The 453,056-nt window shown below is 63.9% G+C and carries 427 protein-coding genes and 11 tRNA genes (2 of these 438 only partly in view); 194 read left to right on the top strand and 244 right to left on the bottom strand.

What is annotated here, in order from left to right:
- On the bottom strand, nt 1–852 hold the 5' portion of the coding sequence (locus tag B5D62_RS07235; RefSeq protein ID WP_085933562.1) for a multidrug effflux MFS transporter. 363 nt of this gene lie to the left of the window's left edge; the window shows 852 of its 1,215 coding nt (coding positions 1–852); its start codon is at nt 850–852; its stop codon lies beyond the left edge, outside the window.
- Nucleotides 853–1,065: 213 nt separating this feature from the next.
- Here B5D62_RS07235 and B5D62_RS07230 point away from each other — a divergent pair, with 213 nt between their 5' ends.
- The gene (locus B5D62_RS07230; protein ID WP_170920814.1) at nt 1,066–2,028 is read left to right on the top strand and encodes an arginine deiminase family protein; all 963 of its coding nucleotides are present in this window, start codon (nt 1,066–1,068) and stop codon (nt 2,026–2,028) included.
- A 25-nt stretch (nt 2,029–2,053) separates the two neighbouring features.
- On the opposite strand, the gene B5D62_RS07225 is transcribed toward B5D62_RS07230, so the two are convergent.
- A complete protein-coding gene (locus B5D62_RS07225; RefSeq protein ID WP_085933085.1) occupies nt 2,054–2,848 on the bottom strand; it encodes an enoyl-CoA hydratase in 795 nt (264 codons plus the stop codon).
- 33 nt (nt 2,849–2,881) lie between these two features.
- On the opposite strand from B5D62_RS07225, the gene B5D62_RS07220 reads away from it, so the two are divergent.
- The 6 genes from B5D62_RS07220 (at nt 2,882) to B5D62_RS07195 (ending at nt 6,032) form a co-directional block, all read left to right on the top strand.
- A complete protein-coding gene (locus B5D62_RS07220; protein ID WP_085933084.1) occupies nt 2,882–3,298 on the top strand; it encodes a PaaI family thioesterase in 417 nt (138 codons plus the stop codon).
- Between the two features lie 148 nt (nt 3,299–3,446).
- Nucleotides 3,447–3,926, top strand: a complete 480-nt coding sequence (gene rplM, locus B5D62_RS07215; RefSeq protein ID WP_139373748.1) for a 50S ribosomal protein L13 — start codon at nt 3,447–3,449, stop codon at nt 3,924–3,926.
- A 2-nt stretch (nt 3,927–3,928) separates the two neighbouring features.
- Nucleotides 3,929–4,405, top strand: a complete 477-nt coding sequence (rpsI, locus tag B5D62_RS07210; RefSeq protein WP_085933082.1) for a 30S ribosomal protein S9 — start codon at nt 3,929–3,931, stop codon at nt 4,403–4,405.
- A gap of 75 nt (nt 4,406–4,480) precedes the next feature.
- Entirely contained in the window at nt 4,481–5,020 is a 540-nt protein-coding gene (locus B5D62_RS07205; protein WP_085933081.1) for a gamma carbonic anhydrase family protein, read from the top strand.
- A gap of 15 nt (nt 5,021–5,035) precedes the next feature.
- Nucleotides 5,036–5,668, top strand: a complete 633-nt coding sequence (queE, locus tag B5D62_RS07200) for a 7-carboxy-7-deazaguanine synthase (RefSeq protein WP_085933080.1) — start codon at nt 5,036–5,038, stop codon at nt 5,666–5,668.
- Nucleotide 5,669: 1 nt separating this feature from the next.
- Nucleotides 5,670–6,032: a 6-pyruvoyl trahydropterin synthase family protein gene (locus B5D62_RS07195; protein ID WP_085933079.1), complete on the top strand. Its 363-nt coding sequence runs from the start codon at nt 5,670–5,672 to the stop codon at nt 6,030–6,032.
- A gap of 24 nt (nt 6,033–6,056) precedes the next feature.
- Here the strand turns inward: B5D62_RS07195 and B5D62_RS07190 are convergent, their stop codons facing one another.
- Nucleotides 6,057–7,799, bottom strand: a complete 1,743-nt coding sequence (locus B5D62_RS07190; RefSeq protein ID WP_231714733.1) for a PHA/PHB synthase family protein — start codon at nt 7,797–7,799, stop codon at nt 6,057–6,059.
- Between the two features lie 302 nt (nt 7,800–8,101).
- Between B5D62_RS07190 and B5D62_RS07185 the strand changes: the two genes are divergently transcribed.
- From B5D62_RS07185 to B5D62_RS07155, 7 genes are all read left to right on the top strand, one after another.
- Nucleotides 8,102–8,614 carry a hypothetical protein gene (locus B5D62_RS07185; protein WP_085933077.1) on the top strand — a complete coding sequence of 171 codons (513 nt, stop codon included), beginning with the start codon at nt 8,102–8,104 and terminating at the stop codon, nt 8,612–8,614.
- A 75-nt stretch (nt 8,615–8,689) separates the two neighbouring features.
- Nucleotides 8,690–9,946, top strand: coding sequence for an LL-diaminopimelate aminotransferase (locus B5D62_RS07180; protein WP_085933076.1), 1,257 nt, complete (start codon nt 8,690–8,692; stop codon nt 9,944–9,946).
- Between the two features lie 25 nt (nt 9,947–9,971).
- Nucleotides 9,972–11,264 carry a homoserine dehydrogenase gene (locus B5D62_RS07175; RefSeq protein ID WP_085933075.1) on the top strand — a complete coding sequence of 431 codons (1,293 nt, stop codon included), beginning with the start codon at nt 9,972–9,974 and terminating at the stop codon, nt 11,262–11,264.
- A gap of 31 nt (nt 11,265–11,295) precedes the next feature.
- Nucleotides 11,296–12,282: a class II fructose-bisphosphatase gene (gene glpX / locus B5D62_RS07170; RefSeq protein WP_231714732.1), complete on the top strand. Its 987-nt coding sequence runs from the start codon at nt 11,296–11,298 to the stop codon at nt 12,280–12,282.
- Nucleotides 12,283–12,345: 63 nt separating this feature from the next.
- The gene (locus B5D62_RS07165) at nt 12,346–12,858 is read left to right on the top strand and encodes a hypothetical protein (protein ID WP_085933074.1); all 513 of its coding nucleotides are present in this window, start codon (nt 12,346–12,348) and stop codon (nt 12,856–12,858) included.
- A 66-nt stretch (nt 12,859–12,924) separates the two neighbouring features.
- Nucleotides 12,925–14,745: a single-stranded-DNA-specific exonuclease RecJ gene (gene recJ, locus B5D62_RS07160; RefSeq protein ID WP_085933073.1), complete on the top strand. Its 1,821-nt coding sequence runs from the start codon at nt 12,925–12,927 to the stop codon at nt 14,743–14,745.
- Between the two features lie 80 nt (nt 14,746–14,825).
- Nucleotides 14,826–14,901, top strand: a tRNA-Glu gene (locus B5D62_RS07155).
- Nucleotides 14,902–15,012: 111 nt separating this feature from the next.
- Here the strand turns inward: B5D62_RS07155 and B5D62_RS07150 are convergent.
- Nucleotides 15,013–16,290, bottom strand: coding sequence for a DUF2254 domain-containing protein (locus tag B5D62_RS07150; protein WP_085933072.1), 1,278 nt, complete (start codon nt 16,288–16,290; stop codon nt 15,013–15,015).
- On the bottom strand, nt 16,287–17,198 hold the full coding sequence (locus B5D62_RS07145; protein WP_085933071.1) for a bile acid:sodium symporter family protein: 912 nt from the start codon (nt 17,196–17,198) through the stop codon (nt 16,287–16,289). The genes B5D62_RS07150 and B5D62_RS07145 overlap by 4 nt, the downstream gene beginning before the upstream one ends.
- 208 nt (nt 17,199–17,406) lie before the next feature.
- Between B5D62_RS07145 and B5D62_RS07140 the strand changes: the two genes are divergently transcribed.
- From B5D62_RS07140 to B5D62_RS07120, 4 genes are all read left to right on the top strand, one after another.
- Complete coding sequence (locus B5D62_RS07140) at nt 17,407–18,819, top strand: DUF2252 domain-containing protein (protein WP_085933070.1); 1,413 nt, start codon at nt 17,407–17,409, stop codon at nt 18,817–18,819.
- A 34-nt stretch (nt 18,820–18,853) separates the two neighbouring features.
- Entirely contained in the window at nt 18,854–19,978 is a 1,125-nt protein-coding gene (locus B5D62_RS07135; RefSeq protein ID WP_139373747.1) for a hypothetical protein, read from the top strand.
- Between the two features lie 250 nt (nt 19,979–20,228).
- Entirely contained in the window at nt 20,229–21,728 is a 1,500-nt protein-coding gene (locus B5D62_RS07125; protein WP_085933067.1) for a glycosyltransferase family 39 protein, read from the top strand.
- A gap of 173 nt (nt 21,729–21,901) precedes the next feature.
- Complete coding sequence (locus B5D62_RS07120) at nt 21,902–24,328, top strand: mechanosensitive ion channel family protein (protein WP_085933066.1); 2,427 nt, start codon at nt 21,902–21,904, stop codon at nt 24,326–24,328.
- 54 nt (nt 24,329–24,382) lie between these two features.
- On the opposite strand, the gene B5D62_RS07115 is transcribed toward B5D62_RS07120, so the two are convergent.
- Together B5D62_RS07115 and B5D62_RS07110 are read right to left on the bottom strand one after the other, a co-directional pair.
- A complete protein-coding gene (locus tag B5D62_RS07115) occupies nt 24,383–25,981 on the bottom strand; it encodes a FecR family protein (protein ID WP_170920813.1) in 1,599 nt (532 codons plus the stop codon).
- 11 nt (nt 25,982–25,992) lie between these two features.
- A complete protein-coding gene (locus tag B5D62_RS07110; RefSeq protein WP_231714772.1) occupies nt 25,993–26,433 on the bottom strand; it encodes a tetratricopeptide repeat protein in 441 nt (146 codons plus the stop codon).
- Nucleotides 26,434–26,678: 245 nt separating this feature from the next.
- On the opposite strand from B5D62_RS07110, the gene B5D62_RS07105 reads away from it, so the two are divergent.
- Nucleotides 26,679–27,023, top strand: a complete 345-nt coding sequence (locus B5D62_RS07105) for a hypothetical protein (protein WP_085933063.1) — start codon at nt 26,679–26,681, stop codon at nt 27,021–27,023.
- 11 nt (nt 27,024–27,034) lie between these two features.
- Here B5D62_RS07105 and B5D62_RS07100 read toward each other — a convergent pair whose 3' ends face one another.
- On the bottom strand, nt 27,035–28,330 hold the full coding sequence (locus B5D62_RS07100) for an MFS transporter (protein ID WP_085933062.1): 1,296 nt from the start codon (nt 28,328–28,330) through the stop codon (nt 27,035–27,037).
- A gap of 155 nt (nt 28,331–28,485) precedes the next feature.
- Here B5D62_RS07100 and B5D62_RS07095 point away from each other — a divergent pair, with 155 nt between their 5' ends.
- Nucleotides 28,486–29,424 (top strand): LLM class flavin-dependent oxidoreductase, encoded by a 939-nt coding sequence (locus tag B5D62_RS07095; RefSeq protein WP_170920811.1) that lies wholly within the window; start codon nt 28,486–28,488, stop codon nt 29,422–29,424.
- A gap of 263 nt (nt 29,425–29,687) precedes the next feature.
- On the opposite strand, the gene B5D62_RS07090 is transcribed toward B5D62_RS07095, so the two are convergent.
- Nucleotides 29,688–29,873, bottom strand: coding sequence for a hypothetical protein (locus tag B5D62_RS07090; RefSeq protein ID WP_085933060.1), 186 nt, complete (start codon nt 29,871–29,873; stop codon nt 29,688–29,690).
- Nucleotides 29,874–30,081: 208 nt separating this feature from the next.
- Here B5D62_RS07090 and B5D62_RS07085 point away from each other — a divergent pair, with 208 nt between their 5' ends.
- Together B5D62_RS07085 and B5D62_RS07080 are read left to right on the top strand one after the other, a co-directional pair.
- Nucleotides 30,082–31,305, top strand: coding sequence for an ABC transporter substrate-binding protein (locus tag B5D62_RS07085; RefSeq protein ID WP_085933059.1), 1,224 nt, complete (start codon nt 30,082–30,084; stop codon nt 31,303–31,305).
- A 111-nt stretch (nt 31,306–31,416) separates the two neighbouring features.
- Entirely contained in the window at nt 31,417–33,639 is a 2,223-nt protein-coding gene (locus tag B5D62_RS07080) for an adenylate/guanylate cyclase domain-containing protein (protein WP_139373745.1), read from the top strand.
- A gap of 3 nt (nt 33,640–33,642) precedes the next feature.
- On the opposite strand, the gene B5D62_RS07075 is transcribed toward B5D62_RS07080, so the two are convergent.
- Together B5D62_RS07075 and B5D62_RS07070 are read right to left on the bottom strand one after the other, a co-directional pair.
- Nucleotides 33,643–34,482, bottom strand: coding sequence for an MBL fold metallo-hydrolase (locus B5D62_RS07075; protein WP_085933057.1), 840 nt, complete (start codon nt 34,480–34,482; stop codon nt 33,643–33,645).
- Nucleotides 34,483–34,487: 5 nt separating this feature from the next.
- On the bottom strand, nt 34,488–35,792 hold the full coding sequence (locus B5D62_RS07070; protein WP_085933056.1) for an MFS transporter: 1,305 nt from the start codon (nt 35,790–35,792) through the stop codon (nt 34,488–34,490).
- Nucleotides 35,793–35,944: 152 nt separating this feature from the next.
- Between B5D62_RS07070 and B5D62_RS07065 the strand changes: the two genes are divergently transcribed.
- Together B5D62_RS07065 and B5D62_RS07060 are read left to right on the top strand one after the other, a co-directional pair.
- Entirely contained in the window at nt 35,945–36,574 is a 630-nt protein-coding gene (locus tag B5D62_RS07065) for a DJ-1/PfpI family protein (protein ID WP_085933055.1), read from the top strand.
- Nucleotides 36,523–37,206 carry a helix-turn-helix domain-containing protein gene (locus B5D62_RS07060; protein WP_085933054.1) on the top strand — a complete coding sequence of 228 codons (684 nt, stop codon included), beginning with the start codon at nt 36,523–36,525 and terminating at the stop codon, nt 37,204–37,206. The genes B5D62_RS07065 and B5D62_RS07060 overlap by 52 nt, the downstream gene beginning before the upstream one ends.
- 7 nt (nt 37,207–37,213) lie before the next feature.
- On the opposite strand, the gene B5D62_RS07055 is transcribed toward B5D62_RS07060, so the two are convergent.
- Together B5D62_RS07055 and B5D62_RS07050 are read right to left on the bottom strand one after the other, a co-directional pair.
- Nucleotides 37,214–38,266, bottom strand: a complete 1,053-nt coding sequence (locus tag B5D62_RS07055; RefSeq protein ID WP_085933053.1) for a WD40/YVTN/BNR-like repeat-containing protein — start codon at nt 38,264–38,266, stop codon at nt 37,214–37,216.
- Between the two features lie 27 nt (nt 38,267–38,293).
- Nucleotides 38,294–39,508 (bottom strand): ABC transporter substrate-binding protein, encoded by a 1,215-nt coding sequence (locus B5D62_RS07050; RefSeq protein WP_085933052.1) that lies wholly within the window; start codon nt 39,506–39,508, stop codon nt 38,294–38,296.
- Nucleotides 39,509–39,584: 76 nt separating this feature from the next.
- On the opposite strand from B5D62_RS07050, the gene B5D62_RS07045 reads away from it, so the two are divergent.
- Complete coding sequence (locus B5D62_RS07045; RefSeq protein WP_085933051.1) at nt 39,585–40,325, top strand: dienelactone hydrolase family protein; 741 nt, start codon at nt 39,585–39,587, stop codon at nt 40,323–40,325.
- Nucleotides 40,326–40,343: 18 nt separating this feature from the next.
- On the opposite strand, the gene B5D62_RS07040 is transcribed toward B5D62_RS07045, so the two are convergent.
- The 10 genes from B5D62_RS07040 to B5D62_RS06995 are packed head-to-tail and all read right to left on the bottom strand — an operon-like array spanning nt 40,344 to nt 50,028.
- Complete coding sequence (locus B5D62_RS07040) at nt 40,344–40,841, bottom strand: VOC family protein (protein WP_085933050.1); 498 nt, start codon at nt 40,839–40,841, stop codon at nt 40,344–40,346.
- 14 nt (nt 40,842–40,855) lie between these two features.
- Nucleotides 40,856–42,439: an ABC transporter substrate-binding protein gene (locus B5D62_RS07035; protein ID WP_085933049.1), complete on the bottom strand. Its 1,584-nt coding sequence runs from the start codon at nt 42,437–42,439 to the stop codon at nt 40,856–40,858.
- 18 nt (nt 42,440–42,457) lie between these two features.
- Nucleotides 42,458–43,639 (bottom strand): MFS transporter, encoded by a 1,182-nt coding sequence (locus B5D62_RS07030; RefSeq protein ID WP_085933048.1) that lies wholly within the window; start codon nt 43,637–43,639, stop codon nt 42,458–42,460.
- A 19-nt stretch (nt 43,640–43,658) separates the two neighbouring features.
- Entirely contained in the window at nt 43,659–44,576 is a 918-nt protein-coding gene (locus tag B5D62_RS07025; protein WP_085933047.1) for an HpcH/HpaI aldolase/citrate lyase family protein, read from the bottom strand.
- Between the two features lie 9 nt (nt 44,577–44,585).
- Entirely contained in the window at nt 44,586–45,812 is a 1,227-nt protein-coding gene (locus tag B5D62_RS07020; protein WP_085933046.1) for a CaiB/BaiF CoA transferase family protein, read from the bottom strand.
- A 28-nt stretch (nt 45,813–45,840) separates the two neighbouring features.
- Entirely contained in the window at nt 45,841–46,320 is a 480-nt protein-coding gene (locus B5D62_RS07015) for a MaoC family dehydratase (protein ID WP_085933045.1), read from the bottom strand.
- Entirely contained in the window at nt 46,320–47,480 is a 1,161-nt protein-coding gene (locus tag B5D62_RS07010; protein ID WP_085933044.1) for an acyl-CoA dehydrogenase family protein, read from the bottom strand. Before B5D62_RS07010 ends, B5D62_RS07015 begins: the two co-directional genes overlap by 1 nt.
- Nucleotides 47,480–47,968 (bottom strand): MaoC family dehydratase, encoded by a 489-nt coding sequence (locus B5D62_RS07005; RefSeq protein ID WP_085933043.1) that lies wholly within the window; start codon nt 47,966–47,968, stop codon nt 47,480–47,482. Before B5D62_RS07005 ends, B5D62_RS07010 begins: the two co-directional genes overlap by 1 nt.
- A 17-nt stretch (nt 47,969–47,985) precedes the next feature.
- Nucleotides 47,986–49,359: an MmgE/PrpD family protein gene (locus B5D62_RS07000; protein ID WP_085933042.1), complete on the bottom strand. Its 1,374-nt coding sequence runs from the start codon at nt 49,357–49,359 to the stop codon at nt 47,986–47,988.
- 57 nt (nt 49,360–49,416) lie between these two features.
- Entirely contained in the window at nt 49,417–50,028 is a 612-nt protein-coding gene (locus tag B5D62_RS06995) for a class I SAM-dependent methyltransferase (RefSeq protein ID WP_085933041.1), read from the bottom strand.
- 59 nt (nt 50,029–50,087) lie between these two features.
- On the opposite strand from B5D62_RS06995, the gene B5D62_RS06990 reads away from it, so the two are divergent.
- The 10 genes from B5D62_RS06990 to eda are packed head-to-tail and all read left to right on the top strand — an operon-like array spanning nt 50,088 to nt 59,877.
- Nucleotides 50,088–51,107 (top strand): ABC transporter substrate-binding protein, encoded by a 1,020-nt coding sequence (locus B5D62_RS06990; RefSeq protein WP_085933040.1) that lies wholly within the window; start codon nt 50,088–50,090, stop codon nt 51,105–51,107.
- 1 nt (nt 51,108) lies between these two features.
- Nucleotides 51,109–52,842, top strand: coding sequence for an ABC transporter permease (locus B5D62_RS06985; protein WP_231714731.1), 1,734 nt, complete (start codon nt 51,109–51,111; stop codon nt 52,840–52,842).
- Nucleotides 52,839–53,900, top strand: a complete 1,062-nt coding sequence (locus B5D62_RS06980) for an ABC transporter ATP-binding protein (protein WP_085933039.1) — start codon at nt 52,839–52,841, stop codon at nt 53,898–53,900. Before B5D62_RS06985 ends, B5D62_RS06980 begins: the two co-directional genes overlap by 4 nt.
- A 21-nt stretch (nt 53,901–53,921) precedes the next feature.
- Nucleotides 53,922–55,100, top strand: coding sequence for a CaiB/BaiF CoA transferase family protein (locus B5D62_RS06975; protein ID WP_085933038.1), 1,179 nt, complete (start codon nt 53,922–53,924; stop codon nt 55,098–55,100).
- Nucleotides 55,101–55,113: 13 nt separating this feature from the next.
- The gene (locus B5D62_RS06970; protein WP_085933559.1) at nt 55,114–55,905 is read left to right on the top strand and encodes an enoyl-CoA hydratase; all 792 of its coding nucleotides are present in this window, start codon (nt 55,114–55,116) and stop codon (nt 55,903–55,905) included.
- Nucleotides 55,906–55,909: 4 nt separating this feature from the next.
- Nucleotides 55,910–56,740: a hypothetical protein gene (locus B5D62_RS06965; protein ID WP_085933037.1), complete on the top strand. Its 831-nt coding sequence runs from the start codon at nt 55,910–55,912 to the stop codon at nt 56,738–56,740.
- A gap of 4 nt (nt 56,741–56,744) precedes the next feature.
- Nucleotides 56,745–57,491, top strand: coding sequence for an SIR2 family NAD-dependent protein deacylase (locus B5D62_RS06960; RefSeq protein ID WP_085933036.1), 747 nt, complete (start codon nt 56,745–56,747; stop codon nt 57,489–57,491).
- Nucleotides 57,492–57,507: 16 nt separating this feature from the next.
- Complete coding sequence (locus tag B5D62_RS06955; RefSeq protein ID WP_085933035.1) at nt 57,508–58,506, top strand: TAXI family TRAP transporter solute-binding subunit; 999 nt, start codon at nt 57,508–57,510, stop codon at nt 58,504–58,506.
- 13 nt (nt 58,507–58,519) lie between these two features.
- Nucleotides 58,520–59,254, top strand: a complete 735-nt coding sequence (locus tag B5D62_RS06950) for an SDR family oxidoreductase (RefSeq protein WP_085933034.1) — start codon at nt 58,520–58,522, stop codon at nt 59,252–59,254.
- A 2-nt stretch (nt 59,255–59,256) separates the two neighbouring features.
- The gene (gene eda, locus B5D62_RS06945; protein ID WP_231714730.1) at nt 59,257–59,877 is read left to right on the top strand and encodes a bifunctional 4-hydroxy-2-oxoglutarate aldolase/2-dehydro-3-deoxy-phosphogluconate aldolase; all 621 of its coding nucleotides are present in this window, start codon (nt 59,257–59,259) and stop codon (nt 59,875–59,877) included.
- Between the two features lie 37 nt (nt 59,878–59,914).
- Here eda and B5D62_RS06940 read toward each other — a convergent pair whose 3' ends face one another.
- On the bottom strand, nt 59,915–63,091 hold the full coding sequence (locus tag B5D62_RS06940) for a bifunctional cytochrome P450/NADPH--P450 reductase (RefSeq protein WP_085933032.1): 3,177 nt from the start codon (nt 63,089–63,091) through the stop codon (nt 59,915–59,917).
- A 76-nt stretch (nt 63,092–63,167) separates the two neighbouring features.
- Here B5D62_RS06940 and B5D62_RS06935 point away from each other — a divergent pair, with 76 nt between their 5' ends.
- Complete coding sequence (locus B5D62_RS06935; protein ID WP_139373744.1) at nt 63,168–63,806, top strand: TetR/AcrR family transcriptional regulator; 639 nt, start codon at nt 63,168–63,170, stop codon at nt 63,804–63,806.
- Nucleotides 63,807–63,836: 30 nt separating this feature from the next.
- On the opposite strand, the gene B5D62_RS06930 is transcribed toward B5D62_RS06935, so the two are convergent.
- Nucleotides 63,837–64,766 carry a sugar kinase gene (locus tag B5D62_RS06930; protein ID WP_336470151.1) on the bottom strand — a complete coding sequence of 310 codons (930 nt, stop codon included), beginning with the start codon at nt 64,764–64,766 and terminating at the stop codon, nt 63,837–63,839.
- A gap of 96 nt (nt 64,767–64,862) precedes the next feature.
- On the opposite strand from B5D62_RS06930, the gene B5D62_RS06925 reads away from it, so the two are divergent.
- Nucleotides 64,863–66,659: an IlvD/Edd family dehydratase gene (locus tag B5D62_RS06925; RefSeq protein ID WP_085933030.1), complete on the top strand. Its 1,797-nt coding sequence runs from the start codon at nt 64,863–64,865 to the stop codon at nt 66,657–66,659.
- Nucleotides 66,660–66,681: 22 nt separating this feature from the next.
- Here the strand turns inward: B5D62_RS06925 and B5D62_RS06920 are convergent, their stop codons facing one another.
- Both B5D62_RS06920 and B5D62_RS06915 read right to left on the bottom strand, forming a co-directional pair.
- Nucleotides 66,682–67,218: a protease complex subunit PrcB family protein gene (locus B5D62_RS06920; RefSeq protein ID WP_139373743.1), complete on the bottom strand. Its 537-nt coding sequence runs from the start codon at nt 67,216–67,218 to the stop codon at nt 66,682–66,684.
- Between the two features lie 249 nt (nt 67,219–67,467).
- Nucleotides 67,468–68,346 (bottom strand): SDR family oxidoreductase, encoded by an 879-nt coding sequence (locus tag B5D62_RS06915; RefSeq protein WP_085933028.1) that lies wholly within the window; start codon nt 68,344–68,346, stop codon nt 67,468–67,470.
- Nucleotides 68,347–68,465: 119 nt separating this feature from the next.
- On the opposite strand from B5D62_RS06915, the gene B5D62_RS06910 reads away from it, so the two are divergent.
- Nucleotides 68,466–68,984, top strand: a complete 519-nt coding sequence (locus B5D62_RS06910) for a cold-shock protein (protein ID WP_085933027.1) — start codon at nt 68,466–68,468, stop codon at nt 68,982–68,984.
- 32 nt (nt 68,985–69,016) lie between these two features.
- Nucleotides 69,017–69,508, top strand: a complete 492-nt coding sequence (locus B5D62_RS06905) for a DUF192 domain-containing protein (RefSeq protein ID WP_085933026.1) — start codon at nt 69,017–69,019, stop codon at nt 69,506–69,508.
- Between the two features lie 6 nt (nt 69,509–69,514).
- Here B5D62_RS06905 and B5D62_RS06900 read toward each other — a convergent pair whose 3' ends face one another.
- Nucleotides 69,515–69,991, bottom strand: coding sequence for a thiol-disulfide oxidoreductase DCC family protein (locus B5D62_RS06900; RefSeq protein ID WP_085933025.1), 477 nt, complete (start codon nt 69,989–69,991; stop codon nt 69,515–69,517).
- A gap of 7 nt (nt 69,992–69,998) precedes the next feature.
- On the bottom strand, nt 69,999–70,658 hold the full coding sequence (locus B5D62_RS06895) for an O-methyltransferase (RefSeq protein ID WP_085933024.1): 660 nt from the start codon (nt 70,656–70,658) through the stop codon (nt 69,999–70,001).
- Between the two features lie 64 nt (nt 70,659–70,722).
- Between B5D62_RS06895 and B5D62_RS06890 the strand changes: the two genes are divergently transcribed.
- Nucleotides 70,723–72,390: a formate--tetrahydrofolate ligase gene (locus B5D62_RS06890; RefSeq protein ID WP_085933023.1), complete on the top strand. Its 1,668-nt coding sequence runs from the start codon at nt 70,723–70,725 to the stop codon at nt 72,388–72,390.
- Nucleotides 72,391–72,591: 201 nt separating this feature from the next.
- Nucleotides 72,592–72,957 carry a hypothetical protein gene (locus tag B5D62_RS06885; protein ID WP_085933022.1) on the top strand — a complete coding sequence of 122 codons (366 nt, stop codon included), beginning with the start codon at nt 72,592–72,594 and terminating at the stop codon, nt 72,955–72,957.
- Here B5D62_RS06885 and B5D62_RS06880 read toward each other — a convergent pair.
- Complete coding sequence (locus B5D62_RS06880) at nt 72,944–73,351, bottom strand: DUF2237 family protein (RefSeq protein WP_170920810.1); 408 nt, start codon at nt 73,349–73,351, stop codon at nt 72,944–72,946. The genes B5D62_RS06885 and B5D62_RS06880 overlap by 14 nt on opposite strands.
- Before the next feature lie 78 nt (nt 73,352–73,429).
- Between B5D62_RS06880 and B5D62_RS06875 the strand changes: the two genes are divergently transcribed.
- The 10 genes from B5D62_RS06875 to B5D62_RS06830 all read left to right on the top strand — a co-directional run bounded on the left by B5D62_RS06875 (nt 73,430) and on the right by B5D62_RS06830 (nt 80,759).
- Nucleotides 73,430–73,506: transfer RNA gene (locus tag B5D62_RS06875), tRNA-Pro, on the top strand.
- A 36-nt stretch (nt 73,507–73,542) separates the two neighbouring features.
- Entirely contained in the window at nt 73,543–73,845 is a 303-nt protein-coding gene (locus tag B5D62_RS06870; protein ID WP_085933020.1) for an ETC complex I subunit, read from the top strand.
- A gap of 60 nt (nt 73,846–73,905) precedes the next feature.
- Nucleotides 73,906–73,982: transfer RNA gene (locus B5D62_RS06865), tRNA-Arg, on the top strand.
- Between the two features lie 21 nt (nt 73,983–74,003).
- On the top strand, nt 74,004–75,011 hold the full coding sequence (locus B5D62_RS06860) for a hypothetical protein (RefSeq protein WP_085933019.1): 1,008 nt from the start codon (nt 74,004–74,006) through the stop codon (nt 75,009–75,011).
- A 105-nt stretch (nt 75,012–75,116) separates the two neighbouring features.
- Nucleotides 75,117–77,375, top strand: a complete 2,259-nt coding sequence (locus B5D62_RS06855; RefSeq protein ID WP_218190962.1) for a TonB-dependent receptor — start codon at nt 75,117–75,119, stop codon at nt 77,373–77,375.
- 16 nt (nt 77,376–77,391) lie between these two features.
- Nucleotides 77,392–78,078, top strand: a complete 687-nt coding sequence (locus B5D62_RS06850) for a Fe2+-dependent dioxygenase (protein WP_085933018.1) — start codon at nt 77,392–77,394, stop codon at nt 78,076–78,078.
- Nucleotides 78,075–78,770 (top strand): PepSY-associated TM helix domain-containing protein, encoded by a 696-nt coding sequence (locus B5D62_RS06845; RefSeq protein ID WP_170920809.1) that lies wholly within the window; start codon nt 78,075–78,077, stop codon nt 78,768–78,770. Before B5D62_RS06850 ends, B5D62_RS06845 begins: the two co-directional genes overlap by 4 nt.
- 210 nt (nt 78,771–78,980) lie before the next feature.
- Nucleotides 78,981–79,574, top strand: a complete 594-nt coding sequence (locus B5D62_RS06840; RefSeq protein ID WP_139373742.1) for an energy transducer TonB — start codon at nt 78,981–78,983, stop codon at nt 79,572–79,574.
- 11 nt (nt 79,575–79,585) lie between these two features.
- Nucleotides 79,586–80,332, top strand: coding sequence for a MotA/TolQ/ExbB proton channel family protein (locus B5D62_RS06835; RefSeq protein WP_085933015.1), 747 nt, complete (start codon nt 79,586–79,588; stop codon nt 80,330–80,332).
- 10 nt (nt 80,333–80,342) lie between these two features.
- Nucleotides 80,343–80,759 carry an ExbD/TolR family protein gene (locus B5D62_RS06830; protein WP_085933014.1) on the top strand — a complete coding sequence of 139 codons (417 nt, stop codon included), beginning with the start codon at nt 80,343–80,345 and terminating at the stop codon, nt 80,757–80,759.
- Between the two features lie 37 nt (nt 80,760–80,796).
- Here the strand turns inward: B5D62_RS06830 and B5D62_RS06825 are convergent, their stop codons facing one another.
- The gene (locus tag B5D62_RS06825; RefSeq protein WP_085933556.1) at nt 80,797–82,002 is read right to left on the bottom strand and encodes an acyl-CoA dehydrogenase family protein; all 1,206 of its coding nucleotides are present in this window, start codon (nt 82,000–82,002) and stop codon (nt 80,797–80,799) included.
- Between the two features lie 81 nt (nt 82,003–82,083).
- Here B5D62_RS06825 and B5D62_RS06820 point away from each other — a divergent pair, with 81 nt between their 5' ends.
- On the top strand, nt 82,084–83,019 hold the full coding sequence (locus tag B5D62_RS06820) for a LysR family transcriptional regulator (RefSeq protein ID WP_218190961.1): 936 nt from the start codon (nt 82,084–82,086) through the stop codon (nt 83,017–83,019).
- On the opposite strand, the gene B5D62_RS06815 is transcribed toward B5D62_RS06820, so the two are convergent.
- Nucleotides 82,994–83,620, bottom strand: a complete 627-nt coding sequence (locus B5D62_RS06815) for a LysE family translocator (protein ID WP_085933013.1) — start codon at nt 83,618–83,620, stop codon at nt 82,994–82,996. The genes B5D62_RS06820 and B5D62_RS06815 overlap by 26 nt on opposite strands.
- Before the next feature lie 51 nt (nt 83,621–83,671).
- Complete coding sequence (locus B5D62_RS06810) at nt 83,672–84,610, bottom strand: SDR family NAD(P)-dependent oxidoreductase (RefSeq protein WP_085933012.1); 939 nt, start codon at nt 84,608–84,610, stop codon at nt 83,672–83,674.
- Between the two features lie 107 nt (nt 84,611–84,717).
- Here B5D62_RS06810 and B5D62_RS06805 point away from each other — a divergent pair, with 107 nt between their 5' ends.
- Nucleotides 84,718–85,341: a TetR/AcrR family transcriptional regulator gene (locus B5D62_RS06805; RefSeq protein WP_085933011.1), complete on the top strand. Its 624-nt coding sequence runs from the start codon at nt 84,718–84,720 to the stop codon at nt 85,339–85,341.
- Between the two features lie 10 nt (nt 85,342–85,351).
- On the opposite strand, the gene B5D62_RS06800 is transcribed toward B5D62_RS06805, so the two are convergent.
- Complete coding sequence (locus B5D62_RS06800; RefSeq protein ID WP_085933010.1) at nt 85,352–85,903, bottom strand: GNAT family N-acetyltransferase; 552 nt, start codon at nt 85,901–85,903, stop codon at nt 85,352–85,354.
- Between the two features lie 24 nt (nt 85,904–85,927).
- Between B5D62_RS06800 and B5D62_RS06795 the strand changes: the two genes are divergently transcribed.
- The 3 genes from B5D62_RS06795 to B5D62_RS06785 are packed head-to-tail and all read left to right on the top strand — an operon-like array spanning nt 85,928 to nt 87,829.
- Entirely contained in the window at nt 85,928–86,551 is a 624-nt protein-coding gene (locus tag B5D62_RS06795) for an HAD family hydrolase (protein WP_085933009.1), read from the top strand.
- 55 nt (nt 86,552–86,606) lie between these two features.
- The gene (locus B5D62_RS06790) at nt 86,607–86,936 is read left to right on the top strand and encodes a DHCW motif cupin fold protein (RefSeq protein ID WP_085933008.1); all 330 of its coding nucleotides are present in this window, start codon (nt 86,607–86,609) and stop codon (nt 86,934–86,936) included.
- A 2-nt stretch (nt 86,937–86,938) separates the two neighbouring features.
- Complete coding sequence (locus tag B5D62_RS06785) at nt 86,939–87,829, top strand: NAD(P)-dependent oxidoreductase (RefSeq protein ID WP_085933007.1); 891 nt, start codon at nt 86,939–86,941, stop codon at nt 87,827–87,829.
- A 3-nt stretch (nt 87,830–87,832) separates the two neighbouring features.
- Here the strand turns inward: B5D62_RS06785 and B5D62_RS06780 are convergent, their stop codons facing one another.
- Complete coding sequence (locus B5D62_RS06780) at nt 87,833–88,213, bottom strand: hypothetical protein (protein WP_085933006.1); 381 nt, start codon at nt 88,211–88,213, stop codon at nt 87,833–87,835.
- A 45-nt stretch (nt 88,214–88,258) separates the two neighbouring features.
- Between B5D62_RS06780 and B5D62_RS06775 the strand changes: the two genes are divergently transcribed.
- A complete protein-coding gene (locus B5D62_RS06775; RefSeq protein WP_085933005.1) occupies nt 88,259–89,797 on the top strand; it encodes a M81 family metallopeptidase in 1,539 nt (512 codons plus the stop codon).
- Nucleotides 89,798–89,813: 16 nt separating this feature from the next.
- On the opposite strand, the gene B5D62_RS06770 is transcribed toward B5D62_RS06775, so the two are convergent.
- Together B5D62_RS06770 and hisI are read right to left on the bottom strand one after the other, a co-directional pair.
- Nucleotides 89,814–90,317, bottom strand: coding sequence for a hypothetical protein (locus B5D62_RS06770; protein WP_085933004.1), 504 nt, complete (start codon nt 90,315–90,317; stop codon nt 89,814–89,816).
- A 1-nt stretch (nt 90,318) separates the two neighbouring features.
- On the bottom strand, nt 90,319–90,729 hold the full coding sequence (gene hisI / locus B5D62_RS06765) for a phosphoribosyl-AMP cyclohydrolase (protein WP_085933003.1): 411 nt from the start codon (nt 90,727–90,729) through the stop codon (nt 90,319–90,321).
- 54 nt (nt 90,730–90,783) lie between these two features.
- On the opposite strand from hisI, the gene B5D62_RS06760 reads away from it, so the two are divergent.
- Entirely contained in the window at nt 90,784–91,290 is a 507-nt protein-coding gene (locus B5D62_RS06760) for a Fur family transcriptional regulator (RefSeq protein WP_231714729.1), read from the top strand.
- 5 nt (nt 91,291–91,295) lie between these two features.
- On the opposite strand, the gene B5D62_RS06755 is transcribed toward B5D62_RS06760, so the two are convergent.
- The 9 genes from B5D62_RS06755 to B5D62_RS06715 form a co-directional block, all read right to left on the bottom strand.
- The gene (locus B5D62_RS06755; RefSeq protein ID WP_085933001.1) at nt 91,296–92,423 is read right to left on the bottom strand and encodes an enolase C-terminal domain-like protein; all 1,128 of its coding nucleotides are present in this window, start codon (nt 92,421–92,423) and stop codon (nt 91,296–91,298) included.
- Between the two features lie 13 nt (nt 92,424–92,436).
- On the bottom strand, nt 92,437–93,630 hold the full coding sequence (metC, locus tag B5D62_RS06750; protein WP_085933554.1) for a cystathionine beta-lyase: 1,194 nt from the start codon (nt 93,628–93,630) through the stop codon (nt 92,437–92,439).
- Between the two features lie 123 nt (nt 93,631–93,753).
- The gene (sseA, locus tag B5D62_RS06745; protein WP_085933000.1) at nt 93,754–94,611 is read right to left on the bottom strand and encodes a 3-mercaptopyruvate sulfurtransferase; all 858 of its coding nucleotides are present in this window, start codon (nt 94,609–94,611) and stop codon (nt 93,754–93,756) included.
- 62 nt (nt 94,612–94,673) lie between these two features.
- Nucleotides 94,674–95,375, bottom strand: a complete 702-nt coding sequence (locus tag B5D62_RS06740) for an alanyl-tRNA editing protein (RefSeq protein WP_085932999.1) — start codon at nt 95,373–95,375, stop codon at nt 94,674–94,676.
- Between the two features lie 9 nt (nt 95,376–95,384).
- A complete protein-coding gene (locus B5D62_RS06735) occupies nt 95,385–96,299 on the bottom strand; it encodes a ribokinase (protein WP_085932998.1) in 915 nt (304 codons plus the stop codon).
- A gap of 8 nt (nt 96,300–96,307) precedes the next feature.
- Nucleotides 96,308–97,309 (bottom strand): cysteine synthase A, encoded by a 1,002-nt coding sequence (locus B5D62_RS06730; protein ID WP_085932997.1) that lies wholly within the window; start codon nt 97,307–97,309, stop codon nt 96,308–96,310.
- Nucleotides 97,310–97,384: 75 nt separating this feature from the next.
- Nucleotides 97,385–97,999 (bottom strand): NUDIX domain-containing protein, encoded by a 615-nt coding sequence (locus tag B5D62_RS06725; RefSeq protein ID WP_085932996.1) that lies wholly within the window; start codon nt 97,997–97,999, stop codon nt 97,385–97,387.
- 179 nt (nt 98,000–98,178) lie between these two features.
- Nucleotides 98,179–98,253, bottom strand: a tRNA-Asn gene (locus B5D62_RS06720).
- 95 nt (nt 98,254–98,348) lie between these two features.
- Nucleotides 98,349–98,422, bottom strand: a tRNA-Cys gene (locus tag B5D62_RS06715).
- A gap of 127 nt (nt 98,423–98,549) precedes the next feature.
- Here B5D62_RS06715 and B5D62_RS06710 point away from each other — a divergent pair.
- From B5D62_RS06710 to B5D62_RS06695, 4 genes are all read left to right on the top strand, one after another.
- Nucleotides 98,550–99,209 (top strand): protein-L-isoaspartate O-methyltransferase family protein, encoded by a 660-nt coding sequence (locus B5D62_RS06710; RefSeq protein WP_085932995.1) that lies wholly within the window; start codon nt 98,550–98,552, stop codon nt 99,207–99,209.
- Between the two features lie 84 nt (nt 99,210–99,293).
- Nucleotides 99,294–100,697, top strand: a complete 1,404-nt coding sequence (locus B5D62_RS06705; RefSeq protein ID WP_170920808.1) for a TolC family outer membrane protein — start codon at nt 99,294–99,296, stop codon at nt 100,695–100,697.
- Nucleotides 100,694–101,242 carry a DUF2497 domain-containing protein gene (locus tag B5D62_RS06700; protein WP_085932993.1) on the top strand — a complete coding sequence of 183 codons (549 nt, stop codon included), beginning with the start codon at nt 100,694–100,696 and terminating at the stop codon, nt 101,240–101,242. Before B5D62_RS06705 ends, B5D62_RS06700 begins: the two co-directional genes overlap by 4 nt.
- Before the next feature lie 67 nt (nt 101,243–101,309).
- A complete protein-coding gene (locus B5D62_RS06695) occupies nt 101,310–103,991 on the top strand; it encodes a valine--tRNA ligase (protein ID WP_085932992.1) in 2,682 nt (893 codons plus the stop codon).
- Between the two features lie 246 nt (nt 103,992–104,237).
- On the opposite strand, the gene B5D62_RS06690 is transcribed toward B5D62_RS06695, so the two are convergent.
- The 5 genes from B5D62_RS06690 to B5D62_RS06670 form a co-directional block, all read right to left on the bottom strand.
- The gene (locus tag B5D62_RS06690) at nt 104,238–105,071 is read right to left on the bottom strand and encodes a phytanoyl-CoA dioxygenase family protein (protein WP_085932991.1); all 834 of its coding nucleotides are present in this window, start codon (nt 105,069–105,071) and stop codon (nt 104,238–104,240) included.
- 156 nt (nt 105,072–105,227) lie between these two features.
- Entirely contained in the window at nt 105,228–105,521 is a 294-nt protein-coding gene (locus tag B5D62_RS06685) for a hypothetical protein (protein ID WP_085932990.1), read from the bottom strand.
- 126 nt (nt 105,522–105,647) lie between these two features.
- Nucleotides 105,648–107,192, bottom strand: a complete 1,545-nt coding sequence (locus tag B5D62_RS06680; protein WP_085932989.1) for an acetyl-CoA acetyltransferase — start codon at nt 107,190–107,192, stop codon at nt 105,648–105,650.
- Nucleotides 107,189–108,370 (bottom strand): CaiB/BaiF CoA transferase family protein, encoded by a 1,182-nt coding sequence (locus tag B5D62_RS06675; RefSeq protein WP_085932988.1) that lies wholly within the window; start codon nt 108,368–108,370, stop codon nt 107,189–107,191. Before B5D62_RS06675 ends, B5D62_RS06680 begins: the two co-directional genes overlap by 4 nt.
- The gene (locus tag B5D62_RS06670) at nt 108,370–109,275 is read right to left on the bottom strand and encodes a DMT family transporter (protein ID WP_170920807.1); all 906 of its coding nucleotides are present in this window, start codon (nt 109,273–109,275) and stop codon (nt 108,370–108,372) included. The genes B5D62_RS06675 and B5D62_RS06670 overlap by 1 nt, the downstream gene beginning before the upstream one ends.
- 201 nt (nt 109,276–109,476) lie before the next feature.
- On the opposite strand from B5D62_RS06670, the gene ilvD reads away from it, so the two are divergent.
- Complete coding sequence (gene ilvD, locus B5D62_RS06665) at nt 109,477–111,228, top strand: dihydroxy-acid dehydratase (protein WP_085932986.1); 1,752 nt, start codon at nt 109,477–109,479, stop codon at nt 111,226–111,228.
- A 63-nt stretch (nt 111,229–111,291) separates the two neighbouring features.
- Here ilvD and B5D62_RS06660 read toward each other — a convergent pair whose 3' ends face one another.
- The 4 genes from B5D62_RS06660 to parE form a co-directional block, all read right to left on the bottom strand.
- Nucleotides 111,292–111,903 (bottom strand): LysE family translocator, encoded by a 612-nt coding sequence (locus B5D62_RS06660; protein WP_085932985.1) that lies wholly within the window; start codon nt 111,901–111,903, stop codon nt 111,292–111,294.
- 9 nt (nt 111,904–111,912) lie between these two features.
- On the bottom strand, nt 111,913–112,956 hold the full coding sequence (locus B5D62_RS06655) for a quinone-dependent dihydroorotate dehydrogenase (protein WP_085932984.1): 1,044 nt from the start codon (nt 112,954–112,956) through the stop codon (nt 111,913–111,915).
- A 36-nt stretch (nt 112,957–112,992) separates the two neighbouring features.
- Nucleotides 112,993–113,562 carry a hypothetical protein gene (locus B5D62_RS06650; RefSeq protein ID WP_085932983.1) on the bottom strand — a complete coding sequence of 190 codons (570 nt, stop codon included), beginning with the start codon at nt 113,560–113,562 and terminating at the stop codon, nt 112,993–112,995.
- Between the two features lie 99 nt (nt 113,563–113,661).
- Nucleotides 113,662–115,680: a DNA topoisomerase IV subunit B gene (gene parE / locus B5D62_RS06645; RefSeq protein WP_085932982.1), complete on the bottom strand. Its 2,019-nt coding sequence runs from the start codon at nt 115,678–115,680 to the stop codon at nt 113,662–113,664.
- Nucleotides 115,681–115,787: 107 nt separating this feature from the next.
- Here parE and B5D62_RS06640 point away from each other — a divergent pair, with 107 nt between their 5' ends.
- From B5D62_RS06640 to prpB, 4 genes are read left to right on the top strand one after another with little or no spacing between them, the layout of a single operon-like run.
- Nucleotides 115,788–116,162 carry an acyl-CoA thioesterase gene (locus B5D62_RS06640; protein WP_085932981.1) on the top strand — a complete coding sequence of 125 codons (375 nt, stop codon included), beginning with the start codon at nt 115,788–115,790 and terminating at the stop codon, nt 116,160–116,162.
- Nucleotides 116,159–116,815: a DUF1007 family protein gene (locus B5D62_RS06635; RefSeq protein WP_085932980.1), complete on the top strand. Its 657-nt coding sequence runs from the start codon at nt 116,159–116,161 to the stop codon at nt 116,813–116,815. The genes B5D62_RS06640 and B5D62_RS06635 overlap by 4 nt, the downstream gene beginning before the upstream one ends.
- Before the next feature lie 3 nt (nt 116,816–116,818).
- On the top strand, nt 116,819–117,709 hold the full coding sequence (locus B5D62_RS06630; protein ID WP_085932979.1) for a DMT family transporter: 891 nt from the start codon (nt 116,819–116,821) through the stop codon (nt 117,707–117,709).
- A 16-nt stretch (nt 117,710–117,725) separates the two neighbouring features.
- Complete coding sequence (gene prpB / locus B5D62_RS06625) at nt 117,726–118,646, top strand: methylisocitrate lyase (protein ID WP_085932978.1); 921 nt, start codon at nt 117,726–117,728, stop codon at nt 118,644–118,646.
- 60 nt (nt 118,647–118,706) lie between these two features.
- Here prpB and B5D62_RS06620 read toward each other — a convergent pair whose 3' ends face one another.
- Entirely contained in the window at nt 118,707–120,116 is a 1,410-nt protein-coding gene (locus tag B5D62_RS06620) for an amidase (RefSeq protein ID WP_085932977.1), read from the bottom strand.
- Entirely contained in the window at nt 120,116–120,859 is a 744-nt protein-coding gene (locus B5D62_RS06615; protein ID WP_085932976.1) for an SDR family NAD(P)-dependent oxidoreductase, read from the bottom strand. Before B5D62_RS06615 ends, B5D62_RS06620 begins: the two co-directional genes overlap by 1 nt.
- Nucleotides 120,860–120,969: 110 nt before the next feature.
- On the opposite strand from B5D62_RS06615, the gene B5D62_RS06610 reads away from it, so the two are divergent.
- The 8 genes from B5D62_RS06610 (at nt 120,970) to B5D62_RS06575 (ending at nt 129,550) form a co-directional block, all read left to right on the top strand.
- Nucleotides 120,970–121,881 (top strand): AAA family ATPase, encoded by a 912-nt coding sequence (locus B5D62_RS06610; RefSeq protein WP_231714728.1) that lies wholly within the window; start codon nt 120,970–120,972, stop codon nt 121,879–121,881.
- Nucleotides 121,882–121,891: 10 nt separating this feature from the next.
- Nucleotides 121,892–123,151: a vWA domain-containing protein gene (locus B5D62_RS06605; RefSeq protein ID WP_085932974.1), complete on the top strand. Its 1,260-nt coding sequence runs from the start codon at nt 121,892–121,894 to the stop codon at nt 123,149–123,151.
- Nucleotides 123,152–123,154: 3 nt separating this feature from the next.
- Nucleotides 123,155–123,475: an XdhC family protein gene (locus tag B5D62_RS06600; RefSeq protein ID WP_085932973.1), complete on the top strand. Its 321-nt coding sequence runs from the start codon at nt 123,155–123,157 to the stop codon at nt 123,473–123,475.
- 4 nt (nt 123,476–123,479) lie between these two features.
- Nucleotides 123,480–124,208 (top strand): XdhC family protein, encoded by a 729-nt coding sequence (locus tag B5D62_RS06595; protein WP_085932972.1) that lies wholly within the window; start codon nt 123,480–123,482, stop codon nt 124,206–124,208.
- Nucleotides 124,205–125,857, top strand: coding sequence for an NTP transferase domain-containing protein (locus tag B5D62_RS06590; RefSeq protein WP_085932971.1), 1,653 nt, complete (start codon nt 124,205–124,207; stop codon nt 125,855–125,857). The genes B5D62_RS06595 and B5D62_RS06590 overlap by 4 nt, the downstream gene beginning before the upstream one ends.
- Complete coding sequence (locus B5D62_RS06585; protein ID WP_085932970.1) at nt 125,854–127,074, top strand: aminotransferase class V-fold PLP-dependent enzyme; 1,221 nt, start codon at nt 125,854–125,856, stop codon at nt 127,072–127,074. Before B5D62_RS06590 ends, B5D62_RS06585 begins: the two co-directional genes overlap by 4 nt.
- Nucleotides 127,071–127,478 carry an iron-sulfur cluster assembly scaffold protein gene (locus B5D62_RS06580; RefSeq protein ID WP_085932969.1) on the top strand — a complete coding sequence of 136 codons (408 nt, stop codon included), beginning with the start codon at nt 127,071–127,073 and terminating at the stop codon, nt 127,476–127,478. Before B5D62_RS06585 ends, B5D62_RS06580 begins: the two co-directional genes overlap by 4 nt.
- A 74-nt stretch (nt 127,479–127,552) precedes the next feature.
- A complete protein-coding gene (locus tag B5D62_RS06575) occupies nt 127,553–129,550 on the top strand; it encodes a DUF4139 domain-containing protein (protein WP_085932968.1) in 1,998 nt (665 codons plus the stop codon).
- 3 nt (nt 129,551–129,553) lie between these two features.
- Here the strand turns inward: B5D62_RS06575 and recG are convergent, their stop codons facing one another.
- Nucleotides 129,554–131,635: an ATP-dependent DNA helicase RecG gene (gene recG, locus B5D62_RS06570; RefSeq protein WP_085932967.1), complete on the bottom strand. Its 2,082-nt coding sequence runs from the start codon at nt 131,633–131,635 to the stop codon at nt 129,554–129,556.
- 84 nt (nt 131,636–131,719) lie between these two features.
- On the opposite strand from recG, the gene B5D62_RS06565 reads away from it, so the two are divergent.
- Together B5D62_RS06565 and mfd are read left to right on the top strand one after the other, a co-directional pair.
- On the top strand, nt 131,720–131,989 hold the full coding sequence (locus B5D62_RS06565; protein WP_085932966.1) for an FAD assembly factor SdhE: 270 nt from the start codon (nt 131,720–131,722) through the stop codon (nt 131,987–131,989).
- A complete protein-coding gene (gene mfd / locus B5D62_RS06560; protein WP_085932965.1) occupies nt 131,990–135,484 on the top strand; it encodes a transcription-repair coupling factor in 3,495 nt (1,164 codons plus the stop codon).
- Here mfd and B5D62_RS06555 read toward each other — a convergent pair.
- From B5D62_RS06555 to B5D62_RS06540, 4 genes are all read right to left on the bottom strand, one after another.
- Nucleotides 135,378–136,016 carry a TetR/AcrR family transcriptional regulator gene (locus B5D62_RS06555; protein WP_085932964.1) on the bottom strand — a complete coding sequence of 213 codons (639 nt, stop codon included), beginning with the start codon at nt 136,014–136,016 and terminating at the stop codon, nt 135,378–135,380. The two genes, mfd and B5D62_RS06555, sit on opposite strands and share 107 nt — an antisense overlap.
- A 127-nt stretch (nt 136,017–136,143) precedes the next feature.
- Nucleotides 136,144–136,803 carry a DsbA family oxidoreductase gene (locus B5D62_RS06550; protein ID WP_218190959.1) on the bottom strand — a complete coding sequence of 220 codons (660 nt, stop codon included), beginning with the start codon at nt 136,801–136,803 and terminating at the stop codon, nt 136,144–136,146.
- Entirely contained in the window at nt 136,800–137,957 is a 1,158-nt protein-coding gene (locus B5D62_RS06545; protein WP_139373740.1) for an MFS transporter, read from the bottom strand. The genes B5D62_RS06550 and B5D62_RS06545 overlap by 4 nt, the downstream gene beginning before the upstream one ends.
- A 41-nt stretch (nt 137,958–137,998) precedes the next feature.
- The gene (locus tag B5D62_RS06540) at nt 137,999–138,763 is read right to left on the bottom strand and encodes an SDR family NAD(P)-dependent oxidoreductase (RefSeq protein ID WP_085932962.1); all 765 of its coding nucleotides are present in this window, start codon (nt 138,761–138,763) and stop codon (nt 137,999–138,001) included.
- Between the two features lie 59 nt (nt 138,764–138,822).
- Between B5D62_RS06540 and B5D62_RS06535 the strand changes: the two genes are divergently transcribed.
- The gene (locus tag B5D62_RS06535; RefSeq protein ID WP_085932961.1) at nt 138,823–139,578 is read left to right on the top strand and encodes a glucose 1-dehydrogenase; all 756 of its coding nucleotides are present in this window, start codon (nt 138,823–138,825) and stop codon (nt 139,576–139,578) included.
- Here the strand turns inward: B5D62_RS06535 and B5D62_RS06530 are convergent, their stop codons facing one another.
- Complete coding sequence (locus B5D62_RS06530) at nt 139,579–140,718, bottom strand: alanine racemase (RefSeq protein WP_085932960.1); 1,140 nt, start codon at nt 140,716–140,718, stop codon at nt 139,579–139,581. It lies immediately after the preceding gene.
- A 62-nt stretch (nt 140,719–140,780) separates the two neighbouring features.
- Here B5D62_RS06530 and B5D62_RS06525 point away from each other — a divergent pair, with 62 nt between their 5' ends.
- Nucleotides 140,781–141,320: a CYTH domain-containing protein gene (locus tag B5D62_RS06525; RefSeq protein WP_085932959.1), complete on the top strand. Its 540-nt coding sequence runs from the start codon at nt 140,781–140,783 to the stop codon at nt 141,318–141,320.
- Between the two features lie 5 nt (nt 141,321–141,325).
- Here the strand turns inward: B5D62_RS06525 and B5D62_RS06520 are convergent, their stop codons facing one another.
- Entirely contained in the window at nt 141,326–142,963 is a 1,638-nt protein-coding gene (locus B5D62_RS06520; protein ID WP_085932958.1) for a thiamine pyrophosphate-dependent enzyme, read from the bottom strand.
- 254 nt (nt 142,964–143,217) lie between these two features.
- Between B5D62_RS06520 and B5D62_RS06515 the strand changes: the two genes are divergently transcribed.
- Nucleotides 143,218–145,743, top strand: coding sequence for a tetratricopeptide repeat protein (locus B5D62_RS06515; protein ID WP_170920806.1), 2,526 nt, complete (start codon nt 143,218–143,220; stop codon nt 145,741–145,743).
- On the opposite strand, the gene B5D62_RS06510 is transcribed toward B5D62_RS06515, so the two are convergent.
- Both B5D62_RS06510 and B5D62_RS06505 read right to left on the bottom strand, forming a co-directional pair.
- Nucleotides 145,736–146,293 carry an AAA family ATPase gene (locus B5D62_RS06510; RefSeq protein WP_085932956.1) on the bottom strand — a complete coding sequence of 186 codons (558 nt, stop codon included), beginning with the start codon at nt 146,291–146,293 and terminating at the stop codon, nt 145,736–145,738. The genes B5D62_RS06515 and B5D62_RS06510 overlap by 8 nt on opposite strands.
- Nucleotides 146,294–146,376: 83 nt before the next feature.
- Nucleotides 146,377–146,466, bottom strand: a tRNA-Ser gene (locus B5D62_RS06505).
- 165 nt (nt 146,467–146,631) lie between these two features.
- On the opposite strand from B5D62_RS06505, the gene B5D62_RS06500 reads away from it, so the two are divergent.
- The 10 genes from B5D62_RS06500 to mazG all read left to right on the top strand — a co-directional run bounded on the left by B5D62_RS06500 (nt 146,632) and on the right by mazG (nt 156,373).
- Nucleotides 146,632–147,516 carry a lytic murein transglycosylase gene (locus B5D62_RS06500; protein WP_085932955.1) on the top strand — a complete coding sequence of 295 codons (885 nt, stop codon included), beginning with the start codon at nt 146,632–146,634 and terminating at the stop codon, nt 147,514–147,516.
- Nucleotides 147,517–147,529: 13 nt separating this feature from the next.
- A complete protein-coding gene (locus tag B5D62_RS06495) occupies nt 147,530–148,540 on the top strand; it encodes a septal ring lytic transglycosylase RlpA family protein (protein WP_085932954.1) in 1,011 nt (336 codons plus the stop codon).
- A complete protein-coding gene (locus tag B5D62_RS06490) occupies nt 148,524–149,831 on the top strand; it encodes a D-alanyl-D-alanine carboxypeptidase family protein (protein WP_231714727.1) in 1,308 nt (435 codons plus the stop codon). Before B5D62_RS06495 ends, B5D62_RS06490 begins: the two co-directional genes overlap by 17 nt.
- Nucleotides 149,828–150,469, top strand: coding sequence for a dTMP kinase (gene tmk, locus B5D62_RS06485; RefSeq protein ID WP_085932953.1), 642 nt, complete (start codon nt 149,828–149,830; stop codon nt 150,467–150,469). The genes B5D62_RS06490 and tmk overlap by 4 nt, the downstream gene beginning before the upstream one ends.
- Nucleotides 150,470–150,472: 3 nt before the next feature.
- On the top strand, nt 150,473–151,600 hold the full coding sequence (locus B5D62_RS06480; RefSeq protein WP_085932952.1) for a DNA polymerase III subunit delta': 1,128 nt from the start codon (nt 150,473–150,475) through the stop codon (nt 151,598–151,600).
- A 55-nt stretch (nt 151,601–151,655) separates the two neighbouring features.
- Entirely contained in the window at nt 151,656–153,209 is a 1,554-nt protein-coding gene (gene metG / locus B5D62_RS06475) for a methionine--tRNA ligase (RefSeq protein ID WP_085932951.1), read from the top strand.
- Between the two features lies 1 nt (nt 153,210).
- Nucleotides 153,211–153,999 carry a TatD family hydrolase gene (locus tag B5D62_RS06470; RefSeq protein WP_085932950.1) on the top strand — a complete coding sequence of 263 codons (789 nt, stop codon included), beginning with the start codon at nt 153,211–153,213 and terminating at the stop codon, nt 153,997–153,999.
- Nucleotides 153,990–154,760: an MBL fold metallo-hydrolase gene (locus B5D62_RS06465; protein ID WP_085932949.1), complete on the top strand. Its 771-nt coding sequence runs from the start codon at nt 153,990–153,992 to the stop codon at nt 154,758–154,760. The genes B5D62_RS06470 and B5D62_RS06465 overlap by 10 nt, the downstream gene beginning before the upstream one ends.
- A complete protein-coding gene (locus B5D62_RS06460) occupies nt 154,753–155,481 on the top strand; it encodes a hypothetical protein (RefSeq protein WP_139373739.1) in 729 nt (242 codons plus the stop codon). Before B5D62_RS06465 ends, B5D62_RS06460 begins: the two co-directional genes overlap by 8 nt.
- Nucleotides 155,482–155,545: 64 nt before the next feature.
- Nucleotides 155,546–156,373: a nucleoside triphosphate pyrophosphohydrolase gene (gene mazG, locus B5D62_RS06455; RefSeq protein ID WP_085932947.1), complete on the top strand. Its 828-nt coding sequence runs from the start codon at nt 155,546–155,548 to the stop codon at nt 156,371–156,373.
- A gap of 3 nt (nt 156,374–156,376) precedes the next feature.
- Here the strand turns inward: mazG and B5D62_RS06450 are convergent, their stop codons facing one another.
- The 11 genes from B5D62_RS06450 to dusB all read right to left on the bottom strand — a co-directional run bounded on the left by B5D62_RS06450 (nt 156,377) and on the right by dusB (nt 168,069).
- On the bottom strand, nt 156,377–157,210 hold the full coding sequence (locus B5D62_RS06450) for an inositol monophosphatase family protein (RefSeq protein WP_085932946.1): 834 nt from the start codon (nt 157,208–157,210) through the stop codon (nt 156,377–156,379).
- 5 nt (nt 157,211–157,215) lie between these two features.
- The gene (locus tag B5D62_RS06445; RefSeq protein WP_085932945.1) at nt 157,216–157,503 is read right to left on the bottom strand and encodes a co-chaperone GroES; all 288 of its coding nucleotides are present in this window, start codon (nt 157,501–157,503) and stop codon (nt 157,216–157,218) included.
- A gap of 56 nt (nt 157,504–157,559) precedes the next feature.
- Nucleotides 157,560–158,909, bottom strand: coding sequence for a GTPase HflX (gene hflX, locus B5D62_RS06440; protein WP_231714726.1), 1,350 nt, complete (start codon nt 158,907–158,909; stop codon nt 157,560–157,562).
- A 1-nt stretch (nt 158,910) separates the two neighbouring features.
- Nucleotides 158,911–159,153 (bottom strand): RNA chaperone Hfq, encoded by a 243-nt coding sequence (gene hfq / locus B5D62_RS06435; RefSeq protein WP_085932944.1) that lies wholly within the window; start codon nt 159,151–159,153, stop codon nt 158,911–158,913.
- A 105-nt stretch (nt 159,154–159,258) separates the two neighbouring features.
- Nucleotides 159,259–159,912: an HAD family hydrolase gene (locus B5D62_RS06430; protein WP_085932943.1), complete on the bottom strand. Its 654-nt coding sequence runs from the start codon at nt 159,910–159,912 to the stop codon at nt 159,259–159,261.
- Nucleotides 159,909–160,772 carry a D-amino-acid transaminase gene (locus B5D62_RS06425; RefSeq protein WP_085932942.1) on the bottom strand — a complete coding sequence of 288 codons (864 nt, stop codon included), beginning with the start codon at nt 160,770–160,772 and terminating at the stop codon, nt 159,909–159,911. The genes B5D62_RS06430 and B5D62_RS06425 overlap by 4 nt, the downstream gene beginning before the upstream one ends.
- Before the next feature lie 16 nt (nt 160,773–160,788).
- Complete coding sequence (gene ntrX, locus B5D62_RS06420; RefSeq protein ID WP_085932941.1) at nt 160,789–162,201, bottom strand: nitrogen assimilation response regulator NtrX; 1,413 nt, start codon at nt 162,199–162,201, stop codon at nt 160,789–160,791.
- Nucleotides 162,202–162,234: 33 nt separating this feature from the next.
- Nucleotides 162,235–164,427: a sensor histidine kinase gene (locus B5D62_RS06415; protein WP_085932940.1), complete on the bottom strand. Its 2,193-nt coding sequence runs from the start codon at nt 164,425–164,427 to the stop codon at nt 162,235–162,237.
- Between the two features lie 44 nt (nt 164,428–164,471).
- Complete coding sequence (ntrC, locus tag B5D62_RS06410) at nt 164,472–165,950, bottom strand: nitrogen regulation protein NR(I) (protein ID WP_085932939.1); 1,479 nt, start codon at nt 165,948–165,950, stop codon at nt 164,472–164,474.
- On the bottom strand, nt 165,947–167,059 hold the full coding sequence (locus B5D62_RS06405; RefSeq protein ID WP_139373803.1) for a two-component system sensor histidine kinase NtrB: 1,113 nt from the start codon (nt 167,057–167,059) through the stop codon (nt 165,947–165,949). The genes ntrC and B5D62_RS06405 overlap by 4 nt, the downstream gene beginning before the upstream one ends.
- Nucleotides 167,060–167,061: 2 nt before the next feature.
- Nucleotides 167,062–168,069, bottom strand: coding sequence for a tRNA dihydrouridine synthase DusB (dusB, locus tag B5D62_RS06400; RefSeq protein ID WP_085932937.1), 1,008 nt, complete (start codon nt 168,067–168,069; stop codon nt 167,062–167,064).
- A 123-nt stretch (nt 168,070–168,192) separates the two neighbouring features.
- Between dusB and B5D62_RS06395 the strand changes: the two genes are divergently transcribed.
- Together B5D62_RS06395 and B5D62_RS06390 are read left to right on the top strand one after the other, a co-directional pair.
- Nucleotides 168,193–169,359: a bifunctional 2-C-methyl-D-erythritol 4-phosphate cytidylyltransferase/2-C-methyl-D-erythritol 2,4-cyclodiphosphate synthase gene (locus tag B5D62_RS06395; protein ID WP_085932936.1), complete on the top strand. Its 1,167-nt coding sequence runs from the start codon at nt 168,193–168,195 to the stop codon at nt 169,357–169,359.
- Between the two features lie 2 nt (nt 169,360–169,361).
- The gene (locus B5D62_RS06390) at nt 169,362–169,853 is read left to right on the top strand and encodes a CinA family protein (RefSeq protein ID WP_085932935.1); all 492 of its coding nucleotides are present in this window, start codon (nt 169,362–169,364) and stop codon (nt 169,851–169,853) included.
- On the opposite strand, the gene B5D62_RS06385 is transcribed toward B5D62_RS06390, so the two are convergent.
- The 9 genes from B5D62_RS06385 to B5D62_RS06345 form a co-directional block, all read right to left on the bottom strand.
- Nucleotides 169,813–170,271, bottom strand: a complete 459-nt coding sequence (locus tag B5D62_RS06385; RefSeq protein WP_231714725.1) for a type II toxin-antitoxin system RatA family toxin — start codon at nt 170,269–170,271, stop codon at nt 169,813–169,815. The two genes, B5D62_RS06390 and B5D62_RS06385, sit on opposite strands and share 41 nt — an antisense overlap.
- Nucleotides 170,272–170,310: 39 nt before the next feature.
- Nucleotides 170,311–171,270 (bottom strand): lipoyl synthase, encoded by a 960-nt coding sequence (gene lipA / locus B5D62_RS06380; protein WP_085932933.1) that lies wholly within the window; start codon nt 171,268–171,270, stop codon nt 170,311–170,313.
- A gap of 7 nt (nt 171,271–171,277) precedes the next feature.
- Entirely contained in the window at nt 171,278–172,693 is a 1,416-nt protein-coding gene (gene lpdA / locus B5D62_RS06375) for a dihydrolipoyl dehydrogenase (RefSeq protein ID WP_085932932.1), read from the bottom strand.
- A gap of 10 nt (nt 172,694–172,703) precedes the next feature.
- Nucleotides 172,704–173,993 carry a pyruvate dehydrogenase complex dihydrolipoamide acetyltransferase gene (locus B5D62_RS06370; protein WP_085932931.1) on the bottom strand — a complete coding sequence of 430 codons (1,290 nt, stop codon included), beginning with the start codon at nt 173,991–173,993 and terminating at the stop codon, nt 172,704–172,706.
- Between the two features lie 14 nt (nt 173,994–174,007).
- Nucleotides 174,008–175,393, bottom strand: coding sequence for a pyruvate dehydrogenase complex E1 component subunit beta (locus B5D62_RS06365; RefSeq protein WP_085932930.1), 1,386 nt, complete (start codon nt 175,391–175,393; stop codon nt 174,008–174,010).
- Between the two features lie 3 nt (nt 175,394–175,396).
- Nucleotides 175,397–176,449: a pyruvate dehydrogenase (acetyl-transferring) E1 component subunit alpha gene (pdhA, locus tag B5D62_RS06360; protein ID WP_085932929.1), complete on the bottom strand. Its 1,053-nt coding sequence runs from the start codon at nt 176,447–176,449 to the stop codon at nt 175,397–175,399.
- 174 nt (nt 176,450–176,623) lie between these two features.
- Nucleotides 176,624–176,923, bottom strand: coding sequence for an FtsB family cell division protein (locus tag B5D62_RS06355; protein ID WP_085932928.1), 300 nt, complete (start codon nt 176,921–176,923; stop codon nt 176,624–176,626).
- Nucleotides 176,924–176,974: 51 nt separating this feature from the next.
- On the bottom strand, nt 176,975–177,688 hold the full coding sequence (locus B5D62_RS06350) for an alanyl-tRNA editing protein (RefSeq protein ID WP_085932927.1): 714 nt from the start codon (nt 177,686–177,688) through the stop codon (nt 176,975–176,977).
- A gap of 46 nt (nt 177,689–177,734) precedes the next feature.
- Nucleotides 177,735–178,592: an AraC family transcriptional regulator gene (locus B5D62_RS06345; protein WP_231714769.1), complete on the bottom strand. Its 858-nt coding sequence runs from the start codon at nt 178,590–178,592 to the stop codon at nt 177,735–177,737.
- 59 nt (nt 178,593–178,651) lie between these two features.
- Between B5D62_RS06345 and B5D62_RS06340 the strand changes: the two genes are divergently transcribed.
- Nucleotides 178,652–178,957: a hypothetical protein gene (locus B5D62_RS06340; protein ID WP_085932926.1), complete on the top strand. Its 306-nt coding sequence runs from the start codon at nt 178,652–178,654 to the stop codon at nt 178,955–178,957.
- Here the strand turns inward: B5D62_RS06340 and eno are convergent.
- From eno to tpiA, 6 genes are all read right to left on the bottom strand, one after another.
- Entirely contained in the window at nt 178,954–180,228 is a 1,275-nt protein-coding gene (gene eno, locus B5D62_RS06335) for a phosphopyruvate hydratase (protein ID WP_085932925.1), read from the bottom strand. The genes B5D62_RS06340 and eno overlap by 4 nt on opposite strands.
- A 149-nt stretch (nt 180,229–180,377) precedes the next feature.
- Nucleotides 180,378–181,223: a peptidoglycan-binding domain-containing protein gene (locus B5D62_RS06330; protein WP_139373738.1), complete on the bottom strand. Its 846-nt coding sequence runs from the start codon at nt 181,221–181,223 to the stop codon at nt 180,378–180,380.
- 45 nt (nt 181,224–181,268) lie between these two features.
- Complete coding sequence (locus tag B5D62_RS06325) at nt 181,269–182,033, bottom strand: hypothetical protein (RefSeq protein WP_085932923.1); 765 nt, start codon at nt 182,031–182,033, stop codon at nt 181,269–181,271.
- A 52-nt stretch (nt 182,034–182,085) separates the two neighbouring features.
- Entirely contained in the window at nt 182,086–183,717 is a 1,632-nt protein-coding gene (locus B5D62_RS06320; RefSeq protein ID WP_085932922.1) for a CTP synthase, read from the bottom strand.
- A gap of 99 nt (nt 183,718–183,816) precedes the next feature.
- Nucleotides 183,817–184,221, bottom strand: a complete 405-nt coding sequence (secG, locus tag B5D62_RS06315) for a preprotein translocase subunit SecG (protein ID WP_085932921.1) — start codon at nt 184,219–184,221, stop codon at nt 183,817–183,819.
- Between the two features lie 52 nt (nt 184,222–184,273).
- Nucleotides 184,274–185,029, bottom strand: coding sequence for a triose-phosphate isomerase (gene tpiA, locus B5D62_RS06310; RefSeq protein ID WP_085932920.1), 756 nt, complete (start codon nt 185,027–185,029; stop codon nt 184,274–184,276).
- 143 nt (nt 185,030–185,172) lie between these two features.
- Here tpiA and B5D62_RS06305 point away from each other — a divergent pair, with 143 nt between their 5' ends.
- From B5D62_RS06305 to B5D62_RS06285, 5 genes are all read left to right on the top strand, one after another.
- Nucleotides 185,173–187,107 (top strand): peptidylprolyl isomerase, encoded by a 1,935-nt coding sequence (locus B5D62_RS06305; protein ID WP_085932919.1) that lies wholly within the window; start codon nt 185,173–185,175, stop codon nt 187,105–187,107.
- Between the two features lie 4 nt (nt 187,108–187,111).
- Nucleotides 187,112–188,644 carry an anthranilate synthase component I gene (gene trpE, locus B5D62_RS06300; protein ID WP_085932918.1) on the top strand — a complete coding sequence of 511 codons (1,533 nt, stop codon included), beginning with the start codon at nt 187,112–187,114 and terminating at the stop codon, nt 188,642–188,644.
- 412 nt (nt 188,645–189,056) lie between these two features.
- Nucleotides 189,057–189,869, top strand: coding sequence for an enoyl-CoA hydratase/isomerase family protein (locus B5D62_RS06295; RefSeq protein WP_085932917.1), 813 nt, complete (start codon nt 189,057–189,059; stop codon nt 189,867–189,869).
- 10 nt (nt 189,870–189,879) lie between these two features.
- Nucleotides 189,880–190,632, top strand: a complete 753-nt coding sequence (locus B5D62_RS06290; RefSeq protein ID WP_085932916.1) for an SDR family oxidoreductase — start codon at nt 189,880–189,882, stop codon at nt 190,630–190,632.
- A 26-nt stretch (nt 190,633–190,658) separates the two neighbouring features.
- Nucleotides 190,659–191,540, top strand: a complete 882-nt coding sequence (locus B5D62_RS06285; protein ID WP_085932915.1) for a TauD/TfdA dioxygenase family protein — start codon at nt 190,659–190,661, stop codon at nt 191,538–191,540.
- Nucleotides 191,541–191,597: 57 nt separating this feature from the next.
- Here the strand turns inward: B5D62_RS06285 and B5D62_RS06280 are convergent, their stop codons facing one another.
- The 4 genes from B5D62_RS06280 to B5D62_RS06265 form a co-directional block, all read right to left on the bottom strand.
- Nucleotides 191,598–192,617, bottom strand: coding sequence for an aldo/keto reductase (locus B5D62_RS06280; RefSeq protein ID WP_085932914.1), 1,020 nt, complete (start codon nt 192,615–192,617; stop codon nt 191,598–191,600).
- A gap of 113 nt (nt 192,618–192,730) precedes the next feature.
- Nucleotides 192,731–193,945, bottom strand: coding sequence for an acyl-CoA dehydrogenase family protein (locus B5D62_RS06275; protein WP_085932913.1), 1,215 nt, complete (start codon nt 193,943–193,945; stop codon nt 192,731–192,733).
- 138 nt (nt 193,946–194,083) lie between these two features.
- Complete coding sequence (locus tag B5D62_RS06270; protein WP_085932912.1) at nt 194,084–195,295, bottom strand: acyl-CoA dehydrogenase family protein; 1,212 nt, start codon at nt 195,293–195,295, stop codon at nt 194,084–194,086.
- Between the two features lie 112 nt (nt 195,296–195,407).
- On the bottom strand, nt 195,408–196,250 hold the full coding sequence (locus B5D62_RS06265) for an alpha/beta fold hydrolase (protein WP_085932911.1): 843 nt from the start codon (nt 196,248–196,250) through the stop codon (nt 195,408–195,410).
- A 53-nt stretch (nt 196,251–196,303) separates the two neighbouring features.
- Here B5D62_RS06265 and B5D62_RS06260 point away from each other — a divergent pair, with 53 nt between their 5' ends.
- Entirely contained in the window at nt 196,304–197,632 is a 1,329-nt protein-coding gene (locus B5D62_RS06260; protein ID WP_085933549.1) for an NAD(P)/FAD-dependent oxidoreductase, read from the top strand.
- 16 nt (nt 197,633–197,648) lie between these two features.
- Here the strand turns inward: B5D62_RS06260 and B5D62_RS06255 are convergent, their stop codons facing one another.
- Entirely contained in the window at nt 197,649–198,392 is a 744-nt protein-coding gene (locus B5D62_RS06255; protein WP_085933548.1) for a pyridoxamine 5'-phosphate oxidase family protein, read from the bottom strand.
- Between the two features lie 98 nt (nt 198,393–198,490).
- Between B5D62_RS06255 and pdxR the strand changes: the two genes are divergently transcribed.
- The 4 genes from pdxR to B5D62_RS33705 are packed head-to-tail and all read left to right on the top strand — an operon-like array spanning nt 198,491 to nt 202,633.
- A complete protein-coding gene (pdxR, locus tag B5D62_RS06250) occupies nt 198,491–200,023 on the top strand; it encodes a MocR-like pyridoxine biosynthesis transcription factor PdxR (RefSeq protein WP_085932910.1) in 1,533 nt (510 codons plus the stop codon).
- Between the two features lie 24 nt (nt 200,024–200,047).
- Nucleotides 200,048–200,929 carry an aldolase/citrate lyase family protein gene (locus tag B5D62_RS06245; protein ID WP_085932909.1) on the top strand — a complete coding sequence of 294 codons (882 nt, stop codon included), beginning with the start codon at nt 200,048–200,050 and terminating at the stop codon, nt 200,927–200,929.
- Nucleotides 200,930–200,963: 34 nt separating this feature from the next.
- A complete protein-coding gene (locus B5D62_RS06240; protein ID WP_218190956.1) occupies nt 200,964–202,313 on the top strand; it encodes an amidase family protein in 1,350 nt (449 codons plus the stop codon).
- A gap of 20 nt (nt 202,314–202,333) precedes the next feature.
- On the top strand, nt 202,334–202,633 hold the full coding sequence (locus B5D62_RS33705) for a hypothetical protein (RefSeq protein WP_218190955.1): 300 nt from the start codon (nt 202,334–202,336) through the stop codon (nt 202,631–202,633).
- Here B5D62_RS33705 and ggt read toward each other — a convergent pair.
- The 5 genes from ggt to B5D62_RS06215 form a co-directional block, all read right to left on the bottom strand.
- Nucleotides 202,630–204,225, bottom strand: a complete 1,596-nt coding sequence (gene ggt / locus B5D62_RS06235; RefSeq protein WP_085933547.1) for a gamma-glutamyltransferase — start codon at nt 204,223–204,225, stop codon at nt 202,630–202,632. The genes B5D62_RS33705 and ggt overlap by 4 nt on opposite strands.
- A 52-nt stretch (nt 204,226–204,277) precedes the next feature.
- The gene (locus tag B5D62_RS06230) at nt 204,278–205,345 is read right to left on the bottom strand and encodes a divergent polysaccharide deacetylase family protein (protein ID WP_231714723.1); all 1,068 of its coding nucleotides are present in this window, start codon (nt 205,343–205,345) and stop codon (nt 204,278–204,280) included.
- A 156-nt stretch (nt 205,346–205,501) separates the two neighbouring features.
- Nucleotides 205,502–208,171: a bifunctional acetate--CoA ligase family protein/GNAT family N-acetyltransferase gene (locus B5D62_RS06225; RefSeq protein ID WP_085932908.1), complete on the bottom strand. Its 2,670-nt coding sequence runs from the start codon at nt 208,169–208,171 to the stop codon at nt 205,502–205,504.
- Nucleotides 208,172–208,265: 94 nt separating this feature from the next.
- Nucleotides 208,266–208,991 carry a hypothetical protein gene (locus B5D62_RS06220; protein ID WP_139373736.1) on the bottom strand — a complete coding sequence of 242 codons (726 nt, stop codon included), beginning with the start codon at nt 208,989–208,991 and terminating at the stop codon, nt 208,266–208,268.
- A gap of 46 nt (nt 208,992–209,037) precedes the next feature.
- Nucleotides 209,038–210,891, bottom strand: a complete 1,854-nt coding sequence (locus B5D62_RS06215; RefSeq protein WP_085932906.1) for a chloride channel protein — start codon at nt 210,889–210,891, stop codon at nt 209,038–209,040.
- Nucleotides 210,892–210,953: 62 nt separating this feature from the next.
- Here B5D62_RS06215 and B5D62_RS06210 point away from each other — a divergent pair, with 62 nt between their 5' ends.
- Entirely contained in the window at nt 210,954–211,556 is a 603-nt protein-coding gene (locus B5D62_RS06210; protein WP_085932905.1) for an anthranilate synthase component II, read from the top strand.
- Between the two features lie 51 nt (nt 211,557–211,607).
- Here the strand turns inward: B5D62_RS06210 and B5D62_RS06205 are convergent, their stop codons facing one another.
- Entirely contained in the window at nt 211,608–211,811 is a 204-nt protein-coding gene (locus B5D62_RS06205; protein ID WP_085932904.1) for a heavy-metal-associated domain-containing protein, read from the bottom strand.
- 85 nt (nt 211,812–211,896) lie between these two features.
- On the opposite strand from B5D62_RS06205, the gene trpD reads away from it, so the two are divergent.
- Genes trpD through B5D62_RS06185 form a run of 4 tightly spaced genes read left to right on the top strand, consistent with a single transcriptional unit; the run spans nt 211,897 to nt 215,416 of the window.
- Nucleotides 211,897–212,910 carry an anthranilate phosphoribosyltransferase gene (gene trpD / locus B5D62_RS06200; RefSeq protein WP_085933545.1) on the top strand — a complete coding sequence of 338 codons (1,014 nt, stop codon included), beginning with the start codon at nt 211,897–211,899 and terminating at the stop codon, nt 212,908–212,910.
- Nucleotides 212,907–213,704 carry an indole-3-glycerol phosphate synthase TrpC gene (trpC, locus tag B5D62_RS06195; RefSeq protein WP_085932903.1) on the top strand — a complete coding sequence of 266 codons (798 nt, stop codon included), beginning with the start codon at nt 212,907–212,909 and terminating at the stop codon, nt 213,702–213,704. Before trpD ends, trpC begins: the two co-directional genes overlap by 4 nt.
- Entirely contained in the window at nt 213,701–214,192 is a 492-nt protein-coding gene (gene moaC, locus B5D62_RS06190; RefSeq protein WP_085932902.1) for a cyclic pyranopterin monophosphate synthase MoaC, read from the top strand. The genes trpC and moaC overlap by 4 nt, the downstream gene beginning before the upstream one ends.
- Before the next feature lie 12 nt (nt 214,193–214,204).
- On the top strand, nt 214,205–215,416 hold the full coding sequence (locus tag B5D62_RS06185) for a molybdopterin molybdotransferase MoeA (RefSeq protein WP_085932901.1): 1,212 nt from the start codon (nt 214,205–214,207) through the stop codon (nt 215,414–215,416).
- Nucleotides 215,417–215,422: 6 nt separating this feature from the next.
- Here B5D62_RS06185 and B5D62_RS06180 read toward each other — a convergent pair whose 3' ends face one another.
- Nucleotides 215,423–216,046 (bottom strand): class I SAM-dependent methyltransferase, encoded by a 624-nt coding sequence (locus B5D62_RS06180; protein ID WP_139373735.1) that lies wholly within the window; start codon nt 216,044–216,046, stop codon nt 215,423–215,425.
- Between the two features lie 137 nt (nt 216,047–216,183).
- Here B5D62_RS06180 and lexA point away from each other — a divergent pair, with 137 nt between their 5' ends.
- Both lexA and B5D62_RS06170 read left to right on the top strand, forming a co-directional pair.
- On the top strand, nt 216,184–216,933 hold the full coding sequence (gene lexA / locus B5D62_RS06175) for a transcriptional repressor LexA (protein WP_085932899.1): 750 nt from the start codon (nt 216,184–216,186) through the stop codon (nt 216,931–216,933).
- A gap of 86 nt (nt 216,934–217,019) precedes the next feature.
- Nucleotides 217,020–217,991: a LysR family transcriptional regulator gene (locus tag B5D62_RS06170; protein ID WP_085932898.1), complete on the top strand. Its 972-nt coding sequence runs from the start codon at nt 217,020–217,022 to the stop codon at nt 217,989–217,991.
- Here B5D62_RS06170 and B5D62_RS06165 read toward each other — a convergent pair.
- From B5D62_RS06165 to B5D62_RS06155, 3 genes are all read right to left on the bottom strand, one after another.
- Nucleotides 217,924–219,030, bottom strand: a complete 1,107-nt coding sequence (locus tag B5D62_RS06165; RefSeq protein ID WP_085932897.1) for a YeiH family protein — start codon at nt 219,028–219,030, stop codon at nt 217,924–217,926. The genes B5D62_RS06170 and B5D62_RS06165 overlap by 68 nt on opposite strands.
- A gap of 146 nt (nt 219,031–219,176) precedes the next feature.
- A complete protein-coding gene (locus B5D62_RS06160; RefSeq protein ID WP_218190953.1) occupies nt 219,177–220,733 on the bottom strand; it encodes an ABC transporter substrate-binding protein in 1,557 nt (518 codons plus the stop codon).
- Nucleotides 220,734–220,873: 140 nt separating this feature from the next.
- The gene (locus B5D62_RS06155; RefSeq protein ID WP_085932895.1) at nt 220,874–223,000 is read right to left on the bottom strand and encodes a ComEC/Rec2 family competence protein; all 2,127 of its coding nucleotides are present in this window, start codon (nt 222,998–223,000) and stop codon (nt 220,874–220,876) included.
- 124 nt (nt 223,001–223,124) lie between these two features.
- Between B5D62_RS06155 and gltX the strand changes: the two genes are divergently transcribed.
- The 4 genes from gltX (at nt 223,125) to B5D62_RS06135 (ending at nt 227,081) form a co-directional block, all read left to right on the top strand.
- The gene (gene gltX / locus B5D62_RS06150; RefSeq protein ID WP_085932894.1) at nt 223,125–224,528 is read left to right on the top strand and encodes a glutamate--tRNA ligase; all 1,404 of its coding nucleotides are present in this window, start codon (nt 223,125–223,127) and stop codon (nt 224,526–224,528) included.
- Between the two features lie 32 nt (nt 224,529–224,560).
- Nucleotides 224,561–225,463 carry a DMT family transporter gene (locus B5D62_RS06145; protein WP_085932893.1) on the top strand — a complete coding sequence of 301 codons (903 nt, stop codon included), beginning with the start codon at nt 224,561–224,563 and terminating at the stop codon, nt 225,461–225,463.
- 84 nt (nt 225,464–225,547) lie between these two features.
- Nucleotides 225,548–226,846 carry a citrate synthase gene (gene gltA / locus B5D62_RS06140; RefSeq protein WP_085932892.1) on the top strand — a complete coding sequence of 433 codons (1,299 nt, stop codon included), beginning with the start codon at nt 225,548–225,550 and terminating at the stop codon, nt 226,844–226,846.
- Between the two features lie 34 nt (nt 226,847–226,880).
- Nucleotides 226,881–227,081: a hypothetical protein gene (locus B5D62_RS06135; protein WP_085932891.1), complete on the top strand. Its 201-nt coding sequence runs from the start codon at nt 226,881–226,883 to the stop codon at nt 227,079–227,081.
- Between the two features lie 45 nt (nt 227,082–227,126).
- Here the strand turns inward: B5D62_RS06135 and gloA are convergent, their stop codons facing one another.
- From gloA to proS, 17 genes are all read right to left on the bottom strand, one after another.
- Nucleotides 227,127–227,534: a lactoylglutathione lyase gene (gloA, locus tag B5D62_RS06130; RefSeq protein WP_085932890.1), complete on the bottom strand. Its 408-nt coding sequence runs from the start codon at nt 227,532–227,534 to the stop codon at nt 227,127–227,129.
- 11 nt (nt 227,535–227,545) lie between these two features.
- On the bottom strand, nt 227,546–228,028 hold the full coding sequence (fabZ, locus tag B5D62_RS06125) for a 3-hydroxyacyl-ACP dehydratase FabZ (RefSeq protein WP_085932889.1): 483 nt from the start codon (nt 228,026–228,028) through the stop codon (nt 227,546–227,548).
- A 19-nt stretch (nt 228,029–228,047) separates the two neighbouring features.
- A complete protein-coding gene (bamA, locus tag B5D62_RS06120) occupies nt 228,048–230,252 on the bottom strand; it encodes an outer membrane protein assembly factor BamA (RefSeq protein WP_085933544.1) in 2,205 nt (734 codons plus the stop codon).
- A gap of 189 nt (nt 230,253–230,441) precedes the next feature.
- The gene (rseP, locus tag B5D62_RS06115; RefSeq protein WP_085932888.1) at nt 230,442–231,821 is read right to left on the bottom strand and encodes an RIP metalloprotease RseP; all 1,380 of its coding nucleotides are present in this window, start codon (nt 231,819–231,821) and stop codon (nt 230,442–230,444) included.
- A gap of 30 nt (nt 231,822–231,851) precedes the next feature.
- Nucleotides 231,852–233,060: a 1-deoxy-D-xylulose-5-phosphate reductoisomerase gene (gene dxr, locus B5D62_RS06110; protein WP_085932887.1), complete on the bottom strand. Its 1,209-nt coding sequence runs from the start codon at nt 233,058–233,060 to the stop codon at nt 231,852–231,854.
- Nucleotides 233,051–233,743 carry a phosphatidate cytidylyltransferase gene (locus B5D62_RS06105; RefSeq protein ID WP_085932886.1) on the bottom strand — a complete coding sequence of 231 codons (693 nt, stop codon included), beginning with the start codon at nt 233,741–233,743 and terminating at the stop codon, nt 233,051–233,053. The genes dxr and B5D62_RS06105 overlap by 10 nt, the downstream gene beginning before the upstream one ends.
- Entirely contained in the window at nt 233,724–234,464 is a 741-nt protein-coding gene (locus tag B5D62_RS06100) for an isoprenyl transferase (protein WP_085932885.1), read from the bottom strand. Before B5D62_RS06100 ends, B5D62_RS06105 begins: the two co-directional genes overlap by 20 nt.
- Entirely contained in the window at nt 234,464–235,018 is a 555-nt protein-coding gene (gene frr, locus B5D62_RS06095) for a ribosome recycling factor (RefSeq protein ID WP_085932884.1), read from the bottom strand. The genes B5D62_RS06100 and frr overlap by 1 nt, the downstream gene beginning before the upstream one ends.
- Nucleotides 235,019–235,020: 2 nt before the next feature.
- A complete protein-coding gene (gene pyrH / locus B5D62_RS06090) occupies nt 235,021–235,749 on the bottom strand; it encodes a UMP kinase (RefSeq protein ID WP_473213614.1) in 729 nt (242 codons plus the stop codon).
- 63 nt (nt 235,750–235,812) lie between these two features.
- Entirely contained in the window at nt 235,813–236,739 is a 927-nt protein-coding gene (tsf, locus tag B5D62_RS06085; protein ID WP_085932882.1) for a translation elongation factor Ts, read from the bottom strand.
- Between the two features lie 71 nt (nt 236,740–236,810).
- A complete protein-coding gene (gene rpsB, locus B5D62_RS06080; RefSeq protein WP_085932881.1) occupies nt 236,811–237,602 on the bottom strand; it encodes a 30S ribosomal protein S2 in 792 nt (263 codons plus the stop codon).
- A 221-nt stretch (nt 237,603–237,823) separates the two neighbouring features.
- The gene (locus B5D62_RS06075; RefSeq protein WP_085932880.1) at nt 237,824–238,879 is read right to left on the bottom strand and encodes a DUF72 domain-containing protein; all 1,056 of its coding nucleotides are present in this window, start codon (nt 238,877–238,879) and stop codon (nt 237,824–237,826) included.
- Nucleotides 238,876–242,322, bottom strand: coding sequence for a DNA polymerase III subunit alpha (gene dnaE / locus B5D62_RS06070; RefSeq protein WP_085932879.1), 3,447 nt, complete (start codon nt 242,320–242,322; stop codon nt 238,876–238,878). Before dnaE ends, B5D62_RS06075 begins: the two co-directional genes overlap by 4 nt.
- Before the next feature lie 74 nt (nt 242,323–242,396).
- Nucleotides 242,397–243,077: an ABC transporter ATP-binding protein gene (locus B5D62_RS06065; RefSeq protein ID WP_085932878.1), complete on the bottom strand. Its 681-nt coding sequence runs from the start codon at nt 243,075–243,077 to the stop codon at nt 242,397–242,399.
- A complete protein-coding gene (locus B5D62_RS06060; RefSeq protein ID WP_170920803.1) occupies nt 243,070–244,344 on the bottom strand; it encodes an ABC transporter permease in 1,275 nt (424 codons plus the stop codon). The genes B5D62_RS06065 and B5D62_RS06060 overlap by 8 nt, the downstream gene beginning before the upstream one ends.
- The gene (locus tag B5D62_RS06055; protein ID WP_085932876.1) at nt 244,337–245,650 is read right to left on the bottom strand and encodes an ABC transporter permease; all 1,314 of its coding nucleotides are present in this window, start codon (nt 245,648–245,650) and stop codon (nt 244,337–244,339) included. The genes B5D62_RS06060 and B5D62_RS06055 overlap by 8 nt, the downstream gene beginning before the upstream one ends.
- A gap of 19 nt (nt 245,651–245,669) precedes the next feature.
- A complete protein-coding gene (gene proS / locus B5D62_RS06050; RefSeq protein ID WP_085932875.1) occupies nt 245,670–246,995 on the bottom strand; it encodes a proline--tRNA ligase in 1,326 nt (441 codons plus the stop codon).
- A gap of 143 nt (nt 246,996–247,138) precedes the next feature.
- Between proS and B5D62_RS06045 the strand changes: the two genes are divergently transcribed.
- Nucleotides 247,139–248,431 (top strand): NCS2 family permease, encoded by a 1,293-nt coding sequence (locus tag B5D62_RS06045; RefSeq protein WP_085932874.1) that lies wholly within the window; start codon nt 247,139–247,141, stop codon nt 248,429–248,431.
- Between the two features lie 264 nt (nt 248,432–248,695).
- Here B5D62_RS06045 and B5D62_RS06040 read toward each other — a convergent pair whose 3' ends face one another.
- From B5D62_RS06040 to B5D62_RS05885, 32 genes are all read right to left on the bottom strand, one after another.
- Entirely contained in the window at nt 248,696–248,944 is a 249-nt protein-coding gene (locus B5D62_RS06040; RefSeq protein ID WP_085932873.1) for a DUF1467 family protein, read from the bottom strand.
- 7 nt (nt 248,945–248,951) lie between these two features.
- Nucleotides 248,952–249,356 (bottom strand): methylmalonyl-CoA epimerase, encoded by a 405-nt coding sequence (gene mce / locus B5D62_RS06035; protein ID WP_085932872.1) that lies wholly within the window; start codon nt 249,354–249,356, stop codon nt 248,952–248,954.
- A gap of 26 nt (nt 249,357–249,382) precedes the next feature.
- Nucleotides 249,383–251,035, bottom strand: coding sequence for a ribonuclease J (locus tag B5D62_RS06030; protein WP_085932871.1), 1,653 nt, complete (start codon nt 251,033–251,035; stop codon nt 249,383–249,385).
- A complete protein-coding gene (locus tag B5D62_RS06025) occupies nt 251,032–251,796 on the bottom strand; it encodes a type III pantothenate kinase (RefSeq protein ID WP_085932870.1) in 765 nt (254 codons plus the stop codon). Before B5D62_RS06025 ends, B5D62_RS06030 begins: the two co-directional genes overlap by 4 nt.
- Nucleotides 251,797–251,808: 12 nt before the next feature.
- Entirely contained in the window at nt 251,809–252,540 is a 732-nt protein-coding gene (locus tag B5D62_RS06020; protein WP_085932869.1) for a biotin--[acetyl-CoA-carboxylase] ligase, read from the bottom strand.
- A complete protein-coding gene (gene nuoN / locus B5D62_RS06015) occupies nt 252,540–253,982 on the bottom strand; it encodes an NADH-quinone oxidoreductase subunit NuoN (RefSeq protein WP_085932868.1) in 1,443 nt (480 codons plus the stop codon). The genes B5D62_RS06020 and nuoN overlap by 1 nt, the downstream gene beginning before the upstream one ends.
- A gap of 19 nt (nt 253,983–254,001) precedes the next feature.
- The gene (locus B5D62_RS06010) at nt 254,002–255,516 is read right to left on the bottom strand and encodes an NADH-quinone oxidoreductase subunit M (RefSeq protein WP_085932867.1); all 1,515 of its coding nucleotides are present in this window, start codon (nt 255,514–255,516) and stop codon (nt 254,002–254,004) included.
- A gap of 5 nt (nt 255,517–255,521) precedes the next feature.
- Nucleotides 255,522–257,492: an NADH-quinone oxidoreductase subunit L gene (gene nuoL, locus B5D62_RS06005; RefSeq protein WP_085932866.1), complete on the bottom strand. Its 1,971-nt coding sequence runs from the start codon at nt 257,490–257,492 to the stop codon at nt 255,522–255,524.
- Between the two features lie 16 nt (nt 257,493–257,508).
- A complete protein-coding gene (gene nuoK / locus B5D62_RS06000; RefSeq protein ID WP_085932865.1) occupies nt 257,509–257,817 on the bottom strand; it encodes an NADH-quinone oxidoreductase subunit NuoK in 309 nt (102 codons plus the stop codon).
- Nucleotides 257,814–258,431 carry an NADH-quinone oxidoreductase subunit J gene (locus B5D62_RS05995; RefSeq protein ID WP_085932864.1) on the bottom strand — a complete coding sequence of 206 codons (618 nt, stop codon included), beginning with the start codon at nt 258,429–258,431 and terminating at the stop codon, nt 257,814–257,816. The genes nuoK and B5D62_RS05995 overlap by 4 nt, the downstream gene beginning before the upstream one ends.
- Nucleotides 258,432–258,455: 24 nt before the next feature.
- Nucleotides 258,456–258,944, bottom strand: a complete 489-nt coding sequence (gene nuoI, locus B5D62_RS05990) for an NADH-quinone oxidoreductase subunit NuoI (protein WP_085932863.1) — start codon at nt 258,942–258,944, stop codon at nt 258,456–258,458.
- An 11-nt stretch (nt 258,945–258,955) separates the two neighbouring features.
- Nucleotides 258,956–259,981: an NADH-quinone oxidoreductase subunit NuoH gene (gene nuoH, locus B5D62_RS05985; protein ID WP_231714766.1), complete on the bottom strand. Its 1,026-nt coding sequence runs from the start codon at nt 259,979–259,981 to the stop codon at nt 258,956–258,958.
- 15 nt (nt 259,982–259,996) lie between these two features.
- Nucleotides 259,997–262,045 carry an NADH-quinone oxidoreductase subunit NuoG gene (gene nuoG / locus B5D62_RS05980; RefSeq protein ID WP_085932861.1) on the bottom strand — a complete coding sequence of 683 codons (2,049 nt, stop codon included), beginning with the start codon at nt 262,043–262,045 and terminating at the stop codon, nt 259,997–259,999.
- Nucleotides 262,046–262,060: 15 nt separating this feature from the next.
- Nucleotides 262,061–263,344 carry an NADH-quinone oxidoreductase subunit NuoF gene (gene nuoF / locus B5D62_RS05975; RefSeq protein ID WP_085932860.1) on the bottom strand — a complete coding sequence of 428 codons (1,284 nt, stop codon included), beginning with the start codon at nt 263,342–263,344 and terminating at the stop codon, nt 262,061–262,063.
- Nucleotides 263,345–263,347: 3 nt separating this feature from the next.
- Nucleotides 263,348–263,929 (bottom strand): complex I 24 kDa subunit family protein, encoded by a 582-nt coding sequence (locus tag B5D62_RS05970; RefSeq protein WP_085932859.1) that lies wholly within the window; start codon nt 263,927–263,929, stop codon nt 263,348–263,350.
- A gap of 11 nt (nt 263,930–263,940) precedes the next feature.
- Nucleotides 263,941–265,125, bottom strand: coding sequence for an NADH-quinone oxidoreductase subunit D (locus B5D62_RS05965; RefSeq protein WP_085932858.1), 1,185 nt, complete (start codon nt 265,123–265,125; stop codon nt 263,941–263,943).
- A gap of 1 nt (nt 265,126) precedes the next feature.
- Nucleotides 265,127–265,732: an NADH-quinone oxidoreductase subunit C gene (locus tag B5D62_RS05960; RefSeq protein ID WP_139373734.1), complete on the bottom strand. Its 606-nt coding sequence runs from the start codon at nt 265,730–265,732 to the stop codon at nt 265,127–265,129.
- Nucleotides 265,732–266,274, bottom strand: a complete 543-nt coding sequence (locus B5D62_RS05955; RefSeq protein WP_085932857.1) for a NuoB/complex I 20 kDa subunit family protein — start codon at nt 266,272–266,274, stop codon at nt 265,732–265,734. Before B5D62_RS05955 ends, B5D62_RS05960 begins: the two co-directional genes overlap by 1 nt.
- Nucleotides 266,265–266,630 carry an NADH-quinone oxidoreductase subunit A gene (locus tag B5D62_RS05950; RefSeq protein WP_085932856.1) on the bottom strand — a complete coding sequence of 122 codons (366 nt, stop codon included), beginning with the start codon at nt 266,628–266,630 and terminating at the stop codon, nt 266,265–266,267. The genes B5D62_RS05955 and B5D62_RS05950 overlap by 10 nt, the downstream gene beginning before the upstream one ends.
- A 55-nt stretch (nt 266,631–266,685) precedes the next feature.
- Nucleotides 266,686–266,762, bottom strand: a tRNA-Asp gene (locus B5D62_RS05945).
- Nucleotides 266,763–266,905: 143 nt separating this feature from the next.
- Nucleotides 266,906–266,981 (bottom strand) — tRNA-Val (locus B5D62_RS05940).
- A 72-nt stretch (nt 266,982–267,053) separates the two neighbouring features.
- Nucleotides 267,054–267,326 (bottom strand): HU family DNA-binding protein, encoded by a 273-nt coding sequence (locus B5D62_RS05935; RefSeq protein ID WP_085932855.1) that lies wholly within the window; start codon nt 267,324–267,326, stop codon nt 267,054–267,056.
- Nucleotides 267,327–267,509: 183 nt separating this feature from the next.
- Entirely contained in the window at nt 267,510–269,912 is a 2,403-nt protein-coding gene (lon, locus tag B5D62_RS05930) for an endopeptidase La (protein WP_085932854.1), read from the bottom strand.
- A 177-nt stretch (nt 269,913–270,089) separates the two neighbouring features.
- Entirely contained in the window at nt 270,090–271,361 is a 1,272-nt protein-coding gene (gene clpX, locus B5D62_RS05925) for an ATP-dependent Clp protease ATP-binding subunit ClpX (protein ID WP_085932853.1), read from the bottom strand.
- Nucleotides 271,362–271,501: 140 nt separating this feature from the next.
- A complete protein-coding gene (locus B5D62_RS05920; RefSeq protein ID WP_085932852.1) occupies nt 271,502–272,149 on the bottom strand; it encodes an ATP-dependent Clp protease proteolytic subunit in 648 nt (215 codons plus the stop codon).
- A gap of 75 nt (nt 272,150–272,224) precedes the next feature.
- On the bottom strand, nt 272,225–273,577 hold the full coding sequence (gene tig / locus B5D62_RS05915; RefSeq protein WP_085932851.1) for a trigger factor: 1,353 nt from the start codon (nt 273,575–273,577) through the stop codon (nt 272,225–272,227).
- A gap of 25 nt (nt 273,578–273,602) precedes the next feature.
- Nucleotides 273,603–273,687: transfer RNA gene (locus tag B5D62_RS05910), tRNA-Leu, on the bottom strand.
- A gap of 89 nt (nt 273,688–273,776) precedes the next feature.
- Nucleotides 273,777–275,282 carry an NAD(P)H-hydrate dehydratase gene (locus tag B5D62_RS05905; RefSeq protein WP_085932850.1) on the bottom strand — a complete coding sequence of 502 codons (1,506 nt, stop codon included), beginning with the start codon at nt 275,280–275,282 and terminating at the stop codon, nt 273,777–273,779.
- Nucleotides 275,283–275,315: 33 nt separating this feature from the next.
- Nucleotides 275,316–275,392, bottom strand: a tRNA-His gene (locus B5D62_RS05900).
- 56 nt (nt 275,393–275,448) lie between these two features.
- Nucleotides 275,449–276,048 (bottom strand): TetR/AcrR family transcriptional regulator, encoded by a 600-nt coding sequence (locus B5D62_RS05895; protein WP_085932849.1) that lies wholly within the window; start codon nt 276,046–276,048, stop codon nt 275,449–275,451.
- A gap of 89 nt (nt 276,049–276,137) precedes the next feature.
- A complete protein-coding gene (locus B5D62_RS05890) occupies nt 276,138–276,800 on the bottom strand; it encodes a TetR/AcrR family transcriptional regulator (protein WP_139373733.1) in 663 nt (220 codons plus the stop codon).
- Nucleotides 276,801–276,911: 111 nt separating this feature from the next.
- Nucleotides 276,912–278,078: an aminotransferase gene (locus tag B5D62_RS05885; RefSeq protein WP_085932847.1), complete on the bottom strand. Its 1,167-nt coding sequence runs from the start codon at nt 278,076–278,078 to the stop codon at nt 276,912–276,914.
- A 192-nt stretch (nt 278,079–278,270) separates the two neighbouring features.
- Here B5D62_RS05885 and B5D62_RS05880 point away from each other — a divergent pair, with 192 nt between their 5' ends.
- The 5 genes from B5D62_RS05880 (at nt 278,271) to B5D62_RS05860 (ending at nt 283,361) form a co-directional block, all read left to right on the top strand.
- The gene (locus B5D62_RS05880; RefSeq protein WP_085932846.1) at nt 278,271–278,609 is read left to right on the top strand and encodes a P-II family nitrogen regulator; all 339 of its coding nucleotides are present in this window, start codon (nt 278,271–278,273) and stop codon (nt 278,607–278,609) included.
- Nucleotides 278,610–278,662: 53 nt separating this feature from the next.
- Nucleotides 278,663–280,069 (top strand): type I glutamate--ammonia ligase, encoded by a 1,407-nt coding sequence (gene glnA, locus B5D62_RS05875; protein WP_085932845.1) that lies wholly within the window; start codon nt 278,663–278,665, stop codon nt 280,067–280,069.
- A 196-nt stretch (nt 280,070–280,265) separates the two neighbouring features.
- Nucleotides 280,266–281,111 carry an alpha/beta fold hydrolase gene (locus tag B5D62_RS05870; protein WP_085932844.1) on the top strand — a complete coding sequence of 282 codons (846 nt, stop codon included), beginning with the start codon at nt 280,266–280,268 and terminating at the stop codon, nt 281,109–281,111.
- Nucleotides 281,112–281,277: 166 nt separating this feature from the next.
- On the top strand, nt 281,278–282,144 hold the full coding sequence (locus B5D62_RS05865; RefSeq protein WP_085933542.1) for an HTD2 family dehydratase: 867 nt from the start codon (nt 281,278–281,280) through the stop codon (nt 282,142–282,144).
- On the top strand, nt 282,141–283,361 hold the full coding sequence (locus B5D62_RS05860; RefSeq protein WP_085932843.1) for a CaiB/BaiF CoA transferase family protein: 1,221 nt from the start codon (nt 282,141–282,143) through the stop codon (nt 283,359–283,361). The genes B5D62_RS05865 and B5D62_RS05860 overlap by 4 nt, the downstream gene beginning before the upstream one ends.
- Before the next feature lie 17 nt (nt 283,362–283,378).
- Here the strand turns inward: B5D62_RS05860 and B5D62_RS05855 are convergent, their stop codons facing one another.
- From B5D62_RS05855 to B5D62_RS05850, 3 genes are all read right to left on the bottom strand, one after another.
- Nucleotides 283,379–284,224, bottom strand: a complete 846-nt coding sequence (locus B5D62_RS05855; protein ID WP_170920802.1) for a TauD/TfdA dioxygenase family protein — start codon at nt 284,222–284,224, stop codon at nt 283,379–283,381.
- Nucleotides 284,197–284,766: a hypothetical protein gene (locus B5D62_RS33290; protein ID WP_170920801.1), complete on the bottom strand. Its 570-nt coding sequence runs from the start codon at nt 284,764–284,766 to the stop codon at nt 284,197–284,199. The genes B5D62_RS05855 and B5D62_RS33290 overlap by 28 nt, the downstream gene beginning before the upstream one ends.
- A 106-nt stretch (nt 284,767–284,872) precedes the next feature.
- Nucleotides 284,873–285,940, bottom strand: coding sequence for a tartrate dehydrogenase (locus tag B5D62_RS05850; protein ID WP_085932841.1), 1,068 nt, complete (start codon nt 285,938–285,940; stop codon nt 284,873–284,875).
- 123 nt (nt 285,941–286,063) lie between these two features.
- On the opposite strand from B5D62_RS05850, the gene B5D62_RS05845 reads away from it, so the two are divergent.
- Both B5D62_RS05845 and B5D62_RS05840 read left to right on the top strand, forming a co-directional pair.
- Nucleotides 286,064–287,749, top strand: a complete 1,686-nt coding sequence (locus B5D62_RS05845) for an N-acyl-D-amino-acid deacylase family protein (RefSeq protein WP_085932840.1) — start codon at nt 286,064–286,066, stop codon at nt 287,747–287,749.
- Between the two features lie 22 nt (nt 287,750–287,771).
- Entirely contained in the window at nt 287,772–288,080 is a 309-nt protein-coding gene (locus B5D62_RS05840; protein ID WP_085932839.1) for a putative quinol monooxygenase, read from the top strand.
- A 164-nt stretch (nt 288,081–288,244) separates the two neighbouring features.
- Here B5D62_RS05840 and B5D62_RS05835 read toward each other — a convergent pair whose 3' ends face one another.
- Entirely contained in the window at nt 288,245–288,841 is a 597-nt protein-coding gene (locus B5D62_RS05835; protein WP_170920800.1) for a TetR/AcrR family transcriptional regulator, read from the bottom strand.
- A gap of 178 nt (nt 288,842–289,019) precedes the next feature.
- Between B5D62_RS05835 and B5D62_RS05830 the strand changes: the two genes are divergently transcribed.
- On the top strand, nt 289,020–290,153 hold the full coding sequence (locus B5D62_RS05830) for an efflux RND transporter periplasmic adaptor subunit (RefSeq protein ID WP_085932837.1): 1,134 nt from the start codon (nt 289,020–289,022) through the stop codon (nt 290,151–290,153).
- Between the two features lie 25 nt (nt 290,154–290,178).
- A complete protein-coding gene (locus tag B5D62_RS05825; RefSeq protein ID WP_085932836.1) occupies nt 290,179–293,280 on the top strand; it encodes an efflux RND transporter permease subunit in 3,102 nt (1,033 codons plus the stop codon).
- 9 nt (nt 293,281–293,289) lie between these two features.
- On the opposite strand, the gene pcp is transcribed toward B5D62_RS05825, so the two are convergent.
- The 9 genes from pcp to B5D62_RS05780 all read right to left on the bottom strand — a co-directional run bounded on the left by pcp (nt 293,290) and on the right by B5D62_RS05780 (nt 303,325).
- Nucleotides 293,290–293,937, bottom strand: a complete 648-nt coding sequence (pcp, locus tag B5D62_RS05820) for a pyroglutamyl-peptidase I (protein WP_218190952.1) — start codon at nt 293,935–293,937, stop codon at nt 293,290–293,292.
- A 77-nt stretch (nt 293,938–294,014) separates the two neighbouring features.
- Nucleotides 294,015–294,812, bottom strand: coding sequence for an FAD binding domain-containing protein (locus tag B5D62_RS05815; RefSeq protein ID WP_085932835.1), 798 nt, complete (start codon nt 294,810–294,812; stop codon nt 294,015–294,017).
- Nucleotides 294,813–294,825: 13 nt separating this feature from the next.
- Nucleotides 294,826–297,210, bottom strand: a complete 2,385-nt coding sequence (locus tag B5D62_RS05810) for a xanthine dehydrogenase family protein molybdopterin-binding subunit (RefSeq protein ID WP_085932834.1) — start codon at nt 297,208–297,210, stop codon at nt 294,826–294,828.
- 2 nt (nt 297,211–297,212) lie between these two features.
- Nucleotides 297,213–297,698, bottom strand: a complete 486-nt coding sequence (locus tag B5D62_RS05805) for a (2Fe-2S)-binding protein (RefSeq protein WP_085932833.1) — start codon at nt 297,696–297,698, stop codon at nt 297,213–297,215.
- Nucleotides 297,699–297,953: 255 nt separating this feature from the next.
- On the bottom strand, nt 297,954–298,418 hold the full coding sequence (locus tag B5D62_RS05800; protein WP_139373732.1) for an SRPBCC family protein: 465 nt from the start codon (nt 298,416–298,418) through the stop codon (nt 297,954–297,956).
- A 28-nt stretch (nt 298,419–298,446) separates the two neighbouring features.
- Nucleotides 298,447–300,369, bottom strand: coding sequence for a glycoside hydrolase family 17 protein (locus tag B5D62_RS05795; protein ID WP_139373731.1), 1,923 nt, complete (start codon nt 300,367–300,369; stop codon nt 298,447–298,449).
- A 105-nt stretch (nt 300,370–300,474) separates the two neighbouring features.
- Nucleotides 300,475–301,572, bottom strand: a complete 1,098-nt coding sequence (locus tag B5D62_RS05790; protein ID WP_085932831.1) for a M14 family metallopeptidase — start codon at nt 301,570–301,572, stop codon at nt 300,475–300,477.
- Nucleotides 301,573–301,585: 13 nt separating this feature from the next.
- The gene (locus B5D62_RS05785) at nt 301,586–302,341 is read right to left on the bottom strand and encodes an SDR family NAD(P)-dependent oxidoreductase (RefSeq protein WP_085932830.1); all 756 of its coding nucleotides are present in this window, start codon (nt 302,339–302,341) and stop codon (nt 301,586–301,588) included.
- A gap of 6 nt (nt 302,342–302,347) precedes the next feature.
- The gene (locus B5D62_RS05780; RefSeq protein WP_085932829.1) at nt 302,348–303,325 is read right to left on the bottom strand and encodes an NADPH:quinone oxidoreductase family protein; all 978 of its coding nucleotides are present in this window, start codon (nt 303,323–303,325) and stop codon (nt 302,348–302,350) included.
- A gap of 105 nt (nt 303,326–303,430) precedes the next feature.
- Between B5D62_RS05780 and B5D62_RS05775 the strand changes: the two genes are divergently transcribed.
- The 4 genes from B5D62_RS05775 to blaOXA are packed head-to-tail and all read left to right on the top strand — an operon-like array spanning nt 303,431 to nt 306,197.
- Nucleotides 303,431–303,883 carry a MaoC family dehydratase gene (locus B5D62_RS05775; protein ID WP_085932828.1) on the top strand — a complete coding sequence of 151 codons (453 nt, stop codon included), beginning with the start codon at nt 303,431–303,433 and terminating at the stop codon, nt 303,881–303,883.
- A gap of 13 nt (nt 303,884–303,896) precedes the next feature.
- Nucleotides 303,897–304,760, top strand: coding sequence for an HpcH/HpaI aldolase/citrate lyase family protein (locus B5D62_RS05770; protein WP_085932827.1), 864 nt, complete (start codon nt 303,897–303,899; stop codon nt 304,758–304,760).
- Complete coding sequence (locus B5D62_RS05765) at nt 304,757–305,368, top strand: exopolysaccharide biosynthesis protein (RefSeq protein ID WP_085932826.1); 612 nt, start codon at nt 304,757–304,759, stop codon at nt 305,366–305,368. The genes B5D62_RS05770 and B5D62_RS05765 overlap by 4 nt, the downstream gene beginning before the upstream one ends.
- Nucleotides 305,369–305,387: 19 nt before the next feature.
- Nucleotides 305,388–306,197 (top strand): class D beta-lactamase, encoded by an 810-nt coding sequence (gene blaOXA / locus B5D62_RS05760; protein WP_085932825.1) that lies wholly within the window; start codon nt 305,388–305,390, stop codon nt 306,195–306,197.
- Nucleotides 306,198–306,211: 14 nt separating this feature from the next.
- Here blaOXA and B5D62_RS05755 read toward each other — a convergent pair whose 3' ends face one another.
- Genes B5D62_RS05755 through B5D62_RS05745 form a run of 3 tightly spaced genes read right to left on the bottom strand, consistent with a single transcriptional unit; the run spans nt 306,212 to nt 310,555 of the window.
- On the bottom strand, nt 306,212–307,378 hold the full coding sequence (locus B5D62_RS05755; RefSeq protein ID WP_085932824.1) for an acyl-CoA dehydrogenase family protein: 1,167 nt from the start codon (nt 307,376–307,378) through the stop codon (nt 306,212–306,214).
- A gap of 23 nt (nt 307,379–307,401) precedes the next feature.
- The gene (locus tag B5D62_RS05750) at nt 307,402–308,298 is read right to left on the bottom strand and encodes a glutamate cyclase domain-containing protein (RefSeq protein WP_170920799.1); all 897 of its coding nucleotides are present in this window, start codon (nt 308,296–308,298) and stop codon (nt 307,402–307,404) included.
- Nucleotides 308,279–310,555: a CHASE2 domain-containing protein gene (locus tag B5D62_RS05745; RefSeq protein WP_170920798.1), complete on the bottom strand. Its 2,277-nt coding sequence runs from the start codon at nt 310,553–310,555 to the stop codon at nt 308,279–308,281. The genes B5D62_RS05750 and B5D62_RS05745 overlap by 20 nt, the downstream gene beginning before the upstream one ends.
- A gap of 238 nt (nt 310,556–310,793) precedes the next feature.
- On the opposite strand from B5D62_RS05745, the gene erpA reads away from it, so the two are divergent.
- Together erpA and xth are read left to right on the top strand one after the other, a co-directional pair.
- Nucleotides 310,794–311,129 (top strand): iron-sulfur cluster insertion protein ErpA, encoded by a 336-nt coding sequence (gene erpA, locus B5D62_RS05740; protein ID WP_085932821.1) that lies wholly within the window; start codon nt 310,794–310,796, stop codon nt 311,127–311,129.
- A 10-nt stretch (nt 311,130–311,139) separates the two neighbouring features.
- On the top strand, nt 311,140–311,922 hold the full coding sequence (gene xth, locus B5D62_RS05735) for an exodeoxyribonuclease III (RefSeq protein WP_085932820.1): 783 nt from the start codon (nt 311,140–311,142) through the stop codon (nt 311,920–311,922).
- A gap of 4 nt (nt 311,923–311,926) precedes the next feature.
- Here the strand turns inward: xth and B5D62_RS05730 are convergent, their stop codons facing one another.
- The 5 genes from B5D62_RS05730 to B5D62_RS05710 are packed head-to-tail and all read right to left on the bottom strand — an operon-like array spanning nt 311,927 to nt 316,948.
- Entirely contained in the window at nt 311,927–312,697 is a 771-nt protein-coding gene (locus B5D62_RS05730) for an SDR family NAD(P)-dependent oxidoreductase (protein ID WP_085932819.1), read from the bottom strand.
- A gap of 43 nt (nt 312,698–312,740) precedes the next feature.
- Nucleotides 312,741–313,997, bottom strand: coding sequence for a class I SAM-dependent RNA methyltransferase (locus B5D62_RS05725; protein WP_085932818.1), 1,257 nt, complete (start codon nt 313,995–313,997; stop codon nt 312,741–312,743).
- A gap of 6 nt (nt 313,998–314,003) precedes the next feature.
- Nucleotides 314,004–315,005 carry an asparaginase gene (locus B5D62_RS05720; protein ID WP_085932817.1) on the bottom strand — a complete coding sequence of 334 codons (1,002 nt, stop codon included), beginning with the start codon at nt 315,003–315,005 and terminating at the stop codon, nt 314,004–314,006.
- A complete protein-coding gene (locus B5D62_RS05715; protein WP_085932816.1) occupies nt 315,002–315,709 on the bottom strand; it encodes a PP2C family protein-serine/threonine phosphatase in 708 nt (235 codons plus the stop codon). The genes B5D62_RS05720 and B5D62_RS05715 overlap by 4 nt, the downstream gene beginning before the upstream one ends.
- 3 nt (nt 315,710–315,712) lie before the next feature.
- Nucleotides 315,713–316,948, bottom strand: a complete 1,236-nt coding sequence (locus B5D62_RS05710; protein ID WP_085932815.1) for a cytochrome P450 — start codon at nt 316,946–316,948, stop codon at nt 315,713–315,715.
- A 61-nt stretch (nt 316,949–317,009) separates the two neighbouring features.
- Here B5D62_RS05710 and B5D62_RS05705 point away from each other — a divergent pair, with 61 nt between their 5' ends.
- Together B5D62_RS05705 and B5D62_RS05700 are read left to right on the top strand one after the other, a co-directional pair.
- Entirely contained in the window at nt 317,010–317,927 is a 918-nt protein-coding gene (locus B5D62_RS05705; protein ID WP_085932814.1) for an AMP-binding protein, read from the top strand.
- A gap of 3 nt (nt 317,928–317,930) precedes the next feature.
- Nucleotides 317,931–319,481: an acyl-CoA synthetase gene (locus B5D62_RS05700; protein WP_085932813.1), complete on the top strand. Its 1,551-nt coding sequence runs from the start codon at nt 317,931–317,933 to the stop codon at nt 319,479–319,481.
- A 25-nt stretch (nt 319,482–319,506) separates the two neighbouring features.
- Here B5D62_RS05700 and B5D62_RS05695 read toward each other — a convergent pair whose 3' ends face one another.
- Nucleotides 319,507–319,860 carry a cupin domain-containing protein gene (locus B5D62_RS05695; RefSeq protein ID WP_139373730.1) on the bottom strand — a complete coding sequence of 118 codons (354 nt, stop codon included), beginning with the start codon at nt 319,858–319,860 and terminating at the stop codon, nt 319,507–319,509.
- A gap of 101 nt (nt 319,861–319,961) precedes the next feature.
- On the opposite strand from B5D62_RS05695, the gene B5D62_RS05690 reads away from it, so the two are divergent.
- Together B5D62_RS05690 and B5D62_RS05685 are read left to right on the top strand one after the other, a co-directional pair.
- Entirely contained in the window at nt 319,962–320,618 is a 657-nt protein-coding gene (locus tag B5D62_RS05690; protein WP_085932812.1) for a glutathione S-transferase family protein, read from the top strand.
- 20 nt (nt 320,619–320,638) lie between these two features.
- Nucleotides 320,639–321,109, top strand: coding sequence for a hypothetical protein (locus B5D62_RS05685; protein ID WP_085932811.1), 471 nt, complete (start codon nt 320,639–320,641; stop codon nt 321,107–321,109).
- 2 nt (nt 321,110–321,111) lie between these two features.
- Here B5D62_RS05685 and B5D62_RS05680 read toward each other — a convergent pair whose 3' ends face one another.
- On the bottom strand, nt 321,112–321,576 hold the full coding sequence (locus B5D62_RS05680; protein WP_085932810.1) for a GNAT family N-acetyltransferase: 465 nt from the start codon (nt 321,574–321,576) through the stop codon (nt 321,112–321,114).
- A gap of 215 nt (nt 321,577–321,791) precedes the next feature.
- Between B5D62_RS05680 and murA the strand changes: the two genes are divergently transcribed.
- Nucleotides 321,792–323,114 carry a UDP-N-acetylglucosamine 1-carboxyvinyltransferase gene (murA, locus tag B5D62_RS05675; protein ID WP_085933539.1) on the top strand — a complete coding sequence of 441 codons (1,323 nt, stop codon included), beginning with the start codon at nt 321,792–321,794 and terminating at the stop codon, nt 323,112–323,114.
- A 1-nt stretch (nt 323,115) separates the two neighbouring features.
- Here the strand turns inward: murA and B5D62_RS05670 are convergent, their stop codons facing one another.
- A complete protein-coding gene (locus B5D62_RS05670; protein WP_085932809.1) occupies nt 323,116–324,057 on the bottom strand; it encodes a dihydrodipicolinate synthase family protein in 942 nt (313 codons plus the stop codon).
- Between the two features lie 86 nt (nt 324,058–324,143).
- Between B5D62_RS05670 and B5D62_RS05665 the strand changes: the two genes are divergently transcribed.
- From B5D62_RS05665 to B5D62_RS05655, 3 genes are read left to right on the top strand one after another with little or no spacing between them, the layout of a single operon-like run.
- Nucleotides 324,144–325,268, top strand: coding sequence for a fumarylacetoacetate hydrolase family protein (locus tag B5D62_RS05665; protein ID WP_085933538.1), 1,125 nt, complete (start codon nt 324,144–324,146; stop codon nt 325,266–325,268).
- Entirely contained in the window at nt 325,265–326,689 is a 1,425-nt protein-coding gene (locus tag B5D62_RS05660) for an amidase (protein WP_085932808.1), read from the top strand. Before B5D62_RS05665 ends, B5D62_RS05660 begins: the two co-directional genes overlap by 4 nt.
- Nucleotides 326,674–327,417 carry an RluA family pseudouridine synthase gene (locus B5D62_RS05655; protein WP_085932807.1) on the top strand — a complete coding sequence of 248 codons (744 nt, stop codon included), beginning with the start codon at nt 326,674–326,676 and terminating at the stop codon, nt 327,415–327,417. Before B5D62_RS05660 ends, B5D62_RS05655 begins: the two co-directional genes overlap by 16 nt.
- 173 nt (nt 327,418–327,590) lie before the next feature.
- Here the strand turns inward: B5D62_RS05655 and B5D62_RS05650 are convergent, their stop codons facing one another.
- The 8 genes from B5D62_RS05650 to B5D62_RS05615 all read right to left on the bottom strand — a co-directional run bounded on the left by B5D62_RS05650 (nt 327,591) and on the right by B5D62_RS05615 (nt 334,758).
- Entirely contained in the window at nt 327,591–328,202 is a 612-nt protein-coding gene (locus B5D62_RS05650) for a hypothetical protein (protein ID WP_139373729.1), read from the bottom strand.
- Between the two features lie 83 nt (nt 328,203–328,285).
- Complete coding sequence (locus B5D62_RS05645) at nt 328,286–329,257, bottom strand: ABC transporter permease (protein ID WP_085932805.1); 972 nt, start codon at nt 329,255–329,257, stop codon at nt 328,286–328,288.
- Nucleotides 329,247–330,185 (bottom strand): ABC transporter ATP-binding protein, encoded by a 939-nt coding sequence (locus tag B5D62_RS05640; protein WP_085933537.1) that lies wholly within the window; start codon nt 330,183–330,185, stop codon nt 329,247–329,249. Before B5D62_RS05640 ends, B5D62_RS05645 begins: the two co-directional genes overlap by 11 nt.
- A 10-nt stretch (nt 330,186–330,195) precedes the next feature.
- Nucleotides 330,196–331,401 (bottom strand): COG1470 family protein, encoded by a 1,206-nt coding sequence (locus tag B5D62_RS05635; RefSeq protein ID WP_085932804.1) that lies wholly within the window; start codon nt 331,399–331,401, stop codon nt 330,196–330,198.
- A 97-nt stretch (nt 331,402–331,498) separates the two neighbouring features.
- Entirely contained in the window at nt 331,499–332,113 is a 615-nt protein-coding gene (locus tag B5D62_RS05630; RefSeq protein ID WP_085932803.1) for a glutathione S-transferase family protein, read from the bottom strand.
- Between the two features lie 112 nt (nt 332,114–332,225).
- Nucleotides 332,226–333,245: a zinc-binding dehydrogenase gene (locus B5D62_RS05625; RefSeq protein WP_085932802.1), complete on the bottom strand. Its 1,020-nt coding sequence runs from the start codon at nt 333,243–333,245 to the stop codon at nt 332,226–332,228.
- Nucleotides 333,242–333,832, bottom strand: coding sequence for a uracil-DNA glycosylase family protein (locus B5D62_RS05620; protein WP_085932801.1), 591 nt, complete (start codon nt 333,830–333,832; stop codon nt 333,242–333,244). Before B5D62_RS05620 ends, B5D62_RS05625 begins: the two co-directional genes overlap by 4 nt.
- A gap of 41 nt (nt 333,833–333,873) precedes the next feature.
- The gene (locus tag B5D62_RS05615) at nt 333,874–334,758 is read right to left on the bottom strand and encodes an alpha/beta fold hydrolase (RefSeq protein WP_085933536.1); all 885 of its coding nucleotides are present in this window, start codon (nt 334,756–334,758) and stop codon (nt 333,874–333,876) included.
- A 40-nt stretch (nt 334,759–334,798) separates the two neighbouring features.
- On the opposite strand from B5D62_RS05615, the gene B5D62_RS05610 reads away from it, so the two are divergent.
- Genes B5D62_RS05610 through cutA form a run of 4 tightly spaced genes read left to right on the top strand, consistent with a single transcriptional unit; the run spans nt 334,799 to nt 338,366 of the window.
- Nucleotides 334,799–335,221, top strand: a complete 423-nt coding sequence (locus B5D62_RS05610) for a GFA family protein (protein WP_218190950.1) — start codon at nt 334,799–334,801, stop codon at nt 335,219–335,221.
- 31 nt (nt 335,222–335,252) lie between these two features.
- Nucleotides 335,253–336,584: an aromatic ring-hydroxylating dioxygenase subunit alpha gene (locus B5D62_RS05605; RefSeq protein WP_085932800.1), complete on the top strand. Its 1,332-nt coding sequence runs from the start codon at nt 335,253–335,255 to the stop codon at nt 336,582–336,584.
- Between the two features lie 30 nt (nt 336,585–336,614).
- Entirely contained in the window at nt 336,615–338,045 is a 1,431-nt protein-coding gene (locus tag B5D62_RS05600; protein ID WP_085932799.1) for a glutamine synthetase family protein, read from the top strand.
- A gap of 9 nt (nt 338,046–338,054) precedes the next feature.
- Nucleotides 338,055–338,366 (top strand): divalent-cation tolerance protein CutA, encoded by a 312-nt coding sequence (gene cutA / locus B5D62_RS05595; RefSeq protein ID WP_085932798.1) that lies wholly within the window; start codon nt 338,055–338,057, stop codon nt 338,364–338,366.
- Here cutA and B5D62_RS05590 read toward each other — a convergent pair.
- Nucleotides 338,363–339,439 carry an NAD(P)H-dependent flavin oxidoreductase gene (locus B5D62_RS05590; protein WP_085932797.1) on the bottom strand — a complete coding sequence of 359 codons (1,077 nt, stop codon included), beginning with the start codon at nt 339,437–339,439 and terminating at the stop codon, nt 338,363–338,365. The genes cutA and B5D62_RS05590 overlap by 4 nt on opposite strands.
- 93 nt (nt 339,440–339,532) lie before the next feature.
- Here B5D62_RS05590 and B5D62_RS05585 point away from each other — a divergent pair, with 93 nt between their 5' ends.
- Entirely contained in the window at nt 339,533–340,402 is an 870-nt protein-coding gene (locus B5D62_RS05585; RefSeq protein WP_085932796.1) for a LysR family transcriptional regulator, read from the top strand.
- An 86-nt stretch (nt 340,403–340,488) separates the two neighbouring features.
- Nucleotides 340,489–341,895, top strand: coding sequence for an amidase (locus B5D62_RS05580; RefSeq protein ID WP_085932795.1), 1,407 nt, complete (start codon nt 340,489–340,491; stop codon nt 341,893–341,895).
- A gap of 15 nt (nt 341,896–341,910) precedes the next feature.
- On the opposite strand, the gene B5D62_RS05575 is transcribed toward B5D62_RS05580, so the two are convergent.
- On the bottom strand, nt 341,911–343,728 hold the full coding sequence (locus tag B5D62_RS05575; RefSeq protein ID WP_085932794.1) for a phospholipase D-like domain-containing protein: 1,818 nt from the start codon (nt 343,726–343,728) through the stop codon (nt 341,911–341,913).
- Between the two features lie 71 nt (nt 343,729–343,799).
- Here B5D62_RS05575 and B5D62_RS05570 point away from each other — a divergent pair, with 71 nt between their 5' ends.
- The gene (locus B5D62_RS05570) at nt 343,800–344,729 is read left to right on the top strand and encodes an NAD(P)-dependent oxidoreductase (protein WP_085932793.1); all 930 of its coding nucleotides are present in this window, start codon (nt 343,800–343,802) and stop codon (nt 344,727–344,729) included.
- A 64-nt stretch (nt 344,730–344,793) separates the two neighbouring features.
- Nucleotides 344,794–345,828 carry a 5-methyltetrahydropteroyltriglutamate--homocysteine methyltransferase gene (locus B5D62_RS05565; RefSeq protein ID WP_085932792.1) on the top strand — a complete coding sequence of 345 codons (1,035 nt, stop codon included), beginning with the start codon at nt 344,794–344,796 and terminating at the stop codon, nt 345,826–345,828.
- 14 nt (nt 345,829–345,842) lie between these two features.
- Here the strand turns inward: B5D62_RS05565 and B5D62_RS32810 are convergent, their stop codons facing one another.
- Both B5D62_RS32810 and B5D62_RS05560 read right to left on the bottom strand, forming a co-directional pair.
- The gene (locus B5D62_RS32810; RefSeq protein WP_139373728.1) at nt 345,843–346,106 is read right to left on the bottom strand and encodes a hypothetical protein; all 264 of its coding nucleotides are present in this window, start codon (nt 346,104–346,106) and stop codon (nt 345,843–345,845) included.
- Nucleotides 346,107–346,235: 129 nt separating this feature from the next.
- On the bottom strand, nt 346,236–346,700 hold the full coding sequence (locus tag B5D62_RS05560) for a hypothetical protein (protein WP_085932791.1): 465 nt from the start codon (nt 346,698–346,700) through the stop codon (nt 346,236–346,238).
- A 129-nt stretch (nt 346,701–346,829) separates the two neighbouring features.
- Between B5D62_RS05560 and B5D62_RS05555 the strand changes: the two genes are divergently transcribed.
- The 3 genes from B5D62_RS05555 (at nt 346,830) to B5D62_RS05545 (ending at nt 350,597) form a co-directional block, all read left to right on the top strand.
- On the top strand, nt 346,830–348,539 hold the full coding sequence (locus B5D62_RS05555) for a GMC family oxidoreductase (protein WP_085932790.1): 1,710 nt from the start codon (nt 346,830–346,832) through the stop codon (nt 348,537–348,539).
- Between the two features lie 32 nt (nt 348,540–348,571).
- Nucleotides 348,572–349,531 (top strand): 2-hydroxyacid dehydrogenase, encoded by a 960-nt coding sequence (locus B5D62_RS05550; protein WP_085932789.1) that lies wholly within the window; start codon nt 348,572–348,574, stop codon nt 349,529–349,531.
- A 181-nt stretch (nt 349,532–349,712) separates the two neighbouring features.
- Entirely contained in the window at nt 349,713–350,597 is an 885-nt protein-coding gene (locus tag B5D62_RS05545) for a DUF2189 domain-containing protein (protein WP_085932788.1), read from the top strand.
- Here B5D62_RS05545 and B5D62_RS05540 read toward each other — a convergent pair.
- Nucleotides 350,594–351,172 (bottom strand): OmpA family protein, encoded by a 579-nt coding sequence (locus B5D62_RS05540; protein ID WP_170920797.1) that lies wholly within the window; start codon nt 351,170–351,172, stop codon nt 350,594–350,596. The two genes, B5D62_RS05545 and B5D62_RS05540, sit on opposite strands and share 4 nt — an antisense overlap.
- Before the next feature lie 165 nt (nt 351,173–351,337).
- On the opposite strand from B5D62_RS05540, the gene B5D62_RS05535 reads away from it, so the two are divergent.
- Together B5D62_RS05535 and B5D62_RS05530 are read left to right on the top strand one after the other, a co-directional pair.
- A complete protein-coding gene (locus B5D62_RS05535) occupies nt 351,338–351,805 on the top strand; it encodes a MarR family winged helix-turn-helix transcriptional regulator (protein WP_085932786.1) in 468 nt (155 codons plus the stop codon).
- Nucleotides 351,802–353,739 (top strand): FUSC family protein, encoded by a 1,938-nt coding sequence (locus tag B5D62_RS05530; RefSeq protein WP_085932785.1) that lies wholly within the window; start codon nt 351,802–351,804, stop codon nt 353,737–353,739. Before B5D62_RS05535 ends, B5D62_RS05530 begins: the two co-directional genes overlap by 4 nt.
- Here B5D62_RS05530 and B5D62_RS05525 read toward each other — a convergent pair.
- The 3 genes from B5D62_RS05525 to B5D62_RS05515 all read right to left on the bottom strand — a co-directional run bounded on the left by B5D62_RS05525 (nt 353,709) and on the right by B5D62_RS05515 (nt 356,856).
- Entirely contained in the window at nt 353,709–354,311 is a 603-nt protein-coding gene (locus tag B5D62_RS05525) for a class I SAM-dependent methyltransferase (protein ID WP_085932784.1), read from the bottom strand. The two genes, B5D62_RS05530 and B5D62_RS05525, sit on opposite strands and share 31 nt — an antisense overlap.
- A 48-nt stretch (nt 354,312–354,359) precedes the next feature.
- Complete coding sequence (locus B5D62_RS05520; RefSeq protein ID WP_170920796.1) at nt 354,360–355,205, bottom strand: L,D-transpeptidase family protein; 846 nt, start codon at nt 355,203–355,205, stop codon at nt 354,360–354,362.
- A gap of 79 nt (nt 355,206–355,284) precedes the next feature.
- Nucleotides 355,285–356,856 (bottom strand): winged helix-turn-helix domain-containing tetratricopeptide repeat protein, encoded by a 1,572-nt coding sequence (locus tag B5D62_RS05515; RefSeq protein ID WP_085933534.1) that lies wholly within the window; start codon nt 356,854–356,856, stop codon nt 355,285–355,287.
- A 166-nt stretch (nt 356,857–357,022) separates the two neighbouring features.
- Here B5D62_RS05515 and B5D62_RS05510 point away from each other — a divergent pair, with 166 nt between their 5' ends.
- Together B5D62_RS05510 and B5D62_RS05505 are read left to right on the top strand one after the other, a co-directional pair.
- Nucleotides 357,023–358,045, top strand: a complete 1,023-nt coding sequence (locus tag B5D62_RS05510; protein ID WP_085932782.1) for an alpha/beta fold hydrolase — start codon at nt 357,023–357,025, stop codon at nt 358,043–358,045.
- Nucleotides 358,046–358,075: 30 nt separating this feature from the next.
- A complete protein-coding gene (locus B5D62_RS05505) occupies nt 358,076–358,600 on the top strand; it encodes a cytochrome P460 family protein (RefSeq protein ID WP_085932781.1) in 525 nt (174 codons plus the stop codon).
- Nucleotides 358,601–358,736: 136 nt separating this feature from the next.
- On the opposite strand, the gene B5D62_RS05500 is transcribed toward B5D62_RS05505, so the two are convergent.
- A tRNA-Ser gene (locus B5D62_RS05500) sits at nt 358,737–358,829 on the bottom strand.
- 148 nt (nt 358,830–358,977) lie between these two features.
- Here B5D62_RS05500 and argE point away from each other — a divergent pair.
- A complete protein-coding gene (argE, locus tag B5D62_RS05495; RefSeq protein ID WP_085932780.1) occupies nt 358,978–360,144 on the top strand; it encodes an acetylornithine deacetylase in 1,167 nt (388 codons plus the stop codon).
- 78 nt (nt 360,145–360,222) lie between these two features.
- On the opposite strand, the gene B5D62_RS05490 is transcribed toward argE, so the two are convergent.
- From B5D62_RS05490 to B5D62_RS05475, 4 genes are all read right to left on the bottom strand, one after another.
- A complete protein-coding gene (locus B5D62_RS05490) occupies nt 360,223–360,741 on the bottom strand; it encodes a Dps family protein (RefSeq protein WP_085932779.1) in 519 nt (172 codons plus the stop codon).
- Between the two features lie 100 nt (nt 360,742–360,841).
- Nucleotides 360,842–361,471 carry a glutathione binding-like protein gene (locus tag B5D62_RS05485; RefSeq protein WP_269435081.1) on the bottom strand — a complete coding sequence of 210 codons (630 nt, stop codon included), beginning with the start codon at nt 361,469–361,471 and terminating at the stop codon, nt 360,842–360,844.
- A 34-nt stretch (nt 361,472–361,505) separates the two neighbouring features.
- The gene (locus B5D62_RS05480) at nt 361,506–362,153 is read right to left on the bottom strand and encodes a DUF2076 domain-containing protein (protein WP_085932777.1); all 648 of its coding nucleotides are present in this window, start codon (nt 362,151–362,153) and stop codon (nt 361,506–361,508) included.
- Between the two features lie 114 nt (nt 362,154–362,267).
- The gene (locus B5D62_RS05475) at nt 362,268–362,750 is read right to left on the bottom strand and encodes a hypothetical protein (protein ID WP_085932776.1); all 483 of its coding nucleotides are present in this window, start codon (nt 362,748–362,750) and stop codon (nt 362,268–362,270) included.
- A 79-nt stretch (nt 362,751–362,829) separates the two neighbouring features.
- Between B5D62_RS05475 and B5D62_RS05470 the strand changes: the two genes are divergently transcribed.
- On the top strand, nt 362,830–363,792 hold the full coding sequence (locus tag B5D62_RS05470) for a helix-turn-helix transcriptional regulator (RefSeq protein ID WP_085932775.1): 963 nt from the start codon (nt 362,830–362,832) through the stop codon (nt 363,790–363,792).
- Between the two features lie 5 nt (nt 363,793–363,797).
- Here the strand turns inward: B5D62_RS05470 and B5D62_RS05465 are convergent, their stop codons facing one another.
- Nucleotides 363,798–364,514 carry a glutathione S-transferase N-terminal domain-containing protein gene (locus B5D62_RS05465; RefSeq protein WP_085932774.1) on the bottom strand — a complete coding sequence of 239 codons (717 nt, stop codon included), beginning with the start codon at nt 364,512–364,514 and terminating at the stop codon, nt 363,798–363,800.
- Between the two features lie 180 nt (nt 364,515–364,694).
- On the opposite strand from B5D62_RS05465, the gene B5D62_RS05460 reads away from it, so the two are divergent.
- Together B5D62_RS05460 and B5D62_RS05455 are read left to right on the top strand one after the other, a co-directional pair.
- Entirely contained in the window at nt 364,695–365,552 is an 858-nt protein-coding gene (locus tag B5D62_RS05460) for a polysaccharide deacetylase family protein (protein ID WP_085932773.1), read from the top strand.
- Between the two features lie 40 nt (nt 365,553–365,592).
- Complete coding sequence (locus B5D62_RS05455) at nt 365,593–366,054, top strand: PH domain-containing protein (RefSeq protein ID WP_170920795.1); 462 nt, start codon at nt 365,593–365,595, stop codon at nt 366,052–366,054.
- Here the strand turns inward: B5D62_RS05455 and B5D62_RS05450 are convergent, their stop codons facing one another.
- From B5D62_RS05450 to B5D62_RS05420, 7 genes are all read right to left on the bottom strand, one after another.
- Nucleotides 366,055–366,801: an ABC transporter ATP-binding protein gene (locus B5D62_RS05450; protein ID WP_218190949.1), complete on the bottom strand. Its 747-nt coding sequence runs from the start codon at nt 366,799–366,801 to the stop codon at nt 366,055–366,057.
- Nucleotides 366,782–368,548, bottom strand: coding sequence for a branched-chain amino acid ABC transporter ATP-binding protein/permease (locus B5D62_RS05445; protein ID WP_085932770.1), 1,767 nt, complete (start codon nt 368,546–368,548; stop codon nt 366,782–366,784). The genes B5D62_RS05450 and B5D62_RS05445 overlap by 20 nt, the downstream gene beginning before the upstream one ends.
- Before the next feature lie 35 nt (nt 368,549–368,583).
- The gene (locus B5D62_RS05440) at nt 368,584–369,441 is read right to left on the bottom strand and encodes a branched-chain amino acid ABC transporter permease (RefSeq protein ID WP_085932769.1); all 858 of its coding nucleotides are present in this window, start codon (nt 369,439–369,441) and stop codon (nt 368,584–368,586) included.
- Nucleotides 369,442–369,444: 3 nt separating this feature from the next.
- Entirely contained in the window at nt 369,445–370,641 is a 1,197-nt protein-coding gene (locus B5D62_RS05435) for an ABC transporter substrate-binding protein (protein WP_085932768.1), read from the bottom strand.
- Between the two features lie 165 nt (nt 370,642–370,806).
- Nucleotides 370,807–373,170 carry an endopeptidase La gene (gene lon / locus B5D62_RS05430; protein WP_085932767.1) on the bottom strand — a complete coding sequence of 788 codons (2,364 nt, stop codon included), beginning with the start codon at nt 373,168–373,170 and terminating at the stop codon, nt 370,807–370,809.
- Nucleotides 373,167–373,592, bottom strand: coding sequence for an Hsp20/alpha crystallin family protein (locus B5D62_RS05425; protein ID WP_085932766.1), 426 nt, complete (start codon nt 373,590–373,592; stop codon nt 373,167–373,169). Before B5D62_RS05425 ends, lon (B5D62_RS05430) begins: the two co-directional genes overlap by 4 nt.
- Nucleotides 373,593–373,674: 82 nt before the next feature.
- Entirely contained in the window at nt 373,675–374,967 is a 1,293-nt protein-coding gene (locus B5D62_RS05420; protein ID WP_085932765.1) for a serine hydrolase domain-containing protein, read from the bottom strand.
- Nucleotides 374,968–375,155: 188 nt separating this feature from the next.
- On the opposite strand from B5D62_RS05420, the gene B5D62_RS05415 reads away from it, so the two are divergent.
- Nucleotides 375,156–375,551, top strand: coding sequence for an SRPBCC family protein (locus B5D62_RS05415; RefSeq protein ID WP_085932764.1), 396 nt, complete (start codon nt 375,156–375,158; stop codon nt 375,549–375,551).
- Nucleotide 375,552: 1 nt separating this feature from the next.
- On the opposite strand, the gene B5D62_RS05410 is transcribed toward B5D62_RS05415, so the two are convergent.
- A complete protein-coding gene (locus B5D62_RS05410; protein ID WP_085932763.1) occupies nt 375,553–376,179 on the bottom strand; it encodes a glutathione S-transferase family protein in 627 nt (208 codons plus the stop codon).
- Nucleotides 376,180–376,257: 78 nt separating this feature from the next.
- Between B5D62_RS05410 and B5D62_RS05405 the strand changes: the two genes are divergently transcribed.
- Nucleotides 376,258–377,007, top strand: a complete 750-nt coding sequence (locus B5D62_RS05405) for a VOC family protein (protein ID WP_085932762.1) — start codon at nt 376,258–376,260, stop codon at nt 377,005–377,007.
- On the opposite strand, the gene B5D62_RS05400 is transcribed toward B5D62_RS05405, so the two are convergent.
- Nucleotides 376,991–377,572 (bottom strand): GDSL-type esterase/lipase family protein, encoded by a 582-nt coding sequence (locus tag B5D62_RS05400; RefSeq protein ID WP_085932761.1) that lies wholly within the window; start codon nt 377,570–377,572, stop codon nt 376,991–376,993. The genes B5D62_RS05405 and B5D62_RS05400 overlap by 17 nt on opposite strands.
- Entirely contained in the window at nt 377,572–378,339 is a 768-nt protein-coding gene (locus tag B5D62_RS05395; RefSeq protein ID WP_085932760.1) for an N-acyl homoserine lactonase family protein, read from the bottom strand. Before B5D62_RS05395 ends, B5D62_RS05400 begins: the two co-directional genes overlap by 1 nt.
- Nucleotides 378,340–378,421: 82 nt before the next feature.
- Here B5D62_RS05395 and B5D62_RS05390 point away from each other — a divergent pair, with 82 nt between their 5' ends.
- Both B5D62_RS05390 and B5D62_RS05385 read left to right on the top strand, forming a co-directional pair.
- A complete protein-coding gene (locus B5D62_RS05390) occupies nt 378,422–379,477 on the top strand; it encodes a glucose 1-dehydrogenase (protein WP_218190948.1) in 1,056 nt (351 codons plus the stop codon).
- The gene (locus B5D62_RS05385; protein WP_085932758.1) at nt 379,474–381,360 is read left to right on the top strand and encodes a glycoside hydrolase family 15 protein; all 1,887 of its coding nucleotides are present in this window, start codon (nt 379,474–379,476) and stop codon (nt 381,358–381,360) included. Before B5D62_RS05390 ends, B5D62_RS05385 begins: the two co-directional genes overlap by 4 nt.
- Here the strand turns inward: B5D62_RS05385 and gatB are convergent.
- Complete coding sequence (gene gatB / locus B5D62_RS05380) at nt 381,326–382,774, bottom strand: Asp-tRNA(Asn)/Glu-tRNA(Gln) amidotransferase subunit GatB (protein WP_085932757.1); 1,449 nt, start codon at nt 382,772–382,774, stop codon at nt 381,326–381,328. The genes B5D62_RS05385 and gatB overlap by 35 nt on opposite strands.
- Nucleotides 382,775–383,046: 272 nt before the next feature.
- Between gatB and B5D62_RS05375 the strand changes: the two genes are divergently transcribed.
- Together B5D62_RS05375 and B5D62_RS05370 are read left to right on the top strand one after the other, a co-directional pair.
- On the top strand, nt 383,047–384,024 hold the full coding sequence (locus B5D62_RS05375; RefSeq protein ID WP_085932756.1) for a Bug family tripartite tricarboxylate transporter substrate binding protein: 978 nt from the start codon (nt 383,047–383,049) through the stop codon (nt 384,022–384,024).
- 489 nt (nt 384,025–384,513) lie between these two features.
- Nucleotides 384,514–384,852, top strand: a complete 339-nt coding sequence (locus tag B5D62_RS05370) for a cupin domain-containing protein (protein WP_085932755.1) — start codon at nt 384,514–384,516, stop codon at nt 384,850–384,852.
- Between the two features lie 78 nt (nt 384,853–384,930).
- On the opposite strand, the gene B5D62_RS05365 is transcribed toward B5D62_RS05370, so the two are convergent.
- From B5D62_RS05365 to B5D62_RS05335, 6 genes are all read right to left on the bottom strand, one after another.
- Nucleotides 384,931–386,373 (bottom strand): L-lactate permease, encoded by a 1,443-nt coding sequence (locus B5D62_RS05365; protein WP_139373727.1) that lies wholly within the window; start codon nt 386,371–386,373, stop codon nt 384,931–384,933.
- 118 nt (nt 386,374–386,491) lie between these two features.
- Nucleotides 386,492–387,487 carry a LysR family transcriptional regulator gene (locus B5D62_RS05360; RefSeq protein WP_085932753.1) on the bottom strand — a complete coding sequence of 332 codons (996 nt, stop codon included), beginning with the start codon at nt 387,485–387,487 and terminating at the stop codon, nt 386,492–386,494.
- 102 nt (nt 387,488–387,589) lie between these two features.
- Nucleotides 387,590–389,314, bottom strand: a complete 1,725-nt coding sequence (locus tag B5D62_RS05355; RefSeq protein WP_085932752.1) for an N-acyl-D-amino-acid deacylase family protein — start codon at nt 389,312–389,314, stop codon at nt 387,590–387,592.
- Between the two features lie 128 nt (nt 389,315–389,442).
- Nucleotides 389,443–389,730 carry a hypothetical protein gene (locus tag B5D62_RS05350; RefSeq protein WP_085932751.1) on the bottom strand — a complete coding sequence of 96 codons (288 nt, stop codon included), beginning with the start codon at nt 389,728–389,730 and terminating at the stop codon, nt 389,443–389,445.
- 339 nt (nt 389,731–390,069) lie between these two features.
- Complete coding sequence (locus B5D62_RS05340) at nt 390,070–391,188, bottom strand: PepSY-associated TM helix domain-containing protein (protein ID WP_139373726.1); 1,119 nt, start codon at nt 391,186–391,188, stop codon at nt 390,070–390,072.
- A gap of 100 nt (nt 391,189–391,288) precedes the next feature.
- The gene (locus B5D62_RS05335) at nt 391,289–393,424 is read right to left on the bottom strand and encodes a TonB-dependent siderophore receptor (RefSeq protein WP_170920794.1); all 2,136 of its coding nucleotides are present in this window, start codon (nt 393,422–393,424) and stop codon (nt 391,289–391,291) included.
- A 159-nt stretch (nt 393,425–393,583) separates the two neighbouring features.
- On the opposite strand from B5D62_RS05335, the gene B5D62_RS05330 reads away from it, so the two are divergent.
- The gene (locus tag B5D62_RS05330) at nt 393,584–394,420 is read left to right on the top strand and encodes a helix-turn-helix domain-containing protein (protein WP_085932747.1); all 837 of its coding nucleotides are present in this window, start codon (nt 393,584–393,586) and stop codon (nt 394,418–394,420) included.
- Here the strand turns inward: B5D62_RS05330 and gatA are convergent.
- The 3 genes from gatA to B5D62_RS05315 all read right to left on the bottom strand — a co-directional run bounded on the left by gatA (nt 394,414) and on the right by B5D62_RS05315 (nt 398,783).
- On the bottom strand, nt 394,414–395,886 hold the full coding sequence (gene gatA, locus B5D62_RS05325; protein WP_085932746.1) for an Asp-tRNA(Asn)/Glu-tRNA(Gln) amidotransferase subunit GatA: 1,473 nt from the start codon (nt 395,884–395,886) through the stop codon (nt 394,414–394,416). The two genes, B5D62_RS05330 and gatA, sit on opposite strands and share 7 nt — an antisense overlap.
- Before the next feature lie 3 nt (nt 395,887–395,889).
- On the bottom strand, nt 395,890–396,207 hold the full coding sequence (gatC, locus tag B5D62_RS05320) for an Asp-tRNA(Asn)/Glu-tRNA(Gln) amidotransferase subunit GatC (RefSeq protein ID WP_085932745.1): 318 nt from the start codon (nt 396,205–396,207) through the stop codon (nt 395,890–395,892).
- A gap of 65 nt (nt 396,208–396,272) precedes the next feature.
- Nucleotides 396,273–398,783, bottom strand: coding sequence for a cation:proton antiporter (locus B5D62_RS05315; protein ID WP_085932744.1), 2,511 nt, complete (start codon nt 398,781–398,783; stop codon nt 396,273–396,275).
- A gap of 81 nt (nt 398,784–398,864) precedes the next feature.
- Between B5D62_RS05315 and ruvX the strand changes: the two genes are divergently transcribed.
- Nucleotides 398,865–399,341, top strand: coding sequence for a Holliday junction resolvase RuvX (ruvX, locus tag B5D62_RS05310; RefSeq protein WP_085932743.1), 477 nt, complete (start codon nt 398,865–398,867; stop codon nt 399,339–399,341).
- On the opposite strand, the gene B5D62_RS05305 is transcribed toward ruvX, so the two are convergent.
- Nucleotides 399,342–399,752 (bottom strand): hypothetical protein, encoded by a 411-nt coding sequence (locus tag B5D62_RS05305; protein WP_085932742.1) that lies wholly within the window; start codon nt 399,750–399,752, stop codon nt 399,342–399,344. It abuts the gene before it with no gap.
- A gap of 15 nt (nt 399,753–399,767) precedes the next feature.
- Nucleotides 399,768–400,433, bottom strand: coding sequence for a TIGR02466 family protein (locus B5D62_RS05300; protein WP_085932741.1), 666 nt, complete (start codon nt 400,431–400,433; stop codon nt 399,768–399,770).
- A gap of 45 nt (nt 400,434–400,478) precedes the next feature.
- Between B5D62_RS05300 and B5D62_RS05295 the strand changes: the two genes are divergently transcribed.
- Complete coding sequence (locus tag B5D62_RS05295; protein WP_139373725.1) at nt 400,479–401,087, top strand: YceI family protein; 609 nt, start codon at nt 400,479–400,481, stop codon at nt 401,085–401,087.
- 7 nt (nt 401,088–401,094) lie between these two features.
- Nucleotides 401,095–401,631 carry a cytochrome b gene (locus tag B5D62_RS05290; protein WP_218190947.1) on the top strand — a complete coding sequence of 179 codons (537 nt, stop codon included), beginning with the start codon at nt 401,095–401,097 and terminating at the stop codon, nt 401,629–401,631.
- On the opposite strand, the gene B5D62_RS05285 is transcribed toward B5D62_RS05290, so the two are convergent.
- The gene (locus B5D62_RS05285; protein ID WP_085932738.1) at nt 401,620–402,714 is read right to left on the bottom strand and encodes a citrate synthase/methylcitrate synthase; all 1,095 of its coding nucleotides are present in this window, start codon (nt 402,712–402,714) and stop codon (nt 401,620–401,622) included. The genes B5D62_RS05290 and B5D62_RS05285 overlap by 12 nt on opposite strands.
- Before the next feature lie 86 nt (nt 402,715–402,800).
- Between B5D62_RS05285 and B5D62_RS05280 the strand changes: the two genes are divergently transcribed.
- Genes B5D62_RS05280 through pyrC form a run of 3 tightly spaced genes read left to right on the top strand, consistent with a single transcriptional unit; the run spans nt 402,801 to nt 406,375 of the window.
- Complete coding sequence (locus B5D62_RS05280; protein ID WP_085932737.1) at nt 402,801–404,006, top strand: citrate/2-methylcitrate synthase; 1,206 nt, start codon at nt 402,801–402,803, stop codon at nt 404,004–404,006.
- 60 nt (nt 404,007–404,066) lie between these two features.
- Nucleotides 404,067–405,032, top strand: coding sequence for an aspartate carbamoyltransferase catalytic subunit (locus B5D62_RS05275; RefSeq protein ID WP_085932736.1), 966 nt, complete (start codon nt 404,067–404,069; stop codon nt 405,030–405,032).
- Nucleotides 405,029–406,375, top strand: coding sequence for a dihydroorotase (gene pyrC / locus B5D62_RS05270; protein WP_085932735.1), 1,347 nt, complete (start codon nt 405,029–405,031; stop codon nt 406,373–406,375). Before B5D62_RS05275 ends, pyrC begins: the two co-directional genes overlap by 4 nt.
- 4 nt (nt 406,376–406,379) lie before the next feature.
- Here the strand turns inward: pyrC and B5D62_RS05265 are convergent, their stop codons facing one another.
- Nucleotides 406,380–407,294 (bottom strand): LysR family transcriptional regulator, encoded by a 915-nt coding sequence (locus tag B5D62_RS05265; protein ID WP_085932734.1) that lies wholly within the window; start codon nt 407,292–407,294, stop codon nt 406,380–406,382.
- Nucleotides 407,295–407,442: 148 nt separating this feature from the next.
- On the opposite strand from B5D62_RS05265, the gene B5D62_RS05260 reads away from it, so the two are divergent.
- The 15 genes from B5D62_RS05260 (at nt 407,443) to rpmG (ending at nt 424,006) form a co-directional block, all read left to right on the top strand.
- Nucleotides 407,443–408,663, top strand: coding sequence for an amino acid ABC transporter substrate-binding protein (locus B5D62_RS05260; protein WP_085932733.1), 1,221 nt, complete (start codon nt 407,443–407,445; stop codon nt 408,661–408,663).
- A gap of 17 nt (nt 408,664–408,680) precedes the next feature.
- Nucleotides 408,681–409,547: a branched-chain amino acid ABC transporter permease gene (locus tag B5D62_RS05255; protein ID WP_085932732.1), complete on the top strand. Its 867-nt coding sequence runs from the start codon at nt 408,681–408,683 to the stop codon at nt 409,545–409,547.
- Complete coding sequence (locus tag B5D62_RS05250; RefSeq protein ID WP_085932731.1) at nt 409,544–410,479, top strand: branched-chain amino acid ABC transporter permease; 936 nt, start codon at nt 409,544–409,546, stop codon at nt 410,477–410,479. Before B5D62_RS05255 ends, B5D62_RS05250 begins: the two co-directional genes overlap by 4 nt.
- Nucleotides 410,472–411,221: an ABC transporter ATP-binding protein gene (locus B5D62_RS05245; RefSeq protein ID WP_085932730.1), complete on the top strand. Its 750-nt coding sequence runs from the start codon at nt 410,472–410,474 to the stop codon at nt 411,219–411,221. Before B5D62_RS05250 ends, B5D62_RS05245 begins: the two co-directional genes overlap by 8 nt.
- The gene (locus B5D62_RS05240) at nt 411,214–411,945 is read left to right on the top strand and encodes an ABC transporter ATP-binding protein (RefSeq protein ID WP_085932729.1); all 732 of its coding nucleotides are present in this window, start codon (nt 411,214–411,216) and stop codon (nt 411,943–411,945) included. The genes B5D62_RS05245 and B5D62_RS05240 overlap by 8 nt, the downstream gene beginning before the upstream one ends.
- 36 nt (nt 411,946–411,981) lie before the next feature.
- On the top strand, nt 411,982–412,743 hold the full coding sequence (gene cnbZ / locus B5D62_RS05235) for a 2-amino-5-chloromuconate deaminase CnbZ (protein WP_085932728.1): 762 nt from the start codon (nt 411,982–411,984) through the stop codon (nt 412,741–412,743).
- Between the two features lie 133 nt (nt 412,744–412,876).
- Nucleotides 412,877–413,677 carry a hypothetical protein gene (locus B5D62_RS05230; protein ID WP_085932727.1) on the top strand — a complete coding sequence of 267 codons (801 nt, stop codon included), beginning with the start codon at nt 412,877–412,879 and terminating at the stop codon, nt 413,675–413,677.
- A gap of 8 nt (nt 413,678–413,685) precedes the next feature.
- Nucleotides 413,686–414,306 carry a glycerol-3-phosphate 1-O-acyltransferase PlsY gene (gene plsY, locus B5D62_RS05225; RefSeq protein WP_085932726.1) on the top strand — a complete coding sequence of 207 codons (621 nt, stop codon included), beginning with the start codon at nt 413,686–413,688 and terminating at the stop codon, nt 414,304–414,306.
- A gap of 68 nt (nt 414,307–414,374) precedes the next feature.
- Complete coding sequence (locus tag B5D62_RS05220) at nt 414,375–415,568, top strand: MFS transporter (RefSeq protein ID WP_085932725.1); 1,194 nt, start codon at nt 414,375–414,377, stop codon at nt 415,566–415,568.
- Nucleotides 415,569–415,607: 39 nt separating this feature from the next.
- On the top strand, nt 415,608–416,663 hold the full coding sequence (dprA, locus tag B5D62_RS05215; RefSeq protein ID WP_085932724.1) for a DNA-processing protein DprA: 1,056 nt from the start codon (nt 415,608–415,610) through the stop codon (nt 416,661–416,663).
- 51 nt (nt 416,664–416,714) lie between these two features.
- On the top strand, nt 416,715–419,408 hold the full coding sequence (gene topA, locus B5D62_RS05210) for a type I DNA topoisomerase (protein WP_085932723.1): 2,694 nt from the start codon (nt 416,715–416,717) through the stop codon (nt 419,406–419,408).
- Nucleotides 419,401–421,677 carry a ribonuclease R gene (rnr, locus tag B5D62_RS05205; protein WP_085932722.1) on the top strand — a complete coding sequence of 759 codons (2,277 nt, stop codon included), beginning with the start codon at nt 419,401–419,403 and terminating at the stop codon, nt 421,675–421,677. The genes topA and rnr overlap by 8 nt, the downstream gene beginning before the upstream one ends.
- Before the next feature lie 23 nt (nt 421,678–421,700).
- Nucleotides 421,701–422,105: a DUF983 domain-containing protein gene (locus B5D62_RS05200; protein WP_085932721.1), complete on the top strand. Its 405-nt coding sequence runs from the start codon at nt 421,701–421,703 to the stop codon at nt 422,103–422,105.
- Between the two features lie 49 nt (nt 422,106–422,154).
- Nucleotides 422,155–423,735 carry a S41 family peptidase gene (locus tag B5D62_RS05195; RefSeq protein ID WP_139373724.1) on the top strand — a complete coding sequence of 527 codons (1,581 nt, stop codon included), beginning with the start codon at nt 422,155–422,157 and terminating at the stop codon, nt 423,733–423,735.
- Nucleotides 423,736–423,838: 103 nt separating this feature from the next.
- A complete protein-coding gene (gene rpmG / locus B5D62_RS05190; protein ID WP_085932719.1) occupies nt 423,839–424,006 on the top strand; it encodes a 50S ribosomal protein L33 in 168 nt (55 codons plus the stop codon).
- Nucleotides 424,007–424,091: 85 nt separating this feature from the next.
- Here rpmG and B5D62_RS05185 read toward each other — a convergent pair whose 3' ends face one another.
- The 3 genes from B5D62_RS05185 to B5D62_RS05175 all read right to left on the bottom strand — a co-directional run bounded on the left by B5D62_RS05185 (nt 424,092) and on the right by B5D62_RS05175 (nt 427,473).
- The gene (locus B5D62_RS05185) at nt 424,092–425,543 is read right to left on the bottom strand and encodes an aldehyde dehydrogenase family protein (RefSeq protein WP_085932718.1); all 1,452 of its coding nucleotides are present in this window, start codon (nt 425,541–425,543) and stop codon (nt 424,092–424,094) included.
- A gap of 111 nt (nt 425,544–425,654) precedes the next feature.
- Nucleotides 425,655–426,869, bottom strand: coding sequence for an acyltransferase family protein (locus B5D62_RS05180; protein WP_170920792.1), 1,215 nt, complete (start codon nt 426,867–426,869; stop codon nt 425,655–425,657).
- Nucleotides 426,870–426,924: 55 nt separating this feature from the next.
- Nucleotides 426,925–427,473 carry a cysteine hydrolase family protein gene (locus B5D62_RS05175; RefSeq protein ID WP_085932716.1) on the bottom strand — a complete coding sequence of 183 codons (549 nt, stop codon included), beginning with the start codon at nt 427,471–427,473 and terminating at the stop codon, nt 426,925–426,927.
- 68 nt (nt 427,474–427,541) lie between these two features.
- Here B5D62_RS05175 and B5D62_RS05170 point away from each other — a divergent pair, with 68 nt between their 5' ends.
- A complete protein-coding gene (locus B5D62_RS05170) occupies nt 427,542–428,651 on the top strand; it encodes an LLM class flavin-dependent oxidoreductase (RefSeq protein WP_085932715.1) in 1,110 nt (369 codons plus the stop codon).
- A gap of 258 nt (nt 428,652–428,909) precedes the next feature.
- Here the strand turns inward: B5D62_RS05170 and B5D62_RS05165 are convergent, their stop codons facing one another.
- Nucleotides 428,910–430,187: an MFS transporter gene (locus tag B5D62_RS05165; RefSeq protein ID WP_085932714.1), complete on the bottom strand. Its 1,278-nt coding sequence runs from the start codon at nt 430,185–430,187 to the stop codon at nt 428,910–428,912.
- Between the two features lie 42 nt (nt 430,188–430,229).
- On the opposite strand from B5D62_RS05165, the gene B5D62_RS05160 reads away from it, so the two are divergent.
- Both B5D62_RS05160 and B5D62_RS05155 read left to right on the top strand, forming a co-directional pair.
- Nucleotides 430,230–431,255, top strand: coding sequence for a patatin-like phospholipase family protein (locus B5D62_RS05160; protein WP_085932713.1), 1,026 nt, complete (start codon nt 430,230–430,232; stop codon nt 431,253–431,255).
- 9 nt (nt 431,256–431,264) lie between these two features.
- Entirely contained in the window at nt 431,265–432,179 is a 915-nt protein-coding gene (locus B5D62_RS05155) for an ROK family protein (protein WP_085932712.1), read from the top strand.
- 10 nt (nt 432,180–432,189) lie between these two features.
- Here B5D62_RS05155 and B5D62_RS05150 read toward each other — a convergent pair whose 3' ends face one another.
- Together B5D62_RS05150 and B5D62_RS05145 are read right to left on the bottom strand one after the other, a co-directional pair.
- Nucleotides 432,190–433,008 carry an EipB family protein gene (locus B5D62_RS05150; protein WP_085932711.1) on the bottom strand — a complete coding sequence of 273 codons (819 nt, stop codon included), beginning with the start codon at nt 433,006–433,008 and terminating at the stop codon, nt 432,190–432,192.
- Nucleotides 433,002–433,814, bottom strand: coding sequence for an EipB family protein (locus B5D62_RS05145; RefSeq protein ID WP_139373723.1), 813 nt, complete (start codon nt 433,812–433,814; stop codon nt 433,002–433,004). The genes B5D62_RS05150 and B5D62_RS05145 overlap by 7 nt, the downstream gene beginning before the upstream one ends.
- A gap of 254 nt (nt 433,815–434,068) precedes the next feature.
- On the opposite strand from B5D62_RS05145, the gene B5D62_RS05140 reads away from it, so the two are divergent.
- Entirely contained in the window at nt 434,069–435,049 is a 981-nt protein-coding gene (locus tag B5D62_RS05140) for a 2-hydroxyacid dehydrogenase (protein ID WP_085932709.1), read from the top strand.
- On the opposite strand, the gene B5D62_RS05135 is transcribed toward B5D62_RS05140, so the two are convergent.
- From B5D62_RS05135 to aspS, 5 genes are all read right to left on the bottom strand, one after another.
- The gene (locus tag B5D62_RS05135; protein WP_085932708.1) at nt 435,006–435,587 is read right to left on the bottom strand and encodes a hypothetical protein; all 582 of its coding nucleotides are present in this window, start codon (nt 435,585–435,587) and stop codon (nt 435,006–435,008) included. The two genes, B5D62_RS05140 and B5D62_RS05135, sit on opposite strands and share 44 nt — an antisense overlap.
- 103 nt (nt 435,588–435,690) lie before the next feature.
- Nucleotides 435,691–436,728, bottom strand: coding sequence for an ABC transporter permease (locus B5D62_RS05130; protein WP_085932707.1), 1,038 nt, complete (start codon nt 436,726–436,728; stop codon nt 435,691–435,693).
- Nucleotides 436,729–436,741: 13 nt separating this feature from the next.
- Nucleotides 436,742–438,262: a sugar ABC transporter ATP-binding protein gene (locus B5D62_RS05125; RefSeq protein ID WP_218190946.1), complete on the bottom strand. Its 1,521-nt coding sequence runs from the start codon at nt 438,260–438,262 to the stop codon at nt 436,742–436,744.
- Nucleotides 438,263–438,267: 5 nt separating this feature from the next.
- A complete protein-coding gene (locus tag B5D62_RS05120) occupies nt 438,268–439,287 on the bottom strand; it encodes a sugar ABC transporter substrate-binding protein (protein ID WP_085932706.1) in 1,020 nt (339 codons plus the stop codon).
- A gap of 102 nt (nt 439,288–439,389) precedes the next feature.
- On the bottom strand, nt 439,390–441,198 hold the full coding sequence (aspS, locus tag B5D62_RS05115) for an aspartate--tRNA ligase (RefSeq protein WP_085932705.1): 1,809 nt from the start codon (nt 441,196–441,198) through the stop codon (nt 439,390–439,392).
- Nucleotides 441,199–441,323: 125 nt separating this feature from the next.
- On the opposite strand from aspS, the gene rnd reads away from it, so the two are divergent.
- Nucleotides 441,324–442,487: a ribonuclease D gene (gene rnd / locus B5D62_RS05110; RefSeq protein ID WP_085932704.1), complete on the top strand. Its 1,164-nt coding sequence runs from the start codon at nt 441,324–441,326 to the stop codon at nt 442,485–442,487.
- Nucleotides 442,488–442,489: 2 nt separating this feature from the next.
- Here the strand turns inward: rnd and B5D62_RS05105 are convergent, their stop codons facing one another.
- Nucleotides 442,490–443,995, bottom strand: coding sequence for a Ppx/GppA family phosphatase (locus tag B5D62_RS05105; protein ID WP_085932703.1), 1,506 nt, complete (start codon nt 443,993–443,995; stop codon nt 442,490–442,492).
- Nucleotides 443,996–444,091: 96 nt separating this feature from the next.
- The gene (locus B5D62_RS05100) at nt 444,092–446,251 is read right to left on the bottom strand and encodes an RNA degradosome polyphosphate kinase (protein WP_085932702.1); all 2,160 of its coding nucleotides are present in this window, start codon (nt 446,249–446,251) and stop codon (nt 444,092–444,094) included.
- Nucleotides 446,252–446,373: 122 nt separating this feature from the next.
- Between B5D62_RS05100 and B5D62_RS05095 the strand changes: the two genes are divergently transcribed.
- Nucleotides 446,374–446,895 carry a SixA phosphatase family protein gene (locus B5D62_RS05095; protein WP_170920791.1) on the top strand — a complete coding sequence of 174 codons (522 nt, stop codon included), beginning with the start codon at nt 446,374–446,376 and terminating at the stop codon, nt 446,893–446,895.
- 8 nt (nt 446,896–446,903) lie between these two features.
- Here B5D62_RS05095 and B5D62_RS05090 read toward each other — a convergent pair whose 3' ends face one another.
- From B5D62_RS05090 to B5D62_RS05070, 5 genes are read right to left on the bottom strand one after another with little or no spacing between them, the layout of a single operon-like run.
- Complete coding sequence (locus B5D62_RS05090; RefSeq protein WP_085932700.1) at nt 446,904–447,683, bottom strand: SDR family oxidoreductase; 780 nt, start codon at nt 447,681–447,683, stop codon at nt 446,904–446,906.
- A 12-nt stretch (nt 447,684–447,695) separates the two neighbouring features.
- Nucleotides 447,696–448,160: a DUF2147 domain-containing protein gene (locus B5D62_RS05085; RefSeq protein WP_085932699.1), complete on the bottom strand. Its 465-nt coding sequence runs from the start codon at nt 448,158–448,160 to the stop codon at nt 447,696–447,698.
- Nucleotides 448,157–448,864 (bottom strand): P-loop NTPase family protein, encoded by a 708-nt coding sequence (locus B5D62_RS05080; RefSeq protein ID WP_085932698.1) that lies wholly within the window; start codon nt 448,862–448,864, stop codon nt 448,157–448,159. The genes B5D62_RS05085 and B5D62_RS05080 overlap by 4 nt, the downstream gene beginning before the upstream one ends.
- Nucleotides 448,865–448,870: 6 nt before the next feature.
- On the bottom strand, nt 448,871–449,953 hold the full coding sequence (locus B5D62_RS05075; RefSeq protein WP_085932697.1) for an AI-2E family transporter: 1,083 nt from the start codon (nt 449,951–449,953) through the stop codon (nt 448,871–448,873).
- A gap of 22 nt (nt 449,954–449,975) precedes the next feature.
- Nucleotides 449,976–451,055, bottom strand: a complete 1,080-nt coding sequence (locus B5D62_RS05070) for a DUF2066 domain-containing protein (protein WP_085932696.1) — start codon at nt 451,053–451,055, stop codon at nt 449,976–449,978.
- Between the two features lie 59 nt (nt 451,056–451,114).
- Here B5D62_RS05070 and purM point away from each other — a divergent pair, with 59 nt between their 5' ends.
- The 3 genes in view from purM to B5D62_RS05055 are tightly spaced (at most 42 nt apart) and all read left to right on the top strand, a layout consistent with a single transcriptional unit that may run on beyond the window.
- Nucleotides 451,115–452,206, top strand: a complete 1,092-nt coding sequence (purM, locus tag B5D62_RS05065) for a phosphoribosylformylglycinamidine cyclo-ligase (protein ID WP_085932695.1) — start codon at nt 451,115–451,117, stop codon at nt 452,204–452,206.
- On the top strand, nt 452,194–452,844 hold the full coding sequence (gene purN, locus B5D62_RS05060) for a phosphoribosylglycinamide formyltransferase (RefSeq protein ID WP_085932694.1): 651 nt from the start codon (nt 452,194–452,196) through the stop codon (nt 452,842–452,844). Before purM ends, purN begins: the two co-directional genes overlap by 13 nt.
- A gap of 42 nt (nt 452,845–452,886) precedes the next feature.
- Nucleotides 452,887–453,056 carry the 5' portion of an aa3-type cytochrome c oxidase subunit IV gene (locus tag B5D62_RS05055; protein WP_085932693.1) on the top strand. It continues 37 nt past the right edge of the window, so 170 of the gene's 207 nt are visible here — the first part of the coding sequence; the start codon lies at nt 452,887–452,889; its stop codon lies beyond the right edge, outside the window.

Below are 453,056 nucleotides of genomic sequence, written 5' to 3'. Positions count from 1 at the left end.
AAGTCGATCGATCGGAACGCGCGAAATGAGACGCGCGGCCGTCATGCTGCCCAGCCAGATACCGACGAACTGTACGGCGAGGTACATGCCGACTTCGTAGTCGGGCCGCCCCAGTTGATGCGTGAAGATGAAGGGCGATGCGGCGACGAAGCCGTACATCGCAGTCGTGGCGCATCCGCCGCCCAGCGCATAGCCCAGGAAGGTCGGGGATTTGAGCAGGCGACCATAGTCGCGGGCCAGGGCGAGAAGGTGCGTGGTTCTCCCGCGTGGCCGCGTTTCCGGCAGCAGCGTCCAGGTGAAGGCGAAGTTGACGACTCCGAGCCCCGACAGAAGGAAGAAGAGGGCGCGCCAGCCGACCGTCGTCGTCACGGCACTGCCGATCAGCGGTGCAATCCCCGGTCCGATGACGACCATGAGATTCATCAATGCCAACCGGCGACCGGCATCCTTGTCCACCGCTGTGTCGCGCACCATGGCGCGTCCGATCACCATGCCGGAGCATCCGCCCAGCGCCTGCAGGAGACGCAACACGATCAGCGTGTTCACATTCGGCGCAAAGGCCGCCCACAATCCAGTGCAGGCATAGATGACGAGGCCGACCATCAGCACAGGACGGCGGCCGAAATGATCGGAGATCGGTCCATAGACCAGCTGTCCCGCCGCGAGACCGAGGATGTAGACGCTCATGGTGAGCTGCATGGCGCCGACGCTGGCGCCGAGATCGCGCGCCGCGTCGGGCAAGGCCGGCACGAAGATGTGCATGGCCAAGGTGCCGCTGAAGGTGATGAGGGCCAGGAGCCAGAGGGGGGCGTGGCGGGCGGAAGGATTATTGTCGGGTACGCTACTCGTCATGTCCCTGCTGTAAAGCAACGTGCAGGCCATGAGGCGTGCGTTCAGGGAATGGCTTGTGCAGCGCAACAGGGAAGCAGCGGTCTTCTGCACACTGATCTCCGGCAAGCGCAGAGGATAAGGCCTCCGCGCTCTGCGGGCCGGAAATCGAATTTGGCCACTGCGCGGGCGGAGAATGGTCTAAACCCGGACGCGGTTCGGAACCGGGGAGGGAACATGGGCTTCGGCGTCCATCACGAATGGGGCAGGTTGCGCGAGGTGGTGATCGGCATTTCACCGGCCGAGGACTTCGTGGTGTTCCACGAGAAATCGATGCGCTGGCAGACTCCCGCCGAAGCCGAGTTCAGCCGCAAGCATGTCGGGCGCCCCTTGATCGAGGTCGAGCCCGAGTGGGCGCGGCGCATCGAACAGCAGGTCGATGCCCTGGCCGAATTCGTGGCGCGCCAGGGCGTGGTCGTGCACCGGCCCGACCGGCTGGCCGGGCTTGAGCGCACGTTCCTCGCGGCCCATGGCGATGGAACCCAGCTCTTTCCGCGCGACCCCATGATCGTCGTCGGCGAGCATGTGATCGAGAGCTCGCTGCGCATCATCTGCCGCCAACGCGAACGCTTCGGGCTGCGCGCGATCATCCAGCAGGCGGTACAGAAGCACGGCGCCCGGTGGTCGAGCGTGCCGCTGGGATGGCTCGAAGGCGTCGACGGGCCGTTCCTCGAAGGCGGCGACACACTGCTGAACGGCTACGAAGTCTATGTGGGCATGTCGGGTTGCGCTTCCGACATGGCGGGAATCGACTGGCTGCAGGCGCTTCTCGGGCCGTCTTACAGGGTAATTCCCGTGGCCCTGAAATCGAACGTCCTGCATCTCGATTGCGCCTTGGCGCTGGTGAAGCCAGGCCTCGTGGTCTACTGCCCCGACAAGCTCATCGACGGCCTGCCGATGTCGCTGCGGAGCTGGGACGCGATCACCGTATCGGTGGAGGAGGCCACACGGCTGGCCATCAACGGCCTGATCCTGGAAGAAGGCCGCATGATCGTCGACGCCGACAACAAGCGTGTGATCGAGGAACTACGCAAGCGGCGGGTGGACGTCGTCCCGCTGCCGTTCGATGGCCCGGTCCGTGTCGGTGGCGGCATGCGGTGTGCGCATCATCCGCTGTGGCGCGAGAGCGTTCTCGCGTAGGCGAGGGGCCTTTCCGGCGCGGCGTCTATTTTCCCTTCCATTCCGGCTTCGGTTTCTTGTTCACGAAGGCATCGATGCCGGCCTGGGCATCCTCACTCTGCAGGGCGCCGGCCATGAAGTCCGTGGCGAGCGCATAGGCCTGGTCGATCGTCATCTCCATGTGGCGATGGAACATCGCCTTGCCGGAGGCGATCTGTCGCGGCGGCTGGGCCGCGATCTGGTTGGCCAGGGCCATCGTTTCGCGGTCGAGCTGGTCGGGGGCGACGACACGGCTCACCAGTCCGTCCCGCAGCGCGGCCTCCGCATCGATGAACTGACCGGTGAAGAGCATGTCGAGGGCGCGCTTCTTTCCGACATTGCGGCCGACCGGAACCGAGGGCGTTCCGCAAAACAGACCGTTGGTGATCCCCGATGTGGCGAAGGTCGCCACGGTCGACGCCACGGCAAGGTCGCAGGCAGCAACGAGCTGGCAGCCCGCCGCAGTCGCGATCGCCTGGACCTTGGCAATGACCGGCTGCGGCAAGCGCTGGATCGACAGCATCATCGCCGAGCAGCGCGTCAGCAGGTCGTGATGAAAGGCGTAGTCCTTGCGCGACGCCACCTCGCGGAGATCGTGGCCGGTCGAGAAGGCGCGACCCTGCGCTTCGATCACCACGCAGCGGATCTCCCGATCCGCGGCCAGCCGGTCGAATTCCGCCTGCAGCGCGTCTATAAGCTCGCCGGAGAGCGCATTCATGGCGCGCGGACGATTGAGGGTGAGGATGGCGACGCGGCCTTCGTCGCGGCGTAGCAGGACGGGCTCGTTGGGGGCAGCGGACATGAGGATATTCTACGGTCTGAGAGGCGGAGCGCCATGCCGGTGATGACACCAGCCGAACTGCTCACCTTCCTGGACGAGCATTTTCCGCAGGCCGGGCATCTCGGCCTGGCGATCGAGCATCTCGACGACAAGACGATCCGCCTGCGCCTGCCGATACACGATCGCCATTTGCGTCCGGGTGGCACGATATCGGGGCCAACGCTGATGTGGCTCGTGGATTGCGGCTTCTATCTACTGATCCTGGCGCAGCTCGGACCGGTGGCCCTCGCGGTCACCACGAACCTCAACATCAACTTCATGCGCAAGCCCGAGCCGGCCGATCTGATCGGCGAAGGACGCCTGATGAAGCTCGGCAAATCGCTGGCCGTCGGCGATTTCACCATCTGGAGTGCCGGCAAAAGCGAGCCCGTGGCGCACGCGACGGTGACTTATTCGATTCCGCTTCGTTGAGGCCGAGATTTTCGTCGAAGATTCAATCGGTTGATCTGCGGTAATATAGCACCGCGACATTAAACCATTGATTTTATGGATGATTATGTCTCGGTTTGACAAAGGCCAGCCAAGCCATCATAAGCGCCGCCTCACGGAAGAAAGAACCATGCACACCCTTAGCAACCGAACCGCCAGTCTCAAGACTGCCGACGTGCAGAAGAAGTGGGTGCTGATCGACGCCGATGGGCTGGTCCTGGGCCGGCTCGCCTCGATCATCGCCATGCGCCTGCGCGGCAAGCACAAGCCGACCTTCACGCCGCACATCGATTGCGGCGACAACATCATCGTCGTCAATGCCGAGAAGGTGCGCCTCACCGGTCGCAAGGCCGAGAAGGAGTACTTCTACTATCACACCGGCCATCCGGGCGGCATCAAGGGCGAGACCCTGGGCAAGCGCCTCGAAGGTCGCTTCCCCGAGCGCGTCATCGTCAAGGCCGTCGAGCGCATGATCACCCGTGGTCCGCTCGGCCGTGCGCAGATGAAGAACCTGCGCGTCTACAAGGGCCCCAAGCACGAGCACGAGGCACAGCAGCCCGAGAAGCTGGACGTCGCCGCGCTGAACCGTAAGAACTCGAGGATCGGCTGACCATGGCTACCGAACTTTCGTCCTTTGCCGAGTTGAAGAAGGCGCCGGTCACGGCCGCTTCCGCCATGCCGCGTGAGAAGGAGGTCGATGCCCAGGGCCGCGCCTACGCCACCGGCCGCCGCAAGAACGCCGTCGCTCGCGTGTGGGTGAAGCCCGGCACCGGGAAGATCACCATCAACGGCCGCGACCAGAAGGTCTACTTCGCGCGTCCGACGCAGCAGATGGTCATCCAGCAGCCGTTCGACGTCTCACAGCGCGGCGGCCAGTTCGATGTCGTCGCCACCGTTTCCGGCGGCGGTCTGTCCGGCCAGGCCGGTGCGGTTCGCCATGGCATTGCGCAGGCGCTCGCCAAGTTCGAACCCGGGCTGCGTGGCGCCATGAAGACCAGCGGCTTCCTGACCCGCGACAGCCGCGTGGTCGAGCGTAAGAAGTACGGCCGCGCCGGTGCGCGTCGCCGCTTCCAGTTCTCGAAGCGCTAAACGGCGCCCGGAGAACGATCGTCTCTGGTCGAAGGGCGCCCCAGCGGCGCCCTTCGTTTTTGTGGAGGAAAGGACATGTCGGGCCTCATCGTTCCGTTCAACGGCTTCGTTCCCAAGATCGACAGCACCGCCTTCATCGCACCCAATGCGACCCTGATCGGCGAGGTCGAGATCGGCGCGCATTGCGGCATCTGGTTCGGTGCCGTGCTGCGGGGAGATGGTCCGGGCATCAAGATCGGCGACAACTCCAACATCCAAGATGGCACGGTCATCCATGTCACGGCTCGCGGTCGCGGTACCGTGGTCGGCCGGAATGTCACGGTCGGGCATCTGGCCCTGCTGCATGCCTGCGAGGTGCAGGACGACGCCTTCATCGGCATGCATTCCACGGTTCTGGACAATGCGGTGGTGGAATCGGGCGCCATGGTGGCCGCCGGTGCGGTCGTTCCGCCGCGCAAGGTCGTGCGCAGGGGCGAGTTGTGGGCCGGCAACCCGGCGGTGAAAATGCGCGATCTCACGGAACAGGACATCGAAGGTTTCAAACGCGCTGCCGCGCACTATGTGACGTTGGCCAACGCCTATCGTGACGGCGGCAAGCTGAAGGCGGCGGAGTAGCCACCAAGACGAGCCATGAGTTACGCGATCAAGGAGATCTTCAAGACGCTGCAGGGCGAGGGCGCCCAGGCTGGCCGGGCGGCGGTGTTCTGCCGCTTTTCCGGCTGCAACCTGTGGTCTGGCCGCGAGGAAGATCGTGCCGAAGCCCAGTGCCGGTTCTGCGACACGGATTTCGTCGGCATGGACGGCACGCTGGGCGGCCGCTACGCCACGGCCGATGCCCTGGCCGATGCGATCGAGCAGGCCTGGGGTGGGGAACGGCCGCATCGGTTCGTGGTCCTGACTGGCGGCGAGCCGCTGCTCCAGGTCGACGCGCCGCTGATCGAAGCACTCCATGCGCGCGGATTCGAGATCGCCGTCGAGACCAATGGGACGGTGGAACCGCCGGACGGTATCGATTGGGTCTGTGTCAGCCCCAAGACCACGGAGGCGCTGAAGGTGACGAGCGGACACGAACTGAAGCTCGTCTATCCGCAGGCGCACCTCGGGCCTGAAACCTTCGCCAGCCTCGACTTCCGTCGCTTCTCCCTGCAGCCGATGGATGGTCCGGAGGTGGCGGCGAACACCGCTCGGGCCATCGCCTATTGCCTTGCCCATCCGCAATGGCAGCTCAGCACGCAGACGCACAAGCATCTTGGCATTCGTTGACATGTGGGAACTCACCAAGTCCTTCCGTTTCGACGCTGCGCACACGCTCAAGCGCAGCATCGACGCCGAGTCGAGCAAGCGCATTCACGGCCATTCGTACCGGGCGGAAGTGACGCTGCGCGGCGAACCGGATCCCGAGACCGGCATGGTGGTCGATTTCGGGTTGCTCGAACGCACGCTTGCCCAGGCCCGGGACGGCCTCGACCATCACATGCTGGACGATGTTCCCGATCTCGGACCGGCGACGATGGAAAATCTTGCCGCCTGGATCTGGCGCCGACTCGCCCCGGCGACAAAGGGCCTGGTGAAGGTCACCGTCTATCGCGACAGCAACGACGAGTCGGTGACCTATCGCGGCCCATAGCAGGGCGGTGTCACGCGAGGCCGCTCAGTCGATCAGACGCACCTTCACATAGGAACCCGGCGCATCCTCGATCGCGGGCAGGCCGCCGGCGCCGGGAATTCGAGCGGGCACCTTGGCGCCGGACTTCTCCGACAGCCACTTGTCCCAGTCGTTCCACCACGAGCCTGGATATTCCGTCGCGCCGGCCCGCCATTCCTCGAGGGTCGGAGGGTTCTTCGCGGTCTCGTTCAGCCAGTGCTGGTACTTCTTGGCGTGCGGCGGGTTCACGACGCCCGCAATATGACCCGAGCCAGCCAGCATGAAGCGCACCGGACCGGAATAGAGCTGGGTTGCCTTGTAGACCGACTTGGCTGGCGCGATATGGTCCTCCTTGCCGGCCTGGAGGTAGATCGGGATCGAGACCTTGCGCAGGTCGATCGGCACGTTGTCGATGATCAGGCCTCCGGGCTTCGCCAGCAGGTTGTTCTGATACATGTTGCGCAGGTAGTAGCTGTGCACCGCCGCCGGCATGCGCGTGGCGTCGGTGTTCCAGAACAGCAGATCGAACGGGAAGGGATCCTTGCCCATCAGATAGTTGTTCACGACGAACGACCAGATGAGATCGTTGGCGCGCAACATGTTGAAGGTTGTCGCCATCTCGGTGCCGTCGAGATAGCCCTTCTTGCCCATGATCTCCTCGACGCCGGCGAGCTGATCCTCGTCGATGAAGACGCCGAGCTCGCCGGGCTCCGTGAAATCGACTTGCGCGGTGAAGAAGGTGCAGGCAGCGATGCGGTTGTCGCCGCGCGCCGCCATATAGGCCAGCGTGGCGGCCATCAGGGTGCCGCCGATGCAATAGCCGATCGCCGAGACCTGGCGCTCGCCGGTGGCCTTCTCGATCGCCTCGAGGGCGGCGAGCGGCCCGAGCTTCATGTAATCCTCGAAGCCGAGCTTGCTCAGCTCCTCGTCGGGATTGACCCAGGAAATGACGAACACCGTGTAGCCGTGCTCAGTCGCCCATTTGATGAACGAGTTCTCGGGCTTGAGATCGAGGATGTAGAACTTGTTGATCCAGGGCGGCACGATCAGCAGCGGCATCGCGTAGACCTCTTCGGTCCGCGGTGCGTACTGGATCAGCTGCATCAGCTTGTTCTGGAAGACGACCTTGCCGGGGGAGGTGGCGACATTCCCGCCGACCCGGAACGCCTTCATGTCGGTCTGACGGATGGCCAGCCTGCCCTTGCCGCGTTCCAGGTCGGTCAGCAGATTCTGCAGGCCCTTGATGAGATTCTCGCCCTTGCTGTTGATCGTGGCGGTCACGACCTGGGGATTGGTCAGGGCAAAATTGCTCGGCGACATCGCGTCGATGAACTGGCGCGTGTAGAAATCGACCTTCTGCGCCGTCTTCTCGTCGATGCCTTCAACTTCCTTGACCGTGCCCTGAAGCCAGCGGGCCGTCAGCAGGTATGACTGCTTGATGTAGTCGAAGACCACAGCGTCCTTCCAGGCCGGGTCGTTGAACCGCCGGTCGCCTTTCGCCGGCTCGGCCATCGGCTGGACCGGCTGGCCCATCATGCGCTGGGCGGTGATCTGCCAGAGCTGCATATACTGCTGCCACAGCTCGATCTGGGCCTGCACGAGCTTGTTGGGATCAGCCAGCATCTTGGCTGTAAAATCCATGAAAGTCTGGGTCAGCCGTAACGGGTCGGCCGGCTGCGGGCCTTCGGCCGCGTAGCGGTCCACGAAGTCCTTCAGCAGCTTCTGGCTGCGTTCGGCTATGTCCTTCAAAGCAGCCTGCAATTTCTCGGATTCGGCCGCGGATAGACCCGCGGGGGCGCTGGCAGGAGCGGTTGACGCCGAGCTGTCAGACATGCGCGTTTCCTCTTCTAGATCATCGCCTTTGTAGCGTTTCTTGCGATAGTCGTGCCATCCCGATACTATAACTTGTGCGGGCTCGCCCGGGCTGCCAAGACCATCTTTCAGCCAGTAGGTAGGCTGCGACAACTCACGGGTCAAACTTTGGCGCGACCTTCGGTAAACAGCGCGGGCAGGTTCAGCAGGTGAGGACAATGCGGATTTCGAGGAACAGGATGGGTCGTGGCTGCCTTTATGCCGTCGTGGGCATGGCGTCGCTCGCTCTCCTGTCGGGCTGCGATTGGTTCGGCAGCAGCACCCCTGCGGACATGATGAAGCTGCGGCCGGGAGCGGAAAAAGACGTGCCGGTCAGTTCGACCTTGCCGCCGCCGCCGACCAACCAGCAGTACGGCCCACCTGTCGTGCCGGTCGACGAGACCCGCGAGACCAGGCAGATCGGCTCGGTCGTGGCGGCCACCGGGGGCCAGAAGGCCCAGAAGGAGAAGCTGGACAAGGAGGAACGGGCTCGCGACGAGCAGGATCGCGCGGCCAGCGAGCGCGCGGCCAGCGAGCGCGCGGCCCAAGACCGGGCGAAGTCGGCCAATACGTCGGGCGACAAGCCTGGCGAGCCACCGACGCAGCCGGTCGCGCCGCCTCGCGGCTCGGTCACCGGGACTCCGATGGCGCCGCCTGCCGGCGACAATGCGCCCGCGGGTCCGCCTGCTGACGCCAAGCCGGCCGGTACCTGAGTTTGCTAAAATCGGTGCGGGACGACGCTCTAGACGCACCGGCTGCCGGCCATCGAGGCCCAAGGGAAGAAGCACATGGACGATTCGGAATTCCATCGACTCAAGCGCCTACCGCCCTACGTATTCGCGGAAGTGAATGCGATGAAGGCGCGCGCCCGAGCCGCCGGACAGGACGTGATCGACCTTGGCATGGGCAATCCGGATCTCCCCACCGCGCCGCACATCGTCGCCAAGCTGGCCGAGGCCGCCGCCAATCCGCGCGCTCACGGCTACTCGGCCTCGCGCGGCATTCCTGGCCTCCGCAAGGCGCAGGCGGCCTATTACCAGCGCCGCTTCAATGTCGATCTCGACCCCGAGAGCGAGATCATCGTCACGCTCGGCTCGAAGGAGGGGCTGGCCAACCTCGCCCAGGCGATCACTTCACCGGGCGACATCGTGCTGGTGCCGAATCCCAGCTATCCCATCCATCCCTACGGCTTCATCATTGCCGGCGGGTCGGTGCGGCACATCCCGGTTCCCGGAAGCACTTCACTCGAAGAGTTCTTGCCGGCGCTCGAGCGCGCTGTCCGCCACACGGTGCCCAAGCCGATCGCGCTGGTGCTGAATTATCCGTCCAACCCCACGGCACAGGTCGTCGATCTCGATTTCTATGCGGCGATCGTCGATTTCTGCAAACGCCAGAACATCTGGATCCTGTCCGATCTCGCCTATGCGGAGATCTACTTCGAGGGCGTGCCGCCGCCGTCGGTGCTGCAGGTGCCGGGTGCACGAGATATCGCGGTCGAATTCACCTCCATGAGCAAGACCTACTCGATGGCGGGCTGGCGCATCGGTTTCGCGGCCGGCAACAAGACGCTCATCCATGCGCTCACGCGCATCAAGTCGTACCTCGATTACGGTGCCTTCACACCGATCCAGGTGGCGGCCACGGCCGCCCTGAATGGCCCGCAGGATTGCATCGTTGAGGCGCGCAACACCTACAAGGAGCGGCGCGACGTCATGATCGAGGGGCTGAGGACGGCCGGATGGGACCTGCCGTCGCCGTCCGCCAGCATGTTCGCCTGGGCGCCGATTCCCAAGCCCTTCGCCGAGCTGGGCTCGCTGGCCTTCTCGAAGCTGATGCTGACACAGGCCAATGTCGCGGTGTCACCCGGTATCGGCTTCGGCGAGCATGGCGACGCACACGTGCGCATCGCCCTGGTCGAGAACAAGCATCGGATCCGGCAGGCAATACGCAACATTCGGCAGGTAATGGCCGATCCGTCCCGGGCGATCGATCTCTATCTGCGCGGTGTTGGGGACAATATCACGCCGTTGAAGGCTCGCGCCTGATCTCCTCCTGTCGTATCAGGCAGCTATGAAACCACCCCTCAGAATCGGCATCGCCGGCCTCGGCACAGTGGGCGCAGGCGTCGTCAAGTTGCTGGCCGAGCATGGCCGGCTTTTATCCCTGCGCGGCGGTCGGCCGCTCAAGCTCGTGGCCGTCAGCGCGCGCAGCAAGGCCAAGAAGCGCGATATCGACCTGCGCGGCGTGCGCTGGGAGAAGGATCCGCTGGCGCTGGCGGAAGCCTCGGACCTCGATGTCGTGATCGAGCTTATCGGCGGCTCCGGCGGTATTGCGCGGCAGCTGGTGCGCAAGGCGCTGGCATCGGGCAAGCACGTCGTCACCGCCAACAAGGCGTTGCTGGCCATGCACGGCACCGAGCTCGCGGAACTGTCGGAGAAGAAGGGCCGCATTCTCGCCTTCGAGGCCGCGGTCGCCGGCGGCATTCCCATTATCAAGGCGCTGCGGGAAGGCCTGGTCGGCAACAAGGTCAGCCGCCTGTACGGCATCCTGAACGGCACGTGTAACTATATCCTTACGACCATGCGCGAGACCGGACGCGACTTCGATGTTGTGCTGGCCGAGGCGCAGGCGGCGGGCTACGCCGAGGCCGATCCCAGCTTCGACGTCGACGGTATCGACGCGGCGCACAAGCTCGCGGTCCTGACCGGCGCCGCCTTCGGCTGCCAGGTCAACTTCGAAGGCGTCCATGTCGAGGGCATCCGGCGCGTCACCTCGATGGATATCCAGTTCGCCGAGGAGCTGGGCTATCGCATCAAGCTCCTGGGCCTGGCGCGCGAGACGCGGTACGGCATCGAACAGCGCGTCCATCCCTGCATGGTGCCGCTCGAAGCGCCGATCGCCCACATCGAAGGCGTGTTCAATGCCGTGGTGGTCGAGGGCGATTTCGTCGGTACCACGATGTTCCAGGGACGCGGCGCCGGGCAGGGACCGACCGCCTCGGCCGTGGTCGCTGACCTGGTCGATGTGGCGCGCGGGCGCGACATGCCGGCCTTCGTCGTGCCGGCGGCCCAGTTGGCGGCGAAGAAGGTGGCCCCGATCGGCCGCCATGTCGGAGCCTACTATATGCGCCTGATGGTGCAGGATCGGCCAGGCGTGATCGCGGCGATCTCGGGTGTGCTGGCCAAGGAGCGCATCTCGGTGGAATCGATGTTGCAACGCGGCCGGTCGCAATCGGGCGAGGTACCCGTCGTGCTGACCACGCACGAGACGGAAGAGGCGGCGATGCAGCGTGCGGTGGCGCGCATCGCCAAGTTGCGGGCGGTGGCGGCAGAGCCCTGCCTGATCAGGATCGAAACGTTCTAGGTGGCGTTCCGGGAAACCGACGGAGGAAACGATGGCGGATATTGGCAAGATGGACCGCAACCTGGCCTTGGAGGCAGTGCGTGTGACGGAAGCGGCGGCGCTCGCGGCGTCCAAGCTCATGGGCCGCGGCGACGAGAAGAAGGCCGACCAGGCGGCCGTGGACGCCATGCGCACGACTCTGAACTCGTTGAACATCGACGGCACGGTCGTGATCGGCGAAGGCGAACGCGACGAAGCGCCGATGCTCTATATCGGCGAAAAGGTCGGCACGGGTAGCGGTCCCAAGATCGACATCGCGCTGGATCCACTGGAAGGTACGACCATCACGGCCAAGGGACTGCCCAATGCGCTGGCGGTCATGGCGATGGCCGAGCATGGCGGCTTCCTCAACGCTCCTGACGTCTACATGGACAAGATCGCCGTCGGCGGCGGCCTGCCCGAAGGCATCGTCGACCTGGACAAGACACCGGAACAGAATCTCAAGGATCTCGCCAAGGCCAAGAAGGTGGAGATCGACGATCTCGTCGTCTGCATCCTCGATCGCCCGCGCCATGCCGAACTGATCGCCAAGGTCCGCGAGGCGGGTGCCCGCATCATGCTGATCGGCGATGGCGACGTTTCCGGCGTGATCGCGACGTCGACGGGTGATTCGGGCATCGATATCTACATCGGCTCCGGCGGCGCACCGGAAGGCGTACTGGCGGCGGCGGCGCTGCGCTGCATCGGCGGCCAGATCCAGGGTCGGCTCCTCTTCCGCAACGACGACGAGAAGGCGCGTGCCCGCAAGTGGGGCATCACCGATCTCAACCGCAAGTACTCGATGACCGACATGGCCAAGGGCGACGTCATGTTCGCGGCCACTGGCGTGACATCCGGCTCGATGCTGAAGGGCGTCCGCCGCTTCGGCAACGGCGCGGAGACCCATTCGATCGTCATGCGCTCCAAGACCGGAACCGTGCGGTGGGTGTCGGCGCATCACAATTTCTCGATCAAGACTGGCCTGCCGAGCTGGGCTTAGCCATTCTTGATCGGTGGCGGCACGGAGCCGCCTGAGAGGCGGGTCGTGAGGTCCGCGCGTCGAATGGGAAAGAAGGGAGCGGCTTTCCTCCTTGCGGCTGTCCTGTCGCTGACGGCATTGCCGGCGGCGGCGCAGGATGCGTGCGGGCTGGTGCCATGGGCGGTGGCGCGCGCGCCCGACCCGTTCTCGGCCTATATTCCCGTTGTCGATAGTGCCCAGTCGCTGCCGAAGGAAGGCGTCTTCGGCCTGCGCCTGCGGCCGGTTTCCGACGTCATCTACCTCGCGGCTCCGGAGCGTGGGAGCGACGGTGGCCAGGGCGGCATCGTCACGTTGGAGAATATCCCCGCTGGCCGCTATCGCATCGTCCTGTCGGAAGAAGCCTGGATCGACGCGGTCCAGGACGGCAAGCGCTTGCCGATACTCGCGGCAGATCGCGCCACGGACTGCCCCGGGACCCGCTTGAGCGTGCAGGTCGAGGTCAAGAGCGAGCCGTTGACGCTGCAGATTGGCGGTGTCGCCGCTACGCGCATCAATGTGGCGGTGCTGCGGCTGTGGCCGTTCGAATGGAAATGGTAAACGCCGCCGGACTGCACGAGACGCTGCAATTCCCCCGTCCCCAGGGAAATCCGATATAGAGAGCGAATGTCTTCCGATATCCGCGTGGCCCGGGCGGCGTTTCTCGGTGTCGAACGCTCCCTGACGGGGCGCCGCTGGGCGGAGCGTCTCGCCGACGAACGGCTCGCCCTCGCGATGGCGCAACGTCACGGCCTGCCCGACGCGGTCTGTCGTTTGTTGGCCGCTCGTTCTGTCGATCTGGAGGGAGTTCCCGACTTTCTCGAGCCGACGCTGCGCAAGTTCCTGCCCGACCCGCTGCATCTCAAGGACATGGATGCTGCCGTGGCGCGCCTGGTCCGGGCCGTGCGCACCGGCGAGCGCGTCGTCGTGTTCGGCGACTACGATGTCGACGGCGCGACCTCGTCGGCGCTTCTGCTTCGCTTCTTCCGCGCGGTCGGCGCCAACATCGGCTTCTACATTCCCGATCGCGTGCGGGAAGGGTATGGCCCCAACAGTGCGGCCCTGACCAAGCTCAAGGAGGCCGGCGCCGCCGTGGTCGTCACCGTCGATTGCGGCGTCACGGCCCATGATCCGCTGGCCGAGGCGAAGCGCCTGGGCCTCGACATGATCGTGATCGATCATCATCAGGCCGAGATCGCGTTGCCGCCCGCCGTCGCCGTGGTGGACCCAAATCGAATCGACGAGCAAAGTCCCCACAAGCAACTCGCAGCGGTAGGAGTCGCCTTTCTTCTGGCCGTCGGCGTGAACCGGGCCCTGCGCGAGGCAGGCTGGTATGGCGCCGACCGCCCGGAGCCCGATTTGCGCCAATGGCTTGACCTTGTGGCCCTCGGAACGGTGGCCGATGTGGTGCCGTTGACGGGACTGAACCGCGCCCTGGTGCGGCAGGGCCTGCGGGTCATGGCGGACCGAAGCAATGCGGGCTTGGCTGCGCTCGCCGACGTGGCCCGTCTGCGCGAACCTCCGGGCGCCTATCATCTTGGGTTCATGCTGGGACCGCGCGTCAATGCCGGTGGTCGCGTGGGACAGGCCGATCTCGGAGCGCGGCTGCTGTCGAGCGACGATCCGCACGAGGTGGCGGCCCTGGCGCTGCGGTTGGATGAACTGAATGCCGAGCGGCGGGCCATCGAGCGCCAGGTGCTGGACCAGGCTATCGAGCGGATCGAAGGCACTTACGGCCCCGATCGCCAGGGGCTGCCGTCCGCTCTGCTGGTCGAGAGCGAGGGGTGGCATGTCGGCGTGATCGGCATCGTCGCCAGCCGCCTGGTCGAGCGTTACGGACGACCAGCCTTCGTCATCGGCATGGATGGCGACCTCGGGAAGGGCTCGGGTCGCTCGGTGCGCGGCGTCGACCTCGGCGCGGCGGTGATTGCTGCCCGGCAGCACGGGCTGCTGATCAACGGCGGCGGACACGCCATGGCGGCGGGCCTGACAGTGGCCCGCGACCAGTTGACGGCCCTGGCCAAGTTCCTCGACGAGCGGGTCGGCCCCCAACTTGGCGCAGCGCCACCCATGCGGGAGCTGGGGATCGACGCGGCCCTGGCGCCGGCGGCAGCCACCCAGGACCTCGTCGCCATGATCGAACGGGCCGGTCCCTTCGGTGCCGGTAATGCGCTCCCGCGCTTCGCCCTGACGGGCGTCCGTGTCGATTACGCCCAGCCGGTCGGGGAAGCGCATATACGCTGCACCTTGGTCGGCCAGGATCGGAGCCGGATCGAGGCGATCGCCTTTCGTGCCGGCCAGACGCCGCTGGGTGCCGCTTTGCTGGACCGCACCAAGCCCATCCTGCATGTGGCCGGCGCCCTGCGGGTCGACCGCTATAACGGCAGGGCGAGCGTGCGTCTCCAGATCGATGACGCCGCTTCGGCCTCCGGGTCGGTCCACCTCTAGGGGCAGGCCAGGGAGACGGCCCCATTTCTCCTGCTTGATTTGCCGACCGTGGACCGTTACATGCACCGCTCTTGCGCCTCGTCCCCATCGTCTAGAGGCCTAGGACATCGCCCTTTCACGGCGGTAACAGGGGTTCGAATCCCCTTGGGGACGCCATTCTCTGCTCGTGAATGACCAGCCCTCTCCACTTGGAGCCTATTGGTGTCCAAGGCGGGATGAATTGCGACACCTGGATAGGGCCTGAATCGCGGCAAGCCGGCACAAGCGTCAGGTACGGAGTGCGGCGCCCAGCCCCTGCAAATCGGCCGTGCGCGCCAGGGCGAGGTCCTGCGGCAGCATGGCCAACCGGTCCAGCGCCTGGTCGAGCAGTTCCAGTTCCTCGCGCAAGGCCGGAAGCCGGGCCTCGGGCAGGGTGCGCAGGAGGTTCTCCAGCATCGCTCTCAGCCGGCGAGCGACCTGAAAGTTCGAGACGCCATAGAGGCGGATCTCGCGGCAGGATAGAGCCACGAAATCCTCCCAGTTCGGCGTCCTGAAAACGACGCGCGTCTTTCCGTCGGCACTCCGTATGATATCGTCATGAAGATGACGCCGACCCACGGCTCGCAGCAATCGGTGCAACTGGTCAATCGACAGGACAGCCGTCGTTGGATCGTTGATCGCGCTCGATAGGGCTTTGACGGCAATATCGACAATGACGCGAAAGGCGAACGTCGCATCCTGTTCGATGGTTCGTTCGGGACCAAATGCGACAGCGGACCGAAGCAGGCGATCGTCGGCGGCAATGGCTCCCCCGTGCATCAGAAACAGGGGTTCGTCCGTGGCGACGAAGTCGCCGACGCGATGGGCGAATTCGATCACGCCGTCGGTGCGCTCGGCTTCCTTTCTGACGGTATCGAGATCGACCGCCAGAACGATCGCCGACTTTCCTTGATGGGCGATTTCCCTGTCTGCCGGACCCAGCCGGGGCATTGGTGGCGAGGGATGATGCGCTCCCTCGATTCGGACGGGATAGACATCCTGCAGAACGGATAGGCCATCCTCACCGAGGCGCCACACGATACTGACGGGACGCAGCAGCCGGGCTGCGTAGTCTATCAGGTAGAGAAAGGCGGCCACTGACGCGCCGCTCAGCACGAACGCGATGGTGAACAGCAGATAGGGAATCTTCATCTGCGTTCGAGCAAGAACGCCAAGGTTGAACGCCAGGGTCAGGACGAAAAGCGCCACGACAAAGCGGATCGTGTTGTCGCGCAACAAGGTGGTGGCAATGATTCGCGGCGTCAGCTGGGCGCTGGCGACCTGGATCGCCACCAACAACGAACTGAACGTAAAAACGATGAACGACAACATCGCGGCGATGAAGACTTCCAGAGCCGACTGCGCGGCCGGAATTTCCAGCACCCAGTTCCAGGACCAGTCGAGCCAGTCGTCGACACGTCCGAGCACACGTATCAGTGCAAGCGAGACGACGTACGCGGCCAGGGGCACAAGCCACATCGATGAGCGGAGATAGCTTCTCAGCGCGTACTGCTTGTTCCAGTTCAAGGCACTTCCTTCCCATTGTTCGTTGGTCTCGCCATCGTGTTGCGCCGGGCAAGCCAGCGCGCGGCGACGAATGTGACGATAAGGTTGATGGGGACACCCAGGGCGACCATCACGGTGGTTCGGGGATCGGTAGCCACTGCGAGGAGGGGAGCAAGCGCCGCGCCCAGATTTCTGGTGCAAACACCCAGGCAGACGACGCTGCGTTGCTCAGGAGCGAGGCCTCCACTCATCAGGTAGGAGCCGACAGTCACGATGATCGCGAACAGGAACTGCGTCCCGATAGCCAGGCTGCCGATGGCCTGGACGAAGCCACCGAAGTGGAGAATGCAGATGACGACCAGCAGACCAAGCGTGGCAATGTCGGCCACCCGTTTGACATAGACCTGAAGACGCTTCGCCAGGATCGAGTGCAAGGCTCTGATCGAAAGACCGGCAAGTAGAGGCAGGAGAATGAGCGCAATCAGCGGTCGAGCTACTGGCCATATTCCGACTTTCAGGCCCGGCGCGACCAACGGCAGCGCCAGTGGCATGAAGAGAACCGTGCCGAGGGCGGCGATGAGCATGAACGCCGCGGTATAGGCGAGATCTCCATTGGCTCTACGCACCATCATCGGGAGAAACGGCGCGGCAGGTGCAAGGCCGATAAGTTCTAGCCCCAAGGCATAGGGGCGCATCATTGGGACGATCTCGGCCAAGAGCCATGCAACACCCGGACACAGGATCCAGTCCCATGCTAGCACAATGGCCACAAATCGTCGGTTGCGCAGGGGTGCCAGGGCACGCTTGAAGTCGAGTTCAAGGCCTATCGCTGCGAGGTTTCCCGCCATGAAGACCAGGACGATGGCCGGCAGAGCCGCGGCGGCATATTCCCGCAATTGATCCAAGGAGCCTCCGGGAACGGCAATCATTGAGCCGTCCCTGAATCATCTATCGGGTCCTACGCCTCTGCGACTTGACGGAAATCAACGGTCAGCTGCTCCAGATGGCGTCCGGAGCGCCAACATCTGTCTCGCTGGCCTGCCGAGCGCATCTCGTTGACCTGTATCAAGGTATGCACCCCCAATCTTCGGTCTGATGATTTCAAGGTCGCTCAATGCCGACCGAAGGGGAACAGAGATGAACCAAGTGGCGACGGACCGCGACAGCAGCAATGCGGGGACAGCGACCGAGCCTCAGTATCGGACCGCGGATGAGCGGCGGGCGGAAGGTAAGGCCCTTCGGGAAGCTGCGCCGCGTGAGGCACATGGTCATTGGAAGGCGACCAAGGACCGTCGCGATCCCATCGAAATTCTCGAAGAATCCAATCTGCACCGCCTGCCGGATCTCGTTCCGATCCGGTTTGGCCGCATGATGCAGTCGCCCTTCGCGTTCTATCGCGGATCGGCGGCGGTCATGGCGGCCGATCTGGCGACGACGCCGGTTTCGGGAATCCGGGTGCAAGCCTGTGGCGACGCGCATCTTTCGAATTTCGGCGGCTTCGCCACGCCCGAACGGCGCGTGATCTTCGACATCAACGATTTCGACGAGACTCTGCCGGGCCCCTGGGAGTGGGATCTCAAACGTCTGGTGGCGAGTATCGTGCTGGCCGGACGGCACATTCGTCTCCCCGAAAGCGATACGGCACGTGCGGTGGTGGCGACGGCATGTTCCTACCGCGAGCACATGGCCGACTATGCGGCGATGCGGGCTCTCGACGTCTGGTACGACGCCATCGACGTCGATCGATTTCTGAAAGAAATCGAAACGGACGAGACCCGGCAGCGCGTGGAAGAGCGCCTCAAAAAGGTGCGCGCGAAGAACACGCCGGAGTTCCTGTTCCCCAAATTCGTCGAACATCACGGGACGGCGCCGACGATTGCAGACGATCCGCCGCTGATCTTCCATCCAACTGCGGACATTGCGCCGGGGCTCAACACCAAATACCGGGAAGGATTCGCAAGCTATCGGGACTCGTTGGCCGAGCACGTTCGAACGCTTTTCGACCGCTTCCACTTCTGCGATCTCGCCATGAAGGTCGTGGGCGTCGGCAGTGTCGGCACGCAGTGCGCGATCGCGCTGTTCATGGCGTCCGAGGACGACCCGATCTTTCTGCAGGTCAAGGAGGCTAACGCGTCTGTGCTGGAGCCCTATGTCGGCAAGAGCGAACATTCCCATCATGGTCAGCGGGTCGTGGTCGGCCAACGCTTGATGCAATCGGCAAGCGATCTGTTCCTTGGTTGGGGCCGTGGCGCCAATGGTCGTGACTACTATGTGCGCCAGATGCGGGACATGAAGACCAGCGCGATCATCGAGGATTTCGATGCCGGTGATCTGAGGGCCTACGGCCGGGTCTGCGGCTGGGCATTGGCCAGGGCGCATGCGCGCTCGGGCGATGCAGCCCAGATCGCCGGGTACATGGGCTCGAGCGAGATCTTCGACGATGCGATGGGTGACTTCGCGACCGAATATGCCGACCAGGCGCAACGTGATCACCGCGCCTTCGTCAAGGCGATCAGGCAAGGGCGGATCAACGCCATCATCGAGACCTGATGAGCATGTCGTAGAGGTGGACGGCGTGGACCGGATGAGCGCCAGACTGATGCCTGGAAAGCAACGACGCCGCGCTGCTGTCGTTCTTGCTGCTGTTCTCTGCTCCTTGGCCGTCGAAAGCTGCAGCAGCATCGGGCCCGGAACTGTCACCCGCGACCGCTATGACTACGGCGCTGCCATTGGCGATTCCTGGAAACAGCAGACATTGCTCAATATCGTGAAGCTGCGGTACGCGGATTTTCCGGTTTTTCTCGAGGTCGGGCAGGTCATCGCCGGCTACCAGCTCCAGACTACGGTCGGCGCGGGCATTTCAGCCCAGAACTACATCTCGAATTCGGTCGGAGGGCCGCCCGCCATTGGCGGAAGCGCTGCTGCAGCAGCGACGTACATCGATCGGCCGACGATAATGTATGCCCCGCTGACCGGAACCGACTTCATCAAGAAGCTGATGGCTCCGATCCCGCCGAGCGCTGTGCTGTTCCTGCTTCAGTCGGGCTATTCGGCGAGCCTGGTCCTGGATATCGCCATCGACTCCATCAACGGCCTGGCGAACGAGTCGCGGCGCGTCGCCATGCCCCGGACCGCCGATCCGCAGTTTGCCCAGCTCGGGCGGCTTCTCTACGAGCTACAGCTGGCCAACGCCCTGCAGGTCCGCATCGAGCGGGCGAAGGACAACTCCGAGGCGGCCATCGTGACTTTCCCGCCAGCGCATCAGACGCCCGACATTGCCGCCAAGATCGCCGAGGTACGTCGTATTCTGCGTCTGTCCGGCGGCCCAAGCTATAGCGTTCACTATGGCGGCTATTCCGGAAGAGGGGACGATATATCGATAACGACGCGCTCGATGCTGCAGATCATGCTGGAACTCGGCGTTCTCGCGCAGGTGCCGGCTGATGACATCGCCGCCGGACGGGCGGCCCCAGGCGCCAGCAGCGACAAGCCGGCGGTCGTCAGCGGACGTCCCTTGGTGACCATCCTGAGCGGCACCGCGCCTGCCGCCGACGCCTATGTGGCCGTGCAATACAAGGGCCACTGGTTCTGGATCGCCGATGGCGACTTTCGCTCGAAATCGGTGTTCGGTGCCGTAATGCTGCTTTTCTCGATCTCCGACGTCGGCGTCCGCTCGGCTCCGCCCGTGGTCACCGTGCCCGCCAATTGATCGCGCGGGTTCCCCCCCCAACTTGCCTGCCGCGCCCGGCAATCGCGCAATGTTGTCACGGAGGCCGAAGTTGCTCGTTCGGGATGAGCGGGAAACGAGGCGACAGCAGACCGGAACAGCCGTCGTTCGGCCGGCCTTCGACACGGTCTTCTTCGGCAAATACATGATAGTGGTGAAGCACGCGCGTGGCCTATCCTTGGGCGACGCCAACGACTCGATGGCGCCGGCATAGCTCGTTCAGGATCTGGATATGGGGGAAGCAGTAGGGAAGTCTGGCTCACCGTCGTGGGCACGATTCTTCGGCCCGGTGGTGATGCTGGCATTCCTTGTGGCGCAGAGCTTCGACATCCAGTCCTACCCGCTGGTCAATTACGATGCCGTCTTCCTGAACGATGCCGGCCTCCAGCTTGTCGCTAAGGGGGAATTTCGCGCCGACGTTCTGAGTCAGAATCCGGGTTTCGAGCACCATTATCTTTGGCAGCCACCCGCTCTGGCCCTGTCGTCGGCGGCGTCCTACTGGCTGTTCGGCTTCGGCATCTGGCAGACACGGCTGGCCAGCATCCTGTTCGGAGGCATGGCTCTCTGGGCACTTTTTCAGCTGGTCCGAAGCATACAGCCTGGGAGCATCGGTGCCGCCGTTGCAGCGCTTTCACTGTTCGTCATGCCGCCGTGGGTGGTGACTGCGAAAGATGCCCGCATGGATACGGGGGCAGTGCTTCTCCTGTTTCTGGGCACCGCCGCGTTCCTCAGGACGCTCGACGAGAACTGCTTCCGTAAAGCCTGGACGAGCTTCGCCGCGGGGCTTTGTGTCGGTGGCGCAGCCCTCTTTCACACCGCGGTAGTGACATGGGCGTTCGGCCTTTTCATCGTCATCGCCATATTCCACCGACGAAATCTCGGTCTGCTCCTGGCCTATGCCCTCGGCGCCGCTTTGCCGGTAGCTCTATGGCTGCTCTATTGCCTGCAGTATCCCAATGACTTCCTGCAGCAATATGCGGCGCTGCTGTCGGACCGCGTCAGCCATCAAAGCGTGTGGCAACGCTTGCTGGGCGAGGGGCAGCGTTATGCTGCCACTTTTAAAAGAGCGCCGACCTTCCTCCTGCTTGTGCTTGCCGGCACCTATGGCTTGTTGGCGCATTCGCTGTGGAGAAGCGCGAAGGTTCTGGCGCTGATCGTTCTGACCGGATCGGTTGCCCTTCTTAATGCGCTTGTCGTTGGCGGGTCGTTCAGCGGCTACTATATCCTTTACCCGCTGGCGCTTGTGCTTTGCCTGGCGGGGATAGGCATCGATCCCTGTCTTTCCCGCCATGTGTCGGGGCGCGTCATGCGGGCTGTAGCGGCCTCATGTGTTGCCTTGTTTCTCGTCAATGGGGCTGCGATCTCCCTGGGACCACGCCTGCTGGCCTATGCCTATCAGGGGCCGGAGCGCGACTATGGGCGCCAGTTTGCGGCGTTGTCGCAGATCCTGAAGCCGGGAGACCAGGTGTGGGGAGCGGCACCGACCTGGTATGCCGTGGTCAAGAGCGGGGCACGCCTGGATGCATTCGAGCCGATCCCACCCTGGCAGAAGACACAGCCCGACCCGAGAAAGCACAAGTACGTCGTCGTGGATCACGGCGCGTCATTCGACGGCATGACGGACTACGTCAAGGTTCGGGACTTCGGAGCGGACTTGCCGAAGGTTCTGGGGGCACCCTTGACGAACAAGGGCTACCGGTTCGATTTGTGGCAATCGAAGCTGATGCCCTGAGGCCGTTCTCGGGTAGCTCCGTTCCCGGCTCTCGAGCCCAAGTGGACACTGGGCCGGCCTATAGGATTGTCGAGTCGACCTTGAAGTAGCCCTTCATTCCGGTCTCGGCCTCTGGCATTACCGTTTCTAGCCTTTCGGATGAAAGAATATCCCAGAGGCATGGGGAGCAGGGGATGATCAACAATTTGGCGTCGCGTCTGATCGCGACGGGCTCGAAGCGCACGCTCGCGGTCAGGGCGCTCGGTGGCGATCTGCTGCCCGCCTCTGGCTTGATGCACGTCAAGGAACATGCTGCGGCCGGTCGAATAATGACCATCATGCCCTTCGTTCGCCTCCTCGCGTTGATGATATCGCTGTTCGCTCTGGCACCGGGCCTGGCGCAGGCCCAGACGCCTCCTGCGGCGCCAGCCGGCATGACCCAGGATCAGTTCGATGCCCTGGTGGATGCGATCAGCAAATCCGTGGCCGAGAAGCTGAAGGCTGAAGGCGCCGCTACCCCGGCGGCTCAGTCTGCCCCAGAGCACGCCGTTCAAGCGGCCCCGCCGCCAGCTGCAAAGCCGGCCGCGAAGCCGGGCAAGGGGGCGACCGCACCCAAGCCGCAAGTGGTCAAGACTCCCCTCAAGGAAGGCCCCAGCGAGATCTCGCTCTTTCTGCACAGCGCCGGGACCGTGCTATCTGCCTTTCCGATACTGGGCGAATACCTTGCAAAGGTTCCGAAGATCCTGAACCAGCAGTTGCCGGATGGCCGCGGGCCGTTCGACTTCCTGCTGTTGCTGGGGATCATCGGCCTGGTCGCCGTCGCCGCTGAAAGCATTCTACGTGGGCTGTTGCGTCGCCCGCGCACTCACCTCGCGGCGGCTACTGCTCCCGAACGAGGCCTAGTATCGCTGATCAGTCTTGGCTCGCTGGCGGCGCTCGACGGGCTCGGCGTGCTTGCTGTCTGGCTGATCAGCGAAGCGGCGGTGGCGACGTGGTTCGAAGGTAGCGCACCTCAGGACCGCCTCGCCCAAGCCGTGCTGCACGGCATTTTCGGATGGCGCCTGTACGTGCTGCTGTTCCGCATCGTCCTGCAGCCGGACATGCCGACGGCCCGGCTTTGTGCGGTCGAGGGTGCCGGGGCGCGGTCGATGTACCTGCGCATCTCGGCGGTGATGTTCGTGATCATCCTCGGCCGGATCGTGGCCCAGCTTCTGATCGCCATGACGACACCCACAGAGGCGTTCGCCGCCTATCAGGTCCTCGTCGTACCGATCTATCTTGCGTGCTTCTTCTGGCTGGTTTTTCGCTCTAAGGAAGCCGCCCAGCAATGGTTCTCCGGCCTGGCTCTGGCGGCGCCACTTGCCGGCACAGTTGCCCGGCACTGGATCGGCGTCGCGAGTACGTTCTTCGCCATTATGGGCGTGACGCAGCTATACAGCGCGCTGTCGGGGCAGGTGAAGGTCGGGGGCGCGATGGTGCTCACCCTCAACCTCGTGATTGGCCTGGTGATCTTCGAAACGCTGATGCAAGCCTTTGTGCGGCGGCTCGATTCACAGCTGGTTGGCCATACCCCGGCCAGCAATGCGCCCAAGCTGCCGGATGTCGTGGCCCGTTGCGTGCGCGTGGCGGTCATCATCGGTGTCGGCGTGACGATCGCGGAGACCTGGGTGGTCAAGGTGCTGGGGCTTGCAAGCCCCGATCAATGGGACCAGATCACGCGCGCATCACAAACAGCAGCGGTCACGCTGTTCCTGGCCTTCGTGCTGTGGGAACTGTTCAAGTACTTCACCGATCCCTACATGGCGCGCAAGCCGAAGGATGCCGCGCAGGCGATCGCGGATGGCGATGCATCGGCGGCGCCGACCACGCGCATCAGCACCGTCATGCCGCTGTTGCGGATGGCCGTCGCCATTGCGATTGTGCTCCTAGCGGTCATGATCGCTCTCGAGGATTTCGGCATCGATGTCACGCCGTTGATCGCCGGTGCCTCGATCTTTGGCATTGCGATTTCCTTCGGCAGCCAGACGCTGGTGAAGGATATCGTCTCGGGCATCTTCTACCTGACGGACGATGCCTTCCGGGTCGGCGAATACATCGATTGCGGGAAGGCCAAGGGCACGGTCGAGGGGTTCACGCTGCGCTCGATCAAGCTGCGGCACCAGAACGGCCAGGTCCATACCATCCCATTCGGCCAGCTCGGGCAGATCACCAATTTCAGCCGCGACTGGATCACGGTGAAATTCAACCTGCGCTTCGCCCGCGATACCGACATCGAGAAGCTGCGCAAGGCGGCCAAGAAGATCGGTCAGGAGATGATGGAGGTGCCAGAGATCAAATCGGAGATCCTGGCGCCATTCAAGATGCAGGGCGTCGCCGATATCGTGGAGAATGCCCTGCTGATTCGCTTCAAGTTCACGGCCCGGCCCGGCAATCCCGCCATGATTCAGCGCGAGGCGGTGAAGCGGATGTTCAATACCTTGCCGGCACTCGGCATCGAGTTCGCCAAGGAAGGGGCAACCGTGATTCTGCATACGGGGGCGAGTGCCGACGCTGCTTCCTCGCCTGCACCCGCACCGACAGCGCCGGAGACTCAGGCTCCCGCGTCGGTGGCGGCAAGCTGATTCCTGGGCGCATCGGCAGGCCGGCCGACTTGTCTCGCCGGCCTCGAAAGCGGCTCAGTTGCAGCTCGGCGTCGTACAGACGTTGACGTAGTTGTTGATTGGGGTCGGCGCCGGTGCCGCAGGCGGAATGAGCGAGGGTGCCAGGTCGGACGAGGCCAGCTGCGGCAATGTCGGTGAGATCGGGGCGGAAGGAGAAGAGGCCGCCGCGGTATCCGTTCCGGTGTTCGATTGCGTGGTCGACGTCGATGAAGACGACGAGTCCTGCGCCGATGTCGGCCCGATCGGAACGAGCGGCGTCGTCGGCGTTGCCGTCACCGTGCTGGCCGGCAGCGAAGCCAGCTGGATCGGCGACGGACCGGTATTCGGGCTTTGCGGCACGACCATGATCGGCGGGATCGTCGACAGGGCATCGTTGGCGATCAGGGGCGCGGCCCCTTGGAGGGGCGCGGCTCCCAGAAGCGGTCCGGTGCCCTGAAGAGGACCTTCGCCCAACAAGGGACCCGCGCCAAGCAGTGCACCGGCGCCCGGGAGAGGGCCGGCCGTTTGCAGGGGACCGCCTCCCTGCAACGGGCTGGCGCCTTCCACCGGCGCTCCTCCCAAGAGCGGCCCCGCACCCTGCAGTGGACTTGCTCCCTGCAGAGGGCTTTGCCCGTTGAGCGGGCCAGCCACATTGCTTGTCGGCTGCTGGTTCGACGGATCACCGGCACTTGCCTGCTGGACCGGAGCGTCTGTGCCTGCCGGTGGAGCGGGGGCCGTCAGAATGGTGGCGATCTGCTGTGCTGTCGGCGTCGAGGCGCTGGCCGTCTTCGGGTCCAGCGCCGAATTCACCTGGCTCAATCCGGCATTGCCGAGCGCCGCGCGAATGGCCGCGCCCGGCCTCGCATTTGGGGTCGATCCATTATTGGACGGGCCTGGAATGGCCGAGCGTCCCACCGGGCCGCGCGACGGGTCATTGCCGGTGGGGGCTGCACCGTTTGTCGAGCCAGGACCCGATCCCTGTTCGAACATGGCGATATTGTTTGTCAGCGAGCCTGGAGGGATGGGAGCAGGCGGTGTCGGGGGCTGGCCCGGCGTGACCGACATTTCCGTGCCGGGCTGCGTCGTGGTCTGCGTGACGCCTTGGCTGGTAATGGAGAAGGACGCCCCGAACAGAAAGGCGGCGACCGTTCCCCCGCCAGGTGCAACGTCAATGGTCGCAATAGCACCGCGAATGCCCATGCTCGCCGATGGCGTGGCGATCTTGACCTCGGCATTCTTGCTGATGACGCCGCCGACGAAGCGCATCGTTCCGCGTGACAGCTTGAGGCTCATCTCGCCGGTCTTGTTGGCCGGATCGTAGACGTATTTGTCGATCACGATCACGCTGCTCGGACCGATCGTCAGTGACGTGCCGTCGTTGAAGACGAGGTGCGCCCGATCGGAGGCCCCGGTCGTGACCTTCTCGTCGGCACTCATGTCGATGCCCACACGCAGGATTCGCTCCGCAGCCGCCGGCGGCTGCCCCTTGGGCTCGCCTTCCACGACGGAGGCGACGCCGACGCGGGCGAAGGCCGGCATGTCGGCGAACGTCAGCGCGGCTGCCATCGACAGCAGCGAGGCACCGCAGCGCCGGGCCTGGCGCTGATATCGACCGCGATCCGCGAGGAAGGCCATGCCCATGGCTCTCACCGGCTTGCCATGGCTTTGAGGAAGGCGTCGGCGCGGTCCTTGACCTCATTCGACGCTTGCGATGATGACCGCGCTGCCTGGAGGTAGGTTCGCGCCGCCTCCGTGGAGCCCAATCTGAAGTACAAGACGCCAAGCTCGAGCTTCACATCGGGAAGATCGCCCTCGACCAGAAGCAGGCGTTCGAGAGCCGAGATCGCGCCCTCGATGTCTCCCAGTTGTACGGCGAGCTTTGCAAATCTGGTCAGCACCTCGGCATCGGCCGGCTTGAGCAGGGTTTCCTGAAACGCGGCGTCATAGGCCTGGCGGAGCGCCGGGGCGGGAGCGGGCGCCGGTGCCGGCGGACGCGCCGGTAATGCCAGGCCCTGCGGTTGGCTTTGCGTCGAACTGGGCGCGGCCTGAGTCGTTATCGCCATCCCTGAAACGAGGGGGAGCGACATCGCGACCAATCGCAAAGAAAGCCAAGAACTTGGCATGAGCGTTCCCATCCGAGGCTGGCCCTGAGAGTTCAACGCCGCGCTACCCTGTATTTAGTATTCCGGTTGGTCCTTTAACGCAACGTGCGCGCAAGTTATTTGTAAATAACCCGCAAGGTTGTCCCATTATCTGACAGATCAGTCATTTTTCGGAAAATCACTGCAAATTCCGTAAGATATCGAAAAGCAAAATACGGAGATCCAAATCGATGAAGAGCGTTCTGTCTTTCTTGGCCATCTGGGGCGCTCTGTTCTGTGTCGGCGCCTGCGCTAGCAAGGGCACGCTCAACAATTCAACTGTCGAGACCGTTCGAGTCGATGAGCGGCTTTACGAGGTGAGGATCGCCCCCACAGATATCGAGAATGAATATCGAATGCTGATCGTGCGGGCGACCCTGGTCATCTACCCCGATCCCGAGCGCGAATATACCCGGGACTGGAATGTGGCGCGGCGATACATGGCGCGGACCTGCCGCGGGCAGGCCTACAAGGTTCTTGAGGATCGCCTCGAGGATAAGGTGAACCTCTATACGCGCTTCCACTGCGGCGCATAGACCAGCGCAGCCTAATCGGCTGCGCTATGAACCATCAGGCTGGCTGTAAGCTGCTGACCCTTGGTTTCCGGTCCCATCAGGACGGCAAGTGCCACGACCGCCAGGAATCCCATCGTGCTGACCATCATGGGAAGGGCGAAGCCCATATTCATGTCGATCGCGAAGTAAGTAAGGATGGGCGCCGTCAATCCACCCCAGATGGCGCCCTGATGATAGACGAAGCCGGACGCGGTCGCCCGCACCTCGGTCGGGAAGCGCTCGCACAGGTAACTGGGATTCTGTCCGTAGATCGATCCGCCGACCACGCCCTGCAGGATGAAGCCCAGCATAATGATCAGGGGATCGTGACTGAGAAGGTAGATCGGCGTCACCAGGATCGCGAGCAGGGCGGGCACGATGATGGCGGCACGTCGCCCCCATTTGTCGGCGACACTGCCCCAGACGGCGCTGCCCAGCAGGACGACGACATTTGCCCAGAAGATCGGCGCCGCGACCATTCCCGGGGTCCATTTCAGTTCCTTTTGCAGATAGGTCGAGAACAGCGCGTAGATGGAATAGTAGACGCAAAACGCGGATCCCATCCAAAGGCAGGCGGTCAGCGTGTTGAAGAGATACTTGCGCTTGAAGATGGCGAATAGCGGCAGTCTGACCTCGGCGTTCTTCTCCGCCTGAAGGCGCTTGTTCTCGGCCCAGACTGGCGGCTCTTTGACGTAGAAGCGTATCCAGACCACAGCCAGGGCCGGCAGGATGCCGAGCCAGAGCAGGCCGCGCCAACCGATATGGTCGTAGAGCAGGCCATAGGCTGCCGCAGACAGGGCGAAGCCCAGTCCCCACGACCCCTGCAGGATACCGCTCATGAATCCACGGGAGCGGGTGGGCCAGGACTCCATGGCGAGGGCGGCGCCGGCGGGCCACTCGGCCCCCATGCCGATACCCAGCAACGCTCTGAAGAAGAACAGGAACGCGAAGCTGGGCGAGAAGCCGGCAATGAAGTTGCAGATCGAATACCAGAGGATGGAGATCATCAATGGCGCCTTGCGGCCCATGCGATCGGCCATCCAGCCGGCGGCGGTTGCCCCTGCGAGACGCAGCCAGAGGGTGATGGTGAAGACGGCGGCAACGGCCGCCAGGGGAACGCCGAACTCCTGGCTGATCGGCAGCATGATCAGCAGGAAGATGGTGAAGTCGAACGCATCGAGCGTCCAACCAAGCCAGGCGGCGATGTAGGCGATCCATTGGTCCTTGGTTGGTTCCTTCCACCATGGGATCGCAGGCGATGCAGGATTGGAAGCGACAGACGCGGACATCGGCTAAACCTCCCTGTTGTCAGTAGGTTTACGCGGAGCGACTCCGAACGCTGGGCTGATATGGATGATTGTCAGACGGCTGGCCGGTCGTGGCAACGGCAGTTCGATCGAATATGGTTAACAATCGCAAACTGCCTTTGACGAAGGGAATGCCGATGCTGCGTCTGGGCTACCTGCTGCCGACCCGGGAACGGATCATGTCGGGCCAGCACGAGACCGGCTCGTTGCTGGCCCTGGCCGAACGAGCGGAAGCACTGGGATTCGACTCCGTCTGGGTAGGCGACTCCCTGCTGGCGCGGCCGCGGCATGATCCTTTGACCCTGCTGGCGGCCGTCGCGGCCCGGACACGGCATATCGAGATGGGCACGGCTGTCCTGCTTCCGGCACTGCGCAACCCTGTCGTGTTGGCGCAACAGGTGGCGACGCTCGATCGGATCGCCGAAGGTCGCCTGATCCTCGGCGTCGGGATCGGGACAGATGTTCCCAACATCCGCTCGGAGTTCGAGGCGGCCGGCGTTCCTTTCGAAAAGCGTGTCGGAAGACTGACCGAGGGCATGGCACTGTGTCGTGCCTTGTGGCAGGGCAAACCAGTGGACTGGCAGGGGCGCTGGCACATGGCTCAGGCCACTTTGGCGCCGACGCCGCATCGACCGGGTGGTCCTCCGATCTGGGTTGGAGGCTCCGTGGCGCCGGCGCGGGAGCGAGCAGGGCGGCTGTTCGACGGCTGGTTTCCAAACGCTCCGACGGCTGCCGAATATCGAGAACAGTGGGCCGACGTGACGGCCGCTGCAACAAAGGCCGGCCGAGATCCCGCCAACCTTGCCGCTGCCATGTATCTCACCTTGGCGATCGATGACGATGCGTCACGCGCCGAAGAGCGGATCGATCGGTATCTCCAGGGCTATTATGGGGTTCGCTCCGATGTGACACGCAAGAGGCAGAGATGTTTCGCCGGGCCGGTCGATGGTGCGGTCGCCTGGATCAAGGAGTATGTTGCAGCTGGTGCGACCCACCTCGTCCTGCGGTTTGCCGGCGACCCTGAAGGACAGATGGAGGCCATCGCGCGGGCTCGGCCGCTCCTCGAAGGCAGATGATGTGCAACTAGGCCTTTCGTGGCCGCTCTTCACTCAGAAGCTTGCCCGTCACGGGATTGACGATATGGACTTGGCCGCAAGCGGGACAGGGAATGGCCCGATAGGATGCTTCGCCAACCTTCGTCGTAGCACTGTTCGGGTCAGATTCAGTTTGTCCCTGAACCTGCTGCTTCGTGACGGGGCAACGGAAGACGAATGTCTTCATGAAGACGCTTATGCCCTGATCCGGAACGCAACACGTTGATCCAGGTCAGGCGAAGCACTCAGCTTTGCGGTCCGGATTCGTCGCGGAGGAGTTTGCCGTTCGAGGGATTCACGATGTGAATGCCGCCACAGGCCAGGCAATTCACGATGTGATGGTCCTTGCCGACGTCAGGGGGCTTGTCCCGCTTGATGGAGCCTTGAACGTTGAGGCCGACGATGGGGCAACGATAGAGGAAGTTACGCATATCTGTCGCAACTAGAACTCCCAAGAGGTGGCGACAGTTTGATCTAGATCAAAGCCCACGAGTTTTATGTGGAAATATGCAGGGGTTGTGTCGCGAAGAACGGCGTTCGCCGGAATTGCACAAGCTCTGTCATGCGCCTGTTTCTTTGCGATGCCGGGGTGTACGCTCATTTCATAGGAACCGACAGAGTTCCTGACAGGGAGGAACAATGGGCAACATCTATCGACGCACATTCGTGGGCGCCGCGTCGGCGGCGGCTGTCATCGGCGCCACGAAGGTCTCGCGCGCGGGAAAGAAATACGACGACGGGGCATCGGACACCGAGATCAAGCTCGGACACACCTGTCCATATAGCGGGCCCGCCTCCGCCTATGGCGTCAACGGCAAGGCGATCGTGGCCTATTGGGACATGATCAACGACACCGGCGGTATCAACGGCCGGAAGATCAAGTTCATTACCTTGGACGACGGCTACTCTCCGCCCAAGACAGTGGAATGCATCCGCCAGCTAGTTGAGCAGGAGAAGGTCCTGTGTACCCACAACACCCTCGGCACCGCCACGAACACTGCCATCCACAAATACATGAATCAGAAGAAGGTGCCGCAGCTGTACGTCGCCACGGGAGCTTCCAAGTGGGGTGATCCGGCACGCTTTCCATGGACCATGGGATTCCAGCCGGATTATCACACCGAGGGCTCGATCTACGCGAAGCACGTTCTTGCGACGGTGACGGACCCTCGCATCGGTGTGCTGATGCAGAACGACGACTATGGAAAGGACTACTGGGAGGGTTTCAGGGAAGGGCTCGGCAAGGAGGCCGGCAGGGTCGTCAAGCATGTGACGTACGAGATCAATGAACCGACGGTCGATTCGCAGATCATCCAGCTGAAAGCGGCCGACGCCAACGTGTTCTTCAATATCGCGACGCCGAAGTTTGCCGCCCAAGCGATGCGCAAGGTAGCGGATCTCAACTGGAAGCCGGTCCAGTACGTCAACAATGTCGCCGCGAGCGTGGGAACGGTCATGAAGCCGGCCGGATTCGACAATGTTCAGGGCATCATCACCGCGGCCTATCTGATGGATCCAACAGATCCCAACTGGGCCGATCACCCGGATATGAAGGCATTCAAGGCGTGGATGGCAAAATACCATCCGACAGCGCACCTGGCGGACCTCGGCAACGTCAACGGTTACACGGTGTCCTACCTCATGGCCGAGACGCTGCGCCGGTGCGGTGACGAGCTGACGCGGGTGAATGTGATGAAGCAGGCGACGAGCTTCCAGAAGTTCCGTGTGCCCATGCTCCTGCCTGGTATCACGGTCTCCACCAGTCCGAGCGACTATTTCCCGATCCAGGCCGTTCAACTGCAGCGCTTCAAAGGGCAAAGCTGGGAATTGTTCGGCGACGTGCTGGACGCGGAAAGCACCTGACGGATTTGGCCAGTCGCCGACCGGGCTAACCTGGCCGGCAAAATCGCCACTGCGCGAGACGCGCTCGGCGCGCTAGACTGCCGCCGAGTGACAGCGACGAGTAATCCTGAGTTGCCAAGGCCTTCAGCGCCGAGCGGGCCGACGCCCGAGACGGAACAGCCGGCCACGGAGATGCGGCTGGAAGCCGTAGCGCCCGAGCAATCTCGTTCGGGCGGTCCCGATGTCAAGCTGCGGGCACGGCGCCCTCGGTTCACCGTGCGCTTCAGCGTCAGCATGTTGATCCTGATGGCGCTCATCCTGCTGCCCTTGTCGTCCACCTTGCTATGGCTCGGCTGGCGCGCCGTCGATGCGCAGGAGCAGCGCAGCGTCGATCTGCGCATGAATACGTTGTACAATGCAATCTCGGATTTCATCGGCGACGGCGTGCGGGTGGACATTGCGGCGGCCGAGGCGCTGGCGGAAACGTCCGATTTCAGCATGTCGTCCGGAGGCGCGCGCGACGAGGTCCGTCGGCGCACGCTCATGGCGCTGCTTACACGACACAGCAATCTCGCCGCGGCTTTTGCCGGCTATCCCGATGGCCACCTCGTCTATGTCGGTCGGGTCTCCTTTCTGTCGAATCGGGAACGACAGGTGTTCGGCGCGCCGAAGGATGCGGTGTTTCTGTTTCGCGTCGTCGAAGGCCAAGGCACTGATCGAAGACAAAGCTGGTGGTTCGACGCCGTTCAGATGCCACGCGATGGAGTCCAGACGCGCCCCACGGATTTCGATCCACGGCAAAGACCCTGGTACATCGAGGCCATGCGGCGCCAGGGCGCCGCGCTAACCGATCCTTATCGCTTCGCCTGGTCTGCCGGTGGTTTAGGGGTGTCGGCGGGCGTTCCCATCGACGGCGGCGGAGTCATTGGCTTCGACTTCAACCTGGGCACGCTCTCTCAGCTCCTGAACGAATACAAGATCACGCCGAATTCGATCATAGGCCTGGCGACCGACGTGGCCGATCTCGTGATCGAGTCGACGCCTTGTCAGCCCGAAAGCCCCGGATGTCTTTCCAATGACGGGGACGTGCGGCAAGTCCTCAGGACGATGGCGCAGCAGGCCACAGGAGATCACTATCGGGCCGAACGTACGCTTGAGATGAACGGCCACGATTACCGCTTCATCGTCCAGGCTGCGTCGCCGGTCTACGGCAAATCGATGATGGTCGCGGCGGCAGTGCCGTTGGCCGAACTCTCCGCCGCATCGCGTATCCTCCTCGTCCGGGCGGCAATCGCCGCGGCCGTCACAGTCATTGTCGCCATCGTGGCCGTGCTGGGCGTATCGCTTTTCCTGGCGCGTTCGATGGCCCGGCTCGCGGCAAAGACGGAACGCATCAGGGAGCTGGATTTCTCAGATCGTATCCCGGTCGAAAGCCGCATCACCGAGATCTCCCGGTTGTCGCAAGCCGTGGAGCGTATGCGGTCGGGCCTCGAGGTGTTCGGACTCTACGTGTCGAAGCAGCTGGTCGGGGAGATCATGCGCTCGCCCGGCAGCACCGGGCTGGGCGGCACGCGCCGGCAACTGACCGTCATGTTCACGGATATCGAAGGCTTCTCGCGAATCAGCGAGAGCATCGAGCCGGAACTGCTGACCAGCCGGCTGTCACGCTATTTCGACACGTTGGGAGGGGCTATAGCCGCCAATCATGGCATGATCGACAAGTACATCGGCGATGGCGTGATGGCCTTCTGGAATGCGCCTCAACCGGATTCGGATCACGTTGTCCATGCCTGCGCGGCCGCCCTTGAGGTGGCGCGTTCGAGCCGCAGACTGGCCCAGAAATGGCGAAAGCTCGGTCGACCGCCGTTCAATACTCGGGTCGGCCTGCACACGGGGCAGGCAGTGGTGGGCAATGTCGGGGCACGCCAGCGCATCAACTACACGTTGGTCGGCGCCGTTGCCAATCAGGCCTCTCGTCTGGAAAACCTGAACAAGGCGTACGGGACCGAGATCCTGGCCAGCGGCGATGTCGCCACGGCAGCAGCGACACAGTTTGTATGGCGGCCGGTCGACCGCATCGTTGCGGCCGGCACGACCGAGGTCTTGGACATCCACGAGCTGGTGGCCGACATCGGCCAAGCAAAGCGATTCGCACCATTCCTGGAGAAATGGCGCGTGGCACGGGACGCCTATATCGCCGGTCGTTTCGCCGACGCCAAGCGGGACTTCGAGAGCGCCCTGGCCCTCAAGGAAGGCGACGGTCCGTGTATCGCCTTCATCTCGCGGTGCGGCCAGCTCAGCGACGCGGGCCCGTTGGTCGGCTGGGATGGCGTGTGGCGCTTCGAGCAAAAATAGGGGTCAAGCCGCCTTCGGTGAGGTGAGCAAGGCATGTCCGTCGAGCGACAGTTCGAAGCCTGGCTCGGCGATATGAACCTCGATGCCGGGGAAGCGAGAGCGGACGGCATCCGCAAAGCGGGACCAGGGTTCCGATACCGCCCCCATCATCGCATGGAACTTCTCGTGCGGCGGATAAAGCACGACGATCTTGGGTTTCAGGGCTGCGACACCGCGTACCACATCGGCCATGAAGTTCAGTTGCATGCCTGCCAGCAGGATATCGGTGCGATAGCGGCGGCCCAGATCGGCAATCTCACCGTCGGTCATCTTGCTGTTGAAGCCCTCGTTGTAGTTCAGGACGGTCACGCCGTCGGGCAGTTCGACATGGAAGCCGGTATAGGGGGAATAGAACGGCGCATTGGTCGCGCTGCTCCAAGCCCAGGAGAGCTGGGTCGTGTTGCCTTGGAAAAGCGCACGAGTCAGGGCCTTGGGAAGGTTGATGTCACGATGCTTCCAGAGAAATGCCGAGATCCTGAAGCCTGGCACATTTACCGTCTCGAAGCGCTTGGGATCGATCGCCTTCAGTTGCGTATCCGGAATACCGCGCCGGCTCTTCAGGAAAGAGCACACCGAGGGGGCGCCGATGACAGTAGCGCCGGTCGCCTTGGCAACCACCGGCACGTCGAGGAAGTGCTCTTCATGGCCATGCGTCACGCAGATATATTTGGCGTGCTCGAAGTCCTCGAGGTGAAACCATTCGGCGCCGCAATAAGGCCTGAAGAACGGATCGAAGAAGAGGGCGCCGGCGGCCGTTTCAATCGAAAGCGCGGACCAGCCGAAGTACCGTATCTTGGTTGCCATGGGCGTTACTCCAACAATGAGACGTCTTTGGTTTCACGGGCGAACAAGGTCGCGACGAAGGTAAGGGCCGCCAGCAGGATCAGCATGATGGAGACTCCGGCGGTCCCACCCATGTAGGCGGCCAGCCAGGTGGCGATGATGGGGGCGAAGCCGCCGCCGATCGCCGCGGAGGCCTGGAAGCCGAACGAGGCACCGGTGAAGCGGACCCGGGCCCCGAACAGTTCGGGAAAGTAGGCCGACTCGGGCGCGAACATCAGGCCGTGGCCGAGATTGAGGCCGACGATGATGGCGAGCATGACGATCGCCGGATCCTTGGTGTCCAGCATCCAGAACAACGGGAAGGCGAACAGCACGGTGAAGAGCACGCCGAGGAAATAGAAGGGCCGCCGGCCGATCCGGTCGGACAGCCAGCCGAAGAGGGGGATGGTTACGACCTCGACCAGAGCCGCCCAGAAGATGGCATCGAGCAGAAGCTTGCGTGGCAGGGCCAGTTTGCTCGTGGCGTAACCGACCACGAACACCGTGAGCATGTAGACCCAGGAAACCTCGGAAAGCTTCAGTCCCAGGGCGACGAGGAAGGATCGCGGGTTCTTGAATACGGCTTCGACGAAGGGGTTGGTGGAGATGTCGTTTCGTGCCTTGAGATCCTCGAAAACCGGCGTCTCCGGGACGCGGGCGCGGATGAAGGCGCCCAGCAGCACCAACACGATGCTGACCAGGAAGGGCAGGCGCCAGCCCCAGGCCAGGAAGGAAGACTCGGGCATCGCCGTCGCCAAGGCGAAGACGCCGGACGAAGTGACAAGGCCGAGCGAGAAACCAACCTGGACCAGGCTGCCGTAAAAGCCGCGCTTTCCGGCAGGGGCATGTTCAAGCACCATCAACGAGGCGCCGCCCCATTCGCCCCCCATGGCGAGGCCTTGGACGAAACGCAGCAGGACGAGCAGGGCCGGCGCGAAAATTCCGATCTGGTCATAGGTCGGCAGCAGTCCCACCAGGAAGGTCCCCAGTCCCATAATGGCCATGGTGAGCATCAGCATCGACTTGCGGCCAATGCGGTCGCCGAAGTGCCCGAACAGGGCGCCGCCGACGGGACGGGCGACAAAACCGACGGCATAGGTGGCGAGGGCGGCCAGCGTACCCGTGAGCGGGTCGACAGTGGGAAAGAACAACTTGTTGAATACGAGCGCCGCGGCCGTGCCGTAGATCAGGAAGTCGTACCATTCGATGATCGTACCGAATGTGCCGGCAAAGGCGATGATGCCCATGTTCTTGGGAGAAGCCGAGGAGCCGATGACAGCAGTCGAGGTCATGCAGTGTTCCCTTCCGCAGCAGTCGATGCCAGTGAGGCGGTGGTCTGCCTGGATTGGCGCCACGGATGGCGTTTCCGGACAGTATATAGGAATTTCCTGCATGTTTCATGCCATTCAACTAATATGGCGCAGAAGTTGCCTGAGAGTCGATCATGAAGTTCGGAATTTTCATCTATGACGGCGTCGAGCCGATCGATCTCGCGACCTTCGGCGTCTTGTCGATGGCGCGCCGTATTCGCCCCGAGATCGAGATCCACACCGTCGGCCCCGTCGCGGGACCGGTGAGGCTGTCGAACGGGCTCGTCGTGCTGGCCGACTATGCGCTTGCGGATGCGCCATCGTTCGATGTGCTGATCGTTACCGGAGGCCCGGGTTGGGTCGAGGAAAGTCGGCGCGCCGAGACGCTCGACCTGCTGCGCGAGCGGTCACAAGGCACTTTGCTGGTTTCCGTCTGCACCGGCGCCATGATCCTGGGCGCGAGCGGCGTTCTGGAGGGGTTGAGAGCAACGACGAAGCGGGAGGTCGTGCCTCCGGAGTTTCCTCCGATCCGGCAGATGACCGACCTTTATCCCGGCATCGACGTAGTGGAAGCGAGCCTGGTGGACGAGGGGCACGTGATCACCGGCGGTGGGGTGTCATTGTGCATCGATGCCACCCTCCACCTGTTGGATCGCCTGTTCGGCGGCAATGTGGCTGCTGAAACGGCCCGCATCATCGAATATCAACGCGCATGGTCCGCAAATCTCGAGCAGTTTCCGCCTCTCGTCCGTCGTCCCGTCTGAAGACTGCCTCGAAAACAGGCGGAAAGGCGACGGACGTCGAGCTTCAGCTGGGCAAGCGCATCGCCGCCTTGCGCGCGGCGGTCGGATTCACGCTCGACCGGCTGGCGGCGGACGCCGGGTTTACCAAGGGGTACCTGTCCAAGATCGAGAACTCGAAGGTGATCCCGCCGATCGGAACCCTGGTCAAGATTGCGCAGGTTCTGAACACCGATCTCGCGGCACTGTTCGGCAACAACATGCCCGATGCTGCCAACGACGAGGCGATATGCGTCGTGCGCTCGTGGGAGCGGGAAACCGCGATCCGAGGCGGCAGCTCCTTCGGCTACGACTATGTGGCGCTCGCCCACAAGCGGCACCACAAGCAGATGGAGCCGTTCATCATGGTTTTCCCGTCGGAGGTCGATAAGGACATTCGCTTCGAGCACGAAGGCGAGGAGTTCATGTTCATCCTGGCCGGCAAGGTCGAGTTCGAGGCGGAGATCGGCGGTCGTACGAAGACCTGGATTCTCTCCGCAGGCGACAGTGCCTATTTCGATGCGGAGATTCCCCATCGGGGCCGCAGCCTGCGTGGCGAATCGCAGGCGCTTGTCGTGATCTATCGAAGCAGAAGCGACGAGACCGCTACCGATTGAGAGGATCTCAGCCGCAGGCCACGGCGTAGATGTGCTGCACGTCGCTGGGCAGGGGCATCGCCTGCCAGCTTTTGCCGCCGTCCTGTGTGCCGAACACCTCTCCCTCGTAGCGGGCGCCGATATAGACCTGATCGGGATCGCGCTGGTGCAGACCGATCGACATGATGGTGCCATGCACCTGGACCTTGTCGAAGCGTTGCCAGCTCTGGCCGCCATCCTGGCTGCGATAGAGGGCCCCATCGTGACTGGCCGCCGCAACGGACAGAGCGGCATAGAGTGTGTTGGGATCGGTCGGTGAGACCTTCACATCCCGCCCGTAGGTGATGGGCGAGAACCGCCGCATCTCCATGTCCTGCCAGGTTTTGCCATGGTCGAGCGTCCGGAACAGGCCCATGCGCAGCGCGACAATGGCGGAATCCGGAGTCGCCGGACTGATCGTCACCGCGTGGCCATCGAGCATGCCTTCCGCGGTGGTATCGCTCACGATCTTGCTCTTGAGGTGCGGCTGCTCCGCGAGCTTGATCAGACCGTCGCTGCAGTCGACCCAGGTTTCGCCGCCGTCGGAACTGCGCATCACGCCATTGATTTCGAGTGCCGCATAGATCTCGTCGGGATTCTTCGGATTCTGCGCCAGACGCATGACCCGCGAGGCGAAGGGGCCGGTGCAATGTGTGACGATGACAGGCGTGGACAGCTTGCGCCAGGTCACGCCTCCATCGTCGCTGCGGTAGATATCGATCGGCGAGGCCCCGGCGAGCATCCTTTTCGGATCGCGTCTGTCGACCAGGAAACTCCAGATCTCCTTGCCAGTATCGGGAAAGCCTGCCCGGCTGAAGGTGGCACCGCGGTCCGTGCTGCGCCACACACCGTCGCTGGTTCCGGCGAACACGATCTCCGGGTTGTCCGGATGCACGAAGACCGTGAATGCCTGAACGTTTCCGAGGACGTGTTTCCAGTCGCCGCCTTTGGCGGCGCGCTGGAACACGCCCACTTTTCCGGTCTGGTCGGGTTTGCCGAAGTAGCCAGCGACGCCAACGTAGATGTTCGATGCCTCAGCCATGACAAACCCTCCAGTTACCGGTCCGTGTCAGTTCTTGGCCACGAGCGGGCAATCACCCTTGTCCAGAGGCCGGAAGGCTTCTTCGCCCGGGATCGTGGCGAGAAGCTTGTAATAGTCCCAAGGTCCCTTGGACTCCGACGGCGATTTCACCTCGAAGAGATACATGGCGTGCATGTTGCGGCCATCCGGGCGAATGTAGCTCGGGCCGAAGACCGGATCGTCCCACTTGCCGCTCTTCATGTTCGCCATGACCTTGTCGGCATCGTCGGTGCCAGTCGCCTTGATCGCTTCGAGATAGCGTCGCGTGGCAGAGTAGAATCCGGCCTGCACCATGGTCGGCATCTTGCCGTTGAACTTGGCCGCGAAGCGCTTGGAGAAGTCCCGGGTCTTGTCGTTCAGGTCCCAGTAGAAGGCTTCTGTCAGGCGCAGGCCCTGGGCGCGTTCCAGTCCCAGAGAATGCACGTCGGAGATGAACACCAGCAGGCCAGCCAGCTTCTGGCCACCCTTGACGATGCCGAACTCGGCGGCCTGCTTGATCGAGTTGATGGTGTCGCCGCCGGCATTGGCGAGACCGATGATCTGCGCCTTCGATCCTTGCGCCTGCAACAGGAAGGAGGAGAAGTCGCTGGTGTTGATCGGCGCCCGCACGCTGCCCAGCACGGTGCCGCCGGCCTTCTTCACGACTTCGCTGACGTCGCGCTCCAGGGCGTACCCGAAGGCGTAGTCGGCGGTGAGGAAGAACCAGGTCTTGCCGCCGGACTTGACGACCGCGGCGCCCGTGCCGTTGGCGAGGGCCGTCGTGTCATAAACCCAGTGCACCGTGTAAGCATTGCAGAGCTTGCCCGTGATGTCGGACGAGGCGGGGTCCGGCGCGAGGAATATCTTCTTCTTCTCGCCCGCGACCCGCTCCAGGGCGATCGATGAAGCCGATCCCCCGGCTCCGAGGATCATGTCGACTTTCTCGCTGTCGTACCACCGGCCACCGAGCGTCGCGGCAACATCGGCCTTGTTCTGAATGTCGCCGGTGACGAGTTCGATCTTCTTGCCGAGAATCGAGCCACCGAACTCGTCGATCGCCATCTGGGTGGCCACGACGGCACCCGGGCCGTTGATATCGGCATAGAGGCTGGCCATGTCGGTCGCCACGCCGATCTTGACCACATCATCGCTGACCTGCGCAAAGCCCGGCCCGGCGGAAGCCGCCAAGGCAAGGGCGGCCATGCCTATCAGTCCACGTCTCATCGTTTCGCTCCCTTAGGCTTTCTTGTTATTGAAGCCTGCGAGAATGCTGCCACAGGCCTGGAGCAGGGGAAAGCCGATGATCGAAACTATTCAGGATATCGTCACTCCCGACGGCAGGATGGAAACCTTCATCTGCCATCCCGAGCGAGGCGGCCCATATCCTCCGGTGCTGTTCCTGATGGATGCGCCAGGCATCCGCGAGGAGCTCTACGACATGGCCCGGAGGCTGGGGACGGTGGGCTATTTCGTGCTGTTGCCCAACCTCTATTATCGCGCCGGCAGGGACACCAAGTACGGCCCCGACGTCCTTCAGCATGGCAGTGCCGAGCATCAGCGTATGCGTGCGGTGCGAACCAAGATGACGATTCCCCCCGTCATGAGCGACGTTGCCGCCCTGATCGGGTTCGCCGACGGGCAGATCGCGGCGAAGAAGGGACCGGTTGGCGTCCACGGCTATTGCATGAGCGGTCCCTATGCTCTTGCGGCTGCGGCCCGTTACCCGGAGCGCATCGCCGCTGCGGCGTCCTTCTACGGCACGTGGATCGTGAGCGATGCGGTCGAAAGTCCGCACCTCACCCTCGGCAAGGCCAAGGGCGAACTCTACATCTCCTGCGCCGAGCACGATGAGCTCGCACCGCTCGACATGGTCAAGGAACTCCAGGCCCTGTTCGACAAGTCAGGCAATCCCGGCGAGCTCGAGATCAATGCCGGAGTCCATCATGGCTTCGCCTTCCCGCAACGCTGGTGCTACGACAAACCGGCCGCGGAGCGCCATTGGGAGCGGCTGATCGCGCTGTATCGCCGCCGCCTCGGCTAGGCGAGGACTGGTCTCTCGTCAGGCGGCCTTGGTGGATGTGGCCTTGCGGGCCTGCCACTTGTCCAGGATCTCGCGCGCATGATTGCTCGCCGGATCCATGGCGCTTTCGTGTCCCGGAACCTTGGCTGTAAGTTCGATGACGTAGCCGTTCGGATCACGGAAGTAGATGGACCGGATGAAACGGTGATCGGAGATGCCGCGGACCTCGCGACCCTCCGACTTCGCCTTGGCTAACATTGCTTCCAGCGTCGCAGGCTCGACTTCGAGGGCGATGTGCAGGTCGAAGTCGTGCTGGTCCTTGAAGTCGAAAGGCCGGTCAGGCGCCTCGAAGAATGCGAGACACGATCCGTCATCGAGCTGGAAGAAGGTGTGCAGCACCGATGTCTGCCGACCGGTCTTGGTCTCCTCGATGTGCAAGGTATGGACCAGCGGCAATCCGAGGAAATCCTCGTAGAACCGCCGCGTCTCCTCGGAGTCGCGGCAGCGGTAGGCGTTGTGGTGCAGCCCCTTGATCATGTGACGCTCCCTGGTCAGCGATCGAGCCAGACATCCTCGAACCGCCAATGATTGTAGATCGTGTTGACGGCCAGGTTTAGTCCCTTGACCTCGGGCCGCCAGCAGGTCGCCGCCCAATCGTGCTCGATCACCGGCCGGGCGCCGTCTTCCTGCAGCTTCTTGTCGATCTCCCACACCAGCTTCTTGCGCGCCTCGCGGTCGGTCATCTGCGATTGCTTGTCGAACAGCTTCTCGACCTCGGGGTTGCAATAGTTGGTGTAGTTGCGGTCGGACTTGCAGGCGAAGGTCTCGTACAGCACGACGTCGGGATCGTCGATGCCGACGCCCTGGACATTGAGGGCGACGGTATAGTCCTTGCGCGCCAGGCGATTGTACCAAACCGCCGTCTCGATCGGTTCGAGTTCGCCCTCGATATAGACATTCTTGAGGTGATCGATGAGCAACACGGCCTGATCCCGGTAGGTGGCGATATCACGAGTGGAGACCTTGATCTTGAGCGGCTTCTCGGCACTGTAGCCGAGGGCGCTCATGAGTTTGCGGCCTTCCGCACGGCTCTTTTCGTGATCGGCGCCGTAACCTGCGACCGTGGCGAGGAATTCCGGCGGCATGCCCCAGAGCCCTTCCGGCGGCGGCAGCATGGCGCCGCCCAGCCGGTTTCCGCCCTGGCCGATGATGGTGTTGAAGGCCGATCTGTCGATCGCCAGTACCATGGCCTTGCGGATATCGGCGTTGTCGAACGGAGGCTTATCGCGGTTCACCAGCAGGTTGGCCTGGGTGTTGGTCGGCAGCATCTCGCACTGCGCCCACGGAGCCTGCTTCTTGATGTCGGCCAATACGGGCGCCGTGATCTCACCCGTGAAGGTGAGGTCGAACTTGCCGGCGATGAAGGCGAGCGTCGCCGTCGCTCGATTCGGGATGATCGTGTATTCGATCCCGTCCAGATAGGGGCGACCCTTCTTCCAGTAGTCCGGATTCTTCGCCAGCTTGATCGACTGGTTGCGCGTGAACTCGACGAACTTGAACGGGCCGGTGCCGATGGGCTTGGTCCGCATCTGGGCCGGCGGAACGTGACACGGATAGACCGGGGAGAATCCCCCGGCGAGCATGGTGAGCAGCGACGGCTGTGGACGCTCGAGGTGGAAGGTGACCTCGCGGTCACCGTTGGTCGTGATTTCCTTGAGATTGAAGTACCAGGGTTTCCGTGGATTCTTGCGCAGCTTCGATTCGTCGGAGATCAGCATGTCCCATGTGCACTTCACATCCGCGCTCGTGAAAGGCTTGCCGTCGTGCCATTTCACGCCGTCGCGCAGTTGGAAGGTGAGGTTCTTGCCGTCATCGCTCCATTTCCACGACGTCGCCAGATCGGGAACGATATGATCGGGATCGTTCTGCTTCGTCGCCGGATCGAAGACCACCAGGTTGTTGTAGAGCGCCATGAACGGCATGTCGGTGGAGATGGTCGCCTCTTCGTGGATCGACGCGCTCGGCGGATTGTCGCGGTGATAGACGCGCAGGATGCCGCCGGCCTTCTGGGCCGAAGCGTTGTACGATGGCATGAGCAGCAGCGCAGCCAACGCCGCGGCCAGCAGACGATTCATCTTTGATCCCCTCCCAAATCAGGCGGGGACGATAACACGCCTGCCGACGATGATTTGCCAAATACCTGCCGCGAGAACGCATGCGGCCACTGCAAAAAATGCCATGCGATAACTGATCTGCGATGCGATCAACGCGAAGAGCGGCGGACCGAAGACGGCGCCCGAGAAGGCCAGCGCCGTTTGCACGGCGGCGACGGCTGCCGCTTCGCCTGGCGGAGAGAGATGGGCGAACTCCGCCTGTGAGGTGCCGTTCCAGCTGATGACGACCGAGCCATAGCCGATGACGGCGAGCGCAATCAGCCAGAAAGGCGTCGTTTCGGACAGCAGACCGACAGCGATGCTGCCCGCGGTCATGCCGATGCCGGTCCAGCCGAGCAGCAGAATGCGGGGGAAGCGATCGCCCATGCCGCCGCTGACCAATCGCACGCCGGTCCCGAACAATTGGGAGAAGGAAAGCAGCGCGCCAGCTTTGGCGATCGACAGGCCGCAATGCTCGTACAGATAGGTGACGAGGTAGAACGTGAAAGTGTGCTGGGCCACCACATAGACGAACGCCGAGCAACCGAGAACGCGTAGCTGGTCATGCGCCATCACGAAACGGATCGAGCGCCAGATCCCGCTCGGCGAGCGCGTGCCAGCACTGACCACATCGAGGCGCGGCCGCAACGGCTCGACGAGCAGGGCTGCCAGCACGGCCGCGCCGGCCGCGGTCAGGCTGGCGCCGCGCCAGCCGATCCAGCCCAGCAGCCACGGGAAGACAAGACCGGCCAGGGCAAAGCCGATCGGCACGCCGGTCTGCTTCAGCGAGAACACCATGCCGAAATATTCCCGCGGCACGCGCTGGGCGAGGATATGGGCCGAAGCGGGATTGATGGGGCCTTGAGCGGCGCCGATGCATGCCACCGCGAGGACAGTGGCGCCGACCAGGGCAATCGCATTGAAGGCGAGGCCGATCGCCGCCATCAGCAGGGCCGCCTGGCAAACCCTGACGGCACCCAGCCGAAGAATCGGCCCCGCTGCGGCGAGGGCCATAACGGCGGCGACGGCATAGATGATCGCCGTGAAGATCCCGACCAGCTTGGGATCGATGGCGAGATCCTTGGCGACCGCCGGCATCATCACGCTGAGCGACAGGACGCTCAGCGAAATCATGACCTGGATCGCCAGCATGGAGGCGACCGGAATGAACGCGCGTTTCATGCCGGGCGCCTCCAATCCCTCACAGCTTGTAGAGGTCGGCCTTGTTGAGGATCGTGTTGCGCAGGATGCGGATCGACGCCACGTCGACCATCACGCCGTCGACATTGATGGCACCCAGGCCCTGGGCCTCCGCCTCGGCATAGGCTTTTTCGAGCTTGCGGGCCCGGGCCACGTCCTCCGGCTTCGGCGAGTAGACATCGAGCGCAATGTCGATCTGCGACGGATGGATGGCCCACTTGCCGACGCAGCCCAGGATCATCGAGCGGCGGCATTCCTCGCGATAGGCGTCGGGATTGCGGAAGTCGGCGAACGGACCATCCACCGGATCGATTCCGGCGGCGCGGCAGGCCATCACCAGGCGGAAACGCGCGTAATGCCAGATGTCTCCGGGATAGCCGTCGCTTTCGCCGACATTCCTGTTGGTGACGCCCATCGAGGCCGAGAAATCGCCCATGCCGAACACCAGGCATTCGAGGCGTGGGGTGCACTTGGCGATGGCATCGACGTTCTGCAGGCCCTCGACTTCCTCGATCAACGCCTCGAGCCCGATCCGACGCTTGAGCTTCAGTTTCTTCTCGAGCTGATGGAGGAGCTTGTCGGCAAACAGCACGTCGGCCGGGGTGAGCACCTTGGTCATCATGATGGTGTCGAGGTGCTCGCCGGCGCCCTCGACCACCTCGATGATGTCCTCGAAGGCGTATTCGGTCGTCAGGTCGTTGATGCGCACGCAGCGGGTCTTGCCGGTCCAGTCGAGGCTCTTGAGGCCTTCGATGATCTTCTTGCGGGCCTCGCGCTTCTGGCTGGGTGCAACCGCATCCTCGAGATCGAGGAAGACATGGTCGGCCTTCGACATGGCCGCCTTCTGGATCATCTTCTCGCTGGAACCCGGCGTCGAAAGCTGGACTCGGCGGGCGCGGCGCGGCGGTCGGTCGGTCATTCTCGTCTCCTAAGCAACTATTTTGTCGGCACGCAGGCGAGCAATCTCACCCGCATCGCAGCCGATGGATTGCAGATACTCGTCCGTATGCTCCCCGAGCAAGGGCGCTCGGTGGCGCACGCGGCCGGGCGTTTCAGTCATCTTGATCGCGACACCGGCGATGGCGGTCGGCTCCTCCAGACCCGGATGGGGCACCCGCACGACCATATCACGCACCGCGAAATGCGGATCGGCAAAGACGTCCCGCACGTCATTGACCGGGCCGAACGGGACCTGGCCACCGAAATGCTTCAGGAGCTCCTGCTTGGTATGGCGGCGCGTGAAATCCGACACCGCCTCGATGATCTCGTCCTGGTTGGCGCGGCGGTCCTGCACGGTGCCAAGTCTGGGATCCGTCCCCATTTCCGGCCGGCCGATCAGGCGGCACAGGATCGGCCAGTGGGCATCGGCGTGGGCGGCAATGGTGACGAAACCGTCCTTGGCCGGAAACATGCCAAAGGGGCAGAGCAGGGGGTGATGGTTGCCCTCGGGCGCCGGTACACCGCCAGTATAGGCATGCTGGTGGACGATGCGCTCGCACATCGACAGGATCGCGTCGACCATACTGACATCGACGAACTGGCCTTGCCCGGTCTTATGGGCGCGGAAGATGGCGCTCAGGATGCCGACGGCGCACATCGTCGCCGGCATGAGATCACCGATGCCGGGGCCGACCTTCATCGGCGTGTCCTTGTCGGGGCCGGTGATGGCCATCACGCCGCCAAAGGCCTGCGCCACCACGTCGTAGGCCGGCCAGTCGCTATACGGACTGGCACCGGTGCGCCGGTCGCCGAAACCGCGGATGGTGGCATAGACCAGGCGCGGGTTCTCCTGGCGCAGGATTTCGTAACTCAGTCCCAGCCGCTCCATCACGCCGCCGCGATAGTTCTCAACGACAGCGTCGGCGTCCTTGCACAGGCGCTTCACGAGATCGCGCCCTTCGGGACGCTTGAGGTCGATCGCGATGGACTTCTTGTTGCGGTTGACCGAGGCGAAGTAGCCGCCGAAGGCCTTGAGCCGGTCCTCAGGATGGTACGGCCCGACGATGCGCGTATGGTCGCCGTCGAGCGGTTCGACCTTCACGACTTCCGCCCCTTGGTCCGCCAGCAGCATCGTGCAGAACGGCCCCGCCAGCATCTGCGTCAGGTCGACGATGCGCACGCCGTCGAGCGCACCGGGCGATGGACGGGCACTCATGCGGACCGCAAATCCGCGACAGGGTCGCTCACTTGTCTCCCCAGTGGCTGCGGCGCTTGATCAGCACAGTCCGCTCGCCTTCGAAGACATGCTTGTCGTGCTGGTTCACGCCATAGTGCTTGAAGCGCACGATGCCGGCGTCAGGCTGGTCCGCGTCCTTCTTTTCCAGGACCTCGGAGTAGCAATAGAGGGTGTCGCCGTGGTGGACCGGCCCCTTGAGTCGGATCTTGTCCATGCCGAGCTCCATCAGGGCGTTCTCGGCCGTGTCTTCTGCGGCGAGCCCAATGCACATGGAAATGGTGACGCCGCCGAAGCCGAGGCGCTGTCCCCAGTTGCTGGACTTCATCAGATGTTCGTTGAAGTGACCTTCGGCCGTGTTCATGGTCACGTTCGTGATCCAGACCTGCTCGAGCGGTTCCACCGTCTTGCCGCGGGCATGTTTCATCACGTCGCCGACGACGAAGTCCTCGAAGTAGTTGTCCTTGCCGGTAAGAGCTGAAACCTTCATCAGTTCCTCCCGCGGCCGAGCAGGCGATCGGAGATGATGCGCTTCTGGATCTCCGACGTTCCCTCGAAGATCTTGGTGAGTCGCGCATCGCGCCAGTAGCGCTCGATCGCGTGCAACGTCGTGTAGCCGGCGCCACCGTGGATCTGCAGGCCTTCGCTGCAAACGCGCTCGGCCATCTCGGAGGCGAAGAGCTTAGCCATCGAGGCTTCCTTGTCGCAGCGCTGGCCATTGTCGATCTGCTCGCAGACGAAATAGTTCAACTGCCGCGCCGCCTCGATCTGGGTGGCCATGTCGGCGAGCTTGAAGCGGATCGCCTGGAAATCCGAGATCGAATGGCCGAACTGCTTGCGGTCGTTGGCATAGACGATCGAATCGTCGAGCGCCCCTTGGGCAAGGCCGATCGCACGCGCGGCTGTGTGGGCACGGGCGGTCTCGAGGCCGGAGGTGGCGTAATAGAAAGCCTTGCCTTCCTCGCCGATCATGTCGGTCGCCTCGACGCGGAAGTTGTCGAAGGCGAGCTCCCAGGTCTTCCAGCCGAAATAACCAATCTTGGGAATCGGCGCGCCGTTGCAGCCCTTCGGCAGTTCGCCACGCTTCTTCTCGACAAAGAACATGGACAGGCCGAGATGGCGCTTGCCCGGCGGCGCATCGGAAGTACGGGCGATGATGATCAGGAAGTCGGCACCGTCGGCGAAGGTGCACCAATACTTGTTGCCGCTGATCAGGTAGCCGCTGCCGTCTTTCTTGGCCCGGCAGGAGATGTTGGAGATGTCGGAGCCCGCGTTTGGTTCCGACATGGAGAAGGCGCCGAGGAACTCGCCCTTGGCCATGCGCGGCAGGTAGAGCGAGCGCTGCTCCTCGCTCATCATCTGGGAGCCGATCAGCAGGTTGCCGCGTGCGATGATGGAGGCGACGCTCATCCAGCCGCGCGACAGTTCCTCGGTCACGAGGCAATACTCGAAGCACCCGAGTCCCAGACCGCCATACTGCTCGGGGATCAGAATGCCGAAATAGCCCAGCTCCGCCATCTTCTCGCGCAGGCTCATCGGGATGTCGCCCTTCTCGGGATCGAGCTTGTTGGCGACGGGCAGGACTTCGTTCAGCGTGAACTCGCGCGCCTGCTCCTGGATCATGCGGCGCTCTTCCGTGATGTACGGCATTACTGGGAAACCCTCTGACGAACGAGATTGGTACGCTTGAAATCGATCACGAGCTCTTCGCGCTGATTGAAGCCCTTGGTGTGCCAGGTGACGATGCCGAAGCCCTTATGGGAGTCCGAGACGCGGCCATCGAGAACGACCGACTCCGCACGCAGCGAATCACCCGGATAGACCGGCTGATGGTAGGCGAGCTCGTTCACCCCCAGGAACGGACCGCCGCCTTCGCTCAGATCCTCGACGGTCATGCCGAAGACGGTCGTGAAAACGAGGAGCGGATTGGCGACCAGTCCGGGATGCCCGTGCGCGCGGGCATAGGCGGCATTGAAGTAATGCGGATTGAAATGCAGCGTCAGCGTCGAGAAGAGGGTGCTCTCCGACTCGGTGATGGTCCGTCCCCAATGGTGCTTGAACACCCGGCCGGGTTCGAAATCCTCATAGCGGTTGCCTTTCGGCACCGGCCTGGCGCGGGCCCTGAAATCCTCCGACATTGCTTCTCCATTACTCGTTACATTGCGGAAGCGCGGACCAGTTCGCCGATATCGGCCAGGCGGTCGACGCGATCGATGGTATCGCGGAGGCGTTTGGCGGCTGCCGAGCCCAGGACCGGCGTGACCAGACTGTCGAACTTGGCTTCGAGAGCCTGCCGTTGCCGGGCGAGATCGGGCCAGGGGATTCCGGAATCATGCGAGGCCTCGAGCGTGCTGCCATCGTCGAGCTGGATCGCCATTTCGGCCAGGGAATGTGCCCAGTTGGGTTGGAATTCGATCGCCATCTTGTCGCGCAACTTCTTGATGCGCGGTTCCTCCGTGATGGCGGCGGTATAGGAGTTGAGGTTCGCGGTGTCGACACCCGTCAGCGCCATTGCCACCGTCTGGCGCAACGAGAATTTCGCTTCGAGGCCGGATGTCGGATGCGGGATGTTGCAGACCCGGTCGGCGCCCGAGTCGATCCGGAGCAGGATCTTCTGGACGCGCTCGGGTGGAAAGTTGCTCTTCAGCCGGATTTCCTTGGCGCATTCGATGGGTGCGTGCGTGAGGTAACAGGCGGCGTGGTACTTGAAGAGGTTGTTGCGCAGATGCCAGCCCGACGGCGGCTCACCAAGGGCGGCATCGGCGGCGAAATGATCGCTCTGCGATGCGGCGAAGCCCTGGTCGCACTCCAGTGAGTCCGGCCGCGCGGTGAATCCTTTCGCGGCGAGCCGAGCGGCGCGCAGCCCCTGTTCGGAGGCCGTGCCGGCATGGAGCGGTTTGCACATGGTGCCGAAGTTGGACTTCAGTCCCGAGGCCTGCGTGGCCGCGATTCCGAAAGCGGTCGCGAGTTGCCTGTCATCGAGGCCGAGCATCCGGCCTGCGGCGGCGGTGGCGGAGAAGGTGCCGACCGTTCCGGTAACGTGAAATCCCTTCTGGTAATGGCTGGGCGCCACGAGCCGGCCGACCCTGCCACTCGTCTCGTATCCGGCGACGAAGCTTTCGATGAAAAGGCGCCCGGAAGCCTTGATCTGCTCGCCGAGCGCCAGGAGGGCGGGGACGACGGTGACCGTGGGATGGCCGCCCATGGCGAAATTCACGTCGTCGTAGTCGAGCGCGTGACTGGCGGCGCCATTGATCAGCGCAGCCACGGAGGGCAGCGTCTTCTCGGAGCGCGCGACCAGCGTTGCCGACCCTGTCGCGCCATCCTCGATGGCCTCCTGGACGAGGATGTCGGTGAGGTCGTCCTGCGCGCCGGCGACGGTAACAGCGAACCAGTCGAGCAGGCATTGCTTGGTGCGTTCGATCAGATCGTCGGGCAGGTCCTGCCAGGCGAGCTGTGTGGCGCGCTTGGCGATTTCGGCCGTGACGGGAACGTCACGTGACGCGACGGAGGATTGCGCGGTCGCCATGGTGTCTCCGGAAATTGAGGACCGGCGAAGTGTCGGCAAAGCGCGCGCGCTTGTCCACTAGCGTGGTTTTCGCGCCACGATATGAAAGATATGCCAATGCTTCGCGTTTCCGCGCGGCGTGACGCCGTCGGCTTCCTCTTCGTCGAACATCTCGACATCGAGTCCATCGAGCAGCGCTTGTGCCGCCGCGCGCTCGAGAAACGTGATGCCGGGCCGTCCGTTCCATGAGTCGCGAACGCCATACCATTGGCCGCTGAAGCGACCTCCGGGCGGCAGGGCGTCTCTTATGCGCTGCCATAGAGTGTGGAATTTCGCCGGCTCGCAGAGTGGCATGGCGAAGCTCGAATTCACGAGCAGGACACCGAGCGGTAAAGGCACGTCCTCGAAACGGGCCAGAACCGGTGTAATTCTTTCCGCGCCCGGCAGGCCGCGTTCGGCCAGCTGCCGTAACGCCTCGGGCTCGGCATCGACAGCCACCACATTCCAGCCCCGCCGCAGCATTTCGATCACGTCGCGGCCATTGCCGCAGCCGAGATCGACCGCAATCGCCCCAGCTGGAGGCGGTCCAAAACGGTCGAGTGCTGTGACGAGGGTACGCCGGGGAGGGCGATCCTTGAGTTTCTCGTAGTAGGCGCCCCAATCCCTGGCGCTATCCGGTGCTTGTGACATTGCGTTCGGTGTGATTCTATCCCGGCAACGATAACAACGTCTCGTTCCGGGAGGAACACATGAAAGGCCTGATCGGGCTCGTCTGCGCTGCTGCGTTTGCGTTCGTTCCCCTTGCCGCCCATGCCGACATCAAGGCTCTGGAAGAGGCCGCGAAGAAGGAAGGGGAGATCACCTGGTACACCGCGCACTACACGTCGGAAGCGGCAGAGGAACTCGGAGCCACCTTCACCCAGCGATACGGCATCAAGGTCAACGTGGTGCGCACGACCGCGCAGGTCGCCTATCAGCGTCTCACCCAGGACATCAAGAACGGCCAGACCAATTGCGATGTCTTTTCGTCGACGGATATCGGGCACTATGTGCGGCTGAAGAAGGAAGGACAGCTCGAGAAGTACATCCCGGAGGACAGTTCCAAGATCTCGGAAGCCTTCCGCAATCTCGATCCCGACGGCTATTTCCACACCACGTCGGCCGGCTTCGTGCTGATCAGCTACAACACGTCCAAAGTGAAGCCGGAGGAAGCGCCCCAGAAGTGGACCGACCTGCTCGATCCCAAATGGAAGGGCAAGATCTCGACCGGGCATCCGGCCTTTTCCGGCTATGTCGGAACCTGGGTGCTTCAGATGAAGCTTCTGTATGGCTGGGACTATTTCAAGAAGCTCGAGAAGAACAAGCCGCAGATCGGCCGCTCCATCAACGACACGGTCACGGCGCTCAATGCCGGCGAGCGACAGGTGGCGGCGGGGGCCGATGGTTCGACGCTGTTCAGTGCCGCCCGCGGCAATCCTCTTGCCATCGTCTATCCGTCGGACGGCGCAGTCCTGATCATTGCGCCGTCGGCGATCGTGAAGGGAACGAAGCACCCGAACGCCGCCCGGCTGTTCATGGAATATCTCTATTCGATCGAAGCCTCCAAGGTGGACGTGAAGCACTTCACGGTGCCGATGCGTCCGGAGGTGCCGGTTGCCGCCGGGGAGAAACCGGTGAACGAAGTGAAGGCGATCCATCCGACCGTCGAGCAGATCGACAAGGGCATTCCGGAAGCCATCGAGGATTGGCGCGACACGTTCGGTAACTGACGTGGCCATCTCTTCGCCTGCCCTGCCGACGACAGCGGCCTCGTCTCCCCGGACGAGGGCATGGGACTCGGCCTGGCTGATCTGGATCGCCATCATCGCGATCCTGTTCTTCCTGGTGGTGAGCCCGTTCGTTCAGCTGATCGCGACCAGCTTCCGCTCGGCCGACAGCGGCGCGTTCACCTTGACCAATTACGCCGCCGCTTATGGCCGCGAGCGCTATGTCGAGGCGCTGTTCAACTCCCTGGAACTGGGGGCAGCGGCGGCGCTGCTGGCCGGCGTGTTCGCCGTGCCGCTCGCCTGGGCGGTGTCGCGCACCAACATGCCCTGCCGCGGTCTGGTCCGCATGCTGGTCCTGGCGACCTTCATCACGCCGCCCTACACGGGCGCCGTCGCCTGGATCCTGTTGGCCGGTCCCAATGCGGGATGGCTCAACAAGCTCTATGCGTTCGTCATGGGAGCGGATACCGGCCCGTTCAACATCTACAGCTTTCCGGGATTGGTCTTCGTCATTGCGCTCTATTCCTATCCCTATGTCTTCATCTTCACGAGCGCGGCGCTGGAGCTCGTATCGTCGGAAATGGAGGACGCCGCCAACATTCTGGGAGCTGGCGCCTGGCGCACGATGCGTCGGGTCACCCTGCCGCTCGCCCTGCCGGCGATCCTGGGCGGCCTGATCATCTGCTTCCTGGAGGCGATCGCGCTGTTCGCCTCGCCCGCCATGATCGCGATCCCGGCGCGCTTCAATGTCGTGACGACCCAGCTTTTCCAGTTCTTCGGCAATCCGGTCCGGGTCGAGGTGGCAGCGGCCTATGCCATGCCGCTGCTCGTCGTCACCATCCTCCTGGTCGTCATCCAGCGGCTGCTGACGCGGCGCAAGGGGTTCGTGGCGCTGACCGGCAAGGGCGGCGAGCGCCGGCCCATCGCGCTCGGGCGCTGGCGGTGGGTGGCACTGGGCTATGCCCTGTTCGTGGCCAGCCTGTCGGTGTTCCTGCCGTACCTGTTCCTCCTGCAGGCCGCGTTCGCGAAGGCGTGGGGCAGGGGATTCTCCCTCGACAATCTCTCGCTGAAGAACTTCAGGTTCGTGCTGTTCGAGCATGCCACGGCGGCCCATTCCGTGCTCAACAGCTTCCTGTTCGGCGGCACGGCGGCCACGCTCGGTGTCTTCGTCGCCCTTGGCGTGGCCTACATCGTCGCCCGGCGGATCGTGCCGTTCGCGGGCCTGCTGGGCTTCCTGTGTGTGGCGCCGTTCGTCATTCCGGGCGTTGTGCTGGCGATCGGTTTCTATTCGGCCTACGCGCCGCCGCCGCTGGCCCTCTACGGCACGGCCTGGATCATGATCCTGGCCTTCACCACGCGCTTCCTGCCGATCGGCTACGTGAATGCCAATGCCGCCATTCGCAGTCTCAATCCCGAAATGGAGGAGGCGGTGCGGGTCCTGGGCGGCAGCCGGTTGACGGCGGTCCGTCGCGTCGTCGCGCCGCTGCTCAAGCGCAGTCTGCTCGGTGCGTGGCTGCTGATGTTCATTCCGGCAACCCGTGAATTGTCGTCAGCGATCTTCCTCTACGGTCCGAATACGAAGGTGGTTTCGGTGATGATTTTCGACATGAGCGAGGAGGGCAACTTCGAATACCTCGCGGCGCTGGCGCTCATCCTGCAGGCGCTGACATTGCCACTGCTGTGGATCGGCCAGCGCGCCATCGGCCGCGACTTCATGCTGAGGCGTAGCGCGGCATGAGCAAGCTCGTTCTGAGAAACATCGCCCGGCGCTATGGACCGGTCGAGGCCGTTGGCGACTTCTCTTTGGAGCTGGCCAAGGGCGAGTTCGTGTCGCTGCTGGGTCCGTCGGGCTGTGGCAAGACCACCACCCTGCGCATGATCGCGGGCTTCGTGCCGCCCAGTGCCGGCACGATCGAGATGGATGGGCTGCCGATCTCGAGTGCGGAGTCCGTGGTGCCGCCGGAAAGGCGGCGCATGTCGATGATCTTCCAGAGCTATGCGATCTGGCCGAACATGACGGTGGGCGAGAATGTCGGCTTCGGTCTTCAGGTCCGCAAGTTTCCGCGGGCGGAGATCGAGCGAAAGGTCGACAGGATCCTTGAGGTCGTCCAGCTGGGTGCCCTGAAGGGACGGTATCCCGCCGAGCTGTCGGGCGGGCAGCAGCAGCGCGTGGCGTTGGCGCGGGCCATCGTCGTCGAGCCGGAAGTGTTGTTGCTCGACGAGCCGCTGTCGAACCTCGATGCCAATCTGCGCGAGGAGATGCGCTTCGAGATCCGGCGGCTGCACGACGAGTTCAAGATCACGACAGTCTATGTCACGCACGACCAGTCCGAGGCCATGGTCACGTCCGACCGCATCGTGGTGATGAACAAGGGCCGCATCGAGCAGGTCGATGCGCCTCAGGTCCTTTATGCCCGACCCAGGAGTCGCTTCGTCGCTGGCTTCATCGGACGCACCAATTTCCTCGAGGGCACACGGGACGGGGGCGATGTCCGGTTCGACGGCTTCTCGGCGCCGGCAGCGGCCGTCGAGGGCGCGAACGGGACGGGCACATTGCTCTATTCCCTGCGGCCGCAGGCCATCCGGCTTACCCGCGAGAAGCGCCAGGGGCCGGCGCTTGCGATCGAGGCCACGATCGCAGGACGTTCGTACCTCGGCGAATATTGGGATTATCAGGCCCGGCCGCTGGGCGGTTCGAAGGCTTTGCGGGTCTCGACCAGCCCGAATACGGTATTCGAGCCGGACAGCCGGGTATGGCTGGAGATCGATCCGGCCGCCATGGTACGTGTCGAATAGTAACCATCAAGAGTTGGGACAATGACAGCAGGACCGCTTGCCCGTTTCACCGTGCTGGATCTGACGCGCGTCCGCGCCGGCCCGACGGCGGTGCGCTATCTGGCCGACTGGGGTGCCAATTGCATCAAGATCGAAATGCCACCCGCCGCCGGCGACATGGATATGGGCGGGCCGCGCCATGGTCCCGATTTCCAGAACCTGCACCGCAACAAGCGGTCGATCACCCTCAATCTCAAGGAGCCCGACGGTAAGGCCGTCTTCATGAAGCTGGTCGAGAAGGCGGATGTGGTGGTGGAAAACTACCGCGCCGACGTGAAGTTCCGCCTCGGCATCGACTATGAGAGCCTGAAGAAGGTCAATCCGCGCATCATCCTGGGCTCGATCTCGGGTTTCGGCCAGGACGGCCCCTACGCCAAGCGGGCCGGCTTCGACCAGATCGCGCAGGGCATGGGCGGATTGATGTGGATCACCGGCATGCCGGGCCAGGGACCAGTCCGGGCTGGCATCGCCGTGGCTGACGTCGGCGCCGGCCTGCATTGCGCCATCGGCATCCTGATCGCCCTGCTGGAGCGGGAGAGCTCGGGCCAGGGACAATGGATATCGACCTCGCTGCTGCAGGCGATGATCTCGATGTGCGACTTCCAGGCGGCGCGGTGGACGATCGCCAAGGATGTGCCGGGCCAGGCTGGCAACAATCATCCGACGTCGATTCCTACCGGTGTCTTCAAGACCAAGGATGGCTACATCAACATCGCCGCCTCCGGAGGCCACATCTACAAGCGCTTCTGCGAGGCCATCAAGGCGCCCGAGCTCGTCACGGAGGCCCGTTTCGCGACCGACAAGTCCCGAGCCGAGAACCGCGATGCGTTGAACGAGGAGATCAACAAGCGGGTCGAGAAATACGGCAGCGCCGAGCTAGTGAAGCTGCTGAACGATGCCGGCGTGCCGGCCGGTCCGATCTACAAGATGGACGAGATGTTCGCCGATCCGCAGGTCAAGCACCTGAAGATGGCGCATCCCGTCACGTCGCCGAAGCTCGGTGACATCGAGGTGATCGGCCAGGCCATCAACATGAGCCGCACCCCCTTCGAGATGCGCTCGGCCACACCTGAGCAGGGCGAGCATACGGAGGAGGTGCTCAAGGAATTCGGCTACGACGCTTCGGCGATCGCCGATTTCCGCAAACGCGGCGTGGTCTGAGGAGGCCCAGATGATCAGTCCCACATCCCGGATGATCGCGGAAAAGGATGGTTCGATCGGTCGGATCATCTTCAATAAACCGGAACGGCACAATGCGACGTCATCGGACATGTGGGAGGCCATCCCGGTCATCCTCGAGGATTTCGAGCAGGACCCGGCCATCCGGGTGATCATCGTCACCGGCGCCGGCGACAAGGCCTTCGTCTCGGGCGCCGACATCTCGGAGTTCGAGAAGGCCCGTGCGACGCCGGAGCAGATCGCGCATTACGACAAGATCGGCGAGGTCGCGAACTCGCGCCTCGTCAAATGTTCCAAGCCGACGATCGCCCGCATCCGCGGCTATTGTGTCGGGGGCGGTGTCGCCATCGCACTCACCTGCGACATCCGGATCGCCTCCGACAATGCCCGCTTTGCCGTTCCCGCGGCCAAGCTCGGCCTGGGCTATTGGGCGGCCGGCGTGCAGGCGCTGATGAACGTGGTCGGCCCTTCCTTCACCAAGGAGATATTCTATACGGGCCGGCTGTTCAGCGCCCAGGAAGCCTTGGCCATGGGGCTGGTGAACCGCGTCGTTCCGGACGCGGAACTCGACGCCTATGTCGACGATTATTGCCGGCATATCGGCGAGAACGCGCCACTGACCATGCTGGCGGTCAAGCGCACCGTCGAGGAGCTGACTCGCCTGGACGGCAAGCCCGACTTCCATCATGTGGCCCATCTCGTGGGAGAATGTTTCGGGTCGGAGGACTATATCGAGGGCCGCCGCGCCTTCATGGAAAAGCGCAAGCCTGTCTTCAAGGGTCGCTGACCGCGTGAGAGATCTGTTTCCCGCCGTTGCCGAAACGGCGGCGACGGGCGCGACGGCTGAACTCTTCGCCGACATCCGCGAGACGGTCGGCGTCCGGGTCGTCAATCTGGTATGGCGTCATCTCGCCACCATCGAAGGTGCCCTGCCGTCGGCGTGGTCGGCGGTGAAGCCGCTCTATGTTCAAGGAATGGTCGACCGCGCCGCTGTCCGCTTCCGGGAGGAAATGGTCCTGCCCACGCTCGACGCATTGGCGGGTGACGAGCCCGCGAGCGTCGATGCGGTGCTGGCGAGCTACGACCACTCGAACACCATCAACCTGCTCGCGCTCGGCGCGCTGACGGCCTGCCTGCATGGCGATGTGGCCGCGGTGGGCGTGCCGGAGCGGGGGCCGCGCCTGCCGGCGCCGGATGTGACGCTGCCTAAGCTCGCCTCCGCCGAAGACGTCTCGCCCGCCACCTGGGCTACGGTCCTGCGCCTCAACTGCTTCGGAGATCGGGAACAGGTCATCCTGGCCAGCATGTATCGGCACCTCGCTCATGCACCGGCCTTTCTCGTGCGCCTCGAGATGGCCCTGAGGCCCGCGGAGGAGGATGGCTCACTCCTCCGTGCCATCGCCGCCAACAAGCGAGCGGCATACGAGCGATCGAGGGTGCTGGCGCGAGCCATCTCGACGGCGCCAAGGTCACGGGGAGCCGAGATCGAAGCGGCCGTCTCGCTCTTCGTCGATCATGCGATTGGCAAGATGGTGACGATTTGCCGGGCGATCCGCATCGCCAGGAATGCCGTTTCGAGGCACAATGGCGAAGGTTCGATGCCATGGTCGGAGGGACGGTAGGACGATGAGCGATGTCGATCGACTGCACGAGATGATCGCTGCAGCCAGGCGCATCGTGGCCTTCACGGGCGCCGGCATCTCCACGGAGTCCGGCATTCCCGATTTCCGGTCTCTCGGCGGCATCTGGACGAAGTACCAGCCGATCTACTTCGACGACTTCATCGCCTCCGAGGAGATGCGGCGAGAATCCTGGCGGCGCAAATTCGCCACCGACGAGGTAATGCTGAAGGCGGAGCCCAATGCGGGCCATCGCGCCCTGGCGAAGCTGGTGGAGCAGGGCCGCATGAGCGCCATAATCACCCAGAATATAGATGGCCTGCATCAGCGCTCCGGCGTTCCTGAGTCCCGGGTGATCGAGCTGCATGGCAACGGAACCTATGCGACCTGTCTCGACTGCGGACAACGCTACGAGCTGGAACCGATCAAGAAGGCGTTCCTGGAGCATGATCAGGTGCCGATCTGCAGCAAGTGCGATGGTCTGGTGAAGACGGCGACCATTTCCTTCGGTCAGGCCATGCCCGAAATCGCAATGGCGCGAGCCCAGCACGAGACAATGGCGTGCGACCTGTTCATCGTCCTGGGCAGTTCGCTCGTCGTCTACCCGGCAGCCGCCTTTCCGCAGGCAGCCAAGCGTAACGGCGCGGGCCTGGTCATCATCAATCGCGATCCCACGGACCAGGACGACAGCGCCGATCTCGTGATCCACTCGGAGATCGGCTCCGTCATGAGTCGCGTTGTCGGCGTGAACTGAGTGTCTTGGAGCTGAGATGATAACACGCAGGGCGGTGTTGGCTGGCGCTGTTGTCGCCGCCGGAACACGGGCTGCCAGAGCCGATGACCCAGCCTTTTTCCGCATCCTGACGGGCGCGACCAGCGGCATCTACTTCCCGATCGGCGGCCTGATTGCCAGCGCTATTTCCGGCCCGGTGGGAGACCAGCCCTGCCGCAAGGGCGGCCCTTGTGGCGTGGCAGGGCTCATGGGCCTGCCCGAAGTATCGACGGGCTCGGTGGCCAATGTCGCCGCTCTTGCCGCCGGCAAGGCCGAATCGGCATTCGTACAATCCGATGTCGCCTACTGGTCTTATACCGGTACCGGGATATTCAAAGGGCAGTCCAAGGTGGAGACGCTTCGCGCCATCGCGAACCTCTATACGGAGACCATTCATCTCGTCGCCCACAAGGGTGCAGGTATCCGTTCGGTTCGGGATCTGCGCGGCAAGCGGGTGTCTCTCGACGAAGCCGGATCCGGCACGTTGCCGGATGCCCGCCTTGTGCTGGCGGCCTATGGCCTGTCCGAAAAGGATCTGCAGGCCGAATATCTTCCGTTCCAGCGTGCCGCCGACAAGTTCAGAGATCGATCGATCGATGCGTTCTTCCGGGTGAGCGGTTGGCCCGAGAGTGTCATTGCCGATCTCGCCTCGACCATGGGGATCGAGCTAGTGCCCATAGCAGGGGCCGAGGCCGCGAAGCTGGTCGGGAGCTCGGTGTATCTAGTGGCCAACAACGTTCCTGCCGGCATCTATCAGGGGGTGCCGGAGGTAGCGACCATTGGCGTCGAGGCGCTCTGGATCACGACGCAGGCCCAGCCTGACGACCTGATCTACAAGATCACCACCGCGCTCTGGGATCCGGCGGCGCGACGGCTGCTCGATTCGGGGCCGGCCAAAGGCCGCGAGATCCGGCTTCCATCCGCCTTGATGGGAGTCGGCATTCCGCTCCATCCCGGGGCCGAAAGGTTCTACAAGGAGAAGGGGCTGATCAAATGAGGCGAGGGACGGCATGCGACTGAAGGGCAAGACATGTGTCGTGACCGCGGCAGGACAGGGGATCGGCGCCGCGACGGCCCGGGCCTTCGCCCGTGAAGGAGCGTCCGTGTGGGCGACCGATGTCGATGCGGAGAAGCTGCGCCCTCTCTCCGAGGTGAACGGTGTCCGGACACGCAAGCTGGACGTCATGGACAAGCAGGCGATCAATGCCTTGGCAAGGGAGTCGGGCGCAGTCGACGTTCTGTTCAACTGCGCCGGATTTGTGCATCACGGCACGGTGCTCGATGCAACCGACGACCAGTGGCAGTTCGCCTTCAATCTCAATGTGCGAAGCATGTTCTGGACCATTCAGGCTTTCCTGCCCGGCATGTTGGAGAAGGGCAGCGGGTCGATCGTGAACATGTCGTCTGCCGCCTCGTCGGTGAAGGGTGCGGCGCTGCGATTCATCTATGGCACGACCAAGGCCGCGGTGATCGGACTGACCAAGTCCGTGGCGGTCGACTATGTCGGCAAGGGTATCCGCTGCAATGCGATCTGCCCCGGAACAGTCCAGACGCCATCGCTGGATGAACGCATTGCCACTCTCGGCGGCGGCGCGGAAGCCAAGCAGTTCTTCATGCAGCGGCAACCAACCGGCCGGTTCGGATCGTCGGAGGAAATCGCGGCGCTGGCCGTGTATCTGGCCAGCGACGAGTCGGCCTTCACGACCGGAACGGTGAACGTGATCGACGGCGGATGGAGCGTGTAGAGATGGACATCGCCGCCATCGTGGCGCGGGCGCCGGTCGTTCCAGTTCTCACCGTCGAGACGGTGGCTCAGGCGGTGCCTCTGGCGCGGGCGCTGGTTCGCGGTGGATTACCGGTTCTGGAGATCACCCTGCGGACCGACACGGCGCTCGAGTCGCTGGCGGCGATCGCGCGCGAGGTGCCTGAAGCGGTCGTGGGCGCCGGCACGATCCTGAATCCGCATCAGCTCGGTCAAGCCCGCGAGGCAGGGGCTCGCTTTGGAGTCAGCCCCGGCTGCAGCAAGGAACTGGCTACGGCGGTGCGTGCGGCGGACTTTCCGTTCCTGCCGGGTGTCCAGACCGTATCCGAGGCGATGACGCTCTCGACGCAGGGGTTCCGGTTGTTGAAGTTCTTTCCCGCCGAGCAGGCGGGTGGCATCGGCTGGCTGAAAGCGGTCGGCGCGCCGTTGGCCGGCCTGCGCTTCTGTCCCACCGGTGGCGTCAGCGCGGAGACCGCGCCCGCCTATCTTGCCTTGCCGAATGTCGCGTGCGTCGGTGGGTCCTGGGTCGCCCCCGGAAAGGCGGTCGCGAGCGGCGATTGGTCGACGATCGAACGGCTGGCGTCAGCCGCCGCCGCCCTCAAGTAGCGCGCCGGCTCCCCCGATCGCGCTCGCGGCCTGGCCACTACGCAAACACATCCGCGACGTAGCGACCGTGTTCGCGTTCGACGACATCGGCCCATTGTTGAGCTTCTGAGTCGCTGGCGTTCGTGGCCTCGCAATAGATCTTGATGAGGGTGGCGCGGACAGCGGGAGCCATATTCCGTCCGTCGCCGCAGACGAACACCGTTGCGCCTTGCCGGAAAAGGTCTGCGATGCGCCGACGCTCTGCCCACACCCGGTGCTGCACGAACAAGACCTCGCCGTCCGGCCGGTCGGAGAACGCGGGCAGGGTCGTGACGATCCCATCGCGCTCCCATTGCGCTAGCTCATCGCGATAGAGGTAGTCGACGTCCGGGTGGTTGGTGCCGAAGAAGAGCAGCGCTGGCCCGACCTCCTGACCGCCGGCTTTCTGCGCCCCGCGATCCTGCAGGAACCCGCGGAACGGAGCGATGCCCGATCCGGCGCAGATCATGATCATCGGGACCTTGGGGTCGGCCGGCGGATGGAACCGGGCATTGGAGGGACGGACGGCAATAGGGACGCGGTCGCCTGGGCGCAGATGCGCCAGATACGACGAGGCCACGCCCTTGTACTGGCCGATGCCTGAAAGAGCGGGCGCCTCCACGACGGCGACCGTCAGCGTCGCATGGTCCGGCCGCCAGAGCGGCGAAGAGGAGATCGAATACTGCCGCGCACGCATCGGCGGCAGCATGTCGAGATACGGACCGAAGCTCAGTTCGCAGGCATGAAAGCGGTCGAGCAGGTCGATCACGCTGCAGCGGTTCTCGAGGACGCGCTTGTCGTAGTCGGCTGCCATCGCCTCCAGTTCGGCCCTTTCCGGCGGGCAGCGTGTGGACGCGGCGAGAAGCGCGACCTGGGCCCGCGTCGCCGGCTGGGACAGTTCGACATAGTTCGACAGCAGCTCGCCGCAGCTGACGGGGTGGCCGGTTGGCAGGCCGGTGCTGGCGGAAGTCCGGCTCAGGATGACGAGTGTATCGGAAACGAGGCCGAACCGGCGCAGCACGCGGTGAACCACCTCGTCGGGATTGCGCGCCAGCACGGTGAGATAGTCACCCGCCCGGTAGGTCATGCCGTCGGGCAGGGCGAGTTCGATATGCCGCTTCGACCGCGCTGTGGGGCCGGTCATGTCCACGAGTTCGCGGTTCTCGACGACGATGCCTTGCTGCAGATCGCCAAGGCGCAAGGCGCTCTCGCGGCCGGCCTTCACGAACTCGACCTGGATGCCGGTGGAACCCTCGGCCGTAGAGGCTTCCTTGCCGAATGCCTTGGCCATGCGGGGCCAGAACTCGGCCGACCATTCGTCGAAAGCGCCGAAGAAGTCGCCGCCGGAATCGGCTTCACCGCGTTCCGCGATCCGCGTCGCTCCCGCCTTCGCCAGCGCTGCATCGACACGCTTGGGGATCGCCTGATAGGTCCGGGCCCATTGCCGATTACCGCATCCGAACACCGCGAAGCGCGCCCGGTCGAGGGCGCCTTGAGGCAATCCTTCGACATAGGAGATGAATTGGCGGGCGTTGTCCGGAGGCTGGCCTTCATAGGACGCCGTCACCACGATGACGGCTGCATCGCGGGGAAGGTTGCCGGCGACGTCGTCCATGGCGGCAACGGTTGGTGCAAAGCCGAAGGACGGTGCCTCGCTAGCGATGCGATTGGCGAAGGCCTCTGCCGAGCCCGTGTTGCTGCCGAAGAGCACGAGCAGCCTGCTGGTATCGAGGTTGGCCGCGGGCCTGGCCGTGGAAGGAGGCGTCAGCGGTTTCGCGGGCCGGGTCAGGGCCACGCTTCGCGCGAACGACCCGGATGAACGACGTGCCCGTGCCCGGATGCGCAGATTCTCGGGCTTGATGGTGAGGGTCTCGTGCACCTTGAGCGTATAGGCCGGATCGTCCAACACGAACTCGAACCGCTGCAGCATCATCGAAAGGACGAGTTGGGCTTCCTGCATGGCGAAGGGCCGGCCGATACAGGCGCGCGCACCGTTGCCGAAAGGCTTCCACGCGTTCGGCGGCAATTTCTCCGCGTTCTCCAGAGCGAACCGTTCCGGCCGAAAGGCCTCCGCATCCTCACCCCACACCTTGGGGTCACGATGGAGCATGGGCTCCAGGATCATGACCGTGTCTCTCGTCGTCAGCGGATATTTGCCGGCGAGGATCGTGTCCTCGAGCGGCTTGACAGCGAATATGGCGGCCGTCGGCCAGATCCGCAGGCTCTCCATCAGGATTTGTTCGATGTAGCGCAACTGCGCCAGATGCTCGATGCGCGGCGTCTCGTTGCCCAGCACCTCGTCGACGATGGTGCGCGCTTTGTGAAGAACCTCCGGATTCTTGAGCAGGAGATAGGTGGCGAAGGAGAGCAGGCCGCTGGTCGTCTCGTGGCCGGCGATCAGGAACGTGATCATCTGATAGCCGATGTTCTCGTCGCTCAGCTTCTCTCCGGTGACGGGGTCGACGCCGTTCAGCATCAGGTTCAGGAGGTCGGTCTTCTCCAGTCCATTCGGATCCCGACGTCGCTCGGCGATCAGTTGCCGGGCGACAGACTGCATGAGTTCGACATTGGTCTGGAACTCGCGGGCCTTGGACAGCATCAGGCTGGTGACGAGTTTCGGCCGCCGGCTGCGCTGTCCCGCCTCGAGGAGGGCGCCGACCATGGCGCCCACGAACGGATGCATCTCGTCCTGGTAGAAACTGTTGAAGCGGTAATCGAACGCGCACAGGGCGATCGTGTCGAGCGTGAGCCGGGTCATGTTATCGGCGACATCGATCACGGCATTGGGGCCGAATCGTTCCCAACGCAGGAACATCTGCTCGGCGATATCGAGCATCTTGTCGAACATGCCGCGGATGCCGATGGGGCCGAACGCCGGCATCAGGATGCGGTGCGCCTTGGCCCAGTTCGGCTCGTCGCTATGCGCCGTAAAGAGGCCGTCTCCGGCGAAGCTGCGGATCTCGGTGAGCGACTTGTGTACGCGCTTGCCGAAGCGGCTTTCGTCGCACAGTTCGTTGACCAGCTCCTGGGAGCTTGCGAAGTAGACCTCGCGGTCCAGGATTCGGAGCTTGAAGAACGGGCCGTATGTCCGAGCCAGTCGCATGAAGCTCTGGACAGGGCAGGCGCCGTCGACCTCGGCCAGGTTGCCGATGATCGGTTTCACAGGAGGCTGGGGGATGGAGACGTTAGCCGCCATGGAGCAATACCTCGGATGTGCCGCCCGAGCTTGACCGCCGGGCTCTCGCTGTGTAATTTACAAATGTAAAATAATGATGACGACTGCGAATGTAAAGAGGTCGCGTTCCGGCGCGAGCACGAAGGACAAGTCCGCCGACCCACGCTTCCAGCGCAGCCTCGAAACGCTGATCGAGGCAGTGACCCAGCTTGTCGACCGTCGGCCGCTGCACGAGATTTCCATCACGCTGGTCGTCGAAAAGGCGGCGGTCACACGGCCGACCTTTTACCAGCATTTCGCGGACGTTCCGGCGGCGGCCCAGCAGGCGGCCCTTGCGAGGCTGGCAACGGCTTTTCCTTTGCCGGATCCGGCGGAGGATCGTGTCGGGCTTTCACCCCAGGAGATCGAGGAACGTGTCGAGCGCCACGCCAGACCGGTGCTCGACCATCTTCACGCCCATCGGACATTCTACCGCCATGTCCTGGAGGAAGCGGTCAGCGCGGCCTTCTTCGAGAAGCTCGTCGCATTCGTCTCGGCACGACTTCTTCCGGAGGTGCTCGAGCGAGCGGCGCAACGGCGTGGTGCATCGAAGACCGACATCACGACCGTTGTTGCCGGCGGCATGACGTGGCTCGTCATCCACTGGCTCCAGGCGGAAGGCGAGGCAGAGAGCGCGAAGGCAATGTCACGGCGGATCGCGCGAGTCGCCGCCACGATCATGGCATCGGGCGTCTAACCCGGGTAGGCATCCGAGAACCCGCCTCGATCAGGCACCCAGGACGGCCAGCACATCCTTCCGATGCGGGATTGGCGTGACGGCGCCGTATCCGGTGGTCGAGAGCGCGGCGGCGACATTGGCGTAGCGACCGGCGGCTTCGAGATCGTCTCCGGCCAGCAAGCGCGCGAGAAATGCCCCGTCGAACGTATCGCCGGCGCCCGTGGCATCGACCGGCGTGACCCGATGGCCGGGCAGGTGGATGCGCTGGTTCGCGGTCACGATGAGGCAACCCTCACTCGACATCTTCAGGGCGACAAGCGGCGCCCCGAGCTTCAGATAGAAGTCCGCGATCGCCTCGGCATCCCGCAGACCGGTGAGGAGCTGCGAATCGTCCAGGCTGGGAAGCAGCACGTTGCAGCGGGCGCAGGTGGCGTGGATCACCTCGCGCGCCTGATCGAGATCCCAGAGGCGCAGACGCAGGTTGGTGTCGTAGGAGACCTTCACGCCGGCAGCCTGCGCCATGTCCATCGCCGCAGCGATCGCCTCGCGCGCACTGATGCTGATTGCCTGGCCGATGGCCGAGACATGGAGGTATTTCGCGCCCGTGACATAGTCTTTGGGCATGTCGCCGGGCTGCATCAACGACGCCGCCGAGTTCTTGCGCAGATAGTCGAACTTGTGGCCCGCATCCGTGTGCGTGACGAAGCTCACACCGGTCGGCGCGGTCGGATGCCGGGTCACGTGCGAGGCGTCGACGCCCTCGGCTTTCCAGAGCTCAAGAAAGGCATCGCCCATCCAGTCCTGGCCAAGGCTGGTGAGATAGCCGGCGGAAGCGCCCTGCCGCGCTGCAGCAATCGCCACGTTCTGCGAATCGCCACCGAACCCCTGTAGCCACGTCCGGCCGTCGCCATCGCGCGGCCGGTTGAATTCGATCAGCGGTTCGCCAATGCAGACGATATCGGGAGAGACGGTCATCATTTCCCATTTCTCACGCCGCGACGCTTGGCTCAAGCGAAGCGCTGGACTTCCCCGGCGCCATCTCGCAGGCTGGCGCAAACGAATTGGAGGAATGCGATGGCCGCTGACAAGAAGGGCAATGGCAAACGTCGCCTGCGCAGCCGCGAATGGTTCGATGCGCCGGGCGATCCGACGATGGCTGCGCTCTATCTCGAGCGGTACATGAATTTCGGTCTGACGCTGGCCGAACTGCATAGCGGCCGTCCGATCATCGGCATCGCCCAGACCGGCAGCGATCTTTCTCCCTGCAACCGCCATCATATCCAACTGGCCGAGCGGGTGCGGGACGGTATCCGCGATGCCGGCGGGATACCGATCGAATTTCCGGTGCATCCCATCCAGGAAACCGGCAAGCGGCCGACCGCGGCGCTCGATCGCAATCTTGCCTATCTGGGCCTGGTCGAATGCCTCTACGGCTATTTCTTCGACGGCGTCGTTCTCACCACGGGATGCGACAAGACCACGCCGGCGATGATCATGGGCGCGGCGACGGTGAATATTCCTGCGATCGTGCTGTCAGGCGGTCCGATGCTGGATGGCCATTTTGCCGGCGGCCTCGCCGGCTCGGGCACGATCGTCTGGTATGCCCGCCAGGAACTGGCGGCCGGGCGCATCGATCTGCAGAAGTTCCTGGAGTGGGTGGCCTCGAGCGCGCCGAGCGTCGGGCATTGCAACACCATGGGGACGGCGCTGTCGATGAACAGCATGGCCGAAGCGCTCGGCATGTCTCTACCGGGCTGCGCCGCCATCCCCGGACCCTATCGCGAGCGCGGACAGATCGCTTACGAAACCGGCAAGCGCATCGTCGACATGGTGTGGGAAGACCTGAAGCCGTCGGACATCCTCACGCGCAAGGCATTCGAGAACGCCATCGTCGCCGCCAGCGCGCTCGGTGCTTCGACGAACTGCCCGCCGCACGTCAATGCCATCGCACGGCACATCGGCGTCAAGCTCGACAATCAGGACTGGGACCACATCGGCTACGACATCCCGCTGCTGGTGAACTGCATGCCGGCCGGGAAGTATCTCGGCGAGGCGTTTCACCGCGCCGGCGGCGTTCCGTCGGTGATGGCCGAGTTGCTGCGCCACAAGAAGATTCACGGTGATGCGCTTACGGTCACCGGCAAGACGATGGCGGAGAATGTGAAGAATGCCGCGCCGGCCGACGGCGACGTCATCAAGGCCTACGACAAGCCGATGCTCAATCAGGCAGGCTTTGCTGTCCTGTCAGGCAATTTGTTCGACTCGGCAATCATGAAGACCTCCGTGATCTCGCCGGAGTTCCGCAAGAAATATCTCGAGCGGCCTGGCGACAAGGACGCCTTCGAGGGCACCGCGATCGTCTTCGAGGGGCCGGAAGACTACCATCACCGAATCAACGATCCGAAGCTGCCGATCGACGAGAACAGCATCCTGTTCATCCGCAATACCGGGCCGGTTGGCTATCCGGGTGCGGCCGAAGTGGTGAACATGCTGCCGCCGGATCGGCTGGTGAAGGGCGGGGTGCTCCTGCTGCCGTGTGTCGGCGATGGCCGGCAGAGCGGGACATCAGCCAGCCCGTCGATCCTGAACGCGTCACCGGAAGCGGCCGTGGGCGGCGGTCTTGCCTTGCTCAAGACCGGCGACCGGGTCCGCGTCGACATCGGCAAGCGCACCGCGAACATCATGATCGGCGACGCCGAACTCGAGAAGCGGCGGGCTGCCTGGAAGCCGGATATCAAGGAAAGCCAGACGCCCTGGCAGGAACTCCAGCGCAAGTTCGTCGGTCAGCTGGCGACTGGCGCGTGCCTCGACTTCGCGGTCGACTTTCAGCGCGTCGCGGAGACGAAGGGAATCCCCCGGCACTCGCATTGAGTGCCGGTCGGCGAGGCGACAGCTAGCGGAACAGCCGCTGTTCGACCGTTATCGGCAGGTCGACACGGTTAATCAGCACGATGGCCCAAGGCGAGGTCGGCGGACCGGACGGCCGGGGCGGAACGACAGGCGTGGTCAAACTGCTTCCCGGCGCGAAGGCGCTCGCGCCGCCGGCGGCAAAAGCAGGACCGGTCGCTACCGGCCGCGGCGAGGGAGGCGGCGGCGCCGGCATGCGCTCTGCCATCATCACTTCGTCCGGTGCCCGCTCCTCGAACACGACCATGATGCGGTCGCGACGGCGACTGGCTGAAAGAATATTCACGGAATAGCCCGGACCGGAGCGCAATCCGAGGAATATGCCAACGGCACTCATCCGGCCTGGTTCGAACATGTCAGGGGCCGCCATTCCAACCCGGCTCCACAGGCTTCGCCATTCGGCCATGGTGGAGGCGAGCACCTGCTCGGGCTGGCGGGTCATGGCAGTGGTGCCCGACCACTGACGGACCGTCTGCGCCGACGCGGCCGTGGCGAAGGTCACGAGCATCGCGACCATCAACATGCCAAGACGGCTCGGCCGGCGCGTCACGGAGCGCCGAAAGATTTGCGGGAACGACTTGGCACTGGAATACACGAGTGGGGCTCGTCTCGAACCTTGGCGACCAACTGGATGCTCAATCCACCATCACAGTTTGGCTCAATTGAGGCGTGACCGAGCAGTCTAGTTGGGACGTTGGCCCGATTCCGCAGAACTGATGCCGAAAAGCCACAGTTCATATCGTTTGTTCCAAATTCGCCGCAATGAGCCAGGCTAACTCCGATTGGCCTTGTCAGCTGCATTGGTCGACTGAATCTGTTCGCGGATGCGGCGCCAGTCGTCTTCGCCATAGGCCATCATGTTCGAGAAGGTGCCGTTGCCCATGATGCCCATGCCACCATCGATGGCGATGATCTCGCCGTTGATATAGGCAACCTCGTCGCTCATCAGGAAGGCCGCCATGTTGGCGAGTTCATCGGGACGTCCGACGCGCCCCATGGGATTGCGAGCCTTGTACCGGGTGTCGTCCTCTTCCTTGAGAGGATTGAGCCGCGCCCAGGCGCCTTCCGTCGGGAAGGGGCCAGGAGCAATGGCATTCAGCCGGATGCCGTAGCGTCCCCATTCGACGGCTAGGCTCTGGGTCATGACGGCGACGCCCGCCTTGGACATGGCCGACGGCACGACGAACGGGCTGCCGGTACGGACCCATGTCGTCAGGATGCTGATGACGCTCGCGCTGCGCTTGTCGGCAATCCAGCGTTTGCCGCACGCGTTGGTCGTATAGAAGGTGCCGTGCAGCACGATGTTCGCAATTGCGTCAAAGGCGCGGGGGCTGAGGTCCTTGGTCTGGGCAATGAAGTTGCCGGCGGCATTGTTGACCAGCCCGTCCAGCGGCCCGATCGACCAGATCCGATCGACCATCTCCTCGACCGCGGCTGCCACCCGGATATCGACGACGTGGGTTTCGACGCGGCGCCCCGGATGCCGTGCCATGACCTCCTTGGCGGTCTGCTCGAGAACGGTCCCGCGCCGGCCACAGATCACGCAATCGGCGCCGAGCTCGACAAAGCGCTCCATCATGATCCGTCCCAGGCCGGTACCGCCTCCGGTCACCAGGAACCGCTTCCCTTGGAATAGGTCTGACCTGAACATCGTCCACTCCCCGTTTCATTCGCTCTGTCCTCTAACTTGGGTAGCGGGAAGTCCACAAGGATTGTTGCACGGTTCGCCCGGGCTGCTAGGATTTCGTCATAACAACACGGGATCGTTGAATGACGACCCATCAGGGAGAACTAGGCGGGGACGTCGGTACGGTTGAGCTGCGTGGTCGAGTAAAGTGGTTCAACGCCGTCAAGGGTTATGGTTTCCTGGCCCTCGAAGGCGACAATAGCGACGCGTTCCTGCATGTGACGACACTGCGTCAGTCTGGGCATGAAGACCTAAAGCCCGGGGCGACGGTAGTTTGCGCCGGCGTGCGTGGCCCGAAAGGCTGGCAGGTCATGAAGGTGCTCGACGTCGATTCGTCGACGGCGGCCCCCGTGACGCCGAAACCTCCTCCGGTGCCGGAGGGCGTGGCCATCGGCGATTACATCACCGCTCTGGTCAAGTGGTACAACAACGAGCGCGGCTACGGCTTCGTCACGCGCGAGGCCGAGGACGGGGATATCTTCGTCCACGCTGCGGTCCTGCGTCGCCATGGCATGGATTCGCTGGCACCCGGTCAGAAGGTGATGGTGCGGATCGCCGAGGGGCAGAAGGGATTGCAGGTGATCGAGATCAGGGCGTCTTGACCGAAGCGGGCATTGGCGCGCACTAAGGCGCCATGGCGTTTCAGTTCGGTTCGCACCGGCTCGGCCGGCGCTTCATTCTGGGTGTTCCTCTTGTCCTGGCAGCCTCTGCGGCCCGCGGCCAGGACAGCGAGATCAAATACGATCGTTCGTCGCTGGTGATCGTCACCGGCGCGCGTGACATAAAATTCGACGTCGAGCTGGCTCTCACGGAGGCCCAGCGCGAGCACGGCCTGATGTTCCGGAAACAGCTCGGACCCTACGAAGGGATGCTGTTCGACTTCTACACGGAGCAGGCGGTGAGCTTCTGGATGAAGAACACCCTGATCCCGCTCGACATGGTGTTCATCGCCGGCGATGGCACGATCAAGCACATCCACGCCAACGCCGTTCCATTGTCGACCGATGCCATTCCCAGCGAGTATCCCGTGCGTGCTGTCCTTGAGATCAATGGCGGCAGTGCCCGGCTGCTCGGCATCAAGCCGGGCGACAAGGTCAGGCACCCGATTTTCCACAATGTTAGCTGAGGCCGGTCAGTTCAGGAACCGCTCGGCCTCCGACGGTGTCGGCAGATAACAGGCATCGCGGCTGCCAAACCAGCGCAGCCGATTTCGGGCCACGATCGCATACAGCCGATCGAGGAGCCAGACGGGCAGAAGGCGGCCGACCGCCATCAATGACCACGGCAGGCCCAGCCGTTCGAACACGCGCAGCGAACTCTCGGAGTTCGTGTGGGCCAGCCCGTTCTCGATCAGCAGGTTGGTCTCGTAATCTCTCGTCGCCAACCCGTAATGCGCGTAGAGAGCCGTGCCGAGCGGACTTTGGGCCGCGGCGAAGCGGAATTGCCCTCGACGATCATGGCGCATGATGAACTGGACGAAGCCCGAGCAGAGGACGCATTTCCCATCGAAGACGAACAGGGGACGATCGTCCGGAAACGATGGGACGTTCGGGTCGTCCCTATAGCTGTAGGCCTTGCTGGCGAGATCTGCGGAAGTAGCCGGTCGCATGCGATGGTCAGCGTTTCAGTGCGCACGTCATCCCGTCACCGACGACGGTGAGTGCAAGGTCGATCCGATTGTCCGCTCGAAGTTTCGCATTGAGGGCGCGGATCGCTTGCGTATCGGCATCCTTGTCTGCGGGATCGGCGACGGAACCGCCCCAAAGCACATTGTCGATCAGGATAATGCCGCCCGGCCGCACCAGTTCGAGGCAGCGCTCGTAGTAGGCATCATAGTCGCTCTTGTTGGCATCGATGAAGGCGAGGTCGAGCCGCCCGGCAAGGCCTTGGGACAGGAGGCCGTCCAGAGTCCGCAGGGCCGGCGCGATCGTAAGGGCGATGCGATCCTCAACGCCGGCTTCGGCCCAGTATCGACGGGCGATCGCGGTCCAGTCTTCGCTCACGTCGCAACACCAAAGCTTGCCGTCGGCCGGCAGGGCCTCGGCGATGCAGATCGAGGAATAGCCCGTGAAGGTTCCGACCTCGACGGCCCGCCGTGCCCCGATGGCACGCGCCAGCAATCCGATCTGCTGGCCCTGATGGGCGGAAATTTGCATGCCAGCCCCTGGCATTCGCGCTGTCTCCTGGCGTAGGCGCTGCTTCAAGGGGCTTTCGCGCAGCCAATTCCGGTCGATGTAAGTGGCCAGCGCTCCATCGACATTTGTCCAGGTCTTCATTGCGTCTCCTGTTGGCTGGTCGAGCAGGTGTCGCTAGGGTCGTCCCCCGAACACGAGGAGCGGAATGTCGGATATCGAGATCGCACGCCAGGCAATCAAGAAGCCAATCGCACAAGTCGCGCAGCGGCTGGACATACCGGAAGATGCTCTCGAACCTTATGGTCGCGACAAGGCCAAGCTCGATGCCGACTTCATCAAGTCCCTCGGTGGCCGAAAGCCCGGCAAGCTCATCCTCGTCACCGCCATCAATCCGACCAAGGCCGGGGAGGGCAAGACCACCACGACCATCGGCCTGGGCGATGCGCTCAATCGGCTGGGAAAGAAAACGGCGATCGCCTTGCGCGAGCCCAGCCTCGGTCCGTGCTTCGGGCAAAAGGGCGGCGCGACCGGCGGTGGCAAGGCCCAGGTCGTGCCGATGGCCGACATCAACCTGCACTTCACCGGTGACTTCCACGCGATAACGACGGCGCACAATCTGCTCGCCGCCATGTTGGACAATCACATCTACTGGGGCAATGCGCTGGGCATCGACAGCCGGCGCGTCTTCTGGCCTCGCGTGCTGGACATGAACGATCGCGCCCTGCGCGACACGGTGGTGAGCCTAGGCGGCGTCGCCAATGGTTTTCCACGCCAGGGTCGCTTCGACATCACCACCGCTTCGGAAGTGATGGCGATCCTGTGCCTGGCACGCGATCTCGACGATCTCGAAAAGCGCCTGGCCCGCATCGTCGTGGCCGAGACCCGCGACGGCACGGCGGTTACCGCCGGCGATCTCAAGGCGGCGTCGGCCATGGCCGCGGTGCTCAAGGACGCGATCAAGCCGAACCTCGTCCAGACGCTGGAGAACAATCCGGTCCTGATCCATGGCGGGCCGTTCGCCAATATCGCCCATGGCTGCAACTCCGTGATCGCCACGCGCACGGCTCTGGCGCTGGCGGACTATGTCGTCACCGAGGCGGGATTCGGCGCCGATCTCGGCGCGGAGAAGTTTCTGGACATCAAGTGTCGTCAGGCCGGCTTGACGCCTGGACTCGCCGTCGTGGTCGCGACCGTTCGGGCACTGAAACTGCACGGCGGCGCGGACGACAAGACGCTCGACAAGGAAGACGTCGCCGCGCTGCTCCGCGGCCTGCCGAACCTCCTGCGCCATGTCGAGAATCTCGGCAAGTACGGGCTGCCGGTGCTCGTGGCCATCAACAGGTTCCAGACTGATAGCGAAGCCGAACTGAAGGCGATCGAGGACAAGTGCACAGCCGCCGGTGCGAAGGCCTACCTTTGCGAGCACTGGGCCAAGGGCGGGGCGGGAGCCGAAGCGCTCGCCAAGGCAGTGGTCGAGACGCTCGACAAGGGGCAGTCTCATTTCAAGCCGATCTATGCCGACGATCTGCCGCTCACGGCGAAGATCGAGACGATCGCCAAGGAAATCTATCGTGCCGGCAACGTTGCCTTCGCCGAACCCGCGAAGCGGCGGCTCAAGGCCCTGGAAGCGGCGGGGCATGGAAGCCTGCCCGTCTGCATCGCCAAGACGCAGTACAGCTTCGCGGCGGACCCATCGATGCGTGGCGCTCCCACGGGACATACCCTGCCGATCCGTGAGGTTCGGCTATCGGCCGGCGCCGGCTTCGTGGTGGCGATGGCCGGCGAGATCCTCAGCATGCCCGGCCTGCCACGGGTACCGGCGGCCGAGCGCATCGGGCTGACCGCCGACGGGGAAGTCGACGGAATATTTTAGGCATTGGCGCTGGCTGTCCCCGTGCGTCCCACCGGGCGGGGACGGCCTTGATGTCGATGCTGCCTGGGTTTCAGGCCTGTTGTCCCGCCTGTCCCCGGTGTCCCGGCCGTCCCAGATATCCGGCCGCAATTATCTTGGACGTCATCGCCAAGGGGCCTCGATAGCCGCACGTCTCCGCGCACAACGTTTGGGAGAAGTGCCATGCACGACATCGATGCCTTCGTGCGCCGCTATATCACTATCTGGAACGAGCCCGACGCCCATATCCGTCGGCAGGCCGTTCTCGCCTTGTGGCAAGACGATGCGCGCCATGTCGCCCGCACCATCGAGGCGGTGGGTCATGCCGGGATCGAGAGCCGCGTGGCCAACACCTACGAGAAGTGGGTGCGGGAAAAGGGCAATGTCTTCCGCCTCCGGGACGGCGTGGACGGCCACCACGATACCGTCAAGCTGCGCTGGGAAATGCTGCCAGCCTCCGGCGGCGAGGTGATTTCGGTCGGCTTCGACTTCCTCGTCCTGGGCGGGGACGGCCGTATCCGGACAGGCTATCAGTTCATCGAGGCGTGACGGCGTATTTCTTCAGGTCGTCGAGGGAGACGATTTGCAATGTCACCGCGTGGGTCGCCTCGAGGACGACTTGCGGCGCGTGGCCCGCGTCGAACGCCTCCTTCCAGCGCATGGCGCACAGACACCACCGGTCTCCGGGCCGGAGACCGGCGAAGCCGTATTCCGGAAGAGGCGTGCTGAGATCGTTTCCCCGCGCCTTGGAGAAGGCCAGAAATTCCGCCGTCATGACCGCGCAAACGGTGTGCACGCCGGCATCCTCGCGGCCCGTGTTGCAGCAGCCGTCGCGGTAGAAGCCGGTCAGTGGAGCGGCCGAGCAGGGCGTCAGGGGCCCACCCAGGACATTGAGGGAGGGGGCCCGTCCATGCCCGCCATCTTCGGGTGTTTGATCGAACATGACGCACTCTACCATCCGGAAATTGGGCTTTCGAGCCGGGCTGACCACTGGTAGATAACGCCCGTCAAATGCTTGCGGCGGGGCGTAGCGCAGTCTGGTAGCGCGTCTGCCTTGGGCGCAGAAGGTCGTCGGTTCGAATCCGGCCGCCCCGACCACCCTGCTGCAGGTAAATGGCCAGGAGAACGGAGTCCATGAAGGTTCGCATTTTGAAGCCGGCCAAGTCGGCCATGCAGTCGGGATTGGCGAACACGAAGGAATGGCTGCTGGAGAGCGAGCCATCCCCCAAGCAGATGGACCTGCTGATGGGGTGGACAGGCTCCCGAGACACCATGCAGCAGATTCAGCTCTGGTTTCCGACCCTGGAAGAGGCAAAGGCGCACGCGGAGCGCAACGGCTGGCAGTATACGGTGGAACAGCCGAACGCGCGCCAGGTTCGACCCAAGGCCTATGCCGATAATTTTGCCTACACCCGCGTCGGCCGTTGGACGCACTGAGCCTGCACGGGTTCCGTCGGCCGGGGCCTATAGGGGCTGTCTCGTGTATTCTGATCGCACGACCCCGTAGCTCAACTGGATAGAGCACCTGCCTTCTAAGCAGGATGTTGCGTGTTCGAGTCACGCCGGGGTCGCCATTCATTACAGGGAGCAATGGCATGAAGATGCGAGCGGCCAGGCTCCGCAATCTATTCCTGCTCATCGCCATTTTTGCGTCGATCGCGGCTCTCGGCAGCTGGCAGAATGCGCAGAATATGCGCCGGGTCCTCACCGACGGATACCGTGCCGTCGTCCAGGTGACCGGTGCGCAGTATCAACGGCTATCGCCGATCGCCATCGAGGGCTGGAGACCGCGCTTCGTCGAGCAGAGCCTGTCGGTCAATCTCAAATGGGACGGGAAGGACGGCAAGAGCCACGAATACCGCAACGTTCCCATAACCGAGGCTTTTGCCGGGACGATCGTTTCCGGCAACGAGGTCAAGCTCGCGATCCTGCCGGCGAAGGTTCTCGACGACGAGCTCGCCGTTCCGGTGATCGAAGGCGATGCCCGTGCTCGATTCTCTTCCCTGCAGGACTGGTTGCGGGGCTCGATCTACGTGGCCTTTGCGTCGTGGCTGGCATTCGGGGCGATGACGGTTTGGCTTGCGCAGACGCGCCGAACAATGGCGGGAGGCGCTTCCGCTGCAGGAAAGACAGCGGAATTCCCGACGCGCCTGGTGTTGCCGGGCCTCGCCGCTCTTCTTGTCGGGGCAGTTCTCACGATCCAGGCATGGGCTGTCGTGGACGAGGCCGGTCAGACGCCGGAAGCGGGCAATGAGATAGTTGCCGAAATAACCAACGCGACAACGTTGTCCTCTGGCCCGGGAGCGGGGAAGCATGTCGTGCAGCTCTCCTGGAAGGATGCGAGGGGCGGGGTCCATCATTTTGGGCCGGTGACGGTCAGTGACGCCTTCTGGAACAAGATCACCGAAAACGGCCAGCTGACGACGCGCCAGACGCGCATTCGGTCCGAAGGAGAGGGCATCGATGCGCGCCCCATCATCGTTGATGACGTTCAGGGACCCGGCTGGCAAGGCAAGGTCGTCCTTGGCATTGGCCTGCTGTTGATGGCGGCCGGGGCCGTTTGCCTCGCGTGGGCCGTTCGAATCATTCGCAGAGCAGCTTGATCTCATAAATTGTGAAAAAGAAGATGCGAATCATTCTCACTCATAGTATTGGGATGAGAGTGAGACGCAATTGCGTCCATTGGAACTTCTTTTTCGGGGTCAAGAGTGAAGCGTCACATTTCCGCCAAAACCGCCCTTGTCGGCCTCCTGGTTGCACCTGTTGCTCTTCCTCAGGAGGCAAGCGCTCAACAGACACCGGCGCCTGGCAATCCGCCACCGCCCCCCAATGCCGACAACAAGCCGGCCGACCCCAATAACGCGCCGGCAGCGACCATGAGCCCCGTCACGGTGGTGGCGCCGCGGCCCAGTCAGGACTTCACGCCGCCACCGGTTTCCCTCGGCCGAGTAGGCGACAACGTCCAGGACATCCCGCAGTCGATCGTCATCATCAACAAGGCGCTGATGCAATCGCAGGGCGCCACTTCGCTGCAGAGCGCGATCAAGAACGTGCCCGGCGTCACCATCGGTGCCGCGGAGGGCGGAAGCATTGGCAACAACTTCAACCTGAACGGCTTCTCGGCCCGCACGGACCTGTACCTGGACGGCATGCGCGATCCCGCGCAGTACTACCGCGACACCTTCGACCTCGAACAGATCGAGATCCTGATGGGGCCGGCGTCGATGCTGTTCGGTCGCGGCTCGACCGGCGGTGTCATCAATCAGGTGCTCAAGAAGCCGTCGATGCGCAAGTTCACGGATCTGAGCCAGTCCGTCACGTCGAACGGCCTCGTCCGCAGCACGGCCGACATCAACCTGCCGGTCGGCGAGGATGCGGCGGTGCGCGTGCCCTTCATGTTCCAGGTCGGCAAGACGAGCACCCGGAACCAGACCGAAGTCCTCGATTTCGGCTTTGCACCTTCCTACAAGTTCGGCATCGGCACGCCGACCGAAGTGACCCTGTATTCCCTGTTGCAGCGGAACCACGATCACGTCGATTACGGCGTGCCGCCGCTGAACGGCTGGCCGGCCAACGTCAGTCCGAACAACGCCTACGGCTATTCCAGCGACTACACCGACTCGAACATCGCCATGGTGGGGGCGACGGTCGAGCACAAGTTCAACAAGGACGTGAGGATCCGCAACCAGACGCAGGTCAATTATGTCTCGACCTACGTGGTCGAGACGGCGCCGAACGCCATCGGCACGATCAACTCGGCGGGGGTGTTCACTCAGGTCACCTATTATCCGGGCGCGGCGCAGAATCTGTGGGTCCGGCAACAGAGCCACGATCGCAATATCATCGATCTCACGATCGACAATCAGACCGAGTTCCAGGCGAAGTTCGATACCGGGCCGGTCAAACACGATTTCCTCGCTGGCATGGAAATCGGCTACGAGAGCTACCGGAACCAGAACTACACCAGAACCGGAACCTGCGGCAGCACGACATTCACGGCCAGCTATACCGGCTGTACGTCGCTGCTTTATCCGTCGGGCGGCAATTCATATCTGCCGGAAGTGGCCACCAATCTCGCGACCTCCCAGGCCAACTGGGTCGGAATCTACGGCAACGACAACATACAGTTGCTGCCATGGTTCAAGCTGGTCGGCGGCGTGCGCCAGGACATCTACACCGCGCAGATCGGCAACTCCGTCAACAGTGCGAATACGGCCGGCAACACCACCGTTCCCTATCAGCAGCAGACGGTGACATTTACGAGCGTCAGAACCGGTCCGATCATCGAGCCGACCCCTGAACAGAGCTACTATTTCTCCTACAGCACCTCGTTCAACCCGTCGCTCGAACAGCTGACATCGACCACCGGTTCCTCGATCCTTCCGCCCACTACGAACGAGGCTTTCGAAGTTGGCGCCAAGTATGACCTTCTGAAGAAGAACCTGTCGCTGACTGGCGCGCTGTTCCAGATCACGCAATACAATGCACGGTCGCCGAACGGTGACGGCACCTATTCGGCAACCGGCAACATCCGCGTCAAGGGAGCCCGGATCGGCGTGGCCGGCCGCATCACGGAAGACTGGCAGGTGTTCGGTGGCTACACCTACCTTGATGGCCGCATCATCAACGGCATCGGCTCAGGCACCGCCGGCAACGTTCCCCTGAACACGCCGCGCGACTCGGCAACGCTGTGGTCCACCTACACCTTCGCCAAGAAGTACGAGATCGGCGGTGGTCCTACCTATATCGGGCAGCGATATGCCAACAACACCAACACCGTCACCGTGCCCGGCTTCGTGCGCTGGGATGCGACCGCAGCCTACAAGCTGGAGAAGTACGACGTCCGACTGAACGTCTTCAATATCGGCAACGTGCTCTACTACGATCAGGTGATCGCGTCCGACGGCGGCCGTGCCGTCCCGGGCTCCGGCCTGACGGCGATGCTGACGTTCAACGTTCATCTGTAAGTGCGGACGAACATCGATGCTTGTCTGCATTCAAAACGTCCTGGACGCCGCGCAGCTCGTCAGCCTGCGGGAACGTCTCGACAGGGCCGACGCTGCCTGGGTGGATGGACGCGTGACCGCCGGCTATCAGGGGGCTCCAGTCAAGTTCAACGAGCAGATCGACGAACAATCGGAAGTCGCGCTGGCCTGCCAGCGGATCGTCGTCTCGGCGCTGGAGCGCAATCCGCTGTTCATCAGCGCGGTGCTTCCGAACGTCATCTATCCGCCGATGTTCAACCGGTACGGTGTCGGGATGAAGTTCGGGGCCCATGTCGATGGCAGCGTGCGCCTTCATCCCCACAACGGCCGCAAGATCAGGACCGACGTCTCGACCACGCTGTTCCTGACCAATCCCGACGATTACGACGGCGGCGAGCTGCAGATCGAGGATACTTATGGCCGGCACAGCGTGAAGCTGGCCGCCGGCGACATGGTCGTCTATCCGGCGACGAGCCTTCACCAGGTCGCGCCCATCAGCCGCGGAACGCGCGTCTCGTGCTTCTTCTGGACCCAGAGTCTGATCCGGGACGATAGCCGACGCACAACACTCTACGAGATGGATGGCGCGATCCAGCGTCTCAACCAGACCGGAGCGGACGAAGCGGCACGCCGGACACTGATCGGCTGCTATCACAACCTTGTGCGCGAATGGAGCGAGACGTGACGGTGCAGGTTTCGGCGGCGGTTCCGGGTATGCGCAGGACCAATCGTCGCGCCGTGTTCGTGCGTTGGGTGCGACGCACGCACGGCTGGTTCGGGCTGTGGGGCGCTCTGCTCGGACTGGTATTCGGCTTGAGCGGTGTCTGGCTGAACCACCGCGCGGTGCTGAAGCTGGACTTGCCGGCGCAGAAGGTCTCCAACGCGCAGATCCAGCTGCCGGTCGCCACGCCTGAAAATGTCGATGCCCTGGTCGAGTGGCTTGCCGAGCGGCTGAAGATGGATGCTGCCGCCAAGAACATTCGCATCGAGAAAGCGCGTCCGGTCCCGTGGAGCGGGAAGAAGGGCGACAGGGACGGCGATGGCGCACCGTTGATGCAGCCGGAGCGCTGGAGCTTTGCGCTGGGCGGCCCCAACCATCTCGTGCAGGTCGAGTACTGGGTCGGAAACAAGTCGGTCAACGTGCGGACGATGGAGAACGGCTTCATCGCCACCCTGACCAACCTCCACAAAGGCGTGGCAATGCCGATTCCCTGGATCCTTCTGGTCGATACGCTCGCCGGCAGCCTGATTTTCCTGTCGCTGAGCGGTGTGATCCTGTGGTGGGAGACAAATCGTCGCCGTCATCTCGGCATTGCCATTTTCGGGGTGTCTGTGGTTGTTACCGTCGGGGTGGCCCTGTGGCCGCTCCACGTCTGACCGAGTCCGATGACCACCATACACGAGCCATCTGTTACGTTATCGTGTTACGATGACGAACTACCCTACCAGCGCGAACCGCTCTCGCCGGCGGCTCGTAGCGGGTTGCTGGCGCTTGTGGTTTTCTTTCATGTCGGTTGTGGGTGGGCGCTGACGGAGATCCCCACGCCAAAGTTGATGGCAGGGGAGGCGTCTCCGATGGAGGTGCGCATGGTTGCCGATGAGTCGGCCGCGCCCGATACGCAGGTGAGCGTCGCACCGCCGGACGACACGCCGCCGCCGGACATGCAACCGGAGATGAACTCCATCATCCAGCCGCCGCCGCCCGATCTGCCGCCGCCGGTCTTCCCGGTGCAGGCGCCGCCACCGCCGCCGCCGCAACCCAAGCCGAAGCCGCCGACGCCCGCTCCCAAGCCGGCACCGGTGCATCCGAGCCCCAAGCCCGCGCAGCCTGCGCAGGAGGCGAGTGCGCCGGCGGCCAGCCAGAGCCAGCCGGGACCGGCGACCGCCGCGGCCGCCCCTAAGACGGTGGGCGTATCGCAGGTGGCGTTTCTCGTGAGACCCGCACCGGTCTATCCGAGGCGGTCGGTCCGCGACAACGAACAAGGCACGGTGATGATCCGCGTCCTGATCGATCCGGCCGGTCGGCCCGGCCAGGTGTCGTTGCAGACGTCCTCCGGCTTTCCGGCGCTCGACGAGTCGGCCATCAGTGCGGTTCGCGCGGCGCAGTTTCGTCCCTACAGCGAGGGCGGCGTGCCGCAGGCGGTGTGGGTTCTGGTTCCCGTCACATTCTCGTTGAAGTAGCAGAGGTCCGCATGGGTGACACACAAGCCTTGGGCTTTGCCCACTTCCTGGCCGATTCGGATCTGGTCATCCGCTGCCTGTTGGTGATCCTGGTCCTGATGTCGGCGATATCCTGGTACCTGATCATCATGAAGGGGATCAGCCAGAGCATCCGGTCGAGCCGCAGCCGGCGCTTCCTGAATTTCTTCTGGAGCGCCAGTTCCCTCGAAGCGGTGCAGAACGAGCTGACCACGCACGGCGTGCACGAGCCCTTCGGCCATCTCACGGCACATTCCCTTCATGCGCAGGCCCACCATGAGAAGTTCGGCGGGGCTAAGTTGGAGGAGGCGGGCAGTCAGCAGGAGTTCCTGACCCGGACCATCAAGAAGGTGCTCGACGAGGAGACGACCTCGCTCGAGAACGGGCTCACGGTGCTGGCGACTATTGGCGCCACCGCGCCCTTCGTCGGCCTGTTCGGCACGGTGTGGGGCGTCTACCACGCCCTGGTGGCGATCGGACTGACTGGATCCGGTTCCCTCGACAAGGTTGCGGGCCCGGTCGGCGAAGCCCTGATCATGACAGGCATCGGCCTTGCCGTGGCGCTGCCCGCCGTCATGGGCTTCAACTGGCTGACGCGCTCCAATCGCGTGCTGTCGGCGAAGCTCGACGCCTTTGCCTTCGAACTGCTGACCTTCCTGCTGATGGGGCGGGCGCTGCAGGCCTCGTCGCAGGGCCGCGCCGTCAAGCCCGGCAACGTTTCGCTGACCGCGGTCCAGTAGGAGAGACGCCATGGCCTTCGGCAGCCTCGACCGCAAATCCTCCTCGCAACCCATGGCCGAGATCAACATGGTGCCGTTGATCGACGTCGTCCTGGTGCTGCTGGTGATCTTCATCGTCACGGCACCGTTGCTGACGCACGCGGTGCCGCTCGACCTTCCCAAGGCGACGTCAAACCCCGAAGTGCAGAAGCCGGACAAGGTGGAGTTCGCGATCGACGCCAACGGCAGCCTGTTCTGGAACGGCGAACGGCTGACGCGCGAGGATGCCGCCACGCGCTTCACGCAGGAAGGGCAGAAGCGGCCGCAGCCGGAAATCTTCCTGCGCGCCGACCAGAACGTACCTTACCGCTATGTCGCCGAGATGCTGGCCGACGCCGCCAAGGCCGGTCTCAGCAAGGTCGCCTTCGTTTCGGAACCGGCAAAGTAGAAGTTGCCGGGCGGCCGCGCGGCCGCCCGACTTTCCTTCAGTTGTACTTCTTGAGCTCGAGGCGCGCGATTTGCGCCCGATGGACCTCATCGGGACCGTCAGCGAAGCGCAGCGACCGTGCCCCGGCATAGACCTTCGCCAGGCCGAAATCGTCCGACATGCCAGCCGCCCCGTGCAGCTGCATCGACATGTCGACAACGCGGGTCAGCATGTTGGGCACCGCCACCTTGATCATGGCGATCTCGGCGCGCGCCACCTTGTTGCCCACGGTATCCATCATGTAGGCGGCCTTGAAGACCAGGAGGCGGGCCTGCTCGATCGCGATACGCGCCTCGGCGATGCGCTCGAGCGTCACGCCCTGCTCGGACAGCGGCTTGCCGAAGGCAACGCGGCTCTTGGCGCGGCGGCACATGTCCTCCAGGGCCCGTTCGGCCATGCCGATCGACCGCATGCAGTGGTGGATGCGGCCCGGTCCCAATCGGCCCTGCGCGATCTCGAACCCGCGGCCTTCACCGAGCAGGATATTCGAGCGGGGCACGCGGACGTTGTCGAACAGCACCTCGGCGTGGCCGTTCGGCGCATCGTCGTAGCCGAACACGGTGAGCGGTCGAACGACCTTGACGCCCGGCGTCTCCATCGGAACCAGCACCATCGACTGCTGGCGATAGCGATCTGGATGGCGCGGATCGGTCTTGCCCATGAAGATCGCGATCTTGCAGCGCGGGTCGGGGGCGCCGGTCGTCCACCACTTGCGGCCGTTGATCACATAGTCATCGCCATCGCGCACGATGCTGCTCTCGATGTTGGTGGCATCCGAGGAGGCGACCGCCGGTTCGGTCATGGCGAAGCAGGAGCGGATACGGCCCTCGAGCAGGGGCTTCAGCCATTGCGCCTTCTGCTCCTCCGTCCCGTACTGGTCGATGGTCTCCATGTTGCCGGTATCGGGCGCGGCGCAGTTGAACGCTTCGGGGGCGATGGGCGAGCGGCCCATGATCTCGCAAAGCGGGGCATATTCGAGGTTGGTCAGCCCCGGACCGTTCTTGGAGTGGGCGAGGAATAGGTTCCACAGCCCTTGCTCACGCGCCTTGGCTTTCAATTCTTCCATGACAACCGACGGCTTCCAGCGATCGCCGGACTCCACCTCGGCCGCATAGCGCGCTTCGTTGGGATAGATATGGCGATCCATGAAGGCCTGCAGCTTCTCCTGCAGGGCGGCGACCTTGGCGTTGGGGGCGAAATACATGGCGAACTCCTGTGCTCCGCCATTCCATATGCCCATCGAGTACATTGGAAAATTGAATGATATGCATGATAATTCATCGACATGATCAATCTATCGCGCATCGACCTCAATCTGCTGGTGGTGCTGGACACCATCATCGCCGAAGGCGGCGTCGGGCATGCCGCCCGCAAGCTCAACCTTACGCAGCCCACCATCAGCCATGCCCTGGCGCGGCTGAGGGATCTGTTCGGTGATCCGCTGTTCGTGCGGCGGGGCCGGACGCTGGTGCCGACCGCCCTGACGCGCAGCCTGGGCGGACCACTGCGGACCGCTCTCAATACGGTGTCCGGGGTGCTGGCCGTTGGAGGTCGTTTCGATCCTCGGCAGACGGCGGCGACGTTCACGGTCGCCATGCGCGATCCCATGGAACTGGTCGTTCTGCCGAAACTGGCGCGCCGGCTCGAGAGCACGGCGCCGCACGTCGAGGTTCGTTCGATTCAGGCCCGCCGCCGGAACCTGGAAGAGGCCCTGGCCGATGGAACGCTCGACGTCGCGATCGACGTACCGCTGCCGCTCTCCGATCGCGTCCGCCGCCAGAAGGTCGGATCCGACGGCTTTGTCGTCGTCGCGCGCCGAGGACATCCGGCCGTCGGCAAGCGGTTGACGCTTGCGCGTTACCTCGACCTGCAGCACGTCATGGTGACATCACGCCGGCAAGGGCCGGCGCCCGAAGATCTGGCCTTGGGGCAGCTCGGCAAACACCGCCGCGTGCGGTTGCGCTGCCGAAGCTATGCCGCTGCCTTCCGGGTCGTCGAACAGAGCGACCTGGTGCTCACCATGCCCGAACGCCACGCCGGACTGCTCAGTACGGCCACCAAGACGCGACTCCATCCCATGCCGATCGCGATGCCGACGCTCGACGTCTATCTGTATTGGCACGAGACCATGGACGCCGATCCGGCCAATCTCTGGCTGCGTGGGGAAATGCTGCTGGCGCTGCGCCGCAAACTCCTCAGCTCCGCGAACCGGCCAAAGTGATCGTCGCCACGCCCGCTCCGACGAGCAGGGTGCCGCCGGTCTTGTTGACGATGCCGATGGCGCGCGGATTGGCGACGAAGCGCCGGGCCTTGCTGGCGACCAGCGCATAGGAAAAGGCGTTGGCGAAAGCCAGGAACAGGAACGTCGCCTCGAAGATCAGCATCTGCGTCAGGAAATCGGCCTCGGCATCGAGGAAGGCGGGCAGGAAGGCGACAAAGAAGGTGATGCTCTTGGGATTCAGGGCAGTGACCAGCCAGGCGTGGCCCAGCATCTTGGCGCCCGACGCCGCATCCGAGCGGGGCGTGGCATTCAGGGCACCACCGGCCCGCCAAAGCTTGATGCCGAGCCACACGAGATAGGCGCCGCCGATCCATTTAAGGATCGTGAACAACGTCGCCGATGCGGCCAGCAGGGCACCGAGACCCAGCATCGACAAGGTCATTGCGGTGAAATCGCCGAGGGCGACACCGATCGCCATGGGAAGCGCCGTCCGCCAGCCCTGGCCCAGCGCATAGGAAACGACCAGGAGCACCGTCGGCCCCGGGATGAGGACCAGGATCGTGGAAGCCGCCGCGAAGGCCAGCCAAGTCTCGAACGCCATCTCTTTCCTCCCGACTGAGGAGGAGGATCAAGCCACAACGGGCGCGACGGGTCAGCCCGATTTTGCCGTCTTGCCGCCGTCGAGCACCATCTGGGCGCCGGTCATGAACGGATGTTCGTCCGATGCGAGGGTGAGCGCGAAGGCGGCGACTTCCTCCGGCGTCGCCAGGCGACCGATCCCCGGAACGTTGCTGCGGACCCACTGGTTGAGGCCGACCCGCCAGACGGCGTCCGGAACGTCCTCCATGCCGGCGGCCTTGCGCAGGAAGTCTGTGTCGGTGGTCCCCGGGATCAGCGCATTGATGCGGATGCCCTGCTGCGCATAGTCCAGTGCGGCGGACTGTACCAGCCCGACCAGGCCGCGCTTGCTCGCGGTATAGGCGGAGCGCTTCGCCTGCGTCGAGATGGCGTTCGAGGACGAGGTGACCACGATCGTGCCGCCGCCCGCGGCCAGCAGGTGGGGGATCTCGTATTTCATGGCGAGGAACACACCGCGCAGGTTGGTGTTGTTGACGCGGTCCCATTCCTCCGAACTGTATTCGTGCAGCGGCTTCTCGACGGTGACGCCGGCATTGTTGAAGGCGACGTTGAGGGCGCCGTAGGCGGCCACCGTCTTGTCGATGAAGGCCTTGACCTCGTCCTCGATGAGGACATCCGCCTTGATATACAGCGCCTCGCCGCCAGCCTCTTTGATCGAGCGCTCGACCTCGGCACCGAGTTCGGTGCGTCGACCACAGAAGGCGACCTTGCCGCCCTCGGCGGCAAAGGCGATGGCCGCGGCCCGCCCGATGCCGGATGTTGCGCCGGTGATCGCAACGACCTTGCGCTCGAAGCGGCGCAGGCCGGGCCGGGGTGGAAGCGGGGGTGACTTGGGCGGTAAGGCGAGGCTGACACCGGCCGCGAGACCGACGGCGAGCCCGGCCGTGGCGCTGACGGTGGCCGATCCCAGGATGCGACGGCGACCCGGATTTCGAGGAGATGCTTCCGACATGGCGACCTCCAATTTTGACAATGACTAGATTTGATAGCATAAACTAGACGCTGGCAAGTTACATTTGCAGACCTTGACAGCCACACGGCCCCGTGGCCGATGGCCTCATGGTTCGGCCACAATCGTCGAAGCCTTATCACCACGGCGAACTGCGCGAGGCGCTGGTATCAGCCGGTCGCCGGTTGCTCGAGGAACGGGGCATACGCGGTTTCACGCTGCGCGAGTGTGCCCGTCGGGCGTCGGTCTCCCATGCCGCCCCGGCCCATCATTTCGCGTCGCTGGACGATCTCCTGGCCGAGATCGCGACTCGCGGCTACCAGGAACTCACGGCCGCGATGGAGTCGGAAGCCCAAAGGGTCGCCGACAATGCGGCCGCTCGTCTGGTGGCGCATGGCGTCGGCTACATGGCCTTTGCCGCCGCCAACCCGGTGCTGTTCCAGCTCATGTTCAGCCGCGAGGCCAACCGCTTCGAGACACCGAACCTGTTCGCCGCGGCCAAGGCCGCCTACCATCTCGTCGTGGCAGCCGTCGGCGCCGTCATTCCCAAAGCGCCGGCCGAGGTCAAGCAGCGCATGGTCGACTTCACCTGGGCCTCGATCCACGGCTTCATCACCCTCGTGCTCGAGGGCCAGATCGGCGAGGGCGACACACCCCGCGCGCTGAAGTCGCGTGGCATGGCGATGCTGGCGGCCGTGGTCGAAACCGTGGTGCGGACGGGCGGCGATCCCTAGGCGAGGGGCCCTAGGCGAGGGGGATGCGAAAGCGCAACTCGTCCTTGCCGTAAGCGGCCGAGCTGAAGCGCTCGACGAACACGCCACCATTGGCCTGGATGACCTTCTGCGACGGATCGTTGTCGGGATCGGTCGTGAGTTCGACATAGGGCAGGCCTTCGCGCCTCGCTTCGTCCAGCATCAGGGCGAGCGCCCGCGTGGCGTAACCACGCTGCCGCTTCCACGGCACCACTGCATAGCCGATATGGCCCAGAACATGGGACGGCAGGGCAGCGGTGCCAGGTTGCCAACGGAAGCCGATCGAGCCGCAGAACTCGCCATCCCACATCCAGCGCCGGATACCGGGCAGACGTGGCGCCTTGGAGCCGTCCGGCAGGGAAATGGGATCGCCCTTGGCCTCGCGGTTGTCGAGCAAAGCGACGAAAGCGTCAGGATCGGCGGTGATCGCAGCCAGTTCCTCGCGGGCCGCCGTTTCGAGGCGCACATTGTCGGCCGACCAGCCGCGCTGCAGCGCAGCGACATAGCCGTCGAGATATTCCAGGGAAGGGACTACCAGCTCCATCTGGTTGCTGTAGCATCGGGGCGCATGTCCGCGAACCCCGTTCTCGTGCTCGACATCGATGGTGTCGTTTCACTCGCCCAGCCAGGATCGCCGCGGCCCTGGTATGCGACGCTGCAAGAAGACTGGGGGCTCAGCCACGACGACGAACTCGCGCCCGAGTTCTTCCTGAAGCCCGAATTCCTCGAGGTTCTGCGTGGCCGGCTCGATCTCTATGTCGCCCTGCACGGGTATTTCGAGTCGAAGGGACTGGCCGACCGGCTGGAGGAGTTCGTGGCCTACTGGTTCGAGAAGGACGCGGTGATCGACCGGCAGGTGCTGGAGATGGCCGATGCCTGGCGCGAGCGGACAGGCGGCCGATGTTTCATTGCCTCCAACCAGGAACACCATCGCATCGCCTACCTGCGCGATGCGGCCGGCCTTGGGGCGCATTTCGACGAGATCATCTATTCGGCCGCGCTGGGCGTCTGCAAGCCGGACCGCGTCTTCTTCACCAACGCCCAGGCTCGCATGGGCGTGACCGTCGCGCAGTCGATCCTGTTCGTCGACGACCGGGCCGCCAATGTCGATGCGGCCCGCATGTGCGGCTGGCGGGCGATGCTCTATCGCGGCCCGGACAGTCTCGGCCGGGCACTTGCCGACTGGCGCTGATCGACCTGCGCCATGCCGCATATCGCCCGGTGCAAATTGTGCTAGAAGCAGCGTCATGCTGATGTTCGATATTCCCTTCGGGACGACTAACTGGGACGATGTGGAGCGCACGGAACATGCCGGAGAGACCGGCAAGGCCTACTGGCGCACCCGCAATTTCAACAACATCCGGGTCCGGATCGTCGAGTACACGCCGGGCTACCTGGCCGACCACTGGTGCCAGAAAGGCCATGTGCTGCTGGTGCTGGAAGGCGAGCTTAGGACCGAACTGGCGGACGGGCGGACGGTCGTGCTGAAGCAGGGGCAAAGCTATCAAGTGGCCGACAATACGCTCGGCCATCGTTCGCGGACGGATGTCGGCGCCAAGCTCTTCATCGTGGATTGACCATGACGGACCAGATCGGATTCATCGGCGTCGGCACGATGGGAGAGCCGATGTGCCGCAACCTGGCTCGCAAGAGCGGCCTGCCGGTACTGGCGGCGGACCGCGACACGGCTCCGCTGGAGCGGCTCGCCGCCGATGGCGTGAAGAGCGCTTCAGTCGACGAGATCGCCGAAACCTGCCGGACCATCTTTCTGTCACTGCCCGGCGGCAAGGAAGTCGAGCAGGTCTGTCTCGGTCCGAACGGACTGGTGTCGAAGGTCAAGCTGGGCTGGACCGTGATCGATCTCAGCACGGCGCCGGTCTCGCTGGCGCGCCGTCTCTATGCCGAGTTCGAGGGCCGGGCGACCGCCTTCGCCGATGCACCCGTGGCGCGCACGCGACAGGCCGCGATCGACGGCACCTTGTCGATCATGGTCGGTGCAACGCCGGAGACCTTCGCGCGCATCGAGCCGTTGCTGCGTCATATGGCAAGCGAGGTGACGCACTGCGGCGAGGCGGGCGCGGGTCAGGCGGTCAAGATCCTGAACAACATGATCCTGTTCCAGACCGGGGTCGCTCTGGCGGAAGCGCTGAGCATCGCGCGTGCCCATGGTGTCGATGGCAAGGTCCTGTTCGAGACCTTGACCAAGGGCTCGGCCGATTCCTTTGCGCTGCGCAACCACGGCATGAAGGCCATGTTGCCGGGTGTCTTTCCCGAGCGTGCCTTCTCGACGGTCTATGCTCTCAAGGACTTGAGCTACGCGATCGAGATGGCCGAGGAAAAGGGCGTGCCGGCACTGGGCGCCGACGTGGCGCGGGAATTGATGGAGCGCGCCAGGGACCTTGGCTACGACGCCGAATACTGGCCGGTGCTGATCAAGGCGATCGAAGACGCGACCGGCAAGAAGAGCTGACGTTCATTTGTCCGTCGTTTGAGGCGCCGCAGGTGGCGTCGCTGCTCTCGTCTGGGGCGGCGCGATGGTGACGAGCTGGTAGCCTTTGTTGCGCATGCAGAAATCGGTCAGCCTGTTCTCCGTGTAGAACCGGCTGCTGTCGTACTGACCCCAGTACGGAAATCCCCAGGGCGATCCCCAGCCCCATGACGGGAATCCCCAGTAGGGCGGTCCATAAGTGAAGAAGGGCCAGGCCTGAAAGGCTTCCTGCCGCGCTGCCCGCCGACAATCCGCCAGATCGTTCGCTGTCGCCTTCTCGTCTGCGCCCGGCTTCTCCCAGCGCGTTTCGGGCAACGAGCAGGCCGAGGCGAACGCCAGGAGCAGGAGAGGCGGGACTCTGCGCATGGCGATGATATGGTGCCATCATAAGCGTAGGAGAAGGGGAGTTTTATGGCGCGTATCGCCGTCGCGGGATTCCAGCACGAGACCAATACCTTTGCGCCGCAGCAAGCGACGTGGGCCGACTTCGAGCGGGCCGATGCCTGGCCGCCCCTGCTGCGCGGGCCCGAACTGATCGGCGGCGTCGAAGGTTTCAATATCCCGATCGCCGGCGCGGTCCAGCGCCTGACTGAGCTCGGGCATGAGCTGGTGCCGTTGGCCTGGGCCGCCGCACCGCCCGCGTCCTACGTCACTGAAGACGCCTACGAGCGCATGTGGACCCTGCTCGAGGCCGGGTTGCGCGCGCAGGGACCGTTTGACGCGATCTATCTCGATCTGCACGGGGCCATGGTGGCCGAACACACGCAGGACGGCGAGGGGGAGCTCTTGCGCCGCATACGCGCCATAGTCGGCAAGGATCTGCCGATCGTGGCGAGCCTCGACTATCACGCCAATTTGACGTCCGACATGGCGACGCTGGCGACAGCACTCGTGGGCTACCGCACCTATCCGCATATCGACATGGCCGCGACCGGAACGCGCGCGGCGGACCTGCTCGACAAGCTCCTGAGAGAAAAGCGGCCCGTGCACTGCGCGTATCGCCAGGTCGACTTCCTGATTCCGCTGGTCTGGCAGTGCACGTTCATCGAGCCGGCGAAGAGCATTTTCGATCTCGTCGGCGAACTCGAGGCGGGCGAGAAGAGTCATAACCAGGGTATCGTCAGCGTGACGCACACGCCGGGGTTCCCACCGTCCGACATCGCCCAGTGCGGACCGGCCCTCGTCGTCTATGGCCATGACCGGGAGGCGGTGGAGGCCGCCGCCGACAAGCTTGTCCAGGCCGTCAAGGCGCAGGAGGCAGCCTTCGCCGGCGAGATGCTCGATCCCGACGCGGCAGCGTTGCGGGCGCTCGACCTCGCGAAGAACGCCACCAAGCCGATCGTGCTGGCCGATGTGCAGGACAATCCCGGCGCCGGCGGCACGTCCGATACGGTCGGTCTTCTGGCCGCCTTGATGCGGCACAAGGCAAAGGGCGCCGTGATCGGCATGATCGTCGATGAAGGCGCCGCGCGCGCCGCCCTCGAGACAGGGGAGGGCAACGTCATGCGGCGGGGCATCGGCGCGGCCGTCGGTTATGCCGGCGAGAAGCCCATTGTAGCGGAATGGCGCGTGGTGAGGACCGCCGATGGCGTCTTTAGCGGCACCGGCCCGTTCTATGGCGGCGCCAAGTTCCAGATCGGGCCAATGGCGCTCGTGACCGACGAAGCCAGCGGCGTTTCAGTGGTGCTCGCCTCCCGGCGCATTCAGGCGGCCGATCAGGAGATGTTCCGGCATGTCGGCATCGAACCCTCGAAGGTGCCGATCCTTGGCCTGAAATCGACGGTGCACTTCCGCGCCGACTTCCAGCCCATTGCCGAGACGATTCTGGTCGTGCGTTCTCCAGGCGCGCACATCACCGATCCGGTCGAGATGCCCTACAAGCATTTGCGCAAGGGTATCCGACTGAATCCAATGGGTCCGGTTTGGGAAGGCGCCGCTGGCGACGATTGATCCGCCGGCGGCGCGTCTATCGCGCTGGCATGCGCGCGAACCAGAAGGCGAGCTGCTCCTGGAAGTCGGCTTCGGCGACGCTCGTATCGGTGATGACGGTCGGCTTGCCGTCGCGCGGAAAGCGGACCGACATTTCGCGCCTGAATGCCGTATCGCACTGGTGAATGATCAGAAGATCACCGCGTCGTCGATGCAGGACGAACTCGTGGATCTTGCGGATGTTGACGAGGCTGATGACATAACGCCCGTCGGGTCCGTCCTCGGCGAGCTGCTTCACAGGGATGTAGCGTCCGCCATTCTCGAGCCCCATCAGCGAAAGCGCGTCAGGCGCCAGCATGGCTTCCTTGCCGCTGTAGTACAGCCACCGCACCATGCGGTCGCCCCGCTCGGACAAGGTGAAAGGCTTGTACGGCATCAGGGCCGACAGCGGATTGTTCCAGCTCGACTTCGAGCAGGCGCCGACGGGAAGGATGAACGCCGCGCCGAGAAACGCACGGCGCGCAAGACGACGCTGGGTCAAGTCAGTCCTTTCCCGTCATCTCGATCTCGACTGGCGCGATGACCTCGAGTTCGCCGTTTCGGATCGCCCGGAAGAAGCAGTTATGTCGGCCTGTGTGGCAGGCAACGCCAGTCTGATCGACTTCGACCAGCAACGTGTCGCCATCGCAGTCGACGCGCAGATCGATCAGGGTCTGGATGTGACCGGAGGTATCGCCCTTGCGCCAGGGCGCCTTGCGCGACCGCGACCAATAGCAGACGCGGCCGGTCCGCATCGTTTCGATCACGGCATTGCGGTCCATCCAGGCCATCATCAGGATTTCGCCTGTGCCGTGCTGCTGCGCGATGGCTGGAACCAGCCCCTGAGCATCGAACTGGATGACGGCCAGTACCTTGTCGATCGCGGCCTGCGGATAGGTGGTCGGCTGGGACATATCGGGTACCTTGGCCTCGAAGAGGAATGGGGCGTATAATCTCCGCATTCTCGCTTGGCAAATCGGGACTGCGTGAAGAAGCCGGCCAAAGCCCCCGCCAACAATGGCCACGATCATCGTCACTGCGTCGAGGATGCTCTCTCGGCAGCGGAGAGGCTGTGCGCGCAGAAGGGGCTGCGCTTCACTCCCTTGCGGCGCCGCGTGCTGGAACTGGTCTGGTCGAGCCACAAGCCGGTCGGCGCCTATGCTCTGCTCGATGAATTGCGCAGCGAGGACCTCGGCTCGGCACCGCCGACAATCTACCGTGCCCTCGATTTCCTGATCGAGAACGGGCTGATCCACCGGATCGAGAAGATGAATGCCTTCGTGGGATGCAGCCACCCGGGCGAGACCCATCGCGGGTTCTTCCTGATCTGCAATCAATGCGGCAATGCCGAAGAACTCGACAGCGACAGCGTTGCCGAAGCGATCACAAGCAGCGCCAGCCGTCGGGGCTTTGTCCCGCGGGACATGACGCTGGAAGTCACGGGTCTCTGCGGCGAGTGCCGCCGCCAGAACTGAAACCTCTACAGGCGTCGGAACAGGTCGAAGAGAGGCGGGCGGCTTTCGAAGCCGATGCCGGGAGCGTCAGGCGGTACGGCACTGCCTGCCTCAAGGACGGCATTGTCGTCGAGGCCGCCGAAAGGCTGAAAGCTCGATGGATTGACTTCGGTACCGCCGAGACCGAGCGCGCTTGCCAGATGAAGGCTGAACAGGTGACCGCCGTGCGGCCAGAAGGCCGACCGGCTCCAGCCACGGCCTTCCATCGCCTCGATGATCCGCAGATATCCGGGCACTCCGTAGCAATGGACAGGATCGAACAAGAGAATGTCACGATCCCGGCGAAGGCCGCCATGACGATCCAGCAGCTTGGCCTCGGCGTCCGAAAATAGCGCTTCGCCGGACGCGACCGGTTCGGCGTACACCGCCGTCACCGCCGCCTGGCTCTCGAAGTCGAGTGGATCGCAGGGATCCTCGAACCACATCAATCGGTACGGCAGAAGCGCATGGGCCGTGGCAAGCGCTGCGGACCGGTCATAGACGTTCATCGCATCGACGGCGAGGGTGTGACGGTCCGGGAATAGCCCGACGGCGATGTCGATTCGTTTGAGGTCCTGGTCGAGGCTCGTCGCACCGATCTTGATTTTGGCGCGCCGATAGCCGCGATCCTTAAAGGCCTGCAGTTCGTCCTTCAGTCTGGTCAGATCGTTCTCGGGATAGAGGTAGCCGCCGCTGGCGTAAACGGGGACGGCGAGAGGATCGGCGCGATCGCCGAAGGTCTGCCGCAAGAAGGCATGGAGCGGCAGGTCCGCGATCTTTGCCGCCGCGTCCCACAGAGCCATGTCGAGCGTGCCGACGGCGACGCAGCGTTCACCGTGTCCGCCGGCTTTCTCGCCTTTCATCATCGCACTCCAGGCCTGGAGTGGATCGACGTCGCCGGCGGCCAGGAGGCGGGGCGCGAAGCGTTCCCCGATCAGGCCGCCTTGCCCGAATCGTCCGATCGAGGAGAAGCCGAAGCCCACGACTGGCCTGCCGTTCCTCACGACGTCGGTCGTCATGGCGACGATGCTGGTCGTGAGGCCGCCGGATGGAATGCTCGGATCGGCGTAGCGCGAGATGTCGATCGTCCGTTCCCGAATCGAGACGATCCGCATGCGCGCCTTTCCGCTAGGCGTTGTGCGCCCGGTTCAGCCTCTCGAAGCCCTCGGCCAGGTCCGCCTTCAGGTCCTCGACGTCCTCGAGGCCGATATGGACACGCACTAGGTGCTTGCCAGCCGGCCAGGGAACCGCGGTCCGGTACTGGTCCGGATGGGCCGGGATCATCAGGCTCTCATAGCCGCCCCAGCTGGCGCCCATGCCGAAGATGTCCATGCCGTCCATCATCGCCGCCAGCGCATTGCGGCTATAACCGTCGCGCAGCGTGAAGGAGAACAAGCCGGAGGCACCCGTGAACAACCGCTTCCAGTTGTCGTGACCGGGACAGTCGGGCAGGGCGGGATGCAGCACCTTGTCAATCTCGGGACGGCCTTTCAGCCAGTTGGCGATGTGCAGGCCGCTCTTCTCGTGATGCCGCAGCCGGACCGCCATGGTGCGCAGGCCGCGCAGGGCCAGATAGGAGTCGTCCGGCGCCGCATGGAAGCCGAAGCTCTGACAGGCCGTCTTGGCGATCTCGAACATCTGCCGGGTCGCGCAGGAAATAATGCCCATCATCGCGTCCGAGTGGCCGACGATGTACTTCGTGCCGGCGTGGACGGAGATGTCGCAGCCGTGCTCGAACGGCTTGAAGTAGAGCGGAGTCGCCCAGGTGTTGTCGATGATGACCGCGGCGCCATGCTTCTTGGCGACGGCGGCGATCCCGGTGACGTCCTGCACCTCGAAGGTCTGCGAGCCGGGAGCCTCGAGATAGACCACCTTCGTGTTGGGTCGGATCAGCGTCTCGATGCCGGTACCGATCATGGGATCGAAGAAGGTCGTCTCGACACCGAAGCCCTTCAGCGTCGTATTGGCGAACCGACGCGCCGGGCCGTAGGCATTGTCGGTCATCAGCATGTGGTCGCCAGCCTTCAGGAAGCCGACGATGGCTCCCGTGACGGCAGCGAGACCCGACTGGACGGCGATGGCGCGATGGGCACCTTCGATCGCTCCGACGGCATCCTCGAGCGCCTTCTGAGTCGGCGTGCCGTTGCGGCCGTAACCGAAGCCCTCGAAGGGGATTCGGTTCTCGAACTTGTCCATCGTCGGAGAGAGGATGGTCGAGGCGTGATAGACGGGCGGATTGACGATGCCGAAATTGTTGTCGGGATCGCGGCCGGCGACGGCCAAAAGGGTGTCGGGGTTGGTATAAGTTTTCTTCGCGGTCATGATCTGCACTATGGCATAGGCCTCAAGCCGGCGGCCAGCGATAGAGCTGCGGCCAGTGCTTGCCGCTCCTGCAGCTCTTTCGCTTCGCGGTGGACGACGTGGCTCGGCAGGTGACCGAAAAGCTCAGGCACCGGTGACAATCGGCGTGTCTTCGCGGCCACCCCATTCGGTCCACGACCCGTCGTAGACAGCGGCTTCGGGGGCTCCGGTCAGGTACAGGCCAAGTGCCACGACGCAGGCGGTCACGCCCGAACCGCAACTCGCCGTCACTTTCCGGGCCGGATCGATGCCGGCCGCCGCGATGCGCTCGGACAGCTGCGCAGCGGGCAGCATGGTGCCGGTCTTGGGATCGATCAGCTCGACATAGGGGAGGTTGAGCGCCCCTGGCATGTGGCCGCTGCGCAAGCCGGCCCGCGGCTCTGGTACTTCGCCGCGAAAGCGGTTGGCGGCGCGGGCATCGACGATCTGCTCGCGCTTGTTGTTGATCAACTCGCGCACGTCGTCGATCGAGCGGACCAGAGTATTGTCGAGACGCGCGGTGAAATGGCGATCGCGCGGCGGCGTGGGGTCGTCCGTCACCGGGCGTCCCTCGGCCATCCATTTCGGCAGGCCGCCGTCGAGGATGGCGACATCCTTGTGCCCCATGGCCCGGAACATCCACCAGACGCGGGCCGCGCCCGTCATCGGTGTCGTATCGTAGACGACGATCTTGTTGCCATCGCCCAGGCCTAGCTTGCGGACCCGCGACGAGAACTTCTCCGGTGGGGGCAGCATGTGCGGCAAGGAGCTCGACGTATCGGCGATTTCATCGATATCGAAGAAGACGGCGCCCGGAATGTGCTGGGCTGCGAACTCCGCCTTCGGGTCGCGCTTCTGCGCCGGAAGATAGAACGACCCATCGACGATGCGCACATCTGGCGCATCGAGATGGGTGGCAAGCCACTCGGTGCTGACGAGAGCGTCGGGGCGTGTGTACGGCATCGGCTTCTTTCCTCTTGGTGCACGGCGCAAGGCCGGCGCGGATATTGGGTAGCGGGCGCTCCCTACGGCAGCGAGATGATGAAGCGCCGGTTCATCTTCCCCTTGTTCTCGACCTTCACGCATTCCACGCGGCCGATTTCGGCTGTGCGAGCGACATGTGTGCCACCGCAGGCCTGAAGATCCACACCCTCGATCGACAGCAACCGGACCTTTCCGGCTCCAACCGGCGGCCGCACGCTCATCGTCTTCACGAGCTCCGGCCGGGCATTGAGTTCTTCGTCGGTGATCCACTGCGCCGTGACCGGGCGATCGGCGGCGAGAAGCTTGTTGATCTCTTCAGTCACCCATTCCTTGGTCGGGACCTCGCCCTCGAGATTGAAGTCGAGACGACTCTTGTCGGCTCCGACCTGGCCACCGGTCACGTTGCCCTTGATGACGGCCGACATGACGTGGAGCGCCGTATGCATGCGCATATGGCGATGGCGGCGATCCCAGTCGAGTTCGGCATGAACGGCGGTTCCGACAGCGGGCCTTGCCGAATCCGGAGCGAGCACGTGCAGGATATCGCCGCCGTCGGCCTTGACGGTATCGACGACGCGGGCCTCACCTCCATCCCACTTAAGCACGCCGGTATCGCCCGGCTGGCCGCCGCCGGTCGGATAGAAGATCGAGCGATCGAGTCGCACGCCGCGCTCTTCCAGCGCGGTTACGACTGCATCCGCTTCCCTGAGATAAGCATCTTGACGAAAGAGTTCTTCAACCATGGCTTTGCTTTAAGCGCTCGCCAATCGGGCTGCAACTTCCTCGGCGGTCGGCATGGATGGCGCTGCTCCCAGCCGCTGAACGGAACAGGCGGCCGCCGCATTTCCATAGCGCGCCGCCTCGAACGGCGTCGCGCCGTCGGCAAGGCGTGCGGCGAGGGCGCCGACAAAGCAATCGCCGGCGCCGGTCGTATCCACTACGGGTACCCTATAGCCCGGGATCTGTACGGCTCCGTCGCTCGTGACGACGACAACGCCGCGCGGACCCAACGTCGCCACCACCGCGCGAGGTCCCTGGGCGCGCAGCATCTGACAGGCTTCGATGACCGCACTTTCGGCGCTTGCCGAATCGAGGGCCACGCCGACGGCCTGTGACAGTTCGATCTCGTTCAGCACTGCGATGTCGATCGATTGTAGAAGCTCTGGCGGCGGGGCCAGGAAGGGCGCGAGATTGAGAACCGTGCGCGCCTGCGCCTGCCGAGCCTGCCTCATGGTGGCATCCGTGGCTGCAAGAGGCGTCTCGAATTGAGCCATCCAGACTTCATCGCGTTGCGGCGTCGCATGGACCATTGCCGCGCTGAAATGATGATTGGCGCCGGACGCCACGGTAATCGCGTTGTCGCCCTCGGCGACCTGGATGAGGGCGAGGCCGGAAGCCTGGCCGGCGACGACGCCAAGCCCGAGCGTGTCGACATTGTTGTCGGCAAGGAAACTGCGCAGCGCCTTGCCGAAGGAATCATCGCCCACGGCGCCGATCAGCGACGTCGGCGCCCCCAACCGCGCACTGGCCACGGCCTGGTTCAGGCCCTTGCCGCCGGGAAGGAAAGCGACCTCCGCTCCCAACAAGGTCTCGCCCGCCGCCGGTCGCCGCGCACTCTGCACGACGACATCCATGTTGAGGCTCCCGCAGACGATGACCCGGCTCATGGCGAGCGCTACTTCATCCACGGTGGGACAGGCAGATGTTTCTCGCGAAGGAAAGCCGGATTGAAGAGCTTCGACTGATAGCGCTGCCCGCCGTCACAGAGGATCGTGACGATGATCTTGCCCGGTCCGAGTTCGCGGGCCAGGCGCATGGCCCCGACGATGTTGATCGCGGTCGACCCGCCCAGCACCAGCCCCTCGTGCTGCACCAGGTCGAACAGGACGGGCAGGGCCTCTTCGTCGGTGATCTGGTAGGCCGTGTCGATGGGCGTGCCTTCGAGATTGGCCGTGACGCGTCCGTTGGCGATGCCTTCGGTGATCGAAGTGCCTTCCGACTTGAGTTCACCGCTTTTCACCCAGCTGTAAAGCGCCGAGCCCATCGGATCGCTAAGGGCAATCCTGATATTGGGATTGCGTTCCTTCAACGCCCGCGCCACGCCGCCCAACGTGCCACCGCTGCCGACCGAGCAGGTGAAGCCGTCGACCCGGCCGTCGGTTTGCTCCCAGATTTCGGGACCGGTCGTGCGATAGTGTCCCTCTCGATTGGCAACATTGTCGAACTGGTTGGCCCATACCGCGCCGTTGGGTTCCACGGCCGCCATCTCATCCGCCAGTCGGCCGGAGTAGCGCACATAATTGTCAGGGTTGGAGTAGGGGACGGCGGGCACGAGGCGCAGGTCCGCCCCGCACAGCCGCAGCATGTCCTTCTTCTCCTGGCTTTGCGTCTCCGGCATCACGATCACGGAGCGATAGCCGCGGGCGTTGGCGACCAGGCTGATGCCGATGCCGGTGTTTCCGGCCGTGCCCTCGACAATGACTCCGCCCGGTCGCAGCTTCCCGCGCTTCTCGGCATCCTCGATGATCGCGAGCGCCGCGCGGTCCTTGACCGAGCCGCCGGGGTTCAGGAACTCCGCCTTGCCATAGATCTGGCAGCCCGTCGCCTCGGATGCCGCTCGGAGCTTGATCAGCGGCGTGTTGCCGATGCTATCGATGAAACCAGACCGGACTTTCATGATGAATGCTCGCTTTGTGACCCTGCGTTCGCTCCCGGCCGGACCGTAGACAGGGTCGGGGCCGTCGCGCAACCGTCAGGACCAACGCTCGCGCACTTCCTCGCGATGAAGGGCGAGCCACAGCAGAGCAACGACGCTGACGGCGTTGTCGACCTCGTTTCTCTCGACCATGGCAAGCGCTTCGGAGAAGGGCAGAACTTTGACAAAGATGTTCTCGTCCTCGGTCTCCAAACCGAAAATTCCACCGGCGTTGGTCGTGTCGGCCCGGCCGAGGAAGAGGCGGCATGCTTCCGAGCATGCGCCAGGAGTCAGCATCATGTTCTGGATCGGCCATACGTCCGTGATGGCGAGATCGGCTTCCTCGACTGCCTCGCGGCGAACCATGGCCTCCGCCGTTTCGCCATCCTCCAGCATTCCCGCCACGGTTTCCCAGGTGAACGGATGGTGGCCGGCGACAAAGGCGCCTGCCCGGAACTGGCGGATCAGCACCACTTCATCGCGTTTGGGATCGTAGGGAAGGACAGCACCAGCCTGACCGCGTTCGAAGACTTCTCGGCTGATGACCTTGCTTTGACCGCCCTGATGCAGCCCGTGGCGGAAGAAATACCGTATGACCTTGAAATAGCCCTGGAAGGCAACTTCCTTGCGGACCACTTCCACGGTTTCGTTCGGCAATTCGGACTGGTTCATGGCGACTCCGCTGGGCGCGTGGGGACGCCGGTCGATAACCCAAGATCGCGACCGTGGCGAGGCGACCTGCTAGGTAGCGGCGTTGCACACGGCAGTAACGATCGGATGGTATCGGCGGATGGTATGGGCGCCCCACCAAGAGCTACGGCGCGTCCCTTTCGGGACGCGCCGTAGCGGTCTGGCTCCGGAGGCAGGGTTCGAACCTGCGACCCGGCGATTAACAGTCGCCTGCTCTACCGCTGAGCTACTCCGGAAAATTCGTCGCGACCGGCGGTATGCGGCTGCGAAGGCGCGGTCTTTTGGCAGAGCGTTCCTTCCCATGCAAGGGGGAACGTTTGCACATGCCGCGTGGAGGCCTGGGCCGGAATCGAACCGGCATTGACGGATTTGCAGTCCGCTACATAGCCACTCTGCCACCAGGCCGGCCGCAGAACCGGGGCTGCTATACGCGTCGGCTGCGGGAGCGGTCAAGCTGGACCGCGACTTCGCACCCTTTGACGGTCTCCCGCGCCCCCGCCTATAAGCGACACAACATTTTGGGGTCCAGCCAATGACGGATTTCTCGGTCGCGCGTCGCAACATGATCGACGGACAGCTCAGGCCAAATCGTGTCACGAACGACCTGCTGCTATCGGTCATCGCCGACCTGCCGCGCGAACGGTTCCTGCCGGATGCCGTGAAGTCGGTGGCTTATGCCGACGACGACGTGCCGCTGGGAGGCGGGCGCTATCTGATGGAGCCCATGGTTCTGGCCCGTCTGATCCAGACCCTCCAGCCGAGCGCCACCGACAAGGCCCTGGTCGTGGCCTCGGGCCCCGGCTACGGCGCCGCCCTGCTGGCGCGGCTGGTAAAGAGCGTGACGGCGGTCGAAGGCGATCCCACCTTGGCTGGTTCGGCCGAGCAGACCATCAAGCAATTGGGCATCGACAACATCCAGATCGTCACGGGGAAGATGGAGCAGGGCGCACCGACTTCGGCCCCCTACGACGTCATCCTGATCGAGGGCGCGGTTCGCGAGATTCCCAAGGCGATCCTGGATCAACTGGCCGAAGGCGGCCGTCTGGGCACGGTCATTGCGAGCGCGTCGGCTGCACATGGTGTGGCTCACCTCGTTGTGAAAGAGGGCGGCGTCACTTCCGGTCGCCCCTTGTTCGATGCGGGCACGCCCCTTCTGCCGGGCTTCGCTCCGCCGCCGCGCTTTGCCTTCTGAGCGCAGCGCCGCATCGACGGACGCCGGAGGACTATTGATGTCCGTCCGACCGGTGTTAGGGTTGCTTGGAAGATGGGGTACTCGATGCGTAAGCGGCTGGCTTTGAAGCACACAAGCGTCGCGGCGGTGTGCGCGCTGATGGTCGGTTGCCTCGCGGGCACTCCGGGCGCGTCGGCGCAAAGCCTGATCGAGGCGCTTTCCAGCACCTACAACAGCAATCCGGACCTGTTGGCGGGACGGGCCTTGCTGCGGCAGACCGATGAAGGCTTGGCCCAGGCCGTGGCCAACTGGCGTCCCAAGGTCACGCTCGCCTATGAGCAGAACAAGATCGAATACGACTTCCAGCAAACGCCGCAGAGCGCCTGGGCGCTGCGGCCGCTGAACGGTCGCTTCACGACCCTGACGGCCACGCAGCCTCTGTTCCGCGGCGGCAGGACAGTGGCCGATACCAAGGCAGCCCAGGCCAATATCCAGGCACAACGCGCGGCGCTCGCGGATACCGAAGAGAGCGCCATGCTGGCCTCGGTCCAGTCCTATGCCGATCTGCTGCAGGACATCGGCATCGTCGATGCCCGGCGCAACAATGTGCGTGTGCTGGTGGAGCAGCTCGATGCCACGCGCGAGCGCTTCCGCGTCGGCGAGCTGACCATCACCGACGTCTCGCAGGCCGAGGCCCGACTCGAACAGGCCAAGGCCGATCTGGTGCAGGCGCAGGCGCAGGTCCGCATCGACGAGGCGGCGTTCCAGCACTACATCGGGCTGAAGCCCGGTAAGATCGCCGATCTCCCGTTGATCGGTGCGCTGCCGGCGAGCGAGGACGAGTGCGTGGCGCTGGCCATGGATTACGCGCCACGCTCTGTCACCGCACAGCATCGCATCACGGCGGCCCGCTACGGCGTCAACAGCGCGGTCGGCAACCTGCTGCCCCAGGTCAATCTCGTCGGCTTCATCCAGCAGCAGTTCGATTACCTGTATCCGGGCGACCGCTACTATCAATACGGCGTCCGGCTGCAGGCCACGGTGCCGATCTACCAGAACGGCAGTGAATGGTCGCAGGTACGCCAGGCCAAGCAGCTGGTCGGCCAGCGCCGCAACGAGCTCGACAGCGCTCGCCGCACGGCGGCTGAAAATGTGATCCGCGCCTGGCGCAACCTCGATTCCGCCCGGTCCCGCGTGGTTTCCTTCGAGGCGCAGGTGCGCGCCAACGAAGTCGCCTTGAACGGCGTGCGGCAGGAAGCCCTGGTCGGCTCGCGTACGACCCTGGACGTCCTGAACGCCGAACAGGAATTGCTGAATTCCCAGGTGAACCTGCTTCAGGCGCGCCATGATACGCAGATCAGCTTCTATGGTGTGCTGGCCGGCATCGGCCGCCTGACCGCCCGTACCCTGGGATTGCCCGTCGAATATTACGACGAGGAGAAGTACTATGACGAAGTCGGTTCCCGTTGGATCGGCTTGGGCACCAGTGATTCTGGAACGAAGAAATGAGCGAAGGGCGAAACGCCAATAACGACCCGTCGATGGACGATATTCTTGCATCCATCCGCAAGATCATCTCCGACGACGAGGCCCGAGCGCAGGTCGGCGAGCCACCGAGCCAGCCGGCCGGCGATCTTCCGCCGGCACCGGCCGGTGCCGGGCAGGAGGACGTGCTTATCCTGACCCAGCTTGTCGGGGAGCCGCCGGCCTCGCCTGCAGCCCAACCGATCCCCATTCCTGTCCCTCCCACCGAGTCCGTGAGCGCGTCGACCATGTCGCAGACAAATCCCGAGCCTTCCGAACCCCTGATCGGCTCCTCCGTGGCCGGTGCCACGTCCTCGGCCTTCGATCGCCTGAACCAGGCGGTCCAGGACAGCGTTCCCCCGCCGATGGCAGCCAGTCCGGGACCGGCGCTGGGCGATGGTGGCAAGACCATCGAGGAGATGGTGAAGGAAATGCTGCGCCCCATGCTCAAGGATTGGCTCGATCAGAACCTGCCGCCGATCGTCGAACGGTACGTCGAGCGCGAGATCGTGCGCCTGACGCGCCGCTGATCCCGAGGCCCAATTCCCATCGAACGCCACGGGGCCTTCCGTGGCGTTTTTCGTTATAAGGCAAGCGATGCTGGACAAGACTTACGACCCCAAGGAAATCGAGGCGCGCCGCTACCCCGAGTGGGAGCAGTCCGGCGCCTTCAAGGCGCATCCGGAATCGGCCAAGCCGCCCTATTGCATCGTCATCCCGCCGCCGAACGTGACCGGCAGCCTGCATATGGGCCATGCGCTCGACAATACGCTGCAGGACATCCTGATCCGGTGGCGCCGCATGAAGGGCGACGACGTGCTGTGGCAGCCGGGGACGGACCACGCCGGTATCGCCACCCAGATGGTCGTCGTGCGCAACCTCGAGCAGGAAGGGATCGGGCTTGCCATCGAAGGCGCAGACCGAGGCGACGGCAACCGCAAGCTCCTCAACCGCGAGGAATTCCTGGCCAAGGTCTGGGAGTGGAAGGCGTATTCCGGCGGCACGATCACCAGCCAGTTGAGGCGTCTCGGTGCTTCCTGCGACTGGAGCCGGGAACGCTTCACGATGGACGAGGGGCTTTCGCGGGCGGTCGTCAAGGTGTTCGTCGACCTTTACCGCCAAGGCTTGATCTACAAGGACAACCGGCTGGTCAATTGGGACCCCAAGATGCTGACCGCGATTTCCGACCTCGAGGTCGAATCGCGCGAGGTGAAGGGGCATCTCTGGTATTTCAAGTATCCGATCGAGAACAGCGACGAGCACATCGTCGTCGCCACGACCCGTCCCGAAACGATGCTCGGCGACACGGCCGTGGCCGTCCATCCCGACGATCCGAAGTGGAAACACCTGATCGGCAAGCACGTGATCCTGCCGCTCGTTGGCCGTCGCATCCCGATCGTCGGCGACGAGTATTCCGACCCGGAGAAGGGCTCGGGCGCGGTGAAGATCACGCCGGCGCACGATTTCAACGACTTCGAAGTGGGCCGCCGGCACAAGCTCGAAGCCATCTCGGTGCTCGACAAGTTCGCGCGCCTGAACGAGAACGCACCCGAGAAGTATCGTGGCCTCGATCGCTTCGAGGCGCGCAAGAAGATCGTCGCCGACATGGAGGAGCAGGGGCTTCTCGAGAAGATCGAGCCGCACACGCATGCCGTGCCCTATGGCGACCGCGGCGGCGTGCCTGTCGAGCCATTCCTGACCGAGCAATGGTATGCCGACGCGAAGAAGCTGGCCGAGGCGCCGATCGCTGCTGCCCGCGACGGGCGGGTGACGTTCGTGCCGGAGCGCGGGCGCGACGACTTCTTCCGCTGGATGGAGAACATCGAGCCCTGGTGCGTCTCGCGCCAGCTGTGGTGGGGCCACCAGATCCCGGCCTGGTACGGACCGGACCGCAAGGTCTTCGTTGCCGCGTCGGAAGGCGAGGCGAGGGCCGAGGCCCGCCAGCACTACGGCAAGGATGTGCCGCTGGAGCGCGATCCCGACGTCCTCGATACGTGGTTCAGCTCGGCGCTGTGGCCCTTCTCGACGCTGGGCTGGCCCGACGAGACCGAGGCGCTGAAGAAGTACTATCCGACATCGGTTCTGGTGACGGGGTGGGACATCCTGTTCTTCTGGGTGGCCCGCATGATGATGATGGGCATGCACTTCATGGGCGACGTGCCGTTCCGCACCGTCTACCTGCACGGCCTCGTCACCGACGAGAAGGGCCAGAAGATGTCGAAGTCCAAGGGGAACGTCATCGATCCCCTGGAACTGATCGACAAGTATGGCGCCGACGCACTGCGCTTCACCATGGCGTCGCTGGCCTCTTCGGCCGCCGGCCGTCTGCGCCTGGCAACGGCACGCGTCGAGGGATCGCGCAATTTCGCGACCAAGCTGTGGAACGCGACGCGCTTCGCCGAGATGAACGGCGCCGCATTGCCGGACGATTTCGATCTGCCTTCGGCAACGCTCACGGTGAACAAGTGGATGCTGGGCGAACTGGCGCGCGCCAACATCGCGGTCGACAAGGCGCTCGCGGATTTCCGGCTGAACGAAGCGGCCAACACGCTCTACGAGTTCATCTGGGGCGTGGTCTGCGACTGGTATGTCGAACTCACCAAGCCGGTCCTCCAGGGACCGGACGGCGCGGAAAAGGATGAGACCCGCGCCGTGACCGCCTACGTCCTGCGCGAAACGATCAAGCTCCTGCATCCGGTGATGCCCTTCATCACCGAGGAACTGTGGGACAAGCTCGGTCATCGAGAGAAACACGGCATGCTGATCGGCCAAGCCTGGCCGGCACCGACGGCGATCGATGCGGCCGCCGACGGCGAGATCAGCTGGCTGGTGAAACTGATTTCCGACATTCGCTCGGCGCGCGCGGAGCTGAACGTGCCGGCTGGCGCCAAGCTCAAGCTACTGGTGGTCGGCGCCGACGGCACGACCAAGCAGCGCTTGCAGGTCCACCAGGCCGCGATCGAGCGCCTGGCACGGGTCGACGGCATCGACGCGGCAGCGGAGGCCGCTCCCAAGGCCGCCCTGCAGATCGTGGTGGGCGAGGCGACCTATGCCTTGCCGGTCGGCGAGGTGATCGACCTCAAGGCCGAAAGCGTCCGCCTGCAGAAGGAAATCAAGAAGCTGGCCGACGAGGTCGGTAAGATCGACGCCAAGCTCGCCAATGCGGCCTTCGTGTCGCGTGCCCCTGAGGAGGTGGTCGAGGAACAGCGCGAGCGGCGCAGCCAGGCCGAGCAGACCCGGATCCGGTTGAGCGCCGCCCTCGAACGGCTGGCGACGTGAGAGAGGCGGTCCGTTTAATAAACGGAAATTAAACGGCGCGCTGAGAGCGGTTTCCATCTGGATCAACCGCTTAAGGCCATCTCCTGAACCACGAAAACGGCAACGGCCGAACGTCGAAATAAAGTATTGTTGGCCAAGGCATTAGAGGGCTTTGTTCACACATCGAGGAGGCTCCCTGCTGACGAGCCTCATTCTATGTCCTCCGGGCCGAGAGCCCGATTCCGGTCGCTTACGGCGGTCGGCGGTTCAGGACGCCTTGCGGAGATCGGGAACGTAGGGCCGGGATGTGAAGTGCTCCTCGTTATCGCCGCGCGCAAAGCGCAGTCCAGCCTCCCGGATCGCACCGTCGTCGACCTTGTCGAGCGGCACGAAATAGCGGTCGTCGGTCTTGAAGACCGTGTCGTTGTCGGTGCGGTTGTAACAGACCAGCAGGGTCCAGCGCCGCTTGGCGGAGCGATTGGCATCCGAGCGATGGATGGCATTGCAGTGGAAGATCAAGGCGTCGCCGGGCTCGAGCTCACCGTATTCGATCGGGCACCGCTCGAGAATGTACGGCATACGGCTGGGATCGACTTCGTTCTGAGTCGGCGAAAGGGGCGTGTGGTCGATGCGGCCAAGCTTGTGCGAGCCGGTCGCGATCTGCAGGCACCCGTTCTCGCGGGTCGTCCTGTCCAGCGCGATCATGACCGACAGCATGTCCGGTCGGAGGCAACCGTTGTAATACCAGTAGCCATAATCCTGGTGCCATTCCCAAGCCCCGCCGACCTCCGGTTCCTTGGCCGTCAGCTTGGACTGAAAGTGATAGACCGGACCGCCCAGCAAAGCCTCGGTCGTATCGACCATCCGGGCGCATCGCGCGGCCAGCCCGTAAACGCTGTCGCCAGCACGGTTCCAGAGTGCGATGCGGGTGGACCGGCCTTCGCTGTCGCGGCGATCGAGGATGGCACTGCGAACGGCCGGATCCTTCTCCATGGCCTCGGTCAGCAGCTTCACCTCATCCGGCGCGAACAGCCCTCGCGCATAGGTGAAGCCCTTGCTCTCGAATTCGGCCGCTTGCGCCGCACTTAGCATGTTCGCCATGCTTCCTCCCGTTCCTTTCGAGGAAGCTTGATCGGGGTGCGACACTTCGTAAAGCGCCAACGCCGCCGGCGCTCGATATTCGAAATTCAGCGTCGGCCGGCCGGCCGGCCCGCAAAGGCCGCCGGCAGACCTCACGCCTTTCCCTATCGGGGGACCTTATCGCTGGATCGCCCGAGCGCCTGGAGGCGTGACAGGCGGAGCGATCACGCAACCCTGGCCGTTCAGCCGGTCGCCCATGCTGTCGTACTTGAAGCCGTACTCGTCGGTGATGGCCACCGAATGCCCGCACGGCCCGCGCTCCATAGTGTCGCTGCCGTAGGCCTGCTGCTGGTAATTGGGGCCGACGCTCGAACCCATCGAGGAGGCCCCCATCGAGGTCCCCATGGTTTGGGCCTGGGCCACGCCCGCCATTCCGATCAATGCCGCAGTGCAAAGAAGCAAGCGTTTCATCGTGTCCTCCTGCTGAAACCTTCTTGCGCGCCAACGCGCTCGGCAGGCTCTAGTTGCCGGGTTCGCCAAACATCGCTTTTCAAGCACAAGATCGCCGGCTTGCTGTCAGCAGGCTGACAACGATTCCTATGCGGAACGAAAGACGTTCCGTCCATTCTCTTCCGCAACGATCACAGGCCGCCCCAGTTGCTCATGTGCGACCATGTCCGCCAGCACGCCCGGATCGTCAGGAGCCATCGCCACGAAGCGTTCATTGGTGCGGTCGAGGCGGCCGAATATGTAACCGCGTTCCGGGGCGTCCTTGCCGTAAGTGACGCAATAGGTCTCGATCACCGCGGCGCCCCTTGGCGTTGTGTCGACATGCTGCTTCGGGGCCTGATCCAGTTCTCCCTGGAATATCTTCGGATCTTGCCGTCGCCATGGACCTTCGACCGGGACAGTGGAGTAGAGGCCGGCCGAATGCTTGGTGAGGTACATCCCGTTCGCCGTCACCATGCCGAATGCCCCCGGCTTTCGGCGCACGACATTCATCATTTCGGCGATCGAGTGCGTGACGTAATTGTTGCCCGGCCCGCCGAAGAAGGGGAGGCCGCCCGTGACGCTGATCGGCCGTGGATCGTCGTCGTCGATACCGATCTCCTTCATGGCGACCTCGACCGCTGAGGGAAAGCAGCTATAGAGATCGAAGGCGGCAACGTCCGAGAGCTTCTTGCCGGCCATGTCGAGCGCAATGCGGGCACAGCCGCGAATGGCTGGCGAGGCATCGAGACGATCGCGTTCCGATACGACCCAGGTATCGGTGCCATCGGCGCAACCGTGCAAGTATACCCACTTCTCCTGCGGGATGCCCCATTCGCGCGCCTTCCCGACCGATGTCATCAGGACCGCCGCGGCCTGGTCGATCATGGCGTTGGCATTCATCAGCCGGGGATAGGGAAAGCAGATCCAGCGATTGTCGTCGGAGATGGTCGAAAGGGTGTCGGCACTGTAACCCTTGCGGCGTGTCGCAAGCGGATTGTCCTTGGCGACGGCCGCAAGTCGCGCAAACAGCTTTCCCATCGCCGTCAGATGGGTCGACACGTCGCGCTTCAGTCCCGCGCGTATGGCGTTCTCCAGAAGCGGATAGAAATGAATGGCAGCGCGCAGGTCGTGGCGGGCTTCCTCGGCACTGAAGCCGAAGCGGTTGTCGCCGATACGTTTCGGCTCGCCGCCGGGGGCCTCGTTCCAGTCGATGTCGAGGCCGGCCTTCCGCGCGTTCTGGGTGCTTCGCAGCAACTCGGCCCCGCAGATCACGGCCACGTCCGTCTCGCCCCTGGCGATCTCCTCGGCGAATCGGTTGACGAGATATTGCGGCATGTTCCCGCCGGAATGGCTGTACAGCAATTGCCGCGGATCTGCGCCCAACCGGTTGGCGACGCTTTTCGGCGGATTGCTCGATCGTCCGAACGGCGAGGCGAAGCGCGGGCTGATGTCGCTGAAGAACTCCATGACCGCGAGGGCCTCGACCTTGCGGCCCAGTGCGTCGGCGCCGATCGACGGGTTCGCGTCAGCCAGAGCGGCGCGCACCGCTTCGGCACAAAAGGCCACGCGCGAGCGCTCACTCGAAGGCGTGCCCGTCGTATCGGTGATCTGTCCGCCACCGACGAGAATCGGAGTGCGTGGATCGATCATTTCGTTGCCCCGGTCGTCAGGGCGGTGATCTCGGCAGGACTGAATCCGGCTTCGCGCAGAACGCTCTCCGTATGCTCGCCAAGACTTGCGACCCTCGGCCCGCTCTGCAGCGGTGAAGCGGAGAAGCGAAAGGGCGGTGCGGGAGACTTGAAAGCGCCGGCGCTGTCTTCGATCGTGCACAGCGATCCGCGATGAGTGACCTGCGGGTCCTGCAGCGCCTCGGTCACGGTGACATAGGGTGAGCAGGGGACGCCGTGCTTCTCGAGGGCGGCCACGACCTCCCTCACGGACAGCGTCTTGGACCATTCCTCCAGTTCGTCGATCAGCAGGCCCCAGTTCATGCGGCGGTCGGCATACTTCTCGAAACGGGGATCAGTCAGCCAGTCGCGGCGGCCGGCGGCGGTGGCCATGTCCTGGAATGTCCGCTCGCTGGCCGTGGCCAGCATCACATAACCATCCTTGGCTTCGATCGGGCCATACATCGGCCGTGCCGGCATCTCGTAATCGAACTGCGCGCGGTTCACCTCTCCCAGCAACATGCCGACCAGAGATTCGAACATCGACACATCCACCATCTGGCCTCTGCCGGTGACGTGGCGTTGATGCAGTGCTGCCAGGATGGCGCCGAGCGCATAGGCACCGCTGGCATAATCGGCGACGAAGATGCCGCAATTGTCGGGGCGCTCGCGGCCTTGCTGATAGCCGAGATGGGCCATGTCGTAACCCGTTGCCGCATGGATCACCGGCGCATAGGCCGGCCGGCCAGCACCAGGGCCGGTTTGGCCGTAGCCGGATATGGCGCCGTAAATGAGCCGCGGATTGATCCGGGCCAGTTCCGGATAATCGAGGCCCAGCCGCTTCATCACACCGGGACGGTAATTCTCGAGGACGATGTCGACGTCCTTCACCAATTTTTTAACGGCGTCGATCGCTTCCGGCCGCTTGAGGTCGAGCACGATGGAACGCTTACCCGCATTGAGCTGGCCATACATCGTACCGGCACCCTTGCGTTGCACCGGCCGGCTGCGCATCAGGTCGCCTTCGGGCGATTCGATCTTGATGACGTCGGCGCCCATATCGGCCAACAGGCGGCCGCAATGTGGCCCGGCGATCGTGGTCGAAAAATCGAGAACGCGCAGGCCGGTCAGAGGTCGAGGCATTTGGTCGGTCATTGGCATCACCGGACAATGAGGATGAGGACGACACCGCCCACGACCAGCGCGCTGCCGATCCATTCGCCGACCGAGGGACGTTCCTTGAGGACGAGGTGTGAGGCGATGAAGGTGAAGACGAGCTCGATCTGGCCGACCGCGCGCACCAGGGCGGCGTTCTCCAGGGTCATGGCGAGGGCCCAGCCGGCCGAGCCGAGGACGCTGAAGATCCCGACCCAGATCGACGATCGCCAGTTGACCCAGACCTTGCCGAGCTGGGGCCGGTCACGGATGGAAAGGTAAACCGCCATGATCACGATCTGGATCGTGTTCATGCAGGCCAGCACCGTGATGCCGCGCACCATGAAGTCGCCGCTGTATTCGTGCTTGGAGGCTTCGCGGATCGTGCCGGCGGCGATGGCGAAGAACAGGCCGGAAAGGATGCCGTAGACGGCGCCCTTGTGGGTGAGGTCGGCCAACACCGAACGGATGTTCGCGAACGAGCCGCGCACCGACAGGATTGCCACGCCGCACAGGCACACCAGGATGCCGATCCAGGCGCCGAATTTGAGGGGTTCGGAGGCAATGAAGGTGGCATAAAGCGCGACGAACAGGGTCTCCGTCTTGGAATAGACCGTGCCGACGGCGTAGTTGCGCAGCGAAAAAGAGTGGATCATCAGCGAGGTCGCGACGATCTGCGCCACGCCGGCGAGCGTCACCAGGCCGAAAAAGGTGGCGGAAAGAGCGGGGACCTCGCGGCCGGTTCCGAACACCAGGAAGGCCAGCATGCCGAGGGCGAGCGGTGCGCCATAGAGATACCGGACGAAGTTCGCGCCATCGACACTCAACACATGGCGGATCTTCTGCTGCATCGTCGTGCGGATGTTCTGGAACAGCGCAGCGGCAATGGTGATCGATATCCAGAGCGGCACGTTTCCCCCTTGTTGCGGGCGCAGTGTATGGGCTGTTTTTGCGGTCGTCTCCCGTCCAGTTTTCCGCGATGCAGGCTTCGGAAGGTCCTCGGGACTGCCGACTGCAGCGGAAGCCGGCGACCCATTGAGCCTAGGAATCAAGGGCGAGCCCGAGTAATGTCCGGCCGACTTTCACTCGATAGGGGCGGAGACCCGCGCGCGATGGCCAAGAAGAAGCAACCCAAGCTGCATCCCAACCCGACACTGGACAAGTCGAAGCTGCCGAGCCGCTACACCACGGTCGGCCCGGAACGGGCGCCCCATCGCTCCTACCTCTATGCCATGGGCCTCAACGAGAAGCAGATCAACCAGCCCATCGTGGGCGTTGCGACCTGCTGGAACGAGGCCGCGCCCTGCAACATCGCCCTGAACCGCCAGGCCCAGGCCGTGAAGGTTGGCGTCGATCGCGGCGGCGGAACGCCGCGCGAGTTCACGACCATCACTGTGACCGATGGCATCGCCATGGGGCATCAGGGCATGAAGTCCTCGCTGGCCAGCCGCGATCTCATTGCCGACTCGGTCGAGTTGACGATGCGCGGCCATTGCTATGACGCCATGGTCACGCTCGCCGGCTGCGACAAGTCGCTGCCGGGCATGATGATGGCGATGCTGCGTCTCAACGTGCCATCGGTCTTCATGTATGGCGGCTCGATCCTGCCCGGCAAGTTCCGGGGCAAGGACGTCACCGTGGTCGACGTCTTCGAGGGCGTGGGCATGCATGCCGCCGGCAAATTCTCGGACGGCGACCTGCACGAGCTCGAATGCGCGGCGTGTCCGTCGGCGGGCTCCTGCGGTGGCCAGTTCACGGCCAACACCATGGCCTGCGTCTCCGAGGCGATCGGCCTCGCGCTGCCGGGCTCGGCCGGCGCACCCGCGCCCTACGAGACCCGCGACCAATATGCCGAAGCCTCGGGCGAGGCGGCCATGAACCTCCTGCGGCTGGGGATCCGTCCGCGCGATATCGCCACCCGGGAGGCGTTCGAGAACGCCGCCACCGTCGTTGCCGCCACGGGCGGCTCGACCAACGCGGCCCTGCATCTCCCGGCCATGGCCCATGAATGCGGTATCAAGTTCGACCTGCACGATGTGGCCAAGATCTTCAAGCGGACGCCGTACATCGCCGACCTGAAGCCGGGCGGAAAGTATGTGGCGCTGGACCTGTTCCAGGTCGGCGGCATCCCCGTCGTCATCAAGGAACTGCTCGACGCTGGCCTGCTGCATGGCGACGCGCTCACGGTCACCGGCAAGACGCTGGCTGAGAACCACAAGTCCGTGAAGTTCCCCAAGGACCAGGACGTCATTTACCGCGTCAAGGACTGCATCACCCCGACCGGCGGCGTGGTCGGCCTCAAGGGCAACCTGGCTCCCGATGGTGCCATCGTGAAGGTGGCCGGCATGCAGCGCCTCGTCTTCACCGGCCCGGCCCGCTGCTTCGATTCCGAAGAAGCGGCCTTCGATGCGGTGGTGAAGGGCAAGTTCAAGGAAGGCGAGGTGATCGTCATCCGCTACGAGGGCCCCAAGGGCGGCCCGGGCATGCGGGAGATGCTGTCGACCACGGCGGCGCTCTATGGTCTCGGCGTCGGTGAGAAGGTGGCCCTCATCACCGACGGCCGCTTCTCCGGTGGTACGCGTGGCTTCTGTGTCGGTCATGTCGGCCCCGAAGCGCAGGTCGGCGGACCGATCGGGCTGCTGAAGAACGGCGACATGATCACCATCGACGCGGTCAAGGGTCGGCTGTCGGTCGATCTTTCGGAGCGCGAGCTTGCCAAGCGACGCAAGGCCTGGAAGCCGCGCAAGAACGGCTACACGTCGGGCGCGCTCTGGAAATACGCCGAACTCGTCGGTCCGGCCGTCACGGGTGCGGTCACGCATCCCGGCGCCAAGAAGGAAAGCCACGTCTTCGCCGATATCTGAGATCGGCCCGATCCCGGCTTGCAGCGGGCGCGCCCTTGCGGCGCGTTCCGCGCGATCGACCGGCTAACGCTCGGCCAGGGCGAGCTTGGCGCCAAGGGCGACAAAGGCGGCAGCAAAGCTCCGCCGCATCCAGGTGAGGATGCGAGGACGGGAAACGACATGGCGCCGGATCGCTGAAGCGAACAGCCCATAGCCAACGAAGACGACGAATGTCAGCAGCATGAAGATGCTGCTGAGCAGGAGCATGTGCGGCAGCGGATGCAGCTCGTCCGCCTGCACGAACTGCGGCAGGAAGGCGAAGAAGAAGATCGAGAGTTTGGGATTGAGGAGGTTCAGCAGGACTGCCTCGACAATCACCTGCAGGCTGGACCGCGCCTTGACGTCGTTCTCGACCTTGAGCGCCCCGTGTTCCTGGAGCGTCATCCAGGCCATGTAGAGCAGATAGGCGACGCCGAGGTATTTCAGGGTCTGGAAGGCCAGCGCGCTCGTATGCAACAACGCCGCCAGACCCAGGATCGCCGCCGCCATGTGCGGCAGGATCCCCAATGTGCAGCCGAAAGCCGCGACGATGCTCGACTTCGGACCGCGCGATAGACCGGCCGCCAGCGTGTAGAGAACGCCAGTCCCAGGCGAGATGACGACGATCAGGGTCGTAATCAGAAAGTCGGCACTCATTCGTCCTCCCTAGAGATCGGCCCCCACGGCCTGGGCCACCGAGGCGAAGCCATCGCGGGCGAGCAGACCCGCCAGTTCATCCTTGATCCGCCGCACCAGCGGCGGGCCCTCGTAGACCAGAGCCGAGTAGAGTTGGACCAGGGTCGCGCCGGCGCGGATCTTGGCATAGGCGTCGGCGCCCGAGCCAATGCCGCCGCACCCGATCAAGGGAAACTGGCGCTCTACGCGCCGTGCGGTGCGGCGCAGGACGTCGGTCGACAGGGCCAGGAGGGGGGCGCCGGAAAGTCCTCCAGTCTCTTCACGTCGGCTCGAGGTCAGGGAAGCGGGCCGCGACAGTGTGGTATTGCCGACAATGATTCCGTCCATGCGCAGGTCGCGGCAGACACTGACGATGTCGTCGAGGTCGTCGTCCGTCGCATCCGGGGCGATCTTCACCAGAAGCGGAACGGCGCTGCCGGTGATCGCATCCTGGACGCGCTTGAGCAGGTCCGCGAGTTGGGATCGCCCCTGGAGATTGCGTAGGCCGGGTGTATTGGGCGAGGAGACGTTGCAGACCAGATAATCGGCATAAGGGGCGAGGGCTCGGCTACAGGCCACATAGTCCGCGGCACGATCCGCACTGTCCTTGTTGGCGCCGACATTGACGCCGACGAAGCCTTGGCGTTTGCGCTCGCGCAGGCGGGCCAGGACCGCATCGAGCCCTTCGCCCGGAAAGCCCATGCGATTGATGACGCCACGGTCCTCGCGAAGCCGGAAGACCCGAGGCCGAGGATTGCCCGCCTGCGGCCTGGGCGTCACGCTGCCGATCTCGACCAGGCCGAACCCCATCGCCAACGCCGCGTCGGGGACTTCGGCATTCTTGTCGAAGCCCGCCGCCAGGCCGACCGGATTGCCGAGCCGGCGTCCCCATAGATCCAAGGCCAGGCTTGGCGGGTCCGGACGACGGTCCGCCGGCAGGAGACCGGATTTCAGACCGGCAATGCCAATGCCGTGCGCGGTCTCGGCATCGAGGCGGGAGAGGAACAGATCGGCGAAAGCGTACCAGACGGCCATGGCCGTCTGGTTAGCAGAGATGTCCTGTGGAGCGCTTCACCCGCCGAAGCTGCCGTGACCGTGCTGCCGCATGAGATAGGGGGAGCGGTCGAACACGACGTTGAACAGGTCCTTCATCAGGTCGTTCATTCCCTGGTCGTCGGGCGCCGAGGACGCCACTCGGCCGGTGACCTCCGACAGGGCGAGATCGTTGCGGCAGTAGACGGCATAGACGTAGATCTTGCCCGGCACCGCCGGCTGGAAGCGGCTGGCGCCATTGCAGACGGCCCCCGACCCCAGATCGTTGGCCGGGTTGAACACCAGCACGAGGCGATAATCCGGATGCGGCGGCTCGACCGGAACGTCGTAGGTGAAGGTGAGGTTCGGCGGCGGCTTGTTCAGCTGCATGACCGGCAGGAGGCGCCGGGCAACCTCGCTCATCTCCATATTGGGATAGGGATTGCCCAGCAGCACGACACGGAAGGTCTTGTTGTCCGTCGCCGCGAAGAAGTCGCGGTAGTCGTACTGGATGGCATATTGGGAACCGCCCAGGATTGCGGCACTGGCAACGACGGGAAAACCCAGCGCCAGAGCAATGGCGGCGGCAACTTTCTTGATCGCGCGCATCGGAACGTCCTTCCGTGGAACCGGTACAAACACTAGGCTCGCCCGGCTCGGTCATCACGTCACGATTTCGCGCGTGGCATGTAAGCCGGCCGTAAGCCGCTACACATCAAGATCGCGAGCAAATTTGGCATTTTCCTGAATGAAGGCATAGCGCTTCTCGGGCTTGCGCCCCATCAGGTTCTCGACCAGCGTCCGCGTCTGCATTTCCTCCCGGCGCTGGTCCACATCCGCAGCCGTCGGCACGTCGATCTTGAGAAGCGTTCGCTTGGTGACATCCATCGTGGTCTCGCGCAGATGGACGGACTGCATCTCGCCCAAGCCCTTGAAACGCGTGATCTCGATCTTTCCGCCACCGAAAACATCACGGACCAGCTCGTCCTTATGAGCTTCATCCCGCGCATATTCCGTGCGGCCGCCCTTGCTGAGGCGGAACAGTGGCGGCTGGGCCAGGAACAGATGGCCGTTCTCGATCAGCTTGGGCATCTCGCGGTAGAAGAACGTCATCAGGAGAGAGGCGATGTGGGCGCCGTCGACGTCGGCGTCGGTCATGATGATGACCCTCTCGTAGCGCAGCCTTTCCTCGTTGTAGTTGGCACCGGTACCGCAGCCCAGCGCCTGGATCAGATCCTGGACTTCCTGGTTCTCGCGCAGCTTGTCGGCGCTGGCGCTGGCCACGTTCAGGATCTTGCCGCGCAAAGGCAGGATGGCCTGGGTTTCGCGATTGCGGGCGGCTTTGGCCGAGCCGCCGGCCGAATCGCCCTCGACCAGGAAAATCTCGGTGCCGTCGGCCGCCGTATTGCTGCAGTCGGCCAGCTTGCCGGGCAGGCGGAGCTTGCGGGTCGCGGTCTTGCGCTGCTGTTCGCGATCCTGCCGACGGCGCAGCCGTTCCTCGGCCTTGGCTATGACGTGCTCGAGCAGGACATTGCCCGCTTCCTTGTCGCCGACCAGCCAGTGCTCGAAATTGTCGCCGATGATCGTTTCCACCAGCTTGGTGGCCTCGACGCTGACCAGCTTCTCCTTGGTTTGACCCTGGAACTGCGGCTGCTCGATGAAGACCGAGACCAGGGCGGCGGCGCCGTCCATCACATCGTCGGCGGTGATTGTCGAGCCCTTGCGGTTGCCGGTGAGCTCGGCATAGCGCTTGAGGCCGCGCACGAGGGCGCTGCGGAAACCCGATTCGTGCGTGCCGCCGTCCGAGGTCGGCACGGTGTTGCAGTAGGAGCGGACGAAGCCTTCCTCGTCATTGGGCCACCACACGGCCCATTCGACCTTGCCACCAGCCGTGCCGTTGCTCTCGCTCTTGGCCTCGCCGGCGAATGGCTGCGGCACGACCGTCGGCCGCTGGCCGATCTCGGAGATCAAGTAGTCCTTGAGACCGCCTTCGAAGTGGAACGATTCCTCTTCGGGAATCGATCCGTCCTTGGGTAGCAGGCTCTTGTCACAGCGCCAACGGATCTCGACGCCGCGGAACAAATAGGCCTTCGAGCGCGCCATCCGGTAGAGGCGTTCGGGCTGGAACTGGATCTTGCCGAAGATCTCCGGATCGGGACGGAAGGTGACCGTCGTACCGCGCCGGTTGGGAGCGGGCCCGGCGGACTTCAGCTTCGAAGTCGGTTTGCCGCGAGAGAAGGTCTGGACCCAGGACTGCCGGTCGCGCGCCACCTCGACGACGAGTTCGTCGGACAGCGCATTCACGACCGAGGCGCCGACGCCGTGCAGACCGCCCGAGGTCGCGTAGACCTTGCTGTTGAACTTGCCGCCGGAGTGCAGGGTCGTGAGGATCACCTCCAGGGCAGACTTGTTCTTGAACTTGGGATGCGGGTCGACGGGCATGCCGCGGCCGTTGTCGCGGATTGTGACCTTGTTGCCTGCCAGCACCTCGAGGTGGATCGTGTCGGCGTGGCCCGCCACGGCCTCGTCCATGGCATTGTCGAGTACCTCGGCGACAAGATGATGCATGGCCCGTTCATCGGTGCCGCCGATGTACATGCCGGGGCGCTTGCGGACAGGCTCCAGCCCCTCCAGCACCTCGATGTCACGTGCCGTGTAGGACGTGTCCTTGCCTGCGGCACGCTTGCCGCTGCCCGATCGTTCGAACAGGTCGCCGTTTTTCGCCATGCTGCTTCTTGTCATTCTGCGGTCGCGCGAGGGGATCGCCGGTGACCGCGCCGTCATCGATATGGTAGGAAACCGGCCGGAAAGCAACAACATCCGGCAGGACCAAAATGCCCGAAAGCCCGCGCGATCCAATCGTCAGGACCGTGCCGCAGCCGGCGGATATGAACGGCAATGGTGATATTTTCGGCGGCTGGGTGCTGTCGCAGATGGACGTGGCCGGAGGGGCCCTGGCGGCCCGGGTCGCCAAGGGGCGGGTGGCCACGGTGGCGATTGCCGCGATGACTTTCGTGCAGCCGATCAAGGTGGGCGACATGGTGTCGATCTACGGTAAAGTCGCCAAGATCGGCCGAACCTCGATCACCATCGACCTCGAAACCATGGTCCAGCGCCGTCACGATGCCGCGGAAATCCAGGTCACGCACGGCACCTTCGTCTTCGTGGCCATTGACGACGACGGCCGGCCGCGTCCGGTGCCGCAATGACACTCAGGACACTTCTCCTCGCGGTGATCGCGCTGCTTCTGCCGATGGCCGCCTCGGCCCATCCGCACATCTGGATGCTGCAGCGGGTGAAGCCGATCGTCACCGACGGAAAATTCACCGCCGTGGAGATCGAATGGCGATTCGATCCGACCTCGAGCGAAAACGAGATTGCCGTCATCGACGAGAACAAGGACGGACGGTTTTCTCCGGACGAGGTGAAGCGTCTCGCCGATGACACGCTCCAGGCCCTGGAAAAGAGCGGCTTCATGACGTGGCTCAACGTCGGGGGGAAGGACTTCCAGCCGAAGAAGGAAGAGCTGTTCGACGCCCGCATCGAGGATCCCGCGACCTTCGCGCCAGCGGAGTGGGATCGGACGGCGGGAGACAAGGATACCGCGACCTCCAAGCCGGAAGCGCAGAAGGTGCCGCCGCAGAAGCCGCGAAACCTAGTCTATACGATCCGTCTCGCACTTCCCCAGCCGGTGAAAGCATTCACGATAACGACATACGACCCGGAGGATTTCATCCGCGTCGATGTCGGCAAGGGCAAGCTGCCCCAGGATTGCAAGCTCGGGAAACATCCGAGCTACAAGTCGGAATTCATCCCGGGCCAGCCGGTCTTCGCCGACACGGTCTCTTGTAAGCTTCCCTAGCAGATGACCGCTTCTGCTGCGCCGGCCCGGGTCCATCGCCCGTGGCTAGGTATCCTGTTCATGGGCATTGCCTGCGCGCTGTTCCCGATCATGAATGGATTGGTGAAGCTTCTCAGCGCAAGTTATCACTTCGAGGAAGTGGTCTGGGCCAGGGTCGTTTCGCATCTGGTCCTGATCGTGCTGATCTTCCTTCCTCGCCGCGGGTGGGCGCTGTTCCGGACCCGGCAGCCCATCTCCCAGTTCATCTGCTCGATGACCTTGCTGGCTTCGACGTTCTTCTTCTTCGGCGCCGTAAAGTATGTCGGCGTGGCCGAGGCGATCGCCATTTCTTTCATCGCGCCACTGGCGGTCGTATTCCTGGCCTGGCCGCTGCTGGGCGAACGGATCACGGCGATGCGCCTGGCGGCCGTCGCCGTGGGCTTCACCGGCGTTCTCATCGTCATTCGGCCCGGCAGTTCGGTCTTCCAGTGGGCGTCGCTGATGATCGTCGCCAGCGCCATTGCCTACGCGATCTATCAGATCTTCATTCGTCGTGTGGCCGGGCTCGATCATCCATCGACCACGGTGTTCTACAGCGCCTTTGGCAGCACGATCGTGATGAGCCTGGTGGTCCCGTTCGTCTGGCGAACGCCCGACAATCTGAAGGATGCGCTGCTCCTGTCATCGCTCGGCCTGTTCGGCGGAATCGGGCACTATTGCGTGGCGCGGGCCATGACCTATGCGCCGGCGAACTTCATCGCGCCGTTCAATTACACTCAGATGATCGGATCGGTCATCGTGGGCTATATGCTGTTCGACGAGATTCCCGACCTGTACACCTGGATCGGCAGCGCGGTGATCATCGCCGCCGGCTTGATGGTCGGGTTGCGCAGTCGCGCCAAACCCAAGACCTGACCGTAAAGGAGGAACGATGCCTTATCTCGTTGCCGCCGATCTGCCCCAGGCGCCGGCCGGAGCGCGCTTCCGCGCGTTGCTCCAGCGTCCCGGAATCCTGCAAATGCCGGGGACGCATAACGGACTCGCGGCGCTACAGGCCAGGCAGGCCGGGTTCGAGGCGCTCTACCTTTCAGGTGCCGCGATGTCGGCGTCGATGGGCTTGCCGGATCTCGGTGTCATTACTGTCGACGAAGTCTGCTTTTTCATCCGCCAGGTGGCGAGGGCGGGCGGCCTGCCATTGCTGGTCGACGGCGACACCGGTTACGGCGAAGCGCTGAATGTGATGCACATGGTCAGGGCCTTCGAGGAAGCAGGTGCGGCGGCCGTCCATATCGAGGACCAGCTTCTTCCCAAGAAGTGCGGGCATCTCAACGACAAGAAGCTTGCCGACCCCGCAGACATGGCAGCCAAGGTCGCAGCGGCCCGCAAGGCACGACGCGATCTTATCGTCGTCGCGCGCACAGACGCCGCGGCGAGCGAGGGCATCGACGGTGCCGTTGCCCGGGCGCGGCGCTATCTCGACGCCGGCGCCGATGCGATCTTTCCCGAAGCGCTTACCAACGCCGAGATGTTCAGGGCCTTCGCCAAGGCGATGCCGGGCGTGAACCTGCTCGCCAACATGACCGAATTTGGTCGCACGCCGTTCTTCACGGCAAGCGAGTTCGAGGCGATGGGCTACAAGATGGTGATATGGCCGGTGTCGGCCTTTCGCGTCGCCAACAAGGCCCAAGCGAAACTCTACGCCGCGCTACGACGCGACGGTGGAACCCAGAACATGCTCGATCAGATGCAGACGCGCGCCGAGCTCTACGAGACGATCGACTATCATGAATACGAGGCGCTGGATGCCTCGATCGTGGCGACCGTCGTGCCCCAAGGGATGCCGCAGCGCTAAACTCTGCCGGGCCTCGTTGCTCAAGCCCGGCAGCTATAGATGGCCAGCAAGCCGATCGGATCAGATACCGAGGGCTGACAGGTTTGGTGCCCGTCGATGGAAATCCGTCGCGTCCTGGAAGGCTTTGCCGAGGCGGAGGACATCTCGCTCGGCAAAGGGCTTGCCGACGATCTGGATGCCAAGAGGCAAGCCGTCGGACTGGCCTGAAGGCATCGCCAGGCTGCACAGGCCCAGGTAGTTGGCCGGCCGGGTCAGATAGCCGGGAATGGGCGAGGCCTCGTCGACATCTGCCAGAGGGATTGCTGGCACGGCCACAGTCGGCATGAGGATCGCGTCGTAGCTTCGGAACCAGTCGGCAAAGCTTCGCCGCCGGTCGGCCATGGCGCGAATTTCCTCGGCGTAGGCGCCCGGCGCCAGTTGCTTGGCCGCCAAAGCGCGTCCACGCACTCCCGAACCGATCGCCTTGGTCGAGTCCTCGATATAGCCGCGATGAAGCGAGAAGGCCTCGGAGGCGATGATCGTTCCGGCCGGCCGCGAGAGATCGAAATACCAGTCCGGCAGCTTCACCGCCTCGACGGTCGCCCCCAGGCCCTCGAAGGTGCGGGCTGCTGTCTGCCACGCCTGGGCGACATGCGGATGCATGAATTCCGGAAGCTGGCGTGAATCGGGCAACGCCAGTCGCATGCCCTCGATCGAGGCCGGCCTGGTGGCGAGAGTGAAATCCTCCAACGGCTGGCCCAGCGTCATCGGATCGCGTGCATCCGGGGCGGCAAGAGCGTTGAGGAGGAGGGCGCAATCCTCGACCGACCGCGCCATCGGGCCGATCGAATCGAGTGTCCAACTCAGCAACATGGTGCCCGATAGTCCGATGCGGCCATAGGTGACCTTGAGACCGACGAGGCCGTTGAAGGCTGACGGAATACGGACCGAACCGCCGGTATCGCTGCCGATTCCGGCCGGCACCAGTCGCGCCGCGACAGCAACGCCCGTGCCGCTCGATGAACCGCCGGGGACTCGGTGGGTCTGCAGGTCCCACGGATTCCAGGGTGCTCCCATGAGAGGGTTGGTGCCCCAGCCGCCGAACGCGAATTCCACCATGTGGAGCTTGCCGAGCGGTATCATGCCGGCGGCCGTCAGGCGCTCGACCGTGTTCGATGTTTCGGTCGCCTTCCGCGCCTCGTACATCTTCGAACCGCCGGTGCCGATTCGGCCGGCAATGTCGCAAAGATCCTTGTAGGCGATCGGCAAACCGTGCAGCGATCCAAGGGGGAATCCCGACGACCGAGCTGTATCTGCGGCCTCGGCAAGTGCCCGGGCTTCCTTGGCATAGACCTCGGTAAAGGCATGCAGCTTCGCATCGGCTTTGGCGATACGCGCCAGCAGGGCATCGACGAGTTCACGCGAGGAAAACCGCTTGGCGGAAAGGCCGGCGGCAAGTTCGGTCAGGGTGAGAGCGTGTAACGCAGACATCAGTAGGTCGCCCGCCCGCCAGACAGATCGAAGGTCGCACCCGTGGCAAAGGTGCAAAGTGGCGAGGCGAGCCAGGCTACCATCTCGGCAACCTCGCCCACTTCGCCGAAACGGTTCATCGGGATCTTGGAAAGCATGTATTGAATATGCTGCTCGGTCATCTGGCTGAACAACTCCGTCTTCACAACCGCCGGTGCCACGCAGTTCACCAGCACGCCCGAAGTAGCAAGTTCCTTGCCGAGTGATTTGGTCAGGCCGATCACGCCGGCCTTCGAGGCGGAATAGGCTGAGGCATTGGGATTGCCTTCCTTGCCCGCGACCGAGGCGATGTTGACGATACGGCCCCAGCCTCGTTGCGCCATGCCGGATGCCAAGGCGCGGTTGCACAGGAACACGCCGGTGAGATTGATGTCGATCACCTGGCGCCAGGCATCGACCGGATATTGGATGACCGTCGTATTCGGTCCGGTGATGCCGGCACTGGCAACGAGGATATCGGGCGAGGCCAGTTCCCGTTCGGTAACGGCAAGGGCGTTATTGATCGACTCTTCGCTGGTCACATCGACTTCGACGGCGATCGCGTCTCCAAGCTCCTTGGCCGATTGCTGGGCACGAGCCAGATCACGGTCCCATAAGGCCACCCGCCCGCCGCCCGCAGCGATCCTGGCGGCGCAGGCCAGACCGATGCCACGCGCGCCGCCGGTGACAACCGCCGCACGCCCCTTGAACAGCCCGTCTGTCATGGTTACCTCCCAAATGCTTGAATTAGCGGCCGTTTCCAACCATACCGGCCTGTCCGCTCATCCGCTACACTTAGCCGCCAAAGCGTCCCAGGAGTCCTATGCCGTCGCCCATGCCGGCGTCGATTGACGCCACTATCGAGCTTTTGAAAGCCGGCGATTACATCGCCGACCGAAGTCTTGCTACCGTTCTCTACCTTGCGCTCAAGCTCGGGCGTCCGTTGTTCTGCGAGGGCGAGGCGGGCGTCGGCAAGACCGAGATCGCCAAAGTGCTGGCGAGTACGCTGAAACGACCGCTTATCCGACTTCAGTGCTACGAAGGTCTCGATGTGTCGTCTGCGGTGTACGAGTGGAATTACTCGCGCCAGATGATCGAGATCAGGCTCGCGGAAGCCCAGGGCGTGCACGACCGCAGCGAGCTCGAATCGGACATCTTCAACGAACGTTTCCTCATCCGGCGGCCACTGCTCGATGCCCTGCGGCCGCATGCGGAGGGCGCTCCGATCCTGTTGATCGACGAACTCGATCGCACGGATGAGCCGTTCGAGGCCTATCTGCTGGAAGTGTTGTCCGACTTCCAGGTCACCATTCCGGAACTCGGCACGGTCAAGGCGGCGCAAACGCCGATCGTCATCATCACATCCAACCGGACGCGCGAAATCCACGACGCCTTGAAGCGGCGCTGCTTCTATCACTGGGTGGATTATCCGGACCTCAGGCGCGAACTTGAGATTCTCAGGGTCAAGGCACCGGGAGCAAGTGAACGCCTGTCCCGGCAAGTCGTCGGCTTTGTCCAGGAACTGCGCAAGCTCGATCTCTTCAAGTCGCCGGGCGTCGCCGAGTCGATCGACTGGGCAACGGCTCTCTCGGAGTTGAATGCTCTCGATCTCGATCCCAAGACCATCAACGACACGCTCGGCGTGCTGTTGAAGTATCAGGACGACATCCAGCGTCTGCAGGGCTCGGAAGCGGCCGAGATTCTGCGCAAGGTCAAGGCCGACATCGCCGCCCAGCCGTTGGGCTGAGGGGGCACGAATGGATGCGCTGCCACCTGCTGCGGCGCCGGGACGTGGCGATCGTCCAGCCGGGGACAAGCTCGCCACCAACATCGTGCACTTCGCGCGGACCCTTCGCTCGGCCGGCCTTCGGGTAGGACCTGGTCAGGTATTGCGCGCCATCGAGGCTGTCGAGGCGGCCGGTCTGACCAAGCGGGACGACTTTTACTGGACGCTTCATTCGGTGTTCGTGAACCGGCGCGATCAACGAGAGATCTTCGATCAGGCGTTTCATGTCTATTGGCGCAACCCACGTCTTCTCGAGAAGATGATGGAGATGCTGCTGCCGCAGATCGGCGTCCCGTCCGACCAGGATAATCGCAAGCAATTGAGCCGGCGACTTCAGGAGGCGCTGCAGCCGGGCCAGGGAGAGGCTCCGCAAGAGGACAACGAGCCGCCGAAGGTCGAAGTCGAAGCGACATTTACCGTTTCGGACCGGGAAGTCCTGCAGCATCGCGATTTCGAGCAGATGAGCCAGGCCGAGATCGACGAAGCGCTTCGTGCCATTTCCCGCCTGCGGCTGCCGGTTCCAGAGCGGCGTACCCGTCGCTACCGACCTGCGCGGCGCGGCCCGCGAGTGGATTTTCGAGGATCGCTGCGCCGTGCCCTGCGCCCCGAAGGGCTGATCGAATTGCGCAGGCGGCAGCCCCGTCTTCGACCGCCGCCGTTGGTCATCCTTTGCGACATCTCGGGGTCGATGGCGCGCTATACGCGCATGTTCCTGCATTTCATGCACGCCATCACCAACGACCGCGACCGGGTATTCTGCTTCACCTTCGGGACGCGGCTGAACAATGTGACCCGCGCGCTGCGCAATCGTGACGTCGACATCGCCCTGCAAAAGGCCTCGGCCCAGGTGGAGGATTGGTCCGGTGGGACGCGGATCGGCCAGGCCCTACACGAATTCAACAATCGCTGGTCCCGACGCGTCCTGGGGCAGGGCGCCGTGGTATTGTTGATCACCGATGGCCTCGATCGCGAGGGTGCCGCCGGGCTGGGCGAGGAGATGGAGCGTCTCCAGAAGTCGTGTAGCCGCCTGATCTGGCTCAACCCGCTCTTGAGATATGGCGGTTACGAGCCCAAATCCCAAGGCAACAAGGCGATGTTGCCGTTCGTCGACGAATTCCGGCCGGTGCATAATCTGGAAAGCCTGGGCGGATTGATCGCGGCACTGGATGCAAGGCCTCACGCTGCGGACAAGCGGCTCGCCGGTTGGCAGACCGAATTGCGCAAGGAGTAGACGATGAGCGATGCGCTGGAAGTCCTGGATCAGGTCGGCAAATGGAAGGCAGCGGGCAAAGGCGTTGCCATTGCCACGGTTATCACTACGTGGGGATCGTCCCCGCGTCCTGTCGGCAGCCAGCTTGGCGTCGACGATAGCGGTGCCATGGTCGGCTCCGTATCGGGCGGTTGCATCGAGGGCGCCGTGGTCAAGGAGGCGCTGGCATCGATCGCCGACGGCAAACCGCGGCTGCTCGATTTTGGCGTCACGGACGAGCAGGCGTGGGACGTCGGTCTCGCCTGCGGCGGCAAGGTGCAGGTGTTCGTCGAGAAGGTGAACTGATCCGATGAAAAGCGAAACGCTAGCGGCACTCCAGGAAGCCCGAAGCAAGCGCCAGGCTGTGGTTCTGGCGACTCGGCTCGAGGATGCGGCGGAGGCCCTGATCTATCTGGACCGCGCGGTGGGCGAGCTCTCGGCCGACACGGCAGTGGTGACAGCGGCGCGGCGGGCCATCGCCATTGGACGCAGCGACACCGTCGAACTCGGTGGCCAGAAGATCTTCCTGAACGTCTATGTGCCGCCGGCCCGGCTGATCATCGTGGGCGCCGTCCATATCGCTCAATCCCTGGCACCGATGGCTTCGCTTCTGGACTTCGACGTGACCGTCATCGATCCACGGCGGGCGTTCGCGACAGATGCCCGTTTCCCGGGGGTGAAGGTCCTGCAGGAATGGGCCGACGAAGCCTTCGAGAAGATAGGACTCGACGTTTCGACGGCGGTCGTAACCCTGACGCACGATCCGAAACTCGACGATCCGGCACTCGAGGCCGCGCTGAAGTCAGATGTCTTCTACATTGGCGCCCTGGGCAGCAAGCGAACCCATGCCAAGCGCAAGGACCGGCTTGCCGAGGTTGGAATTTCTGAGGATCAGTTCGCGCGTATCCACGGGCCGGTCGGCCTCAATATCGGCGCGAAGTCACCGGCGGAGATCGCCGTATCGATCCTCGGACAAATCATCGAGGTGCGGGCGCGCCGGCTGGAGGCGCTTGCCGCCCCAAAGGCAGCGGCGGCGTGAAGTTCGGCGAGACCCCGATCGATGAGGCCAACGGCGCCATCCTGGCGCATAGCTGGCGCGCGAACGGGATCAATTTTGCCAAAGGTCGCATGCTGTCGCCGGACGACGTGGCGAAGCTGAAAGCGGCGGGTGTAGCCAGCGTCGTGGCCGCCCGCCTCGATGACGACGACATTCACGAAGACGAGGCTGCAGCGACCGTAGCCAAGGCCTTGGCCGGGGAGGGCATAGAAGTCACCGCGCCCTTCACGGGACGGTGCAACCACTTCGCTCGCGAAGCCGGATTGGCGGTCATCGATGCCGAGCGGATCGATGCGTTGAACGAACTCGACGAGTCGGTGACAGTAGCGACTTTGCCGGCTTTTACGCGCGTGACGCCTCGTCAGATGGTGGCGACCGTCAAGATCATTCCGTACGGCGCGCCGCGCTCGGCTGTTGCGCGGGCGGTCGATGTCGCGAAAGCTGCCAACCGGCCCCTGGTCTCGGTCGCGCCGTTTCGAGCCATGCGCGTGGGCCTGGTGCAGACCCAACTCCCGGGCACACGGGAAAAGGTGCTGGATAAGGCTGTCGGCACGACCGGCAAGCGGCTGACAGCGCTGGGCAGCAGCCTCGTCGGCGAGCGCCGTTGCGCGCACGATGCCGTCGCTATTGCGACAGCTCTGAACGATCTCAAGGCGCGAGGCTGCGACCTGTTTCTGGTGGCGGGCGCATCGGCCATCGTCGATCGACACGACGTCGTGCCGTCGGGCATCGAGCAGGCCGGCGGCAAGGTCACGCACTTCGGCATGCCCGTTGATCCGGGCAACTTGCTCCTGACCGGCGAGCTGGATGGCAAGCCCGTGTTGGGATTGCCGGGCTGCGCCAAGTCTCCGAAGTACAATGGTTTCGACATGGTTCTCGAGCGCCTCGCCGCAGGATTGGCAGTCGGCAGGGCCGAGATCGTGCGCATGGGGGCGGGCGGACTGCTGGCGGAAATCTCCACGCGTCCACAGCCGCGTGGCGAAGGCGATCATGAGGAAGGCGGACCGCAGCAGGCCCCGCGCGTGGCGATAATCCTGCTGGCAGCCGGTCGGTCGACCCGCATGGGTGGTCCCAACAAGCTTCTCGCCGATGCCAAGGGTATGCCGTTGGTCGTGCATGCTGTCACGGCCGCGCTTGCATCGCAGGCGACCGAAGTGGTTGTCGTGCTTGGCCATATGGCGGCCGAGGTGAAGGCCGTAATCGAGCAGGCAGCGCCTGCAGGATCGAAGATCCGCTTTGTCACCAACCCGGATTTTGCGTCCGGGCTCAGCACTTCGGTTCGCACCGGCATCGGCAGTCTCGGCAAGGAAATCGATGCGGCCGTGGTTCAACTCGGGGACATGCCGGGCGTGAATGCGCCGTTGCTCGATCGTCTGATTGCTGCGTTCAGTCCGGTGGAAGGCCGCTCGATCTGCGTTCCGACCGTCGGCGGCAAGCGCGGCAATCCTGTCCTGTGGGATCGGCGGTTCTTTGCGGAAATGGCCAATCTGGCCGGCGATAGCGGGGCCAAGCACCTGATCGGTGAACATGCCGATCTGGTCTGCGAGGTCGAGATGACCGGAGAGGCGGCCGTCACGGATATCGATACGCCGGAGGCGCTGGCGACCTGGAGGGCGCGGAGCGAGGCATGAGTTTCGATCTCGGAATCCTTCGGGCACAGTTTCCGATCCTGGCGCAGGCCGTCAACGGACATCCGCTGCATTATCTCGACAATGGCGCTTCGGCCCAAACGCCCCTGACCGTCCTCGACGCGGTACGCCACTACGAGACCACGTCACGGGCCAATGTGGTCCGGGGTGTCCATGTCCTGGCCGAGCGCGCGACCGAGGCCTATGAAAATGCCCGGGCAGAAGTGGCAACCTTCCTCGGCGTCGAACCAAACGAGATCGTCTTCACGGGCGGCTGTACGGCGGCCATCAATCTTGTCGCCTACTCCTACGGCTCGCTGCTGGCGCCTGGTGATCGCATCCTGCTGTCGGAGCTGGAGCACCATTCGAACATCGTTCCCTGGCAGCTGCTGCGCTCCCGCAGCGGTATCGAACTCGATGTCCTGCCGGTGACGGAAGAGGGGCGGATCGATCTGTCGGCCTTGCCGCGAAAGCTGACGCCGCGCACGAAGCTGATATCTCTGGCTCACGTTTCCAACGTGACCGGCGCGGCGCTGGATGTGAAGCAGGTGGTGGAGGCCGCCCACAGTATCGGCGCCAAGGTGATGCTGGATGGAGCCCAGCGCGCCCCTCACGGTCCTCTCGATCTCGAGTCGCTCGGCGTCGATTTCTACGTCTTCGCAGGTCACAAGGTCTATGGACCGAACGGCGTAGGAATCCTGTGGGCCAAGCGCGACCTCCTGGAGGCGATGCCGCCGTTCCATGGCGGCGGATCCATGATCGGCCGTGTGACTTTCGCGGAGACGACGTGGGCGCCACCGCCGCGTCGGTTCGAGGCCGGAACACCGCCAATCGGTCCCGCAATCGGCCTTGGCGCGGCCTGCAAATGGATGCGCGGCCTGGATTGGACGGCTGTCCATGCTCATGAGATGGCGCTTACCCAGCGAGCCATGGACGGGCTGCAGAAGATCAGCGGCACGCGCCTATTGGGGCCACAGAGCTTGCAGGATCGCTATCCGGTCGTGTCGTTCTCGCTGGACGGGGTCCATACGCACGACGTGGCGCAGGTGCTCGACTCGTTCGGCGTGGCTGTCAGGGCGGGGCATCATTGCGCGCAGCCCTTGATGGATCATTTCGACCTTGCCGGGACAACCCGCGTTTCCATCGCTCCGTATAACGACAGCGGCGACATCGATGCGATGCTGACCGGCGTCGAGCACGCGGCGAAGACATTGCGATGAGCGACCAGCTGTATCAGGAACGCATTGTCGCCTTGGCCAAGGCCAAGATCGGCGCCGGCAAGCTCGCTGCTCCAACCAAATCCGTGCGTCGCGACAATCCGCTGTGTGGAGATCGCGTCACGGTCGACGTGACGCTCGACGAGCACGGGAAGATCAAGGAGATCGCGCATCAGGTCCGGGGGTGTCTGCTATGTCAGGCCTCGGCATCAGCCCTGGCATCGGTCGCTGTGGGACGCGATGCCGCCGGGGTCGCTGTTCTCCGGCACGATGCCGAACGGGCCCTAGGGCGGGAAAGCGGGGAGGCTCACGAACCGTTCTCGGCCTTCGAGCCTGTCCGCGAGCACAAGTCGCGACAGGAATGCGTGCTGCTGCCGTTCGAGGCGCTCAAGGACGCCCTTTCCTGAAGTTTCCGTCGGCCTGCCGCCGTTGTGTCATAGTTGCCGGGCAGCTTTGACGTGCATCGGAATGGGGAGAGTGCATGCGACACTTGCTGACCGTCATCGCCCTGGTCGGCGTCTGGGCGCTGCCCACTTTTGCATCGGCCCAGGACCTCATCCTCAAGAGGGTCATGCTTTCGTCGGGCGGGTTGGGATATTTCGAGTACGAAGCGTCCGTCGATGGCGAAGCGAAGCTCAAACTTACCGTGCCGCTCGATCAGGTGGATGACGTTCTCAAGAGCCTCGTCGTCTATGACGACAAGGGCAATGTCGGCGGGCTGAGCCTTCCCGGTCGCGATCCGCTCAAGCAGCTTTTCAAGGATCTCCCGTTCGATCAGGCCGCCTTGGATAGTCCGGCGGCGTTGTTGAGCGCATTGAAGGGGACGGAGATTTCCGTCCGTGGCAGCCGCGTGATCACCGGCAGGATCGTGGCCGTCGATGAGGACAACGTTCCTGGCGCCGACAACAGGCCCGCTGCCAAGCGTACGCGGGTCACGCTGATGACGGATGGCGGCCTGCAGCAGTTCATCCTCGAGGACGCGGAGAACCTGCAGTTTGTCGATCCGGCGCTGCGCGACCGGTTGGGACAGGCATTGCTCGATATTCAGGCCAATCGTGCCAAGGACGCTCGCACGCTCGATCTGTCGGTTCGGGGCGAAGGAACGCGCACCGTCCGCGTCGCCTATATCGTCGCGGTGCCGGTCTGGAAGACGTCGTATCGGCTTACTCTTCCGCCGGATGCGGGAACGCCCCGGGTCGCGGTGCAGGGCTGGGCAACGCTCGAGAACATGAGCGGGAGGGATTGGAAGGACGTCGAACTCACTCTGGCGTCGGGGCGACCCGTGGCATTCCATCAAGCGCTCTACGAGGCCTATTACGCCCACCGGCCGGAAATCCCGGTCGAGGTCGCGGGCCGGCTGATGCCGAGTGTCGATCACGGCGGCGTGGCCGCGGAGGCGGCTCCAGCGCCTCCGCCTGCGGCCGTGCCGGGCATGCGTCTTCAGGCGCCCAAGGCAATGACTGCAGCTCCGGCGATGGCAGCCGCGGCCGATCAGCTCGAAGCCAACGAAGCGGCGACCCAGGTGACGTTCAAGTTCCCGCGGCCTGTGAGCGTCGCCAATGGGCGCACGCTGTCGATCCCCATTCTCGATCGCGAGATGACGGGCCAAAGGATCGCGCTGTACCAGCCCGAGACGGCGGCCCGGAATCCTCTGGCCGCTGTGCGCCTCACGAACGAAGGCGAAACCGGCCTCCCGCCAGGCATCCTGACGATCTACCAGCGCGGGAAGTCCAACGAGATCACTTACGTCGGCGATGCCCGGCTGTCGGCGATGCCAATTGGCGAAACGCGCCTGCTGCCTTACGCGCTCGATGAGAAGATCACGATCGAGCGCGAGGCCGGACAGAGTGAGCGGGTCGCGAGCGGATCGATCGTGAACGGCATCCTGCGCTATGCCCGGATCGGGCGACAAACGACGACCTATCGTATCCGGGGGCCAGCCCGCGAAACACGTGATCTGATCGTCACCGAGCGGCGACTGCCCGGCTGGACACTGGTGAAGCCCGAAGCCAAAGGTGTCGAAATCAGCGAGGGCAATTACCGTCTGCTGTTCAAACTCGCGGGCGGTGAACAGACTCAGGTCTTCGATGTCGTCCAGGAGCGGACTCAAGAGCAAGACTTGCGGCTGATCGACGGTGCCGCGGACCAGATTAAGGTCTTTGCCTCGGCCCAGGATTTCGATGCCAAGACACGCGAGGCCTTGACGAAGATCCTGCAATTGCAACAGGCCGTTGCGGAAGCGCAACGTCCGCTGGGCCAGATCGAGGCGCAGCAGCAGCAGCTCGTGCAGGAACAGGCCCGCATCCGGGCCAATCTTGCCAGCGTTCCGGCCAACAGCGACCTGCAGCGTCGCTATTTGAGCATGCTGGACAAGCAGGAGAACGACCTCGACGGGCTGGCAAAGCAGCGAGCCGAGGCCCAGAAGGCGGTCGATGCGGCCCGCGATGCGTTGCGGGCCTATGTCGGTAAGCTCGGCTAACCCCTATCCAGCGCGAAGCGTGCGCACCGCGTCGTCACGCCGGAACAGGTAGAGCAGGGCCCTCAACGCCTCCCCGCGGGGAGTATTGAGGTCGGGATCGCGTTCGATCACGAGACGGGCGTCATCGCGAGCCGCTTCCAGGAGTTCCGCGTGCGCTGCCAAATCGGCCAGGCGCATGTCCGGCAATCCGCTCTGACGCGTGCCCAACAATTCGCCGGCGCCTCGCAGGCGCAGATCTTCCTCGGCGATGCGGAAGCCATCTTCCGTCTCGCGCATGATGGCAAGGCGCGCCTTGGCGGTTTCGCCAAGGGGCTGAGCGTAGAGGAGCAGGCAGGTAGATTTCGCACTGCCTCGCCCGACACGCCCACGCAGCTGATGCAGTTGCGCCAGCCCGAATCGTTCCGCGTGCTCGATGATCATCACCGTTGCGGCCGGCACATCAACGCCGACCTCGATCACGGTCGTTGCAACGAGAATGGAGAGGCGTCCATCGGCAAACGCCGCCATGGTCGCCTCGCGCTCGGCGCCCTTGAGCCGACCATGGACCAATCCGACCTTGCCTGGGAAACGGGCCTGCAGCAGCCGATAGCGCTCCTCTGCATTCGCGAGGTCGACTTCCTCTGATTCCTCGATCAGAGGGCAAACCCAGTAGATGCGGGCACCGTCTGCCACCCTGCGGCTGATGCCCTCAACCACCTCGCCAATGCGCTCGAGCGGTATGGTGCGGGTGTCGATGGGTTGACGCCCCGCCGGTTTCTCCGTGAGCTTGGAGACATCGAGGTCGCCGTAGGCGGCCAGCATAAGGGTGCGCGGGATCGGGGTAGCCGTCATGACGAGCAGGTCGACAGCGTGACTTTTGGACGACAGCGCCATCCGCTGATGCACTCCGAAACGATGCTGTTCATCGACGACGGCCAGGGCGAGGTCGGCAAACTCGACATCTTCCTGCACCAGGGCATGCGTGCCGACGACGATCTGGATCGATCCATCGGCTAATCCGTCGAGCGTGGCCTTCTTTTGCCGCTGCCCGTCCCGTCCCGTCAGCAACGCGAGCTTGACGCCCGCGGCCTCAGCAAGCGGCATGATGGTGGCGTGATGCTGGCGCGCGAGCAGTTCCGTCGGAGCCATGAGAGCGGCCTGTGCCCCCGATTCAACGGCCGTAAGCATGGCCAAGAGGGCGACGAGCGTCTTTCCGCTGCCGACATCGCCTTGCAGGAGCCGAACCATGCGCTCGGGCTTGGCCATGTCTGCCGCGATCTCCGCGACAGCAGCCTTCTGGCTGGATGTCAGCTCAAAGGGCAGCGACGCCCGGGCCCGGGCCTGGAGACGACCATCGCCTTTTGTCGATCGGCCGGCCAGGGTCCGGTTGTGATGCCGGACCAGCGCCACAGCGAGCTGGCTGGCGAGCAGTTCGTCGAAGGCCAGGCGGGCGCGCGCCGGATGCCGTGGCTCCAGGTCGACCTCTTCCGTGGGCGCGTGCGCCTGGGCGAGCGCCGCCTTCCAACTGGGCCATCGCTGGCGGGCGAGATAGGCCGCGTTTTGCCATTCCGGCAGGTCGGGAAGGCGCTCAAGGGCGGCCCCGATGGCCTTCTGCAGCGGCCTCTGCGTCAACCCGGCCGTCAGACCGTATACCGGCTCGACCCGCAGGACCGAGTCCCGCTGGTCCAGGGGCACCACATGGTCAGGATGCGTCATCTGGACCTCGCCCTGGTATATTTCGATCTTGCCGCTCACGACGCGGATATCGCCCGGCGGCAGAAGCTTCTTGAGGTAGTCCTCCCGGCCGTTGAAATAGGTCAGGCAAAGCCGACCAGTCTGGTCCGAGCACCAGATCCGATAAGGCTGCCGGCCGTTGCGCGGCACGAGATGTTCACCGATCGTCACGGTAAGCGTGGCAACGTCTCCAGCCTTGGCCTCAGCGACCGTGGGTGCATTGCGGCGATCGATGAGAGCGAAGGGCAGGTGCCACAGCAGGTCCACGACCAGCGGCCCGGCAAGCTTCTCCACCAGTTTGCCCAAGCGCGGGCCGATCCCGGGAAGGGCCGTGACCTGGGCGAAGAGGGGGGTGAGGCTCTGGGGGCGCATGGGTGCTTTGGTTCCGGGCCCCGTGACTTGGCCACCGCCGCCGCCTATATGCTACGCCCCTTTCACTAGGACCTTGGGGAAAACATGACCGGCGACGCCGAACTGGAGACACGGCGCAAGCGTTTGCTTTATCGCAGTGTCTATCGTGGCAACAAGGAGAACGACATTCTTCTTGGGCAGTTTGCGCGCGCCCATATCGCCGAATTTGGCATCGCCGAACTCGACCAGTACGAGCGCCTTCTGGATACCGGCGATAACGAGATTTTCGACTGGATCACGGGCAAGGTCGAAGTCCCGACCGAGGCCGATACGCCAGTTTTGCGCAAGCTCCTGGCATTTCGGGTGAGGTTCTGAGTGTCATCCCTAGCCGAACGCCTGTCGGTGCTGCATCGGAAGGCCGGAAATTGGACCATCGCCGGCCTACCTGAAGGCGCCGATGCGCTAGTTTTGAGTGAGATCGCCAAGACGACGGGCGGACAGGATATTTTGCACGTGGCGCGCGACGGACAGCGGCTGGAGCGCCTTCAGGATGGGCTGCGCTTCTTCGCCCCTGACCGCGAGGTGCTCGTCTTCCCGGCCTGGGATTGCCTGCCGTACGATCGGCTTTCGCCGCACCCCGACATCGTCGCCGAGCGCCTCGAAACGCTGGCCCGGCTCGCCGCTCCGCGGAAGGCGGGCAGCCCGGCGCGCATTGTCCTTGCCTCGGTTGGAGCGGTCCTGCAGCGCGTGCCGCCACGTGGGTTGTACGCCAGCGCGGCCTCCGTCCTGCGCAAGGGGCAGACGATAGAGGTCGTCGCCCTCACCAAGTTCCTCGGCGAGAACGGCTATGGGCGGGCCGACACCGTCATGGAGCCGGGTGAATTCGCCATTCGCGGCGGCCTGATCGATCTGTTTCCGCCAGGGACATCCGAGCCGCTTCGTCTCGATCTCTTTGGCGACACGATCGAAACGATACGGACCTTCGATCCGATGAGCCAGCTCACGACCGGGGAGCGGGAGGAAATTGCCCTCTTGCCGGTAAGCGAGGTTCTCCTTACGCCAGAGAGCATCGCGCGTTTTCGCAGTGGCTATCGCGAGCTATTCGGCAACGTTGCCGGGGAGGACGTACTCTACGAGGCCGTCTCAGCCGGCCAGCGCCACGTCGGCATGGAACATTGGCTGCCGCTGTTCCACGAACGCCTGGAAACGCTGCTTGATTATTGCCCCGGCGCTATCGCCACCAACGATCATCAACTCAAGGAGGCGCTGGAAGCTCGTCACGAGTTGATCGTCGACTATTACGATGCACGAGAGAAGACCGGCGCCAAGGGCGGCATGACCGGAGGCGGCGACTACAAGCCCCTGCCCCCCGAGCGATTGTACCTCAAGCCATCGCAATGGGAGGCCCTGCTGGAGGGCCGCAGCGTCGTGCAATTCACGACCTTCGACGCTCCGCCGGAGGCGGCCAATGCGGTCGATCTCGGCGGCCGCCGGCATGAGGGATTCGCGCAGGCGCGCACCGCCCAGGGCGTCAACCTGTTCGACAAGGTGACCGAGCACGTAAAAGCAGCCAACGGCGCAGGTCGTCGTGTCGTCATCGCAGGTTATACCGAAGGCTCGGTTTCGCGCCTTCAGCATCTTCTGCAGGAGCACGGTGCCACGACGCCTGTTCCCGTGAAGGACTATGTGACGGTCTTGGGCCTGCCCGCCGGTACCTTGGGCGTCGCCGTGTGGCCGCTCGAGCACGGTTTCGTTCTCGACGACCTGGAAGTCGTCGGCGAGGAAGACATTCTCGGAGATCGCCTGTCGCGGCCCGCCAAGAAGCGTCGACCGTCAGAGCGGTTCATCGCCGAAGCCTCCGCGCTGAGCGATGGCGATCTCGTCGTGCATCGTGAGCATGGGGTTGGACGCTACGAAGGCCTCGTCACACTGGAGATACAGAACGCTCGTCACGATTGCCTGAGGCTCACATACGAGGGCGGCGACAAGCTATTCGTTCCCGTGGAAAATATCGATGTCCTCAGTCGTTACGGCAGCGCGGAGGAGGGGGCACAACTCGACCGCCTCGGGGGAGCTGCCTGGCAATCACGAAAGGCCAAGCTCAAGCAACGTATCGCCGACATGGCGGACCGGCTCATCAAGATCGCGGCCGAGCGTGCGATCAGGCGCGGCGAGACGATGAGTCCGCCGGAAGGCTTGTACGAGGAATTCTGTGCACGCTTCCCTTATGCCGAGACAGACGATCAGCTCCAGGCAATTGCCGATGTGATTGGCGATCTGTCGTCCGGAAAGCCGATGGACCGGCTGGTTTGCGGTGACGTGGGCTTCGGCAAGACGGAAGTTGCCCTGCGTGCAGCCTTTGTCGGAGCGATGTCCGGCAAGCAGGTCGCGGTCATCGGCCCGACCACATTGCTGGCTCGCCAGCACCATCGCACTTTCGTCGAGCGTTTCGGCGGCATGCCGGTGCGCATTGGCCGCCTGTCGCGGCTGGTCAGTGCCAAGGAGGCCAAGGAGACGAAGGCCGGGTTGAAGGACGGGACGATCGATATCGTGGTCGGCACACATGCCCTCCTGGCCAAGGGCATCGAATTCAAGGACCTGGGGCTTCTGATCGTCGACGAGGAACAGCATTTCGGCGTAGCCCACAAGGAGCGGCTGAAGGAATTGCGGGCCGACGTACACGTGCTCACTCTGACCGCGACTCCGATTCCGCGCACCCTGCAACTCGCACTCACCGGCGTCCGGGACATGAGTCTCATTGCCACGCCGCCAGTGGATCGATTGGCGGTTCGGACGTTCGTCACGCCATTCGACGCCGTCACCATTCGCGAGGCGCTGTTGCGCGAACAGTACCGCGGTGGGCAAAGCTTCTATGTCTGTCCGCGCGTCGAGGACCTGAGCATCGTCGCGGAACAGCTGCGCGAGCTCGTGCCCGAGATCCGCATGGCCATGGCGCATGGTCGCCTGCCGCCGACGCAGATCGAAAATACGATGCAGGAATTCATCGACGGTAAGTTCGACGTGCTGCTGTCGACCAATATCGTCGAGAGCGGCCTCGACATCCGCAATGCCAATACGATGATCGTGCATCGCGCGGATATGTTTGGCCTGGCGCAGCTTTACCAGCTCCGCGGCCGCATCGGTCGAGGCAAAACCCGAGCCTACGCCTATCTGACGGTTCCCCCAGGCAAGGCCCTGAGCGAGGCGGCGTCCAAGCGCCTCGAGGTCATGCAGACGCTCGACACACTTGGCGCAGGCTTCCAGCTCGCCAGCCACGACCTCGACATTCGCGGCGCAGGAAACCTGCTGGGCGACGAGCAGTCCGGCCACATTCGCGAAGTGGGGATCGAACTCTATCAGCAGCTCTTGGAAGAGGCGGTCTCCGCCGCTCGAGGGCGGGCTGAAGAAGTGGCCAAGGCCGAATGGTCGCCGCAGCTCAATCTCGGCATTCCGGTGCTCATTCCCGAGGAATATGTGCCCGATCTATCGGTCCGCATGGGGCTGTACCGCCGTCTCGGCAGCCTGACGAACCAGGAAGATATCGACGCCTTTGCGGCGGAACTCGTCGATCGCTTCGGCAAGATGCCCCTGGAGGCGGAATTCCTGCTCAAGACTGTATCGTTGAAATTACTGTGCCGCACGGCATCCGTAGAGAAGATCGACGCTGGCGAGAAGGCGGTGGTGTTCAGTTTCCACGAGAACAAGTTCCCCCGCCCGGACCGGCTGATTGGCTGGATCCAGAAGAACGCGCCTTTGGTGAAAGCTAGGCCCGACCAGCGCGTGATCGTGCAGCGCGTCTGGGGCGACGAGCAGCAGCGACTTTCCGGCGTGACCGGGATCGTTTCCGCGATGGCGAAGCTCGCGGCTTGAGCAGCGGGAGGGCCGTACGTCTGGCGCAACGAAGGAGCCAGTCGCTCAACCGCGTATCGCCCGACGCTCGCGCCAGCACCAGGGCTCCAACCGCGAGGATGGCCACTGTCGTCGCCGATGCGTCCAGTTTGCGCGCGCGGCCCCGGGATAGTTCCTCGATCAGCGCGTACAGCATGTTGGCGTAGGCAAGGCGGGCTGCCAGCGGCGCCCGGGCCACATCGGTTGGGAGGGCAGCCAATGTGCAAGCCTGGGCATTGGCCGTCAGCTGTGTCTTGTCGAAGTAGCGGTTCAACGCCGTCTTCGGATCTGAGGCCCGCAACACGGCCAACAAGCCGTGACCTGCGCCGACCACTTCTGCAAACAGCTGGTCCTTGGACTCGAAATGCGCGTAGAAGGCGCCGCGCGTGAGACCGGCCGCGAGCATGATGTCATCGATGTTTGTCCCGGCATAGCCACGCAAGCGGAACAGGCGAGCGGCATGATCGAAGATTTCGGCCCTCGTCCGGGCCTTCCGGTCAGCGCTGATCGGCATGGTTGCCTTCTGATATGTCGATCAACATATCATATGTCATTCGACATGGATTGTCTGCACGACAGCACAAGACGCCGCCCTCAGCAGCGGGCTTCCCTCTCGTCGCCTGGACAGTGTCGGATCGGTATCAGACGGTAGATTGTGCGGCGCTGGTAGCGGCATCCCGCTCGGCGAGATTGAACACCTCGACAAAGGCCGATGGCGGCTGCGCGCCGGAGACGGCGTATTTCCGGTTTACGATGAAACAGGGAACACCGTTGATTCCCAGCCGCCGGGCATAGACGTCCGAGGCAACCACCTCCTGACGGCCGTCGTCGCTTTGAAGATATCGCCGCGCGAGATCCGCATCGAGCCCGGCCCGAGTGGCACATCGTACGAGGGTCTCGAGATCGCCGATGTCGAGGCCTTCCTCGAAATAGGCTTTGAACAGCTCCCCGACCATCTCGTCCTGGCGCTCGTTCTTCGCGCTCCAATGGACCAGACGATGGGAAAGCACGGTATTGGGTGTTCGCCTGATACGGGCAAACTGGAAATCGATACCGGCCTCACGCCCGCTGTCTGCGATCGCCTGGTAGATCTGGCGCGGGCGATCCCCGCCGCCAAACTTGGCGCGCACGTAATCGTCCCGGGTCATGCCTTCGGCCGGCATGTCCGGATTGAGTTGAAAGGGCCGCCACGAGATGGCCACGTCGTTGCGCCCGCTCAGGGCAAGCGCGCGTTCAAAACGCCGTTTGCCGATATAGCACCAGGGGCAGATGGTATCGGAGACGATGTCCACGAAGATCATGACGAAAGCTTACGCCTTTCGCGCCAGTGCAGGAAGATGCCGGAAACGACGACCGTCGACAGGGTGATCGTCGTCAGCCAGCTCGCGGCAGGCCAACCGGCCGAAGACACCAGAGCGGCCGTCGCGGGCGGTCCCAGAAGCGCTCCGATGTTCGAGCCCTGCATGAGGAGGCCGGTTGCCGCACCGACAAGCTGGCGGCGCGGCGCATGGACAGGAATTGCCGTGAACAGCGCTCCAGGCACCACGCCGATGATCATCGAATAAACCGCCGCCAGTACAAGACGGACCACATCCGGCGTGCCATCGACGAAGATGCCAGCAGCGCAAAATGCCATCGGCAAGGCTGCTCCGACAATCAAGACGATGCGAGGTACGCCTCGACCAAGCAGGACACCCGCAGCAAGATTGCCGGCCACATTGACGAAAGTGACCAGGGCCGTGATGACGGCGGCGGAGGAAGGGGACAATCCCAGCCGCTCGATCTGAAGTGTCGGCAGGAAGCCAACGATGGCAAACCAGCAGCTCGAATAGGCCCCGAAGCAAAGTGCGATCGCAACCAGGCCTCCGTTGCTCAAGACGTCGCCGACATCCTTGGCCAGAGGACGGAGCGCGACCGTATTCGGACCGAGCTCCTTTCGCACCAGCGTTGCGCGCAGAAGGGCTACCAGCATGAGGCCCGATGCCGCCGCGGCGACGAGCCAGACCAGCCGCCACGACGCATGGGGCAGGATCATTGCTGCCGAAAGCATCATGATGCCGGCTCCTGCAGGCATGTAGGTTGTCCATAATGCCATGGCACGGCGCGCATCGCTCGGCTTTGTGACGCGCAGAAGCAGGGGCGGGGCGGACACCGTCGTGGCAATGAAGCCGAGCCCCTCGAAGAAGCGACAGACCAGGAGCTCTGCAATATCGTTCACAAAGCTTCCGAAAAGGCTGGCTGCGAGGCAGATTGCCGTACCCAGAAGGATCAGGCGACGGTGCCCGAATCGATCCGCGGTGAGAGCGATGGCCATTCCGCCAACGGCCGTCATGAGATTGATAACGGACAACAGCCAGCCTGCTTCGCGCAGCGTCGCGCCGAGATCGGCCCGCACCGACGGCAGGGCAGGCGGCATCTTGCCGACATGGAAGGCAGCAACGATGCCGGCCGCCACCAGCAATGCAACCAGAGGCCAGTCTGTCCTTTGGCTGCTGGTCAGTATTGGACCCTCGTCGTGATGGCCCCGTCGACGATGAAGTTGACCCCGGTAATGAAGGAGGCGGGCGCGCCAGCGAGGAAGACAACCGGTGCCGCGATCTCCTGCGGCGTGCCCATGCGGCCCATAGGATTTCGGGCCAGTGTGCGTTTGTAGCGTTCACTGTCGGCATCGCGTTGGCGACCCCAGGTATTGCCATCCTCGAGGATGGAGCCGGGCGACACCATATTCACCCGCACACCCTTCGGCGCCATTTCGATCGCCAGCGATTTGACGAACGGGACAAGGGCAGCCTTCACAGAGCGATAGGGCTGGACCGGCCCCGGCCCGGCTTCGTTCAGGGACACCGTGCCGATGACGGTGCAGGTGGCCCCCGGTCCGCTCTTGAGGAGATGGGGCATGGCATGCCGTACCGACTCGACGGTCGAGACGATGTCGATCTCGATGCTCTTGCGCCAGCCTTCCGGCGTGTCGTCGGTACCGAGGGCACTGACGTTGGCGACGAAATGATCGAGGCCACCAGCGGCGGCAAAGCCATCGATCCACGACTTCAGCGCGGGATCGTCGGTCACGTCCAGAGCCGTTCCCTGGACGCGGGCCTGCTTCGCTCGCCATTCGTCTTCCCGGCGTTTGACAAGAGCGGCGTCACGCGCACAGAAGCCGACGATCGCACCTTCCGCAACAAAGGCATCGACTATGGCTCGACCGATGCTCTTGGTGCCGCCGGTGATGAGTACACGTTTCCCTTTGAGACCCAGGTCCATGGTTCCTCCGCACGAAAGGCTCGCCTATAAGGCGGGCATAAAACGCGGGAGCTACGGCGATGTCCAAGTTATTCGACCTGAAGGGCAAGAGCGCCTTGATCACCGGCGCCTCGTCGGGACTCGGAGCGCACTTCGCGAGATGTCTGGGAGAGGCCGGCGCGTCCGTCGTGTTGGCTGCGCGCCGGGCGGACCGACTGCAATCTCTACAGGCGGAACTCGAGCAGAAAGGCGTCGCCGCTAGAGCCGTCGACCTTGACGTCCAGTCCGGCGCGTCAGTCGCCGCGGCACTGGACGCCGCGGGCCCACTCGACATTGTCGTCAACAATGCCGGTATTTCGATCGTGAAGGCCGCCCTGCAGATGCCCGAGGACGATTGGGATGCGGTCGTCGATACCAATTTGCGGGGCGCCTGGCTTGTGGCCCAGGGAGCGGCAAGGCGTTGGGTGGCAGACAATCGGCCCGGCAGCATCGTCAACATTGCCTCGATCCTTGGCCTGCGGACCATTGGCCACGTAGCACCCTATAACGCGTCGAAAGCCGGGTTGATTCACCTGACGCGGGCCCTGGCCATGGAGTGGGCCCGCTACCGTGTTCGGGTCAATGCCATTTGCCCCGGCTATATTGAGACCGAGATGAACAGCGATTTCTGGAAGACACCTGGCGGGCAAAAGCTCATCGAGCGTATTCCCCAGCGTCGCATCGGCCAGCCGCACCATCTCGATGGTGCGCTATTGCTGCTGGCCTCGGAGGCGGGGGACTTCATGACCGGCAGCGTGCTCACCGTCGATGGCGGGCACACGGTCAATTCGCTGTAATCACCAGCCGTTTATGCGGTCGTAGGTGTCGACGACGGTCTTTCCGCCATCGACGTCGCTGTCGACGACATAGTAGCGATCATAGGCGGCTGCCGTGATGCAGGCATGATTGGGCCACACGCGAACGCGGCTACCGATCGGCAACCTGTCGTAGGGCAGGGGAGCATCAGCCTCGACAAAGCCGTGCTCCTGAGAGCAGGCGACAACCGCCATGGCCTTCGCTGGCGCTTCGGCGATCGTGCCGAAGCCGACCTTGGGCTGGAATTCCTGTGCGCTGATGTCCTTGGACAGGGCGAGCGCTCCGGCGTCGATGAGCATCTGATTGCGATGCGGATAGTGGCCGATCACGGTGGCCAGCACCGACAGCGCAAGATCTCCGGCTGCACAGGAACCGATGAACTCCTGGTCCAGATCGTTGAACATATAGACGCCGGGACGCATCTCCGTGATGCCGGTGAAATTGCGGGAATGGATCGCCGTGGGCGTCGAGCCCCCGCTGACGATCGGGCAGGGAATGCCGGCACCGCGCAATGTCTCGGCTGCACCGACAATGGCCTGACGTTCTTGCTCCGCCACGCGTGCAATGCCCTCGACGGTACTCTCGTGATAGGAATGGCCGGCATGCGTCATCACGCCCGCCAGTTCCACGTTCGGTGCCGAGTGGAGGACCTTCGCGATATCGAGCAAGCCGGGCAAATCAGGATAGGGCAAACCGGCCCGGCCACCGCCGCTGTCGATCTCGATAAAGACGGAAAACGCGTTGCCTGTCGCCGCGGCATCCGCAATCGCGCGCGCCACGGGCAAATTGTCCGTCACGACGCGCAGGTTGATGCCCTCGCGCCGCAACTCGGTGACGGCTGGAAGCTTCGAGGGGACAATACCAACGCCGTAAAGGATGTCCTTGAAGCCCGCCTGCGCAAAGTAGCGCGCTTCCGCAAGCGTAGAGACCGTGATCCGGCCGTCGTGCCCTTCAACGGCCATCCGCCCGACGACGGCAGACTTGGCAGTCTTGAGATGAGGTCGCAACGCAACACCGGCCTGGCGGAGGCGATCGCTCATGGACGTCAGGTTGCGGCGAAGTATGGCCCGGTCGAGAATAAGGGCGGGCGTCGGAATGTCGTTGATCGTCTGGACTGGCATCCGGACTTTCTAGCTCAAAGCCGAGCACAATGCTGTAGTCTGGTAAGGATAGTCGGTCGCACATGCCCATTGAAAACGAGCGGAAATTCGTTCTCGAGACGGAGAACGAACTCGAAAACCTGTTGTCGCGAACACCGGGAGTAACTCGGAGCATCATTCGGCAAGCCTATCTTGATGTCACGGGCCTGCGCGTTCGATCGATCGTGGCCGGCAGCGGCACACAATTCATATTCACCTATAAACGCACTGTCCGCGGACGAGTCGTCGAGATCGAGACAGAGATCCTCGAGGACGATTTCGAACGGCTATGGAGTGTGGGACACCAGATGCTGCGAAAAGTCCGATACTCCTGGGATGATGGCCCGTATCACTGGGACATCGATTTCTTCAAAGCTGACGGTGAGCGCACATACTTCGCGCTTGCCGAGGTAGAAATGCCCGAAGCCCAGACGGTACCGCCAGCCCTTCCAGCCAACCTCGCCGTCCGTTCTCTGGGACTTGTGCCCCAGGGGGACCCACGCTTCGCCTCCAAGAGATTAGCCGATCAGACGCACGCCGAACGCCTCCTGTCCGATATCCGGTTGAGAGGCGCAGTCGAGTAGGCGCTCTACGCTCTACGCGGGCGAGCCCGTGGCAAGGCAACGAGCGACCAGGGATCGGGCAATGATCCAACGGGACAGTGGATCAGGGCCGGTTTCCCGTTGGCAATTCTGCGCGAAAGCGCGGCTCGCAGTTCCGCAGGTGAGCTCACCCGCTCTGCAGCAACGCCGAAGCTTTCCGCAAGCTTGACGAAATCCGGATTGTGCAGATCCGTGGCAATGGTCCGATTGTTGTAGGATTGTTGCTGGATGCGCCTGACGTTGCCATAGGCACCGTCGCTGAAGACGATCGCCACGACACCAATGTCGTTCTGTGCCGCCGTGGACATCTCCATGGCAGTGAACAGAAACCCGCCATCACCGCTGATCGATACGACGGGAACATCTGGCTTGGCGACCTTCGCTCCAAGCGACGTCGCATACCCCCATCCGAGCGTGCCTTGGTAACCGGGCGAGAGGAAGGTCCGCGGCTTGTAGGTCGGATAGGCCAGACGGGCGGCATAGCCCATCTGTGTAAGTTCATCGACGAGGATACCATCTTCCGGCAGCGCCGCGCGGATCGCGTCGAGGTAGGATATTTGTGGCGCGAGCGTTTCCCGCACCGTCTTCGTCGCCGCCGCCTTGATCTCGGCGACAGCCTCCGCTCGACCATTGCGCTTGGCGTTGTGAAGGGCGAGCCGGGCGGCCAGTACTTTCAGCGTTGCGGCCGCGTCGCCGATGATGCCGATTTCCGGCTTTCGGTGGCGATCGAGTTCCTCACCGTCGATATCGATCCGGATGACCTTGAGGTCGTCGTCGAGGCCCCAATTCATCTGCTGTGGCTGCAAGCGGGTGCCAACGGCAAGGACAACGTCCGCTTCGGCCCAGAAGCGGTAGCCGGCGAATGCCGTCACGGACAGTCGATGCCGCCCGTCGATCACGCCTTGGCCCATGCGGCCTGTCATCACCGGCGCATCGAGCATCTCGGCAATCTCTTGAACGAAATGGCCAGCCTCCTGCGCTCCGCCTCCAACGACGATGAGGGGGCGCTTGGCGGCACCCAGGAGCCTGGCGGCCTTATCGATCGCCTCTTCATCGACGGGGCAGGGATCGCGGCCCGCCGGCGTCGACGGCAGTTCCACGGGGGCTTTACGGGCCCAGGTATCCATCGCGCATTCGAGCGCCACCGGCCGGCGCCGTCCGGAGAGCAATCGCCGGAAGGCCTCGTTCATGAGCGCTGGGGCGGATGCTGGCGACGTGACGCGGTCGGCCCACTTGGTCAGCCCACGCATAATGGCGAGTTGATCGGGCAGCTCGTGCAGTAACCCCACATTGCGGCCGATCATTGATTGCTGAATCTGGCCGGTGAGGGCGAGCACAGGCGCATTCACAGCGTAGGCGGTCGAGAGTGCTGCCGTCGTATTGAGAAAGCCCGGCCCTGGAACCACGACATACGCAGAAGGACCGCCGGTGGCCATGGCGTACCCCAAAGCCATGTAAGCACAGGCCTGCTCGTGCCGTGTGTGAATCGGTCTTATCGCGTTGGTGCGATCGTAGAGTGCGTCGAAAAAGGCGTCATTCTGGACACCGGGGAGACAAAAGAGGGTGTCGATGCCGTTCAGTTCCAGCATCGATACGACGGCCTGGGCGGTGGTCAGGGTCTGCATGACGTCAGTCTACACAGGCAGTAGATGGCGAGTTAGGGCCGGTATCGATTTCCTCGTGAAGCGGACGCGGTCGCGATTTCCAGTGTCGGAAGGGCGCCTAACCACAGTTAATGCTGCAAAATCCGACCTATTTCATGCCTTAAGATTGTCGCAGTGGCAGTGGAATTTTTATACATCCTACAGGTGTAAGTGGTATGAAGCCGCTTTGCCGGTGGGGCGGTGGGTATGCTGGGGACTGTTGTCGCGAGAAGGCCATGCTAACGATGAGATGCTCGACTATCCGGCTCGCCACGTGCGCGGTGGCGCTGTTCTTGGGCGGACTGCCGAGCGTCCGTGCACAATCCCAGCAACCGGCTCAGCCGGCGGCACCCGCTTCGAATGCTGCACCTCCGTCGAAGGCAGATCTCTGCTATTCGGGATACGGACTTCAGCCGCAGGAAAAGATCAGTATTTGCACCGACGCGATCCAAAGCGGTGGGCTGACCGGCATCCCGCTCGCGCTCGCCTACTACAGTCGGGCGACTGCATCGGCCGCGGTCGGGGACCAGAAGAGCGCGCAGAGTGATTACAAGCAGTCGCTCAGACTGTTCACCGACGTGATCCGTGTGTCGGCGCCGAGTGCGCCCATCCTGTTCCAGCGTGGCCTGATCTATCACACCATGGGAGACGCCGATCAGGCGATCGTCGATTACAGCGATGCCATCCGGCTCGCGCCGAACGAAACCTATGCCTATGTCAATCGCGGCATCGTTCTCTACACAAAGAAGGACAACAACGAAGGCGCCATCGCCGATTTCAATTCGGCCATAAAGCTCAATCGTTGCGAAGTGAGCGCGTGGATCAATCGCGGGCTGGTCTACAAGCGGAAGGGCAATCTCGACCAGGCGATCTCGGATTTCACCACCGCAATCGGCTGCCTTCCGGCGAATCCATCACCGGTCCGGCCGGCCAATGAGATTCCGCCCGGAACACAATTGAACGCGGCTTACCTCCAGGGTGTCCAGACCGCAACCCAGCTGGCCGATGCCTATTACCAGCGTGGTCTTGCCTACCTGGACAAGGCCGGCAAGGATCCGAAGCAATCGATTCCCGTGCTCGACAAAGCGATAGCCGATTTCACCACGGCAATCCGATTCAATCCGACGGCAGCAGCTCATTATGTCGGCCGAGCCTCCGCCTACATGTACAAGGAGGAGTTCAAGCCGGCCATTGCCGACTTCACGGACGCTATTCGACTGGCGCCCGGCGACGAATACACCTACCTCCATCGCGGTATCGCCTATCATTCGGTGAACGAGCCCGACAACGCGATTGCGGATTACAGCGAGGCGCACCGCATCAATCCGCTCGACGTCAATCCGCTGGTCAACCGCGGCATCGTCTACTACTCGAAGAAAGGCCAATACGATCTCGCGATCAATGACTTCACGGACGCCCTCAAGATCAATCCGAAGGAAGTCAACGCGCTCATCAACCGCGGCATCTCCTGGCGCGAGAAGGGCGATCCGGACAAGGCAATCGCCGACTTCAGCGAGGCCCTGCGTCTTGGCCTCTTGACGGGTGACGTCCTCCAGTTCGGCTCCAAGGACCCGGAGGCAGTGCGGCACTGGGCGCAGGTCGCCAACGCGCGCTATCAACGCGGCACCGCCTATATGGCCAAGGGCGAATACGATCTCGCGCTGGCGGACTTCAACGAGTCGATCCGCCTCAATCCCACCGAAGCACGGGTGTTCGTGTCTCGTGGCGGCGTGTACCTGATCCGGCAGGACTACAAGCGCGCTATCGCGGATCTGGACGAAGGCATCCGACTCGATCCGGCTTATGCCTTCGCCTTTTTCCAGCGAGGCTTCGCTTATCACGCCTTGAACGAACCGGACCATGCCTACGCCGACTATACGAAGTCGATCGAGCTCGATCCGAAGTACATCACGTCGTATCTCAACCGCGGAATTATCGAGTATACGCGCCGCGGCGATTACGACGCCGCGGTAGCCGATTTCACGGCAGCCCTGAAGCTCGGCCCGGACAACATCAACGCGCTCATGCATCGCGGCGTGGCCTATGCAGCCGCCGGCGAGTTCGACAAAGGCTTGGCGGACCTCAATCGGGCGATCGAACTGTCGCCGGAATTTGCCAAGGCCTACTATTATCGCGGAGTCGTCTATTCGCTGCGTGGTAGTGTCGACCGGGCGCTGACCGATTTCAGCGCAGCCATTCGCCTGGATCCGAAGGCGCCGGAAGCCTACCTCAATCGGGCTGCGATCTATGCGCAGTTGGGCCAGCACGACAAGGCGATTGCCGACCTGGACGAGGTGATCAAGCTCGTGCCGACCGCTGCCGGCGCCTATTACAATCGTGGCTATTCCTATTTCGCGAAAGGCCAGTACGAGAAGGCGATCGCCGATTACAGCGAGGCGATCAAATTCAACCCGAACCTGGCCGTGGCCTACAACAATCGCTGCCTTACGCGCGCTGTCGTTGGACATGACCTTCGGGATGCGATTGCCGATTGCGACGAGGCGTTGAAACTGCAGCCGACCAGCCTGGATGCGCGCGATACGCGGGCATTCATCTACCTCAAGCTGGGCGAGTTCGCGAAGGCAGTCTCCGAATACGACCTGTCGCTGCAGGTGGAGCCGAACCGCGCCCGTGCATTGTATGGTCGCGGCCTCGCCAAGCTGAAGGGGGGCGACAAGTCGGGCGGCGACGCCGATATGGCGGCGGCGACCAAACTGTCGCCGAGTATTGCGGAGGACTTCACCAAGTTCGGCATCAACTGATCCGCCCGAGTTGCGAACCCTGCTGCTTCAGGCACGCGAGGAGAAAATCCGCGCGTTCTGCGACGGTCAGCTTGGGCAGGATGACGAGGTCATAGCCGACAGCGGGATAGGCCTCGAGCAGTCGCTCGTATTCAGCGACGGCAGCCGCAAAATCGTGCTGGCGTTCCTGGTCTTGTGTGTAGAGTTCTGGCCACGGCGGCACGAGGAACACGGTCCTGTTATAGCGATGAACTTGGCCGAACCGCTGCAACGCTTGCTCTCCTGTAGAGTGTTGCAGCGCGGCCGCAGCATCGATCAGCCCTCTGTCGAAGAATACCCAACCTTTCCCGTAATGCGCTGCGCGATAGTCGACCAGCGCCATGTCGAGCGCTCGACGGGCAAAAGCGCTGCCGTCCTTCCAGGGGAGGGCGTCCCCGTCGGTGGCAAGTTCTTGTGCGACAATGCGGCGGCCCGGCTCCTCGACCACGGAATATCCGCGGCGGCCAAGCTCGGTCAGCAATGTGGATTTGCCCCCTCCGGAACATCCGGAAATGACAACAAAGCGGTCCATGAGGAATCCTCGGTGGTTGCCATGGCGACCAGAGCCGCGACCGCGAGTTCGAGCGCGATGGCATGACCAAGTGGCGTTGCTGATGGCGGATGGGGTGGGATTCGAACCCACGGTGGGCGTGAACCCACGCCGGTTTTCAAGACCGGTGCCTTAAACCGCTCGGCCACCCATCCCAACAGACCGCGGCTGCTTACCATTCCTCGTGCGCGGAACAAACCGGCAATCGGTCTGCGGACGCCTGTTCTGGCGATTGCCCACCTCTGGCGTCGCGGACGGTCTTGCAGTATTTACTGCACCATAAAGAAATTCCTTCGCTCAGAATCGGAGGATAAGGCCGAATGTTTTCCCCTCTGATCGGCCGCCGTTCCCTGTGCGCGATGCTGGCGCTGGGCGCGGCACCGGTAATGGCGCAGACGACCGACAGCAAATTCGCTGCATGGCTTCAAGGCGTGCGTGCGGATGCCCTCCGCGCGGGCGTTGACAGCGGCACCGCCGATGCGGCGCTTGGCTCGATCGAACAGCTTCCGAAGGTTCTCGAGCTCGCCCGCAACCAGCCTGAGTTCAAGATGACGTTCGACCAATATCTCGACGTCGTCGTATCCGCGGAACGGGTCGCCAAGGGCCGAACGATGCTCAAGGAGAATCGCGCTCTGGTCGACCGATTCGCGGCACCCGTCGGCATACCGAGCTCGGTCGTCATGGCTCTTTGGGGCATCGAAAGCAAATACGGCGCCCATCTCGGCGATTTCGAAGTCGCGCCGGCCTTGGCGACCTTGGCCTTCAATGGCTTCAGGGCTTCGTTCTTCCGTAGCCAGCTCATCGCGACTCTGAAGATACTGTCTCAACGACACGTGCCCCTCCACGAGATGAAGGGCTCGTGGGCCGGGGCGATGGGCCAATGTCAGTTCATACCCACCACTTTTCTTGCCTACGCGGCCGACGGTGACGGGGACGGCCGTTTTGACATCTGGAAGAGCAAAGCCGACGTCTTTGCCTCGACTGTGAATTATCTCCATCGGGCCGGTTGGCGACCGGGCCTTGGCTGGGGCGAAGAGGCGGATTCGTCCACAGCTCCACGGAAGGGAGAGCGGCTGGTCAAGCCCGGCGGAGCAGGGGGACCGGTCTACCGAACCACCGAGAATTTTCGCGTCATCCTGCGCTGGAACCAGTCCGACTTTTTCGCCCTGGCGGTCGGACTGCTGTCCGACCGGATCGCCGCCTGACCGGGGCCACAATATGATGTATGCTTGCCGCCAAATGGCCCCATTAGCTGACCGGAGGCGTTTGGACGCTGTCTTTGCGCTAAAGACGCTGGCCCTTGTTCTTGTCGCGGCCTCACTCGCCGGCTGCGGCTCTCATCGAGGAGGGGCCCCCTCCACGGCTTCTCGTGGGACATACAAGGTTGGCGCGCCTTATACGATCGATGGTGTCACATACGTTCCCCAGGAGGAATTCAATCACGTCGAGACCGGGACAGCCTCCTGGTATGGGCCAGGCTTCCACGGCAAATACACGGCGAATGGCGAAGTCTATAACCAAGCCGAGCGCACGGCCGCTCACCGCACTCTTCAGATGCCAGCTATCGTCCGCGTAACCAACCTGGACAATGGCCAGTCGACGACCGTCCGGATCAACGATCGCGGCCCCTATGCCCGCAGCCGCATCCTCGACGTATCCCGGGCGACGGCCGAGGAACTCGGCATGATCCGCACCGGCACGGCTCATATCCGGATCGACCAGCTGCCGAACGAGAGCATGGCCGTCAAGGAGGTCGCCTTGGGCGGTGGTGGCCCTGCGGAGCAAATGGCAGCAGTGGCGCGGGTTTCATCGGGCCGCGGCGGTACGGCGGCGTCACCGCCAGCTGTCGTGCAGGCGGCCCAACCGCCGCCACCGCCGCCAGTCGTACAACAGCCGCCGGTTTGGACGGCGCCCGTGCCTGTCCAGCAGCCCGCGCCGCGTCCCTTCACCAGCCCCAGTAACGTTACGGTAGCCTCCCTGGCGGCAGCATCGCACGCGGCAGGCGGCTTTTTTGTTCAGGCGGGCTCGTTTTCAAGCATGACCAATGCCGAACGCCAGCGCGACCTGGTGGCGAGCTATGGCACGACCGAAATCTCCCAGGGAACGGCCGGTGGACGAGAGGTCTTCCGCGTTCGCCTCGGGCCGTATACGACTTCCGATGCCGCCGGCATTGTTGCCGACCGGTTGAAGCGCTCAGGTTATGGTGATGCCCGTGTCGTGGCCGATTAATCGATCTTTTTGGCTCCTGGCCCTCCTCGCGCTGGCCGGCTTTGCGGGTGCTGCGCATACGGTTGGCGCCCAACAGCAGACGCCGAACCGGCACCAAACCCAGAAGCCTGCGCCGGCAAAGCCTGCCACCCCCAACACCAAGCCGCTCGGACCTAAGCAGGCAGCGGCGGCACAGGCCGCCAAGCTAGAGGCGGCTGGCCCTTCCCAGATCGGTCCGACGACCATCGCGCGTTTCGCGTACATGATAGATGCGCAGACCGGTGCCGTCTTGCTGGCCAAGGACGCCGACAAGCCGATGGCACCGTCATCGATGGCCAAGATGATGACGGTCTACCTGCTGTTCGAGGATCTGGCAGCAGGCAAACTGAAGCCGGATACCTTGTTCAAGGTCAGCGACCGCGCCTATGCCATCACGCGCGGCGTTCATTCTTCGACCATGTTCCTGGAGTTGGGCGCCGAGGCAAGTATCGCGGACCTGGTCCAAGGCATCATTGTTGTCTCCGGTAACGATGCCAGCGTCGCCGTGGCCGAAGGCATGGCGGGCAGCGAGGAATCCTTCGCCGAGCGGATGAACAAGAAGGCTCGCGAGCTTGGATTGACAGGATCGGTGTTCAAGAATTCTTCCGGCTGGCCGGCGGAAGGCCAACATGTGACGGCGCACGATCTCGCCGTCCTTGCAGCCCGGACGATCAAGGATTTCCCGCAGTATTATCACTATTACGCGCAGCGGGAATTTACCTACAACGGCAAGACCCAAGCCAACCGGAATCTCGAGCTCAAAAGCGTTCCCGGCGTCGACGGCCTGAAGACGGGCCACACCGAGGAGGGGGGATTTGGCCAGACGACCTCGGCGATTCGCGACGGGCGCCGCCTAGTTCTCGTCCTCAATGGACTGACATCGATGGCTGATCGCGCCCAGGAGACGGCGCGGCTGATCGAATGGGGCTTCCGGGAGTCCAGCAACACGACCATCTTGCGTGCCGGAGATATGTTGGCCGAAGCGCCTGTGTGGCTCGGTGCTTTGGACAAGGTACCGCTCGTCATCCCAACGGCTGTCCAGATGACGACGACAGTGGGGCAGACCGCCCAACCGCGTGTCGTCGCAAAGTTCGACGGACCGGTACCGGCGCCGATCGCCAAGGGAACGAAGTTGGGGACCGCAGCAATCACCTTTCCCGATGGGCGAACGGTGGAGTATCCGCTCGAAGCCGGTACAGATGTGCCGAAGCTTGGGATCGTCGGGCGCATCGCAGCCGCCGCCAAACATTATCTGTTCGGCTGGCTCTCGTGAACGAGGGCGAAGCGGCTCGATTCATAACCCTGGAAGGGGGAGAGGGAGCCGGCAAATCGACCCAGATCGCTCGCCTCAAGGAATGGCTCGAAGGGCGCGGTCATACCGTCGTCACGACCCGCGAGCCGGGGGGATCGAGCGGCGCGGAGATGATCCGCAAGCTACTGGTTGAAGGTCCGGCTGACCGATGGGACGGCAAGACTGAGGCCCTGTTGCATTTCGCGGCGCGCCGAGACCATTTACGCGCAACAGTATGGCCAGCCTTGAAGCGCGGCGCCTGGGTCGTCAGCGACCGCTTTGCCGATTCCACGCGTGCGTATCAGGGATACGGCCACGGACTCGATCTTGCAGAACTCGAGGCACTCTACAACATCGCCGTCGGTCCGTTCCGACCGGATCTTACCGTGATCCTCGATCTTCCGGTCGAAGTTGGTCTGGCTCGCGCTGCGGCGCGCCGGGGCGTCGAGACACGCTACGAGACGCTGCCGCGCAGCTTCCACGATCGAGTTCGCGCCGGTTTCCTGGAAATCGCCAGGAGCGAGCCCGGTCGATGCGTTGTCATCGACGCCAACCGCGATATCGAGAGCGTGGCGGGCGACGTTGCGCGTACGGTTGGCGAGCGTCTCGAGAGCGTCTGATCCATGGCCCGCGGCAAGACGAGCGCCGATCCGGCGGAACTCGAAAAACTCGAATGGCCCTATGACTGGCCCGCACCGTGGCGCAACAACCGCCTGATCGGGCATGAATTGGCAGAACGAACGATGCTGGTGTCCCAGCAGATCGGCCGCTTGCATCATGCGTGGCTGCTGACCGGACCGCGTGGCATCGGCAAAGCGACGCTGGCCTGGCGCTTTGCGCGCTTTCTTCTGGCCGGCCAACCCGGTGGGTTGTTTGCCAGCACCCCCGATAGCTTGGACGTGATGCCACAAGCACCTGGCCGTGCCCTGGTCGATGCGCGATCGCATCCGGATCTGTTTCATCTCCGCCGAAGCCTCAATCCGGATACCGGCCGCATTCGAACCGAGATTTCAGTCGACGATGTAAGAGGCTTGGGCGAGTTCATGCACATGACGCCGGCGATGGGTGAATGGCGGGTCGCCATCGTCGACGCGGCCGACGAGATGAATCGCAACGCCGCCAACGCGGTGCTGAAGATCCTGGAAGAACCGCCGCCCAACGCGGTCCTGCTGATTGTCGCCCATGCAACCGGACGGCTGCTGCCAACCATCCGGTCGCGTTGTCGACGGCTGGCCCTTCAACCGCTGCCCGATCAGACGGTCGTCCAGTTGCTCGGCGACTATGCGCCCGGCACGACCGACGAGGAACGCGCGGCACTCGCCGGCCTGGCGGAAGGCAGCATAGGTCGAGCGCTTGAACTGGCCAGTGCGGGAAGCCTTGGTCTCTATCGCGAAATGGTGGAAGTGCTGGCGACTCTGCCGGATCTCGACATGCCGCGTCTGCATGGCTTTGCCGAGCGGTTCGCCCGTCGGGGCGAGGAGGCAAATGCCGATTGGCGCTCGCTCGGTTACCTTTTCGACGGTTGGCTGAAAGGGCTTGCCCGCCGCGGAGCGATCGGCAGGGAGGAGCGCCCCATCGTGCCGGCCGAGGCGGGCCTGCACGCCAAGCTGCTAGGGGCAGCCAGCCTTGATCGCTGGCTGGAGGCATGGGAAAAGGTCACGCACCTGTTGTCCCGTGCCGACGCCGTCAATCTCGATCGCAAGCAGACGGTGCTTGGCAGCTTCCTGGTTCTCCAATCGGCGATGCGCTAAAGGCGCTGAACCCGGCGCGCCGGGAGGGCGATAGTCGTCCGGAGTTCAGTCAATCATGTCGGGCCGTACTTATTACATCACCACGCCAATCTATTATGTGAATGACGTGCCCCATATCGGGCATGCCTACACGACTCTTGCCTGCGATGTCCTTGCGCGGTTCATGCGTCTTGATGGACGAGATGTCCATTTCCTGACAGGTACAGACGAGCACGGCCAGAAGATCGAGAAGGCGGCCGCCGCCGCTGGATTGGCACCTCAGGCATTTACCGACAAGGTCAGCCAGTCGTTCCGCGATCTCATCCGCACGATGAATTACAGCCCGGACAATTTCATCCGGACGACGGAGCCGAGGCACTACGCATCTTGCCAGGCCTTGTGGGAGAGGTTGGTCGCTGCAGGCGACATCTATCTTGGCAAGTATGCGGGCTGGTATTCCGTGCGCGACGAAACCTACTTTGTCGAAGGCGAAACCGCGATAGGTTCAGACGGCAAGCGCCACGCGATCTCGACCGGAGCGGAAGTCGACTGGGTCGAGGAGCCTTCCTATTTCTTCAAGCTGTCGGCCTGGACCGACCGGCTCCTGGCCTTTTACGAGAACAATCCGGGCTTCATCGGGCCGGATAGCCGACGCAACGAAGTCATCAGCTTCGTGAAGGGTGGCCTGCAGGATCTCTCGGTGTCGCGGACCAGTTTCTCGTGGGGCATTCCGGTCCCCGGAGATACCAAGCACATCATGTATGTCTGGCTGGACGCGCTCACGAACTACATTACCGAGTGCGGCTATCCCGATACGAGTAATCCCCTGTGGAAGTATTGGCCGGCCAATCTGCACATGGTCGGCAAGGATATCATTCGCTTCCACTGCGTGTTCTGGCCGGCCTTCCTCATGGCTGCGGGGCTGGAGCCGCCCAGGCGCGTGTTCGCTCACGGCTGGTGGACCAACGAAGGCCAGAAGATCTCCAAATCCCTTGGAAACGCCATCGATCCGATCGAACTGGTGAAGACGTACGGTCTCGATCCGGTGCGCTACTTCCTGCTGCGAGAAGTTCCGTTCGGCAACGACGGCGACTTCCAGAAGCGGGCGCTGATCGGCCGACTGAACGGCGACCTCGCCAATGCTTATGGCAACCTGTGTCAGCGCGTGCTGTCGATCATCGCCAAGAATTGCGGAGAGAAGATTCCTGCCAAGGGGCCGCTCCATGAGTCAGATAACGCCTTGCTCGATCGCGCCCGCGGGCTTCTCGCAACTGTAAGAGCGGAACTCGACGAACAGGCGTTCCATCGCGCGCTGACAACGATCTGGGAGGTCATCGCCGATGCCAATCGCTATGTCGATGCTCAGGCACCCTGGGCGCTCGCCAAGACCGACCCAGGGCGGCGCGACACGGTGCTGTGGGTGCTTTTCGAAACGATTCGCCGCATAACGATGCTGCTCCAGCCGTTCATGCCCGACTCGGCGTCGAGGATTCTCGATCAGCTTGCCATAGCGGCAGACCGCAGGACGTTCGCCGACTTCGATCACGAGCTGCAACCGGGCGCCATGCTGCCGAAACCCCAGGGGGTCTTTCCGCGCTTCGTCGAGGCGGCAGCCAAAGCCGCAAGCTGACATGCTGATCGACAGTCACTGTCATCTCGATTTCCCCGAACTGTCGGCCGACGAGGCTGGCGTGCTGGCTCGCGCAAAGGGAGCGGGGGTCGGCGGCATGCTCAGCATCGGCACCCGTCTGGATCAATTCGATCGGGTGCGGGCCATTGCCGAGCGACACGGCAATGTGTGGTGCTCGGTCGGTGTCCATCCGCACGAAGCAAAGGAGGAAGGGCAACGTTCTCCGGCCCGGCTCATCGAGGCCGCACAGCATGCCAAGGTGATCGGGATAGGCGAGACTGGCCTCGACTTCTATTACGACCACAGTCCGCGCGAGGAGCAAGCCGAGAGCTTTCGGGCCCATATTGCGGCTGCCCGGGAAACTGGCCTGCCCCTGATCGTCCACACCCGCAACGCCGATGCCGAGACCGGGAGCATCCTCGAGGAGGAGTATCGGAAGGGGCCGTTTCCCGGACTGATCCACTGCTTCAGCTCCGGCGCCGATTTGGCTAGACGGGCTCTTTCGCTGGGCATGTACATTTCCATTTCCGGCATCGTCACCTTCAAGGCAGCGGACGACCTTCGTGCGATCGTGCGGGATATTCCGCTGGAGCGCATCCTGGTGGAGACCGATGCCCCCTATCTGGCGCCTGTTCCCAAGCGCGGTAAGACGAACGAACCGGCGTTCATCGCGCATACCGCCGCCAAGGTCGCTGAGCTGAAGCGTATCGACGTGTCGGAGCTCGAGGCCGCCACGACCGCCAATTTCTTCCGACTCTTCACCAAGGCGGAGCAATCGGAGTGCGGGTAACGATCCTTGGCTGCGGTACTTCTGGCGGTGTGCCACGCGTGGGCGGACAGGATGGGCTCGGCGACTGGGGAGCGGCCGATCCACTGGATCGGCGCAACCGGCGCACCAGATGCTCCATTCTGGTGCAGGATCAAGGCAAGACAGTGCTCGTCGACACCTCGCCCGACCTGCGCGCCCAGTTGCTGGCCGCCAAGGTGGAGCGAATAGACGCCGTGGTCTGGACGCACGATCACGCCGACCAGTGCCACGGGATCGACGATCTGCGCCCCTATGTCTTCCGCCAAGGCCAGATCGAGGCTTGGGCCGACAAGCGGACACTGACAATCCTGCGGCGGCGTTTTGGCTACTGTTTCGAGGCCGAAGAGGGGGGATTTTACAACCCGCTCTACGAAGCACACGAAATCCGAGGGCCCTTCAGCGCAGGCGGCCTTTCGGTGATTCCGATCCCTCAGGATCATGGGACGATTCAGTCGTTGGGATTCCGCTTCGGTTCCGTGGCCTATGCCAACGATGTCGTGGCTCTTCCGGAGGAGGCATTCGACCTTCTTCAGGGGGTAGAGGTGATGATCGTCGATGCCATGCGCTATCGGCCTCATCCGACCCATGCCCATCTTGATCTGGCGCTGCAATGGATCGAACGGGTGGCTCCCCAGAGAGCCTTCCTGACCAACCTGCATGTCGACATGGACTATGTGGAGGTCAATCGGCGGACTCCGTCCCATGTCTGGCCATGCTACGATGGGCTAGTTATAGATGTGTAAAAAAACGCCTCTTATCAATGCATTAACAAAATATGTTGATGTTATATATAAGCGTAAACAAAATGAGTCCGTTCGCTGGTTGGCGATCGCGGGACTCGTTCTGGTGTCCCTGAGCGGAACTGCCATTGCTCAAGATCGCTTGGACGCGGGCGGCTTGACCTTCAAAGACTTTGCCACGGCCGATCATGGGGCAAGCTTCGACCGCGGCGACCCCATGCTGCCGGAGGGCCCAGGGCCGGCTAGAGCGCGCGTCCTGAGTATCGACAACAACGGCAGCTTTGCGCGCATTCGCTTCCCGCGGGTCAAACTGGACGTCTCTCTGCCATTGGGATGGCAAGCGTTCGAGGAAGCGGAGCGGGGCATCGCCTATAATGCGGATATGAGCTATCGGCTGCTTGCCTGGCCGCTCGACTTTCCCTTCGAAGGCGTACGTGATGCCGAGCATTACGCCGCGACCAAGGGAGGGACGATCCTGGCCCGGCATCCCGGCGCCAAGGTACAGGCCCATAAGCTTACGGACGGCTCCTTCCTGATCGTCTACGAGAATATCAAGCCGACCCGTGCAGACAGGGAGCCTCGGACCGTATTCGATCTGGTCATTCCCAATCCCAAAGACGCCAAAGCGGGAATTCTGATGACTCTTGGCGTTCCGGGTAGCCAGGCGGAGCGCGGGCTAAGGCTTATGGCTCTCATAAAGTCATCTATCAAAGTAGATTGGTAGTCTTTTGTTATTCCTATCATATCTATATTTGTCATAATATATATTATACGATAATTGGATCCCAATGTCGAAGCCCCGTCCCACACCGGAAAATCTTCCCAAGGAGCCCCTGGCTCGGCTGCGCGCCGTGATGTCGTGGCTGCGCGACCGCGACCAGGGCTGTCCTTGGGACATTGACCAGACCTTCCAGACAATCGCTCCTTACACGATCGAAGAGGCCTACGAGGTGGCGGATGCGATTGAACGGAACGACATGTCGGGCCTCAAGGAGGAATTGGGCGATCTCCTGCTGCAGGTCGTCTACCATTCCCAAATGGCCAGCGAGATCCAGGCCTTCGATTTCGATGACGTGGCGGCAGCCATCGCCGAGAAGATGATCGACAGGCATCCCCACGTTTTCGGAGATCTGAAGATCGCTGACGCGGACGCCCAAACCGTATCCTGGGAAGCCCGAAAAGCCGCGGAGCGCGCACAAAAGGCCGGAAGCCAGCCCGCCAGCACGTTGGAAGGGGTCGCACGGGCCCTTCCCGCCCTATTGCGGGCCGAGAAATTGCAGAAGCGGGCGGCAAGGGTCGGGTTCGATTGGACCGAGATCGGCCCAGTGATCGCCAAGATCGAAGAAGAGCTGGCTGAACTCCGTGCCGAACTACAAGTAACAGACGGCGACCGGATGAGGATTACCGACGAGCTGGGCGACGTGCTGTTTGCCGTTGCCAACCTGGCGCGCCATTGCAAGGTCGACCCGGAAGCCGCCCTGCGCTCCACCAACGACAAGTTTGAACGACGTTTCCGCTACGTTGAGCAGCGCCTGGCCGAGAAAGGCCGCAAGCCTGCAGAGGCGTCCCTGGAGGAAATGGAAGCCCTTTGGCAGGAGGCCAAGACGAGAGCCTGACGCTCAGGAGCGCGGCACCAGCAATGGCAACTGGACCGCTTCGAACAGAGTTCGCACGTCCGCCACGACCTCCGGTGACGGCGACGCGATAATGCCGGAATCGACCTTGTCGCCGGGGCGGTAGCCGATGCCGTTGAACCGCAGCGCCTGACCGCCCGCCTCCTGCATCATCAGCGCGCCGGCGGCATGGTCCCATGGCTTGGTCATGCGGTAGAGACAGAAATCGAAGTGCCCATCCAGGATTTCGATATATTCACGCCCGGCGCAATTCAGCGTCGAAAGCTCACCCAACCGCTGCCTCTGAGTGGAGTCGAGCTGTCGGTCGAATTCCTTGCGAATGCGGTATCCGATAAGGCCTTTTGGGGCGCGTCCCGGAACTCCGCCGCGGATGGGCTTCCTATCGAGCGTCACGCCCTGCCCCTTGCCTGCCATGGCCATCCGGTCGTTGGGCACGTCGAGGATCCAACCGCCAATCGTTTCATTGTCGTGCACGAGGCAGATGATCATCGCGAAGCGATCACGGCCGGCCGCGAAGTTTGCCGTCCCATCCAAGGGATCGACGATCCAGCAGCTCAGATGCGGACGGGCGATCAGATCGACCAGACCGGCATCCTTCTCCACCGCTTCTTCGCCGACGACCGGAACACCCGGCAGGATCTTCGCCAGGCCGGTGGCGAGCCGCTGCTCCGAAGCCACGTCGGCCACGGTCACGAAATCGCCTGGGCGCTTCTGCCGAATCTCGTCCTGCGCAAGATTCCGGAAACGCGGCAACAACTCTGCTGCCGCCGTCTCCCGCATGAGCTCGGCGACCCTCTGGAAATCGCCGTCGCTCAGCATTGTGCTCAGCCGACGATCCCGAACAGGTCCTCTTCCTTGAGGATCACGTGATCGACGCCGTCGAGCTTCACTTCGGTACCCGACCACTTGCCGTAGATGACCTTGTCGCCGACCTTGACGCCAAGGGGCTGCAGCCGACCGTCTTCCAGCCGCTTGCCCTTGCCGACCGCCACCACTTGCCCCTGCATGGGCTTTTCCTGGGCTGTGTCGGGAATGATGATGCCGGCCTTGGTCTTGGTTTCGGCCAGGATAGGCTTCAACAGTACCCGATCGTGTAACGGGCTGAATTTCATGATCTTTTCCTTTTCAAAAGGACCGAGGCGCTTATAGGAAGCGCGCCGGTCGGGTGTCAACGCGGCTGGCGCCGTTCGAATTGGGCCGCTGCGGCTGCGTCAAGGGCCACGGTCAGGCGGGCCATTTCACCTTCGTCGTGCCGGCTGCGGACATCGCCATGCCGGTAGAGCCAGGCCAGTGTCGCGCCATCGCTGAGGGGTACCGAAATTTCGCGTGCAGTCGCCTGCTCGTTGAGGCGGTCTTCGATCGCAGCCAATAGGGCGTCCACGCCCTCTCCCGTTAGTGCGGAGATCGGGAATTGGCGCGCCCGTTCCGAGCCCGCGGACGCTCTGGTCAGCAGAATATCGCGCCGATCCACGGGCAAGGCGTCGATCTTGTTCAGGGCTTCGATCATGCGGTCGCTGCCGCCTTCATCGATCGCTCCCAGGGCAAGCAATACGTTCTCCACATCCGCCCGCTGCTGCTCGCTGTCCGGATGAGCGACATCCCGGACATGGACAATCAGATCAGCTTCGATGACCTCTTCCAGGGTCGCCCGAAAAGCCGCCACGAGATGCGTCGGCAGGTCGGACACGAAGCCGACCGTATCAGAGATGACGCAGTCTCGTCCGCTAGGTAAGCGGATCGACCGCATCGTCGGATCGAGCGTGGCGAACAGGAGATTCTTCGCCATGACGTCTGCGCCGGAAAGTCGGTTGAACAACGTGGACTTGCCTGCGTTCGTGTAACCGACCAAGGCGACCGTAGGCAGGCGCGCCTTGCGTCGCCCGGCACGATTGACGGTTCGCGTGCGCTTCACTGCGTCGAGGTCGCGCTTGATCTTGACGATGCGCTCGCCAATCAAACGCCGGTCGATCTCGATCTGTGACTCGCCAGGGCCACCGAGAAAGCCAAAGCCGCCGCGCTGGCGTTCCAAGTGGGTCCACGACCGCACCAGCCGGCCGCGCTGATACTCGAGCGCTGCCAGTTCGACCTGCAGCCGACCTTCATGGGTCCGTGCGCGTTCGCCAAAGATCTCGAGGATCAGACCGGTACGATCGATGACCTTGACGTTCCACGCCTTCTCGAGATTGCGCTGTTGGATGGGCGTTAGCTTGTCGTCGACGATGACGAGCCCGATCCCCTGCTCCTCCATCATCGGCTTGATGCGTTCGACGGCTCCCTTGCCAATGAGCGTCGCGGGCGTCAGCCGGCGCAGAGGCACTGTCTGAGCCAAGCGCACATCCAGATCGATCGCCAGGGCCAGCCCTACCGCTTCTTCGAGCTTGGCTTCGCTGTCGCGCTGCGTCCCTTGAGGGCCAGTTGCATATGGACTGAGCACGACCGTCGCAGTAGCGGGCCGTGCCGTATCGTGCGGCCCGCGCTGGCGCTTCTCGTGTCCGTTACGCTCTATCGTATCGGTCAAATCAGCCTTCGGCTTTGTCCCCGTCGAACAATTGCACGGGCGTCACCGGCATGATGGTCGAGATCGCATGCTTGTAGACAAGCTGCGAATGACCATCCCGGCGCAGCAGCACCGAGAAATTGTCGAACCAAGTAACGATTCCCTGCAGTTTGACGCCGTTGACCAGGAAGATCGTGACGGGCGTCTTGTTCTTACGCAGATGGTTCAGGAAGACATCCTGAACGTTCTGTGCCTTTTCGCTCATGTTTCTTGGCCTCTTGCTGGGCGTCCGGCTGCCCGAAAGCCGCCGATTCGAGGGTACGGGTCTCTACCCGCTACCGAGTTGCACTCAATATAGGCGACGTTACCGTCAAAGCAATGCCGCCAGTTCATGACAATTGCGTGCGTGCAAACGCGGCGGGAATTCCTTCAGCCTTTCGGAAACTTGCTCGACGCTGCCGAAAAACACAGGGAAACAACCAGCCGCATGGGCGCACATCAGATCCGCTGGGGTATCGCCGACCATCCAGACCGTATGATCCGGGGCAATTCCCGTGCCGTCGAGCGCGAGGTAGATGGGATCCGGCGCCGGCTTGTCACGCTTGGCGTCCTTTGCGCCAACGGCGCGGGATATCCACTTCCCCCACCCCAGGTGGGCAAGTTCTGTCCGTAAGTTGTCGCCGACCTTGTTGCTCACGACGCCGACATAGCAGCCCGACGAACAGGCGCGAGCCAGCAGGGCCTCGGCGCCTGGCAACGGCTCAAGACGCTCGAGATGTATTCGGTGGAAGGTATCATAGAAGACCCGCTCCGCTTCGGCCGCGCGTATCCCAAACAGCTGAGGAAACAGGTCACGCAGTGACCCGTGGGCGCGATCCTGCACCTCCTGGGCCGTCCATGGCGTCAGTCCAAGAGCAAGGAACGTGTCGCGGTAGCATTCCACGATCGTCGGCCAGGTATTGACCAACGTATTATCCCAATCGAACAGGATCGCGCGCGGCGGCTTGGCGGCCGGCTCGCTCAAGCCACCAACTCCCCGGCATCGGCAAAACGCACATACTCCTCGCGGAGGCGGCGAGCCGTCGGTCCCGGTTTCCCATCCCCTACCGGCTCGCCGTCGATTTTCACGACGGGAGTCACGAAGGACGTGGCGCTGGAGATGAAGGCTTCCTTGGCCCGCTTGGCTTCGGCAAGGGTAAACGGCCTTTCGACCAGCTTGAGCTGCAAGTCGTTGGCGATCGCCTTGAGGGTTCCGCGGGTAATACCGGCCAGGATCCCATTGTCGGTATGCCGCGTTACCAACTCGCCATCCGGCGTAACGATCCAGGCGTTGGTGGAAGCGCCTTCGGTGACATTCCCATCCGCATCGACCAGCCACGCCTCGTAAGCGCCGCTTTCCCGCGCGGCCTGCTTCGCGAGGACGTTCGGCAACAGCCCGACGGTCTTGATGTCGCAACGCTCCCAGCGGATGTCCGGCTGACTCTTGACGGAAATTCCGGGGCCCGTATCGGCACCGACATGCTTGGTGTTCTTGGTGGTAAGAACGAGCGCCGGCTTCACGGGCGTTGTCGGGAAGGCGTGGTCACGCCGCGCGACGCCGCGCGTGACTTGCATATAGACGAGGCCGTCACGCAGCCGGTTACGCCGCATCAGCTCACGAATGACGAAGCTCAGCGCCTGGCGCGATACCGGCCACGCGATCTGCAGCTCTCGAAGCGAGCGATCGAGCCGATCGAGATGGGGCTTTTCGTCGATCAATCTGCCATCTCGTACGCCCACCACCTCGTAGACGCCGTCGGCGAGCTGATAGCCGCGATCTTCGATATGCACGCTGGCATCGCGATGATCGACGTAGCGGCCATTGACATAGGCATAACGCGCCATAAACGCTTCTCCTCCTCTACGCTGCCGGCTCGGCGCCTGTACGCTCGTCGCCTGTGGCCCCATGCAACCCAAGCGACTTCAATTTCCTGTGCAGCGCGGAACGCTCCATGCCGACGAATGTCGCTGTGCGCGAGATGTTTCCGCCGAAGCGCGTCACCTGGGCGAGCAGGTATTCGCGTTCGAAAACTTCACGTGCATCGCGCAACGGCAACTGCATGATCTCGCCGCCCTTTTCCCAACGCAGGACAGAGGGAGCATCTTCACTGACATCGTTCGGCAGCACGTCGGCTCGAATGGGGCCGCCGTCTGCCGGCGCAAGAATGAGAAGCCGTTCGATAACGTTGCGGAGTTGTCTCACATTGCCCGGCCAATCATGCCCCTGGAGGGCGGCCGAGGTGTCTTCGCCCAATGTGCGCATGGGCAGACCTGTCGCATCCGCCAGGCGCTTCAGCAGATCCATCGCCAGCTCCGGAATGTCCTCCCGTCGTTCGCTGAGAGGCGGAACCCGAAGCGAAACCACATTGAGGCGGTGAAACAGCTCCTCGCGGAACTGGCCCTCGGCGATGCGGTCCTGAAGCGTCTGTGCGCTCGAAGCGAGGACGCGCACATCCACCTCGACACGCGTCCTGCCGGCATCGCGCAAATACGATTGCTCCTGGAGCACTCGCGCCAGTCGGCTTTGCAAGCCCAGCGGCAGGTCGGCAACCTCCTTGAGGAGCAAGGTGCCGCCATGGGCAAGCTCGAAGGCTCCGGAGACGCGCAGCGTATCCTGATCGGTTTCGCCGTCGGTGCCGAACAGTTCGATCTCCAGCCGTTCGGCCGGCAAGGTCGAGCAGTTGACCACGACAAAAGGCCCCTCCGCCCGCTTGGATCCCTGGTGGATGAGACGCGCGACAGTTTCCTTCCCGACGCCGGAAGGTCCGGCGATCAGGACGCGGCTGCCCGTCGGGGCAACGCGATCGATCTGCGAGCGCACATTGCTCGCCGTCACTGAGGTCCCGACAAACGAGACCTCACCTCCTGCGCGGCGGCGCAGAGTGGCATTCTCCCGCTTCAATCGGTCGGCTTCGATGGCGCGATCCACGACGAGCAGCAGTCGGTCCGCCTTGAACGGCTTCTCGATAAAGTCGTAAGCCCCACTCTTGATGGCCGATACCGCAGTATCGATCGTGCCGTGGCCGCTGATCATGACGACCGGGATGGGCGGGTCTTCCCGGCGAATGACCTCGAGCAGTTGCAGACCGTCGAGCTCACTGCCCTGCAGCCAGACGTCGAGGATCACCATGGCCGGCCGCCGCTGACGTATGGCTTCTATCGCCTCCGTGCTGTTATGCGCGCGCCGGGCAGTGTGCCCTTCGTCTTCGAGAATTCCGGCGATCAACGAGCAGATATCACGCTCGTCATCGACGATGAGGATGTCGTGGCCCATGATCCTTCAGCAGTTCGCGACAGTTCACCAAAATCATTGCGCGGCTGTCGCCTGCGACGAAACCGACGCGATCTCCTTCGCGTCACGTCGGAATACCAGACTGATGCGCGCACCGCCACTCTCGCGGTCCTCCAGAAGCAGGAGGCCGCCATGATCCTCCATGATCTTCTTCACGATCGCCAGGCCAAGGCCGGTACCCTTGCTGCGTGTCGTCATATAGGGCTCGGTCAATCGATCCCGCCCTTCCTTGGGCAGTCCCTTGCCGTTGTCCTCGACGACGATCCGCACAGTCGTGCCTTCGTCCTTGAGGGCCAGGGAGATCGCCCCGCGTGGCAGCACCTCGCCCGGACCAGCCGTCCGTCCCTCGATGGCTTCGGCCGCATTCTTCAGGATATTCGTCAACACCTGTCCGACCTGCCGACGGTCGCAGATCAATGGCACCGCATGCTCCGGCAGATCGGCTTGATAAACGATGCCGGCATTGCCGCTGCGCTGAAGGAACAGGGCTTGCTGGCAAAGCTCCTTCGCATCCTCCGGCTGCACCGTCGGCCGCGGCATCCGCGCGAACGACGAGAATTCGTCGACCATGCGGCCGATATCGCCGACCTGACGGATGATGGTGTCGGTGCAGGTAGAGAAGGTCTCGGGATCCTCTTTGATCTGCTTGAGATAGCGTCGGCGCAGGCGCTCGGCCGAGAGCTGGATCGGCGTCAGCGGGTTCTTGATTTCGTGCGCGATCCGGCGGGCGACATCGCCCCACGCAGCCATGCGCTGGGCGGACATGAGATCCGTGACGTCATCGAAAGTGACGACAGAACCTGAGTCCGAGGCGGCACTGATGCGAACGAGCAGGATGCGACGGGTGCCACGCTGCAGGATCTCGATCTGTCCTTGGGTCAGTCGATCGGGTCGCTCCGCTGCCTGCGCCACCAACGGTGCAATCTCGGGCATGATGTCGATAAGCTGCCGACCCAGAACGCCATCCTCCGGAAGAGCCAGCAGATCGAGGGCGGAGCGATTGGTTCGCGTCACAACCCCGATCCCGTCGACGCTCAGGATTCCAGCCGACACACCGGCCAGCACCGCGTCGGTGAGACGACGGCGCCGGTCCAGTTCCTGATTGGCAGCCACCAGTTCGGAACGCTGTTGCTCGATCTGGCTGGTCATGCGGTTGAACGAGCGCGCCAGCTGGCCGAGCTCGTCGTTGGGAGGGCCCTCCTCCACCCGCGCCCCGAGATCTCCAACACGCACCTTCTCGGCAGCGGCCATCAATCCGCCAATCGGCGCCGTCAATCGCGTCGCGACCTGGATTGCGAGCCAGACCGCCGCCAGCAGCATCAGCAAGGCGATCGCGCCGCACACCACGAACAGGATGAGCTGACTCCGGCGCAGCGCCTGCTCGATCTGCGCATAGAACTTGCCAGCAAATTCGATGCTCTTGATGTAATCCACTACCCGCAGATCCACTGCATGCCCGGTGACGAGAAACAGCGGCTGGTCGAGGAACAACTGCATGACGAAATAGGCGCCGCGCTCGGATTCGAATTGCACGGGCCGAGCTTGGTTCACCGCCTGCCACAGATACTTCGCGGCGGGAACGGGATTGGCGATCGGCGTGGCATCGGGCGCCGTCGCCCGTGCGATCAATCCCTTGTCGGCATCGATGACGTCGGCTTCGATGATCGCCCGCCCCTCGATGAGCTGGGCCAGCGTCCGGCTCGTGGAGGCGCCGTCCCTCAACGCGTCGATCCCAAGGGCCTGCAGCGGAGCGGAGATCGCCGCGATGTCGCGCAGGATCTCATCTTCGCGCGCTCGTCTGACGGGCTCGCCTATGGCGCGCGCCGTCTCATAGGCGGCCTGGGACGGCTTTACGACGAAGTCGGTAAGATTGATGACAAGCAGCGACAAGATGATGGTGACGACCAGCGTCGGCGTCACAGTGAAAACACTGCAAACGAGGACCAGCCTCATATGCAGGCGCGATCCCGCCGCACCGCGCCGGCGATCGAGCCAGAGCTGCGTCAGCCGCCCGGCCAGGACGGCAACGAGCGCCGTGGCAACCACGAGGTCGGCCACCAGCAGGCCCGTCATCCAGCCGGTTGTGCTGAAACTGGCCGGCGCAAAACCGGCAAGCCAGCCATAGGTGGCCGTGCCGGCGGCGATGGCAATCGTCGCGAGCGAAATGGCGGCGACGCGGCCGGTAAGAGCACGACCGATCGCGTTCATTCTCTCGCTAAAGCGTGAAACGCCCAGCGAAGCTGTCACCAACGTCACCCGCCTCGGCGGACCTGAGGTGTGCGAACCACCGGAACGTCGAGGTCCTTGATCTTCTTGCGCAACGTGTTGCGATTGAGCCCCAGAAGACGGGCTGCGCGCAACTGGTTCCCGCGGGTTGCCCCCAGCGCCAGAGACAGCAAGGGTCGCTCGACCTCGGAGATGACGCGATCATAGATGCCATCGGGCGGCAGCCGGTCACCATGTTCGGCGAACATGGCCTGCAGATGGCGATCCACGGCGTCGGCCAGGGTGGCATCGGTCGATGTCACCGAACCGCTGGGCGCGTCCGCTTCCGGTGCCAGGATGGCATCGGCAAGCTCGTTCTCGATCGTCTCGAGGCCAATGACTTCCTCGGAATAGAGCGCCGACAGCCGGCGAACGAGATTCTCCAATTCGCGCACGTTGCCGGGCCAGCGATGCTGGCGCAGTCGAGTCATCGCATCCGGCGACAGAACCTTGGTCGGCAGACCGTCGACGGTGGCCGTCCGAAGGAAATGATTGACGAGTTCCGGAATGTCATCCAGCCGCTCGCGCAGCGGCGGAAGGCGGATCGGCACGACGTTCAACCGGTAGAACAGATCCTCGCGGAAGAGGCCCTGTTGAATAAGACGCCGCAAATCACGATGGGTGGCAGCCACGATGCGGACATTCGCCTTGATCGGTGTCCGGCCGCCGACCGTGGTGTATTCACCCTCCTGCAACACGCGGAGGAGCCTGGTCTGCGCTTCCGGCGGCATATCGCCGATCTCGTCGAGGAACAGCGTACCGCCCGCTGCTTGCTCGAACTTGCCGGCCGAGCGCTGGACCGCTCCGGTGAAAGCACCACGTTCATGGCCGAACAGCTCGCTCTCGATCAGCTCGCGCGGAATAGCTGCCATATTGAGCGCCACGAAGGGCCCCTTGCGGCGCTTGCCGTAATCATGCAGGGCGCGCGCCACCAGTTCCTTGCCGGTGCCCGACTCGCCGGTGACCATGACCGTAAGATCTGTCGCCATGAGACGGGCAAGCGCCCGATAGATTTCCTGCATCGCCGGCGACCGCCCGATCAGGGGTAGGCGCTCGCCTTCCTCGACCGGCTGCGCCGTGCGGGTGATCGATGCCGCTGGCGCCGATAGCGCGCGGTTGACGACCGAAACGAGCTCGTTGAGGTCAAACGGCTTAGGCAGGTACTCGAACGCACCGCGCTCCGCGGCGCGCACGGCCGTCAGCAACGTCGACTGGGCGCTCATGACGATGATGCGCAGGTCGGGACGCAGCTTGCGGATCCGTGGCACGAGATCGAGGCCGTTTTCGTCGGGCATCACCACGTCGGTGATAACCAACTGCCCCTCGCCTTCCTGCACCCACTGCCACAGCGTCGCCGCCGCACCGGTGCTTCGTACGGTATGCCCCTGCCGGCCCAACGCCTGATGAAGGACAGTTCGAATGGCGCGATCGTCATCGGCGACGAGAATGGTTGTACCGGTACTCATATCTGGGCTTGAGGTGACTGCAGGGGCAACATGACTCTGAATGTCGTTCGGCCGGGCTCGCTGTCATATTCGATGGCCCCGCCATGATCGTTGATGATCTTGGCAACCAGTGCGAGTCCCAGTCCGGTTCCGGTCGGCTTATTGGTCACGAAGGCATCGAACAGATGTCCGCGAATTTCCTCAGGAACGCCGCCGCCGTTGTCGCGAACCGAAACCACCAGCGGCAGATTCACACGCGCCTGCTGACCGGGCACCGCGAGCCGCAGGCCGTGCCGGTAAGCGGTCGAGAGCTCGATCTCACGTTCGCCCTCGCCCGGCGCTTCGCAGGCGTTCTTCACCAGATTGAGGAAGACCTGGATCAGCTGATCGCGATCGCCGAACACGTCGGGCAAGGATGGATCGTAGGTCTCGACGAAGCGGACATTCTTGCCGAAGCCATTCTGCGACAGGCGGCGGACGTGATTGAGGACCTGATGGATGTTGAGCGGCCCACGATCGATCGGACGCCCATCGGCAAAGGCCTCCATGCGGTCGACCAGGGCAACGATGCGGTCGGTCTCTTCGCAGATCAGGTTCGTCAGTTCCCGTTCTCCGTCCGAGACCGACTGCTCGAGCAACTGCGCCGCGCCCCGTATGCCGGACAAAGGATTCTTCACCTCATGCGCCAGCATCGCGGCCAGCGCACTGACGGAGCGAGCGGCGCTGCGGTGGGACATCTGCCGATCGATGTTGCGGGCAATCGACTGTTCCACCAGCGAGATCGAAACGAGCCCATCCCGCTCCACGATCGGGGCAAGCCGAAGGGCGCAGAAGTGATTGCCGATACGGGGCGAATGCAGGGTCACGCCGTTCTCCGCCACGGCACCACCGGTCGTCAGAACCTGGTCGAGAAGGGAGAAAAGCGGCGTATCCTCGGGAATGAATTCGCTCAGCGGGTGCCCGACGAGGCGCGCCCGTCCGACACCGAAAAACTGTTCGGCCGACAAGTTCGCGAAATGAATCATGCCGGCACTGTCGACGACCACCACTGCTTCGGAGAGCGAGTCGAGAATCGCACTGGAAAATTGATCGCTCAGAAGATCGGAGCGCTTGAGGGGCCGAACGGCCATGGTCATGCTGCCTGCCGTTCAACGGCCGGCAGGAAGAAGGCCGCGAGCAAGGCGCGTACCTTCGATGCCTCACTCTCGCGATTGACCGCCGCCCGGAACTCGGCCGATGCCGGCAGCCCCTTCGAATACCAGCCAAGATGCTTGCGTGCCATGCGTACCCCAGTCTCCGCCCCGTAATGCTCCAACATGGACTCGAAATGGGCCCGCACCGCGGCATACTGCTCGGCCAGCGACGGATCCGGCAGCCGCTCGCCTGTCCGCAGATAATGGATTGCCTGATGGAGAAACCACGGCCGGCCATAGGCGCCGCGTCCGATCATCACGCCGTCGGCACCGGACTCATCGAGAGCCCGATCGACATCGTCGAGTGAATTGATGTCACCGTTCACGATGACCGGCAGGCTCGTGGCCGCCTTCACGTCGCGAACAAATCCCCAGTCGGCATGGCCGTCGTAGAACTGGCACCGGGTCCGCCCATGGACGGTCAGCATCTTGATCCCGCATTCCTCGGCAATGCGTGCGAGCCGAGGCGCATTGCGGTTGGAGGAATCCCAACCTGTCCGCATCTTCAGCGTTACCGGGAGGCTTACGGCCTTCGCCGTTGCTTCGAGGATCTTCGCGGCATGGACCTCGTCCCGCATCAAGGACGAGCCGGCGTGACCGTTCACGACCTTCTTCACGGGGCAGCCGAAATTGATGTCGATGATGGCGGCGCCGCGATCTTCGTTGAGCTTGGCCGCTTCCGCCATGACCTCGGGCTCACAGCCGGCGAGTTGAACCGACATCGGGAACTCTTCCGGAGAATTCTTGGCCATCAGGAGGGTCTTCCGGTTCTCGCGGACCATGGCCGCCGAGGCGATCATTTCGGAGACGACCAAGCCGGCACCGCCCCGCTTCACCATCCGGCGGAAGGGCATGTCGCTGACCCCGGACATGGGGGCCAAGATGACCGGATCCTCAATTCGAACGGGACCGATATCGACGGGACGGAGACGCGGTTGATGAGCCATTTCTTTGATCAGATTATAGGCAACTTGTGCACTGCACAATTATTAAGCCACCATTAACGGGTCGAACCGGGTAGCGCAAGGGCCGGAAGTGCGCCCCTGCTAAGTCGATGTTATTTAAGGGCAGTGACGACCTGTACAGCCCTTATCGTGGCCGCCGGCCGGGGAAGCCGCTTCGGAGGACCGCTGCCCAAGCAGTATGCGCTCCTTAACGGATTCCCCATCCTGCGCCATACCCTTCTCGCCTACCAGGCTACCGCCCAAATCAATGCTCTTCGGGTGGTGATAGCCGCCGGCGACGAGTCGCTTTACGACGCGGCCGTCCAGGGGCTTGGCCTCGCTCTTCCCATTCACGGCGGGGCGAGCCGGCAGCAGTCGGTTTTGAACGGCCTGGAAGCCTTGGCGCGGGAAGCCCCCGACTTCGTTGCCATCCATGATGGAGCGCGGCCTTTCGTGCGGCCGGCAGATATCGCCGGCTGTCTGGCCGCGGCCGCAGCAAAGGGCGTCGATGGCGCCGTGCTGGGCGTCCCCTTGGCCGATACACTCAAACGCGCCGACCGCGATGGCAGAGTGATCGAGACCGTGCCTCGGGCCAATCTGTGGCGGGCGCAGACGCCGCAGATTTTCCGCTTTGAACCGTTGCTCGCTGCGCACCGGGCCGCCGCCACACTTGCGGAGAACGAAGGAACCGCCCTCACCGACGACGCGGCTGTCGCGGAACGGGCAGGATTGAAGGTGGTGATGGTGGCGGGAAGCGACGACAATCGCAAGATTACGACCAGCGACGACCTGGACCGGAGTTCGGTGATGGAGACGAGAACGGCGCTCGGCTTTGATGTCCATGGCTTCGCATCAGGAAGCGCTGTGATGCTTGGAGGCGTTGCCATTCCGCACAGCCAGGCACTGGCCGGTCACTCGGATGCCGATGTTGCCCTGCACGCCCTGACCGATGCCATCCTCGGCACGATAGCGGCGGGTGACATCGGAAAGCACTTCCCGCCTTCCGACCCTCAATGGCGAGGCGTCTCCTCCGACCGGTTTCTCCGCCATGCCGTCGATCTTCTGGCAGCGCAAGGCGGGCGCATCGTGCACCTCGATCTTACCGTGGTGTGTGAAGCGCCCCGTGTCGGCCCGCACCGTGAGGCAATGGTATCGAGCATCGCCAAGATCGCCGGCGTTGTTCCCGACCGCGTAAGCGTGAAGGCAACCACGACCGAGGGGCTCGGATTCACGGGACGACGCGAAGGCATTGCGGCGCAGGCGATCGCGACGGTCGAGTTGCCGAGGAGCTGACCATGTTCGATCACGAGATGCGGAATGCCGCCGAGCACGTGTTGAACGTTTGTCGTCAACACGGTCTCAAGGTCGCCACTGCCGAGTCCTGCACCGGCGGCTTGATCTCGGCGACGCTCACGGCCATCGCCGGCTCTTCTGATGTCGTCGACAGGGCCTTCGTCACTTACTCCAACGAAGCCAAGCGCGACGTGATCGGTGTGCCCTGGGACATTATCATGAAGCATGGGGCCGTAAGCGAACCGGTTGCGACCGCGATGGCGCTCGGTGCCCTGATGACCGCAAATGTCGATATCGCCGCCTCGGTGACGGGCATCGCGGGACCTGGCGGAGGAAGTGCGGAGAAGCCGGTGGGCCTGGTGTATATCGGGGTGCGGCGCAAGGGCCACGATCCGATCACCGAGCGCCACGTCTTCAGCGGTGATCGCGACGGCATCCGGCGCGCCGCCGCGATCACCGCCCTTGCGTTGCTGGCGTCTCTGGCTGAGCGGTAGGCCTGCCATACAGCTGGGCGGCCCGGGCCTCGAAAGCGGCCACCATGCGCTTCACGGCTTCGGCGAACAGCATTCGGACGGTATGCTGCAAGAGACGCGAGCGAAACTCGAACTCGAGCGAGAAGTCGATCAACGTCCCGCTTGGATGCGGCTGGAAGAGCCAGCGGCTGCTCAGCGAACGGAACGGCCCTTCGACGCCGACGGTCTCGATCCGTAGCCCGGCGGGGTCATCCGGCGTCAATACGACACGCGAGACGAATTTCTCGTGGAAGGGCCCAAAGCCGATTGCGAGTTCGTCGGTCTCGACATTGGGTCCCTCATGGCGGCGGACACGTGCCGCCGTGCACCAGGGCAGAAACTCCGGGTAGCGCGGGACATCGGCCACAAGATCGAAAAGCTGCCTTGGAGCGAAGGGCACGATCTTTCGCTCCGCATGCCTGGTCGTTGTCACGGCGAGTCAGGTCTTGAGTTGGGCTGCTCGCGCGGCGCGTAGCCGGACGAAATCGTCACCCGCATGATAGCTCGAGCGCGTCAGCGGCGAGGCGGAGACCATCAGGAACCCCTTCGCCCGGGCATGTGCGGCCAGCTCGTCGAACTCGGCTGGCGTCCAGAACCGATCGAGTGCCGCGTGTTTCGGCGTTGGCTGCAGATACTGCCCAATGGTCAGGAAATCGACGTCGGCGGCCCGCAGATCGTCCATCACCTGCAGGATCTCCTCGCGTGTCTCGCCGAGGCCGACCATGAGGCCGGACTTGGTGAACATCGCGGCATCGATCTCCTTAACCCGCGCCAGAAGCCGCAGCGAGGTGAAATATCTCGCGCCGGGTCGGATCGACGGATAGAGCCGAGGCACCGTCTCGAGATTGTGGTTGAACACGTCTGGCCGCGCGGCGACGACCGTTTCCACGGCGCCCACCTTGCGCATGAAATCAGGCGTCAGCACCTCGACCGTCGTCCGGGGAGCGGATTTGTGCAAGGCCGTGATGACTTCGGCAAAATGTCCGGCGCCGCCATCTTCGAGATCGTCTCGATCGACGGACGTCACGACCACATGGCCCAGCCCCAGCTTGCCGACCGCTTCCGCGATATTTGCAGGCTCGTGCGGATTCAGGGCGCCGGGTTTGCCAGTGGCAACGTTGCAGAAGGCGCAGGCCCGCGTGCACACCTCCCCCATGATCATGAAGGTGGCGTGCTTGTGCTTCCAGCACTCCCCGATGTTGGGGCACGCTGCTTCTTCGCATACGGTCGCGAGGCCATGCTGGCGCATCAGGCGCCTGGTCTCTGCATATTCCGGCGAATTGGGCGCGCGAACCCGGATCCATTCCGGCTTGCGTGGAATGGGATTGTCCGGCCGATGCGCCTTTTCAGGATGACGCTCGGCCCTGCTCGGGGAGACTTTGTCGATCGAACCGTCCATGACGGGCTCAGATATGGAGCGTGCGCCCGTAGGCCGCCAGTACCGATTCGTGCATCATTTCCGACAAGGTGGGGTGCGGGAACACCGTGGCCATGAGTTCGGCCTCCGTCGTCTCCAGTGTCTTGGCGATGCTGTAGCCCTGAATCAGCTCGGTGACTTCGGCGCCGATCATATGCGCCCCCAGCAGTTCACCGGTCTTGGCGTCGAAGATCGTCTTGATGAAGCCCTCCGGCTCCCCCAAGGCAATCGCCTTGCCGTTGCCGATGAAGGGGAATTTCCCGACCTTGATCTGCAGGCCCTTTGCCTTTGCAGCAGCTTCCGTCAGGCCAATGCTGGCCACTTGCGGCTGGCAATAGGTACAGCCCGGGATGTTGGACGTCACCATTGGATGCACGCCCTTCACACCGGCGATCTTCTCCACCACGAGCACGCCCTCATGCATCGCCTTATGAGCAAGCCAGGGCGGGCCGGCGACATCGCCGATCGCATAGACGTTAGGTTCGCCGGTGAAGCCCCACGGATCGATCACGATATGGGTCTTCTCGACCCTCACCTTGGTACCTTCGAGACCGATATTCTCGACGTTGCCGACAATGCCCACCGCGCTGATGACGCGGTCGACAGTAATTTCCTGCGTCTTCCCGCCCGCCGTGATCGTCGCGGTGACGCTGTCGGTCCCTTTCTTGAGATTCGAAACCGTGGCCGAGGTCAGGATCTTCATGCCCTGCTTCTCGAAGGCGCGCTTGGCGAAGGCCGAAACCTCTTCGTCCTCGACAGGCAGAATGCGGTCGAGTACCTCGCACACCGTCACTTCCGCGCCCATGGTCCGGTAAAAACTCGCGAACTCGATGCCGATCGCGCCCGAACCGATCACCAGCAGCGACTTCGGAAACTCCGGCGGCACCATCGCTTCCTTGTAGCTCCAGACCAGCTTGCCGTCGGTCTCCAGTCTCGGAAGCTGGCGCGCCCGCGCACCGGTCGCCAGGATCACGTTCTTCGCCGTAAGCGTGACGTTACTCTTGTCGTTCAGCGCCACGGCCAGTTTGCGTGCGCCCCCGGCCTCGGTGCCGGCAAGCTTTGCCACGCCGTCGAACACCGTGATCTTGTTCTTGCGCATCAGGCCTTTGACGCCGTTGCTGAGCTGGTTCGCAACCTTGCGCGACCGCTCGACGATCTTCTTTGCGTCGAACGAGACGTCTTTGACCGACAAGCCGAACGACTCGGCATGCTTGATCAGGCCGTAGACCTCTGACGTGCGCAGCAACGCCTTGGTCGGGATACAGCCCCAGTTGAGGCATATGCCGCCCATATGCTCCCGCTCGACGACAGCGGTCTTCATGCCGAGCTGCGCCGCGCGGATCGCGGCGACATAGCCGCCGGGACCGCCGCCGACGATGATGATGTCGAAACTCGTATCGGCCATGGCTCGGCTCCTAGACCAGCATCGCGGCCGGCTGTTCGATATAGGCCCGCAGGGTCTGCAGGAACTGCGCGCCCATCGCGCCATCGACCACGCGATGATCGACCGCAAGCGTACAACTCATCATCTGACGAATCACCATCTCGCCCTTACGCGCGACCACTCGCTCCTCGCCGACACCGACGGCAAGAATCATGGCCTGGGGTGGATTGATGATGGCGGCGAACTCCTTGACCCCGTACATGCCAAGATTGGAGATGGTGAAGCCACCACCCTGGAATTCCTCGAGCTTCAGCTTTCCGGCCTTTGCCCGCGAGGCGAGGTCCTTCATCTCGGTCGAGATCTGTGCCACGCCCTTGGCATCGGCGTTGCGAACGATGGGGGTGATGAGCCCGCGGTCGGTCGCGACGGCGACCGAGATATCGACCGCGCCGTACTGGATCATCTCGTCTTCGGTCCAGGAGGCATTGCATTCCGGATGGTCTCGCAGCGCCTTGGCGCATGCCTTGATCACCATGTCGTTGACCGACACCTTGGCGCCCTGCTTGCGGGCGACATCATTGATCGCCTGACGGGCGGCGAGTAGCGCGTCGATCTCGAATTCGACGGTTAGGTAGAAATGAGGAACCGTCTGCTTGGACTCGAGCATGCGACGGGCGATGACCTTGCGTACGGCGGTATGCGGTACGCGCTGATCGCCAGGCGCGGTCACGATGGGTTGCGCGGGTAGGCTTGGCGCTGGGCGCGGCGCAGCCGGGGCCGCAGGCGCGGCAGCCGGTCGCGCTGTTTCAACATCGGCCCTGACGATGCGTCCGTTGGGGCCCGAACCCTTGAGGGTTGCAAGGTCGATGCCCTTCTCGGCCGCAATACGCTTGGCAAGCGGCGAGGCGAAGATGCGATGACCGCTGGGCGCAGAGGTGGGCATTACCGCTTGCGGGGCTGGCGTTGGCGGGGCCGAAGGCTTTGGTGCGGCGACTGCCGGCAAAGCCTCGCTTGCTGGTGCGGCTGGCTTGGCCGCCGCTGGCGGAGACGGCGCGGCGGCAGTTGGGACCGAGGTCTCGCCCTCCTCCAGCAGAACGGCGATGACGGCATTCACCTTCACGCCTTCGGTGCCTTCCGGCACGACGATCTGGCCGACCTTGCCTTCATCGACGGCTTCCACTTCCATCGTGGCCTTGTCCGTCTCGATCTCGCAGACGACTTGGCCCGACTTCACCGAGTCGCCGACCTTCACGTGCCACTTGGCCAGCTTGCCCTCTGTCATGGTCGGCGACAGGGCTGGCATCAGGATATTGATCGACATGCGCCGGCTCCCGCTCAGCGATTGCAGACCGCGCGCGCGGCCTCGACGATATTCGCCGCCTGGGGCAGCGCCATATGTTCCAGATTGGCGGCATAGGGCAGCGGAACATCAAGTCCCGCCACGCGCTTGACCGGCGCATCGAGCCAGTCGAACGCCTGCTCCATCATCTGGGCGGCAAGCTCCGATCCGATGCCCGCGAACGGCCAGCCTTCCTCGACGGATACCAGGCGGTTGGTCTTCTTGACCGAGTTGACGATGGTCTCGGTATCGAACGGGCGCAGGCTGCGCAGGTTGATCACCTCGGCTTCGATGCCCTGCTTGGCGAGTTCCTCGGCCGCCTGCAGTGCCTTGCCGACCATGATCGAGAAGGCGGCAATCGTAACGTGCTTGCCCTCGCGCTCGATCTTGGCCTTGCCGATCGGCAGGACGAATTCGGGATCGTCCGGCACATCGAACTGCTGGCCGTACATGATTTCGTTCTCGAGGAAGATCACCGGATTGGGATCGCGAATAGCAGCCTTCAAAAGTCCCTTCGCGTCAGCCGCGCTCCATGGGGCGAGCACGCGCAAGCCCGGACAATGGGCGTACCAGCTCGCGTAGCATTGCGAGTGCTGGGCGGCGACACGGGCCGCGGCGCCATTGGGGCCCCTGAAAACGATCGGACAGGTCATCTGCCCGCCCGACATATAGTGGGTCTTGGACGCGGAATTGATGATCTGGTCGATCGCCTGCATGGCGAAGTTGAAGGTCATGAACTCGACGATCGGCCGCAATCCACCGAAGGCCGCCCCGACACCGAGACCGGCAAAGCCATGCTCCGTAATCGGCGTGTCGATTACGCGTCTGGCACCGAATTCCTCGAGCAGGCCCTGGCTGACCTTGTAGGCCCCCTGATACTGCGCAACCTCCTCGCCCATCAGGAACACGCCAGGATCCTTGCGCATCTCCTCGGCCATGGCGTCGCGCAACGCTTCGCGCACGGTCAGTTTGACCGTCTTGCCCTTCCATTCCGGCTCCGCCGCCGGCGCTGCTACGACTGGCGGCGCCGCCGGCTTGGGCGGCAATTCCGTCTTCGGCGCCCCCTCGGTATTGGGAATGTCGGCTTTTGCGGCAGAGGCTGCAGGGGGAGCTGCCCTGGCGGCATCGGCAACGCTTTCGCCTTCGGCGGCCAGGATGCAGATCGGCGTATTGACCGCCACACCCTCGGTCCCTTCCTGCACGAGGATCTGCGCAACGGTACCTTCGTCCACGGCCTCGACTTCCATGGTCGCCTTGTCGGTCTCAATTTCGCAGATCACCTGTCCGGCTTTGACGGTATCGCCAACCTTGACGTGCCACTTTGCCAGCTTGCCCTCTGTCATGGTCGGCGAGAGGGCGGGCATCAAAACGGGGATCGACATGCTTTAAGCTCCGACCAGGACGTCGGTCCACAGCTCCGACGGATCGGGCTCGGGACTATGCTGCGCGAACTCCGCGGCATCGTTGATGGTCTTGCGAATATCCGCGTCCACGGCCTTGAGCGAGGCTTCGTCCGCCAGCTTGCTGTCGAGCAGGATCTTGCGCACGTGATCGATCGGATCGCGTTCGGTACGATACTTGTCCACTTCTTCCTTGCTCCGGTATTTCGCGGGGTCGCTCATGGAGTGGCCGCGATAGCGATAAGTCTGCATTTCGAGAATGTACGGCCCCGCGCCGCTGCGCGCGTATTCCACGGCCTTTTCGCCAGCCGCCCGAACTGCCACTACATCCATGCCGTCGACGCGCTGGCCGGGAATGCCGAAGGCCTCGCCGTGACGATAGAGTTCGGTGATGGCCGAGGCACGCTCGACGGAGGTGCCCATGCCGTAGCGATTGTTCTCGATGATATACACGACAGGCAGCTTCCAGAGCGCCGCCATGTTCATCGCTTCGTAGACCTGCCCCTGGTTGGCCGATCCGTCGCCGAAATAGGTGAGCGAGACGTTATTGTTGCCGTTGTACTTGTGGGAGAAAGCGAGACCCGTGCCGATTGGCACCTGGGCGCCCACGATGCCGTGTCCGCCGAAGAAGTTCTTCTCGCGGCTGAACATGTGCATGGAGCCGCCCTTGCCCTTGGAATACCCTCCGCTGCGTCCGGTCAGCTCGGCCATCACGCCCTTCGGGTCCATTCCCGCCGCGAGCATGTGTCCATGGTCGCGATACGACGTCACGATCGTATCCTGACCGCCGATGGTCGACTGCATTCCGACCACAACGGCCTCCTGACCGATATACAGATGGCAGAAGCCGCCGATGAGCCCCATGCCATAAAGCTGGCCCGCTCGCTCTTCGAAGCGCCGGATCAGCAACATGTCTCGGTAGAAGGTTTTGAGTTGTTCTGGACTGACGCTGTTGTCGCCGGGCCCGGGCGCCTTTGTTTCTGCTTTGGACTTGTCGGGAAGTGCTTCCCCTTTCGCCTTCGCGGCTGGCTTCGCCATGGCAATCCCTCTCCAATTGGCCCGTCGCAGCTTATAGCATCGCCGATGGCGATGTGGTTGATCTATCAGGAAAAACCAGCGTCGACATGCGTGCATCGCAGCAATTGAGCGATTGTTTGCGTCCAGCCGATCAGGCTGGACAGTTTGTTTCAGACGGTCTCGAGGACCGTCTGGCTATCGCGTCGGCGTGAAGATGATGATGTCGTCTTTGCGCGCATAGTTCAGCAGGATGCGCGCCCGCTCATCCAGCATGTCGGGATCGATGCTTTGGTTTCGGAGTTCAGAGACTCGCCGTTCCCAGATTTTGCGGGTGGCTTCCGCCTCCGCCAGGTTCTGGTCGGCGATCTGATTTTCCCGCTGCAGATGGACCATAGCCAGCAGACCGCGATCACCGTTGACCAGGTGATAACCAAAGTAGCCGAACACCGTGGCAAAGATCACGGGGGCGAGAATCTGGCGCGGCCTCAACAACATATGCGGTCTTTCTAAGAAGATAAGGCAACATATGGTGCAACAAAGTCAAGATTATTCAGCGAGCGAGAGCCGTACCCGGCGGTTATGGCGGCCCTTGTTGTCGATCTTAAGGATGCGGACGGCCGGTGACTGTCCGGTCGAGGCCAGATGTGTGCCGCCACAGGCTTGGCGATCCAATCCAACGATCTCGACGATGCGAATCGTTCCGTCAGGCGTCGGCGGCGGCGCGACCGATCGGCTGCGGATCAGTCCGCGCTGGGCCTGTGCTTCGTGCACCGGTACGTAATCGATCTTCACAGGGATGTCTTGGCGGATGAGATCGTTGATGGGCCCCTCCAGCGCCCGCAGCCGATCGTTGTCGGCGCCCGGCACGTCGAAATCCATGCGGGCCGTTCCATCGTCGGCCATTTGCACTCCGGTCACGAGCGCACCATCGAAGGCCTGGAACACCAGTGCGTTGAGGATATGCGTATCGGTGTGGAGTTGTCGCATCATCCGGCGGAATGGCGCATCGACGGCGGCTTCGATCCGGCCATCGATCTCGCTCGGCTGATCGAGCAAATGCCAAACCTTGTCGGCCGTCAGTTCGAAGCCCACGACCTTCGCGACGCCGCCGCGCCAGCGGATCACGCCCTGGTCGGCGAGCTGACCGCCTCCGCCCGGATAGAAGGGGGATTGAGCGAGCACCACCTTTCCCGGCTGCGCGTCCACAATCTCGGTTTCGAGGGTCAGTTGTTCGGGGTGTTCATGGCAATACAGGTGCATGCTCAGTCGATAGGATCGGGAGCACGCAAGGTATTGGTGAAAATTGTCAGGCGGCAGCCGCGCGTGCGAATTGGAGCGGCGTAATGCCGTAGCAGCGCTTGAAATGCTTGTTCAGGGCACTCTGATCGTAGAATCCGACGGTGGTCGCGACCTCTGCCAACGACGACGACTGTTGCAGCAGATGGCACGCCATTTCCAGCCGAACCTGGGTGAGATACGCGTGCGGCGTTAGTCCGACCGTGCGTTTGAACAGGCCGATCAGCTGAAAGACGGTTAAACACACACTCTCGGCGAGCTCTTCGAGTGAAAGATTTGTGGCGTAGCTGTCGCGCATGCGCTCGATGACACGAGCCACGAGCGCGCGATCGCGCGGTGCCGACGTGATGGTGGCACCACCACTGCCATGTCGGCGGAACAGTGCGCCAAACGTACTGATCAACAGCTCCCACTCGTGAAATACATCGCGCCCCTCCTCAAGCGCGTGATGAATCGCCCGGAATCCCGCGATCAAATCTGCATCGCGAAAGAGGTTGCGCGTGAAATACGGTACCGACTGGGTGCCAAGCCCCTGGGCAACCCGATCAAGCGCGGATTGCGTCAAATACATCGAGCGATAGCGCCAGCGGCGACTCCATCCCATCCGGCCTGCATGAGGCTCCGCCGGATTGAACACGAACAGCGTCGAGGGATGCGCATCTTCCACCTGCCCCCGGCTCCGGATCACTGAGCCGCCCTGCTCCGTCACGGCGACGACCAGCGCATCATGCGTGTGGGGTGGATATTCGTGTGTGGTGAAGTCGGCATTCAGCAGGCTGAGGCCAGGCAGATGCCTGTCCCACCAGTACTGGGTGACATTATGGGGATCACGACGCGCCACGAGACGAGGGTAATGACGCCTCGCCACGGCGATCAACCTTCAATTTTCGCCAATACCGGCGGCGGTTCCTGCGTCACGCTGTCGGCATGATCGCCAGACTCTGGAGAGGACGCGCAACCACACAAGCCGAACGTTACTATCGGCATGCCACCGCCACAGTTTTTCCGGAGCTGGCCAAACTCCGAGGCCATCGCGGCGCCTGGTTACTGCGACGGGAAGTCGATGGGCAGACGGAATTCCTAGCCTTGACGCTGTGGGACTCCGTGGACGCCATCAAGGCCTTCGCGGGTGAAGATATCTCCGTAGCCATAGTCGAGCCGGAGGGCCAGACCGCCCTCTCGGCATATGACGATTTTGCGGTCCACTACGAGGTGGCTTTCACCACGCCTTAGCGCAGGATCGACTTGCCGGCGTAACGCGCCTGGGTACCGAGCTGCTCCTCGATCCGCAGAAGCTGGTTGTACTTGGCGAGCCGGTCGGAGCGCGACAGGGAGCCTGTCTTGATCTGACCGCAGTTCGTGGCAACGGCCAGATCGGCGATCGTCGAATCCTCGGTTTCACCCGAGCGGTGGGACATCACCGCGCCATAGCTGGCGTTACGCGCCATGGAGACCGCTTCCATCGTCTCGGTCAGCGTACCGATCTGGTTCACCTTCACCAGAATGGCGTTGGCGATGCCGCTGTGAATGCCATCGGCCAGTCGCTTGGGATTTGTGACGAACAGATCGTCGCCGACGAGTTGGATCTTCTTGCCGAGTCGGTCGGTGATCGCCTTCCAGCCGATCATGTCGTCCTCGGCCATGCCGTCCTCGATCGAGACGATCGGATAGTTGCTGACGAGGCGGGCGTAGTATTCAACCATGCCCTCGGCATCGAGTGACTTTCCCTCGCCTTCGAGCTCGTACTTGCCGTCCTTGAAGAATTCCGTCGACGCCGGGTCGAGCGCGAGCATCACATCCTCACCCGGAACGTAGCCCGCCTTCTCGATCGCCTTCATAATGAAGGACAGTGCCTCGTCGGCGGTGGCCAGGTTGGGCGCGAAGCCGCCTTCGTCTCCGACATTGGTGTTGTGGCCGGCATCCTTCAGCTGGCTGCGCAGGGCGTGGAAGACTTCAGACCCCATGCGCAACGCGTCGGCGAACCGCTCCGCCTTCACCGGCATGATCATGAATTCCTGGATATCGATCGGATTGTCCGCGTGCGCGCCGCCGTTGATGATGTTCATCATCGGCACGGGCAGTACCGATGCTTGGCTGCCGCCGACATAGCGATAGAGCGGCAGTCCGCTATCCATTGCCGCGGCCTTGGCGACGGCCAGGGAAACGCCGAGAATGGCGTTGGCGCCCAGTCTCCCTTTGTTGGGGGTGCCATCGAGCTGGATCAGGGCGCGATCGATCTTGATCTGGTCCAGGGCATCGAGGCCGGACAGGAGATCCATGATCTCGCCGTTCACGGCCGCCACGGCCTTCAGCACACCCTTGCCGCCGTAACGCTTCTTGTCGCCGTCGCGCAGTTCGACCGCTTCGTGCGCTCCCGTGGAGGCTCCCGATGGCACCGCAGCGCGGCCCATGGCTCCGCTTTCGAGTTCGACTTCAACCTCGACCGTCGGATTGCCTCGGCTATCGAGGATTTCGCGGCCGCGGATATCGACAATGGCGCTCATGGGCAAACTCCGGTTAGCAGCGCGGCCTGTCTAGCGGCACGCGTTCCCCGGAGCAAGTGACGGGGCGGCGCAGGTTTCCGACAGGCTGGAGAAGTCCCTGTTCGCAGCGCCGCTGGGTGACTGGAGCGACGGCCCTCCGAAGCGACAGCCTACCGCCACGCGCTTTTGAGCGACTGTTCTGTCTTCCACTTTTCGACGGCGGCCACGTCGTCGCAGGAAAAGGCCTGCGCATTCTTGCGCGGATTGCCTTCTACCCACGCGAACATCAGACATTGCGGGTAATTCACGTCGCCTTGCTTGGTCTGGAAGGTCACCTGCGCGGTGACCGCGTCGCCGGAACCGGCCTCGCCATAATCCTCTACCGACGGAGCGATATCGCCAATCGTGCGCCCAGCGGTCTTGTCATCGGCATACCACTTGGCGAAGGCCTGGAACTGGTCGCCGGCCACGCCCTTGCCGTCGGCAGCAACATAGGCCTTGAGATCGCGCACCAACGCCTGCACCGCCGCCTCGGCCTTGGGTTCAGCAGCCTTCCGGCGCTCCGCCAGGCGCGCCTGCAGGGCCTTCAGAGCCTCCGCGTTCGATGTCGCCGCAGGCGGCGATGGTGGTGTTGCCGGAGTTGCGCCGGCTGCCGAGGGATTGATGCGCTTGATCGGAACTTTGGCGGCCTCGTTGTTCAGGGTAACCGCTTCCGTTGGCGTCAACTTGCCGACCGGCGTGTAACCGTGACCCTTCTGCCAGTCGGTGATCGCTTTTTCCGAGGCCTCCGATTGAAGATTGCCGTCGATCGGCCCGTTGTACTTGTCGAGCGTGCGCAGCGACTCTTGAAGTTTGCGGCGCTCCGACTCCGGGCTTTTGAGGACGCTGGCGTAATCCGGTGCCGGCGTCGGTGCTGGGCGAGGCGCGGCTTGAGGCGAAGCGCCGCCGTTGCTCGTGCAGCCCGCCGGATTCTGGAAGCATCGCTCGACCTCTCCTGCGCTCTGGGCCACGGCCATGCCCGGTGCAAGCAGCAGAAGACCAAGCAACCCGGCGCACCTCATTCAAATGCCGCCATAGGTATTGGTGGCGAGCTGAGCCGGCAGGCCGATCACCATCACGATCGGCTGCCCGTTGCGGTTCTGCCCGCGGGCGACGATATGGTCGTTTGGCGCGCCAGTGCGGCTTTCATAGTTCCCATTGCCGCCGAATTTGCCATTGAAGCAGGAAAGCGAGAAGCGGCCGCTGTTCGGGGCTTCATTGGTGAACGTCCCCTCGCACACCGGTTCGGCATTCACATTGTCGATCGAAAAAGTCACGGAACGGTCGTGACCGATCAGAGCGCCGTAGCGGGCACTGCCGTTCAGGCGGGCGATATTGCCTTGGCCGTCGCGGTAGAAGATCGAGGCCGGCCCATAAGCCTGCTCGGGCATGGAGTCGCGCGGAACGACATACTTGTCGTCGCTGATGACCACCTTGCATTGGCAATTGATGTTGTAGTTCTCGCCCAGCGGACCCAACTCGGCGAGCTTGCGGTTGCAGGTCGAGAGAGCGGTATCCTGGACCTCGCGCTCGCTCATCTGCCCGCGCGTGTAGGAGTCGGCGTAGACGAAAGCGCACTGGCGGGGCATGGGCACGGCAACGGACTTGTGGCTTGCTGCCATCGTCTCGGTATTGACCCAATATCGCTGCGCCATCTCGGGGAAACGCAGGAAGATCGGGTCCCGGCGCTCCGGCTTGCCGTATGGCGAGTTGCTGGCGTACTGCGCCCCGGCCTGGCCACAGAGCGTCACCAGGGCAATCAGGGAGATAAGCAGCGGGCGGATCATGGTCTGCGACTTCAGCCGAGAAAGGTGACGGAAATGCGACCCGCCCCGCCGGCTAGACGAGCCTGCTCTGGGCCTTGGCCGCGCCTATGAAGGAGGTGAACAAGGGATGTGGCGCAAAGGGGCGGGATTTCAGCTCCGGGTGGTACTGAACGCCGATGAACCAGGGATGATCGGGTATTTCGACGATTTCCGGCAACACGCCGTCGGGCGACATGCCCGAAAAACGCAATCCGACCTGCTCGAGCCGGTCCTTGTAATTGACGTTCACTTCGTAGCGATGGCGGTGGCGTTCGCTGATCACGTCCTGGCCGTAAATCTCATGCACCTTGGTGCCGCGTCGCAGATGAGCCGGATAGGCGCCCAGCCGCATGGTGCCGCCCAGATCGCCGTCGGCAACGCGCTTCTCGACCTGATTGCCGCGCGTCCATTCCGTCATCAACCCGACCACCGCGTGCTCCGTCGGACCGAATTCGCTCGACGAGGCATCCTCGATGCCGAGCAGGTTGCGGGCCGCCTCGATCACGGCCATCTGCATGCCGAAGCAGATGCCGAGGAACGGCACCTTGCGTTCACGGGCGAATTTGACCGCGTGGATCTTGCCTTCCGTGCCGCGTTCACCGAAGCCGCCGGGGACGAGAATGCCGTGGACATTCTCAAGATGGCTGACGGCATCGTCGCGCTCGAAGATCTCGGAGTCCATCCACTCCAGCCCGACCTTGACGTTGCTGCCGAAGCCGCCATGCGTCAGAGCCTCGCTGAGCGACTTGTAGGCATCGAGCAGAACCGTGTACTTGCCGACAACGGCAATCGTTACCTTGCCTTCCGGCTCGCGCACCGACCGCACGATGCCGCGCCAGCGATCGAGATTCGGCTCCTTGTCCGCTTCCAGGCCGAAGTAACGGCAGACCTCACGGTCGAATCCTTCGTCGTGGTAGGCGATCGGCACCTGATAGATGGTGTCGACGTCGCGCGCTTCGATCACGCGCTCGGGCTTCACGTTGCAGAACTGGGCGATCTTGCGCCGTTCATTGGCTGGGATTTCCTTGTCGCCCGACCGGCACAGCAGCAGGTCCGGCTGGATCCCAACGCTCAGCAGTTCCTTCACCGAATGCTGGGTCGGCTTGGTCTTGAGCTCACCCGCCGTCGGCACCCACGGCAGCAGCGTGAGGTGCACGAACATGGTGCGTTCCCGGCCGAGTTCGTTGGCCAGCTGACGGATCGCTTCGAGAAACGGCAGACTCTCGATGTCGCCCACGGTACCGCCGATCTCGACCAGGACGAAATCCTCTGCCTCGGTGTCCGTGACGATGAATTCGTTGATCGCATCGGTGACGTGGGGAATGACCTGCACCGTCGCACCCAGATATTCGCCGTGGCGCTCCCGGGCGATCACCGTCGAATAGATGCGGCCGGTCGTGACATTGTCGCTTTGCCGCGCATCGACACCGGTGAAACGCTCATAATGGCCGAGGTCGAGGTCGGTTTCGGCGCCATCGTCCGTCACGAACACTTCGCCGTGTTGGTAGGGGCTCATCGTGCCCGGATCGACGTTCAGGTATGGGTCGAGCTTGCGCAGCCTGACGCGGAAACCGCGCGCCTGCAGCAGCGCTCCCAGCGCCGCCGACGAAAGACCTTTACCAAGCGAGGAAACCACGCCGCCCGTTATGAAAATAAAGCGCGTCATGGGCTTACAGACTATCAAAGATGGAAGGACGCAGCCATGGGGATATCGCCCCCGTCGGCGGCAATTCGACGAAGGAACGGTCAGCGGTCGTCATTGTTGTTAGCGGTTGGGCGCCGAGGGCGCTGCCGGTACGCTCGGTGCCGTGCCGCCGGGAGCCGGAGCGGCTGGCGCCGTATTCCCCGTCGTCGGTGCGGTCGGTACGGCCGGCGCATTGGTTCCGGCCGGAATGGTGTCCATGATCGAGGTGGACCGCGTCGGTCCACCGACACTCCACGCCATCACCAGGCTCAGAAAGAAGAAGATGCCGGCAAAGATCGCGGTCATGCGCGACAGGATGTTGGCCTGGCCGCGGACGGAAAACAGGGCATCGGTCCGGCCCATGCCGAGGCCGCCGCCTTCGCTGCGCTGAAGCAGGATGACGACGATCATGGCGGCGGTGACGCCGACATGGATGATCAGCAACACTACTCGCCAATCGTGCAGAAAGCCTCGTACCGCGTCCATTTCGTCCAGCGTTTAGGTGGGGGCCTCGATCAAGCCGGCGCTTCTAGCCTCTTTAGACCGCCTTGGCGATAGCCAAAAATTCGTCAACCTTGAGGCTGGCCCCGCCGACCAGGGCGCCATCGACATCGCCGGCCGCAAGCAGTTCGGCCGCATTGCTGGCCTTCACCGAACCGCCATAGAGCAGCCTCACCCCCGCCGCATCGGGCATCAGGCCGTCCAGCACCTTGCGAATATGGGCATGGGCCGCGGCGACCTCGGCGATCGTCGGCGTTTTTCCGGTGCCGATCGCCCAGACCGGCTCGTAGGCCACGACAAGCTTGGCGGCAGTTGCCCCCGCCGGCACGCTGCCCTTCAACTGGTTCGCAAGCACGGAGAAGGTCATTCCGGCCTCCTGCTCGGCCAACGTCTCGCCAATGCACACGATGGGCAGCAGTCCGGCGCGACAGGCTGCCTCCGCCTTGGCCCGCACATCCGCATCCGTCTCGCCGCAATCGGTCCGGCGCTCCGAATGTCCGACGATGACACAGGCCGCGCCGCAATCGCGCAGCATTTCCGCCGCTATGTCTCCGGTGTGCGCGCCACTGGGCTTGGCATGGCAGTTCTGGCCACCGACCAGCACCCCGCTCCCCTTCACCGCCTCCGCCACGGCCATTACCAGCGTCGCCGGCGGGCAGATCAGCACCTCCCGGTCCGTCCAGCCCGTCTGCCGGACGCCGTCAGCAATCCCGCTCGCCAGGGCCAGTGCATCCGCCTTCAGGCCGTTCATCTTCCAGTTGCCGGCAATCAGCGGCCGTCTCGTGCGCGCCATGGAACACCCCTCTTTTTGCTTGCCGCGTGTCTAGCGGCGGCCGGCCTGCCGGTAAAGGCCGCTTGGTTGCCTGTCCGTGAGGCGGGTGGTAGGCATGCGCCCGCCGCGGCTCTGCCGTTCTTTTCGCCCACGAAGCTCGTCCCGTGAACAAGTTCCGAAAATACGCCAGCTACATCATCATGTCCGTGCTCCTCGGCATGCTCATTATCAGCTTCGCGCTGTGGGGCATCGGCGACATGCTGCGGATGGGAGGGCAAAGCAACGACGTGGCCCATGTCGGCGGGTTTCATGTTCCCGTCTACGGCTGGGTCGGTGGAACCTCCGTATCGATTCAGGATGTGCGCGACCGCTTCAACCGCCAGCTCGACCAGATCCAGCGGCAGACCGGCCAGCGCCCGGATCCGGACCAGGCTGTCCGGTACGGCTTGAATGTCCGGGCGCTCGAGGATGTGGTGCAGCGCGCGGTCATCGACCAGGCCATGAACGACTATGGCATCGTCGTCAGTGACGCCCAGGTTCGCCAGGTCATTGCCCAGAATCCCGCCTTCCAGGGCGCGGGCAACAAGTTCGACCCGATGAAGTATCGCAATCTCCTCCAGCAGGCCCGCATCAACGAGGCATCCTATGTCGCGGATGTCCGGCGCGAGATCGGCTCGACGGAGCTGTTCGGCACGGTCCGCACCGAAGGTATCGGCCCCAAGAGCCTGCGCGACGACATCTTCAAGATGGAGAGCGAGAAGCGCATCGGCGAGACGATCTATGTGCCCGATTCGATCGTGACCGACGTGCCCAAGCCGACGGCAGAACAACTCGGCACCTATTTCGACGCCAACAAGGCGCGTTTCCAGATCCCGGAATACCGAGCTTTCTCCTACGTCCTGCTGACGACCAACGACGTCATGGATCAGGTTTCGGTCACGCCTGATCAGGTGAAGCAGGAATACGATTCCCGGGCCGCCGAGTTCGGTGCGCCCGAGAAGCGCGATGTCGACCAGGCGATGACCGACAGCGAGGACAAGGCCAAAGCCATCATCGCCGCGGTCAAGGAGGGCAAGTCGCTCGAGGAAGCGGCCAAGCAAGTGACCGGCAGCGCCGACGGCGTCATCAAGCTTGGCCTCATCCAGAAGAAGGACCTGCCCGCGGGTCCCCTTGCCGACGGCATTTTCAGCCTTCCCGAGGGCGTCGCCTCCGAACCGATCAAATCGCCGCTGGGTTGGCATGTCGTCCGGATCAACAAGATCGAAGCCGGCAAGGTGACGCCGTTCGACGAGGTCAAGGACAAGCTCGAGAAGGATCTGAAGGCTCAGGCTGCGCCTGACCTGCTGGTCAAGCTGGCAAACGATTTCGATCGCGAGCTGGGCAAGGGCCAGTCGATGGCGGATGCCGCCAAAGCGTTGGGCCTCAAGGTCGTGACCGTGGAGAACGTCGATGCCCGTGGCCAGGACCAGTCGGGCAAGCAGGTGGTGATCGGGCCGGCCGCAGCTGAGCTCGTCCAGGCCGCCTTCTCGACGCGCGAAGGCAGCGACAGCGATCTGCTCGAGACGCCGAAGGGCGAATATTTCATCGTCCATACCGACCGTATCACGCCATCGCGGACGCCAGCCCTGTCCGAAGTCGAGGCCAAGGTCGCGCAGGCTTGGGAGGCCGAGCAGCGCCGCAAGATGGCGGACCAGAAGGTCAAGGAACTGGTCGACAAGGCCAATGCCGGCGGTGATCTCCCGGCCTTGGCCAAGGAGCTCGGCCTCGAACTGCGGACCACCAAGGTCGTGACGCGGTTCGATTCGGACACCGGCAACTATCTGAGCCAACCCGTTACCCAGGCCCTGTTCAAGCTGGCCGTCGGCAAAGTGCAGGCCGTGCGTACCGCCGACGGTAACGTCATCGTGCGGGCCAAGGAAATCCAGCCGGCCGACCTCGCCAAGGCGAAGGACCAGCTCGATCGCTTCGGCACGCAGCTCGACACGATGATCGCCAACGACCTCGTCGCCCAGCTCCTGGCGGCGTTGCGCGCGAAGTACGGCGTGCAGGTCAACGAACAGGTCTTCCAGGCCGCCTTCCAGTCCCAGCAGCCCCAGTAACGCCATGCCCGCCTCCCCTGATTATGATGCTTTCGCCAAGGTCTACGAGTCGGGCAAGCCGCAGCTGGTCTGGACCAAGGCGGTAGCCGATCTCGAGACGCCGGTTTCGGCCTATCTCAAGCTCGCCGACGGCCGGCCGAATTCGTTCCTGCTGGAATCGGTCGAGGGTGGCTCGGTGCGCGGGCGCTATTCCATCATCGGCTTCAAGCCGGATGTGATCTGGCGGTGCCGCCGTGGTCAGGCGGAGATCAATCGCAGGGCCCGCAGCGATGCCCACGCCTTCGAGCCGCTCGAGGGCCGGCCGCTGGAGACGCTGCGCGCCCTGATCCGCGAGTGCCAGATGGATCTGCCGCAGGGCTTGCCGCCGATGGCGTCGGGCCTGTTCGGCTTTCTCGGCTATGACATGGTCCGCGACATGGAGCGGCTGCCGGACAAGAACCCGGACCCGCTCGGCCTGCCCGATGCGATCATGGTGCGCCCGACGCTGATCTGCATCTTCGACCGCCTCGAGGACAACGTGGCCATGGTCACGCCCGTCTGGCCGCAGCCGGGTATCGGCGCGCGCGCGGCCTATGAAGCCGCCGAGGAGCGGCTGGCCGACGCGGTCTCCGACTTCGAGCGCTCCCTACCCTACCGGCGGGAGAACGCCGATGTGCTCGACAGCCTGCCCCAGCCGCAGGCCAACATGTCGAAGGACGCGTTCAAGAAGATGGTCGAGACCTGCAAGGAATACATCCTTGCCGGCGACGCGTTCCAGATCGTGCCATCGCAGCGTTTCTCCCTGCCGTTCAAGCTGCCGCCGTTGTCGCTCTACCGCTCTCTGCGCCGCCTCAACCCGTCGCCGTTCCTGATCTTCTTCGACTATGGCGACTTCTCCATTGTCGGCTCCAGTCCAGAGATCCTGGTCCGACTGCGCGACAACACCGTCACCATCCGCCCGCTTGCCGGCACCCGCCGCCGCGGTGCCACGCCGGAAGAAGACAAGCGGCTGGCCGACGAACTGCTGGCCGATCCCAAGGAGCGAGCCGAGCATCTGATGCTGGTCGACCTGGCCCGCAACGATGTCGGCCGCGTGTCCAAGATCGGCTCGGTGAAGGTGGTCGAGCAGTTCACCATCGAGAAGTACAGCCACGTCCAGCACATCAGCAGCCACGTCGAGGGCAAGCTGCAGGACGGCCTCGAGGCCCTCGACGCGCTGAAGGCAGGCTTCCCGGCGGGCACGCTCTCCGGCGCGCCGAAGGTCCGCGCCATGCAGATCATCGACGAGCTCGAGCCGGTGCGGCGCGGCATCTATGCCGGCTGCGCCGGTTACTTCGCCGCCAACGGGTCGATGGATACCTGCATCCTGCTGCGCACCGGCCTGGTGAAGGATAACACGCTCTACGTGCAAGCCGGCGTCGGCGTCGTGGCCGATTCCGATCTCGAGGCCGAGTACCAGGAGAGCATCCAGAAGGCGCGTGCCCTGGTTCAAGCTGCTGAGGAGGCTATCCGCTTCGCCTCGGCCGGCAACTGGAACGCCGGCAACACGCGCCGCTAAGCTGACCGCAGCCACTCTCGAGTTCATTCTCCCGAGGTCTGAAGAGCGCGGTCGCCGCGCTCTACTGAACCACGCGTTCCTGGCGCTTCGGCTCTTTCTCGATTGCGAGAAAACGCGCTTTTCGGGAATTTGCGAGACGCCATCGAAAAACTCTTTTGCATCATAGACTTGCCGTACCTGGCGAACGTTCTTTCCCGAACGTTCCCGAATTCGGGAATTTGGCCCTCACTCCACACTGGTCGCGACGAGGAACGGCTGCACCTCCATCGGGGCCACGCGCGCATTGTAACCGCGGTCGCTTGCCAGACCGGATTCTGGTCACCAATGCGCCGCCATCGTTCGCGCGGCGAAAGCGGCTTCGCTGGAGTAGCGCCACCGAGATGATAGGCTTCTCCCAAACGGAGGAGACCTTATGTCCGACTGGCAGAAGCGCTATCAGCGCCTGGTGTTTGATCGCCCGCATCCCAAGGTGCTGCGGGTCACGATGAACCGCCCCGAGAAGTACAACGCGACCGATGCGATCATGCATCGCGAGCTGGTCGAGGTCTGGCGCGACATCGACGGCGACGACTCGGTCAACTGCGTCATCATCCAGGGCGCCGGCGGCAAGGTGTTCTCGGCTGGTGGCGATTTCGACATCATCGAAAAGAACATGAAGGATCACAACGCCCTCCTCCGCACCTGGAAGGAAGCGCGCGACATCGTCTACAACGTGATCAATTGCTCCAAGCCGATCGTCAGCACGATCCGTGGCCCCGCCGTGGGCGCAGGTCTGGTAGCCGGAATCCTGGCCGACGTCTCGATCGCCTCGAAGAAGGCGCGCATCATCGACGGCCATACCCGTCTGGGCGTCGCCGCCGGCGATCATGCCTGCATTGTCTGGCCCCTGCTCTGCGGCATGGCCAAGGCCAAATACTATCTGCTGCTGTGCGAGTCCGTCGACGGCGAGGAAGCCGAGCGCATTGGCCTGGTCTCCCTCTGCGTCGAGGATGATCAACTCGAGGCCAAGGGCGTCGAGATCGCCACCAAGCTCGCCGAAGGCGCCCAGTCGGCGATCCGGTTCACCAAGTACGCGCTCAATAACTGGCTGCGCATGATGGGGCCGACCTTCGACACGTCGCTCGGCTTGGAAATGCTGGGCTTCCTCGGGCCGGATGTGAAGGAAGGCCTTGCCTCGCATCTGGAGAAGCGCAAGCCCAAGTTCGATCCCTACTCGCCGTTATGAGGACAGGCCCATGCGTGGACTGCAGGGAAAGAACGTCATTGTCACCGGCGGTGGCGGCGCGATCGGTGCTGCGATCTGCCGTCGCTTCGCCGGCTACGGCGCGAAGGTGGGCGTCTTCGACAAGAACCTCGATGCAGCGAAGAAAGTCGCGGGCGAGACCGGCGGCTTCGCCTATGGTGTCGACATCACCGACTATGCGGCTGTCGGGAAGGCAGTGGCCCAATTCGAGACGGACGCCGGACCCACCGGCATCCTGGTCAACAATGCCGGCTGGGACCGCTTTGCCAATTTCGTCGATACGACACCCGACCTGTGGGACCAGCTGATCGGCATCAATCTGCGCGGGCCCCTCAACGTGACCCACGCCGTGCTCAAGGGCATGGTTGGCCGCAGCCACGGTCGCATCGTCAATATTGCCTCGGATGCGGGGCGTGTGGGCTCGTCTCAGGAAGCGGTCTATTCTGCCTGCAAGGGCGGTATCATCGCCTTCACCAAGACCGTCGCTCGCGAAGTGGCGCGCAAGGGCATCACTCTCAATGCCGTTTGCCCGGGCCCGACCGACACGCCGCTGCTGGCAGCCGTGGCGGGTGACGACGAGCGCGGCCAGAAGGTCCGTGCTGCCCTGGTTGGTGCCATCCCGATGAAGCGGGTCGGGCAACCCGAGGACATTCCCGGCGCCGTCTGCTTTCTCGCCAGCGACGACGCCGCCTTCATCACCGGCCAGACGATCAGTGTGTCGGGCGGCTTGACGATGCACGGCTAGACGACCACCGTTTCGTGGAGGCAGACATGACGAGTGACCTCTGGATCCAGCCTACGGGCGCCGCTTTGGCGGCCGATGTCCATGGCATCGATCTGTCACAGCCAATAAGCGATGCCGTCTTTCAGCGCATCCTCGAGGCGTGGAACGAGCACCTGGTGCTGCGCTTTTCGGGGCAGCGCATCGACGATGCGACCCTGATGACGTTCAGCGCGCGTTTCGGCGAACTGGACCGCGCCCCGATCGCCGCCGTCGGTTTCGACCGAGCCGATTCGGCCATCGCCAAGGAAGCGGAACAGTGGGTGGCCGTCATCTCCAACGTGAAGATGAACGGCAAGCCGGTCGGCGGGCTCGGCAACGCCGAGCTCGTTTGGCACACCGACATGTCCTACAATCCGTTGCCGCCGCGCGCGAGCCTGCTCTACGCGCTCGAAGTTCCGCCGGACGGCGGCAATACCGGCTTCCTCAACATGTATCTCGCCTACGAGACACTGCCGGCCGACCTCAAGCGCGCCATAGACGGAAAGACCTGCATCCACGATTCGAGCCACAATTCGGCCGGCGAGCTGCGCAAGGGCTTTCAGACCACCTACGATGTCCGCCAGACGCCGGGAGCGGTCCATCCGCTCGTCCGCCTGCATCCCGTCACCAGGCGCAAGGCTTTGTTCCTGGGCCGGCGGCCTGGCGCCTACATCCACGGGCTCTCGGTCGAGGACAGCGAGACCCTGCTCGACGCGCTATGGGCCCACGCCACGCAAGAGCGCTTCACCTGGTATCAGAAGTGGCGAGTCGGCGATCTGGTGATGTGGGACAATCGCTGCGTCATGCACCGCCGAGATACGTTCGACGAGAGCTTGCGACGCCTGATGCATCGCACCCAGATCGTCGGCGAACCGGTGCTGGCGGGTTGAAGCGCACCTTAGGGTATGTCGTTCATCATATCGTATGATAATCGACATACGGCGCGTCTACGCTGGCATTCCCGGCATCTTGACCGCCGATTGCCGGCGCCCCGGCATCGGATCCTCGAAGGCGCGCGGATAGCGGGTGGGACGCGCCGACACCTTGTTCAAGCTGTCGAGCGCCTCGGCTGGCAAACGCCATCCGCCCGCTTTCAGCGTGTCGGCAAGCTGCTCGGCGTTCCGGGCACCGACGATGGCGCTGGTCATGAACGGCTGATCCATCACCCAGCGCAGAGCCGTCTGCGCCGGCGTACGGCCGATCTCCTTGGCCGTGTCGAGCAAGGTCTGCAGGATTTCGGCATGGTTGGGCGCAAAGAACCGCGCCTGGAAGCCCCAGCCCTCGGCCGAGCGCGTGCCCTGCACTTTCAGACTGCCCGGGGTGTATTTGCCAGCGAGATATCCTGAGGCTAGCGGCGACCAAGCCACCACTCCCAGCCCCTTGGCTTGGCACGCGGGCACGATCTCTTCATCGATGTCGCGAACCATGAGGCTGTATTGCGGCTGGTAGGCGTCGAATCGTGCCCAACCGTTGGTCTCGCTGATCCATAGCGTGTCGATCAGACGCCAGGCCTCGAAATTCGAGCAGGCCGTGTAGAGGATCTTGCCCTCGCGCACGAGATCGTCGAAGGCGCGCAGCGTCTCCTCGATCGGTGTCTGATGATCGACGTGATGGATGTAATAGATGTCGATGTAATCGGTCTGCAGACGCTTGAGGCTGCCTTCGACCTGCTGCTTGATGTGCAGTCGCGAAAGACCGGAATCGTTGATTCCGGGCCCCATGGGGTTGAATACCTTGGAGGCTATCACCGCCTTCTCTCGCCGCCCCTTCAGCGCAACGCCGAGCATTGTCTCCGAGGTGCCGCTCACATAGGCATTGGCCGTATCGAAGAAATTGACGCCGGCATCGAGCGCGGCATCGACCATCCGACTGGCGCCCGCCTGATCGGCGCCGTTGCCGAACGTCATCGTGCCGAGACAGATCTCCGAGACTTTCACGCCGGCGCGGCCGAGATTGCGGTAATCCATCTTTCCCTCCGTTCTCTCGGCCGGGGCGCCGAAGGGCGCGAAGCAGAGAGGCTCGTTTCAACCCTCGATCAGCTTCTCCTGGGGACGCAAGGCATACCGCCTGGGCCGCTGCCTCACAGTCCCAGCATCGCCTTCGCCAGCACGTTCCTCTGCACTTCCGAGGAACCGCCATAGATGGTGGTCTTGCGGTTGTTGAAATAGCGCGGGGCCACGTCATCGACATACTCGCCGCCGACGGGGACGACGTTGCTGTCGAAGTTGCGCAGTTCCGTGAACGGCACGCCATACCAGCCGACGGCCTCGACCGCGAGTTCGGTGACCTTCTGCCCGGCCTCCGTGCCTCGCATCTTCACGACCGAACCCATGTTGCCAGGCGCGTCGCCGGTCTTGAGGCTCGAATAGAACATCAGCTCGTTCATCTCGACGGCATCGATCTCCATCTCGACTGCAGCCATCTTCTCGCGCCACACCGGATTGGCCGAAAGAGGCTCGCCTTCGCTCAGCTGGCTCTTCGACAGGGTCTGCAAATGTCGGAACGCCTTGCGTAGCCGCGGTCCGAAGGCCTGGCCGCCGCGCTCGAACTCGAGCAGGTACTTGGCGTAGGTCCAGCCCTTGTTCTCCTCACCCACCAGATTTTCGACCGGGACCTTCACATCGGTGAAGAAGACCTGGTTCACCTCGTGCCGCATCGGCGTGCGCGTGCCATCGACCAGGTAGATCGGGTCGATTCGGATGCCGGGCGACTTCATGTCGATCAGCAGAAAGGAGATGCCTTCCTGCTGCTTGCCTTCGGTCGAGGTGCGCACGAGACAGAAGATCCAGTCGGCGAAATGCGCATTGGTGGTCCAGATCTTCTGGCCGTTGACGATGTAATGGTCGCCTTCGCGCACCGCCCGGGTACGCAGGCTGGCAAGATCAGAGCCCGAGCCCGGCTCGGAGTAGCCTTGGCACCAGAGTTCCTCGGCGGCGGCGATCTTCGGCAAGAAGCGCTTTTTCTGGGCCTCGCTACCGAACTTCATCAACACCGGCGCGACCATCTTGATGCTGAATGACGAGAGATAGGGCGAGTCCGCGCGCGCCATCTCCATTTCAAAAATGAACTTCTGCGTCGAGTTCCAGCCCGGGCCGCCATATTCCCTGGGCCAGTTCGGGCACAGCCAGCCCTTGCCAGCGAGCTTCTTCTGCCACTGCAGCAGCCGCTCCTTCGACACGTGGCTCGATCGACTACGGCGGCTTTCCTCGGCCACTTCCGGCGGCATGTTGGCCTCGATCCAGTCGCGTACTTCCTTCTGGAAGGCCAGTTCTTCTTCGTTGAACGCCAGATCCATTGCGTATGTCCCTACCCGTCGTCTCGACCGAAGCGCCCTAGGCGCGAAGCGGAGAGACCTTCTCTCGATTCGAAGGATAGCTTTCGCGGAGAGAAGATCCTTCGACTTCGTTGCGCTTCACGCAGCATCACGTTGGGCCTAAAGGCCCAGCATGACTTTGGACATGATCCCACGCTGCACCTCCGACGAGCCGCCATAGATCGTCATCTTGCGGCCGTTGAAGTAGCGCGGCGCCAGCACGTCGACGCCTTCCGGTCCGATCGGCGCGACATTCGCGTTCCACGCGCGTTGTTCGGGGAACGGCATTGAGTACCAGCCAGCAGCCTCGACGCAGTATTCCTGGACCTGCTGCATCACCTCGGTGCCGCGCAGCTTGATCATCGACGACAGCGGTCCCGGATTCTGACCCGACGCCAGCTTGGAATAGAATTCCTGCTCGAACATTTCGAGGCCGGAAATCTCGATATCCATGCGCGCCAGCTTCTCGCGCCAGGCATGGTCGGCCAGGATCGAGCCCTCGCCCTCTTCCATCGACGAGGCCAGCCGCTTCAGACGCTCGAAGCTGGAGCGCAGCCGCGGGCTGTAGGGATTGCCGCCGCGCTCGAACTCGAGCAGGTACTTGGCGTAGGTCCAGCCCTTGTTCTCCTCGCCGACGCGGTTCTCGACCGGCACCTTGACGTCGGTGAAGAAGACCGAGTTCACTTCCTGCGTGCCGGCGCGATTGCCGTCGGCGGTGATGATCGGCTCGACCGAGATACCGGGCGTCTTCATGTCGATCAGCAGGAAGGAGATGCCTTCCTGCGGCTTGCCCTCGGTCGAGGTCCGCACGAGGCAGAAGATCCAATCGGCGGTCTGCGCCAGCGTGGTCCAGGTCTTCTGGCCATTGATGATGTAGTAGTCGCCCTCGCGCACGGCTCGCGTCCGCAAGCTGGCGAGATCCGACCCGGAGCCTGGTTCGGAATAGCCCTGGCACCAGATCAGGTCCGAATTGAGCATCGGCGGCAGGTGCCGGGCCTTCTGCTCCGGCGAGCCGTATTTCATGATCACCGGCGCGCACATTTTCGGCCCGAACGGCGACGTTCCGGGAGCGCCCGCCCGCGCCATCTCCATCTCGAAAATATACTTCTGCGTGGTGGTGAAGCCGGGTCCACCGAATTCCTTCGGCCAGCCCGTGCAGAGCCAGCCTTTCCTGGCCAGGCGCTTCTGCCAGTCGATCAGCCGCTCCTTCGGCAAATAGGCATTTCGCGCGACCTTCAGTTCGCCCACGATCTCGGGCGTCAGGTTCTCCTTCAGCCAGTCGCGCACTTCCTGCTGGAACGCCAGTTCTTCCTTGCCGAACGTCAAATCCATTGGGGGCTCCTCTCAGGGGCGCGAAAGTACCGCGCCGCGTTCTCCCCCGTAAAGCGCCTGGCGGCGCCACTGGACGCCGCCGGCGCTATCGAGGAACGAAATGATCGCCAGATCAGGCCTGCCGCTCGGCAAGGGCTACCCTGGCCAACCAATCCCCGACCAACGGTCCTAGAAGGTTTGGCGATTCGACAGGCCAGGCATGATCGGCGCGATCGATCACGGCGAATGTCGCGCGCGGATAGCTCTCCAGAATCTCCCAGGCATCTCGATAGCCGACGACGGTGTCCTGTCGTCCGGCGACGATCAGCGTCGGCTCCGTGAAACCCTTCTCTTCCTGGGCAAGATCGAACGACAAGCCGTACCGACGGGAATCGGCGCGGATGTCGCTGGCAAGTGGCGCCGCCGCTTTCATGGCAGGTTCGATCAGCGAATGCACTTTCTGTCCGAACGCTTGAACGTATTCGGAGGTCTGCACGAGCACGTCACCCAAAGCCTCTCGTTCCCGCGCCTCGAGCGACGACAGCAAGGTCTCGTCGCTCACCAGGGGCTGAAACAGAGGTCGCGTGCGCCTGGCATCGTCGGGAATGATACAGGGCACGCGCAGCAACAGGCCGGCCACCCGTGGCCGCCGCCGGACGGCAATGGCGCGTGCGAGATAGGCTCCGAACGATGTCCCGGCCAGCAGGAAGCGCTGGTCGGGGATCACGCGATCGATGAACGCCAGCAACGCGGCCAGGATGTCGTCCTGGGCCTTGATCCCTTCCTTTGCGATCGACCGTCCCATGCCGGGGAGGTCTGGATAGAGCCGTCGCCATCCCGCGTGGGAGGCAAAGATCGGCTCGTAATCCGCGACCTCGAGGCGGTGGTCCATCGACCAGCCATGGAGGAAGAGTATGGGCCGACCCTCACCATGCGCCTGATAGTGAATGGTCGCATTGTCCAGTTCGCACTGCATGTCCGACCTGCTACTACCGGCGCTGGAGTTTGTCGTCGAGGAAAGTGATCGCCATGCCTGCGCCTGTGCAGCCGGTTGCAAGTGACGAGAAGCTGCCGGGCACCGTGGACGTGGCGGTGATCGGCGGCGGAATCGCGGGATCTTCCGCCGCCTATGCGCTGGCGAAGAAGGGCGTGTCGGTGGCCCTGATCGAGAAAGGCGTGATCGCCGGTGAGCAGACCAGCCGGAACTGGGGCTGGTGCCGCCAGCAGCATCGCGACCTGCGCGAATTGCCGCTCGCCATGAAGAGCCTCGAGATCTGGGGCGAGATCAACCAGGAACTCGGTGTCGACACCGGCTTTCGACGCACCGGCCTTCTCTACGTCACGACCCGCAAGGCCGATTTCGCCCAGTGGGAAGCCTGGACCTTAAAAGCCCGCGAGCATCAGATGCGCAGCCAGGTCCTGAGCGCCGCCGAAGCCAAGGCGATGACGCCGGGCAGCAGCCCGGACTGGATTGGCGGCGTCTATTCACCGACGGACGGACGCGCCGAACCGGCCTTGGCCGGCCCGGCGATCGCCGCAGCCGCAAAGCGGTTGGGCGTCACCATCCATCAGAGCTGCGCCGTGCGCGGCCTCGACCTCGAAGCCGGCAGGGTCGCCGGAGTCGTCACCGAACGAGGCCGGATCCGCGCTCGTACCGTGCTTTGCGCGGCCGGAGCCTGGAGTTCCCTGCTTTGCCGCCGACACGGCATTCGCCTGCCACAGGCCAGCGTTTACGCGACCTCCTTCGCGACCTTTCCGGCGCCGGCGGTCAGCGAAGGCGGCTTGTCGATGCCGGATGTGACGATCCGGCGCCGCCTCGATGGCGGCTATACGGTCGGACTTGGAGGACGCGGTCGGGTCGAGCTGTCGCCACAGGGATTGATGTACGCTCGCGATTTCTGGCCCACCTTCAAGGTGCGACGCTGGGGATTGCGATTTGGCATCGGGCGGTCCTTCTTCGACGGGCCGGAGACTTTCGCGCGCTGGTCGTTCGATCAGATCTCTCCGTTCGAGCACCATCGCACGCTCGATCCGTTGCCCGACCCCGCCCTGATCCAGCTGGGTCTGACCCGTCTCGCCGAGCATTATCCCGTGTTCGAGACCCTGAAGGTCGCCCAGAGCTGGGGCGGGCTGATCGATTCGACGCCCGACGGGATACCCGTCATTTCAGCCGTCGATCCATTGCCGGGGCTCTATCTTTCCACCGGATTCAGCGGCCACGGTTTCGGCATCGGTCCCGCCGCCGGTCGGCTGGCGGCGGACTTGATCGCAGGCGATCCGCCGCTCGTCGATCCACACCCCTATCGCTATACGCGCTTCATCGACGGCACCGACCTTGGCGCACCTGGCATGATGTAGCGGCTCAAAGCGGGCTTCAGCCGCCAAAGGTCCGCTTGTAGGTTTTAGTCATGACCTCGTCGAGGCGCGCACCCGGCACGAAATCGGCCATGTCGTCCGGTCGCGTGAGGCCCGGGAGCTGTCGTGGACAATCGGACGGTTCACCCAGCACCTGCGTCACGGGATAGAGCGCCGACCAGGCGGGTACCGCAGCATAATCCTCTTCCTCGTCGCCCACATGCGTGCTGCGGATCTTGCCCGAAGCGGTCTCGATCTCCATGCCCATCATCGTGGTGGCCTTGAACTCTTGCTTGTTGGGCTGGCGGATGAGCTTGGAGCGGCCGGGATAAATGCGATCGATGAAACGGTCCATCAGCTTCAGCTTCTGTTCGGGATCGTCGATGATATGCGCCTTCCCGAAGGCCATGACGGCGCGATAGTTCACCGAGTGATGGAAGCCCGAGCGCGCCATCACGAGAGCATCGAGATGGGTCACCGTGAGGCAGACGTCGACGCCCTGTCCCTGGGTGCGGATCATCCGGCTGGCCGACGAGCCGTGCCAGTAGAGATGGTCGCCCTCGCGCCAGAAGCTGGTCGGCGTGCAGTACGGCCGACCGTCGATCACGTAGGCGATATGACAGATGAGGGCGGCGTCGAGGATTTCGTAGATCGTCTTCTTGTCGTAGCGACCGCGTTCGTGGACACGCTTGACCTTGTTGACTGCAGAAACGGGAAAGCTCGACCCAGCCTTGTCCGCCTCGGCATCCACCACATCGCTCATCGCACCGAACTCCACACGAAGGTTATTGCGCGGCGGAAGGTGATGCCAATATGGTCCATACGAAAGAGCCAATTTGGCGAAATCATATTGGACCAGTTATGAGACGACACGCCCGCAAGGCGCCTCCGCTCGGTCTGGCGCTCGATCCGGCAGGCCCCGATCCGCTGCATCGGCAGATCGGCGAGCAACTGCGCCGCGCCATCCTCGAAAGACGCCTGGCGCCAGGCACGTCGCTGCCGTCTTCACGCCTGATGGCCGACGAGTTGAACTGCGCCCGGGGAACGGTGCTGACCGCCCTCGACCAGCTCATTGCCGAGGGCTACCTGGTGGCCCGCGCTGGTTCCGGTCTGTGGGTTGCCGCCAATCTCCCCGACGAGATGCTGGTAACGCCTGCGATCGAAGGCCGTCCATCGCCGGCCAGTGCGAAGCCGCCAGGCCTATCCCGGCGCGGTCGGACGCTCTTGCTTCGGGAGCCACCACCACAGGCGCCGTTCGCCGATCAGGCGACCGCCTTTCCGCTCGGCCAACCCGACCGACATGCCTTTCCTTTCCCCTTGTGGGCGAAACTGCTCGATCAGGAATGGCGCAACCCGGCATGGGAAGTGGCGGGCGCGCCGCATCCGTTTGGCCACGCCGGACTGCGGTCGGCGATCGCGGCCTATCTCGGCATGGCGCGCGGCTTCGGCTGCGATCCGCGCACAGTCGTCGTTACATCGGGCGTCCGCCAGAGCCTGAATGTCGTCGCTCGGATCGTGCTCGACCCGGACGAACAAGTCTGGATCGAGGAGCCCTGCTTCCGCGGAACGCGCGAGGCCCTTGCCTGGGCGGACGTGAAGGCAGTGGGCGTGCCCATCGACGCGGCCGGATTCGACGTCGAGGCGGCCTTGTCCATGGCTCCCGATGCCCGCCTCGCGGTAGTCGCGCCGTCGCACCAGTTCCCGCTCGGGACCGTACTGAGCCTGCAGCGACGCCTGGCCCTGCTGAGCTGGGCCGAGCGTTCCGGTGGCTGGATCGTCGAGGACGATTTCGACGGCGAGTATCGCTACTCGGGGCGACCCCTCGCGCCGCTGCGCGCCCTCGATCGATCCGATCGCGTTGCCTATCTCGGCAGCTTCTCGAAGCTCCTCTTTCCGGCCCTGCGTTTGAGCTTCCTGGTCCTGCCTCAGGCGCTTGTACCGGCCGCGGAAAAGATCATGGCCAGCCTTCCCGACCGGGCCTCGCTCCTGGGCCAAGGCGCCCTCGCCCGCTTCATCGCCGATGGCCACCTGGGCATACACCTCCGGCGCACGCGGCTCCTGTACGCCAAGCGCCAACAGGCGCTGATCGAGGCCGCGGACCGTCACCTTGCAGGATTGCTCGAGATCGCTCGCGATGCCGGAGGCATGCATCTCATTGCTCGCCCTCATCCCGACCTCGACCCGGTCTTCAACGACCGCGATGCAACCGCCGCGGCCGCCGCACTGTCTGTAAGCGTAGCGCCACTGTCGGAATGCTATTCTGACCGTCGCAAGGTCCAGGGGCTTATTCTGGGCTACGCAGGCACGCCGGACGAGGAGATCGATCCCGCCATCAGAAAACTCGGGGACGCGCTCTGCATGCACCATCGAAACGACATCAGGACGTCTGCATAGACACATCCACCACGGAGGAGCGGCATGGCCAAACGCATCAACCGCGCGATCGAACTCCTCGAAGCCGACCAGGCAATCTATTACGACGGACCACACACCGGTCACGTGCTCACCTACGAACAGGGCCGCAAGGATGCCCGGACCTGGGCCGATTACATCAATGTCGGCATGGAGCATGGCGCCTTCGACATGACGGGCCTGGCCGAATACATGCGCGGGCTGGTCGACGGCGGTCCGACCGCGTCGGGCCATCGCACGCCGGCGATCATCGTCGAGGCGCCGGTCAACGGCACCGACGGGCCGAATGTCGCCTTCAATGCCTGGCAGTTCCGACAGATCCTGGGCCGAGGCGTGCACGGCATCCTGCTGTGCCAGGCCGAATCAGGAGAAGCCGTACGCGAGTTCGTGCGAGCTTGCCGCTTCCCGCATCATAAAGCTGCTGCCGACAAGATCGGCATCGGCTCGCGAGGCCGCGGCTCGGAACCAACGGCTGCTCCGGTCTGGGGCATTGATCAGCAAGAGTATTTTGCCCGGTGTGAACCCTGGCCCCTTGCCGCCGATGGCGAGCTCCTGCTCGGTGTAAAGATCGAAAGCCCGCCAGGCGTCGCTCATTGCGAGGAAATCCTGTCGACGCCTGGATTGGGATTCGCCGAGCTCGGACCGGGCGATCTCGGCCTGGCGCTCGGCTATACGAGCCTGCAGCGCCGCCCCTATCCGGCCGAGATGGAGGAAGCACGCGCCCGGATCTTCGCCGCCTGCCGCAAGAACAAGCTCGCCTTCCTGGAAGGCGCCACGCCGGAGACCATCGCCCAGCGCCTCGACGAAGGTGTCCGGGTCATCAGCGGGCATAATGCCGAAGTTGCCAAGATCGGGCGTGCCCATCAAAAACGGACCATGCCCGTGTAGAAGGGCGTGTAGAGGGGCATGGAGGAGCGACGCGGTGGAAGAAGCGAAAGGAAATCGGACCAAAGTCGTGGGTGCCGATGGCGTGACCCGCCGCGAACTGGCCACGCTCCCTCTCGTCATCGGCGCCATCGCGTCGACATCAGCTTCGGCGCAAGGCGGCGTTGCCATCGACAACGCCTCCCTTGCCGATGTGCAGCAGGCGCTGGCTGCAGGGACGATCACGTCGAGCGCCCTCACGCAGGCCTATCTGGCGCGTATCGAGGCGTACGACCGTGCCGGCCCGCGCCTCAATTCGGTCCGCGAGGTCAATCCAGACGCCCTGCCGATTGCCGCCCGCTTGGATGGCGTGAAGCCGTCCACCAAGCAACCGCTCGCCGGCGTGCCGATCCTGGTGAAGGACAATATCGCGACCGGCGACAAGCAGCACACGACCGCGGGATCGCTCGCGCTCGACGGTGCGGGGGCCAGGAACGACTCGACGGTCGTGAAACAGCTGCGCGCCGCCGGCGCGGTCATCCTGGGCAAGGCCAACCTGACCGAGTTCGCCAACATCCTCGCGATCGGCATGCCGTCGGGCTACAGCTCGCTCGGCGGCCAGGTGAAAAACCCGTACGCGCCGAGCCTGATGGTCGACGAGATCGTCCCGGTCGTGCAGCCCGGCGGCTCGAGTGCCGGCTCGGCGGTCGCCGTCGCGGCTGGCCTGTGCGCTGCGGCCATCGGCACCGAGACCTCGGGCTCACTGCTCAGCCCGGCGACCCAGAACGGGGTCGTGACCGTTAAGCCGACCGTTGGCTTGATCGGCCGCAGCGGCATCATCCCGATCTCGCACAGCCAGGATACGGCTGGCCCGATGACACGCACCGTACGCGATGCGGCGATCCTGCTGAACGTGCTGGCGGCGCCTGATCCGCACGATCCTGTGACGCAGCACCAGCAGAGGCCGCAGGACTACACGACCGGCCTGGACAAGGAGGGCTTGAAGGGCGCGCGCATCGGCATTCCGAGCGATCCGGACGATCCCCTGAACGATCCCTTCTATGGTCCCCTGCCACAGCGCTCGAAGGAGGTCATGGCGCAGGCCATCAAGGTGCTGCAGGATCTCGGCGCCACGGTCGTACACGCCGCCATTCCCGAAATCGGATGGATCGGCGGACCCGGTACGACGATGGCGGTGCTCAATCGCAATCCGCTCGGCGTCAACAAAGGCACGCCCGGCACGGCCTCGCTCGTGTTCCTTTACGAGCTGAAGCACGACCTCAACCTTTATCTGCGCGATTGGGCCACCGGCACCAGGATCAAGACGTTGGCCGACGTCATCGCCTTCAACAAGGCCAATGCCGACAAGGCGCTGCGCAAGCGACCAAGGGCGATCTGTCCGAACTAGAGTATCATTCTGCTCGCGCCATGGATTTGCTGGCCGCCAAGGAGCGCGGCCTCGATGCCTACATGAATCGCCACAAGCTGGATGCCGTGCTGTTTCCTGGGACCACCGGTGCGACGATCGCCGCCAAGCCCGGCTATCCCAGCGTACAGGTTCCGGGCGGCTTCATTTCCGGCGTCGGCGACAGGGAAACGCCCGACTATCCTCTCGGTGTCACCTTCACCGGCCGGGCCTGGAGCGAGGCGAAGTTGCTGCGCTTCGCCTACGCCTATGAGCAGGCGACGAACGCCAGACGTCCCCCGCCCGGGCTCACGGCCCCCTAAACCGCGATCACCACGCCGTCGTGGCCCGGATCGGCGCCGCCATCGAGGCCATCTTCGTGGATGCGGATGCCGTGGACGGCGGCGAAGCCGAACCCGTACGGGCTGCGCACGACCGGATAGCCCTGCGCGTGCAGCTCGCGCTCGACCCGGAACTGGATTCGGTTCGAAATATCGACGGCGTCCGACGTTGCCGAGAAGCGCGGTGCGCTGACCGCTTCGACCATGGTCATGTCGAAGTCCAGCGCATTCAGGATCACGTGCAGCACGCCCATGGCGATCTGTGTTGCACCAGGGGCCCCGATGACCAGATGCGGCTTGCCGTCCTTGAAGACGATCGACGGCACGACGGAACTGAACCGGGCCTTGCCCGGCGCGATCGAGCCGGCCCGCCCCGGCCGCGGATCGAACACGCCCATGCAGCCGTTGTACATGAAGCCCAGTCCCGGGGTGATGACGCCGGATGGCATACCCAACGAATGGGTCATCGAGAAGCAGTTGCCGTTCTTGTCGAGGACCGAGATATGTGTGGTGTCCTTGCTGACGGCGCCCGAATTGAAGCGCGGCACGTTTGCCTTCACGCCGCGCCTGATCTCGTCCGCCATCTCCTTCGCGTAGGCCTTGGAGGTGAGCCGCTCGACCGGCACCTTGACGAACTTCGGATCGCCGACATGGGCATCCTTGTCGATGGTGGCGCGCTTCATGGCCTCGGAGACGAGCCGGATATAGTCGGCGCTGTTGTGCTCCAGATTGGCGAGATCGAAGTTCTCCAGGATGTTCAGCATCTCGATCAGCATCACCCCGCCGCCCGGCGGTTGGTTGGTCGAGACCTTGTAGCCGCGATAGTCGCCCCACAGCGGCGCGTTGCGCACCGTGCGCCAGGCCCTCAGATCCTCGATCGACAGAAGCGCATCGTTCTTCTTCATATCGACCGCGATCGTGTGGGCGATCTCGCCGCTGTAGAAGACATCCGCGCCGCCTTTGGCAATGGCCCGCAAGGTATTGCCGTAGTCACGATTCACCACGACGTCGCCAACCCGCTTGGGCGTTCCGTCAGGCCGGCAATAGAGTGCACGTGCCGCCGGCGTGAATCCGGTGCGCTCGTAATTTGGCGCTCGGCCGAAGGTGCCCTGGTCCGACCACCAGAAATGCACGTGCGGCCGTACCGTCCAGCCATTCTCCGCCCAATGGATGGCCGGCTCGACGATGCGTGACCACGGCAAGCTGCCATGCTCCTGGTGCGCCTCGTAATACATCTTGAGGTTGGCCGGTGCGCAGATCGACTGGTAGCCGATGTCGTTGACGCGACCCTTCAGGATGAAGCCATAGCCGTCCCGCGCCTCGCTCTCGATCAGGCCGGCCCACATGTCCGGTCGCGCCGCCAGCGGCGCCGGCGCATGCGCGTCGATATAGCCGTGGAAGTTCTTGCCCGGCATGTAGATGCCGCAGCTGCCGAACCCCGCGATGCCGCACATCTGCGGATCGACCACGCCCTGCACGAGCGCGCAGGCGATGCCCGCATCGACAGCATTGCCGCCCTCGCGCAGCACATCGGCGCCCGCCTCCGTCGCTTCCGGTTGCGGCGCCACGATCATCGCCTGCTTGTGATAACGCACCGTCTTGTCCTCCAACTTACGTTGGCGACACTCAATCCCAGCCGTTGCGTTTGCGCAATGCCGCCGTCAGCGGCGCGAGGGCGAAGCCCTTGGCTGAGACGCCGGGCAGCCACTCGGCCAGCGCCTGCAAGGTGTTTTCGTGAGGATGGCCGATGGCGACGGCGAAGCCCTGGCGCCGCGCCACCTCCTCCGTCTCGGCGAGCTTGCGCTTCACGGCGCCGAGCGATTCGTCGTCGTCGAGAAAGACGTTCCGGTTGATGCTGGGCACGCCCAGTTCCTGCGCCAGCGACTCGCCCACCGTCTGTGCCGTCGTGCGGGAATCGAGAAACAGCAGGCCGCGCGTCTTGAAGATCCGCAGCACGATCTCCATGCCCGGCCTGTAGGCCGTGAACCGGCTGCCCATATGGTTGTTCACGCCGACATAGCCGTCGAAGCTGTCGAGGTCGGCCACCACGCGTTGGCGGATGTCGCCGTCGTTGAGAGAGACCAGCAAGGCATTGGGCCCGGGATCGGCATGGCCGGTGGGTTCCATCGGCATATGCAGCATCAGCTCGTTGCCGTGCGCGCGCGCCGTCTTTGCCTGCTCGCGCAGGTCCTTGGCGTAGGGCAGGAACGACAGCGTGATCGGTCCCGGCAACTCCCAAGCACGCTTCGAGCGCGGACGGTCGAGGCCGACATCGTCGATGACGATGGTGATCAGCGGCCGGCTGTTGAGATCGCGGAACGGTACCGCGTAACGTCGCCACGGCGGCAACTCACCGGGTGCCAGGGCCGCCAGCTGAGGCGCTGGCTTGGGCGCGCCTCGTGGCTTGTCTTCGACGGTGGCTCGTATCTGCCCGGGCTCCGCCTCGGTATATTGCGGCAATCCCGGAATGTCCTCGATCCGCGCGTACTTGGCCGGTGGCTGGGAGCCGCCCTCCTGCTTCATTTCGGACAACGTTTCGCGCACCACACGGTCGCGATCGACCGAGTCGAGTTTGGTGCCGAGCCAATAGCCCAAGGGGATGCTGCCTGCGAACAGGAGCAGCAAGCCCGCCGCGACAGAGTGCCAGCGATGATCCGCGACCCATTGCAGGAGACCGCGATAACGCCACGTCACCCGGTCCCGCCACGTGGCGGCCGCCTTCGGACTCCTTCTGTTCGCCTTCCTGCTTCTGTTCTTTCTAGACGCCATTGGAGATGGTGCTTCTAACCCCTTGGCCGACCGCCATTATTTTGCCTTGTTTCCGATCGCCCGAAAAAACAAAACATACAATCAATCGACAACCTTGAGCACATTGATGTCGGGATGACCCGCACGGCCTGGTTGTCGCTTGAAGCCCACCCGCTCCGTAAGATCGAGCATGCGGTGATTCTCGCGCAGTACATGGCCGATGACGCGCTTGATGCCGCGGGTCCGCGCATAGTCGACGACGTGGCGCAGCAGCAGCTCGCCGTAGCCCCTTCCCTGTCGACTTGAAGCGACGATCAAGGAGAACTCCGCCTGTTCGAAATCCGGATCCGCAGCGAGACGACCGACACCCAACAGCTCTGCTCCATCGAGGAGCATGAATGCCATCTCACGATCGTAATCGATCTGCGTCAGCCGCGCCGCCATCTCGTGGCTAAGTTCGCGCAGAGGGCCGAAGAACCGCAGTCGGATATCTTCCGGCGTCATGCGTCGCGTAAAATCGTTCAGCATGTTTTCGTCTTCGGGACGGATCGGCCGGATATGCAGGCGCTGACCGCGGTGCTCGATATCGGTTTCGAGTTCGACCGGATAGGGCCGAATGGCGAAGCGCGCGGCACGTTCCTGCCCGACCGGCTTGCGCACGACGATCCGCGCATCGAGAGCGATCACCCCGTCGGCATCGGCCAGCAGCGGATTGACATCGAATTCGGCGATCTCGTCGATGTCGGCAATGAGCTGCGACAGCCGCACCATCGCCTCCGCAACGGCATCGCGCGCCGCCGCCGGCCGTCCACGATAGCCGCGCAGCAGGCGATCGACGCGGGTCCGGCTCAGCGCACTCTCCGCCAGCACTGGATCGAGCGGCGGCAAGGCCAGCGCCTTGTCGTCGATCACCTCGGCCGCAACGCCGCCATGGCCGACCATCAGGATTGGACCGAACACCTGATCCTCCGCCGCGCCGACGATCAGTTCGGTGGCATTCGGCCGCCTGATCATCGGCTGGACCACAAAGCCATCGATGCGCGCGCGATTGGCCATCACCAGCGCCTTGCCTGAAATCTCGCGCACGGCGTCGGCGACCGCCTGTTCGGAGACGAGGTCGAGGGCGACGCCGCCAATATCTGACTTGTGCGCGATGTCACGCGACAGCACCTTGACCGCGACGGGAAAGCCCATGCGTGACGCGATCGCCATCGCCTCCGCCGCATCCCTCGCAACCTCCGTCGACACGACAGGAACGCCATAGGCAGCGAGGACACGCTTCGACTCGGGTTCGGTCAGCACGCTGCGTCCATCAGCCAATGCCGCCTGGACAATCGCCCGGACCGCCGCAGTGTCAGAGCGCAGCTCCGAGATGGAGGGTGGCGTCCGTTGCAGCGCGCGCTGGCCCCGTCGATAATCGACGATATGCATGAAGCCGCGCACGGCCCGCAGCGGCGTATCGAAAGCCGGCAATCCACCATCGTGCAGCGCACGCCGGCCCGCCTCCGCCTGTGGTCCACCCACCCAGCAGCCGATCACCGGCACGAGCTTGCGTCCGGCGGCACCGACGACGGCGCGCGCCACTTCCTCCGACGAGGACAGCGCGGTCGGCACGTTCATCGCCAGCACCGCACCGACATCGCGGTCATCGGCCAGGATATCCAGCACCTTGGCATAGCGAGCACCGTCGGCGTCGCCGACAATGTCCACCGGATTGCCGTGCGACCAGATGCGCGGCAGAGCCTGATTCAGGCGCTCCACCGTTTCGGCCTGAAGCGTCGCCAGTTGCCCGCCTTCGTCCATCAGCAGATCAGTCGCGATGATGCCCGCGCCGCCACCATTGGTCATGATCGCCAGCCGCTCGGTTCGCGGCAGAAGGCCATGGCCCAGGGTCTCGGCGGCGTCGAACAGTTCGCCGAGCCCCGTCACGCTCACCAGGCCCGCGCGCGCGAAAGCGGCTTCGTAGACAGCCGCCGACCCCGCCATGGATCCCGTATGCGATGCAGCGGCCTGCGCTGCAGGCGCATGTCGCCCCGCCTTCAACACGATCACGGGTTTCAACCGTGCGACGCCTCGCGCCGCCGACATGAACTTGCGGGCATGGGAGATGCCCTCGACATACATGAGGACGGCGCGCGTTTCGTAATCGCTCGCCAGAATGTCCAGCACGTCGCCGAAATCGACATCGGCCATATCCCCCATCGAGAAGAGATGGGAAAAGCCGATGCCCTGCGCGATACCCCAATCGACCAGGCCTGCGAGCACAGCGCCGGATTGGGCCACCGCCGCCAGGCGTCCGCTCCTCAATTTGCCCGGGCCAAAACTGGCATTGAGTCCGATCTTCGGCGCTGCGTAGCCAATGCAATTCGGACCCACGATACGCAACAGAAACGGATGCGCCGCTTCGAGCAGCTGCCGCCGCCAGTGCGCATTGATCTCGGTCGCATCCGGACCGGTTCCGGGACCGGCGCTGATCACGACGGCCACCCTCGTGCCCTGCCGACCGAGCTCGTGGATCAGTGCCGGCACTGTCGGTGCCGGTGTCATGATCACGGCCAGGTCGGCCGGCGCTGGCAATTCGGACAGGCTGCGCAGGACCGGGCGCCCCTCGACCTCGCCGCCCTTGATGTTCACGAGGCGCAGATCGCCCTTGAAGCCCCCGGCGAGAAGGTTGTGTGTAACTGCAGCGCCGACAGTGCGAGGCTGGGCACTCGCGCCAATGACGACGATGGACCGGGGGCTGAGGAGCGGTTCGAGGTTCCGGGTAGACACAGGTACTAGAAGAACGCCGGAGTGTTCGCCAACACAAGAGCGGAAACGATGACAATTGCTGCGGCGACGCGCCGCCTGCCAAGCCGCGGCAGGATCAACGCGCGGCGTAGTCGGAGTACTTGGCCGTCACCCGTACGTGGACGTCGTTGTCGCCGACCCGCATATCCTCGTCGGCGCGAATCAGAACGGGAAACCAGTTCTCTTCGCCCACCTTGCCTCGGACGATCTCGTAACGGAACGGCCCCACGGGGAATCCGGAAGATCGACCGCAAGTCTTCAGCACGGTGCTCTTGCTGGTCCAAACCCAGACTCGACCGATGAATCCTCGCACTGGAGCCTGTTCGTTCCGGGGAAGAAGGTCGAACACGCTGGTGTTGTGGTCGTCGATCAGCTGGCGGCCCGAATAGACAGCGTCCTTTTCGGCAAGGTTGTCGGCGGTGATCGCGAAGGGCGGAGACACGAGGCCTTCGACGTCCTTGTCGGACAGCCGCAGCCGAGTGAGCGTGTTGGTGACCGGCTCAAGATTCTTCACCGCCTTGGTGCCCGACGCGTCGAACCCCACCTTGGCCTTGCGATGGAAAGCCCCGTCAACGACGTCGCCCTGCAACGTCTGGACATCGATCTCCGCAATGTATCCATAGGTCGCGAAGGCCTTGGCCATCGCGATCTCGCGAGCGGCAATCGCATGGGTGAATTCCACCGGGCTCATCTGTGATGGCGCTGCGGTGTCGATAGGCTCCATGGTGGCCGTGCAATTGACCTGGGCGAAGACCGGTACGGCGAGCAGGAGCACGGTCAGGAAGGGCACGACGGACGTCATGCCGTACATTACCCTCAGGCCAAGTGGGAAGTCACCGCAGGACGCGTTACATCTGCTTGTCCGCGACCGAGAACATGTCCCGTTCACCCAGATCGGCGGATCGCCGGCGTTCGAGCTCCTGATTGTAGCGACGCAGCGCATACTGTTCCGACAGATAGCCGACGATGGAGCGGTCGGCAGACGACGTCAGGACCGGCAGGGTCTCGACCTCCTTGTCCTCGAACCGGGACAGCGCCGTCCGGACATTTTCGTAGGGCAGCAGGAAAAGATCGCCGTCGGATGCCAGGTCTCGTGCAAAACGGGTATCCAGCTTTTCGTTGTGCTGCGAATCATGGAGATCGGCGCTGCTCAGCATGCCGATGTAGATCCCCTTCTCCGAAACCACGAACACATACTTGGCGCTGCCTGGGGGGAACCTCTCCCGCAACTGGCGCAAAGGCATGTTCTCCGGCACGACTGGTGCATCGCTGCGCATGAGCCGGCCGACCGACAGATCGGCCAGCCAGCCGATGTCATGGGGACTGCGGATGCCGAGGCCGCGCTGGTGGAAACGCCAGGTCGAGAAGGAGTAGCCGAAAGTCAGCCGCACGATGCTCGAGGCAATGACGACCCCGACCATGACCGCCACCATCATGGCGAAGCTGCCGGTCCCTTCCAGCACGAGAAAGACCATGGTCAGGGGCGCGCCGATGATGGCGGCCGCCACGGCGCCCATACCGACCATCATCAGGGCCGATTGCAGCTCGTTCACCTGCGGCAGGACGAGGCCGGCGAGGCCGGCGAAGGCCCCGCCGAACAGGCAGCCCAGGAACAGCGAGGCGCTGAACATGCCGCCGCGAAAGCCCGAGCCCAGCGAGACCGCCGAGGCCACGAGCTTGGCGACGAGAAGCAGCAGGAAGGTCTGCAGCGTCACATTCCGATCGAACATGAGCTGGATGGCCCCGTGTCCGCTGCCCAGTACCTGGGGTACCAGAATGGCAATGGCCGACAGCAGCACGCCGCCGATGGCGGGGCGCAGCCACTGCGGCAAGGGCAGCCGCCGGAGCGCCCGTTCGACCCAGGTCACCGATTGCATGGCCAGCACGCTGAATCCGGCGGCGCACACGCCCAGGAGCCCGAACAGGAAATAGACCTTCAGATCGAAATGGAAGAATTGCTCGACGCTGAAGATGGGCTCCGGATCGATCAGGGCCCGTTCGGCGAAAGTCCCTGCCAGCGCCGCCGTGGCGACGGGAGCGAGCGCGCGGACCGAATAATCCCCCAGGATCAGCTCGTAGCCATAGAAGGCACCGGCAAAAGGGGCGTTGAAAGCGGCAGCGATCGCGGCCGCCGCACCGGCGCCGACGAAGATGCGCTGATCGTTCCGACGCAGCCGGAAATACTGGCCAACCTTGGCCAGGATACCCGCCCCGAGCTGGCTGTAGCCCGCTTCCATTCCAACGGCCGCGCCGGCGGCATTCGAGGTGATGGTGGCCACCAGCAGTCGCAGGCTGTCCAGCATCGACATGATGCCGCCATGCAGCGCGTTGGCCTCGATCGGGTCGACGATCTCCTTCGGTCGCAGCCGTCGCATGATGAGGGCGGACACGCCGATGACCAGTCCACCGATCAGGGGGACGACCAGGATTCGCAGCGGATCCACATCGATACCGGTGCTGAGCGAATGTTCTCCCGACAGATTGAAGCTCAGCTGATGCAGCAAATCGACGAGCCAACGCAGTCCGGCGACCAGAGCGCCGATCACCAATCCGGTCAGGGCGCAAACCAGGATCTGGACCGGCTCGTTGGATCGAAGCCGGCTCTGCATGCGGAAGAGCCGGCGTGCCTGCCCCCCGAAAATGGAGCTGAGCCAGTCGGAAAAGTTGTCGGCTGCGCCACGGGCGGAAGTCAGGACGCTCACAGTCTTCTTTCCTTCAGGCGCCGTTTCCGGGACAATAGCCCGAACCCCGAAACAGGTGCCATGTGCTGCTTTTGATCGATAACTACGACAGTTTCACTTACAACCTTGTGCACTTTCTGGGCGATCTTGGGGCGTACTGTGCCGTTCACCGGAACGACCAGATCACGGTCGACGCGGCGATGGCCCTGAAACCGGACGCGATCGTCCTGTCTCCCGGTCCCTGCACACCCAACGAGGCCGGCATCTGCATGGACCTGATCAAAGTGGCTGCCAAGGCGCAGGTTCCGCTTTTTGGCGTCTGTCTGGGACATCAGGCGATCGGCCAGGTGTTCGGCGGCAAGGTCGTGCGGGCCGCCGCCCCCATGCACGGCAAGCTGTCACCGATCGAGCACAAGGGCCAAAGCGTGTTCGAGGACGTTCCGTCACCGTTCCAGGCAACGCGCTATCACTCACTGGTGGTCGAGCGCGCCAGCTTGCCGCAGGAACTCGAGGTTACCGCCCAGACCGGCGACGTCATCATGGGGCTGCGTCACAAGACCCTGCCGATCCATGGCGTCCAGTTCCATCCCGAGAGCATCGCCTCGGAACATGGCCACAAGATCCTTGAGAACTTCCTCAAGATTGCCGGTGAGCATCCGTCCCAGCAAAAGCGGAAAGCGGCATAAAGCCGACGCCAGCCCTGGTGTCAGGGCTGTTTTTCCTGAGAAAACAGATATTTACGAGGCGGCGACGCCGAAGCCCGCGCGCTGGATGGCGCGGGTGATGGCAGCCACATCGGCCCCGGCGGGAAGGCGCATTTCCCCGCTCTTGAGGTCGACGGACAAAGGTGCGGTGCCGGCTCCGGTGGCCGCGCGGGTCACGGCCTTCACGCAGCCGTCGCAATCCATGCCAGTGACCTTGAGGATGAGTTCTTCAGCCATGTGATATAGCTACGCGCCCTCCGGTGAAGCCGGCAAGGGGCAAAACAACACGGGACGAAGATTCGGGGTCCGAGTGAGCGGCGATATCGACGATTTTCGCAGCCTGCTGGCAAAAGTAGGCAACGGGCAGGCGCTGAGTGTGGACGAGGCCGAACGCGCCTTCGACATTATGACAAGCGGTGACGCCACGCCGGCGCAAATGGGCGCTTTCCTGATGGCGCTGAAGGTACGCGGCGAGACGGCCGACGAACTGGCCGGCGGCGCGCGGGTCTTGCGGGCCAAGGTCCTGCGTGTCCATGCCCCCGACGGGGCGATCGACATCGTGGGGACCGGCGGCGACCATCACGGCACCTACAACGTTTCCTCCTGTTCGGCCTTCGTGGTGGCCGGTGCCGGCATCCCCGTCGCCAAGCACGGCAATCGGGCCTTCACGTCCAAGTCCGGCGCGGCCGATGTGCTGGGCGCCCTTGGCATCAATCTCGAACTGCCGATCGAGACGCTGGAGAAGGCGCTCCTGGAAGCCAATGTCTGCTTCCTGATGGCTCCCCGACATCACAGCGCCATGCGCAATGTGGCGGGGCCGCGGGTGGAGCTTGCGCCCTCGCGCACCATCTTCAATTTGCTTGGCCCGATGTCGAACCCGGCCCTGGTCAAGCGTCAGCTCGTCGGCGTGTTCGACCGGCGCTGGCTCAGGCCGGTGGCCGAGGCGCTGGGTCAGCTCGGCCTGGAACGAGCGATGGTCGTGCATGGTCAGGACGGGATGGACGAATTGACCACGACGACCAAGAGCTGGGTCGCCTTGCTCGACAATGGCAAGGTGACCGAATTCGAGATCGCGCCGGAGGAAATCGGCGTGAAGCGGGTATCGATCGAGCTGCTGAAAGGCGGCGACGCCGCCCACAATGCCGAGGAGATCAAGAAGGTCCTGGCCGGCGAGCGCAACGCCTTCCGCGATATCGTGTTGCTGAACAGCGCGGCGGCCATCATGGTCGCCGGCAAGGCCAAGGACCTGGCGGAAGGCGCCGCCCTCGCCGCCCGCTCGATCGACAGCGGCAAGGCCGCGGCCACCCTCACCGCGTTGCAAAGGATCTGCGCATGAGCGACACGCTGGCCAAGATCGTCGACGACAAGCGCCGCCATGTGGCCGCCTGCCGCGAGCGGCGGTCACAGGGCGATATCGAGAAGGCCGCGAAGGCCATGGAAGCGCCGCGCGGGTTCGCCCTGGCGCTCAAGGCCGCCATTGCCGCCGGACGGTACGGCCTGATCGCCGAGATCAAGAAGGCCTCCCCCAGCAAGGGGCTCATTCGTCCCGACTTCGATCCTCCGTCCCTCGCCCGCGCCTATGAGCGCGGCGGCGCCACTTGTCTGTCGGTGCTGACGGACGGGCCGTACTTCCAGGGCAAGGACGAGTTCCTGACGCAGGCCCGAGCCGCCACGGCGCTGCCGGCCTTGCGCAAGGATTTCATGATCGACCCGTATCAGGTGTTCGAGGCCCGTGCTCTGGGTGCGGACTGCATCCTGCTGATCATGGCCTGCCTCGACGACCAGTTGGCTGCCGAACTGGCGCGTCTGGCCCATCTCTGCGGCATGGACGTGCTCGTCGAGGTGCACGATGGCGACGAACTCGAACGGGCCCTCAAGGTCGACAGCGACCTGATCGGCATCAACAACCGCAACCTGAAGACGCTCGCCGTCGATCTCGCGGTCACCGAACAGCTCGCGCCCCGAGTACCGAAGGATCGGGTGCTGGTTGCCGAAAGCGGCCTTGCGACGTCTGCCGACCTGGCACGCATGGCCAAGGTCGGTGCTTCGGCCTTCCTGATCGGCGAGAGCTTCATGAGAAAGCCCGACGTCGAGGCCGCTGTCCGCGAAATCCTGGCAAAAGCGGCATGAGCAAGCAGGCGCGCCGGCTTAGCCATTTCGATGCCCGCGGTAACGCGCACATGGTCGATGTCGGGACAAAGGCGGTGACCGAGCGCATCGCCGTCGCCAAGGCCAGCGTCGTCATGCAGGCTTCCACCTTGAAGCTCATCAGGGACAAGAAGGCCGCCAAGGGCGACGTCCTCGCCGTGGCGCAGCTCGCCGGGATCATGGCGGCCAAGAGGACGGCCGATCTCATCCCGCTTTGCCATCCCCTGTCGCTCTCGGCGGTGGAGCTCAAGCTCACACTCGACGCCAAGCGTCGCGCGGTGGACATCGAGGCATCCTGCAGGCTCAAGGGTCAAACGGGAGTCGAGATGGAGGCGCTGACCGCAGCCTCGGTCGCCGCCCTGACCGTCTACGACATGTGCAAGGCCGTCGATCGCGGCATGGTGATTTCCGACGTCAGGCTGCTGCACAAATCGGGCGGCAAGTCGGGAACGTTCGACGCCCCAAGATAGTAAGGTATCGCGATGCTCACTGTCCGGGAGGCCCATGCGCGCGTGACGGCAACCTTCTCCGCCCTGCCGGCGGAGCTGGTCTCCGTTTCTGAGGCGGCTGGCCGTGTCCTTGCCACGCCGCCCACGGCCCGCCTCGCCCAGCCCCCGGCCGATCTCTCGGCCATGGATGGGTATGCCGTGCGCGCGGAGGACGTGCCTGCCGCTCCAACGACGTTGAAACTGGTCGGCCGCTCCCCGGCCGGCGGCTCCTACGATCATGCGCTGCAGCCGGGCGAAACGGTGCGCATCTTCACCGGGGCGCCGGTCCCCATGGGTGCCGATTCGATCGTCATCCAGGAAGACACTAAGGCCGACGGCGAGACCATCACCATCCTCGAAGCCCCGACACCGGGCCGGCACATTCGCCGGGCCGGACTGGATTTCCAGGTTGGAGACAGGCCGTTCGTCGCCGGGCGTACCCTGACGACACGCGATATCGCCCTGGCGGCGGCGATGAATGTGCCGTGGCTGTCCGTTCATCGTAAGCCCCGGGTCGCGATCCTCTCCACCGGCGACGAACTCGTCATGCCGGGCGAGCCGATCGGTCGCAATCAGATCATCTCCTCATCCGGTATTGCCGTGGCCGCTCTCGTCCGGCTGTGGGGCGGTGAACCGACCTTGTTCGACATCGCCCACGACGACTCAACGCTCATCGAGGAGCGGATCGCCGCCGGCACCCAGCACGACCTGCTGGTGACCCTGGGTGGCGCCTCGGTCGGCGAGCACGACCTCGTGCAGGGCGCGTTGAAGGCCCAAGGTTTCACTCTGGATTTCTGGCGAATTGCCATGCGTCCCGGAAAACCATTGATGTTCGCCGCTCGGGATCGCGCCCGCGTTCTCGGCCTGCCCGGCAATCCCGTCTCGACCATGGTCTGCGCGCTGCTGTTCCTGAAACCGGCCCTGGAGCGCCTGCTGGGCCAGCCCGGCGCGCTGGTCGAGACCGTTCCGGCGATCGTCGGCGTGGACCTCAAGCAGAACGACACGCGCGAGGACTATGTCCGGGCGGGCCTTGTCCGCGAGGCCGACGGCACGCTCACCGTGACGCCCCACAAGATCCAGGACAGTTCGATGCTGTCGGTCCTCGCCGCGTCCCAGGCGTTTCTTGTGCGGCCGGCACATGACCCGGCGCGCAAGGCCGGCGACACCGTTCAGGTCATCGATCTCGATGGGCTCGGCGGCTACTGAGGCGCGCTAAGGTCGGCGCCGATAGAAATCGTAGACGTGGGTTTCGCCGGCGAATGTCCGACGCTTCGCCCACGGCGCCTCGGCATTGCGCTCGAAAAACGGCTCGAACAGGCCCAAGGCCTCGGGATCGCCATGGCGATCGGTGTTCCATCCGACGACGAGGAAGGCTCCCGGACGCATTGCCTGGTGCAATGCTTCAATCACGGCACGCTGATCGGTCACGGTATCGACGCCGAATCCGAAAACACCGTTCAGGATCACACAATCGAACGAACCGGGACGGCGGTGCCGGTTGATGTCCTGGACTGGCGCCCGGATATGATCGGCGGCACCCCACACGGCGGTGCTGGGATGGCTGTCGAGGGTGGTGTACTGGCCGCGGCGGAACAGCTTTTCATAGTGGTGCGTGTAGGGCGCGGCACCGACGAACAGGACGTTCGCATACCGGGCGCCGACCCAGGGCAGGATTTCGCCCTCCAGGCATCTCCGGCTGGCAAGATTGCCCAGTTCGGCATAGGGCCGATTTACCCCCAGCACATGCAGCAACAGGAAACGAAGGATGGGCCGCGGCACGACGCGCTTGGCCAAGGGTGAGAGGCGCGCGAAGAGCCTTCGAGGAAGATTTCCCATTGTTCGTGAGCACTCCATTTTACGGCCATCCCCATAACCCTCGGGATAAGTTGACAATTTTCGGGAACTAAAATAGAACACGCGCAAAGGTTTCAGGGTTTGTTCTGAAATCTTATAGACGATCCGGGGAGAGACCGGTGCTGACCCGCAAGCAGAGCGAATTGCTCCTGTTCATCAACAGGCGGCTGAATGACGACGGTGTGTCCCCCTCCTTCGACGAGATGAAGGAGGCGCTGAGGCTCAAGTCCAAATCGGGCATCCATCGGCTCATCACCGGACTGGAAGAACGCGGTTTCCTGCGCCGCTTGCCCCATCGGGCGCGCGCGTTGCAGGTCCTGAAGTTGCCGGATGCGGCGGCGCTGCCCGCCGCCAATGTGACCCCCCTTCTCGCCGAGGCCCGGCGCAGCGGTCTGGCCGAACCACGCGAAGGGTTCGTGCCCCAGGTCGTGCGCGGCGATCGTGTGCCGCTCAGTGGCGCCATCCAGGCAGCCAATGAGGCACAGGCCCTGAGCCTGCCGCTCTATGGCCGGATCGCTGCCGGCACGCCGATCGAGGCGCTGCGCGACAATTCCACCACCGTCGACGTGCCGGTCTCGCTGCTCGGTTCGGGAGCCCATTATTGCCTGGAGGTGCAGGGCGATTCGATGATCGAGGCCGGCATCCAGGACGGCGACATCGCGATCATCAAGAGCGCCGACACCGCCGAAACCGGGGAAATCGTCGTGGCCTTGATCGACGACACCGAGGCCACGCTGAAGCGCTTGCGCAAGAAGGGCGCGTCGATCGCGCTCGAGCCCGCCAACGCCGCCTACGAGACGCGCATCTTCGGTCCCGATCGTGTGAAGATCCAGGGACGCCTGGCCGGTCTTTATCGCCGCTACCACTGAGGTCGCGGCGCTAATATCGGGGTGCGGTCCGGCCGACCGAGTTCGCCGACTGCCTCAGTCACCCGTGCAATGCTATCGTGCCGCGCATGACGCTGGAGCAGCTTCGCGTTTTCGTGGCCGTGGCCGAAAGGCAGCATATGACCCGGGCGGCCGAAGCCCTGCATATGGCCCAGTCGGCGGTCAGTGCGGCCATTGCAGCGCTCGAGTCCCGGCATCGCGCCAGGCTTTTCAATCGCATCGGCCGCGGCATCGAACTCACCGAAGCCGGCACGCTGTTCCTCGACGAAGCGCGGGCAGTCCTTGCCCGGGCCGAGGCCGCGGAACTGGTCCTGTCTGAACTCGGCGGACTACGTCGGGGTACCCTGACCATCCACGCCAGCAAGACCATCGCCAGCTACTGGCTGCCGCGGCACCTGGTTGCCTTTCGGCGAGCCTACCCCGCGATCGATATCAAGCTCAGCGTCGGCAACACGGCGCAGGTGGCGGCAGCGGTCCAGCAGGGCATCGCCCAGATCGGCTTCATCGAAGGCGCCATCGACGACACCGCCATCGTTGCCACGCCGGTGGCCCGGGACCAGCTCGTGGTCGTCGTCGGGCTGCAGCACCCCTGGGTCAAATCCGGCCCGCGCGATTTCGCCCAGCTGGTGGAAACCGAATGGGTGCTGCGCGAGGCCGGATCGGGGACTCGCTCCGAATTCGAGGCCGCTCTGGCGGCGGCCGGCGTTGCCGCAAGTGATCTCAAGGTGGCCCTCGAACTGCCGAGCAACGAAGCCATCTGTGCTGCAGTCGAAGCCGGGCTCGGCGCCACGGCGATCTCCGCCTCCGTGGCGGCCGCGGGGCTCGAGACCGGGCTGCTGCATCGGGTCGATATCAATCTGCCGGAGCGAGCCTTCCAGGCCATCCAGCATGTCGACCGCTATCGAAGCGCTGCCGCCGAACGCCTGCTGATGATCATGGGCGCCGGTGCGGATCGGGCGGGAACGGCTGCGATCAAGCAATCCCGATCAGACGGATCAGCCCAAAACTCATCGCGCCGAGCACAACCAACGACAGTATGACGGCCCATGTCACCCGGCCGCCCGCCTGGGCGAGGCTGCGCAGATCCGTGGACAGTCCCAGCGCCGCCATCGAAATGATCGTCAGGGCCGTGGCGAGAGAGGCCGTCGGCCCGACAACGGCATCCGGAACCAGGCCGACCGAACGAAACGCCGCCAGGCCGAGAAAGCCGATAATGAACCACGGCACCAGCTTGTGCAGCGCCGGCCGGCCGCGCTTGGGTCGATCGCCAGCCGTCACATGGGGCGGCAACACGTCCGGCTGATCCCGAAGCTTTTGGGTGACCAGGCTCAGCAGGAGCACGACCGGTCCCAGCATGAGGACCCGCACCAGCTTAACCAGCGTCCCGATCTGGACGGCCACGGCGCCGATGGGAGCGGTCGCCGCAAGCACCTGCGGCACGGCGTAGACGGTCAGCCCGGCCATGACGCCGTATTGCGTGTCGCTCATATGCGCGAACGCGGGCAGAAGCGGCAGGCTGAGAACGACGGCGACACCCAGAACCGCGGTGAAGGCGATCGAGGCGGCAACGTCCTCTCCGCTGGCGCCGATCACCGGGGCAACGGCTGCAATGGCCGAATTCCCGCAGATGGAATTGCCGCATGCTACGAGGACCGCCAGCCGGTGCCGCAGCCCCAGAAGCCGTCCCATGCCGTAGCTCACGAGGATCGCGATCACGACGATACCGGCGATCCCCGCCAGCAACGCGGGGCCGGCGGCCATGACCGTGCTGGCGCTAAGCGAGGCGCCCAATAGCACGACGGCGACTTCGAGGACGGTCTTGGCACAGAAGGAAATGCCCGCGAACGCCCGCTGGCTGGGTGTCCAGGCGGTACGAACCACCGTGCCGACCAGGATCGCCAGGACCAGCGCTTCCAGCCAGGCGCGGCCGAACAAACTGGCTTCCACATACTCGAGCCCGAGAGCGACGATGGTGACGCCGCCGCACAGCAGCATGCCGGGTAGCAAGCGGGCGAGACGGCCCGTGCGTGTCACTTGGGATGTGACGGCTGAACTGGAGTGCGCTGCGGGTGTTGCCATGATTTTTCCAAATACGACGAGTCCGTGGAAAAATCATTCACGTTTGTTACTTATTCCAATTCAATCCTTCGCTGACACTGATCTGTGTTCACGATCGGTCGGAGCAGTGGACTGCGCTCCGTTTCGCAGCGCAGTCCGGTCGCTCCCTACTTCATCGTGATCGGCGAGAAGTCCTGGAACCAGTTCTGCGCCTGCACGAAGCCGGTCACCTTGGTGGACATGGCGCGTGGATTGACGTCATGCGTGACGAACAGGAACAAGGCCTCGTCGACGATCTTCTCGTGGATCTGCTGCAGGACCTTATCCTGCTCGGCGGCGTCGAACGTCGTTCGCGCCTTCTCGATCAGCGCGTCCATCGCCGGGTCCTGGTAGTAGCCCCAGTTGGTGCCGTTCGGCGCCACCAGGGTCGAATCGATATGGCGGATGAAGGCCGTGAACGGATCCTGGATGAAGTAGGAGAAGTTGATGCCATTGGCGCCCTTTACCTGGTCCGACTTGGCTCCGGCTCGCCACAGATTGATCATCGTGTTCCATTCGACCACGTCGAAATCGACCTTGATGCCGACCTCGGCCAGGTTCTGCTGGATGTACTCGTTCATCGGCAGCGGCTGCATCTGGCCGGAGCCTGACGCGGAGATCAGGATCCTGACTTTGACCGGATTCGACGGACCGTAACCGGCTTCCGCCAGCAACTTCTTCGCCGCCTCGGGATCGTACTTCACGTCGAATTGCGGATGACCGAACCACTGGCTGCCCGGCGTCACGAATCCCTTGGCGGGAATCATCAGGCCATTCAGCAGGACCTTGAGCCCATTGCGGTCGATCGCGAGATTCGCCGCCTTGCGCACGCGAACGTCTTTCCAGGGCGACCCGTCGATGACGCTGAGGTGCCAGGTCCAGTTGTGCGGATAGGCATTGGTCACGATCTTGAAGCCGGCCTTCTCGAGGCTTGGCACCGCATCCGGAGACGGCGCCTCGATCCAGTCCACCTGTCCGGAGCGCAGGGCAGCGGTCCGCGTCGCTGCTTCGGGGATCGGCAGCAGGACCAGGCGATCGAGCTTCGGCACCCGGTTCTTGTCCCAATAGTCCTTGTTGGGCACCAGCTCGGCGCTGGTGTGAGGCACGAAGCTCGCGAGCTTCCACGGGCCCGTGCCCGAAGGTGTCATCGCGAACTTGTTCCAGTCGCGGCCGACCTTCTCCCATTGGGCCGGACTCGACATCATCACCCAGCCGATCTGGTACGGCAGGAAGGCATCCGGCGTTCCGGTGCGAATTTCGACGGTGTAATCGTCGAGAACCTTGTAGCCCTTCACGCTCGGAATACGCGACCGGCCTTGCGCTGCCTGCTTGGGATCGTATTGCGGCGACTTGTCGTTCAACAGCTTGTCGAGGTTCCAGACCACGGCGTCGGCCTTGAAATCGCTGCCGTCATGGAACTTCACGCCCTGGCGCAACGTGAAGATCCAACGCGTCTTGTCGGTGTCGTCGATCTTCCAGCTGCTGGCCAGGCCTGAAACCAGCACTGAAGGCTTGTCCGCCGACGACAAGTCCCAATTGATGAGGCCGTCATAGACCGTGTAGCCCATGAAGCGCATGCCCTCGCCGCCCTGGTCGGTCTGGCCGGTCGTCAACGGGATGTCCGCAGCCGTCATGCCGATACGCAATGTCCCCTGCGCGAATGCCGGCGCAGTTCCCAACATCATTGCGAGCAGTATCGCTGCCCACCGCACGGGACGCCCCGCGCCCGCCCTGTTCTTTGACCGACAATCCATTTCGAAATCCTGGTCCTGCGCTTTTGAGAGATAACCGAAGCACTGGAAGCCAAGACCATGCCAATCCGGGTTCAGATGCCCGGTGCCGATATCACCGCCTGTCGGCTGGGACTGTTGGATACCCAGGGACGATCGCCGCGGGCGCCATTGGCGGTCGCCCGGCGCAGTCCCGAATCTTCCAGCCAAAGCGCCTGGGCGCCCTCACGCCAGGCATCCCGCCGATCGATCACCAGCCGCGGCCCGCGGCAGCGGCCTTGCGCATCGACCGTGGAAAGGACGATGTCCGACGACGCACAGGCCTCGGCCAGACGCTGGTCGTCGCTGACCAGCGCCACCTTCCATGGTCCCTTTTGCCAGCGGCAGAGACCGGTTTGGCAGCCCAGCCCAAGAGCCTGTTCTTCGGCGCTCGCCATCCATTTGCGCGCGCCGTCCTGCCCGCTGCGCCGAGCCCATGCCTCGGTCACGAAGCGGTCAGTGCGGGCCGACGCTACCTGCAGCGTGCCGTGGCCGTCGCGAAGCCCGAGCACGCGGCCGTCCTCGCTCATCAGCAGATCCGGTGCCGGCCCGGGCCCCAGCAGCAGGCCGATGGCCCCAATGGGTACTCCGGCGAGCCGCCAGCGCCGTCGCCACAGGCAAAGCCACAAGCCGCCCATCGTGAACAACCACAGGCTCGCGCCGGGCAGCGACGGCACGAGCATGGCCGCCTGCGGCCACGACGAGACATGGGCCGCGATCGCATCGAGCCCGTCAATGCCCCACCCCATCGGTACCAGCGCCAGCTTCTCCAGGCCGAGCGGCATCAGAAGCATCGCCAGCAGGCCCCACGGCATGATCCAGAAGCCGGTCAACGGCACGCCCAGGAGATTGGCCCCGACTCCCAGGAACGACAGCCGGTTGAAGTGATAGGCCGCGAAGGCCCCGGTCGCGATCGAGGCGATCAGCGTCGTGGCGAGACTGGCTCCCAGGCCGGCCAAGAGCCGCCAGAGCCAGGGGTGAGCACTCTGCTCCACCCACTCGTGCAGCGATCGACGCCATCGCGCGCCGGCCTCCCAGGCAGCGATGAGCGCGATCACGGCGGCGAACGACATCTGGAACGACGCGCCCGTCAACGCGTCGGGGGCTGCGAGCAGGACGATCACCGCCGACCAGGCGACAAGCCTGAGCGACAAGGCCGTCCGGTCGAGCAGGATCGCCAGAAGCGCGAAGGCCGCCATCGCGCAGGAGCGCTGCGCCGGTACCGGTGCGCCGGCGAGTGCCGTGTAGAATAGCGCGACCATCAGGGCGAGGACGGCCGAGATCTTCTTGGCATCGACGCGCAAGGCCAGTGGCGGAACCAGCGCGATGGCGTATCGCAGAACACCCATGACGAGCCCGACCACGAACACGATGTGCAAGCCCGAGATCGACAGGATGTGGGCGAGGCCCGAGTCCCGCATCGATTGGGTGATTTCCCGAGAAACGGCGGACTGCTCTCCGGTCAGCAAAGCTGCCGCGACGCCACCCTCCGGCCCCGGCAGCGCCGCGAGAATGCGGGCCGTGATCGCCGCCCTCAGCGCGTCGATGGCGCGGACAAACCCTTTTGGCCGACCGTGCTCGATGACGGCCGCCGGGGCGATCGCATAGCCCACTCCTCCGATCTGCTGGAACCAGGCAACGCGTTGGAAATCGAATGCGCCGGGCGTAGCCGGACCGGCCGGGGGCGACAGATTTGCCAGGACGAGCAGCCGATCTCCCACTTCGATCGGTGGCGCGCCACGGCTGAGGCTGATGCGCAGTCGGGCCGGCGTCGCCTCGGGCGCCGGCGCTCCTCGGCCCTTGAGGCGGACGGCCTCGAGAACGACGCGGACGCCTTCGGGCAATCGCTGGATGTCCGCGATCCGTCCTTCGACGTTGATGCTGAAGAGTGGCCGCCCCAAGACCGGAGCCGCGAGCGTCGCGGTACGCCACGCGGCGAGGCCGAAACCGATGCAGGCCGCGATCAGGCCAAAACAGAGTGCTCGCACAAAGGTGCCGCCCGGCACCAATGCGGCAATTGCCACACCTGCCGCTGCCAGGACAGGCCCGAGCCAGATCGCCGGCTCGCTCGGCAGTTCGAAATAGATCGCGATCCCAAGCCCCATCGCGACCGGCAGCCAGAGCATCCAGCGGCCACGTTCGGCTTCGATCTGGGCCAGGAGCCAGTTGCGGGCTGCCGACACACTCTCCCCTTCGATCGGCCGGCCTCGAACTCCTGCCGCATGTTTGACAGTGACGGAACGCTCGCCTACCTACGGCGCACTTTTCCGGCCGAAATGCGGCAAAACCCGCACCGCTCCTGCACACATGACCGTCGTTACCCGCTTCGCTCCTTCGCCGACAGGCTACCTCCACATCGGCGGTGCGCGCACCGCCCTGTTCAACTGGCTGTTCGCCCGGCATCACGGCGGCAAGTATCTGCTGCGCATCGAGGATACCGACCGCGCCCGCTCGACCCAACCGGCGATCGAAGCCATTCTCGATGGACTGTCGTGGCTGGGATTGGATTGGGATGGCGACGTCACCTATCAGTTTGCCCGGGCCGCGCGGCATGCCGAGGTCGCCCGACAGATGCTGGCCGAGGGCAAGGCCTATTATTGCTACGCCTCGCCCCAGGAACTCGAAGAGATGCGCGCCGCGCAACGCAAGGCCGGCGTACCCATGCGCTATGACGGTCGGTGGCGCGATCGCGATCCCAAGGAAGCGCCCGCCGGCGTCGCGCCCGTGATCCGCCTCAAGGCGCAGCAGAGCGGCAAGACGGTGATCCAGGATGCCGTGCAGGGTGAAGTAACAGTCGAGAACGCCCAGCTCGACGACATGATCCTGCTGCGGGCCGACGGCACGCCGACCTACATGCTGGCCGTCGTCGTCGACGACCACGACATGAGTGTCACACACGTCATTCGCGGCGACGACCATCTCAATAACGCGTTCCGCCAGCTCCAGATCATCAAGGCGATGGGCTGGCCCGAGCCGGTCTATGCCCACATCCCACTGATCCACGGCGCCGACGGCGCCAAGCTCAGCAAGCGACACGGCGCGCTCGGCGTCGATGCCTATCGCGACATGGGCTTCCTGCCGACGGCACTCCGAAACTATCTGCTGCGGCTGGGCTGGGGACACGGCGACGACGAGATCATTTCGACCAAACAGGCGATCGAGTGGTTCGACCTGTCGGGCGTCGGCCGCTCGCCCTCGCGCTTCGACACCGTGAAGCTCACGAACCTGAACGCGCACTATCTGCGCGAGATGCCCGATGCCGAGCTGCTTCCGCTGGTGTTGCCGAAGATCGAGGCCAAGCTCGGTGCTTCCCCCGACGCCGCCGCGCGTCAGCGTCTCGAACGCGGCCTCACCGGCGTGAAGCAACGGTCTCGGACGCTGGTGGAGCTGGTCGACAATCTTGTGTTCTACGCACGAAGCGGCGCGCCAGCCATTGCCGACGACAAGGCGCGCGCGCTTCTGACGCCCGATGCGAAGGCATTGCTGACCAAACTTGCGGCGGCTCTCGATTCCGAGACCGACTGGCGCGAGAAGCAGATGGAAGAGGCAATCCGCCGATTTGCAGAGGCGCAGGGCGTCAAGCTCGGGCAGGTGGCCCAGCCGCTGCGCGTGGCGCTCACCGGCTCGACCGTGTCGCCGGGCATTTTCGAAGTGCTGTCGGTGCTCGGTCCCGACGAGACGCGGCTGAGATTGGCGGCGGCCGGCGGATAGAAGCGGGCGCGTGACGCAGCCATGGTCCCGCGATGTCGCTACGCATCTGGGGCCTGCTGCTCCTGCTTTCCGTTCTTTGGGGTGGCTCCTTCTTCTTTGCCAAGGTTGCCGTTAGAGAATTGCCCCCGCTCACCGTCGTGTTCGGCCGCGTCGCGCTCGCGGCCGTCGCTCTCAACCTGTTGCAAGTGCTCTCGGGAAAAGGCCTCTTCCGGCGTGGGGCGCCGTGGCCTGCCTACGTCGCCATGGGAACCCTGAACAATGCCCTGCCCTTCAGCCTGATATTCTGGGGCCAGACGCAGATCGCTTCGGGCTTGGCGTCCATTCTGAATGCAACGACACCGCTTTTCACCGTGGTGGTCGCGCATCTCCTCACGACGGACGAGAAAATGACCCGCGCCAAGGTCGCTGCCGTCGTCATGGGAGTCCTGGGGGTGGCGGTCCTGATCGGTCCTGTCGCAGTTCAACGCCCCGACGCCAGCCTGTGGGGCCAGATCGCCTGCCTGGCCGCCGCCGTGTCCTATGCCTTCGCCGGCATATACGGGCGTCGGTTCAAGGCGATGGGAATCGGTCCGATCGAAGCGGCGGCCGGTCAGATCACGGCGAGCAGTATGTTGATTCTGCCGATCATGCTGGCTGTCGATGGCCCGTGGCCGCTGCTTACCCCACACCCGGTATCCCTCTGGGCCTCGATTGCCGGCCTGGCATTGCTCTCCACGGCTCTTGCCTACGTTCTCTATTTTCGAATTCTTGCCGTGGCGGGAGCGACCAATCTGCTGCTCGTCACCCTGTTGATACCGGTTACATCGAACTTACTGGGGGTGACCTTCCTCGGCGAAGAGTTGGGTTTTCGTCAGGTTGCAGGCATGATGTTGATCGCCATGGGCCTCGCGATCATCGACGGCCGCATAGGCCATATGCTACGCCCCGCGAAATAGCGGCCGGCCCGCACAATTGCGCCTTTCGGGGCGGCTTGTTAGGGTGCCGCCCAATCGTAAATCGAGCCTGAAAGAGTAGTCCCAATGGCCAAATCGACCGCGACGCTGACCGACAACGAAACCGGCAAGTCCTACGAATTTCCGATCATCCACGGCACGATCGGTCCGCGCTTGGTCGATGTCCGCAAGCTCTACGGCCAGTCCGGAATGTTCACCTACGATCCGGGCTTCACCTCAACCGGCTCGTGCGCCTCCAAGATCACCTACATCGACGGCGACGAAGGTGTCCTGCTCTATCGCGGCTACAACATCGCCGAACTGGCCGAGCAGAGCGACTTCATGGAAGTCAGCTATCTCCTGATGAAGGGCGAACTGCCGACGAAGACGCAGAAGGAAAAGTTCGTCAAGGACATCACGAACCACACGATGGTTCATGAGCAGATCAGCACCTTCTATCGCGGCTTCCGCCGCGACGCCCATCCCATGGCCGTGTGTTGCGGCGTGGTCGGCGCCCTGTCCGCCTTCTATCACGACTCGCTCGACATCAACGATGCGCACCAGCGCATGGTGGCGTCCTACCGCCTGGTCGCGAAGATGCCGACCATCGCGGCGATGGCCTACAAGTACTCGGTCGGCCAGCCCTTCGTTTATCCGCGCAACGACCTGTCCTATTCGGCCAATTTCCTGAGGATGATGTTCTCGGTTCCGGCCGAGGAGTACGAAGTCAATCCGGTGCTCGAGAAGGCCATGGATCGCATCCTGATGCTCCATGCCGATCACGAGCAGAACGCCTCCACCTCCACGGTTCGTCTGGCCGGCTCCTCGGGCGCCAATCCTTTCGCTTGCATCGCGGCCGGTATCGCCTCGCTGTGGGGACCCAGCCACGGCGGCGCCAACGAGGCCGTGATCAACATGCTGAACGAGATCGGCGGCAAGCAGAACATCCCGGGCTTCCTGTCCCGCGTGAAGGACAAGGGCGACCACACCCGCCTGATGGGCTTCGGCCATCGCGTCTACAAGAACTACGATCCGCGCGCCAAGGTCATGCGCCAGACCTGCCACGAGGTCCTGACGTCGCTCGGCATCGAGCATGATCCGCTGCTCGAGCTCGCCATGGAAATGGAACAGATCGCGCTCAAGGACGATTATTTCATCTCGAAGAAGCTCTATCCAAACGTCGATTTCTATTCGGGCATCATTTTCCGGGCGATCGGCATCCCGACTTCGATGTTCACCGTCCTGTTCGCGGTGGCTCGGACGGTCGGCTGGATTTCCCAGTGGAACGAGATGATCGAGGATCCGGACCAGAAGATCGGCCGTCCGCGCCAGCTCTACAATGGCCAGACCGAACGGCCCTATAAACCGCTCCATATGCGGGGCTGAAAAACCGCCGACAGCGGCGGACGAGGAGAGGAAAATGGCGAGATCGTCCCATGGATCACGCCGGGCCACGACCTGGGCTGTGGCACAGAAGCCGAAGCCGATGCCGCGCGTGGTGCGGCTCGGCCGACCGGCCAATGACAACGTTCGCCAAACGGGCCTTCAGACACGCCTGCTCGTCGTCGCAATCGCGACGGCGCTCATGATGGTGATGCTTTACGACTGGCGGCTGATCTAGCCGCCGCCTGGGCGCCGCCGGCTTGCCCGGCCGCAGGCTCTCGGCCTACTTCCGTTCGATCAGCTCGATCTTGTAGCCGTCCGGATCTTCCACGAAGGCGATGACGGTCGTGCCGAATTTCACCGGCCCAGGAGCGCGCGTGACCTTGCCGCCTGCCTTGGTGACCTGCTCGCACATTCCGTAGACATCGGGAACGCCGACGGCGAGATGGCCGAAACCCGTGCCGATCTCGTAGGGCTTCTCCTGATCCCAGTTGTAGGTCAGCTCGACCGCGCAATGCTCGGCCTCGTCGCCGTAACCGACGAAGGCCAGGCTGTACTTGCCCTCGGGCACATCCCGCTTGCGCAGGAGCTTCATTCCCATCGGGCCGGTATAGAACGCCAGCGACTTGTCGAGATCCTTCACCCGGATCATCGTATGCAGCATGCGGTAGTTGGCGGCCGTATCGGGCATGACTGTCCCCTTTACCTGTCGCGGATCATGGCAGCGAACGTTGCCTCGGCCGCCACCTTGCCATCGACGATCGCCTTGCCGGCGAACTTCCAGACATTGGCGCGGCTCTGGATCTTCTCCACATGAAGCTCGAGACGGTCTCCCGGCACCACCGGGCGTCGGAAGCGGGCTCCATCGATCGACATGAAATAGACCAGCTTACCCTCGGAGTCAGGGCCGAACGTCGCGACCACCAGGACCGCCGCCGTCTGCGCCATGGCTTCGACGATAAGCACACCCGGCATGACCGGGTCGGACGGGAAATGCCCCTGGAAGAACGGCTCGTTGATGCTGACGTTCTTGATGCCGATCGCCCGCTCATCGAGCCGCATCTCGATCACCCTGTCGACCATCACCATGGGATAGCGATGCGGGATCATCGCCAGAATGCGCTTGATATCGACCGCCGTCGCGGCGGCCTGAGAGACGCTGGTCTTGTCGGTTTGCATGTTCATCGCAGCGTCGTTATGCCTGTCAGAAGCGGGTTCCGAAGCTGAAGCGGATATTCTGAAGCCTGTCGTACGGCTGGTAAACCAGCGGCACGGTGTAGTCTATACGGATCGGCCCGAAGGGCGAAAGCCACTGGATGCCGAAACCGGTGCCAACGCGCATCAGCGAGCTGTCCAGGATGCTGACGCCGGACTGCTGGATCGCGCCCCACAGCGAGCCCACGTCGACGAAGGCCTTGCCGACAATGCCGATTTCCTTGGGGAAGCCGAGCGGGAAGCTGAGCTCGCCCATGCCGGTATAGAAGTACTGGCCGCCCAGCGAGTCGCCGGTATTGCCGTCGCGCGGTCCGGCACCACCAACCGCCCAGCCCGGCAGCGAGTCACCGCCCAGGAAGAAGCGGTTGTTGAGGCGCAACAGGGTGCCGTTGAAGGGGGCGATCACGCCGAGAGAGGCGCTCAGCGAGGCGATGAAGTCCTCGACGATCGGCTGATAGATCGCGCCGTCGGCCGTCACGCGGAAATAGTAGTTGTTACCCGGCGGACCCGCGACCGCCAGCGTGTTGCGCAGCAGCCAGCCCTTGGTCGGATTGAGGCGCTGGTCGCGCGTGTCCCAAGCCAGGGTTTCGGAGACCTCCGAGGTCACCGAGGAACCCGCCTGCGACTGCACCACCTGCGATGCCCAAGGCTGGACGTTGTAGATGTCGGTCTGGCGCAACGTGTAGCGGAGCGTCTGGCTGGTGTGCTCGGTGTAGGCCCAACCGGCACGAAGCGCGAAACCGATGCTGCGGTCGCTATAGGAGGCCACGGCCTGGCGGTCGTTGGTCGTCCGGAAGATATCGAAGCCCGCTGCCAACGGTCGATCGAGGAAGTACGGCTCCGTGAAGCTGAGGTCGATCAAGGTGCTCAACGTACCGAGCGACAGGCCGAGGCGGATATCCTGACCCTTGCCGAGCAGATTGCGCTCGCGAACGGAGATATCACCCAAGATACCGCCGACCGACGAATAGCCGGCGCCGAAGGAGATTTCGCCGGTGCTCTGCTCGGTAACGTTGACCTGCAGGTTGGTCTTGTCGGGCGCCGAGCCCGGCGCCGCCGAGATGTCGACCTTCTCGAAGAAGCCGATTCGCGCCGTCGAGAAGGCATCGCCCTCGGCCAGCCGGAACTCGCGCCGGATCACCTTGTCGAGGGTACGCGTGTTGCCCGAGATGTCGATCCGCTCGACATAGACCCGCGGCCCCTCCTGGATGTCGAAGGTGATGTCGATCGTGTGCGTCTCACGATTGCGCCGCATGTTGGGCCGCACATCGACGAAGGCATAGCCCAGCGAGCCCACCGCGTCCGACAGCGCCGTCACCGTCTTGTCGACCTCGCCGGCGTCGTACCAGTCACCCTCGTTCATCGTCACGTAGCTCTTCAACGTGTCGACATCGAGCCCCTGGAACCGCGTCGCCACATCGATCTTGCCGAACTTGTAGCGCTCGCCTTCATTGATCGTGAAGGTGATGAAGAACCCGTCGCGGTCCGGCGCCAGTTCGGCGATCGCCGATTCCACCCGGAAGTCCGCATAGCCCTCCGACAGATAGAATTTGCGCAGCATCTCGCGGTCGAGGTTCAGCCGGTCGGGATCGAACCGGTCGTCCGACGACAGGAACCGCCACCACGCGCTCTCCACCGTGCGGATCTTGCCGCGCAGCGTGCCGTCGCCGAACGCCTTGTTGCCGACGAAGCTGATCCGCTTGATGCCCGTCACGTCGCCTTCATTGATCTCGAACACCAGATCGACGCGGCCCTGTTCGAGCTTGATGATCTTCGGATCGATCACCGCGTTGTAGCGGCCGCTGCGGCGATAGATCGACAGCAGCCGCTCGACGTCGGCCTGCACGCGCGCCCGCGTGAACACCGTGCGCGCCTTCGACTGGATCTCGTCGCGCAGCTTGTCGTCCTCGATCTTGCGGTTCCCCTCGAACGCCACGCGGTTGATGATCGGATTCTCCGTCACCTTCACCACCATGGTCGATCCCTGCATGTCGATCGACACGTCCGAGAACAGACCGGTCGAGAACAGCGCCTTCAGCGACCGGTCCGCCGCTGCCGGATCATAAGGCTGGCCTTCCTTCAGCTGCAGGTACGACCGGATCGTCTCCGGCTCCGCGCGCACGTTGCCCTGGATCTGTACCGCGGAAATCATGGTGCCGGCGCCGCCGGTCGCACGCTGCGCAACGGCCGGCATGCAAAACACGAGAAGCGCAGCGACGGCCAAAGTGGCCAAACGAGAGATCAAGCTTACCCTTGGCACCTTCAGAACCTGCCGATGGCCACGTTCAGGAAGGGTGCTTCATAGACCGGCGACAAGGGCTTAGCCACCCCTTTTCTATCCGTTGTATCCCCCGACCCGTCACTCGACCACCTCTAGGCGAAGTCAGCGCAGCAGAAGCTTGATGTCATTGAACGTGGCTACCAGAGCCATGCCGATGACAAGCGCAAAGCCGACCTTCAAACCGAGCTCCTGGGCCTTGAGGCCGAGCGGCCGTCCTCGAATGGCCTCGTACAGGTACATCGCGAGGTGGCCGCCATCGAGCATCGGCACCGGAAGAAGATTGAACACGCCGAGCACCACCGACAGGGCGATCACGAGATTGAGGATACCGGTCCAGCCGGCATAGGAGGCCTCGCCCGCCGCCTTGGCGATCCGGATCGGGCCGCCGAGTTCATCGACCGGTCGCGACGCCGTCGCGATCTGCGCCATCGACGTGTAGAACATGGTCGTCATGTTCCAGACGTGATGCACGCCGGCCCACGCCGCACCGAACAGGTCGTGATTACGGAACTCGGTCACATTCGCCGGCCGGATCCGCAGACGCCCCACCGGATGCGTCGCGCCGGAACAATCCGTCACCTGGTCGGCCTGAGGCACGACCGTGGTCTGCATGCGCTGGCCGTCGCGGTCGAACTCCACCACCACGGGCTGACCGGCACGACCGCCAATCAGCTCGGGAATGCGCGAGAAATAATCGACAGGCTTGCCATCGATATCGAGCAGGAGATCGCCGACCTTAAGACCTGCTGCCTCGGCCGGACTATCGGCCGTAAACCCACCCACCACCGGGCGGATCAGCTCGTCGATGCCGAGATCGCCGTAGCGTATGGTGTTGTGGTAGCGATCGGTCCGCTCGCAATATTGCGGCATGATCTCGCCACGCAGCAACTCGTTGCCGCGGCGATACTCGACCGACATCGGCCGCGTCAGGTACAGAAACTGCGCGTCCTGGATATCCTCGAAGCGGTTGACCCCGGCACCGTCGAGACGCACGATTTCGTCACCGGTGCGCAATCCGGCCTTGGCTGCCGGCCCATCGGGCTGCACGGCGACGATCGGCGGCGAATACGGCTCACCGGCGACAAGGAACACGCCTGTGAGCAACACGATCGCAAACAGGATGTTGGCGGCCGGCCCTCCCAGCACGACGGCGGCGCGTGCATAGAGAGGCTGCGTAAAGAACGCTCGCTTCCTTTGCTCTACCGACAACGGCTCGTTCGAGGGCAGCGCGCTGCTGCCATCGCTGTCGCCCAGGAATTTGACGTAGCCACCCAGCGGGACCATCGACACTTTCCAACGGGTCCCGTTGCGATCGGTCCAGCCGAACAACTCGGGGCCGAATCCGATCGAGAAGACCTCCGCATGGATGCCGAAGCGCCGGCCGACCCAGTAGTGGCCGAACTCATGCACGAACACCAGCAGTGTCAGTACCAGAATGAAATACGGCAGGTAGGTCGTGAACAGGCTGACAATGCTGTGCATGGCTCACTACATCACGAATTGCGTTCTTCTTCAATTAGTTAGGCTGTGACCTTTGATAGCTTCCTCGGCTCTGCGACGGGCCTCCAGATCGGCGGCGTGGACCTGCTGGAGCGACTCGACGGTCCCTTCCCAACCGCGCCCGCCGGTCATCACGTCCTCTACGATCCGGGCAATGTCGAGAAATCCGATTCGGCGCGCCAGAAAGGCCGCGACGGCCACTTCGTTGGCCGCGTTCATCGCAGTCGGTGCAAGCCCTCCCAAGGCCAGTGCCTCACGCGCGAGTCTTAGAGAGGGAAAACGGCCGGAATCGGGCCGCTCGAACGTCAGCGGCGACAGGGCCGTGAAATCCAGTCGCGCTGCCGGACTGTCAATGCGCGCCGGCCAGCCGAGCGTATAGGCTATCGGCACCCGCATGTCGGGCGTCCCCAGTTGCGCAAGGACGGAGCCATCGCGATAGGCGACCATGGAATGAATCACCGACTGGCGGTGCACGACGATTTCGATCTGCTCCGGCGGCAATCCGAACAGAAGGTTGGCCTCGATGAACTCGAGGCCCTTGTTCATCATGGTGGCGGAATCGATCGAGATCTTGGCACCCATGTCCCAGTTGGGATGGGCGAGCGCCTGTTCCGGGGTGGCCAGTGCCATCTCTGCCAGGGACCAGTCGCGGAACGGGCCGCCGGAGGCGGTAAGCACCAGCCGGTCGACCGCGTCGTACTGGCCGGGCTCGAACACCTGGAAGATCGCATTGTGCTCGGAGTCCACCGGCAGCAGGACGCCGCCCGACTGCTCGACCGCATCCATGAGCAGCCGGCCGGCACAGACCAGCGCTTCCTTGTTCGCCAGGGCGACCATGGCACCGCGGCGCGCGGCGACCAGTGTCGGCTCCAGCCCGGCGAACCCCACGACGGCAGCCATGACCCATTCCGCGGGCCGGGAAGCGGCTTCGATCACGGCCTCGGGGCCTGCAGCGGCCTCGGTTGCGCTGCCCGCCAGGGCATCCTTCAACGCGCGGTAGCGCTGCGGGTTGGCGACCACGGCCATCTTGGCGTGCAGGCGACGCGCCTGATCGGCCAGCGCCTCAACGGAATTGCCGGCGACCAGCGCTTCGACCTGGTAGTTCGCCGGGGCATGGGCAATGAGATCGACCGTGCTCTGCCCGACCGACCCGGTCGAGCCCAGGATCGTGATGCTGCGCGGCTCATCGTGCGAAGGTGCCGTCCAGCGCATCATTGCCATGGCCAGTTCCCTCCTCCGATCAGACGCACCAGGCCGACCGCCACCAGCGCGGCGATGAGACCATCGATGCGATCCAGCAGCCCGCCGTGCCCCGGAATCAGATGGCCGCTGTCCTTCAGGCCTTCCCGGCGCTTGGCTGCTGACTCCAGCAGATCTCCCGCCTGCGAGATCACCGCCATCGCCGCGCCGACAAGCGCCAGCTGCAGGGGATCGCCGGCATCGAAGGCCACGCCGCACGACGCACTGGCGATCGCAGCGAGACACATGCCGCCGATCAGTCCGGACCAAGTCTTGTTCGGACTGATGGCTGGCGCAAGCTTGGCGCCTCCGATCAGGCTGCCGACGAAGTAGGCACCGATATCCGTCGCCCAGACGCACGCGATGGTCCAGATGACGGTTTCTCGTCCCCAAGCAGGTTGATGGCGCAACCAGAGCAGCGCGACGACCGCCGCCAGCCCATACAATATCGCTAGCGGCCGCGCGAACGGACGGCCTCTGGTCAAGCGGATCCACTCGGAGACCATGATCGGCGCGGCGATGGCTGCCAGCAGGTCGATCCAGGGGAATCCATACCAGATCGCCGCGGCGCAAAGCGGCGCCAGTACAACAGCCGAGGCAACGCGTAGAAGAAGACCGCGAAAGCGCCGTGGCGTACCGGGCGCGCTAACTGCCGACGCCGCCATAGCGCCGTTCCCGTCGTCTGAACTCCGTGACCGCCTGTTCGAGATGGCTCTTGTCGAAGTCCGGCCAGAGCGTGTCGACAAACACGAGCTCGGCATAGGCGCATTGCCACAGCAGGAAATTGCTGATGCGCTGTTCGCCGCTGGTGCGGATCAGAAGGTCCGGATCCGGCACGCCGGCGGTCTGCAGTTCCCTCTCGAACATCGCCTCGTCGATCTCGTCGGCCTTGATCTCGCCGGCTGCGGCCTTGCGCGCCAGACTCCGCGTGGCACTCAGGATCTCGTCACGCGCGCCATAGTTGATGCAGATATTGACGTCGATACGCGTGTTGGAGCGGGTCTTAGCCTCGGCATCAACGATGTCGCGCACGATGTCCGGCGCAAGCCGGGTCCGATCGCCGATCACCCGCAGCCGGGCGCCGTTGCGCGCCAGCTCGTCGAGCTCGCTGCGAAGATAGTGGCGCAGCAGCCCCATCAGGTCGCTGACCTCGGCGACGGGCCTGGCCCAGTTTTCGGTCGAGAAGGCGAACAGCGTCAGAACCGGAATGCCGAGCTCCGCCGCGCCGCGGATCACACGTCTGACAGCGTCCGCACCGCGCCTGTGTCCCGCTACCCGAGGCAGCCCACGCGCCTTGGCCCAGCGCCCATTGCCATCCATGATGATGGCAACGTGCTGAGGCCCGGGCGTGACGCCGGCGTTGGCAGGCAGAGACGCGGTCGACATCAGACGGTCTTGATCTCCTTTTCCTTGTGGGCCAGCGCGTCGTCGACCAGCTTGACGTAGCGATCGGTAAGCTTCTGGACCTCATCGGACTTCTGCCGGTGCTCGTCCTGGGAGATCTTGTGATCCTTCTCGGCCTTCTTCAGGGCCTCCATGCCATCGCGGCGGACATTGCGCACCGCGACGCGGCCCTGCTCGGCGTACTTGTGGGCAAGCTTCGCCAGTTCGTTGCGCCGCTCGGCGGTGAGTTCGGGAATGGGAATGCGGATCATCTGTCCGTCCGGCGCCGGGTTCAGGCCCAGTCCGGCCTCGCGGATCGCCTTGGCCGTGGAGACCACGAGACCCTTGTCCCAGACGTTCACCGTCAGCAGCCGAGGCTCGGGGGCGCTCACCGTGCCCACCTGAGTGAGCGGCATGCGCTGGCCATAGGCCTCGACATGGACCGGGTCGAGCAGCGCGACGGACGCGCGCCCCGTCCGCAGGCCCCCGAATTCCTTCTTCAGCGCATCGAGCGCACTTTGCATGCGTCGTTCGAGTTCCTTGGGGTCCGTGCTCATCGTCAGCCCTCGTCCTTGATCACCGTAAACGTACCCTGGCCCGCCATCGTCTGGGCAAACGCGCCGGGCTTGTGAATGTCGAACACGATGATGGGGATACGGTTCTCGCGCGCCAGTGAAATTGCTGAGGCATCCATCACCTGCAGATCGCGCGACAGCACGTCCATGTAGGTCAGCGTGTCGTACCGCTTGGCGGCCTTGTCCTTGCGCGGATCGGCGGAATAGACGCCATCGACCTGCGTCCCCTTGAGCATGGCGTCGACACTCATCTCGGCCGCGCGCAGGGCGGCCGCAGTATCGGTCGTGAAAAACGGATTGCCCGTCCCGGCGGCGAAAATCACCACCCGCCCCTTCTCCATGTGGCGCACTGCCCGCCGGCGGATATAGGGCTCGCATACCGTGGTCATGGGGATGGCCGACTGGACCCGGGTCTGCAGCCCCTGTCGCTCCAGGGCGCTTTGCATGGCCAGTGAATTGATGACGGTCGCCAGCATGCCCATGTAGTCGCCGCTCGCCCGGTCCATGCCCGAGGCCGCAGCGGACACGCCGCGAAAGATATTGCCGCCGCCAATGACCAGGCAGACCTGCACGCCCATCTCGTGCACGGTCTTGATCTCCTGGGCGACCATCCCGACCATGCCGGGATCGAGCCCGTATTCTCGATCCCCCATAAGACCCTCGCCCGAGAGCTTAAGCAGGACGCGGCGGTAGCGAGGAGCGGGCGGCATCAGTGCCTCTGAACAGTTCTTGGGCGGCGCGGACCACGAGATCCGCGCGCCGGCGGGTTATCCATACTACTTCTTGAGCTGAGCGGCCACCTCGGCCGCAAAATCTTCCGACTTCTTCTCGATGCCTTCGCCCAGGGCAAAGCGCAGGTAACCGGCGATGCGCACCGGGCCACCGACCTGCTTGCCCGCCTCCTCGACCACCTTCGAGACCTTCGTCTTGCCGTCCATCACGAAGGCCTGCTCGAGCAGCACGACTTCCTGGTGGAACTTGCGCAGGCCGCCTTCGACCATCTTGGCGACGATGTCGGCCGCCTTGCCGCTCTGCCCGGCCTTCTCGGCCAGCACCGCACGCTCGCGCTCGATCAGCGCCTTGTCGAGATCGGCAACGGTCAGCGACTGCGGGTTGGCCGCGGCCACGTGCATGGCGAGCTGCTTGGCGAGAGCGGCGAGCTTGGTCTTATCGCCGGCCGATTCCAGCGCGACCAGCACGCCGATCTTGCCGAGGTCGGGCGCCACGGCATTGTGCGTGTACGCCACGACCACACCGTCGGAGACCGAGATCGAGGCGGCGCGGCGCAGGCTCATGTTCTCGCCGATCGTGGCGATCAGGTTGGTGAGCTCTGCCTGCACGTCGCGGCCAGTTCCCGGATAGGGAGCTGCCGCCACCTTGGCCAGATCCCCACCCTGCTCGAGGGCGATCCTGGTCGCCGCGGTGACGAACTTCTGGAACTGCTCGTTGCGGCCGACGAAATCGGTCTCGGCATTGACCTCGATGACCGCGCCGCGGGTGCCTTCGGCGGCGACGCCGACCAGGCCCTCGGCCGCCACGCGGCCGGCCTTCTTGGAAGCAGCGGACAGGCCCTTGGTGCGCAGCCAGTCAACGGCCTTCTCGAGGTCGCCCAGCGTCTCGTTCAGCGCCTTCTTGCAATCCATCATCCCTGCGCCGGTCTTCTCGCGCAGTTCCTTGACGAGTGATGCGGTGATCTCAGCCATCTTCAGACTCCATCAGTGCAATAAGGGCCGGTCTTGCGACCGGCCCCGCTATGTCTTCGCCAGAGGGGCCGTTACTCGGCCGGGGATGCTTCGGCGCCCGCTTCTACGGCCTCGGCCGGCACTTCCTCGGTCAGCGGCTCGGAAAGCTCGCCCACGTCGCCGCCCGAGGCCGCGATCTCGGCCCGGATGCCGTCGAGCACTGCGCTCGAGATCAGGTCGCAGTACAGCGACACGGCGCGGATGGCATCGTCGTTGCCCGGGATCGGGAAGTCGACGCCGTCCGGATCCGAATTGCTGTCGAGGATGGCGACGATCGGAATGCCGCGCTTGCGGGCTTCCTGGACCGCGATCGCCTCCTTGTTGGTGTCGATGATGAACAGCATGTCCGGCGTGCCGCCCATCTCCTTGATGCCGCCCAGCGACCGCTCGAGCTTGTCGCGCTCGCGGGTCAGGTCCAGCTGCTCCTTCTTGGTCAGGCCGACCACGTCGCCCTTGAGCCGGTCATCGAGCTCGCGCAGGCGCTTGATCGAGGCAGAGATGGTCTGCCAGTTGGTGATCATGCCGCCCAGCCAGCGATGATTGACGTAGTACTGGCCGCAGCGCCGGGCCGCGTCGGCCACGCGATCCGCAGCAGCCGCCTTGGTGCCGACGAACAGCACGCGGCCGCCATTGGCCACGACCTGGCGCACCTGCAGCAGGGCCTGCTCCAGCAGCGGGACCGTCTTGGTGAGGTCGATGATGTGAACCCCATTGCGCACCCCGAACAGGTACGGCTTCATCTTGGGGTTCCAACGCCGGGTGTGGTGACCGAAGTGGACACCCGCTTCCAGCAACTGACGCATCGTAAATGTCGGCATGGTCATGCCGTTTCTCCTTTTCCGGTTGAGCCTCCGCGGGCGCCTGTCCCTGTTCGGGACACCGGAGCGAGCGGCGGGATGTCTCCCCGTCGACCGCAAACCCGCGTGCGAAGTGGCGCGGTTCTAGGGGGTTATGGCGCCAAATGCAAGGTCCAAGGGAATCAACTACTTAGGCTGCGGCCGTCCCGTACCGTCCCTGCCGTTTGGGACAATTTTAGCATGATAAATCAAGTGCTTGTGCCGATCGTCCCGGGCGTCCCGTCTGTCCCCGCTGTCCCAAGCGCGTCCGCGATCTCCTCGGCAAGCTTGAGCAGGGTGAGCGGGGCGCTGCCTTCGGCCTTGTTGTTGGCCGTGATCCAGACCTTGCGGCCGGCCTTGAACGCGGTCGCGGCCATCCGTGCCAGGATGCGCCGGGTTACCGGATCTTCGTCGACCAGCTTGTCGAACGGGTCGTAACGCTGCTGGGCCGCTTTGTAGAGAAAGCCGCGATGGAGGTTCCAGCGGACCACAAGGTCGCCAGGCTCGTCCCCATCGAGCGCCTTCAAGGCCGTTTCCTGACGTTCCACTTCGGGCATGCGATCGTGCAGCCCAACGCAATATCGAACGCCGACTTCACGCAGCGTGCGCATCAGGCGGGGGGTCAGCAGGTCGCTATTGCGCAATTCCAGCGCATAGAGTGGCCGGTGCCGGCCCAAGGCCGTGGGCAAGGCGGCAAAGAACAACGCCAGACGCTCGATCAGGAGCGGCGCCTCTTCCGCGAGGCTGCGCGGCAACGGAGAGATCTGGAACACCAGCGGTCCTGCTTTCGCCCCCAGTCCTTCGATGCAGGGCACGACGAACTCCCGCGCCGCAATCGCGGGATCGAGGAAATGGGGATTGGGCACCTTTCCCCGCCCCTCCTCGTCACGCATCACGGCGTCGCAAACGAGCGCCGGCGCCTTCACCACGAAACTGAAATGCTCCGGCACCTGCGTGGCGTAGCGGACATACTCGACCATGGTCAGAGGCGCATAGAACGTCCGATCCAGGCTGACGGTGCGCAGCATGGGAATCTGGGCGTAAGCGGCGAGCCCCTTCTTGCTGAGGGCCGTCTGCGGATACAGCCCCTCGTAGACCAAGCCTCGCCAACCGGGAAAGAACCAGGACGATGTGCCGAGCCGGATTTCCGGTGGCAGAACCGGCGCCTGCAGGAGCGGCGACTCGCGGCTCGGCAGCACATCGCCAACCGATTTGGGGCGCCGCGCGGGCGCCGGTTGCTCGAACAGGCCGATCTGGCCGCTCAAATCTCCTCCACCTGCGCCACGCCCGGCAGCATGCCGATGATGTCGCGCAGGCCGCCGGCGATGGAATAGGTTCCGGGCAAGGTCACTTCCGCTTCCGACTCCTCGGCGATCGGAACGACGAGAGTCACGCGACCGCGGCCGCGCTTGCCCTCGAGATGCTTGCGCAGGGCGTCGAGGGCCGTCGGGTCGGAAATCACGATGCGCAGGCCGGCGGCGGAATTGGCGACGGCGTCCTCGAGCTTCTCGACCGACTGCGCCATCAGCTTCACCTGCTCGCCATCGAGCCGCCCGTCGGCCGAGACCAGGATCGCCTGCCCCGCCTCCAGAAGCTGGCGCTTGGTGCTCAGCACTTCGCTGAAGCAGGTCAGTTCGAAGGCACCCGACTGATCGGAGCACTGCACGAAGGCAAAGCGGTTGCCCTTGGCCGATACCCGCTCCATCCGGTCGATGACCGTGCCGGCAAGCTTGATACGGCCCGGTGTGCCCCGCGCCAGCAAGGCCGGAAGGTCGGCCGCCCGCACGACGCCGAGCCGCTGCAGACTGCGTTCGTAGGCCGCGAGCGGATGCGAGGACAGATAGAAGCCGATCGCTGAGAACTCCTGCTGCAGCCGTTCCATCGGCGCCCAGTCGGGCACTTTGGGAAGCTGCGGGCGGCGCTGGGCGGTGTCATCGCCGAACAGGCTGTTCTGGTTGCTGCCGCGTGCTTCGTGCGTCGCTTGGGAGTGGCGCAGTAGCGCTTCGATCGCACCGAAGGTCTGGGCTCGGTTCTTGTTGAGGGTGTCGAACGCGCCGGCCTTCACCAGGCTTTCGACCAGACGCTTGTTCAACACGCGCTGGTCGAGGCGTTCGGCGAAATCGAACAGGTCCTTGAATGGGCCGTTGGTCTCTCGCTCCGCTGCCAGGCGCGTCATCGCCTCCCGGCCCACGCCCTTGATGGCCGCCAGGGCATAGCGGATTGCCTTCTTGCCCTCGGGCGTCAGTTCGACGGTGAACTCGGCCGACGACCGGGTCACGTCGGGTGGCAGCAGCTGAACGCCAAGCTTGTCGAGGTCGCGGCGATAGCCGTTCAGTTTCTCGACGTTGCCCATGTCGAGCGTCATCGTGGCGGCAAAGAATTCTACCGGATGGTTCGCTTTCAGATACGCGGTCTGGTAGCAGACGAGCGCGTAGGCGGCGGCATGGCTCTTGTTGAAGCCGTAGCCGGCAAACTTGTCGACCTGGTCGAAGATCGACGAGGCCTTGTCGCGATTTACGCCCTTCCCCTCGGCGCCCTCGATGAAGGTCGCACGCTGGGCGTCCATCTCGGCCTTGATCTTCTTGCCCATGGCACGGCGCAGCAGATCGGCGCCGCCGAGCGTATAGCCCGACAGCACCTGGGCGATCTGCATCACCTGCTCCTGGTAGATCATGATGCCGTAGGTTTCCTTCAGGATCCCTTCCAGCAGCGGATGCAGGTAATCCGGCGCCTCCTCGCCGTGCTTGCGCTTGATGTAGCTCGGGATGTTTTCCATCGGGCCCGGGCGGTACAGCGCCACGACCGCGATGATGTCCTCGAACCGGTCCGGCTTCATCTTGCGCAGCACGTCGCGCATGCCGTTGCCTTCGAGCTGGAACACCCCCGAGCCATCGCCCCGGGCCAGCAGCTCGAACGTCTTGCGATCGTCGAGCGGCAGCTTGGCGATATTGATCTTGTCCCGCCCGATCAGATCGCACGCCTTCTCGATAACGGTCAGCGTCTTGAGTCCGAGGAAGTCGAACTTCACCAGACCGGCGGTCTCGACCCATTTCATGTTGAACTGGGTCGCCGGCAGGGACTCCTTGTCGTCCGTGTCGCGGAACAGCGGCACGAGCGTGTCGAGAGGGCGATCGCCGATGACGACGCCGGCGGCGTGGGTGGAGGCGTTGCGGAACAGGCCCTCGAGCTGCAAGGCGAGATCGATCAATCGCTTGATCTCCTCGTCCGCCTCGTACTGATCCTTGAGGAGCTGCTCCGTCTCCAGCGCCTTGGCCAGCGTCACCGGATTGGCGGGATTGTTCGGCACCAGCTTGCAGATGCGATCGACCTGGCCGTAGGGCATGCCGAGCACGCGGCCGACGTCGCGCAGCACCGCCCGCGCCTGCAACTTGCCGAAGGTGATGATGGCGGCGACACGGTCATGTCCATACTCGCCGCGCACGTAGCGGATCACCCGGTCGCGCTTGTCCTGGCAGAAGTCGATGTCGAAGTCCGGCATCGACACGCGCTCGGGATTGAGGAAGCGCTCGAACAGCAGTCCCCAGCGCAAGGGGTCGAGATCGGTGATCTTGAGCGACCAGGCGACCAGGGAACCGGCGCCCGAGCCGCGGCCCGGCCCCACCGGCACGCCATTGTCCTTGGCCCACTGGATGAAGTCGGCAACGATCAGGAAGTAACCGGCGAAGCCCATCCTCTCGATCATGTCGAGTTCGTAGACAAGCCGCTCCTCGTAGCGCTTGAACTCGATATGCTCGGCCAACCGCCCGAGCTGGTGCAGCTCCTCCAGCCCCGACTGGGCCAGGGCCCGCAGCGCCTCACCCTCGGACCGACCCTTGAGCTTGGTGTAGCTGGGCAGGATCGGCTTGCGCGGCGTCGGCATGTAGGCGCAGCGCCGGGCCACCACCAGCGTGTTGTCGCAGGCCTCCGGAATGTCGGCGAAGAGCTTGCGCATCTCCTCCGCCGATTTGAAATAGTGCTCGGGCGTCAGCCGTCGCCGATTGGGATCGTCGATATGGGCGCCCTGCTCGATGCACAGCAACACATCGTGCGCCTCGTACATCGCCGCCTTGGGAAAATGGACGTCGTTGGTGGCGACGATGGGCACGCCCTTTTCGTAGGCGAGTTCGAGCAGCGGCCCTTCGATCCGGCGTTCCGTCTCCTCGCCATGGCGCTGCAGCTCGATATAGAGCCGTCCGGGGAACAGCTTCTCCAGCCGCTCGAGCTGATGGGCGGCCGCAGGCACCTGTCCGGCCGCCAGCAGGCGTCCGACGGCACTGCCAGACGAACCGGTCAGCGCCAACAATCCCTCGGCATGACCTTCGAGTTCCTCCAGCGGCAAAGCGGACAGTGACCCGGTCTTGAAGTCGAGATGCGCCCGGCTCACCAGGCGCATCAGGTTTATGTAGCCAGCCTCGCTCTGCACCAGCAGCGTCAGCCAGTCCACGGACGGAAGCTTGGCGGCGACCGCTATATTCCCTTCCTCCTCCCGCCGTATGGCGAGATCGCAGCCGATGATCGGCTGCACGCCATTGTTGGTGGCGTATTGGGAGAATTCGAGGGCGCCGAACAGGTTGTTGCGGTCCGTGACGGCGACCGCCGGCATCCCGTTCTCCTTGGCCAGGCCGACGACCTTGTCGACCTTGTTCGCGCCTTCGGTGAGCGAATAGGCGGAGCGGACCTTGAGATGGACGAAATCGGCGATGGGCACGCCCTACTATGGCGCGCCAATCTTGTGGAAAGCGAGGCGCTAATCGGCCGCCCGAGGCTTAACCGGCCATGCGTTCAGCTCAGCACCCCGTCCCTCAGCCGCAGCGTCCGGTCCATGCGCGCGGCGAGCTCCGGATTGTGGGTGGCGATCAGTGCCGCCATTCCCGTTTCCCGGACCAGGGTCAATAATTGCCGGAAGACTGTCTCCGACGTCCCCGCATCGAGGTTGCCGGTCGGCTCGTCCGCCAGCAGGACCCGAGGCGCGTTGGCGACCGCCCTGGCGATGGCCACCCGTTGCTGTTCGCCGCCCGACAGGCGTCCCGGCCGATGATCGGCACGGTCCTTGAGCTGCACCATGGACAGAAGCTCCATGGCTCGCAGCCTCGCCTGGCTCCGCGGCAGGCCATTCAGCATCTGCGGCAGCATCACGTTCTCGAGGGCCGAGAACTCCGGCAGCAGATGGTGGTACTGGTAGACGAATCCCAGGAACTTGCGGCGCAGTGCTGTTCGTGGCGCATCGCCAAAGCCCTGCACCGACCGGCCATCGATCACGACGTCGCCGTCATCCGGCCGTTCGAGCAGACCGGCAATGTGCAGAAGGGTCGACTTGCCGCTGCCCGACTGCCCCACCAGCGCGACGATCTCCCCGGCATGGAGATCGAGCGAAACACCGCGCAGCACTTCGAGTCGGCGATCGCCCTGGATGAAGGTCCGCACGATTCCACGCAGAGAGAGCAGGCAGGCGGGTTCACTCATGACGGAGGCCTTCGACCGGTTCGACGCGCGTGCTTCGCCACGCTGGATAAGCCGCGGCCGCCAAAGACAGCACGATCGCGACCACAACAATGCTCAGGACCTCGACGGGCTGCACCCGCACCGGCATGGAAGTGATGAAATCGACCTCCGCCATGCCGCTGCCCGTGGCACCGGTCAATGCCGAGAGCAGCCGGCCGATGCTCGACATGTTGGCGCAGACCAGCAGGCCGAGAGCCGTCCCGACTACCGTACCGATCACGCCGACACCTGCCGCCGCCATGAAGAAGGCACGCACGATCGTGCCTTGCCCCGCCCCCATGGTGCGGAGAATGGCGATGCTGCCGCGCTTCACCCGCACCAGCATGGTAAAGCTTGCGACGACGTTCATGGCCGCCACCAGCACGATGAGGCTCAGAATGACGAACATCATCACGCGTTCGACCTGCAGCGCGCCGACGAAGCGGGCGTTGAGGCTCTGCCAATCGGCAACCTTGAGGTCGTCGCGATGCAGCGCCTTGCGGATGGCGGCTGCCACGGCCGGCGCCGCAGCGGGATCCGGAAGCTCGATATCGATGGAACTCACGGTCCGCAGCCCGTACTCCAGGTCCTCCTGCAGCATCGACAGCGGCACGAACACGAAGGCCGAGTCGAACTCGTAGCGCCGCGTCAGGAAACTCGCGAGGACCTCGTAATCGGCATAGCGGGGCGCGATCGTGCCGGCCTCGTTCAGCCGGTGCGTCACCAACGTGATCTTGTCCCCGATATCGACGTTGAGCGCCTGTCGCAGCCTTTCCCCGATCACCACGCCGGGCCGTGTGCCAAAGGCACCCAGTTCGCCCCGTACTATGTTCTTTGCGATGATGTCGCGCGACAGCAGGTCCTCGGTCCTGACGCCACGCAGGACAGCCGCCCGGGTCTGGCCGTTGAAGGTCACGAGTGCCTGCCGCTCCAGCGTCAGATGCACGGCCTTGACGTCCGGCATCTGCCGCAACGTCGCCACCAGATCGCTGGTAGCCTCCAGCATACCGTCCCGTGCCGTGATCACGATGTGCCCGTTCATGCCGATCAGGCGGCCAATGAGCTGTTCGCGAAATCCGCCCATGACGGACAGTACGACGATCAGCGTCCCGACCCCCAGCGCCACGCCGATCAGCGAGAAGATCGCGATGAAGGAAACGAACCCTTCCCGCTGCCGTGTGGCGAGATAACGCCAGGCGAGCCAGCGCTCCACCGCACCGTTTCGCTCCAGCACCGTACCGCTATTCACGATGCAGGCCCTCCACCGGATCCAGACGGGCGGCCCGCGCGGCCGGATACAGGGAAGCGACCAGGGCGAAGAAGATCGCCATGAAGGCGATGCCGGCCACTTCCTGCCACTCGATGTGGGACGGCATTTCGGCGAGCAGGTAAAGCGTCTCGTCGAACAGCACGAGGCCGAACGTGTGCTGGAGCCACTGACGGATCGCCTCGATATTGTCGGCGAAGGCAAGCCCCAGGACGACGCCGATCAACGTCCCGATTCCGCCGATGGCGAGGCCATCGATCAGGAACAGCCGAAGGATGGCGCCGCGTGTGGCGCCCATGGTCCGCAGGATGGCAATGTCCGCAGTCTTGGTCCGCACCAGCATCACCAGGCTGGAGACGATGTTGAACGCCGCCACCAGCACGATCATGGTGAGCACCAGGAACATGACATTGGTCTGGGCCGCTATGGCGGAGAAGAAGCCGACATTGGCCTGGAACCAATCGAAGACCCAGCCCTGCAGCCCCACCGCCTCGCTGACGGCCCGACGCGCCGCGGCAACCGACACCGTGTTGTCGAGGAAGATCTCGATCGTCGTGACCTTGTCGCCGAGATCGAGCATGCGCTGGACGTCGACCAGCGGCGCATAGACGAAGTTGGCATCGTAGTCGTACATGCCGGCGCAGAAGATCGCCGCCACCCGGGCGTTTCCCGATCGCGGCATCACGCCCAGTGGCGTGACCATCGAGACCGGCGACACGAGCTGGATGCGATCACCGACCTTCAGGCCCATCAGATCGGCGAAGCGCCGCCCGATCACGACCGTGAACTGGTCGCCGAAGCCCTTGAGCGTACCCCAATCGATCGGCTTGTCGTCGTCGCCTCGGCACAGAGCCCGGTAACGATCCCGCACCTCCGGTGGGCCGTCGATCGCGGCAGAGAGCGGCAGCCGCGCCTTGAAATCCTCGGGCCTCATGCCGCGCAGCAGCACGCCGCGCACCTTGTCGCCCGCGACGGCGATCACCTGCCCTTCGGCGGACGGCGTTGCCGAGACAACGCCCGGGATGGCGCGCAGGCGTGCGAGCAGGTCGGGCGTCGCCACCAGCCCATCGCGATTGCCCTGGACGCCAAGCTGCCCGCTGATCGCCGACATCTGGTGCAGCATCTCGATGCGAAAGCCGTTCATCACGGCCATCACGACGATCAGCGTGCCGACGCCGAGGGCGATCCCCGCCAGCGAGAAGCCGGCGATCACCGAGATGAAGCCTTCCTCGCGCTGGGCGCGCAGGTAGCGAAAGGCGATCAGGCGTTCGACGGCGCCGAAGGCCATGATGGCGGCCCGGCCCGCCTCAGCCGAGCCGGCTGGACAGTTCGGCCACGACCGCGTCGATCGCCAGTTCCTCGCGATTGCCGGTCTTGCGGTTCTTGAGCTCGACCTTGCCGGCACCCAATCCCTTGGGGCCGACGATGATCTGCCAGGGCGTGCCGATCAGATCCATATCGGCGAACTTGGCTCCCGGCCGCAGGTCGCGGTCGTCGTGCAGCACGGTGACGCCCTTGGCCTGCAGAGCGTCATAGAGCTTGCCGCAGGCCCCGGCGACCGCACCGTCATCCGGCTTCAGGTTGACGATCGCGACCTTGAACGGTGCCACCGACTCCGGCCAGACGATGCCGGCCTCGTCATGGCTTGCCTCGATGATGCCGCCGACCAGCCGCGACACGCCGATGCCATACGAACCCATCTCGACCGTGATCTGCTCGCCGTTGGGGCCAGCGACCACGGCATTCATCGGCTTGGAATACTTGGTACCGAAATAGAAGATGTGCCCGACCTCGATGCCCCGTGCCGCCAGCCGCTCGCTCTCGGGAATCTTCTCGAAAGCCTCCTTGTCGTGCATCTCGTCGGTCGCGGCATAGAGCGACGTCCACTCGTTCACGATCGGCTGGAGGTCCGAGCTGTAATCGATGGTGCGCCCCAGGATGTCCTTGTCGACCAGACCCTTGTGGCAGAACACGGCACTCTCGCCGGTTTCCGCCAGGATGATGAATTCGTGGCTCAGATCACCGCCGATCGGCCCGGTATCGGCGCGCATCGGGATCGCCTTCAGTCCCATGCGGGCGAAGGTGCGCAGATAGGTCACGAACATCTTGTTGTAGGAATGGATCGCGCCGGCCTTGTCGACGTCGAAGGAATAATTGTCCTTCATCAGGAATTCGCGCCCGCGCATGACGCCGAAGCGCGGCCGGACCTCGTCCCGGAACTTCCACTGGATGTGATAGAGGTTCTTCGGCAGATCGCGATAGCTCTTGGCGCCATCCCGGAACAGGACCGTGATCATCTCCTCGTTGGTCGGCCCGAACAGCATCTCGCGATCGTGGCGGTCCTTGATGCGCAGCATCTCCGGCCCGTAGGCGTCGTAGCGGCCGCTCTCGCGCCACAGGTCGGCGGACTGGATCGTCGGCATCAGCACTTCCTGTGCGCCCGAGCGGTCCTGCTCCTCGCGGACGATCCGTTCGATGTTCTTCAGCACGCGGAAGCCGAGCGGCAGCCAGGCGTAGATGCCAGCGCTGGTCTGGCGGATGAGGCCGGCCCGCAGCATGAGACGATGCGATACGATCTGCGCTTCCGCCGGATTTTCCTTGAGGGTCGGCAGGAAATATTGGCTCATGCGCATGCTTGATCGATCCTTGGCTGGGGCGTCCACAATGGCCGCGGACTGTAGGGAACGGGCCTTCTAAAGGCAAACGGCCCAAGCGGCGACTGGTTTTGCACAGGCCCATGCCCGCACACTGCAGCAACCTCGGGGGAGATACGCATATGCTGGAGCGTCTATTCAAGCTGCGCGAGCACGACACCACGGCGCAGACCGAGATCGTGGCGGGGATCACGACCTTCCTGACCATGGCCTATATCATTTTCGTCAATCCGCAGATCCTCGGCATGGCCAAGATGCCCGTTGGGGCGGTGTTCGTGTCGACCTGCGTGGCGGCTGCCGTCGGCTGCTTCCTCATGGCCTTCCTGGCCAACTATCCGATCGCGCTCGCCCCTGGCATGGGGCTCAACGCCTATTTCGCCTTCGGCGTCGTCGGCGGCATGGGCTACAGCTGGCAGGTAGCGCTTGGCTGCGTCTTCATTTCCGGCATCCTCTTCTTCATCATCAGCGTGCTGCCGGTCCGCGAATGGATCGTCAACGCGATCCCGAAATCGCTGAAGATGTCCATTGCCGCCGGCATCGGCCTGTTCCTGGCCTTGATCGCGTTCAAGAACGCCGGCGTCGTGACGGCCGATCAGGCAACCCTCGTCACCCACGGCAAGCTCAAGAGCTGGCCAGTCCTGATGGCCATGCTGGGCTTCGCCCTGATCGTCGCCCTGGAGTACCGCCGTATCATGGGCGGCGTCATCATCGGCATCCTCGCCGTGACGGCGATCTCCATCATTGCCGGCGAGCAGAAGTTCGAAGGCGTCTTCGATATTCCACCGTCGATCGCACCCGTGTTCCTGCAGATGGATCTTGCCGGTGCGCTGAAGGTCGGGCTCGTCACCGTGGTCTTCGCCTTCCTGTTCGTCGACCTGTTCGATAACACCGGTACGCTGATCGCGCTGGCCCATCGCGGCGGCTTCATGCGCCCGGATGGGACCGTCCCCGGCCTCAAGCGCGCGCTGATGTCCGACAGCGCGGCCGCCATGCTGGGAGCGGCGATCGGCACATCGACCACCACGAGCTATATCGAGAGCGCGTCGGGCATCAACGCCGGCGGCCGCACCGGATTGACAGCGGCGACGGTGGGCGTCCTCTTCCTGCTCGCGCTCTTCATCGCTCCATTGGCCGGATCGATTCCCGGTTACGCCACCGCCCCCGCTCTTCTTTATGTCGCGTGCCTGATGGCCCGCGGTCTGACCGAGGTCGAATGGGACGATGTGACGGAAGCGGCGCCGGCCGTCATCACGGCGATCGCGATGCCCTTCACCTTCTCGATTGCCGACGGCATCGCTTTCGGGTTCATTTCCTATGCCGGCATCAAGCTGGCGGCCGGCCGTATCCGCGACCTGCATCCCGCCGTCGCGATCCTGGCTGTTCTATTCGTAATCAAATATCTGGTCATCGGATAATCAGGGTCGGCCGCACGGACATTTGTTTGTGTTATCCCCGCCCACGACCATAACAATCGTTCCGTCAACCCTGGGAGATCGAAAGAAATAGTCTTGGCAAAACAAAAATGGCGGGTTAAACAGCCTGCGACTTGGGCACAGTCCGAGTTTAGGGAGGAGAGCGGCGAAGCCGCCAGACGACGAGTTTCGGGGTTTGAGGAGCGGCGGGCAGAGGCCCGCCGTTTTCTTTTCCGCTACTTAGCGGGCAATTGTTAAGAAATTACTTCAATAAGTCGACGCCCAGTGCCGAAAATCAAAAATGTCGGCCTGGTGCAGGACATAGAAGCCGATCCACAGGACCCCGGCGACAAGGGACGTGATCACCACCTTCTTGAGGATGTCGGGCCGCTCCGGTGCTCCTCGATCCTGCCCTTTCCCGGGATTTTGCACCCGACGAACGCCCAGAGGCAGAACCGCAAACAGTATGGTCCACCAGATCACCAGGTAGACCATGATGCCGGTAGCCCAGCCCATGGCGTCCTCAGACCTGTTCGAGTTCGATCAGCGTGCCAGTGAAATCCTTGGGATGAAGGAACAACACCGGCTTGTCGTGCGCCCCGATCTTGGGCTCGCCATCGCCCAGAACGCGGGCGCCGCCGGCCTTGAGCTTGTCGCGGGCGGCGTAGATGTCCTCGACCTCGTAGCAGACGTGATGGATGCCGCCATCGGCGTTACGGGTCAGGAAATTGGCGATTGGCGACTTCTCCCCCAGCGGGTGCAGCAGCTCGATCTTGGTATTCGGCAGCTCGACGAAGACGACCGTGACGCCATGCGCCGGCTGCGCCTTGGGGGCGCTCACCTTGGCTCCCATCACCGTTCGATAGAGCTCCGCCGCCTTCTCGAGGTCGGGAACGGCAATCGCGATATGGTTCAAACGTCCGATCATTCCGGCTCTCCGCCTGTCACGCGGGTTTAGATGCGGACGATGTGCACGTCCGTCAACGGCTTCTTGCCGAGGTGCGCGCGCACGACGCGCCGGACCGTCTGCCGGGCAGCCTCCTCGATTCGCCCGTCGTCCCGCCTCTCCGCGCCGCTCAAATCGGCCAGCATCTCCTTCAAGGCCGCCGCGATCGCCTCGATCAGCTCGTCCTCCTCATCCGAGACCCCGCGCAAGGAAATCTTGGGCGGCGCAACCGGCCGGCCCTGCCGGTCGACGACCAGGGTCGCCGACGCGGCGCCATTCCACAGAAGCTTCCGCCTCTCCCGCAGGGCTCCGCCCTCGACCGCCACCAGGACGTCGCCATCGCGTGCCAGCCGGCCGGCATGGACATGATCCACCACGATAGCCGGCCCGGGCGCGAGACGGACGAGCGTGCCATTGGGCGCCAGCACGGTCTCCGGCACCTGGCAGGCCCTCGCCAGCGCCATGTGCTCGACCATGTGGCGCACCTCGCCATGGACGGGAATGGCGATCCTGGGGCGGACCCATTGATAGACCTTGACCAGCTCGTCGCGGGCTGGATGGCCGGAGACATGGATATGCTCGTCCCGATCGGTGACGACTTCGACGCCGCGCGCCAGCAGGGCATTTTGCAAGCGCCCGACCGGCCGCTCGTTTCCGGGAATGACGCGGGCGGAGAAGATTGCCGTGTCGCCTTCTTCCAGGACGATATCGCGATGTTCCCCGTTGGCGATCTTGGCCATCGAGGCGCGCGGCTCACCCTGGCTGCCGGTGCAGATGAAGAGAACCTTGTCGCGTGGCAGGTAGCCGGCTTCGCTTTCCGTCACGCAGGCCGGAAAATCGAGCAGATAGCCGCATTCCTGGGCCGCCTCGACCATGCGCTGCAGTGCCCGTCCCGACAGCACCGGATGGCGACCGGCGGCGACTGCAGCCTTGGCGATGCTTTCCACGCGGGCGAGGTTGGAGGCGAAGCAGGTCACCGCGACGCGGCACTTGCGCGTCTTCACCAGTTTCTCGAGGTTGGCGCGCACGGTCGCCTCGGAGCCCGCCTCGCCTTCGACGAAGACGTTGGTGCTGTCGCAGATCATGGCGAGAGCCCCTTCCTCGCCGATGCGTTTCAGGGTCGCTTCGTCCGTCACTTCACCGAGCAGCGGCTCGGGGTCGATCTTCCAGTCACCGGTATGGAACACGGTGCCGAGCTTGGTCCGGATCGCCAGGGCATTCGGCTCGGGAATCGAATGCGTCATGGTGATCATTTCGAGCTCGAACGGCGCCACGGTGAACTTGGCGCCTAACGCGATCTCCGTGACCGGAACCGCATCGACCAATCCGGCATCGACAAGCTTGCGTCGCAGCACCGAGGCGGCGAACGGCGTGGCATAGACCGGCGCCTTCAGCCGCGGCCAGAGATCGGCCACTGCGCCTAGGTGATCCTCGTGCGCATGGGTCAGCACGATGCCCGCCAGATCGTCCCGTCGTTCCTCGATGAAGGCCGGATCCGGCATCACGACGTCGATGCCTGGAGTGGTGTCGTCTCCAAAGGCGATGCCGAGATCCACCATCAGCCACTTGCCGGCATGGCCGTAGAGGTTGAGGTTCATGCCGATCTCGCCCGCCCCACCGAGGGCGAGAAACAACAGTTCGTCGGCGCCGGGAACGGTCATTTGCGATTGCGGCGATAGATCTCGATCAGGCCCCGCGCGGTGATGTCCGGCACGATCTGCTCGATCACGGTGGTGGAGCCATCGAACACCGGCGCCAGGCCGCCGGTCGAGATCACGCGCATGGGCCGGCCGAACTCACCCTTGATGCGCGCGACGATGCCCTCGATCAGCCCGACATAGCCCCAGAACACGCCGGCATGCATGCACTCCACGGTGTTCGTGCCGATGACGTGGGCCGGCCTCTCGACCACGATGCGCGGCAGGAGCGCGGTGGCATTGACCAGCGCCTCGATGCTGAGATTGATGCCGGGCGCAATGACGCCGCCGCAATAGCTGCCCTCCTCATCGACGACGTCGAAGGTCGTGGCCGTGCCGAAATCGACGATGATCATCGGCGTCTTTGGAAAGAGAACCGCGGCGCCGATCGTGTTGCAGATTCGATCCGCTCCCGCTCCCTGGCCCTTGATCTGGATGCCGTAGGAGATGTTGGGCTCCCCCAGCACGAGCGGCGTGCAGCCGAAATAGCGGGTGCACAGTCGCCGCAGGTTGAACGTCGCCTGCGGCACGACACTGGCGATGATGGCATCTGTGATGGCCTTGGTCTCGATCCCTTCCATGGCCATCAATTGGACCAACCAGACGGCATGCTCGTCGGCGGTACGCATCGCTGAGGTATGCTGGCGCCACTCGCCGATGATCCTGTCGCCGTCGATGACACCGAATTTGACGTTCGTGTTGTTGGCATTGATGGCGAGCAGCATGACTGTTCTCCCCTAGGCACTCCGGCCCAACAGTTCACCGGCCACGATCTTGCGCGGACCGGTCGGCGTCTCCAGCAGCAGGGCACCGTCACGATCGATGCCGCAGAAATGCCCGCGCACGAGCTCCTGCCCGAGTTTGACATCGACTTCGAGGCCGATCGGACCGGCCCGGTCGAGCCAGGCGCGGCGGATCTCCTCGAAGCCTTCCCGCCGCCATTGCCGCATGCGCCTTGCCAGGCCCGCGGCGAGTTTCTCGAGAGCGCCCTCGACCGTGCCGCCCAGCATGGCGCCGGGATAACGCATCTCGGGAAGCTGCGGCGCGAAGGTCACATTAACGCCGATGCCCATCACGACATACTCGACCTTGCCGTCCTGACCAATCGAGCTCTCCGGCAGGATCCCGGCCACCTTGCCGCCGTCGACGAGAACATCGTTCGGCCATTTGACCCGGACATCGCGGCCGTCCGTGATCATGTCGGCGACCGCCAAAGCAGCGACGAAGCCGAGCTCCGCAGCCCGCGGCGCGGGACAGTCGGGACGGAGGATGGTCGAGCTGTAGAGATTCCCGACCGGAGAGGCCCAGCGCCGGCCACGGCGGCCACGGCCGCCCGTCTGTTCCCGGGCGCAGACCACCGTCCCTTCCGGGGCGCCGCTGTCGGCCAGTCGGCACGCCTCATCGTTGGTGCTTCCGATGCTATCGAGCGCGACCAGCGTCCACCCGTCCGGGAGGACGGGCGCCGACATCACGGGAACAGGCCCTTTGCCGCCGCCGCCGCGACGAGGCTGAGCGGCTGCGGCGCCAGCGAGAAGGCCGCCACGATCACTGCCGCCACGAAGGCGATCGCCCGGTTCACGCCAAAGGCCGATGCATCGAGCGCCTCTGCGGGTTCGTCGAAATACATCACCTTCACGATGCGGAGGTAGTAGTACGAGGCCACGACGGACGCCAGAACGCCCAGCACAGCCGGCCAGAACAGCTTGGCCTCGATGGCGGCCATGAAGACGTAGAGCTTGGCCCAGAACCCGGCCAGCGGCGGAATGCCGGCCAGCGAGAACATGAAGACCATCATGGCGAAGGCCAGCATCGGATGCGTACGGCCGAGGCCCGCCAGATCGTTGACCTGCTCGACCATCATGTCGCGCCGCTTCATCAGCAGGATCACGGCGAAGGAGCCCAGGGTCATCACCAGATAGATGCCGAGGTAGAACACCACCGACTGGATGCCCTTCTCGCTGCCAGCCGCCACGCCGAGCAGAATATAGCCGACATTGCCGATCGACGAATAAGCCATCAGGCGCTTGATATTGGGCTGGCGCAGCGCGGCGAACGCGCCCAGCGCCATGGACAGCACGGACACGACGACGATGATCTGCTGCCACTGCGGGAACAGCGGCTTGAACGGCCCCATCAACACTGAGATCGTCAGCGACAAAGCGGCGATCTTGGGCGCCACAGCGAAGAAGGCGGTCACCGGCGTCGGCGACCCTTCGTAGACGTCCGGCGTCCACATGTGGAACGGGACCGCCGCAATCTTGAAGGCGAGGCCGGCGACCACGAACACCAGGCCGACGATGACGCCGATCTCGCCCGCCTTGCCCTCGAGCAGCGCGCGCGAGATCTGCACGAAGGCCGTGCCGCCACAGAAGCCATAGATCAGCGAGGCGCCGAACAGCAGCATGCCGGACGCGACCGAGCCCAGGACGAAATACTTGATGCCTGCCTCTGTGGAGCGGATCGAATCCCTCTGGAACGCCGCGATCACGTAGAGCGACAGGGACTGCAGTTCCAGCCCGACATAGAGCGACATCAAATCGTTGGCCGAGATCATCAGCATCATGCCGAGAGCGGCCAGAGACACAACGATGGGATATTCGAAGCGCCAGACCTTCACGCGCTCGAAATAGGCCCGCGACATCGGGATCGTGATCGCCGCGCCGATCAGCATCAGGACCTTCATGGTCGCGGTCAGGCGGTCGACGATGAACAACGAGGAGAATGCCGTCCCTTCGCGATAGGGCGTGAAGATCAGCACGGCCGTCACGAGAAGCGCGACCGTCGTCGCGACCGACACGAACGCCGCGGATGTCTCTCCCCGCAGCACGCCATAGAGCAGCAGCAAGGCAGTGACGGCCGCCAGGAAGATTTCCGGCCGGGCCAGCGTCCAGGATTCGAGACCGATAGGCATATTCGTCACTCCTGGCCGCTCACGGCTTCAACGACGCAGTATGGGCCAGCTTGATGGCCGCATTGTAATCGCCGATCAGCTTGTCCACCGCCGGCGCCATCGGATCGAGGAACGATGCGGGATAGATACCCATCCACAAGGTGATCAGGACCAGCGGCAGGAAGACGGCGATCTCGCGCCCGTTCATGTCGAGGATTGCCTTCAACGACGACTTCGTGAGTTCGCCGAAGATGATCTTGCGGTAGAGCCACAGGGCGTAGGCCGCGCCCAGGATCAAGGCCGTGGCCGCCAGGAACGCGACCCAGGTATTGGCCTTGAAGGTGCCGACCAGCACCAGGAACTCGCCCACGAACCCGGACAGGCCCGGCAAGCCCACGCTCGCCAGGGTGAAGAACAGAAACACGAAGGCGTAGCGCGGCATGCGGTGGACCAGGCCGCCATAGGCATCGATCTCACGCGTATGCATGCGATCGTAGACCACGCCGACGCAAAGGAAGAGCGCGGCCGACACGATGCCGTGGCTCAGCATCTGGAAGATCGATCCCTGCACGCCCTGCATGTTCATGACGTAGATGCCGATCGTCACGAAGCCCATGTGGGCGATCGACGAGTAGGCGATCAGCTTCTTCATGTCCTCCTGCACCAGCGCCACGAGCGAGGTGTAGATGACCGCGACGACGCTGAGGCCAAAGATCAATGGCGCGAAGTACTGCGTCGCCTCCGGCATCAGCGGCACCGAGAAGCGGATGAAGCCGTAGCCACCCATCTTCAACAGCACGCCGGCCAGGATGACCGAGCCCGCCGTCGGCGCCTCGACGTGCGCATCGGGCAGCCAGGTGTGGACCGGCCACATCGGCACCTTGACGGCAAAGGAGGCGAAGAAGGCCAGCCACAGCCAGCATTGCCAGCGGAACGGCAGATCGAGCTTCTCCATCGCCGTCGGCAGGTCCGTCGTGCCCACCTGCGAGTAGATGGCGATGATCGCCAGCAGCATCAGGACCGAGCCCAGCAGCGTGTAGAGGAAGAACTTGAAGGCGGCATAGACGCGCCGCTTCCCGCCCCACACGCCGATGATCAGGAACATCGGGATCAGAACGCCTTCGAAGAAGACGTAGAACAGCGCCAGATCGAGCGCGCAGAACATGCCGACCATGAAGGTCTCGAGCACGAGGAACGCGATCATGTATTCCTTGACGCGGTTCTGCACCGACTCCCAGCTGGCCAGGATGCAGATCGGGGTCAGCAGCGTCGACAGCAGCACGAAGAACAGCGAAATGCCGTCGATGCCCATGTGGTAGCCGATGTTCAGGGCCGGCACCCAAGCCAGCTTCTCCTCGAACTGGTACGAAGCCTTGGCGGGATCGAACTGCGCCCACAGGACGAGCGAGATCAGGAATGTCACAAGCGAGGTGATCAGCGCTGCGCTGCGGCAGTTCCGATCCACCGCTTCCTTGGGACCGTTGACGATGAGACAGAAGAACGCGCCCGCCAGAGGCAGGAACGTCACAAGCGACAGTATCGGCCAGCTCGACATCGTTCCTACCTCAGCCAGCTAAAGTAGGTCACGGCAGCCGCTACCCCGACCAGCATGGCAAACGCATAGTGATAAAGATACCCGCTCTGGAAACGGCTCAGAGCGCCGGCCAGCTCGCGCGAGCGTGCGGCAATACCGTCCGGCCCCAGCCCGTCGATCAGCGCGCCGTCGCCCACCTTCCAGAACACGCGGCCCAGCGCCAGCGCCGGACGGACGAAGATCGCGTCGTATAGTTCGTCGAAGTACCACTTGTTGAAGAAGAAGCGATACAGCCCCGAGAAGGTCGCGACCGTCTTCGCCGGAAGACCTGGCATTGCGATGTAATAGAGGTAGCTCAGGGCAATGCCGGCGATGCCCATGACCAGCGGCAGCAGCGAACTCCACTCCGGCACATGATGCATGCCGTGCAGCACGCCCTCGGTTGCCTTCACGGCAATCGAATGGCTCCAGAAATGCTCCCAGTCCTCGCCCACGAACCAGGGATAGGCGACCAGACCGGACAACAGCGCGCCGATGCCGAGCACGTAAAGCGGGATCAGCATGACCGCCGGCGATTCGTGCGCGTGGTCCCACGTGTGATGATCGCCGCGATACTTGCCGTAGAAGGTCAGGAACATCAGGCGCGTCGAATAGAATGCGGTCATGAACGCGGCGATGATGCCCAGCCAGTAGGCGATATAGCCGACCTGCGTACCGGCGGCATAAGCCGCCTCCAGGATCGAATCCTTCGAGTAGAAGCCGGCGAAGCCGATGCCGTGTCCGAGAATGTACGGCACGCCGATCCCCGAGAGCGCAAGGGTGCCGATCCACATCAGATAGAAGGTCTGCGGCGCCTTTTCCTTCACGCCGCCCATCTTGCGCATGTCCTGCTCGTGATGGAGGCAATTGATCACCGAGCCGGAGCCCAGGAACAGCAGCGCCTTGAAGAAAGCGTGCGTCATCAGATGGAACATCGCCGCGGAATAGCCGCCGACGCCTGCGGCGAAGAACATGTAGCCGAGCTGGCTGCAGGTCGAATAGGCCACGACCCGCTTGATATCGAATTGCGTGAGCCCGATCGTTGCCGCGAAGAAAGCGGTGGCGGCGCCGATGAGCGTGACGACCTGAGAGGCCACGGGAGCGAGTTCGAACAGGGGTGACAGGCGGCAGACCATGAAGACGCCGGCCGTCACCATCGTCGCGGCGTGGATCAAGGCCGACACCGGCGTCGGACCTTCCATCGCGTCCGGCAGCCAGGTGTGCAGCCCAAGCTGGGCCGACTTGCCCATGGCGCCGATGAACAGAAGGATGCAGGCGGTCTCCAGAGCCGGCAGATCCATGCCCAGGAACTGGATGCGCATCTGGGCCATGTCGGGTGCCTTGGCGAAGATCTCGTGGAAGCCGACCGAGCCAGACAGCATCCATACTGCGGCAATCCCGAGCGCAAAGCCGAAGTCACCGACGCGGTTCACGATGAAGGCCTTCATCGCCGCCGCGTTCGCCGACGGGCGGTCGTACCAGAAGCCGATCAGCAGATACGATGCGAGGCCGACGCCTTCCCAGCCGAAGAAGAGCTGCACCAGATTGTCGGACGTCACCAACATCAGCATGAAGAAGGTGAACAGGCTGAGATACGACATGAAGCGCGGGATCGACGGGTCATCGGCCATGTAGCCGATCGAGTAGACGTGGACCATCGACGACACGCCCGTCACGACGATCAGCATCACCGCGGTCAGGGTATCGACGCGCAGCGACCAGGCGACGTCCAGTGTCCCCGAGCCGATCCAGTCGAACAGCTTGACGACCATCATCTTGCCGTCCTCCGGCCCGAAGCCGATGCGGACGAAGACGAAGATCGATAGCGCCGCGGCAATCAGCAGGGCGGCCGAGGTGACGACCTGCGCCGGCCGGTCGCCGATGACGCGACAGAATAGCCCCGCAATCGCTGCGGCAACCAGGGGCAGGAAGACGATGAGCTTGACGGCAAGATCCATGATGCGTCCCCGGCCCCTAGCCCTTCATCGCGTTGATGTCTTCGACCTCGACCGTACCGCGATTGCGGAAATAGACGACGAGGATCGCCAGCCCGATGGCGGCTTCCGCGGCGGCGACGGTCAGGACGAGCATGGCAAAGATCTGCCCCACCACGTTCCCCTGGAAGACCGAAAAGGCCACCAGGTTGATGTTGACCGCGAGCAGCATCAGCTCGACGCACATCAGGATGACGATGACGTTCTTTCGGTTGAGGAAGATACCCAGCACGCCGAAGGTAAAGAGCACCGAGGCGACGAACAGGTAGTGGCCAAGGCCGATGATCATGACACGCCTCCGCGCGTCGGCACCTTGACCACGGCGATGGCCTGGTCCTTGGGCCGGTAGAGCTGCTCGGCGACGCGCTGCCGCCGCACGCCGGGCCGGCGACGCAGCGTAAGCACGATGGCGCCGATCATCGCCACCAGGAGCACCACGCCCGCCGACTGGAACAGGAAGAAATATTGAGTGTAGAGCACCCGGCCGATGGCCCGGGTGTTCTCGACCGATCCGACATGGGCACCGGCCTGGTTGAGGGTCGCGATAGTCGGCGAACCACCACCAAAGACACCCAGCGCCAACAGGATCTCGGCCAACAGAACGATCCCGATCAACGATCCGATCGGCGCGTACTTCAAGAAGCCTTCACGCAGCTCGGCGACCTTGATGTCGAGCATCATGACGACGAACAGGAACAACACCGCCACGGCGCCGACATAAACGATGACCAAGATCATCGCCACGAACTCGGCGCCGATCAGCAGGAACAGAGCCGCCGCGTTGAAGAAGGCGAGGATCAGGAACAGTACCGAGTAGACGGGATTGCGCGACGCCACGACCATGGCGCCGGCGGCGATGGTCACGAACGCAAACAGATAGAAGGCCAGAGCCTGGAGCAGCATGAGTTTCCCCTTCCCCAGCCTCGATCAGCGGTAAGGCGCATCCGCGCGGAGGTTCTGCGCGATGGTCCCCTCCCAGCGGTCGCCGTTCGCGAGCAGCTTTTCCTTGTTGTACATCAGCTCCTCGCGGGTCTCGGTCGTGAATTCCGTGTTGGGGCCCTCGACGATGGCATCGACCGGACAGGCTTCCTGGCAGAAGCCACAATAGATGCACTTCGTCATATCGATGTCGTAGCGCGTGGTGCGGCGGCTGCCATCCTCGCGCGGCTCGGCTTCGATGGTGATGGCAAGGGCCGGACAGATCGCCTCACAGAGCTTGCAGGCGATACAGCGCTCTTCCCCATTGGGATACCGGCGCAGCGCATGCTCGCCGCGGAAGCGCGGGCTGAGCGGGCTGCGCTCGTACGGGTAGTTCACCGTAACCTTCGGCTTGAACATGTACTTCAAGGTGAGGGCGAAGCCCGAGATCACCTCGGCCAGTAGAAACGTGCGCGCAGCGCGATCGAGAGAGGGCATCTGCAATCTCCCTATTTGCCCGGCACCAGGCCGCCGAACTGCAGCACCGCCGCAGTCAGCACGAGCCACCCCAGCGAGATGGGCAGGAAAACCTTCCAGCCCAGCCGCATAAGCTGGTCGTAGCGGTAACGAGGCAGGGTTCCCTTCGTCCAGCTGAAGACGAAGAGCAGCGAGGCGATCTTGAGCGCGAACCACACTACGCCGGGTATGTAGGTGAAGGGCGCATAGGGAATGGGCGACATCCAGCCGCCGAGGAACAGCACGGAGCCCATTGCCGACAGCAGGATCATGTTGGCGTATTCACCCAGGAAGAATAGGGCGAAGGGCATCGACGAATATTCGGTCTGGAATCCCTGCACGAGTTCCGCTTCCGACATCGGCAGATCGAACGGCGTGCGGTTGGTCTCCGCGAGCGCCGAGATGAAGAAGATGACGAACATCGGCAGCAGCGGCAGCCAATACCAGTTCCAGAACCAGCCGGCCTGCGCCAGCACCACCTTGGACAGGTTGAGCGAGCCGACGCACAGCAGCACCGTCACCAGGACGAAGCCGATCGAGACCTCGTAGGATACCATCTGCGCCGCCGACCGCAGCGCGCCCAGGAACGCGTACTTCGAATTGGATGCCCAGCCGGCGATGATGATGCCGTAGACGCCAAGCGAGGAGATCGCGAAGAGGTACAGGATCCCGACATTGATGTTGGCGATTACCCAGCCGTCGGAGAACGGCACGACCGCCCAGGAGATCAGCGCCGTCATGAAGGTGATCATGGGCGCGATCAGGAACAGCACGGTATTCGCGCTCGACGGGACGATCGTCTCCTTCAGCAACAGCTTCAGACCGTCGGCGAAGGGTTGAAGCAGGCCGAATGGGCCCACGACGTTCGGACCACGCCGGAGCTGGATCGAAGCCCAGATCTTGCGATCGGCGTAGGTCATGTAGGCGACCGCCACCAGGAGCGGCACGGTAACCGCCAGGCATTCGGCAAGAATGACGATGGCCTGGCCGAGCCAGTGGGTCGTGAAGAAGTGGATCAGATCGGCGTACATGCCCTACTCCGCCGCCAGCAGCTGCTGCCGCGACGCCATGCATTCCGCCATGGTACGCGACGCCCGACTGATGGGGCACGTCATGTAATAGTTCGTGATCGGCGAGGCGAAGGCCGCGTCGTTCGTGGCACCCGCCTGGCCGAACGGCCCCCAGGCGCCTGGCGCCTGCTGATCGAGCGCGGCGAAGACCTTGTTGGTTGCAACCAGGCGGCTGCGCACCTGATCGAGCGTGTCGTAGGGCAGAGTCTTGCCCAGACGCTCCGACAAGGCGCGGATGATCGCCCAATCCTCGCGCGCTTCCCCCGGCGGGAAGGTCGCGCGCAGACCGAGCTGCACCCGGCCTTCCATGTTCACATAGGTACCCGGCTTCTCGGTATAGGCGGCGCCGGGAAGGATCACGTCGGCCCGGTGGGCGCCACGATCGCCGTGGTGGCCCTGGTAGATCACAAACGCCTTGCCGAGTTGCTGCACATCGATCTCGTCGGCGCCAAGGAGATAGACCACGTCGATCTCCTTGTTCTGCGCTCCGGTCAGAATGCCGGCGACGTCGCGACCGCCCTCTCCCGGCACCAGGCCAAGATCGAGGCCGCCAACGCGCGCCGCCGCGGTATGCAGAACAGCGAAGCCGTTCCAGTCCTCGCGCACGGCATTGATCTTTTCCGCCAGCTCACGCGCCAGCGCCAGTACGGCGGCGCCATCGTCGCGGGTCAGCGCCCCCATGCCGACGATGATCATCGGGTTCTTGGCCGCTTTCAGCTTCTCGAAGAAACCGAGCTTGCCATCCGCCAGTTCGCGCAGCGTCGCGGGGCCGGCTCCCAGCCGCTCGACGGGATAGGTGAGGTCGACCGACGGCCCGATGCTGGCAAACGCGCAGCGGCCCGTGAGGTAGCGCTTGCGCAAACGCGCATTGAGTACGGGCGATTCCCAGCGCGGGTTGGTTCCGAGCAGCAGGATGGCATCTGCCTGGTCGATGCCACGGATGCCTGGATTGAAGATATAGCCTCCGCGCACGCCCGCCTCGAGCTTGGCGCCGTCCTGGCGGCAATCGATGTTGGGCGAGCCGAGCGCCGCCATCAGATCCTTGAGCGCGACCATCGACTCGGCGTCGCACAGGTCACCGACGATGGCGGCGATCTTCTTGCCGTCGACGCCCTTCAGCTTGTCGACGACGGTCGTGAACGCCTCGTCCCAGCTTGCCGGCACGAGCTTGCCGCCCTTGCGGACGTAGGGCTGGTCGAGACGCTGGTAACGCAGACCGTCGACCGCATGACGCGTCTTGTCGCCGATCCACTCCTCGTTGACGTCGTCATTGAGCCGCGGCAGCACGCGCATGACCACGGCGCCTCGCGTATCGACGCGGATATTGGAGCCCAAGGCATCCAGCACGTCGACCGACTCGGTCTTGCGCAATTCCCACGACCGGGCCTCGTAGGCGTAAGGCTTGGAAGTGAGCGCGCCGACCGGGCACAGATCGACGATGTTGCCCGACAACTCCGTCGTCAGCGTGTGCTGAACATAGGTCGTCACTTCCATCGATTCGCCGCGTCCGGTCGCCCCGAGTTCCTCGACACCCGCCACTTCCGTCGCGAAACGGATGCAGCGTGTGCAGTGGATGCAGCGGTTCATGGACGTCTTGACGAGAGGGCCCAGTTCCTTGTCCGGCACCGCGCGCTTGTTCTCGTGATACCGGCTGCGGTCGAAGCCGAAGGCCATGGCCTGATCCTGCAGATCGCACTCGCCGCCCTGATCGCAGATCGGGCAATCGAGCGGATGATTGATGAGCAGGAACTCCATCACGCCGTTGCGCGCCTTGCGCACCATCGGCGTGTCGGTCTTGATCACCATGCCCTCGGCAACCGGCATGGCGCAGGAGGCGATCGGCTTGGGGGCCTTCTCCTGCTCGACCAGGCACATGCGGCAGTTGCCGGCAATAGACAGGCGCTCGTGATAGCAGAAGCGGGGGATTTCGACTCCCGCCAGTTCGCAGGCCTGCAGAACCGTGATGCCGGCCGGCACCTCGATCTCGATGCCGTCGATCTTCATCTTGGGCATAGTGTGCTCCCCGCCCTACTCGGCTGCCAGCTTCTGGGTGCGCGCGCGGATGCGGCGCTCCATCTCGGGCCGGAAATGACGAATCAAACCCTGGATCGGCCAAGCGGCCGCGTCGCCAAGCGCGCAGATCGTATGACCTTCGACCTGCTTGGTGACGTCCTCCAGCGCATCGATCTCCTCGATGCGGGCATCGCCCGTCACCATCCGCTCCATCACGCGCCACATCCAGCCGGTGCCTTCGCGGCACGGCGTGCACTGACCGCAGCTCTCGTGCTTGTAGAAATAACTCAGCCGCGCGATCGCCTTCACGATGTCGGTCGACTTGTCCATGACGATGACCGCCGCGGTGCCCAGACCCGACTTCTGTTCGCGCAGGGCATCGAAGTCCATCAGCACGGTATCGCAGATATCTTTCGGCAGGACCGGCACCGAGGCGCCGCCCGGAATCACGGCCAGCAGATTGTCCCAGCCGCCGCGTACGCCGCCGGCATGCTTCTCGATCAGCTCGCGCAACGGGATGCTCATCGCCTCCTCGACGTTGCACGGCTTGTTCACGTGGCCGGAGATGCAGAACAGCTTGGTGCCGGCATTGTTGGGGCGGCCGAAGCTCGTGAACCAGCTGGCACCGCGGCGCAAGATGGTCGGCGCCACGGCAATTGATTCGACGTTGTTGACGGTGGTCGGACAGCCATACAGGCCGGCACCGGCCGGGAACGGCGGCTTCAGCCGCGGCATGCCCTTCTTGCCTTCCAGGCTCTCCAGCAACGCCGTCTCTTCGCCGCAGATATAGGCGCCGGCGCCGCGATGGACGTAGAGATCGAAATCCCAGCCCGAGCCGCAGGCATTCTTGCCGATCAATCCGGCCTCGTAGGCCTCCTGTACGGCTGCCTTGAGATGCTGGGCCTCGTTGTAGAACTCGCCGCGGACGTAGATGTAGGCGGCATGCGCCCGCATGGCGAACGAGGCGATCAGGCAGCCTTCAATCAGCGTATGCGGATCATGCCGCAGGATGTCGCGATCCTTGCAGGTGCCCGGCTCCGACTCGTCGGCATTGACCACGAGGTAATGCGGCCGATCCTTCACTTCCTTCGGCATGAAGGACCACTTGAGGCCGGTCGGGAAGCCGGCGCCGCCGCGGCCGCGCAGGCCCGACTTCTTCATCTCGTCGATGATCGCGTCCTGACCACGGTCCAGGATCGCCTTGGTATTGTCCCAGATACCGCGCGCCCGAGCGCCTGCCAGGCGCCAGTCGTGGATGCCGTAGAGATTCTGGAAGATGCGGTCCTTGTCGGCGAGCATGGTTCACTCACCCTTCAATGTCGTGGGGCCGCCGATCGGCGCCGAAGCCTGGCGGTCGACCTGTGGGCCGGGTTTGGGAGTCTCGCCGCGGCGGAAAGCGTCGAGCAGCTTGCGGGTCGAGGCCTCGTCGAGATCCTCGTAGAAATCGTCATTGATCTGCACCACCGGCGCATTCACGCAGCCGCCCAGGCACTCGACCTCCTGAACGGTGAAGGTGACGTCGTCGGCCGCCTCGCGGCACGCCTTCATCACGCCATCCGAGCCGCGCAGCCAGCAGGGCGTCGTGGTGCAAACCTGCAGCAGGTACTTACCCTTCGGCCGGAGCTGGAACATCGTATAGAAGGTCGCGATCTCGTAGACGCGGATCGGCGCCATTTCCAGCAGCCGCGCCACCTCGTCCATCGCCACGCGCGGCAGCCAGCCTTGCTGGCGCTGCGCCAGATCCAGCACGCCGATCACGGCGCTGGCCTGGCGGCCCGGCGGGTACTGCGCAATCAGCCCCTTCACCTTCTCCATGTACTCCGGAGTGAAGGAAAAGGAAGCGACCTGCGGCACGTCCTTGGGATCGGCGGTGATCATCGCCATCGCATCGTCTCCTAGCGGTCGATCTCGCCGAACACGATGTCGAGCGAGCCGATATTCGCCGACATGTCGGCGAGCTGATGGCCACGAGTCATCATGTCGAGCGCCTGCAGATGGGGGAATCCCGGCGCGCGGATCTTGCAACGGTAAGGCTTGTTGGTGCCGTCCGAGACCAGATACACGGCGAATTCGCCTTTCGGCGCCTCGACTGCGGTGTAGGTCTCGCCGGCGGGAACCTTGTACCCTTCGGTATAGAGCTTGAAATGATGGATCAGGGCTTCCATCGAGCCCTTCATCTCGGCGCGCCGTGGCGGCGCGATCTTGCGATCGTCGATGCGCACGGCTCCCTTCACGGTCCGCAGCGCCTTGATGCACTGCTCCATGATGCGGGCGCTCTGATACATCTCCTCGACGCGCACCAGATAGCGCGCGAAACAGTCGCCGGTCTTGCCGATGGGAATGTCGAAATCCATCCGGTCGTAGACGTCATACGGCTGCGACTTGCGCAGATCCCAGGGCAGTCCGCAGGCGCGGATCATCGGCCCGGAGAAGGCCCAGTCGAGCGCCTGCTCCTTGGAAACGACACCGATATCGACCGTACGCTGGCGGAAGATGCGGTTGTCGTTCAGCAGGTTCTCGATGTCCTTCAGGAACGGGTAGAACTGGACGGTCCACCGTTCCATGGCGTCGAGCATGCCGTCCGGCAGATCCTGGTGCACGCCGCCGGGACGGAAATAGGCCGCATGCATGCGGGCGCCGCTCACGCCTTCGTAGAACTCCATCAGCAGCTCACGCTGCTCGAAGCCCCACAGCGGCGGCGTCAAGGCGCCGACATCCATCGCGAATGTCGTGACGTTCAGCAGATGATTGAGGATGCGCGTGACCTCGGAGAACAGCACGCGAATGTACTGGCCGCGCTCCGGAACCGTGATGCCCAGCAGCTTCTCGACGGCAAGCGCGTAGGCGTGCTCCTGGTTCATCGGCGACACGTAGTCCAGCCGATCGAAGTACGGCACGGCCTGCAGGTAGCTCTTGTATTCGATGAGCTTCTCGGTGCCGCGATGGAGAAGGCCGATATGCGGATCGCAGCGTTCAACGATCTCGCCATCCATCTCTATCACCAGACGCAGCACGCCGTGCGCCGCAGGATGCTGCGGCCCGAAGTTCATCGTCAGCGTCTTGATCTCGACGTCGGCCATATCAGCTCGCCTTTGTCGCTTTTTCGTCGCCCGGCAGTACCCGCTCGACGCCGCCTTCCCACGGGCTGAGGAAGTCGAACTTGCGGAACTCCTGGGCGAGCTTCACCGGCTCGTAGATGACGCGCTTCTGCACGTCGTCCCACCGCACCTCGACGAAGCCGGTGAGCGGGAAATCCTTGCGCAGCGGGTGACCTTCGAAGCCATAGTCGGTCAGGATCCGCCGCAGATCCGGATGGTCGGCGAACCAGACACCGTAGAGATCGTAGGTCTCGCGCTCGAACCAGGTTGCCGAGCTGAACACCGGCGCCGCCGACGGAACCGGCGTCGCCTCGTCCGTCGCCACCTTCACGCGCACGCGCTGGTTATGCACCAGGCTCAGCAGGTTGTAGACGACATCGAAGCGCTTCTCGCGCTCCGGCCAATCGACGCCGCTGACATCGACGAGCTGCTTGAACAGGCACTTGGGATCGTCGCGCAGGAAGGTCAGCAGGGCGATGATCTTGTCCGGCGTCGTCTCGAGCATCAGCTCGCCGAGGCGCACATAGGCCGCGTCTGCGGCACCGCTCGCCCGAGCGATATGCTCACCAAGCTCGTTGATCGGCTCCATCAGCGCACCAGCGTTCCGACGCGACGGACCTTCTTCTGGAGCTGGAGGACGCCGTACAGCAGCGCCTCTGCCGTCGGCGGGCAACCCGGCACGTAAATGTCCACCGGCACGACACGGTCACAGCCACGCACGACCGAATAGCTGTAGTGATAGTAGCCGCCGCCGTTGGCGCAGGACCCCATGGAGATGACGTAGCGCGGCTCGGCCATCTGGTCGTAGACCTTGCGCAGGGCCGGAGCCATCTTGTTGGTCAGCGTCCCGGCCACGATCATCACGTCGGCCGAGCGCGGGCTCGGCATCGGCGCAACGCCGAAACGATCCAGATCGTAGCGGCTCATCCAGCAATGGATCATTTCCACGCCACAGCAGGCGAGACCAAAGGTCAGCCCCCACAACGAACCGGAACGCGCCCAGTTGACGAGCTTGTCGAGTTGGGCAACGACGAAGCCCTTGTCGGCGAGCTCGTCGTTCAACGCCCGCGATAGCGCCGCATCGGCAGCGGGATTAACCAGGTTGGATCGTGCTGGAGTGACTACTCCCATTCCAACGCTCCCTTGCGCCACTCATAGATGAAACCGACGGTCAAGACGCCGAGGAACAGCATCATCGACCAAAAGCCGAAGACACCGATGTCGCCGAGCGCCACGGCCCACGGAAAGAGAAACGCGACCTCGAGGTCGAAGATGATGAACAGAATTGCCACAAGGTAGAAACGCACGTCGAACTGCCCTCGGGCATCGTCGAAGGGCGGAAAGCCGCACTCGAAGGGCGACAGTTTCTCGGAGTTCGGATTCTGACGCGCGATCAGGTAGGAGCCGCCGACCATCGCGGCCACGAGGGCCAATGCGAGACCGAGGAAGATCAGAATGGGAAGGTATTCCCGAAGAAGAGCTTCCATCGTCACCCCTTGTGCCCCCCCGGATCTTCTGCCCTTGGGCTGCCAGCACTTGGGCTGGCGCGAGCGACGGGACTCGAACCCGCGACCTCCGGCGTGACAGGCCGGCGTTCTAACCAACTGAACTACGCCCGCAAAAGCCCCAAGCGGCGCGCGGAGAGATAAAGGACCCCCTATGGGGTGTCAAGCATACTGCACTCGCGAGATGGTGTGTAAATGCCGGAAATATCTGAATTTTCCGCAAGCGAGCGAAAACGCACGCAAAACAGCAGCGGCAATGGTGGGCGATGACGGACTCGAACCGCCGACATCCTCCGTGTAAAGGAGGCGCTCTACCAACTGAGCTAATCGCCCTCGCCGCCCTCCTAGCATAGCCACGCCAGAAGTGCGCTACGGCTTTCGTAATTTTGCCGATGCTTCGCCAGGCTAGTTGACGGCGTCCTTGAGGGCTTTGCTCGGACGGAATCGAGGTACGATCGCCGCCGGGATCTTGATCTTCTCCCCCGTTTGCGGGTTGCGGCCCTCGCCTGCATTACGCTTCGACACCTGGAAAGTCCCGAATCCGACCAGAAGGACTTTCTCCCTCTTTTTCAGCGACTTCGTGATCACGGTCAGAATCGAATCGACGGCATTAGCGGCGTCGGTCTTGGAAAGATTGGTCGAAGCGGCGACGGCGGCGATGAGATCGTGCTTATTCACGGGCAATCCCTGCAAAAACCGGCACCCTCAAGTGTAAGGGCGGCGCGAAAACGGCGTCAACGAGGAATACCACATTTTGTAGCCGAATCATCCATTAGACCGCAACCAATGGCGTAAAAGCGACGAAGCCTCGGATCTCTCCGAGGCTTCGCTCTACAGTTCGTAATGGAGGACGAACGGTCCTTAGTGAGCCATCATCCCTTCCGGATTTTCCGCCGGCTTCTTGGCGACCGGCTCCAGATCATCCGGCCACTCGATTGCAACCAGCGGCTTCGCCAGAGCCCGTGCCAGCACTTCGTCGACGGTGGAGACCGGGACGATCTCCAGTCCCTTCTTCACATTTTCGGGAATTTCCGGCAGGTCGCGCTCGTTCTCCTTGGGAATGAGCACGGTCTTCAGGCCGCCACGCAACGCGGCCAGCAGCTTCTCCTTGAGGCCGCCGATCGGCAGGACCCGGCCACGCAGGCTGATCTCGCCCGTCATCGCCACTTCCTTGCGCACCGGATTTCCGGTCAGTGCCGACACGATCGACGTGATCATGGCGACGCCCGCCGACGGACCATCCTTGGGCGTCGCGCCTTCCGGCACGTGCACGTGAATGTCGCGCTTCTCGAACATCGCCTGCTTGATGCCGAAGGCCGCCGCGCGGGAGCGGACATAGGCGTTCGCCGCCTGCACCGACTCCTGCATGACATCGCCCAGTTTGCCCGTGACCGTCACGCGGCCCCGGCCTGGCACCAGCACGGCTTCGACCTGAAGCAGCTCGCCGCCGACTTCAGTCCAGGCCAGGCCGGTGGTGATGCCGACCAGATCCTCGAGTTCGGCCTCGCCGAAGCGGAATCGGCGGACGCCGGCATACTTGTCGAGGTTCTTGGCGGTAACCTTCACCTTGGTCGTCCCCTTCATGAGGATTTCCTTGGTGGCCTTGCGAGCCAGGTTCGCGATCTCGCGCTCCAGATTACGCACCCCGGCCTCGCGCGTGTAATAGCGCACGAGATCGCGGACGGCGTCGTCATGGATGTCAAGTTCGTTGTCCTTCAGGCCGTTCGCCTCGATCTGCTTGGGGATCAGATGCTTGCGGGCAATGGCCACCTTCTCGTCCTCGGTGTAACCCGCCAGCCGGATGATCTCCATGCGGTCCAACAGCGGCTGCGCCATGCGCAGCGAGTTGGCCGTCGTGATGAACATCACGTTCGACAGATCGTAATCGATCTCGAGATAGTGGTCGTTGAAGGTCGCATTCTGTTCGGGGTCCAGAACCTCGAGCAGCGCCGACGACGGATCGCCGCGGAAATCCGCCCCGAGCTTGTCGATCTCGTCGAGCAGGAAGAGCGGGTTCGACGACTTCGCCTTCTTCATGCTCTGGATGACCTTGCCCGGCAGCGAGCCGATATAGGTCCGGCGATGGCCGCGGATCTCGGCCTCGTCCCGCACGCCGCCCAGCGACATGCGCACGAAGTTACGGCCGGTCGCCTTGGCGATCGACTTGCCGAGCGAGGTCTTGCCGACGCCCGGAGGGCCGACCAGGCACAGGATGGGACCCTTCATCTTCTCGACGCGCTGCTGCACGGCAAGATATTCGAGGATCCGCTCCTTCACCTTCTCAAGGCCGTGATGATCGGCATTGAGGACATCCTCGGCGTACTTCAGATCCTTGATGATCTTGGTCGGCTTGCGCCACGGAATGGACAGCAGCCAGTCGAGGTAGTTGCGCACCACCGTTGCCTCGGCGGACATCGGGCTCATCGTGCGCAGCTTCTTGAGCTCGCCGTTGGCCTTTTCGCGCGCTTCCTTGCTGAGCCGCGTCTTCTTGATGCGCTTCTCCAGTTCGGAGATCTCGTCGCGACCGTCCTCGGTCTCGCCAAGCTCCTTCTGGATCGCCTTCATCTGCTCGTTCAGATAATACTCGCGCTGCGTCTTCTCCATCTGACGCTTCACGCGATTGCGGATCTTCTTCTCCACTTGCAGCACGCCGATCTCGCCTTCCATCAGGCCGAGGATCCGCTCCAGCCGCTTGGACACCGAGTCGAGTTCGAGCAATTGCTGCTTGTCGGCAACCTTGAGCGCCAGATGCGCCGAGATGGTGTCCGCGAGCTTGGTCGGCTCCTCGATCTTGTTGATCGAGACCACAACCTCCGGCGGCACCTTCTTGTTCAGCTTCACATAGTTTTCGAATTCGGAAACGACGGTCCGCGCCGCAGCCTGAAGCTCGGCCGGATCTCCCGACGCCTCCTCCATCTCGACAGCGCGCGCCTCGAAGAAATCGGCGCGATCGGTGTAGCCGTCGATGCGCACGCGCTTCCCGCCCTCGACGAGGACCTTCACCGTCTCGTCCGGCAGTTTCAGGAGCTGCAGCACCGTGCCGAGCGTACCGATATTGTAGATATCGTCGGGACCGGGATCGTCCTGGGTCGCGTTCTTCTGGGCGATCAGCAGGATCTGCTTGTCGTCCTTCATGACCTCTTCGAGCGCTTTCACGCTCTTCTCGCGACCGACGAAGAGGGGAACGATCATACCGGGGAACACGACGATGTCGCGCAACGGCAGGACCGGATAGACATTTCCTTGTTGGGTGGGGGCGTTCATGATGCCTCGCTACATATGCTGTTAGAGCTGTCGCGCACCCCGGCCGTAACCCCCAAACGTGGGCAATTGGCGGCAGAAAGCCACGCACACTCAGTTGCAGAGATTGGCTCGAACGGGGGTCCGTTCAAGGCCCCGGAAGTAAGCTGGCGGCTGTAGCCGCCGCCAGTGTTGCAAAACTCAGGCCGGCGCTGCAGCGACGCCTTCCTTGCGCTCGCCGTGCACATAAAGCGGCTGAGCGCGACCTTCGATGACTTCGCGGTTGATGACCACTTCGTCGACGCCGTCCAGGGACGGCAGGTCGTACATGGTGTCGAGCAGCACGGTCTCCATGATCGACCGCAGACCGCGAGCGCCCGTCTTGCGCAGGATGGCCTTCTGGGCGACCGCCCGCAGCGCATCGTCCGTGAACTTGAGCTTCACGTTCTCCATGTCGAAGAGCCGCTGGTATTGCTTCAGCAAAGCGTTCTTCGGCCGGGTCAGGATCTCGATCAGGGCGCTCTCGTCCAGGTCCTCAAGCGTTGCGACTACCGGCAAGCGGCCGACAAACTCGGGAATCAGACCGTACTTCAGGAGATCCTCAGGTTCGAGGTCCCGAAGTACCTCGCCGGTGCGGCGGTCGTCCGGCCCCCTCACCTCGGCACCGAACCCGATCGAGGTCCCCTGGCGCCGCTGGGAGATGATCTTGTCGAGACCCGAGAAGGCACCGCCGCAGATGAACAGGATGTTGGTGGTGTCGACCTGCAGGAATTCCTGCTGTGGATGCTTTCGGCCACCCTGGGGCGGAACGGAGGCGACCGTGCCTTCCATGATCTTCAGCAGGGCCTGCTGCACGCCCTCACCCGACACATCCCTGGTGATCGAGGGGTTATCGGACTTGCGGCTGATCTTGTCGACCTCGTCGATATAGACGATGCCGCGCTGGGCCCGCTCGACGTTGTAGTCGGCGGCCTGCAGGAGTTTGAGGATGATGTTCTCGACATCCTCGCCGACATAGCCGGCTTCGGTCAGCGTCGTCGCGTCGGCCATGGTGAACGGCACGTCGAGCATCCGCGCCAGTGTCTGCGCGAGCAACGTCTTGCCGCAACCGGTCGGGCCGATCAGCATGATGTTCGACTTGGCGATCTCGACATCGTTCGCCTTGCCGCCGTGACCGAGCCGCTTGTAGTGGTTGTGCACGGCAACCGCCAGGATGCGCTTGGCTTGATCCTGGCCGATCACGTAGTCGTCGAGTATCTGACGGATTTCCTTCGGCGAGGGCACGCCGTCCTTGGATTTGACCAAGGTCGTCTTGCTCTCCTCCCGAATGATATCCATGCAAAGTTCGACGCATTCATCACAGATGAATACCGTCGGGCCAGCAATGAGCTTACGGACCTCATGCTGGCTCTTGCCGCAGAAGCTGCAGTAGAGGGTATTGCGGGAATCGCCCCCGGATTTGGCGGCTGGCATGTCTGTAACGCACCTCCGCTTGGGGGGCTCGCTGCCGGCGAGCCCGCACACAAGTGTAATGTTAAACGTGCCTCCCTCAGGGCGACAACCCCAAAATATGGTGTGTCCCCCTGCGAATAGGAAGCGATTGGTCGCGGCTCCTAGGAGGCAGCCGCCTGGATCGTCGGCAGCGGCCGATTCTCCAGCACGTCGTCGATCAACCCGAACTCCTTGGCTTCGGGGGGAGAAAAGAACTTGTCACGCTCCATGGCCCGTTCGATCTCCTCGATCGTCCGGCCAGTATGATGAACGTACATCTGGTTCAGCCGTGCCCTGGTCTGCAGGATCTCCTTGGCATGGATCTCGATGTCCGTCGCCTGGCCCTGGGCGCCGCCCGAGGGCTGATGGATCATGATACGAGCGTTGGGCAGCGAAAACCGTTTGCCCTTGGCACCGGCCATGAGCAGGAGCGAGCCCGCCGACGCAGCCTGGCCGAAAACCAGGGTGGAAATCTGGGGCCGCACGTATTGCATCGTGTCGTAAATCGCCAGCCCCGACGTCACCACGCCGCCCGGCGAGTTGATATAGAAGGAAATGTCCTTGGTCGGGTTCTCGGATTCGAGATAGAGCAGCTGCGCACAGAGCAGCCCGGCGACATTGTCTTCGATCGGCCCGTTCAGGAACACGATCCGCTCCTTCAGGAGCCTCGACCAGATGTCATAGCCGCGCTCGCCCCGGGCCGACTGCTCGACGACCATGGGAACGTAGTAGTTATTGTAGACTTGCAGCGGATCGCGCTCGCGGCTCATCGCCGAACCCCCTCTGGAACTAACAGACAAAAGGTGGCAGCGCCGGCGGCCCTGTTCAAGACCGCCGGCACTGGATCAATTCGTGGCCGCCTCGGACGGGGCGTCCTCCGCCTCTTCCGCCTCGCGAGCCGCCTTCATCAGTTCCTCCGGGGTAACTGACTTGTCCGTCACCTTCGCAAGTTCCAGGATGAAATCGACCGTCTTCTCCTCGAAGATCGGCGCCCGCAGCTGCTCCTTGAGTTCGGCATTCTTGCCGTAGAACTCGAGGACCTGGCGCTCCTGGCCGGGGTAGCGCATCGCCTCGCGCATTACGGCCTGATTTAGCTCCTCGGGCGTCACGTCGATGCTGTTCGACCGGCCAACATCCGCCAGCAGCAGACCGAGGCGAACGCGACGTTCGGCGATGTCCCGGTATTCCTTCCGCAGCTTCTCTTCGTCACCCTCGAACTTCTCGCCATTCTTCTTGGCTTCCTCGATGCGACGCCAGATCGAGTCGAATTCGGCCTCCACCAGGCCGTCCGGCACGGCGAACTTGTAGGCATCCGCCAGCTTGTCGAGCAGCTGCCGCTTGACCATCGAGCGCGAGATCCGGGCATAGTCTTGGCCAATCCGGTCGCTCACGGCCTTGCGCATGGCCTCGAGATTCTCGAAGTTGTTTTTCTTCGCCAGCTCGTCGTCGGCCGGCTTGTCGACGAACTCGCGAATCTCCTTCACGGTGCACTTGAACACGGCGTCCTTGCCCGCCAGTTCCTTGGCGCCGTACTCGGCCGGGAACGTCACCTTCACGTCGATCGGCTTGTCGATTTCGGCGCCAACGAGCTGGTCCTCGAAGCCCGGGATGAAGTTCCCAGAACCCAGCTCGAGCACGTAGTCTTCAGCCTTGCCGCCGGGAAATTCGACGCCATCGACCGAACCGACGAAGTCGAGCTTGATCGCATCGCCCTTCTGCGCCGGTCGCGGCGGATCCACCGGCTTCTGCTCGCGATTGGCCTTGGCGATGCGGTCGAGCGCGTCGTCCACGTCCTTCTCCGGCACGTCGGCCTTGAGGCGCTCGAGTTCGATACCGGAGAAGTCGAGCTGACCGATCTCTGGGAGAAGCTCGATCGCCACCTCGAACTCGACGTCCTTGCCCTCGCCCAGCTCTTTCAGGTCGACTTTCGGCTGCAGCGCAGGCTTCAGACCGCGATCCTCGATCGCCTTGGCCGTGCTCTGATTCACGGCCTGCTCCAAGGCGTCGCCATAGAGCGCTTGGCCATACTGCTTCTTGAGCAGGCCCACAGGAACCTTGCCCGGACGGAAGCCCGGCATCTGTGCCGTGCGTGCGAGCTCGGCCAGGCGCTCGTCGACCTTCGCCGACAGGTCACCCGCGGGAACGACGATCTTGAATTGCCGCTTCAGCCCTTCGGCCGACAGTTCCGTGACTTGCATTCTCTTCACTTCCATCTTTTCTGTTTGGTGCGGGCGGAGGGACTTGAACCCCCACGCCTTGCGGCACGAGAACCTAAATCTCGCGTGTCTACCAATTTCACCACGCCCGCCCGACTGAGCCCTAGCGCACGCCAGGGCCTGCGAGCCGGGTGCCGCGAGGGCCGAGTCGCGGGCCTCTTAGCCCGCGCTTGCGAGGCGGTCAATTCATCGCCGCACCTAATGCTTCCGGCAGGCAATCGATCAGGTCTTCGGCAATCATTCCCGCTCTTCCAAAACGATACGCGGCCTCGCCGTGGATCCATGCCCCGGCCGCTCCGGCCGCCAAAGGCGCCATGCCCTGAGCCATGAGACCACCGGCAATGCCGGCGAGGACATCCCCAGAGCCCGCCGTCGCCAGGGCCGGCGACGCATGGACGTTGATGATAGCCCTGCCATCCGGTGCAGCGACGACCGTGTCGGGTCCCTTAAGCAGGATTGTGGCGCCGCTGCGGCGAGCCGCCGCGCGGGCGCGTTCGACCTTGCTGGGCATCGCGACGAGATCGGGGAACAGTCGGGCGAATTCGCCGGCGTGAGGCGTCATCAGGACCGGCCCCGACACGGCATCGAAAAGTGCCGACGGACGATCGGCGAAGACCGTAACGGCATCGGCATCCAACACCGTGGCCCGATCGGCCTTGAGAGCCGCCAGCGCGGCCTGGCGGGTGCGCTCGTTGCGCCCCGATCCAGGACCGATCAGGACGGCATTCCGCCGCTCGTCGGCAAGCAGTTGTGCGAAGGCCTCGTCGCCATCGCTTTCCACCACGAGATTGCCGGGCTCCGCGCCTTGGTAAACGGCAAGCGCCGACCGAGGCGCCGCGATCGATACCAGGCCCGCTCCGATTCGCCTGCCGGCCAGCGCAGCCAGTCTGGCGGCACCGGTCGAAGAGGCCCCTCCAAGGACCGTGAGATGGCCACGCTTGTATTTGTGGTCGTCGACATCGTCCCGCCGCAGCAGCGTGGCCCACAGGCGCGGATCGTTCTTCCACAATTTGGGCCGGATCCCGCCAAGCACCGCTTCCGGGATGCCGATATCGGCGACGCGGATCTCCCCGCACAGCCGGCGCCCTTCGACCGAGAAGTGCCCGGGCTTGGGCCGGAAGAAGGTCACGGTGAGCGCAGCCTTGATCGAACGTCCCAACACCGCGCCGGTGTCGCCATGCAGGCCGGTCGGCACATCCACGGCCACCACCGGCAGGCCCAATGCCTCGACGCGCGCCAGAATATCGGCCGCTGCTCCCTCGACGGGACGGGTCAGTCCGGCGCCGAACAGCGCGTCGATGACCAAGGGACGCCCATCCAGGAGATGAGCGGAGATCGATTCGACCGGTCTTTTCCACAGATGAGCCGCCCGCGCCGCGTCTCCTTTGAGCGCGGCCAGCGATCCCAGGAGCGCAAGCCGCACCGGCCAGCCCGCTGCATGAAGACGCCGGGCCACGACGAAGCCGTCCCCGCCGTTGTTTCCAGGTCCGCAAAGGACGACGACCGGCTGGCGACGGTATCGTTCGACGACAGTACCTGCGACGGCAGCCCCGGCTGCCTCCATCAGTTCCGTCCCCGGTGTACCCGCTGCAATCGCGGCCGAATCGGCGGCCGCCATCTCCGAGCAGGTCAGGAGGACCAGGTCGTCTTGGGGGATAATGTCTCTGAGCGGACGTCGTTCGTTCATGAGACGTGGTTCGTTCATGAGAGTATGGGCGGTTGGGGCGGCCGACCGGACTTGAACCGGCGACATCCAGAATCACAATCTGGCGCTCTAACCAACTGAGCTACGGCCGCCACCGCCAGGCACTTCCAACGAAGGCGCGCCTTCCTACGCTTAGCGGCCCGGAGCGTCAAGAAATCGGCGGGGCTGGCGGCGCCGGCGGCAGAAGTCGATCGATCGCGCGGATCCAGACGTTGCAGGCTTCCTCGCGCGACAGACCGAACATCTCCTTCATCCGGGCCCAGCTCTCGAAATCCATCAGCGCCTCGAGGGCGAGGACCGTCCTCTTTCTCTCGACGTCGGGCAGCGCCGAGAGCTCGGGCCTGAACATGGCCTCGATGCGCATCACGATGAGCTGCCGAATGACCTTGATACGCTGCTGGAGCTCCGCCGAATCGCTCGCATTGGCGTTAAGCACGCGCCATAGCGGCAACCAACGCTCGCATCCGGTCGCACGGGCCTCGACTTGGGATCGGATTCGGGTATCGCGATCCGCGTCGAGATCGCGCGGCATCCCCGCTGCCTTCGCCTCGCCGATTGCATAGTCGGTCGCGGCGACACGCAGCGCATGCAGATCCGGGAACCGCTCGAAGATCGACCGCACGGAATAGCCGGCCCGCTCGGCGATCTGGACCGCTGTCGGCATCTGTGCGCCCTCGCGCACCAGGACCATGTACGCCTCCACGATCAGCCGCTTGGTGCGTTCGCTGCGCAGATGGCGTCCGTCCACGCGGGTCGGTCTGATTTCCGCCTCGCTGGCTCTCGGGTTTGCGGCTTCAGAAGGAGTATGTTCCACGATCGCTCGATCCATTGGCATCATCAACCAGTCGGTGGCGTCGGCGGCAGCAGCCGGTCAATGGCGAAAATCCATACATCGCGCGCCTCATCGAAGCGCAATCCGTGATGCTCTCTCATGCGAGCCCAGCTTTCCATGTCCGTCAACGCCTCGAGTGCGATCAGGACATCTCGTCTTTCCGTGTCGGGCAAGGTTGCCAGCTCGGGCTTGTACATAAGCTCGAGCCTGCCCATCGTGATGCCCCGGGCGCGACGGACCCGCGCCTTGAGCTCCTCCGACTCCTCTTTAATGCTCATCAGCAGGCGCCACAACGCAACGCCCCGCTCACAGGTCCCGGCACGCGTCTCAACCTGGGACTTCAGGCGCGTCATGCGATCGCCATCCACATTCCGCGCCGGCGCCAGTGCGGCAGCCTGGGCCAGGGCATAGTCGGTCGCGGCGATCCGCAGGGCATTGAGATCTGGAAATCGCTCGAACACAGATCGCACCGAATAGCCGGCGCGCTCGGCAATCTGTGTTGCCGTCGGCATCTTGGGATCTTCCCGGACCAGCGACAGAAATGCCTCGATAATGAGCTGTTTGGTCCGCTCGCTTCGCAGGCGTCGACCGTCGATTCGAGGAGACTTTGCAGGCAGTGACAAGATTTGATCCATGAATTGGCACACAATGCGCACGACACACGCCAAAACTCAAAGCCGACTTTGACAAGTCGGCTACTGATATTGGCAATGCAAGTGCAGTAATACTATGCCCCAAGCTTGCGCAGCCGTCCTCAAGAAATTGTGAAAAGAGTCGGCCTAACGGGTGAAGTACCGGCCAAGCCTGTCAATTGCGGCATCTAAGGTGCTGTCGTTCTTGCAAAAACAGAAGCGTGCAAAATGTTTGGGAGCCTTAACGGGATCGTCATAGAAGGCGCTCACGGGCACCGCCGTGACTCCTGCATTGACAGTGATATCCCGACAAAAATCATCGTCCGTTCCATTAAAGCCCAGGGGACGGAAGTCGGTCGTGACGAAGTAGGTACCGTGCGCCGGCAGCACACCGAAGCCGATTTCCGCGAGAGCCTTGCCGAGCCGATCGCGCTTGCGTTGCATGTCGCTCGAAAGCCCCTCGAAATAGGCGTCGCTCAACCTTAGCCCGGTGGCCGCTCCCCACTGGAGATTCGGCGGTGTCGTGAAGGTCATGAACTGGTGTGTCTTGGCAATGGACCTCATCATCTCGGCCGCGGCCGTCACGTAGCCGACCTTCCAGCCCGTGAGGCTGAAGCTCTTGCCGGCCGAGCCGATGCGGGCGGTGCGCTCCCGCATCCCCGGCAGAGTCATCAGGGAAAGATGCCGAGCCCCTTCGAAGACGATGTGCTCGTAGACCTCGTCGCATATGGCATAGGCATTGTGCTCGAGGCAAAGCCCGGCGATGAACTCCAGCTCGTCGCGATCGAAGACCTTCGAGCACGGGTTCATCGGTGTGTTGAACAGGATCAGCTTGGTGCGGTCGCTGAATGCCGCCGCCAGTTCCTCCCGCGGCAGTCGCCATGTCGGCGGCTCGAGCCGGACGAGCTTGGGGATGCCCCCGGCCCGGCGCACGATGGGCAGATAGGAATCGTAAAGCGGTTCGATCAGGACCACCTCGTCTCCCGGCTCGATGAGACCGAACAGACAGTCTCCCAGGGCTTCGGTGGCGCCAGAGGTGACCAGAACCTCGCTTTGCCAGTCGACATCGAGTCCTTGGAATCGCTTGGCGTGCTCGGCGACGGCCTGGCGCAGTTCGGGGATGCCCATCATCGGCGGATACTGATTGTGCCCGTCGAGCAGATATTCCGCCGCCGCGCGCCGCACCTCCTCCGGTCCTTTGTCGTCTGGAAATCCCTGCCCGAGATTCACCGATTTGTGCTCCCGTGCCAGCGCAGACATGACCTCGAACACGGTCGTCCCAAGCCCGGACATAATGGCATTGGCGGTTTTCATGGATCTCTCTGTCTATCTATTGAGCAACTTTCTGATGTCTTCTTGGACAGTCAGCCCACTTTCCGGGCGAAAATCCCGAAAGAAAACCCGCCACTCATGTGGAAAACTCTGGCATGAAAGCTGCTTCTCGAAGACCTACAGGGCTGCCACAAGCGACAGCACTGGCGCCTGTGCGTGGAGTGTTGCAAGCCAATGAAGAAGATCGAAGCGATCATCAAGCCTTTTAAGCTCGATGAAGTGAAGGATGCCCTCAATCAGGTCGGTCTCAAGGGCATCACGGTGTTGGAAGCCAAAGGCTTTGGTCGCCAGAAGGGGCACACAGAGCTTTATCGCGGCGCCGAGTATGTCGTCGACTTCCTGCCCAAGGTGAAGATCGAGTTGATCATCGAGGACGAGATGGTCGAGAAGGCCGTCGAGGCCATTCGCAGCTCCGCCCATACCGGTCGCATCGGCGACGGCAAAATCTTCGTGTCACAGATCGAGGATGCCATTCGGATTCGTACTGGCGAGCGCGGCGACGCCGCCGTATGAGAAGCGGCCCTTTGGGGGGCCAGAACGACCAACAGGAAAGGGACGAACGACAAATGGATGCCAAGCAAGTTCTCGCGATGATCAAGGAAAAGGACGTGAAGTTCGTGGACTTCCGTTTCACTGATCCGCGCGGCAAGTGGCAGCACACGGCCCGCATGGCCTCTGCCACCGACGAAGGCACGTTCGTCGACGGCGTTATGTTTGACGGCTCCTCGATCGCCGGCTGGAAGGCGATCAACGAGTCCGACATGATCCTGATGCCGGATACCTCCACGGCGGTGCTCGATCCGTTCACGGCGCAGACGACCCTGATCGTCAATTGCGACGTCGTCGAGCCCTCAACCGGCCAGCTCTATGCGCGTTGCCCGCGCTCCACCGCCAAGCGCGCCGAGGCCTTCCTCAAGTCGTCGAGCGTGGGCGATACCGCCGTGTTCGGTCCGGAGCTCGAATTCTTCGTGTTCGACGACGTCCGCTTCGACGTGCAGATGTCGGGCAGCTTCTACAAGGTCAACTCGAGCGAATCGCCCTGGAACACGGGCGCCGAGTTCGAGGGCGGCAACATGGGCCATCGCCCCGGCGTCAAGGGCGGTTACTTCCCGGTCCAGCCGGTCGATTCGATGAACGACCTGCGCGCCGAGATGATGTCGGTGGCGACCGAGATGGGCCTCACGATGGAGATCCATCACCACGAGGTCGCGCCGAGCCAGAACGAACTCGGCTTCAAGTTCGACACGCTGGTGAAGACGGCCGACAACGTGCAGAAGTACAAGTACACCCTGCACAACGTCGCCCACAGCTACGGCAAGTCGCTGACCTTCATGCCGAAGCCGCTCTATGGCGACAACGGCTCGGGCATGCACACCCACCAGTCGATCTGGAAGGACGGCAAGCCGCTGTTCGCCGGTTCTGGCTATGCCGATCTCTCCGAGACGGCGCTCTACTACATCGGCGGCATCATCAAGCATGCCAAGGCGCTGAACGCCTTCTGCAACGCCAGCACCAACTCCTACAAGCGCGTCATCCCGGGCTTCGAGGCGCCGGTGCTGCTGGCCTACTCCTCGCGCAACCGCTCGGCCTCGTGCCGCATCCCCTACGCGTCCTCGCCCAAGGGCAAGCGCGTGGAAGTGCGCTTCCCCGACCCGTCGGCCAATCCGTACCTCGCCTTCGCGGCGATGCTGATGGCCGGCATCGACGGCATCCAGAACAAGATCCATCCGGGCGATCCGATGGACAAGAACCTGTACGACCTGCCGCCGGAGGAGCTGTCGAAGGTTCCGACCGTGGCTGGCTCGCTGCGCGAGGCGCTCAATGCCCTCGACGCGGATCGCAGCTTCCTCACCAAGGGCGGCGTGTTCACCGACGACCAGATCGACGCCTACATGGAGCTCAAGTGGGAAGAGGTCTACAACTGGGAACACCAGCCGGCGCCGGTCGAGTACAAGATGTACTACTCGATCTGAGCAACCCGCTCGGAACAACGGAAAGGCCGCCCCATGGGCGGCCTTTTTGTTGTAGCTGCCAACAAGAAGGCCCCGCTGTCTGACCGCTCGCGTGTCCCGTTCCATGCAGACGACCAAGCAGCTCCAACATTGTTCGCTACTGGAGCGCGCGCCATTCCGTTAGGATGCCTGTCAGGAACCGCAGGAGAGACAGTCCATGTCCCAAAACTGGCCTGCGGCAACGCAGGAAATCGCAACCAACGGCACGACCCTGCACGTCCGGATCGGCGGTCAAGGTCCAGCGCTCCTGTTGCTGCACGGCTTCGGTGAGACCGGCGAGATGTGGGCGCCGCTGGCAGCCAAACTCGCAGCCACGCGGACTGTGATCGCCCCCGATCTTCGCGGCATGGGACATTCGGCACGACCGGCCGGCGGATATGACAAGAAGACCCAGGCCGTCGACATCGCGGGCGTACTCGACGCCCTGAAGATCGAGCGCGCCGACCTCGTCACCCACGATATCGGCAACATGGTGGGCTACGCCCTTGCCGCCCTCTATCCCGAACGGATCTCCAGGTTCGTGATCATGGACGCCCCGCTGCCGGGGATCGGCCCGTGGGACGAGATCATCCGAAGCCACGCCTTGTGGCACTTCTCGTTCTACGGCCCCGACGCCGAACGTCTCGTCGCCGGCCGCGAGCGGATCTATCTCGACCGCTTCTGGAACGAGTTTTCCGCCGATCCCAGCAAGTTTGCCGAAGCCTCGCGCGAATACTACGCCAAGATCTACGCGATGCCGGGCGCCATTCATGCCGGCATGGAGCAGTTCAAGGCATTCGATCAGGATGCCAACGACAACAAGGCGCTGTTGGCCAAAGGCAAGTTGCCGATGCCGGTGCTGGCCGTCGGCGGCGAGAAGTCGTTCGGCGCCACCATGGCCGTGGTGATGCGCGCCGCAGCGAACAATGTCACGGAAGCCATCGTGCCGGCCTCGGGGCATTGGCTGATGGAGGAAAATCCGAACGACACCATCGCCCTCATCGTCGACTTCCTGGCTCGATGAAGTCCTGCTGCGGAGTCCCGCTCCGGCACGCATCTCGATGTGAAAGACGTCAACGGGTCGAGCGCTGATCTCGCCTTTCGGATCATGGAAGGGCCGACTGTTGCAGTTCCCTTTTTTGTTGGAGGATGCGGGCCCGCAATTCGAGGCCCTCAAAGGGGAACCTGTCATGAGCTGGATGGATGATGCGATGGTGGAGCTGCGCCCCTGGATCGGGCGCGTGCGAGCGACGGAAGACGATGTCGGCCTGATGGCCGTGCGCCGCGCCGCCGGCACCTTCAATCTCGATCCCGACAAATTCCGGCAAGGCAGCGAATTGCCACCGCACTGGTTTACCCTGATCGGCGTCGAAACCGTTAGACAGAGCGACATTGGGCCCGACGGCCACGCCAAGAAGGGAATCGTACTCCCCCCTATTCCGATGCCGCGTCGCATGGGGGCAGGCCGTCGCGTGAAGATCAAGGCACGGCTGCAGGCCGGCATTCCCGCCGTGAAGAAAGCCGAAGTGGTCGACATCGTCCCCAAGACCGGCCGTTCGGGCGATATCTTCGTGCTGACGATGCGTCACAGCTACGAGCAAGCCGGCAAGACCGTCGCCATCGACGACTTCGACGCCATCTACCGGCCGGCCGTCCCGCCCGGCCAGAAGACGACGGCCACCGTACCGACCAAGGCGCGCGCCGATCATGCCTGGAACGAAGTGACGCCGCTTACCAATGCCCTCAACTTTCGCTATTCGTCGCTGACCTGGAACGCCCACCGCATCCACTACGACAGCGACTATACCCGCACCGAGGAAGGGTATCCCGCGCTGGTCTCCAATGGCGGTCTGTCCATGCATCTCATGGTCGATGCGGCCTTGAAGCATGCCCAGGGCACGCTCACCGGCTACACCGCCCGGCTCGTCCATCCCCTGTGGGTCGGCGATCTGATCGACGTGCGCGGCGAGGCGCAGAAGGACAGCAAGCTCAAGATCTGGGCCGCCGACAAGAACGGCGTGCTGTGCGGCGAGATGGACCTGGAGTTTGCACAATGAGCGAGAGCACGGCCGGCGGACCGCTCGCTGGCGTGAAGGTCGTGGATCTGACGACGGTGGTTGTCGGTCCCATCTGCACGCGCACCCTTGCCGATTACGGCGCCGACGTCATCAAGGTCGAGGCCCCGGGCGGCGATCTTCTGCGCACCATGGCCGAGGGCAGCCGCCATCCCGGCATGTCCGGCAAGTTCATCAACTTCAACCGCAACAAGCGCTCGATCGTCCTCGATCTCAAGAAGCCGGAAGGGCACGCCGCCCTGCTCCGCCTGATCCGCCAGGCTGACGTCTTCGTCAGCAATGTCCGTCCCGAAGCCCTGGCCAGGGCCGGCCTGGACCATGCAAGCCTCGCCGCCGAGAACCCACGGTTGATCCACTGTTCGATCCTCGCCTTCGGCCGCGGCGGCCGCTATTTCAATCGGCCGGCCTACGATCCCGTGATCCAAAGCTTGTCCGGTGTCGCCGGCACGCTGGCGCGCGCCACCGGCGAGCCGCGCTTCGTGCCGATGGTCATGAGCGACCACGTCAGCGGCCTGATCGCTGCCCAATGCATCGGCTTCGCCCTCTATCGGCGCGAGAAGACCGGTCAGGGCGAGGCGATCGATGTTCCGATGCTCGAGAACATGGCCTCGTTCGTGGCCAGCGAGCATCTCGGCGCCATGACCTTCGATCCTCCGGTCGGTCCCAGCGGCGACGGTCGGCTGCTCAGCCCGGACTATCGTCCGTTGCCGACCAAGGACGGCTACATCACCGTCCGGCCGAACACCAATGCTCAGGCCTTTGCCTTCTTCGACGCGATCGGCCGCCCCGAGCTCAAGACCGATCCACGCTTCGACAGCGCCGCGTCGCGAACCCGGAACGCACGGGCCTACTTCCAGGTCCAGCGCGAGGGCCTCGGTCACAAGACCACCGACGAATGGGTCGACCTGTTCGACAAGCTCGACGTGCCGGCGGCGCGCTACAATTCGATCGACGACCTGCTGACCGACCCGCATCTGAAGGATGTCGGCTTCTTCGGCGAGGAGGATCATCCCACCGAGGGCAAGATCCGCCGCACCAGGCTGGCCAACACCTTCTCCGGCGGACAGCGACGGCAGGAAGGGCATGCGCCCCTCGCCGGCCAGCACACGCGCGAGATACTTGCCGAAATCGGCTACAGCGAAGCCGAGATCGACAAGATGCTGACTGCGGGCTCGGTGATGGAAAAGCCCGGTCGATAACCTGTTCGGGCGACTGGCTAGAACGGCTTGTCGCCCTCGATCAGCACGCGCTGCATGATGCGCCGCTCACCGACCGGGTAGTCGACATCGACCCGATGCATGGTCGCGCGGTTGTCCCAGATCACGACATCACCCACCGACCAGCGATGGCCGAAATGATGTTCGGGCTTGCGTGCTTCCTCGGCGAGCTGGTCGAGGAGATCATCGCTTTCCTCTCGCTCGAGACCGACAATGCGATCCAGCCGGTTGAAGTTGAGATAAAGCGCCTTGCGCCCCGTTCCCGGATGTGTCCGGACCAGCGGATGTTCCACATCCGGCGTTTCGGCGATCTCCTGATCCGTACGCTGCGATGGACGATTACGGGCCCGCGCCGTGTCGTAGGAATGGATGGCGCGCAGTCCATCGATGCGCCGCCGCGTCGCCTCGGGCAAGGACTCGTAGACCGAATGCATGTTGCAGAACCATGTGGTCCCGCCGCGGCTGGGGATCTCGATGCTGTGCAACAACGTCGCTTTGGCCGGGATCGCCATGTACGAATCGTCGGTGTGCCAGTCCTCAGCCCGGAGGGCCGTTTTGTCGGTTGATCCGTCGTCCATCAGCGTACTCACCATGATGGAGACCTCGGGGACCGGACCACTGCGCTTGTAGCGCAGGAGCTGCTTCTGCGGCGTGCCGAACGCCATAGAGAAGTCTCGCATCTGCTCCGGCGTCATGCGGTCCCCGGGCACGACTACCAGCAAGTGCTCGGCAAGAGCGTGATCGAGGAGCGCCGCGATCTCCGGCGCCGAGACCGTGCTTCTGTCGAGACCCTGTACTCGCGCCCCGAGCGCCGCCTTCAGGGGGATGACTTCCGGTTCCACCATCTGCTGCCTCCCGCTCTCTCGTTGGCGGCAGCGTAGCGCGCAACCAGTGCGGAAACCAATTCCGCAGCTCGCGACCGTAGCCGATGGACAAGTGCTTTCGCCTTCTGCCAGGCCGGAAGGCCACGCACGAAGGTGTAAGCCCAGTCGCGCCAGGCGAAGAATGTCCGATCGGCCCAGGCAAACCAGGCAAGCGCCATCAGGTTGGGACGCAGGATGCGATAGAGACGGGCGAGGATTGCCGTCGCCAGCACCTTGCCGAGGGCGACGGCGCCGAAGGCCAGAGCAAAATGGCCTTTGGCGACGAACCACAAGGCGGAAAGCTTTACCGGCAATATCAGGATCGACGGCGCGGCAAAGGCCAGCACAGCCCACCAGGGCGGCAGCCCCATCAGGAACGCCTCGACGCGGGCGACCGGCGTCCATCGCGCGAACGCCGCCATCATCACGTTGAGATAACGGATGAGCGTCTGCTCCAGGAACACGACCAGCGCCGCGACCGGAACCAGCGCGAGTTCGAGGAGATACATCAGGCGCTTTTTCATCGGCCCAATGTAAGCGATCACTTCACCGGGAACAGCAGGGACACGAAGCAAAAGATGGGGGTCGCGCCTTGGAATCGCCGCCTTTCGCCCGTGCCCCTCACGATTATCAGGCCGTCTTCACCAGTTCAGCGATGGCCGCGCCGACGGTTTTGGTGTCGCCGTTGCCGCCGAGATCGCGGGTCCGCGGTCCACCTTCGACCAGGGATGCGGCAATGGCGCGTTCGATCGCTTCCGCAGCATCCGGATAGCCGAGATGGCGCACCATCATGGCGCCCGACCAGATCTGCCCGATCGGATTGGCGATTCCCTTGCCGGCGATATCCGGCGCCGAGCCGTGAACGGGTTCGAACATGGACGGATACTTGCGCTCCGGATTGATGTTGCCGGAGGGCGCTACACCAATGGAGCCCGTCAGCGCGGGGCCGAGATCCGACAGGATGTCGCCAAACAGATTCGATCCCACGACGACGTCGAACCAGTCAGGATTGCGCACGAAATGGGCGGTCAGGATGTCGATGTGATACTGGTCAGCCTTGATGTCGGGATAGTTCTTCTTCATCTCGGCGAAGCGCTCGTCCCAGAACGGCATGGTATGGATGATGCCGTTCGACTTGGTTGCCGAAGTGACATGCTTCTTCTTGGTGCCGCGCGCAAATTCGAAGGCGAACTTCAGGACCCGATCGACGCCACGCCGGGTGAAGATCGCCTCCTGGACCGCGAACTCGTTTTCGGTCCCCTGGAACATGCGCCCCCCCAACTGGCTGTATTCGCCTTCGGTATTCTCGCGCACCACCCAGAAGTCGATATCGCCCGGCTTGCGGTTCGCCAGCGGCGACGGCACGCCTTCGAACAGCCGCACCGGCCGCAGGTTCACGTATTCGTCGAAGTCACGGCGAATGGGAATCAGCAAGCCCCACAGCGACACGTGATCTGGCACGCCCGGCCAGCCGACAGCGCCCAGGAAAATGCTCTCGAAGGCCTTGAGCTGCTCCATGCCATCTTCCGGCATCATCTTGCCGGTCTTGAGCAGGCGATCGCACGACCAGTCGAAATCGGTGAACTCCAGCTCGAAGCCGAATCGGCGGGCCGCCGCTTCGAGCACCCGCACGCCCTCAGGCAGGACTTCCTTGCCGATTCCGTCCCCCGGAATGAGCGCGATCTTGTGCTTGGCCATTCACTTCCTCCAGTTTCGATGGGCGCGGCCGGACCCTAGCAGCGCGCCCCTTCCATGCAAGCGCGGCATTGCCCCTCAGCAGGCCCCTTGCCAATATGAACGGGCATTCATGCGAGGGCCATCATGAGCTTCGATCTCAAGATCGCAGGAGGAACGATCGTCGACGGCACCGGCAAGCCAGGCGTCGTCGGAGATATCGGCATCAAGGATGGCAAGGTTGTCGCTGTCGGCAAGGCCGATGGCGATGCGACCTCGACGATCGATGCGACGGACCGTGTGGTCGCGCCCGGCTTCGTCGACGTGCACACCCACTATGACGCCCAGGTCCTGTGGGACCGAATGCTCAGCATCTCGCCCTGGCATGGTGTCACCACGACGGTGATCGGCAATTGCGGCTTCGGAGTCGCACCGACGCGGGCGGCCCATCGCAAGCTGATCCTGCAGACGCTCGAGAAGGTCGAGGGCATGAGCCTCGACGCCTTGCAGGCTGGCCTTGGCGACGCTTGGCCGTTCGAGACCTTTCCCCAGTATCTCGATGCCGTGGAAAAGCGCGGCGTTGCGATCAACGTCGCCGCCCTGTTCGGCCATACCCCGCTCAGGCTTTACGTGATGGGAGAAGCAGCCACCGAGCGGGCCGCGACCGCGGACGAGCTCGCGGCGATGAAGACGCTGGTCCGAGAGGCGATGGAAGCTGGCGCGATCGGCTTCGGCACCTCGAAGTCCGTCAGCCATAACGGTTACGCCGGCAAGCCGGTGCCGAGCCGTCAAGCGACGCCGGAAGAACTCGACGCCCTGGTCTCCGTCATGGGTGAACTGAAGCGTGGACTGATGCAGATCACCATCGGTCGCGACTTCTCCACCAAGGCCATGGCCGAGGTCAGCCGGAAGTACAATATTCCAGTCACCTGGACGGCTCTCCTGTCGTACCTGTACGGGCCCGGCGGACACCGCAAACAGCTCGATCTCGCCGCCGAACAGCGCAGGACAGGGGCGGTGGTGATTCCGCAGGTGAGTTGCCGCCCCCTGAACTTCGAATTCACCTTCGCCGATCCTTTCCCGTTCGAGGTCATGAAGATCATGAACGAACTGGCGGCTGAGGACGCCAGATCGCCGGGAGCACGTCGGCGAGCCTATGCCGATCCGGCCTGGCGACGGAAATTCACCTCGGAGCTCACTCCGGTGTTTCAACGCTGGTGGGAACGCACGGTCATCGCCTGGGCGTCGACCGCAAGAGAACTCGAGGAAATGCCGCTCGTCGAGGTCGCTCGTCGCCTCGGCAAGGATCCGGTCGATCTTGCCTTCGAGATCGCCCTCGCCAACGACCTGCAGGCCCGCTTCCGCATGGCCGTGATGAACTTCGACGAGACCGAGGTCGCAGAGCTCATCACCGATCCCCACACCATCATCGCCCTGTCGGATGCCGGCGCCCACGCCAGCCAACTGTGCGATGCCTGCTATTCGACCTACCTGCTGGGCCATTGGGTGCGCGAGAAGAAGGCCTTCTCCCTCGAGCAGGCAGTTCACAATCTGACCCAGAGGCCGGCGGAGATGTTCGGCATCACCGATAGAGGCGTGCTTGCCGAAGGGCGTCCCGCCGATGTGGTGGTATTCGATCCCGAGACGGTGGGACCGGGGCCGTTGCGCCGTGTCTACGACCTTCCCGCCGGTGCCGACCGCATCATCGCCGACGCCATCGGCATCGACGCCGTGGTCGTGAATGGCCAACTCGTGCGCCGCAACGGCAAGGATGCCGTCGGACCAAACGACAGGTTGCCCGGCCGCCTGCTGCGCAACGGACGAGCTCATTAGCCAAGGAGTGGAGGAAGAACCCATGATTCACGTTATCGCCGTCATCACTGCCAAGCCCGGCAAGCGGGAGGAGATCCTTGGCCACTTCCGCGCCAACGTACCCGCCGTCAAGGCGGAGAAGGGCTGCATCGAGTACGGCGCGACCGTGGACGCAGAAGGCATGGGGTCGTTCCAGACCAAATTCGGACCGGATACTTTCATCGTCGTCGAGAAGTGGGAAAGCACCGACGCGCTCAAGGCCCATGCCGCTGCCCCGCACATGGCCGCTTATGGTGCCAAAACCAAGGAACTGATCGCCAGCCGCGTCATTCACGTCCTCTCCCCCACCTGAGCGGGATCGTTGTCGCGGACAGTCCCTGAATAGCGACCCGAATCGTGGCTGGCGAAGGCAGAGCTCTACAATGAGCGATGCCCTCGCCCGCCCTCCGTCGCGGAACCAGCCCGTTCCGGTGCCAGCTTCCGTTTATCGACCATTTATTTAATGGAAATCCCGCCTCACGGCAGGCGGACGACGCCGCGCACGGCCATATCGATCATGCCGGCGATCAATATGTCGCGCTTGGTCCAAGGGAACTCAGGATTGTTGATGAGGGCTGCCACAAGGCCGTGCAGGCCCATCCAGACCAGTTCGGCCGCCGTATCGACCGGGAAATAAAGCGGCATACCGGCCTTTTCGATATCTCTGAACATGCCCATGAGCTTCGCAAAGGCCATCGCGCTGGCGGCCCCCGGTTCGTTGGGATCGATGCTCTCGGGCGTGCGACTGAGTTCCTTCGCCTCCTTCACCTTCTTGGGCGTATTACCCGAAAGAAAGGTGAGCCAGTATTCCTGCGGATTGTCCAAGCCGAAGCGCACATAAGCTTCGCCGCAGCGCCGCAGGCGCTCGAGCGGTGGCAGCTTCGTCTTCTCGAGCTTCGACATGTTCTCGACAAGGTTGCCAAAGGTCTCGTCGCAAAGCGCGAGCATGATGGCTTCCTTGTCCTTGAAATAGAGATAGAGCGCGGGCGCCGAGACCCCGACCACATCCGCGATCCGGCGGATCGTCGTCGCTTCATACCCTTCCCGCAGGAACAGCTTTTTGGCTGCCAGCAAGATCTCATCCCGGCGGGTATGGCCCTCGCCGCGCTTCTTCCGGGTGCCCGCAGTTGACGTGGACAAATGACGTTCCATCCCTTGACTTGTAACTTAACGTCGATAACTTATCAAAGTTCAGTTAACGCTGCCCAGATTTGCGTTCAACGCATTGTAACCGTCGAAGGAAGGGCTCGCCATGCGTCTGCCGTTCAAGCGTCTTCCGCGAAAAGCGGCATTTGGGCTGGTCGCCGGCGCGGCTCTGCTGGCGGGCGGCTCGCTGATCGCAGTGTGGCGCACAAATGCGTCTCACTCTCAGGTCGATGAACAGCCTGTCCGGCCGGCCCGGGTCATGACGGTCGCCTACCACGACACGACCCGCTCCCTTGTCCTGGCAGGAACGGTCGCTCCGCGCATCGAGACCACTTTGGGCTTCCGCGTCGCCGGCAAGATCATCAAGCGCGCGGTCGATCTGGGCGCCGTCGTGCAGGCAGGCCAATTGATCGCCGAACTCGATCCGACGGACTATCGCCTTTCCGTCGACAATGCCCGTGCCGCTCTCGCCTCGGCTGAATCGGACTATGCGCGCGCCAAGGCCGACCACGAGCGATATATCGCCCTGCGCGGCACCGCCGCCTTCATGACGCAGACGATGGAGACGCGTCAGGCGACGGCATTGGCTGCCCAGGCGCGTGTCGAGCAGGCCAAGAGCCAGCTCGCGACCGCCGAAAACAATCTCGCCTATACCGAACTGAAGGCCGATGCCGACGGCGTCATCAGCAGCGTACAGGCGGAAGTCGGCCAGGTCGTGGCTCAAGGCCAGGGCGTGGTGCGCGAGGCCCGCACGGAAGAGCTCGAAATCCTCGTAGGCGTGCCCGAGCATCGACTCTCGGCGGTACGCAAGACCATCAATGCCACTTTCGAACTGTGGTCCGATCCAGGCCATCGTTATGCCGCGCGCCTGCGCGAACTTTCACCCAGCGCCGATCCTGTGACGCGCACCTACCCTGCCCGCTTCACGGTAGTGGACCGTCCTCCCTTCATCGGCCTCGGCATGACGGCGACGCTTCGCTTCGAGCGGCCGGACGTCCAGCACGTCGCCGAGGTCCCGCTCTCCGCCATCTTCCAGCAGGGCACGCAGCCCGCCGTGTGGGTGGTCGATCGCGAAACCGGCGTGGTCGAGTTGCGGCCCGTCACCGTGGCGCGCTGGAGCAGCGAGTTGGCGGCCATCTCGGCCGGCCTGAAGGATGGCGAAATGATCGCCACCGCCGGTGTGCACAAGCTGGAAGCCGGCCAAAAGGTTCGCCCGCTGTTGCAACAGGCCTCGCGCTAACCCGAGGCCCTTGGGGGACGAAGGCATGTCCACGCGGACCAATCTCTCCGAACTGGCGCTGCGCTACAGCACGCTCACCGTTTTCTTCATGCTGGTGCTGACGGCCGCCGGCATCTATGCCTTCTTCAATCTGGGCCGCGGCGAGGATCCGCCTTTCACGATCAAGCAAATGGTCGTGTCCGCGTCCTGGCCGGGCGCAACCTCCCGCGAGGTCGAGCAGCAGGTCACCGACAAGATCGAGACCAAGCTGCAGGAATTGCCCTATTTCTACAACGTCACCAGCTACACCAAGCCCGGCGAGACCGTCATCTATGTGTATCTGCGGGACGACGTTCCGCCGGCCAAAGTGCCCGATCTCTGGTACCAGGTGCGTAAGAAGATCGGCGACATCAAGGCATCTCTTCCCCAGGGGGTCGTCGGCCCGTTCTTCAACGATGAATTCGGCGACACCTACAGCCTGATCTGGGCCTTCGAGTCGGATGGTTTCACTCCTGCCGAGGTGAAGACGATCGTCAAAGAGGTTCGCCAGCGCGTCCTGCGCGTGCCCGACGTGACGAAGGTCGATCTGTTTGGCCTCCAGGACGAGAAGATCTACCTGGAGTTCAGTCATGCGCGTCTGGCCGCCCTGGGCGTCCCGGTGGACCAGATCCTCGATGTCGTGCGCAAGCAGAACGCGATCGTCGCTACCGGTACCGTCGAGACCAAGGGCGAGCGAGTCGCCGTACGCGTCGACGGCGCGCCGACCAGTGCGGAAGACCTCACCACCCTGCCCTTCACTGCCAACGGCCAGACCCTGACCCTTGCCGACGTCGCCGACATCCATCGCGGTTATGTCGATCCGCCTCAGAGCACGATGCGCTTCAAGGGCAAGCCGGTGATCGGTCTCGGCGTCGTGATGGCCACGGGCGGCAACGTTGAGAAGCTCGGCAAGGCGTTGGACGCCACGATGGAGGAGGTTCAGAAGGACCTGCCCGTCGGCATCACCGTGCATCGCGTCGCCAACCAGCCCGAAGTCGTGCAGGAATCCTTCAGCGAATTCATCCGTTCCCTGGGCGAGGCGCTGGCGATCGTGCTGGTCGTCTCCTTCGTCAGCCTGGGCGTGCGCACCGGCATCATCGTCGCCCTGTCCGTGCCATTGGTGCTGGCCATCACCTTTGTCGCGATGATGGTCCTGGGCATCGATTTCCAGCGCATCTCGCTTGGCGCCCTGATCATTGCCCTTGGCCTGCTGGTCGACGATGCCATCATCGCCGTCGAGATGATGATGGTGAAGCTCGAGCAAGGCTTCAGCCGCCTGGAGGCCGCGACCTTCGCCTACACCTCGACCGCCTTTCCGATGCTGACTGGCACCCTCGTCACAGCCGCCGGCTTCGTGCCGGTCGGATTCGCCCGTTCGAGCGCCGGTGAATATACAAATTCGATCTTCTGGGTCGTCGGGCTGTCGCTTGTCATCTCATGGTTCGTGGCGGTCCTCTTCACCCCTTGGCTCGGCTATCACCTGCTGCCGCAGCCCAAGGTCCATCATGGCGATCCGTACCAGGGTCGGTTCTACGCGATGTTCAGGCGGCTGGTTGTCTGGTGCGTGACCTGGCGCAAGACCACGGTCGCCATCACCGCGCTCGCCTTCGTCGTTGCGATGGGCGCTTTCGGCTTCGTGCAGAAGCAGTTCTTCCCGACTGCGAGCCGGCCGGAGCTGATCGTCGACCTGCGTCTGGCCCAAGGTGCCTCCTACGCCGCCACCGATGCCGAGGTGAGCAGGCTCGAGAAGTGGCTGTCGAGCGACGCCGATGTCGAGTCCTATACGTCCTACATTGGTGCCGGCAGCCCACGCTTCTACCTGCCGACAGTGCCCGAGCTGACCAATGCGAATTTCGGCCAGGTCATCGTCATGACCAAGGGACTGGAGGCACGCGAACGGGTGGTCGCCGCCCTGAACCAGCTCTTTGCCACTGACTTCGAGGCCGTTCGCGCCCGCGTGCAGCGTCTGCAGAACGGTCCGCCGGTCGCCTACCCCGTCATGTTTCGCGTTCTGGGCACCGACCCGCAACAGGTCCGCGTGGTCGCCGAAAAGGTCAGGCAGGTCTTCAAGGCCGACCCGGCGACGCGCGACATCAACTTCGACTGGAACGAGCTCGCCAAGACGGTGCGACTCGAGGTCGACCAGAACAAGGCGCGCGCCCTGGGAGTCGATTCCCAGCTGCTGGGCAACATGCTGCAGACGCTGCTCTCCGGCGTGGTGGTCACGCAGTATCGTGAGGGGACGGAAACGATCGATGTCGTGGCGCGAGCGGTGGCGCCGGAACGGCTGAGCGTCGAAGGTCTGGAGTCCATCAACCTGCGCACCGCCACAGGCGGCGTCGTTTCACTCGCCCAGCTGGCAAAGCTCCACTTCGAGCTCGAGGAACCGATCCTCTGGCGTCGCAACAAGGACCTCCTGATGACCGTTCGCGCCGGTATCGTGGACGGCGTGCAGGGACCGGACGTGGCGGCCCGCATCGACAAGGCGCTGGCGCCTCTGAGAGCGGAGTTGCCGCCGGGCTACCGCATCGAGGTCGGCGGCGACAGCGAGGAAAGCGCCAAGAGCCAGGCATCGATCTTCAAGATCATGCCGATCATGGTGTTCCTGATGATGACCTTCCTGATGCTGCAGCTGAAGAGCTTCTCCAAGCTCGCGCTGGTGATGCTGACGGCACCCTTGGGCATGATCGGCGTCTCGTTGTTCCTGCTCGGCTTCAACCAGCCCTTCGGCTTCGTTTCGCTGCTGGGCACGATCGCGCTTGCCGGGATGATCATGCGCAACTCGGTCATTCTGGTGGATCAGATCGATCAGGACATCGCCGCGGGCAGCACACCGTGGGATGCCGTTATCGACGCGACCGTGCGACGGGCCCGTCCGATCGTGCTGACGGCTGGCACGGCGATCTTCGCCATGATCCCGCTCTCGCGCAGCGTGTTCTGGGGACCGATGGCCGTGGCCCTCATGGGCGGCCTGCTGGTGGCGACCGCCCTCACCCTGCTCTTCCTGCCGGCGCTCTATGCCGCCTGGTTCCGGGTCAAGCGGCCGGCAGTGGCGCCAGCCGTTGCCAACGACTCGGTGCCGCCGCCGGTGGTTCTGGCGGCCGAGTGATCGGCTCCGTCAGGAGATGCGTCCCTCGGCCGTGTGCAGATCCTCGCTGCGCGCGGCACTGACCGCGAGCACGATCTCGATGGCCCGCACGATGTCGTCGAGGGACATCGACGGCTGGTCGCCCAGGCGGGCCGCCTGCTCCGGCAGATAGGGGATGTGCAGGAAGCCGCCGCGGAATGCGAGGCCGTGCCGGCCGGCCATGTCCATCAGGGCGTAGAACACGTGATTGCAGACAAAGGTGCCGGCGCTGTTCGACACCGCGGCCGGAAGTCCGGCGCGCCGCAGCTCGGCCACGCAGGCCTTGATCGGCAAGGACGTGAAGTAGGCGGCCGGCCCGCCGCGCACCACCGGACGGTCGATCGGCTGCTTGCCGTCGTTGTCGCGGATGCGGGCGTCCTGGATGTTGATGGCCACACGCTCGAGGCTGAGCTCGCGACGGCCGCCGGCCTGGCCGACGCACAGCACGATGTCCGGCCGGGCCTCGTGGATGGCGCCCCGCAAGGTGATGGCGGATCGCGCATACGACGTCGGCAGCACCGCCGTATGGATCACGAGTCCGCTGATCCGGCGTTTGAGGCGCCCGATCGCAGCCGACGACGGATTGACCTTGTCGCCGCCGAACGCATCGAATCCCGTCACCAGCGCTTTCATCGCCATATCGCAGTCCTTGTCCCAAACAAAAGGACGCCCCGCAGAACGGGGCGTCCTTTCTTAGCTCAGTCGAACTGTAAGTTCTACTTGTTCGCCGCGTCCACCGCGCGGCGGGCCATGACTCCCACCAGATGCGCCCGGTATTCGGCGCTGCCATGGATGTCGCTGTTCAGCCCATCGGCCGGGATCTTGATGTCCTTGATCGCTGCCGAGGAGAAGTTCTTGGCCAGCGCATCCTCCATCGCCTTGACGCGGAACACCGCGGGACCAGCGCCCGTCACGGCGACGCGCACAGTGTTGCCGGTCTTGGCCACGAACACACCGACCATGGCGTAGCGCGAGGCCGGGTTGCGGAATTTCATGTAGGCCGCTTTGTCCGCCTTCGGGAAGCTCACCGAGGTGATGAGTTCGCCATCGGTCAGCGCGGTCTCGAACAGGCCCTTGAAGAAGCCGTCGGCCGCATGCTTGCCGGTGTTGGTCGTGATGGTCGCGTTGAGCCCCACCACCGCCGCCGGGTAATCGGCCGCGGGATCGGAATTGGCGATCGATCCGCCGATCGTGCCACGATTGCGTACGGCCGGATCGCCGATCATGCCGGCCAGTTCGGCAAGCGCCGGGATCAGGCGCTTGACGTCGGCCGAGCTCGCCACGTCGAAATGCTTGGTCATGGCGCCGATCACGACATTGGATCCTTCGACCTTGATGCCGGAGAGATCCTTGATGGCGCCGAGATCGACCACGTCGCTCGGCTTGGCCAGACGCTGCTTCAGGGTCGGGATCAACGTCATGCCGCCGGCCATGGGCCGCGCCTCATCCTTGCCCTTCAGGGCATTGACGGCATCGGCGAGGCTCTTGGGACGATGGTAGGCGAAATCGTACATCTGTTTTCCTCCGTTACTCGGCCGCCGCGCGCTGCGCGCCGTGGATGGTCTGCCACACGTTCGACGGCGTGGCGGGCATCGGTACGTGCTTGACGCCGAGCGGCGCCAGCGCGTCATGGACGGCATTCATCACGGCGGCCGGCGCGGCAATCGCCCCGGCTTCGCCGCATCCCTTCACGCCCAGCGGGTTGTGTGGGCAAGGCGTGACCTTGTAGCCAAGCTTGAACGACGGCACGTCGTCCGCGCGCGGCATCGTGTAGTCCATGAACGAGCCGCTCAGCAGCTGACCCGTCTCCTTGTCGTAGACCGTCTTTTCCAGGAGCGCCTGGCCGACGCCCTGAACGATGCCGCCATGCACCTGGCCCTCGACGATCATCGGGTTGATGATGTTGCCGAAATCGTCCACCGCAGTGAAGTTCACGATCTCGACGACACCGGTATCGGGATCGATCTCGACTTCGCAGATCTGTGTGCCCGCCGGATAGACGAAGTTCGCCGGATCGTAGAAGGCGTTTTCATCCATGCCCGGCTCGAGTTCGTTGAGCGGGTAGTTGTGCGGCACATAGGCCGCAAACACGGCCTGGGCCAACGGCACGCTCTTGTCGGTGCCGGCAACCTTGAAGGTGCCGTTTTCGAACACGACGTCGTTGACCGAGGCTTCCATCAAGTGAGCCGCAATCTTCTTGCCCTTGGCGATGATCTTATCGGTCGCCTTCACGATCGCCGATCCGCCCACTGCCAGAGAGCGACTGCCATAGGTGCCCATGCCGAAAGTCGTGGTCGACGTGTCGCCGTGGACGACCTCGATCTGATCTATCGGCACGCCAAGCTTGTCGGAGACGACCTGGGCGAAGGTCGTCTCGTGCCCCTGCCCGTGACTGTGCGAACCGGTGATGACCTGCACATTACCGGTGGGGTTGAACTTGATCTGCGCGGACTCCCACTGGCCGACTCCGCCGCCCAGCTGGCCGATCACCTGCGAGGGTGCCAGTCCGCACGCCTCGATATACGAGGAGAATCCGACGCCGCGCAGCTTGCCGCGCGACTTGGCCTCGGCGCGACGGGCCTCGAAGCCCTTGTAGTCGGCGATCTTCATCGCCTCGTCGATGATCGGCGGATAGTTGCCTGAGTCGTACTGGAGCGCGACCGGCGTCTGGTACGGGAAGGCCGTCGACGGGATGAAGTTCTTCCGACGCAGCTCTGCCGGATCGATCTTCAATTCCTGCGCCGCCTTGGAGACGATGCTCTCGATGACGAAAGTCGCTTCGGGCCGGCCAGCGCCGCGATAGGCATCGACCGGCGCCGTATGCGTGAGTGCCGCCTTGACGTTGGCGTAGATCGCCGGCGTGGTGTACTGCCCCGCCAGCAACGTCGCGTAGAGGTAGGTCGGCACCGCCGTCGAGAAGGTCGACAGGTATGCGCCCATGTTGGCGATCGTCTCGACCTTCAGCGCCAGGAACTTGCCATCCTTGTCGAGCGCCAGCTCGGCGTGGGTAACATGGTCGCGGCCGTGGCAGTCGGTCATGAAGGACTCGCTGCGTTCGGCGGTCCACTTGATGGGCCGTCCGACCTTGGCGGCGGCCCAGCAGACCAGGGTCTCGTCGGCGTAGCAGAAGATCTTGCTGCCGAACCCGCCGCCGACATCCGGCGCAATGACCCGCAGCTTGTGCTCGGGAATACCCAGCACGAAGGCCGACAGGATGAGCCTGAGCACGTGCGGATTCTGCGATGTCGACCACAACGTGTACTGGCCCGTTCCCTTGTCGTACTCGGCCGCGGCCGCGCGCGGCTCCATGGCATTCGGGATCAGACGATTGTTGACGATATCGAGCTTGGTAACATGCGCGGCCTTGGTGAAGGCGGCATCGACATCGGCCTTCGAGCCGATCTCCCAATCGTACACCAGGTTGCCGGGAGCCTCGGCGTGCACCTGCGGCGCACCATTGTCCAGGGCGTGAGCCAGATCGACGATCGCCGGCTTGACCTCGTAGTCGACCTTGATCGCCTCCGCAGCATCCCTGGCTTCCGCCGGACTGTCGGCGACGATCATCGCGACCGTGTCGCCGACATAGCGCACCGTGTCGACCGCCATCGGCGGATGCGGCGGCGCCTTGTGCGGCTGGCCGTGCTTATCCTTCACCACCCAGCCGCAGATCAGGCTGCCAACCTTCGACTCGGCTACATCCTTGCCGGTGTAGATCGCCACCACGCCGGGCATCTTTTCCGCCGCCGAGATGTCGATCGACTTGATCTTCGCGTGAGCGTGAGGTGAACGCAGGAAGTACGCGTAGGTGGCCCGTGCGAGGGCCAGGTCGTCGACATAGCGGCCGGTACCTGTCAGGAAGCGCTTGTCTTCCGTACGCAGGACCCGGGCGCCGATTCCGGTGGCGGAGGCCATGGCTACACCCCCGCGGCTTTCATCGCCGGCGCAGCGGCCAGGATCGCCTTCACGATGTTATGGTAGCCGGTGCAGCGGCAGAGGTTGCCCTCGAGTTCGTGACGGACCGTCGCCTCGTCGAGCTGGTAGTTGTGGCGCTTCACCATGTCGATGGCGCTCATCACCATGCCTGGCGTGCAGAAGCCGCACTGCAATGCATGGTTGTCGCGGAACGCCTCCTGCATGGGGTGCAGCTTGTCGGCGCTTGCAGCCAGCCCCTCGATGGTGGTCACCTTGGCGCCGTCCGCCTGGACCGCCAGCATGGTGCAGGATTTCACCGACTTGCCGTCGACATGGACGACGCAGGCGCCGCACTGGCTGGTGTCGCAACCGACATGGGTGCCGGTCATGCCGAGGTGCTCGCGCAGGAACTGGACCAACAGTGTGCGCGCTTCGACCTTGCCGGACACCGGCTTTCCATTGACGGTCATCGCGACGGAAATCGTCATACTCTTCTCCCTCACATCGTTGGTTCACGCCGCGTCGAAACGCGCCGCAGGGGTTTCGTGGACTCTCGCAAGGGCTTGATGGCCGGGTCAAGCGAATTACGGATGACGAATAACGACCGGCGAAATGTGGCCCTAACGGCTGAGCAGGAAGACGATAACGAGCACCGCCGCTCCGACGCCTATGACGGTCCAATGCCGAAAACCGCGCTGCGCTGCAGCAGATGGCACCGGCGGCGGCGGATCCGACGGTTGCATCTAGGCGGTTTCGGCTGGAGCTACCGGCGCCCCGACCTTCTCGGCAAACTTGCCGAAGAATTGATCAGCGAGCTTTTTCGCGGTTCCAGCAATAAGCCGGGCGCCGACCTGGGCGATCTTGCCGCCGACCTGAGCATCGACTTCGTAGGCCAGGACCGTATCGTTTCCGTCTTCGGTGAGCTTCACCACGGCACCGCCCTTGGCGAAACCGGCGACGCCGCCCTGCCCTTCGCCCGTGATCTTGTAGCCGTTCGGTGGATCGATGTCGGACAGCGTGACCTTGCCCGTGAAGGCGGCGCTGACCGGCCCGATGCGCAACCGGACCTTGGCGGTCATTTCGGTATCGGACAATTTGTCGAGCGACTCGCAGCCCGGAATGCAGGCGCGCAGCACGTCCTGATCGTTCAGTGCCGCAAAGACCTTGTCGCGCGACGCCGCGACTTTGTATTCGCCCTTGATTTCCATAAATTTACTCCGCTTTTTCCGGCCGGCCCTACCACTTGCTGGTATAGGAGTCCGGCGGTGGTTCTGCCAGTGGTTCACGGACCGACAGGTAGATGGTCGCAAGATAGGGGATCGCCATCAAGACGGCGAGGCCGGCCAGCCAGTCGCTCTGCGTGTTCCAGAACAGCGTCCTGATGACCCAGCGTCCCCCATCGGCGGCGATGAAGCCGCCCGCGCCACCGTCATAGAGCTTGATCGCCCCTTCCGTGACGACCAGGACGGCAGCCCAAAAGATCAGGAGTCCTGCAAGAAAGATCTCCGGCAGCACAGGCCTGACGCGACTCAGCCTCCGGTTCATCCGCACATGGCCGCGGCTGCCGTCGTATCCCAGCAAACGGCCGAACGAGAGCGCCCGCCACAGGCGTTCGGGCCGGCGCGTCGCTTCCGCGCGCAGCACCGTCATCAGCTTCCAGGCCATCAGGCAGATGCTGGGAATCACGAAGCTCCACATCGGGAAGTCGCGATACCGGCCATCGATGGCGATCTGCCGCCACCAGGTCTCGCTCAACCGGATGATGCCGTCGTACCAGTCGATCGAGATCACGATCAGATAGAAGATGCACAGCACCGTCAGGGCGAGATAGAGAATCTGCGCCATCAGGTCGGCGCGCTTGAGAATCTGGAATCTCGGCAGCTCTCGCCAGGCGCGCCACGCTTCGCGCACCCGCGCGCCGTAGAGCGAAGGATCGGCCATCTGGCCGGTCAGGCTGTCCGCGATGCCGCGCAGTACCGCGTAGCTGAAGGCGCCGAGCAGAAGCGCCCAGAACACCGTGCCGAGCATCTTCTCGACATAGAAGTCGCGGGAGTAGTCGATCCAGACGGACTGGACATAGCAGGTCAGGATGAGCTGACTGAAGAACGCAAAGATGGCGATCTGCCGTCCTTCTGCCCGACGGCGCCAACTGACAAATCCCAGCACCAGCAGGCCGGACATCAATGTCGAGACGATGAACAGCGACCGCCAGTGCGGCTCCGACACAACCGGCTTGCCCAACTCGAACTTGTCGCCGCGATAGGCGTTGAGCAGGCCCCATCTCGCACCGACCGTGCCTTCCAGCCGTGCCTTCCAATACTGGTCGAACGCCTCGACGATGTTGTAGTCGAAGTGCTCGCGCTCGGCCAAGGAGCGGAACATCGAGAAGAAGCGCGCCTGCTCGACCCGCCCCGGTCGCGCATCCGAGCGCATGCGACCATCCGATGGCCAGCCGGTCTCCCCGATTACGATCGGCTTGCCCGGAAAGCGCGCCTGGACCCGATGATAGATGTCGAGGATATGCTTCTCGATGCTGAGCTGCCCATCCGGTTCGCGCCGATCCATGCCGATGGGTTCATCCTCCCAGTACGGCAGCATGTGGATCGTGATGAAGTCGACCTCGTCGGCCAAGGACGGGTTGCGCAGCCAGAACTCCCAGACATCGGCGTAGGTGACCGGCTGGCGCACGCGTTGTTTGACCATGCGGAGATAGGCCCGCAGCTGGTTGGCGGTAAGTTCCTGGCGCAGGAGGACTTCGTTGCCGACGATCACCCGCTCGACCGTGTCGGGATACCGGTTGGCGTGATCGATCAGCAGGTTCACCTGCTCCAGATTCTCCTTGTCGTTGTCGTTGAGCCACGCCCCTTCCCACACCTTCAGGCCGTATTTGCCGGCCCGCTGCGGCACCGTTTCCAGGTTCTCGCCGGTCGAATAGGTCCGCACGGCGCGAACCTTGCCCTGCAGGCGCTTGAGATCCTGCTCGATCTGGTCGGGTGTGGGATAGGACTTCGATATCGGGCTCTGTCCGGGCCAATAGGGCGCGAAGGAAACGCTCTCCAGCGGCGCGCTCGTCCAGCCGGCAATTTCGACCGGCCGGTTCGGCAGCCACCACCACAGCAGATTGAGGCCCGTCACGATCGCGAACGCGATCAACGCCACTAAGGCTCGCATAGTTGCTTTGTAGCAGGATGCCCGTGGCGCGCCACTGTGGGCGTGCATCATTTTGTGGATCGGCGAAAGGGCCTAACTCGAGGCGCGACCTGCCTAAATTGCCCCGAGCTGCAGGCCGGCGATCGACTGCCGCACGAGCTGATGACCCCGGAACAGAACCGCTTCCTTCCAGTCATCCGTCTCGGGGTAGAACTGGCGCCGCATGGCCTTGCGGACCGGCTCCGCTTCCTTGCCCAAGGGATCGCCGTACTTGTGCAGCCAATGATCGGCGCGAAAAGCCTTGTGCCCGCTTTCGCGGTCGAAGGTCCCGAACTCCAGCGTGCACATGGTGAGGCGGGTTTCGGGCTCCCGCAGCACGCGATTCAGCCCGTAATGGCCCAGACCATCGCGTGCCTGGGAGGCCGTCTGGCCGCGCTTGGACTCGGTTACGGACTCGCCCCAGAAGGCCCGCACGCGGCGTGAACCGTTGCTGTCGATGTCGTAGTGGGTGATCGGCTCTCCATAGCCGTAGGGACCGAGCCCGGTATGGAAATCGATGACCGCCACATCCGGCCGCCCCTTGAGGAAGGCGTCGGCGATCGCATGCAGTGTCCGATTCGACCAGCTCGGGCCGCCGCCGCCGAAGAACATCCCATCGGGATGTGAGTACTGCCCGCCCGAAACCGCTCGGTAGAAGGCCACATCGCCAACTTTCTTGCGATAGTCGGCGAGTTTGGCGTCGGCGGCCTTGATCCCGGTCTCGCTGAAATCCGCGGGAACGAGAAGGTCGGCAATCTCCAGATATCCCTCGTTCACCGGGTAGGGCTTGCTGTGATCGACATAGTTGCGGTTGAGATCGTTGCCCTCTTCCGTCACCCGTCGTGTCCAGGCGAACCCGTACGGGTTGATGGCGTGAACGAATACCGCGGCCGTGTCCTTCGGAAGGCCGGATGCGCCGATGTTGGCCAACCAGTCGACCTGGAAGCCGGATCCGCAATAGCCTTCGATTCCATGGGTGCTGGAGATCGTCACGACGATCTTCGACGCATCCTCGGGTCCGAGCCGCGCCACATCGGTCGACAGCGCCTCGCCCTTCGGTCCCTTGCTCGGATTGTCGTACCGGGACGTGGTGGCGCCCGCGATCCGGGCCGCCGCCAGGAACTTGTCGCGCGCCTCGCTGTAGCTGGCAGCGAAGGAATGGATATTGGCCATGATAACGCTACACCTAGGTTCGCAGTGTCAGCCCGCCATCGACCACCAGTTCATGCCCGGTGATGAAGTCCGCCTCGTCCGACGCGAGAAGCAGGGCACCCCGCGCAATATCGATCGGCTGACCCAACCGGCGCAAGGCGGCCTTTTTCTCCCACACCGCGCGAATTTCGGCGTTGTCGAAGTTGCTGCGCGTCATGCCCGTGTAGATCGCCCCGGGACATATATAGTTGGCCGTGATGTTGAACTTGCCGAGTTCGAGCGCCAGCGTCCGGGTCAGGCCGCCGACACCGGCCTTTGAGGCACAGTAGGCGGCAAGGCCGTAGTCGGTGTCGAACGCCATCACCGATGCAGTGTTGATGATCCTGGCGCGGTTCCTCTCCCTGGCCCTGGCCTTGAGCGCCGGAATCGCCTCGCGGCACAGGCGGAACATGCCGCGCACGTTCACGTCGTTGACGCGGTCCCACATCTCATCGGTCATCTCCTCGACGAAGGCGCGACCGCTGACCCCTGCGTTATTGAACAGGATGTCGAGCGCTCCGAAGGTCGCCAGCGCCGCCTCGACGATCCGCTTCGGGGCATCGTCAGCCGTGATATCGACCTTCAAAGGCGCGATGGCGGCATTGCCCGCATGCACGGACGTGATATCCGATTCGGGCCGGTCGACCGCCAGGACCTGCGCCCCTTCCTCGGCGAAAAGCTGCGCGGACGCCGCTCCAATGCCGGACGCGGCGCCGGTGACAATGGCGATCTTGCCGGAAAGGCGCCCCATGCCGGCTCAGCCCATGGTCAAGACGACCTTGCCGGTCGCCTTGCGAGACAGCAGCGCATTCATCGCCTCCGCTCCCTTCTCCAGCGGGAAGCGCATGGAGATATGCGGCTTGAGCTTGCCCTGGGCGTACCAGGCCAGCAGTTCCTCGAAGTTCTTGCGTGCCTCGACGGGCTCGCGAGCGCGCCACGCACCGTAGAAGACACCGCGCACGTCGCAGCTCTTGAGCAGGGCGAGGTTGGCCGGCAAGGACGGAATCCGGCCGGCCGCGAACCCGACCACCAGGAGACGGCCATACCAGGCGATGCAGCGGATCGCCTCGTCGAACGCATCGCCGCCCACGGCGTCGTAGATGATGTCCGCACCGGCGCCGCCAGTGAGTTCCTTCACCTTGTCGCGCATCTTCTCCTTGGCGTAGTTCACGAACATGGTGGCGCCATACCGGCGGCATATCTCCATCTTCTCGTCGGACCCGACCGCGGCGATCACCTTGAGTCCCATCAATGAGCCGAGTTCCACCGCCGTCAGACCGACGCCGCCAGAAGCGCCCGTCACCAACAGGGTCTCGCCCGGCTTGTAGCTGCTGCGCTGCTTCAAGGCGTAGTACGAGGTCCCGTACGTCATCGTGAAGGCGGCGCCGTCCTCGTAGCTCATGTTCTTCGGCATCGGCAGGAGCTGGCTTTCGTCGGCCACGACCTCGGTCGCATAGCCGCCATGGCCGATCATGCCGATGACGCGGTCACCGACCTTGTAGGCGGTCACGCCCTCGCCTACTTCGGTGACATCACCGGCCACCTCGTGGCCAGGCGCAAACGGGCGGGGCGGCTTGAACTGGTACTTGTCGGCGATGATGAGCGTGTCGGGAAAATTAACGCCCGCGGCATGAACGGCGATGCGCACCTGCCCCTTCCCGACCGGGGCCGACGGGACCTCCATCAGCTTGAGACTCTCCGGCCCGCCCGGCAATTCGCTGATCATGGCCCGCATCGTTCGCTCCGCATCTCGCTGTTTCGTCTTGTGGTCGCATTGATACGATGACCGCCGGGCCAACGTCCATCCGTGCTAGAACCGCACATCTTTCGAGAGGAGAAAATGGCAGGGCTGTATTTCGAGGAGTTCGCGATCGGGCGCACGTTCGACCATCCCTGGACCCGCACCGTCACCGAGATGGACAACGTCCTGTTCAGTTCGCTGACCATGAACGTGCAGCCACTGCATCTCGACGAGGAATTCGCGTCCAAGACCGAGTTCGGCCAGCGCATCGTCAACAGCCTGTTCACGCTGGGCCTGATGATCGGCATTACCGTGAACGATACGACACTGGGGACCACTGTCGCCAACCTTGGTATGACCGACGTCCGCTTTCCCAAGCCGGTCTTCCATGGCGACACGCTGAGGGTGCAGACCAAGGTCGTATCGGTGCGGGAGAGCAAGTCACGTCCCGATGCCGGTATCGTCGAGTTCGGTCATACAGCCTTCAACCAGCGCGGCGAGATCGTCGCCCAGTGCACGCGTCAGGCGCTGATGCGCAAGCGCCCGCAATAGAGAGGTCCCGCAGATGCGTTCTTTCCTGTTCGTTCCCGCCGATTCCGAGCGCAAGCTCGCCAAAGGACCGCTCTCTGGCGCTGATGGGCTGATCCTCGATCTCGAGGATTCAGTCGCCCTGGACCGCAAAGCCACGGCGCGGGACATGGCCCTCTCGTATCTGCGTTCGGCCAACCGCACTGGTGGCCCCAAGCTCTACATCCGGGTCAATGCCCTCGACACCGGCCTGACGCTCGCCGATCTGGCCGTCGTCATGCAGGGCCGGCCCGATGGCATCGTGTTCCCGAAATGCATCGGACAGCGCGACATCGATCTGCTTGCGACCTATCTCGATGCCCTGGAAGCGCGGGAGGGCATCGCGCCCGGCACGACACGAATCCTCACCATCGCCACCGAGAGTGCCGCCGCGGTACTCGCTCTCACGGCAGCGCCAGCACGGCACGACCGCCTGATTGGTCATTCCTGGGGTGGCGAGGATCTGATGGCGGATCTCGGCGCCCTGGCCAAGGGTCCCGCGCCGGGTGTGTACGACGATACCTTCAAGCTCGCGCGCACCATCAATCTGATGGCGTCGGTGGCCGCGGGCGTCACCGCCTACGATACGGTCTATCCCGATATCAAGAATGTCGAGGGGTTGCGCGCCGAGGCCCAGGATGCGCGACGCATGGGCTATGGCGGCAAGATCGCCATTCACCCCGACCAGGTCGCCATCATCCACGAGGTCTTCACGCCGTCCGCCGGGGAAGTCGACTGGGCCAAGCGCGTCGTCGCCACCTTCGAAGGTAACCCGGGCGCCGGCGTTTTGACTCTCGATGGCAAGATGCTCGACAAGCCACATCTGGTCCTGGCCCGCCGCCTGCTGGCGCAGGCGGGATGAGCGACGGCGGTACGCTCCTGCCGGTGCTGGAACGGCTGTTCGCCGGACCGCGCGACTCCCGACTCACCCTCGAGGACTTCTTCACCGGGCTGGAGGCACGCTCCTACGCCTTCATCATCGCGGCGCTGAGCTTGCCGAATTGCGTCCCGACCGGCATCCCGCTGCTCTCGACCGTCACCGGCCTGCCGATGCTCCTGCTCGTCGCCCAGGCTGCCCTGGGACGACCAGCTCCAACCCTGCCGTCGTTTCTGGGCGCACGCGCGCTGCCGCGTGGCAGATTGCAGGATTTTCTTGCCCGCAGTCGCAGCCACATCGAGTGGCTTGAAGACATGGTCCACCCGCGCCGGAGCTGGTGGGTAACCGGCTCGCGTCGTCGCCTGCTCCAGCTCGCACTGACGATGATGATCGTCATCCTGGCGTTGCCGATTCCCCTCGACAACCTGCTGCCTGCCTGGGCGATTCTGTTCTTCTGCCTCTCCCTGATCGAAGGCGACGGCATCATGGCGATGCTGGGCTGGCTTTTCACAGTTCTCACCGCCATCTGGACCGCCTTCCTGGTGATCGTCGGCCCCTGGGTCGTTATCGGATTGCTGAAGTCCGTATTCTAGTCATTGCACAGGAGTGTTCATGTATCTGCGACATGTCGCGTTCGGACTGCTGGCCACGATTCTTGCCGTGCCGAGTGCCCAAGCACGCACGATCTGCACCGCCATCGCCGATGCCGGAACCGGCAAGATCCTCCGTCAGCAGGGCGATTGTACGCAGCGCGCCACACCGGCATCGACATTCAAGATCGCCATCAGCCTGATGGGGTACGACTCGGGCTTCCTGCAGGACGAACACACGCCCGCCTTGGCCTTTCACAAGGGCTACGCCGATTGGATTCCGGCCTGGCGGCAGACGACGGACCCGACCAGCTGGATCAGGAACTCCGTGGTGTGGTTCTCTCAACAAGTGACGCAGGCGCTGGGTGAGACGCGATTCCAGAACTATGTCTCCGCCTTCCACTATGGCAACGAGGATGTGTCCGGCGATCCCGGCAAACACAACGGGCTGACGCGATCATGGCTGAGCTCGTCCCTGAAGATATCGCCCCTGGAACAGCTGGCTTTCCTGGAGGACGTGAAGAGAGGGCAACTGCCGCTTTCCCCGCACGCCTTCGAGATGACGGACCGAATCACCAAAGTCGCCGATCTACAGGACGGGTGGGAAGTCCACGGCAAGACCGGCAGCGGTGCCCCCGTCGCCCGCGACGGCACTCGTGACGAGGCCCATTCTTATGGCTGGTTCGTCGGCTGGGCCACGAGGGGGACCCACAACATCGTATTCGCCCGCCTGATCCAGGACGAGAAGAAGGAATCCGAGTCGGGCGGTATCCGCGCGCGTGCCGCATTCATGGAGGAGCTGCCAGCCATTCTGCGCTCGCTCCCCCAATAAGGGCACCGAGCTGCCTAGTACGATCGCGGCAGGCCGAGCACGTGCTCGGAGACGAAGTTCAGGATCATGTTGGTCGAGATCGGCGCGACCATGTAGAGCCGCGTCTCGCGGAACTTACGCTCGATATCGTACTCCTCGGCGAAGCCGAAGCCGCCATGGGTCTGCACGCACATGTCGGCCGCCGCCCAAGCGGCTTCCGAGCCGAGCATCTTCGCCATGTTGGCCTCCGCGCCACAGGGAAGGCCGGCCTCGTAGAGGGTCGCCGCCTTGCGCACCATGAGGTCCGCCGCCTCGGTCTGGGCGTAGGCACGCGCGATCGGGAATTGAACGCCCTGGTTCTGGCCGATCGGCCGGCCGAACAGCTTGCGCTCCTTGGCGTAGTTCGTCGCCTTTTCGATGAACCAGCGGGCATCGCCGATGCATTCGGCTGAAATCAGGATCCGCTCCGCATTCATGCCGCTCAGGATGTAGCGGAACCCCTGCCCTTCCTCACCGATCAGGCTCTCGGCCGGGATCTCCATGTTGTCGAAGAACACCTCAGTGGTGTTGTGGTTCATCATGGTCCGGATCGGCCGGATAGTCAGGCCCTTGTCGAGCACCTTGCGCATGTCGACCAGAAACACCGACAGCCCTTCGGTGCGCTTCTGGACCTGATCGCGCGGCGTCGTGCGAGCCAGAAGCAGCATCAGGTCGGAATGTTCGGCGCGGCTGGTCCAGACTTTCTGGCCGTTCACGACGTAGGTGCTGTTGTTCTTCTTCACCGCCGTCGTCCGCAGTGCCAGCGTGTCGGTACCGCTGGTGGGTTCCGTCACACCGAAGGCCTGGAGACGCAGCTCGCCACTGGCGACGGCCGGCAGGTAGCGTTGCTTCTGCTCTGTGCTGCCATGCCGAAGCACGGTGCCCATGGTGTACATCTGGGCATGACACGCCGCTCCGTTGCAGCCCGCCCGCTGGACTTCTTCGAGCACTGCAGCGGCCGCCGAGATTCCCAACCCGGCACCCCCGTACTCCTCGGGGATGAGGGTTGCGAGCCAGCCGGCATCGGTGAGCGCCTTCACGAACTCCGTGGGATAGCCGCGGTCGCGATCGAGCTTGCGCCAGTAGGCGCCATCGAACTTGAGACATAGGGCGCGAACGGCGTCGCGGATTTCAGGATGGGTCGGCGCGTAAGGGTTTTCCATGGCGGCGCAACCTAGTCCGCCCCCTAGCGCCAGGCAATCCGCCGCAAGCCGTCGATCAGCTCGCCGTGGATTTCCGGACCAAATCCGTCGACAGTGGCCTCGTTGCGCGCCGTTACGCCATCGACGGCACCAGCCTTCGCAACAATCGCCTTCGTCACCTGAAGATCCAGTTTCGCGGTCAGAAACTTGTCGATCGTCGATGACCATTCCGGCTTCAAAAGCGCCAGTGCCGCCATCAGTCCATAGGCGCCCCAATTGGAAACGCCTGCCACCACCAGATGATCGCACGAGGTGATGCAGGCAATCCGCTCGCCATTCGGAACCGTGCTGGCGATGAGGCCGGCTGGCAGCTTGCCCATTCCAATTTCATTGCCGCCATCGCCGACAGCGATGCGCGTCCAATCCTCGGCAGTGAACAGATCGTCCAGCGGCGCGGTCCAGGGCGATACGTCGACGCCGCGCATATTGCGCGGCCGGCCATCGGTACTCAGGCCGCAACGTTCGATGGCAATCGCGTGGGTGACGCCGGCTGTCCGCCATGCGCCAATCGTGCGTTCGATACCGGGACGGTCCTCGACACCCATCTCGTCGACGACGACAGGTTCGCCGGTCTCGTGGACCGCCGCCCGCACGGCCTCGGCGCAGGGCGAATCCACGGCAATGCGGGTGGGAATACCACAGGCGGCGAGGCTGGCCGCCAACAGGGCCGTTCCCACCGGGCCGTCGGTTTCGGGTGCCGCAACATGATCGCGTGGAACGAAGAAGCCCGTGATCAGCCCGACGCTTCGCGCCGTCGCCAGCGATTGAGCGGCGGCCGCAATGCTGCCCCGGCTTGCTTCGATCAGCGCCTGCGTCTTGCGGCCGACATCCCGGCAGACCAATGACTCGATGGCCGCCAGCTCACTTTTCCTTGGCAACATACACACCATTCCAATCCGTCGGCGCGTCCTCGGCGAGCCTGTCGACCCGCTCCCGCATCATGTCGTAATAGCCCTGTTTCCAGCCCGCTGCCTCTGCCGCAGCGACGCACGCTTCGATCGCCTGTTGCGCCTCGATGAACCGGCCGGCGCGATACAGGACCAGGAACTCGGCCTGGGCGCTTGCCAGAGCCTCATAAGCCGCGGACTGTCGGACCTGGTTGTCGCCCAGCAGGACGTGGATGCGTTCCGGCTCGGTCTTGCCCTTCACCATCACGAGATCGAGCTCCAGCGAGGCGAAATCGGGCACCTGCCGGCAGGTGTTGTCGCCGATGATGATGCCGACCCCGTAAGTCTTGCATTGTCCTTCCAGCCGCGACGCAAGGTTAACCTCGTCGCCGAGACAGGAGTAGGTGAAGCGCTGGTCGGACCCGAAGTTGCCGACCGACGCGGCACCGGTATTCAGGCCGATGCCGATCGAGACGGGAATGTGAGCGCGCCCCTCCGCCTCTGCCTCGGCCTTCCACTCCATGTTGAGCTTCTGCAGCTGGGCCTGCATGCCGAGCGCCGATTCGCAGGCGCGCATTGCGTGCCCTTCGACCGGCAAGGGCGCATTCCAGAACGCCATGATGGCGTCGCCCATGTATTTGTCGATCGTTCCCCTGTGCGACAGGATCAGGTCGGTCATCGGCGTCAGGAAGCGGTTCATGAATCGCGTCAGCCCCTGTGGATCGAACTGCTCCGAGATGCGCGTGAAGCCCCGCACGTCGGTGAACATGACCGTGATCTCGCGCATCTCCCCGCCGAGCTGCAGCAGCTTCGGATTACGCGCGAGCTGCTCGACGACATCGGGAGACAGATACATGCCGAAGGCACCGCGAATTTCGCGCCGGTCGCGCTCGGCACGGGCGAAGCTCAAGGCCGAACCGCTGATATAGATCGCGGCCAGCGTGGCCGACGGATAGATCGGGTCGAACAGCAGCCGGGCCTGGGCAAAGGCGATCCAGGGCGCCACGATGCCGACACCGACGAAGCCGACCGCCACCAGGCCCATGCTCACCGCCGACAGGCGCGGCAGCAGCAGGACGAAGGCCAAGCCGATACCCGCCAGATACAGGAATTCCGCGCCGTCGGCATAGTCCGGTCGTTCGAGGAAGGTCTGGGTCAGCATCTGCTCGACCAACTGGGCATGGATCTCGACGCCGGGGACGGAATCCTGGAGCGGCGTGTTGCGCAGGTCCTTCAGGCCGACGGCCGACGTGCCGAGGAACACGATGTTCGCCTCGATCTTGTCCGGCGCCACGGTGCCGTCGATGACGTCCTTCGCCGAAACGAAGCGGGAGTCGCGATGGCCACTGTCATACAAGGTCATTCGGCCGAAGGCATCGGTATGGATATCTACCTTGCCGACACGGATCGACCCGACACCGGTCCGAGCTCCAAACGACTCGAAGCCCTGCGCTCCGGACCAGCGGACCAAATAGGTCGTGGCTTCCTGTACCGTCCGCAGCGCCTCGATCGACAATGCCGGATAGAGATCCTCGTCGCGCTGGCCGGCGAGCCGGAACAGCATCGGCACGTGGCGCACGATCGCCCCTTCGATCTGGGTCGTCACGGCGCCATTTCCCTTGGCCGCTTCCTCCAGGATCTTCAGCGTCGGCACCACGCCAGTCTGCTGCGGAATGAACTGGCGGATCAGCTGCTCGACCGACAGCGTGTCCTTCTCGCCGCTGTTGTGGGCCACGCCCCATTCGCGGCGCGGAGCCCTCCCCTTGGCATAGGGATCGAAGGCAAAGCCCGTGACGACGGTCGACCGGGCGATTGCCTCGGCGAATACCTCGTCGTTGTCGGGTAGCGCTTCCATGGTTCGGCGAAGATCGCTGTCCTGCAGCGCGTCCGGCAGGCTCTTGGCGATGACGGGCAGCGAGGACCGGTCCGGCTCGGCGAAGACGACGTCGAAGGCGATGACGGCGGCGCCGGCCCCGGTCAGCTTGTCCACCAGTTCCGCGAGCCGCGTCCGCGGCCACGGCCACTGACCGTAGGCGGCCAACGACGCCTCGTCGATGTCGACGATGCGGACCGGCATGTCGGCCGGCATCTCGCGCGGCTTCAGCCGCTGGAAGTTGTCGAAGGCGAAATCCCGCAGCCGGGCGATGCCAGGCGGATCGGCAATGCGCAGGACCAGCGCATTCAGCAATACCAGCAAGGCCACCACCACCGGCGCGCGCGGCTTGTTGCCGTCGCCAAACAGCCATCTCATGCGCATTCGTGGTCGCCCTCGCCCTCCCCCAGCCACACTGTAGGGAAGGACCTTGGCCAAGCCAAATATGCGGCACCGCCATATCGGCCCGACGGTTCCAGCAGGCTCATCCCGCCATCTGCAAAGCGCGGATTTGTGCCCATAACCTCCTTGTGGTTATTTATCCAGGGCGCCCAGGCGAATGCCAAGTGTACGGCTGGCATTGACGAAAAGCCCGCCAATCCACATCTTGTGTGACATGAGCGAAACCACCCCCTTTTCCGTCACTCCGAGCGCGGCCAAGCGCATCGCTTTCCTGGCGTCGAAGGAACCCAAGCCCGTCATGATGCGGGTAGCGGTGCTGGGCGGCGGATGCTCGGGTTTTCAGTACAATTTCTCCTTCGAAGATCAGCGCAACGACGACGACCTGGTCATCGAGCGCGACGGCGCCGCAGTGCTGGTCGACAGCACCTCCCTCGAGCTCTTGCGCGGCAGCGAACTCGATTATGTCGAGGAGATGGTCGGCTCCGCCTTCCAGGTGAAAAACCCGAACGCGACCTCCTCTTGCGGCTGCGGCAACTCCTTCAGCGTGTGACACTGCCGCGATGAAGATCGCGACCTGGAACGTCAATTCCGTCCGCAAGCGGACCGGAAACCTGCTGACTTGGCTGCAGAAGGCCAAACCGGACGTTGTCGTCCTGCAGGAAATCAAGGCCCAGGAGGCTCAGTTCCCGCGGCTGGAGGTCGAGGCCGCCGGCTACAAGGTCGAAATCGTGGGCCAGAAGGGCTTCAATGGCGTCGCCCTGCTCTCGCTCCATCCGGTCGAGATCACGGCCCGTGCCCTGCCCGACCCGGAAGACGAGCAGGCGCGCTATATCGAGGGCAAGGTACAGACGCCCCAGGGACCGGTCACGGTCGGCGGGCTTTATCTGCCCAACGGCAATCCGATCCATACCGACAAGTTCGCCTACAAGATCGCCTGGATGGATCGCCTCGCCCAGCGTGCCCGTGCGCTGCTGGCTCAGGAGGAGATGTTCGTGCTGGGCGGCGATTACAATGTCTGTCCGACCGACGTCGATGTGTTCGATCCCGTCGCCTTCGCCAACGACGCGCTGTGCCAACCCCAGTCACGGCAGGCGCTGCGGAGCCTGCTCAATCTCGGCCTGACCGACGCCATCCGCGTCTTCCATGTCGACGGGCCTCAATACACCTTCTGGGACTACCAGGCCGGCGCGTGGCAGAAAGACCATGGGCTCCGCATCGACCATCTGCTGCTCTCGCCGCAGGCGGCCGACCGCTTGACGGCGGTCGGTATCGACAAGGAAGAGCGCGGAAGACCGGAACCGTCGGACCACGTTCCGGTCTGGTGCGAACTCGACGTCGCCTGACGGCCTACTCCGCGCCGGCGCCGATCACGCCGCCATCGGCGATGATGCACTGACCGCAGACGAAAGCGCCGGCCTTCGAGGCCAGGAATACCGCAACGCCGCCAATATCGTCCGGTTGGCCGATCCGCTTCAGCGCCGCCTTGCCCTCTTGAGCGCTCCGGATCTGCGGGTTCTCCCACAACGCCCGGGCGAAATCGGTCTGGATCAATCCCGGCGCGATCGCATTGACGCGGATATTGTGCTTGCCCCACTCCATGGCCAGCGACTTCACCAGAGAGATATCGGCTGCCTTGCTCATGTTGTAGGCCGCGATATGGGCCGAACCGACGAACGCGCCGATCGAGGATACGATGATGAACGCCCCGTCCTTCCGCTCTGCCATTTCAGGGCCGACCATGTTCATCAGCCATAGGTTGGACATGACGTTGTTCTGCATGATCTTGCCGAATACCTCTTCCTTGAGGCCGGCAAGCGGGCCGAAATACGGGTTCGAGGCGGCGTTGCAGACCATGATGTCGATCTTGGCGTAGGCCTTGCGCGCAGACGCCACGAGGTTCTCGAGTTGGGCCTTGTCGGAGATGCTGGCCGCAACCGCGATCGCCTCACCGCCCTTGTCCTTGATGCCCTTCACGACCTCCTCGCAGGCCGGCAGCTTGCGGCTGGAGACGACGACCTTGGCGCCATGCGCCGCCATCTGCTCGCAGATCGAGCGGCCGATGCCGCGGCTACCCCCAGTCACCACGGCTACCTTCCCGGAAAGGTCGAACATCATCAGGTCATCTCCTTGTTATTGATTACAGCTTTGAACGTCGGCGACCTTAGCGGCGGCTGAAGAGCGCGATCAACTCCAGATGCGTCGACCAGAGGAACTGGTCGATGGGCATCAATTTCTCCAGCCGATATCCGCCATCCTGCAAGATCCTCGCATCGCGAGCGAAACTGCCGGGATCGCAGGAGGCATAAACGATGCGTGCAACGCGAGAGGACGCAAGCTCTGACGTCTGGGCAGCAGCCCCGGCGCGCGGTGGATCGAGCAGAACCGCCTCGAAGGTCTGCAGTTCCGCAACCGTCAGCGGTCGACGGAATAAATCACGACGCTCCACGTGCACGCGATTGTCGCCGATCTTCCGGGCTGTCGATTGAGCAGCCTCGACGCTGGGAACGTCGCTTTCGAACAACGATAGCCGGCCGCCTCGGCCGAGAGACAGGGCGCCAATGCCCGCGAACAGGTCCGCCAGATGAGCCGTCGGACCGGCCCAGGCCGCGACGGCAGCGCGCATGACCTGCTCGCCCCGCTTGGTCGCCTGAAGGAAGGCACCCGGCGGTGGTTGCACGGTCGCGTCGCCCAGTACCAAGAGGGGCGCGCGTCGCATGACGATCGGCTCCGCCCGCGCCCGGTCGCCCCAGCTCAGCCGTGCCAGATCCGCCTGCTCGGCCATGACCGCCAATGCCTGGCGCAGGTCGATCGAAAGATCGAGCCGCTTGTGCGGCCGGAGCAGGACATCGAGGCCGCTATCGGTCTCGTTGACCACGGCGTCGGCCGCAGCGCCGTCCGGCAAGACCTCGACCAGCGCCGCCCGCAGCGGTTCCAGAAGACTCGTGAGCGACGGCCGGGCGACCACACAGGTGCCGACATCGACGATCCGTGCACTGGCCCTCTCATGGAAGCCGGCGAGCACCCGCCGTCCCTGGCGCCGCAGGACGAAGTCGGCGCGCCGGCGTTCGCCAGGCACCCCGATCATCGGCGGCTCGAAGGCCGGTGCCTCGACACCACGCTGCTTCAGAGCCCTCTCGACCAGGCCTATCTTCCAAGCCGTGTAGACGTCGCGCCGCCAGTGCTGCAGGGCGCAGCCACCACAGACGGTGAAATGAGCGCAAGGTGGCGTCTCTCGATGACGCGATGGCGCCAGCACCTCGATCAAGCGGGTGGCGGTCCCTTCGCCGCGCGCATCGAGCGGCTCCGCTTCGACGACCTCTCCCGGCAAGGCGAACGGCACGAAATAGCGCTCGCCCTCGAGTTCCGCGATGCCATCGCCACGGGCCCCCATCTCCAGGATGTCGAGCCGGATGGTCACGTCGCGCTATCCCAGCCAGCTCTTGGCCGGTCGCATCTCGCCGACCAACAGGCCGACGACATTCTTCACCGGCGGATGCAGCAGTTCATCCTTCTGCGCGGCAGGCAGCACCCCCAGATGACCGAGCAGGGTGGCCATGGCGACTTCCGCCGCCCGCCCTGCCCCGTCCCAGATCTTCAGAGCGATGCCCAGCTCCAGGGTCGGCAGCATGCCGCAGAAGACGCCCTCTGCACCGGTCTTCACCTGGGCCACGCCGGGAAGCGCTCCATTGATCCGCGTGCAGAATCGACCGGTTCCCGCCATCATGAACGGCTCGGCACTGATCGCCGCCCGGATCCGGTTCGCCGCCTCGGCGCGCTTGGATGACAGTCGTGACGGATCGGCCATGGTGGCCATGGCGCGCGCCAGATGGCGCACGGGTGTCGCCAAGGTGGGAATGCCGCAGCCATCGATGCCATAAGGGAAAGCATTGGCGTCGGTGCCGCACAGGTCGGTCATCACCTCACGCAACCGCCGCTGCACCGGATGGTCGTATTTGATGTAGCCCTTGGTCGGCTCGCCATAGGTGACGGCGGTGGACAGGAAGCCGCTATGCTTGCCCGAGCAGTTATTGAACGCCGGCGTGGGCAGGGCGCCTTCCCGCACCAGCGCCTCGATCGTCGCCTGAAGGCGGGGCGGATGGGTGCCGCATTCGAGATCAGTCTCGCTGAGCCCGATCTTCTTCAGCCAGGCCCGCACCGTCTCGACGTGACGCGATTCGCCGTTGTGCGAAGCGCACGCCAGCGAAACGTGCTCGTTTCCAAGCCCGAACTTCTCGACGGCGCCGCTTTCGACGAAGGGCATGGCCTGAATCGGCTTGTTCGCCGAGCGAGGCAGGATCGGCGTGTCTATATCTCCCCACGACGCCACAACCGTACCGTCCGGGCGAACCACGGCGGCGATCCCTTCATGTCGGCTCTCGACCACCGGTCCGCGGGTGACTTCGATAACGACTGGCCCCTTACTCATGACTCTCGTTCCAACTTGATGACCGTCACATTGTCCTGATGAGCCACGCCCGCCGCCAGCACGGCCGCGATGAGCTCTCTTACCGGGCCGGCGGCGCTCGCTGCGATGACATCGGCTCCGATGCTCTGCACGCCGTCGCTGCAAAGAAGCAGCTGCGCTCCGCTCGCCACTCTATGGCTTCCTTGATCAATCAGCTTCAAGGGTTCGCCCATGACGGCCTCGCGCAGCGTGTGACGGCCGGGATGCGCGGCGGCCTCCTCGGCCGTGAGCATGCCACGCGCCACCAGCGCATCGATCTGCGGCGCCATGGAATGATCTGCATTGAGACGTCGCACCGAGCCGTCCGACACCAGATAGAAGGGCGAATCCCCCACGCTGATCCAGCGGACCTCGTCGTCCTTGACGAGCGCCGCAACCAGGGTCGATCCCATGCCTTCCAGTTCCGGACGTCCCCTGGAGCCTTGGCGTATCGCCTCGTTGCCCGCCGAGAGTCCATCGGCAAGAGAGCCGCCGCGCTCGACTGTGCCGACGACGGCATCGACCAGGAGCTTGGAAGCGACTGCCCCGCCTGCATGCCCGCCCATACCGTCGGCCACGACGGCCAGGACGGTGCCATCCGCTAGAGTTCGCAAAGCCCAGCTGTCTTCCTGATAAGGGCGGCCGCCGCGATCCTGGCCGCCTTCGCCTCGCCAGCGTGCAGTCATGGGCTAGTGCCAGACAGCCGGAAGCTTGTTCAACCCGCGCAAGGTGAAATTCTGTCGCCAATCGGGTTCGTTCTTTCCGGGCAGTTCCAGGTTCGGCAAACGCTCGACCAAAGCCGTGAACACCAGTTCGCCTTCGAGGCGGGCGAGCTGGGCGCCAAGACAGTGATGAATGCCGCCTCCGAACGACATGGGCCGAACGTTCTCGCGGCCGACATCGAGCCGATCGGGATCGGCAAAGATGGCAGGATCGCGATTGGCCGCTCCCAGCAGCGTGATCACGTTCTGCCCGGCGGGAATGGTAACCCCAGCCACCTCGACATCGGCCATCGTGACCCGCCCGGTCATCTGCACCGACGAATCGAAGCGCAGCAGCTCCTCGATGGCGTCGGGAATCAACGACGGATCCTCCTTCAGGCGCTGCCACTGTTCCGGTGACCGGTGCAGCGCAAGGAGGCCGTTGCCGATCAGATTGGTCGTGGTCTCGTGTCCGGCACCGAACAGCAGGGCGATGTTGGCGCGAAGCTCCTCGGTGCTCAACCGATCGCCCGCCTCTTCAGCTCTCACCAGCTCTGTCGTGAGATCGTCCCGAGGTTCGCGCCGGCGCAGCTCGCAAAGCTGATCGAAATAGGCACTGCTAGCTTCGGTCTGTGCATTGGCCTTATCGAATTCCTCACGCGACATGGGAACCGGATCCAGCACGCGTCCGCTGACATTGCTGCCGACCAGAAAGGCCGCCCGATGCTCTTCCGGGATGCCCAGCATGTCGCAAATCACGATCACCGGCAGGCGGTGAGCGAGATCGCGAATCACGTCCATCGCCCCTTTGTCCGCGACGCGATCGAGTTGCTCGTCCACCAGCGCGCGAATACGCGGCCGCATATCGGCAATCCGGCGCGCCGTGAATGCCTTGCTGACGAGACCCCGCAGCCGCGTATGGTCGGGCGGATCGAGCACCAGCATGGTGCGACCCAGGCTGGCGATGACCGGTTCGTGCATCCGGTCCTCGCCGTAACGGCGGCGGATGTTGCCGGGAAAGTCCTTGCCGAACCTCTTGTCCCTGAGCGCGAAGGCCACGTCCTCATAGCGGCTGAGCAACCAGAACCCGAGCCCCGTATTGAACACCGGCGCCTCTTCGCGCAGGCGATGATAGAAGGGATATGGATCGGCGATGAAGGCTGGGTCGAGCGGGTTGAAAGCCAGTGGCGTTCCCCCCGTCCCCGGACGGGTCGTGACGTTCATGACTCTCTCTGTAGCACGATAGTCCTTGCCGCGCGAATGAGCTGAGCCCTAGCATCCGGCCATGGATGCACTGACCCAGGGATTACGTCGGGCCTTCGAGCTCAAGCCCGATGCCCAGTCGACGAGCTTCGCGCCGCGGCGACGAACCTGGCGACAGACCATCGACCGGGTGGGACGCGTGGCCGGGGCGCTCGAGACCCTGGATGTCGGGCATGGAGACAGGGTCGCGATCCTGGCGCAGAACACCGACCGTTATCTCGAACTGATGTATGCCGTGGCCTGGGTCGGAGCGGCGCTTGTCCCCATCAATACAGGCATCGACGCGTCGCGGATCGAACATATCCTGGCCGATTCCCGCGCGGTCGTGCTGTTCATCGATGGCACGATGGCGCACCATCTGACGGATCTCGAGGGGCGGATGCACGAGGTCCGCGAGGCGATCTGGATAGACGACATCGCCTCGCCGGAGGGCATGCTGCACTACGAAGATATGACAGCCTATGAGCCAGTGCCGGATCGGGGCGCCGGGGGTACCGATCTGGCCGGTCTGTTCTATGACGGCACAGCCGGCACCGCGCTGACCCATACCGAGATGCTGGCCAATGCCGACAGGGCGATGACGGTCAACGGCTTCGACGGCAGTACCGTCTATCTGCATGCTTCACCCATGTTCGAGCTGGCTGAGGATGCACTGAGTTTCGCGGTGACCCTGGCTGGCGGCCGCCACGTCTTCGTGCCGCGCTTCGAGCCGCGCGAGGTTCTTCAGATCGTGGCCATCGACAAGGTCACGCACGCCCAGCTGCTTCCCGACATGATCGACCAGCTGCTTTCGCATCCACGCTTCGGAGAGTTCGGCCTCTCCAGCCTCAAGGCGATCCTGCATGGCGCAAGACCGGTACCGGCGGTGTTGCTTCAGAAAGTGCACGAAAAGTTACCCTGCATTCGCCTGATCGATGGCGATGGCCAACCTACGAGCTGAACCATGGCTGGAGCCCCTCCCTATTACGACTGGATCGCCCATCATGCCGGCCGCCGCCCGCACCAGCTTGCGATCCACGACCTCCAGACGGCGCGGAAGTTCAGTTACGCCGACCTTCATCATCGGACCAATCGACTCGCCGCGGCCTTGGCGGCGCTTGGCATCGGCAAAGGTGATCGCATTGCCCTGCTCGCCCCCAACTGCGCTGAGTATTTCGAGCTGCAGTTTGCCTGCGGCCGGCTTGGCGCGATCATGCTGCCCCTCAACTGGCGGCTCACAGTCCCCGAACTCGAATACATCCTCGGCGATTCGACGCCCAAATTACTGATTCACGACAGCAGCTTCTCCGAAGCGGCTTCCAAGCTCGCTCATCTCTGCAAATTGCCTCATCTGCTCGAGATCGATCACGAGCGGCCGGACGGCGCCTACGAACGCGCCCTGGCAGGCGGTCACGCCGTCCCCGACCCGATCGCTCTGACGCACGACGATATCGGCATGGTGATGTACACCTCGGGCACCACCGGCCATCCCAAGGGAGCGATCATCACCCACGGCATGGTGTTCTGGAACTGCGTCAATCTGGGCATCCCCGCCCTGATCTCGCCGCTTACCGTCCAGCTCGTGGTGCTGCCGCTGTTCCATACCGGTGGGCTCAACTGTTATGCCAATCCCGTTCTGCATGCCGGGGGCACCATCCTGGTCATGCGTAGTTTCGACCCGGGACTTGCCCTCGACTACATCTCCGATCCGGCGCTGGGCATCACTCACTTCTTCGCGGTACCAGCGCCCTACCAGTTCATGATGCAGCATCCCAATTTCCAGAGCGCCGATCTGACACGCCTGCAGATTGCCGGCGTCGGCGGCGCCCCCTGCGCCCTGGCGATCCTGGAGGGATGGACCGAGCGCGGTGTCCCGCTGGTTCAGGGTTGGGGCATGACCGAGACCAGTCCCGCCGGGACGATGCTCGATGCCAGCGATGCGATCCGCAAGCTCGGCTCGGCCGGCAAGGCGATGATGCACACGGCGATCCGCATCGTGGACGAGGCCGGCCATGACGTTGCGCGCGGCGTGGTCGGCGAACTGCTGATCAAGGGACCGAACATCACGCCGGGCTACTGGAACAAGCCCGAGGCGACCGCCAATGCCTTCAGCGACGGTTGGCTGCACACCGGCGATGCCGCGCGCATGGACGACGAGGGCTTCATCTATATCGTCGACCGCTGGAAGGACATGTACATCTCCGGCGGCGAGAACGTCTATCCGGCCGAGGTCGAGAACGTGCTGTTCCAGCTGCCGCAGGTGGCGGATGCGGCCATCATCGGCATACCCAACGAACGCTGGGGTGAGGTCGGGCTGGCGATCATCGTGCGCAAGGCCGATCAGCCGCTCGAGGAAGCGGATGTCATCCGCCACTGCCTGGGCAAGCTCGCAAAGTTCAAGGTTCCGCAATCGATCGCCTTCGTCGAGGCACTGCCGCGCAACGCCACCGGCAAGGTCCTGAAGCGCGAACTGCGCGTCCAGTTCGTCGGCGCCGACAAGCCGGCGATCACCTGATTTCCTCGGCCTGCTGGCTACTGCATCATACCAGCGGCACGTAATCGTACTCGCCGACGCCCTGCAGGATCAAAAAGGTGAGCGAAGTCGTGCCGGCATTGGTCACCAGATGGGGACGTCTGGCGGCCGCGACGAAGCTCTCTCCTGGCCCCAGCCGGACGTCCTGTTTCGGGTTCTGAAGGAACAGCCGCATCTGACCTTCGAGCACGTAAAACGTGTCGCTGATATTGGTGTGATAGTGCCAGGGCACTTTCTGGGTCGGTGAAAGCTGCAATTCGCTGATGTGGAACCCGGGACGCGCCGCGTGGCGCGCGCGCCGTTCCACCTCGTAGAGGTGGCTCGCATCCTTCACCGGAGCGAGGCTGCGCATGTCGGTCATGAGGGAAGCCTAACGCTCCGCGCGGTCATCAACAAGCTCCGGCGCCAGTGCAGATTATTCGCGCGGACTTTTGCAAACACACCTGTTAGACAGGCCGCGTCATGTTGACCATCTACGGCGTCTATCGCTCGCGCGCCTCGCGCAATCTCTGGCTCGCAGACGAGCTCGGAATCCCCTTCAAGCATGTGCCGGTGATCCAGCACTATCGACTTCCCGATGCGGCCGCTCCCGGCGCGCCGATCAACACCCGGTCGCCGGAGTTCCTGAAGATCAATCCGAACGGCCATATCCCCTCGATCGAGGATGACGGGCTGGTCCTGCACGAGTCGCTGGCCATCAACCTCTATCTTGCCAGGAAGCATGGTGGTCCCTTGGCGCCGGCCGATGTCGCCGAGGACGGCCAGATGACGATGTGGGCCTTGTGGGCCGCGACCGAGCTCGAAACCAACGCCCTGAACGTGGCCTATCACCGGGTCGGCAACCCGTCCGGCATCAAGGACGCCAAGATCGCCGATGCCGCGGTGGCCGCCCTGCGGGCGCCGTTCGCGGTCCTGGACAAGGCTTTGGCCGCGACGGGATACCTCGTCGGCGGACGCTTCACCGTGGCCGACCTCAACGTTGCGGAAATCGTGCGCTATGCTTTACCGGCGCCGGAACTGTTCGAGAGCGCCCCAAGGGTGAAGGCCTGGCTGGCAGCTTGCCACGATCGTCCCGCCTTCAAGAGAATGTGGGAGCGACGCGAGAGCGAGCCGGCCTAGGGAACCGACCGGGGGTATGGGTGGAACTGGATAAGGATCGACTCGCGAAGCTGCTGAACCTGACCCAGAGCGAGCATGACGGCGAGGTGCTCGCCGCCATTCGCAAAGCGAACGACTTCCTGCGCCTGCATAAGGCCAGCTGGTCGGACGCCCTCGGAGTCGTCCAGGCGCCAGCCGCAAGCGCCACCACACCTCCTCAGGAAGCGGACATCCCGACGGACACCTCCAATCGAGGCGCGCCACCGGCCCCACCGCCTCCTGGATATCTTCCCTCCGGCGTCTATCGCGACGCCTTCCGGCGGGAGCCGTTGCTGCCCCGCCTCCTCGGGTTTCCGTTCTGGCTCCTGGTCGAACTGCTCGCCGTCGCGGCCCCGAACATGCTGCTCAATGTACGCGGGACCTGGCTCGCGGCCATCTTCACGCTATCCATGATGCTGGGCATCGTCGCCTGGATCGCTCTGGCTTATTCGCTCGTGGTTGGTTTCGGCTGATCTCACGCCGCCAGCACGAGGCGATCGCTCGACCGGGCGAAGCCGAAGCTTTCATAGAACCGGCGGGCATCGCGATCGACTTCTCCGACAAAGGCTTCGACCTGAACCGCCCGGCGCTGACGCGACCATTCGACCGCCGCCGCCAGCAGTCGCCGACCGATGCGCCGGCCCCGCTGATCGGCGCGGACAACGAGGTTGTCGACCTCGACGATCTTGCGGATGCCGCCTTCGGGTCTTGCCACAACGCGTGTCATCAACACGGCCACGCCCAGCACCCCAATCTCGCTCTGGGCCACCAACAGGGTCGTGGCAGGATCCGTCATCCACGCCATCACCTGCTCGCGGGCATAGGCGGGATTGTCCAGCAAGCTGCACAGTTCGTCACAGTCGCGGGCCCCGGCCAGGCGCACCCGAATCGAAGGCGGTAGCGCCACCGGGCTACGCAATTGTGCTTCAACGATCGACATCTCATCCTCCGTCTGCGGTCCCGCCGCGACCCGGAGGCCTATCCAGAAACAAAGAAGCCGCCGGGATGCGGCGGCTTCGTTTGGTCGTGACCCTTCGCGCCGCCTATGTGAGCGACGTAAAATACCAACCCTTCTGGAGCAGGTTCGTGGTCATAGAGATTTTATAGGCCACCGACAGTGGAACTGTCAACGTCCGCTCCCTTATGGTGCGCGTCATGAACTCCCCTCTGCTCGCGGCAGCTCCGTGGTGGCGACCTGCCACCGGCCGCACCCTTCTCATTCAGGGCGGCGTCCCTCTTGTCGGCGAGTACCCGATCAGTGGCGCCAAGAACGCGGTGCTGCCCCTGATGGTCTCCGCACTGCTGACGCCGCATCTCGTCACCCTGCGCAACGTGCCCGGCAATCTCGACGTCGCCGTCCTCGCTGCCCTGCTGCAGCGACTCGGCTGCGACATGCACTGGTCCGCCACCCCGGCAGGACTCTCGGTCACGCTATGCGCCGACCGCCTGCAACCGCGCGATATCGCGCAGGATCTCGTCACCCGCATGCGCGCCTCGGTACTTCTGCTTGGCGCGCTGCTCGGCCGATGCGGTGAGGCCAGCCTGCCGATGCCCGGCGGCGACGCGATCGGATTGCGCGGCATCGACTATCACGTCGCCGGTCTGCGGGCGCTGGGCGCCACCGTCGAGATCGACAACGGCATGATCCACGCAGCGGCGCCGTCGGGGCTGCAGGGTGCGGACATCGTGCTGCCGAGGCCCTCCGTTGGCGCCACCGAGAACCTCATGCTGGCCGCGACGCTGGCCGGCGGCAGGACGACGATCCGCAACGCCGCCTGCGAACCCGAGATCTCCGACATGGCGAGCTGCCTCAACGCCATGGGCGCAGCGATCTCCGGCGCCGGAACCCACCTGCTCGTCATCGATGGCGGGCGGCCGCTTGGCGGCGCGGTCCATACCGTGCTGCCCGACCGTATCGAGTTCGGTACCCTCGCCTGTGCCGCCGCCATCACCGACGGCGAGCTGCTGCTGCCGCATGCCCGTGTCGAGCTGCTTGGCGCGGCAGCGTCCCTGCTGGCCACAGCCGGCGTGGCGCTTCAGGAGACCGATGCCGGCGTCGTGGCCCGGCGCGGGGCCGATGGATTGCAGGGCATCGACATCACCACCGGCCCCTATCCCGGCTTCGCCACCGACCTGCAGGCGCCTGCCATGGCCCTGCTGACCCGCGCCGCCGGGGCCAGCGCCATTACCGAGACGATCTTCGAGCAACGCTTTCGCCACATCGACGAGCTGAGGCGGATGGGCGCCAACATCTCCGTGGTCGGACGCACCGCCGTCATTCGCGGCGTCGAGCGTCTGAGTGGCGCCACTGCCACCTGCATGGACGTCCGGGCGGCAGCCGCCCTCGTGATTGCTGGCTTGAGCGCCGCCGGAACGACGACGCTCGATGGTCTCGACCACCTCGATCGCGGCTACGATCGGATGACCGAAAAGCTTGCCGCTTGCGGTGCCCGCATCACGCGGATCGAGGAAGGCTGACCTACTCCGCGGCGACCGCCATCGCCTGCTTGAGGCCGGGCATGGTGAAGCCGAGCTTGTCGAGCTTGGCGATCATGTCCTTGCCCGTCTTCTCGTCCGTCTCGACCAGCGGCGGACGCACAGGCGTCCAGGCCGCGTCGCTGCCGTAATGCGCGATGCAGTACTTGAGTGCCGGGATCATGACATAGCCCTGCATCACGCCGCGCACCTCGTTGATCCAGCCCTGCAGCTTCTCGCCTTCTGGCGTCGCGTAGGCCTTGTAGGTCTCGGCGATCTTGCCGGGATTGATGTTGGCGGTCGCGCTGATGCAGCCGACGCCGCCCGCCTTGATGTTCTCGATCAGCGGCTTCTCATTGCCGGAAAAGACGTCGAAACCGTCCTTGGCAAAAGCCTCGATCATGCTCCGCGTATGCGGCCAATCGTCGGACGAATCCTTCATGCCGGCGATCTGCTTGGGATAGGCCTTCAGCAGCCGCTCCACGAGCTTGTGCGTGATCGGCACCGCCGACACCGGCGGAATATGGTAGAGATAGACGCGCAAGCGGTCGTCTCCGACACGCTGCACCACCTCCGAGTAGAAGCGGAACAGCCCCTCCTCCGGAACGCCCTTGTAGTAGAACGGCGGCAGCATGAGGACGCCGCCGACGCCAAGCTTGGTGGCATGCGCCGTCACCTTGGCGGCCTCGACGATCGAGCAGGCGCCGGTGCCCGGCATCATGCGATCGGTCGGCACACCGGCCGCGACGACCTTCTCGAGGAGCTCCATGCGCTCCTCCGAGGCCATCGAATTGGCTTCGGAATTGGTGCCGAACATGGCAAGCCCGCAATCCTGACTCAGGAGCCATTTGCAGTGCGCGACGAAGCGGCCCACGTCCGGCGACAGATCGCGCTTGAAGGGCGTGACGACGGGTGAAAGAACGCCTTTGATCCGCGCAGCGGCCATGATCTTATTTCTCCCGGGATTGGCGCGCCTTTTCTGCAACGAAGCGCCGGAAACGTCCAGTGATAGGTGCGAGCGTGGCGATCTCGATGGCTGACATTCTTCCCGAAGACGGCACACGCGGAACGCTGGTCGGCCGGATATGGCGAAAAGGCCATCCGGAAGGGCCCAGCATCGTGGCGGTGCGGGCCGAGGGCGTGTTCGATATCAGCGGTTCGGCCGCCACCATGACCGATCTCTGCAATGCGCCCGATCCCATTGCCGTCGCCCGCTCCCCAGGCCAGCGCATCGGCGCCCTCGAAGACCTGATCAACGCGTTGCTGGCCCCGATCGACCTTCAGGCCATTAAGGCCGCGGGCGTCACCTTCGCCGTCAGCCTGCTCGAACGGCTGATCGAGGAACATGCCAAGGGCGATCCGACGCGGGCAGAACATGTTCGGAAGGAACTGAACGACATCATTGGGGCCGATGTCAGCGCCATCCGCCCGGGCTCCCCCGAGGCGGAGGCACTGAAGCGGACATTGCTGGAGCGGGATGCCTGGTCTCCCTATCTCGAGGTCGGCATCGGTCCTTATGCCGAGATCTTCACCAAGGCGCCGCCCATGGCCGCGGTGGGATACGGCGCCGATATTGGCATCCGCCCGGATTCGGACTGGAACAACCCCGAGCCGGAAGTGACGCTGATCGTCAGCGCCCGGGGAACGATCGTCGGCGCAACCCTCGGCAACGACGTCAACCTGCGCGACATCGAAGGCCGTAGCGCCCTGCTGCTCGGACAGGCCAAGGACAACAACGGCTCCTGTGCCATCGGGCCCTTCATCCGCCTGTTCGACGAGACCTTCGGCCTCGATGACGTCCGCCAGGCGAAGGTGGAACTCGAGGTCACCGGACCCGACCAGTTCCGCCTGCGCGGACAAAGCGACCTGTCGAAGATCAGCCGTGACCCGACCGATCTCGTGATGCAGGCCATGGGCGGCACGCATCAGTATCCCGATGGAATGGCGCTGATGACCGGCACCTTGTTCGCCCCCACCGAGCCCCGGATACCAGGCGGGACAGGCTTCACCCACCTCATCGGGGATCGCGTATCCATCCGCTCGCCCAAGCTCGGCACGCTGACCAACACCGTGAATCATTGCGACAAGATTCCAGCCTGGACCTTCGGTGTCTCCGCCCTCATGCGCAACCTGGCGGCGCGCGGCCTGCTGCGATGACCGCCGAGCTCTGGCAGCTTCCGGCCGCCACACTGCGGGAGCAGATCGCGGCGCGGAAGCTTTCGCCGGTCGAACTGACAAAGGCCGTTCTCGATCGCGCGGACAGGCTCCAGCCAATCCTGAACTGCTTCATAACGCTGGTTCCGGACCAAGCGATGGCCGCTGCGCGTGAAGCCGAACAAGCCGTGATGCAGGGCAAGGCCCTCGGTCCGCTGCATGGCATCCCCTATTCGGTCAAGGACCTCGTGAATACGGCTGGGGTGAGAACGACCTTCGGCTCCCGGCTGTACGAAACGAACGTCCCGCGAGACGATGCCGTCGCCGCCGCGCGGCTGAAAGCGGCGGGCGCGATCCTGTTTGGCAAGACGACGACACCGGAGTTCGGACACAAGGCCCTGACCGACGCGCCGTTGTTCGGCCGCACCCGCAACGCCTGGAATGCCGAGCGTTCGTCCGGCGGATCGAGCGGCGGTGCTGCGGTTGCCGTTGCCGCCGGCATCGGGCCGATCGGCATCGCCACCGACGGCGGCGGCTCGACCCGCATTCCGGCCTCGGCCAACGGCATGGTCGGCTTCAAGCAGAGCCTGGGCGTCGTGCCGCACAGCCAGGCGCCCGATGCCTTCGGCAACTATACCTATGTCACGCCAATGACCCGCACGGTGATGGACACGGCGCTGATGCTGCAGGCCATGGCCGGCCCGCATCCGGTCGATCCCTGGTCGATCGGCATCCCCGCTCAGGACTATATATCGGCCGCGCGGCCGGACGGCGACCTCAGGGGCAAACGCATTCTCCACGCTCTGCGCTTCGGCAACACCTACGTCGCCAAGGACGTTCAGGTCGCATTCGAGGCCGCGCTGACCAGACTGCGCGATCTCGGCGCCGAGCTGATCGAGCTCGATCAGCCGGTGCCGGACATGGAAGCGGTCTGGAAGATCATCAACCACACGACCTGGCGCGCCCGGTTCCACGACATGATCTTGCGTGACGGCGAGCGCATGTCGCCCTCGCTGGTCCGCCAGGTGGCAATGGCGCAGGACTGGACCGGTGCCGACTACCAGAAGGCGATGTTCCAACGCGCCGAGATTTTCCGGCTGATCCAGCGCTGGTTCGAAAAGGCGGATTACCTCGTCACGCCGACACTGGCGCGAACCGCCCTGCCCATCGACCAGGACCTGTTCGAACCCATCACCATCGACGGTATCGACGTCGGCGAACTTCGACGCAACTTCTTCCCCTATTGCATGGCCTTCAACATCACGGGCCACCCCGCACTCAGCCTGTGCTGTGGCTACGATAGCGAAGGACTGCCGATCGGCTTGCAGATCGTCGGTCATTTCCGTGACGACGCGTCCGTGTTGCGCGCCGCCGCCTTGTACGAAGCCAGCGAGGACTGGTTGGCGCGATGGCCCAGCCTCTGACCCGCCGCCCCCTGCCGCCCTCGCGTCGGCCGCCCCCGCTCTCGCCCGAGGAGATCCAGGGACGGGTGCTGTATCGAGACGGGCTGATTCTGGTGATCGACAAGCCGGCCGGCCTGGCGGTGCATGCCGGCCCGAGCGGAGCCCCCAATCTCGAGGAATGCTTCGATGCGCTGCGCTACGGCCTGCCGCGGCCACCGGCGCTGGCGCACCGTCTCGATGCCGATACGTCCGGCGTATTGGTGCTGGGCCGGCATCCGAAGGCGCTCAGCAAGCTCGGACGGCTCTTTTCGGGCCGGGATACGGAAAAGACCTACTGGGCCATTGTCGAGGGCGCGCCGCCCGCCGAGCAAGGCGTGTTCGAGTGGCCCCTGCTGAAAGTGAACACTCGGAACGGCTGGTGGGTGAAGGCATCCGACAAGGGCCAACCGGCAGTGACCCGCTACAAGGTGCTGGGCCATGGTCCGGGGATGACGTGGCTGGAGTTGAAGCCCGAGACGGGCCGCACACATCAAATCCGGGTCCATTGCGCGCAGGCGGGTTGCCCGGTGGTGGCGGACCGGCTCTACGGCGCGGCCAAGCCCGGGCAACTCCTGCATCTGCATTCGCGGGCCATCGTCCTGCCCCTGTCCAAGACCAAGCCGCCCATCAGGGTGGAGGCCGCCCCACCCCCTCACATGATCGAGGCGCTGATGGCCTGCGGGTACGTCCCCGCGGACCACTCCCGTTAAAGAAACGGAAAAATAACGATTACCTGTTGGTAACCGGGGGCAAATGTGAGCGCTTGGTAAAGACACAGCGCGGCGCACGAAACGCCTCCATCATGGAAAAGTCGGCGCCAGCATAGGGGAAGACAAGCCGATGGGCCGATTCCGGTCGTCAACGACCGTTAGCCGAACCGGCGTTAATCCCGCGCCTTCACCCAGATGCGCAGAGGATCGCCAATCTCGAAGCCGGCCTTGTGGGCCGCTTTGAGTTCGTGGCCGGATTCGTACCCGACCACGGGCAGGCCGGGAAACGTCACGGCCGCGAGCAAGGCGAGATCGCGCCAGACCGCAGAGGCTTCATCGGAATCAGCGACGACGTTGGACAACCCCACGACGTTGTCGGCGCGATAGAAGGTCCCGCCGGCAACAATGGCGCCGTCACGACGGCCCGAATACATGACGAAGTTGTCGTCACCGAACAGCACCGCCGGAAAGGCATCTCCCCCCGGCCCCGCGCGCTCCCATGACAGGCCGGAAACCATGGGCCCAGCCTCCGCCTTCCAGCCGGCCTCCGTCTTTGGCTGTATTTTCCGAACCCAGTTCGCCTCCTCAAGGATCTCGAATCCGAGGCGAGCAAGGTTGAGCGATTTGAAGCTGTCCTTGACGGCCCAGCGCCCCGGCAGGTGCGATGACAGCAGCAGCCGCACCGTCTGCCGTTGCTCGTCGACATCGAGGTCTCCGGTCGTGAGGGTGACCACGTTGGGATAGAACCGCGGCACCGGCTCGGCGTTCACCCAGGTGTGAGGCAAAAATCTCCCCGGCTTGCCGTGCGCGAAGCACACGGCATTGCACCAGCGCGCATTGTTGTGCGCGGCAACGGTGGTCCAGTCCTTCAGGCGCGTACTTCCTCGCGCTGGAAGATGACGTATGAGGCCGAGAACACGACGATCATGCCGGCAATCAGACCGGTAACCTGCGGCCAGATCAAGAGCAGGCTTTGATCCAGTGCCAGCGGCGCTCCCATGATCGCCCCGCGCATCTGGGTCGGCAGCATCGGCCCCAGCGTTCGTGTCTCGGGATTGAGGAGTCCCAGGACCGCCTCGGTAAACAGCGTTCCCGGCGAAACCCGCTGCAGGGCAAGTCCCAGCTGTTGCAGGCCGACAAACTGGTCGAGGCTCGTGATCTCCGCCGGCACGAAGGCCATGGTGATCGCCTGGGCAATCATCGGCCAGAGGATGAAGAACAACAGCCAAAGTCCGAGAGCGCACAGTGCCGACGTGGCCGTCGAGCGGAAGATCACCGAGAACAGCATGGCGATCGCCAGCCACACGCCGCCATAGGCCACCGCGACCACGAGGAAGCCGATGCCGCGGGCCACCTCGACGCCGCGGGGCGGCAGGCCAAGCAGCAGCAGGCCGGCGCCGAACACGATCAGCCAGAGCGCCACCATCGCCACTGCCAGGGTCGTCAGGCCGGCCAGGAACTTGCCGAGCAGCAAGGCGTCCCGATAGAGCGGCTGCGACAGCACGCGGCTCAGGGTACGACGATTGAACTCACTGTTCACGAGATCGAAGCCCAGGCCGATCGCCATCAAGGGGATGATGAAGTTCAGGGCCTGCACGAAGGGGATCGGTACCTGCTCCGGCTCGATCGTGAAGATGCGCAGGAACAGGAACGCATCCGAGCTTACCACGGTGCGGAGCTGCTGCAGCGAGGACGCGACGGGAAAGGCCCCGAAGACGATGATGAACAGCGTCAGCACCAGCATGCGGATGCTGGAGAGGTTGTCGGCCAGCTCCTTCATGTAGACCGGACCGATCCCGGTGAACGGCGAGCCTTCGCGGCGCGTGGCGCTACGCGGCATGGCGGGCCTCCTGGAAATAGCGCGTGTAGACTTCCTCGAGGCTGGGCTGCAGATCCGCGAGGCGGGTCAGGGCCCCGCCCGACGTGATGATGCGCTGGGCAGCCTCGGCCCGGACGTCGCGATCGGCGATCACCCGCCAAGCCCCGTCGCCGGAGGCCACGACCTGCTGCACCCCCGGGATGCCCCGCAAGGTCGCCGCAACGTCGGTGCCGGTGGCTTCCACGAGCAACGGATGGCCCGCGCCCAGGACCTGGTTGGCCAACTCGACCACCGTTCCCATCAACGCGATCTTGCCACGGTTGAACAGCGCCACGCGATCGCAAACGCTCTGCACCCGATCGAGCAGATGCGAGGAGAGCAGCACCGCTACGCCCGATTTCTTGAGCCGCCGGATCATCTCCAGCAATTCGAAGGTGGCATGGGGATCGAGGCCGGATGTCGGCTCGTCCAGGATGGCAACCTCCGCCTTCTTCATCACGATTTCCGCGATGCCGAGCCGCTGCCGCATGCCGCGGGAGAAGGTGGCAACGCGCTTGTCGACCACATCGGCCAGCTCGACGCTCTGCAGGGCCTCCATGATCCGCCCGTCTGTCTCGCGACGGGGGATGTCGAGAAGGCGCGCCGTGTAGGTCAGGTTCTCGCGCGCCGTCAGATGATCGTAGAAACCGACGGCATCGGGCAGGTAGCCGACGCGGCGCTTGACTTCGAGCGGTTGGCGCACCGGGTCGAAGCCCAGAACGCTGACCGTACCGCTGCTGGTCTCGGTCAGTCCCAGCAGCATGAGGATCGTCGTCGTCTTGCCAGCGCCGTTGGGCCCCAGCAGGCCGAAGATTTCGCCGCGACGGACGGTCAGGTCGATGGCATTCACCGCACGGGCGGCGCCATAGGCCTTGGTCAGTCCGTGCGCTTCGATGACATTGTCGCTCATCGCCGCCAGCTTACCGACGGCCGAATCGCGCAACGGCGCCCAGCAGCACCAGCAGCGCAACGGCAATGATACCGACGCCGACGATACCCCACAGGGTCGAAGTGGTCACCGTGATGCGGAAGTCGGCATTGGCGGAATCGCCACGTGCGCCAGCACGGAAGGACGCCACGTAGTCGCCGGCGATCGCCTTCTCCGCCGGCGTGACGACAGCCTGTACTTCCTTCTTGTCGCCGGGTGCGATGCTCTGGATGGTCTTGGGATTGAACTCCACCTTCCAGTTGGTGGGCACCGATCCGGACATCTCCACATCCTCGAGCGGTGCCGTCCCGTCATTGCCGACCAGAAGCGTATATTCGGAGTTCTTGCCGACCGTGGCATCGCCACTCAGCCGACCGTCCTTGGTCGTCAACGACAGCTTGCCCTGCCCGCTGATCTGGAGGGTCACGCGCTGGTCGGCCGTGGCCCCCTCGGCGGACGCCTTGACCAGCACGGGATAGTCGCCCGCCTTCACCTCTCGCGGCGGCGTCACCTTGATCTTGATGTCCTTCGACTGGCCGGCCGGGATCGGAATCGAGCTGATCTCGTTGGTGCCGTAGCCTTCCGTGAAGGTCGTCTGGAAATTGGCCGGCGCCTGCGCGCTCAGCGCGACCGTGAGATCCTTGCCGCTGTCATTGGTGACCGACAGGTTGTAGTCGAACGACGATTTCGGCGTGCCGCGCAGGGCCGGCAGCGTCGACTTGATGGTGAGCTTGGCCGGTGCGATCTCGCCGATCGTCAGCGTCACCGGCAGGTCGATCGACTGGTTCGGTCCCTTCGCGTGGACCGTCACGGTGTGCGAGCCGGGCTTGGCTTCCTTCGGCACATCGACGCGCAGCTGCAGGCTGACGCTCTCGTTCATGGCCGGCATCGCCGCGGCAACGGGTTGGCCGCTTCCCATGACGTCGATCTTCCATCCAGCCGGCACATCGCTCACCGACAGGGCAAGCGGTTCGGGCGGCAGCCCCATGTTCTGGAGCTTGAAGTGGATGCTCGTGGTTTCCCCAGCCCTCACCGTCTGCGAGGGATAGTCCGTCAGCAGCCAAAGCCCCTTGGCCGTCTGGGGTGTCGTAGAAGTGGTGGCGGCCGCGGTCGACGGTGGTGGATTGGCGGCGAGGACCGGCGCGATGGTCAAGGCAGAGGTGGCGACGAGTGCAAGCGAAGCAATCAGACGGCGCATTTGTAATCCTTGCGTCTTATTGAAAACGTCCCCGTTCGGTGGGCGCGAAGCTAGGTCCCGGAAAGCGACAAAAAGAAGGCAAAGCCTGCGAAGCCGCTCATGCGGCGGCGCTTGGTCGCGCCTTCATGCGATCGAACCAGGCCGAGAGATTCCGACAGGCCGAATCGAGCGGCTGTCCGACGCCCTTCATGAAGTCGAGGAAGGCGAACAGCAGGATGTCGGCGATCGTGAGCTTGTCGCCGGCAATGAACGGCTTGTCACCCATGAGCCGGTCCAGCCAGCTCAGCTTCTCCCGCGCCGAGGCCTTGAGATCGTCAGCGGCTTGCGGAATGCAATGAACACGGCTCTGGAAGAGCTTGATCCCTTCGGCATAGCGGAAACCGTTGGTCGCGGGCTCGACGATGTTGAGATCGATCCGCCGGGTCCACATGCGGGTCTTGGCCCTCTCCTCCGGCGTATCGCCGATCAGGGATGGCGTGTCCTTCTTGACCTCGTCGAGGTATTCGCAGATCGCGATGATCTCGGCCAGCACCGTGCCATCGTCCAGTTCGAGCGCCGGCAATTGACCGGCGGGATTGAGCTTCAAATACGGCTCGCGTCGATTTTCGCCGCCGCGCAGATCGACCTCGACCTTGGGGATGTCGATGCCCTTCTCCGCCATGAACATCCGCACCATGCGCGGGTTGGGTCCGATCGAATTATAGAGTTTCATGAGCCGTCCTCCCTTGGGCTGACCGGTATCAACCGTCCACCTTTGGGTCAACTCATTCGAATCGTTCCAGATGGCCGACGCATCACCCGTCAGCGGTTATGCGACCTCCCTCTCAGCGCCAGGGCTCGACGAGGATTTTCGTATGTCTTTCGGGGTTGCCCAGTTCTTCGAACGCCGTCTTCACGCCGTCGAGCCCGACCTTCGCCGTGATGAGAGATGGCGCATCCACCGCGCCCTCGGCCAGCAAACGCAACGAGCGTGCGAACTCGTCCGGCGTGTAGCCCAGTACGAATTGCACATTGAGTTCCTTCATGATGCCGAACATGGGTTCGATGCGATCGCTTTCCATGCAGACGCCGGCGACGACGATCCGCGCATCCCGCGGCGCCCGCTCGAACACCTGCTGGATCAACCCGGGTACGCCGACACATTCAAAGATCACCGCGCGCTTGTCGGCGGCAAGCTTGGCGTAGGGATCCTCCTTCGCCGGATCGATCACGACGTCCGCCCCCATCGTGGCGGCGAGTTCGCGACGCTTGGGCGAGAAGTCCGCCGCGACGATGGGTCGAAGGTTCTTCAGCCGCAGCGCGGCAATCACGGCAAGCCCAACCGGACCGCAGCCGACGACGAGGGGCGTCTCGTCGCCCTTGAGATTTGCCTTCTCGACAGCATGCACGCCCACCGCCAAAGGCTCGGTCAGTGCCGCATGCTCGGTCGGCAAGCCGTTGGGCACTTCCAGCATGAGAGGCGCCGACAGCAGCATCTGCTCGGCATAGCCGCCGACATAGGTGTTGGAATAGCCCATGCCCTTGGGGCCGTCGGCCTCCATCATCACCGGCATCGAGCAGACCCGCGTCCCGGGCTTCAATCGCTTGTCGGTGTTCGGCCCGTAGTCGATGACCTCGCAGCAGAACTCGTGACCGAACACGATGTCGCGCGACAGATCCATCGGGACGCGGCCGGGAATACGCCTGGTGACCTCGACCATGCGATGCGCGTGCTTCGCCGCGTGCAGGTCGGAGCCGCAGATGCCACAGGCCAGGGTCTTCACCAGAACCTGCCCCTGAGCCGGCACCGGTGCCGGTACCGTGTCGACGACGATGTCGCCGCCGCGGAAGATTGCCGCCTTCATTCTTTGCTTCCTCCCGACATGGCCTCGCGAACGGCCTGTTGAAGTTCGGGCAGCACTTCCGCCTCGAACCACGGATTGCGCCGCATCCAGATGGCACTACGCCACGAAGGATGCGGCAAGGGAAAGAAATCCGGCCGATGGCGCGCGAAGTTCTTCACGGTCTTGGTCAGCGCCTGTCCTTTACCGAGATAGCGCGCCTGGGCATAGCCACCGACAAGCAGGGTGAGCCGCCGCGCCGGCAGAACCTCGAGGATGCGGTCGTGCCACAGCGGCGCACACTCGCGACGCGGCGGCAGGTCGCCGCTCTTCCCCGCTCCCGGATAGCAAAACCCCATCGGAATCAGGGCGACCTTCGTCGGGTCGTAGAATTCCGCCGCTGTCAGTCCCGTCCAGTCGCGCAGCCGCTCGCCGCTGCGGTCATTCCATGGCACCCCGCTCGCATGGACCCGCGATCCCGGCGCCTGCCCGATGATGACCAGTCGCGAGCGGCCGCTGAACTGCACGACCGGACGCGGACCGGCAGGCAGCGTGCTCGCGCAAACGGTGCAGGACTGCACTTCCTGGAGCAGGACATCGGCTTGCGACATGGGCCTCAATCGGCACCTATCGGTCCTGGTATCACACGAGTTCAGGCAATGAAGGTCCGGGCAGTTTCGACGAAGTCCTCGAGCCGGTCATGATGGACCCAATGCCCGGCATTATCGAACTCCACCACCTTGGCGGTCTTGAAGTGCTGCAGCCGGCCATCCTTCTCGGGGTTGGAGGCCCAGCTCTCCTTGCCGTAGACCAGCAGCGTCGGGCAGGAAATGCCCGCCCAAAGGCTCTCGATGTCCGGATAGCTCATGTCATAGGGCGGCCAGGCGCGCACATAGTTGTCGAACTTCCAGCTGTAGGTGCCGTCCTCGTTCTGGTTGACGCCCTGCTGCGTCAGGTGGCGCGCCTGTTCGGCAGAAAGGTGCTTGTTCTCCTCCTGCATGCGCTTGAAGGCATCCTCGATGCTGGCATAGCGGCGCGGCAGGCGGCCGGACAGCTTGCGTTGCTCGTCGACCCACTCGCGCATGCGATCGGCCATGGTCTTCTGGCCACGCTCGGCGATCACCTTGGGCGAGGGCCCCAATCCTTCGATCGCCACCAGCTTGCGCACGCTCTCGGGATAGATGCCGGTGTAGCGCAGGCTGATGTTGCCGCCCAGCGAATGGGCGATGATCGTGACCGGCGCCAGGCCCTGTTGATGAATGAGCTGCGCCAGGTCGTAGATATAGGCCGACATTGAGTAATTGCCGTCGGGCGACCACTGACTGTCGCCATGCCCGCGCAGATCAGGGCAGATGATGTGCCAGTCCTTGCGCAGCGCCTGGGCGACCCAATCCCAGTTGCGGCAATGATCGCGTCCGCCATGGACCAACAGGAGCGGCGGCGCCTCGGGATTGCCCCAGTCGACATAGTGCAACCGCAGACGTTGGGAAAAGAAGACCCGGGACGTCGGACCCGGCATGCCGTTCAATGTACTCATGGACGCCTGTATAGACTGTCCGACGAAAAAGGAGCAGCCCATGCCGACCTTCCCGGAAACGCAGCCTCGGATGCTGACCGGACGGTGCTTCTGCGGTGCGGTCCGCTACACGGTGTCGGACGCGTTCCGCTACGCCATGAACTGCCATTGCTCGAATTGCCGCCGGACGACCGGGTCGGCCTTCAAGCCCTTCGCCGGTATCGAACGCGCAAAGTTCTCCCTGACCCAAGGGGAGGACCACCTGCTCGTCTATGGCGATGCCGAGGCCAACGACACCCATTGCCGGACCTGCGGCTCCCTCCTCTACTCGCTGGTCCGCGAGGGCCGATTCGTCCATGTGCCCCTGGGGACCCTGGTCGATACGCCGACCATCCGCCCCAGCAAGCACATCTTCGTCGGCTCCAAGGCGCCGTGGTTTACCATCACGGACGACCTGCCCCAGTTCGCAGAGCACGCCTCGTGACAGCCCCGTCGCTTTGGGCGAAACTTTTGCCATGATGAGTCCCGAGCAGAACGAGCTGATCACGCGGATCGGCCCCGGCACCAAATGCGGCGCCCTGATGCGTCACTACTGGCATCCTGTCGCCCTGACAGACGAACTGCCGGCGGAACGGCCGGCCAAGGCGGTGCGGGTTCTGGGACAGGATTTTGTGTTGTTCCGCGACGAGCGCGGTCGATATGGACTGCTCGACCGCGACTGTCCGCATCGGGGTGCCGACCTCGCCTTCGGCCGACTGGAGAATGGCGGCCTGCGCTGCCTGTTCCATGGCTGGCTGTTCGATGTCGACGGCAAGTGCCTGGAGACGCCAGCCGAGCCCGAGGGCAGTGTGCTGTGCCAGCGGGTGCGCCAGCGCTCCTATCCTGTCATGGTCAAGAACGGCATCGTCTTCGCCTATCTGGGCGACGGCGAGGCACCGGCCTTTCCCGACTTCGACTGCTTTCTCGCGCCGAGCACACATGCCTTCGCGTTCAAGGGGCTGATCGAATGCAATTGGCTGCAGGCGCTGGAGGTGGGCATCGATCCGGCCCACGCCTCCTACCTGCATCGCTTCTACGAGGACGAGGATACCTCGGCCGCCTACGGCAAGCAGTTCCGCGCCGCCTCCTCGGATTCAGATATCCCGATGACGCGACTGTTGCGCGAGTACACGCGACCGCAGATCGATGTCGAAGGCACCGACTACGGCCTGCGCCTGTTCGCGCTGCGCAAGCTCAATGACAAGCACACCCATGTGCGGGTGACCAACCTGGTGTTCCCCTACGCCTTCGTGATCCCGATGAGCTCGGAGATGACGATTACGCAGTGGCACGTGCCGATCGACGATACATCCTGCTACTGGTACGCCATCTTCACGAGCTTCGGAAAGCCGGTCGACCATGCGCAGATGCGCGAGCAGCGATTGAAACTCTATGAGCTGCCCGATTATCGCCCCCATATCGGCCGACACAACCAGTACGGCTACAATGTCGCCGAGCAGGCGACGCAGACCTATACCGGCATGGGATTCGACATCAACGTCCACGACCAGTGGGCGGTCGAGAGTCAGGGCCGCATCCAGGATCGCACGCGTGAACATCTGGGCTACAGCGACAAGGCCATCGTTGCCTATCGTCGGCTGCTGCTGTCGGCCATTGGCCAGGTCGCCAACGGCGAGAAACCACCGATGTGGCTCGACGCGCAGCGAGCCGCCACGATCCGCGGGCCGATCGCCATCGACGGCATGGGTCCGACGCAGGACTGGCAATCCTACTGGAAGGATGTCGATGCCCGCCGGCGCACCGCGTCGAGCTGGGCCGCACAGACGCCGCCGCCGCGGGTCGCCTGATTCGATGGATATGCGTGGAGCTATCGGCCTATGAGTCTTGCCGAGAAGGCTGGTCTTTGGAACAAGGACCACGAGGCGGTCGCGCGTGACGTCGAACGCCGCATTCAGGCGGATGGGATAACCGTCGTTCGCCTCTCCTTCGCCGACCAGCACGGCTTGCTGAGAGGCAAGACTCTGGTGGCGCCGGAAGCTGTCGCGGCGATGACCGCCGGGGTGGGCTTCACCACCACCATGCTGCTCAAGGATACAGCGCACCGCACTGTGTTCCCGGTCTGGCAGGCCGGCGGCGGGTTCGGCATGAAGGAGCTGGAAGGCGCTGCCGATGTGATGATGCTGCCCGATCCCAGCACGTTCCGCGTGCTGCCCTGGGCCCCCCATACGGGTTGGATGCTCTGCGACATCGTCTTCGCCGATGGGCGGCCGATGCCCCTCAGCACGCGGCACCTCTATCGCCAAACCCTTTCGGCCCTCGCAGATGCCGGTTACGACTTCTGCGCCGGTCTCGAGGTCGAGTTCCATCTCTTCAAGCTCGAAAAGTCTCGGCTGGGACCGACCGATGCTGGACAGCCTGGAGAAGCGCCTGACGTCTCGTTGCTGAATCAGGGTTATCAATACCTGACCGAACAGCGGTATGACGCCATGGATCCTATCCTGGAGATCCTGCGCGCCAACGTGGCCGATCTCGGCCTGCCGCTGCGCTCGATCGAGGTCGAGTTCGGGCCGAGTCAGGTCGAATTCACCTTTCGCGCAGGCATCGGGATGGAGCCCGCCGATGCCATGATCCTGTTCCGCAGTGCCGCCAAACAGGTGGCGGCACGCCATGGCTACCACGCCACCTTCATGTGTCGCCCCAAGCTCGCCAATGTGATGTCGAGCGGCTGGCACCTGCATCAGTCCCTCAAGGACAGAAAGAGCGGGATCAACGCCTTCGCCGATCCGCAGCAACCGCTGTCCGCCGTGGGCAAGCACTACATGGCCGGGTTGCTGATCAACGCCCAGGCCGCCACGGCGTTCAGCACGCCAACCCTGAACGGCTACAAGCGCTACCGCCCCTTCTCGCTGGCGCCGGATCGCGCCATCTGGGGACGCGACAATCGCGGCGTCATGGTCCGCGTCCTTGGTGGCCCTGGCGATGCCAGCACTCACCTCGAAAATCGCGTCGGGGAACCTGCTGCCAATCCCTATCTCTACATGGCGAGCCAGATCGTCTGCGGACTGGATGGGCTGAAACGCAAGGCCGATCCCGGTCCGTCCGCGGACACTCCCTACGAGGCAAAGGCCACTCTGCTGCCGCGGACCCTCGACGAGGCGCTCGATGCCTTGCGCGCGAATACGGTGCTGCGTTCGGGTCTCGGTGACTTCTTCATCGACTACTATCTGAAGCTGAAGCAAGCCGAGATCGATCGCTTCAACCTGGAAGTCACCGACTGGGAGCAGCGCGAGTATTTTTCGACATTCTAGAGGGACCGCATGACCGCGATCGCCGTCGTCACCACGGTAGGAAGCAAGAAGGAAGCCCGCACCATGGCCCGCGCCCTGGTCGAGGCCAAGCTCGCGGCCTGTGCCCAGATTTCCAGGATCGAGAGCGTCTATGCCTGGAAAGGCCGGATCGAGCACGGCAAGGAATACCGCCTGCTCTTCAAGACGACAGCCGAGCAATACGACGCCGTCGAAAGCGCGATCCGGGGCCTCCATTCGTATGAGCTGCCCGCGATCCATGCCTTCGCCTTCGAGCGCGTCAGCGCCCCTTATGCCGACTGGATCGAGAGCAGCACGCGCTAACGGAAACGTCCGACCGCAGCCGTCGTCTCCTCGACGAACCTCGCCATCAGCGCGGCCGTCGGCATCTCGCGGGCGAATGTCGGCGCCTGGCCGCTCCAGAGCGGCATGAAATCGCTCGATCCCTTCGGCTCGCTGGCTGCGCGTAGCGGATAGGACGCTCCCGCCGCGAGAGGAAAGGCCGGCGCATCGGGATTCATCGGGCCGACCTCGCGGATGTAGCGATTGACGATCGAGCGCGCCGGACGGCCGGTAAACAGGTTGGTAAGCGTCGTGCTGTTGTCGTCCGCCTGCTTCAACGCTGCCCGATGGAGCGGAGCCGTCTTGGCCTCCGGCGTCAGCAGGAACGCCGTCCCGATCTGGACGCCCGCGGCGCCAAGCGCCAGGGCCGCCGCAATGCCACGTCCATCGCCGATGCCGCCGGCTGCGATCACCGGTACCTTCACGGCATCCACCACCTGCGGCACGAGTGCCATCGTTCCGGCCTGTCGCGCAATATCGTCGTTCAGGAACATGCCGCGATGGCCGCCCGCTTCGGCACCTTGGGCGATGATCGCATCGCAGCCCTGCTGCTCGAGCCAGCGCGCCTCCTCGGCACTCGTCGCCGAGCTGATCACGATGATTCGCGCTGCCTTGAGTTTCTCCACCAGGGCGCTGTCGGGCATGCCGAAGTGAAAGCTCACGACCTTCGGCCGGTATTCCAGAAGCACGTCGCACTGGGCGGAGTTGAAAGGCGCGCGCACCGGTCCTCCGGCACTGGCATCCGGCGGGAGGCCAAGCTCGCGATAGTAAGGCGACAGGCGCTCGCGCCAGCGGCCTTCGCGATCCGCATCCGCCGCCGGCGACTTATGGGCGAAGAAATTCAAGTTGATCGAACGCCCGGTCGCCTGCTGCACCAGTTGAAGTTCCGACCGCAGCGTTTCCGGCGTGAGCATCGCGGCGGCGATCGAGCCCAGCCCGCCCGCTTCGGACGCCGCGATCGCCATCTGCGGTGAACTGACGCCAGCCATGGGGGCCTGAAGGATGGGATGTTCGATTTCGAACAGGTCGAGCAGGCGACGGTCGTGCCACTTCATCGGATCCTCCTTCTGTGCTCCAGACTCTAATCACTGTTTTCCATCTCGTTCAGTGATTTATAATGATCACTCTCATCTGGAAACGAGATGGCTATGGATATCAGGGATCTCACCACTTTCGCCACTGTCGCCAAATCCGGCGGCATCGGTCGCGCCGCGCGCGAACTGAATACGGTTCAATCGAACGTGACGCAGCGGGTGCGACGGCTGGAAACCGATCTGGGCGTGGTGCTGCTCGAGCGTCGTCGCTCCGGCACCACGCCGACCGCCGCAGGCAGGCGACTTCTTCCCTACGCCGCCCGGCTCGATACCCTGCTCGCCGAGGCGCGTCGCGCCGCTCGCGACGATGGCGCGCCGCAAGGCCCGCTGGCCATCGGCGCATTAGAGACGACCGCCGCCTTGCGCCTCTCGCCGCTGCTCGCCTCCTACGCCAGATCCCATCCCCAGGTCGACATGATCCTGCGCACCGGCACGACTGCCGAGATGATCGATCAGGTTCTCGATCGAACCCTGGAGGGCGCTTTCGTGTGCGGGCCCGTTACCCATCCGGCCCTCGTTGCGACGCCTGCCTTCGACGAGGAACTGGCTCTGCTCACCGCGCCGCCCAAACCGACGATGCACGATCTGCTTGATCGATCCGATCTGCGTCTGGTGATCCTTCGCGCCGGCTGCTCCTACAGGCAGCGCCTCGAGGAGTTGCTGGCCCGACGCGGCATCGTCGGATTGCGGCGACTGGAATTCGGAACGATCGAGGCGATCCTGGGCGCCGTTGCCGCGGGGCTCGGCATCACCCTGTTGCCGAAATCCCTGATCGGCCCTGCCTGGCGTGGCGGACAAATTGCAGTGACACGCCTGCCTGTCGTCGAGGCGCATGTGGAGACCGTCTTCGTCCGCCGTCGGGATATGACCTGTTCGCAGGCCCTTCGGGCTTTCCACAAGCACGTTACCCGGAAATCGATCTGAACCGCACCGACAGGGCGATTGCTGTGGCATAGCCAACCCGCAATATGATCTTGTTCGTCCTCGGTTGTGAGACTGAGGAGTACGACATGGAGCTTTGGCAACTCGACGCGACGGACCTGGCGCGTCTCATCCGCACTGGCCAAGCCTCGGCGCGAGAGGCTGTGGATTCGGTGCTAGGCCGCCTGCACAAGGTCAATCCAGCGATCAATGCCGTCGTGCGCGTGCTCGAGGAGGAGGCACGGGCGACGGCCGAAACCGCCGATGCTGCCCGAGCACGCGGTCATGCCCTGCCGCCGCTGCATGGCGTGCCCGTGACCACCAAGATCAATGTCGACCAGGCCGGCCTGCCAACGGACAACGGCGTCATCCCGCTCAAGGACTTCATCGCCAAGGAAGACAGCGCCGTCGTCGCCAATCTCAAGCATGCCGGCGCCATCATCATCGGTCGGACAAACGCTCCGGCCTTCTCCATGCGCATCTTCACCGACAATGCCCTGCACGGCCGGACGCTCAATCCTCTCGACGCCAGTGTGACGCCGGGTGGGTCGAGCGGCGGCGCCGGCGCCGCGACCGCCACCGGCATCGGTGCCATCGCCCACGGCAACGACATCGGCGGCTCGGTGCGCATTCCGGCCTATTGCAACGGCGTCATCGGCCTGCGGACGGGCTTCGCTCGCATTCCCTCGCTCAACCCCAGTGCGGCGGCCGTTGGTCGTCCCATTGGCGCCGTGCTCATGGCCGTCCAGGGTCCTCACACGCGCACGATCCGCGATGCCCGACTCGCCCTCGAAGTGATGGCCCGCGGCGATCGCCGCGACTGGCGCTGGAATGACGTGCCCATGCAGGGCCCGCCGCCGGCGCGGCCGATCAAGGTCGCCCTCGTCCCCGAATTTCCCGGCTCGAAGACGCACCCCGCACAGGCGGCGGCGGTTCGTCAGGCCGGCAAGCATCTCCAGGGGGCAGGTTATGTGGTCGAGGAGATCATGCCGCCCGACCTCGAGCGTGGTGTCGACCTCTGGCACATGATCTGCGTCACGGATGTGTTCGGTGGACTGTGGCCGCAGATGCAGAAGATGGGAGATCCAGACGGTATCGCGGCGATGCGAGCCTGGCTCGAAGTGTACAAGCCCGTCGACCTCGCGACCTACGTGGGCGCTCTCAGCGAACGCGAGGGGCTGCTGTTCCGCTGGATGTCTTTCATGCAGCAATGGCCGCTGGTGATCATGCCGACCCTCGCCGACCTGCCGCCCAAGCAGGTGGCCGACATTACCGTCGACGGCCAAAAGGACGTGCTCGACTCCATGCGGCCTGCCCTGCTCGCCCCCTTGCTTGGCCTGCCGGGTCTTGCGGTTCCGGTTGGCCGTCACGGCAAGCTCCGGACAGGCGTGCAGATCATGTCGATGCGCAATCGCGAGGACCTCTGCCTCGACGCCGGGGAGATCATCGAAGCGGCGGAAGGCGTGGTCAAACCGATCGATCCCGTCCGCCCCTGATCGATCGCTGCTCAATCACCGGTTCGGAATGTCGCGGAAGATGCATTTCGACGCTTCCGGACCGGATACGGCGGCACGCTTCGACCATTCCCATAGCGGATTCCAGTAGGCGTCCAAGAGCTGCTGCGCCGCCTGACGATCATCGAGGATGTATCCGTATTCCTGCAGGTTGACCGGATACATGTTGTCCGACCCGATATAGAAAGTTCGGTCGTCGACCATCCAGAACTTGGCATGGTTGGCGATCGGATGCGGGCCGGGCCACTCGGCGTCGGGACCGAAACGAAATGGGGCGATGTGCACCCTGTTGCACAGAAGCGCATTCACGGGATCAGGTCCCGTGCGGATCTCGTAACGCGCCAGCGGATCGCGACTGTAGATGCGCTGCTGAACGCTGTCCCTCAAGTGCTGTGCGAGTTGGGCAAGGCTGACGCCGTTCGAATAACTGCTGCCGCTGTCTCCCGTCGCGCCCACATCCGAGAGGACGATGTAGATATCGCCCTGGCGTCGAAACAGGAAATCGACCAGTCGATCGATGTTGCTGTCCGGGAACAACGTATCGGCGCGCCCGAGAGTGAAGCCGAGATCCTGCTGGACGATCCGGATGTCGTGCCGGGCCGCGCCGAGCATGAGATCGCGCGCCAGCTCGCTCTGATTGGCAAACTCGGTAGTTATGCCGGCTGCGAGCCTGCCGACCCCGAGAACCTGTACCCCGTCCCTCACTTGCGGTGACCGCGGCAAAGGCCGGACTGGCAGGCAGCTGGCAATCGCCTTTTGCGCGCCAGCCGGCAGACTGGCGACAGCGACCGCCGGCGCACGATCGAGACGGGCACACACATAATCCCACAGGCTGTCGGCGAAGTGCGCCGCGCTCGCCGCGGCGGGACCTTCGACTTCCATCGACAGATCGTGAACAGGATTGTCGATCAGGTAGTCGGGAGACCAAAGATTGTGGCCGCCGACCAGTGCCTCTCGGCCGTCCACGGTGATGATCTTTGCATGGTTCCACGAATAGCTGTCGCAATCCTCGAACACGATGCAGGAGCGCATCGCCGCCACCGAGATCGAGAGTCTCGAACCGGCAATGTCCTTGATGCCCTCGGTCACTGCCGTCAGGAACGCTGCGGCATCGACTCCGCCCGGCGGGTATTGTCCGACGAGAAATCGGGCCGTGATGGGGCGATGGCTGCGCGCAAGCGAATCGAGCGCGTCGCGTATCGCTCCAAGGAAGCGGGTGTCCGGCGGCGGCTGCAGCAAGGTGAGGTCGACACGTTCACGGGCACTGGCGATCAGATCGTGCACCCGCACGATCAGCCTGTCCGAGTGCCCCATACACACCTTGCGCATCGCCTTGCCCGGCATTCCTGGAGCCGGCCATATCGTTCCGCATGTCCCGCCATTCGGACAGTCCCCATCGCTCGTGCATAGCGGCAATCGCACATCCGGTTCGCAATCCCGACAGTCGAGTGGATAGAACGGCAGATCGCTCGATTTGCGGCCCCACCGATCGGGACTTTGCACGATCCAGTCAGACGGCAGCCCGTTGCCTGTTGTCAGATCATAGGTGATGCCCCCGAACCGCCCATCGGGATCGCTTCGGGCAAGCTCGGCCTCCAGCTGTTCGAGCAGCGGAACATTTCCGTCCGGATCGGGGACGTGGATGCCGCGATCGCGAATGACGGTCGGAATGGGCGTCGCCGCATCCAGCGCGCCGACATAACGGACCGCAAGGCGACGGGAGACCGCAATGTTGGGAATCGCTCCGCTGCAAGCGGCCAGAATGCCGAAGATGAGAGCGAGCAGTGCGTAGCCAGTGATCCTGCCGTGAGACATGGACAGCGACTTGATCCCTCCCCACACTGTCGCGCACCTCCAACGCAATAGCCGCAGAAGGGTTCCGTCCCATGAATGCCAGAGCGTCGCACGACATCGGTTGGATCGGACTTGGCCGGATGGGAGAAGCCATGGCGGCCCGACTGATCGCAGCCGGCTACGGGCTGTCAGTGTGGAACCGGACTGTAGCGAAAACGGCTCCTCTGGCTGCCTTGGGCGCCGAGGTCGTGGCCGACAAGAAGGCCGTGGCCCATTGCTCGACGGTATTCACCATGGTGTCGACCACCGACGATCTGAAGGCGATCCTTTTCGCGGCCGACGGACTGCTCGGGACCGAGGCTCGCCCTCAGCGCATCGTTGACATGTCCTCCATCTCGGACGCCGGATCGGCTGAAATTCGAGAGACCTTGACCGCTTCGGGAGTCGCTTATTTGAGCGCCCCGGTATCGGGCAACGCAAAGGTGGCAAAGGCAGGCAAGTTGCTGGTGGTCGCATCCGGCTCCAAGGCCGACTACGACGCGATTCAGCCGCTTCTCGGTGCGATGGCTCGCGCCGTCACCTATGTCGGCGAAGGCGAACGCGCCCGAGTGTGGAAGATCGCCCACAACACGATGTTCGGGGTCATGACCCAGACGCTGTGCGAAGTCACGCTTCTGGCGGAGAAAGCGGGCATCCCACGCCACCTGTTCCTGGAAGCGATGAATCAAAGCGTTCTCGGCTCGATGTTCACCCGATACAAGAGCCCTGCCCTCGTCAATCTCGACTTCACCACCACCTTCACGCCGAAACTCCTGCTCAAGGATATGGAACTCGGGTTGGCAGCGGCTCGCGCTCACGGTGTGGTCATGCCAACCGCCTCCACGGCGCGCGACGGCCTTCTGGCCTTGTCGCATCAATATCCTGGCGACATCGACTTCTCGGTTCTGTTGGTGGAACTGGCCCGTGCGGCAGGCATGAAACTTGTGCCCGAGAATGTTGCGGTAAGCGACGGCCTTGCTTGACTGCTATCGGGACACTGGAAGAAGACAGGCCGACGATCGCCACATCGAAGGGAGATAAACAGTCATGGCTGAAGCGCTCGTGCAGACCACTGTCGTCGGCTCCTACCCGCAGCCGGATTGGCTGGTGAACCGGAATATGCTGAGCAAGGTCGTGCCGCGCACGCGCATGAAGGAACTTTGGCGAATCCCTGAACCCTTCCTCCAACAGGCACAGGATGACGCCACCCTATTGGCCATCCGGGACATGGAGCGCGCTGGCCTCGACATCATCACCGACGGCGAGATGCGTCGGGAAAGCTATTCGAATCACTTCGCGACCGCGCTCGAAGGGATCGACAACGATCATCCGGCGGAGATCGTCAATCGCACGGGGAGCCGGACGCCGGTGCCTCGGGTCGTCGGCAAGATCAGGCGGACGCGGCCCGTGGAGATCCGGGACATGCAGTTCCTGCGCGCCAACACCGAGAAGATGGCCAAGATCACGCTGCCAGGGCCGTTCACCATGGGACAACAGGTAAAGGACGAATTCTACGGCGATGCTGAAGCCATGTGCATGGATTACGCTCAAGCTGTGAACGAAGAGGCGCATGATCTGGTCAAGGCCGGCGCGGACGTCATCCAGCTCGACGAACCCTGGCTGCGCAACAACCCGGAAGAGGCCAATCGCTATGCGGTCAAGGTCATCAACCGTGCCTTGCAGGGCATCCCAGTGCCGACAGTGTTGCATCTTTGCTTCGGATACGCGGCAGTCGTGCCCGGCTCCAGCAAGCCGAGCGGCTATTCCTTCCTGCCCCAGCTCGCCGACACCATCGCCCAGCAGATCTCGATCGAGGCCGCTCAGCCCAAGCTCGATCTCGGTATCCTCAAGGAGCTCGCTCCGAAGAAGGTCATGCTCGGTGTCATCGATCTGAACGATGCGGAGATCGAGACTCCTGTGCGTGTGGCCGAGCGGATCCGCGCCGGCCTGAAGCATATCGGTCCCGACAAGCTTCTTGCTGCTCCGGATTGCGGCATGAAATACCTGCCGCGTGCCACGGCCTTCGGAAAACTGAAAGCCCTCGCCGAGGGAGCAGCGATGGTCCGTCGAGAGCTCAGCTGATGTCCCGGCGGCCCTCAGCGCGGCGTCAATCGTCCGTCGGGTTCGGCCGTCACTGTGTACGGCACGCCATTGCGAACCGCTTGACCGGTCCATTTTCCATCCGGACCGCGATGCAGGTTATGGATTTCGGAAAATCCCTGTGACTGCATATGCGCCGTCACGCCGGCAGAACCCGCACTGCTCGCCTGGTTTCTCGCCGGCGGACCGGCAGGTACCTGCGCCGCTGTCCCACCAGCGAGCACGACCAGAGATGCAGCCAAGAGGATACGATATGGCATGTCATTGCTCCTCACCTCGCTGGATGTCCGGGGTGACAGCCTGAAGGTTGTCCCTCCTTTGTGGCAACTCTCCGACAAGCGGTGGCATGCCGCCGACCCGCGGTAGCCCCTCAACCTCCGTGATGCACGCTATTGCGCCGACACCATCCCAGCTCGGTCGACAGTTACCTGGACCTGGGTATTGCCCCGGAGTGCCTGGGCATGCCACAGCCCGTCACTCCCTTTGGCAAGGCCCTGGACGTCCTTATAGCCGTCGCGCTCGATCGCTTTCCTGGCGGTCAATGCAGCCGACGAAAGTTGCTGTCCTGAGGCATTTGCGACGCTAGGCGACTCGCCTGTCACCGCTGGTGTCTCTAGGCCTGACTTTGAGCCTGCCGTCACACCGTTGGCCGATTCGCCCGCGCCGCCCTTCACTGCAGTGTCGGCACCGCCCATGCCGCTTCCGTCGGTGCTGGCGCCTGAGTGCGTTCCGACCGACGGAGTCGGCGTCGGTTGCGCCATCTGGGCAGGTTGGCTGGACGATGGGGTCTGTGCGATAGCCGGTCCGGCAGCAACAGCAGCCGCAAGGGCGAAGGCGACGAATGTGCGCGTCATGGTGCCGTTCTCCGCAATGTTTGAAACCGTCCAATCAACGCCCGGCTCGCAGAGCACGTTGCGATCCCATTCTTTCTTTGCCCACGCTCTCGACCGGGCGTAGCGTGCCCGCAATAAGAGGGGAAACGCTTGGTCGCGTACGACTACATCATCGTCGGCGGCGGCTCCGCCGGTTCCGTCCTGGCCAACCGGCTTTCGGCCCGTAGCGCCAACAAGGTTCTGGTGTGCGAGGCCGGTCAGGACACGCCGCCGGGTCAGGAACCGCCGGAAATCCGCGATTCCTATTCGGGAACGGCCTACTTCGATCCGCGCTTTCACTGGACGGAGCTCAAGGTCCACACGCAAGTCGTCTCGCACAACAATCCCGATGAAGACCGGCCGCCGTTGCGCAAGTACGAGCAGGCCCGGGTGCTGGGCGGAGGCTCGTCGATCAACGGCCAGATGGCCAATCGCGGCGCGCCAACCGACTACCAGGAATGGGTGGACCGGGGCGCCGAAGGCTGGAGCTGGAACGAGGTCCTGCCCTACTTCAAGAAGGTCGAGCGCGATCTCGACTTCGACGGGCCTTATCACGGAAAGGACGGGCGCATTCCGGTAAGGCGAATTCCGGTGGAGCATTGGACCGGCTTTGCCAAAGCGATCGCCGAAGCCTGCAAGGGCACCGGCATGGCCTTCCTGCCCGACCAGAACGGTGAATTCGTAGACGGCTATTTCCCGGTGACGCACTCCAACGCAGCGGAGCAGCGCGTGTCGGCGGCAATGGGGTACCTCGACACCGAAACGCGGAAGCGGCCGAACCTCATCATATCGACCAATACCCAGGTGACATCGCTGCTGTTCGACGGCACACGGTGCATCGGTGTCGCTGCCTTGGTCGACGGCAAGACCACGGAGTTCCACGCCCGCGAGGTCATCCTGTCGTCGGGCGCCATCCATTCTCCGGCCCATCTGCTGCGGGCGGGCATCGGACCCGTCGGTCACCTCAAGGACATGGGAATACCAGTCGTGGCAGCGTTGCCGGGTGTCGGCCAGCGGCTGATGGACCATCCCTCGATCTCGTTGTCGTCCTTCATTCGCCGGCGGGCCCGGGTGAACGAGCACACCCGGCGGCATATCCAGCTTGGCATCCGCTACTCCTCCGGCCTGCCCGATGTGCCGCGGGGCGACATGTTCGTCGCGGTGGTGAACAAATCCGCCTGGCACGCGGTCGGAGAGCAGATCGCGTCCCTGCTGACCTTCGTCAATCGCACCTACTCGGAAACGGGCCAGGTCAAACTCAATTCCCGAGACTGGCGAGTCGAGCCCACCGTCGAGTTCAATCTGCTGTCGGACAGGCGTGACCTCGATCGCCTGATGACGGGCTTCCGCAGGATGGCGGCGCTGCAGATGACTCCGATGGTGAAAGCGGTGACCGACAATCCCTTTCCGGCGGCCTACACGGATCGCGTGCGCAAGATCGGCGTCGTCAGTGCCAAGAACAAGCTTCTGACGGCGATCATCGCCAGGTTCCTCGACGGACCGGCTACACTGCGCCGCTACATGATCGACAACTTCGTCGTCGAAGGATTCACCTTCGATCAGGTGATGACCGATGACGATGCGCTGGAAGCGTTCGTCAGAAAAGCCGCCATCGGCGTCTGGCATGCCTCCTGTACCTGTCGCATGGGGCGTCCCGACGATCCGATGTCCGTGGTGGACACGCAGGGCCGTGTCAAAGGTGTGCACGGATTGCGGGTCGTGGATGCGTCGGTGTTCCCGATCGTGCCTTGCGCGAATACGAACTTTCCCACCCTGATGACGGCCGAGAAGATCTCGGACGCGATCATCGCGGCGGGATAGGTGACGATGGACAGAGTATCGAAGGAGTGGTGATGGCTGAGCGCATTCTGGTCGTTGGTCCCAAGGACTGCCTGGCAATGGTGGACGATCTCGCCCCCAAGGGGTTCGAGATCGTCAAGGCGCTGCACAATTCCCCCGAGCAGAAGGCCGCGCTGCCGGGCGCCCATTATTTCGTGGGATTCGTCCAGCAGTATGTCAGCGAGCAGCTCTACAAGGACGCTCCTCATCTCAAGCTCGTGCAGATGCTGAGCGCTGGATACGATAAGGCCGATCTCAAAGCAGCCCGCAAGAGCAAGGTGCCGCTTTGCAACAATGGTGGCGCCAATTCGGTCGCGGTGTCGGAGCACGCCCTGCTGCTGATGCTGGCCGTATCGCGCCGTCTGATCACGCAGCATTCGAATGTCACCGCAGGCCGTTGGCACGGCAATTCGCCGCCGACCGTCCACGAGGTGCGCAACAAGGTTCTGGGCATCATTGGCCTCGGCACGATCGGCAAGAAAGTCGCGCGTCTGGCCCTCGCCTTCGGCATGCAGGTCCACTACTACGACATCGCCCGTCTCAAGGAGGAGGAAGAGGATACGCTTGGCGTCCGCTTCCGCCTGCTGCCGGAAATCCTGCGCGGATCCGACATCCTGTCCCTGCATGTGCCGTTGAACGACTCGACCCACCACATGATCGGCGCGCCGGAACTCGCCGTCATGAAGAAGTCGGCGATCATCGTGAATACCTCGCGCGGGCCCGTGATCGACGAGAAGGCCCTGACCGAAGCGCTCTCGGCTGGCCGGCTGTTCGGCGCCGGCCTCGACGTGTTCGATGAGGAGCCGACCCCGCCGGACAATCCGCTCCTCAAGCTCGACAATGTCGTTCTGACGGCGCACCTCGCCGGTCCGACTTTCGAAAGCAACATAACGCGGCTGCGCAACGGCTTTGACAACGTGCAACGCGTGGCGCGCGGCGAAGCCGCGCTCTGGGTCGTTCCGGAACTGACGTAACGGCCCTGTCGGGTCACCGGCCGAAGGTTCGCCAGTACGAACCTTCGGCAGCGGACAGGGCCTGCCGACGGGAGTATAGTGTTATTGCACTGTGGTTCCGCGGCTCCTTCGTGACCGACGAGACGACGACAGTCGACCATGATGGCCGCGTCCTTCGACACCGTTTCGAGAGGAGCTGCCTATGGCCGTGCAACAACACATCCGAAACCCCATCGAGTGGGGATGGGATCAGCTCAAATCCACGGGCCGGGTCATGGACCGGGCCGCTCAGACGATCGATGGTGCCTGGGACGCGCGGGACACCAGACCGCTTGTCGTCCAGAGGATCCGGGCCGGCGATCTGCGCGACGTGCTGCGCAAAGGGTTCGGGGACTTCGGCGCCTATCGGACGGACGTCATTTTCATTTGTCTGGCCTATCCTATTGCCGGCCTCGTCTTCTCGCGCATGGTGATGGGCTACGGAATGCTGCCCCTACTCTTTCCCCTGATTTCGGGCTTCGCCATCGTCGCCCCCTTCTTTGCGGTCGGCCTGTACGAAATGAGCCGTCGTCGCGAGCAGGGTACCGACAAGGACTGGACCGATGCGTTCGGGGTTGCGACGTCACCCGCCATCGGTCCCATCATCGTGATGGGGCTTCTGCTCGCCGGCCTTCTGGCCCTATGGCTGTTCGCCGCCCATTTCATTTACCTGCTGAGCTTCGGACCGGAACCGCCCGAGTCTCTGCACGCGTTCGCGGACGAGGTATTTACGACCTCCGCCGGGTGGACAATGACCATTGTCGGGATCGGCGTGGGCTTCCTGTTCGCCCTCGTGGCCGCCATCATCAGCGTCGTGACGTTTCCGTTGCTGCTCGACCGCAACGTGGGGGTCACGACGGCAATCACGACCTCGATCCGGGTCGTGCGCAGCAATCCCGGCACGATGGCTTTGTGGGGACTGACGATTGCCGTCGGCCTGGTTATCGGCGCCCTTCCCCTGTTACTCGGATTGGCGATCGTGCTGCCGGTGCTCGGGCACGCGACATGGCACCTCTATCGCAAGGTGCTGCCGCGCCCTGAGCGTTAGCGGATCACGATTTCGACGCGACGGTTCTGCGCCTCCCGAACCCCATCGGGAGTTGGCACCAGCGGCTGCGCCTCGCCGCGGCCGACGACGGAAATATCCGAAGCCTTCACGCCGTCACGGATCAGGGCATCCTTGACGGCATTCGCGCGTCGCAGCGACAGCGCCATATTGTAATCCTCGGGACCAGACCGGTCGGTATGGCCGGTCGCGGTGACGCGTGCTCCCCCCTTGTTCTTGTAGGCATCGGCGGCATGCTGGATCGTCTCCAGCGCCTCGCCAGACAGGTCCGAGCGATCCCAGCCGAAGAAGACCATGAAGGATGGCGCCACGATCACCTGGCCGATTTCGGCGCACCAGACGGTCCGGTCCTTGACGTCGTCCCGGTTCTTTCGATCGGTGATGTCCCGCGTGTCGTCCGCCACGTGGACCGTGATATCCTTGACGCTGTCGCGGTTCTTGCGGTCGGTGATATCGGTGCCGTCATAGCAGGGCCCGGGCCGGCGATAGGTCGCACAGTCGGCGACCTGCCTTCCGGAGCTGTCAGCACAGCCTCCCAAGACCAATAAGCCGATCATGCACGCTACTCTGCGCATCCTTCTCCCCGCATTGACGATGCGATCAACTAACCACAATCGGCCGACATGTACCATCGTCGCTTGCCAAGTGCGCCATGTGCTTTTCCATAATAGATGGCAGAACAAATAATTTGAAATACAAATCATTTTGCTTAAAACGCCCGCATGACTGCGCGCCCCACCACCTCCCGCTTTCGGTTCGGCATCCGCTTCGCCCTGCTCACCCGTGCCTGGCGGCGGGAGTTGGATCACGTCGTGGCCGGCATCGGCCTCACCGATGCGACCTGGGCACCGCTCGTCCACCTCGAGGAGTTTGGCGAGGGCATCACCCAAAATAATCTTGCGTGCCGAGTTGGCATCGACGGGTCGAGTCTCGTCCGGCTTCTGGACATCCTGGACGAGCGCGGCCTGATTGAACGACGCACGAATGCCAATGACCGGCGCGCCAAGCAAATCTTCCTCACACCGGCTGGCCGCAAGATCCTCGCCGAGATTCGACATGCCCTGCAGGCGGTCGAGGCGAAGCTCCTTGTCGATCTCAGCGATGAGGAGATATCGAATACTCTGGTCCTGTTCGACAAAATCGGTGTCCGCCTGCGACGGTTACAGGACGAGCGGCGACCGCCCCAATGACCGTCACCGAGCGCCTCTCCCGACTGGGCTTCGATCCGCCCCGCCTGACCTTTGGACTCCGGACCGCTGTGGCCGCGTGCGGCGCGCTATTGCTGTCCTGGCTCCTGGGCCTCGATCATCCACAATGGTCGGCGATGACGGTATGGGCAGCCTCGCAGGCGACTCCCGGCCCTCTCATCGAGAAAGCCTTTTTCCGCGCCGCCGGAACGATCGTTGGATCGTTCGTCGGCGTGATCATCGTCGTCGCGAGCGGCGGCCAGATCCCTTTTCTGGTTCTCGCGCTTGCGCTCTGGGTTGGGCTTTGCGCCGGAGTCGGCAACCTGCTTCGCGGCTTCACCGCTTACGGCACGCTCCTCGCGGGCTATTCCGCTTCCATGGTGGCGCTGCTCGATGCCAACCAGCCTAACCACATCGTAATGCTGGGTATCGACCGGACGCTGACCATTCTCGTCGGCGTCCTCGTCGCGCTGCTGATCGGTTTGGCCTTTGGCGCCAGGGAAACAGATGAACTCGTCGGCCGCTCTAGGCGTCTCACCGCGCGCGTATTGCGCGACCTGGCTGCGGCTCTCAGCGACAGACCAAGAAGCCCCGAAAGCGAACGACGTGGCATCTTGACTGAGATGGCTGCGATCGATGAGGGCCTCGATCCTCATGGTGCCGGCTCGCTGCGATCGCGTCGCTCGGCACGGACCATCAGATCCATCCTGATCGCGCAGGTTGCTGCCCTGCTCTGGCTGGAGCGTCACGATGAGGCGGTCTGCAACCCTGCAGTGGCGCACGCCCTGCTACAGGCCGCCGACGCCTTGGAGCAAAGGGCGAGCGCCACCGCAATCATGACGTCACTCGACACGGCGGAGACCCTTGCGCAGGGACACGAGTCGCTGCATCGGGCGATTGCCGGGCTTGCCGCCGCGATACACGAACGGCTGTCATTCCGCGATGGTACGGTCGATCCGCCCGTCACCCGCCATCCCGTCGTCCTTCACCGCGACTGGATTGGTGCTCGCCACACTCTGCTCCGCACTTCCGGTACCTTGCTCGTCGTCGGTTCCGGCTGGGTGCTGAGCGGATGGGCTGGCGGCGCCTACGTCATGCTCGGATCGACAGTCATGCTGTCGTTGTTCTCAACCTTCGATACACCCGCGGCGATCATGCGGCATGTGTTGATCGGACAGATATTCGGGGCCGCTGCAGCGCTCGCCTGCCGGTGGCTGGTCTGGCCTGCCGCGGACAATGGACTGCAGCTCGTGCTCATGATGATGCCGTTCGTTCTTTTCGGCGCTTTGCCGTTCGGCCACCGCCGCACCGTAGCCAGCGGCATGGATTTCAACATGGTCCTGCTGCTGCTGTTGCAGCCTGCCTTCCCCCTGGTGGGAACCTTCGGCCATTTCCTTGAAATGTCTCTCGCCGTAATAGCGGCACCGATCATCGCCCTAGCGGCCTTCCAATTGGTATTTCCGACCAATCCACGCCGACGCATGGAGAGGTTGCTGATCCTGATGATCCGCGACTTGCAGGACATGGCCGCCGATGCGAATGCGATAGGACACCAGCGCATCTGGCGGGCCCGCCTCTATCATCGGCTGCTCATGCTGGTGCGATGGATGGAAAAGGCCGGCATCCGGGACATTCCAGCAGCAGCCGGCAGCATGACCATCATGCGGGTCGCAGATAGCGTGCGCCACCTGCACGAGCTGGCCGCCGACTCGGCGACACCTCACCGCCTGCGGCGTCGCATAACGATCGTACTCGCTAGATTGCGTCAGGTAGGACGAGATCCGGCTCGCGCCCATCGCGCGCTGGTGCGACTGTCGGTCTCCCTGTCGCACAAGGGAAGACTCTCGGATGCCGGTCTCCATGCCGGAGCGGCCGAGGCGCTAGCGGCGAACATGGGAATCTTTCGTCAGTCCGCTATTTTGCGCACCCAGACCTGATAACCCTTGAACAAGACATAGATCTTCTTCGCGTAGATCTTCAGGAAGCTGTCTATCGCGGGCTTGGGAAGCCCGTCGCGACGAAAACGACTGTCGTCCCATTTGTAGTCGTCGAAGGCCAAGATGCCTCCTGCCTTGAGCAGTCGGAAGGACAACACCGCATCCTCCAGTACTTCGACAGTAGCATGCGCGCCATCAACATAGATGAAGTCGAAATGATCGAGAGGAAGCTCTCGCAACGCCGATCTAGACATTCCCTGCACAAAGCTGACTTTGCCGCCACCGCCGACAGCGTCGACATTGAATCCGAAACAGGGCTGCCGCACGATATCGATGCAAGTAATTCGGGCGTCTGGATGGGTGGCGATATTTTGTATGAGCCAACACGTCGCCCTGCCCTCGTAGCAGCCGATCTCGAGCAGGTTGCAGGCTGTGCCCGTCAGGGCACGAAGAAAAGTCTGGAATTGCACCTTGTTGCTGGAGAACCAGTCCCGCGTAAAGGTCAAACCGGATGAGCTGTCGGGAACTGCAGGCTGAGGCCGTTCGAAAAGCCAAGAGTAACGACGAAGCATCTTATCTGTCGCACATTGTCAGATCATCCCACCAACCCGAAGATGATATCACCTCGCCGCAGCAGCCTCGCAGCCTCGGTGAGAAGGTTCAACGTCCTCAGACCGCGCAACGCTTGCGACTTGGCGAGCAGCATGAGGGGAGGCCGCCCACTGTTCTGCAGCATGACTATGGTAGACGTCCGGATAAAGAACGCTCTGCCCATTCTCGTTGGGAAATCGCGTGTTGTAGACGAGGGATACAGGGATCGGTTCCGGCAGCGGCACCGCATAGGTTCCCCCGTGCCCAATCATCTGTTCGATGTCTTTTTCTGAAACGCCGAGCGCCCAGGCCGCCAGCTGGCGGGCCTTCTCGACGCGGACGCAGCCGTGGCTGAAGGCCCTGTTCTGCCGGTTGAAGAGGTCCCTCTGGTTGGTGTCGTGCAGATAGACGAGCTGGTCATTGTCCATCTCGAACAGGATACGGCCGAGCGGGTTCTGAGGGCCTGGCGGCATGTAATGCGCCGCTTCGTTGCGAATCATCCAGGGCGTCGGCGTCCAGGATGGATTGAACTTGATGGCGTAGATCGAGGAGAGCAGTTCCGGCGTCGGGCTCTCGGGCCGGCCGACGATCACCCGGCTTTGCAGCACCGGCGCGCCATCCTGCAGGGCCACAAGTTCAAAGGACGGGATATTCACCACCACGAACTTGCCGTGACGTGGAATGGCCTGGCCGTAGACGCTCCGTTCCGCTTCCCCTGTCGAAGGCGGTGGAACAGCCTGCGCCGGTGGGGTGACGACTGGTCCCGGTGCATCGGTCCCAGTACAGGCCGCACCTAGCGCCGCCACTGAGCCCACGATCAGTGACAGGAATGCGCGAAACAATCTCCCGCCTGCAGGACGGTCAACGGCGGGCATGTGGAATCTTTTCATTTTGGCTGGCGCCTACAACTCAACTTCCTGGATCTTGCGTCTGCGCCATCATCAGCCAAGGCACTCAAGCCGGCAATCCGGCTGCCTTCAGCCCATCGGCATAGGCCGTCGCCATACTCTCGAGCGGAACTGGAGTGCGCGCAAAGAAGCCCGAGATCGTCAGGTCCGGCTCGATTTCGAGCAGCTCGGTAACGGCGTTCCGTGCCCTGTCGAGTTGGTCGAGCTTGACGTTGGCGACCGCGAGCACGCGCAGCGCCACTGCGAACCGTCGGTTCTGCGCCAGCGCTCGCTCGGCCCACGCGATGGCCTCGGCGTAGTTGCCGTCGATCACGGCAGCGAGCGCCATGACGCCGGACATCAGCCATCCTCGTGGGTCGCGCGGATTGAGCCGCTGTGCCCGCTCCACCATGGCCCGACCATCGCCTCCATTGCCGCACATCGTCTCTATCCAGCCCGCAAAGGTCAGGGCCATGGCGGAATTCGGATTGAGGAGCAGTGAACGGCTGAACAGTTCGCGCGCCCTGTCACGCTCCGTGTGGGCCATGTTCCAGATCGCGAAGGCCGCCATCCAGAGGACCTGCGCATCATTGGGCGCAAGCTCTACGGCACGCCATGCCAGACTCACGGCCGCCTCACGACTCGCCTCGTCCTGCTGGACCCAGCCCTGGAAATGGCACTGCGCCCGACAGTAAGCCGCCGCGGCCATCGCAGGCGCATAGGTCGGATCGACCGCCAAGGCCTGGTCGAGGCACTGCAGCGCCTCCTGCATGCCGGCAGCCGTAAAGTCCGCAAGCAACGCATAGGCGCGCAGCAGAAAGTCGTAGGCATCGAGGCGGGCAGGCCTATCCCGTCCCAGACGCGCAATCTCCGCAATCTGCAGGGTGGGCTCGACGGCGGCTACGACGCACTGCGCGACACGCTCCTGCAAGTCGAAGACGTCGCGCGGATCGCCGTCGAATCGATCGGACCAAAGATGTACGCCTGTCGTGGCATCGACGAGCTGCCCCGTGATGCGCAATCGTTTCCGATCGCGCCGCACGCTGCCCGCGAGCACGTACCCCACGCCAAGTTCTTGGCCCACCTGGCGGATATCGGTCGGCTTGCCCTTGTAGATGAAAGAAGAGTTGCGGGCCATGACCGACAGCCCGCTGATACGCGACAGCGCCGTGATGATCTCTTCGGCCATGCCATCGGCGAAATAGTCCTGCTCTGGATCACCGCTCATATTGGTGAAAGGCAGGACCGCCACTGCCGGCAACCGCGAGTCTTCGCGCCACGCGATCGGGGCGATGGCAGAGCCGACCGCCGACTGCTGTCCCGAATTGGCAGTTTCCTGGACTGCACCGACGAAGCGGATCCCCTTGCGCGGAAGAGTCCGAATCAGCCGCTGCTGGGCACCCGTGTCGCCGATGGCGGTGCGCGCCGCATTGAGGCGACTGCTGAGGGTTGCCTCCGAGACGAGACGACCGTGCCAGACGCCCTTCAGCAGATCGTCCCGGCTCACCACCCGATCCCGCGCGTCCAACAGGAACTTCAGCACATCGAAGACCTGGGGCTCGAGCGCGACGAGGTTGCCGTCCTTGCGCAACTCCCGCTTGGAGGCATCGAGCGTGAAGTTCTCAAACCGATAGATCACGGGCATACGCCGATGCTGGACATTGTCCTCTGGGCCATTGTCTCCCCGTCATCGGCATACCGCAAAAATCAAGATGTCCTGAAGGAGAAATCAAGCGCCTCTGAAAGCGGAGCAGCAACGACTGCGGCAATCTCGGCGCCATTCAGAGCATACCGCAGGATTGCACATGACGCCCGAGACGATCGACCGTACACGCCGCCGGCTGCTCATCACCGCTGCCGGAACCCTCGCCGCCATCGAGCTTTGCCGTCCGGGTCGGGCAAAAGCCAGAACCGTGCCGGAAGCCGACACCTTCGCTCGCCAAGTGAGACAAGTCGATGCTGGCCTACTCAATGTGGGTTACGTCGAGGCGGGCGTTTCCACCGGGCCGGCGGTCATCCTGCTGCATGGCTGGCCCTACGACATCCACAGCTTCGTCGAGGTCGTCCCGATCCTTGCCGCTGCGGGATATCGGGTGATCGTGCCCTACCTGCGCGGATACGGCACCACCCGCTTCCTGGCGGCAGAGACGGTGCGCAATGGGCAGCAATCAGCCCTGGCGCTCGACGTCATCGCGCTCATGGATGCGCTTCACATCCAGAAGGCGGTCCTGGCCGGTTTCGACTGGGGCGCACGGACAGCGGATATCGTCGCCGCGCTGTGGCCGGAGCGATGCACGGCGCTCGTCTCGGTCAGCGGCTACCTGATCGGCAACCAGGAAGCCGGCAAGGCGCCGCTGCCGCCCCGCGCCGAATTGTCGTGGTGGTACCAGTTCTATTTCGCCACCAGCCGCGGCCGGGCCGGCTACGAGGCCTCGCGAAAGGATTTCGCCAGGCTCATCTGGCAGACCGCTTCGCCGAAATGGAATTTCGACGATGCCACCTTCGAGCGGACTGCACAGGCGTTCGACAATCCGGACCATGTCAGCATCGTGATCCACAATTACCGCTGGCGATTGGATCTCGCCGACGGCGAACGGCGGTACGACCCGCTCGAAAGGCAGCTCGCGCAGGCTCCCGTTATCCGTGTGCCAACAATCACAATGGAGGGCGATGCGAACGGCGCGCCCCATCCCGAACCGGCTGCCTATGCCAAGCACTTCGCCGGCAGGTACGAGCATCGCCTGATCAAGGGGGGCATTGGCCATAACCTGCCGCAGGAGGCGCCAAGGGATTTCGCCCAAGCGGTGATCGACTTGATGGCGACCTGACGACGTCGCGAAAGGCGCGGAGCAATCGAGATGAAATGGCCTGCCATCGCGGTGTCCTGCGCTGTCGCAGCGGGATCGGTCATAGGGGTGACGCTGTCGCACGGAGCGCCAGCCACGGCCGTTGTTACACCGACCACCGCTACATCCCCGATATATGGCGTGTCGCTTCCGGACGGCTATCGGCAGTGGCAGCTTGTCGGCGTCGCGCAGGAAACCGGCGCGCTCGATGAACTGCGCGCCGTCGTCGGAAACGCGGCGGCACTGCTAGCCTATCGGAGCGCTGCACTGCCCTTCCCCGACGGCACCGTCCTCGTAAAGCTGGCATGGGAGCGGGAACAATCGGCCGAGTTCGCGCCGGCCTTCGTTCCCGGCAAGCCGACAACGGTGCAGGTCATGGTCAAGGACTCGAAGCGCTACGCCGCGACCGGCGGCTGGGGCTTCGGCCGCTTCGTCGACGGCAAATCTGCGGACGAGGCACAGCACCGTACCTGCTTTGCCTGCCACAACACCAACGTCCGGGACCACGACTTTGTATTCACGCGGTACGCGCGATAAGTTCCGTATCTCGCCAACGCAGCCTAGGACGGACCATCTTCGGCCGATTTCCGCGACCCCGTGGTCCCAAAGGGGGTCCATGCCGCCGGGCATAGGTCGCCCAGCACAGCAAAAATGGCGATTTGCGCAGATGTAATGGCGGAGAGGATGGGATTCGAACCCACGATAGGGCTTTAGACCCTATAACGGTTTAGCAAACCGCCGCCTTCGACCGCTCGGCCACCTCTCCGCAGCCCGTTAAGACCCCGGCGGTCGATATCCACGACGGATGCGCGGCGGTTCTAGCGGCGCCCGGCCGGAGTGTCAAACCGAGCTGCAAATTCCCGCATCTTTTCAGGTGCTTGGCCCCTGGCCGTGAAGTGTGCGAGGGTTCCCCAATGTCCCAGTCCGGCCCCAGTTCCATCGAGATGTTGAAGCGCCTCATCGCCTTCGACACCACCTCCCGCAATTCGAATCTCGACCTGATCCAATATATCCAAGGGTATCTGTCGGATTTCGGCGTGGAGAGCACCCTGGTGCCCAACGAGGCTGGCACCAAGGCCAATCTCTTTGCCAGCATCGGTCCCGACAAGGAGGGCGGCATCGTCCTATCGGGCCACACGGACGTGGTCCCCGTCGACGGCCAGCCCTGGACGACCGATCCCTGGGAACTGACAGAGAAGGCCGATGGCAATCTCTACGGTCGCGGAACCAGCGACATGAAGGGTTTCATCGCTGTCGCCTTGTCTCACGTGCCGCTGCTCCAGAAGGCCAAGCTCAAGGTGCCGATCCACCTCGCCTTCAGCTACGACGAAGAGATCGGATGCCTCGGCGCTCCGGCGCTGGTCGAGAAGCTGGTGGGCAACGTTCCCCGCCCGCAGGCGGTCATCGTCGGAGAACCCACGATGATGGGGGTGGTCAATGCGCAGAACGCGGGCGGCGGCATCATTGCCACCTTTACCGGCGTCGAGGCGCATTCGTCGATGACCCATCTTGGCGTCAGTGCCATCCACTTCGCCGGCGACTTCATCCACTGGCTGAACGAGCTGCAGGAAGAACTGGCCCAACGGAAGCGCACGGATATCGATACCGTTCCGGGTCATACGACGATCAATGTCGGCGTCGTCAGCGGCGGCACAGCGGGCAACATCCTGGCTCGCGAATGCGTCCTCAACTGGGGGTACCGCACCCTTCCCGGCGACGATGCCTGGGAAGTGCAGCGCCGGGCGGAGAAGTATGTGGCAGAGCTGTTATTGCCAAAGATGCGGGCCAAGCATCCCGAAGCCAATATCACGCTCAAGCGGCGCTCGTTCGTCCCCGGCCTCAACCCTCAGGAGAACGAAGAGGCCGCCAAGCTCGCCTTGCAATGGACCGGCGGCAACCGGACCTATGCAGTGCCCTACGGCACCGAGGCCGGTATTTTCCGCAGCCATGGCATTCCGACCGTGATCTGCGGGCCCGGCGACATCTCGCAGGCCCATCAACCGAACGAATTCGTGGCGCGTTCCCAGATCGATGCCTGCGATGCCTTCGTCAGCAAGATGATTCGCTGGGCAGAGAAGTAATCCGTCTGCCGGTCCCAAGACCGAAAACGAAAACGGCCGCCCCAGCGGGCGGCCGTTCACATTCATGCCGGAGATTCCTCAGCCGCCGCTGCGACGACCCGTCTCGAACAGGAACCATGTCCGCTGTTCGCTCTGGTCGATCCAATTCTCGATAAGGCTCGCCGTCGCGACATCGTTATGCTCGTCGCAGAGATCGTGGAGAGTCCGCATGTTCTCGGTCAGCTGCTTGTTGTCCTCGCGCAGTTCAGCGAGCATGTCCTCCGGTGTGACGTACTCCGCATCGTTGTCGAGGACGCGCTGCAGGTTCTTGATCTGGCCGATCGAATGAATCGTCGTCCCGCCGAGCTTGCGGACGCGTTCGGCGATCGCATCGGTCATGGCAAAGATCTCGGTCGCCTGATCGTCGAGGAGCAGGTGATAGTCACGGAAGTGCGGACCGGAAACGTGCCAATGGAAATTCTTGGTCTTGAGATAGAGCGCGAAAACGTCCGCCAACAGAATGTTCAGCGCTCCGGAAAGATCCTTCGTCGCGTTGCTGCCCAGATCGGTCGGTGTCGCCAGGGCGGCGGCCTGACGGTCTTTGACGGTCTTGCTCATGAGTCCACACTCCTCCGGTAACGAACGCCGCCAGTTCTAGACAGATTCCAAAAACGATACCACCCTCTCGCATTGCGCCTGCCAAGCAGTCGCGCGACCATCAATTCAGGTAGGGTACCGCCATGCCCTTGGTCACCGCGGGCCGGGCGTTGATCACGTCGTACCAGCGCTTCACATTGGGAAAATCCGCGAGGTTGACCGTGTGCCACTCGTGACGGGCCACCCACGGAAAGATGGCGATGTCGGCGATGGTGTATTCGTCGCCGGCCGCGAAGCTGTGTGACGCCAGCTGCTTATCGAGCACGCCGTAGAGACGCTTGGCCTCGTCTACGTAGCGCTTGATGCCGTATTCGATCTTGGTGGGAGCAGCACGCAGGAAGTGATGGGCCTGGCCGAACATCGGGCCGACTCCTCCCATTTGCCACATCAGCCACTGCAGCGAGTCGTATTTCTTCGCGGGATCCTTGGGCAGGAACTTCCCAGTCTTTTCCGCCAGGTAGATCAGGATGGCACCCGACTCGAACAGGCTGTAGGGCTTCCCGCCCGGCCCATCGGAATCGACGATGGCAGGGATCCGGTTATTGGGGCTGATCTTCAGGAAGTCGGGCTTGAATTGATCTCCCTTGGAGATGTCGACCTTGTGCACCGTGTAGGGCAGTCCACACTCTTCGAGCATGATTGAGACTTTCCGACCGTTGGGCGTGCCCCATGTATGCAAGTCGATCATCACTCTCCCCTTCCCTGCTAGCCGTTCATTAATTGGTTCAGACGTTGTCCGAATCATCGAAACCGGAGTCAAATGCGGAGTCGTCGTCGGACGCCGTATTGTAATCGTCGGCGGCCCCGTCATCCTGTGCCAGATCCGCAGAGTTGACCTGGTCCGAAGGCATCAAGGGCGTCGCGGCCGGTTCGTCGATGAACACCTGCTGGGTGCCGAACGGGCTAACCGTGTGACCGAACATGTTCCGGATCCCCTCGAACAGCAAGGCGCCGCCCGCCACACCCGCCGCCGTCGTCAACGCCGAACGCAGGAATCCGCCGCCTGGTCCTTGCGGTGCAACCGCAGCCTGCAATGGCGAACGAGATGGAGGAACCGCACCCGCGGTCGGTGATGCAGCCGGCGCCGCTGCCGGCGCGGCGCCCCATGGGCCGATCTTTGGCGCACTATCGAGAAAACCGGTGGGGGCGGCAGCGGCCGCGGCCCTGGCCTCGAGTTCCGAGATGCGTTGCTGGGCCGCCTTCAAGGCCTGCTCCTGAACAAGCACGGTCTGCGTCAGAAGATACGGCGCCCCCGGCTGAGCGCCGACCAGACTTGCGATCAGCCGCTCCGCTTCGGGGTCGCGGGGCTGCGATTCATAGGCCTTCAACCGATTGAACAATCCCTCGATAAGGTCGCGTTCCTGACTTTGCATGACGATGCCTCCAACTCCCCGCAAGCACCGTGAACGTGGTTGCCGGGGCTTCGACCGTCAAGGCCCATCGAGTTCCGTTCAGGTTCCGCGCCACATGGCGGTGCCGTGTCTCTGTTACAACCTGGTGAAGTCGATGATCCAGTTGATCTCCCAATTGTTGCCTTCATCGAGTGAGAAGGCTTGCTCCCACCGGGCGGAGTTGGGGGTGATGCGCGACCACACGAAGCGTGTGCGCATGGCGCGCCCCTGCCATTCGTCGTCACCGTAGAATGTGCCGATGCCCTTCGCGAATCGCCCGCTCAGCGGCGTAAAGACACGGCCGAATTGCCGGCTGTCATAGGGGTGGATGCTCCAACAGTCCTTGTTCCAGTCGTACAGGCGAAGGTTCATCACGCGACGCCGGTCGCCGGGAAAGGCGATGTCGCTCTCGTCTATATTGCCGAACCCGTCGAGCACCTTGCGGACCGCGCAGGCCCCGTCGAATTCGATCCAGTCGTGGCAATCGCTCAGGCGACGCACGCGATAGCGATGCCGGCACTTCCAGATGCCCATGAAGAAATCGAAGTCCTTACTGGGCTTGGGGTTGGTCTGAAGCATGTCCCCTCCTTCCGTTCCAGGACTTCTAGCGCCCTATTCCTGTCACCTCCTGTCAGGAAATATCTGATAAAGAATCCGGATGCGTGCAAGCCGGCTCCTCTCCATCCTGCTGCTGCTCCAGACGCGCGGGCGGATGACCGCCGAAACGCTGGCGGAGATGTTCGAGGTGTCGGTGCGCACCATCTACCGTGACATCGAGGAGTTGAGCGCGGCCAATGTTCCTGTCTTCGCCGATCGCGGACCGGGGGGCGGTTTCGAGTTGCTGGACGGCTTTCGCACCAAATTGACCGGCCTGACCGAAAGCGAGGCGGAGACCTTGTTCGTCGCCGGCCTGCCGGGTCCGGCCTCCCAGATGGGGTTGGCTGACCAGCTCCTGTCCGCGCAGCTCAAGCTGACGGCTGCCTTGCCGGAACGGAACCGCGCCTCGGCACACAAGATCGCGCAGCGTTTTCATCTCGACCCGGTCGACTGGTTCAGAAGTCCCAGGACGGCGCGCCTGCTGCCACAGATCGCAAAGGCCGTTTGGAGCGACTCGGTCATTGAAATCGATTACCGGCGTGGGGATCGCACTGGAACGCGTCGCCTGAAACCGCTCGGCCTCGTCCTCAAAGCCGGCGTCTGGTACCTCGTGGCCAGTGCATCGGATCGGATCAGGACCTATCGGATCTCGAATATCGTCGAGATGACGACGCTCGCAGAGCGCTTCGCACGGCCGAAGGAGTTCGACCTGGCACGGTTCTGGACCGAGTCTTCTCGAGCCTATGAAATCGGCCTCTATCGCGATACGGCTCGCCTTCGCGTATCGGCGCGTGGCCTGGCGCGCCTCGAGCAATTCGGCCGCCTGGTCGCCGACAAGGCCCGAGAAACGGCGCAGCCGGAAGACGCGAATGGATGGCGCGAAGTCGAAATTCCGATCGAGTCACTCGAGCAGGCCGAGATCGATCTCCTGCGCATCGGACCCGAGTTGGAGATCCTGAAACCGAAGGAGCTGCGCCGTCGCTTCGCCACCGCCGCCCGGGCGATGGCGAAGCTCAACCGCTGATACGCTCAACGCACCACGGAAGCGGTCTGACCGAACAACACCTTGCGCTGTTCCTCAGTGTTGACGCCGGGCGTCTGACGCAGCTCGGCGCCGACCGCCTTGCCCTTCACCACGGCTGGCCGAGTGCCCATCGTCTCCTCGAGATAGCGCTTGAGATGCGGGAAGTCGTCCAGGTTCTGCCCGAAGTTCTTGTATCCCACCAACCACGGCCATATGGCGAAGTCGGCAATCGAAATCTCGCCCGCCACGAACTTCCGATCGGCGAGCCGCTTGTTCACGACACCGAACAGGCGATTCACTTCGTTGGTGTAGCGATCCTGGCCGTACTTCAACGCTTCCGGCGGATTGAATTGCGGCGCGTACATCCGGAAGTGGTTGGCTTGTCCGGCCATCGGGCCGAGCCCGCCCATCTGCCAGTTGACCCACTGCAGCACCTCGTACTTGCCGCGCAGATCCTTGGGCAGGAACTTGCCGGTCTTCTCGGCCAGATACTGCAGGATCGCGCCCGACTCGAAGACCGACACGGGCTCTCCGCCGCCCGGCGGATCGTGATCGACGATCGCTGGCATCCGGTTGTTGGGACTGATCTTGAGAAACTCGGGCTTGAACTGCTCGCCCGTGCCGATGTTCACCGGCACGATCTTATAGGGCAGTCCACATTCCTCGAGCATGATAGAGATCTTCCAGCCGTTCGGCGTCGGCCAGTAGTACAGGTCGATCATAGGTTGTCTCCTGAGGAGGATGAGTTCGCTGACGACACTAGACGATCCGACCGTGACGGCGAAACAGCGAACCTTTTATGTCGCTATTCGAAAAAGTGACTTGGGCACCCGCGATAAGGCAATCTCCCTGCCCGCATGATTGTCGATAATCGCGCGGCAGGTTAGAAGGCGGAGGAATCGATGCCCTTACCGACAAGCCTTCCCTTGGGCTGGCCCTCCGATCGGCCCCTCGCAATTTCGGTCAGCGTGATGCTCGAAGGCTGGACCGACGACTCCGCGCCCGGAATCGGTCCGATGGGCAATCCGTTGAAGGCCGGGGTGCTCGATCTCCAGGCCCGCTCGTGGGCGGATTATGGCCCGAAGGTCGGGGCCTGGCGGCTGCTCGATATCCTGAACCGCCTCGGCATCCGGGCCGTGTTCTATGTCAGCGGCATCGTCGCAGAACGCCATGCCGATCTGATACGTGCGATCGTCGAGGCGCGGCACGTCGTGGCGGCGCACGGCTGGGCCCAGAACATCATTCCAGCCTACCAGAACGCATCGGAAGAAGAGGCCGACCTCGCTCGCTGTCTGACTGTCCTCGACACTGCGACAGGTTACCGGCCGCACGGCTGGCTTAGCCCGCGGTGCACACCCAGCTCGCGAACCTCCGAACTCCTGGCCGGGGCCGGCTTTGAATGGCACGCGGACTTCTTCGACTCGGACTTGCCTTATCGCCACAAGATGTCGGCTGGTTCCATCACGGCCGTTCCCTTCACCATGGAAGTCAACGACATGCCGCTCTATGTCCGCTATGGCAGCGAGCCGCAGGCTTTCACGGCGACGCTTGAGCGCATCGTTACCAACTGGCCGCGCCTGGGTCGGCCGGCCGCATGCCTCGACGTCACCGTCCATGCGCATGTCTTCGGTCGGCCATTCGGCGCCATCGAATTCATGAATGCCCTCGAACTCGTGCGACGCCATTCGGACCTGGCCTGGCTCACGGACCATGCCGCCCTGGCGGACCTGTTCGGCAAAACCGATCCAGACGCGCACTGACAATGACAAACCAGCAGGTAGAAAACAGCAGGAGCGAACTGTGGCTTATGTGAACTCGATCCTTCAGCCGGGCGAAAGCATTCGGGCCATCGGCAAGCTGCATTGGATCGTCTTTACCCGCGCCTTCGCGCTGCTCGTCGTCGGACTCGTGGTCCTGATCTACGCCGGAGGCCTGCCTCAGCAAGCGTCGCGCCTCGTGCAACTGGTCGGTTGGGGAATTATTGCCCTGGCAGCGCTGGCCTTCCTGCAGGCCTGGTTCGTGCGCTGGATCACCGAGTTCGCAATCACGACGCATCGCCTCATCTACAAGCGCGGTTTCCTCAGCCGCTACACGGTCGAGATGAACATGGACAAGGTCGAAACCGTCAATGTCGACCAGTCGCTGCTGGGCCGCCTGCTGGATTACGGATCCATCCGCGTGCTGGGCACCGGACAAGGCATCGAGAAGCTCGAGGGAATGGCTTCGCCGATCGAACTGCGCAACGCCATCAACGGACGCTGATCACGCCTCGAGAGGCGCGTGGGCGTCCTGTCCGAAATAGGCGCGCTCGAGACGTTCCGGCAGCTTCGGCTCGTCCGCCCTCGCCTCCAGCACGATAGTGCCCCGAGCCAGGGCGTACACACGGTCGACGGTCGCCAGGGCCTTTTCGATCAGCTGCTCGACCAGGAGAATGGCCGTACCGTCCTGACGAAGCCGTCGGGTGGCGGCAAGGACGCGATCGACCAGGACAGGCGACAGCCCGGCAGAAGGTTCGTCGAGCATCAGCAGCCTTGGCCGCCGCACGAGGCCTTGGGCGACGGCCAGCATCTGTTGCTGTCCGCCGGACAGGGAACCCGCCCGATCATGCCGCTTCTCCGCAATCTCCGGGAAGAAGGCGAGCGCCTCGTCGACCTGCCGCCGCCGCTCGGTCTTCGCCATGCCATATCCGGCCAGCAGCAGATTGTCGAAAACCGACAACTGCGTGAATACGCGATGTCCTTCGACGACATGGGCGAGACCGGCAGCGACCGCTTCTCGCGGTCCGGCGCCGGCCATGTCCCGGCCGGCGAAACGCACCTCGCCGCCACGACCGATCAGGCCCGAGATCGCTTTCAGCAGGGTCGTCTTTCCAGCCCCGTTCGGACCAAGCAACGCCACAGCCTCGCCGGTCGCAATCGAGAGAGCGACATTGTGGAGAACGCCGATCTTGCCGTAGCCGGCCGACAATCCTTTCACCTCGAGAAGGATATCAGGCGCCGAGGTAGGCACTGACGACCTCCCGATGCGATCGGATTTCTGCCGGCGTACCCGCCGCCAGAACCTTGCCGAGATTGAGCACCGTTACCCGATCACAGATGTCGAAGATCAGATCGGCGTGATGCTCCACGAGCAGGACGGCGGTTCCGGCTCGGCTGATGGCCTTGATGAGGGTGCCCAGGCGGCGGATCTCCTCCGCGGAAAGACCGGCTGCCGGCTCGTCCAGCAACAGACAGGCCGGTCTCAGCATCAGGGCGCGCCCGATCTCCAGAAAGCGCAGTTCGCTATGCTGCAGCCGGTCCGCGCGGACATCCGCCAACGCCTCGAGGCCGACCGCCGTCAGCGCTCGCATCGCCCTCTCGTGCAGATCAGCCTCGTCGCGGCGGTGACGCGGCAAGGTCAGCAGGGATTCGGCAAAACTTGCGCGACCGTCGATCATGCCGCCGGTCTTGACGTTATCCAGCGCCGACTCCGCACCGATCACCCGCGGGGTCTGGAATGTGCGGGCGATGCGAAACGAGGCACGGCGCTGTGGCGCGCCTGGCGGCAGGGCCATCTTCCCGAGCCTCACCTCGCCGGATTGCGGAGCGTAGTAGCCAGAGATGACGTTGAGGGTCGTGGTCTTGCCGCTGCCGTTTGGCCCGATCAGCCCGTGCACCTCGCCGGGCCTGATTTCGAGATCGAGGCCGGCGATGGCCCGCACGCCGCCGAAGCTCAAGGTGATGTTGGACAGGGATAGTCCTTCGTTTTCCCGTTCTTCCCCCAAGAGGCGGGGCAGGATTTCGGGCCGCGGCACGATCTCGCGATGACGCTCCAACGGCCGGCGATTTTTCACGTCCAGCAAGTCGGCGATTCCACCCGGCATGGCGAGCACGATCGCGAGCAGCAGCGCTGCGTACAGGAAGGTCGACCAAGCCACGAGCGGCGCCGCGAACTCCGGCAGAACCGTGAGGATGATGGTGCCAAGAAGCGGCCCCACGATCGATCCGCGCCCACCGATGAGGATGGCGATGAAGAACAGGATCGACAGATCGAAGGTGAAGGCATCCGGGGTGATGTAGGATTGCAGGGAAGCAAACAGGCCGCCGGCGACGCCCGCCAGGGCGCCACTGAACAGGAAGACCGTAGTCAGCAGAGAGCGTTTGGATACGCCGGATGCTTCGCCGGCGACCTCGGCATCGCGTATGGCGACAAGCCCGCGACCAAAGCGGCTGACGGCGATGTTTGCCGTCATCCAGGTACTCACGACCGCCAACGCGAAGCAGAAATAGTAGAATCCCCAGCCGCTGTCGAAAGGCGCCGGGAAAACCGGCCCCGGCACACCGATGCCGCCGCCGGTTACGCCCTTCCAGGCCAGTGCGACCTGCGTGACGATGGTGGCGAAGCCGAGCGTCGTCATGGCGAAATAGAACGTCCGCAACCGCAAGGCCGGCAATCCGACCACGACGCCGAACATCGCTCCGGCCGCTCCGGATATCGCCAAGGCCAGAAAGGGATGCACGACAGGCAAGACCGTGCCGGCCGTCAGCACCGCGGTCGTGTAGGCGCCGAGAGTCAACAGCGCCACCCAGCCGATGGCGATCTGGCCGGCGAACCCCACCACCAGGTTGAGTCCCGCGACCAGTATCCAATAGATGCAGGCGCGTGTCGCGATCAGGCCGATATAGGAATCATCCATGAGCGGCAAGGCGGCGCCCGCCAGCGCAAGCAGAATGAAGGTCCGTTTGCCCTCGAGCCACGCGAGCGGCCTGGCCTTCATCGCGCGAACCCTTACGGATTGTGCGGTGGTATCGGTCATACGCGGCGCGCACTGACTGCGCCGGCCAGCCCCTCGGGGCGGGCCAGCAGGATGATGATGAAGACGACAAAGACCGCGACCGCGGCGAAGACACCTCCCACCAGGAAGTTGGCCGCCTGCTGGAACAGGCCGAGGGCGAAGCCACCGACGACGGCACCGCGATTGCTTCCCATCCCACCCAAGGCTACCGGCACGAAGCCGTAAAAGTTCAAGATCGACTGGTTGCCGAAGAACGCCAGAAGTACCTCGCCGCCGGTAAAGCCCGCCAAGGTCCCGATCACCCCGGCTAACGCAAAGCTCGCGATCCGCAAACGCTGCTCCGGGAGCCCAAGTGCCCGCGCCGCATAATTGTCCTCTGAAATGGCCAGAAAGGCCCGGCCCACCAGGGTATGGCGATAGAGAATTTCAAGTCCGACGATGGTCGCGACGCACGCCACGACGGGCAGCCAGAATTTCTGATCGACCAGGCTATCCTCGATCTGGAACAGGCGCGGAAATGGCTGGGCGTCAGTCCCCCACTCGATCGCCGTGAACTGCTGGACCAGCAAGGCGAAGGCCAACGTGGAGAGCACGTAGAGATGCTGCTCGAGATTCTTTAGTACAGGACGCACCGCCACGAATTCGGTGATGACGCCAATGATCGCACCGCACGCCACTGTCGCGATGAGGCCAAGTGCGACGGGTAAGCCAAGACGAGTAATGAAGAGCGCGCCCAGCACCCCGCCCAACATTCCGAGCATTCCGGCCGTAAAGCTGAATACACGGGAGGCGGAAAACATCACGTTGTAGGTGATGCCGATCAGTGCGTAGACCGCCCCTACCGCCAATCCGTAGGAGACGATCGATTCGAGCATCGTTCAGCTACCGTAGCCGGGAGCCAGGTTGAAGGCGCCGTCCCGGAACGAGTTCACCTCGCACATCACGACCTCGTCGTCCGGGAAGCCATTGTGCTGTTCGGGTGTCCAGGTGATGTCGCCGTAGATTCCCGGCCATGCCTTGAGCTTGTTCCAATAGCCGACGATGTCCTTGGGGCCGCTACCCGCCGCCTTGACCGTCTCGGCGATCATGTGCGGGGCGTCGTAGCCGCAGGCGATCCACCACAGCAGCGTATCGCCCATCTCGACCTTGGTCTTCTGCAGATGCTCGACGAAGGCTGCGGCGCGCGGCGGGAGCTTGCCGTTGCTACCGTAGCAGCAGTTACGGAAATTGTTGGAGTAGACCTTGTTCCAGTATTCGGGCTTCTCGAGCAGGGCCTTGGTCTGCCCCGATCCCAGCGTGGTCTGGCCGACGATCGGCACGTCCCAGCCCATCTGCCCCCGCGTGTTGCAGATGCGGGCGAGGAAGCCGGCATTGACGCTCCACGGCATGATGGCCTCGGCGCCACCATCGCGCATGCGCAGAAGCTCCGGCTTCAAGTCCGGATTGGCGGCGTCGACATTGCCTTGATAGACGACGGTGGCCCCCTTTTCCTTCAGCATTGGCACATAAGCCTCGACGGACGCCGTGCCGTAGCCCGTCGTATCGCTGACGACAGCCACCTTCTTATGCTTCAGCACATCGACGACGTAGTGGTTGGCCGCGACACCGATCTGCTGATTGGAAGGCGCGTTGCGAAAGGCATAGGGATATTTCTTCACGTCGATCAGCGTATCGACCCAGCAAGGATGCACCTGCGGCATCGACTCGCGCGCAATCAGAGGCGTTGCCGCCAGCGCTTCGCCGGAGTTCAGCGGTCCCCAGATGACATGGACCTTCTGTCGATGGATGAGCTCGGCGACTCCGTTCACGGCTTTGGTCGGGTCGCTCTGTGTATCGCGGACGATCAGTTCCAGCTTGCGTCCGTCGACGCCGCCAGCGGCATTGATTTCGTCGACCGCCAGGATGGTTCCTCGGTTCATTGCGACGCCGGTGGAGGAACTCGCTCCGGTCAATGCGGGGAGGAAGCCGATCCGGATCGGTTCCGATGCGGCGATGGCTGGGCTGGCAAGACCTGTCGCCAGCGATACCGCGCCAGCAGCGGATCCGGACAAGACTTGGCGACGCTTGATCGACATGCCGTTTCCTCCCGAAGGAATATTTTAGTTTTGGTTAGCGGAACTACTCCTTTTACGCTCGCGCGGGCAGCATAGCCCCTTCCAATAGGCGGTCAAATCGCGGCAAGTGACAACGGCGCAGACAATCGCTGCGCCACCGTCAGTGCCGTTGTTGGTGAAAGCCGATCAGTCCTGAAGGGCTTGCGCGACCGCATCGTCGACGCGCTCGAGCCACACGAACTCGAGCGACTTGCGCACTTCCTCCGGAATGTCGTCGTAATCGCGCCGATTACGGGCAGGCAACAGGACGCGTTTGATCCCGGCCCCGGCTGCCGCCACGACCTTTTCCTTGATACCGCCAACCGGCAGTACGAGGCCACGCAGGCTGATTTCGCCGGTCATCGCCGTGTCGCTGCGTACCGTTCGACCGGTCATTAACGACGTCAGCGCAACGAACATCGCCACGCCGGCGCTCGGCCCATCCTTGGGCGTAGCGCCTGCCGGCACGTGGACATGGATATCGCTCTTGTCGAGCAGCGCCGGATCGATCTTGAGCGTGGCTGCCATGCTCTTCACCAGGCTGAGCGCCGCCTGGACGCTCTCGCGCATGACTTCGCCCAGCTGCCCCGTCAGCAACAGCTTGCCATTACCGGGTGTGCGCGTTGCCTCGATGAACAGGATATCGCCGCCGACCGGCGTCCAGGCCAGGCCTGTCGCTACACCGGGCACCGTCGACCGCATCGCGACTTCGTTCTCGAACCGAGGCGCACCGAGAATCTTCTCGATCTGAGCCGCATCGACATGCTTAGGCCCGACCGCTCCCTCGGCTACCTCGACCGCGATATGGCGCAGGACGCGACCAATCTCGCGCTCGAGATTGCGCACGCCGGCCTCACGTGTGTAGTTCTCGATGACGCGCCGCAGCGCCTCGTCGTCGATCTCCACCTGCTCCGGCTTGAGGCCGTTGGCCTCGAGCTGGCGTCGCACCAGATAGCGCTTGGCGATCTGCAGCTTCTCGCCGGCGGTGTAGCTGGAAAGGGCGATGATCTCCATGCGGTCACGCAGCGGACCGGGGATCGTCTCCAGCATGTTGGCGGTCGTGATGAAGACCACACGGCTGAGATCGAACGGCACGTCTAGGTAATTGTCGCGGAACGTGGAGTTCTGTTCCGGATCCAGCACCTCGAGCATGGCCGCGGCGGGGTCGCCGTGGACACCGCTGCCCATCTTGTCGATCTCGTCGAGCATCATGACGCAATCCCGCGCGCCGGCCTTGCGAATGCCCTGGATGATGTTGCCAGGCATAGCGCCGACATAGGTGCGGCGATGACCACGGATCTCGGCTTCGTCGTGCACGCCGCCAAGGCTCACGCGCACGAACTTGCGTCCCATCGCACGGGCGATCGACTGACCCAGCGAGGTCTTGCCGACGCCCGGAGGACCGACGAAGCACAGGATCGGCGCCTTGCCCTCTGGCGCTAGCTTGCGCACGGCAAGATATTCGATGATGCGCTGCTTGATCTTCTCGAGGCCGAAATGATCGGCATCGAGAATGCGCCGCGCCTCGGCAATGTCGATATCCTTCTGCTCGGGCGATGCCCAGGGCAGCTCGACCAGGATGTCGAGATAGGTGCGGATCATGCCGTATTCGCTCGCCGCCTCGGGCGTACGCTGCAGCCGGCGCAATTCCTTGCGCGCCGCCGTTTCGACCTCAGCCGGCATCTTCGCGGCGTCGATCGCCTTCTCGAGGTCCGCAAGCTCCTGCTTGTTGGTGCCCTCCTCGCCCAATTCACGCTGGATGGCTGCCATCTGCTCGCGCAGCAGCGCCTCGCGCTGGCGAGTATCCAATGAGGCCTTCGTCTGCTTGCCGATCTCCGCCGACAGACGCAGCACCTCGAGACGATGGGCCAGGAGTTTCGACACCTTGTCGAGCCGGACGACGAGGTCGATGGCTTCGAGCACCTCCTGCTTTTCGGGCGGCGTCGAATCCAGATAGGTCGCCGCCAGATCGGCCAGCAACCCGGGCGACGTGGTCGCTTCCACCGTCTGGCGCAGTTCGGGCGGTGCCTGAGGCAGGAGCTCGAACACCTGCCGCACCTGGTCGCGCAACACCATGAAGCGTGCTTCGATCTCGGCACCGGTCGGTGCCGGCTCGGCGATATGCAGTCCCCGCGCCAGCAGGAAAGGATAGCCATCGACGAAGGAGTCGATGCGGAAGCGCTGGACGCCTTGGCAGACCAGGTGATGGCCCCCTTCCGGCGTCGTCACATAGCGAAGGATGTTGGCGATGGTGCCAAGCCGATACAGCTCGTCAGGACCGGGTTGGTTGTTCTCCGGATCGCGCTGCAGCACGAGCACGATCTGGCGCTGCTCGCGCACCGCCTGCTGGACGGCCGCCACGGACGCCGCGCGACCGACGGTGATCGGCAAGACCACCTCGGGGAACAGCACCGTGTTGCGCACCGGCACGACGATGAACGCGTCCGACGGCAGAGGCTTTGCGGCGGCCCCGCCGGGACTGGATTCGCTATTCACATCGGGAGGAGTCATGGCGTGCCACCCCGTCCGGCCTTGCGCAGTTCAATCGCCAGGCAGCCATTGGCAACTGCCGTACGCGGCTGTTCGTACCGCCCTGTGGGCAAGGCAATCTGCCGCTCGAATCGTCCTTGCGGCAGCTCAAGTCGATGGATCCGCGCAGTGCGCAGCTGAGGCGGCAGGATCCGCTCACCGGCAATGGCCAATACGCCATTTCGGATGATGAGTTGCACTTTTTGCGGATCGACGCCGGGCAAGGCGACGAGGATCAGGACGGCGTCGTCCGTCTCCAGCATGTCCGTCGGCGGTTCCCAGGCGGGACCGCTCTGCCGCGACACGATGGGAGGGTTGAACATCTCACGATGCAATTGCTCGGCGCGCGCCAGCATCTGCAGCGCTTCCGACCACATCCAGTTTCGGGGATCTCCGGTGCTCATCTCGCCCTATATGGGAACAATTCCCGACTCCACCACCTCCCCGCCTTGATTTCGATCAAAGGACCGAACGGTGCGGTCCCGGTCAGTTGCTCGTCAGCGCCTGATAGACGAGATCGCGAACCATCGCCTGGTATTGCTGCCCGACGCTCGGCGCCTGCATCATGAATACGACATACATCCGCTCACGCGGGTCGTGCCAGAAGTAGGTCCCCCATACGCCGCCCCAGTGATAGTCGTAAGGCGATCCCGGCAACGGATTGCGCCCCTGATCGACCCGAACGGCGAAGCCCAGGCCGAAGCCCTGCCCTACGCGCGCGCTCGGCTCGAGGGGCCCCAGCCGCCACATGTCATCGCCCATCTTGATATCGGGCGGCAGGTTGTCCGCCGTCATCCAATCGATGGTCTTGCGCGAGATGACACGCACCCCGTCGAGCTCGCCGCCATTGGCGAACATTTGCAGGAAGCGGGCGTAGTCGGCCGCGGTCGAGACCAGGCCCGCCCCGCCCGACTTCCAGGTCGTCCGCGCCGTCACGTCCGGTATCGGCGGCGTCTCGCCCTTTGGACCTTCCTTTTGCGGGTGGGCCCCCCTGTCCTTCTTCTCCATCGGCACGTCGAAGCCCGTATCGCCCAGCTTCAGAGGCTTGGCGATCCGCTCCTCGATGAACTTGTCGAGCGGCAGGCCGGACACCACCTCGATCACGCGCCCCAGCACATCGGTGGACATCGAGTACTCCCAATGCGTGCCGGGCTGATAGAGCAACGCGAGCTTCGAGAGCTTGGCCACCATCTCGGCATTGGTCTGGTCGGCGCTCATGACCTTCATGTCCAGATAGGACTGCTTCACGACATTGCTGCCCAGAGCCCCATAGGTCAGGCCCGAGGTGTGGCGCATCAGGTCTAGGAGCGTCATCGGCCGCTCCTGCGGCTCGAGCCCCATTTCGACCGTGCCATCAGGATTTGTCTTTTTCACCGAGACCTTCGTGTCGGCGAAGGCGGGAATGTACTTCGCAACCGGATCGGCGAGGGACATCTTCCCTTCTTCCACCAGTGTCATCGCCGCCACCGAGGTGATGGGCTTGGTCATGGAAGCGATACGGAAGATCGTGTCTGTCTGCATCGGCGCCTTGGCCTCGCGGTCCCGGTAGCCGAAGGCCTGAAACATCGCGATCCGGCCATTGCGCGCGATCAGCACCACGGCACCCGGGATCTCACCAGTCTTCACCCCTTCATCGAGACGGTCGCTCAGCCGCTTCAGGCGGATCGACGAAAAGCCCACTTCCTCTGGCGACTGCGCCTTCGGGATGCCTTGTCCCAGAGCCGGCAGCGACAAACCGAGCGCCAATGCCGCCAAGCCGAACGCGCGAACGAACGCCATGCAACGTCTCCCCCACCTTTGACCGCATCAAAGCATCGATGATCGTCCGTCGTCAAAAAGCGCCGGCTCGTCAGGCAGAAGCCTCCACAGAGACTCACGCAGCGTCCGCGGGAACGATGATGTCCGAAAATCGCCAGCCGGAAACAACCGCTACCGGTTAGACATCAGGCCCTGTCAAGGAGCTGAGGATGGCAACACTACGTCGAGAAATCGCCCTACAGGCCCCACTGTCGTCGACCTGGGCGGCACTGCGTGATTTTGGCGCCGTCCACACGCGTGTGGCGCCAGGGTTTCTCACGGACCTGAAGATGGACAACGGTGATCGGATCGTGACGTTCTTCAACGGCCTCGTGGCACGCGAGCGCGTCGTCACCATCGACGACGGGGAGCATCGGCTCGTTTACACGGTGATCGAAGGACGGGCTCAGCACTACAACGCCGCGGTGCAGGTGTTTCCAAACGGCGATGGATGCAGCCGGCTGGTTTGGACCGTCGACCTCCTGCCTGATGCCCTGGCGCCGGCGATCGGCGGCATGATGGATCATGCCGCCGCCTTCATGAAAAAGGCGCTCGAAGCCGGATAAGCTAGGCGGCGTCCTGCTTGGGCAGCACGTCCTCATACGGCTTGAAGCCGGGCAATTTCTCCAAACGCTCCATCCAGCCCTTGACGTTCGGATAGGGCGAAAGATCGATCGCCGCCTCAGTGGCGTACGCCACATCGCCATAGACGGCGACGTCGGCGATGGTCGGTTCGCTGCCAACCAAGAACTTCGATGTCGCGAGGGCGCCATCGAGCACCTTGAGCGCATCGTTGGCATTGGTCGTGTAAAGCGCATAAAGATTATCGTCGAGCTTCATGAAGCCGCGCTTCATCGCCCGAGGACGGTAGACATTCGGCGCCAGCCGATCGAACTCCCAGAACAGCCACTCGCGCACCCGGGCCTTCTCCTCCGGCGTCTTGCCGCCCATCTTGCCGAACTTCTCGGCGAGATAGAGCAGAATGGAGCCCGATTGGCAGAGTTTGAGGTCGCCATCGACCAACGCCGGCACCTGGCCAAAGCGGTTGATCGCGAGATACTCCGGCTGCTTGTGCGCCCCGGCTCGCAGGTCCACGTGCTTGTAGGCAAATGGCTGTCCCATCAGGGACATCGCCAGCCCGGCCTTGTAGGTCGGGCCACTGAGCCAAATGCCGTACAGCGTCATCTTCGACATGCATCCTCCCTGAGAAATAGCGCGCTATCCCTAGCACAAGGCTTGAGCGCCGGACCATCGACCCTGTATGACCGCCTCATGAAAGTCTCGGCACGCGATATCGACCACCTGATCCTGACGGCTCCCGACCCGGACGCGCTGGCCGCGCGCCTGCAACAGCTCGGATTCAACGCCACGCCGGAAGGGGTCGAGCCGCGGTGCTTGTGCTTTCAGCCGCAGCGCGACGACATCCCGAACTACATCGAGATCATCGAGGGGGACCCGGGCCCCGCCCTCGCCGTCAATGTCGCCGAGCTCGAGGGCGAGACGCGCGAGCACACCTGGGAGAGCGAGGACGGCTTCGAGGTCGAGGGCCGTGTGGTCATCGGCCAAACATCCGGCCCCCTGCCCTGGGTGGCCGTGAAGCACGAAACGCCGGAAGCCTTCATGGAGCCGGAATGGATCGTCCATCCCAACGGCGCACTGGCCCTTATCGCGATCCATGCCGTGGCGGAGGATCCAGCGGCTCTGGCCAAGATCCTCAAGTCCGCCTGGAAAGCCGAGACGGAGGAGATCTTCGACGGCTGCGTCGTCGTGAAGACGGGCGCTGTGGAGCTGCTGCTCTGGTCGTCGACGGCGTGGCAGCTGGAATACAAGGCCATCGAGCCGATGGTGCCGAAGGACTTGCCGGCCATCGTGGGCATCGCCGTCGCCATCGAGCGTGCCCGTCCGCTTCAGGCTCTGCTGGGCGCCAATAACGTGAGCTATGCGCTCGGTGAGGACGGCCGCGTGATCGTTGCGCCGGAGCAGGCCGGCGGCATCGCCATCGAGTTCATGCCCCAGAACTGATCCAGCGCTGCCAGGTCTCGCTGGCGAGGATGAGTTCGGCCATCCGTCCATAGCCCGCCGCGCCGGGATGGGCGCCGTCACCGGCCCGCGCTTCGTCGAGCCACACCGGCGTCGCCATCAGGCCGTCGAACACCGACACGAAGGGAACTTCCAGCCGGGCACATAATAGGCTCAAGGCCTGGTCGAGCGACCGAATGCGTGCCCGCACATCGGCATCGGGCAAAGGCACGACGCCGACCATGAAGACCGGCCACCGTGTCCGGGCCTCCACCAGCACGGCTTCGGCGTGTTCCAGAGTTAGACTGGGCGAGACCTGTTGCACCGCGTCGTTGGCGCCAAAGGAAAATACCACCCTGCCCTCGAATTCGACCGGCAGCCGCCCTTCGACCTCCGCCTTCCACCGCGCCCGGATCTGATCGGAGCGGTCGCGACGGATACCGAGATTGTAGCCGGTGAGCTCGGCCCGCCGCCTGCGCTCCTCCTGCAGCACGCGGCCGACCCAGCCGAGATAGGCCGGATCGCCGGTGCCGTTCACCATGCTGTCGCCGACGAAACAGATACGCATCAGAAAGCCGGCACCGGAGCCTGCGGCACGTCCTTCCAGAAGTCGGGATCGTGACCGAAGAACAGCTTGGCTCCCCCCTGTTCCAGGGCCGCCAACCGCGACAGGGAGTCCAACATGGCCGGACGGTCGAAGACGAAGCGCGGCAGCCGGCGCTCCTTGAGCGTGCGGCAGAAATAGCAGGCGTCGCCAGTCAGCACGACCTCGCCCCTCTCGGTGCGGACCTTCAAGGACTGGTGACCGGGCGTGTGACCGTAGGTCGGGATGCAGACCACGCTGCCGTCGCCAAAGAGATCATGCTCGCCGTCGACCTGCTTGATCGGGTGGCCATGATCGAAGTCGGCTTTATAGAAGCCGACCTTGGCAGCGAGATCGGCGTCGTTGGCGGCCAGCCATTCGCGCCTCTGCACCACCATCGTCGCATTGGGCACAAGCTCGTTACCGCCGGCGTGGTCGAAGTGGAGATGCGAATTCACGATGTAATCGACCTTTCCGGGATCGCGGTCGACGGCCTGGAGGCGCGATCCGATATCGTCGTCGGCTCCGTAATGCTGGAAGCCGAAGATCCTCGCCACGCGCTCGCCCAACCGTCCGGCGGCATTTGTCCGGCAGTCCGGGTGCATGCCGGTATCGAACAGAACGCGACCCTTCGCATGCTCGATCAGGTAGGACGGGATCGGCAACGCGACCTCGCCATCCTCGCCTTCGATCATGTCCTTCAAGCGTCCGACCAGACGCCCGCATGTCAGGGCATAGAGCTTCGCTGTCATCGCGACACGCTAGCACAGGCCGGCATAGGAACCGAAGCGATCACCTTACGTTTCTCCGTCTGGCACGAAGGGGATGCAGGTCGTGAAGGCCATTACAGTCCTGCCGGGCACGCCGGCCTCCGTACAGCTCGATGATCGCCCCGAACCGCGGGGGACCGACGATGCGCTGCTGGTCCAGGCAATTGCGCTCGGCGTGTGCGGCACGGATCGCGAGATCATCTCCGGCGCCTATGGCTGGGCCCCTCCGGGCAAGGAGCGGCTGGTCCTGGGGCATGAATCGCTCGGGCGGGTGATCGAGACGCCGCAGAATAGTGGCTTCGACAAAGGCGATATCGTCGTCGGCATCGTGCGTCGACCAGACCCCGTCCCCTGTCCGTCCTGCGCCGTGGGCGAATGGGACATGTGCCGCAATGGCCTCTACACCGAGCGTGGCATCAAGGCGGTGGATGGCTATGGCGCCGAGCGCTTCCCGTTGGAGCCGCAATACGCGATCAAGGTCGATGCTTCGCTGGGGTCGCTGGCCGTGTTGCTCGAACCGGCAAGCATACTCGCCAAGGCCTGGGACCATATCGACCGCATCGGCGCGCGTACCCGGAGCTGGTCGCCTCGGACCGTGCTCGTCACCGGGGCCGGTCCCGTCGGTCTCCTCGGCGCCGTGATGGCCCAGCAGCGCGGCCTCGAGATCCATGTGATGGATCTGGCCGATAGCGGTCCCAAGCCCGATCTGGTTCGCGATCTCGGCGGGCACTATCATGCCCGCATGCTGCCGGAGGACTTCCGGGCGGATATCGTCATCGAATGCACAGGCGCGCTGCCGGTGCTTGCCGATGTCATGCATCGCGTCGGAAGCGACGGCGTGGTCTGTCTCACTGGCGTTTCCGGCAGCGGCCATCGGCTTCCCTTCGACTTCGGCGCCTTCAACCGCCACATGGTGCTGAGCAACAATGTGACCTTCGGCTCCGTGAACGCCAATCGCGCCCATTACCAGGCCGCCGCCGAGGCGCTCGCCAAGGCCGATCGCGCCTGGCTGTCGCGCCTCATCACGCGTCGCGTCCCGCTGGATCGATGGCAGGAGGCCTTTCAGCGACAGCCCGGAGATATCAAGGTCGTGCTGCAGTTCGAGCCCGACGCGGCATGAGCGCACCGATCGAGAGCTACGGCATGGTCGGCGACTGCCAGACGGCGGCGCTGATCGGCAAGAACGGTTCTGTCGACTGGCTATGCTGGCCACGGTTCGACTCCGATGCCTGCTTCGCCGCATTGCTCGGCGGTCAGAGCAACGGCTTCTGGCTGATCTCGCCGCACGACGACGTAAAGGCGATCCGCCGCCGCTACCGCCCCGACACGCTGATCCTGGAGACCGAATTCGAGACCGAGAGCGGCAGGGTCACGCTGATCGACTTCATGCTGCCACGCGGCCCTTCTTCCGACCTGATCCGCATCGTCCGCGGCGACGAGGGGGAGGTGACGGTCTGCATGGAGCTCATGCTGCGCTTCGGCTATGGCACGACGACACCTTGGGTAACGCGGCTCGAAGGCGGCGCATTGCGGGCTGTGGCCGGGCCAGACATGGTCGTGCTCCGCACGCCGGCCCACGTTCGCGGCGAGAACTTCAAGACACTGGCTCAGTTCAGCGTGACCAGGGGTAAGTCCATGCCCTTCGTGCTGAGCTATGGACCGTCACACTTGCCGCTGCCGGCTCCGGTCGATCCGTACGAGTCCCTCAGCAAATGCGAGAAATTCTGGTGCGACTGGACCGCCAAGACCAAGACCGACGGCGTCCATGCCGAGGCGATCAAGCGCTCCCTGATCACCCTCAAGGGCCTCACTTTCTTGCCGAGCGGCGGCATCGTCGCGGCGCCGACGACTTCCCTGCCCGAGCAGTTCGGCAGCGAACGCAACTGGGACTATCGCCTGTGCTGGCTGCGCGACGCGACCCTTACCCTGCTGGCGATGATGAATGCCGGCATCTACGACGAAGCCGCGGCCTGGCGCGACTGGCTGCAGCGCGCCGTTGCCGGCTCTCCGGCCGAGATGCAGATCATGTACGGCCTGCGCGGCGAGCGCCGCCTGACCGAGTGGATCGCGGACTGGCTGCCGGGCTATGCCAATTCGCAGCCGGTCCGCATCGGCAACGCTGCTCATCAGCAGTTCCAGCTCGACGTCTACGGCGAGTTGATGGACGCCTTCGAACAGTCGCGCAAAGGTGGCTTGGCAGCGACCGAAGAAGGATGGGAGCTGCAGCGATCCCTGATCAGCCACGTCGCCAAGGTCTGGCGCCATCCCGACAACGGCATCTGGGAGACCCGCGGCCCGCAACGGCACTTCGTCCACTCCAAGGTCATGGCCTGGGTCGCGTTCGACCGCGCCATCAAGGGCGTCGAGACGCATGGCCTCAAGGGTCCAGTCGAGCAGTGGCGCGCGATCCGCGATGAGATCAAGGCCGAGGTCTGCGACAAGGGCTTCGATTCGAAGCGCAACACCTTCCGCGCCTCCTATGACGGCGACCTGCTCGATGCCAGCCTGTTGCTGATGGCGCAGACCGGCTTCCTGAAATCAGGAGATCCGCGCTTCATCGGCACCGTCGAAGCCATCGAGCGCGACCTGATGCGCGACGGCTTCGTCATGCGCTACAACACCCATGACGCCAATGATGGCTTACGGCCCGGCGAAGGCGCTTTCCTGGCCTGCAGCTTCTGGCTCGCCGATGCCTACATCTCTATCGGCCGCCATGCCGATGCCGAAGCCCTCTTCAACCGGCTGCTCGCCATCCGCAACGATCTTGGGCTGCTGGCGGAGGAATACGACCCCCACTACAAGCGCCTGCAGGGCAATTTCCCGCAGGCCTTCTCACACATTGCCCTGATCAACACGGCCTTCAATCTGACGCGCTTCCACAAGCCCTCCGAACAACGGGCCAGCAGTCACGACGTGCAGACAAGCCCGGAGAAGCCCGACCCGAAGAAGGTCGAAGCCCCGCCGGACTTCAACCATCAAGCATCTTCTTCAAGATCTCGTTGACGACCTTGGGGTTGGCCTTGCCGCCCGTTGTCTTCATCACCTGCCCGACGAACCAGCCGAACATGGTCGGCTTGGCCTTGTAGGCCGCGAGCTTGTCCGGATTGGCCTCGATCACGGCCTTGGCCGCCGCCTCGATGGCGCCGGTATCCGTGACCTGCTTCAGGCCGCGTTCCTCGACCAGCACCGCCGGATCCTTGCCCGTCTCCTCCATGGCGACGAACAGGTCCTTGGCGATACGGCCCGAGATCGTGCCGTCGGCCTGCAGATCCAGAAGTTTGCCAAGATGCTCGGCGCTGATCGGCGACTCGGCAATCGTGAGGCCGCGGCGGTTCAGCATGGCGAAGAAGTCGCCGGTGACGAGCTTCACGGCCTCCTTGCCGTCCCGCCCCTTGGCCACGGTCTCGAAGAACGCCGCGGTCTCCTTCTCCGCCACCAGCACGCCGGCGTCGTACGGCGTCAAGCCGTACTCCGTCATGAAACGCGCCTTCCTGGCGTCGGGCAGCTCGGGCAGGCTCGCCCTGATCCCGTCCACGAACTCCTGCTTCAGCACCAGCGGCAACAGATCCGGATCGGGGAAGTAGCGATAATCGTGCGCCTCTTCCTTGGAACGCATGGAGCGCGTCTCGCCGCGGCCGGAATCGAACAGCCGCGTCTCCTGCACGATCTTGCCGCCGCCCTCGATGATCTCGACCTGGCGCCGCGCCTCGTATTCGATCGCCTGCTTGACGAAGCGAATCGAGTTCACGTTCTTGATCTCGCAGCGCGTTCCCAGCGCGTCGCCCGGCTTGCGGACCGACACGTTGACGTCGCAGCGCATGGAACCTTCGTCCATGTTGCCGTCGCAGGTTCCGAGATAGCGCACGATCGAGCGCAGCTTCGCGAGATAGGCCGCCGCCTCGTCGGCCGACCGCATGTCCGGCTTGCTGACGATCTCCATCAACGCCACGCCGGCCCGATTAAGGTCGACATAGGTCTGGCTCGGATGCTGGTCGTGCAGGCTCTTGCCCGCATCCTGCTCGAGATGCAGCCGCTCGATCCCCACCGTGCGGGTCTTGCCGCCGTCGAGATCGATTTCGATCTCGCCCTCGCCGACGATCGGATCCTTGTACTGCGAGATCTGATAGCCCTGGGGCAGATCGGCGTAGAAGTAATTCTTGCGATCGAACACCGACCGCAGGTTGATCTTGGCGTTCAGCCCCAGCCCGGTGCGGACGGCCTGTTCGACGCAATATTCGTTGATGACCGGCAACATGCCGGGCATGGCCGCGTCGACCAGCGACACCTGGGTGTTGGGATCGGCTCCGAACGCGGTCGGGGCACCGGAGAAGAGCTTGGCGTTGGAAACGACCTGGGCATGGACTTCCAGCCCCAGCACGATTTCCCAGTCGCCGGTTTCGCCTTTGATGAGTGACATGGGCTGTTAATAGGGCCGCAGGTTCGGTTGGATCAAGGACCACTTCATTTTGTAGGTCGGCGCAGGGCTCCCGTTAAAGAAACGGAAATTTAACGGGACCAAATTCCAAACCTCCAGATCTAGTGGCGGGCAGAGCTCGATTTGCAAGCGCCATTCTAGGGCAGGTCCGGCGCAGGCCCGATTCCGGCCCTCAACGGCCCGCTCGAACGGTTCGTGCTTTTCCATGCACAGGGGCTGAAGTAACGTCTGGTCCAATAAGGCAGGGAGGAAAAATGACTGTTATTGGCAGGCGGTCGGTTCTGGCCGGCACCGCAGCCGCGTTGTTTGCTGTGCCTCGTCCCGGAAGGGCCCAGGGCGAATGGCCGAAAGGCCCCCTCAAGATCGTCGTGCCCTTCCCACCCGGCGGCTCGGCCGATCCTGTTGCCCGCATCCTGCAGGCCAAGCTGATCGAGCTCACCGGCTGGAACGTCGTCGTCGAGAACAAGCCAGGCGGCACCGGCGTCGTGGGCGCGGCAGTGGTGGCGAAGTCGCCGCCGGACGGCCAGACTTGGATGCTGACCTTCGACAGCCACATCCTCAATCCGGCCTTCGCCGCGGGCCTGCCGTACAAGGATTCCGAGCTCTTCAATGTGATGGAAGTCGGACGGACGCCACAGGTCGTCGTCGCCCATCCGGACCGCCCCTACAGAACCCTTGCCGAGGCCATTGCCGACGCCAGGAAACATCCCGGCAAGGTCAGCATGGGAGTGCTGGGCGCCAGCCAGGCACTGGTCCTGATGACGCTGCTCAAGAAAGAGAACGACGTCGATCTCAATCTGATTCCCTACAAGGGCGGCGGCCCTCTCAATCAGGACATTCTGGGCGGCGTGACGGATATCGCCATCGGCAGCCTCACCTCGCTCAGCCCCCATATCCGCTCGGGCAAAGTGCGGGCGATCGGCGTTACCAGCGAGAAGCGCACGCCGGCGCTGCCAGATACGGCGACGCTGATCGAGCAAGGCATCAAGACCTACCCCTCCTACTCGTGGTGGGGAATTTACGTTCCGTCCGGAACGCCGGGCCCGATCATCGACCGCATGCATGCCGAACTGACCAAGGCGGCGCGTTCGCCCGACGTGACCCAGAAGTTCGTCGAGCAGTTCAACATGGAAACCCTGACCACATCGCCCGAGCAGTTCGCCGCCTACCAGAAGAGCGAGCAGGAGCGCTGGTTCAAGGTCATTAGGGACAACAACATCCAGGGCGATTGACCAAGGCCCGTTCCAGCGGCACCTCATCTCGCTGGACCGCGGGCCTCCGGCACGCTCACCATACCCGCGGCGAGAAGGATGAGCGGGCTGGAAGCGCTGTCGATGCACGCTCCAACGGCACTCACCCTGAGGAGCGGCCGCAGGCCGCGTCTCGAAGGGGGGCAGCAAGCACCACGTTTGCTTTCCACCCTTCGAGACGGCGCTGCGCGCCTCCTCAGGGTGAGGTTTAGTTTTGAGGCCCGCGAGAGAACCTCAATTAGGTCTCGCCCGTTCCGGTGGGAGGCTGGCCCGGGCGCCCGCGCAGCAGCACGGACCTGTCGGAGCGCTGGCATCGCCGTCTGCCCCTTGGCATCATGCCTCGACTGAACCGGCGGTGGTCGACACGGTTTCTGAGGGTCGCCTCCGACGGATCCGTCGAGCCGAGAAAGCCCGCGTACACGGAATGGGCGCGAGTGCTACGCGGTGTCATGCGCCCAAAAGGAGGAAGCCATGGCTGGCGTCGGAACCGAGAAGGTCTTCGAGAACGACAAGGTCATCGTGTGGAACTTCACCCTCGCTCCCGGCGAGGAAACACCGATCCACACGCATGAACATGCCTACATGTGGTACGCGATCGAAGGCGCTCCGCTTCAGATCTTCGACAGGGACGGCAAGGATCTCGGTACGCTGGAAGTGCCGACGGGCGCCGTCTATTCGCTGAAATACGACAACGGCTTCCTGGAAGTCCTTTCCGAGCCGGGCAAGGGAATGCGGGTCCCCGCCACGCACAAAGCCCGCAACGCCGGCAGCAAGCCGTATCGGGAAGTCCTGGTCGAATATAAGTCGTAGAACGACATGGCGCCGCGCCGGCCAGGACTCGGCGCGCTGGAACATCGACGGCGCCGGAAGCGCTTCGGCGTCGTCGGATCAACAAGCCAGAGCTATCGTTGCGCCGATCAGAATGACCAACGGTATCACGCCTAGTGGCCACGCATGCGCGTAGGCCGAGCGTTCGAGATCTGGCCTGCCGACAAGGGCACACCCCATTGCCAGTCGTACCGGGCTGAGCATGGTCGCTGCTGCCGCGGCTACGTTCTGGACAGCTGCGAGCCACGACAAGCTTAAGTGGGTCGCTTGGGCGAGAGCGGCCTGGGCGGGCATCAACAGCCCGTTGGTTGCGCTGCTGCTGCTCGTTATGAAGCCGAATAGACTTGCAAGTACCGGTGTTGCCAGCACGGCAGCAACACCTAGTGACGACCGCAGACCGCCGGCAATGCCGCTCGCGACGCCTGACGCCACCATCACCTGTGCCATAGCAAGAAACAGCACGATAGTGGCTACTGCCTTCTTCCCACGCCGCCATGCGCTCACGAAGGCGGCACCGATCGGTTCTCCCCTAAAAAGCGCCGTCATGAGCCCGACAGCCAGCAGCCAAGAACCGGGATGCAACAATGGGAGCCATATGGCACCATCGGCAAACGGACGGACCACGACCGCGTGGCTGAGGAACTGGTTTACCGGCTGAATGGCCCTCGTTGCCGCTAGCCCTGCGATCAGTATCGCATAGGGTACTCCTACGTGGAACGCGGTCCGCCAACAGCTACGACCTGACAATAAGTCGAACACGAATCGAGCGGCGATCAGCGGTCCGAGTGCTGCCATGGCCGCGACCTCGGGGCCGATCTTCATATTGGCAAGAATAAGAAGCGCAACCGCCATCATCGTAAAGGCCGCTTCGCTTATGAAATCGCGGCAGCTTCCGCTTACTCCGGCGGCAGCTGCGAGGCGCCAGAACAGGCAAAGCCACGTAAATAGCAGGAGTCCGGTAAGCTGAGCGCTGTGCAGCCCAAGGATGCTCGGAGAAAGCCCAGCGAGTTCCGCGCCCACGATCGTGCCATTCGCCAGGGCACCCCAAGGCACCATCACCTGACTGAAAAGGCCAAAGATCACGCCGTTCATAGGGGTGACTTCAATGCGCTTCAGGACAGGAGCGATTGTGACCTGACCTAAGCCAAAGCCCGTTGCCGCCTCGGCGAAAGGGCCAACAAGAAAGCAGCTGCTGTAAAGTTGTTGCCGCCGCAGCGCGATCGGAATCGGCCCCAGCTCAGTCGCGTCCGTTGCGCCGGAGATGGCTTCTCGAAAGAAAAGTCCCCCCAGGATGACGGCCCCGACAAGTAGGCCGAGCCATACCCCGCGAGCCATTGCGAGCACGGCCTGCGGAGCGGTGAAAGAAGAATTGGGTGCGGATGTCAGCACCACCACGATTGCGACCGCGAGGCCACAACATCCGGCCTGAGCTGATGAAGCCCGACCCGAAACAATCAAAGCTGCGACAATGAAGATGGGCAAAGACCACACAAAATACGCCACCCATCTCGCTCCATCAGTGATGGCTTTGTTCCATCAAGAGTGACGACGGATAGTTCAGGCAACAAATACTTAAAAAGCCTATTCTCCAGAAGGATTTCTTATGTGCTGAGAGCAAGTGCTAGGCGGGCTCCAGCTTGCGTCCAGGCCTGCTTGAGGGCTTGAGACAAGGTGCTTGTCTCAAGTGTACATGCGGTTTGGGCACACCCGGCCATACACCATCCGCAATGACCTGGCCGCAGACATCGCGGACGATATCTACCATCGCCCGCTGAGCTCGCGTCTGTGGTCGTCGTGACGACGATACCAGGGCGGCATGACGCTCGATCACGGGATTGATAATCCGCCGCGCGACGAGGGTACCCGCCGCAAGCTCTCGTCGAACGGCAGCGAGCGGCAGGAGCGTATGGCCCAAGCCCGCCTCGACCATGCTCTTGAGCGTGGTAAGAGCATTGATCTCTGCCTTCACCCGCGCCGCCTTCCCACACACCAGGAAAGCCGTATCATCAAGCTGTCGCCGCAAACCATGCGGTTGGCTCGACATGAGCAAGTCAAGTTGACTAAGGTCGACGAAACGGATCTCGTTGCCATGGAGTGCTGCGTCTGCAGAACTGATCAAGTACAATTCGTCAACGATCAATGGCGTAAGGTCCAATCTCTCCGCGTCGGTGACATTGAACAGTATGGCAAGATCGAGCCGCCCTGCTTCGAGCCATTCGTGCAAGAAGCCACTGTGACTTTCCACCAGCCGCACGGTTAGTTGCGGATATTCGGTAAATGCGGCTCGGAGCAGAGGTACGCCCAAGAAGGTCGCGACGGTCGTTGGTAAACCGATTGCCACGTGCCCGGCAACCGCGCCTCTGGAATCACTGATGGCCTCCCGCGCCCTTTCGATATCCTGAAGCACCACAAGCGCATGCTGGAGTAACGTCTTGCCCGACTCCGTCAGCCGAACACCGCGTGGTCCACGTTCGAGCAGTCGTGCGCCAAGTTCGCGCTCCAGCGCCAAGACGTGCTGACTAAGAGCCGGCTGCGCGATTCGTAGGTAGCGCGCAGCCGCAGTCAGGCTGCCTTCACGAGCGATGGCCGTGAAATAGCGCAGTTGGCGTAAGTCCATCGACTATCATAAGAACATCGTCTGGACTCCGACCAGATGGAATTTTTTCCTTTGCCTGATATACGTTGGAGCCGATCCAGGAATTTCCTTCTCGAGCTCTTCTCAGGCCACCACAGTCCGCGCGCCGCGCACCAGCTTTCCGGGCAGCGCGCCGGTCGCTTCGCCATCGCGATAGGTGACGGTGCCGGAGACGATGGTGGCGCGATAGCCCTTCGCCCGCTGCAGCAGGCGCTTGCCGCCGGCCGGCAGATCCCACTTCATCACCGGCGCCTCGAGGCCGAGCCTGTCGAAGTCTATGACGTTGAGATCGGCCTTATAGCCGGGCGCGATGCGTCCGCGATCTGCGAGCCCGATGGCCAGCGCATTGTCGAGCGTTTGTCGCCTAACCAGCCAGGAAACATCGAGCCGGTCACGCTTGCGGTCGCGGCCCCAATGGGCCAGCAGCGTCGTCGGGAAGGAGCCGTCGGAGATCAAGCCGACATGGGCGCCGCCATCGCCCAGCCCGATCAGCGTGTGCGGGCTCTGCATCATCTCGCGACAGCAATCGAGATTGTAGGCCGCGTAGTTGGCGAAGGGTGCGAAGATGAAGTTCTTGCCTTCACCCTCGATCAGATAGTCGTAGACGACTTCGCGAGGATCTCGGCCTTCGCGACGCGCGCGAGCACCGAGAGAACTCTCCTGCGGCGGTTCGTAGTCGGGCGGATCGCCGAGCGGGAACATGCGATCGTAGTCGGTCAGCCGCGCCGCCATCTCCGAGCGCAGCGGCTCGTGCGATTCCTCCAGGATTTTCGCCCGGAAGGCCGGATCGCGCAGGATCGCCAGACGCTCGGCGACACTCTTGTGCGCGATCTCCTTGTACGAGCGGCACATCGAGAACGGAATGCGGCTGGCCTGTAGCCCCTGCAGCACGCCGATCGGCCGTGGTGCCACCTGCGCCTTGGCGACATGCCCTTTCGCCGCCAATCCCTCCACCAGCCCCAGCAGACGACGCCAGCCGTCGGGCCGGCTGTGCCGCTGCGCCAATGAAACCGAGAACGGCCTGCCACTGGCTGTCAGCAACCGGTCCAACATCTCGAACTCGGTTTCGGGATTGGGCGTATTGAAGTCGGAGATGAATTCGATCACGCCCGAGCCCGCATCCTTCATGCCAAGGGCGATGCCGAGAAGCTCCGCCTCCGACGCGAGCAAGGACGGCGTCGGATCGCCCTTCACGGTGCGATGATTGAGGGTGCGCGACGTCGAGAAACCGAGCGCGCCGTCCCGCATGGCCTGTGCGGTGAGTGCGCGCATGTGCGCGACCTCCTCCGCCGTCGCCTCCTCCAGGCGCGCCGCCCGCTCTCCCATCACGAACACCCGCAGCGCCCCGTGCGGAAGCTGGGCGCCGAGATCCATGTCGCGCGGCCGCCGCTCCAGCGCATCGAGATACTGGCCAAAGGATTCCCACGACCAGGCCAAGCCCTCGTGCAGCGCGGCGCCGGGAATGTCCTCGACGCCTTCCATCAGCTCCACGAGCCGGTCGCGATCGGCGGGCTTCACAGGCGCGAAACCGACGCCGCAATTGCCCATCACCGCGGTCGTGACGCCGTGCCAGCTCGACGGTTGCAGATGCGAATCCCAAGTGGCCTGGCCGTCATAATGCGTATGGATGTCGACGAAGCCCGGCGTCACCAGCAGGCCTTTGGCCGCGATCTCCTCCTTGCCGCGTCCAGCGATGGGGCCAACGGCTGCAATCCTGCCGCCCTTCATCGCGACATCCGCCTCGCGCAAGCCGGTGCCGGTACCGTCGGCGACTGTTCCGCCACGCACGATCAGGTCGTAGTCCGCCATGTCGTTCCTCCGATTTTGCTGCAAGTGTAACGCAATCGAAGGAATGACGGGATCGATCCTGTTCGCTCAGCGGCTCAGGCTGGCCCTGGAACGGCCGGGCGATCGGGAGGCAGCCGCCAGGCGACGCGCTACCGCCAGCGCGCCGAGGTGTAGACGTAGGTCTGTCGGCCACTGCCATAGAAGGCGAAGACACCGACGATGAAACCCAGATCGTAAAAGAAGCCGTTATTGGGAAACTCGTAGATACGGACCTGGAAAAACAGGCTGGCGATCAACGAGAAGAACGAGATGTAGCCGTGCACCAAGCCGAGGAAGAAGCCCGGCAATGGAGCGCCGCCTGAGGGTGGAGGCTGATGAGCACAGGACGCGAGAACCAGCACAAGAGCGGTAACGCCCGCCAGCGAACCCCACCGCATATCCGCCCCCTCTTCTTCCAATAACTGTCAGGCCCTTGAACGCTGCGTTCTCGAGAACGGTCGCGACGCTCGCAGCGTCTCACCGTCTCACGTCACCGGCAAGCAATCCTTGCGGAACAGTTTTACGGAGGCAGGAAAGCTGCCGTCAGTGGCGTGCGGTTCGGTCAATTCCGGCCGCAAGACATGCCCCAATGGCGACAAGGGGCGACGCCAGAGCGAGCCAGGACAACGGCCACCAAACGCCGCCTTCGCCCAGGAGCGCCGACAGGAGGCCGAACACCGTCAATAAAGCGAGCATGATCGGCCATCGCCAGACCGCCGAGTTGCGTGTGGTCATCGTCACCCTCTGCCGGCTTCTACTTCGACCTGATCGCGCTGCCGCCGCTTCGACAGCCAGAGATACAAGCCACTCGCCAGTACGGTGATCGTCACCACATCCAGCAATGCCCAGATCACTTTCAGCGGCAGGCCACCATAGTCGCCGAAATGCAAAGGTCTCGAGACCTCGAGGGCGCGCAGGTACCACGGTAACGTCAGGATCTCCCTCAGTTCACCCGTGTGGGCATCGACCATGACCGGCGTGAGCAGGCGCGCCGTGAGCGGCGTCGTGCCCTTGGTCCAGATCAAGTAGTGATGGGGCGTGCCATAGGGACTGCCGGGAAAGGCAGCGCTCGTCGCGAACCGGTCGGGCATCGCGCCACGGACGGCGGCGAGCGCGGCCTGTAGCGACGAGAGTTCCGGCACCGTCGGCGGCGTTCCGGCCTGGGCCGCCAGAACAGCACGCAAATCTGTGCGCTGCCACAAAGCGAACAGTGGTGTCGTCAACTCGTTAACGACGCCGGTGACGCCCACGACCAGGGCCCAGCTCAGCGTGACGATGCCGAGCAGATTATGCAGATCGAGCCATCGGATCCGCGATCCCTGCCCCTGACGAACCGCACCGAAGGCCAGCTTGCGCATGAACGGTCCATACAGGACGACGCCTGAAACGACAGCCGCGACGAACAACAGGCCGATCACGCCCAGGAACAGCTCGCCACCGAGGCCGACGAAGAGATCGGCGTGCAGGTGAAGCATCCAGTCCACGAACGCTGCGCCAGGAGACTTGCCCGAGCCCGATTCTCCGAGCACCTGACCGGTGCGGGAATCAAACTTGATGAAACGACGGCGCCCCGCGTCCTGGAAGTCTGCCCAGGAGCTTGCCATCCAGACAACGACCTGTGGTTTGGCATCGTCGATAAGGATCGCGGCGACGATCATGTCGGGATGGCGCCGTCGTGCCTCGGCAACGAGATCGTCAATATCCGCCGATGGCGCGTCGGCCGGCAGCTCGGCGCGAGAGCTGCTGTCGTCCAGCCAGTCGCTGATCTCCTCCCGGAATATCAGCGGCAACCCGGTCAGACAGATCACGAGGAGGAATGCCGTGCAGGCCAGGCTTGTCCACTTATGGACGACCATCCACCGGCGCAGCCCTCTGTTGGGCGATCCCGCGGCTGGAGCCGAAGGCCTGGAAGTCGATCCTCTCTTGTCGGAGATGTCGCTATCCCCTGCGCGCTCCTCACCAGCCATAGGTCAGCGTCGCCAGGACAGTGCGCCCCATTCCGTATCGGCAGCCGGTAGCCGAACAGAACGAGACGTATTCGTTGTCACCGATATTGTAGCCGTTCAGTGCAAACCGGATGCCCTTCATGTTGGGATGCGTGACCCCGAAGTCGTAATGCAGCGCGGCGTCGAAGACGACGTAGTCGGGAATCTGAACGGTGTTGGCGTTTGTCGTGTAGGACGTACCGACATAGCGCACGCCGCCGCCCAGACCGAAGCCCGCCAGCGATCCAGTCTGCAGGGTGTAATCGGCCCATAGTGATGCGAGGTTGGCCGGCACGTTGGCGAGACGATTCCCCACGGTGCCGTCGTTGGCGCTGATGATCTTGTTGTCCAGATAACTGTAGGACGCACGAAAATTCAGCCCGTTCTGCAGGCTACCGACAGCCGAGACCTCGATGCCGCGTGACCTCACGGCACCGGTCTGGACGTTGAAGTTCGGATTGCTGGGATCGACGGTGAGAACGTTGGTCTGCACGAGGTTGTAGGCGGAGACGGTAAACATGGCGTTCACACTGTGCGGCTGGTACTTGATGCCAATCTCTTCCTGTTCTCCTCTCGTCGGCTGAAAGGCCGTTCCCGAGGCGCCGGTGCCGATCGTCGGCTGGAACGACGTCGCGTAGCTGGCATAGGGGGCCACGCCACTGTCGAACAGGTAGGTCAGTCCGACGCGGGTCGTGAAGGCGAAATTGCTCTGCGTCGACGTGGTGTTCGTGAGGCGATTCACGGTGTTCGAACTGACTTGGTCGCCGCGGCCCGCCAGCAGAAGCGACCAGCGATCGATGCGCGCCTGTTCCTCGGCATAAATACCCACCTGATCCTGGGTCTGGAACGCGTTCTGGAACACGCTGGGATAGGGAATGAACTGGTAATAGGTAGGCGACAGGATGTTGAGCGTCGGCGCCGTCCCGAGCCTCGTAAGGTTGTTCCAGCTGACATGCTGATAATCGAGGCCACCCAGCAGGGTATGCCGTATCGGTCCCGTTTGAACGTTCGCCTGCAGCTGGTTGTCGACACTGATCGTGTCCAACTGTTCGTTGGCCGTATAGGCCTGACGATTGAGCGTGTAGCCGTTCGACTGCAGCGTCAGTCCCTGAACCGCCGCATAGTCGATGACCATATGGTTGAAGCGGACGTTCTGCCGGGCGGTGATCCCATCGGCGAAACGATGCTCGAACTCGTAACCGACCATCGCCTGCGTGCGATAGAAATGCTCGAAGCCGAGATCGCCGGTGTAGAAATTGCGCGGGATCTGACCGTAGGGATTCGGTTGCAGAGTGCCATTGGTGGGCAGCAAATCCCAGAAGCCGCCCTTGGGATCGTAGAGAAGATTGGCTAACAGCGTGAAGCGCGTGTCGGCATCCGGGGTCCAGGTGAAAGCCGGCGCGATGTTGAGCCGCTGTTCCTGCATGTAGGAGACCTGCGCATCGGTCGTGCGGGCAACGCCGGTCAGTCGGTAGAGGAAATGCCCCTCCTCATCGATCGGACCGCCGACGTCGAACGCGCCCTGAAGGCGGCCGAAGCTGCCGGTCTGGAGTTGCACCTCGTTGACTGGCGTCTTGGTCGGCTTCTTGCTGACCATGTTCACGATGCCGCCGGGCGAAGCCTGCCCGTAGAGCACCGAGGAGGGCCCTTCCAGGATCTCCAGCCGATCGAGCAGATAGGGCTCGACCTTCGGCACCGTCCACGTTCCTGACAGAAGCTTCAGCCCGTCGAGGAACTGGTCGAGGGTGAAGCCACGCGCGGTGATGCTGTCGATGCGGTTGTCGGCATCGTTGCTGGCCTGAACGCCGGGCGCGTATTGCAAGGCCATCCGCAAGGACTGCGATTGCCGCGCATCGAGTTCCTGCCGTGTGATGACTGTCACCGTCTGCGGCGTTTCCAGAAGCGGCGTTCCCGTCTTGGTCGCGCCGACGGATGTCGGGGCGACATATCCCTTCACCTCGTCCGCGCTATCGGCCGTGACCGTGATCGACGGCAAGGTGATCGATGGCGAGGGCGATGGCGTGCCCTTGTTGGCCTTGTCGCCCGAACTGTCCGCGTCCTGCCCCTGCACCGTCGGACCGCCAAGCATCGTCGACAAAGCAATCATGGTTGCGCCGACCGCTGCTCGCGGCGCCGTTCGCCTCTGTGGCTTCATTACGCTCCTCTGCAAGGCCCAAGGCCATGACATCATCTAATTGCGAATGATTATCATTGGCGCTATAGGTCGCGCTTTCGGACGCGGGACGGGAACTATCGAGTTGGGGACATGCGACGACCGATTCAGACCTTGGCCGACATCGATCACCCCGAGCAGCCGGTGGTGCTGGCCATGGGCCGGGCCCGGGCTCGTGAGCCCGCTGTCGTGAGATCCCATCGTCATGAACGGGGCCAGGCGTTGCTGATCTCGACAGGCCTGTTAACCGTGCAGACCAAGTCCGGAAGCTGGGTCGTGCCGGCCGGACACACCTTCTGGATCCCTCCAGACCATGAGCACTCGCTGCGCCTGCACGGAAATCTTTCCGGCTATTACGTCTACGTGGCGCGCTCGATTTGCGCGGGCTTGCCGCGTCAACTCGGCATGGCCAGCACTCCATCGCTCCTGCGCGAAGCCGTGGCGCGGGTCACGTCATGGGCGCACAAGCCCGCCTCGGCGTCCCCCGAATCGCGTGTCGAGGCGATCGTGCTCGACGAGATCGCGGCGCTGCCATTGCAACGTCAGTTCTTGCTCATCCCGACGCATCCGCGCCTGGCCAGGCTGGTCGAGAGGGTCATCGCCGAGCCGGCCGAGGCTCGCTCGCTCGACGTGCTTGCCGACACGTTTGGCCTTTCACGCCGCACGATTACGCGGCACTTCGTCCAGGAGACCGGGCTGACCTTCTCGGCGTGGCGTCAGCGGCTGCGCCTGCTGCAGGCACTCGACCGACTTGCGGCAGGCATATCGGTTACCGACATCGCCTTCGACCTGGGCTATGAAAGCCCGAGCGCCTTCACCGCCATGTTCCGCCGCCACTTCGGCACTTCGCCATCGCGATTCACGCCGCACGGCCCTTCCCAGGATGGACCGATCAGCAGCGGCCGCCCAGCCGCTGCCCTTGATCAGTAACCGGCAGCCCGGCCCTTGAAACCCGCCGCCTTCTCGAGCGCAGCAGCGGCGCGCAGCACCGTCTCCTCGTCGAACGAGCGGCCGATGAGCTGCAGACCGAGCGGCAGGCCGTCCTTGTCGAGATCGACCGGCACGGAGATGCCGGGCAGGCCGGCCATGGAGGCCGGGATGGTGAACATGTCGTTGAGATACATGGTCACCGGATCGTCCATCTTCTCGCCGGCGGCAAACGCGGCCGTCGGCGCGGTCGGCGTCAGCAGCACGTCGCACTTCTCGAAGGCCTGCTGGAAATCGCGGGCGATCAGCGCGCGCACCTGCTGTGCCTTCTTGTAGTAGGCGTCGTAATAGCCGGCCGAGAGGACATAGGTGCCGATCATGATGCGCCGGCGCACTTCCTTGCCGAACCCGGCACCGCGCGTGTTCTCGTACATCTCGGTGAGGTCCTTGCCCGGCACGCGCAGGCCGTAGCGCACACCGTCGTAGCGGGCCAGGTTCGAGGAGCATTCCGCCGGCGCCACGATGTAATAGGCGGGCAGCGCGTACTTGGTGTGCGGCAGCGAGACCTCGACCGGCTCGGCCCCCGCCGCCTTCAGCATCTCCATGCCCTTGTCCCACAGCGCCAGGATCTCGGGCGAGGTGCCGTCGGCGCGGTATTCCCTGGGAATGCCGATCTTGAGGCCCTTCACGTTCGGATCGCGCGCCGCAGCGGCGAAATCCGGCACCGCGAGCGGCGCCGATGTCGAATCCTTGGGATCGTGCCCCGCCATCCCCTGCAGCAGCAGCGCCGCATCCTCGACGGTGCGCGCGAACGGGCCCGGCTGGTCGAGCGAACTGGCGAAGGCGACGACGCCCCAGCGGGAGCAGCGGCCGTAGGTCGGCTTCAGCCCGACGATGCCGCAGAACGAAGCCGGCTGACGGATCGAACCGCCGGTGTCGGTGCCGGTGCTGCCCGGAACCATGTAGGCGGCGACCGCCGCCGCCGAACCGCCGGACGAACCGCCCGGAACCAGCTTGCGGTTGTCGCCTTTGCGCTTCCAGGGATTTTCGACGCCACCGAAATAGCTCGTCATGTTCGACGAGCCCATGGCGAATTCGTCGAGATTGGTCTTGCCGACCATCACCGCGCCAGCCTTCCACAGATTGGCGGTGACCGTGCTCTCATAGGGCGGCACGAAGCCTTCGAGGATATGCGACGCGGCCGTCGTCTGAACGCCCTCGGTGCAGAACAGGTCCTTGATGGCCAGTGGCACGCCTTCGAGCAGGCCCGCCTCGCCCCTGGCGCGACGTTCGTCGGACGCCTTGGCCATCTCCCGCGCTTTGTCCGGCGTCTCGGTGATGAAGGCGTTGAGCGCGCGATGCTCGTCGAGCTTCTTCAGGTGCGCGTCCACCACCTCGACGGCGCTCGCCTCCTTCTTCGCCATTGCGGCCGCGAGGCCGGCGACGGTGAGATCTGTCAGGGCGGTCATGGGCTACTCCACCACTTTCGGAACGGTGAAGAACCCGCCGGCATTGCGGTCGGTCGGATCGATGTAGACGGCTCCGCCCGGCGCGTTGGACAGCACCTTTCCGGCGATGCCGCCATCCGTCACCTTGTCGGCGCGCAGGGGCAGCGTCACGTCCGACACGCTGGCCAGCGGCGGCACATTGCCGGTGTCGACCTCGTTCAATTGCTCGATCCAGGCGAGAATTCCCGACAGCTCACCCGCCAGGGTGCTGAGCTCCTCTTCCGGCACCTTCAGACGGGCGAGCCGCGCAATGCGCGCCACCGTGTCCTTGTCGAGCGACATCCCTCTTGCTCCGAAAACGCTGATCGGCGCGGTTGGTAACCCTTTTGGCTCCAAGGGGCAACCGACTAGGACGCAGCCGGCGCCTCGCTCATGCGGCGCGCGGCCACCGCCTCGATCTCGGCCCGGACGTTTGGTCGCTCCTCGAGCAGCTCGTTGAAGTCCTTCCGGTACAGGACCAGAAGGTGGCAGTAACCGGAGGCGAAGACGTCGGCGTTGCGCGGCCGCGACTCCAGGAGGCCCATCTCGCCGAAGAAATCGCCTTCCTTCAGGGTCACGGTGATCTCGCCGACATGCACCTCGACCTCGCCCGCGGCGATGAAATACATGGCATCGGGCGGGCCGCCCTTGGCCACGATCTTCTCGCCCGGCATGGCGACCAGGGGTCTCAGGCGGCGGCTGACCTCGCGTACCGCGGCACCGTCGAGCGCCGCGAACAGTGGCACCCGGGCAATCATCCCGGCAAGCTCCAGACCCAGATCGAGTGTGGGCCGGCGGGCCACGCCCTTGCGCCGCGCGTTCAGCTGCCGCCGCAGGTCGGCGTAGACCTCGCGGCTGATGATCGACTCCTGCAGGCGGCGCGCATACTCGGCCGCCTCGAAGCGGATGGCGGCGCGTTCGAGCTGGCGATCCCGGATCGATTCGGCATAGCCGGGATATTGCAGCGAAAGCGCCTTGAGCGACCGCGCCACCAGTTCCTGCCGGTCCTTGACCATGGCGTCCAGCCGCGCTTCCGCATCGGCCCCTAATAGATCGGCCACCGAGTTCAAGTTGAAGGCGGCAAGCTCGGCCAGCACGTCCTGGGACACCATCAGGACCTCGAACCGGTCGGCGAGCCATTCCTTCAGCAGACCGTCGAACGCGAAGCGCCGCTGCAGCCACAGACCGAGCCGGAACGAAAAGTGCGGCCGCGTGAAGCTCTGCACCACCTCCAGGTAGCCTTCGGCGCCGCGATCGCGCACGGCATCGATCAGCCGGTCCGCCCGCGCCGACAGGATCGCCACCATCCGCCGCGACAAGGTCTGCTGCTCGAACAGGTCCAGGTAGAGTTCCTTCTCCTGGGTGCAAAGGGTCAGCAGCCCTACCATCACCCGTTCATCGAGCTGGAGTGCGAGCTCGGCCGGCGGCGACTCGATCTCGGCATCGCCGGCCGAGGCAGGATCGACATCGAGCCCGACGACGCGTTCATTGTGCTCGCGAATGATCTGGCGGAGCTGGCGCTGGACGTTCACCCGCGACAGGGCCAACACGCGATCGCGCAGAGCCACTTCCAGCCGGCTGAGCTTGTTGAGCCCCATCGCCCGCATCAGCAGGCCAAGCGTGGTGGCGTTCACCAGCAGGGTGAAAAGGACGAACAGCGTCGCCAGTTCGGCCGTGAACTCGCGCACGCCGGCCGGCAACCGCGTATCCGCCGCGACCACCATCGCCAAGACGATGGTGACGGCGCCGCGCAGCCCGCCCCACACGAGGATGGCCTTGTAATGGCGGTCGACGGGCTGCACGAGGCGCAGCAACTCGAGCAGAGGCAACATGCCGAACACAACCAGCGTGCGCGCCAGCATGGCGCCGACCACCACCGCCAGCAGCCCCCACACGTAGAGCCAGGTGATCTGCGGCAGGAACTGCGCCGCCACCATGGAGGCCAGCACGAAGATCAGGCAATTGCTCCAGAAGTCGAGCTGCCGCCAGATCTGGCGCAACGCCGTCCATTGCCGCGGGTGGAGGTGTGTCGGACCGTAGGCGGCGACGGTCAGGGCCGCCACAACGACGGCCACGACGCCGGACACGCCGAGGTAGTGATCCGCAACGATATAGCTGAGATAGGCAAGGCTGACCGTCACCGAGGAGATCGCGGTATCCGACTCACCGAGCCGCGGCAGGATCACCATCGCCACGCGCGCCAGCACGAAGCCGAAGACCACGCCGCCTAGGAAATCTTCTACGACGGCGAGGATCGGCGCCGTCGCCTCGGCCAGCGGTGCAGTCCCCAGTTCGGGCGAAAACCGCGAGACCAGCAGCTCCATGATGAAGCCGAAGGAGGCGATGGCCACGGCATCGTTCAGCAGCGACTCGCCCTCGGCCAGAATGGACAGGCGCTTAGGCGCGCCGACGTCACGGAAGATGCCGATCACGGCGGCAGGATCGGTGGTCGACACGATCGTGCCGACCAGAAGACAGACAAGGATGTCGGATCCGGTGGCGAGATGGACCACGCCGGCGACCCCGACAATGCATACCAGCACCGCGACGATCGCCAGCAGCAGGACCGCCGACATCTCGTCGATCAAGCGACGCACGTCGATCGTGAGACCGGCGGTGAACAGCAGCGGCGGCAGGAACAGCAGCAAGAAGAGATCGGTGCCGAGCTCCATATGCTGAAGCCCTCTCACCGCATCGCGCAGCAAGCCGTCGAAATCGGCGTGGGCCGAGATCCAGGACGTCCACAGACCCAACCCCAGGCCCGCGACAGCGAGGAGCACCGTGTGCGGCAATCGCAAACGTTCAGCCAGCGGTACCAGCAGGCTGACGATCGTCAGCAGCATGGCAATGGCCAGGATGGTGAAGATGACGTCGCTCACCGCCGCAACTTAACCTGTATCGCCAGCTTGTCGACCCATCCGTGTCGACCGGGCAGCGGACCGCGCCTATAAGAAGTTCCCATGCCGATCATCGATTTTCCCGGCTTGAAGGCAGAACTCACGCGCGACGGCCGCCTGATGGCGCTCGACGTCGGGACCAAGACGATCGGCGTCGCGACCTCCGACCTTCTCAGAACCCTGGCCACGCCGCTCATGCTCCTGAGGCGGAGCAAGCTCGCCGCCGATCTCGCCACGCTGGGCGACCTCGCACGCAAGCACGACGTCAAGGCTCTGGTGGTCGGCCTGCCGCTCAACATGGACGGAAGCGAAGGACCACGCTGCCAGTCAGTGCGCCAGTTCGTCGCCAACATTGCCGCGCATGGGCCTCCCGTTTTGGCCAATCTTCCCGTCGTCATGCAAGACGAGCGCCTGAGCACGGCGGCCGTCACCCGAGGGATGATCGACGATTACGACATGAGTCGGGCGAAGCGAGCGGAGCGCGTCGACGCCGCTGCTGCTGCCTGGATCCTGGAAAGCGCACTGGCGCGCCTGAGATGATTATTTGACCATGATCTCGTGGGTCAGTTCCTCGGTCTCGCCGTCGGCGCGCACGTCGAACGCGATCTCCCAGCGACCGGCGCTCGGGAGCGGCAGCCCCTCGGCGCGATAGCGCCCATCGCGACCACCGCTCAACTTGAGATGCTGCTGAGGCAGCGTCGAGTCATCGACCCGCTCGGCGGCGACGCTTACGAGTTCGGCCGCCTCACCGGTCTTGGTGCAAACATTCATGACCAGAGCGAACGGCTCGCCGCTCTCGATGCGTAGAGGATCGGGGCGGAAGGCGATCATATAGTGCTGGGAAAAGAGCACCCATCCGGTACCGCGGCCGAGATCCATCGGACACTCGGCAAGGGCCGGCCCCGCCAGGAAAGTCACAGCGAGCCCAAAGACGCAAACGACGAAACGCATTTCACACTCTACTGGCTAGCGCCTGGCGTCTGACTTCCTCTTCTCGCCCGCCTTGGCCGACGCTGGGAGCCAGGCATAGTTAAAGCTGATCGAGACCCGCTCTCCCTGGTACCGCGCCGGCGGCACCTCGTGGCGCAGCCAGCTCTCGAACAGCACGACATCGCCGGCCTGCGCCGGCAGATCGACGAAGGCGCGGACGGCCTTCGGGGCGTCGACTCGGCGCGGCGGCGCGGCCATCAGCGAAGCGAGCCGCGGATCCTCGAACTTGAGAAAGCCCGCCCCCTTCGGCACGACGACATAATAGGTGCCGCTGATGAAGGAGCTGGGATGCAGATGGAGGGAATGCACGACGCCGGCCGGCATCACGTTCAGCCAGCAGTCGGTCATGACCAGCTGGCGCCCCGACAAGTCGTAGTGCAAGGCGCGCGCGAACCGGAGCACATGCGGATCGATGGCGCGCCGCAGCTTGTCGAACAGACTCGACACCAGATGCAGCCGGTCGAGCGAGCCGTAGGACGTGTAGCCCCCGAGATAATGCTTCTCCGACCAACGCTGCCCCGCCACGTCCGAGAGAGCGAGCGACTGACATTCGTCGGCCAGATTCTGGTCGAAAACACGCGAGAGATTGCCCCGCAACGGAGCCCGATAAACCAGTGTCGGAAATAACGCCTTGATCGCCATAGCGTGATTTTCCGTGATGCGGGCGCTTCATGCTATGATTTTCCCATGCCATTCGACAGAAACCCCAAATTGGGACGTCGTCGTCTCCTCACGGGCGTGGTGGGGGGAGCAGTCTTGGCCTTGCTGCCGTCATTCCCGGCCCTGGCGATGGAACAGCTCAGGATCGGTGGTGAGCGTGGAACCATCGACTTCTCCATTGGAGACTCGGCGATCTTCCGGACTACCGGCTCGTTCAAGGATTGGCGCGGCATGCTCAATGTCGACGAAAGCAATGTGCGGGCCAGCTCCGTGAGCGTCGAGGTGAATACCAAGAGCATCGAGATGCTGGACCTGCAGCAGACGACCATGCTGAAGGACAGCGATTTCTTCGATGTCGACAAATTCCCCGAGATGATCTTCCGGTCGCGGACGGTCGAGCGTACGGGCGAAAGCACGCTCAAGGTCATCGGCGACGTGACCTTGCGCGGGATCACCAGGCCGATGGTCCTGAATATCTCGGTCACCGATCGTCAACCGAACGCCCCTGCCGGCACGCGCTACGCTCGCTTCCGGGGCGAGGGCAAGATCAATCGCTCGGAATTCGGCATGACCAAGTACGTCGATGTGGTCGGCGATACGGTCGATATCACCATTCGCGCCGACGCCTGGCGCTGAGGCGAGCGTGACGGCGGCGCGCTATCATCCATTCGCGCGTCTGCTGCACTGGATCACAGCTCTCGCGGTCTTCGGCCTGATCGGCCTCGGCCTGTGGATGACCGGCCTGCCGATCGGACTGCCGAAGCTGCTGGCTTATGCCTGGCACAAATGGATCGGTCTTACGGTCCTCGGACTGACCGTCATCCGCCTCCTCTGGCGCCGACGCTCGCCACCGCCGGTTTTGCCCACGACGATCACCCCGTGGGAGCGACGCCTTGCCCCCTGGGGGCACTGGGCGCTGCTCGCCCTGCTGCTTGCCCTGCCACTCAGCGGTTGGCTCATGAGTTCGGCCGGCGGTGTTGCGATCTTCTGGTTCGGCCTCATCCGCGTGCCCGATCTGGTGCCGCGCGACGCCGGCCTGTTCGAGGGGCTGCGTATGCTGCACCATTGGCTGGCGTGGCTGTTGATCGCCATCCTGGCCATCCATCTTGCAGCCGTTGCCCGCCACGACGTCGTGCGCCGTGACGGCATCTTCCGCCGTATGTGGTTCTCAGGCCGCTAGGTTGGGCCGGGGGCCAACATAGTTCGATTGCGGCCGAATGATGCGCCCGCCTTTCTCCTGCTCGAAGATGTGCGCGCACCAGCCAGCAACCCGCCCGGCGGCAAACAATGCCGTGAAGGCCTCGCGCGGTATGTCGAGCGCTTCGAGCAGCAAGGCCGTGTAATATTCGACGTTGGTCTCGAGCCGCTGCCCGGGCTTGTGCTTGCGCAACGCAGCGATGGCGCCCTTCTCGACCTCGGCCGCGAAAGCGAGCCGGCCGGCCGTCGAGGGCAGGCGAGCGACGGCCGCCTTCAGGACGTCAGCACGCGGATCGCGTACCTTGTAGACGCGGTGACCGAAGCCCATCAGCCGTGTGCCTGTGGCGAACGCCTCGTCGAACCAGCCTTCCGCCCGGTCCGCCTCCCCGATCTCGTCCAGCATGTCGAGCACCGGCCCAGGGGCTCCGCCATGCAGCGGTCCCTTCAGGGCGCACAGTCCCGCCAACACCGCCGAGATCAAGCCCGCATGGGTCGACGCCACGACCCGCGCCGTGAAGGTCGAGGCATTGAAGCCATGGTCCGCGACGGTCGCCAGATAGGTATCCAGCCCCTTCTCGAAGGCCTCGCCCGCCCGCTGCCCGCGGATCATACGCAGCAGATCCTGTGCTGTCGTCAGCGATGGATCGGGCGCGACCGCTGGCAGGTCCCTTCGCACATTGAGCAACGCCGCCAGGAATACGGGCAGTGCTCCGCAGACGAGAAAGTGGTGCGGCGTCGGATCGGTATCCGGCAGCATGCCAAGCCCCACCCGCAAAGCCTCGACCGGCGACAATCCCGCGCTCGCTGCCAGGAGACGGGGGACAAGTGCATAGGCATGGACGCGCGCTGCGGCCAAGCCTTCGCGGACGGCCGACTCATCGCCGCCGCCCTTGCCATAGCCTTCCCACAGAAGCGCCGCGACTCCCTCGTAGCCGCGATTGGCGACCAGTTCCTGGAGGCCGTGGCCACGAACGGTCAACCGTCCCGCTTCGCCGTCGACCTCACTCATCACGGTATCCGCGACGATCACGCCGTCGAGGCCACTATCGACACGAGTTTGCAGCATCCGAAGTCCCCTTTCGCAGTTCGAGGGGAACATTCGGCCGAAGGAATATATTGTCAATATTGATTGAATAGATCAATGATAATGGCATGAGCACCGAATGGATCACATCGGCCGAAGCAGCGCGTCGGCTCGGCGTGTCGGCTGCCACGCTGTACGCCTACGTCAGCCGCGGGCTGCTGCGATCGGAAGGCACCGAAGGACGCCGCGAACGGCGCTATCGTGCGGACGACGTTTCCCGGCTGAAGCGGCGCCGCGATGTCGGGCGCAAGGCTGAATCGATTGCTGCCAATGCCCTGGATTTCGGCACTCCAGTCCTCGAATCGGCACTGACCCTGATCGAGAATGGCCGCCTTTACTACCGCGGGCACGACGCGGTCCGGCTCGCCCGCAGCATGTCGCTGGAACAGGTGGCCCAGCTTCTTTGGGAGTGTGACGACCGTCCGTTCGCCGCGAAGAATCTCCCCGCCATGTCTTCAGCGCTGCGGGCCGCCTGGAGCGCCGCTCCGACACTGTCGATCGTCGATGCCTGCCTGATCCTGCTGCCAGCCGCCGCGCGCTGGGATCATCCCAGCTGGGTGGAAGATCGCAGCGCCATGCTCGAGACCGGCGCGCGCATCCTGCGGCTTCTTACGGCGGCGGTGACGATGCAGCCCGTCTCGCCTCTGCCCGTTCACGAGCAGCTGGCCGCCGCCTGGAAAGTCCCGGTGGAGCTCACCCCGGTACTTAGGGCGGCACTCGTGCTCTCGGCCGATCACGAGTTCAACGCCTCGACCTTCGCAGCGCGCGTGGTCGCCTCCACGGGCGCGAATCTTCATGGCTCCGCCATTGCCGGACTGGCCGCCATCAATGGCCCTCGTCACGGAGGGTCAACGCGGCGCGTCGCCGACTTGGTCGACACCCTGAAGGCTGCGACTGATCTCGAAGCGGAACTCGCGCGGCGGCCGTCCGAGCCGATCGACCTGCCGGGCTTCGGCCATCCGCTCTATCCGGACGGGGATGTACGCGCATCACTGCTGCTGACTCTCCTGCACGAGACGCTACCGCACTCGGCTGAACTCGCCTTCGCCGACCGACTGGCCGCGGCGGTGGAAGCGCGAACCGGGCGCAAGCCGAACATCGATTTTGCCACCGTGACCGTGGAACGCAGTCTCGGCTTGCCCAAGGATTCCGCCCTGGCCCTGTTCCTTCTAGGACGAACGGTTGGATGGATCGCCCATGCGCTCGAGCAGGCCGCCAGCGGAGCCCTGATTCGGCCGCGTGCGCGCTATATCGGTCCACGTCCCGCCATTTGAACGTTTTCCCCGAACGCTCCCTTGCAGCGGTACGCCGCGCGTGCTTAACGTCGCGCTTTAGTGACAAACAAACGCGCGGGCGTGCCGAGGTTGCCCCATCTGCTCGGCATCGAAGGTCTGTCGCCTGAAACCATTTCGGGCTTGCTTGACCTTTCCGAAAGCTACATCGACCAGAATCGTTCGGTCGACAAGCGGCGCGACCTTCTCACCGGTCGCACCGTCATCAATCTCTTCTTCGAGAACTCGACGCGCACCCGCACCAGCTTCGAGGTCGCCGCCAAGCGACTGGGCGCGGATGTCATCAACATGGATGTCGCAACGTCGTCGGTGCGCAAGGGCGAGACCCTGCTCGATACCGCCATGACGCTGAACGCCATGCGCCCGGATGCTATCGTCGTGCGGCACGCAGAGTCCGGAGCCGTAAATCTCCTGTCTCAGAAGGTAAACTGCACGGTCATCAACGCGGGCGATGGACAGCACGAGCATCCGACGCAAGCCCTGCTCGATGCACTCACCATCCGCCGGAGGCGCGGCAGCCTGCAGGGCCTCGAAGTGGCGATCTGCGGCGACATCATGCACAGCCGGGTTGCCCGCTCGAACATCCATCTGCTGCAGATCATGGGCGCACGGGTACGCGTCGTCGGCCCGCCGACGCTGATGCCCACCGACATCGACAAGATGGGCGTCGAGGTCCATTACAACATGAAGAACGGCCTCAAGGACGTCGACATCGTCATGATGCTGCGCCTGCAGACGGAGCGCATGCAGGGCATGTTCGTCCCGTCGATCAGCGAATATTTCCGCTTCTTCGGCCTCGACAGCGAGAAGCTGAAGGTCGCCAAGCCCGACGCCTTGATCATGCACCCCGGGCCGATGAACCGCGGTGTCGAGATCGACTCGGAGGTGGCGGACGATCTGGACCGCAGCGTGATCCACGAGCAGGTCGAGATGGGCGTCGCGGTGCGCATGGCCTGCCTGGAAGCCCTGATCGGCGGCCGGCGCAATTCTGTCGGAGCAGCAGCATGAGCGGCGACATCCTGCGCGGTGTACCGCCGCACGCCGGTTCCACCGCCTACATCAACGCGCGGATCATCGATCCGACGGCCGACAGCGAATATACCGGCGCCATCCTGATCAGCGATGGCAAGATCGCCGATTTCGGCCCCAACCTCTTCGCTTCCGGCGCACCTTACGGGATCCAGTCCGTCGATTGTCGCGGCCTCTATCTCGCGCCCGGCATCGTCGACACCCGGGTGCATACGGGCGAACCCGGCGAGGAGCACAAGGAGACGCTGGACAGCGCCGGCGTCGCTGCCGCGGTTGGTGGCATTACCTCCCTGGTCCTCCTTCCCGACACCGAGCCGCCCTTCGATGACGCCTCGCTGATCGAGTTCGTCGCGCGCCGCGCCCGCCAGATCAAGCTGGCCAACATGTATGCCTATGGAGCGCTTACCGTAGGCCTCGAAGGCAAGGAACTGGCCGAGATTGGCCTGCTGGCGGAGGCCGGAGCGGTGGGCTTCACCGACGCCGATCATGCAGTCGGCAACGCCCAGGTCATGCGGCGCGCGCTCTACTACGCCAAGGCGTTCGACGCCTTGATCGTCCATCTGCCGCAGGAGCCAACCTTGTCGAGCGGCCATATGAGTAGCGGCCTGATGGCGACGCGGCTTGGTCTTTCCGGCAATCCGCCATTGGCCGAAGTGATGATGGTCGAGCGCGACATCCGACTTGCCGAGATGACGGGCGGCCGCCTGCATCTCACCAAGATATCGACCGCGGAATCGGTGAAGGTGATCGCCGCCGCCAAGGCGCGGGGCCTCAAGATCACCTGCGACACTGCCGCCCCCTACTTTGCATTGAACGATCTCGCCGTCGGCGACTACCGGACCTTCGGCAAGCTGGTGCCGCCGCTGCGCGGCGAAGCCGACCGCGAAGCGATCGTCGAAGGGCTGAAGAGCGGCGTGATCGACGCAATCGTCTCCGACCATCGTCCCCAGGATCAGGACAGTAAGCGCGTCCCCTTCGCCCAGGCCGAGCCGGGCGGGATCGGACTCGAGACGCTGCTCCCGGTATCGCTCGAGCTGACGCACAACGGTCATCTCACGCTGCCGCAACTTTTCCAGCGCCTGTCGAGCGCGCCGGCGCGGCTGTTCAACCTGCCGGGCGGGAAGCTCGCCAAGGGAGCACCTGCCGACCTCGTGATCTTCGATTCGAGCCTAGCCTGGAAGATCGATCGCACCGATCTCTGGAGCAAGACCAAGAACTCGCCGTTCGACGAACGTCCCGTGCAAGGCAAGGTGATGGCCACCATCGTTGGCGGCCGCACGATCTACCGCGACGATCGCTTCGTGCCGGCAGTGGCGGCCTGACACGCTACGCCTCGGCTCGCCCATCCGCTTCCATCCTCGCCACGACCAGGTCCGCAACCAGCTTCGCTGCGGGAGAAGCCCTCGCGACGCTCGACTGAACGAGGGTGGTCTGGGTCGCTTCAAGCCTCTTGTCCCGCAACGGCACAGCGACGAGCGCACCGGCTTGGATGAGCGGGAGGGCAGTGCTGCGAGGCAAGAACGTCCCGAGGTGCGAACTCGCCACGACAGCCTGGGCGAAGGCAAGCGAGTTGGTCTCATGATGGACTTCGAGCGGCACACGCGCCCGAGCACAGGCCTTGTCGATCTCCTGTCGGATGCCGAAGGAGCTATCGGGCACGACCACGCGTAAGCCCGCCAGCTCGCGGACCGAGCAGCTCCGCCGGGACGCAAGACGATGGCGTGGCGACACGATCAGACAGAGCGACTGACGCATGTGAGCCAATTCGATTAAATCGCGGCGCGGCGCACGGCCGAACACCAGGCCCAGATCGACATCGTTCTGCCCGACCATGTCGGCCACGTCGCGCGAACCGACCGCTGTCATGGAAATTGAGATGCCTGGGTGATCGCGCGACAGGTCGACGACGAAGTCGGACAGGAAGCGCACGAGTAAGCCTTCGACAGTTGCGATCTTTACATGCCCTCGCCGAAGGGAGGCGAATTCCCCGACGCCGCTGCGCAGGCTGTCGAGCTGCTGACGGTTCTCGACAGCGTAGCGATAGAGCATGTGGCCGACATCAGTCAGGCTCATGCCACGGGCTCCGCGCTTGAACAGCTTGACTGACAGCTCGTCCTCCAGCCCCTGGACCTGCCGGCTGATGGCACTGGGCGCAATCCGCAACGCCGCGGCCGCCTGCTTGATGGAGCCGCATTCTGTCACGACACGGAAATAGCGCAGGGCGGCTGATTCGATCGCCATGATTTGTTCGACTTTGCACGATTATGAGGCAAAGGAAACTGCGAATTCTATTTTCTCGATCTGACCAGTCTAATTTCGATGCTTTTTTTCGAGCCCTTTATTTGTGACCCTCACTCCTCGGGGTTGGATAGGGATGGAGGGATCCTGCATGTTTCGCTCTCGGCTCAGCCGCCGCGCCGTCGCTTTCGGCGCAATTGCATTGGCGATCGGCGCAATTGGCGGTCTGCCCTCCATGGCATCCGCGGAGGATGTGATCCGGATCGGAGCGCCGTTGCCGATTACCGGTCCACTGGCACCCGAGGCGATCAAGCAGAAGCAAGGTTATGATCTGTGGGCCGCCCAGGCCAACAAGGCTGGCGGCATTTCCGTCGGCGGCAAGAAGTACAGGGTCGAGATCGTCTACGTCGACTACCAGTCCAATACGCCACGCGCTGTCCAGGCGACCGAGCAGCTGATCACCCAGGATCACGTCAATTTCCTGTTTGGTGCCTTTGGCTCCGGCGCCGCCAAAGCAGCCAGCACCGTTTCCGAGAGATACAAGGTACCCACCTTGGCTGCCACCGCGTCGTCGTCTCAGGTCTATGACCAAGGCTACAAGTACCTGTTCGGCACTTTCACGCCCAACGACACGTTGACGACCCCGCTCACGAAGATCGTCAAGGCTCAAGCGCCTGATGTGAAAAAAGTGGCGATCCTTGCCCGCAACGACCTCTTCCCGCTGGCAATCGCACAGGAGATGGAGAAGTCCGCCAAGGCAAACGGCATCGAGGTCGTCTTCTTCGACAAATATGCGATTGGCACGCTTGATCATTCGGCAACGCTGTCGCAGATCAAGTCATTGTCGCCGCAATGGATCTTCATCACCGGCTACACCAACGACCTGTTGCTGGCCCGCAAGCAGATGGTCGACCAGCAGATCAAGGCGCCGGTGGTAACCATGATCGCCGGTCCTGCCTACCAGGAATTCATCGACGCCCTGGGGCCGAGCGCCGAGAATGTCAGCAGCGCCGCCTGGTGGCATCCGGCCGAGCAGTATGATGGCAAGGACATCTTCGGAAAGACGTCCGAATTCGTGAAGCTGTTCCGCGAGAAGTACAACAGCGAACCGGACTATGGGCAGGCTTCGGCGGCGCTCTGCGGAGCCCTATTCCAGCTCGCGATCGAACAGGCGGGTTCGATTGATCGCGACAAAGTACGCGACGCGCTTGCCAAGATGGATGTCGTGACGTTCTTCGGTCCGGTCAAGTTCGGGGCGAACGGGCAGATCAACTCGCTCGATCCGCCTGTGTTTCAGATCCAGAGCGGCAAGCCTGTCGTGGTGTTCCCGCAGGCGATCAAGCAGGGCGACCTCAAGCTCGGCGTGAACTGAGCTCGACGATCAACGCAATGCTGGCGGCTCAGGTCCTCGTCAATGCAGCGGTGCTGGGCTGCCTCTATGCTTGCATCGCGATCGGCTTCTCCCTTGTCTGGGGCGTGCTGAACGTCATCAACCTCATCCACGGCTCTCTGATCGTGCTGGGCGCATATCTCGCCTGGGGTCTGTACCAGTGGACAGGAATCCTGCCCTGGTATGTTCTGGTGCTCACCGCACCCCTCTTCTTCGGCATCGGGTATCTGTTGCAGCGGCTGCTGCTCAACAGGGTGATCACGGCCCCAGTGCTGGTCACACTCACCCTGACGTTCGGGCTCGACCTCATCCTGAACAACGCGATGATCTACTTCTTCAAGGCCGACTACCGGAAGCTCACCCTGGTGCCGTCGCTGGGCTCGTTGTCGATTGGCGGCGTGGTCGTTCCGGTCGACCGTGTGATCGCAACGGCCTTCGCTCTCGTGCTCACCGGGCTTCTTTACCTGCTGTTGCGCCGCTCGCGCGTAGGTCGTGCCGTCGTCGCGGTCCGTCTCGATCGTGATGCCGCGGTCCTGATGGGCGTCGACGTGAAATCCATCTATGCCATCGCCTTCGGACTCGGCGCAGCCTTGGCGGGATGCGCTGGCGTACTGATGGCATTGATCTTCCCGATCTCGCCCCTCACCTCCTCCGCCTATCTCGGCAAGGCATTCGTCGTTTGCGTGCTGGGTGGATTGGGCAGCGTTTCGGGCGCACTAGCCGGAGGCGTTGCCCTGGCGCTCGTCGAAGGCATCGGGGCAGTCGTTGTCGGCCCCTCGTATGCCACGACCCTGTCCTTCCTGCTCCTGATCGCGTTCCTGATCGTGCGGCCGCAGGGCCTGTTGGGTCGGAAAGGCTTCGAATGATCCGGCCGAGCATCGTTCTTGTGGCCTTGCTGGCGGTCATTGCGCTGCTGCCGCTCGCAGGAGACGCCTACGCGCTGCGACTCGGCACGATCGCCTGCATGTACGGCATCTTCGCCCTGTCATGGAACATCGTGGGAGGCTTCCTCGGTTATCCCTCGTTCGCCACGGCAGCATTCTTCGGCTTCGGCGCCTATACGACCGGCGTCCTGATGACGCTTGGGGCGTCGCTACCGCTCGCGCTTCTGGCGACTCTCGTTGCCTCCCTCGTTGGTGCTTCGGTCCTGGGGGCGGTGCTGCTGCGGCTGCGCGGCCACTACTTCGCCATCGCCAGCCTCTCACTGGTGGAAGTGCTGCGTGAGGTCGTGAACAACGCGACTGACCTCACCGGCGGTGGCATGGGGCTCAACATCCCGCTCGCGTCGAATGCCAGCATCCTGGGCGACGCCATCTTCTACTTCTATGCCATGTGGATTGCCCTGGCCCTGACAGCCGCGATGGTGGTGGCAGTATCTGCCTCCAAACTAGGCTTCGGCCTTGCCTGCATTCGCCAGAATGAGACAGCGGCCAACATGGTTGGCTTGAATACAACCCTCTACAAGAGCATCGCCTTCGGCTTGTCGGCCTGCTTCGTCGGGGTCGCTGGCGGCATCTACGCCGTCTGGGTCCACTACATCGACCCGTCCGACGTGTTCGACATTCTTTATTCGGTCAAGCCGATCGTCATGTCGCTGATGGGCGGACTGGGCTCGCCGGTTGGCGTCGTCTGCGGGGCGCTGGTCTACCTCGGCCTCGAGGAAGTGGTCTGGCGCAACTACATCCAGATCCATTCCGGCCTGCTTGGCCTGCTGGTGGTGCTGTTGCTGCTGTTCCTGCCGCACGGACTCGTTTCCTTGCGCGGGCGCCTTTTCCGGCGCGGGACGGGCCATGCCTGAGATTCTGACCCTCGCCGGTGTGTCGCGCCGTTTCAGCGGCCTGCAAGCGCTACGCGACGTCAACCTTAAGATCGCCGGCGGCGAGATCGTCGGTCTGATCGGACCCAACGGCGCCGGCAAGACCACCTTGGTCAACACGGTTTGCGGTGTGACGCCAGCAAGCGCCGGCACCGTGACTTTCGCCGGACGGGACATCACACGGTTGAAGCCGTACCAGGCAGCACGACTGGGACTCGCCCGCACCTTCCAGATCGTACAGCCCTTTGCCGAATTCTCCGCTCTCGACAACGTGGCTACGGCGGCGTTGTTCTCGCGGCCTGGCCAAAGCCTGAAGGTGGCGCGCGAGAATGCGCGCCAGCATCTCGCCTTCGTCGGCCTCGACGGGCAGGCGGATCAGCCTGCCGCCACGTTGACGCTGGCGATGCGTAAACGCCTGGAACTTGCCAAGGCGCTGGCGATGAGTCCGAAGATCCTGTTCCTCGACGAGGTGAATGCCGGACTGAACAGTGCGGAGGTCGAAAAGGCGACAGCGCTCATCCGCCAGCTCGCGGCCGGAGGGCTCACGATCGTGATGATCGAGCACCTCATGAAAGTCGTATTGAACGTCTGCACGCGCATCGTGGTGTTGCACAACGGCGAACTGATTGCCGACGGTGCGCCGCGGAATGTAGTCCGCAATCCTGCTGTAATCGACGCCTATCTCGGCCAGCAATACGCACAGCGGCACGCCGGTCATGGCTGACATCCTCGTCGCAGAAGTCCAGGACCTGCGCGCCGGATATGGCGAAATCCAGGTCCTGTGGGGCATCGATCTGGCCGTTCCTGCCGGAGAAATCACCGCGCTGATCGGATCCAATGGCGCCGGCAAGACCACGTTGATGCGCGCCTTGTCGGGTCTCATCCCGGCGCAATGCACCCGCTACCGCACGGACGGTGTCGATCTCGCCGGCGCCACCGCGGCGCAAATCATCGCCCAGGGAATCGTACATGTCCCCGAGGGACGGCGACTCTTCGGCGCCATGAGCGTCGAGGACAACCTCCTGATGGGAGCCTATTCGCGCAACATCAGACGCGCCGACCTCAGGCGCGATCTCGATCGGGTCTACTCGACGTTCCCGAAGCTACGCGAGCGACGCGGCCAGGCCGCCGCCACCCTATCCGGCGGCGAGCAGCAGATGTGCGCCATCGGCCGTGGCCTGATGGCGGCACCGCGGCTCCTTATGATCGACGAACTGTCACTCGGCCTGTCGCCGCTATTGGTCGAACAGCTCGTCGCTGCACTCCGTGAGTTGAACAGCCAAGGCATGTCGATCCTCCTCGTCGAGCAGGACGTCACCGTCGCGCTGGAACTCTGTCATTCGGCCTATGTCATGGACATGGGACGCATCGTGCGGACCGGCCAGGGCCACCAACTCCTGGCCGATCCCATCATCCGCGACGCCTATCTTGGGGTTCCCACCGATTAGGGCGTCGGCTTCGCTTCCAATGCAACGAGAGATGACATGATCAAGACAGTGGATATGACGGCCGGTGGCTACACCTTCATGCCCGGTGTGTCCCAATATTCGTGCGGAGTGGCCGCGCTTCCCGGCTTCACCATTGAACGTGTCCGCTTCAGCGAAGTCGTGCCGATGAAACAGGGATTCAGGAAGATCGCCGACATCCTGAAGGCGGCGGGTCGACCGTTGCATGCATTCTGCGCCTGCGAACTCCGGTCTCCAGCACCTTTCAGCGAGCAGGGTTTCAAGGCTTTCAACGAAACCTACGTCGAGACCTTGGCCGAGTGGGACATTATCATCGACGGCTTCAATCCGATCGCCCGCAGCAACGTCTGCCCCAAGCTCGCGCCGCCCGCCGAGCCCGGCTTCCACGCCTTCTGCTTTACGCGGCCCGCAGCCGAGGCGCAGCCTTCGTTCGTCGTTTCCGGCTCCGGGGAATCGGTGGAAGGAAAAGCCAATTATCGCGACCACACGGTTCGCCTGGGCGACACCAGTCCCGACGGGATGCTTGAAAAGGCGAAGTGGGTGCTAGACGAAATGGAGCGCCGCATGAGTGCCTTTGGCGGCGATTGGCAGCGAACCACCGCCGTCCAGCTCTACACCGTCCAGGACATCCATCCGTTCCTCGAATCGGAGCTCGGCCGCCGCGGCGTACTTCGCAACGGTCTCACCTGGCATTATAACCGCCCGCCAGTGGTTGACCTCGAATACGAAATGGACTGCCGGCGTGTTCATCTGGAGCGTGTCGAAGACGTCCGGCCGTAGAAGGTCCACTCCTTAGCCGGATGCTCCTCCGTGCCGGGTTGGGTTGGGTGGCGCGACGATAAGCAGACTGAAAATGCCTCGAAACGGCCATTTGGTCTGCTATGGTCGCGCCTCCCGTAAGCAAGGCACCGTAATGATGCACCGACATTCCCTCCTTCTTGGCGGCGCGCTGCTCGCCGTCGCCAGCACTGGCCATGCCCAATCCGGCCGCTCCCGGGAAGACCTGCTCGATGAGCTGACGCGGCATATCCAGATCTGTTCCGAGATCGGCGACAGCCAGCAGCGGCTTGCCTGCTACGACAAGGTGCAGACGCAGGTGGGAGACGTCTCGACACCGGCACCTTCTGCGCCGCAGCCGACACCGCTCGCCACCAGCCGGCCGCCGGCACCGCAACCGCTCGCCCCGCCACCTGCTCCCTCGACGCCGGAGCCGACGACGGGAGGTTCAGGCATCAGCGGTACGCCGCTTTCGCCGCCGCCGCTAACGGTACCGGGCGGCGGTGTCGCCACCCTCGGCGGCTCGCAGATGCAACCGGCTCCGACATCGCCGGATCCGGATCGCGCTTTCGATCCCACCGCGAGCGCCGGCTCGGGAGGTCCGATCGGGCCGCCGCCGCAGCCGACAATTCGCCGTACGGGCCCGCGGCCGATCCCCTACTCGTCGCAGCAGATGCCGCTGATCACCCTGAGCGCCAGCAATCTGACCTACGGCAACTCGCGCCATTGGCAGGTGTCGATCTCGATCACGTCGAACACGCCGAAGACGGTGGATACCCAGATCCAGTGCACCTTCCGGAATGCCGGGCGATCGGTCGGCGAAGCCTATTTCGGCCCGACACCACTGGCGCCCGGTGAGCAGATCTCGACCGAGCTGTACGGGCCGCCCACGACAGCCTATGTCGATTCGGTGAACTGCCGCGCGCTGAGCCCCTGACGCTTTCGATGCAGTGGTACGCCTTTCATATCGTGGTCCCAGCGGCTCTTGGCTATCTGCTGGGCTCGATTCCTTTCGGGCTGCTGCTGACGCGTGCCGCCGGTCTGGGAGACATCCGCAAAGTCGGGTCCGGCAATATCGGCGCCACCAACGTGCTGCGGACCGGGCGAAAGGGTCTTGCGGCGGCGACGCTGCTGCTGGATGCGCTGAAAGGCTTCGGCGCCGTCCTGATCTGCGGCGTGTTCGGACCGATCGCGGCAGCGGCGGCGGCGCTTGGCGCGGTGATCGGCCATATGTTCCCGGTTTGGCTGTCCTTCAAGGGCGGCAAGGGCGTTGCCACCACCCTGGGTGTCATGTGGGGCCTGGGCTGGCCGGTCGGAGCCATCACCTGCGCTGCGTGGTTGGTGCTCGCCGCCCTGTTCCGCTATTCGTCCCTGGCAGCGCTCGTCAGCGTCGCAGTCGGTGCGATCGCCTCCTGGTTCCTGCTCGAAACGCCACTCGCGGTGGCGATCACCGTGCTCGTGCCTCTGGTCTGGATCCGGCATCACGAAAATATCGATCGCCTGCTCAAAGGCGTTGAGCCGAAGATCGGCGCCAGCAAGACCAGGACAGATACGCCGGCCGCATAGCGAGGCTGACGGCCGGACCGCAATTGCCCGTGCCCGGTCATGGCGATAGGGTCGCGCGCGTCGGCTCCATGACTTCTTCTCACGCTTCCCGCGCGCTGCCTTGGGCCCTCATCGGCGCCGCCTGCCTCGGTTCCTTTGCCGCAACGTCGAGCGGTACGACGCGCGCACCGTTCCTGTTGGAAATGGCTCGCGATCTCGACGTCAGCATGCCGCTGGTGGCCAATCTGGTTTCGATGACGGCAACGGCTTGGGGCATCACGTCGGCGGTCGGCGGTTATTTGTCCGACCTGATCGGACGGCGCCTGCTCATCATCGTTGCCCTGCTGGCCCTGGCGCTGGCCATGTGTGCGCAGGCCAACGCGGCCAATTTCCTGTCGGTGGCCATTTCAGCAAGTGCCGGTGGCGGGTGTGCCGGCGCGTTCATGGGCGTCGTGTTCGCCGAAGTCTCAGCCCGTGTCCCGGACAGCCAGCGTGGCCGCGCCTTGGGATGGGTCATGAGCGGCCAATCGCTGACGCTGGTGCTGGGGGTACCGCTCGCGGCGTGGGTGGGCTCGATGATCGGCTGGCGCGGCTGGAATCTCTGCGTGGCCGCCCTTGCCCTCGCCGCCAGCCTCAGCCTCGCGCTGACCGTCGAACCGACAGAGCGCAGCAGCAAGGGCACCTCCACGCGGCGGCCCGCCCTGCACCGGGTCCTCTCCGCTCGTGTGCTGGCGTTGCTTGGTACCGGCATCACGGAACGCATCTGCTACGGCCTCGCCGCCATCTACTTCGCCACGTTCCTGCAGGCCGTCTATCATCTCTCGCTGGCGGACATTGCCATTCCCCTGGCCGTGTTCGCACTCGGCAACGTGCTCGGCACCATTGTCGGTGGCCAGCTTGCCGACCGCCTGCGCGATCGCCTCCTCACCTTTGCCATTGCCATCGTCCTGTCCGGGGTCGCCGCGCTCGGCCTCTTCATGTGGCATCCAAGTCCGGCGATCTCCCTGGCCCTGGGCTTCCTCTACGTGATGCTCAACGCGCTGGGCCGGCCCTCCTACATGGCATCGCTCGCTTCTGTTCCCGACGATGTACGCGGCATGGTCATGGGATTGAACGGCACTTCGGCAAGCCTGGGCTGGATCTGCGCGGCTGGTCTGGGCGCCGTGATGATCAGCATCGTGGGCTTCGAAGGCTTCGGGCCGCTGGCCGCCCTGCTCGGTTTTCTGGGCGGGATCGGCGCCTTCCTCTGCCGGCACATGACGAGGGCTGCAAGCAACCTATAGTTGTTTTACTTTTGTTCCCGCTCGTTTTAGGATCTAGCCATGTTCGATGGCTCAGAGACGTGTGAACTGGATCCTGGCGAACGGCGCGCAAGGTTGCGCCTGGCGCGCACGCCCCGCATCGGTCCGGTCTCGTTCCACGAGGCGCTGGATCATTTCGGCTCGGCGCGGCGGGCCTGCCAGGAACTGGACGTCGTGCCGGACTCTCGAATTGCGCACGAAGAGCAAGGGCTGGCAGCGCGCGGTGGACAATTCCTGGTCCTTGGCGATTCAGCTTATCCGCCGGCGTTGGCCGCGTTGCCGGATGCTCCACCGGTCCTCTCCGCCATTGGCGACCTCGGACTCCTCGCCCGGGAGACGGTGGCGGTGGTCGGTGCCCGCAACGCGTCGATGGCGGGCTACCGGTTGGCAGCCGACTTCGCCGCGGGTCTCGGTCAGGCCGGCTTCGCCGTCGCCTCCGGCCTGGCCCGCGGGATCGACACCGCAGCCCATGAAGCGGCGCTGGCCACAGGAACGATCGCCGTGCTTGCAGGCGGCATCGACCAGGTCTATCCGCCGCAGAACGCGTCGCTGCAGGCGGCAATCGCCCGGCAAGGCCTCCTGCTCAGCGAAGCTGCCTGGGGCTCCCCGCCCGTCGCCCGCGCCTTTCCACGCCGCAACCGCATCGTCAGCGGCCTGTCGAAGGGTGTGGTGGTGATCGAGGCTGCGGCGAAATCAGGGTCGCTGATCACGGCGCACAGGGCTGCGGAGCAAGGACGGGAAGTCTTCGTCGTGCCCGGCTCGCCTCTGGACTGCCGCTACGAGGGCTCCAATACCCTTATCCGTGAAGGGGCGATTCTGGCCCGCGACGTGAACGATATTATAAGTGTGTTCGGTCGACCTCCGGCACCGGTACAACGCTCTGATAAACCAGCAAAAAAGCTTCATGACACAGAGGCTGCAAAGGTAATGGAGGCGATGGGCTCGGCGCCCACCGCGGTTGACGAACTGGTACGCCGATGCCAAGTGTCCGCCGCCACCGTGGCGGAGGTATTGCTGGCCCTCGAGCTGGAAGGCCGCCTGGAGAGGCACCGGGGCAACCGAGTATCTCTGATTTAAATCAGTGACTTAGCTCTGGTTTTTATTGATTTACTGGAGCTTGTTTCGACGATGGATGTGTTGGTCGTCGAGTCGCCTGCCAAGGCAAAGACGATTGGGAAGTATCTCGGCCCCGGCTACACCGTGCTGGCCTCCTATGGCCATGTGCGCGACCTGCCGGCCAAGGACGGGTCGGTTCGCCCGGACGAGGACTTCGCCATGGATTGGGAGGTCGATGGGGCCTCCCAGAAGCGTCTCGACGCGATCGCCAGCGCGGTCAGCAAGGGCGGCCGTCTCTATCTCGCCACCGACCCAGATCGCGAAGGCGAAGCCATTTCCTGGCACGTCCTCGACGTTCTGGCGCGCCGGAAAGCACTGCAGGGCGTCGACGTCAAACGCGTCACCTTCAACGCCATCACCAAGCAGTCGGTCCTCGACGCGGTCGCCCATCCGCGCGACCTCGACCAGCCCCTGATCGACGCCTATCTCGCGCGTCGCGCGCTGGACTATCTGGTCGGCTTCACCCTGTCGCCGGTGCTGTGGCGCAAGCTGCCGGGCAGCCGGTCGGCCGGCCGTGTGCAGTCCGTGGCGCTGCGCCTGATCTGCGAGCGCGAGGCCGAGATCGAGGTTTTCAAGAGCCGCGAATACTGGACCGTCGACGCCGTCTTCGGCACCACCAAGAAGCAGACGCTGAGGGCCCGCCTCACCCATCTCGACGGTCGCAAGCTCGACAAGTTCGACCTCGACACCGCCGAACGCGCCGAAGCCGCCAAGCGCGAGATCGAGCGCCGCGCCTTCTCCGTCTCGTCCGTCGAGCGTCGCCAGGTCAGGCGCAATCCCCCGCCGCCCTTCATCACCTCGACGCTGCAGCAGGAAGCCTCGCGCAAGCTGGGGCTGGGCGCGGCCACGGCGATGCGCATCGCCCAGAAGCTGTACGAAGGCGTGGATATCGGCGGCGAGACGGTGGGTCTGATCACCTACATGCGAACCGACGGCGTGCAGCTCGCGCCCGAGGCAATCGGTCAGACGCGCCGTCTCATCGAGGATCGCTACGGCCCGAGCTATGTGCCGGAAAAGCCGCGCGTCTACACTTCCAAGGCCAAGAACGCCCAGGAAGCGCACGAGGCGATCCGGCCCACCGACCTGTTCCGCACGCCGCAGGACGTCGCCGCCTATCTCGACAGGGACCAGCTCGGCCTCTACGAGCTGATCTGGAAGCGCACCGTTGCCAGCCAGATGGAAAGCGCGGTGCTCGACCAGGTCACGATCGATATCGCCAGCGGCGACAAGAACGTGATCCTGCGCGCCACCGGTTCGGTGGTGCGCTTCAACGGCTTCCTGACGCTGTACGACGAAGGCCGGGACGAGAACCCGGAGGACGAGGAGAGCGGTGCCATCCTGCCGGACGTGGCGGAGAGCGAGCCGCTCGACCGGCGCGAGGTCATCCCCGAGCAGCATTTCACCGAGCCGCCACCGCGCTATTCCGAAGCCAGCCTGGTGAAGAAGCTGGAGGAACTCGGCATCGGCAGACCCTCGACCTATGCTAGCATCATCGAGGTGCTGCAGAGGCGCAATTACGTTCGCCTGGACCGCAAGCGTTTCGTGCCGGAGGACCGCGGCCGTATCGTCACGGCCTTCCTTCAGACCTACTTCCCGCGCTACGTCGAATACAACTTCACCGCCCATCTCGAGGAAGAGCTGGACGAGATTTCCGACGGAAAGATCGACTGGCGCCAGGTGCTGCGCGACTTCTGGCGCGAATTCTCCTCCGCCGTCGGCGAGACCAAGGACCTTCGGGTGAGCGAGGTGCTGGACAAGCTCGACGAAGAGCTGGGACCGCACTTCTTTCCTGCCAACGACAATGGCGGCAAGAGTCCGCGTGAATGCCCGTCCTGCGGCAATGGACGCCTTGGCCTCAAGCTCGGCAAGTTCGGCGCCTTCATCGGCTGCTCGAACTATCCGGAGTGCCGCTTCACCCGCAAGCTCGGCATCGTCGATGCCGAGGCCGATGCCGCCTCCGGCGCCAATCTCGACAAGCCGAAGGTGCTGGGCATCGATCCGGCCACCGGCAAGGAAGTCACCCTGCGCAATGGGCCGTACGGCCTCTATGTCCAGCTGGGCGAGCCCGAAGGCAAGGAGAAGCCCAAGCGCCAGTCGCTGCTGCGCGGCATGACGCCCGACGAGGTCACTCTCGAAAAGGCATTGGCGCTGCTTTCCCTGCCGCGCGAGCTCGGCCCGCATCCCGAGGACGGTCAGCCGATCCTGGCCGGCGTCGGCCGCTTCGGGCCCTATGTGAAGCACGGCAGCAAGTACAAATCGATCCCGGCGGACGAGAGCGTGCTCGATATCGGCATGAACCGCGCCGTGGCGCTGCTGGCGGAAGCCAAGCAGGCGCGCGGTCGGGCCGCCGCCAAGCCGCTGCGCGTCATCGGTGAGCATCCCGGCGATCAGCAGCCAATCGAGCTCTATGAAGGTCGTTACGGCCCCTACGTGAAGCATGGCGGCGTCAATGCCACCATCCCGCGCGACATCAAGCCAGACGACCTCACGGTCGAGCAGGCTGTGTCCCTGCTGGCCGAGCGTGCCGCCAAGGGCGGCGCCAAGAAGCCGAAGGGCCGAGCCCGGAAGGCCGCGCCGGTCGCCGCCAACGATGCCGGCGAGACATCGCCGCCGAAGAAGACCGCGCCCAAGAAGAAGAAGGCGGCGCCCAAGCGAAAGGCCAAAGCCAAGGCCGACATCCCGCCGCGCACCGGAACCGATGGCTAAAGGCCGCGTCCCAACCCGCGACGAACTGCTGACCTTCATCAAGGAGAGCACAACCCCGGTCGGCAAGCGCGAGATCGCGCGTGCCTTCGGACTGAAGGGCGATCAGCGCATCGAGCTCAAGGAGCTGCTGCGCGATCTGCGTGACAAGGGCGACATCGCGGCCGACCGCGCCAAGACCTTCAAGCCACCCGGTGCGCTCGCCGACATCGCCGTGCTGGAGATCGTCAAGGTCGACCAGGACGGCCATCTGCTGGCCGTGCCGCGGCGGCACGACGAGGAAACCGAAGGTCCACCGCCGCGCATCATCGTCGATCCGCATGCCGTGCGCGGTGGCGTCGCTCCCGCCGTGGGCGACCGCGTGCTCGCCTCGCTCAAGCGACGCGGCAAGACGAGCTACGAGGCGCGGATCATCCGCAGGCTCGGCAGCGGCCCCAAGAAGATCCTCGGCCTGTACGAGGAGCCGGCCGGCGCGGGCGGGCTCGGCAAGGTCAGCCCGACCGACCGCAAGCTCCGGCGCGAATTCGACATCAAGCCGGCCGACCGCAACGGAGCCGAGCCCGGCGACATCGTCTGGATCGAGGAGATCGGCGGCCACCTGTCGCGCCGCGCCCGCGTGATCGAACGCATCGGGCGCATGAGCGATCCGCGCACCGTGAGCCTGATCTCGATCGCCGCCAACGATATCCCCGTCGACTTCCCCGAAGCCGCACTCGAGGAAGCCGAGCGGGCCAAGGCGGCGCCGCTTGGCGATCGACTCGACCTGCGCCAGGTGCCGCTGGTCACGATCGACGGCGAGGATGCCCGCGATTTCGACGATGCCGTCTTTGCCGAACCCGATCCTGATCACGAAGGCGGATGGCGGTTGCTGGTCGCCATCGCCGACGTCGCCTGGTACGTGCGGCACGACAAGGCGCTCGAGCGCGCCGCCTATCGCCGCGGCACCTCGGTCTATTTCCCCGATCGCGTCGTGCCGATGCTGCCCGAGGCGCTCAGCAACCACTGGTGCTCGCTGGTGCCGAACCAGGACCGTCCGGTGCTGGTCGCGGAGATGTGGATCGATGCCGACGGCCATCTCAAGCGCCATCGGTTCCATCGCGCCATGATGCGGTCTGCCGCCCGTCTCACCTATTCGCGGGTGCAACGCGCGGTGGACGGCATGCCCGACGAGGAAACCGGGCCGCTGATGGACAGCGTCATCACCCCTCTCTACGGCGCCTTCCGCGTGCTGCTGCAGGCGCGTGAGAAACGGGGAGCGCTCGATCTCGACCTGCCGGAGCGGCTGGTCAAGTTGGGCGAGGACGGACGCATTGCCGAGATCGGCGTCCGCGAACGGCTCGACAGCCACCGGCTGATCGAGGAGTTCATGGTGCTGGCCAATGTCGCGGCGGCCCAGGCGCTCGAACAGCGCCGGAGCCCCTGCCTGTACCGCGCCCACGATCAGCCCGATGCGGCCAAGCTCGAGGCGCTGCGCGAATTCCTCGGCACCCTGGGGCTTTCGGTACCGGCGGGACCGCGCCTGCGGCCGGCCGATCTCAATCGCATCCTCCAAGCCGTCGTCGACAAGCCCGTCGCGCGCCTGGTCAACGAAACGATCCTGCGCAGCCAGAGCCAGGCGGTCTACAGTCCCGACAATGTCGGGCATTTCGGCCTCGCCCTTGCCCGCTACGCCCACTTCACCTCGCCCATCCGCCGGTTCCCCGATCTGATCGTGCATCGTGCGCTGATCGCTGCCTTCGGGCTGGGCGACGGCGGTCTTGCCGAGGCCGATCGCACCCGCTTCGAGGAATTCGGCGAACATCTGTCGATGTGCGAACGGCGCGCGGTCGCGGCCGAACGCGGTGCCATGGATCGGTATGTCGCCGCTTACATGGCCCAGCATGTCGGCGCGACCTTCGCCGGACGCGTGACCTCGGTGACCCGATTCGGGCTCTTCCTGAGCCTGGATGGCACGGGTGCCGACGGCCTGCTGCCGGTGCGCAGCCTCGGCCAGGAGTTCTTCCGCCACGAAGAAGGCCGGCAGATGCTGATCGGCGAGCGAACCGGCGAGAGCTTCGGGCTCGGCGATCGTCTGCGGATCAAGCTGGTCGAAGCCGACGCCTCGACCGGCGGCCTGCTGTTCGAGTTCGTCGACGTCGTCGAGCGGGTCGAGCGCCATGCGCTGCCGAGAGGTCATCGCGGCAAGCGGCCGGGAGCGCGGCCAGACGGTCCGCGTCGTCCGGTCGCGCGCCGGCCCGGCGGTCGGGACAAACGGTCGCGACGACGAACGTAGGCAAAACGCCCATCTTGGGCGCAATGTCCCAAACACACGCTCCCGTGGATTTCCGGACCGCGCTATACCGAGGTTGGCGTGGCCGTTGCCCTCGCTGCGGCGAGGGAACGCTTTTCGGCGGCTACCTGAAGATGCGAAGCCTCTGCCCCGCTTGCGGGCTGGGCCTCGAGCCCTATCGGGCGGACGACGCCCCAGCTTATTTCACGATCTTTGTTGTAGGTCATATTGTCGTCCCGCTCGTGCTGATAGTAGAGCGCTACGGAAACCAGCCGCCGCTCTGGTTCCATGCGTTGCTGTGGTTACCCCTGTCGGTCCTGCTGGCGCTGCTGCTCCTGCCGCGCTTCAAGGGATCGGTGATCTCGCTGCTGTGGGTCTACCGCGTGGCCGCGCCCAAGCCTTCGACGAGCGGCATCGACGTTTCTTCGTGATGGCGCGGTGTTCGCTTGCGCTCCGCGCCGCTTATCGTAGGGTATATAGGTGCCGCTGATCCGTCTTTTCCGTCTGGCGCTGTTCCATACCACAGCCGCCCTGCTCGCCGCCTCGTTGGTCGCTTCCTGTGAAACGAGAGGCGGACCGTCCACACCCCCGAGCACAGCGGCATCGGCCACCGAGGCCAGCCCCGAACGCGTGGTGCTCCAGGCCTATCGGTTGATCGCCGACCGCCACGTCAACGAACCGGATTTCCGCAAGATCGCGATCGAGACCTATCGCGGCTTCGCCAGCGCCGATCCCGAACTGTCGCTGCAGGCCAACGACCAGACCTTCACGGTCTTCCGGGACGGCAAGGAAATCCTGTCGCGACCGGCACCGACCGATCCGGCCGACGGCCGCGCCTGGGGCGCGATGCTGACCGACCTGTTCGCCTCGTCGATCGAGGCCTCTCCTGTGCTGAAGCGAGCCGACCGGGGAGCCTTGACCAAGGCGGCCATGGTGGCGACCACCAGCCAGCTCGACAAGAATACCCGTTACGCCGATCCGGACGAGGCTCGCGACAATCGCTTCCAGCGCGATGGCGGCGGCGGCATTGGAATCACCCTCGAACGGACCGGCGAAAACCAGATCGTCATCCGGGCGATCCAGGACGGGTCGCCGGCCGCCAAGGGCGGGATCCGCGTCGGCGACCAGGTCCTGGCGATCGACGGCGAAAGCATGGTCGGGCGGCCGCTGATTGACGTCGTTCACAAGCTGCGCGGACCGGTCGGCGCGCCGGTCTCGCTGACCGTGCTCCACCAGGACGGTCAGAACATCACCGCGCCGCTGCGGCGTGGTCGTATCATCCCGACAACGGTCACCTATGAGCGTGACGGCAACCTGGCCCTGATCCATCTGACGGGTTTCAATACCGCGACGACGGATTCGCTCGTGCAGGCCATCGACAAGGCCAAGGCCGAGATCGGACCGGAGCTCGGTGGCATCATCATCGACATGCGCGGCAATCGCGGCGGCCTGCTCGACCAGGCCGAATCGGTCGCCGAGCTGTTCATCGGCGATGGCGTGATCTTCTCGACCAAGGGCCGCCATCCCGATGCCGACCGGACCTACCGCAGCGACAGTCACGATCGCGCCAGCGATCTGCCGATCGTGGTGCTGGTGAACGGAAACTCGGCCTCTGCCGCGGAAATCGTGGCCGCTGCCCTGCAGGATCGCGGCCGCGCTGTCGTCGTCGGGACGACGAGCTACGGCAAGGGCACCGTCCAGACCGTCGTCCGGCTGCCCAACCAGGGCGAGCTGATCCTGACGTGGTCGCGGCTGATCGCCCCCTCCGGCTATACCTGGAACGAATTGGGCGTGATGCCGAACATCTGCACCGCCAAGGTGCCCGACGTCGACAAGCTCGGTGCATCCCTGGTCGACGGCAGCCGCTCGCTATTGCAGCACTGGCATGCCGAGCGTCATCCCGGTCCTCAGGAAGTGGCCGATTTGCGCAAGATCTGCCCACCGGGCGAGGATTCCCCGGAACGGGATGTCGATATCGCGACCCGGCTGCTGCACAATCCGACGCTCTACGCACATGCCGTGCGACTGGGCTCGATCGACCAGGCTTCGGCGCCGCGCTGACCGGGCCCGTCCGGCCCTTTCTCGCGGCGCTTGACACGGCGCGTTTGCTGACTACTTTGCCCGCCTCTCAGGAATTCGCCCGCCGGGGCACAGGGAAAATACCATGGCCAAGCCGACCTCGATCCTCATCAAGATGGTGTCCAGCGCCGACACCGGCTTCTTCTACGTGACCAAGAAGAATCCGCGTACCAAGACCGAGAAGCTCGAACTCAAGAAGTACGATCCGGTTGCGCGCAAGCACGTCGTCTTCAAGGAATCGAAGATCAAGTAAGCAGCCGACGCGATCCCCGCCGGATCGCCTGGAAACGCAAAAGCCGCCCTTTCGGGCGGCTTTTTCGTTGGAGGGCTGCCAGGTATCAGGCCGCCTTGGGCTTGGGCACCCAGCCCATGACGGCCTTGATTTCGAGGAACTCCTCGAAACCATACTCGCCCCATTCGCGGCCGTTGCCCGACTGCTTGTAGCCACCGAACGGCGCGCCGAAATCGGGACCAGCCCCATTCAGGTGCACATTGCCGGTGCGCAGGCGCGACGCGACCTTGCGGGCGCGCTCGATATCGCCGGATTGGACGTAGCCCGAAAGACCGTAGACCGTATCGTTGGCCTGCTTGATGGCGTCCTCGTCGCTGTCATAGGCCAGCATCGTCAGGACCGGTCCGAAGATCTCCTCGCGGGCGATGGTCATGTCGTTGGTGACATTGGCGAAGACGGTCGGACGGACATAGTAGCCCCGGTTCATGTTTTCCGGACGGCCGGGACCGCCGGTGACCAGGGTCGCCCCCTCCTCGATGCCCTTCTGGATCAGGGCCTGGATCTTGTTGAACTGAACTTCACTCACCACCGGGCCGATCGTGCCGGGACCGGCGTCGGGAGTGGCCGGATCCACGACCTTGATCTTCTCGGCCGCCGCCTTGGCGACCGCGATGGCGGCATCGTTCTTGGCCCGCGGCACGAACATGCGCGAAGGCGCGTTACAGGACTGACCGGAGTTCAGCATCATGCTCATGACCCCGGACGACACGGATTTCGTCAGATCGGCGTCGTCGAGCACGATATTGGCCGACTTGCCGCCCAGCTCCTGCGCCACCCGCTTGACGGTATCGGCGGCCGCCTTGGCGACGGCGATGCCTGCGCGGGTCGAGCCGGTAAACGACATCATGTCGATCCCTGGATGGGACGACATCGCCTCGCCAACGCTCGGCCCATCGCCGTTGACCAGATTGAAGACTCCCGCCGGCACGCCCGCTTCGTGGAGCACCTCGGCGAACAGCATGGCGTTGAGCGGTGCCACTTCCGAGGGTTTGAGGACGATGGTGCACCCGGCAGCAAGAGCCGGCGCCACCTTGCAGACGATCTGGTTGATCGGCCAGTTCCACGGCGTGATGAAGCCGCACACGCCGACCGGCTCCTTCAGGATGGCCGTGGTGCCGCGCACCTCCTCGAACGGATATTCCTTGAGGATCTTCAGTGTCTCATTCAAGTGGCCGAGGCCGGTGCCTGCCTGCGCTGCCTTGGACAGCCACAGTGGCGCGCCCATTTCCTGGCTGATCGCCTCGGCGATCGCCTGATACTTGCCCTTGTAGGCGGCGATGATCTTCTCGAAGAGGGCGACCCGCTCCTCGCGCGTCGTGCGCGAATAGGTTTCAAAGGCTCGGCGCGCGGCCGCGACCGCCTTGTCCACATCCGCCTTGGAGCCGAGCGAAATACGCGCGAAAGCCTCCTCGTTGGCGGGATTGATGACGTCGAGCGTCTTTGGCGTCACGGGATCCACCCACTTGCCATCGATATAGAATTGAAGCCGCTCCAGCATGTCATCCCTCCTCGAACTGCATCACACGATTTCCATGATGCCGGCATGTTACCCAGCGCCACACTGATCGCCTAGAGCAATGGCGGTCGCAAGATCGAGGAGCGGTGCCCCCTATTGGGCCGGTCGGTCCGGCCACCGCGGCGGGCGCTGCAGCGCTTTTCCGCCGTGCCGCGACGCGGCTGCCTCCAGGAATCGGCGCTTTGCCCTGTCGACCGGCGCGGACCAGGCCATCGCCCAGTCGCACGCAACCCTGCGCCACGCCAGGACCCTCTTCTCGACGAGATGCCACGAGAGGAAGGCGCAGATACCGGTGATCGGCAAACCCAGTGCGGTGTTGACGATCCAGGTGCGATGATCGGGCAGGAGCTGGACGATCGCCTGCTGGATCGGGAAGCTGTAGAGGTAAAGGCCGTAGGAATAGTCGCCGCTGGCAACCACCCAGATCCGCCTCGGATTCTGCAAGCCGAGATAGACGGTGACGTAGCAAAGCGGGAACACGGCGACATAGAAGAGGTCGGCCGTCGACAACAGGATCCACGTCGCCGCCAGTGAAGCGAAGAACAGCATGCGGCTGTAGGGAATGCGGTGGCGCGCCACATACAGCCACAGCCCGACCATGGCCGAGATGATCAGCATGCGGCCGGGAGGACCGTACTGCATGGCATGCGGCGCCGCTCCGAACACTTGCTTGAGGGTCAGGTACGATATCAATGCGATCGAGATCCCGAGGACCCATTTGCTGCGTGTCGCAAGTCCCAGGAAGCCGAAAAAGCCGGCCATAAGATAGCTCTTCAGCTCGTAGGGTATGGTCCAGAGCTGGCCGTTGACGTTGTCCGGCAACGGATTGTCCAGAAACACGCCGGGCAACTGAATATGAACGTAACCGACGACGTTCAGGAGATAGCTCCAGAATCTGGGATGCGAGAAGTAATCGGACCAGTTCCAGGTCGTCAGCAGGGTGCCTAGCAAGAAGGCGGAGAGCAGCACTTCCACGGCCAGCGCCGGCATGATGCGCAGCACGCGCAACGTGAAGAAGACAGGTAGCGTGTTGCGCTCCAGGCTGCCCGCCACAAGGAACCCGCTCAACGCGAAGAAGGACGGCAACAGGAAGTAGCCCACCGGCCGAGCCGGTCCCAGAAACACCCAATCCGACACCGACCAGCCGTAGCAGACGAAGAACGCGTGGTACGCCACGAACACGAACGACAGGATCAACCGTAGATAGTCGAATCCCGATGGATGCCTTTGCGTCTCTGCAAGCCGATCCTGCAACGTCTGGCCAAGGTCGATCCACCGCCTCCTGCCCGACGTTTTGTCGTCTCCCATGGTTTCTCCCCAAGAGCGCGCCGCCCCCAACTCACGTTGCGGCCCCGCGATCACGTCAACGCTTTCCCAACACCTCGTCGGTGGTTGTAACCGTTGCATATTCCCCATCCAACAGGGCCAAAGTCAGTTGGTGAACATCCTCGGCCGACCACAGTCGCCCGGTCAGGTCGCGCTTGTCGCACGACCAACAGGCATCGCCCGGCAGGTACACGTCGAAGCCGAGATTGGCGGCCACGCGCACCGTCGCTTCGACGGAGTTGGCCAGGAGCACGCCGCAAATGATCAAGGGCGGACGACCGAGAGCCTCGAGGCGCACGGTCAGGTCGGTACCGACAAAGGCACTCTGAACACACTTGGCAATCACCGGCTCTCCGGGCAGCGGCGCAGTCAGGGGCAGGAAGTCGTTGCCAGGTTGCCCCGGACGGAACGGCGAGCCGGCAGATTTCGAATCGTGCTTCACATGAAAGATCGGCCAGTTGCGCTGCCGCCAGGCCGTCAGCAATCGACCGATATTCTGCTCTGCGTCGGGATTGTTCCGAGGGCCCCATTTGGCATCCTCCATCGCCTTCTGTTGGTCGATGAGGATCAGCGCCTCTCCAGTCATGCGTACATATCCCCTTGCGCCTTCCGAACAATGGTAGTCGACTTCCTCCCATAAGACAGGAGGAAACGATGCAATTCGGATATTTCACGATGCCATCGCACCCACCCGAGAGGCCGCTCAAAGACGGCCACGAGTGGGACCTTCAAGTGATCCGATGGCTGGATGAACTCGGCTTCACCGAATGCTGGATCGGTGAACATCATACGGCGCCCTGGGAGCCGCACCCTTCACCCGATCTTCTGGTCGCGCAGGCGTTGATGCAGACCAAGAAGATCCGCCTTGGTCCCGGCGGCTTTCTGTTGCCGTACCATCACCCGGCTGAACTCGCCAACCGAGTCGCCATGCTCGATCACATCTCCGGCGGCCGACTGAATTTCGGCGTTGCCGCTTCCGGGCTGCCAAGCGACTGGGCGATGTTCAATGTCGACGGCATGTCGGGCGTCAACCGTGACATGACCCGCGAAGCCCTCGACATCATCCTGAAGCTGTGGAGCTCGAACGAGCCGTTCGACTACAAGGGCAAGTACTGGCACGTGACCAAGCCCGACACGATGTTCGGCTTCCTGAAGCCGCACATCAAGCCGCTGCAGTCACCGCATCCGCCGATCGGCGTCGCGGGTCTGTCCAAGAATTCGGACACGCTCAAGCTGGCCGGTGAAAAAGGCTTCCTGCCGATGAGCCTCAACCTCAATCCGGGCTATGTCCGCAGCCATTGGGACTCGGTAGAGGTCGGCGCGGCAAAAGTCGGCCGCACGCCCAATCGCAGCGACTGGCGGGTCGTACGTGAGGTGTTCGTGGCCGATACCGACGAGGAGGCGATGAAGCTCTCGGTCGGTGCCAACATGGGCCGGATGATGCGGGAGTATTTCCTGCCCCTGCTCGCCCAGTTCGGCTTCTTCGAATACCTGAAGCACGATCCCAGCGTGCCGGATTCCGACGTGACGCCGGAATACTGCGCCAAGCACAACTGGATCGTCGGCTCGCCCAAGACCGTGATCGAGAAGATCGAGAAGATCTATGACGAGGTCGGCGGCTTCGGCCAGCTCCTGGTGTTCGGCTTCGACTACGTCGACAAGCCGGACGCCTGGCGTCGCTCGCTCGAGCTTCTATCGCGCGAGGTGATGCCCAAGGTGCAGCATCTCAAGCCGACCGCTCCGAAGCGAATGGCCGCCGAATAGGAAACATCCTCAGGCGACGGAAAAGCCGGCTCTGGCCGGCTTTTCTTTTGGGCAGGCGATCGCCGTGCCGTGCTCGACGCCGTTGGCGACCGGAATCCAAGGCTGAGTGGAAACCACTGTAAGGTCGTCTCCGTCTGCCCGGGAGGATGGATGTCGTTTTCGTCGCTTCGGCGAGCCCACAACAGGTTGGTGCGCCGCCCGTCACTTCCATTTTCCGTCCATTTATTTAATGGGAAAATGGAGCGCGCAGCACCAGATCTAGACAGCCGGGTATGGCGATTGCCGCTTGGAGAACATGGCTGCCGCGGCGAAGCCTGCGGCAGCGGCCAACATGATCGCCGCCAGCCCCCACAGAACGGGCGTATATCCGCCGAAAAGACTCCAGGCGAGCGATGCCATCAGTGGACCGGCGGCGCGCATCATATTGGTGGGCATGGTAAGAGCGCCGGTTACGACGCCATACCCTTCGGGCCCAATGAATTCCGGGACCGCCATGCCACGCAGGATCGTTACGAGGCCGTTGGCCACGCCGTAGACGATCGCAAAGAGAATCAGCGCATAGACCTCGCGGATACCGCTCGCCAGCATCGCCATCGAAATCGGAAAGGCGAAATAGATCAGCGCCCCGAGTTGGATGGTCGTGATATGGCGCTGGCCTGCCATCAACAGGACGCGGCCGACCACCTGCATCGGTCCGATCAAGGCGATGATGGCCATGACCACGCCGATCGAGACGCGACGCTCCTCGAGAAGCGGAATGAGGTGGAAGCTCATGGCCGAGAACGCCAGTCCGTATCCGGCAAAGGCAACAACCAGGCCCCAGAAGGCCGGCATGCGCACCGCCACGGCAAGCGGACTTTTCCGGGATGTCCCGGCAGCCGCGGGTGGCACATGCGCGATCGGCACCGCCTCCTCGGCGGGTCCTGGAACGAACAGCCAGTGAATGCAGACCGCGACAGCGAGATTGATGCCGGCAAGGACCACCAGCGTCGGTCGCCACTCGATGCGCTCGATCAGGAATTGCGAAAAGGGAATACCGAAGGTGCTCGCCAACCCGCCAACGAACGTCATCACCAGGATGGCCTGGCGATAGCGCGGTCCGAAGACTCGGGTGATCACCGCGAAGGCGGGCTCATAGAGCGTGACGGATTGGCAGGCGCCCAGCCCGAGCCAGATGACATAGAAGACCGGGAGAGACTGTGTGCGCGACCATGCGAACATGAGGATGGCGGCAAGCAGCGAGCCACCTGTCATCAGCACGCGCCCATGCCCCCGGTCGATCCATGCTCCCACGGGAATGGAGCAGAGGCCGGCGACCAGCAGACCGCCCGACAACGCGCCGTAAAGTTCGTTACGCGACCAGCCGAGCTCTTTCTCCATCGGCGCCACGAACAGCGGGAACGTGTAGTAGACGAGGCCCCAGGTGATGAGCTGGCCGAGAGACAATACCCACAGGATGGTCGATGGGCGCTTTCGCCACGGCCTTTTCCCGAGGCCGTCCGTCACTATCGCCCCCATCTTGCTCTGACCATCCATGTCACGGAAGCGTAACGCAGGTACCCTGCGGAGGATAGCTGCATGAGTCCGATCAAACGCATAAATATCGCTTTGCAAGGCGGAGGCTCACACGGTGCTTTCACCTGGGGCGTGCTCGACGCGCTGATCGAGGATGGTCGTCTCGGCTTCGAGGCTGTCAGCGGCACGAGCGCCGGCGCGATGAATGCGGCGATGATGCTGCAGGGCTGGGCCAGGGGCGGCCCCGATGGCGCGCGGCAGGCGCTGGCCGATTTCTGGACCGACGTCGCTCGCATGGCGGCCGCAAGTCCGATTCAGCGCACGCCGCTCGACAGGCTGCAGGGCAATTGGAATCTCGATGATTCGCCGGCAGCACTATGGGGCGACCTGATCCAGCGCACCTTGTCTCTGGGTCAGCGCAATCCGCTGAATTTCGATCCGCTGCGGGATCTGCTGAGGAAGCACTTCGATCAGGAGTCGGTCCGCGGCTGCAAGGAAATCAAGGCATTCATCGCCGCCACGAACGTGCAGACGGCCAAGGTGCGCATCTTCGAACGACACGAACTGTCGATCGACGCGTTGCTCGCATCGGCCTGCCTGCCCAACGTGCACGATGCCGTCGTCATCGATGGCGTCCCTTATTGGGACGGCGGTTATCGCGGCAATCCGCCGATCTGGCCGTTCATCTATGCCAGCGAAAGTCCCGATGTCGTCATCGTGGAACTGGATCCCACGGCTCGGAAGGAGGTTCCGAAATCCAATGCCGAAATCGCCAATCGGCTCAATGAGATCACCTTCGGCGGTGCGCTGATGGCCGAGATGCGAGCCATCGCCTTCGTCCAGGATCTGATCCGCGAAGGCGCACTGACGGGCGAATTCAGCGCCCGGCTCAAGATGATGCTGATCCATTCCATCAACGACGACGACTCGCTGGCGCCGCTCGGCGCCGTCAGCAAGTTCAATGTCGAACCGGAATTCCTCGACTATCTGTTCAAGCTCGGCCGCGCCGCCGCCACCCGATGGCTGGCTTCGACGTTTGACTCCATCGGCGTCAAGACCAGCATCGACATTGCCACCCGCTTCCTGTGAACTAGGCCCATGCGCATCGGTATCGATCTCGGCGGAACCAAAATCGAAGGACTCGTGCTCGACGACGATGGAGCGGAAAAGGCCCGTCTTCGCGTGCCCACGCCGGCCACCTCGTATGAAGAGGATGTACGGGCCATCGTCGACCTCGTGACGGAACTCGAACGGCGTGTCGGCGAACGCTGCACCGTGGGCATCGCCCATCCGGGCGCGGTCTCCCCGGCGACGGGGTTGATCAAGAACGCCAACTCCACGCGCCTCAACGGCCGGCCGCTACCCGTCGATCTGCAGCGCGCCCTGGGTCGGGAAGTGCGCATGGCCAACGATGCCAACTGCTTCGCGGTTTCGGAAGCGGCCGATGGAGCCGCGGCGGGGATGGGGATCGTCTTCGGCGTCATTCTCGGCACCGGCGTCGGCGGCGGCATCGTCATCGACGGGAAGCCTCTTACCGGCGCCCAGGCAATCGCGGGCGAATGGGGACATACGCCCCTGCCCTCGCCGCGCGACGACGAGCGGCCTGGCCTCACCTGCTATTGCGGCCGCGTCGGCTGTATCGAGACCTGGTTGAGCGGACCGCGCCTGCAGGAGCAGTTCGCCAAGCGAACCGGGCGGCAGATGCGGGCAACCGACATTGCCGAGGCGGCCACCTCCGGCGACTCCGAGGCCGCGGCGCAGATGGAGCTTTACTGCGACCGCCTCGCCCGAGCCCTGTCGATGATCGTCAACATCCTCGATCCCCATGCCGTGGTGCTGGGCGGCGGGCTGTCCAAGATGTCCCTGCTCTATCGGCGCGTCCCCGAACTCTGGAAGCGGCATATCTTCTCCGAACCCGAATACATCGCCACCAAGCTGCTGCCCCCGCGCCATGGCGATTCGAGCGGCGTACGCGGGGCGGCGTGGCTATGGCCGGTGGGCTCGAAAGCGTGAGCGGCGGAGATCAGTTGCAGTTGGGCTTGGGCAGCGGCTCGAGGCGGGAAATGCGGTACTCGAAACCGCTGTCGCCTTCTTCATGTGTCCCATAGAGCTCGACGCCATTGTCGAGGGTAAGGCTGCTCATCTCGAAGGCCGCCTGCTCCCCTTCCTTCTTCGAATCAGCGTCGAAAAAGCCGCCGCGGTAGTAGATGCGCGACCGGCCCTGGACGATCGAGATGCCTTCCTCGGGGATCTTGAGGTCGGCCAGCCGCTTGGGCACCCGGCCGATCACCACATTGACCGATTGGGGCGGCTTGGGCTTTTCGCCGAAGAAGAACAGCGCATCGAACCCACCATCACCCGCCGCCGCGTGCTTCAGGGTCGCGAGCGTCATGGCCGTGGGAAACATCGTGCCGGGTGGCAGGGCCACCGTCTGGTCCTCGGGCTCGGTGAAATGCGCTTCGCCGCTGCCATCGGCCGCCAAGGTGGCGTCGCCGCGCACCAGACTCGTCTGGCGGCCATTGGCACTCGCTTGGTGCTCGAAATGCAGCTTCCGCCCGTCCCGGCTTTCCGTCATCTGCGACTGCTGCTCCGTGACCACCGACCCGCGCGGACCATCCAGTTCCAGACGCAGGCGTTGACTGAGGATGTAGCTGTCGCACGTAGCCTTGAGCTCGAAGGCATAGGTTCCCGGCGTGCCGGGCGTCGCCTTGCCATGATCCAGCAACGACACGTCGTAGGCAGCACGATGCGGTTGCAGATCCTGGGCCCCTGCCGGCAGAGCCAACGAGGCAATTGCCGCAGCCCAACCGGGCAGCAGCATCCAGCGGCGGACATTCAGCATTTCGGCCTCGGAAGGGCTTGGATTTGAACGAGGTTGGCATTCACGGCGAAGTCGCCGTAATCGAGCAGCATCGAGCGAGCGATGCCGTTGCCCAGCAAATCCAGGGCCAGCTCGTACTCGGGCTGGGCTCCCTGGTCGCCGTTGGCGAAGAAGGCGAAGCGGACGCTCCAGGCCGGCTGGTTGCGCAACAGGCTGACATCGCCCCGTGTCGGCGGCGTGCCCGGTGTCGGGCGCGGTGGCCGCCCGATCACGGCATTGACCTGGAAGGCTCCGTCCAAGCGGGCGCCGTCGAAGACCTTGTACGAGACGGATTTGTCGCCCTCGCGCGCGTGCTTGAGGATGAGGGCCAGATGAGTGGTCGGGAACAGCGTCCCGGCCGGCAACTCGAAGCTGCGCACCTCCGGCAAGGTGAAGCTGGCGCGACCCTTCCCGCCCAAGGCTTCGAGATCGGCCCGTCCGCGCAGTTCCTCTTCCACCTCGTCGTTCTGTGCATTGCGCACGCTGAAACGCAGCTGCAGCCCGTCCTTGGACTCGTAGCTCGTGAAACTCGAATCGGTCTCGAATTCCTCGCCGTCGTTGCGGAGGAAGGTGAGCTTGATGCGCTGCTTGATCTCCCAGCCATCACAGGAGTCGACGGTCTCCAGCACCATGTTGCCATTCACCTCGACGATGCCGCTGTTGGGCCGGGCGATCGCCAGCTTCATGTCGTAGGTGGCACGGTTCGGCACCAGCACGGAGTCGGGCGGCTGCTCGACCGGCGAGGTCGGCGTCGCCTGGGACCGCTGCGCGGCCTGGGGCTGATCCACCTGGGGCTGCTGCGTCGCCTGCGGCCGTTGCTGAGCCTCGGTTGCCGCGCTTATCCACAGAGCCAGCACAACGCACAGAGCTACCGCCGCACGAGGAGCTGCAGTTTGAATGCGAGGACAGCGAAAACTATACGTGCTCAACGGGCGCTTGGCGGGGGCTAGGCCTTGTAGCCAGACGCGCAAGCGTAATATCCATGCGCGCGAATTTCCAGAATCATCGTCTGCGGCAGTGCTGCACAGGGAGGATATCGTCCATGAGCAATCGCAAACCCCGTGTCTTCGCGACGCGGCACTTTCCGCCAGACGTGGAATCGCGCCTTACCGCCAACTTCGATGCCGTCCTCAACCCCGAGGATCGGCCGTTCGATGGTCCCGCGCTGGCCAAGGCAACGGAGGGTTGCGACGCCATTCTGTGCGCGGCCGGCGATGCCCTGAATGCGGCGACCATCGGCGTCCTGCCTAGCTCAATTCGCATGATCGCGACCTTTTCCGTCGGCTATGAGCATGTCGACGTTGGAGCGGCGGCCGCCCGCAACATCCTGGTCAGCAACACGCCGGACGTCCTGACCGACGCAACAGCGGATATCACGATGCTCTGCCTGCTTGGCGCCGCGCGGCGGGCCCACGAAGGCACCACCATGCTGCGGACCCATAGCTGGGTCGGCTGGAGCCCCACCCAGCTGATGGGCGTGCACGTCACCGGTAAGCGCCTCGGCATCCTCGGCATGGGCCGCATCGGCCAGGCTGTCGCCGACCGCGCCCGCGCCTTCCGCATGACGATCCACTACAACAATCGCAGCCGCCTGCCGCCGGACCTCGAGAAGGGCGCGATCTTCCACGCCGACGCCGACGAGATGCTGGCGCATTGCGATTTTCTGTCCATCAACGCGCCCCTGACGCCGGCCACGCGCAAATGGGTGAATGCCGAGCGGATCGCCAGGCTGCCGCGTGGCGCTGTGGTGGTGAACACGGCGCGCGGCGGTGTCGTGGATGACGAGGCGTTGATCGCCGCGCTCAAGACCGGCCATCTCGCCGCCGCCGGCCTCGACGTGTTCGATGGCGAGCCGCGGATCCATCAGGGCTATTACACGCTCGAGAATGCGTTCCTGCTGCCGCACATGGGCTCGGCCACCGTCGAGACCCGCAACGCCATGGGCTTCAAGGCGCTCGACAATCTCGAGGCCTATCTCCTCAGAGGGCAGACTCCGCCGGACCTGGTGCGGGTTTCTTCCTGATCGGCTTGTGCCTGGTCTTGGTCCGGCCCGTGACATGTTTCTTGGGCTTGGCTGGGGCCGGAGCCGGCGACTTCGACGTCGATGTGGGGACGCTGGCCGCCACCGGCTGCGGCGGCGGGCTGGAGGGAGCCGCAGCAGGCAGGGCAGCCGAACTGCTCTGCGTCGGCGTCTGGTAAGCAGCGGCATCCCAACTGGCGGCGGGCGCATCGGCCGCCGCATGGGGCGGTGGTGCATACTCGACCCCGCCCTCTCCCGCTTGCCGGAAAGGCTCGTTGTAATTGACGTCGTAGGGATCGCGGCCGCCCTCACGATCACGACAGATGTCCTGGTTCTTGAAGGTCCGCAGTACGGCGCAGTCCTTCTTGGAGACCATCGAGGTCAGATGATCCGCGCCGGTCTTGCCGGTCTCGACCACCGAGACGCCGTCGGCACCGTAGCTCGCCGCGGTCACGCCAAGAGGCGCCGCGCACGCGCCCACCAGCAGCGGCAGTCCGAGCGCCAAGGGAAGGATCAGACAAGTGAGCCGAGGGAAGCTCATACCGACTCTGAGGAATTGCGCGTAATGCACTGAATATACTTGTTTTACGGGCACCGTCAAATCGGCGAACGCATCTCCTGCCGCATGATGTGCTCGATCGTCCTCAGCCGCCTGCCGCGCGCTCGTTCTCACGCACGGCCTGGACATAGACGTTGATGATCAGGGCGCCGAGCAGGATCAGGCCGCGGATCAGGATCTTGAGGAAGCTGTCGATCTCGACGTGGTCGAGACCGTTGTTCAGGACGCCCAGGATCAGGAGGCCGATGATCGTGTTGCCGATGCCGCCCCGGCCGCCGAACAGGCTGGTCCCGCCCACCACGACGGCGGCAATGGCGTCGAGCAGATAGCCGTCGAATTCGTTCTGCTGGGCGCTGCCGAAATGGGCGACGCCCAGCATGCCTGCGACGCCGGAGCAGAGCGCCGAGATCACCATCACGGCGCTCAGCACCAGCTTCACATTGACGCCCGAATACTCGGCCGCCTCGCGGTTGCCGCCGACCATGTACACGTACCGGCCGAACCGGGTGTAGGTCAGCACGACGTGCCCCAACGCCAGAAAGACCACCAGAACGATGATGATCCAGGGAATACCCTCGATCGATCCAGCCCCCAGGGTGGCGATGAAGGGTGGCACCGCGTAGGCGATCTGGCCCCGCACCAGCAAGGCGCAGATGCCGGCCCCGATCTGCATCATGGCCAGCGTCATGATGAAGGATGGAATGCCGACGACGGTCATGCCGACCGCGTTCACCAGGCCCAGGAAGATGCAGGCGACGAGCGCCAGGGCGATCGCGACGATCCCGGGCAGCGGGACATTGGCGATGTTCACGTAGGATTCCTGCAAGGTGAAGTAGGCCACCACGATGCCGGTCGCATTGGCGACCGACGCTACCGAAAGATCGATCTCGGCGCACAGGATCACGAAGGTCAGTCCGACCGCGATGATGCCGGCCACCGATACCTGGGTCAGGATGTTGGCGGCGTTGTCCATCGTGGCGAAGGACGGGCTGGCGATGCCGAAGAAAACCAGCAGGACGATCAAGGTCACGAACGGCGCGATATTGCGCATCTGACTGCGCACGAACGAACCCAGCCGCGAGCCGGTTTGGGCCCCTGCCCTGACTCCCGACGACATCGCCATGTCCGGTCCTCCTTCACGCCGCTTCGAGCAGCCTGTCCTTGCTTACGGTTTCGCCGGCGAATTCGCGCACGATCCGCCCCTTCTTCATCACCACGATCCGGTCGGCCATCGAGAGCACGGTCTCGGGCTCGGTCGACACAACGACGATGCCGATGCCCTTGTCCCGCAGCCCGCGCACGATCCGGACGACGTCCTCCTTGGCTCCGACATCCATGCCGCGCGTCGGCTCATTCAGGACAAGGACCTTGGGCGGCCAGGTCAGCCACTTGGCCAGAGCCACCTTCTGTTGATTGCCGCCCGACAGGCTCTGCAGCAGCGTCTCGACACTGGCCGGACGGATGGACAGCGCCTCGGCGTGCCGGCGTGCAATGTCCCGCTCGACCGCGGGCTTCAGCCACAAGCGCGCAATACGGCCGAGGACACTGATCGACTCGTTCTTGTAGACGGGTTCGCGATAGAACAGCATCGACCGCCGGCTCTCCGGTACGAAGGCGAGCCCGGCGCGACAGGCATCGGCGGTATTGCGCAGGCGCAGGGGCTTTTCCGCCATCGACAAGGTTCCGGCGGAGGGGCGCAACTTGCCGAACATGGCGCGCCCGAGCTCGATCTGCCCCGACCCCATGAAGCCGTAGACGCCAAGCACCTCGCCGGCACGCACATCGAAGGATACGTCATCGAAGGCCCGACCGGCGGCCAGGCCGCGCACGGCGAGCACCACGGGCGCCTCGGGCTTGCTGTCGAGAGTCACGTCGCCCGTATAGCTTTCCTCGAGGTCTTCGTGACCGCGGCCGATCATCCGCTGGATGACCCAGCTCTTGTCGATGCCGGTCGCCGGTTCGGTCGCGACACGCTGGCCGTTGCGGAAGACCGTCACCGTGTCCGAAACCGCAAGCACGTCGTCGAGGAAGTGCGAAATGAAGACGATGCTGCAGCCCGCGGCACGCACGGCACGCAAGACTTCGAACAGCCGGTGCACCTCCGGCGGCGACAAGGCCGAGGTCGGTTCGTCCAGGATGACGATCCGCGCCCCGGAAAACAGCACCCGCGCCAGCTCGATCAGCTGTTGCAGGCCGATCGCCAGCGAGCCCATCCGGACTCGCGGATCGACGTCGATTCCCAGACTGGCCAGTTGCTCGCGCGCGCCCTCGAACATGGCCCGCCAGTCGACGATCCCCCTGCGGGTCGGCTGCTTGCCGAGATAGACGTTCTCGGCCACCGACAGATCGGAGACGATGCTGAGCTCCTGATGCACCATGCCGATGCCGGCAGCGAGCGCATCGCGGGCTGATCGGAATTGTACCTCCTGCCCATCGATGGTCATGCGGCCCTGATACTGGGGATGCACGCCGGCGATGATCTTCATCAGCGTCGACTTGCCGGCGCCGTTCTCCCCGACCAGCCCATGGATCTCCCCTTCGCGCAGAACGAAGTCGACCTCCCGCAGCGCCGCGACGCCGCCGAAGGACTTGGAGATGCCCTGCATCGTCAATCGCGCCGGACGGACTTCCGGCGCGCTCGCGGGCTCCGTGCTCATGATGATCAGATCAGGAAATGATCTTCCATCCACAGCATGCCGGCCGCGTTCTCCTTGGTCACGACCGGCCCGTCCGTGACGACGCTCTTGGGAATGCCGCTGCCCGACTTCTCCCCTGCGGTGACGGCCGCGACTCCGGCAATGATCGCGCCGCCATGGATGCGGCAGGACGGATTGCGCACCGTCGCGAACATGCGGCCATCGGCGACGGCGCTGATGGCGGGCGGCATGGCATCGACGCCGCCGATCAGAATGTTGGTCCGGTTCCGGGCCTTCATGACGTTGTAGGCGGCCAGCGCCATGTCGTCGTTATGGAAAAAGGCGGCGTCGATCTGCGGATACTTCGTCAGATAGGTCTCCCACAGGCGGGCCGTCTTGGTGACGTCCCAATCGGCCGGTTGCCGATCCAGCACTTCGATACCGGGATACTGCTTCACCACGGACTCGAAGCCGCGGGCGCGACCCTGGGCGCCGGTATGGCCAAGTGCCCCCTGGGTCATGATCATCTTGCCCTTGCCGCCGAGCTTGGTGACCAGGGCCTGCGTCACGGACGCGCCCATGAATTCGTTGTCGGGTGCCAGGAAGCTGTGGACGTTGATCTTGTCGAGAGGCGCGATCAACGTGTCCATGTCGATCACGGGAATGCCGGCATCGATCATCTTCTGCACCGGCTGCGTCAGCGTGCCGATACCGAAGGCCTGGATGGCAACGAAATCCCACTTCTGGGACGCCATATTGTCGATCGCAGCGCGCTGCTTGACGGCGTCCAGCTGGCCGTCGAACCAAGTCACCTCGACGTTGAACAGCTTGCCCCAATACTCGGCGGCGGCTTTGCCCTGGGCGCACCAGGTCGCCTGTAAGCCTGCGTTGGAAAAGGCCGCTTTGAGGGGTTTCTCGGAACGACCGGCAGCGATACCGGCGGCCATGACAGGGCCTATTCCGAAGACGCCAAGGGCTGCGGCGGCACCACCGACGGATGCAACGCTCAGGAAATCTCGCCTGCCTCTGTTCAACCTGTCCGTCATCGCTTCCTCCTTGGTCACCGGTCGAATGCCGGCATTACCCAAAGTCTGGCAGCGAGCGAGGAGAGCGGCAAGGCATGATGCCGCTCTCGCAAAGGCAGTCAGCTAGTCTTTTTTTGCTTGTTGCGGCAACCGCACAGCAATGTGTAGCTCGCGCAACTTCTCCGCCGGAACCTCCGTCGGCGCATCCATCATCAGATCGACGGCCTGCTGGTTCATCGGAAAGGTGATGACCTCGCGGATGTTGGGTTCGTCGGCCAGCAGCATGACGATCCGGTCGACACCCGGCGCGGCACCGCCGTGCGGCGGCGCGCCAAACTTGAAGGCGTTGAGCATGCCGCCGAAGCGATGCTCCACCTCTTCCCGGCTGTATCCCGCGATCCCGAAGGCCTTGTACATGATCTCGGGCTTATGGTTGCGGATCGCTCCGGAACAGAGCTCGATGCCGTTGCAGACGATATCGTACTGCCACGCCTTGATCGTCAGCGGATCCTGCGTCTCCAGCGCCTCAAGGCCCCCCTGCGGCATCGAGAAGGGGTTGTGGCTGAAATCGATCTTCTTGAGCTTGTCGTCGTACTCGAACATCGGGAAGTCGACGATCCAGCAGAAGCGGAATTCGTCTTCGGCGATGACGCCCAGCTCCTGCCCGATCTTGGTACGGGCCTGGCCGGCGAACTTCCACGCGGCCTCAACCTGGTCGGCGACGAAGAAGACCGCATCGCCGTCTTCAGCCCCGGTCAGGGACCGCAGCTTGGCGAGCCGCTCATCGGCCACGAACTTGGCGATCGGACCTTTGCCGGCGCCGTTCTCGAGCACGATGTAGCCAAGGCCCGGCTTACCCTCACCCTGCGCCCAGCTGTTGAGCTTGTCGAAGAAGCTGCGCGGCTGGACGGCCGCGTTGGGGGCCCGGATCGCGCGGACGACACCGCCTTTGGCGACGATCCCGGCAAAGACCTTGAAATCCGACCCGGCAAAGACCTCACCGACATCGAAGATCCTGAGCGGGTTGCGCAGATCCGGCTTGTCGGTGCCGTAGGTCAGCAGCGCCTCGGCATAGGGAATGCGCGGGAACGGGAACGGCGTCACCTTTCGCGGCGTCTCGCGATCGAAGCCCGCGAATTCCTGGAACACGCCTCCCAGCACCGGCTCGATGGCCGCGAACACGTCGTCCTGGGTGACGAAGCTCATCTCGAAGTCGAGCTGATAGAACTCGCCCGGCGCGCGATCGGCGCGAGCGTCTTCGTCACGGAAGCATGGGGCAATCTGGAAGTAGCGGTCGAAGCCGGAGACCATCAGCAGCTGCTTGAACATCTGCGGCGCCTGCGGCAGCGCATAGAACTTGCCGGGGTGGAGACGGCTCGGCACCAGGTAGGAGCGCGCGCCCTCGGGACTGTCCGCGGTCAGGATCGGCGTCTGGAACTCGGTGAAGCCCTGCTCGATCATCCGCCGGCGCAGCGAGGCAATCACCTGGCTGCGCAGCATGATGTTCCGGTGCAATTTGTCCTTGCGCAGGTCGAGGAAGCGATACTTGAGGCGCAGCTCCTCCGGGGTCGTATCGTTTTCCTGGTACACCGGAATGGGCAGTGGCTCGGCCATCGATTGCACGATCATTTCCTGTGCATCCAGCTCGACGGCACCAGTGGCGAGCTTCGCATTGATCGTGGCCGGGTCGCGGGCGACGACCTTGCCGCTCACCGTGATGACGCTCTCGGTCCGCACCGCCTCCGCCGTCTTGAAGACCGGGCTGGAGGCATCGACAACGATCTGGGTTACCCCGTAGTGATCGCGCAGGTCGATGAACAGGAGGTGGCCATGGTCGCGCTTGCGCTGGACCCAGCCCGAAAGACGGGCCTCCTGGCCGACATGATCCGGCCGCAGCTGGCCACAGGTATGGGTTCGGTAAACGGAAGACATCACGGATTTTCCGGCATTTGACGGCCCGGCAAAAGGCACGGATCGCGGCGGCAAGTCAAGGGATAGGGCCTCGATCCCCTTCAGCCGCTTTGCCGGAAGCGCCGACAGGTCTATAGACAGAGACAATGAAGCTAATTACCACGACGGACGCATTAGCGGCCTTCTGCAAACCCCTGGCCGACGCCGAATTCGTCACCGTCGATACCGAGTTCATGCGCGAGCGGACCTACTGGCCCAAGCTCTGCCTGGCCCAGGTAGCCGGCCCGGATGACGCCGCTGCCATCGACGCCCTGGCCGAGGGGATCGACCTGTCCCCGCTCGACGAGCTGATGGCAAACCCCAGGGTCCTGAAGGTCTTTCACGCCGCCCGCCAGGACCTCGAGATTTTCTACCTGCGCATGAATCGAGTGCCACACCCCCTGTTCGACACCCAGGTGGCGGCAATGGTCTGCGGCCATGGCGAGGCGGCATCCTACGAGTCGCTTGCCACCAAGCTCGCCAAGGCGCGGATCGACAAATCGAGCCGCTTCACCGACTGGAGCCGGCGCCCGCTCAGCGAGCGGCAGATCACCTACGCCCTGTCGGACGTGACCCACCTGCGCGTCGTCTACGAGAAGCTGCGGCGCCAGCTCGAGAAGAGCGGCCGGCTTCCCTGGATCGCCGAAGAAATGGCCGTCCTCAACGATCCCGCCACCTATCGGGCCGATCCCGATCTGGCCTGGCGCAAATTGAGGCCCCGCGGCGCCTCGCCCCGCGTGCTGGCGATCCTCAAAGAGGTCGCCGCCTGGCGGGAGCGCACTGCCCAGCGCATCGACATTCCGCGCCAGCGGCTGTTGCGCGACGAGCAGCTTCTGGAAATCACCAGCCATGCCCCGACGACGGTCGAGGAGCTCGCCATGACGCGAGGCCTCGGCCGAGGCTTTGCCGAGGGATGGCAGGGCCGCGAACTCCTCGAGGCCATCGAGAAAGCCCGCAAGCTTCCGGACTCCGAGTTGCCGACGCGCGAAAAGCCCCCAGAACAGATCCGAGCGCCGAGTGCGGTGGTCGACCTCCTGCGCACCCTGTTGCGGGTCAAGGCCGAGCAGGCGGGTGTCGCGGCACGGCTGGTCGCCAGCGCCGACGAACTCGACAAGCTCGCGGCCGGTAAGCGAGACGTGCATGTGCTGAGCGGCTGGCGGCACGAAATCTTTGGACGGGACGCCCTCGATCTGATCGACGGCCGACTGGCGCTCGCCCTCGACGGCGAACACGCGAAGCTCATGCCGGTCACGCCCGCCAAGGGCGACTGACCCTAAAGCGAGAGAATCGCCGATTTGAGGTCGAAGGCTTCGGCCGCGCTCTCGAGTCGGCGGGCGGTGACATCGCCCAGGCTGCGCGTCAGCTGGGCCGGGACGAGTAGACGGAGGTCGCGCTCTGTGCGCCGAAGCTGGATTTGCGGCAGCAGGCCCGGCGCTCCCCCGGACAGGTTGTAGGCGAGCCGCAGACAGGCGCCGAGCCGGCGCGCGAAGGCACGGCCCTTGCCATCCGACAGCTTGAGCGCGGTATCCAGCATCGCCGACTTGGGATCGCTCTTGTAGCGATAGGCCAGCGCCATCGCCAGGATGGCTCGCTCGCGGTGGTTCATGCCCGGGGCCGGCAAGTGCAGGACCCGGACATAGGCCTGGTCGGCCCGATAGTCGGGATGGTCGTCCCACGAAATGTCGCTCAGGTGGCAGGCGGCCAGACGCAGTGTGCGCTCGACGTCGCTTTCCCCGGCGAAGGCCGGCGTCAACCAGTCGAAAATCTCGGTCGGCGCCAAATCGAAGCGTCGCCAGTCTTGCCCCTGCTCCTCGGCGAAAGCGATCAGTGGGTGGCGGGCCTGTTCGTCCTGTGCCAGACGCGAATAGTAGAAGCCCTCGCGCAGGCCGAAGGCGGAGAACACGACGTTGCGGGGCTTCAGCGCGCCGAGCAGCCGATCGAGCGCCAGGCAGGCCAGCGGGAGCGTCTCGACACGCCGACGCGACACGCCCGGCATCTTTTCCAGCGATTTCGCGCTCTGTACGGCAATCAGCCGCGCGACCGCACGCGCCTCGTCGGTCGGAATGTCATATTGATGAATGATGTGCAGCGGATAGCCGGCCTGTTCCATGTGCAGGCGGGCAAAGGCGCGCCACGCGCCGCCGACGGCATAGAAGGTCTTGCCCGTCTCCTCGCGCAACCAGCGCACGTTCTCGATGGCCTCGACCACGATGCGCTTGGGATCGCTCTTGCCCGACGACATGAGGCGCAGAGGTCCGATCGGCAGCGTTGTCGATGCCCCGATCCGACCGTTGCCCAGAGCCACGAGTTCGAGGCTGCCGCCTCCGAGGTCTCCCATCACTCCGACCGCGTTCGGGATGCCGCACATTACGCCGTAGCCCGAGAAGCGTGCCTCGTCCTGCCCGCTGACCACATGCGCGCGCAGGCCGGGCCGGCTGGCCAGTTGGCGCATGAATTCCGCCCCATCGGCGGCATCGCGAACGGCAGCCGTCGCCAGCAGATCGAGCGACTTGACCTTCATGTTGTGGGCCAGGGTCACGAACCGGTCGATGTTGGCCAGGGCCAGTTCGACACCCGCAGGATTGAGCCGGCCGGTCGCGTCTAACCCCCGCGCCAGGCCGCACAACACCTTCTCGTTGAAGACCGGTAACGGCGCCCGACTGGCGCGCTCGTACACGACCAGACGGATCGAGTTCGAGCCGACATCGATGATCCCGACGCGACCTTTATCGATGCGATTGCGCTCGACAGGGGCGTCTACGGTCCGTTCGCCGTCCATGCGCGCTCCGTCTAGCCGAAACCGAGCCGGATTGCAGCGGAAATCCCAGCGCGACTCTACGCCGCTCTGACCGGCGATTGCCGCCGGCGCGGCCAATCAAGAACTGAGAACCAGTCGCGGCACCGCGCCTGTCAGGCGCAGGGCACTTCCCCGCCCCGAGAGCGATGGGTTTGTCATGAAATAGTGATGAGCAATGAAAGGTTCCTTGCCCGCGTGGCGGCGCTCGTAACTGCCGTCCGGTTTCATTGTCCAGCTCTGGCCGTCATCCTTGAGATTGGCCACAAGTATCTGGTCGAGGACCTGCTCGTGGACGGTCGGATTCTCGATCGGGCACAGAAGCTCGACCCGGCGGTCGAGATTGCGCGGCATCCAGTCGGCCGAGGAAATGAAGACCTTGGCATCGGGCGACGGCAGGGCTTTGCCATTGCCGAAACAGACGATGCGCGCATGCTCGAGAAACCGTCCGATGATGCTCTTCACCCGGATGTTCTCGCTCAGCCCTGGCACGCCCGGCCTCAGACAGCAGATGCCCCGCACGACGAGATCGATCTGCACGCCGGCGCGCGAGGCCGCATACAGGCGATCGATCATCAGCGGATCCACCAGCGAATTGACCTTCGCCCAGATCGCCGCCGGCCGGCCGGCGGACGCATTGGCGATCTCGGCGTCGATCAGTTCGTAGAGAGTCGGCCGGAGCGTCACCGGCGCGAACGCGATCTTCTCCATCTTCTCCGGGCGCGCATATCCCGTCATGAAATTGAACAGGCGCGCAGCATCCCGCCCCATGGCCGGATCGCAGGTGAAGAAAGACAGGTCCGTGTAGATGCGCGCCGTGATCGGATGATAGTTGCCGGTGCCGAAATGAACGTAGGTTCGGATCGACTGGGCCTCGCGGCGAACCACCATCGACACCTTGGCGTGTGTCTTGAGGTCGATGAAGCCATACACGACCTGCACGCCCGCCCGCTCAAGATCGCGCGCCCAGCGGATGTTGGCTTCCTCGTCGAAGCGCGCCTTGAGCTCGACCAGCGCCGTCACGGTCTTCCCCGCTTCCGCCGCCGCGATGAGCTCCTTGACGATCGGCGAGTCGGCGGAGGTGCGATAGAGGGTCTGCTTGATCGCCACCACCGCCGGATCGCGGGCAGCCTGGCGCAGGAACTGCACCACCACGTCGAAGCTCTCATACGGGTGATGAACAACGATGTCCTTGGCCCGGATGGCGGCAAAGCAATCGCCGCCGAAGTCGCGAATGCGCTCCGGAAAGCGGGCGTTGTAAGGCGCGAACTTCAGGTCGGCACGATCCTCGACGATCACCGCCTTCACATCCTCGATGTTGAGCATGCGCTCGAGTTCGAACACATGCACCGTATGCCCGGCGATCTCGAGCTGATCGAACAGGAAGTCGCGGAGTTCCGTCGGCATCGCCGAATCGAGGGCGATCGAGATCAGGTCACCGCGCCGGCGGCGCTTGAGCGCACTCTCGTACAGAAGGACGAGATCCTCGGACTCCTCGTTGATCTCCACGTCGCTGTCGCGAATGATCCGGAAGAAGCCGCGCGCCCTCACCTCGTAACCGGGGAAGAGCCGCGGCAGGAAGATCGCGATCAGCTCCTCCAGGGGCAGGAAGCGAATGGCACTTCCAGGAAGACGGACGAAGCGGTCGACTTGCGGCGGCAGCGGCAACAGCGCCATCAGCGTGCGCTTGTCGTCGCGGCGTTGCAGCTTGAGCAAGGCCGAGAAACCGCCATTGGGGATGAAGGGAAACGGATGCGCCGGATCGATGGCGAGCGGTGTCAGGATTGGAAAGACCTGATCGATGAAATACTGCTCCAGCCAGCTCCGTTCGCGCTCGAGCAGTTCCTCGGCGCCGAGAACGGCGATGCCGGCTTCGCGCAGTTCGACCTGAAGAGTGGCCCAGACATGCTGCTGTTCGGCCATCAGCGTGGAGGCGCGCTCGCGAATGGCGGCAAGCTGCTCAGCCGGAGTGAGTCCGTCGTCGCTCAGCAAGGTCGAGCGATTGGGCAGCATGTCCACCAGGCCCGCGACCCGCACCATGTAGAATTCGTCGAGGTTGGCGGCCGAAATCGACAAAAAGCGCACGCGCTCGAGCAGCGGATGGCGAGCGTTGCTGGCCTCCTCGAGGACGCGCGTGTTGAAAGCAAGCCAAGACAGTTCGCGATTGATGAAGCGGCGCGGGCTGTCGGGCGCTATTGCCATCGTCGCGTCGTTGCCAGCAGAGTTGTCGAGGGCGTCCATGGCTCGCCTCGGCCGAGGCCTCCTCCTGTGCAAGTTATTGTGAAACGGTAGCCTCACTACATGACCATGTCATGGCATTTCATTAAACACCTGTTTTGCATAGATTTTCCCGGAACCAGCCTGTGAAGATCGTCCTTCTGCTGCGCCACGCAAAGTCGGCCTGGGGTACGCCCGGCCTGCCCGATCACGAGCGGCCCCTGAACCGGCGAGGAGAACACGCCGCCAGGGTCATGGCTCAGTACATCGCCGACCGCTGCCCTCGGCCCGACCTGATCTTGTGTTCGACCGCGGTCCGGACACGACGGACCCTTGCCCCCCTGCTCAAGCAATTCGAACCGCCAGCGCCGCCGATCGCACTGGAGAAGGACCTTTACCTGGCTCCCGAATCGGCGCTGCTGGGTCGCCTGCAGGCTTTGCCCGACAGCGTCGGCACCGCCTTGCTGATCGGCCACAATGACGGGATTGGTCAGCTGGCCGCGGCGCTGGTGGGCTCCGGCCCGGCCGAACAGGTCCAGGCGTTGCGCGACAAATTCCCGACCGCTGCGCTCGCCGTTCTGCGCGCGCCGGCGGAGCACTGGCCTGACCTGGAGTCGGGCTCCGCTAATCTGCTGGCCTTCGTGCGGCCGCGCGATCTCGGCGACTGAGGCCGCGTCTAATAGGTGCCCGGATACTGGCCGCCGTCCATGAGCAGGTTCTGGCCGGTGATGTATCCGGCATGGACGCTGCAGAGGAACGCGCAAGCCGCGCCGAATTCTTCCGGCGTGCCGAAACGGCCGGCCGGATGGGCGTTCTCGCCGGCCTTGAATTCCTCTTCGAAGCTCCTGCCGCTCTTGGTCGCGCGCATCTTGTAGGTGCTGCGCAGACGGTCGGTGGCGAAGGGCCCAGGCAGCAGACCGTTGATGGTGACACCGCGCCGGACCGTCACGCGGGCGACACCGGCGACGAATCCGGTCAGGCCGGAACGGGCGCCGTTGCTGAGGCCCAGGATATCGATGGGCGCCTTCACCGAGCTCGAGGTGATGTTCACGATACGGCCGAAGCCGCGTTCCATCATGCCGTCGACGGTGGCCTTGATGAACTCGATCGGCGTCAGCATGTTGGCATCGATCGCCTTGATCCAGTCGTCGCGCGTCCAGTCGCGGAAGTCACCGGGCGGCGGACCACCGGCGTTGTTGACGATGATGTCCGGCTTCGGACAGGCAGCAAGCACTTCTTTTCGTCCTGCCTCCGTCGTCACGTCGACCGCAATCGGCGTGACCTTCGCTCCGGTCTTTCGGCGAATCTCGTCCGCCGTGGCCTCGAGCTCCGCCTTGGTGCGGGCATTGATGACGAGGTCGACGCCTTCCTGCGCGAGCGCCATGGCGCAGCCTTTGCCCAATCCCTTGCTGGCCGCACAGACGATCGCCTTGCGCCCCTTGATGCCCATATCCATGCGTTTTGCTCCCTACTGACCGACGCGGGTCCAGACCTGCGTTTCGCCGAACATCGGCGTGCCGACATAGCCCCGCAGCCGCAACGTGCCGTCGGCCTGGAGACTGATGTTGGCGTTGTAGATCTTGCCATTCTCAGCGTTATAGATCTGCCCGTCCTCGAAGGTGTTGGGATTGGCAGCCTTCTTGAAGCCCCAGATCAGCGGCATGCCGATCACCTTACGGCCGCGCAGTTGCGGATTGGGATTGCGGAAGTCGGTGGCCGCATCCGGCGTCACGGGCTGGCCATCGGGCCCCTTGGGATTGGCGAGGCTGACGATGAAGCCGCAGATCGGTCCGCTGGACGGATCCGAGCACGAACCGATGCGAACCTGCGCCGCACCCGATGCCGTCAGCCACGTTCCCATGACGGACTGCGCCTGGGCCGACCCCATGGCCGACAGGCCGGCCACCAATGCGACAAGCACGACCTTCTTCATCGCTCTCCCCCTTCTTGCGACGGTGCCCCACCCGACACTTCCGCCAGGACGTCCGCGGCCAATCGACGATCGATTTCCCGCTGCTCGGCGAGAGCGCGCCGGTCGAGCGCCGCGACGACACGACGGGCCGCATCGGCGGAGCGCTCCATGTGCGACACGAGATAGTGTACGACGCCCGGCCCGGCGTGCAATTGGCGGTCGGCGAGCTGCTTCAGGATGATCGAGCCCAGGAGCTCGTCGTCCGGCGGCGTCACCGCCACGGCCGGCGCGGCGCGCAGGCGCGAGGCGAGATCCGGTAGGGCGATATGCCAGTGAGCGGGCGGACGCTCCGAAATCAGCAGCAGCGAGCGCCGGCATTCGCGCATCAGGTTGTAGAGATGAAACAGGGCACGTTCTGCGGTCCGCTCGGCGTTCTCGATCACGATAGCAGGCCATGTATCGGCCAGGGCCGTGAGATCGGCCACGGTCTTGCCATCGAGTTCCCGGCTTTCGATGACCGCCGCGCCGGCTTGGACTGCCCAGATCCGGCCGAGATGTGTCTTCCCGGACCCGGGCGGGCCGCTGAGCGCCAGCGCCGGAGCTGGCCAGTCCGGCCACCGGTCAATCCAGGCGAGAGCTTCGCGATTGCCGGGCGCGACAACGAAATCGCTACGCGCGTAGGTCGGCGGTGGCAGCCCAAGATCCAGGATGAGCTGGTTCACCATTGCCGCTCACTCACCGTCGGCGCCGCGATAGAGAGCGCTGGCACGATAGCGCTCGAACAGATGGCGCACGACGACGCCCGCCACTGCCGCCGTCGGCACCGCGACCAGCACGCCGACGAAACCGAACAGCGAGCCGCCCGCCAGCAGAGCGAACATGATCCACACCGGGTGGAGTCCCACGCGGTCGCCGACCAGCTTGGGCGACAGCACGTTGCCCTCGAGGAGGTGACCGATGACGAACACGACGGCGACCTTGATGACCGAGATCCAGTCCGGTGGAAACTGCGCCAGGGCCATGCCGAGCGCCATGGTGGCGCCCACCAGCGTGCCAACGAAGGGAATGAACGAAATCAGTCCCGCGATCAGGCCGATCACGAATCCGAACTGCAAACCGACCAGCGACAGGCCGACGCCGTAGACCGTGCCCAGCGCCACGCACACCAATGCCTGGCCACGGAGATAGCCGGCAACCGCCGCGTTCGCCTCCCGCGCCAGGCGGCGCACGGTCTGGGCGTGATCGAGCGGCAGTCCGCTGTCGATCGCCGCCAGCACCTTCTCCCAGTCGCGCAGCAGATAGAACGTCACCACCGGGGTCAGGAACAGCAGCCCCAGTACGTTGATGATGGCGGCGCTGCGTTGCGCCACGCGTCCTGCCACGCCTCCCAGGATGGAAAGTGCCTCTCCCGCCCATTGCGTGGCCTGCGCCTGAAGGTCGTGCAGACTGAGCGGTTCGAGGCCGAGCCGGCCTCTGATCGGCTCGACCATCGGCTGGATGCGGGTCGCGACCTGGACGACGTATTCCGGCGCCTTGGTCACGAGTCCCTCCACCTGCCCAAAAAGCGGAGGCACGATGGCGAAGCCGACGCCGATCGCGATCAGCGCTGCCAGGATGGTGACCGTCGTCGTGGCCCAGGTGCGCGACAAGCCCTGCCGCTGCAGCCGCGTCACGAGCGGGTCGAAGAAATAGGCGACCACCGCCCCCACCACGAACGGCAGCAGGATATCGTTCAGCAGCCATAGGCCCAGGACGAAGGCCGTAGCCACCACTAGCCAGAAGCGCCAGCGATTGACGGCGGCTGGCCGGCTCATGCGTTGTCTCGGGGCAGGTCCGTCACCGTGCCTGCAGCCGCCACTGGTCCCCGTCCCTGTCGAGCTGCAGCCCCACCTGGGTCAGTGTCTGCTGCAGCTGCTCCGGCGTTCCGTAATAGTCGAGCCGCAAGTCGGCGTGATCCGATTCGAGCGTGCGCACCGCCACGTTCTTGACCGCGGGGACCGATCCCAGCCGCTGGCGGATCTGCACCCAATCACTCAAGGTCCGGATCGGAACCGTGACCTCGAGGCTGGCCTGCGAATCGCGTCGCACGACGGCGATGCTGCGCCACTGCTCCTCGAGGGCGGCATGCATCTTCTTGGCCGCATCGCCCAACCCCTGCGCATTGTCCACCGTCGCCTTCGCAAGGTCGGTGCGCGCGCCCGTCTGGGTATCGTAGCGCATGCCGCTGACGGTCAACGGTCCGCCGTTCTTGTCGCCCTCGACAGTCGCGACGATGATGGTCGGAGCGTGATACCGCTCGTTCAGCCGCGACAGGGCGGAGACGTCGCCGACATAGGCTTCTTCGACCGAGAGCGCATTCTGATCGAGCTGGTCGCCGCGCACGACGGTCAGAGGCACGGCGCTGGAGGAGGTATCCAGAGCCTGCCAGGCATCGCGCCAGGCATTGTGGTCGTCGAGCGGTTCGACCCCGTCTCTGTCCTTCCACAGCGGCACCAGAAGCGCGGGCCGGGCGATGGTTTCGGCAATGCCGACGCCCGCCTCCTGCAGCCACGCCTTCACCGGCGCGGCGGCAAAGACCACATTCAAGGTCGCCTGATAGTGATTGCCGGCGGCCCGCTCGCGCGCGAACTCGACGCCGCGCACCATGGTCTGCAGGCGGGCATCGTCGAGCGGCGGCACTTTCGACCGATCGTCGGGCGCCACCATCTTGTCGACCAGCATCTTGGCCGCCCGCCGTTCGGCCTCCAGGATGCCTTGGTCGCGCGCTTTCACGGCATCGGCGCCGTCGATATCCACCTCCACGCCCGGAATGGTGTAGGTGTTGTTGCTTGCAATTTGCGCGCGGGCTGCGCCGGAAACGGCGACGGCGGCCAGCAGAATGACAAGGATCGTGGAAAACCAGCGGGCTGGCGGCATTGCGGGGGTCCGGTTTTTGGCTATGTTCGCGCCACCTATCTAGCACGAATGAGCCTGGCTTGAAGCGTGACGCCCCCGGACACAATCTCCCTCCCCTGACCTACAAGGCCGCGGGCGTCGATATCGACGCGGGCGACGCCCTGGTCGAGCACATCAAGCCGCTGGCCCGGAGCACCAACCGTCCCGGCGTGATGGGCGGCTTGGGCGGCTTCGGCGGCCTGTTCGATCTCAAGGCCGCCGGCTTCCACGATCCCATCCTCGTTTCCGGGACCGACGGTGTCGGCACCAAGCTCAGGGTCGCGATTGAGGCCGGCATCCCCGATACGGTCGGCATCGACCTGGTGGCGATGTGCGTGAACGACATCGTCGTCCAGGGCGCCGATCCGCTGTTCTTCCTCGACTACTATGCCACCGGCCATCTCGAGGTCGAGATCGGCCGCCGCATCGTCGCCGGCATTGCCGAGGGCTGTCGCCGCGCCGGCTGCGCCCTCGTCGGCGGCGAGACGGCGGAGATGCCCGGCATGTACGCGGAGGGCGATTACGATCTCGCCGGCTTTGCAGTCGGCGCCGCCGAGCGTGAGCATCTGTTGCCGAGACCCGATATCGCCCCCGGCGACATCGTTCTCGGCTTGAGCTCGAGCGGCACGCACTCGAACGGCTATTCCCTCGTGCGCCGCATCGTCGCGCGAAGCGGCCTCACCTACGCCGCGCCCTCGCCTTTCAGCAGCGGCTCGCTGGGCGAAGCCCTGCTCGAGCCGACCCGCATCTACGTGAAGCAGTTGCTGGCCGCCATCCGCGCCACTGGCGCGATCAAGGGGCTGGCCCATATCACCGGCGGCGGCCTGCCCGGCAACGTGCCGCGTTGCCTGCCGGACGGCCTGCGCGCGCGCCTCGATGCCAGACGCTGGACGGCTCCGCCGGTGTTCAGCTGGTTGCGCGAGGTCGGCAACGTGCCGACCGACGACATGCTGCAGACCTTCAACTGCGGACTCGGTATGGTCGTTGTGACGACGGCCGCGGATGCAGCCCGGGTCGCCCAGGCCCTGCGCGACAGCGGCGAGACCGTTGCCGAAATCGGCGTCATCGAACCCGCCCCGACTGCCGAAGCCGATTGCGTGGTCGAGCACGCCGACAGCCTATGGCAAAGCTGAAAGTCGGCGTCCTGATCTCGGGACGCGGCAGCAACATGGCCGCGCTGATCGAGGCGGCTAAGGCATCCGACTATCCGGCCGAGATCGTCTGCGTGCTGAGCAATGTCGCCTCGGCGCCGGGACTGCAGATGGCCGCAAAGGCCGGCATCGCGACCGAGGTCGTCTCGCACCGGGATTTTGCCGATCGCGAAAGCTTCGACCGCACGGTGTCGGCGACGTTGGAGAAGCATGGCGTCGAGTTTGTGGTCCTTGCCGGCTTCATGCGGATTCTGAGCGCCTGGTTCCCGCAGCATTGGGCCGGACGGCTGATCAACATCCACCCGTCCCTGCTGCCGGCCTTCAAGGGGCTCCATGTCCAGCGTCAGGCCCTCGACGCCGGCGTGCGTCTCAGCGGCTGCACTGTGCATCTCGTCACAGGCGAGCTCGATGGCGGGCCCATCGTGGCGCAGGCCGCCGTGCCGGTTCTTCGGGGAGATACCGAAGAAGCGCTGTCGGCACGCATCCTGCGCCAGGAGCATCGGCTCTATCCGCTGGTCGTGCGGTGGTTCGGCGAGCGCCGGGTGACCGTGTCCGGCGGCAAGGTGGAGGTCACGGGCGTTCCGCCGGATGCCACCCTGCTCTTCTCGCCCGATCCCTAGTTCGCTATAAGACAGCCACGAAATTCTTACGGGGGACCTTCAATGGCCGAAGCAGTTCAGGACGAATATCGCGCTCACCTGGAGACCTACCAGGGCTTCAACAAGCTCGTGACCTTCATGGTCTTGTGGCTGATCGTGCTGCTCGCCTCGATGGCGCTTGGGCTGATCGCGCATCTGCCGGTGATCGGCGTGCTGCTGGGCGTCGGCGGATC

The sequence above is a fragment of the Enhydrobacter aerosaccus genome (genome assembly GCF_900167455.1).
Taxonomy (GTDB): Bacteria; Pseudomonadota; Alphaproteobacteria; order Reyranellales; family Reyranellaceae; genus Reyranella; species Reyranella aerosaccus.
The sequence above is the reverse complement of the archived record's forward strand: the minus strand, read 5'-3'. Positions and strand labels throughout refer to the sequence as shown.

What these genes read in the sequence shown, in the direction of transcription:
- B5D62_RS07230 (WP_170920814.1), top strand. Translation starts at nt 1,066, where the DNA reads ATGGGCTTCGGCGTCCATCACGAATGGGGCAGGTTGCGCGAGGTGGTG.
- B5D62_RS07225 (WP_085933085.1), bottom strand. Translation starts at nt 2,848, where the DNA reads ATGTCCGCTGCCCCCAACGAGCCCGTCCTGCTACGCCGCGACGAAGGC.
- B5D62_RS07220 (WP_085933084.1), top strand. Translation starts at nt 2,882, where the DNA reads ATGCCGGTGATGACACCAGCCGAACTGCTCACCTTCCTGGACGAGCAT.
- rplM (WP_139373748.1), top strand. Translation starts at nt 3,447, where the DNA reads ATGCACACCCTTAGCAACCGAACCGCCAGTCTCAAGACTGCCGACGTG.
- rpsI (WP_085933082.1), top strand. Translation starts at nt 3,929, where the DNA reads ATGGCTACCGAACTTTCGTCCTTTGCCGAGTTGAAGAAGGCGCCGGTC.
- B5D62_RS07205 (WP_085933081.1), top strand. Translation starts at nt 4,481, where the DNA reads ATGTCGGGCCTCATCGTTCCGTTCAACGGCTTCGTTCCCAAGATCGAC.
- queE (WP_085933080.1), top strand. Translation starts at nt 5,036, where the DNA reads ATGAGTTACGCGATCAAGGAGATCTTCAAGACGCTGCAGGGCGAGGGC.
- B5D62_RS07195 (WP_085933079.1), top strand. Translation starts at nt 5,670, where the DNA reads ATGTGGGAACTCACCAAGTCCTTCCGTTTCGACGCTGCGCACACGCTC.
- B5D62_RS07185 (WP_085933077.1), top strand. Translation starts at nt 8,102, where the DNA reads ATGGGTCGTGGCTGCCTTTATGCCGTCGTGGGCATGGCGTCGCTCGCT.
- B5D62_RS07180 (WP_085933076.1), top strand. Translation starts at nt 8,690, where the DNA reads ATGGACGATTCGGAATTCCATCGACTCAAGCGCCTACCGCCCTACGTA.
- B5D62_RS07175 (WP_085933075.1), top strand. Translation starts at nt 9,972, where the DNA reads ATGAAACCACCCCTCAGAATCGGCATCGCCGGCCTCGGCACAGTGGGC.
- glpX (WP_231714732.1), top strand. Translation starts at nt 11,296, where the DNA reads ATGGCGGATATTGGCAAGATGGACCGCAACCTGGCCTTGGAGGCAGTG.
- B5D62_RS07165 (WP_085933074.1), top strand. Translation starts at nt 12,346, where the DNA reads ATGGGAAAGAAGGGAGCGGCTTTCCTCCTTGCGGCTGTCCTGTCGCTG.
- recJ (WP_085933073.1), top strand. Translation starts at nt 12,925, where the DNA reads ATGTCTTCCGATATCCGCGTGGCCCGGGCGGCGTTTCTCGGTGTCGAA.
- B5D62_RS07145 (WP_085933071.1), bottom strand. Translation starts at nt 17,198, where the DNA reads ATGATTGCCGTTCCCGGAGGCTCCTTGGATCAATTGCGGGAATATGCC.
- B5D62_RS07140 (WP_085933070.1), top strand. Translation starts at nt 17,407, where the DNA reads ATGAACCAAGTGGCGACGGACCGCGACAGCAGCAATGCGGGGACAGCG.
- B5D62_RS07135 (WP_139373747.1), top strand. Translation starts at nt 18,854, where the DNA reads ATGAGCGCCAGACTGATGCCTGGAAAGCAACGACGCCGCGCTGCTGTC.
- B5D62_RS07125 (WP_085933067.1), top strand. Translation starts at nt 20,229, where the DNA reads ATGGGGGAAGCAGTAGGGAAGTCTGGCTCACCGTCGTGGGCACGATTC.
- B5D62_RS07120 (WP_085933066.1), top strand. Translation starts at nt 21,902, where the DNA reads ATGATCAACAATTTGGCGTCGCGTCTGATCGCGACGGGCTCGAAGCGC.
- B5D62_RS07115 (WP_170920813.1), bottom strand. Translation starts at nt 25,981, where the DNA reads ATGGCCTTCCTCGCGGATCGCGGTCGATATCAGCGCCAGGCCCGGCGC.
- B5D62_RS07110 (WP_231714772.1), bottom strand. Translation starts at nt 26,433, where the DNA reads ATGTCGCTCCCCCTCGTTTCAGGGATGGCGATAACGACTCAGGCCGCG.
- B5D62_RS07105 (WP_085933063.1), top strand. Translation starts at nt 26,679, where the DNA reads ATGAAGAGCGTTCTGTCTTTCTTGGCCATCTGGGGCGCTCTGTTCTGT.
- B5D62_RS07100 (WP_085933062.1), bottom strand. Translation starts at nt 28,330, where the DNA reads ATGTCCGCGTCTGTCGCTTCCAATCCTGCATCGCCTGCGATCCCATGG.
- B5D62_RS07095 (WP_170920811.1), top strand. Translation starts at nt 28,486, where the DNA reads ATGCTGCGTCTGGGCTACCTGCTGCCGACCCGGGAACGGATCATGTCG.
- B5D62_RS07090 (WP_085933060.1), bottom strand. Translation starts at nt 29,873, where the DNA reads ATGCGTAACTTCCTCTATCGTTGCCCCATCGTCGGCCTCAACGTTCAA.
- B5D62_RS07085 (WP_085933059.1), top strand. Translation starts at nt 30,082, where the DNA reads ATGGGCAACATCTATCGACGCACATTCGTGGGCGCCGCGTCGGCGGCG.
- B5D62_RS07075 (WP_085933057.1), bottom strand. Translation starts at nt 34,482, where the DNA reads ATGGCAACCAAGATACGGTACTTCGGCTGGTCCGCGCTTTCGATTGAA.
- B5D62_RS07070 (WP_085933056.1), bottom strand. Translation starts at nt 35,792, where the DNA reads ATGACCTCGACTGCTGTCATCGGCTCCTCGGCTTCTCCCAAGAACATG.
- B5D62_RS07065 (WP_085933055.1), top strand. Translation starts at nt 35,945, where the DNA reads ATGAAGTTCGGAATTTTCATCTATGACGGCGTCGAGCCGATCGATCTC.
- B5D62_RS07060 (WP_085933054.1), top strand. Translation starts at nt 36,523, where the DNA reads ATGGTCCGCAAATCTCGAGCAGTTTCCGCCTCTCGTCCGTCGTCCCGT.
- B5D62_RS07055 (WP_085933053.1), bottom strand. Translation starts at nt 38,266, where the DNA reads ATGGCTGAGGCATCGAACATCTACGTTGGCGTCGCTGGCTACTTCGGC.
- B5D62_RS07050 (WP_085933052.1), bottom strand. Translation starts at nt 39,508, where the DNA reads ATGAGACGTGGACTGATAGGCATGGCCGCCCTTGCCTTGGCGGCTTCC.
- B5D62_RS07045 (WP_085933051.1), top strand. Translation starts at nt 39,585, where the DNA reads ATGATCGAAACTATTCAGGATATCGTCACTCCCGACGGCAGGATGGAA.
- B5D62_RS07040 (WP_085933050.1), bottom strand. Translation starts at nt 40,841, where the DNA reads ATGATCAAGGGGCTGCACCACAACGCCTACCGCTGCCGCGACTCCGAG.
- B5D62_RS07035 (WP_085933049.1), bottom strand. Translation starts at nt 42,439, where the DNA reads ATGAATCGTCTGCTGGCCGCGGCGTTGGCTGCGCTGCTGCTCATGCCA.
- B5D62_RS07030 (WP_085933048.1), bottom strand. Translation starts at nt 43,639, where the DNA reads ATGAAACGCGCGTTCATTCCGGTCGCCTCCATGCTGGCGATCCAGGTC.
- B5D62_RS07025 (WP_085933047.1), bottom strand. Translation starts at nt 44,576, where the DNA reads ATGACCGACCGACCGCCGCGCCGCGCCCGCCGAGTCCAGCTTTCGACG.
- B5D62_RS07020 (WP_085933046.1), bottom strand. Translation starts at nt 45,812, where the DNA reads ATGAGTGCCCGTCCATCGCCCGGTGCGCTCGACGGCGTGCGCATCGTC.
- B5D62_RS07015 (WP_085933045.1), bottom strand. Translation starts at nt 46,320, where the DNA reads ATGAAGGTTTCAGCTCTTACCGGCAAGGACAACTACTTCGAGGACTTC.
- B5D62_RS07010 (WP_085933044.1), bottom strand. Translation starts at nt 47,480, where the DNA reads ATGCCGTACATCACGGAAGAGCGCCGCATGATCCAGGAGCAGGCGCGC.
- B5D62_RS07005 (WP_085933043.1), bottom strand. Translation starts at nt 47,968, where the DNA reads ATGTCGGAGGATTTCAGGGCCCGCGCCAGGCCGGTGCCGAAAGGCAAC.
- B5D62_RS07000 (WP_085933042.1), bottom strand. Translation starts at nt 49,359, where the DNA reads ATGGCGACCGCGCAATCCTCCGTCGCGTCACGTGACGTTCCCGTCACG.
- B5D62_RS06995 (WP_085933041.1), bottom strand. Translation starts at nt 50,028, where the DNA reads ATGTCACAAGCACCGGATAGCGCCAGGGATTGGGGCGCCTACTACGAG.
- B5D62_RS06990 (WP_085933040.1), top strand. Translation starts at nt 50,088, where the DNA reads ATGAAAGGCCTGATCGGGCTCGTCTGCGCTGCTGCGTTTGCGTTCGTT.
- B5D62_RS06980 (WP_085933039.1), top strand. Translation starts at nt 52,839, where the DNA reads ATGAGCAAGCTCGTTCTGAGAAACATCGCCCGGCGCTATGGACCGGTC.
- B5D62_RS06975 (WP_085933038.1), top strand. Translation starts at nt 53,922, where the DNA reads ATGACAGCAGGACCGCTTGCCCGTTTCACCGTGCTGGATCTGACGCGC.
- B5D62_RS06960 (WP_085933036.1), top strand. Translation starts at nt 56,745, where the DNA reads ATGAGCGATGTCGATCGACTGCACGAGATGATCGCTGCAGCCAGGCGC.
- B5D62_RS06955 (WP_085933035.1), top strand. Translation starts at nt 57,508, where the DNA reads ATGATAACACGCAGGGCGGTGTTGGCTGGCGCTGTTGTCGCCGCCGGA.
- B5D62_RS06950 (WP_085933034.1), top strand. Translation starts at nt 58,520, where the DNA reads ATGCGACTGAAGGGCAAGACATGTGTCGTGACCGCGGCAGGACAGGGG.
- eda (WP_231714730.1), top strand. Translation starts at nt 59,257, where the DNA reads ATGGACATCGCCGCCATCGTGGCGCGGGCGCCGGTCGTTCCAGTTCTC.
- B5D62_RS06940 (WP_085933032.1), bottom strand. Translation starts at nt 63,091, where the DNA reads ATGGCGGCTAACGTCTCCATCCCCCAGCCTCCTGTGAAACCGATCATC.
- B5D62_RS06935 (WP_139373744.1), top strand. Translation starts at nt 63,168, where the DNA reads ATGACGACTGCGAATGTAAAGAGGTCGCGTTCCGGCGCGAGCACGAAG.
- B5D62_RS06930 (WP_336470151.1), bottom strand. Translation starts at nt 64,766, where the DNA reads ATGATGACCGTCTCTCCCGATATCGTCTGCATTGGCGAACCGCTGATC.
- B5D62_RS06925 (WP_085933030.1), top strand. Translation starts at nt 64,863, where the DNA reads ATGGCCGCTGACAAGAAGGGCAATGGCAAACGTCGCCTGCGCAGCCGC.
- B5D62_RS06920 (WP_139373743.1), bottom strand. Translation starts at nt 67,218, where the DNA reads ATGTTGATGGTCGCGATGCTCGTGACCTTCGCCACGGCCGCGTCGGCG.
- B5D62_RS06915 (WP_085933028.1), bottom strand. Translation starts at nt 68,346, where the DNA reads ATGTTCAGGTCAGACCTATTCCAAGGGAAGCGGTTCCTGGTGACCGGA.
- B5D62_RS06910 (WP_085933027.1), top strand. Translation starts at nt 68,466, where the DNA reads ATGACGACCCATCAGGGAGAACTAGGCGGGGACGTCGGTACGGTTGAG.
- B5D62_RS06905 (WP_085933026.1), top strand. Translation starts at nt 69,017, where the DNA reads ATGGCGTTTCAGTTCGGTTCGCACCGGCTCGGCCGGCGCTTCATTCTG.
- B5D62_RS06900 (WP_085933025.1), bottom strand. Translation starts at nt 69,991, where the DNA reads ATGCGACCGGCTACTTCCGCAGATCTCGCCAGCAAGGCCTACAGCTAT.
- B5D62_RS06895 (WP_085933024.1), bottom strand. Translation starts at nt 70,658, where the DNA reads ATGAAGACCTGGACAAATGTCGATGGAGCGCTGGCCACTTACATCGAC.
- B5D62_RS06890 (WP_085933023.1), top strand. Translation starts at nt 70,723, where the DNA reads ATGTCGGATATCGAGATCGCACGCCAGGCAATCAAGAAGCCAATCGCA.
- B5D62_RS06885 (WP_085933022.1), top strand. Translation starts at nt 72,592, where the DNA reads ATGCACGACATCGATGCCTTCGTGCGCCGCTATATCACTATCTGGAAC.
- B5D62_RS06880 (WP_170920810.1), bottom strand. Translation starts at nt 73,351, where the DNA reads ATGTTCGATCAAACACCCGAAGATGGCGGGCATGGACGGGCCCCCTCC.
- B5D62_RS06870 (WP_085933020.1), top strand. Translation starts at nt 73,543, where the DNA reads ATGAAGGTTCGCATTTTGAAGCCGGCCAAGTCGGCCATGCAGTCGGGA.
- B5D62_RS06860 (WP_085933019.1), top strand. Translation starts at nt 74,004, where the DNA reads ATGAAGATGCGAGCGGCCAGGCTCCGCAATCTATTCCTGCTCATCGCC.
- B5D62_RS06850 (WP_085933018.1), top strand. Translation starts at nt 77,392, where the DNA reads ATGCTTGTCTGCATTCAAAACGTCCTGGACGCCGCGCAGCTCGTCAGC.
- B5D62_RS06840 (WP_139373742.1), top strand. Translation starts at nt 78,981, where the DNA reads ATGGTTGCCGATGAGTCGGCCGCGCCCGATACGCAGGTGAGCGTCGCA.
- B5D62_RS06835 (WP_085933015.1), top strand. Translation starts at nt 79,586, where the DNA reads ATGGGTGACACACAAGCCTTGGGCTTTGCCCACTTCCTGGCCGATTCG.
- B5D62_RS06830 (WP_085933014.1), top strand. Translation starts at nt 80,343, where the DNA reads ATGGCCTTCGGCAGCCTCGACCGCAAATCCTCCTCGCAACCCATGGCC.
- B5D62_RS06825 (WP_085933556.1), bottom strand. Translation starts at nt 82,002, where the DNA reads ATGTATTTCGCCCCCAACGCCAAGGTCGCCGCCCTGCAGGAGAAGCTG.
- B5D62_RS06820 (WP_218190961.1), top strand. Translation starts at nt 82,084, where the DNA reads ATGATCAATCTATCGCGCATCGACCTCAATCTGCTGGTGGTGCTGGAC.
- B5D62_RS06815 (WP_085933013.1), bottom strand. Translation starts at nt 83,620, where the DNA reads ATGGCGTTCGAGACTTGGCTGGCCTTCGCGGCGGCTTCCACGATCCTG.
- B5D62_RS06810 (WP_085933012.1), bottom strand. Translation starts at nt 84,610, where the DNA reads ATGTCGGAAGCATCTCCTCGAAATCCGGGTCGCCGTCGCATCCTGGGA.
- B5D62_RS06805 (WP_085933011.1), top strand. Translation starts at nt 84,718, where the DNA reads ATGGTTCGGCCACAATCGTCGAAGCCTTATCACCACGGCGAACTGCGC.
- B5D62_RS06800 (WP_085933010.1), bottom strand. Translation starts at nt 85,903, where the DNA reads ATGGAGCTGGTAGTCCCTTCCCTGGAATATCTCGACGGCTATGTCGCT.
- B5D62_RS06795 (WP_085933009.1), top strand. Translation starts at nt 85,928, where the DNA reads ATGTCCGCGAACCCCGTTCTCGTGCTCGACATCGATGGTGTCGTTTCA.
- B5D62_RS06790 (WP_085933008.1), top strand. Translation starts at nt 86,607, where the DNA reads ATGCTGATGTTCGATATTCCCTTCGGGACGACTAACTGGGACGATGTG.
- B5D62_RS06785 (WP_085933007.1), top strand. Translation starts at nt 86,939, where the DNA reads ATGACGGACCAGATCGGATTCATCGGCGTCGGCACGATGGGAGAGCCG.
- B5D62_RS06780 (WP_085933006.1), bottom strand. Translation starts at nt 88,213, where the DNA reads ATGCGCAGAGTCCCGCCTCTCCTGCTCCTGGCGTTCGCCTCGGCCTGC.
- B5D62_RS06775 (WP_085933005.1), top strand. Translation starts at nt 88,259, where the DNA reads ATGGCGCGTATCGCCGTCGCGGGATTCCAGCACGAGACCAATACCTTT.
- hisI (WP_085933003.1), bottom strand. Translation starts at nt 90,729, where the DNA reads ATGTCCCAGCCGACCACCTATCCGCAGGCCGCGATCGACAAGGTACTG.
- B5D62_RS06755 (WP_085933001.1), bottom strand. Translation starts at nt 92,423, where the DNA reads ATGCGGATCGTCTCGATTCGGGAACGGACGATCGACATCTCGCGCTAC.
- metC (WP_085933554.1), bottom strand. Translation starts at nt 93,630, where the DNA reads ATGACCGCGAAGAAAACTTATACCAACCCCGACACCCTTTTGGCCGTC.
- sseA (WP_085933000.1), bottom strand. Translation starts at nt 94,611, where the DNA reads ATGCCGTACACACGCCCCGACGCTCTCGTCAGCACCGAGTGGCTTGCC.
- B5D62_RS06740 (WP_085932999.1), bottom strand. Translation starts at nt 95,375, where the DNA reads ATGGTTGAAGAACTCTTTCGTCAAGATGCTTATCTCAGGGAAGCGGAT.
- B5D62_RS06735 (WP_085932998.1), bottom strand. Translation starts at nt 96,299, where the DNA reads ATGAGCCGGGTCATCGTCTGCGGGAGCCTCAACATGGATGTCGTCGTG.
- B5D62_RS06730 (WP_085932997.1), bottom strand. Translation starts at nt 97,309, where the DNA reads ATGAAAGTCCGGTCTGGTTTCATCGATAGCATCGGCAACACGCCGCTG.
- B5D62_RS06725 (WP_085932996.1), bottom strand. Translation starts at nt 97,999, where the DNA reads ATGAACCAGTCCGAATTGCCGAACGAAACCGTGGAAGTGGTCCGCAAG.
- B5D62_RS06710 (WP_085932995.1), top strand. Translation starts at nt 98,550, where the DNA reads ATGACGGATTTCTCGGTCGCGCGTCGCAACATGATCGACGGACAGCTC.
- B5D62_RS06705 (WP_170920808.1), top strand. Translation starts at nt 99,294, where the DNA reads ATGCGTAAGCGGCTGGCTTTGAAGCACACAAGCGTCGCGGCGGTGTGC.
- B5D62_RS06700 (WP_085932993.1), top strand. Translation starts at nt 100,694, where the DNA reads ATGAGCGAAGGGCGAAACGCCAATAACGACCCGTCGATGGACGATATT.
- B5D62_RS06695 (WP_085932992.1), top strand. Translation starts at nt 101,310, where the DNA reads ATGCTGGACAAGACTTACGACCCCAAGGAAATCGAGGCGCGCCGCTAC.
- B5D62_RS06690 (WP_085932991.1), bottom strand. Translation starts at nt 105,071, where the DNA reads ATGGCGAACATGCTAAGTGCGGCGCAAGCGGCCGAATTCGAGAGCAAG.
- B5D62_RS06685 (WP_085932990.1), bottom strand. Translation starts at nt 105,521, where the DNA reads ATGAAACGCTTGCTTCTTTGCACTGCGGCATTGATCGGAATGGCGGGC.
- B5D62_RS06680 (WP_085932989.1), bottom strand. Translation starts at nt 107,192, where the DNA reads ATGATCGATCCACGCACTCCGATTCTCGTCGGTGGCGGACAGATCACC.
- B5D62_RS06675 (WP_085932988.1), bottom strand. Translation starts at nt 108,370, where the DNA reads ATGCCAATGACCGACCAAATGCCTCGACCTCTGACCGGCCTGCGCGTT.
- ilvD (WP_085932986.1), top strand. Translation starts at nt 109,477, where the DNA reads ATGGCCAAGAAGAAGCAACCCAAGCTGCATCCCAACCCGACACTGGAC.
- B5D62_RS06660 (WP_085932985.1), bottom strand. Translation starts at nt 111,903, where the DNA reads ATGAGTGCCGACTTTCTGATTACGACCCTGATCGTCGTCATCTCGCCT.
- B5D62_RS06655 (WP_085932984.1), bottom strand. Translation starts at nt 112,956, where the DNA reads ATGGCCGTCTGGTACGCTTTCGCCGATCTGTTCCTCTCCCGCCTCGAT.
- B5D62_RS06650 (WP_085932983.1), bottom strand. Translation starts at nt 113,562, where the DNA reads ATGCGCGCGATCAAGAAAGTTGCCGCCGCCATTGCTCTGGCGCTGGGT.
- parE (WP_085932982.1), bottom strand. Translation starts at nt 115,680, where the DNA reads ATGGCGAAAAACGGCGACCTGTTCGAACGATCGGGCAGCGGCAAGCGT.
- B5D62_RS06640 (WP_085932981.1), top strand. Translation starts at nt 115,788, where the DNA reads ATGCCCGAAAGCCCGCGCGATCCAATCGTCAGGACCGTGCCGCAGCCG.
- B5D62_RS06635 (WP_085932980.1), top strand. Translation starts at nt 116,159, where the DNA reads ATGACACTCAGGACACTTCTCCTCGCGGTGATCGCGCTGCTTCTGCCG.
- B5D62_RS06630 (WP_085932979.1), top strand. Translation starts at nt 116,819, where the DNA reads ATGACCGCTTCTGCTGCGCCGGCCCGGGTCCATCGCCCGTGGCTAGGT.
- prpB (WP_085932978.1), top strand. Translation starts at nt 117,726, where the DNA reads ATGCCTTATCTCGTTGCCGCCGATCTGCCCCAGGCGCCGGCCGGAGCG.
- B5D62_RS06620 (WP_085932977.1), bottom strand. Translation starts at nt 120,116, where the DNA reads ATGTCTGCGTTACACGCTCTCACCCTGACCGAACTTGCCGCCGGCCTT.
- B5D62_RS06615 (WP_085932976.1), bottom strand. Translation starts at nt 120,859, where the DNA reads ATGACAGACGGGCTGTTCAAGGGGCGTGCGGCGGTTGTCACCGGCGGC.
- B5D62_RS06610 (WP_231714728.1), top strand. Translation starts at nt 120,970, where the DNA reads ATGCCGGCGTCGATTGACGCCACTATCGAGCTTTTGAAAGCCGGCGAT.
- B5D62_RS06605 (WP_085932974.1), top strand. Translation starts at nt 121,892, where the DNA reads ATGGATGCGCTGCCACCTGCTGCGGCGCCGGGACGTGGCGATCGTCCA.
- B5D62_RS06600 (WP_085932973.1), top strand. Translation starts at nt 123,155, where the DNA reads ATGAGCGATGCGCTGGAAGTCCTGGATCAGGTCGGCAAATGGAAGGCA.
- B5D62_RS06595 (WP_085932972.1), top strand. Translation starts at nt 123,480, where the DNA reads ATGAAAAGCGAAACGCTAGCGGCACTCCAGGAAGCCCGAAGCAAGCGC.
- B5D62_RS06585 (WP_085932970.1), top strand. Translation starts at nt 125,854, where the DNA reads ATGAGTTTCGATCTCGGAATCCTTCGGGCACAGTTTCCGATCCTGGCG.
- B5D62_RS06580 (WP_085932969.1), top strand. Translation starts at nt 127,071, where the DNA reads ATGAGCGACCAGCTGTATCAGGAACGCATTGTCGCCTTGGCCAAGGCC.
- B5D62_RS06575 (WP_085932968.1), top strand. Translation starts at nt 127,553, where the DNA reads ATGCGACACTTGCTGACCGTCATCGCCCTGGTCGGCGTCTGGGCGCTG.
- recG (WP_085932967.1), bottom strand. Translation starts at nt 131,635, where the DNA reads ATGCGCCCCCAGAGCCTCACCCCCCTCTTCGCCCAGGTCACGGCCCTT.
- B5D62_RS06565 (WP_085932966.1), top strand. Translation starts at nt 131,720, where the DNA reads ATGACCGGCGACGCCGAACTGGAGACACGGCGCAAGCGTTTGCTTTAT.
- B5D62_RS06555 (WP_085932964.1), bottom strand. Translation starts at nt 136,016, where the DNA reads ATGCCGATCAGCGCTGACCGGAAGGCCCGGACGAGGGCCGAAATCTTC.
- B5D62_RS06550 (WP_218190959.1), bottom strand. Translation starts at nt 136,803, where the DNA reads ATGATCTTCGTGGACATCGTCTCCGATACCATCTGCCCCTGGTGCTAT.
- B5D62_RS06540 (WP_085932962.1), bottom strand. Translation starts at nt 138,763, where the DNA reads ATGGACCTGGGTCTCAAAGGGAAACGTGTACTCATCACCGGCGGCACC.
- B5D62_RS06535 (WP_085932961.1), top strand. Translation starts at nt 138,823, where the DNA reads ATGTCCAAGTTATTCGACCTGAAGGGCAAGAGCGCCTTGATCACCGGC.
- B5D62_RS06530 (WP_085932960.1), bottom strand. Translation starts at nt 140,718, where the DNA reads ATGCCAGTCCAGACGATCAACGACATTCCGACGCCCGCCCTTATTCTC.
- B5D62_RS06525 (WP_085932959.1), top strand. Translation starts at nt 140,781, where the DNA reads ATGCCCATTGAAAACGAGCGGAAATTCGTTCTCGAGACGGAGAACGAA.
- B5D62_RS06520 (WP_085932958.1), bottom strand. Translation starts at nt 142,963, where the DNA reads ATGCAGACCCTGACCACCGCCCAGGCCGTCGTATCGATGCTGGAACTG.
- B5D62_RS06515 (WP_170920806.1), top strand. Translation starts at nt 143,218, where the DNA reads ATGCTAACGATGAGATGCTCGACTATCCGGCTCGCCACGTGCGCGGTG.
- B5D62_RS06510 (WP_085932956.1), bottom strand. Translation starts at nt 146,293, where the DNA reads ATGGACCGCTTTGTTGTCATTTCCGGATGTTCCGGAGGGGGCAAATCC.
- B5D62_RS06500 (WP_085932955.1), top strand. Translation starts at nt 146,632, where the DNA reads ATGTTTTCCCCTCTGATCGGCCGCCGTTCCCTGTGCGCGATGCTGGCG.
- B5D62_RS06495 (WP_085932954.1), top strand. Translation starts at nt 147,530, where the DNA reads ATGATGTATGCTTGCCGCCAAATGGCCCCATTAGCTGACCGGAGGCGT.
- B5D62_RS06480 (WP_085932952.1), top strand. Translation starts at nt 150,473, where the DNA reads ATGGCCCGCGGCAAGACGAGCGCCGATCCGGCGGAACTCGAAAAACTC.
- metG (WP_085932951.1), top strand. Translation starts at nt 151,656, where the DNA reads ATGTCGGGCCGTACTTATTACATCACCACGCCAATCTATTATGTGAAT.
- B5D62_RS06470 (WP_085932950.1), top strand. Translation starts at nt 153,211, where the DNA reads ATGCTGATCGACAGTCACTGTCATCTCGATTTCCCCGAACTGTCGGCC.
- B5D62_RS06460 (WP_139373739.1), top strand. Translation starts at nt 154,753, where the DNA reads ATGTGTAAAAAAACGCCTCTTATCAATGCATTAACAAAATATGTTGAT.
- mazG (WP_085932947.1), top strand. Translation starts at nt 155,546, where the DNA reads ATGTCGAAGCCCCGTCCCACACCGGAAAATCTTCCCAAGGAGCCCCTG.
- B5D62_RS06450 (WP_085932946.1), bottom strand. Translation starts at nt 157,210, where the DNA reads ATGCTGAGCGACGGCGATTTCCAGAGGGTCGCCGAGCTCATGCGGGAG.
- B5D62_RS06445 (WP_085932945.1), bottom strand. Translation starts at nt 157,503, where the DNA reads ATGAAATTCAGCCCGTTACACGATCGGGTACTGTTGAAGCCTATCCTG.
- hfq (WP_085932944.1), bottom strand. Translation starts at nt 159,153, where the DNA reads ATGAGCGAAAAGGCACAGAACGTTCAGGATGTCTTCCTGAACCATCTG.
- B5D62_RS06425 (WP_085932942.1), bottom strand. Translation starts at nt 160,772, where the DNA reads ATGGCGCGTTATGCCTATGTCAATGGCCGCTACGTCGATCATCGCGAT.
- ntrX (WP_085932941.1), bottom strand. Translation starts at nt 162,201, where the DNA reads ATGGGCCACGACATCCTCATCGTCGATGACGAGCGTGATATCTGCTCG.
- B5D62_RS06415 (WP_085932940.1), bottom strand. Translation starts at nt 164,427, where the DNA reads ATGAACGCGATCGGTCGTGCTCTTACCGGCCGCGTCGCCGCCATTTCG.
- ntrC (WP_085932939.1), bottom strand. Translation starts at nt 165,950, where the DNA reads ATGAGTACCGGTACAACCATTCTCGTCGCCGATGACGATCGCGCCATT.
- B5D62_RS06405 (WP_139373803.1), bottom strand. Translation starts at nt 167,059, where the DNA reads ATGGCCGTTCGGCCCCTCAAGCGCTCCGATCTTCTGAGCGATCAATTT.
- dusB (WP_085932937.1), bottom strand. Translation starts at nt 168,069, where the DNA reads ATGGCTCATCAACCGCGTCTCCGTCCCGTCGATATCGGTCCCGTTCGA.
- B5D62_RS06390 (WP_085932935.1), top strand. Translation starts at nt 169,362, where the DNA reads ATGTTCGATCACGAGATGCGGAATGCCGCCGAGCACGTGTTGAACGTT.
- lipA (WP_085932933.1), bottom strand. Translation starts at nt 171,270, where the DNA reads ATGGACGGTTCGATCGACAAAGTCTCCCCGAGCAGGGCCGAGCGTCAT.
- lpdA (WP_085932932.1), bottom strand. Translation starts at nt 172,693, where the DNA reads ATGGCCGATACGAGTTTCGACATCATCATCGTCGGCGGCGGTCCCGGC.
- B5D62_RS06370 (WP_085932931.1), bottom strand. Translation starts at nt 173,993, where the DNA reads ATGTCGATCAATATCCTGATGCCAGCCCTGTCGCCGACCATGACAGAG.
- B5D62_RS06365 (WP_085932930.1), bottom strand. Translation starts at nt 175,393, where the DNA reads ATGTCGATCCCCGTTTTGATGCCCGCCCTCTCGCCGACCATGACAGAG.
- pdhA (WP_085932929.1), bottom strand. Translation starts at nt 176,449, where the DNA reads ATGGCGAAGCCAGCCGCGAAGGCGAAAGGGGAAGCACTTCCCGACAAG.
- B5D62_RS06355 (WP_085932928.1), bottom strand. Translation starts at nt 176,923, where the DNA reads ATGTTGTTGAGGCCGCGCCAGATTCTCGCCCCCGTGATCTTTGCCACG.
- B5D62_RS06350 (WP_085932927.1), bottom strand. Translation starts at nt 177,688, where the DNA reads ATGCACCTGTATTGCCATGAACACCCCGAACAACTGACCCTCGAAACC.
- B5D62_RS06340 (WP_085932926.1), top strand. Translation starts at nt 178,652, where the DNA reads ATGATCGCCAGACTCTGGAGAGGACGCGCAACCACACAAGCCGAACGT.
- eno (WP_085932925.1), bottom strand. Translation starts at nt 180,228, where the DNA reads ATGAGCGCCATTGTCGATATCCGCGGCCGCGAAATCCTCGATAGCCGA.
- B5D62_RS06330 (WP_139373738.1), bottom strand. Translation starts at nt 181,223, where the DNA reads ATGGCCGTGGCCCAGAGCGCAGGAGAGGTCGAGCGATGCTTCCAGAAT.
- B5D62_RS06325 (WP_085932923.1), bottom strand. Translation starts at nt 182,033, where the DNA reads ATGATCCGCCCGCTGCTTATCTCCCTGATTGCCCTGGTGACGCTCTGT.
- B5D62_RS06320 (WP_085932922.1), bottom strand. Translation starts at nt 183,717, where the DNA reads ATGACGCGCTTTATTTTCATAACGGGCGGCGTGGTTTCCTCGCTTGGT.
- secG (WP_085932921.1), bottom strand. Translation starts at nt 184,221, where the DNA reads ATGGACGCGGTACGAGGCTTTCTGCACGATTGGCGAGTAGTGTTGCTG.
- tpiA (WP_085932920.1), bottom strand. Translation starts at nt 185,029, where the DNA reads ATGGCGCGCACGAGACGGCCGCTGATTGCCGGCAACTGGAAGATGAAC.
- trpE (WP_085932918.1), top strand. Translation starts at nt 187,112, where the DNA reads ATGCCCGCCTCCCCTGATTATGATGCTTTCGCCAAGGTCTACGAGTCG.
- B5D62_RS06295 (WP_085932917.1), top strand. Translation starts at nt 189,057, where the DNA reads ATGTCCGACTGGCAGAAGCGCTATCAGCGCCTGGTGTTTGATCGCCCG.
- B5D62_RS06290 (WP_085932916.1), top strand. Translation starts at nt 189,880, where the DNA reads ATGCGTGGACTGCAGGGAAAGAACGTCATTGTCACCGGCGGTGGCGGC.
- B5D62_RS06285 (WP_085932915.1), top strand. Translation starts at nt 190,659, where the DNA reads ATGACGAGTGACCTCTGGATCCAGCCTACGGGCGCCGCTTTGGCGGCC.
- B5D62_RS06280 (WP_085932914.1), bottom strand. Translation starts at nt 192,617, where the DNA reads ATGGATTACCGCAATCTCGGCCGCGCCGGCGTGAAAGTCTCGGAGATC.
- B5D62_RS06275 (WP_085932913.1), bottom strand. Translation starts at nt 193,945, where the DNA reads ATGGATCTGGCGTTCAACGAAGAAGAACTGGCCTTCCAGAAGGAAGTA.
- B5D62_RS06270 (WP_085932912.1), bottom strand. Translation starts at nt 195,295, where the DNA reads ATGGATTTGACGTTCGGCAAGGAAGAACTGGCGTTCCAGCAGGAAGTG.
- B5D62_RS06265 (WP_085932911.1), bottom strand. Translation starts at nt 196,250, where the DNA reads ATGCAGTGCGAACTGGACAATGCGACCATTCACTATCAGGCGCATGGT.
- B5D62_RS06260 (WP_085933549.1), top strand. Translation starts at nt 196,304, where the DNA reads ATGCCTGCGCCTGTGCAGCCGGTTGCAAGTGACGAGAAGCTGCCGGGC.
- B5D62_RS06255 (WP_085933548.1), bottom strand. Translation starts at nt 198,392, where the DNA reads ATGAGCGATGTGGTGGATGCCGAGGCGGACAAGGCTGGGTCGAGCTTT.
- pdxR (WP_085932910.1), top strand. Translation starts at nt 198,491, where the DNA reads ATGAGACGACACGCCCGCAAGGCGCCTCCGCTCGGTCTGGCGCTCGAT.
- B5D62_RS06245 (WP_085932909.1), top strand. Translation starts at nt 200,048, where the DNA reads ATGGCCAAACGCATCAACCGCGCGATCGAACTCCTCGAAGCCGACCAG.
- B5D62_RS33705 (WP_218190955.1), top strand. Translation starts at nt 202,334, where the DNA reads ATGGATTTGCTGGCCGCCAAGGAGCGCGGCCTCGATGCCTACATGAAT.
- ggt (WP_085933547.1), bottom strand. Translation starts at nt 204,225, where the DNA reads ATGATCGTGGCGCCGCAACCGGAAGCGACGGAGGCGGGCGCCGATGTG.
- B5D62_RS06220 (WP_139373736.1), bottom strand. Translation starts at nt 208,991, where the DNA reads ATGACGTCCGTCGTGCCCTTCCTGACCGTGCTCCTGCTCGCCGTACCG.
- B5D62_RS06205 (WP_085932904.1), bottom strand. Translation starts at nt 211,811, where the DNA reads ATGGCTGAAGAACTCATCCTCAAGGTCACTGGCATGGATTGCGACGGC.
- trpC (WP_085932903.1), top strand. Translation starts at nt 212,907, where the DNA reads ATGAGCGACACGCTGGCCAAGATCGTCGACGACAAGCGCCGCCATGTG.
- moaC (WP_085932902.1), top strand. Translation starts at nt 213,701, where the DNA reads ATGAGCAAGCAGGCGCGCCGGCTTAGCCATTTCGATGCCCGCGGTAAC.
- B5D62_RS06185 (WP_085932901.1), top strand. Translation starts at nt 214,205, where the DNA reads ATGCTCACTGTCCGGGAGGCCCATGCGCGCGTGACGGCAACCTTCTCC.
- B5D62_RS06180 (WP_139373735.1), bottom strand. Translation starts at nt 216,046, where the DNA reads ATGGGAAATCTTCCTCGAAGGCTCTTCGCGCGCCTCTCACCCTTGGCC.
- B5D62_RS06170 (WP_085932898.1), top strand. Translation starts at nt 217,020, where the DNA reads ATGACGCTGGAGCAGCTTCGCGTTTTCGTGGCCGTGGCCGAAAGGCAG.
- B5D62_RS06165 (WP_085932897.1), bottom strand. Translation starts at nt 219,030, where the DNA reads ATGGCAACACCCGCAGCGCACTCCAGTTCAGCCGTCACATCCCAAGTG.
- B5D62_RS06160 (WP_218190953.1), bottom strand. Translation starts at nt 220,733, where the DNA reads ATGATGTTGGGAACTGCGCCGGCATTCGCGCAGGGGACATTGCGTATC.
- gltX (WP_085932894.1), top strand. Translation starts at nt 223,125, where the DNA reads ATGACCGTCGTTACCCGCTTCGCTCCTTCGCCGACAGGCTACCTCCAC.
- B5D62_RS06145 (WP_085932893.1), top strand. Translation starts at nt 224,561, where the DNA reads ATGTCGCTACGCATCTGGGGCCTGCTGCTCCTGCTTTCCGTTCTTTGG.
- gltA (WP_085932892.1), top strand. Translation starts at nt 225,548, where the DNA reads ATGGCCAAATCGACCGCGACGCTGACCGACAACGAAACCGGCAAGTCC.
- B5D62_RS06135 (WP_085932891.1), top strand. Translation starts at nt 226,881, where the DNA reads ATGGCGAGATCGTCCCATGGATCACGCCGGGCCACGACCTGGGCTGTG.
- gloA (WP_085932890.1), bottom strand. Translation starts at nt 227,534, where the DNA reads ATGCCCGATACGGCCGCCAACTACCGCATGCTGCATACGATGATCCGG.
- fabZ (WP_085932889.1), bottom strand. Translation starts at nt 228,028, where the DNA reads ATGAACATGCAAACCGACAAGACCAGCGTCTCTCAGGCCGCCGCGACG.
- bamA (WP_085933544.1), bottom strand. Translation starts at nt 230,252, where the DNA reads ATGCCGGCCGTTGCGCAGCGTGCGACCGGCGGCGCCGGCACCATGATT.
- rseP (WP_085932888.1), bottom strand. Translation starts at nt 231,821, where the DNA reads ATGCACAGCATTGTCAGCCTGTTCACGACCTACCTGCCGTATTTCATT.
- dxr (WP_085932887.1), bottom strand. Translation starts at nt 233,060, where the DNA reads ATGGCAATGATGCGCTGGACGGCACCTTCGCACGATGAGCCGCGCAGC.
- B5D62_RS06105 (WP_085932886.1), bottom strand. Translation starts at nt 233,743, where the DNA reads ATGGCGGCGTCGGCAGTTAGCGCGCCCGGTACGCCACGGCGCTTTCGC.
- B5D62_RS06100 (WP_085932885.1), bottom strand. Translation starts at nt 234,464, where the DNA reads ATGTCGACCGCGTCTCTGCCTGCCAACGCCGGCGTCACGCCCGGGCCT.
- frr (WP_085932884.1), bottom strand. Translation starts at nt 235,018, where the DNA reads ATGAGCACGGACCCCAAGGAACTCGAACGACGCATGCAAAGTGCGCTC.
- tsf (WP_085932882.1), bottom strand. Translation starts at nt 236,739, where the DNA reads ATGGCTGAGATCACCGCATCACTCGTCAAGGAACTGCGCGAGAAGACC.
- rpsB (WP_085932881.1), bottom strand. Translation starts at nt 237,602, where the DNA reads ATGACCATGCCGACATTTACGATGCGTCAGTTGCTGGAAGCGGGTGTC.
- B5D62_RS06065 (WP_085932878.1), bottom strand. Translation starts at nt 243,077, where the DNA reads ATGAGTGAACCCGCCTGCCTGCTCTCTCTGCGTGGAATCGTGCGGACC.
- B5D62_RS06055 (WP_085932876.1), bottom strand. Translation starts at nt 245,650, where the DNA reads ATGGCCTTCGGCGCCGTCGAACGCCTGATCGCCTTTCGCTACCTGCGC.
- proS (WP_085932875.1), bottom strand. Translation starts at nt 246,995, where the DNA reads ATGCGCATGAGCCAATATTTCCTGCCGACCCTCAAGGAAAATCCGGCG.
- B5D62_RS06045 (WP_085932874.1), top strand. Translation starts at nt 247,139, where the DNA reads ATGCTGGAGCGTCTATTCAAGCTGCGCGAGCACGACACCACGGCGCAG.
- B5D62_RS06040 (WP_085932873.1), bottom strand. Translation starts at nt 248,944, where the DNA reads ATGGGCTGGGCTACCGGCATCATGGTCTACCTGGTGATCTGGTGGACC.
- mce (WP_085932872.1), bottom strand. Translation starts at nt 249,356, where the DNA reads ATGATCGGACGTTTGAACCATATCGCGATTGCCGTTCCCGACCTCGAG.
- B5D62_RS06030 (WP_085932871.1), bottom strand. Translation starts at nt 251,035, where the DNA reads ATGACCGTTCCCGGCGCCGACGAACTGTTGTTTCTCGCCCTCGGTGGG.
- B5D62_RS06025 (WP_085932870.1), bottom strand. Translation starts at nt 251,796, where the DNA reads ATGCTGCTCGCCATCAATGCCAACAACACGAACGTCAAATTCGGTGTC.
- B5D62_RS06020 (WP_085932869.1), bottom strand. Translation starts at nt 252,540, where the DNA reads ATGTCGGCGCCCGTCCTCCCGGACGGGTGGACGCTGGTCGCGCTCGAT.
- nuoN (WP_085932868.1), bottom strand. Translation starts at nt 253,982, where the DNA reads ATGCCTATCGGTCTCGAATCCTGGACGCTGGCCCGGCCGGAAATCTTC.
- B5D62_RS06010 (WP_085932867.1), bottom strand. Translation starts at nt 255,516, where the DNA reads ATGTCGAGCTGGCCGATACTGTCGCTTGTGACGTTCCTGCCTCTGGCG.
- nuoL (WP_085932866.1), bottom strand. Translation starts at nt 257,492, where the DNA reads ATGGATCTTGCCGTCAAGCTCATCGTCTTCCTGCCCCTGGTTGCCGCA.
- nuoK (WP_085932865.1), bottom strand. Translation starts at nt 257,817, where the DNA reads ATGATCATCGGCCTTGGCCACTACCTGTTCGTCGCCTCGGTGCTCTTT.
- B5D62_RS05995 (WP_085932864.1), bottom strand. Translation starts at nt 258,431, where the DNA reads ATGCTGCTCCAGGCTCTGGCCTTCTATCTGTTTGCGTTCGTGACCATC.
- nuoI (WP_085932863.1), bottom strand. Translation starts at nt 258,944, where the DNA reads ATGCCCTCTCTCGATCGCGCTGCGCGCACGTTTCTACTGGCCGAGGTG.
- nuoG (WP_085932861.1), bottom strand. Translation starts at nt 262,045, where the DNA reads ATGCCCAAGATGAAGATCGACGGCATCGAGATCGAGGTGCCGGCCGGC.
- nuoF (WP_085932860.1), bottom strand. Translation starts at nt 263,344, where the DNA reads ATGCTCGCCGACAAGGACCGCATCTTCCAGAATCTCTACGGCATCCAC.
- B5D62_RS05970 (WP_085932859.1), bottom strand. Translation starts at nt 263,929, where the DNA reads ATGGCGATGATCACCGCCGATCCCAAGGACGTGCCGCAGGTCGCTTCC.
- B5D62_RS05965 (WP_085932858.1), bottom strand. Translation starts at nt 265,125, where the DNA reads ATGGCCGACGTCGAGATCAAGACGCTGACGATGAACTTCGGGCCGCAG.
- B5D62_RS05960 (WP_139373734.1), bottom strand. Translation starts at nt 265,732, where the DNA reads ATGGAGCCGATCAACGAGCTTGGTGAGCATATCGCTCGGGCGAGCGGT.
- B5D62_RS05955 (WP_085932857.1), bottom strand. Translation starts at nt 266,274, where the DNA reads ATGGGAGTAGTCACTCCAGCACGATCCAACCTGGTTAATCCCGCTGCC.
- B5D62_RS05950 (WP_085932856.1), bottom strand. Translation starts at nt 266,630, where the DNA reads ATGGAAGCTCTTCTTCGGGAATACCTTCCCATTCTGATCTTCCTCGGT.
- lon (WP_085932854.1), bottom strand. Translation starts at nt 269,912, where the DNA reads ATGAACGCCCCCACCCAACAAGGAAATGTCTATCCGGTCCTGCCGTTG.
- clpX (WP_085932853.1), bottom strand. Translation starts at nt 271,361, where the DNA reads ATGCCAGCCGCCAAATCCGGGGGCGATTCCCGCAATACCCTCTACTGC.
- B5D62_RS05920 (WP_085932852.1), bottom strand. Translation starts at nt 272,149, where the DNA reads ATGAGCCGCGAGCGCGATCCGCTGCAAGTCTACAATAACTACTACGTT.
- tig (WP_085932851.1), bottom strand. Translation starts at nt 273,577, where the DNA reads ATGCAAGTCACGGAACTGTCGGCCGAAGGGCTGAAGCGGCAATTCAAG.
- B5D62_RS05905 (WP_085932850.1), bottom strand. Translation starts at nt 275,282, where the DNA reads ATGAACGAACGACGTCCGCTCAGAGACATTATCCCCCAAGACGACCTG.
- B5D62_RS05885 (WP_085932847.1), bottom strand. Translation starts at nt 278,078, where the DNA reads ATGAAAACCGCCAATGCCATTATGTCCGGGCTTGGGACGACCGTGTTC.
- B5D62_RS05880 (WP_085932846.1), top strand. Translation starts at nt 278,271, where the DNA reads ATGAAGAAGATCGAAGCGATCATCAAGCCTTTTAAGCTCGATGAAGTG.
- glnA (WP_085932845.1), top strand. Translation starts at nt 278,663, where the DNA reads ATGGATGCCAAGCAAGTTCTCGCGATGATCAAGGAAAAGGACGTGAAG.
- B5D62_RS05870 (WP_085932844.1), top strand. Translation starts at nt 280,266, where the DNA reads ATGTCCCAAAACTGGCCTGCGGCAACGCAGGAAATCGCAACCAACGGC.
- B5D62_RS05865 (WP_085933542.1), top strand. Translation starts at nt 281,278, where the DNA reads ATGAGCTGGATGGATGATGCGATGGTGGAGCTGCGCCCCTGGATCGGG.
- B5D62_RS05860 (WP_085932843.1), top strand. Translation starts at nt 282,141, where the DNA reads ATGAGCGAGAGCACGGCCGGCGGACCGCTCGCTGGCGTGAAGGTCGTG.
- B5D62_RS05855 (WP_170920802.1), bottom strand. Translation starts at nt 284,224, where the DNA reads ATGGTGGAACCGGAAGTCATCCCCCTGAAGGCGGCGCTCGGGGCGCGA.
- B5D62_RS33290 (WP_170920801.1), bottom strand. Translation starts at nt 284,766, where the DNA reads ATGAAAAAGCGCCTGATGTATCTCCTCGAACTCGCGCTGGTTCCGGTC.
- B5D62_RS05850 (WP_085932841.1), bottom strand. Translation starts at nt 285,940, where the DNA reads ATGGCCAAGCACAAGATCGCGCTCATTCCGGGGGACGGAATCGGCAAG.
- B5D62_RS05845 (WP_085932840.1), top strand. Translation starts at nt 286,064, where the DNA reads ATGAGCTTCGATCTCAAGATCGCAGGAGGAACGATCGTCGACGGCACC.
- B5D62_RS05840 (WP_085932839.1), top strand. Translation starts at nt 287,772, where the DNA reads ATGATTCACGTTATCGCCGTCATCACTGCCAAGCCCGGCAAGCGGGAG.
- B5D62_RS05830 (WP_085932837.1), top strand. Translation starts at nt 289,020, where the DNA reads ATGCGTCTGCCGTTCAAGCGTCTTCCGCGAAAAGCGGCATTTGGGCTG.
- B5D62_RS05825 (WP_085932836.1), top strand. Translation starts at nt 290,179, where the DNA reads ATGTCCACGCGGACCAATCTCTCCGAACTGGCGCTGCGCTACAGCACG.
- pcp (WP_218190952.1), bottom strand. Translation starts at nt 293,937, where the DNA reads ATGGCGATGAAAGCGCTGGTGACGGGATTCGATGCGTTCGGCGGCGAC.
- B5D62_RS05815 (WP_085932835.1), bottom strand. Translation starts at nt 294,812, where the DNA reads ATGTACGATTTCGCCTACCATCGTCCCAAGAGCCTCGCCGATGCCGTC.
- B5D62_RS05810 (WP_085932834.1), bottom strand. Translation starts at nt 297,210, where the DNA reads ATGGCCTCCGCCACCGGAATCGGCGCCCGGGTCCTGCGTACGGAAGAC.
- B5D62_RS05805 (WP_085932833.1), bottom strand. Translation starts at nt 297,698, where the DNA reads ATGACGATTTCCGTCGCGATGACCGTCAATGGAAAGCCGGTGTCCGGC.
- B5D62_RS05800 (WP_139373732.1), bottom strand. Translation starts at nt 298,418, where the DNA reads ATGGAAATCAAGGGCGAATACAAAGTCGCGGCGTCGCGCGACAAGGTC.
- B5D62_RS05790 (WP_085932831.1), bottom strand. Translation starts at nt 301,572, where the DNA reads ATGGCCAATATCCATTCCTTCGCTGCCAGCTACAGCGAGGCGCGCGAC.
- B5D62_RS05785 (WP_085932830.1), bottom strand. Translation starts at nt 302,341, where the DNA reads ATGGGGCGCCTTTCCGGCAAGATCGCCATTGTCACCGGCGCCGCGTCC.
- B5D62_RS05780 (WP_085932829.1), bottom strand. Translation starts at nt 303,325, where the DNA reads ATGCGGGCCATGATCAGCGAATTGCCGGGCGGGCCGGAGAGTCTCAAG.
- B5D62_RS05775 (WP_085932828.1), top strand. Translation starts at nt 303,431, where the DNA reads ATGGCAGGGCTGTATTTCGAGGAGTTCGCGATCGGGCGCACGTTCGAC.
- B5D62_RS05770 (WP_085932827.1), top strand. Translation starts at nt 303,897, where the DNA reads ATGCGTTCTTTCCTGTTCGTTCCCGCCGATTCCGAGCGCAAGCTCGCC.
- B5D62_RS05765 (WP_085932826.1), top strand. Translation starts at nt 304,757, where the DNA reads ATGAGCGACGGCGGTACGCTCCTGCCGGTGCTGGAACGGCTGTTCGCC.
- blaOXA (WP_085932825.1), top strand. Translation starts at nt 305,388, where the DNA reads ATGTATCTGCGACATGTCGCGTTCGGACTGCTGGCCACGATTCTTGCC.
- B5D62_RS05755 (WP_085932824.1), bottom strand. Translation starts at nt 307,378, where the DNA reads ATGGAAAACCCTTACGCGCCGACCCATCCTGAAATCCGCGACGCCGTT.
- B5D62_RS05750 (WP_170920799.1), bottom strand. Translation starts at nt 308,298, where the DNA reads ATGTTGCCAAGGAAAAGTGAGCTGGCGGCCATCGAGTCATTGGTCTGC.
- B5D62_RS05745 (WP_170920798.1), bottom strand. Translation starts at nt 310,555, where the DNA reads ATGAGATGGCTGTTTGGCGACGGCAACAAGCCGCGCGCGCCGGTGGTG.
- erpA (WP_085932821.1), top strand. Translation starts at nt 310,794, where the DNA reads ATGAGCGAAACCACCCCCTTTTCCGTCACTCCGAGCGCGGCCAAGCGC.
- xth (WP_085932820.1), top strand. Translation starts at nt 311,140, where the DNA reads ATGAAGATCGCGACCTGGAACGTCAATTCCGTCCGCAAGCGGACCGGA.
- B5D62_RS05720 (WP_085932817.1), bottom strand. Translation starts at nt 315,005, where the DNA reads ATGAGTAAGGGGCCAGTCGTTATCGAAGTCACCCGCGGACCGGTGGTC.
- B5D62_RS05715 (WP_085932816.1), bottom strand. Translation starts at nt 315,709, where the DNA reads ATGACTGCACGCTGGCGAGGCGAAGGCGGCCAGGATCGCGGCGGCCGC.
- B5D62_RS05710 (WP_085932815.1), bottom strand. Translation starts at nt 316,948, where the DNA reads ATGAACGTCACGACCCGTCCGGGGACGGGGGGAACGCCACTGGCTTTC.
- B5D62_RS05705 (WP_085932814.1), top strand. Translation starts at nt 317,010, where the DNA reads ATGGATGCACTGACCCAGGGATTACGTCGGGCCTTCGAGCTCAAGCCC.
- B5D62_RS05700 (WP_085932813.1), top strand. Translation starts at nt 317,931, where the DNA reads ATGGCTGGAGCCCCTCCCTATTACGACTGGATCGCCCATCATGCCGGC.
- B5D62_RS05695 (WP_139373730.1), bottom strand. Translation starts at nt 319,860, where the DNA reads ATGACCGACATGCGCAGCCTCGCTCCGGTGAAGGATGCGAGCCACCTC.
- B5D62_RS05690 (WP_085932812.1), top strand. Translation starts at nt 319,962, where the DNA reads ATGTTGACCATCTACGGCGTCTATCGCTCGCGCGCCTCGCGCAATCTC.
- B5D62_RS05680 (WP_085932810.1), bottom strand. Translation starts at nt 321,576, where the DNA reads ATGTCGATCGTTGAAGCACAATTGCGTAGCCCGGTGGCGCTACCGCCT.
- murA (WP_085933539.1), top strand. Translation starts at nt 321,792, where the DNA reads ATGAACTCCCCTCTGCTCGCGGCAGCTCCGTGGTGGCGACCTGCCACC.
- B5D62_RS05670 (WP_085932809.1), bottom strand. Translation starts at nt 324,057, where the DNA reads ATGGCCGCTGCGCGGATCAAAGGCGTTCTTTCACCCGTCGTCACGCCC.
- B5D62_RS05665 (WP_085933538.1), top strand. Translation starts at nt 324,144, where the DNA reads ATGGCTGACATTCTTCCCGAAGACGGCACACGCGGAACGCTGGTCGGC.
- B5D62_RS05660 (WP_085932808.1), top strand. Translation starts at nt 325,265, where the DNA reads ATGACCGCCGAGCTCTGGCAGCTTCCGGCCGCCACACTGCGGGAGCAG.
- B5D62_RS05655 (WP_085932807.1), top strand. Translation starts at nt 326,674, where the DNA reads ATGGCCCAGCCTCTGACCCGCCGCCCCCTGCCGCCCTCGCGTCGGCCG.
- B5D62_RS05645 (WP_085932805.1), bottom strand. Translation starts at nt 329,257, where the DNA reads ATGCCGCGTAGCGCCACGCGCCGCGAAGGCTCGCCGTTCACCGGGATC.
- B5D62_RS05640 (WP_085933537.1), bottom strand. Translation starts at nt 330,185, where the DNA reads ATGAGCGACAATGTCATCGAAGCGCACGGACTGACCAAGGCCTATGGC.
- B5D62_RS05635 (WP_085932804.1), bottom strand. Translation starts at nt 331,401, where the DNA reads ATGCGCCGTCTGATTGCTTCGCTTGCACTCGTCGCCACCTCTGCCTTG.
- B5D62_RS05630 (WP_085932803.1), bottom strand. Translation starts at nt 332,113, where the DNA reads ATGAAACTCTATAATTCGATCGGACCCAACCCGCGCATGGTGCGGATG.
- B5D62_RS05625 (WP_085932802.1), bottom strand. Translation starts at nt 333,245, where the DNA reads ATGAAGGCGGCAATCTTCCGCGGCGGCGACATCGTCGTCGACACGGTA.
- B5D62_RS05620 (WP_085932801.1), bottom strand. Translation starts at nt 333,832, where the DNA reads ATGTCGCAAGCCGATGTCCTGCTCCAGGAAGTGCAGTCCTGCACCGTT.
- B5D62_RS05615 (WP_085933536.1), bottom strand. Translation starts at nt 334,758, where the DNA reads ATGAGTACATTGAACGGCATGCCGGGTCCGACGTCCCGGGTCTTCTTT.
- B5D62_RS05610 (WP_218190950.1), top strand. Translation starts at nt 334,799, where the DNA reads ATGCCGACCTTCCCGGAAACGCAGCCTCGGATGCTGACCGGACGGTGC.
- B5D62_RS05605 (WP_085932800.1), top strand. Translation starts at nt 335,253, where the DNA reads ATGATGAGTCCCGAGCAGAACGAGCTGATCACGCGGATCGGCCCCGGC.
- B5D62_RS05600 (WP_085932799.1), top strand. Translation starts at nt 336,615, where the DNA reads ATGAGTCTTGCCGAGAAGGCTGGTCTTTGGAACAAGGACCACGAGGCG.
- cutA (WP_085932798.1), top strand. Translation starts at nt 338,055, where the DNA reads ATGACCGCGATCGCCGTCGTCACCACGGTAGGAAGCAAGAAGGAAGCC.
- B5D62_RS05590 (WP_085932797.1), bottom strand. Translation starts at nt 339,439, where the DNA reads ATGAAGTGGCACGACCGTCGCCTGCTCGACCTGTTCGAAATCGAACAT.
- B5D62_RS05585 (WP_085932796.1), top strand. Translation starts at nt 339,533, where the DNA reads ATGGATATCAGGGATCTCACCACTTTCGCCACTGTCGCCAAATCCGGC.
- B5D62_RS05580 (WP_085932795.1), top strand. Translation starts at nt 340,489, where the DNA reads ATGGAGCTTTGGCAACTCGACGCGACGGACCTGGCGCGTCTCATCCGC.
- B5D62_RS05575 (WP_085932794.1), bottom strand. Translation starts at nt 343,728, where the DNA reads ATGTCTCACGGCAGGATCACTGGCTACGCACTGCTCGCTCTCATCTTC.
- B5D62_RS05570 (WP_085932793.1), top strand. Translation starts at nt 343,800, where the DNA reads ATGAATGCCAGAGCGTCGCACGACATCGGTTGGATCGGACTTGGCCGG.
- B5D62_RS05565 (WP_085932792.1), top strand. Translation starts at nt 344,794, where the DNA reads ATGGCTGAAGCGCTCGTGCAGACCACTGTCGTCGGCTCCTACCCGCAG.
- B5D62_RS32810 (WP_139373728.1), bottom strand. Translation starts at nt 346,106, where the DNA reads ATGCCATATCGTATCCTCTTGGCTGCATCTCTGGTCGTGCTCGCTGGT.
- B5D62_RS05560 (WP_085932791.1), bottom strand. Translation starts at nt 346,700, where the DNA reads ATGACGCGCACATTCGTCGCCTTCGCCCTTGCGGCTGCTGTTGCTGCC.
- B5D62_RS05550 (WP_085932789.1), top strand. Translation starts at nt 348,572, where the DNA reads ATGGCTGAGCGCATTCTGGTCGTTGGTCCCAAGGACTGCCTGGCAATG.
- B5D62_RS05545 (WP_085932788.1), top strand. Translation starts at nt 349,713, where the DNA reads ATGGCCGTGCAACAACACATCCGAAACCCCATCGAGTGGGGATGGGAT.
- B5D62_RS05540 (WP_170920797.1), bottom strand. Translation starts at nt 351,172, where the DNA reads ATGATCGGCTTATTGGTCTTGGGAGGCTGTGCTGACAGCTCCGGAAGG.
- B5D62_RS05535 (WP_085932786.1), top strand. Translation starts at nt 351,338, where the DNA reads ATGACTGCGCGCCCCACCACCTCCCGCTTTCGGTTCGGCATCCGCTTC.
- B5D62_RS05530 (WP_085932785.1), top strand. Translation starts at nt 351,802, where the DNA reads ATGACCGTCACCGAGCGCCTCTCCCGACTGGGCTTCGATCCGCCCCGC.
- B5D62_RS05525 (WP_085932784.1), bottom strand. Translation starts at nt 354,311, where the DNA reads ATGCTTCGTCGTTACTCTTGGCTTTTCGAACGGCCTCAGCCTGCAGTT.
- B5D62_RS05520 (WP_170920796.1), bottom strand. Translation starts at nt 355,205, where the DNA reads ATGCCCGCCGTTGACCGTCCTGCAGGCGGGAGATTGTTTCGCGCATTC.
- B5D62_RS05510 (WP_085932782.1), top strand. Translation starts at nt 357,023, where the DNA reads ATGACGCCCGAGACGATCGACCGTACACGCCGCCGGCTGCTCATCACC.
- B5D62_RS05505 (WP_085932781.1), top strand. Translation starts at nt 358,076, where the DNA reads ATGAAATGGCCTGCCATCGCGGTGTCCTGCGCTGTCGCAGCGGGATCG.
- argE (WP_085932780.1), top strand. Translation starts at nt 358,978, where the DNA reads ATGTCCCAGTCCGGCCCCAGTTCCATCGAGATGTTGAAGCGCCTCATC.
- B5D62_RS05490 (WP_085932779.1), bottom strand. Translation starts at nt 360,741, where the DNA reads ATGAGCAAGACCGTCAAAGACCGTCAGGCCGCCGCCCTGGCGACACCG.
- B5D62_RS05480 (WP_085932777.1), bottom strand. Translation starts at nt 362,153, where the DNA reads ATGCAAAGTCAGGAACGCGACCTTATCGAGGGATTGTTCAATCGGTTG.
- B5D62_RS05475 (WP_085932776.1), bottom strand. Translation starts at nt 362,750, where the DNA reads ATGCTTCAGACCAACCCCAAGCCCAGTAAGGACTTCGATTTCTTCATG.
- B5D62_RS05470 (WP_085932775.1), top strand. Translation starts at nt 362,830, where the DNA reads ATGCGTGCAAGCCGGCTCCTCTCCATCCTGCTGCTGCTCCAGACGCGC.
- B5D62_RS05465 (WP_085932774.1), bottom strand. Translation starts at nt 364,514, where the DNA reads ATGATCGACCTGTACTACTGGCCGACGCCGAACGGCTGGAAGATCTCT.
- B5D62_RS05460 (WP_085932773.1), top strand. Translation starts at nt 364,695, where the DNA reads ATGCCCTTACCGACAAGCCTTCCCTTGGGCTGGCCCTCCGATCGGCCC.
- B5D62_RS05445 (WP_085932770.1), bottom strand. Translation starts at nt 368,548, where the DNA reads ATGAAGGCCAGGCCGCTCGCGTGGCTCGAGGGCAAACGGACCTTCATT.
- B5D62_RS05440 (WP_085932769.1), bottom strand. Translation starts at nt 369,441, where the DNA reads ATGCTCGAATCGATCGTCTCCTACGGATTGGCGGTAGGGGCGGTCTAC.
- B5D62_RS05435 (WP_085932768.1), bottom strand. Translation starts at nt 370,641, where the DNA reads ATGTCGATCAAGCGTCGCCAAGTCTTGTCCGGATCCGCTGCTGGCGCG.
- lon (WP_085932767.1), bottom strand. Translation starts at nt 373,170, where the DNA reads ATGACTCCTCCCGATGTGAATAGCGAATCCAGTCCCGGCGGGGCCGCC.
- B5D62_RS05425 (WP_085932766.1), bottom strand. Translation starts at nt 373,592, where the DNA reads ATGAGCACCGGAGATCCCCGAAACTGGATGTGGTCGGAAGCGCTGCAG.
- B5D62_RS05420 (WP_085932765.1), bottom strand. Translation starts at nt 374,967, where the DNA reads ATGGCGTTCGTTCGCGCGTTCGGCTTGGCGGCATTGGCGCTCGGTTTG.
- B5D62_RS05415 (WP_085932764.1), top strand. Translation starts at nt 375,156, where the DNA reads ATGGCAACACTACGTCGAGAAATCGCCCTACAGGCCCCACTGTCGTCG.
- B5D62_RS05410 (WP_085932763.1), bottom strand. Translation starts at nt 376,179, where the DNA reads ATGTCGAAGATGACGCTGTACGGCATTTGGCTCAGTGGCCCGACCTAC.
- B5D62_RS05405 (WP_085932762.1), top strand. Translation starts at nt 376,258, where the DNA reads ATGAAAGTCTCGGCACGCGATATCGACCACCTGATCCTGACGGCTCCC.
- B5D62_RS05400 (WP_085932761.1), bottom strand. Translation starts at nt 377,572, where the DNA reads ATGCGTATCTGTTTCGTCGGCGACAGCATGGTGAACGGCACCGGCGAT.
- B5D62_RS05395 (WP_085932760.1), bottom strand. Translation starts at nt 378,339, where the DNA reads ATGACAGCGAAGCTCTATGCCCTGACATGCGGGCGTCTGGTCGGACGC.
- B5D62_RS05385 (WP_085932758.1), top strand. Translation starts at nt 379,474, where the DNA reads ATGAGCGCACCGATCGAGAGCTACGGCATGGTCGGCGACTGCCAGACG.
- gatB (WP_085932757.1), bottom strand. Translation starts at nt 382,774, where the DNA reads ATGTCACTCATCAAAGGCGAAACCGGCGACTGGGAAATCGTGCTGGGG.
- B5D62_RS05375 (WP_085932756.1), top strand. Translation starts at nt 383,047, where the DNA reads ATGACTGTTATTGGCAGGCGGTCGGTTCTGGCCGGCACCGCAGCCGCG.
- B5D62_RS05370 (WP_085932755.1), top strand. Translation starts at nt 384,514, where the DNA reads ATGGCTGGCGTCGGAACCGAGAAGGTCTTCGAGAACGACAAGGTCATC.
- B5D62_RS05360 (WP_085932753.1), bottom strand. Translation starts at nt 387,487, where the DNA reads ATGGACTTACGCCAACTGCGCTATTTCACGGCCATCGCTCGTGAAGGC.
- B5D62_RS05355 (WP_085932752.1), bottom strand. Translation starts at nt 389,314, where the DNA reads ATGGCGGACTACGACCTGATCGTGCGTGGCGGAACAGTCGCCGACGGT.
- B5D62_RS05350 (WP_085932751.1), bottom strand. Translation starts at nt 389,730, where the DNA reads ATGCGGTGGGGTTCGCTGGCGGGCGTTACCGCTCTTGTGCTGGTTCTC.
- B5D62_RS05340 (WP_139373726.1), bottom strand. Translation starts at nt 391,188, where the DNA reads ATGGTCGTCCATAAGTGGACAAGCCTGGCCTGCACGGCATTCCTCCTC.
- B5D62_RS05335 (WP_170920794.1), bottom strand. Translation starts at nt 393,424, where the DNA reads ATGATTGCTTTGTCGACGATGCTTGGCGGTCCGACGGTGCAGGGGCAG.
- B5D62_RS05330 (WP_085932747.1), top strand. Translation starts at nt 393,584, where the DNA reads ATGCGACGACCGATTCAGACCTTGGCCGACATCGATCACCCCGAGCAG.
- gatA (WP_085932746.1), bottom strand. Translation starts at nt 395,886, where the DNA reads ATGACCGCCCTGACAGATCTCACCGTCGCCGGCCTCGCGGCCGCAATG.
- gatC (WP_085932745.1), bottom strand. Translation starts at nt 396,207, where the DNA reads ATGTCGCTCGACAAGGACACGGTGGCGCGCATTGCGCGGCTCGCCCGT.
- ruvX (WP_085932743.1), top strand. Translation starts at nt 398,865, where the DNA reads ATGCCGATCATCGATTTTCCCGGCTTGAAGGCAGAACTCACGCGCGAC.
- B5D62_RS05305 (WP_085932742.1), bottom strand. Translation starts at nt 399,752, where the DNA reads ATGCGTTTCGTCGTTTGCGTCTTTGGGCTCGCTGTGACTTTCCTGGCG.
- B5D62_RS05300 (WP_085932741.1), bottom strand. Translation starts at nt 400,433, where the DNA reads ATGGCGATCAAGGCGTTATTTCCGACACTGGTTTATCGGGCTCCGTTG.
- B5D62_RS05295 (WP_139373725.1), top strand. Translation starts at nt 400,479, where the DNA reads ATGCCATTCGACAGAAACCCCAAATTGGGACGTCGTCGTCTCCTCACG.
- B5D62_RS05285 (WP_085932738.1), bottom strand. Translation starts at nt 402,714, where the DNA reads ATGCTGCAAACTCGTGTCGATAGTGGCCTCGACGGCGTGATCGTCGCG.
- B5D62_RS05280 (WP_085932737.1), top strand. Translation starts at nt 402,801, where the DNA reads ATGAGCACCGAATGGATCACATCGGCCGAAGCAGCGCGTCGGCTCGGC.
- pyrC (WP_085932735.1), top strand. Translation starts at nt 405,029, where the DNA reads ATGAGCGGCGACATCCTGCGCGGTGTACCGCCGCACGCCGGTTCCACC.
- B5D62_RS05265 (WP_085932734.1), bottom strand. Translation starts at nt 407,294, where the DNA reads ATGGCGATCGAATCAGCCGCCCTGCGCTATTTCCGTGTCGTGACAGAA.
- B5D62_RS05260 (WP_085932733.1), top strand. Translation starts at nt 407,443, where the DNA reads ATGTTTCGCTCTCGGCTCAGCCGCCGCGCCGTCGCTTTCGGCGCAATT.
- B5D62_RS05255 (WP_085932732.1), top strand. Translation starts at nt 408,681, where the DNA reads ATGCTGGCGGCTCAGGTCCTCGTCAATGCAGCGGTGCTGGGCTGCCTC.
- B5D62_RS05250 (WP_085932731.1), top strand. Translation starts at nt 409,544, where the DNA reads ATGATCCGGCCGAGCATCGTTCTTGTGGCCTTGCTGGCGGTCATTGCG.
- B5D62_RS05245 (WP_085932730.1), top strand. Translation starts at nt 410,472, where the DNA reads ATGCCTGAGATTCTGACCCTCGCCGGTGTGTCGCGCCGTTTCAGCGGC.
- B5D62_RS05240 (WP_085932729.1), top strand. Translation starts at nt 411,214, where the DNA reads ATGGCTGACATCCTCGTCGCAGAAGTCCAGGACCTGCGCGCCGGATAT.
- cnbZ (WP_085932728.1), top strand. Translation starts at nt 411,982, where the DNA reads ATGATCAAGACAGTGGATATGACGGCCGGTGGCTACACCTTCATGCCC.
- B5D62_RS05230 (WP_085932727.1), top strand. Translation starts at nt 412,877, where the DNA reads ATGATGCACCGACATTCCCTCCTTCTTGGCGGCGCGCTGCTCGCCGTC.
- plsY (WP_085932726.1), top strand. Translation starts at nt 413,686, where the DNA reads ATGCAGTGGTACGCCTTTCATATCGTGGTCCCAGCGGCTCTTGGCTAT.
- B5D62_RS05220 (WP_085932725.1), top strand. Translation starts at nt 414,375, where the DNA reads ATGACTTCTTCTCACGCTTCCCGCGCGCTGCCTTGGGCCCTCATCGGC.
- dprA (WP_085932724.1), top strand. Translation starts at nt 415,608, where the DNA reads ATGTTCGATGGCTCAGAGACGTGTGAACTGGATCCTGGCGAACGGCGC.
- topA (WP_085932723.1), top strand. Translation starts at nt 416,715, where the DNA reads ATGGATGTGTTGGTCGTCGAGTCGCCTGCCAAGGCAAAGACGATTGGG.
- rnr (WP_085932722.1), top strand. Translation starts at nt 419,401, where the DNA reads ATGGCTAAAGGCCGCGTCCCAACCCGCGACGAACTGCTGACCTTCATC.
- B5D62_RS05200 (WP_085932721.1), top strand. Translation starts at nt 421,701, where the DNA reads ATGTCCCAAACACACGCTCCCGTGGATTTCCGGACCGCGCTATACCGA.
- rpmG (WP_085932719.1), top strand. Translation starts at nt 423,839, where the DNA reads ATGGCCAAGCCGACCTCGATCCTCATCAAGATGGTGTCCAGCGCCGAC.
- B5D62_RS05185 (WP_085932718.1), bottom strand. Translation starts at nt 425,543, where the DNA reads ATGCTGGAGCGGCTTCAATTCTATATCGATGGCAAGTGGGTGGATCCC.
- B5D62_RS05180 (WP_170920792.1), bottom strand. Translation starts at nt 426,869, where the DNA reads ATGGGAGACGACAAAACGTCGGGCAGGAGGCGGTGGATCGACCTTGGC.
- B5D62_RS05175 (WP_085932716.1), bottom strand. Translation starts at nt 427,473, where the DNA reads ATGACTGGAGAGGCGCTGATCCTCATCGACCAACAGAAGGCGATGGAG.
- B5D62_RS05170 (WP_085932715.1), top strand. Translation starts at nt 427,542, where the DNA reads ATGCAATTCGGATATTTCACGATGCCATCGCACCCACCCGAGAGGCCG.
- B5D62_RS05165 (WP_085932714.1), bottom strand. Translation starts at nt 430,187, where the DNA reads ATGGATGGTCAGAGCAAGATGGGGGCGATAGTGACGGACGGCCTCGGG.
- B5D62_RS05160 (WP_085932713.1), top strand. Translation starts at nt 430,230, where the DNA reads ATGAGTCCGATCAAACGCATAAATATCGCTTTGCAAGGCGGAGGCTCA.
- B5D62_RS05155 (WP_085932712.1), top strand. Translation starts at nt 431,265, where the DNA reads ATGCGCATCGGTATCGATCTCGGCGGAACCAAAATCGAAGGACTCGTG.
- B5D62_RS05150 (WP_085932711.1), bottom strand. Translation starts at nt 433,008, where the DNA reads ATGCTGAATGTCCGCCGCTGGATGCTGCTGCCCGGTTGGGCTGCGGCA.
- B5D62_RS05140 (WP_085932709.1), top strand. Translation starts at nt 434,069, where the DNA reads ATGAGCAATCGCAAACCCCGTGTCTTCGCGACGCGGCACTTTCCGCCA.
- B5D62_RS05135 (WP_085932708.1), bottom strand. Translation starts at nt 435,587, where the DNA reads ATGAGCTTCCCTCGGCTCACTTGTCTGATCCTTCCCTTGGCGCTCGGA.
- B5D62_RS05130 (WP_085932707.1), bottom strand. Translation starts at nt 436,728, where the DNA reads ATGGCGATGTCGTCGGGAGTCAGGGCAGGGGCCCAAACCGGCTCGCGG.
- B5D62_RS05125 (WP_218190946.1), bottom strand. Translation starts at nt 438,262, where the DNA reads ATGAGCACGGAGCCCGCGAGCGCGCCGGAAGTCCGTCCGGCGCGATTG.
- B5D62_RS05120 (WP_085932706.1), bottom strand. Translation starts at nt 439,287, where the DNA reads ATGACGGACAGGTTGAACAGAGGCAGGCGAGATTTCCTGAGCGTTGCA.
- aspS (WP_085932705.1), bottom strand. Translation starts at nt 441,198, where the DNA reads ATGTCTTCCGTTTACCGAACCCATACCTGTGGCCAGCTGCGGCCGGAT.
- rnd (WP_085932704.1), top strand. Translation starts at nt 441,324, where the DNA reads ATGAAGCTAATTACCACGACGGACGCATTAGCGGCCTTCTGCAAACCC.
- B5D62_RS05105 (WP_085932703.1), bottom strand. Translation starts at nt 443,995, where the DNA reads ATGGACGGCGAACGGACCGTAGACGCCCCTGTCGAGCGCAATCGCATC.
- B5D62_RS05100 (WP_085932702.1), bottom strand. Translation starts at nt 446,251, where the DNA reads ATGGACGCCCTCGACAACTCTGCTGGCAACGACGCGACGATGGCAATA.
- B5D62_RS05090 (WP_085932700.1), bottom strand. Translation starts at nt 447,683, where the DNA reads ATGGATATGGGCATCAAGGGGCGCAAGGCGATCGTCTGTGCGGCCAGC.
- B5D62_RS05085 (WP_085932699.1), bottom strand. Translation starts at nt 448,160, where the DNA reads ATGAAGAAGGTCGTGCTTGTCGCATTGGTGGCCGGCCTGTCGGCCATG.
- B5D62_RS05080 (WP_085932698.1), bottom strand. Translation starts at nt 448,864, where the DNA reads ATGGTGAACCAGCTCATCCTGGATCTTGGGCTGCCACCGCCGACCTAC.
- B5D62_RS05075 (WP_085932697.1), bottom strand. Translation starts at nt 449,953, where the DNA reads ATGAGCCGGCCAGCCGCCGTCAATCGCTGGCGCTTCTGGCTAGTGGTG.
- B5D62_RS05070 (WP_085932696.1), bottom strand. Translation starts at nt 451,055, where the DNA reads ATGCCGCCAGCCCGCTGGTTTTCCACGATCCTTGTCATTCTGCTGGCC.
- purN (WP_085932694.1), top strand. Translation starts at nt 452,194, where the DNA reads ATGGCAAAGCTGAAAGTCGGCGTCCTGATCTCGGGACGCGGCAGCAAC.